The sequence below is a fragment of the Olleya namhaensis genome, from assembly GCF_900114005.1.
GTDB lineage: Bacteria > Bacteroidota > Bacteroidia > Flavobacteriales > Flavobacteriaceae > Olleya > Olleya namhaensis.
Window position 1 is genome coordinate 115,343 of sequence record NZ_FORM01000001.1, and the last position, 461,373, is coordinate 576,715.

At 32.9% G+C, this 461,373-nt stretch carries 417 protein-coding genes and 3 tRNA genes (2 of these 420 only partly in view); 204 read left to right on the forward strand and 216 right to left on the reverse strand.

All coding sequences use genetic code 11. The annotated features are described in order from the left end of the window. A protein-coding gene (locus BMZ09_RS00425) for a hypothetical protein (RefSeq protein WP_090836498.1) crosses the window boundary here: on the forward strand, window positions 1-1,094 show its 3' portion. The gene continues 124 nt to the left of window position 1, outside the view; only the last 1,094 of its 1,218 coding nucleotides appear in the window; the start codon falls outside the window, past its left edge; the stop codon is at window positions 1,092-1,094. After that, window positions 1,088-2,602 (forward strand): glycoside hydrolase family 2 TIM barrel-domain containing protein, encoded by a 1,515-nt coding sequence (locus tag BMZ09_RS00430; RefSeq protein ID WP_090836500.1) that lies wholly within the window; start codon window positions 1,088-1,090, stop codon window positions 2,600-2,602. Before BMZ09_RS00425 ends, BMZ09_RS00430 begins: the two co-directional genes overlap by 7 nt. Window positions 2,603-2,755: 153 nt before the next feature. Here the strand turns inward: BMZ09_RS00430 and BMZ09_RS00435 are convergent, their stop codons facing one another. The 4 genes from BMZ09_RS00435 to BMZ09_RS16105 all read right to left on the reverse strand — a co-directional run bounded on the left by BMZ09_RS00435 (window position 2,756) and on the right by BMZ09_RS16105 (window position 6,515). Then, window positions 2,756-4,003 (reverse strand): glycosyltransferase, encoded by a 1,248-nt coding sequence (locus BMZ09_RS00435; protein ID WP_090836502.1) that lies wholly within the window; start codon window positions 4,001-4,003, stop codon window positions 2,756-2,758. Window positions 4,004-4,624: 621 nt separating this feature from the next. Further along, window positions 4,625-5,869 carry an oligosaccharide flippase family protein gene (locus tag BMZ09_RS00440; RefSeq protein WP_090836504.1) on the reverse strand — a complete coding sequence of 415 codons (1,245 nt, stop codon included), beginning with the start codon at window positions 5,867-5,869 and terminating at the stop codon, window positions 4,625-4,627. Between the two features lie 32 nt (window positions 5,870-5,901). Then, entirely contained in the window at window positions 5,902-6,180 is a 279-nt protein-coding gene (locus BMZ09_RS00445; protein ID WP_090836505.1) for a hypothetical protein, read from the reverse strand. A 56-nt stretch (window positions 6,181-6,236) separates the two neighbouring features. Continuing rightward, window positions 6,237-6,515 (reverse strand): STAS domain-containing protein, encoded by a 279-nt coding sequence (locus BMZ09_RS16105; RefSeq protein WP_157823361.1) that lies wholly within the window; start codon window positions 6,513-6,515, stop codon window positions 6,237-6,239. Between the two features lie 151 nt (window positions 6,516-6,666). Here BMZ09_RS16105 and BMZ09_RS00455 point away from each other — a divergent pair, with 151 nt between their 5' ends. Continuing rightward, window positions 6,667-8,727 (forward strand): tetratricopeptide repeat protein, encoded by a 2,061-nt coding sequence (locus BMZ09_RS00455; RefSeq protein ID WP_090836509.1) that lies wholly within the window; start codon window positions 6,667-6,669, stop codon window positions 8,725-8,727. Window positions 8,728-8,809: 82 nt separating this feature from the next. Here BMZ09_RS00455 and BMZ09_RS00460 read toward each other — a convergent pair whose 3' ends face one another. The 4 genes from BMZ09_RS00460 to BMZ09_RS00475 all read right to left on the reverse strand — a co-directional run bounded on the left by BMZ09_RS00460 (window position 8,810) and on the right by BMZ09_RS00475 (window position 12,636). After that, window positions 8,810-9,577: a thioredoxin family protein gene (locus tag BMZ09_RS00460; protein WP_245741062.1), complete on the reverse strand. Its 768-nt coding sequence runs from the start codon at window positions 9,575-9,577 to the stop codon at window positions 8,810-8,812. A gap of 6 nt (window positions 9,578-9,583) precedes the next feature. After that, a complete protein-coding gene (locus tag BMZ09_RS00465; RefSeq protein ID WP_245741063.1) occupies window positions 9,584-10,120 on the reverse strand; it encodes a TlpA family protein disulfide reductase in 537 nt (178 codons plus the stop codon). Between the two features lie 161 nt (window positions 10,121-10,281). Beyond that, window positions 10,282-11,262: a TolB-like translocation protein gene (locus BMZ09_RS00470; protein ID WP_245741065.1), complete on the reverse strand. Its 981-nt coding sequence runs from the start codon at window positions 11,260-11,262 to the stop codon at window positions 10,282-10,284. 90 nt (window positions 11,263-11,352) lie between these two features. Beyond that, window positions 11,353-12,636, reverse strand: a complete 1,284-nt coding sequence (locus tag BMZ09_RS00475; protein ID WP_090836513.1) for an APC family permease — start codon at window positions 12,634-12,636, stop codon at window positions 11,353-11,355. Between the two features lie 326 nt (window positions 12,637-12,962). Between BMZ09_RS00475 and BMZ09_RS00480 the strand changes: the two genes are divergently transcribed. Then, on the forward strand, window positions 12,963-14,477 hold the full coding sequence (locus BMZ09_RS00480; RefSeq protein WP_090836515.1) for a sensor histidine kinase: 1,515 nt from the start codon (window positions 12,963-12,965) through the stop codon (window positions 14,475-14,477). Further along, window positions 14,464-14,865 carry a response regulator gene (locus tag BMZ09_RS00485; RefSeq protein ID WP_090836517.1) on the forward strand — a complete coding sequence of 134 codons (402 nt, stop codon included), beginning with the start codon at window positions 14,464-14,466 and terminating at the stop codon, window positions 14,863-14,865. The genes BMZ09_RS00480 and BMZ09_RS00485 overlap by 14 nt, the downstream gene beginning before the upstream one ends. Window positions 14,866-14,983: 118 nt before the next feature. Here BMZ09_RS00485 and BMZ09_RS00490 read toward each other — a convergent pair whose 3' ends face one another. The 16 genes from BMZ09_RS00490 to BMZ09_RS00565 all read right to left on the reverse strand — a co-directional run bounded on the left by BMZ09_RS00490 (window position 14,984) and on the right by BMZ09_RS00565 (window position 29,595). Beyond that, window positions 14,984-17,602 carry a DUF6923 family protein gene (locus BMZ09_RS00490; RefSeq protein ID WP_090836518.1) on the reverse strand — a complete coding sequence of 873 codons (2,619 nt, stop codon included), beginning with the start codon at window positions 17,600-17,602 and terminating at the stop codon, window positions 14,984-14,986. 124 nt (window positions 17,603-17,726) lie between these two features. Next, window positions 17,727-18,224: a CAP domain-containing protein gene (locus BMZ09_RS00495; RefSeq protein WP_090836520.1), complete on the reverse strand. Its 498-nt coding sequence runs from the start codon at window positions 18,222-18,224 to the stop codon at window positions 17,727-17,729. Window positions 18,225-18,456: 232 nt separating this feature from the next. Continuing rightward, window positions 18,457-19,170 (reverse strand): LytR/AlgR family response regulator transcription factor, encoded by a 714-nt coding sequence (locus BMZ09_RS00500; RefSeq protein WP_090836522.1) that lies wholly within the window; start codon window positions 19,168-19,170, stop codon window positions 18,457-18,459. Window positions 19,171-19,179: 9 nt separating this feature from the next. Continuing rightward, window positions 19,180-19,497 carry a histidine kinase gene (locus BMZ09_RS00505; protein ID WP_090836524.1) on the reverse strand — a complete coding sequence of 106 codons (318 nt, stop codon included), beginning with the start codon at window positions 19,495-19,497 and terminating at the stop codon, window positions 19,180-19,182. Then, window positions 19,484-20,548 carry a sensor histidine kinase gene (locus BMZ09_RS00510; protein WP_090836526.1) on the reverse strand — a complete coding sequence of 355 codons (1,065 nt, stop codon included), beginning with the start codon at window positions 20,546-20,548 and terminating at the stop codon, window positions 19,484-19,486. Before BMZ09_RS00510 ends, BMZ09_RS00505 begins: the two co-directional genes overlap by 14 nt. Then, entirely contained in the window at window positions 20,548-21,681 is a 1,134-nt protein-coding gene (locus tag BMZ09_RS00515) for an FIST signal transduction protein (RefSeq protein WP_090836528.1), read from the reverse strand. Before BMZ09_RS00515 ends, BMZ09_RS00510 begins: the two co-directional genes overlap by 1 nt. Further along, the gene (locus BMZ09_RS00520) at window positions 21,678-23,639 is read right to left on the reverse strand and encodes a PAS domain S-box protein (protein ID WP_090836530.1); all 1,962 of its coding nucleotides are present in this window, start codon (window positions 23,637-23,639) and stop codon (window positions 21,678-21,680) included. The genes BMZ09_RS00515 and BMZ09_RS00520 overlap by 4 nt, the downstream gene beginning before the upstream one ends. Continuing rightward, complete coding sequence (locus tag BMZ09_RS00525; RefSeq protein WP_090836532.1) at window positions 23,639-24,178, reverse strand: heme NO-binding domain-containing protein; 540 nt, start codon at window positions 24,176-24,178, stop codon at window positions 23,639-23,641. The genes BMZ09_RS00520 and BMZ09_RS00525 overlap by 1 nt, the downstream gene beginning before the upstream one ends. A 3-nt stretch (window positions 24,179-24,181) precedes the next feature. Continuing rightward, window positions 24,182-24,595 (reverse strand): response regulator, encoded by a 414-nt coding sequence (locus BMZ09_RS00530; RefSeq protein ID WP_090836534.1) that lies wholly within the window; start codon window positions 24,593-24,595, stop codon window positions 24,182-24,184. 130 nt (window positions 24,596-24,725) lie between these two features. After that, window positions 24,726-25,010 carry a hypothetical protein gene (locus tag BMZ09_RS00535; protein ID WP_090836536.1) on the reverse strand — a complete coding sequence of 95 codons (285 nt, stop codon included), beginning with the start codon at window positions 25,008-25,010 and terminating at the stop codon, window positions 24,726-24,728. Between the two features lie 120 nt (window positions 25,011-25,130). Continuing rightward, window positions 25,131-25,496 carry an MmcQ/YjbR family DNA-binding protein gene (locus tag BMZ09_RS00540; protein WP_090836538.1) on the reverse strand — a complete coding sequence of 122 codons (366 nt, stop codon included), beginning with the start codon at window positions 25,494-25,496 and terminating at the stop codon, window positions 25,131-25,133. 273 nt (window positions 25,497-25,769) lie between these two features. Beyond that, window positions 25,770-26,378, reverse strand: coding sequence for a DUF4230 domain-containing protein (locus tag BMZ09_RS00545; RefSeq protein WP_090836539.1), 609 nt, complete (start codon window positions 26,376-26,378; stop codon window positions 25,770-25,772). Next, entirely contained in the window at window positions 26,379-27,128 is a 750-nt protein-coding gene (locus tag BMZ09_RS00550; RefSeq protein ID WP_090836541.1) for a cyclase family protein, read from the reverse strand. An 82-nt stretch (window positions 27,129-27,210) separates the two neighbouring features. Continuing rightward, complete coding sequence (gene hemW / locus BMZ09_RS00555) at window positions 27,211-28,338, reverse strand: radical SAM family heme chaperone HemW (protein WP_090836543.1); 1,128 nt, start codon at window positions 28,336-28,338, stop codon at window positions 27,211-27,213. 72 nt (window positions 28,339-28,410) lie between these two features. Continuing rightward, a complete protein-coding gene (gene ruvC / locus BMZ09_RS00560) occupies window positions 28,411-28,965 on the reverse strand; it encodes a crossover junction endodeoxyribonuclease RuvC (protein ID WP_090836545.1) in 555 nt (184 codons plus the stop codon). Beyond that, a complete protein-coding gene (locus tag BMZ09_RS00565) occupies window positions 28,966-29,595 on the reverse strand; it encodes a cell envelope biogenesis protein OmpA (protein WP_090836547.1) in 630 nt (209 codons plus the stop codon). A 49-nt stretch (window positions 29,596-29,644) separates the two neighbouring features. Here BMZ09_RS00565 and BMZ09_RS00570 point away from each other — a divergent pair, with 49 nt between their 5' ends. Genes BMZ09_RS00570 through BMZ09_RS00580 form a run of 3 tightly spaced genes read left to right on the forward strand, consistent with a single transcriptional unit; the run spans window position 29,645 to window position 32,524 of the window. Continuing rightward, complete coding sequence (locus BMZ09_RS00570; RefSeq protein ID WP_090836549.1) at window positions 29,645-30,613, forward strand: lysylphosphatidylglycerol synthase transmembrane domain-containing protein; 969 nt, start codon at window positions 29,645-29,647, stop codon at window positions 30,611-30,613. Then, window positions 30,613-31,746 carry a glycosyltransferase family 2 protein gene (locus BMZ09_RS00575; protein ID WP_090836550.1) on the forward strand — a complete coding sequence of 378 codons (1,134 nt, stop codon included), beginning with the start codon at window positions 30,613-30,615 and terminating at the stop codon, window positions 31,744-31,746. Before BMZ09_RS00570 ends, BMZ09_RS00575 begins: the two co-directional genes overlap by 1 nt. Before the next feature lie 43 nt (window positions 31,747-31,789). Further along, window positions 31,790-32,524 carry a Bax inhibitor-1/YccA family protein gene (locus tag BMZ09_RS00580; protein WP_090836552.1) on the forward strand — a complete coding sequence of 245 codons (735 nt, stop codon included), beginning with the start codon at window positions 31,790-31,792 and terminating at the stop codon, window positions 32,522-32,524. A gap of 3 nt (window positions 32,525-32,527) precedes the next feature. Here the strand turns inward: BMZ09_RS00580 and BMZ09_RS00585 are convergent, their stop codons facing one another. The 15 genes from BMZ09_RS00585 to BMZ09_RS00655 all read right to left on the reverse strand — a co-directional run bounded on the left by BMZ09_RS00585 (window position 32,528) and on the right by BMZ09_RS00655 (window position 48,882). Further along, window positions 32,528-33,007 carry an energy transducer TonB gene (locus BMZ09_RS00585; RefSeq protein WP_090836554.1) on the reverse strand — a complete coding sequence of 160 codons (480 nt, stop codon included), beginning with the start codon at window positions 33,005-33,007 and terminating at the stop codon, window positions 32,528-32,530. A 55-nt stretch (window positions 33,008-33,062) separates the two neighbouring features. Beyond that, window positions 33,063-33,764: a PDZ domain-containing protein gene (locus tag BMZ09_RS00590; RefSeq protein WP_090836555.1), complete on the reverse strand. Its 702-nt coding sequence runs from the start codon at window positions 33,762-33,764 to the stop codon at window positions 33,063-33,065. A gap of 137 nt (window positions 33,765-33,901) precedes the next feature. Beyond that, on the reverse strand, window positions 33,902-35,044 hold the full coding sequence (locus BMZ09_RS00595; protein WP_090836557.1) for a tetratricopeptide repeat protein: 1,143 nt from the start codon (window positions 35,042-35,044) through the stop codon (window positions 33,902-33,904). Continuing rightward, complete coding sequence (locus BMZ09_RS00600; protein WP_090836559.1) at window positions 35,045-36,421, reverse strand: M56 family metallopeptidase; 1,377 nt, start codon at window positions 36,419-36,421, stop codon at window positions 35,045-35,047. Window positions 36,422-36,423: 2 nt separating this feature from the next. After that, window positions 36,424-36,783, reverse strand: a complete 360-nt coding sequence (locus BMZ09_RS00605) for a BlaI/MecI/CopY family transcriptional regulator (RefSeq protein WP_090836560.1) — start codon at window positions 36,781-36,783, stop codon at window positions 36,424-36,426. A 462-nt stretch (window positions 36,784-37,245) separates the two neighbouring features. Beyond that, window positions 37,246-37,923 (reverse strand): response regulator, encoded by a 678-nt coding sequence (locus tag BMZ09_RS00610; RefSeq protein ID WP_090836562.1) that lies wholly within the window; start codon window positions 37,921-37,923, stop codon window positions 37,246-37,248. Window positions 37,924-37,934: 11 nt separating this feature from the next. After that, window positions 37,935-39,956 (reverse strand): sensor histidine kinase, encoded by a 2,022-nt coding sequence (locus BMZ09_RS00615; RefSeq protein ID WP_090836563.1) that lies wholly within the window; start codon window positions 39,954-39,956, stop codon window positions 37,935-37,937. Window positions 39,957-40,064: 108 nt separating this feature from the next. Further along, on the reverse strand, window positions 40,065-40,244 hold the full coding sequence (locus tag BMZ09_RS00620) for a hypothetical protein (protein WP_090836565.1): 180 nt from the start codon (window positions 40,242-40,244) through the stop codon (window positions 40,065-40,067). A gap of 419 nt (window positions 40,245-40,663) precedes the next feature. Then, window positions 40,664-40,737, reverse strand: a tRNA-Asp gene (locus tag BMZ09_RS00625). Between the two features lie 76 nt (window positions 40,738-40,813). Continuing rightward, on the reverse strand, window positions 40,814-41,743 hold the full coding sequence (locus tag BMZ09_RS00630; protein WP_090836567.1) for a DUF58 domain-containing protein: 930 nt from the start codon (window positions 41,741-41,743) through the stop codon (window positions 40,814-40,816). Further along, window positions 41,743-42,288 carry a ClpP family protease gene (locus BMZ09_RS00635; protein WP_090836568.1) on the reverse strand — a complete coding sequence of 182 codons (546 nt, stop codon included), beginning with the start codon at window positions 42,286-42,288 and terminating at the stop codon, window positions 41,743-41,745. The genes BMZ09_RS00630 and BMZ09_RS00635 overlap by 1 nt, the downstream gene beginning before the upstream one ends. Before the next feature lie 205 nt (window positions 42,289-42,493). After that, complete coding sequence (gene trxA / locus BMZ09_RS00640; protein ID WP_262496850.1) at window positions 42,494-42,850, reverse strand: thioredoxin; 357 nt, start codon at window positions 42,848-42,850, stop codon at window positions 42,494-42,496. A gap of 157 nt (window positions 42,851-43,007) precedes the next feature. Further along, window positions 43,008-47,399 (reverse strand): DNA polymerase III subunit alpha, encoded by a 4,392-nt coding sequence (dnaE, locus tag BMZ09_RS00645; RefSeq protein ID WP_090836573.1) that lies wholly within the window; start codon window positions 47,397-47,399, stop codon window positions 43,008-43,010. Window positions 47,400-47,547: 148 nt separating this feature from the next. Beyond that, complete coding sequence (locus BMZ09_RS00650; RefSeq protein ID WP_090836575.1) at window positions 47,548-47,997, reverse strand: ferritin-like domain-containing protein; 450 nt, start codon at window positions 47,995-47,997, stop codon at window positions 47,548-47,550. 192 nt (window positions 47,998-48,189) lie between these two features. Beyond that, a complete protein-coding gene (locus BMZ09_RS00655) occupies window positions 48,190-48,882 on the reverse strand; it encodes a DUF6252 domain-containing protein (RefSeq protein WP_090836577.1) in 693 nt (230 codons plus the stop codon). 146 nt (window positions 48,883-49,028) lie between these two features. On the opposite strand from BMZ09_RS00655, the gene BMZ09_RS00660 reads away from it, so the two are divergent. The 5 genes from BMZ09_RS00660 (at window position 49,029) to BMZ09_RS00680 (ending at window position 54,395) form a co-directional block, all read left to right on the forward strand. Continuing rightward, window positions 49,029-49,532, forward strand: coding sequence for a 30S ribosomal protein S16 (locus tag BMZ09_RS00660; protein ID WP_090836579.1), 504 nt, complete (start codon window positions 49,029-49,031; stop codon window positions 49,530-49,532). A 68-nt stretch (window positions 49,533-49,600) separates the two neighbouring features. Then, window positions 49,601-50,131 (forward strand): ribosome maturation factor RimM, encoded by a 531-nt coding sequence (gene rimM / locus BMZ09_RS00665; RefSeq protein WP_090837364.1) that lies wholly within the window; start codon window positions 49,601-49,603, stop codon window positions 50,129-50,131. A 1,079-nt stretch (window positions 50,132-51,210) separates the two neighbouring features. Then, entirely contained in the window at window positions 51,211-51,924 is a 714-nt protein-coding gene (locus tag BMZ09_RS00670) for a tRNA1(Val) (adenine(37)-N6)-methyltransferase (protein WP_090836581.1), read from the forward strand. Window positions 51,925-52,248: 324 nt separating this feature from the next. Further along, a complete protein-coding gene (locus tag BMZ09_RS00675) occupies window positions 52,249-53,427 on the forward strand; it encodes an acyl-CoA dehydrogenase family protein (protein WP_090836583.1) in 1,179 nt (392 codons plus the stop codon). Between the two features lie 71 nt (window positions 53,428-53,498). Further along, window positions 53,499-54,395 (forward strand): metallophosphoesterase family protein, encoded by an 897-nt coding sequence (locus tag BMZ09_RS00680; RefSeq protein WP_090836585.1) that lies wholly within the window; start codon window positions 53,499-53,501, stop codon window positions 54,393-54,395. 149 nt (window positions 54,396-54,544) lie between these two features. Here BMZ09_RS00680 and BMZ09_RS00685 read toward each other — a convergent pair whose 3' ends face one another. From BMZ09_RS00685 to trmB, 7 genes are all read right to left on the reverse strand, one after another. Further along, on the reverse strand, window positions 54,545-54,877 hold the full coding sequence (locus BMZ09_RS00685; RefSeq protein WP_090836587.1) for a 2Fe-2S iron-sulfur cluster-binding family protein: 333 nt from the start codon (window positions 54,875-54,877) through the stop codon (window positions 54,545-54,547). 622 nt (window positions 54,878-55,499) lie between these two features. After that, the gene (locus BMZ09_RS00695; RefSeq protein WP_090836591.1) at window positions 55,500-56,552 is read right to left on the reverse strand and encodes an NAD(P)/FAD-dependent oxidoreductase; all 1,053 of its coding nucleotides are present in this window, start codon (window positions 56,550-56,552) and stop codon (window positions 55,500-55,502) included. A 240-nt stretch (window positions 56,553-56,792) separates the two neighbouring features. Next, the gene (locus BMZ09_RS00700; protein WP_090836593.1) at window positions 56,793-57,029 is read right to left on the reverse strand and encodes a NifU family protein; all 237 of its coding nucleotides are present in this window, start codon (window positions 57,027-57,029) and stop codon (window positions 56,793-56,795) included. Further along, window positions 57,030-58,169: an Mrp/NBP35 family ATP-binding protein gene (locus BMZ09_RS00705; RefSeq protein WP_090836594.1), complete on the reverse strand. Its 1,140-nt coding sequence runs from the start codon at window positions 58,167-58,169 to the stop codon at window positions 57,030-57,032. It abuts the gene before it with no gap. Between the two features lie 266 nt (window positions 58,170-58,435). Then, entirely contained in the window at window positions 58,436-58,771 is a 336-nt protein-coding gene (locus BMZ09_RS00710) for an MGMT family protein (RefSeq protein ID WP_090836596.1), read from the reverse strand. Between the two features lie 4 nt (window positions 58,772-58,775). Next, window positions 58,776-59,405, reverse strand: coding sequence for a LysE family translocator (locus BMZ09_RS00715; protein ID WP_090836598.1), 630 nt, complete (start codon window positions 59,403-59,405; stop codon window positions 58,776-58,778). A 3-nt stretch (window positions 59,406-59,408) separates the two neighbouring features. Further along, window positions 59,409-60,083: a tRNA (guanosine(46)-N7)-methyltransferase TrmB gene (gene trmB, locus BMZ09_RS00720; protein WP_090836600.1), complete on the reverse strand. Its 675-nt coding sequence runs from the start codon at window positions 60,081-60,083 to the stop codon at window positions 59,409-59,411. 126 nt (window positions 60,084-60,209) lie between these two features. Between trmB and BMZ09_RS00725 the strand changes: the two genes are divergently transcribed. Further along, a complete protein-coding gene (locus BMZ09_RS00725) occupies window positions 60,210-61,325 on the forward strand; it encodes a glycosyltransferase (protein WP_245741067.1) in 1,116 nt (371 codons plus the stop codon). Here the strand turns inward: BMZ09_RS00725 and BMZ09_RS00730 are convergent. Next, the gene (locus tag BMZ09_RS00730; protein ID WP_090836602.1) at window positions 61,294-62,268 is read right to left on the reverse strand and encodes a sensor histidine kinase; all 975 of its coding nucleotides are present in this window, start codon (window positions 62,266-62,268) and stop codon (window positions 61,294-61,296) included. The genes BMZ09_RS00725 and BMZ09_RS00730 overlap by 32 nt on opposite strands. Window positions 62,269-62,342: 74 nt before the next feature. Beyond that, a complete protein-coding gene (locus BMZ09_RS00735) occupies window positions 62,343-63,026 on the reverse strand; it encodes a response regulator transcription factor (RefSeq protein ID WP_090836603.1) in 684 nt (227 codons plus the stop codon). Window positions 63,027-63,305: 279 nt separating this feature from the next. On the opposite strand from BMZ09_RS00735, the gene BMZ09_RS00740 reads away from it, so the two are divergent. Further along, a complete protein-coding gene (locus BMZ09_RS00740; RefSeq protein ID WP_090836605.1) occupies window positions 63,306-64,070 on the forward strand; it encodes a T9SS type A sorting domain-containing protein in 765 nt (254 codons plus the stop codon). A gap of 80 nt (window positions 64,071-64,150) precedes the next feature. After that, entirely contained in the window at window positions 64,151-65,131 is a 981-nt protein-coding gene (locus BMZ09_RS00745) for a LuxE/PaaK family acyltransferase (RefSeq protein WP_090836606.1), read from the forward strand. Window positions 65,132-65,254: 123 nt separating this feature from the next. On the opposite strand, the gene tyrS is transcribed toward BMZ09_RS00745, so the two are convergent. Further along, window positions 65,255-66,565, reverse strand: coding sequence for a tyrosine--tRNA ligase (gene tyrS, locus BMZ09_RS00750; RefSeq protein WP_090836608.1), 1,311 nt, complete (start codon window positions 66,563-66,565; stop codon window positions 65,255-65,257). A gap of 87 nt (window positions 66,566-66,652) precedes the next feature. On the opposite strand from tyrS, the gene BMZ09_RS00755 reads away from it, so the two are divergent. After that, window positions 66,653-67,660, forward strand: a complete 1,008-nt coding sequence (locus tag BMZ09_RS00755) for an NAD-dependent epimerase/dehydratase family protein (protein WP_090836609.1) — start codon at window positions 66,653-66,655, stop codon at window positions 67,658-67,660. Window positions 67,661-67,668: 8 nt separating this feature from the next. Here the strand turns inward: BMZ09_RS00755 and BMZ09_RS00760 are convergent, their stop codons facing one another. The 3 genes from BMZ09_RS00760 to BMZ09_RS00770 are packed head-to-tail and all read right to left on the reverse strand — an operon-like array spanning window position 67,669 to window position 70,181. Beyond that, a complete protein-coding gene (locus tag BMZ09_RS00760; RefSeq protein ID WP_143067766.1) occupies window positions 67,669-68,100 on the reverse strand; it encodes a DUF4296 domain-containing protein in 432 nt (143 codons plus the stop codon). A gap of 5 nt (window positions 68,101-68,105) precedes the next feature. Continuing rightward, window positions 68,106-69,452 carry a dihydroorotase gene (locus tag BMZ09_RS00765; protein ID WP_090836613.1) on the reverse strand — a complete coding sequence of 449 codons (1,347 nt, stop codon included), beginning with the start codon at window positions 69,450-69,452 and terminating at the stop codon, window positions 68,106-68,108. Between the two features lie 3 nt (window positions 69,453-69,455). After that, window positions 69,456-70,181 carry a polyprenol monophosphomannose synthase gene (locus tag BMZ09_RS00770; protein ID WP_090836615.1) on the reverse strand — a complete coding sequence of 242 codons (726 nt, stop codon included), beginning with the start codon at window positions 70,179-70,181 and terminating at the stop codon, window positions 69,456-69,458. Window positions 70,182-70,289: 108 nt separating this feature from the next. Here BMZ09_RS00770 and BMZ09_RS00775 point away from each other — a divergent pair, with 108 nt between their 5' ends. Further along, entirely contained in the window at window positions 70,290-70,937 is a 648-nt protein-coding gene (locus BMZ09_RS00775) for a DUF4271 domain-containing protein (RefSeq protein ID WP_090836618.1), read from the forward strand. Window positions 70,938-70,954: 17 nt separating this feature from the next. Further along, on the forward strand, window positions 70,955-71,704 hold the full coding sequence (locus tag BMZ09_RS00780; RefSeq protein ID WP_090837367.1) for a uroporphyrinogen-III synthase: 750 nt from the start codon (window positions 70,955-70,957) through the stop codon (window positions 71,702-71,704). A gap of 281 nt (window positions 71,705-71,985) precedes the next feature. Here BMZ09_RS00780 and pckA read toward each other — a convergent pair whose 3' ends face one another. Continuing rightward, entirely contained in the window at window positions 71,986-73,602 is a 1,617-nt protein-coding gene (pckA, locus tag BMZ09_RS00785) for a phosphoenolpyruvate carboxykinase (ATP) (RefSeq protein ID WP_090836620.1), read from the reverse strand. 78 nt (window positions 73,603-73,680) lie between these two features. Continuing rightward, window positions 73,681-74,070: a DUF423 domain-containing protein gene (locus BMZ09_RS00790; RefSeq protein WP_090836622.1), complete on the reverse strand. Its 390-nt coding sequence runs from the start codon at window positions 74,068-74,070 to the stop codon at window positions 73,681-73,683. Between the two features lie 78 nt (window positions 74,071-74,148). Here BMZ09_RS00790 and BMZ09_RS00795 point away from each other — a divergent pair, with 78 nt between their 5' ends. Both BMZ09_RS00795 and BMZ09_RS00800 read left to right on the forward strand, forming a co-directional pair. Continuing rightward, a complete protein-coding gene (locus BMZ09_RS00795; RefSeq protein WP_090836624.1) occupies window positions 74,149-75,513 on the forward strand; it encodes a saccharopine dehydrogenase family protein in 1,365 nt (454 codons plus the stop codon). 219 nt (window positions 75,514-75,732) lie between these two features. Beyond that, window positions 75,733-76,203: an Lrp/AsnC ligand binding domain-containing protein gene (locus BMZ09_RS00800; RefSeq protein ID WP_090836626.1), complete on the forward strand. Its 471-nt coding sequence runs from the start codon at window positions 75,733-75,735 to the stop codon at window positions 76,201-76,203. A gap of 168 nt (window positions 76,204-76,371) precedes the next feature. Here the strand turns inward: BMZ09_RS00800 and BMZ09_RS00805 are convergent, their stop codons facing one another. The 4 genes from BMZ09_RS00805 to BMZ09_RS00820 all read right to left on the reverse strand — a co-directional run bounded on the left by BMZ09_RS00805 (window position 76,372) and on the right by BMZ09_RS00820 (window position 79,329). Beyond that, a complete protein-coding gene (locus BMZ09_RS00805; protein WP_090836628.1) occupies window positions 76,372-77,088 on the reverse strand; it encodes a Bax inhibitor-1/YccA family protein in 717 nt (238 codons plus the stop codon). Between the two features lie 80 nt (window positions 77,089-77,168). Beyond that, window positions 77,169-77,879, reverse strand: a complete 711-nt coding sequence (locus BMZ09_RS00810) for a zinc metallopeptidase (protein ID WP_232782547.1) — start codon at window positions 77,877-77,879, stop codon at window positions 77,169-77,171. A gap of 82 nt (window positions 77,880-77,961) precedes the next feature. Continuing rightward, window positions 77,962-78,321, reverse strand: coding sequence for a YraN family protein (locus tag BMZ09_RS00815; RefSeq protein WP_090836630.1), 360 nt, complete (start codon window positions 78,319-78,321; stop codon window positions 77,962-77,964). After that, on the reverse strand, window positions 78,322-79,329 hold the full coding sequence (locus BMZ09_RS00820; RefSeq protein WP_090836632.1) for a S66 peptidase family protein: 1,008 nt from the start codon (window positions 79,327-79,329) through the stop codon (window positions 78,322-78,324). Between BMZ09_RS00820 and metG the strand changes: the two genes are divergently transcribed. From metG to BMZ09_RS00850, 6 genes are all read left to right on the forward strand, one after another. Continuing rightward, on the forward strand, window positions 79,330-81,450 hold the full coding sequence (metG, locus tag BMZ09_RS00825; protein ID WP_090836634.1) for a methionine--tRNA ligase: 2,121 nt from the start codon (window positions 79,330-79,332) through the stop codon (window positions 81,448-81,450). It begins immediately after the preceding gene. Window positions 81,451-81,719: 269 nt separating this feature from the next. Next, window positions 81,720-83,147, forward strand: a complete 1,428-nt coding sequence (locus BMZ09_RS00830; RefSeq protein WP_090836636.1) for a hypothetical protein — start codon at window positions 81,720-81,722, stop codon at window positions 83,145-83,147. Window positions 83,148-83,276: 129 nt separating this feature from the next. Further along, window positions 83,277-83,747, forward strand: coding sequence for a lipocalin family protein (locus BMZ09_RS00835; protein ID WP_090836637.1), 471 nt, complete (start codon window positions 83,277-83,279; stop codon window positions 83,745-83,747). A gap of 5 nt (window positions 83,748-83,752) precedes the next feature. Then, a complete protein-coding gene (locus BMZ09_RS00840; protein WP_090836639.1) occupies window positions 83,753-84,460 on the forward strand; it encodes a YiaD family glycine zipper/OmpA-like lipoprotein in 708 nt (235 codons plus the stop codon). 145 nt (window positions 84,461-84,605) lie between these two features. Next, window positions 84,606-85,076, forward strand: coding sequence for a hypothetical protein (locus tag BMZ09_RS00845; RefSeq protein WP_143067767.1), 471 nt, complete (start codon window positions 84,606-84,608; stop codon window positions 85,074-85,076). Window positions 85,077-85,114: 38 nt separating this feature from the next. Then, on the forward strand, window positions 85,115-87,232 hold the full coding sequence (locus tag BMZ09_RS00850; RefSeq protein ID WP_090836642.1) for a Tex family protein: 2,118 nt from the start codon (window positions 85,115-85,117) through the stop codon (window positions 87,230-87,232). 56 nt (window positions 87,233-87,288) lie between these two features. Here the strand turns inward: BMZ09_RS00850 and BMZ09_RS00855 are convergent, their stop codons facing one another. Next, complete coding sequence (locus BMZ09_RS00855) at window positions 87,289-87,789, reverse strand: hypothetical protein (protein WP_143067768.1); 501 nt, start codon at window positions 87,787-87,789, stop codon at window positions 87,289-87,291. 93 nt (window positions 87,790-87,882) lie between these two features. Continuing rightward, window positions 87,883-88,227: a hypothetical protein gene (locus BMZ09_RS00860; RefSeq protein ID WP_090836645.1), complete on the reverse strand. Its 345-nt coding sequence runs from the start codon at window positions 88,225-88,227 to the stop codon at window positions 87,883-87,885. A 130-nt stretch (window positions 88,228-88,357) separates the two neighbouring features. Here BMZ09_RS00860 and BMZ09_RS00865 point away from each other — a divergent pair, with 130 nt between their 5' ends. From BMZ09_RS00865 to BMZ09_RS00880, 5 genes are all read left to right on the forward strand, one after another. Then, entirely contained in the window at window positions 88,358-89,263 is a 906-nt protein-coding gene (locus tag BMZ09_RS00865; protein ID WP_090836648.1) for a histone deacetylase family protein, read from the forward strand. Window positions 89,264-89,299: 36 nt separating this feature from the next. Beyond that, window positions 89,300-90,127 carry a helix-turn-helix domain-containing protein gene (locus tag BMZ09_RS00870; RefSeq protein WP_090836650.1) on the forward strand — a complete coding sequence of 276 codons (828 nt, stop codon included), beginning with the start codon at window positions 89,300-89,302 and terminating at the stop codon, window positions 90,125-90,127. A gap of 133 nt (window positions 90,128-90,260) precedes the next feature. After that, window positions 90,261-90,428, forward strand: a complete 168-nt coding sequence (locus BMZ09_RS16110) for a hypothetical protein (RefSeq protein ID WP_157814064.1) — start codon at window positions 90,261-90,263, stop codon at window positions 90,426-90,428. Between the two features lie 26 nt (window positions 90,429-90,454). Continuing rightward, window positions 90,455-91,003, forward strand: a complete 549-nt coding sequence (locus BMZ09_RS00875) for a carboxymuconolactone decarboxylase family protein (RefSeq protein ID WP_090836652.1) — start codon at window positions 90,455-90,457, stop codon at window positions 91,001-91,003. Between the two features lie 28 nt (window positions 91,004-91,031). Next, a complete protein-coding gene (locus tag BMZ09_RS00880; RefSeq protein ID WP_090836655.1) occupies window positions 91,032-91,421 on the forward strand; it encodes a plastocyanin/azurin family copper-binding protein in 390 nt (129 codons plus the stop codon). 4 nt (window positions 91,422-91,425) lie between these two features. On the opposite strand, the gene BMZ09_RS00885 is transcribed toward BMZ09_RS00880, so the two are convergent. The 12 genes from BMZ09_RS00885 to BMZ09_RS00940 all read right to left on the reverse strand — a co-directional run bounded on the left by BMZ09_RS00885 (window position 91,426) and on the right by BMZ09_RS00940 (window position 103,335). Then, entirely contained in the window at window positions 91,426-92,181 is a 756-nt protein-coding gene (locus tag BMZ09_RS00885; RefSeq protein ID WP_245741069.1) for a LytR/AlgR family response regulator transcription factor, read from the reverse strand. Continuing rightward, window positions 92,159-92,983 carry a sensor histidine kinase gene (locus tag BMZ09_RS00890; RefSeq protein WP_245741070.1) on the reverse strand — a complete coding sequence of 275 codons (825 nt, stop codon included), beginning with the start codon at window positions 92,981-92,983 and terminating at the stop codon, window positions 92,159-92,161. Before BMZ09_RS00890 ends, BMZ09_RS00885 begins: the two co-directional genes overlap by 23 nt. Further along, window positions 92,965-93,573: a hypothetical protein gene (locus tag BMZ09_RS00895; RefSeq protein ID WP_090836659.1), complete on the reverse strand. Its 609-nt coding sequence runs from the start codon at window positions 93,571-93,573 to the stop codon at window positions 92,965-92,967. The genes BMZ09_RS00890 and BMZ09_RS00895 overlap by 19 nt, the downstream gene beginning before the upstream one ends. A 2-nt stretch (window positions 93,574-93,575) precedes the next feature. After that, on the reverse strand, window positions 93,576-94,064 hold the full coding sequence (locus BMZ09_RS00900; RefSeq protein ID WP_090836661.1) for a hypothetical protein: 489 nt from the start codon (window positions 94,062-94,064) through the stop codon (window positions 93,576-93,578). A 71-nt stretch (window positions 94,065-94,135) separates the two neighbouring features. Next, on the reverse strand, window positions 94,136-94,723 hold the full coding sequence (locus tag BMZ09_RS00905) for a hypothetical protein (RefSeq protein ID WP_143067769.1): 588 nt from the start codon (window positions 94,721-94,723) through the stop codon (window positions 94,136-94,138). Window positions 94,724-94,736: 13 nt separating this feature from the next. Continuing rightward, a complete protein-coding gene (locus BMZ09_RS00910) occupies window positions 94,737-95,435 on the reverse strand; it encodes a YiaD family glycine zipper/OmpA-like lipoprotein (protein WP_090836664.1) in 699 nt (232 codons plus the stop codon). Window positions 95,436-95,439: 4 nt separating this feature from the next. Further along, window positions 95,440-95,913: a lipocalin family protein gene (locus BMZ09_RS00915; RefSeq protein WP_090836666.1), complete on the reverse strand. Its 474-nt coding sequence runs from the start codon at window positions 95,911-95,913 to the stop codon at window positions 95,440-95,442. Between the two features lie 57 nt (window positions 95,914-95,970). After that, a complete protein-coding gene (locus tag BMZ09_RS00920; protein WP_090836669.1) occupies window positions 95,971-96,765 on the reverse strand; it encodes a vWA domain-containing protein in 795 nt (264 codons plus the stop codon). A 101-nt stretch (window positions 96,766-96,866) separates the two neighbouring features. After that, the gene (locus BMZ09_RS16380; protein WP_090836672.1) at window positions 96,867-98,633 is read right to left on the reverse strand and encodes an OmpA family protein; all 1,767 of its coding nucleotides are present in this window, start codon (window positions 98,631-98,633) and stop codon (window positions 96,867-96,869) included. Between the two features lie 253 nt (window positions 98,634-98,886). Next, window positions 98,887-99,270 carry a hypothetical protein gene (locus BMZ09_RS00930; RefSeq protein ID WP_090836674.1) on the reverse strand — a complete coding sequence of 128 codons (384 nt, stop codon included), beginning with the start codon at window positions 99,268-99,270 and terminating at the stop codon, window positions 98,887-98,889. 289 nt (window positions 99,271-99,559) lie between these two features. Continuing rightward, the gene (locus BMZ09_RS00935) at window positions 99,560-100,441 is read right to left on the reverse strand and encodes a DUF5689 domain-containing protein (RefSeq protein WP_090836675.1); all 882 of its coding nucleotides are present in this window, start codon (window positions 100,439-100,441) and stop codon (window positions 99,560-99,562) included. 2 nt (window positions 100,442-100,443) lie between these two features. Next, a complete protein-coding gene (locus BMZ09_RS00940; RefSeq protein WP_090836676.1) occupies window positions 100,444-103,335 on the reverse strand; it encodes a peptidase associated domain and porin domain-containing protein in 2,892 nt (963 codons plus the stop codon). A gap of 142 nt (window positions 103,336-103,477) precedes the next feature. Here BMZ09_RS00940 and BMZ09_RS00945 point away from each other — a divergent pair, with 142 nt between their 5' ends. After that, window positions 103,478-104,554 (forward strand): endonuclease/exonuclease/phosphatase family protein, encoded by a 1,077-nt coding sequence (locus BMZ09_RS00945; RefSeq protein ID WP_449578175.1) that lies wholly within the window; start codon window positions 103,478-103,480, stop codon window positions 104,552-104,554. 46 nt (window positions 104,555-104,600) lie between these two features. On the opposite strand, the gene BMZ09_RS00950 is transcribed toward BMZ09_RS00945, so the two are convergent. The 11 genes from BMZ09_RS00950 to uvrC all read right to left on the reverse strand — a co-directional run bounded on the left by BMZ09_RS00950 (window position 104,601) and on the right by uvrC (window position 121,094). Further along, entirely contained in the window at window positions 104,601-105,026 is a 426-nt protein-coding gene (locus BMZ09_RS00950; protein WP_090836678.1) for a hypothetical protein, read from the reverse strand. Window positions 105,027-105,123: 97 nt separating this feature from the next. Beyond that, window positions 105,124-106,779 (reverse strand): choice-of-anchor J domain-containing protein, encoded by a 1,656-nt coding sequence (locus BMZ09_RS00955; RefSeq protein ID WP_090836680.1) that lies wholly within the window; start codon window positions 106,777-106,779, stop codon window positions 105,124-105,126. A gap of 12 nt (window positions 106,780-106,791) precedes the next feature. Continuing rightward, window positions 106,792-109,326, reverse strand: coding sequence for a TonB-dependent receptor (locus tag BMZ09_RS00960; RefSeq protein ID WP_090836681.1), 2,535 nt, complete (start codon window positions 109,324-109,326; stop codon window positions 106,792-106,794). A gap of 166 nt (window positions 109,327-109,492) precedes the next feature. After that, on the reverse strand, window positions 109,493-111,136 hold the full coding sequence (pgi, locus tag BMZ09_RS00965) for a glucose-6-phosphate isomerase (protein ID WP_090836683.1): 1,644 nt from the start codon (window positions 111,134-111,136) through the stop codon (window positions 109,493-109,495). Then, complete coding sequence (locus BMZ09_RS00970) at window positions 111,136-112,455, reverse strand: M23 family metallopeptidase (RefSeq protein WP_090836684.1); 1,320 nt, start codon at window positions 112,453-112,455, stop codon at window positions 111,136-111,138. The genes pgi and BMZ09_RS00970 overlap by 1 nt, the downstream gene beginning before the upstream one ends. Beyond that, window positions 112,413-113,336 (reverse strand): tryptophan 2,3-dioxygenase family protein, encoded by a 924-nt coding sequence (locus BMZ09_RS00975; protein ID WP_090836687.1) that lies wholly within the window; start codon window positions 113,334-113,336, stop codon window positions 112,413-112,415. The genes BMZ09_RS00970 and BMZ09_RS00975 overlap by 43 nt, the downstream gene beginning before the upstream one ends. Before the next feature lie 5 nt (window positions 113,337-113,341). Then, window positions 113,342-114,124 carry a DUF3108 domain-containing protein gene (locus BMZ09_RS00980; protein WP_090836689.1) on the reverse strand — a complete coding sequence of 261 codons (783 nt, stop codon included), beginning with the start codon at window positions 114,122-114,124 and terminating at the stop codon, window positions 113,342-113,344. Window positions 114,125-114,268: 144 nt separating this feature from the next. Beyond that, window positions 114,269-115,432: a 4-hydroxyphenylpyruvate dioxygenase gene (gene hppD, locus BMZ09_RS00985; RefSeq protein ID WP_090836691.1), complete on the reverse strand. Its 1,164-nt coding sequence runs from the start codon at window positions 115,430-115,432 to the stop codon at window positions 114,269-114,271. Window positions 115,433-115,571: 139 nt separating this feature from the next. Continuing rightward, complete coding sequence (locus BMZ09_RS00990; protein ID WP_090836693.1) at window positions 115,572-116,732, reverse strand: homogentisate 1,2-dioxygenase; 1,161 nt, start codon at window positions 116,730-116,732, stop codon at window positions 115,572-115,574. Window positions 116,733-117,069: 337 nt separating this feature from the next. After that, window positions 117,070-119,304, reverse strand: a complete 2,235-nt coding sequence (locus BMZ09_RS00995) for a patatin-like phospholipase family protein (protein ID WP_090836695.1) — start codon at window positions 119,302-119,304, stop codon at window positions 117,070-117,072. Beyond that, complete coding sequence (uvrC, locus tag BMZ09_RS01000) at window positions 119,301-121,094, reverse strand: excinuclease ABC subunit UvrC (protein WP_090836697.1); 1,794 nt, start codon at window positions 121,092-121,094, stop codon at window positions 119,301-119,303. The genes BMZ09_RS00995 and uvrC overlap by 4 nt, the downstream gene beginning before the upstream one ends. A 148-nt stretch (window positions 121,095-121,242) precedes the next feature. Between uvrC and BMZ09_RS01005 the strand changes: the two genes are divergently transcribed. From BMZ09_RS01005 to BMZ09_RS01020, 4 genes are read left to right on the forward strand one after another with little or no spacing between them, the layout of a single operon-like run. Continuing rightward, complete coding sequence (locus BMZ09_RS01005) at window positions 121,243-121,665, forward strand: ATP-dependent zinc protease family protein (protein WP_090836699.1); 423 nt, start codon at window positions 121,243-121,245, stop codon at window positions 121,663-121,665. Between the two features lies 1 nt (window position 121,666). Continuing rightward, entirely contained in the window at window positions 121,667-122,545 is an 879-nt protein-coding gene (gene rimK / locus BMZ09_RS01010; protein WP_090836701.1) for a 30S ribosomal protein S6--L-glutamate ligase, read from the forward strand. Between the two features lie 3 nt (window positions 122,546-122,548). Beyond that, window positions 122,549-123,517 carry a succinylglutamate desuccinylase/aspartoacylase family protein gene (locus tag BMZ09_RS01015; protein WP_090836703.1) on the forward strand — a complete coding sequence of 323 codons (969 nt, stop codon included), beginning with the start codon at window positions 122,549-122,551 and terminating at the stop codon, window positions 123,515-123,517. A gap of 6 nt (window positions 123,518-123,523) precedes the next feature. Then, window positions 123,524-124,087: a 5-formyltetrahydrofolate cyclo-ligase gene (locus BMZ09_RS01020; RefSeq protein ID WP_090836705.1), complete on the forward strand. Its 564-nt coding sequence runs from the start codon at window positions 123,524-123,526 to the stop codon at window positions 124,085-124,087. On the opposite strand, the gene BMZ09_RS01025 is transcribed toward BMZ09_RS01020, so the two are convergent. The 9 genes from BMZ09_RS01025 to panC form a co-directional block, all read right to left on the reverse strand. Then, complete coding sequence (locus tag BMZ09_RS01025) at window positions 124,084-124,710, reverse strand: lipoprotein signal peptidase (RefSeq protein ID WP_090836707.1); 627 nt, start codon at window positions 124,708-124,710, stop codon at window positions 124,084-124,086. The two genes, BMZ09_RS01020 and BMZ09_RS01025, sit on opposite strands and share 4 nt — an antisense overlap. 60 nt (window positions 124,711-124,770) lie before the next feature. Continuing rightward, entirely contained in the window at window positions 124,771-125,394 is a 624-nt protein-coding gene (locus BMZ09_RS01030; RefSeq protein ID WP_090836709.1) for a hypothetical protein, read from the reverse strand. Between the two features lie 111 nt (window positions 125,395-125,505). Then, window positions 125,506-125,889: a TraR/DksA family transcriptional regulator gene (locus BMZ09_RS01035; protein WP_090836711.1), complete on the reverse strand. Its 384-nt coding sequence runs from the start codon at window positions 125,887-125,889 to the stop codon at window positions 125,506-125,508. Window positions 125,890-125,893: 4 nt separating this feature from the next. Further along, entirely contained in the window at window positions 125,894-129,301 is a 3,408-nt protein-coding gene (gene ileS, locus BMZ09_RS01040) for an isoleucine--tRNA ligase (RefSeq protein WP_090836713.1), read from the reverse strand. A gap of 134 nt (window positions 129,302-129,435) precedes the next feature. Further along, window positions 129,436-130,797, reverse strand: a complete 1,362-nt coding sequence (gene radA, locus BMZ09_RS01045) for a DNA repair protein RadA (protein ID WP_090836715.1) — start codon at window positions 130,795-130,797, stop codon at window positions 129,436-129,438. Between the two features lie 3 nt (window positions 130,798-130,800). Then, complete coding sequence (locus tag BMZ09_RS01050) at window positions 130,801-131,946, reverse strand: alpha/beta hydrolase (RefSeq protein ID WP_090836717.1); 1,146 nt, start codon at window positions 131,944-131,946, stop codon at window positions 130,801-130,803. A 36-nt stretch (window positions 131,947-131,982) separates the two neighbouring features. Further along, window positions 131,983-132,939, reverse strand: coding sequence for a lysylphosphatidylglycerol synthase transmembrane domain-containing protein (locus BMZ09_RS01055; RefSeq protein ID WP_090836719.1), 957 nt, complete (start codon window positions 132,937-132,939; stop codon window positions 131,983-131,985). Continuing rightward, window positions 132,940-133,290, reverse strand: coding sequence for an aspartate 1-decarboxylase (gene panD / locus BMZ09_RS01060; protein ID WP_028291594.1), 351 nt, complete (start codon window positions 133,288-133,290; stop codon window positions 132,940-132,942). Window positions 133,291-133,304: 14 nt separating this feature from the next. Then, window positions 133,305-134,153: a pantoate--beta-alanine ligase gene (gene panC / locus BMZ09_RS01065; protein WP_090836720.1), complete on the reverse strand. Its 849-nt coding sequence runs from the start codon at window positions 134,151-134,153 to the stop codon at window positions 133,305-133,307. A 109-nt stretch (window positions 134,154-134,262) separates the two neighbouring features. Between panC and BMZ09_RS01070 the strand changes: the two genes are divergently transcribed. The 7 genes from BMZ09_RS01070 to BMZ09_RS01100 all read left to right on the forward strand — a co-directional run bounded on the left by BMZ09_RS01070 (window position 134,263) and on the right by BMZ09_RS01100 (window position 145,225). Further along, window positions 134,263-135,072, forward strand: coding sequence for a glycogen/starch synthase (locus tag BMZ09_RS01070; RefSeq protein WP_090837372.1), 810 nt, complete (start codon window positions 134,263-134,265; stop codon window positions 135,070-135,072). A gap of 26 nt (window positions 135,073-135,098) precedes the next feature. Then, window positions 135,099-136,733 (forward strand): BamH family beta-barrel-assembly machinery protein, encoded by a 1,635-nt coding sequence (locus BMZ09_RS01075; RefSeq protein ID WP_090836722.1) that lies wholly within the window; start codon window positions 135,099-135,101, stop codon window positions 136,731-136,733. Window positions 136,734-136,739: 6 nt separating this feature from the next. Further along, the gene (gene glmS / locus BMZ09_RS01080) at window positions 136,740-138,587 is read left to right on the forward strand and encodes a glutamine--fructose-6-phosphate transaminase (isomerizing) (protein ID WP_090836724.1); all 1,848 of its coding nucleotides are present in this window, start codon (window positions 136,740-136,742) and stop codon (window positions 138,585-138,587) included. 193 nt (window positions 138,588-138,780) lie between these two features. Further along, the gene (locus BMZ09_RS01085) at window positions 138,781-141,579 is read left to right on the forward strand and encodes a TonB-dependent receptor (RefSeq protein WP_090836725.1); all 2,799 of its coding nucleotides are present in this window, start codon (window positions 138,781-138,783) and stop codon (window positions 141,577-141,579) included. 2 nt (window positions 141,580-141,581) lie between these two features. After that, complete coding sequence (locus BMZ09_RS01090) at window positions 141,582-143,183, forward strand: SGNH/GDSL hydrolase family protein (protein WP_090836727.1); 1,602 nt, start codon at window positions 141,582-141,584, stop codon at window positions 143,181-143,183. Window positions 143,184-143,357: 174 nt separating this feature from the next. Continuing rightward, window positions 143,358-144,866, forward strand: a complete 1,509-nt coding sequence (gene atpD, locus BMZ09_RS01095; protein ID WP_090836729.1) for a F0F1 ATP synthase subunit beta — start codon at window positions 143,358-143,360, stop codon at window positions 144,864-144,866. An 80-nt stretch (window positions 144,867-144,946) separates the two neighbouring features. Continuing rightward, window positions 144,947-145,225 (forward strand): F0F1 ATP synthase subunit delta/epsilon, encoded by a 279-nt coding sequence (locus BMZ09_RS01100; RefSeq protein WP_090836730.1) that lies wholly within the window; start codon window positions 144,947-144,949, stop codon window positions 145,223-145,225. 69 nt (window positions 145,226-145,294) lie between these two features. Here BMZ09_RS01100 and BMZ09_RS01105 read toward each other — a convergent pair whose 3' ends face one another. Continuing rightward, the gene (locus BMZ09_RS01105; protein WP_090836731.1) at window positions 145,295-145,735 is read right to left on the reverse strand and encodes a LexA family protein; all 441 of its coding nucleotides are present in this window, start codon (window positions 145,733-145,735) and stop codon (window positions 145,295-145,297) included. 353 nt (window positions 145,736-146,088) lie between these two features. Between BMZ09_RS01105 and BMZ09_RS01110 the strand changes: the two genes are divergently transcribed. After that, entirely contained in the window at window positions 146,089-146,664 is a 576-nt protein-coding gene (locus BMZ09_RS01110; protein WP_090836733.1) for a hypothetical protein, read from the forward strand. An 8-nt stretch (window positions 146,665-146,672) separates the two neighbouring features. Further along, entirely contained in the window at window positions 146,673-148,091 is a 1,419-nt protein-coding gene (locus tag BMZ09_RS01115) for a flotillin family protein (protein WP_090836735.1), read from the forward strand. A 56-nt stretch (window positions 148,092-148,147) separates the two neighbouring features. On the opposite strand, the gene BMZ09_RS01120 is transcribed toward BMZ09_RS01115, so the two are convergent. The 3 genes from BMZ09_RS01120 to BMZ09_RS01130 are packed head-to-tail and all read right to left on the reverse strand — an operon-like array spanning window position 148,148 to window position 149,655. Continuing rightward, a complete protein-coding gene (locus BMZ09_RS01120) occupies window positions 148,148-148,354 on the reverse strand; it encodes a helix-turn-helix domain-containing protein (protein ID WP_090836737.1) in 207 nt (68 codons plus the stop codon). 3 nt (window positions 148,355-148,357) lie between these two features. After that, window positions 148,358-149,173 carry a DUF2975 domain-containing protein gene (locus tag BMZ09_RS01125; protein ID WP_090836739.1) on the reverse strand — a complete coding sequence of 272 codons (816 nt, stop codon included), beginning with the start codon at window positions 149,171-149,173 and terminating at the stop codon, window positions 148,358-148,360. A gap of 2 nt (window positions 149,174-149,175) precedes the next feature. Continuing rightward, a complete protein-coding gene (locus tag BMZ09_RS01130) occupies window positions 149,176-149,655 on the reverse strand; it encodes a hypothetical protein (protein ID WP_090836740.1) in 480 nt (159 codons plus the stop codon). A 156-nt stretch (window positions 149,656-149,811) separates the two neighbouring features. Between BMZ09_RS01130 and BMZ09_RS01135 the strand changes: the two genes are divergently transcribed. Together BMZ09_RS01135 and BMZ09_RS01140 are read left to right on the forward strand one after the other, a co-directional pair. After that, complete coding sequence (locus BMZ09_RS01135) at window positions 149,812-150,225, forward strand: putative signal transducing protein (protein ID WP_090836742.1); 414 nt, start codon at window positions 149,812-149,814, stop codon at window positions 150,223-150,225. Continuing rightward, window positions 150,226-150,756, forward strand: coding sequence for a hypothetical protein (locus BMZ09_RS01140; protein WP_090836743.1), 531 nt, complete (start codon window positions 150,226-150,228; stop codon window positions 150,754-150,756). It abuts the gene before it with no gap. Here BMZ09_RS01140 and BMZ09_RS01145 read toward each other — a convergent pair. Continuing rightward, window positions 150,753-152,252 carry an aminotransferase-like domain-containing protein gene (locus BMZ09_RS01145; RefSeq protein WP_090836745.1) on the reverse strand — a complete coding sequence of 500 codons (1,500 nt, stop codon included), beginning with the start codon at window positions 152,250-152,252 and terminating at the stop codon, window positions 150,753-150,755. The two genes, BMZ09_RS01140 and BMZ09_RS01145, sit on opposite strands and share 4 nt — an antisense overlap. 77 nt (window positions 152,253-152,329) lie before the next feature. Between BMZ09_RS01145 and BMZ09_RS01150 the strand changes: the two genes are divergently transcribed. From BMZ09_RS01150 to BMZ09_RS01160, 3 genes are all read left to right on the forward strand, one after another. Further along, a complete protein-coding gene (locus tag BMZ09_RS01150; protein ID WP_090836746.1) occupies window positions 152,330-154,150 on the forward strand; it encodes a TonB-dependent receptor plug domain-containing protein in 1,821 nt (606 codons plus the stop codon). 67 nt (window positions 154,151-154,217) lie between these two features. Further along, window positions 154,218-155,087 (forward strand): cupin-like domain-containing protein, encoded by an 870-nt coding sequence (locus tag BMZ09_RS01155; RefSeq protein WP_090836747.1) that lies wholly within the window; start codon window positions 154,218-154,220, stop codon window positions 155,085-155,087. Between the two features lie 5 nt (window positions 155,088-155,092). After that, a complete protein-coding gene (locus BMZ09_RS01160; RefSeq protein ID WP_090836749.1) occupies window positions 155,093-155,587 on the forward strand; it encodes a DUF6646 family protein in 495 nt (164 codons plus the stop codon). A 60-nt stretch (window positions 155,588-155,647) separates the two neighbouring features. Here the strand turns inward: BMZ09_RS01160 and BMZ09_RS01165 are convergent, their stop codons facing one another. Continuing rightward, entirely contained in the window at window positions 155,648-156,124 is a 477-nt protein-coding gene (locus tag BMZ09_RS01165; RefSeq protein ID WP_090836751.1) for a regulatory protein RecX, read from the reverse strand. A 48-nt stretch (window positions 156,125-156,172) separates the two neighbouring features. On the opposite strand from BMZ09_RS01165, the gene BMZ09_RS01170 reads away from it, so the two are divergent. Beyond that, window positions 156,173-159,400, forward strand: a complete 3,228-nt coding sequence (locus BMZ09_RS01170; protein ID WP_143067770.1) for a lamin tail domain-containing protein — start codon at window positions 156,173-156,175, stop codon at window positions 159,398-159,400. Window positions 159,401-159,617: 217 nt separating this feature from the next. Then, window positions 159,618-164,633 carry a choice-of-anchor D domain-containing protein gene (locus tag BMZ09_RS01175; RefSeq protein WP_090836754.1) on the forward strand — a complete coding sequence of 1,672 codons (5,016 nt, stop codon included), beginning with the start codon at window positions 159,618-159,620 and terminating at the stop codon, window positions 164,631-164,633. Between the two features lie 42 nt (window positions 164,634-164,675). On the opposite strand, the gene BMZ09_RS01180 is transcribed toward BMZ09_RS01175, so the two are convergent. The 4 genes from BMZ09_RS01180 to gdhA all read right to left on the reverse strand — a co-directional run bounded on the left by BMZ09_RS01180 (window position 164,676) and on the right by gdhA (window position 171,650). Then, complete coding sequence (locus BMZ09_RS01180) at window positions 164,676-167,084, reverse strand: TonB-dependent receptor (RefSeq protein WP_177183492.1); 2,409 nt, start codon at window positions 167,082-167,084, stop codon at window positions 164,676-164,678. A 4-nt stretch (window positions 167,085-167,088) separates the two neighbouring features. Continuing rightward, window positions 167,089-167,811: a DNA repair protein RecO gene (gene recO, locus BMZ09_RS01185; protein ID WP_090836757.1), complete on the reverse strand. Its 723-nt coding sequence runs from the start codon at window positions 167,809-167,811 to the stop codon at window positions 167,089-167,091. Further along, window positions 167,811-170,180, reverse strand: coding sequence for a type IX secretion system anionic LPS delivery protein PorZ (gene porZ / locus BMZ09_RS01190; protein WP_090836758.1), 2,370 nt, complete (start codon window positions 170,178-170,180; stop codon window positions 167,811-167,813). Before porZ ends, recO begins: the two co-directional genes overlap by 1 nt. A 126-nt stretch (window positions 170,181-170,306) precedes the next feature. Further along, window positions 170,307-171,650: an NADP-specific glutamate dehydrogenase gene (gdhA, locus tag BMZ09_RS01195; RefSeq protein ID WP_090836760.1), complete on the reverse strand. Its 1,344-nt coding sequence runs from the start codon at window positions 171,648-171,650 to the stop codon at window positions 170,307-170,309. Window positions 171,651-171,874: 224 nt separating this feature from the next. On the opposite strand from gdhA, the gene BMZ09_RS01200 reads away from it, so the two are divergent. Continuing rightward, window positions 171,875-172,675 carry a THC0290_0291 family protein gene (locus BMZ09_RS01200; RefSeq protein WP_090836761.1) on the forward strand — a complete coding sequence of 267 codons (801 nt, stop codon included), beginning with the start codon at window positions 171,875-171,877 and terminating at the stop codon, window positions 172,673-172,675. A 90-nt stretch (window positions 172,676-172,765) separates the two neighbouring features. On the opposite strand, the gene BMZ09_RS01205 is transcribed toward BMZ09_RS01200, so the two are convergent. Beyond that, window positions 172,766-173,905 carry a cystathionine gamma-synthase gene (locus tag BMZ09_RS01205; protein ID WP_090836763.1) on the reverse strand — a complete coding sequence of 380 codons (1,140 nt, stop codon included), beginning with the start codon at window positions 173,903-173,905 and terminating at the stop codon, window positions 172,766-172,768. Between the two features lie 73 nt (window positions 173,906-173,978). Here BMZ09_RS01205 and BMZ09_RS01210 point away from each other — a divergent pair, with 73 nt between their 5' ends. Next, a complete protein-coding gene (locus BMZ09_RS01210; RefSeq protein ID WP_090836764.1) occupies window positions 173,979-174,722 on the forward strand; it encodes a PdaC/SigV domain-containing protein in 744 nt (247 codons plus the stop codon). On the opposite strand, the gene BMZ09_RS01215 is transcribed toward BMZ09_RS01210, so the two are convergent. Beyond that, complete coding sequence (locus BMZ09_RS01215) at window positions 174,719-175,174, reverse strand: DinB family protein (RefSeq protein ID WP_090836765.1); 456 nt, start codon at window positions 175,172-175,174, stop codon at window positions 174,719-174,721. The two genes, BMZ09_RS01210 and BMZ09_RS01215, sit on opposite strands and share 4 nt — an antisense overlap. Window positions 175,175-175,262: 88 nt before the next feature. On the opposite strand from BMZ09_RS01215, the gene BMZ09_RS01220 reads away from it, so the two are divergent. The 3 genes from BMZ09_RS01220 (at window position 175,263) to BMZ09_RS01230 (ending at window position 177,052) form a co-directional block, all read left to right on the forward strand. Next, window positions 175,263-175,745, forward strand: a complete 483-nt coding sequence (locus tag BMZ09_RS01220; protein WP_090836767.1) for an OsmC family protein — start codon at window positions 175,263-175,265, stop codon at window positions 175,743-175,745. 64 nt (window positions 175,746-175,809) lie between these two features. After that, window positions 175,810-176,166, forward strand: coding sequence for an arsenate reductase family protein (locus BMZ09_RS01225; RefSeq protein ID WP_090836769.1), 357 nt, complete (start codon window positions 175,810-175,812; stop codon window positions 176,164-176,166). After that, entirely contained in the window at window positions 176,156-177,052 is an 897-nt protein-coding gene (locus tag BMZ09_RS01230; protein WP_090836770.1) for a DMT family transporter, read from the forward strand. The genes BMZ09_RS01225 and BMZ09_RS01230 overlap by 11 nt, the downstream gene beginning before the upstream one ends. Here the strand turns inward: BMZ09_RS01230 and BMZ09_RS01235 are convergent. After that, the gene (locus BMZ09_RS01235) at window positions 177,033-177,512 is read right to left on the reverse strand and encodes an acyl-CoA thioesterase (RefSeq protein ID WP_090836772.1); all 480 of its coding nucleotides are present in this window, start codon (window positions 177,510-177,512) and stop codon (window positions 177,033-177,035) included. The genes BMZ09_RS01230 and BMZ09_RS01235 overlap by 20 nt on opposite strands. A gap of 116 nt (window positions 177,513-177,628) precedes the next feature. Between BMZ09_RS01235 and BMZ09_RS01240 the strand changes: the two genes are divergently transcribed. The 17 genes from BMZ09_RS01240 (at window position 177,629) to BMZ09_RS01315 (ending at window position 189,006) form a co-directional block, all read left to right on the forward strand. Beyond that, window positions 177,629-178,489: a YicC/YloC family endoribonuclease gene (locus BMZ09_RS01240; RefSeq protein WP_232782552.1), complete on the forward strand. Its 861-nt coding sequence runs from the start codon at window positions 177,629-177,631 to the stop codon at window positions 178,487-178,489. Window positions 178,490-178,500: 11 nt separating this feature from the next. After that, window positions 178,501-179,088: a guanylate kinase gene (gmk, locus tag BMZ09_RS01245; RefSeq protein ID WP_090836775.1), complete on the forward strand. Its 588-nt coding sequence runs from the start codon at window positions 178,501-178,503 to the stop codon at window positions 179,086-179,088. A gap of 98 nt (window positions 179,089-179,186) precedes the next feature. Continuing rightward, the gene (gene nadD / locus BMZ09_RS01250; protein WP_090836776.1) at window positions 179,187-179,765 is read left to right on the forward strand and encodes a nicotinate (nicotinamide) nucleotide adenylyltransferase; all 579 of its coding nucleotides are present in this window, start codon (window positions 179,187-179,189) and stop codon (window positions 179,763-179,765) included. Between the two features lie 142 nt (window positions 179,766-179,907). Continuing rightward, entirely contained in the window at window positions 179,908-180,048 is a 141-nt protein-coding gene (locus tag BMZ09_RS16115) for a hypothetical protein (RefSeq protein ID WP_177183493.1), read from the forward strand. Between the two features lie 366 nt (window positions 180,049-180,414). Then, window positions 180,415-180,768: a DUF6567 family protein gene (locus tag BMZ09_RS01255; protein WP_090836778.1), complete on the forward strand. Its 354-nt coding sequence runs from the start codon at window positions 180,415-180,417 to the stop codon at window positions 180,766-180,768. 277 nt (window positions 180,769-181,045) lie between these two features. Beyond that, complete coding sequence (locus BMZ09_RS01260) at window positions 181,046-181,999, forward strand: Fic family protein (RefSeq protein WP_090836780.1); 954 nt, start codon at window positions 181,046-181,048, stop codon at window positions 181,997-181,999. Window positions 182,000-182,148: 149 nt separating this feature from the next. After that, window positions 182,149-182,538 (forward strand): hypothetical protein, encoded by a 390-nt coding sequence (locus BMZ09_RS01265; protein WP_090836781.1) that lies wholly within the window; start codon window positions 182,149-182,151, stop codon window positions 182,536-182,538. Window positions 182,539-182,787: 249 nt separating this feature from the next. Then, window positions 182,788-183,249, forward strand: coding sequence for a mobile mystery protein A (locus tag BMZ09_RS01270; RefSeq protein ID WP_090836782.1), 462 nt, complete (start codon window positions 182,788-182,790; stop codon window positions 183,247-183,249). Beyond that, window positions 183,240-183,836: a mobile mystery protein B gene (locus tag BMZ09_RS01275; RefSeq protein WP_090836784.1), complete on the forward strand. Its 597-nt coding sequence runs from the start codon at window positions 183,240-183,242 to the stop codon at window positions 183,834-183,836. Before BMZ09_RS01270 ends, BMZ09_RS01275 begins: the two co-directional genes overlap by 10 nt. A gap of 96 nt (window positions 183,837-183,932) precedes the next feature. Next, window positions 183,933-184,706: a hypothetical protein gene (locus tag BMZ09_RS01280; RefSeq protein ID WP_143067771.1), complete on the forward strand. Its 774-nt coding sequence runs from the start codon at window positions 183,933-183,935 to the stop codon at window positions 184,704-184,706. A gap of 245 nt (window positions 184,707-184,951) precedes the next feature. Beyond that, window positions 184,952-185,248, forward strand: a complete 297-nt coding sequence (locus BMZ09_RS16305) for a helix-turn-helix domain-containing protein (protein ID WP_090836787.1) — start codon at window positions 184,952-184,954, stop codon at window positions 185,246-185,248. A gap of 63 nt (window positions 185,249-185,311) precedes the next feature. Further along, window positions 185,312-185,503 carry a hypothetical protein gene (locus BMZ09_RS16310; RefSeq protein ID WP_245741080.1) on the forward strand — a complete coding sequence of 64 codons (192 nt, stop codon included), beginning with the start codon at window positions 185,312-185,314 and terminating at the stop codon, window positions 185,501-185,503. Between the two features lie 89 nt (window positions 185,504-185,592). After that, window positions 185,593-185,859, forward strand: coding sequence for a hypothetical protein (locus BMZ09_RS01295; protein ID WP_090836790.1), 267 nt, complete (start codon window positions 185,593-185,595; stop codon window positions 185,857-185,859). Window positions 185,860-185,943: 84 nt separating this feature from the next. Next, the gene (locus BMZ09_RS01300; protein ID WP_090836791.1) at window positions 185,944-186,477 is read left to right on the forward strand and encodes a hypothetical protein; all 534 of its coding nucleotides are present in this window, start codon (window positions 185,944-185,946) and stop codon (window positions 186,475-186,477) included. 330 nt (window positions 186,478-186,807) lie between these two features. Beyond that, on the forward strand, window positions 186,808-187,227 hold the full coding sequence (locus tag BMZ09_RS01305; RefSeq protein ID WP_143067772.1) for a hypothetical protein: 420 nt from the start codon (window positions 186,808-186,810) through the stop codon (window positions 187,225-187,227). A gap of 154 nt (window positions 187,228-187,381) precedes the next feature. Next, a complete protein-coding gene (locus tag BMZ09_RS01310; protein WP_090836794.1) occupies window positions 187,382-188,059 on the forward strand; it encodes a hypothetical protein in 678 nt (225 codons plus the stop codon). 149 nt (window positions 188,060-188,208) lie between these two features. Next, complete coding sequence (locus BMZ09_RS01315) at window positions 188,209-189,006, forward strand: hypothetical protein (protein ID WP_090836795.1); 798 nt, start codon at window positions 188,209-188,211, stop codon at window positions 189,004-189,006. Between the two features lie 94 nt (window positions 189,007-189,100). Here the strand turns inward: BMZ09_RS01315 and lysM are convergent, their stop codons facing one another. Then, window positions 189,101-189,595, reverse strand: a complete 495-nt coding sequence (lysM, locus tag BMZ09_RS01320; protein WP_090836797.1) for a peptidoglycan-binding protein LysM — start codon at window positions 189,593-189,595, stop codon at window positions 189,101-189,103. A gap of 194 nt (window positions 189,596-189,789) precedes the next feature. Continuing rightward, complete coding sequence (locus tag BMZ09_RS01325) at window positions 189,790-190,731, reverse strand: nicotinic acid mononucleotide adenyltransferase (protein WP_090836799.1); 942 nt, start codon at window positions 190,729-190,731, stop codon at window positions 189,790-189,792. A 130-nt stretch (window positions 190,732-190,861) separates the two neighbouring features. On the opposite strand from BMZ09_RS01325, the gene BMZ09_RS01330 reads away from it, so the two are divergent. Then, entirely contained in the window at window positions 190,862-191,863 is a 1,002-nt protein-coding gene (locus BMZ09_RS01330; RefSeq protein WP_090836800.1) for an NAD(P)H-dependent glycerol-3-phosphate dehydrogenase, read from the forward strand. A gap of 237 nt (window positions 191,864-192,100) precedes the next feature. Here the strand turns inward: BMZ09_RS01330 and BMZ09_RS01335 are convergent, their stop codons facing one another. Genes BMZ09_RS01335 through BMZ09_RS01360 form a run of 6 tightly spaced genes read right to left on the reverse strand, consistent with a single transcriptional unit; the run spans window position 192,101 to window position 198,017 of the window. Then, a complete protein-coding gene (locus BMZ09_RS01335; protein ID WP_090836802.1) occupies window positions 192,101-192,496 on the reverse strand; it encodes a hypothetical protein in 396 nt (131 codons plus the stop codon). A 60-nt stretch (window positions 192,497-192,556) separates the two neighbouring features. Continuing rightward, window positions 192,557-192,913 (reverse strand): DUF6686 family protein, encoded by a 357-nt coding sequence (locus tag BMZ09_RS01340; protein WP_090836804.1) that lies wholly within the window; start codon window positions 192,911-192,913, stop codon window positions 192,557-192,559. A gap of 16 nt (window positions 192,914-192,929) precedes the next feature. Then, window positions 192,930-195,128 (reverse strand): PepSY domain-containing protein, encoded by a 2,199-nt coding sequence (locus BMZ09_RS01345; protein ID WP_090836805.1) that lies wholly within the window; start codon window positions 195,126-195,128, stop codon window positions 192,930-192,932. Window positions 195,129-195,138: 10 nt separating this feature from the next. After that, window positions 195,139-195,624, reverse strand: coding sequence for a DUF2271 domain-containing protein (locus BMZ09_RS01350; protein WP_090836807.1), 486 nt, complete (start codon window positions 195,622-195,624; stop codon window positions 195,139-195,141). 9 nt (window positions 195,625-195,633) lie between these two features. After that, complete coding sequence (locus BMZ09_RS01355; protein WP_090836809.1) at window positions 195,634-197,097, reverse strand: ankyrin repeat domain-containing protein; 1,464 nt, start codon at window positions 197,095-197,097, stop codon at window positions 195,634-195,636. Between the two features lie 5 nt (window positions 197,098-197,102). Further along, complete coding sequence (locus tag BMZ09_RS01360; RefSeq protein ID WP_090836810.1) at window positions 197,103-198,017, reverse strand: DUF6607 family protein; 915 nt, start codon at window positions 198,015-198,017, stop codon at window positions 197,103-197,105. A 92-nt stretch (window positions 198,018-198,109) separates the two neighbouring features. On the opposite strand from BMZ09_RS01360, the gene BMZ09_RS01365 reads away from it, so the two are divergent. Together BMZ09_RS01365 and BMZ09_RS01370 are read left to right on the forward strand one after the other, a co-directional pair. Continuing rightward, complete coding sequence (locus tag BMZ09_RS01365; protein ID WP_090836812.1) at window positions 198,110-200,251, forward strand: TonB-dependent receptor plug domain-containing protein; 2,142 nt, start codon at window positions 198,110-198,112, stop codon at window positions 200,249-200,251. An 11-nt stretch (window positions 200,252-200,262) separates the two neighbouring features. Then, window positions 200,263-201,354, forward strand: a complete 1,092-nt coding sequence (locus BMZ09_RS01370) for an HmuY family protein (protein ID WP_090836814.1) — start codon at window positions 200,263-200,265, stop codon at window positions 201,352-201,354. A 64-nt stretch (window positions 201,355-201,418) separates the two neighbouring features. On the opposite strand, the gene BMZ09_RS01375 is transcribed toward BMZ09_RS01370, so the two are convergent. From BMZ09_RS01375 to BMZ09_RS01405, 7 genes are all read right to left on the reverse strand, one after another. Further along, window positions 201,419-202,012 carry a TetR/AcrR family transcriptional regulator gene (locus BMZ09_RS01375; RefSeq protein WP_090836816.1) on the reverse strand — a complete coding sequence of 198 codons (594 nt, stop codon included), beginning with the start codon at window positions 202,010-202,012 and terminating at the stop codon, window positions 201,419-201,421. Window positions 202,013-202,023: 11 nt separating this feature from the next. After that, a complete protein-coding gene (locus tag BMZ09_RS01380) occupies window positions 202,024-203,442 on the reverse strand; it encodes an efflux transporter outer membrane subunit (protein WP_090836818.1) in 1,419 nt (472 codons plus the stop codon). 5 nt (window positions 203,443-203,447) lie between these two features. Beyond that, window positions 203,448-206,585, reverse strand: a complete 3,138-nt coding sequence (locus BMZ09_RS01385; protein WP_090836820.1) for an efflux RND transporter permease subunit — start codon at window positions 206,583-206,585, stop codon at window positions 203,448-203,450. Window positions 206,586-206,606: 21 nt separating this feature from the next. After that, window positions 206,607-207,737 (reverse strand): efflux RND transporter periplasmic adaptor subunit, encoded by a 1,131-nt coding sequence (locus BMZ09_RS01390; protein WP_090836822.1) that lies wholly within the window; start codon window positions 207,735-207,737, stop codon window positions 206,607-206,609. 12 nt (window positions 207,738-207,749) lie between these two features. Then, window positions 207,750-208,253, reverse strand: coding sequence for a GbsR/MarR family transcriptional regulator (locus tag BMZ09_RS01395; protein ID WP_090836825.1), 504 nt, complete (start codon window positions 208,251-208,253; stop codon window positions 207,750-207,752). Window positions 208,254-208,426: 173 nt separating this feature from the next. Beyond that, window positions 208,427-209,446: a phenylalanine--tRNA ligase subunit alpha gene (pheS, locus tag BMZ09_RS01400; RefSeq protein ID WP_090836827.1), complete on the reverse strand. Its 1,020-nt coding sequence runs from the start codon at window positions 209,444-209,446 to the stop codon at window positions 208,427-208,429. A gap of 143 nt (window positions 209,447-209,589) precedes the next feature. Next, complete coding sequence (locus BMZ09_RS01405; protein ID WP_090836828.1) at window positions 209,590-209,946, reverse strand: hypothetical protein; 357 nt, start codon at window positions 209,944-209,946, stop codon at window positions 209,590-209,592. A 51-nt stretch (window positions 209,947-209,997) separates the two neighbouring features. Between BMZ09_RS01405 and BMZ09_RS01410 the strand changes: the two genes are divergently transcribed. Further along, complete coding sequence (locus BMZ09_RS01410; protein WP_090836830.1) at window positions 209,998-210,543, forward strand: CvpA family protein; 546 nt, start codon at window positions 209,998-210,000, stop codon at window positions 210,541-210,543. A gap of 3 nt (window positions 210,544-210,546) precedes the next feature. Here the strand turns inward: BMZ09_RS01410 and BMZ09_RS01415 are convergent, their stop codons facing one another. The 15 genes from BMZ09_RS01415 to BMZ09_RS01485 all read right to left on the reverse strand — a co-directional run bounded on the left by BMZ09_RS01415 (window position 210,547) and on the right by BMZ09_RS01485 (window position 226,635). Further along, window positions 210,547-211,173 carry a carbonic anhydrase gene (locus BMZ09_RS01415; RefSeq protein WP_090836832.1) on the reverse strand — a complete coding sequence of 209 codons (627 nt, stop codon included), beginning with the start codon at window positions 211,171-211,173 and terminating at the stop codon, window positions 210,547-210,549. A gap of 11 nt (window positions 211,174-211,184) precedes the next feature. Continuing rightward, window positions 211,185-213,047 carry a SulP family inorganic anion transporter gene (locus tag BMZ09_RS01420; protein WP_090836834.1) on the reverse strand — a complete coding sequence of 621 codons (1,863 nt, stop codon included), beginning with the start codon at window positions 213,045-213,047 and terminating at the stop codon, window positions 211,185-211,187. A 105-nt stretch (window positions 213,048-213,152) separates the two neighbouring features. After that, on the reverse strand, window positions 213,153-213,836 hold the full coding sequence (locus tag BMZ09_RS01425; RefSeq protein ID WP_090836836.1) for a DUF2490 domain-containing protein: 684 nt from the start codon (window positions 213,834-213,836) through the stop codon (window positions 213,153-213,155). Window positions 213,837-213,851: 15 nt separating this feature from the next. Continuing rightward, window positions 213,852-214,478 carry a carbonic anhydrase family protein gene (locus BMZ09_RS01430; protein ID WP_090836838.1) on the reverse strand — a complete coding sequence of 209 codons (627 nt, stop codon included), beginning with the start codon at window positions 214,476-214,478 and terminating at the stop codon, window positions 213,852-213,854. Window positions 214,479-214,510: 32 nt separating this feature from the next. Beyond that, window positions 214,511-215,314 (reverse strand): universal stress protein, encoded by an 804-nt coding sequence (locus BMZ09_RS01435; protein ID WP_090836840.1) that lies wholly within the window; start codon window positions 215,312-215,314, stop codon window positions 214,511-214,513. Between the two features lie 10 nt (window positions 215,315-215,324). Then, entirely contained in the window at window positions 215,325-216,902 is a 1,578-nt protein-coding gene (locus BMZ09_RS01440; protein WP_090836842.1) for a SulP family inorganic anion transporter, read from the reverse strand. A gap of 84 nt (window positions 216,903-216,986) precedes the next feature. After that, window positions 216,987-217,274, reverse strand: a complete 288-nt coding sequence (locus BMZ09_RS01445) for a hypothetical protein (protein WP_090836844.1) — start codon at window positions 217,272-217,274, stop codon at window positions 216,987-216,989. A gap of 60 nt (window positions 217,275-217,334) precedes the next feature. After that, complete coding sequence (locus BMZ09_RS01450; protein ID WP_090836846.1) at window positions 217,335-218,090, reverse strand: tetratricopeptide repeat protein; 756 nt, start codon at window positions 218,088-218,090, stop codon at window positions 217,335-217,337. Window positions 218,091-218,129: 39 nt separating this feature from the next. Next, window positions 218,130-219,914 carry a BatD family protein gene (locus BMZ09_RS01455; protein WP_090836848.1) on the reverse strand — a complete coding sequence of 595 codons (1,785 nt, stop codon included), beginning with the start codon at window positions 219,912-219,914 and terminating at the stop codon, window positions 218,130-218,132. A 25-nt stretch (window positions 219,915-219,939) separates the two neighbouring features. Continuing rightward, on the reverse strand, window positions 219,940-220,785 hold the full coding sequence (locus BMZ09_RS01460) for a hypothetical protein (protein ID WP_090836849.1): 846 nt from the start codon (window positions 220,783-220,785) through the stop codon (window positions 219,940-219,942). A 57-nt stretch (window positions 220,786-220,842) separates the two neighbouring features. Further along, complete coding sequence (locus BMZ09_RS01465) at window positions 220,843-221,880, reverse strand: vWA domain-containing protein (RefSeq protein ID WP_090836852.1); 1,038 nt, start codon at window positions 221,878-221,880, stop codon at window positions 220,843-220,845. Window positions 221,881-221,975: 95 nt separating this feature from the next. After that, window positions 221,976-222,980: a vWA domain-containing protein gene (locus tag BMZ09_RS01470; protein WP_090836854.1), complete on the reverse strand. Its 1,005-nt coding sequence runs from the start codon at window positions 222,978-222,980 to the stop codon at window positions 221,976-221,978. Then, window positions 222,980-224,653, reverse strand: coding sequence for a hypothetical protein (locus BMZ09_RS01475; RefSeq protein WP_245741073.1), 1,674 nt, complete (start codon window positions 224,651-224,653; stop codon window positions 222,980-222,982). Before BMZ09_RS01475 ends, BMZ09_RS01470 begins: the two co-directional genes overlap by 1 nt. Window positions 224,654-224,667: 14 nt before the next feature. After that, window positions 224,668-225,534, reverse strand: a complete 867-nt coding sequence (locus tag BMZ09_RS01480; protein ID WP_090836856.1) for a DUF58 domain-containing protein — start codon at window positions 225,532-225,534, stop codon at window positions 224,668-224,670. Window positions 225,535-225,633: 99 nt separating this feature from the next. Further along, a complete protein-coding gene (locus BMZ09_RS01485) occupies window positions 225,634-226,635 on the reverse strand; it encodes an AAA family ATPase (protein ID WP_090836858.1) in 1,002 nt (333 codons plus the stop codon). Between the two features lie 159 nt (window positions 226,636-226,794). On the opposite strand from BMZ09_RS01485, the gene BMZ09_RS01490 reads away from it, so the two are divergent. The 4 genes from BMZ09_RS01490 to BMZ09_RS01505 are packed head-to-tail and all read left to right on the forward strand — an operon-like array spanning window position 226,795 to window position 230,223. Beyond that, window positions 226,795-227,670, forward strand: coding sequence for an aldo/keto reductase (locus BMZ09_RS01490; protein ID WP_090836860.1), 876 nt, complete (start codon window positions 226,795-226,797; stop codon window positions 227,668-227,670). Window positions 227,671-227,683: 13 nt separating this feature from the next. After that, the gene (locus BMZ09_RS01495) at window positions 227,684-228,439 is read left to right on the forward strand and encodes an SDR family NAD(P)-dependent oxidoreductase (protein ID WP_090836862.1); all 756 of its coding nucleotides are present in this window, start codon (window positions 227,684-227,686) and stop codon (window positions 228,437-228,439) included. Window positions 228,440-228,442: 3 nt separating this feature from the next. Beyond that, window positions 228,443-229,069 (forward strand): HD domain-containing protein, encoded by a 627-nt coding sequence (locus BMZ09_RS01500; protein WP_245741075.1) that lies wholly within the window; start codon window positions 228,443-228,445, stop codon window positions 229,067-229,069. 23 nt (window positions 229,070-229,092) lie between these two features. Continuing rightward, window positions 229,093-230,223: an ATP-binding protein gene (locus tag BMZ09_RS01505; RefSeq protein WP_090836864.1), complete on the forward strand. Its 1,131-nt coding sequence runs from the start codon at window positions 229,093-229,095 to the stop codon at window positions 230,221-230,223. 208 nt (window positions 230,224-230,431) lie between these two features. Here BMZ09_RS01505 and BMZ09_RS01510 read toward each other — a convergent pair whose 3' ends face one another. The 3 genes from BMZ09_RS01510 to amaB form a co-directional block, all read right to left on the reverse strand. Then, the gene (locus BMZ09_RS01510) at window positions 230,432-231,076 is read right to left on the reverse strand and encodes a hypothetical protein (RefSeq protein ID WP_090836866.1); all 645 of its coding nucleotides are present in this window, start codon (window positions 231,074-231,076) and stop codon (window positions 230,432-230,434) included. A gap of 14 nt (window positions 231,077-231,090) precedes the next feature. Then, a complete protein-coding gene (locus BMZ09_RS01515; protein WP_090836868.1) occupies window positions 231,091-232,038 on the reverse strand; it encodes an OmpA family protein in 948 nt (315 codons plus the stop codon). Between the two features lie 184 nt (window positions 232,039-232,222). Continuing rightward, complete coding sequence (amaB, locus tag BMZ09_RS01520) at window positions 232,223-233,776, reverse strand: L-piperidine-6-carboxylate dehydrogenase (RefSeq protein WP_090836869.1); 1,554 nt, start codon at window positions 233,774-233,776, stop codon at window positions 232,223-232,225. Window positions 233,777-234,046: 270 nt separating this feature from the next. Between amaB and BMZ09_RS01525 the strand changes: the two genes are divergently transcribed. After that, complete coding sequence (locus BMZ09_RS01525) at window positions 234,047-239,620, forward strand: alpha-2-macroglobulin family protein (RefSeq protein ID WP_090836871.1); 5,574 nt, start codon at window positions 234,047-234,049, stop codon at window positions 239,618-239,620. A 27-nt stretch (window positions 239,621-239,647) separates the two neighbouring features. Here BMZ09_RS01525 and BMZ09_RS01530 read toward each other — a convergent pair whose 3' ends face one another. Continuing rightward, the gene (locus tag BMZ09_RS01530) at window positions 239,648-241,453 is read right to left on the reverse strand and encodes a T9SS type B sorting domain-containing protein (RefSeq protein WP_177183494.1); all 1,806 of its coding nucleotides are present in this window, start codon (window positions 241,451-241,453) and stop codon (window positions 239,648-239,650) included. A 166-nt stretch (window positions 241,454-241,619) separates the two neighbouring features. Between BMZ09_RS01530 and pbpC the strand changes: the two genes are divergently transcribed. After that, complete coding sequence (gene pbpC, locus BMZ09_RS01535; protein ID WP_090836874.1) at window positions 241,620-243,971, forward strand: penicillin-binding protein 1C; 2,352 nt, start codon at window positions 241,620-241,622, stop codon at window positions 243,969-243,971. 14 nt (window positions 243,972-243,985) lie between these two features. Here pbpC and BMZ09_RS01540 read toward each other — a convergent pair whose 3' ends face one another. After that, on the reverse strand, window positions 243,986-244,462 hold the full coding sequence (locus BMZ09_RS01540) for a CYTH domain-containing protein (RefSeq protein ID WP_090836875.1): 477 nt from the start codon (window positions 244,460-244,462) through the stop codon (window positions 243,986-243,988). A gap of 96 nt (window positions 244,463-244,558) precedes the next feature. Here BMZ09_RS01540 and dinB point away from each other — a divergent pair, with 96 nt between their 5' ends. After that, window positions 244,559-245,662 (forward strand): DNA polymerase IV, encoded by a 1,104-nt coding sequence (dinB, locus tag BMZ09_RS01545; protein ID WP_090836877.1) that lies wholly within the window; start codon window positions 244,559-244,561, stop codon window positions 245,660-245,662. Here dinB and BMZ09_RS01550 read toward each other — a convergent pair. The 6 genes from BMZ09_RS01550 to BMZ09_RS01575 all read right to left on the reverse strand — a co-directional run bounded on the left by BMZ09_RS01550 (window position 245,659) and on the right by BMZ09_RS01575 (window position 250,511). Next, on the reverse strand, window positions 245,659-245,943 hold the full coding sequence (locus BMZ09_RS01550) for a hypothetical protein (protein ID WP_090836878.1): 285 nt from the start codon (window positions 245,941-245,943) through the stop codon (window positions 245,659-245,661). The genes dinB and BMZ09_RS01550 overlap by 4 nt on opposite strands. A 251-nt stretch (window positions 245,944-246,194) precedes the next feature. Then, the gene (pyk, locus tag BMZ09_RS01555) at window positions 246,195-247,637 is read right to left on the reverse strand and encodes a pyruvate kinase (protein ID WP_090836880.1); all 1,443 of its coding nucleotides are present in this window, start codon (window positions 247,635-247,637) and stop codon (window positions 246,195-246,197) included. After that, the gene (locus tag BMZ09_RS01560; protein ID WP_090836881.1) at window positions 247,637-248,122 is read right to left on the reverse strand and encodes an IPExxxVDY family protein; all 486 of its coding nucleotides are present in this window, start codon (window positions 248,120-248,122) and stop codon (window positions 247,637-247,639) included. The genes pyk and BMZ09_RS01560 overlap by 1 nt, the downstream gene beginning before the upstream one ends. A 138-nt stretch (window positions 248,123-248,260) precedes the next feature. After that, on the reverse strand, window positions 248,261-249,007 hold the full coding sequence (rnc, locus tag BMZ09_RS01565; RefSeq protein WP_090836883.1) for a ribonuclease III: 747 nt from the start codon (window positions 249,005-249,007) through the stop codon (window positions 248,261-248,263). A gap of 8 nt (window positions 249,008-249,015) precedes the next feature. Beyond that, complete coding sequence (fabF, locus tag BMZ09_RS01570) at window positions 249,016-250,266, reverse strand: beta-ketoacyl-ACP synthase II (protein ID WP_090836884.1); 1,251 nt, start codon at window positions 250,264-250,266, stop codon at window positions 249,016-249,018. A gap of 11 nt (window positions 250,267-250,277) precedes the next feature. After that, window positions 250,278-250,511 (reverse strand): acyl carrier protein, encoded by a 234-nt coding sequence (locus BMZ09_RS01575; RefSeq protein WP_013869581.1) that lies wholly within the window; start codon window positions 250,509-250,511, stop codon window positions 250,278-250,280. A 182-nt stretch (window positions 250,512-250,693) separates the two neighbouring features. Here BMZ09_RS01575 and purN point away from each other — a divergent pair, with 182 nt between their 5' ends. Both purN and BMZ09_RS01585 read left to right on the forward strand, forming a co-directional pair. Continuing rightward, on the forward strand, window positions 250,694-251,257 hold the full coding sequence (purN, locus tag BMZ09_RS01580) for a phosphoribosylglycinamide formyltransferase (RefSeq protein ID WP_090836886.1): 564 nt from the start codon (window positions 250,694-250,696) through the stop codon (window positions 251,255-251,257). Between the two features lie 99 nt (window positions 251,258-251,356). Continuing rightward, window positions 251,357-251,998: a ribonuclease H1 domain-containing protein gene (locus BMZ09_RS01585; RefSeq protein WP_090836888.1), complete on the forward strand. Its 642-nt coding sequence runs from the start codon at window positions 251,357-251,359 to the stop codon at window positions 251,996-251,998. A 6-nt stretch (window positions 251,999-252,004) separates the two neighbouring features. Here the strand turns inward: BMZ09_RS01585 and BMZ09_RS01590 are convergent, their stop codons facing one another. Next, complete coding sequence (locus BMZ09_RS01590) at window positions 252,005-252,370, reverse strand: helix-turn-helix transcriptional regulator (RefSeq protein ID WP_090836889.1); 366 nt, start codon at window positions 252,368-252,370, stop codon at window positions 252,005-252,007. Window positions 252,371-252,902: 532 nt separating this feature from the next. Between BMZ09_RS01590 and BMZ09_RS01595 the strand changes: the two genes are divergently transcribed. The 4 genes from BMZ09_RS01595 (at window position 252,903) to BMZ09_RS01610 (ending at window position 259,424) form a co-directional block, all read left to right on the forward strand. Continuing rightward, window positions 252,903-253,730 carry a GLPGLI family protein gene (locus tag BMZ09_RS01595; protein ID WP_090837376.1) on the forward strand — a complete coding sequence of 276 codons (828 nt, stop codon included), beginning with the start codon at window positions 252,903-252,905 and terminating at the stop codon, window positions 253,728-253,730. Beyond that, entirely contained in the window at window positions 253,720-256,395 is a 2,676-nt protein-coding gene (locus BMZ09_RS01600; protein ID WP_090836891.1) for a TonB-dependent receptor, read from the forward strand. The genes BMZ09_RS01595 and BMZ09_RS01600 overlap by 11 nt, the downstream gene beginning before the upstream one ends. 129 nt (window positions 256,396-256,524) lie before the next feature. After that, entirely contained in the window at window positions 256,525-257,451 is a 927-nt protein-coding gene (locus tag BMZ09_RS01605; protein ID WP_090836894.1) for a PfkB family carbohydrate kinase, read from the forward strand. Between the two features lie 74 nt (window positions 257,452-257,525). Continuing rightward, window positions 257,526-259,424: an amidophosphoribosyltransferase gene (locus BMZ09_RS01610; protein ID WP_090836896.1), complete on the forward strand. Its 1,899-nt coding sequence runs from the start codon at window positions 257,526-257,528 to the stop codon at window positions 259,422-259,424. A gap of 265 nt (window positions 259,425-259,689) precedes the next feature. On the opposite strand, the gene BMZ09_RS01615 is transcribed toward BMZ09_RS01610, so the two are convergent. Beyond that, complete coding sequence (locus BMZ09_RS01615; RefSeq protein ID WP_090836898.1) at window positions 259,690-260,298, reverse strand: superoxide dismutase; 609 nt, start codon at window positions 260,296-260,298, stop codon at window positions 259,690-259,692. Window positions 260,299-260,491: 193 nt separating this feature from the next. Here BMZ09_RS01615 and BMZ09_RS01620 point away from each other — a divergent pair, with 193 nt between their 5' ends. The 5 genes from BMZ09_RS01620 to BMZ09_RS01640 all read left to right on the forward strand — a co-directional run bounded on the left by BMZ09_RS01620 (window position 260,492) and on the right by BMZ09_RS01640 (window position 270,124). Beyond that, complete coding sequence (locus tag BMZ09_RS01620) at window positions 260,492-263,635, forward strand: UvrD-helicase domain-containing protein (protein ID WP_090836900.1); 3,144 nt, start codon at window positions 260,492-260,494, stop codon at window positions 263,633-263,635. Between the two features lie 71 nt (window positions 263,636-263,706). After that, a complete protein-coding gene (gene kbl / locus BMZ09_RS01625) occupies window positions 263,707-264,900 on the forward strand; it encodes a glycine C-acetyltransferase (protein ID WP_090836902.1) in 1,194 nt (397 codons plus the stop codon). A gap of 125 nt (window positions 264,901-265,025) precedes the next feature. Then, entirely contained in the window at window positions 265,026-266,459 is a 1,434-nt protein-coding gene (locus tag BMZ09_RS01630) for an OmpA family protein (RefSeq protein ID WP_090836903.1), read from the forward strand. Between the two features lie 69 nt (window positions 266,460-266,528). Beyond that, on the forward strand, window positions 266,529-269,276 hold the full coding sequence (locus BMZ09_RS01635; protein ID WP_090836905.1) for a PD-(D/E)XK nuclease family protein: 2,748 nt from the start codon (window positions 266,529-266,531) through the stop codon (window positions 269,274-269,276). Next, window positions 269,276-270,124, forward strand: coding sequence for an alpha/beta hydrolase family protein (locus BMZ09_RS01640; protein WP_090836906.1), 849 nt, complete (start codon window positions 269,276-269,278; stop codon window positions 270,122-270,124). The genes BMZ09_RS01635 and BMZ09_RS01640 overlap by 1 nt, the downstream gene beginning before the upstream one ends. 35 nt (window positions 270,125-270,159) lie before the next feature. On the opposite strand, the gene BMZ09_RS01645 is transcribed toward BMZ09_RS01640, so the two are convergent. After that, window positions 270,160-270,957: a universal stress protein gene (locus BMZ09_RS01645; RefSeq protein ID WP_090836908.1), complete on the reverse strand. Its 798-nt coding sequence runs from the start codon at window positions 270,955-270,957 to the stop codon at window positions 270,160-270,162. A gap of 95 nt (window positions 270,958-271,052) precedes the next feature. Here BMZ09_RS01645 and BMZ09_RS01650 point away from each other — a divergent pair, with 95 nt between their 5' ends. After that, window positions 271,053-272,387: an MATE family efflux transporter gene (locus tag BMZ09_RS01650; protein WP_090836909.1), complete on the forward strand. Its 1,335-nt coding sequence runs from the start codon at window positions 271,053-271,055 to the stop codon at window positions 272,385-272,387. Between the two features lie 22 nt (window positions 272,388-272,409). Further along, window positions 272,410-272,580, forward strand: coding sequence for a hypothetical protein (locus tag BMZ09_RS16125; RefSeq protein WP_177183495.1), 171 nt, complete (start codon window positions 272,410-272,412; stop codon window positions 272,578-272,580). 85 nt (window positions 272,581-272,665) lie between these two features. Here the strand turns inward: BMZ09_RS16125 and BMZ09_RS01655 are convergent, their stop codons facing one another. Beyond that, window positions 272,666-273,307, reverse strand: coding sequence for a 2OG-Fe(II) oxygenase (locus tag BMZ09_RS01655; RefSeq protein WP_090836911.1), 642 nt, complete (start codon window positions 273,305-273,307; stop codon window positions 272,666-272,668). Between the two features lie 93 nt (window positions 273,308-273,400). Here BMZ09_RS01655 and BMZ09_RS01660 point away from each other — a divergent pair, with 93 nt between their 5' ends. Together BMZ09_RS01660 and BMZ09_RS01665 are read left to right on the forward strand one after the other, a co-directional pair. Next, window positions 273,401-273,853 carry a 6-pyruvoyl trahydropterin synthase family protein gene (locus BMZ09_RS01660; RefSeq protein WP_090836912.1) on the forward strand — a complete coding sequence of 151 codons (453 nt, stop codon included), beginning with the start codon at window positions 273,401-273,403 and terminating at the stop codon, window positions 273,851-273,853. A gap of 144 nt (window positions 273,854-273,997) precedes the next feature. Next, window positions 273,998-274,753, forward strand: coding sequence for a UDP-2,3-diacylglucosamine diphosphatase (locus tag BMZ09_RS01665; RefSeq protein WP_090836914.1), 756 nt, complete (start codon window positions 273,998-274,000; stop codon window positions 274,751-274,753). On the opposite strand, the gene BMZ09_RS01670 is transcribed toward BMZ09_RS01665, so the two are convergent. The 3 genes from BMZ09_RS01670 to BMZ09_RS01680 are packed head-to-tail and all read right to left on the reverse strand — an operon-like array spanning window position 274,750 to window position 278,181. After that, window positions 274,750-276,021 carry an MFS transporter gene (locus tag BMZ09_RS01670; protein WP_090836915.1) on the reverse strand — a complete coding sequence of 424 codons (1,272 nt, stop codon included), beginning with the start codon at window positions 276,019-276,021 and terminating at the stop codon, window positions 274,750-274,752. The genes BMZ09_RS01665 and BMZ09_RS01670 overlap by 4 nt on opposite strands. Before the next feature lies 1 nt (window position 276,022). After that, window positions 276,023-277,714 (reverse strand): single-stranded-DNA-specific exonuclease RecJ, encoded by a 1,692-nt coding sequence (gene recJ, locus BMZ09_RS01675; protein WP_090836917.1) that lies wholly within the window; start codon window positions 277,712-277,714, stop codon window positions 276,023-276,025. Window positions 277,715-277,761: 47 nt separating this feature from the next. Further along, on the reverse strand, window positions 277,762-278,181 hold the full coding sequence (locus BMZ09_RS01680; protein ID WP_090836918.1) for an OsmC family protein: 420 nt from the start codon (window positions 278,179-278,181) through the stop codon (window positions 277,762-277,764). Window positions 278,182-278,241: 60 nt separating this feature from the next. Here BMZ09_RS01680 and BMZ09_RS01685 point away from each other — a divergent pair, with 60 nt between their 5' ends. Then, window positions 278,242-278,832 carry a carboxymuconolactone decarboxylase family protein gene (locus tag BMZ09_RS01685; RefSeq protein ID WP_090836920.1) on the forward strand — a complete coding sequence of 197 codons (591 nt, stop codon included), beginning with the start codon at window positions 278,242-278,244 and terminating at the stop codon, window positions 278,830-278,832. Between the two features lie 63 nt (window positions 278,833-278,895). Here BMZ09_RS01685 and BMZ09_RS01690 read toward each other — a convergent pair whose 3' ends face one another. Further along, on the reverse strand, window positions 278,896-279,246 hold the full coding sequence (locus BMZ09_RS01690; RefSeq protein WP_090836921.1) for a HopJ type III effector protein: 351 nt from the start codon (window positions 279,244-279,246) through the stop codon (window positions 278,896-278,898). Between the two features lie 20 nt (window positions 279,247-279,266). Further along, window positions 279,267-279,941, reverse strand: a complete 675-nt coding sequence (gene rsmI / locus BMZ09_RS01695; RefSeq protein WP_090836923.1) for a 16S rRNA (cytidine(1402)-2'-O)-methyltransferase — start codon at window positions 279,939-279,941, stop codon at window positions 279,267-279,269. 95 nt (window positions 279,942-280,036) lie between these two features. Between rsmI and BMZ09_RS01700 the strand changes: the two genes are divergently transcribed. After that, window positions 280,037-283,435, forward strand: a complete 3,399-nt coding sequence (locus BMZ09_RS01700) for a DUF7933 domain-containing protein (RefSeq protein ID WP_090836925.1) — start codon at window positions 280,037-280,039, stop codon at window positions 283,433-283,435. Here the strand turns inward: BMZ09_RS01700 and BMZ09_RS01705 are convergent. Then, window positions 283,424-283,807, reverse strand: a complete 384-nt coding sequence (locus tag BMZ09_RS01705) for a DoxX family protein (protein ID WP_090836927.1) — start codon at window positions 283,805-283,807, stop codon at window positions 283,424-283,426. The two genes, BMZ09_RS01700 and BMZ09_RS01705, sit on opposite strands and share 12 nt — an antisense overlap. 50 nt (window positions 283,808-283,857) lie before the next feature. Beyond that, entirely contained in the window at window positions 283,858-284,589 is a 732-nt protein-coding gene (locus BMZ09_RS01710) for a hypothetical protein (protein WP_090836929.1), read from the reverse strand. A 120-nt stretch (window positions 284,590-284,709) separates the two neighbouring features. Here BMZ09_RS01710 and BMZ09_RS01715 point away from each other — a divergent pair, with 120 nt between their 5' ends. The 11 genes from BMZ09_RS01715 to BMZ09_RS01765 all read left to right on the forward strand — a co-directional run bounded on the left by BMZ09_RS01715 (window position 284,710) and on the right by BMZ09_RS01765 (window position 299,236). Next, a complete protein-coding gene (locus BMZ09_RS01715; protein WP_090836931.1) occupies window positions 284,710-285,357 on the forward strand; it encodes a thymidine kinase in 648 nt (215 codons plus the stop codon). Continuing rightward, window positions 285,350-286,456, forward strand: coding sequence for an alanine racemase (gene alr, locus BMZ09_RS01720; protein ID WP_090836932.1), 1,107 nt, complete (start codon window positions 285,350-285,352; stop codon window positions 286,454-286,456). Before BMZ09_RS01715 ends, alr begins: the two co-directional genes overlap by 8 nt. A gap of 96 nt (window positions 286,457-286,552) precedes the next feature. Continuing rightward, on the forward strand, window positions 286,553-286,954 hold the full coding sequence (gene mscL / locus BMZ09_RS01725) for a large conductance mechanosensitive channel protein MscL (RefSeq protein ID WP_090836934.1): 402 nt from the start codon (window positions 286,553-286,555) through the stop codon (window positions 286,952-286,954). Between the two features lie 149 nt (window positions 286,955-287,103). Next, complete coding sequence (locus tag BMZ09_RS01730) at window positions 287,104-288,093, forward strand: aspartate-semialdehyde dehydrogenase (RefSeq protein WP_090836935.1); 990 nt, start codon at window positions 287,104-287,106, stop codon at window positions 288,091-288,093. A gap of 127 nt (window positions 288,094-288,220) precedes the next feature. Then, window positions 288,221-290,392, forward strand: coding sequence for a prolyl oligopeptidase family serine peptidase (locus tag BMZ09_RS01735; protein ID WP_090836937.1), 2,172 nt, complete (start codon window positions 288,221-288,223; stop codon window positions 290,390-290,392). A 102-nt stretch (window positions 290,393-290,494) separates the two neighbouring features. Further along, window positions 290,495-291,751, forward strand: coding sequence for a hypothetical protein (locus BMZ09_RS01740; RefSeq protein ID WP_090836939.1), 1,257 nt, complete (start codon window positions 290,495-290,497; stop codon window positions 291,749-291,751). Between the two features lie 141 nt (window positions 291,752-291,892). Then, on the forward strand, window positions 291,893-292,303 hold the full coding sequence (locus BMZ09_RS01745; RefSeq protein ID WP_090836941.1) for a hypothetical protein: 411 nt from the start codon (window positions 291,893-291,895) through the stop codon (window positions 292,301-292,303). 149 nt (window positions 292,304-292,452) lie between these two features. Further along, on the forward strand, window positions 292,453-293,535 hold the full coding sequence (locus BMZ09_RS01750; protein ID WP_090836943.1) for an efflux RND transporter periplasmic adaptor subunit: 1,083 nt from the start codon (window positions 292,453-292,455) through the stop codon (window positions 293,533-293,535). 25 nt (window positions 293,536-293,560) lie between these two features. Beyond that, on the forward strand, window positions 293,561-296,812 hold the full coding sequence (locus BMZ09_RS01755; RefSeq protein WP_090836944.1) for an efflux RND transporter permease subunit: 3,252 nt from the start codon (window positions 293,561-293,563) through the stop codon (window positions 296,810-296,812). Beyond that, window positions 296,805-298,253: a TolC family protein gene (locus BMZ09_RS01760; protein WP_090836946.1), complete on the forward strand. Its 1,449-nt coding sequence runs from the start codon at window positions 296,805-296,807 to the stop codon at window positions 298,251-298,253. Before BMZ09_RS01755 ends, BMZ09_RS01760 begins: the two co-directional genes overlap by 8 nt. 71 nt (window positions 298,254-298,324) lie before the next feature. Beyond that, window positions 298,325-299,236, forward strand: a complete 912-nt coding sequence (locus tag BMZ09_RS01765) for an ABC transporter ATP-binding protein (protein ID WP_090836948.1) — start codon at window positions 298,325-298,327, stop codon at window positions 299,234-299,236. Here the strand turns inward: BMZ09_RS01765 and BMZ09_RS01770 are convergent. The 21 genes from BMZ09_RS01770 to pdxA all read right to left on the reverse strand — a co-directional run bounded on the left by BMZ09_RS01770 (window position 299,226) and on the right by pdxA (window position 317,664). Continuing rightward, window positions 299,226-299,783 carry a 4'-phosphopantetheinyl transferase family protein gene (locus tag BMZ09_RS01770; protein WP_090836949.1) on the reverse strand — a complete coding sequence of 186 codons (558 nt, stop codon included), beginning with the start codon at window positions 299,781-299,783 and terminating at the stop codon, window positions 299,226-299,228. The genes BMZ09_RS01765 and BMZ09_RS01770 overlap by 11 nt on opposite strands. After that, window positions 299,780-300,034 carry an acyl carrier protein gene (locus tag BMZ09_RS01775; RefSeq protein WP_090836951.1) on the reverse strand — a complete coding sequence of 85 codons (255 nt, stop codon included), beginning with the start codon at window positions 300,032-300,034 and terminating at the stop codon, window positions 299,780-299,782. Before BMZ09_RS01775 ends, BMZ09_RS01770 begins: the two co-directional genes overlap by 4 nt. A 3-nt stretch (window positions 300,035-300,037) precedes the next feature. Further along, window positions 300,038-301,309, reverse strand: coding sequence for a beta-ketoacyl-[acyl-carrier-protein] synthase family protein (locus BMZ09_RS01780; protein ID WP_090836953.1), 1,272 nt, complete (start codon window positions 301,307-301,309; stop codon window positions 300,038-300,040). Window positions 301,310-301,369: 60 nt separating this feature from the next. Beyond that, window positions 301,370-301,810, reverse strand: coding sequence for a 3-hydroxyacyl-ACP dehydratase FabZ family protein (locus tag BMZ09_RS01785; RefSeq protein WP_090836956.1), 441 nt, complete (start codon window positions 301,808-301,810; stop codon window positions 301,370-301,372). 67 nt (window positions 301,811-301,877) lie between these two features. After that, on the reverse strand, window positions 301,878-302,438 hold the full coding sequence (locus BMZ09_RS01790; RefSeq protein ID WP_090836958.1) for a transposase: 561 nt from the start codon (window positions 302,436-302,438) through the stop codon (window positions 301,878-301,880). Window positions 302,439-302,477: 39 nt separating this feature from the next. Continuing rightward, window positions 302,478-303,275, reverse strand: coding sequence for an SDR family oxidoreductase (locus BMZ09_RS01795; RefSeq protein WP_090836960.1), 798 nt, complete (start codon window positions 303,273-303,275; stop codon window positions 302,478-302,480). Between the two features lie 131 nt (window positions 303,276-303,406). Further along, on the reverse strand, window positions 303,407-304,459 hold the full coding sequence (locus BMZ09_RS01800) for a type III polyketide synthase (protein ID WP_090836961.1): 1,053 nt from the start codon (window positions 304,457-304,459) through the stop codon (window positions 303,407-303,409). A 1-nt stretch (window position 304,460) separates the two neighbouring features. After that, window positions 304,461-305,174 carry a methyltransferase domain-containing protein gene (locus BMZ09_RS01805; RefSeq protein ID WP_090836963.1) on the reverse strand — a complete coding sequence of 238 codons (714 nt, stop codon included), beginning with the start codon at window positions 305,172-305,174 and terminating at the stop codon, window positions 304,461-304,463. Beyond that, window positions 305,171-306,298, reverse strand: coding sequence for an NAD(P)/FAD-dependent oxidoreductase (locus BMZ09_RS01810; protein WP_090837378.1), 1,128 nt, complete (start codon window positions 306,296-306,298; stop codon window positions 305,171-305,173). The genes BMZ09_RS01805 and BMZ09_RS01810 overlap by 4 nt, the downstream gene beginning before the upstream one ends. A 63-nt stretch (window positions 306,299-306,361) precedes the next feature. Then, window positions 306,362-306,823, reverse strand: coding sequence for a GreA/GreB family elongation factor (locus BMZ09_RS01815; protein WP_090836965.1), 462 nt, complete (start codon window positions 306,821-306,823; stop codon window positions 306,362-306,364). Continuing rightward, window positions 306,816-307,499, reverse strand: a complete 684-nt coding sequence (gene mtgA, locus BMZ09_RS01820) for a monofunctional biosynthetic peptidoglycan transglycosylase (RefSeq protein ID WP_090836967.1) — start codon at window positions 307,497-307,499, stop codon at window positions 306,816-306,818. The genes BMZ09_RS01815 and mtgA overlap by 8 nt, the downstream gene beginning before the upstream one ends. Before the next feature lie 4 nt (window positions 307,500-307,503). Next, on the reverse strand, window positions 307,504-308,616 hold the full coding sequence (locus BMZ09_RS01825; protein WP_090836968.1) for an NAD(P)/FAD-dependent oxidoreductase: 1,113 nt from the start codon (window positions 308,614-308,616) through the stop codon (window positions 307,504-307,506). A gap of 22 nt (window positions 308,617-308,638) precedes the next feature. Beyond that, window positions 308,639-309,991: a hypothetical protein gene (locus BMZ09_RS01830; RefSeq protein ID WP_090836970.1), complete on the reverse strand. Its 1,353-nt coding sequence runs from the start codon at window positions 309,989-309,991 to the stop codon at window positions 308,639-308,641. A 6-nt stretch (window positions 309,992-309,997) separates the two neighbouring features. After that, window positions 309,998-311,884, reverse strand: coding sequence for a hypothetical protein (locus tag BMZ09_RS01835; RefSeq protein ID WP_143067773.1), 1,887 nt, complete (start codon window positions 311,882-311,884; stop codon window positions 309,998-310,000). Window positions 311,885-311,910: 26 nt separating this feature from the next. Next, window positions 311,911-312,582 (reverse strand): hypothetical protein, encoded by a 672-nt coding sequence (locus BMZ09_RS01840; protein ID WP_090836973.1) that lies wholly within the window; start codon window positions 312,580-312,582, stop codon window positions 311,911-311,913. A 95-nt stretch (window positions 312,583-312,677) separates the two neighbouring features. After that, window positions 312,678-314,030, reverse strand: a complete 1,353-nt coding sequence (gene accC / locus BMZ09_RS01845; RefSeq protein WP_090836975.1) for an acetyl-CoA carboxylase biotin carboxylase subunit — start codon at window positions 314,028-314,030, stop codon at window positions 312,678-312,680. An 85-nt stretch (window positions 314,031-314,115) separates the two neighbouring features. Next, window positions 314,116-314,592: an acetyl-CoA carboxylase biotin carboxyl carrier protein gene (accB, locus tag BMZ09_RS01850; RefSeq protein ID WP_090836977.1), complete on the reverse strand. Its 477-nt coding sequence runs from the start codon at window positions 314,590-314,592 to the stop codon at window positions 314,116-314,118. A gap of 32 nt (window positions 314,593-314,624) precedes the next feature. After that, window positions 314,625-315,620: a beta-ketoacyl-ACP synthase III gene (locus tag BMZ09_RS01855; protein WP_090836979.1), complete on the reverse strand. Its 996-nt coding sequence runs from the start codon at window positions 315,618-315,620 to the stop codon at window positions 314,625-314,627. Window positions 315,621-315,795: 175 nt separating this feature from the next. Next, entirely contained in the window at window positions 315,796-315,996 is a 201-nt protein-coding gene (gene rpmF, locus BMZ09_RS01860; protein ID WP_027879374.1) for a 50S ribosomal protein L32, read from the reverse strand. A 9-nt stretch (window positions 315,997-316,005) separates the two neighbouring features. Then, complete coding sequence (locus BMZ09_RS01865) at window positions 316,006-316,545, reverse strand: YceD family protein (protein WP_090836981.1); 540 nt, start codon at window positions 316,543-316,545, stop codon at window positions 316,006-316,008. 72 nt (window positions 316,546-316,617) lie between these two features. Further along, on the reverse strand, window positions 316,618-317,664 hold the full coding sequence (gene pdxA / locus BMZ09_RS01870; RefSeq protein WP_090836983.1) for a 4-hydroxythreonine-4-phosphate dehydrogenase PdxA: 1,047 nt from the start codon (window positions 317,662-317,664) through the stop codon (window positions 316,618-316,620). A gap of 66 nt (window positions 317,665-317,730) precedes the next feature. Between pdxA and BMZ09_RS01875 the strand changes: the two genes are divergently transcribed. Further along, on the forward strand, window positions 317,731-318,321 hold the full coding sequence (locus tag BMZ09_RS01875; RefSeq protein ID WP_090836985.1) for a riboflavin synthase: 591 nt from the start codon (window positions 317,731-317,733) through the stop codon (window positions 318,319-318,321). Here BMZ09_RS01875 and BMZ09_RS01880 read toward each other — a convergent pair. Both BMZ09_RS01880 and BMZ09_RS01885 read right to left on the reverse strand, forming a co-directional pair. Next, complete coding sequence (locus BMZ09_RS01880) at window positions 318,310-318,522, reverse strand: PID-CTERM protein-sorting domain-containing protein (RefSeq protein WP_090836988.1); 213 nt, start codon at window positions 318,520-318,522, stop codon at window positions 318,310-318,312. The two genes, BMZ09_RS01875 and BMZ09_RS01880, sit on opposite strands and share 12 nt — an antisense overlap. 244 nt (window positions 318,523-318,766) lie before the next feature. Next, window positions 318,767-320,311: a hypothetical protein gene (locus BMZ09_RS01885; protein ID WP_090836990.1), complete on the reverse strand. Its 1,545-nt coding sequence runs from the start codon at window positions 320,309-320,311 to the stop codon at window positions 318,767-318,769. A 149-nt stretch (window positions 320,312-320,460) separates the two neighbouring features. Here BMZ09_RS01885 and BMZ09_RS01890 point away from each other — a divergent pair, with 149 nt between their 5' ends. The 4 genes from BMZ09_RS01890 to leuB are packed head-to-tail and all read left to right on the forward strand — an operon-like array spanning window position 320,461 to window position 324,742. Then, window positions 320,461-321,636, forward strand: a complete 1,176-nt coding sequence (locus tag BMZ09_RS01890) for a 2-isopropylmalate synthase (protein ID WP_090836991.1) — start codon at window positions 320,461-320,463, stop codon at window positions 321,634-321,636. Window positions 321,637-321,638: 2 nt separating this feature from the next. Further along, complete coding sequence (leuC, locus tag BMZ09_RS01895; RefSeq protein WP_090836993.1) at window positions 321,639-323,021, forward strand: 3-isopropylmalate dehydratase large subunit; 1,383 nt, start codon at window positions 321,639-321,641, stop codon at window positions 323,019-323,021. Window position 323,022: 1 nt separating this feature from the next. Next, a complete protein-coding gene (gene leuD, locus BMZ09_RS01900) occupies window positions 323,023-323,613 on the forward strand; it encodes a 3-isopropylmalate dehydratase small subunit (RefSeq protein WP_090836994.1) in 591 nt (196 codons plus the stop codon). Between the two features lie 10 nt (window positions 323,614-323,623). Continuing rightward, window positions 323,624-324,742 carry a 3-isopropylmalate dehydrogenase gene (gene leuB, locus BMZ09_RS01905; protein WP_090836996.1) on the forward strand — a complete coding sequence of 373 codons (1,119 nt, stop codon included), beginning with the start codon at window positions 323,624-323,626 and terminating at the stop codon, window positions 324,740-324,742. A 138-nt stretch (window positions 324,743-324,880) separates the two neighbouring features. Here the strand turns inward: leuB and BMZ09_RS01910 are convergent, their stop codons facing one another. The 3 genes from BMZ09_RS01910 to BMZ09_RS01920 are packed head-to-tail and all read right to left on the reverse strand — an operon-like array spanning window position 324,881 to window position 327,457. Then, window positions 324,881-326,113, reverse strand: coding sequence for an ammonium transporter (locus BMZ09_RS01910; RefSeq protein WP_090836997.1), 1,233 nt, complete (start codon window positions 326,111-326,113; stop codon window positions 324,881-324,883). Between the two features lie 6 nt (window positions 326,114-326,119). After that, entirely contained in the window at window positions 326,120-326,458 is a 339-nt protein-coding gene (locus BMZ09_RS01915; RefSeq protein WP_090836999.1) for a P-II family nitrogen regulator, read from the reverse strand. 12 nt (window positions 326,459-326,470) lie between these two features. Further along, window positions 326,471-327,457 carry an outer membrane beta-barrel protein gene (locus tag BMZ09_RS01920; RefSeq protein ID WP_090837000.1) on the reverse strand — a complete coding sequence of 329 codons (987 nt, stop codon included), beginning with the start codon at window positions 327,455-327,457 and terminating at the stop codon, window positions 326,471-326,473. A 445-nt stretch (window positions 327,458-327,902) separates the two neighbouring features. On the opposite strand from BMZ09_RS01920, the gene gltB reads away from it, so the two are divergent. Both gltB and BMZ09_RS01930 read left to right on the forward strand, forming a co-directional pair. Further along, window positions 327,903-332,399: a glutamate synthase large subunit gene (gene gltB / locus BMZ09_RS01925; RefSeq protein WP_090837002.1), complete on the forward strand. Its 4,497-nt coding sequence runs from the start codon at window positions 327,903-327,905 to the stop codon at window positions 332,397-332,399. A gap of 3 nt (window positions 332,400-332,402) precedes the next feature. Next, a complete protein-coding gene (locus BMZ09_RS01930; RefSeq protein ID WP_090837003.1) occupies window positions 332,403-333,869 on the forward strand; it encodes a glutamate synthase subunit beta in 1,467 nt (488 codons plus the stop codon). Window positions 333,870-334,162: 293 nt separating this feature from the next. On the opposite strand, the gene argH is transcribed toward BMZ09_RS01930, so the two are convergent. From argH to mce, 17 genes are all read right to left on the reverse strand, one after another. Continuing rightward, a complete protein-coding gene (gene argH / locus BMZ09_RS01935; RefSeq protein ID WP_090837005.1) occupies window positions 334,163-335,437 on the reverse strand; it encodes an argininosuccinate lyase in 1,275 nt (424 codons plus the stop codon). A 9-nt stretch (window positions 335,438-335,446) separates the two neighbouring features. Next, the gene (locus BMZ09_RS01940) at window positions 335,447-336,508 is read right to left on the reverse strand and encodes a M20 family metallo-hydrolase (protein ID WP_090837007.1); all 1,062 of its coding nucleotides are present in this window, start codon (window positions 336,506-336,508) and stop codon (window positions 335,447-335,449) included. Beyond that, the gene (gene argB / locus BMZ09_RS01945) at window positions 336,505-337,281 is read right to left on the reverse strand and encodes an acetylglutamate kinase (protein ID WP_177183496.1); all 777 of its coding nucleotides are present in this window, start codon (window positions 337,279-337,281) and stop codon (window positions 336,505-336,507) included. Before argB ends, BMZ09_RS01940 begins: the two co-directional genes overlap by 4 nt. A 332-nt stretch (window positions 337,282-337,613) precedes the next feature. Continuing rightward, window positions 337,614-338,549, reverse strand: a complete 936-nt coding sequence (locus tag BMZ09_RS01950; protein WP_090837008.1) for an N-acetylornithine carbamoyltransferase — start codon at window positions 338,547-338,549, stop codon at window positions 337,614-337,616. Between the two features lie 531 nt (window positions 338,550-339,080). After that, the gene (locus BMZ09_RS01955; RefSeq protein ID WP_090837010.1) at window positions 339,081-340,211 is read right to left on the reverse strand and encodes an aspartate aminotransferase family protein; all 1,131 of its coding nucleotides are present in this window, start codon (window positions 340,209-340,211) and stop codon (window positions 339,081-339,083) included. Continuing rightward, window positions 340,208-341,008: a pyrroline-5-carboxylate reductase gene (proC, locus tag BMZ09_RS01960; RefSeq protein WP_090837011.1), complete on the reverse strand. Its 801-nt coding sequence runs from the start codon at window positions 341,006-341,008 to the stop codon at window positions 340,208-340,210. The genes BMZ09_RS01955 and proC overlap by 4 nt, the downstream gene beginning before the upstream one ends. A gap of 317 nt (window positions 341,009-341,325) precedes the next feature. After that, complete coding sequence (argC, locus tag BMZ09_RS01965) at window positions 341,326-342,309, reverse strand: N-acetyl-gamma-glutamyl-phosphate reductase (RefSeq protein ID WP_090837013.1); 984 nt, start codon at window positions 342,307-342,309, stop codon at window positions 341,326-341,328. Window positions 342,310-342,431: 122 nt separating this feature from the next. Then, window positions 342,432-343,628: an argininosuccinate synthase gene (locus tag BMZ09_RS01970; protein ID WP_090837381.1), complete on the reverse strand. Its 1,197-nt coding sequence runs from the start codon at window positions 343,626-343,628 to the stop codon at window positions 342,432-342,434. 28 nt (window positions 343,629-343,656) lie between these two features. Then, complete coding sequence (locus BMZ09_RS01975; protein WP_090837015.1) at window positions 343,657-344,292, reverse strand: GNAT family N-acetyltransferase; 636 nt, start codon at window positions 344,290-344,292, stop codon at window positions 343,657-343,659. Window positions 344,293-344,693: 401 nt separating this feature from the next. Then, a complete protein-coding gene (gene ilvA / locus BMZ09_RS01980) occupies window positions 344,694-345,962 on the reverse strand; it encodes a threonine ammonia-lyase IlvA (RefSeq protein WP_090837017.1) in 1,269 nt (422 codons plus the stop codon). An 84-nt stretch (window positions 345,963-346,046) separates the two neighbouring features. Further along, window positions 346,047-347,549: a ketol-acid reductoisomerase gene (gene ilvC / locus BMZ09_RS01985; RefSeq protein WP_090837019.1), complete on the reverse strand. Its 1,503-nt coding sequence runs from the start codon at window positions 347,547-347,549 to the stop codon at window positions 346,047-346,049. Between the two features lie 12 nt (window positions 347,550-347,561). Continuing rightward, entirely contained in the window at window positions 347,562-348,092 is a 531-nt protein-coding gene (gene ilvN, locus BMZ09_RS01990; protein WP_090837020.1) for an acetolactate synthase small subunit, read from the reverse strand. A gap of 1 nt (window position 348,093) precedes the next feature. Further along, the gene (ilvB, locus tag BMZ09_RS01995) at window positions 348,094-349,827 is read right to left on the reverse strand and encodes a biosynthetic-type acetolactate synthase large subunit (protein ID WP_090837021.1); all 1,734 of its coding nucleotides are present in this window, start codon (window positions 349,825-349,827) and stop codon (window positions 348,094-348,096) included. A gap of 111 nt (window positions 349,828-349,938) precedes the next feature. Continuing rightward, complete coding sequence (gene ilvD, locus BMZ09_RS02000; protein WP_090837023.1) at window positions 349,939-351,615, reverse strand: dihydroxy-acid dehydratase; 1,677 nt, start codon at window positions 351,613-351,615, stop codon at window positions 349,939-349,941. A gap of 223 nt (window positions 351,616-351,838) precedes the next feature. Next, window positions 351,839-353,059, reverse strand: a complete 1,221-nt coding sequence (locus tag BMZ09_RS02005) for an aspartyl protease family protein (protein ID WP_090837026.1) — start codon at window positions 353,057-353,059, stop codon at window positions 351,839-351,841. Between the two features lie 167 nt (window positions 353,060-353,226). After that, window positions 353,227-353,303, reverse strand: a tRNA-Ile gene (locus tag BMZ09_RS02010). Between the two features lie 56 nt (window positions 353,304-353,359). Further along, complete coding sequence (gene mce / locus BMZ09_RS02015; RefSeq protein ID WP_090837029.1) at window positions 353,360-353,761, reverse strand: methylmalonyl-CoA epimerase; 402 nt, start codon at window positions 353,759-353,761, stop codon at window positions 353,360-353,362. An 83-nt stretch (window positions 353,762-353,844) separates the two neighbouring features. Here mce and rbfA point away from each other — a divergent pair, with 83 nt between their 5' ends. Together rbfA and BMZ09_RS02025 are read left to right on the forward strand one after the other, a co-directional pair. Next, the gene (rbfA, locus tag BMZ09_RS02020) at window positions 353,845-354,240 is read left to right on the forward strand and encodes a 30S ribosome-binding factor RbfA (protein ID WP_090837032.1); all 396 of its coding nucleotides are present in this window, start codon (window positions 353,845-353,847) and stop codon (window positions 354,238-354,240) included. Then, window positions 354,241-355,446 carry an ABC transporter permease gene (locus BMZ09_RS02025; RefSeq protein WP_090837035.1) on the forward strand — a complete coding sequence of 402 codons (1,206 nt, stop codon included), beginning with the start codon at window positions 354,241-354,243 and terminating at the stop codon, window positions 355,444-355,446. It begins immediately after the preceding gene. A gap of 242 nt (window positions 355,447-355,688) precedes the next feature. Here BMZ09_RS02025 and dusB read toward each other — a convergent pair whose 3' ends face one another. Beyond that, on the reverse strand, window positions 355,689-356,684 hold the full coding sequence (gene dusB, locus BMZ09_RS02030; RefSeq protein ID WP_090837036.1) for a tRNA dihydrouridine synthase DusB: 996 nt from the start codon (window positions 356,682-356,684) through the stop codon (window positions 355,689-355,691). A gap of 274 nt (window positions 356,685-356,958) precedes the next feature. Here dusB and BMZ09_RS02035 point away from each other — a divergent pair, with 274 nt between their 5' ends. From BMZ09_RS02035 to BMZ09_RS02055, 5 genes are all read left to right on the forward strand, one after another. Beyond that, window positions 356,959-357,498 carry a hypothetical protein gene (locus BMZ09_RS02035; protein ID WP_090837038.1) on the forward strand — a complete coding sequence of 180 codons (540 nt, stop codon included), beginning with the start codon at window positions 356,959-356,961 and terminating at the stop codon, window positions 357,496-357,498. A gap of 3 nt (window positions 357,499-357,501) precedes the next feature. Continuing rightward, window positions 357,502-358,251, forward strand: coding sequence for a prolipoprotein diacylglyceryl transferase (locus BMZ09_RS02040; protein WP_090837039.1), 750 nt, complete (start codon window positions 357,502-357,504; stop codon window positions 358,249-358,251). 138 nt (window positions 358,252-358,389) lie between these two features. After that, on the forward strand, window positions 358,390-359,781 hold the full coding sequence (locus tag BMZ09_RS02045; RefSeq protein WP_090837041.1) for a radical SAM protein: 1,392 nt from the start codon (window positions 358,390-358,392) through the stop codon (window positions 359,779-359,781). Window positions 359,782-359,843: 62 nt separating this feature from the next. Further along, window positions 359,844-360,038 (forward strand): hypothetical protein, encoded by a 195-nt coding sequence (locus tag BMZ09_RS02050; protein ID WP_090837043.1) that lies wholly within the window; start codon window positions 359,844-359,846, stop codon window positions 360,036-360,038. Further along, window positions 360,035-360,253 (forward strand): hypothetical protein, encoded by a 219-nt coding sequence (locus BMZ09_RS02055; protein ID WP_090837046.1) that lies wholly within the window; start codon window positions 360,035-360,037, stop codon window positions 360,251-360,253. The genes BMZ09_RS02050 and BMZ09_RS02055 overlap by 4 nt, the downstream gene beginning before the upstream one ends. Here BMZ09_RS02055 and BMZ09_RS02060 read toward each other — a convergent pair. Both BMZ09_RS02060 and BMZ09_RS02065 read right to left on the reverse strand, forming a co-directional pair. Continuing rightward, window positions 360,224-360,622, reverse strand: a complete 399-nt coding sequence (locus BMZ09_RS02060; RefSeq protein WP_090837048.1) for a DUF4345 domain-containing protein — start codon at window positions 360,620-360,622, stop codon at window positions 360,224-360,226. The genes BMZ09_RS02055 and BMZ09_RS02060 overlap by 30 nt on opposite strands. 268 nt (window positions 360,623-360,890) lie before the next feature. Further along, entirely contained in the window at window positions 360,891-363,293 is a 2,403-nt protein-coding gene (locus tag BMZ09_RS02065; protein WP_090837050.1) for a TonB-dependent receptor domain-containing protein, read from the reverse strand. A 158-nt stretch (window positions 363,294-363,451) separates the two neighbouring features. Here BMZ09_RS02065 and lepA point away from each other — a divergent pair, with 158 nt between their 5' ends. Further along, the gene (lepA, locus tag BMZ09_RS02070) at window positions 363,452-365,248 is read left to right on the forward strand and encodes a translation elongation factor 4 (RefSeq protein WP_090837051.1); all 1,797 of its coding nucleotides are present in this window, start codon (window positions 363,452-363,454) and stop codon (window positions 365,246-365,248) included. A 77-nt stretch (window positions 365,249-365,325) separates the two neighbouring features. Here the strand turns inward: lepA and BMZ09_RS02075 are convergent, their stop codons facing one another. Next, window positions 365,326-367,170: a cation:proton antiporter gene (locus tag BMZ09_RS02075; protein WP_090837053.1), complete on the reverse strand. Its 1,845-nt coding sequence runs from the start codon at window positions 367,168-367,170 to the stop codon at window positions 365,326-365,328. 168 nt (window positions 367,171-367,338) lie between these two features. On the opposite strand from BMZ09_RS02075, the gene BMZ09_RS02080 reads away from it, so the two are divergent. The 9 genes from BMZ09_RS02080 (at window position 367,339) to BMZ09_RS02120 (ending at window position 378,572) form a co-directional block, all read left to right on the forward strand. Then, complete coding sequence (locus BMZ09_RS02080; RefSeq protein WP_090837055.1) at window positions 367,339-368,187, forward strand: universal stress protein; 849 nt, start codon at window positions 367,339-367,341, stop codon at window positions 368,185-368,187. Next, window positions 368,184-370,370: a SulP family inorganic anion transporter gene (locus BMZ09_RS02085; protein ID WP_090837057.1), complete on the forward strand. Its 2,187-nt coding sequence runs from the start codon at window positions 368,184-368,186 to the stop codon at window positions 370,368-370,370. Before BMZ09_RS02080 ends, BMZ09_RS02085 begins: the two co-directional genes overlap by 4 nt. A 72-nt stretch (window positions 370,371-370,442) precedes the next feature. Next, window positions 370,443-371,303, forward strand: coding sequence for an MBL fold metallo-hydrolase (locus tag BMZ09_RS02090; RefSeq protein ID WP_090837059.1), 861 nt, complete (start codon window positions 370,443-370,445; stop codon window positions 371,301-371,303). Window positions 371,304-371,322: 19 nt separating this feature from the next. After that, window positions 371,323-372,939, forward strand: a complete 1,617-nt coding sequence (locus tag BMZ09_RS02095) for a S8 family peptidase (protein WP_090837061.1) — start codon at window positions 371,323-371,325, stop codon at window positions 372,937-372,939. A gap of 67 nt (window positions 372,940-373,006) precedes the next feature. Continuing rightward, window positions 373,007-374,830 (forward strand): M1 family metallopeptidase, encoded by a 1,824-nt coding sequence (locus BMZ09_RS02100; RefSeq protein ID WP_090837063.1) that lies wholly within the window; start codon window positions 373,007-373,009, stop codon window positions 374,828-374,830. A 101-nt stretch (window positions 374,831-374,931) separates the two neighbouring features. Beyond that, window positions 374,932-375,432: a hypothetical protein gene (locus BMZ09_RS02105; RefSeq protein ID WP_090837065.1), complete on the forward strand. Its 501-nt coding sequence runs from the start codon at window positions 374,932-374,934 to the stop codon at window positions 375,430-375,432. A gap of 137 nt (window positions 375,433-375,569) precedes the next feature. Then, window positions 375,570-375,950, forward strand: coding sequence for a ribonuclease P protein component (gene rnpA / locus BMZ09_RS02110; protein ID WP_317042589.1), 381 nt, complete (start codon window positions 375,570-375,572; stop codon window positions 375,948-375,950). 36 nt (window positions 375,951-375,986) lie between these two features. Next, window positions 375,987-377,621, forward strand: a complete 1,635-nt coding sequence (locus BMZ09_RS02115; RefSeq protein ID WP_090837066.1) for a S41 family peptidase — start codon at window positions 375,987-375,989, stop codon at window positions 377,619-377,621. A gap of 60 nt (window positions 377,622-377,681) precedes the next feature. Further along, the gene (locus tag BMZ09_RS02120) at window positions 377,682-378,572 is read left to right on the forward strand and encodes an OmpA family protein (RefSeq protein WP_090837068.1); all 891 of its coding nucleotides are present in this window, start codon (window positions 377,682-377,684) and stop codon (window positions 378,570-378,572) included. 337 nt (window positions 378,573-378,909) lie between these two features. Here BMZ09_RS02120 and BMZ09_RS02125 read toward each other — a convergent pair whose 3' ends face one another. From BMZ09_RS02125 to rpiB, 3 genes are read right to left on the reverse strand one after another with little or no spacing between them, the layout of a single operon-like run. Next, window positions 378,910-379,356, reverse strand: coding sequence for a GNAT family N-acetyltransferase (locus BMZ09_RS02125; protein ID WP_090837070.1), 447 nt, complete (start codon window positions 379,354-379,356; stop codon window positions 378,910-378,912). Window positions 379,357-379,378: 22 nt separating this feature from the next. Continuing rightward, window positions 379,379-380,290 carry a cation diffusion facilitator family transporter gene (locus BMZ09_RS02130; RefSeq protein WP_090837072.1) on the reverse strand — a complete coding sequence of 304 codons (912 nt, stop codon included), beginning with the start codon at window positions 380,288-380,290 and terminating at the stop codon, window positions 379,379-379,381. Between the two features lie 2 nt (window positions 380,291-380,292). Beyond that, entirely contained in the window at window positions 380,293-380,727 is a 435-nt protein-coding gene (rpiB, locus tag BMZ09_RS02135) for a ribose 5-phosphate isomerase B (protein ID WP_090837075.1), read from the reverse strand. Between the two features lie 702 nt (window positions 380,728-381,429). Here rpiB and BMZ09_RS02140 point away from each other — a divergent pair. From BMZ09_RS02140 to BMZ09_RS02165, 6 genes are all read left to right on the forward strand, one after another. Beyond that, window positions 381,430-383,688 carry a ribonuclease R family protein gene (locus BMZ09_RS02140; protein WP_090837077.1) on the forward strand — a complete coding sequence of 753 codons (2,259 nt, stop codon included), beginning with the start codon at window positions 381,430-381,432 and terminating at the stop codon, window positions 383,686-383,688. A 194-nt stretch (window positions 383,689-383,882) separates the two neighbouring features. Continuing rightward, window positions 383,883-384,185, forward strand: a complete 303-nt coding sequence (locus BMZ09_RS02145) for a YbjQ family protein (RefSeq protein WP_090837079.1) — start codon at window positions 383,883-383,885, stop codon at window positions 384,183-384,185. 61 nt (window positions 384,186-384,246) lie between these two features. Further along, a complete protein-coding gene (locus tag BMZ09_RS02150; protein WP_090837083.1) occupies window positions 384,247-384,927 on the forward strand; it encodes a head GIN domain-containing protein in 681 nt (226 codons plus the stop codon). 124 nt (window positions 384,928-385,051) lie between these two features. Further along, window positions 385,052-385,729: a LysE family translocator gene (locus BMZ09_RS02155; RefSeq protein WP_090837085.1), complete on the forward strand. Its 678-nt coding sequence runs from the start codon at window positions 385,052-385,054 to the stop codon at window positions 385,727-385,729. 69 nt (window positions 385,730-385,798) lie between these two features. Continuing rightward, window positions 385,799-386,263: a GldL-related protein gene (locus tag BMZ09_RS16025; protein WP_394364787.1), complete on the forward strand. Its 465-nt coding sequence runs from the start codon at window positions 385,799-385,801 to the stop codon at window positions 386,261-386,263. 9 nt (window positions 386,264-386,272) lie between these two features. Further along, the gene (locus BMZ09_RS02165; protein ID WP_090837089.1) at window positions 386,273-386,623 is read left to right on the forward strand and encodes a ribose-5-phosphate isomerase; all 351 of its coding nucleotides are present in this window, start codon (window positions 386,273-386,275) and stop codon (window positions 386,621-386,623) included. Between the two features lie 189 nt (window positions 386,624-386,812). On the opposite strand, the gene BMZ09_RS02170 is transcribed toward BMZ09_RS02165, so the two are convergent. Both BMZ09_RS02170 and folB read right to left on the reverse strand, forming a co-directional pair. Beyond that, window positions 386,813-386,883, reverse strand: a tRNA-Cys gene (locus BMZ09_RS02170). A gap of 50 nt (window positions 386,884-386,933) precedes the next feature. Next, window positions 386,934-387,296 carry a dihydroneopterin aldolase gene (gene folB, locus BMZ09_RS02175; RefSeq protein WP_090837092.1) on the reverse strand — a complete coding sequence of 121 codons (363 nt, stop codon included), beginning with the start codon at window positions 387,294-387,296 and terminating at the stop codon, window positions 386,934-386,936. A 153-nt stretch (window positions 387,297-387,449) separates the two neighbouring features. On the opposite strand from folB, the gene BMZ09_RS02180 reads away from it, so the two are divergent. The 3 genes from BMZ09_RS02180 to BMZ09_RS02190 all read left to right on the forward strand — a co-directional run bounded on the left by BMZ09_RS02180 (window position 387,450) and on the right by BMZ09_RS02190 (window position 392,114). Next, entirely contained in the window at window positions 387,450-389,462 is a 2,013-nt protein-coding gene (locus BMZ09_RS02180) for a glutamine--tRNA ligase/YqeY domain fusion protein (RefSeq protein WP_090837094.1), read from the forward strand. Between the two features lie 77 nt (window positions 389,463-389,539). Beyond that, entirely contained in the window at window positions 389,540-390,856 is a 1,317-nt protein-coding gene (locus BMZ09_RS02185; protein WP_090837096.1) for a TPM domain-containing protein, read from the forward strand. A 97-nt stretch (window positions 390,857-390,953) separates the two neighbouring features. Then, window positions 390,954-392,114 carry a GNAT family N-acetyltransferase gene (locus BMZ09_RS02190; protein ID WP_090837098.1) on the forward strand — a complete coding sequence of 387 codons (1,161 nt, stop codon included), beginning with the start codon at window positions 390,954-390,956 and terminating at the stop codon, window positions 392,112-392,114. 35 nt (window positions 392,115-392,149) lie between these two features. On the opposite strand, the gene BMZ09_RS02195 is transcribed toward BMZ09_RS02190, so the two are convergent. Both BMZ09_RS02195 and BMZ09_RS02200 read right to left on the reverse strand, forming a co-directional pair. Continuing rightward, window positions 392,150-392,662, reverse strand: coding sequence for a hypothetical protein (locus tag BMZ09_RS02195; RefSeq protein ID WP_090837100.1), 513 nt, complete (start codon window positions 392,660-392,662; stop codon window positions 392,150-392,152). 70 nt (window positions 392,663-392,732) lie between these two features. Beyond that, entirely contained in the window at window positions 392,733-393,659 is a 927-nt protein-coding gene (locus tag BMZ09_RS02200; RefSeq protein WP_090837102.1) for an SPFH domain-containing protein, read from the reverse strand. A 77-nt stretch (window positions 393,660-393,736) separates the two neighbouring features. On the opposite strand from BMZ09_RS02200, the gene BMZ09_RS02205 reads away from it, so the two are divergent. Beyond that, window positions 393,737-394,420: a hypothetical protein gene (locus tag BMZ09_RS02205; RefSeq protein ID WP_090837104.1), complete on the forward strand. Its 684-nt coding sequence runs from the start codon at window positions 393,737-393,739 to the stop codon at window positions 394,418-394,420. Between the two features lie 72 nt (window positions 394,421-394,492). On the opposite strand, the gene gltX is transcribed toward BMZ09_RS02205, so the two are convergent. Then, entirely contained in the window at window positions 394,493-396,001 is a 1,509-nt protein-coding gene (gene gltX / locus BMZ09_RS02210; protein ID WP_090837105.1) for a glutamate--tRNA ligase, read from the reverse strand. 250 nt (window positions 396,002-396,251) lie between these two features. Between gltX and BMZ09_RS02215 the strand changes: the two genes are divergently transcribed. From BMZ09_RS02215 to BMZ09_RS02240, 6 genes are all read left to right on the forward strand, one after another. Further along, window positions 396,252-399,701 carry a DUF4175 family protein gene (locus tag BMZ09_RS02215; RefSeq protein ID WP_090837107.1) on the forward strand — a complete coding sequence of 1,150 codons (3,450 nt, stop codon included), beginning with the start codon at window positions 396,252-396,254 and terminating at the stop codon, window positions 399,699-399,701. Beyond that, the gene (ybeY, locus tag BMZ09_RS02220) at window positions 399,694-400,110 is read left to right on the forward strand and encodes an rRNA maturation RNase YbeY (RefSeq protein ID WP_090837109.1); all 417 of its coding nucleotides are present in this window, start codon (window positions 399,694-399,696) and stop codon (window positions 400,108-400,110) included. The genes BMZ09_RS02215 and ybeY overlap by 8 nt, the downstream gene beginning before the upstream one ends. 138 nt (window positions 400,111-400,248) lie before the next feature. Next, window positions 400,249-402,120 (forward strand): tRNA uridine-5-carboxymethylaminomethyl(34) synthesis enzyme MnmG, encoded by a 1,872-nt coding sequence (mnmG, locus tag BMZ09_RS02225; RefSeq protein WP_090837111.1) that lies wholly within the window; start codon window positions 400,249-400,251, stop codon window positions 402,118-402,120. Window positions 402,121-402,229: 109 nt separating this feature from the next. Continuing rightward, entirely contained in the window at window positions 402,230-403,090 is an 861-nt protein-coding gene (locus BMZ09_RS02230) for a class I SAM-dependent methyltransferase (RefSeq protein WP_090837113.1), read from the forward strand. Between the two features lie 230 nt (window positions 403,091-403,320). Beyond that, window positions 403,321-403,821, forward strand: coding sequence for an OmpH/Skp family outer membrane protein (locus BMZ09_RS02235; RefSeq protein ID WP_090837115.1), 501 nt, complete (start codon window positions 403,321-403,323; stop codon window positions 403,819-403,821). 137 nt (window positions 403,822-403,958) lie between these two features. Continuing rightward, entirely contained in the window at window positions 403,959-405,794 is a 1,836-nt protein-coding gene (locus BMZ09_RS02240) for a hypothetical protein (protein ID WP_090837116.1), read from the forward strand. A 1-nt stretch (window position 405,795) separates the two neighbouring features. Here the strand turns inward: BMZ09_RS02240 and BMZ09_RS02245 are convergent, their stop codons facing one another. The 3 genes from BMZ09_RS02245 to BMZ09_RS02255 are packed head-to-tail and all read right to left on the reverse strand — an operon-like array spanning window position 405,796 to window position 408,310. Further along, on the reverse strand, window positions 405,796-406,191 hold the full coding sequence (locus BMZ09_RS02245) for a DoxX family protein (RefSeq protein ID WP_090837118.1): 396 nt from the start codon (window positions 406,189-406,191) through the stop codon (window positions 405,796-405,798). 45 nt (window positions 406,192-406,236) lie between these two features. Beyond that, the gene (locus BMZ09_RS02250) at window positions 406,237-407,154 is read right to left on the reverse strand and encodes a diacylglycerol/lipid kinase family protein (protein ID WP_090837120.1); all 918 of its coding nucleotides are present in this window, start codon (window positions 407,152-407,154) and stop codon (window positions 406,237-406,239) included. A gap of 1 nt (window position 407,155) precedes the next feature. Then, window positions 407,156-408,310 carry a DNA polymerase III subunit gene (locus BMZ09_RS02255; protein WP_090837122.1) on the reverse strand — a complete coding sequence of 385 codons (1,155 nt, stop codon included), beginning with the start codon at window positions 408,308-408,310 and terminating at the stop codon, window positions 407,156-407,158. A 126-nt stretch (window positions 408,311-408,436) separates the two neighbouring features. Here BMZ09_RS02255 and BMZ09_RS02260 point away from each other — a divergent pair, with 126 nt between their 5' ends. Genes BMZ09_RS02260 through BMZ09_RS02275 form a run of 4 tightly spaced genes read left to right on the forward strand, consistent with a single transcriptional unit; the run spans window position 408,437 to window position 413,843 of the window. After that, window positions 408,437-410,011 (forward strand): SPOR domain-containing protein, encoded by a 1,575-nt coding sequence (locus BMZ09_RS02260; protein ID WP_143067776.1) that lies wholly within the window; start codon window positions 408,437-408,439, stop codon window positions 410,009-410,011. 15 nt (window positions 410,012-410,026) lie between these two features. Then, window positions 410,027-411,214, forward strand: coding sequence for a phosphoglycerate kinase (locus BMZ09_RS02265; RefSeq protein WP_090837124.1), 1,188 nt, complete (start codon window positions 410,027-410,029; stop codon window positions 411,212-411,214). Window positions 411,215-411,252: 38 nt separating this feature from the next. Continuing rightward, complete coding sequence (locus tag BMZ09_RS02270) at window positions 411,253-412,839, forward strand: LysM peptidoglycan-binding domain-containing protein (protein WP_090837126.1); 1,587 nt, start codon at window positions 411,253-411,255, stop codon at window positions 412,837-412,839. 23 nt (window positions 412,840-412,862) lie between these two features. Further along, window positions 412,863-413,843: a DUF4837 family protein gene (locus BMZ09_RS02275; protein WP_090837128.1), complete on the forward strand. Its 981-nt coding sequence runs from the start codon at window positions 412,863-412,865 to the stop codon at window positions 413,841-413,843. A gap of 67 nt (window positions 413,844-413,910) precedes the next feature. Here BMZ09_RS02275 and BMZ09_RS02280 read toward each other — a convergent pair whose 3' ends face one another. Continuing rightward, window positions 413,911-414,093 (reverse strand): Sec-independent protein translocase subunit TatA/TatB, encoded by a 183-nt coding sequence (locus tag BMZ09_RS02280; RefSeq protein ID WP_090837130.1) that lies wholly within the window; start codon window positions 414,091-414,093, stop codon window positions 413,911-413,913. A 116-nt stretch (window positions 414,094-414,209) separates the two neighbouring features. Here BMZ09_RS02280 and BMZ09_RS02285 point away from each other — a divergent pair, with 116 nt between their 5' ends. The 46 genes from BMZ09_RS02285 to BMZ09_RS02505 form a co-directional block, all read left to right on the forward strand. Continuing rightward, window positions 414,210-415,079: a M23 family metallopeptidase gene (locus BMZ09_RS02285; RefSeq protein ID WP_090837132.1), complete on the forward strand. Its 870-nt coding sequence runs from the start codon at window positions 414,210-414,212 to the stop codon at window positions 415,077-415,079. Next, window positions 415,079-416,581, forward strand: a complete 1,503-nt coding sequence (locus BMZ09_RS02290; RefSeq protein ID WP_090837133.1) for a GH3 auxin-responsive promoter family protein — start codon at window positions 415,079-415,081, stop codon at window positions 416,579-416,581. Before BMZ09_RS02285 ends, BMZ09_RS02290 begins: the two co-directional genes overlap by 1 nt. Window positions 416,582-416,618: 37 nt before the next feature. After that, window positions 416,619-418,304 carry a DUF6909 family protein gene (locus BMZ09_RS02295; protein WP_090837135.1) on the forward strand — a complete coding sequence of 562 codons (1,686 nt, stop codon included), beginning with the start codon at window positions 416,619-416,621 and terminating at the stop codon, window positions 418,302-418,304. Window positions 418,305-418,316: 12 nt separating this feature from the next. Beyond that, on the forward strand, window positions 418,317-419,390 hold the full coding sequence (locus BMZ09_RS02300; RefSeq protein ID WP_090837136.1) for a hypothetical protein: 1,074 nt from the start codon (window positions 418,317-418,319) through the stop codon (window positions 419,388-419,390). Between the two features lie 90 nt (window positions 419,391-419,480). Then, window positions 419,481-420,488, forward strand: a complete 1,008-nt coding sequence (locus tag BMZ09_RS02305; protein WP_090837138.1) for an SDR family oxidoreductase — start codon at window positions 419,481-419,483, stop codon at window positions 420,486-420,488. Beyond that, window positions 420,488-421,741 (forward strand): nucleotide sugar dehydrogenase, encoded by a 1,254-nt coding sequence (locus tag BMZ09_RS02310; protein WP_090837140.1) that lies wholly within the window; start codon window positions 420,488-420,490, stop codon window positions 421,739-421,741. The genes BMZ09_RS02305 and BMZ09_RS02310 overlap by 1 nt, the downstream gene beginning before the upstream one ends. Window positions 421,742-421,931: 190 nt before the next feature. Then, window positions 421,932-422,984, forward strand: coding sequence for a dTDP-glucose 4,6-dehydratase (gene rfbB / locus BMZ09_RS02315; protein ID WP_090837141.1), 1,053 nt, complete (start codon window positions 421,932-421,934; stop codon window positions 422,982-422,984). A 106-nt stretch (window positions 422,985-423,090) separates the two neighbouring features. After that, on the forward strand, window positions 423,091-423,954 hold the full coding sequence (gene rfbA, locus BMZ09_RS02320; protein WP_090837142.1) for a glucose-1-phosphate thymidylyltransferase RfbA: 864 nt from the start codon (window positions 423,091-423,093) through the stop codon (window positions 423,952-423,954). 1 nt (window position 423,955) lies between these two features. Next, window positions 423,956-424,501 carry a dTDP-4-dehydrorhamnose 3,5-epimerase gene (gene rfbC / locus BMZ09_RS02325; protein ID WP_090837144.1) on the forward strand — a complete coding sequence of 182 codons (546 nt, stop codon included), beginning with the start codon at window positions 423,956-423,958 and terminating at the stop codon, window positions 424,499-424,501. Then, window positions 424,498-425,355 (forward strand): dTDP-4-dehydrorhamnose reductase, encoded by an 858-nt coding sequence (gene rfbD / locus BMZ09_RS02330; RefSeq protein ID WP_090837145.1) that lies wholly within the window; start codon window positions 424,498-424,500, stop codon window positions 425,353-425,355. Before rfbC ends, rfbD begins: the two co-directional genes overlap by 4 nt. Next, window positions 425,348-426,145 (forward strand): 3'(2'),5'-bisphosphate nucleotidase CysQ, encoded by a 798-nt coding sequence (gene cysQ / locus BMZ09_RS02335; protein ID WP_090837147.1) that lies wholly within the window; start codon window positions 425,348-425,350, stop codon window positions 426,143-426,145. Before rfbD ends, cysQ begins: the two co-directional genes overlap by 8 nt. Before the next feature lie 2 nt (window positions 426,146-426,147). Beyond that, the gene (locus BMZ09_RS02340) at window positions 426,148-426,600 is read left to right on the forward strand and encodes a DUF2061 domain-containing protein (protein WP_090837148.1); all 453 of its coding nucleotides are present in this window, start codon (window positions 426,148-426,150) and stop codon (window positions 426,598-426,600) included. Between the two features lie 4 nt (window positions 426,601-426,604). Next, complete coding sequence (gene cysC, locus BMZ09_RS02345; RefSeq protein ID WP_090837150.1) at window positions 426,605-427,207, forward strand: adenylyl-sulfate kinase; 603 nt, start codon at window positions 426,605-426,607, stop codon at window positions 427,205-427,207. After that, window positions 427,200-428,105 (forward strand): sulfate adenylyltransferase subunit CysD, encoded by a 906-nt coding sequence (gene cysD, locus BMZ09_RS02350; protein ID WP_090837151.1) that lies wholly within the window; start codon window positions 427,200-427,202, stop codon window positions 428,103-428,105. The genes cysC and cysD overlap by 8 nt, the downstream gene beginning before the upstream one ends. A gap of 57 nt (window positions 428,106-428,162) precedes the next feature. Next, window positions 428,163-429,416 (forward strand): sulfate adenylyltransferase subunit 1, encoded by a 1,254-nt coding sequence (locus tag BMZ09_RS02355; RefSeq protein WP_090837153.1) that lies wholly within the window; start codon window positions 428,163-428,165, stop codon window positions 429,414-429,416. 6 nt (window positions 429,417-429,422) lie between these two features. Continuing rightward, a complete protein-coding gene (locus tag BMZ09_RS02360) occupies window positions 429,423-430,382 on the forward strand; it encodes a lysylphosphatidylglycerol synthase transmembrane domain-containing protein (protein WP_090837155.1) in 960 nt (319 codons plus the stop codon). Window positions 430,383-430,401: 19 nt separating this feature from the next. Then, window positions 430,402-430,941 (forward strand): hypothetical protein, encoded by a 540-nt coding sequence (locus tag BMZ09_RS02365; RefSeq protein WP_090837157.1) that lies wholly within the window; start codon window positions 430,402-430,404, stop codon window positions 430,939-430,941. Window positions 430,942-430,948: 7 nt separating this feature from the next. Next, a complete protein-coding gene (locus tag BMZ09_RS02370) occupies window positions 430,949-431,677 on the forward strand; it encodes a glycosyltransferase (RefSeq protein WP_090837159.1) in 729 nt (242 codons plus the stop codon). Window position 431,678: 1 nt separating this feature from the next. Then, window positions 431,679-432,560 carry a Gfo/Idh/MocA family protein gene (locus BMZ09_RS02375; RefSeq protein WP_090837161.1) on the forward strand — a complete coding sequence of 294 codons (882 nt, stop codon included), beginning with the start codon at window positions 431,679-431,681 and terminating at the stop codon, window positions 432,558-432,560. After that, complete coding sequence (locus tag BMZ09_RS02380) at window positions 432,553-433,674, forward strand: FAD-dependent oxidoreductase (protein ID WP_090837163.1); 1,122 nt, start codon at window positions 432,553-432,555, stop codon at window positions 433,672-433,674. Before BMZ09_RS02375 ends, BMZ09_RS02380 begins: the two co-directional genes overlap by 8 nt. Next, window positions 433,674-434,615: a glycosyltransferase family protein gene (locus tag BMZ09_RS02385; protein WP_090837165.1), complete on the forward strand. Its 942-nt coding sequence runs from the start codon at window positions 433,674-433,676 to the stop codon at window positions 434,613-434,615. Before BMZ09_RS02380 ends, BMZ09_RS02385 begins: the two co-directional genes overlap by 1 nt. 2 nt (window positions 434,616-434,617) lie before the next feature. Then, window positions 434,618-436,009: a DUF6056 family protein gene (locus BMZ09_RS02390; protein WP_090837167.1), complete on the forward strand. Its 1,392-nt coding sequence runs from the start codon at window positions 434,618-434,620 to the stop codon at window positions 436,007-436,009. Continuing rightward, on the forward strand, window positions 436,009-436,608 hold the full coding sequence (locus BMZ09_RS02395; RefSeq protein WP_090837169.1) for a hypothetical protein: 600 nt from the start codon (window positions 436,009-436,011) through the stop codon (window positions 436,606-436,608). Before BMZ09_RS02390 ends, BMZ09_RS02395 begins: the two co-directional genes overlap by 1 nt. Before the next feature lie 53 nt (window positions 436,609-436,661). Beyond that, window positions 436,662-438,905, forward strand: coding sequence for a DUF6056 family protein (locus tag BMZ09_RS02400; protein ID WP_090837171.1), 2,244 nt, complete (start codon window positions 436,662-436,664; stop codon window positions 438,903-438,905). After that, a complete protein-coding gene (locus tag BMZ09_RS02405; protein WP_090837172.1) occupies window positions 438,902-440,197 on the forward strand; it encodes a flippase in 1,296 nt (431 codons plus the stop codon). The genes BMZ09_RS02400 and BMZ09_RS02405 overlap by 4 nt, the downstream gene beginning before the upstream one ends. Before the next feature lie 48 nt (window positions 440,198-440,245). Then, the gene (locus BMZ09_RS16285; protein WP_218143721.1) at window positions 440,246-440,755 is read left to right on the forward strand and encodes an acyltransferase; all 510 of its coding nucleotides are present in this window, start codon (window positions 440,246-440,248) and stop codon (window positions 440,753-440,755) included. Continuing rightward, window positions 440,748-441,632 carry a sulfotransferase domain-containing protein gene (locus tag BMZ09_RS02415; protein ID WP_090837174.1) on the forward strand — a complete coding sequence of 295 codons (885 nt, stop codon included), beginning with the start codon at window positions 440,748-440,750 and terminating at the stop codon, window positions 441,630-441,632. The genes BMZ09_RS16285 and BMZ09_RS02415 overlap by 8 nt, the downstream gene beginning before the upstream one ends. Next, window positions 441,623-442,546 carry a sulfotransferase family protein gene (locus BMZ09_RS02420; RefSeq protein WP_090837175.1) on the forward strand — a complete coding sequence of 308 codons (924 nt, stop codon included), beginning with the start codon at window positions 441,623-441,625 and terminating at the stop codon, window positions 442,544-442,546. Before BMZ09_RS02415 ends, BMZ09_RS02420 begins: the two co-directional genes overlap by 10 nt. Beyond that, window positions 442,534-443,475: a sulfotransferase family protein gene (locus BMZ09_RS02425; RefSeq protein ID WP_090837177.1), complete on the forward strand. Its 942-nt coding sequence runs from the start codon at window positions 442,534-442,536 to the stop codon at window positions 443,473-443,475. The genes BMZ09_RS02420 and BMZ09_RS02425 overlap by 13 nt, the downstream gene beginning before the upstream one ends. Window positions 443,476-443,477: 2 nt before the next feature. Further along, window positions 443,478-444,296: a glycosyltransferase family 2 protein gene (locus BMZ09_RS02430; RefSeq protein ID WP_090837179.1), complete on the forward strand. Its 819-nt coding sequence runs from the start codon at window positions 443,478-443,480 to the stop codon at window positions 444,294-444,296. Next, complete coding sequence (locus BMZ09_RS02435) at window positions 444,265-444,939, forward strand: acyltransferase (protein WP_090837182.1); 675 nt, start codon at window positions 444,265-444,267, stop codon at window positions 444,937-444,939. The genes BMZ09_RS02430 and BMZ09_RS02435 overlap by 32 nt, the downstream gene beginning before the upstream one ends. Then, window positions 444,936-446,099 (forward strand): glycosyltransferase family 4 protein, encoded by a 1,164-nt coding sequence (locus tag BMZ09_RS02440; RefSeq protein ID WP_090837183.1) that lies wholly within the window; start codon window positions 444,936-444,938, stop codon window positions 446,097-446,099. Before BMZ09_RS02435 ends, BMZ09_RS02440 begins: the two co-directional genes overlap by 4 nt. A 7-nt stretch (window positions 446,100-446,106) precedes the next feature. Further along, on the forward strand, window positions 446,107-447,366 hold the full coding sequence (locus BMZ09_RS02445; protein WP_090837185.1) for a hypothetical protein: 1,260 nt from the start codon (window positions 446,107-446,109) through the stop codon (window positions 447,364-447,366). Between the two features lies 1 nt (window position 447,367). Beyond that, window positions 447,368-448,471 carry a DUF1972 domain-containing protein gene (locus BMZ09_RS02450; RefSeq protein WP_090837186.1) on the forward strand — a complete coding sequence of 368 codons (1,104 nt, stop codon included), beginning with the start codon at window positions 447,368-447,370 and terminating at the stop codon, window positions 448,469-448,471. Further along, on the forward strand, window positions 448,443-449,681 hold the full coding sequence (locus BMZ09_RS02455; RefSeq protein ID WP_090837188.1) for an O-antigen ligase family protein: 1,239 nt from the start codon (window positions 448,443-448,445) through the stop codon (window positions 449,679-449,681). Before BMZ09_RS02450 ends, BMZ09_RS02455 begins: the two co-directional genes overlap by 29 nt. 386 nt (window positions 449,682-450,067) lie before the next feature. Then, a complete protein-coding gene (locus tag BMZ09_RS02460; RefSeq protein WP_090837190.1) occupies window positions 450,068-451,420 on the forward strand; it encodes an exopolysaccharide biosynthesis polyprenyl glycosylphosphotransferase in 1,353 nt (450 codons plus the stop codon). A gap of 40 nt (window positions 451,421-451,460) precedes the next feature. Further along, window positions 451,461-452,030 (forward strand): sugar transferase, encoded by a 570-nt coding sequence (locus BMZ09_RS02465; protein ID WP_090837191.1) that lies wholly within the window; start codon window positions 451,461-451,463, stop codon window positions 452,028-452,030. After that, window positions 452,020-453,165, forward strand: coding sequence for a DegT/DnrJ/EryC1/StrS family aminotransferase (locus BMZ09_RS02470; RefSeq protein WP_090837193.1), 1,146 nt, complete (start codon window positions 452,020-452,022; stop codon window positions 453,163-453,165). The genes BMZ09_RS02465 and BMZ09_RS02470 overlap by 11 nt, the downstream gene beginning before the upstream one ends. Further along, the gene (locus tag BMZ09_RS02475; protein ID WP_090837194.1) at window positions 453,158-454,189 is read left to right on the forward strand and encodes a polysaccharide biosynthesis protein; all 1,032 of its coding nucleotides are present in this window, start codon (window positions 453,158-453,160) and stop codon (window positions 454,187-454,189) included. The genes BMZ09_RS02470 and BMZ09_RS02475 overlap by 8 nt, the downstream gene beginning before the upstream one ends. Window positions 454,190-454,329: 140 nt before the next feature. Next, window positions 454,330-455,628, forward strand: a complete 1,299-nt coding sequence (locus tag BMZ09_RS02480) for a UDP-glucose dehydrogenase family protein (RefSeq protein ID WP_090837196.1) — start codon at window positions 454,330-454,332, stop codon at window positions 455,626-455,628. Continuing rightward, entirely contained in the window at window positions 455,629-456,618 is a 990-nt protein-coding gene (locus tag BMZ09_RS02485) for a UDP-glucuronic acid decarboxylase family protein (RefSeq protein WP_090837197.1), read from the forward strand. It begins immediately after the preceding gene. Window positions 456,619-456,624: 6 nt separating this feature from the next. Continuing rightward, entirely contained in the window at window positions 456,625-458,034 is a 1,410-nt protein-coding gene (locus BMZ09_RS02490) for an exopolysaccharide biosynthesis polyprenyl glycosylphosphotransferase (RefSeq protein ID WP_090837199.1), read from the forward strand. Between the two features lie 3 nt (window positions 458,035-458,037). After that, on the forward strand, window positions 458,038-458,811 hold the full coding sequence (locus tag BMZ09_RS02495) for a glycosyltransferase family 2 protein (protein WP_090837201.1): 774 nt from the start codon (window positions 458,038-458,040) through the stop codon (window positions 458,809-458,811). Window positions 458,812-459,271: 460 nt separating this feature from the next. Further along, a complete protein-coding gene (locus tag BMZ09_RS16135; RefSeq protein ID WP_177183497.1) occupies window positions 459,272-459,433 on the forward strand; it encodes a hypothetical protein in 162 nt (53 codons plus the stop codon). Window positions 459,434-459,489: 56 nt separating this feature from the next. Then, window positions 459,490-460,206 carry a GLPGLI family protein gene (locus tag BMZ09_RS02500; protein WP_090837203.1) on the forward strand — a complete coding sequence of 239 codons (717 nt, stop codon included), beginning with the start codon at window positions 459,490-459,492 and terminating at the stop codon, window positions 460,204-460,206. 8 nt (window positions 460,207-460,214) lie between these two features. Continuing rightward, on the forward strand, window positions 460,215-461,373 hold the start of the coding sequence (locus tag BMZ09_RS02505; protein ID WP_090837205.1) for a carboxypeptidase-like regulatory domain-containing protein. Its footprint extends 1,529 nt past the window's final position; 1,159 of the gene's 2,688 nt are visible here — the first part of the coding sequence; it begins with the start codon at window positions 460,215-460,217; its stop codon lies off the right edge, out of view.

The following is a 461,373-nucleotide window of genomic DNA, read 5'->3' on the forward strand; positions in this document are numbered from 1 at the left end:
TTGGTAAGCCAATTGTTTTAAAATTTACTGATTCAGAAGTCGAAAAACCATTATTGTATTGTTCTAATAGTTATGGATCAACTTTAGTTTCGGCTATAGCCGAAGAAGGTACGCTTCAATATATAATTCCGGAAAACATAATCAAAAAAATTGGCGTTGTAAACTGGATAGTATTAGACAAAAATAAATCTGCTACCGGTCAATTTAATATTAATCCAAAAGCAGAAGTCGCAACCATGGAAACCTATATTGGACCTCCAAGTATTGAAGCCGGAGGAACAGACTACACCATGTTGGTAGTTATACCTACAGATTCTTTAGACAATCCTCTGCCAACAAACACAAAGGTTAATGCAAGGTTTCAGTTTTTAGCTTCCGAAGAAAATGACGACATCTTTACTAATAATTTAATTTCCTGGAGAAACATTAATTCTAAGCGAGAAAGCGGACGGATGCTTGTCTCTTCAGAAAGTTTAGGAATTAATTCTAAAGAATTTACCATTAATGTATGGGCTGCAATTCCTACAGATTTTAAAATTTCGGCAAAACGACCACATAACTACGCCGACGGAAATCAGGTAACCACTTTTAATACCTCTGTAATTAAAGATAAGCAAGACAATGTGGTTAGCGATGGTACATTTGTTACCTTTTTTATAACCAACGACCACGGAAATATTTTAAAAACCACAGGAACGACTATTAATGGAGTTGCACACTCTAAAATTATTCATCCTGATTTTAAAGACAACTGGAGCATTAAAGCCTATGTTGATGGTATGGCAGAAAGCGATACAATTGCACTAAGTTACCAAAGTGTTATTGAAGATTTTTATGTTGCTTTTGCTAATAAAAATCGTGAAATTTTAGTTGGTCCTTTACAAAGTTTTATGGAGCAAATGATTCCGGATGGTTTACACGTCAAACTTTTAATTTACAAAGACAATGTCCTTATTGACACCATTATAAAAACATCTTTTAATGGGTATGTTACTTTTAATTTAAAGCCTGCTGTTTATCAAAACGACACGTATCGTTTTAGTGTTGAAACTGCTGGAATAAATAAAACATTTAATAACAAAAAACTATGGTAGGTCTTAATAAAAACATACTCCGTACCATATTAATAATCTCATATATTATGATTGTAGCCTTGATTATTTCTGGTATTAGCGCGCTTTTTAGCTACCTAAATACTGGAGCAGACAGAAGCACAATGCTACATACCGAAATACAGAAAGTAGAACAATATGCTCCAAAATTAATTTGGGAACCTTTAAATAATGAAGGTCGCCCAATGGATAACGAAAATCTAAATGCCTTACAAAACGATTATTTAGATGCTTGGTATGTCAAACAAGTGGCTTACAAAAGCAATAAAACTGCTGGTATAAAAGATTATTATACCGATAGCGCTAGAAAAAACCTATATGCATTTATAGAATTAAACAAAGCTGAAAACACAACCATTGAAGCCACGACATTAAACCATAAACCTACTTTAGAGTTTTTTAGTGAAGACGGGCAACTTGCTGTTATTACAGATAGAAATGTTGTAGAATATAAACGGGTGTTTAAAGCTGAAAAATTAGTGCTAGAAACAACAGAAACCTCAACTTACAAAATGGTGTTTTTACTAGAAGATGGATTTTGGCGTATTAGACATTTAGTTAAAGAAAACACGAAACCTTACGCACCACAAATAGCAAAAATTGAAACCGATAGTTTAATTATTAAAGGGATTAATTACTATCCAAAAGCAACACCTTGGAATATGTTTGGTGACGCTTTCGCGAAAGACACAATTGTCAACGACTTTAAAGTTATTAAAGACGCTGGCTTAAATTCGGTTAGAATTTTTGTGCAATATGATGACTTTGGAAAAGCTGATGTAAATCCTAAAAAGCTAGAAAAATTAAAACAAACTTTAGATGCTGCGGAAGAACAAAACCTAAAAGTAGTAGTAACGTTATTTGATTTTTATGGTGATTATTCTGTAATGAATTGGACCTTAAATCAACGTCACGCAGAAACCATCGTGTCTACTTTTAAAGACCACAATGCTATTATTGCTTGGGATATTAAAAACGAACCAAACCTTGATTTTGAGTCTAGAGGAAAAGATATGGTTATTGCTTGGCTAGACAACATGATAGATTTAGTAAAATCTATAGATAAGGTACATCCTGTAACTATTGGTTGGTCTAATACCCAAAGTGCACCAATTTTAAAAGATAAGGTAGATATTGTTTCGTTTCATTATTATGAAGGCTTAAGCGAATTGGATGCTGCCATAAAAACGATGCAAAACCAAATACCAAACAAACCATTAGTATTGCAAGAATTTGGAATGTCATCTTATAGCGGATTTTGGAAACCATTTGGAAGCTCTGAAGAAGACCAAGCTAATTATCACAAAAAAATCCAAGAGATTATTGCTTCTAATAAGTTGCAATTTATGTCTTGGACTTTATATGATTTTGTTGATGTACCAAAAGCAGTTGTAGGTAGCAGACCTTGGCGTCGTAATACCCAAAAACGTTTTGGATTTATCGATAAAAATGGTGTAAAAAAGGCGTCGTTTAAATATATTACAAACTAGTAATTGCTTATTTTTCTACTGTTTTTGTAATTCTTATAAAAATTAAAACCCTCAAATTAAGTAGGTTAACTTGAGAGTCTTTGATAATAATGTCAATAAACTGACACTTGATATATTATTTGTTTGGGACAAAAAAGGTATCGTATATTACTGTTATTCTAATGTTGTTGGTTCTAAAACCACTGCTTTTTCTTTTGTTTTTCTTGCTGTTTTACTTGGCGACTTTTTAGCAATAATAGCATCAAACTTATTTAAATACATGTCTGTAATTTTCTCCATTGGATACGCTGTTGCTGCTTGATAATTAGATTTCCCTAAAGCAATTCTGTGAGTGTCGTTTGTTACAATAGCCTCAATTGCTGTTGCTAAACTATCTACAGATGTAGGCTCAAAAAATTCACCTTTATAACCTTCGTCTTTTACTAATAAAGCAAGATCTCCTAAATCCGGCATCACTACTGCTTTACCATAACTTCCTGCTTGATGTAAAACACCAGAGCTTCCTGTTGTTGATGTATAAGGAAATACAACTACCGCACTTTCTTTAAATAAGGTTGGCACTTCATATTCTTCAACATACCCCGTAAAACGTACTTGCGGCACATGCTTATAATCTTCTTGGACTTTTGCTAAATAACCTGGCACATTTGGGTTGTCCATTCCGGCAATTACAACTTCAAGATCTAATCCTGTAGACGCTCTTACTTTCTCAACCGCTTCAATCATACCTTCTACTTTTTTGTAGGTTCCAAATTTACCAAAAGTCATAACTTGTAAAGGACCTTGTGGTAAATTGTATTCTGGCTTTTCTTCAGAAATCTCAAAAGTTCCGTGCGGAATTAATGTCACATTTTTAGCTTTATATTTTTTCTCTAAAATGTCAACATATTTTTGCATTGTTACCGCTACAGTATCTGCCTGTAAGATTAACCTTGTCAAGCTTGTTCCAATAAAACCATATACTTTTTGCATGATTTTGCTACTTGTAAATCCTGCTGATCCTAAATCTACTTCTTCTAATATATTATGCAATAACACGATATTAGGAATCTTTTTTAGTTTACAAACCAATGGTAACATTAATCCTAAAGCTGCTGCTATTTTTTTATCTCCAAACTTCATGAATTGTAAGTTGAATAATACTGCATCTGGTTTAGTTTTACTTATAACTTTAGTTACATTTAAAATATTTGTGTAACTATTAAAAGCCCAGCACTCTTTAACTGTAATCTTACAACCATCTTCTGTAAAAGCAATATCTTTTGCTCCTTCTGTTTTATCTGTTAATAAAACAATTTCAGTAACATTTTCTTTTTGTCTAAAGTGCTTTACTAAATGGTAAGCATACTCATTTAAAGTTACCTTACTTGGTGGATATGCTGTTACGATTGCTAGTTTCATTATTATATGTTTTTAATATATTGTTTCTTAATTACACTACAAATTTGCGTTATTAAAAAGACATATTCAGGTGAGTTTAGACAGGTTGCAAGTTACTGTAGACGAATGGTAAGAAAGTGTAGATTTGCATTTTAAAAAACACTTAAACAGACTCACTTTTAGAAGATTACGTTGTTTTAGCTAGCATTGTGGTTTGGTTGTTAATCAAGCAGAAGATTAAACAACCAAACTATTATAAAACAGAAAAAGCTGCAGTATAAAACCACAACTCCTTCCCGTTTAATTTATATGAAAGACTAATTTAATATAAATTCATTTTTAGTTCTTCACTTTAAAATTAATTGTGAAGAAGCGCTCTGTAACCCACTGTAATAAAGTAGTATTACATTTTAAATATACATAATTTACGGATATTTACATGTAAATTGTCGTAAACAAGTATAACTCCTTACAAATCATTATAAAAAAAAATATATATTAAACTGAATTTAAACAAGTTGCAAAACATAACGGACTAATAGTAAAACCAAAACTATTATAACACAGAAAAAGCTGCAGTTAAAACCGCAACTCCTTCCCGTTTAATTTATATGTAAAGACTAATTTAATATAAATTCATTTTTATTTCTTCAGTTTAGAATCAAACATGAAGAAGATTACCTGGATAACTAACAGTAACACCATTGCTATAATTTGCATGTGTACTACTTGCTCTAAACTTTCATGAAAAAAGATTACTAAGCCCATTTGTAACATTCCGAAAACTCCAGAGATCACAACAGGAATATATCTATCTAAAGACAAGTAGTAATAAGCAAAGATGTTTGAGATAGCAAACAAACCAGTTGCTAAAGCGTACTTCCATAAAAGTGGAGCCATTGCTAAATAACTATCTCCAAACAATAAGGTAATTGCGGTTTCTGGAAACAAAGCGCAACCTATAACTATTGCTGTGGCAATAGCTGCGATGTAACCAACGTATTTAAATAAAATAGGCGCTGTTGCTTTTCCTTCTTTTTTAAGCTGAACCACGGTTGGCAATAATAACATGACAAACATCCAAGCTACAAAGTATACAATACGACCTATTAAGGCTAATGATGCATATAATCCCGCATCGTAAGCATCAAAGTAATGTTTTACTAATAAGATATCACTATTGTTAATTATAATCTGTGTCAGCTCATAAAACGCTGTAATTATAAAAAAGCTTTTAACCTGTTTAGATTGGCTAGCTTCAATAGCAATTGATTTTTTAAAGTTTAAGTTTTTAAATTTGAAAGGCACTAAACCAAATCCAAAAGAGATTAAAATTCCGATAGCAATCACAACCGATGACTGTACATCAAGTAAAAAAATCAAGGCTAACGTAATTACTAATCGGCTTAGCATTTCAGCTTGATAAGTAATTGATAATGATTTAAATTCCTTTTTCCCCTGAAATACCCCTCTGTTAACACTCATTAAAAAATAAAGTGGCACTCCTATTCCAAAAATGGTAAACATGCTAGACGATGACGTATTAAAAACCGCTTGTAATTGTCCTGCAAACACAATAATTAAAGCCCCTAATCCTAATCCAACAAACGTTGCATTTTTATAAATTTTAGAGACAAAATTAGTAAACGTCTCGTTTTCAAAAATTACAGAAAACTTAGCAGTCACTAACTGAAACGTCATGGCTACAAAAGACAATACTAATAAAAAGGTAATCAGTACAGCAGCATCTGCAAACTCAGCAGGTCCTAATACACGTCCTAAAATAAGATTGTACAAGTAGTTCCCTCCGTTTACTGCCAATACACTTAGCATAAACAATTGCTCTGGAGATATTTTTTTCGATTTTAAAAGAGATAAAACTTGCATCTGATTAGTGGTTTAAAGGATAATAATAATAATTAGGCTACTTGTGGGTATTGAAAAGCTTCATAAATTTCTTCGCTTCTATTACCTTCCACAAAAAACATCTGTTGGTTTACAACACCATTTACATACATTGCTTTTAATATTTGCATCGCACATGGTTCAATTGTTGTCACTTTATCAATGTTTAAAGTCACATTTTTAAAAGCATTTAAAATAAATCCAAAATGTATTTTAAAGTTATTTACTGTTTTAGTATTTAATGTTCCTTCTAAAGTAACTGTGTTGTCTTGTTGTGTAATTTTAAGTGCCATAATAGTAGATTTTATAATTGTTATAGGTTTGATTTGGGATCTGTTTTGTGCCTGGGTTATGCGATATTCATGGTTAATAATTCCTCATATATATCTTTACAACCGCTTCCAACAATAGAAAACGTTTTGTTTTCAGTTTTTGCTTTTTTATAAATAACCTTTAAAGCAGCAACACCTTTTGTATCAATTTCAGTAACTTTACTAATATCAATCGTTAAGTTTTTTATAGTCTTAAAAGTGGTATTAACATGCTTTTCAAAACGTCTTGCTGTCATTGCATTTATTTTACCATCTAATATAAATGTGTTATCGTTTCTAAATATTGTAAGTGCCATAAATGTAATTTTTAAATTGTTTTGCTTTATTTCTGATACAAAGATGCAACTCAAACCTCTCAGATTCAGTTGAATTTCGACGAGTGGACCATTGGTGTAGGTGAATGAATCAAAATGAATGCTTAACTTGCAACTGATTAAAACCCAGAACATGAAAATCAAATCAATACACCTACTTATTATACTTTTAACCTCTGTTTTTAGCTATGCACAAGACATGCAAGAAGGCTTTACTTATCTAGAAACTGGACAATACGCTAAAGCGGAAACGTTTTTTAGCACCATCTTAAAAGATCATGCCGACAATAAAACAGCAAGACTATGTTATGGTCGTGCTATTGGTTTAAACGGAAAACCAGAAGAAGCCAACACCCTTTTTACAAATCTATTAGCAGATTACCCAACAGATTTTGAGGTGAAATTAAATTATGGCGAATCATTATTATGGAATAGTAATTTTCCGAAAGCAAAAACCTATTTTAAAAGCCTAATAGACGAAGACCCGAAAAGTTTTCCGGCCTTATTAAGTTATGCTAACACACTTTCTAATTTAAAAGAATACGAAGACGCGTTAACCTATGTCGATAAAGCATTAACCGTTTTACCAGGAAACCCAAATGCATTAACCTCTAAAAAGTACATGTATTTAGGTTACGCATACCAGAAGCAACAAGCGCGACAATATGATGAAGCCGAAGCTTTATTAAAGAAAAACCTAATCTTGTTTAATAATGACAAAGACACGTTATTAAACTTAGCCAACCTCTATTTAATTGCCAACAGATTAGACGATGCCAAAGCAACCTATGATATTTTAGCCAAAAATCCTGAAAACAAAATAACAGCATTAAACGGTTCTGCTTTAGTCGCTCACTTAAACGGAAAAGAAAAAGACGCCTTACAATTAAGTCAACAAGCATATGATAGTTTAGAGGATACAACAGATGCAACCCTAACACAACAAACTACAGAGCGTTATGCACAAGCCTTAATTTGGAATAAAAAATTTAAAACTGCAGATACGCTTATCGCGAAAATATTTGAGACTAAACCTAATGAAAATTGGGTACTAGCATTGCGTGCTACCCTTAATATTTATAAAAGTGATTTTAAAAAGAGTGTTAAAGATTACGACCAAATTTTGGTTAACGATAGCACATCATTTGATGGTAACCTTGGAAATGCTAATGCATTAAAAGCTTTAGGTAAATATGAAGCAGCTTACACCTCTGCCGAAAACACATTAAAATTTTACGACAACCAAAAGGATGCTTCTAACTTTATTAAAAACCTAAACACAACATTTACTCCTTTTTACGAAGGAAAAGCATCTTACACCTTTGATAATGGAGATAACGAAGCTTTTGCTTTTAATAATAATTTAGAATTTCCGTTTTCAACAAAATTTAAACTTTTAGGAAGCTACAACTATAGAAGTACAAACAACCCAGTGACTAACAACGAAGCAACATCGCATGACGCAAGCTTTGGTCTTTCTTACCAATTACTACCAAACGTAACTTTCAAAGGTACAGCAGGAATCACTTCTGCGAAAGCAACAACTAACGACTATACACAGTTATTAACGGATGTCTCTTTTAATATTAAGCCTTTTAAATTACAGGATTTAACTATTGGTTATAAACGCGAATTACAGAGTTTTAATGCTGAATTATTAGATCGTGAAATTGTACAAAACAACTTTTATGCTAACTACAGTTTAAACACTAATTTTAACTTGGGTTGGTTTACGCAGTACTTTTACACAAGCCAAAGTGATAGTAATGCCAGAAACTTATTGTTTACCTCATTATACTACAATATCTTACCAAAACCATCGCTTAAGGCGGGTTTAAACTACCAATATATTACGTTTAAAAACCAAGTACCTACAATCTATTTCTCTCCAGAAACATTTAATGCGGTAGAGGTTTTTGCAAACCTGATTAAAGATGAAAACATCGCAAAACCTAAAGAATGGTTTTACGAGTTAACTGCAGCTACAGGATTACAATATATAGAAGATGACAGTAGTCAAAGTACATACAGAATACAAGGTAAATTAGGCTATAAATTCTCAGAGCGTTGTATGGCAAACTTATTTGGTACACGAAGTAACATTGCGTCTGCAACTGCTGCTGGATTTACTTTTAATGAAATTGGTTTAAGATTTAAATGGTTACTATTTGAAAAGCCTGTATTTAGGGACTAAAATAAATAACATTTAAAATAAGACATAAAAAAAAACACAAGCCTCACGCTTGTGTTTTTTAGTAAAGGATAGTGCTATTAATTTATCCTCTATTCGCTTTTACTGGACAACCTATTGCTTTTGTTAGAGTAACCGTTGGTTTTTTACCAGCTTCTAATGCTTTAATCGCATCTTCTACATATTTAACTTTTACATCCTCTGGCGATTTAGAATTATCATCAATTGCACCAATATATTGGACTTTACGATCTTTATCCAATACAAATACGTGCGGTGTTCTTACGGCTCCGTATTGTGGATAGATCTTCTGTCCTTCGTCTACTAAATAGACAAACGGAAATCCTTTTTCTTTAGCTCTTGCTTGCATTGCTGCATAACCTTCTTTTTCATTTTCAGGACTATTTGGGTTAATTGCTATTACAGCATAACCTTGTGGTGCATAGGTGTTATGTAATGCTATTAAACGGTCTTCGTATAATTTTGCAAAAGGACACTCGTTACAAGTAAAGGTCACAATATATCCTTTAGCATTTTTAATACTTGCTAAAGACACCATTGTTCCATCTACATTTTTAAGACTAAAATCAGTTGCAACGTCTCCAATATTATACCCTCCAATTTCTTCTAACGTTTTAATTTGCTCTGGGCTACCTCCTTTTGGCGGTCCTTTTCTGTCACCTCCATGTGGAGGACCTTTACGATCTCCATCAGGATGCTTACCATCCGGTCCATGTTTATGATCACCTTGCTCTAAAGCGGTGTCATTTTTATGATTCTCTTTGTCCTTACAAGACACTAGTACAATTGCACATATAGCAATCATAGATAATATTGCAGTTATTCTTCTCATCTTAAATTAGTTATTAATTGTATTATTTATTTCAGTTTCTAAATCAGATTCACTTTCAAATGAGCGCTCAAAAAACTCGCGCTTTGTATTATTAAAAATAATAGTATAAGGTATGGCTCCCGACCAATTTGGATCTATTTTATTTATCCAAGTATTAGCATCGGCATCGTCTAAAATCACCACTTTGTTAGTGATATTTTTTTGCTTTAAAAATGGCTTTAGTTTAGTTTCAATATCCTTAGGAAAATCCATACTGACTAATAACACCTCAACATCAGGATGTTTATCCGCATAGGCTTGGATATATGGTAACTCTTTAACGCAAGGTGCGCACCACATGGCCCAGAAATTAACAATGTAGGTTTTGCTACTATCTGTATATAATAAAGGTTCTAACTGGTCAAAGTTGTAAACAGGAATATTTGTATTGTTTGCAACCACAACATCACTTTTAGTATTGTTACAGCTTACTAATAAACAGAACATAACTAACAACACTAGTGGCTGTTGTAATTTTAGTTTTAAAACGTGTCTTTTTTCCAAAATCCAGAAAGGGTTAAAAACATAAGACTTTCTAAATCCAAGAAGGTTTAATTTGGGGTAGTTTTAATTCTGTTAAATTTTCAAAAAGAAAAAATATTAAGTCGTCATCTTTCAAAATGACAAGTTGTGTCAAAATTCAATTAAAAAAAAAGCTATTAAAATTACAACTCTAAATGCAATGCGTCTAATCCTATCGAATAGATATTACCTGTGCCATTTTGAGCTCTATTAGCAATCGCTTTAAATTCTTTTATAGAATTTATTTTAGATGAATCTACTACAACTCTTTCGCTTGTAAAATAGAAAGTGTTGCGGTTAACATCTACAAATGGGCAAAAATCTAACTTATCAGAATTAATGTCTTTTCCCATGTTTTTTGATGGACTCCAACGACCAGATTTATCTTTTAAACTATAATATAAATCGCCACCACCAAAGCCATCTGCCCGTCCATAAGAACTAAAAATCAACAAATTTTCTTCTGGATTAACATAAGCATTAAACTCGTAATGTTTTGTATTTATGGTACTGTCTAAGACCGACGGTTTTTGATAAACTCCATTTACTTTTTTCGACACAAAAAGATCTTCTTTACCTATCCCTTCCGGTTTTGTTGCCGTAAAATAAAGACTCCCGTTGTTGCTTAGTGAAGGGTAAAATTCGTCTTCTGTTGTATTTATAGTATTGTTCAATGGTTTTGGCTCGCCCCATTTACCTTCAATCTTATGACTATACCAAATATTATAATCTTTACGTGTATTATCGTTATTAATTGGTCTATTGGATGCAAAAAACAAGGTATTCCCTTGATCTGTATAAAAAGGTTCGATATCTTGATAAACTCCAGAAAAAGAAACTAATTCAGGTTTACTCCAAACCCCACCAACTTTATTGAGTTGAACTAAACTTCTTCTTTGTTGTTTATAATCTCCCAAAGTATACATTAATTGATTCCCGTCGGGAGAAACAGCTAAATCACGTTGATACAATCCTGTTGAGATAATACCGTCTCCAAATAACGTCGGTCTATTTTTAGTTACTTCTAAATTTAGAGTCGTTTCTTGATTAGCATCTACCTCTTTACATCCTAAACAAATTAAGCTAATAGTTAACGCTAACAATAGTATGTATTTTAATCTCACGTGGTTTTAAATATATAAAAGGTTACTTTTTGTTGCCTAAATATACAACTTCAGGATGTTTTACGTTACTATAAAAAGAAGAAGACTTACTTACTTTTTAAAGCCAACCGTTTTATAAACCCACTCCATCACAAAGCAAAACACAATAATACCTAAGGCGACTAGCACTCCAGTAACATTAGTTTCAAATTGTTGGACAATAAGCGTACTAAAAGCTAACAGACACAATACACTAGCTATTAAATGTATGCTTTTTTTAGACTCTAATTCTTGATACTTTTTAAATCCTATATAGTTAACTAGACAAAAAATCAATAAAAAACCCGCACTTCCAGCTGTAGAAATACTTTCTAGATTAAAGACATTAACCAATATAATGGATAAAATTGCAGTTACTAAATACCCAATAGGTTTGCCCCAAAAAATATGGCAAAAATAACGTGGTAACTCTTGATCTTCAGCAATGTCATAGTTTACGCGTCCACTTCCTAAAATGGTTGCATTAATAGCAGAAAAAGTAGAAATCAAAGCTGTAATGGTAATAATAGTAAATCCTATCTGCCCTAAAGTAGGCGCCGCTGCTTGTGCCAAAACATAATCTTTAGCACTTGCTATTTTTTCAAAAGGTAAAGACCCAACGGTAACTATTGCAATTAATATGTATAAAACCACTACAAAACCGACTGCTCCAAAATAGGCTTTTTCTGTGTTTTTCTCACGGTCTTTTAAATCTGAAATAGAATTGGCTATTAGCTCAAAACCTTCATAGGCTACAAAAATCACCATTCCTCCTGAGAGTAATAAAAAAGGACTTTCCCAATTACTTGGCTGTAATTGATGTAAATTTTCTGGGTGTAAGGAAAACCCATAAAATCCAATGCCTATAAAAGCAACTAATATTAACAACTTTACTATAACCGCGACAGACTCAATACGCCCAACCAAACTTACACTTAGGTAATTAATGGCTAAGGCTAATATAATTATAAAGGTTTGACAGATACGCACATCCATTGCCTTCTCTCCTGTAATAGAAAATAACTCGGCTGCATAAGACCCAAATGCCGATGCGTATAAAGCTAACATCACGATATAACTTATCCAAAGGAGATTATTTATTCCTCCTGCAAAAACTCCGTTTCCAAATTGTTGATGCACAAACCTAACCGTCCCCCCATTTTCAGGAAACTTCCTGGATAATTTAGCATAAGAATAGGCTGTTAATAACGCAATAATACCTGCAAATAAAAAGGCAACAGGTGTTCCTCCTTTTGCTAATGACACCGCTAATCCTAGAACAGCAAAGATACCACCACCAACCATGCCTCCAATCCCAATAGAAATAGCGTCTTTTAATGTTATTTGTTTCCCCATTAGTATTACGTTTTAAGCATTAAAGGTACAACTATTAAAAAAAAAAACTTATGACTTATCACCAACAAAACTAAAAAAAACCGAATGCTTTTCGCACTACAAAACAACTTAAAATACACTTTGTAAAATACTGATAACGGAACGTTTCATCTATACAATTACATATTTCATAAAAAAAACGTCACAAAAGTCATGTTTTTTAACGGATTAATCCACTTTTAAACTGCACTTAATATTATATTTGTAATCAACCAATTACGTTTTCGCTAAAAACAATCAATCCAACACTACAAAGCCCTAACTTTTTAGTAATAAACAACTTAACCATGAAAGAACTCTATAATCAGTTATTTCAAAAACACAAGACTGAAGATAACACTTCACTAACCTACATGGACTCCTTGCAAAGAGATATTGCAATTGGCTCTTGGGAAGTAAACCTACAAACGGATACCGTTATTTGGAGTGCAATGACCAAAACCATACATGAGGTAGAACAAGACTATCAACCTAATGTAAAAGAAGGGGTAAACTTTTTTTTAGAAGGGTATAATCGCGACTTAATTAGTCTATTATTTGCTAGGGCAGTTAATGACCAACAATCTTACGACAGAGAGTTTCAATTAAAAACAGCAAAAAACAACATAAAGTGGGTCCGTATTGTTGCTTATCCTGTAATAGAAGATAATAAAACAAAGAAAGTAATTGGTGTATTACAAGATATTACTGAAAAGAACAATACACTAAATGAGCTTAAACTAAAAGAAGAACTTATACGTACAACTTTTGAGCATGCTCCAAATGGCATGGCTTTGGTAAGTTTATCTGGAGAAATAATAACATTAAACAAAACCTTTTGCGACTACTTAGGATACACTACGGAAGAACTTATTGGATGTAAAATAAACAAGCTTTCTCATCCTGGAGACATAGATATTATCCCTGCCAATATTAAAAATTTAATAGATGGGGTTTCTGACAAGTTTGAATGTGAAAAGCGGTATATCAAAAAAGATGGTTCGTATATAAATTGCATTTTATCGATATCAATATTGAGAAACGAAAATAATCAACCCATTCACTTTATTTCGCATTTAATAGATATAACAGAACGTAAAGTCGCCCATAAAGAAGTAGAAACATTACTAACTACTACTAAAAGTCAAAATGAAAAACTTTTAAATTTTGCGCATATTGTCTCTCATAATTTAAGATCACATTCTGGTAATCTAGAAATGTTATTAGATATAATGAAAACTGATTTACCAGAATGTACAGAAAATGAGTTTTTCCCCTTAATAGAAGAGGCTGTAAATAATTTAAGCGAAACGATTAGTAATCTAAATGAGGTATCCATAATAAACTCCAAAGAAAGTAAAGATTTAAAAGCGGTAAACTTATTAAAAACAACACATACTGCTTTAGCTAATTTTAAAGCTAGTATAATAGCTACGGATGCTAAAATAAACATTAGTATAGACAGCAATATATATGTACTAGTTATACCAGCTTATTTAGATAGTATTTTATTTAATTTAATATCTAACAGTATTAAATACAAAAGACCTGATGCAACACCTGTAATTAATATTAGCGCCCAACAAACCACCGATTTTATAAAAATAACAGTATCGGATAATGGTCTTGGGATTGATTTGGATTTACACAAAAATAAAATTTTTGGACTTTATAAAACATTCCACAAACATCAAGAAGCAAGAGGCTTAGGACTTTATATTACAAAAAATCAAGTAGAAGCTATGAACGGAAAAATTAACGTAAGTAGCAAACCAAATGAAGGAACAACGTTTACAATACACTTAAAACATGAAGCACATTGACACCACCTGCTTAATTGATGACGATCGCATTTTTATATTTGCTGCTAAAAGAATATTAAAAGCAACAAATTTTTGCAACAATTTTACCATCTATAATAACGGTGCCGAAGCTTTAACAGGATTAAGAGATATTATAAAATCTGGGAATAATATTCCTGATTTAATTTTATTAGATCTAAATATGCCTATTATGGACGGATGGCAATTTTTAGATGAATTTGTTAAGATTGAAAACTCTAAAAAAACAACCTTATATATTGTTAGCTCATCTATAGATCCCGCTGATTCAGAAAAAGCAAAACAATACGAGCAAATTACGGACTTTATAGTAAAACCAATAACTAAAGATGCTCTTACAGAAATAGTTAACACTATAAATACTAAATAATTATCTTAACAAAAAAAGGCAAAAGATTTCTCTTTTGCCCCTAGCAGAAACCAATCGTAAAATGCTATTATTAGTTCTTAGGTTTCCACATCTATCAATCAAAACTATAATGAAAGCGCTATTTAACCAATAGCTTTAAGGGATTATAGTGTGCCTTTGTGCTTGATAATTTACAGATATACAATCCTGAACTAAATTGTTCTCCATTTATTGCAATCTGATTTTTACCTACCTGTGTTTTTACTGTTCTATTAAGTACTACTTTACCTAATTGGTCATATATAACCAACTGTACCGTCTCCGATTGATTAGACACAAACTGAATACTTGAAGTGTCCACCATTGGGTTTGGGTATGCTGCAAGCGTATTAATTGTTTGCGATTCAAAATCATTTACCGATAAACTATTACCTCTTGAAAAACGAACATCTTGTAAATTCATTTCTTTAGTCGTAGTTACCCCATCATTACTTACCATTGTAAACACAATAGTTACAATATCATTAGCCTCTAAATCAGTATTTAAAGTCGATGTAAACTCTGAAAACATGATTGCATAACTTTCTAAATCCTCCGTTAAAGCAATTGTTGTTTTATATTGCTCTTCCCAAATTGTAATACTTTCCTTTACTAAAGTAATTTCTAAATTACCAGTACCACTTGCTCTTAGCTTAAAACTATTATAATCTTCAGACACATCTACTGCTTTAAAACGCGGTGTTAATGCACGGTATGCAGCAACATAAGTGCTAGTTGTAGCATTTAGTGCTACGTTTCTTTCTATTGGAAAATCTTGATCATCAAAAGTCATTGTGTTTTCTGAGATTTGATAATTGTTTACTGTTGTACTAGCTTCAGAATCATCAACTCCCCAAGGTCCATCAGACATAAATAAATCATCCGGTGTATTAACACCATCACCTATTCTAAAACCAATATCAAACAAGTGTCCTGTTGGCACTGTTATGTTTGTAATATAGTTTTCGTTTAAATCAAGGTTAGACGTTGTGTAATTAAAATCGTTAGTTTCTGTTGTTCTAAAACCAGAATCAAAGTTTACCATTGTTGTTGCGTTGGTATTTATAATTTGAAGATCTAAAGCCCCATTATTATAATGTCCTTTTCTAACAAAAACTGTTGGAGGTGCTGACAATTGGTAATCTAAAATTGGCTTTTCAGTATCTAATAAATTTAGTACCTCTTGTGCTAAACTGTATAAATCGTCTATCGAATCTGACCAAATTTGAAAGTTATAAAATGTAACATCAGTTTCATATAAATCTAAATTCCAGTGTGACTCTACTGCAAAATTAGCATCACTATTTTCAACTTTAGCGGATAAGCTTAATACATACTCGAAACTACCATCTTCGTTTTTTATAATAGACTTGATAAAAGCGTGATCATTAATATCCATCGTTGACACAGTAATTAATTCAGCTCCCAATAATCTGTCACAAATATATTTAGTGTGTTCATAAACCCCATTTTCTGTTTTTAAGGCTAAAACCGAAGCGATAGAAGCCCCATTTTGCATGTAGTCTACTGAGTATACTTCTGTTGCATTAGTAATATTTAATAGATCTGTAGGTGTTGATTCTACTGCAAAGTCTTCATTAATTGTATTTAGTGGCACAAAATCCTGTAATTCAAAACTGTTGTTTGCTGTTCTGTAAGCACTACCTGTTTGACGACTAGTATCTTTAGTAACACGCTTTGCTGTTTTTTGATCAAACTTATAACTGGTTTTAGCACGGTTAAAATTTCTTTTGTTAATGGCTTCAGACAATCTTCCGTTACTTTCTAAACCACCATCGTTAGCTGTTGTTGGAGGTGCAATCACTTCGCAACTTCCAAATCCAGAACAAGAAGGGTCTTCGCAATCAATTAACCCATCACCATCATCATCAATTCCATTATCACAAATTTCTTGTAATACAGGAGCAGATGGGCAACGTGCACCATCATTACTAGCACTTGAAGGTCCAAAAGCAAATAAATTAGAATCCATTGTAGCGCTTGGTGTTACATCTTGAACACTCTGTATGACATATACAGTTCCCGTTTGATTTGCAGAAACATAAAAACGACCGTCTGCATCAAAATAAACTGCACCGTACGTATAGTCTAATCCTGATAATATTGGCACTTCACCTAAAGCCTCAACAACACTAGTTGTTGGATTAATACGATATAAAATATTTGAATTTTTTTCTACTGCATATAAGTTACCATCAACTGCATTAAATGCCCAATCATGTACACTTATGTTTTGTGATAACGTTTCTGTAGATAAATGTTGTGTATAAGTAGGAGAGTTTGGATTTAAATCCACTTTATAATAACTAGTTCCTCCGGCTTTAAAATAGTAAATGCCATCTGGGCTGATATCTCCAACATATTTATTACCCGTAGGTAATTCTGGAATTGTAAATGATGTTGTTAAAAAATCATTCCCAATTCTAACTATAGTTCTTGAAGGCGAACTTAAATACCCCCAAATAAAACCATCTGCAGGATTATAAGCTGTTGCATTAATATTACCCGGTGTAATATCTCTTGCAGCAAGATATGAATTACCTGATGCTAAATCAATTGCATAAACATCGTTATACTGAAACAAATACGCGCTATAATCGCAATTAAAAGGCGTGTCTTGCGCCTGACTTGTTACGCCTAAAAGTAGTACAGCAAGTACTAACATTTGTTTTTTAAAAGTGTGTAGTTTTGTTATCATGGGGTGTATGTTTCTTGTTTACAATACAAATTTACTTTTTAAACCTGCTTGAAATGTTGTTTTTCGATTGATGCGATCTAAGTATAGACGAATGGTAATTAACTGTAGATAAGCGCTTTTAATATTATAACTTAACAAAAATATTAGTGAAGTAATTATTACCGTCAGCGTCTTGTTTTGTTGAAATCCCAAAATCTGTAAAGTCTGGATTTTGTATATTTTCTCTATGTCCCTCACTATTTAACCAAGCATTTACTAAAGACGCAGCAGAACTAAAACCATAGCCTACATTTTCTGAAACTGTTTTTGCATTAACAGCGTCTTTTAAGTTTTGAGAACGTACATAAAAATAATCGTGACTTGGAGCACCTTGACCAACCATATATTGGTTATGAGAAATAGCTTCTTTTGAAGCTGCATTTAAAATATTTAAAGGTGTTAAACCTTCCGATATTCTGTAAGCATTAATTAACTCAGCAATTTGATAATCTAATGTTGAGTACTCTACATTCTCAACGGTTGCATTATATTCTTCTGGAATATCTAAATCATCTCCTTGAACTGAACATGACATTAAAAATGTACTTAATAATACTGCTGTGATAATTGCTAATTTTTTCATCGTGATTGGTTTATTTGATGACAAAACTAATTTGAAAGGCAGCCAGAATTATTGTTTTTCGATTAGCACAATTTTAAGTGTCGACGAATGGGTTAAACACTAAGTTAAACCGCTTTAGATGCATTTAATCGGATATTCACTATAGTTTAAACGCAAAAAGAAGCACTTCCTCGATTAAAAAACCTCAGGAAATACTATTTTAAAAATATTTAAAATGATAAAAATCAGCGTATTAAAGCAAGTTTAAACGCTTCATCAGTTCTGGTCTGTTAGAACGACTTACAGGAATAACGTCCTTTTTAATTAACACACTATTGTCCTCAATATCAATAATTTTTTTAATATTAATAATATAAGAACGGTGTACTTTTAAGAATAAACTATCAGGTAATTTTTCTTCAATTTTCTTTAAAGTAGAATGCACTGTATAATTTTTATCTTCAGTTTTAACTTGGATATAATCGCCTTTAGCTTCTACTAAATAAATACTTGGAATATCTATTTTAATTAAACGTCTGTCAATATTAACATACAAGTCATTACCAGAGGACGTTTCTACTTTTTCAGACTCTGATACCGTTTTAACAGGTGCATCTTGTATAGCTTCAGCCTTATCAATTGCTTTTTGAAAACGCTCTTGCGTGACTGGTTTTACCAAATAATCTACAATACAATCATATTCAAAAGCTTGTATAGCAAAATTAGGATCTGATGTTGTCAGTACAATTTTTGGTGGGTTTTTAAGTGTTTCGATAAAATCAAAACCTGTAAAATCAGGCATATGTATATCTAAGAAAATCAAATCTACCTCATTTTGATTTAAGTATTTTATGGCTTGCATTGCATTAGGAAAATCTTCTAAAACATTAAGACTTGGCACATTGGAGCACAATTGAGAAATAATCATTCTAGCTGTTGCTTCGTCATCAATAACAATACAATTCATAGTTTGGATTTAAAGGTCTACCAGATATTTTGTAATAGTTGTTAAAATAGCTTCGAATTGTTCTTTCTCATCAGATTTACCATCTTCAAGACTTAACTCGTATGCTACAGCAACTTCATATCCTTTTTCGAGCCCTAAAATACTAATTTTATGCTTAAGTTTATGCACATTGTCCGCTGCTAATTTATAATTTTTAGCATTATAGTTATCAAAATAAATTTGTTTCTCTTCTGGAAACTCTCTTTTTATAATATCTATTAATTTTTGTTTGAAGGCTTTATCGTCTCCAGATAAGCTGTCAATGTAGGATTGGTTAGGCTGTTCCATTTGGGGCTTTTTTTAAAGTGAAATAAAACGTGGTTCCAATACCGACCTGAGATTCAAGCCATATTTCACCACCATATAATTCGACAATTTTTTTAACAATAGATAATCCAATTCCAGAAGAATCCGGATTATTCTCTAACTTCTCAAAGGTTTTAAAGATTTTATTAAAGTAGGCCTCTTCAATACCTTTTCCGTTATCTGCTATGTGAAATTGCCAAGAATCTTCTTGATCTTCAACACCAATTTTAATAACTCCTTGGTCTTTATCGTTGTATTTTATAGCGTTACCTATAAGGTTTTGAAACAGTTGTTGCAATCTGTATTTATCCCCTTTAATTATAGGTAATTTAGTTTTTGTAATGCTAATATGCTCTGGTATCTGTGTGCTTTTTAGTATTTCTTGAACTAGATTATCAGCATCCACATCATATACTTCTATCTGGTTTTTTCCAATAGTAGAGTATTCTAAAATACCACTAATTAAGGTGTCCATTTTTTCGACATTAGTCCTAATAAGATGTAGTGACTTTTTTCCGTTATCGTCAAAAACCTCACTATAATCTTGTGCCAACCAGGTGGTCAAGGTATCTATACTACGTAACGGTGATTTTAAATCATGAGACACCATGTGCGCATAGTCACTTAGCTCTTGGTTTTGATGCGCAAGCTCGTTTAACATGGACTGTTTTTGTTTATTCATCTTAACAATCTCTTTGGTTTGGTTATCAATAAAATCCACCAAATTAGATCCTGTTAACTCCACATCATCCGCTTGTTCGTCTTCTTTTAAATTATAAAATTTTAAAGTATCAATTACACTTTTAAGTTTATCAATAACTTCTTTTTGCTCTTTTGCTTCGTTTTGTAATTTTCTATTTGCCGCATACAACTCGTCAGAACTAATAGCCATAGCTCTCTGAATCATGCTAGATTGCTCATCAAAATTACGGTACGAGCTATCAATAGCATCAAAAAGCTCAGTTAAATCACTGTTATTTTTTAATTCCGCATTTAAGTATTTTCGAATTTGTCTTTTTAGTAATGAATTCATTATTCGCTTATTAGCGTTATCGTCATTGTTTGATTATGTAATTGACAACTAGTCTCTCCATGAAAAGGGGCAATTTCTCCGTAAGAATAAAACCCTGTAGTTACGGCGTCATTACCTATAACCTCAATAACCTCTTCTATTTCTTCTTCAACACGTTGGTCTAATACTAACTTTCTACCAATACAACTTACTAATATTGCTAGTTCCGGTTTGTTTTTTCTGTACTGTAAAGCTTGTGTTGCAGCACGCTCTGATGCATTTGCAATATTATCTACATTAGTCATCATTAGCTGTACTTTAGAGTTTTCCTTAATATCTCCAGCTAAAATTACTGCATTTTCTTCTTCGTTTATATTTAAAATAGATCTAACTATAGATTGACTTTCGTCCGTAGAAGTCACATTTAAAGGGTACAATAGCGCTGCGCCAGGTAAATCTTTAGCCTTGTCTCCAAGATACTTTTTGTATAAATCTAGAGCGGGTTGCCCATCTAATTCAAATAAAATATTGTCTTTAGACTTGGTAACAATACGTTCTGGGCCAAAAGGCGTCCATCCGCCATGGATTGAAAAAGAAATCTCTAAGCTATCACCATAAAAACCTATGGCTACCAACTCTCCTTCTTTAGGGTTTTCATTATAGGCTGCTAAAGTTTTTTCAAAACGTGCATCATCCCCACATAAACCTCCTGTTATTACTAGATTGTCCTCAGTAGCAGAGCTCATTCCTTTGGTAAGCTGACTTCCATTAATAAAACTACCCTCAGAGACTACAAAGACATATTTTAAACCCTCTTGAGGTAATTGCTTGATTAGATCGCTTCCCGTTTTGTAACTGTCTAAATCCGTATTTAAAACATTGCTGGTTTTAATTATAAATTTACTTTTTTCAAATTCAACAGCAGTAATAGTAATACTATCTTGATTTACTGTATTTGAAGAAATCTCTGCGCAAGAAGATGCAAAAACAATATGTCCATCAGGAAACAATTGTCTAATATCTTCATAAACCTTTTTGTCTTCTAGCATGTATCTATTACCAAAGACTAAAACCAACGGTTCTATTAAGTCTTGTTTTTCGATAACATACTCCCAATCTTTATTTTTATGTTTTACTAACTGTACTGTTTTCATTGTTCTTTTTTTAATGTGAAATAAAAAGTGGTTCCGACGTTTGGCTCACTTTCTAGCCATATATCACCTTCGTGTAGGGCGATGATTTTTTTAACGATAGATAATCCAATTCCTGAAGAATCCTTACTTTTCTTTAACGAATGGAATATCTTAAATATTTTATCGTGATATTTCTTCTCAATACCAATTCCATTATCTTTAATTGAAAACTTGTAATGACTTTTTAAATCCTCTACATCAATAATAATGCTCCCACACTTTTTATCTATAAACTTAACAGAATTACTTATTAGGTTTTGAAACACCTGTTGCAGTTTGGTTTTATCTCCTTTTACAATTGGTAATTCACTTTTTGTTTCAATTTTTATATGATCTGGTATGTACAACATGCTAACCAAATCATTAACCATGCTATTTAAATCTACATCTGACTTTATACTGTTATCAGCTCCTACACTAGAATAGTTTAAAACATCTGTTATTAGCTGTTCCATCTTCTCTAATGTAGACTCAATAAGTCCAAAATTTTGGAGACTTGCGTCGTCTAAAATCCCTTTATTATCCTCTTTTAACCAACTAACCAAAGCATTAATACTGCGTAAAGGCGATTTTAAATCATGAGATACTATGTGTGCATACTCTTGAAGCTCGTCATTACTTTTTTCTAGCTTTTCTAGTAGTTTTTCTTTTTGAAGTTCTAAACTTTTAGTATCAGTAACATCTAAATGTATTCCAATAGACCCGATTACTTCTCCGTCTATATTGTAATTTGGCGCTCCACTAACTAACCAATGTCTTGTTTTTCCTTTTTTACAAATAGCTTTAAACTCGTAAGAATTTGAAATACCATCTTTCCGTTTTTCGCGTTCTTCTTTTAATACATCATCGTCTTCAGCTGAAAAAAGCATTCTTGCATTTTTACCTATAACTTCTGCTTCGGTATATCCAGACATTTTTTCAAAGCTTTGGTTAACCATTAGGATTTCATCGTTGTTATTCAACTCCACCATTCCTAAATTCATATTAGCAATAATATTATAATATTTTTGCTTTTGTGCTTCTAAACTTTTTCTGTAGGTACGCTTTAAAGTAACATCAGTAAAGGTCCATAAATATCCTTTTGATTTTTCTCCTATTACAATTGGCGTATAGTTACGTTCTAAAATTTTACCATCCAACATCTCCAACTCATCACCAAGCACTACTTTTTTATCCACATCAATAGCACGCATGCGCTCTATAAAAGCCTCTGGATTTTTAAATAATACTTTATTTTGCTCTGATGCAGCTTTACAGTCTATTCCAACCAAATCTTTTGGACTTACATTTATTCCGAAAAGCTCACAAAATTTATTATTGGTAAGTACAATGTTTCTGTTTTCATCTTCTAAAACAATTCCACTATCAAGATTAACAACAAGAGATGCTAATCTGTTTTCAGATTCTATTAATTGTTCTTCGGATTTTTTTTGATCTGTAATATCTCTAACAATTCCTTGCGCTGCTAATGGCTTTTTGTCTTTATCAAAAATGACACTAGCATTAATATGCACCCACTTTACCTCTTTAGATTTTGTATATACTCGGGCCTCATAACCTTTAAAAAAACCTTTGTTTTGTAATTCTAAAAAAGAACCTATGGCATATTGATAGTCTTCTTTATAAATAAGATTAACCACATTTACTTTATCTCTAGAGATATCATAACCAAATAATTTGGTAGCTGCTTCGTTAAATTTTAGAAAGTTACCCTCCAAATCCATAACAACATATGCATCTGCGATGTTCTCAAAAACACCTTGTAATTGTGAAGATTTTTCGTCTACTAGCTGCTCTAATCTTTGAGAAGTAAAATAGAGTTCTCTTGATTTTTCTTCAAGAATTTTCTCTGCAGCTTTTCTTGCTGCCTTTTCCCTTTTTAAAGCACGTTCTAATATTTCTGATTGATTTTGACTCATTAATTTTTATGAATAACAAATCTAACTTCCGTTCCGTCTTCTTTAATTTTTTGTAAATCTATTGTTGCTGTCGAATTAAAATGAGCAAACGTCTTATTCATTAACCCTAAACCAAAATGATGCATGGCTCTGCTTGAGGTATAAATCATTATTAAAGAGTTTTCTGTTTTCTCAACAACTTCAAACGTTGGTAATTCTGCATCTGGATAAATTTTCCTAACCTCGACATGTATATGATTTTCTATAGACGATATCATTTCGATAGGATCCTTATAAGTTGCCAAAAGTCCCGGGTAACTATTCTCAATCACACTAAAAAAGTGCTCTGCATAAACTAATAATAAGTTATCTATGGAAATCCCAGTGTTTTCGCTTAAATGGGTTAATAATTGAAGCATTTCAGAAAAACTATATGTCCCAACTGCGGTATATATACCTTCAGACTCTAATGTAGAACTAGTGATAATATTGTCTACCATTTCTAGACCAAACTTCTCTTCTACTAATTCTAAAAATTCTGTAAAAACTATTCCTTTCATTATCTAAACTACTATTAATTCATTAACACTCCAATACGCTAACACCCTTTCAATCTTACTTACGTAATCTTCATATTTTAAAGGTTTGATAACATATCCTGCAACACCTGTTTTATAACATTCTAATAAATCTTTTTGATTATTAGATGTTGTTAAAATAATGGTAGGAATATATCTTAAGACATCATCCTTTTTTAAAATTTTCAAAAATTCTATACCATTAATTTTAGGCATGTTTAAATCTAATAAAATTATATCAGGTAAGTTGTCTTTTTGCTCTAATAATTGCAATGCATCTTCTCCATTATTGGCTTCAATAATTGTATGATCTAGCTTTAAAGTTGAAATTGTTCTATTTAACTTCATTACTTCTATCATGTCATCTTCAATAAGAAGAATTTTAAGTTTTTTAATCATTACGAGGGTATTTGTTATGAATTACCCGCAAGGTACTTGAATGGGAAAGTCGTTTATTTATAATTCGCTTAGAACGATTGTAGTGTCGGTGGATAGCGTTTAAGTGTCGACGAATGGAAAATGAGTTGTTTTAAGCTACTTTACAATATTGAATAGATTGTATTGTATTAACCTCTGCACTGTACTTAATACGCGCTAATTCTTGAAGAAAACTTAACTTATAACTGTCTTCTTTTTTATTGTCTAAGTGCATTTCAAAACAAGAAATAAATTCTAATTGTTTTAAACTAGTGTGTAAATTTTGACAATATTTAGTTTTTAAATCTGAGGTCTGATTACTACCACTATTTTGATTAAGAGGGGTTGTATTTATAGAACATACTTTTGAGAGGATAGTATTTAAAAATTGAGTCATGGTAATGGATTTAAGTAATTAATTATGTCAAAATTACTTTTATAACCACCTCACTTTTTTAATTTTCTTTAGAACCAAATTATATGTCGTTAAACCGCATTTAAGTATCGATAAGCAAGCTTATTTCTTTAACTCTAACTGCATTTTTTTAGTCATACCTTTAACTACCATATCATAAGAATGGTCTATTAACTGTAAGATAAATTGAGGTTTTAATTCTGACTTATAGATATAAACAGTATTCCAATGTTTTTTATTAGAATGCCAACCAGGCACAATACTGTCATGGTCTGCACGCAGTTGTAACGCATATTCTGGATCACACTTTAAGTTTATAGATGCTAATCCGTTATCCCATTTTTCTAAAGGGAATAATGCAAACATTTTATCCAATACTTTAAAGACTAAGGTATGTGCATCAAAAGGAAACGTCTCTGTTACTTTTGGTTTACTTAAACAGTAATTTCTAAGTTGTTCTATATCCATAGCACAACAATATAAGATTTATTTTTGCTGTGTCGCTTTAGATTTTCGCGAAGTTTTTTTAAACACCTTATGATTTGACTTATCATCAAGGTTAATTAAAGCAGGAATATCTAGACTTATTAAAGTCTCATTGATGTATTGTAGGAATTTATTCATAACTTGAGGTGTAATTTTCTGATAACTAATGTATTAAAAACAAGCCTTAGCCCAAATAAATATAATCAAAATAATCGACACCTCAGATTAAAAGTAAATAATATCGATATAATAACGTTATTTTAACTTTAATTTTTCACCAGACTTAAGTTTAAGCGCTGTATAATCCAACTTCCAACCTATAGTTTCCACAATGTTCTCTACAAGTAATAAAGACTCTAACGCCTCTTTTCTTGCTACGTTATACAATCCACTTTCCGGCACCTTATCTCTAATATGTTGTTTTGCCTCCTCACTTAAATTAGTTAAATCTGTGGCTTCAAACTTATTAAAATAACCATCTTTTTTATCGTAATAATTAATATTAGTCTCGATAGACAAGATTTCTGGTTGCGGAAAATGACTAATAGTTACTGTCTTTTTTTTATGATTTGAAGTTAATTCAATCTTATTAAAATCATAGCCAACATAAGCTTTCGCATTAATAACTACTAACGCTTTTTTCTTACTAGATACTAGTTTTAAAAAACGCTCTTTAACATCTTCATAGTGGTAGATTTCGGCAAAATCGCCTTCTACAGTAATAAACTTACAGACCTTTTTAATTTTGTCTAATAAGATTACAGATTGCGCTGATACCTTTTTTTTAGATTGTAAGTGGTTGTATAAAGTATAAATACCTAATCCAACAATACCGCCTATAATTAATGTAAAAAATGTTTCCATCTATTGTTCTATTTTATATAAAATGGGTTTACTTGGAGTTGCATCGTTTTCAATTGGTGCTATTTGAAGATTTAAAATATACTTACCATCCTTAACTTTGTTTGGCACGTAAATAAACTCCGTTATTGTAGCGTCTTTTCTAATCTTACCATTAAAATCCCAAAAGGCTTTGTGTGCTAATAATTTACCATCATCCTTTTCCTTGTCTACACTTGGTAAATCTATAAGTAAATGTTTAACGCCAATTTTTCTAATAAACAATGCTGCTTCCTCTGTTAAATAAGGCCAGTTGGTATTGGAATACTGTCTAGATTTTTTCTCTTTAGTATTAGGCATTGTCCTAATAACTAAAGCCTGTGGTTTGCGTTGTTTTAATAAATATTGAAGCTGCGCCTTAGAAATAACCTGATCTTCACCTATTAATTCTGGTGCAACAGTAATGACTTCAGCTAAAAAGAAAAACTGTTTTAAACATTTGTTTACACTATAAAACTGCTCCGTAATATGACCAACACACTCTGTATGCGTCCCGTGTGCATGCGGATTAAATTGAATATTATTAAAGTTAATGGATGCACCTTTTTTAACACTTGCAGTCCAATCATTAACCACAACCGGCTCAATCTTTGGTTCGTCTAAATACCAAGCATTCGCATTGGTTTTTGACGCCCGAAGTGGCATTGATATATCTAAAGGTTGTGCTAAATTTACGGTGTACTTTTTGGTGTTTATGGTTATTGTAGAAATCATGTTAACTGTACTTGTTTCTGTGAGTTTTTAGGTTTTTTAAGTATGAAAATAGAAAATACAAATTAATACCAAAACGCGAAAATTAATTCAGCATAAATAAGTCCGAAGCAATCCCATCACTAAGAAACTTACCAGTTTTTGTTGTTTTTAAGTTGTTATCCTCAATATACAACATTTGTTTATTTACATACTGATTAGCTTGTTGCAACAAGTATTCCAAAAAGGGTTTTCCAAATTGTTTTTCGACCGCTGTTAATGAGACCCCCCAAATAGTGCGCAGTCCTGTCATCACAAATTCGTTATACTTATCATTTAAACTCAAAACCTCAACCTCTAATGGTAATTGCTCTTGGTTAATTTTAGTAATGTAAATCGTATTATTTTTTACATTCCAAGCGCGTTCATCTCCATTAAAACTATGTGCAGAAGGTCCGATGCCTAAATAAGGCTTACCTAACCAATAGGCGCTATTATTTTTACTGTAAAATCCTTTTTTTCCAAAATTAGACAACTCATAATGGTCAAAACCTGCCTGAGCTAGAGCTTCTATTAAAATATGAAACTGCTCATGCGCCAAGTCATCATCCACATTATCAATTACTCCTTTTGCTATAAAACTAGCCAATGCTGTTTTAGGCTCCACCGTTAAGGCGTAACTAGAAATATGTGGCACTCCAAAGCTTAGTGCTGTTTGTATATTTTCTAACCACTCTGCATTGGTGCTGTTTGGTATACCGTAAATTAAATCTAAACTTATGTTATCAAAATATTGGGTTGCTAGTTGTAAACAGCGTTTAGCCTCCTCTGCATTGTGTGCCCGATTCATTAAAATTAAATCTTTTTCAAAAAACGATTGAATACCAATACTTAAACGATTAATAGGGCTTTTTGCCAATGCTATTATAACGTCTTCATTTAAATCGTCAGGATTCGCTTCTAAAGTAATTTCCGGGTCATCGGTAACTTTATAATTTAAATATACAGCATCAATAAGATATTGCAACTCAGCAGTAGATAATACACTTGGAGTACCTCCTCCAAAATAGATGGTTTCTACTGTTGTATTTTTAAACTCGTCTTTACGCAGTTCTAATTCTTTGGCTAAAGCCGAAATTAACTGATCTTTCTTTTTCATTGACGTCGAAAAATGAAAATCACAGTAATGACAGGCCTGCTTGCAAAACGGTATGTGTATGTATATTCCTGACATTTAGTTTTTAATAAGTGTTGGTGACGGTCTTCTCGTTTTAAAGTAGATTTCTGCTTAAGCAGAAATAACAAACTACTTTTTTACACGCTTTTCATTCTGTTTAACAAAAGCACTCCAACCGGTATAACTTTTACCAATCTCTACACGTCCTTGATTATAAAAATGACACACAGCTGCTCCAAGTCCATCCATTGAATCTAGATTTTTTGGTAAGGTTTTAATCCCTAACATGCTTTGCAACATTTTTGCAACTTGCTCCTTACTTGCATTTCCGCTTCCAGTAATAGCCATTTTAATCTTTTTAGGCGCATACTCTGTTATAGGCACTTCACGACTCAAACCAGCCGCCATAGCAACACCCTGAGCACGTCCTAACTTAAGCATACTTTGTACGTTTTTACCAAAGAAAGGCGCTTCGATAGCAATTTCATCTGGATGATGTGTTTCAATCAGCTCTATGGTACGTTCAAAAATAAGTTTCAGTTTTAGGTAATGATCATCGTATTTTTTTAAATCTAATTCGTTTAACTGAATCAGACTCATTTTTTTATTTACCACTTTAATCAAACCAAAACCCATGATTGTTGTTCCTGGATCAATCCCTAATATAATTTGTTCTTTGCTCATTTAATTACAAGTATAACAACCACTTAATGACACAGCCACACCAACGGTTACGGTTAACATATTACCATTAAAAGACCCAAACCCTTCTGTGATTGGATCAAAAGCATCTGCGAATCCTATAATATAAGATCCATCAATAAATGCGGATACTGTTCTACTAATCCCATAATGAAATTCCATACCAGCCATTCCGTTTAAAAATGACGTTTTATTATCGCCATAATCTCCTAAAGGTTTTATCATAGAATATCCGGGCCCAATATGAAAGACAACTCCAGTCTCCATTGGTAAAAACACAAAGTCTGTGCTCGCGTCATACACAAACTGTAAATTAACACGCGTGTAATTGGTTTTAAATTCTGGCGTATTATCTGCATTTACAAAACGATGATATCCAAAATCTAATTTAGCCCCTAACTTAGGTGTAAACATATTCTGAACGCCTAAATTTATAGTCGGAAAATTAATACTATTTGCTTCAAAAGGAGCAACTAACCCTTCTTGAGATGGACTGTTAATACCAACCGCAATAAGCGCTTTCCATTTACTAGTTTCTATTTGAGCAGTTACTGTACTTACAGTAAAAACAGTTATTAGGATAATACAATAGTGTTTGATTGTAGATAACATTGTGTAATATTTAGTTTAATTTGCAAGCGTCAACATTGGCGCAACTATTATGCACAGCAGCTTGCCTTACAAAACTAAACAATTCTTTTTTGTACTTATTAAATTAAGCATAGTTGTTGGTGCTTTTTATTTTATATATCACAAACTAACTAGAACTGACAGCCTAGATGTTAATGGTTTTTTTCAATTTTTAAAAGACAACAAAGTGTTTTCGATTAAAAATAGTGTGCTTTTAGTCTTTTTAAGTAGTTTAAACTGGTTTATTGAAATCATAAAATGGCGTTTTTTAGTGTCTAAATTAAAAGCGCTCACTTTTTTTGAAGCTCTAGAACAAAGTTTAGGATCACTAACTGCATCCCTATTTACACCAAACCGTATTGGAGAATATGGCGCCAAAGCAATCTATTACTCAAAACCCTATCGTAAACGCATTTTGCTAACCAATCTGATTGGTAATATAATGCAAATGACAATTACCATTGTTTTAGGAGGTATAGGTTTTGCCTTTTACTATAAGACTTATCCCATTAGTATCGATTTTTTTAAAATATCAAGAGGGATTTTAATCATCCTTAGTGTTGCAATACTTTCCATTATCGGGATAAAAAAAACGAAGTACAAAATAAAAGGATTTTCTATTAAAAAAATAAAAGACTACCTAGCAACATTAGGCACTAATTACATTACACTAGGCTTATGTTTATCCTTTTTGCGCTATGCTGTATTCTCTTTTCAGTTTTATTATATTTTAATCCTTTTCGGAATAACACTAAGCTACCCAGAAAGCATAGTTATAATCACAAGTCTTTATTTGTTAGCTTCTATAATTCCGACCATTTCAATATTTGATGTTGTTATAAAAGGAAGCCTAGCCATTTATCTTTTTGGAGCTGCTAATGTTACCGAATTACCTGTTTTAAGTTGTATTCTTTTAATGTGGTTATTAAACTTTGCGCTGCCAAGTATATTTGGAAGCTATTATGTCTTAAATTTTAATCTCTCAAAACTCAATTCCTAATGGAAATTACGATTATTATCATTATTTTACTGTATCTATTTTTAATAGGTGTTTTTGTCATAGGCTTTGATAAAGTTAAAGAGTATAGACTTAGAGACCTCGCTCCAAAAACGACCTTTACGGTTGTTATTCCGTTTAGAAATGAAGCCGAAAATCTCCCTAAATTAATAGCTTCACTTTTAAACTTAAATTATCCAAAAGACTTATTTGAAGTCCTTTTAGTAAATGATGACTCCGAAGACCAATCGGTTGACATCATTCAAAAACACCTCTCTCAAAATAAAAGTAATCGTCTTTTTATTAAAACAATAGACAATCAAAGACTAACACAATCGCCTAAAAAAGATGCGATAACAACTGCAGTTACACAAGCTAAACACGAGTGGATACTAACGACAGATGCAGATTGTACCGTGCCTAATTATTGGTTAGACAGTTTTGATAATTATATTCAAGACCATAGTTTAAAAATGCTTGCTGGACCAGTCACTTACAACAGTAACAACAGATTATTTAACGCGTTTCAAACTTTAGATTTTTTAAGTCTAATTGGAGCAACAATAGGTGCTTTTGGAATTCGTAAACCCTTTTTATGTAATGGCGCTAATTTAGCTTACAAAAAAGACTTTTTTACCAGTCTAAATGGATTTGAAGGCAATAGTAATATTGCTAGTGGCGATGATATTTTTTTAATGGAAAAGGCGTTAAAAGAAGATAAAAATGCTGTTCATTTTCTAAAATCCGAACAAGCCATTGTCAACACTGCACCACAAAAAAACATTAAAGATCTACTCTCTCAACGCATCCGATGGGCCAGTAAAACAAGACACTACAACAACACCTTTGCCAAAATTGTTGGTTTACTAGTTTTAATAGCCAATGCAAGTATTGTTATTAGTATTGTGTTAACAGCCTTAGGCTTATTTAAAACAAAAACTTTTGCTTATCTGTTTTTTATTAAAATTGCTATTGACTATTTATTACTTTATAAAACCAGTCAGTTTTTTAATAAACAAGAGACGCTAAAACATTATGTTTGGAGTTGTTTTATATATCCTTTTTTTAGCGTGTATGTTGCTTTTATAGCCTTATTTACAAACTACAAATGGAAAGGAAGATCCTTTAAAAAATAAGGACACTCTCCTAAAAAATCATACTTTAGTATCAAACTAACCTATGCGCTATTTAAACAAAACGTCTAACCCTGCCTTTTCAAATTATTTTTGGAAAGCACAGCCACGTGCCACAAAAAAAATGACCGTAACCGGTATTCTTATTAAAACACTGTATTGTTTATTAATAATTAGCAGCATTGTTTTAGCAAGTTGGAAACTACACACTAACGGTACAAGTATTAAATGGTTTACGTCTGGCGGAATGCTAGCTGCTGTTGTTATTAGTATTGTACTATCTGTTAGACAGCAATGGGCGCATATATTAGTGCCATTATATGCTGTGGCTAAAGGTTTTTTTCTAGGCGGAATTACTGTATACGCACAAACACAATTTCCTGATTTACCTTATCAAGCTATTGGCGTGACACTAATTACCTTTTTTGTTGTGTTGTTTTTATATCAAACCAAACTAATTGCAGTAACCAATCGTGTAAAAAGTATTATTATAACAGTCTGTAGCAGCATTTTTGTAACCTATGTAATCTCATACATCTTAAGCTTTTTTGGAATACAATCTTTTATTTGGGGAACCTCATGGCTTGCTATTGGATTTAATGTCTTTGCTGCGTTATTTGCTGCCCTCTCCTTACTACTGGATTTTGATTATATAGAAAGACAAAAAAATAAAGCACCAAAATACAAAGAATGGCTAGCTACTTGGGGCCTATTAGTAACCATTGTATGGTTATATGTAGAAATATTAAGACTTATGAAAAAGTATGCGATCAGGTTTTAAACCCTACTCATCAACCTTTAAAATTATAGGCAACTTAAACTGTGTTTTAACTTGCTGACCACGTTTTACGGCTGGAAATATTTTAGGCAAGGTGTTTAAACTTTCTGTTATTGAAGCTTCTAAATTGGGGATTTCATGCGTTGTTAAACTGTCAATTTCGATAGAATTTATTTGTAACTCTCCTTTTTCAGAAATCAAAAAAGACAGCATAATTGTATCATTAACATCTTGGTTAACAATAATGGTTTCATTTTGAAGACTTTCAGAAATATGCTTGGCTAACGTGGTTTCAAAACAATGTTTAATTTCTTGTTTTATCTGCAAACTTTCGCAAGCCAAAAAACTAGGATAATTATCTACTTCGTTCCAATTAAAGGTCTTTAACTCTTCTTGATAAATAGCATCAGAGGTTGTTTTTTTTACGTCAAAATACTGGCAAGACACCACTACAAAAAAGAGTAAAAAAACAGCTATTTGTTTCATAATTAACTAATATAGCGGAAAAATACAACTTTTTTAGATGACTAAAACTTACTTACTAGTTTCTCTTAACTACAAATAGATTAGAATACGTTGTATCGTCTTTTGAGATTTTTAAAACGTAGATACCATCTTCAAGTTTGTCAACGTTTATTTCTTCGTTTAAATCTCCTTTTACAAAACGTTTTTTATACTCTTTTACAAGTACACCGTTTGTCATGTAAACAGCAAAACTATATTCACCTTGAATTACTTCTTTAAAAGACACGTTTAATTTACTTACTGCTGGATTTGGAAATAAGCTTATGTTTTCTTTAGATAATGATGATACTGCCTCATCACAACATACTATTTCCTGAACCACTTTGCTAGTTTTAGCACCTAAGGTAATGGTTTTAATTAACGTCCTACCATTTCTTAAAATTGTAAATCTTACAGCATCAAAAGGTTGGTATGCTTTAACAGCATTCATGGCATCACCACGTCTGTTAACTGCTTCACCATCCATAGCTAAAACCAAATCATATGGTTGTAATTTATTGTCAGCTGCTGCTGTACCTTCAATTACTTTTAAAATAATAACACCTTTATCGGTCTTACTTTCTTTATCACAAGGACTTCCAAATTGCACTCCTAAAAAAGCTGTTTCGTAAACAATTTTATCAATTGTACACGTGTTTTTGCAATCTTGATTTATTTGCGCATTTGCTACAGTTGTAAAACATAATAACACAAAAACTAAAGGTAAAAATCTTTTCATACTAAACTATTTTTTTAAGAAATATGAAGATATAGTATTTTTCATACAATTATATAAATCAAATAAAAAAACTTTACTTTATAGATAAAATTCGTTGTTTTTCAGACCAAAAGCATGATTTACAAAACAAAGTTTGATTATTCGGATTTATTTTGAAAGTCTTGACTTTTTAATTCAGCAAGCTTTACGTTTAAAATTGGTATGTATTTACTACCAGGAAATCGTTTATTAAACGACTCTACCTCCTCTATTTTCGTGTTCATATTTTTATAAAACACCAACTTAGTATAAACCCTATAAAAATAAGCTGCTTCAGACCCAGGATTTTCTTTTAACGCTTTAGTAAATGCCTGAATAGCATCGGCATGTTTTTCTTGTAAATTATAAACAACACCCAGTTTTATATAAACCTCATCTAAAGGGTCTTCTTGCAATTTAATAGATTGTGATATATGCTTTTCAGCTAACAAATACTGAGTATTGCGCTGATAGTTTAATCCCAATTGATAGTGATTATAAGCGTCTTTAGGATCCTTTTCTAATGCCTTTTCTAAATAGGTAATAGCCTTGCTATAATTATAAACTTTACCATAAGCATACCCTAGTTTTTCGTTAACAAACTTTGTAGTTTCTCCTAATTCTAATAGTTTTAAAAACTGTGCTATCGCTTTGTGATAGTCCTCTTGCAGATAGTAACTTTGCCCAACAAGTGCGATTAGTTTTTTATTATTAGGATATGCTTTTAATCCTGTTTTAACATAATATTCAACTTTATCAAAGGACCTGTTTTTTAAATTATATTTAGCTAACTCATATATCGCTTTTTGGTTTGAGTCATCTAACTCAAAAACATTAAAAAAATAATCTTGAGCACTTATGTACTGCCCTAAAGCGTTAGACACTACACCTAAATAATATTGATAATTAGGATTATCAGCATCTGTAATAGCCAACTCTAATAGCAGCACTTCAGCCTCTTGCAACTTACCGGTTTGTATTAGTAATTTACACAGTTCAAATTTTAATAGCGCATTGCTCCGATTGCTGTTTAATGCTTTATTATAGTATGTTATTGCTTGATCATAATTTCCTAAAAACACATATGATTTTGCGATTTGTTGTGAATATGGTAACGCGTCTTCAAGCTGGTTATAATAACTAATAGCCTTAGCATAACTACCATAATTATACAAGCTATCTGCCACAGCCAAAACATTGGTTTGAGCCTTAGCATTAAAAAACAATAACAGTAAACCTATAATAATAAGCAGTCGCTTCATTTAATTAATTTTAAAAATAATTGGCAAAGCATAAGTAACGTTTACCGTTTTACCTTCGTGCATAGCTGGAGTAATTTTTGGTAAACTATTAATTACACGTATAGCTTCTGTTTCTAAATCAGGATGAGGGGCACGCGCTTCAACATCATAAACCAAACCATCCTTATCAATTCTAAACATGACATTAATACGTTTTACGCCTTTTACTAAGCTTAAATCTTTCCCTAATTTTGTATTAAAATTAGTTGCAATATGTCGTGTCACTTGGTCTGAAAAGCATTTTTTCTGTTCAGATTTACCTACTATTGACTGGCAAGCCTCAAACAAAGGAGACTGATCTAACTTTGAAAAAGGCACCTCTATTTCCAAATTTCTAGCATCATCTGCATCCACATCTTCTACGATGGTCATTACTCCAACATCTTCACCAGTAGTCGTTACTGCAACATCTTCTACAACGGTTATTACTTTTGGTGTTATTTGATTACTATCTGAATCTTTTGATACGGGCTCCTCATTGGAACAAGAAGAATACACTAACATCCCTAAAACCATAGGGATTATTAATAAATACTTAATTAACTGCGTCTGATTTGATTTTGATTTTTGTAACATAATGATTCGTTTTTTGATTAATGATTGTTTGAAAAATGGATTGATAAAAGCACAGTTTTTAACACTAAAAACCTGCTGTAATAACTGTTGGTAATATTCTGTTTTACCAACTTTTACCGCATTGTGATCGGCAATATATTCATGTAGATTACTTATTCTATTTTGATATAGATATACTAATGGATTACACCAAAAACCTATTTTTAAGGCTTCAAACCAAAGTAAATCCAAGGTGTGTTTATCGTTGGCATGACTACGCTCATGTGCTAAAACATGATGTATTTGGTCTGCTGAAAGCATATCTCCTAAACACACGTAATTAAAAAAAGTAAAAGCAGAATCGGAGCCTTTTAAAGTTACAATGGTAAGACCATCTTCTTTAGCCTTGGGATTAACTGCTATTATCCTTATTATTTTAATTAACTTGATTAGAAAGAAGACTAGCATTACAACCGAAACCAAAACATATAGATTAGCTATAGCACCTACTGAAACTGACCAATCCCCATTAAAACGACTTGCTTCTGAAGCTACTTGTCCAGTATTACCAATTAAAACTTCTGGTAAAGCAACCATATAACTGGTTGGAATAATCTTATTAAACCCCTCAATTTTCACAAAAGGAATAACTAAAGACAATACAGACGTGACTAATAAATAAACTCTGTTATAATTAAAAAACGTATCCTTTTTTAAAAACAGATCATAAGCCACTAAAAACAGTAGTTGAAACAGTATCGTTTGAAAAACGTAGTACATCATAACTATTCTTTTTTATTGATTTCATTCAAAACAGACTCCAACTCATTTAAACTAATGTCATTTTTTTTAACAAAAAAGGACACCATACTTTTAAACGAACCCTGAAAATAATTATCCACAAGCTTATTAATAGACTGGTTACTGTAATCTTGCTTTTTTAATAATGGAAAATACATATGACCTTTCCCTTGCTTTTCATAATCTACAAAGCCCTTAGACTCTAAAATTCTAACAATAGTAGAGACTGTATTATAAGCAGGTTTTGGCTCAGGAAACTCTTCTATTATTTGCTTGACGTTAGCTTTTTCTAACTGCCATAAAACTTGCATTATATCTTCTTCTGCTTTGGTAAGTGCTTTCATTTTTTGTAACTAAATTATTAGTTGAATAAAACAAATATAACTAAATATTTAGTTTAAACTAATAAATTAGTTATAAATATTAGATGTAAAATGTTTTTAACAGCTTTAATAACATAAACTTACATTGAAATTTAAACTTGTATTGTTTATTATTAAAATAAAAAAATCACACAAATACTATTGAAAGTTGAAAGACAAAAAGGTCTAAAATACACAAAGCAACATCGAGAGATGTTGCTTTGCATTGTGTAAATGTAAATAGTGCTATTATATTCAAACGGAAGTTTGAAAATGGGAATAATATTAACTTATATTAAGTTACATCAAATATACTTAATCTTATATTTAGCTATTGTGGTAAAAACCACAGCCTTACTGTGGTAAAAACCGCACGTCTTATGTTTTATAAGTCTTTTCAGACTTTTATAAAATCAAAAAAATACTAAATTTTAACATTTAACGCTATATATACCCCTTTTCTTTAGCTATTTTTATTAGAGAATCGTCTTTACCATCGTCTATTACAAATAAATCTTTTAGGTTTTTTTTACGCTTTTCAATAGCACTTAGCGTGATACCCAAATGCGCTACCAAATCTTTTGTTCTTACCCCTAACGATAAAAAATGAAGCATTTTATGGTTTATCTCATCCACTTCTATAGGATTAAATATACTACGCTTAATAATATTATTTATAGTTCCTGTATAAAACGGAGGGTTAGTCTGAATAACTTCAAATGCACTTGCTAGCTCACTTGACGTTAAATCACTTTTAATTAAAAATCCGTCTGGGTTTATGGTCTTTATTATACTATGTATGCGATACACCTCATTAAACATAGTTAAAATTACAACTTTAGCCTCTGGCTGTGTTAATCTAACATGCTTTGCTAAATCTTCTCCTGACTTATATATACCATCACTTGACTCTGGAATACTAATATCAAAAAAATACATATCATAGGGTTGCCCCATATTTTTTGACTTTAGTATTGCGGACATCGCAGAATCACAATCCGTTGCCACATCAATATCTAATATTTGATCTTCTTTTTTTGTTGCTAATAAAATATGTTGGTAACCTTCAATAATCATTGGATGATCATCTACCATTAATATTTTTAAAGTACTACTCTTCATAAATTGGTTGATTAACTAGTAAATATCGGGACAATAATTGTAATATCAGTGCCTTTTTGCTTTTGACTTGTAATTAAAAGCTTCCCCTTTATTTCTTGCACTCTATCCTCTATATTTTTAAGACCTATCCCTTTTTTGGACTTATACATATCAAACCCTTCACCATCATCAGTTATATTAAACACTAAATCAGTGTCTTCTTTTTTATATGAAATAACAACTTTAGTTGCTTGGGCATGTTTATACGCATTCTGCATAGTTTCTTGTAAAATACGATACAGATGAATTTTTACCGTATTATCTAAAGCATCCCAATTAATACTATCATCTCCAATAAATGAATACGCAATTTTATAAGCTCCCATTTGTGTCTCAACCAAGGTTTTTACAATATCTAAAAATCCCGCTTTTTTGATAAAATCAGTATTTAAATCATGTGATACTTTTCTAATATCGTCTTCTATATTTTTAAGTTCGTTTATGTAATGACTCCTTTTATGAATAGCCTCAGTATTGACACTTAAATTAAGACTGTCTAAGCTTAATCGCACACCAAATAGCTTTCCTAAAATTCCGTCATGTATATCTTTGGATATTCTGTTTTTTTCTAATTTTCTAGCCTCGTCAATATTGTCTTGCTGTGATAACATCAAACCATAAATTTCTTGATTTGCTTCTTGTTGTTGACGCTCTAATTGCAATTCTTTATTTTTTTCTCTTTGTGTTATTAATATATACAGAAACAATAAGACCATCAAAAGACCAATAGAGGTAATGATTAAATACAACCGCTGTCTTGACATTTCCTGATTTTCTTCTACGATTTCTGCAGTTTCTAATTCTATCCTAGCAAACTTATTACGGATGGAACGCTCAGCTAAGACCAAACTATCGCTAAGCTTTATGTGCTCCATTAAATAAGGTCTAGCGGAATCTTTATTTATACTTGCTTTTGTAATAAGTGTTTGGAGAATATACTCATTAGCATTAATCTTTTTTGCCATTTTATATGACAAATCATTGTAGTATTTAGCTGAATCCTGTTTACCCACTGCATGTAAATACTCTGCATAATAAGCACCTATAGACATCGTAGTTAAATCATCATTCGCTTTTTTTACATTACTAAGGGCTTCTGTAAATAATGGATTTATGGTAGTATCCATCGGATCGATTAAATATGTTGTATACGCTAAATTAGTCTTAATAGCAGCATATAGTGCTAAGTCGTACGCTTTCAATCCGTCATCCTCAAGAATTTCAAGATACTTTTCTTTAGCTTCTGGATATAATCCTTTTCGTCTATAAACAGACGCTATATTAGTATTTGAATACAATAAATCATAATACCGATTTTCGTTATTAATTAGATTAGCATAACTAATAGCTAGCTTATTATATTCTAAAGCTTTATCATAAAGTTCTAATTGAGCAGAGATCGTTGCAATTAAATCATGAATAGCCCAAAGCGTATCCAAGTTATCATCATTTTTTGGTAGCTTTTCAACTATCAACTTGGCTTTAATAGCATTGATTTCTGCACCAATAAAATCCCTTTCGGAATGTTGAATAGTAGCCATATTGTATAACAATTCTGATTCATTTTCATAATTTTTTAAATCACGATAAATCTTATGACTATTATAAAAATATTCGTACGCGCTATCTAATTTAGCTTCAAGATTATCAATGTAACCTAAAATATAATACGCGTCGGCAATAGCCAATGAATCATTAATTTTTTTGGCCAACTCTAGATTTTCAATATTTATAGATTTAAGAGGCTTAAAATCTTGTTGAAGAATATAGAGTTTAGATAAGCTTTTATTACTATAAAGTATTGTTGAATCCGCTGCTTTGCTCTTGGACAATACTACCGCTTGCTTTGCATACTCCATCCTAGAGCTCATATCTAAACTTTGATCTTTAGATAAGCTTCTAAGCTTAAAAATAGAATCTAAATTTGAATCTGCTGGAGCCTTTTGAGCAAAACAGTAAGTTGAGAGTAGTAAAATGAATATAAATCTAAACAAAGTAGTCCTTATTGTTAACTTCTCAAAGTTAAAACAATTAATTTATTAGGCTACGCGTAACAACAAAAAGCTTTCATTTAAAATTTGAAACTAACTAGACTTGTCCTATTAACCATTTGAAGGTATTTTAACTTTCCTTTTATCTACTAATACTAATAGTTTAAGATCTGGCGTTTTTACTTCTTTATTAGTGTTTTCCTTAATTGGCTCTGTAGTGTCTAATGCGCTTACACCTGTTAATAATCCGATTGAAAAAAGTGCTACTAATGTAATTTTTAGGGTTTTCATAATATTGATTATTTATAGTTAACTATTGATTTATTAAAAACGTAAATACAACAAAATTTAAGCTAAACAGATTAGCTTACTATAAATCACACACTTACAAAAAGGCATGTTCAATAAATTAATTAATTAGCTTTAGAATGAATATAAAAGTAGAGGGAAATTTTAAAGCTGAACGAAAATAGACTTAAGAAAAAGAAATATACTAAATAACTCGATGTAAAGCAAATAACACCGACAAAACGTTATAAAATAAAAAAGCATCCCAATTTTCTAGAAGAAAAAAGGAAAGCTTTCCATCGGTTCAAGCTATTAACTAGCTTTCTACCAGTTTGATGGACTACTACATCCATCAAAACAACACAACTAAATTTTATTGCCAAAAAAAGCTCCGATAAATCGGAGCTTTTAGCAATTTTTCGCGGTCTGGACGGGATTCGAACCCGCGACCTTCGCCGTGACAGGGCGACATTCTAACCAGCTGAACTACCAGACCGTTGCGTTATTGCGAGTGCAAAGATAGGCTTCTTTATGGATGTACCAAACTTTTTTACACTTTTTTTTATTTTTTTTTAAATAAATTTTTCACGTTCCACCATATAGCTGGTTAAAACAGCATCAAACGCTTGGTTTATATCCGCAGCAACATACTTAATCTTGTACTGTAAACACTTCATTTTCAATTCTTCAAAATAATCAAGCACCGATTTTTCATAATTTTCCTTGACCTGATTCGCATATAAGTTAACAAAATCACCAGTTTCAATATCAATAAATCTTTTTGGCTTATTATTAAAATTAAAGTTCATTTCTTTAGCTTTATCATAAACATGAAACAAAACAACCTCATGTTTATTATGTTTTAAATGTCGTAATGCTTCAAATAATTTAATCTCATCTGCGGTTGTTTGAAACATATCGGTAAAAACAAAGATTAAAGAGCGTCTGTGAATTTTTTCTGCAATCTCATGCAAATAGGCATAAGTTTCTGTTTGCTTGTTTACAGGCTTTGATTTGACCGCCTGCTCCAATTGATGGATCAACATCTGGTGGTGACGTTCACTCCCCTTTTCAGGAGCGTAAAAATCATACTTATCACTATATATACTTAATCCTACTGCATCGCGCTGCTTTTTTAATATATGCATTAAGGATGCAGACGCTAAAGCTGAAAAAGCAATCTTATTTAAATTATCAATGGAAAAACTATCCTGTTCTGGATAATGCATGGAACTACTGTTATCTAAAATAATATGACAACGCAGATTAGTCTCGTCATCATAACGCTTAGTATACAGTTTATCTGTTTTAGCAAACAGCTTCCAATCTATATGACGTGTACTTTCGCCTTGATTATAGATTTTATGCTCTGCAAACTCTGCAGAGAAGCCATGAAACGGACTTTTGTGCATTCCGGATATAAAACCCTCAACCACTTGCTTAGCTAAGTGTTCGAGGTTTTTAAATCCGCCTGCTTTATTAAGTTCGTCTTGTAATTTCATTATTCTGCTATACCGTCAACAATACCGTAAGCAACACTCTCATCTGCGCCCATCCAATGGTCGCGATTAAAATCTTTCAATACTTTCTCGTATGTCTGACCACAATTATCTGCTAAAATATGCGCGCTTAACTCTTTAGTTTTTACAATTTCTTGAGCTGTAATCTCAATATCACTAGCTTGTCCACGTGCACCTCCACTTGGTTGGTGTATCATTACTCTTGCATGCGGTTGGATAAAACGTTTCCCTTTAGCACCAACAGATAACAAAATAGACCCCATAGACGCAGCTAAACCAGTACAAACTGTAGACACATCACTTTTTAGGCCTTTAATACAGTCATACATTGCAAATCCAGAAGTTACATAACCACCTGGGCTGTTAATATACAATGTAATATCCTTAGTCTCTAAACTGTCTAAATACATTAAGCGATCTATAACATGCTTTGCCGATTTATCATCTACCATTCCCCAAAGAAAAACTTTACGTTCTTCTAACAATTTTGCATCAATAGCATCTTGGACTTTTATTGTTTTACTCATTTTCTATTTTTTTGTTCGTTTAAACATTATCTATTTTCAAAATCACTTCTAAAATAAAGAACCACCTCAATATTAAAGGTACTCTTATTATTATAAAAGCCATTTTGTAAATGTACTTTTAAAATAATTATTTCTAGTTTCATCTAAAAATAAAAAAGGTTTGCCATTACAGCAAACCTTTTATCAATACTTTAATAAAATTGACCTATAATAAAGCGTCTAATGCTTCAGAATAAGCTGTTTTTGGTGCTACACCTACTTGACGCCCTACTACTTCACCATTTTGAAATACTAATACCGTTGGGATGTTACGTACACCATATTTTGCTGCAAATTCTTGATTTGCGTCTACATCTACTTTACCTACAACAGCTTTACCTTCATATTCAGTACTTAACTCATCAATGATTGGTCCAACCATACGACAAGGTCCACACCAAGCTGCCCAAAAGTCAACTACTACTGGCTTATCGCTTTTTAATACTGTTTCTTCGAAGTTTGCATCTGTGATTTCTAATGCCATAATATTATGTTTTAATTGTGTTTTACTACGTGTTAATATGCAATATTAGTCAAAAATAATGCGAAAGCTTACAACCTAACAATTTGTTTTACCTATTGTAGCATTGGTTTGCTTTATCCCTTTTACAGGGAATGAACGCCAGAGCCCTACTATTTTCAACATCTTACAGAATAAAGGAAGATGCTAACAACCTCTTTTATTGATTAATCAAATAATGAATCTGTTGCTCTTGCAACTCATTCAGCAACTCATTAGTCACTTGTATTTTTTGCTTTCGACTAATCATTGTTAATTTAATTTTATCTCTATTATCATATACTAAAAAGTTAAGCGCATGATTACCTGGATGCATCGAAATTAATTCTTTTAAATATTTGATTTTTTCAGCTTCAAGCTCCTTAATATTTAACTGTATAGATATTTTTCTAACATTTTTCTCCATGACATCATGTAATAACTGAAAGCTATTAAACTGTAATCTTGGATCACTCTTTTTACCAGTATCACGATTAACCCAACCTTCTCTAACAAAAGCCTTAACGTGTACAAATGTGTTTTGCAATAAAAACGGACGGTGTTTTAGATACTCTTCTCCAAAGACTCTAAACTCAAACGTATCGGTATAATCTTCAATGGTAAACATTGCCCAACCTTTACCTTGTTTACTAACACGATGTTGTACATCTGTAACAACACCTCCAAAAGTAATTTCTTTATTAACGTGTGCACTTAAGTCATTAAAATCTGAAATTGTTCCATTACAAAACGATTTCATTTCTGTTCTAAAGTCATCTAAAGGGTGTCCTGAAATATAAACCCCAACCACCTCACGTTCTCGAGATAGTTTTTCCATGGTTCCCCACGTTTCACATTCAGGAATCACTGGCTCTTCAATCTGTACATCACTATCTGCACCAAACATGCTTACTTGCGCAGAGTTTTCATTTTCTTGATGCTTAGCCCCGTATTTTATCGCCTTTTCTAAAAAAGTTAATTCGCTACCATCTTTAAAAAAGTATTGCGCACGATGTGTATCTCCTAGCTCATCAAACCCTCCAGCTAGTGCCAAGTTTTCAAATGCTTTTTTATTAGCCGCACGCAAATCAATACGTTTTGCTAAATCAAATATGGACACAAAAGGCCCATCTTTTTTCCTATTATTAACAATGGTCATTACAGCACCATGTCCCACCCCTTTTATGGCACCCATACCAAAACGTACCGCATTGTCCTTGTTTACAGAAAACTTGTAGTAAGATTCATTAACATCAGGACCAAGTACTGGTAGCTTCATACGCTTACACTCGTCCATAAAAAACGTCACCTGTTTGATGTCATTCATATTATTGGACAGTACCGCAGCCATATATTCGGCTGGATAATGCGCTTTTAGATACGCCGTTTGATAGGCAATCCATGCATAACATGTCGAGTGCGATTTGTTAAAGGCATAACTAGCAAAGGCTTCCCAATCCTTCCAAATTTTCTCAAGCTTTTTAGCATCATGCCCCTTAGCACTGGCTTGCTCAATAAATTTTGGTTTCATTTTATCCAAAACTGCAATTTGCTTCTTACCCATGGCCTTACGCAGTACATCGGCTTCACCCTTTGTAAAATCTGCTAAAGACTGCGATAGTAGCATTACCTGCTCTTGGTATACTGTAATTCCGTAAGTTTCTTTTAAGTACTCTTCCATTGCTGGTAAATCATACTCAATATCCTCATCACCATGCTTTCTACGTACAAAACTTGGTATGTATTCCATTGGACCGGGTCTGTACAGTGCATTCATGGCAATTAAATCGTCAAAAACGGTAGGTTTAAGATCTTTTAAATGCTTCTGCATTCCAGGAGATTCATATTGGAATACACCAACCGTTTCTCCGCGTTGAAACAGCTCGTAAGTCTTTTCATCATCCAGAGGAAAACTATCTGGATCTAATAATATATCATGTTTAGCTTTAACTAATTTTACGGTGTCTTTAATAAGCGTTAACGTTTTAAGACCCAAGAAATCCATCTTTAACAGCCCAGCATCCTCTACTACAGAGTTATCAAACTGTGTGACATATAAGTCTGAATCTTTTGCCAAAGCCACTGGCACGAACTTAGTAATATCGTCCGGCGTAATAATTACACCACAGGCATGTATCCCTGTGTTACGGACAGACCCTTCTAAAGATCGCGCAATATTTACGGTTTCGGCAGGTAAATCATTTCCTTCCGAAATATTTAAAAGCTCGTTAATTTTCTCTAAATCTTCAGCTCTAAACTTTTGTCCTAACTCTTTTTCGGATAAACCGAAAATTTTGCCCAGTTTAGACATTGTAGGAATCAGTTTTGCAATCCTATCTGCATCAAATAAAGGTAAATCTAATACACGTGCTGTATCTCTAATCGAAGACTTTGCAGCCATCGTACCGTAGGTAATAATCTGGGCTACCTGACTACTTCCATACTTTTCGATAACGTAATCCATAACACGAGATCGTCCTTCGTCATCAAAATCAATATCAATATCGGGCATACTTACACGATCCGGATTCAGGAAACGCTCAAAAAGTAAGTTATACAATAACGGATCAATATTGGTAATCCACAAACAGTAAGCAACTACAGATCCTGCTGCAGACCCACGTCCTGGACCTACAGAAACGTCCATTTTTCTGGCTTCGCGTATAAAATCCTCTACAATCAAGAAATACCCAGGATATCCTGTTTTCTCAATAACGCTTAGCTCAAAATCAAGTCTTTCAATAACCACATCGGACAACTCTTCTCCATATCGCTTTCTAGCACCAACATAGGTTAAGTGTCTTAAAAGCGCATTCTCCCCGCGTTTTCCGCCATCAATTTTATCCTCCTCACTAGCAAATTGTTCCGGAATATCAAACGCTGGCAATAATACATCCCTAGCTAATTGATACCCTTCAATTTTATCCACCACTTCTTGAATATTAGAAATGGCTTCCGGCACATCCTTAAACAAACTCTTCATCTGATCTCCAGACTTAAAGTAGTATTCTTGGTTAGGCAATCCATAGCGGTATCCTCTACCACGACCAATTGGTGTGGCTTGTTTTTCACCATCTTTTACACACAATAAAATATCATGTGCATTAGCATCATTCTGCTTGGCGTAATAGGTATTGTTAGAAGCTATTAACTTAACATTATGTTGTCTTGCTAATTTTATTAAAACAGGATTAACACGGTTTTCATCTTCTTGACCGTGACGCATCAGCTCCACATACAAATCATCACCAAAGGTTTCTTTCCACCAAATTAAGGCTTCTTCCGCTTGATTTTCTCCAACATTTAAAATCTTACTCGGTACCTCTCCATATAAGTTACCCGTTAAACAGATCAAGTCTTCTTTATACTCTTCAATTAACTTTTTATCAATCCTTGGTATGTAATAAAAGCCATTAACATACGCATGAGATGATAACTTTGCAAGGTTGTGGTATCCGTTTTTATTTTTTGCCATTAAGACAATTTGATACCCGTTGTCTTTTCTACTTTTGTCTGTATGATCTTCACAAACAAAAAACTCACAACCAATAATTGGTTTTATTTCTTTAACTGTTGTTGTGGTTCCGCTAGCTGCTGCTGCTTCTATTTTAGCTTTTGCGGCTTTATTATGTTTATTAGCAGCATTTACAAAGTGAAATGCCCCCATCATGTTGGCATGATCCGTTAATGCTACTGCCGGCATACCATGCTCTGCAGCAACTGAAATAAGATCAGCGACACTCATTGTTGACTGTAATACAGAAAACTGAGAGTGGTTATGTAAATGCACAAAGTCTACAGCTTGTAGATCCTTGATATTTTCTTTAATCTCCGCCGTACTAATCTCTTTAGTATCCTGCTTTTGTAATTTTTCTTGGATTTTAGCACTTTCCCTTTTCAGGTTAATATGCTTTAACCCTATTAACTGTATGGTTTGCGGGTTTGCTTTATTAAATTGTTCGAAATATTCTGGAGCAACATCTAACTGTTCTTTAGTATATTTTTTTAGACGTATTAATTCTAAAAAACAACGTGTTGTTGCCTCTACATCGGCAGTAGCATTGTGCGCTTCTCCAAAAGGTTTATCAAATAAAAACTGGTGTAACTCAGTCAACGTTGGTAATTTAAAACGCCCATAACGTCCACCAGGTAATTGGCACAAGGCAGCTGTTTGCTCTGTACACGTATCTAAAACCGGTAATTCTTGTAGTGGATTCTCTACGTTTCCACGCACAAACTCGGCACCCATAATATTCAAGTCAAACTTTACATTCTGACCGACCACAAATTTGGCTTTACCCAATGCGATATTAAACTTTTCTAATACGTCTGATAAAGGGATTCCTTGTTGTTGTGCTAATTCTGTAGAAATACCATGAATCTTTTCCGCATCATACGGAATATTAAATCCATCGGGTTGCACTAGATAGTCCTCATGCTCCACACAATTACCCATCTCGTCATGTAATTGCCAAGCAATTTGGATACATCTAGGCCAATTATCTGTATCAGTAATTGGTGCATCCCAACGTTTAGGTAATCCGGTGGTTTCGGTATCAAATATTAAATACATGTGCGAGTTCTTAGAAGTTTTTGCTCAAAAATACGAGCCTATAAAAGTACGTAGAATTAATTTTTATTTAAAGTGAAATCACAAACAGTTGTAAACAAAAAAAACCAGCGCGTTAACACTGGCTTTTTATAGTCTCTAAAACACGGTTTTAGGATACTAACTCTTCATGTACTTTTTCTGTATTGATGGCGGCTTGAATAGCATGTCTGTGTTTTGCAATTAAGTTATCAATAGTTGGTGGTAGATTATTTTCTTTCAATAACGTATCATATTCTTCTAAGCTAGCCTCTTCCCCTTTGATGGCTTCTTCTATAATAGCCTCTTCGTTATTTGAAGAAAATACAGCTTTTAAACTCATCCAATTTCTGTGCATAGCACCTTTAAAACTCCCTGAGTCTTCCGGGATTTGCCCGTACTGCAAGATTTCTGTTCTTAATTCTTTAGCAAACTGGCTACGTTCTGACGCACGTCTTTTAAAAAATAATTTTAACTCGCTGCTTTCTACATTTTCAATTGCATTAAGATACCCTTTTTCAGCATCATAATTTTTAACTAATAATTCGTTTAATTTTTTTGAAATTTTTTCTCTGTAATTCATTTTATCTCTATCATTTTAAATTCCAATAACCTTCTTTATAGATGTGTATTGTTTCTCATCTTCTCATTCAAGATACAACAAACAACAGCTGCTGCCAAGGGTTTTAACAGGGTTTATGATAGCCTTAAGAGTATTTAACAAAAAAAAACCAACACAAATGTGTTGGCTTTTTTTTATCTATTTTAGTGGTACTTAATTACTACAATCTCCTAATCCGTTAATTAATGCTTGTATTGCACCATCGTCATCTCCACAAGCTGTTTTTTTAACTTGAAGTGCTGTTTTGTATGCGTTACAGAATTCTGTATACTGTACCCCAGCTGGATCTACATTATTTAAATTAGTCTCAGTTGTTAACGCTACTGCTGTTGCATTAGCACAAGCTACATCCGCACCAGTATTATCAACTACTGCAATATTTAAAATTGGTACATTATAAAAATACCCTCTATTAAAATTTTCTGACGCAAATCCTGTACTATCAAACCCATTAAAAGTGAATGTTCCAGAAACTGTTCTTTCAATTAAATTAAACTCTGTTAATACAATAGTACCCTCTGATGGATAAATCTGCACCTCTGGATTTGGAATATTATTAGTTGTATACACCACACCAAAATCATCTTGATATACTGCAGAAGACACCGTATTACCAAGTTGATACGTCCCTTCAACGGTATTATCAATTTTCAGATTAATAATACTTTCGTTTCTAATTCCGGTAATTACTAAATCTCCAAATGTGTCCACATTAGCCCTAAAGGTATTGGCTTCCCATAATTCGCCATTATTATAGCCTAAAAAAGCAGGCGAGTTAAACACCAAATCATCAGTACAAGACGTCAAACCTAATACAAGAACCAGTAGGTATATTATTTTTTTCATTCGTTAGTTAGTTATTTACAACATCAAAAATATAATAATTTATTTTATAACGTAGATTTCCTTTAAAAACTTGAAAATTAAAAAATTATACTATCTTTGCAGACTTATTAATAATAGAGGTCGCGAACCTCACAAATTAATTACATATGCCAGTAAAAATTAGATTACAAAGACACGGTAAAAAAGGAAAACCTTATTACTGGATCGTAGCAGCTGATGCTAGAGCGAAAAGAGATGGTAAATACCTAGAAAAATTAGGTGCTTACAATCCAAACACAAACCCTGCAACTATCGAATTAGATGTTGATGGAGCAGTACAATGGTTACAGAATGGTGCACAACCAACTGATACAGCAAAAGCTATTTTGTCTTACAAAGGAGCAATGCTTAAAAACCATTTAGCAGGAGGAGTAAGAAAAGGCGCTTTAACAGAAGAGCAAGCTGAAGCAAAGTTTACTGCTTGGCTTGAAGAAAAAGCAACTAAAGTAGATGCTAAAAAAGATGGTTTATCTAAAGCGGAAGCTGAAGCTAAAACTAAAGCTTTTGAAGCAGAAAAAGCAGCTAATGAAGCTAGAATTGCAGCTAACGCTCCAGTTGTAGAAGAGGCTCCTGCTGAAGAAGCAAAAGCTTCTAACGAAGAAGAAGAATAAAAATTATTTTTTATACTTTTAAACTCCGATAATTTTTATCGGAGTTTTTTATGCAAAAAACTTTTCTTATGGATATTAAAGACTGTTTCTTTTTAGGTAAAATTGTTAAAAAATATAGCTTTAAAGGCGAGCTACTTATTAAGCTAGATACCGACGAGCCCGACTTATACGAAAACTTAGATTCTATTCTTGTAGATCTAAGAGGTACACTAGTCCCATTTTTTATTGAGAGTTCTCAATTACACAAATCAGAATTACTACGTGTTAAGTTTGAGGACGTCGATACAGAAGGTGATGCTGATGCGTTAATAAAAAGCGCGACGTATTTACCACTAACAGTATTACCAAAACTTGCAGATGATAAGTTTTACTTCCATGAAATTATTGGATTTAAAATCGAAGACAAAACCTTTGGTCATGTTGGTATCATTACTGGAGTTAATGATATGACTTCTCAATCTTTATTTGAAATTGATCGTGATGGTATTCAGATTTTAATCCCAATGAACGATCAGTTTATTTCTAAAGTAGATAAGCCAAACAAAACTATTTTTGTTGATACGCCTGAAGGATTAATTGACTTATATTTAGAAGAGTAACTTCTTTTATGCTGAATTCATTTCAGTATCACACGCAGAAATAATGAGACCCTGAAACTAGTTCAGGGTGACGTACTGGTAGTTAACTATATTTATTGATGCTTTTGAAGCAATAATGGACCTACAACTAAAACAACAACTCACGTCATGCTGAATTTAGTTCAGTATCACACCCAAAAATAATGAGATCCTGAAACTAGTTCAGGATGACGTAGTGGTAGTAAACTATATTTATTGATGCTTTTGAAGCAATAATTGACCTACGACTAAAACAATAACCCACGTCATGCTGAATTCATTTCAGTATCACATTCAAAAATAATGAGATCCTGAAACTAGTTCAGGGTGACGTAGTGGTAGTAAACTATATTTATTAATGCTTTTGAAGCAATAATTGACCTACAACTAAAACAACAACTCACGTCATGCTGAATTTAGTTCAGTATCACACCCAATAATAATGAGATCCTGAAACTAGTTCAGGATAACGTAGTGGTAGTTAACTATATTTATTGATGCTTTTGAAGCAATAATTGACCTACAACTAAAACAAAAACCCACGTCATGCTGAATTTATTTCAGTATCGCATCCAAAAATAATGAGATCCTGAAACTAGTTCAGGGTGACGTAGTGGTAGTAAACTATATTTATTAATGCTTTTGAAGCAATAATTAACCTACAACTAAAACAATAACTCACGTCATGCTGAATTTAGTTCAGTATCACATCCAAAAATAATGAGATCCTGAAACTAGTTCAGGGTGACGTAGTGGTAGTAAACTATATTTATTGATGCTTTTGAAGCAATAATGGACCTACAACTAAAACAATAACCCACGTCATGCTGAATTTATTTCAGTATCGCATCCAAAAATAATGAGATCCTGAAACTAGTTCAGGATGACGTAGCTATAAGCAAGTCTTTTAGAAAGAAATAAACTAGCAAATTCATAGTTTTAAGTTACCCTAAGTATTTAATAGATTTGCAGCTTACAAAATAACTCTGGTCATGCTGAATTTATTTCAGTATCGCAACCAAAAATAATGAGATACTACAACACATTCAGGATAACACAATATGAGTAAGCCTTTTCAATTTAAACAATTTAACGTCCAACAAGACCAATGTGCCATGAAAATTGGTACCGATAGCGTATTGCTTGGCGCGTGGACACCATTAGATACCAATCCCTTTTCTGTATTAGATATTGGAGCCGGAACTGGTGTATTATCTTTAATGTTAGCACAACGTAGTCACGCACAAGTGATAGATGCTTTAGAAATTGACGAACAAGCTTATGAGCAATGTGTAGATAATTTTGAAACCTCACCGTGGGCAGATCGTTTGTTTTGTTACCATGCAGATTTAGCTGAGTTTGCTGAAGAAATTGAAGACAAATACGATCTTATTATCTCTAATCCACCATTTTATTCTGAGGATTATAAAACAGACAACACCCAACGTGATTTAGCTCGTTTTACAGACGCCCTTCCCTTTGATCATTTACTAGAAAGCGTATCACAATTATTATCAGAAGATGGGGTTTTTACTGTAATCATTCCGTTTAAGGAAGAAGCTAACTTTATAACATTAGCTTCTGGCGTTAACTTATTCCCTAATAACATCTTGCGCGTTAAAGGGTCCGATACTTCGGAAATCAAAAGGAGTTTGCTAGCGTTTTCTTTCCGCGAAAGCGACATAAAAACAGAGACTTTAGTTATCGAAATTGAAAGACATCAATACACTCAAGATTATATAAATTTGACTCAGGATTTTTATCTTAAAATGTAATTGGGTTTGGTGGTTTCTTAAAGACCCTTCGACTGCGCTCAGGGTGACATTGGGTTTGCTATGGGTTTGGTGGTTTGTTTTTTACTTTTTTTTAGACTAGGATGGGATCCTGAAACTAGTTCAGGATGACGTATGCGGGTGGTTTTTTTGTTGCTATTGGATTTTGTTCTAAAATGCTAAATATGTTATTATTTACAGGTAAATAAAAGGATTCGTAAAAAAATGCCTTAATTTTTAATATAATATTGCGTTCTGCAAACGATTTCGTTATTTTTGTTAGGAACAATAAGCTACATTAACAGTTTATTTCTAACACAGACTAAAATGAAACCAGATTTATTTGAAGCTCCAGATTACTATAATCTTGACGAACTTTTAACTGAAGAACATAAATTAGTACGTGATGCTGCTCGTGAATGGGTTAAGCGTGACGTCTCTCCAATTATAGAAGAATATGCTCAAAAAGCAGAATTCCCGAAACAAATTGTAAAAGGATTAGCAGATATTGGTGCTTTTGGACCTTATATTCCTGTAGAATATGGTGGTGCTGGTTTAGACCAAATTGGTTACGGTTTAATCATGCAAGAAATAGAGCGTGGCGATTCTGGTGTCCGCAGTACAGCTTCTGTGCAATCGTCTTTAGTAATGTATCCTATCTGGAAATATGGTAACGAGGCACAACGTCAAAAATATTTACCAAAATTAGCTAGTGGAGAATGGATTGGTAGTTTTGGTTTGACTGAGCCTGACCATGGAAGTAATCCAAGCGGAATGACCACAAACTTTAAAGATATGGGTGATCATTATCTTTTAAATGGTGCAAAAATGTGGATCTCGAATTCGCCATTTTGTAATATTGCTGTCGTTTGGGCAAAAAATGAAGAAGGTCGTATTCACGGTTTAATTGTAGAGCGTGGTATGGAAGGGTTTACAACACCAGAAACACATAACAAATGGTCGCTTCGTGCATCTGCTACAGGCGAGCTTATTTTTGATAATGTTAAAGTACCTAAAGAAAACTTATTACCTAACAAATCAGGATTAGGCGCACCATTAGGCTGCTTAGATTCGGCACGTTTTGGTATTGCTTGGGGTGCAATAGGCGCTGCAATGGATTGCTACGATACGGCGTTAAGATACAGTAAAGAACGTATGCAATTTGGTAAGCCAATTGGACAGTTTCAATTACAACAAAAGAAACTAGCTGAAATGATTACCGAAATTACTAAAGCGCAGTTATTAGCTTGGAGACTTGGTGTTATGCGTGAAAACGGTACAGCAACCTCAGCGCAAATTTCTATGGCGAAACGTAATAATGTAGATATGGCATTAACTATTGCCAGAGATGCTAGGCAAATGCTAGGTGGAATGGGAATTAGTGGTGAATACAGTATTATGAGACACATGATGAATCTTGAAAGTGTTGTTACTTACGAAGGGACACATGACATCCACTTACTAATTACAGGATTAGATGTTACAGGACTAAATGCTTTTAAATAGTTTTTATAATTAGATATTATTAAAATGCACATCTATTTGATGTGCATTTTTTTTATATTATTTTTACTTATATGTTTTCAGGAAAAAAGAAATTAGATCGCGCTTACAAACACGCTAAAGTGATTGCGTTTGACGATACGTCTAAGTTTATATTATTTAGCGATTGCCATCGTGGTGATAATAGTTTTGCGGACGATTTTTCTAATAATAGAAACATCTATTACCACGCCTTAAAACATTACTATGTTAAGGATTTTGATTATGCCGAACTAGGTGATGGTGATGAGCTTTGGGAAAACATCTCATTTAATGCCATATTAAATGCCCATAAAAACGTGTATATGCTTATGAAACAGTTTCATAAAAAAAAGCGTCTGCATATGATTTGGGGTAATCATGATATGGTGTACCGAAACCCAGAGTATGTCAAGAAAAATCTATCTACCTTTTTTGACCCTAAAGTAGGCAAGGATGTCGAGCTGTTTAAAGATTTGACTTATAACGAAGCGATTGTTTTAAAACATAAAGACACCAATCAAGAGGTGTTTTTAACGCATGGACATCAAGCCGATTGGTGGAATTACACCTTTTGGAAATGGAGCCGATTTATGGTGCGTGTCCTTTGGAAGCCCTTAAATGTTATGGGTATTGCCGATCCGACAAGTCCTGCTAAAAATTACACCGAACTTATTAAAGTGGAACGTCGTACCAAAAACTGGATTACTGCCAATAATAACCTAATTACTATTGTTGGTCATACCCACAGACCACGTTTTCCTGAACCTGGTGATGTTGCCTTTTTTAATGATGGTAGCTGTGTCCACCCAAGAAGTATTACTGGTATTGAAATTGAAAATGGCGCTATCTCTTTAATCAAATGGCAAATCGCAACCAAAGAAGACGGAACATTGCAAATTGTACGTGTGCTTTTGGAAGGTCCGAGACGTTTGGTGGATTATAAAGGTTAGTAAAAAACAACTAGCATTACTAGAACTAAGGGCTTGGTAATCTTCTAGATTATAGCTAACAATAAACAGATTACTTCACTGCGTTCGCAATGACGGGTTACTTTGAATAAGAAACAGATTACTTCACTGCGTTCGCAATGACATTTCAATTATGATTCTGGCGCCAATTCTACTTCCAAACCTTCCATTTCTGGTGTCATTTGGATTTGACATCCTAATCTTGAATTGTCTTTTACATCAAACGCTTCGCTAAGCATAGCTTCTTCATCGTCTTGCATTTCTGGTAATGGCGTATCACTTAATACATAACATTGGCAAGAGGCACACATAGCCATACCACCACAGATGCCGATAGTCCCTTCTGGAGCAAGCTCGTAACTACGTACGACCTCCATTAAATTCATAGCCATATCTGTTGGCGCTACTATTTGGTGTGTTACACCGTCTCTGTCTGTTATTTTGATATTTATATCTTGTTCCATTTTTTTGCTATTTACGCAGACTGGGTTTGCTTTACTTTTATTTAGTTTGTTGTTTGGTTGTGCTACCTTTTTGGGGTAATGTTATTCAACTTGTTTTTTACTGTTAATGACCCTTCGACTGCGCTCAGGGTGACATTTGATGTTGCTATTGTGTTTTATTGTTCACTTTGTGGGTGACTTTGCTTTTTTTTGCTTTGCTTGTGTGATCCTGAAACTAGTTCAGGATGACGTAGTGGGTGTTATTGTGTTTGATGTTACTTTGTTGTTATGTTTTACTATTAACGACCCTTCGACTGCGCTCAGGGTGACACTTAATGTTGCTATTGTGTTTTATTGTTCACTTTGTGGGTGACTTTGCTTTTTTTTGCTTTGCTTGTGTGATCCTGAAACTAGTTTAGGATGACGTAGTGGGTGTTATTGTGTTTGATGTTACTTTGTTGTTATCTTTTACTGCTAATGACCCTTCGACTGCGCTCAGGGTGACATTTGATGTTGCTACACTATATTACCTACTGCATATCAAATTTAATGCCTTTTTTGATATAAAAAAAGACCTCACTGATTTTAAAATCTATGAGGTCCAAGTCTTTATATTTTAGATTTTAAAAATCTTAGCATTACTTTAATCAATTGCTTTTACAACTGCTTTTGGTGCTTCTTTACGTGTTCCGTCAAATCCATCCACACCACTTACTGTTGTATACTTTAATACGTAACGTTTTCCTGGATTAATGATTTGATAGGCTGATTGACACATTAATGTCGCCTCATGGAAGCCACAAAGGATCAATTTTAATTTTCCTGGATAAGTGTTTACATCTCCAATAGCGTAAATCCCTGGTATATTAGTTTGATAGTCTAAAGCATTATTAACTTTAATGGCATTTTTTTCTATCTCTAATCCCCAGTTTGCAATTGGCCCTAATTTTGGCGATAAACCAAATAGAGGCACAAAATGATCACATGGTTTTGTAAACGTCTCGTCACCTTGCTTTACAACAATAGCTTCTACTTTTCCGTTACCTTCTACTCCAACAACCTCAGCGGGTGTGATTAGATTAATTTTACCAGCGTTTTTAAGTTCTTGTACTTTTTCTACAGAATCTAAATGCCCTCTAAACTCGCTACGTCTGTGTATTAACGTTACTTCTGATGCGATATCGCTTAGATAGATACTCCAATCTAAAGCAGAATCTCCTCCACCTGCAATAACCACTTTTTTATCTCTGTAAAACTCAGGTTCTTTTATAATATACTCGACACCATTATCTTCAAAACTTGCTAGATTTTCAATGATTGGTTTACGAGGTTCAAAACTACCTAAACCTCCTGCAATTGCTACTACTGGTGCTTGGTGCTGTGTGCCTTTATTAGTGGTTACTATAAATGAGCCGTCCTCTTGTTTTTCTATGGTTTCTGCACGCTCTCCCAGTGTAAATCCTGGTTCAAATTGCTTGCATTGCTCCATTAACTTATGGGTTAAATCACCAGCAAGAATTTCTGGATAGGCAGGAATATCATAAATAGGTTTTTTTGGATAAATCTCTGAACATTGCCCACCTGGTTGTGGTAATGCATCTATTAAATGACATTTAAGTTTTAATAATCCTGCTTCAAACACTGCGAAAAGACCCGTTGGTCCTGCGCCTATTATTAGTATGTCTGTTTTAATCATTCTGTAACTTTTTCTTAATGGTCTTTAGCTTTTGGCTATTGACTTTTTAAACATGGCTTACTGCTTTGCGCTAACAAAGGTAAACTAAGCGTTTGTCTAATTTTATGACTTTTGTTAGCTTTTACTCCTGCGTTAGAGGTGGAATACTTCGACTACGTTGCGTACAAATTTACTGCTTGAACACCTCGCAGATTGCGATTAGTAAGCAGCCGATCCTTGTGGTACCGCCCAAACTATTTTTTACCCTACGTTAATGACACGCTCTATTTGTGGTGCGTACTTTTTGATGGTCATTTCTACGCCTGACTTTAAGGTCATTTGGTTGACACTACATGAGGTACACGCGCCTTCTAACTGCACTTTTACTTCGTTATTTTCTATTGACAATAGGGTGATATCACCGCCATCGTTTTGCAAAAAAGGACGAATTTCTTCTAGTGCTTTTTCTACGTTTAGTCTTAGCTCTTCTGTTGTCATTTATTTTTTATTAACTGCAGAACATCCTGCCATAGTGGTTATTTTGATAGCTTCGGTAGCTGGTAAATTATCGTTTCTGTCCACAACTTGCTGCACTACGTTTTGCGTAATTTTTTCGAACGCTTTTTCTAATGGTGTTCCGGTTTGCATTGCTGCTGGACGACCAACATCTCCTGCCTCACGAATACTTTGTACTAATGGTAACTCTCCTAACAATGGTACTTGTAAGTCTTCTGCTAAGTGTTTTGCACCTTCTTTACCAAAGATATAATATTTGTTATCTGGCAATTCTGCTGGTGTAAAGTAAGCCATGTTTTCTATAATTCCTAAAACGGGTACGTTAATACTGTCTTGTTGGAACATTGCAACTCCTTTTTTAGCATCTGCCAAAGCTACTGTTTGTGGTGTACTTACAATTACTGCTCCGGTGATTGGTAGAGATTGCATGATACTTAAATGGATGTCTCCGGTTCCAGGAGGTAAGTCCAATAATAGAAAATCTAACTCACCCCAAGCAGCATCAAAAATCATTTGATTTAATGCTTTGGCTGCCATTGGCCCTCTCCAAACGACTGCTTGATCTGGTTTTGTAAAAAACCCGATAGATAATATTTTAACCCCGTAGTTTTCTACAGGTTTCATTTTTGATTTACCGTCTACTGTTGTTGATAATGGACGCTCTGACGCCACATCAAACATAATTGGCATTGATGGTCCGTAAATATCAGCATCTAAAACACCAACTTTAAAGCCCATTTGGGCTAATGTTACTGCAAGGTTTGCTGTTACTGTAGATTTACCTACACCTCCTTTTCCTGAGGCTACAGCTACAATATTTTTGATACCCGGAATGTGTTTTCCTTTGATTACATTAGGTGCTGACTTTTCTGGTGCATCTACCGTAACGTTAATTTTAATCTTAGCTTTTTCGTACACGTTTTTATGGATGGCTTGTAGAATTTCTACTTCCGTCTTTTTACGTGCTTGAAGTGCTGGGTTTTTTATTGTAATGTCTACAATAACCTCGTCTGCAAAAGTGACAACGTTTGTTATTGCTCCGCTTTCTACCATGTTTTGTCCTTCTCCAGGAACGGTTATGGTTTCTAAGGCTTTAAGTATGTCTTGCTTGTTTAATTTCATTTTTTTGCTAGAAAAAAAGAGATTAGAAAGGAGAACTTGGACTGTTGTCGCATTCTCAAAACCAACTCTTGATAATAAATAACTAATTCAGAATGATTCTAAAGTGCAAAGATACTACATAAAGCTTGAAGAATGAAGCACTAGGTTTGTTGTTTTTTATGGTGTGATAGTTACAATTTATGATGGTGGTTTGGGATTACTAGCTTGCTAAGTTTAGCATTTTTGAGTTTTACCCAACCCTTTTAAGAACAGTAGATACGGGCAGATTATTCCGAAAGCAACTCTGAAGGATTCCAAAAGTGAGTCTCTAAGTTTTGTATTTGGTTATCGATAACCTCAATACCTTCGCTCTCTAATAATTGTTGCATTAGATTGGTCCCATCAAAATGATGTTTTCCGGTTAGCAATCCTTTACGATTTACTACGCGATGTGCGGGAACATCTTTACTGTGTGAACCATTCATGGCATACCCTACCATTCTAGCACCACGATTAGCGCCTAAATAATTAGCAATAGCACCATAACTTGTGACACGTCCATGGGGAATTTGACGTGCTACCTCATACACTCTTTCGAAAAAATTAAGTGTTTCTGGTTTCATATTACTAGTAGTCTTTTATGATATTTACTAGCGTCACAACGGCTATAATACCTGTTATGGAACCAATAATATAATTCATGTTTTTTTGCGACTTTAGTTTTTCGTTCTTGATTTTTTTCAAGAAAAACACATAGCAATATAACATTACAAATGTCCCTATTGCTGCTCCTGCCACATAAGAGGTAATATTATAGTTGTCTAGTGTGATTAGTCCTAAACTGGCCAATGTAACACTCATATATGCTTGATACGGAATAGGAAACACGTTTAGAGCAGACAAAAACATACCGTAAAAAAACTGACTACGTTTACTTTTACGCTCGTCTTCTTTTTGTGGTTTGGCTTCTTTTTTTGCTAATAGGAAAAAATAAACGGTGATAATTACAAATAATACAAATGCTACTTTTTGTAACATTTGCACTGTTTCTGGGTGTCTACTTAAATAACGCGCAAAAATAACAGCAATTAAGGTTTGTACGATTACAATAACGCAAACGCCTAACGAAAATACTAATCCACGACTATACCCTTCTTTTATACTAATTTTTGCAGCGGTCATGTTTAGCAGACCAGGCGGAATAACGCCGACTAATGCAATACATAAGCTAATAAAAAAGGTAATTGTTAAATTCAATAGTTAGTTAATTTTAAACCGAATATACGTAATTGGTTTGTTTTGCTCTAAATAGATACTCTCATAATGTGTTTGAATGTCCGTTACTTCTTCCGGACTTCCTTCTTGTCTGTACACATCGTTATTAGCATGTAGCACCTCATGGCCTTCTCCATGTAATAATCCAAGGGTATACCCATGCATAAACTCTGAGTCCGTTTTTAGATTCATGATACCATCTGGTTTTAAAATGTTTTTGTAACGTTTTAAAAATGCAGAATTGGTCATTCTATGCTTTGTACGCTTATATTTAATTTGTGGGTCTGGAAACGTAATCCAGATTTCGTCAACTTCGTTTTCTGCAAAAACAGATTCTACCAACTCTATTTGAGTACGGATAAAGGCAACGTTTGGCATCTTATCTTCTGTTGCTGTTTTGGCTCCTCTCCAAAAACGCGCCCCTTTAATGTCAATACCAATAAAGTTTTTGTTTGGGTATTTTTTACCTAAAGCAACACTGTACTCTCCCTTACCACATCCCAATTCTAGGACTAAAGGATTGTTGTTTTTAAACACGTTTTTATTCCAGTTTCCTTTATGCTGGTAAACCTCGTCTACTAATTGGCTTCTAGATGGTTGAAACACATTATCAAAGGTTTCGTTCTCTCTAAATCTTTTTTGCTTGTTCTTGCTACCCACTTCTTAACTATTTGTTATTTCTGGCGTAAAATTAAGGAAATATAGTTAAGTAGGTTTATGATTACCTTTGATTTTGATATTTTATGCGTTAAGGATGGAAGTGGCATCCTTTTTTTGCTGCCATAAATGGCAAAAAAAGATATAACGGACAGCCTGACCTTTTTAGGTAACGCCCAAATTACTATAATGAAAAAACGAATTCTTGTTGCACCTTTAAATTGGGGAATTGGTCATGCGACGCGTTGCATACCGATAATACATGCTTTGATTGCAAATGGTTTTGAGCCCGTTATTGCTAGTGATGGTCAAGCGTTGCAATTATTGTCTAAAGAATTTGAGCAACTTACCTTTATAACGCTGCCTGCATATAACGTTAAATATTCTAAGTCTAAACAGTGGTTTAAATGGCACATGCTGTTACAATTACCAAAAATTAGAAAAGCGATTAGGAAAGAACATGCGTTAGTGGATCAAATTATTTTGGATTATGATATCCAAGGGATTATTTCTGACAATAGGATGGGTGTGAATTCTAAACGTGTGCCTTCCGTTTTTATCACGCACCAATTGAATGTAATGAGTGGCAGTACGACCGCATTAAGCACTTTTTTTCATGACCGTTATTTAAATAAATTTGACGCTTGCTGGATTCCTGACTTTGAAAACACACCGAATTTAAGCGGAAAACTTGGTCATGATTTTAAACCTAAGGGATTACAACTACATTATATTGGACCGCTAAGCAGATTAGAAAAAGAGGCTTTAAAGCCGAAATATGACTTGATGGTTTTGTTGTCTGGTCCTGAGCCACAACGTACCCTTTTAGAAGAACAACTGTTGTCTGATTTGATTAATTATAAAGGAAAAGTTGTTTTTGTACGCGGTAAAATTGAAGCAGAACAGACCGTGATGCACGAAACGCCTTTTACTATTTATAATTTTATGCAGACTGAAGAATTGCAAAATGCAATTAACAGAAGTCAGCTTATTATTTCTAGATCTGGGTATACAACAATTATGGATTTGGCTAAACTTGGTAAACAAGCCTTTTTTATACCAACTCCGGGACAGTTTGAACAGGAATATCTAGCTAATTATTTAGACAAAAACGGGACTATTGCTAGTTGTAGTCAATCGGCTTTTACGTTAGACCAACTAGATCGTGTGACTAATTATAGTGGCTTTAAGAGTTTTGAAAATACGATTGATTTTACACACTTGTTTTCGCTTTTTCAAGCGTAAAAGAGAACTCACTACCGATATTAATTTCGCTTTCTACGTATATTTTTTCTTCGTGTGCCTCTACAATATGTTTGACTATTGCAAGTCCTAATCCTGAACCACCTTCTTTACGTGATCCACTTTTATCGACTCTGTAAAAACGCTCGAACAATCTTGGTATATTTTTTTTCTCTATCCCTTCTCCATTATCCGTAACTCTTACAATAACCTTGTTTTTAATAAGCTTTTCTATGCTTACTTCCGTAGTTCCTTTTTCGCGCCCGTACTTAATTGAGTTAACAATTAGATTAGTAAGCACTTGCTGTATACGCTCCGCATCACCAACTACCATTATTGGATGCTTGTAATGCATGTCAAACGTTAGTGTGATTTTCTTTTTAGCAGCTTTCATTTCTAATAGCTCAAAAACACTTTGCACTAATTGTATAATATCAAAAGGGGCAACATCTAAACTTAAGTCTCCAACTTCTAATTTAGTTATCATGTCTAAATCTTTGACTATATAAATTAGACGCTCTACTCCTTTATTGGCACGCTCTAAATATTTTCCAGAAACATTAGGATCATTGATTGCACCATCCAACAAGGTTTCTAGATAGCCTTGCACGGTAAATAGCGGCGTTTTAAGCTCGTGCGAGACATTACCCATAAATTCTTTACGGTACTCTTCACGGACTGTTAGGGTTTCGATTTCTATTTTTTTGTTTTTAGCAAATTGATCTATTTGCTGCGTCAACGTTGCCATGTCTGTCGTGATACTATTTTTTCTGAAACTGACAGACTCTAACAATGTTAGGTCTTTATATATTTTATTAATCCGTTTGTAGATAAACTTCTCAACTCTAAATTGGGTAATTACAAACGAGACGCTAAATGTGGCAAATGCAAACAATAAGATCTGCCCAACGTTTAGTGCATAAAACACATACAAAAAGACACTCATGAGTAGTGTTAAAAAAACAGTGATTAAAAACGATGTTTTTAATGCGAATTTATACGTCTTTTTTAATTTCAAAATTACTCTACAAATTTATAGCCAACACCTTTGACTGTCTTAAAACTTTGGTCTCCAATTTTTTCGCGTAGCTTACGGATATGCACATCAATGGTACGTCCACCAACAACAACCTCGTTACCCCAAACACGATCTAAAATATCTTCTCTTTTAAAGACTTTACCTGGTTTTGATGCTAATAAAGATAATAGTTCAAACTCTTTTCTTGGTAACACAATTTCGGTTCCGTCTAAAACAATTTTGTACTCTTCTCTATTAATAACTAAGTTACCTATAGTCATTAAAGACCCCGCAGGCTCTTCAGATTTTAAACGTCTTAATAGTGCCTTTACTTTACTAACTAATACTTTTGGCTTGATTGGTTTTGTAATATAATCATCCGCGCCAGCATCAAATCCTGCTACTTGAGAGTAATCCTCTCCTCTAGCAGTTAAAAAAGTAATTAGTGTACTACTAAGCTCTGGCAGTTTACGGATAGCCTCACAAGCTTCAATACCGTCCATTTCAGGCATCATAACATCTAAAATAATAAGTTGTGGCTTTTCTTTTTTGGCTTTTTTTACAGCCTCTAAACCGTTTTTAGCAGTTGATACTTGATAGCCTTCATTGGTTAAATTATAACCAATAATTTCTAAAATATCTGGCTCATCATCGACTAAAAGAATTTTAATGTCTTTTTTGTTCATAGACTGGAAACTTGAATTTAATTTATAGTTATGTTACGGTAAAGATAAAGTTATTACTAAAACTTTTAGTTTTAAAATGATTAATAACATTAACATAACATAGCTATTATTTTTAAGTAATTATAATTTACTCAAAATCAAGCACCAACTACCCTTCTGACTTTCAAAGCTTTAATAACTGTGTTATTAAAATGTAAAACTACAGTCTAAAAAACAAAAGAACGATAATTACTACAAAATTCTCCTTATCTTTAGTACCTAACTTTTTAAATTACAACTATGAAAAAACTTTACACTTTACTTTTTACTTTAACAATTATGATGTCCGCTAACAGTGTTTTGGCACAGGGAATGGAGACTTTTACAAATCTTGGTCTCTCAGGAACGTCATATGTAGACGGATCTTTTGTGGGTGACGACGCCGTAACTTGGAACTACATCCAATGTAGAGATGAGAACGGAGATAACAACAATTCTGGAATTGACGGTAAAGGGATTATGTTAAGACGTATTTCTGACAACAGTGCAATTTCTGCTCAATCAGGAGCTAATGGTGTTGGCGCTGTTACCTTTAAACTTTACAAAGGTTTTACTGGTGGTGGTGACAGACAAGTGGAATTATTTGTAAACGGAACGTCTTACGGAACCTCAACACCTTTTGACGACTTTACTGAGCATGTTTTTACTGCAACTGGTATTGACGTTACAGGAGATGTTGTTATTGAAATTAAAAACATTACTAGCAAGCAAGTTATTGTGGATGATGTGACTTGGTCTGCATCTGGACAAGCACTATCTACAGATAGATTTGAAGCTACAGAATTTGCGATATTTCCGAATCCTACAACGCAAGGTTTTGTAACTATCAAAACTGCATCAAGCCAACCTACAACGGTTGTTGCTTTTGATGTTTTAGGAAAACAAGTTTTAAATACGGTTTTAAAAACTAACCGATTAGATGTGTCTGACTTAAATGCAGGTGTCTATATTTTACAACTAACACAAAACGGATCTACGACAACTAAAAAATTAGTGGTGCAATAATTATTAAACCTTAACATTTTTAAAGCGTTGCTAATAGCAACGCTTTTTTTATTTTCAATACTTTTGTGTTTTATAATAACATGACCCTTACAAACGACATATTTAATATTACTTCAGACGCCCAATTTAAAGCTGCAGCTTTAGAGGTGTTCCGTTTTCAGTTTGAAAACAATAACATTTATCGCTCGTTTTGCGATTTACTATATGTTAATCCGAGTGATGTTTCAGAATTACATCAGATTCCTTATTTACCCATTCAGTTTTTTAAATCACACGCCGTTTTAAGTTCTAAAGCCTCTATTAAAACAACGTTTACTAGTAGTGGTACCACAGGACAAGTTACAAGTAAGCATCACATCACTGATTTAAGTGTGTATGAGGCCAGTTTTAAAAAAGGGTTTGATCACTTTTATGGCAACATAGAAGATTACACCGTTTTAGCACTATTGCCTAATTATTTAGAACGCGAAGGCTCATCCTTAGTCTATATGGTAGATCATCTAATTAAAGATTCTAACAAACCAAAAAGCGGATTTTATCTTAACAATTTAGAGGAATTAAAAGACACTTTAATAGCACTAGATACAGCTGGAGAAAAAGTGTTACTAATAGGCGTATCTTTTGCACTTTTGGATTTAATTGAAGCCCATACTTTTAGTCTTAACAACACCATTATAATGGAAACTGGTGGGATGAAAGGACGACGCAAAGAATTAATACGAAAAGAATTACATACTATTTTAAAACAAGGTTTTGGTGTGGATGCTATCCATAGCGAATATGGTATGACCGAGTTATTAAGTCAAGCTTACTCCAAAGGACATGGTATTTTTAACTGTCCGCCTTGGATGAAACTATTAACTAGAGATACAGAAGATGCTTTAACCGTTTTTGATAGCCCAAAAACAGGCGGTATTAATGTTATTGATTTAGCAAACATTAATTCTTGTAGTTTTATTGCTACTCAAGATTTAGGAAAAACATACGCCAATACAGACTTTGAGATTATTGGTCGTTTTGACAATAGCGATATTAGAGGTTGTAATTTAATGGTTTTGTAAGGCCATTAAAAAACCACGACTAAAGACTTATGAAAAAGAAAAATTAGTTTTAGTTGATTAACTGATTTTATAAAAAAAAAGCCTGCTTAAATTTAAGCAGGCTTTTTTTGTGACCAATTATAATTAAATCGCTTTAATTATAAAGGTGCTTTTCTTACCTCTATTAATCACAATATATTTATCGTTAATTAAATCCTGAGTCGTAATTGTATACGCATCTGTTACTTTATCTTTATTTACAGATACTGAGTTTTCTTTTAATGCACGACGCGCTTCTCCGTTACTTCCCAAAAAGTCAGTCTCAGCAGATAATGCCGCAATCATATCTAAACCAGCTTCAATTTTATCCATTGACACCTCAGCTTGTGGCACACCTTCAAAAACGTCTAAAAACAAGCTCTCATCCAGTTGTCTAATTTCATTTTTAAAATCTTTACTAAATAATATACCTGATGCTTTTATAGCGTTATCTAATGCGTCTTTAGAATGTACAAACGTCGTTACCTCTTCAGCTAATCGTTTTTGTAACGCTCTAAATCCTGGGTTTTCTTTATGTTCTGCTATTAACGCTTCAACAGTTTCTTTATCTAAAAAGGTAAAGATTTTGATATACTTTTCTGCATCTTCATCAGAACTGTTTAACCAAAATTGGTAAAATTTATAAACACTAGTTTTATCTACATCTAACCAAACATTACCACCTTCACTCTTACCAAATTTACTACCGTCAGCTTTTGTAATTAACGGACAAGTCATAGCGTAAGCCTTAGCTTTGTCATCACCTACATTCATGCGTCTTACTAACTCTGTACCTGTAGTAATGTTCCCCCATTGGTCACTTCCTCCCATTTGCAGTTTGCAATTCATGGTTTTGTGTAAATGGTAAAAATCGTATCCTTGGATTAATTGGTAAGTAAACTCTGTAAAACTCATTCCTACATTACCTTCTTCTCCTGACAAACGTTTTTTAACGCTATCCTTAGCCATCATATAGTTTACTGTAATACGCTTACCAACGTCACGTGCAAAGTCTATAAATGAAAAGGTTTTCATCCAGTCATAATTATTAACTAAAACTGGAGCATTTTTAGCAGTAGAGTTAAAATCTAAAAATCGTGATAACACGCTTTTAATTCCTGCTACGTTATGGTTTAAAGTTGCTTCGTCTAATAAGTTACGCTCGTCACTTTTTCCTGACGGATCACCAATCATTCCTGTTGCACCACCAATTAAAGCCACAGGTTTATGTCCTGCTTTTTCTAAATGTACTAATATTATAATTGGCACTAAACTACCAATGTGTAACGAGTCTGAAGTTGGATCAAAACCAATATAGGCAGAGGTCATCTCTTTATCAAGTTGCTCTTCGGTTCCCGGCATGATATCGTGTACCATCCCTCTCCATCTTAATTCTTCTACAAATGCGTTAGCCATTTTAGTGTGGTTTTAGTTTTGAATTGGCAAAGATAAAAATCGTGTTATAAACTACATACAATATCTAATATTTATTACCTTCGGGATATGATTTTAGTTACAGGAGGAACTGGTTTGGTAGGCGCACATTTATTATTTAAATTATTAAATGATAATCAATCTGTACGTGCTATTTATAGAACTGAGAAAAAATTTAAAACGGTTAAACGTATTTTTAGTTATTATACTAAAAACCCAGAGGTCCTTTTTAATAAAATTGATTGGGTTGAAGCTGATTTAAATGACATCCCTTCCTTAACAGAGGCATTTGTAGGTATAGACTATGTTTACCATTGTGCTGCATTTGTTTCTTTTGAACCTAACAAATTTGATTTATTACAGAAAACCAATATTGAAGGAACTGCTAATATTGTCAATTTTTGCATTGCTGAAAATGTAAAAAAACTCTGCTACGTGAGCTCAATTGCGGCTATTGGAACGCCTCCTATTGCAACTAACCAAATTACTGAAGACACAGAGTGGAATCCAGAATTTGATAATAGTGTTTATGCTATCACTAAATATGGCGCGGAGCTAGAAGTATGGCGTGGGACGCAAGAAGGGTTAGATGCTGTAATTGTAAATCCGGGAATTATAATTGGACCTGGCATTTGGAATTACGGAAGTGGCTCTTTAATTACTATGGTTAATAAAGGCATGTCTTACTACACAACAGGAAGCACTGGATATATTGATGTGAATGATGTGGTTAATTGTATGGTACAATTATTAAATAGTCCTATAAAAAACGAACGCTATATATTAACCTCAGAAATACTTACGTTTAAAGATTTTATATACAAAACTGCAGCACACTTAGATGTTACACCTCCAGAAAAGGAAGCTTCTACAGTATTATTAGCTATTGGATGGCGTTTGGATTGGTTAAAACACAAACTAACAGGAAAGCGTCGTATATTATCTAAACAAACAGCACAATCTGCTTTGTCCACTAGTCAATTTAGTAATACTAAAATAACAGCTGCTTTAGACTACACATTTAAAACCATTGATCAAAGTCTAAAAGACACCATAGCCTGTTTTAAAAAACAATAAATACGAGGTTATTCTTTCTTTAAAGGCCCACTTGGTGCTTGTGGCTTTTTTTCAAACTTTTTCTTTTCTTTCTTTAGCTTGTCTTCTTTTATTTTTTGTTCAGCCTTATAACTAGTTCTTAAAACCTCAAGTCTTTTTTTAACAGTAACGTACATCTCGTTATATTTTTCAATATCGTACGCATAATAATTATTACTATTAGCGAATTGAGCGCTATCTATTTTATGTTTATTGTAAATAAAAGTATCAGGAACAATCCCTCTATTTTCTAATTCTCTTTTGTTAATACCTTTAGCCGAAGACATAATTGTTAAATCCAATAAGACATCCACCATTTTATCCTCGCTTAATAAATTTGCAGGTTTTTCTGGCTTTTGCACACCATAACACGACACAAAAAATAAAACGATAAGACTATATAGTAAGATGTTTGGTTTCAAAATAATTATCTATTAAAAGTTAAACGCTTAGCATAATTTGTTTCGTAAAACTTAAAGTTTTTATAAGCCAAACCACCATTTACAAATGTATGTGTAATTCTAGATTTAAACGTCGTACCCTCAAACGGAGACCAACCACATTTATATAAGATATTATCTTTATTAACCGTCCATGGATTATTAAGATCTACCACTACTAAATCTGCATAATACCCTTCTCTAATATACCCGCGTTTTTCAACTTCGAATAAAATAGCTGGATTATGACAAAACTTCTCTACAATCTTCTCAATAGATATATCTCCGTCATGGTACATTTCTAATAATGCTGGTAATGCATGCTGTACTAACGGTCCTCCAGAAGGCGCTGATGTATACACGTTAGACTTTTCCTCAAACGTATGCGGTGCATGATCTGTTGCAATTACATCAATTTTGTCATCTAATAAAGCCTTTAATAATTGTGCTCTATCATTTTCTGTTTTGACTGCAGGATTCCATTTTATTAAGGTTCCTTTTTCGTCGTAATCTTTATCACTAAACCAAAGGTGGTGTATACAAACCTCCGCCGTAATTTTTTTATCTTTTAACGGTATTTTGTTATCAAACAACTCCGTTTCCTTTGCTGTAGATAAATGGAACACATGTAAACGCGCTCCTGTTTTCTTAGCTAACTCTATTGCTTTAGAAGATGAGATATAACATGCTTCTTCACTTCTAATTATTGGATGAAAGTTAACCGGGATATCATCACCGTAACGTTCCTTATAGATATCAAGATTTTTTTTAATAGTTGCTTCATCTTCACAATGCACAGAAATTAATAAATCTGTACTTGTAAATATTTTTTCTAAAATCTCTGGATTATCTACTAACATATTCCCAGTAGAAGATCCTAAAAACAACTTTAATCCAGCAACGTCTTTTTTATTAACCTTTAAAATTTCTTCTAAATTATCATTAGTTCCACCAAACATAAACGAATAATTTGCCCATGCTTTTTTAGACGCAATTTCAAACTTATCGTTTAACTTCTCAATAGTTGTTGTTTGCGGATTAGTATTTGGCATCTCAATAAAAGATGTAATACCTCCAGCAATAGCCGCTCTTGATTCGGTTTCAATATTTGCTTTGTGTGTTAAGCCAGGCTCTCTAAAATGAACTTGATCATCTATAGCTCCAGGAATAACATATTTTCCTTCAGCATCAAAAACGTTGACATCTGCTGATTTTGCGCTGATAGACGCGCCTATTTTAGTAATAAACTCACCTTCAATTAAAATGTCCCCATTAAAAATTGTGCCTTCATTAACAATCTTTGCATTTTTAATAAGTGTTTTCTTGTTGTGCATCTTCTAATTGGATTTGAATAAACTTTTAAACTTCATACTAATAACTCCAAAAATAGCTTCAGAAATTATACTAGAACTTAATTTGGATTCTCCTTTTGTTCTATCTGTAAAAATAACTGGTACTTCCACTATTTTAAACTTTTTAAGGTAGGCATTAAATTTCATTTCTATTTGAAATGCATACCCAACAAATTTTATTTGCTCTAAATTAAGTTGCTCTAACACTTGTCTTTTATAACATATAAAACCAGCGGTTGCATCCTTAACTTTCATCCCGGTAATTAACCTCACGTACATTGATGCACCATAAGATAAAATGACACGACCTAAAGGCCAATTGACAACATTAACACCTTTAACGTAACGCGAACCAATTGCTATATCAGCCTGACCAGTATGACAAGCCTCGTACAAACGTGTTAAATCTTTTGGATTATGAGAAAAATCTGCATCCATCTCAAAAATATATTGGTAAGCTTTATTCAAACACCATTTAAAACCATGTATGTAAGCGGTACCAAGACCCGATTTTTCTTGTCTAACTTCTAAAAACAATCTATCAGGAAACTCCTTTTGTAATGCTTCTACTTTTTTAGCCGTTTGATCAGGAGAATTATCGTCTACCACCAGAACGTCATATGCTTTTGGAAGTGCAAAAACAGCTCTTATAATAGCTTCTATATTCTCAATTTCGTTGTATGTTGGTATAATAACTACAGCGTCCTGCATCAATACTATTTAAAATTTAGGCAAATGTACATTTTTATAAAATTACATAATTATAAAAATTACTTAATTATTTATCGTTTTGATATTAAAAAACAATAATTTTATCCCATGCTTAGAAATAGTAACAGTGTAGATGTTTTAACCCTAACCTTACTAGGTTGCCTAATTATAGTTGCCTTATCTAAGATGTTGTTCCCTAAGCGATTTAACCAATTTGCCACTTTACTTTTTAATAATAGGTATATTAATCAATACAATAAAGACCAACAAATTGTTGACACATTTGAAGGGCTTCTATTTGCAAACCTGATAGTAAACTTAGGTATTATAGTCTATTTGTTTTTACAGAACAACCAAATAAGTACTGCACCGCTAAACCTATTTATATATACGGCTGCTATTGGACTATTTATTATTGTCAAAGTTGTTTTAGAAAAACTAATTTCTAACATATTAGCAATAGGTCCAATTATAGATAAATACAACTTCCAACGGATCAGTTTCCGAAACTTTGCAGGACTACTATTACTACCTATAAATGCCCTATTAATTTATACTGTTAAACCAAACAACACTATGCTAATAACAGCCTTAGCTATACTGTTTTTGATTATTATTTATGGGGTGTTTCTATTTATTAAAAACAATCTTAATACCTTTAAAAAGAGCTTGTTTTATTTTATTTTGTATCTTTGCACTCTCGAAATTGCACCTTATATTGTTTTATATAAAATTATTACAAATAATAAGGTCTAAATTAAATGATACACCATATGAAAGTGAAAACCATTTTAGTCTCACAACCAGAACCTAAAATAGAAAATTCGCCATATTTTGATCTTTCTGAGAAGCAGAAAGTTAAAATTGACTTCAGACCATTTATTCATGTTGAAGGTGTGCCATCCAAAGACATCAGACAACAAAAAGTAGACTTAAATAACTACACCGCTATTATCTTAACCAGTAGAAATGCAGTCGATCACTTTTTTAGAGTTGCTGAAGAAATGCGTTTTAAAGTGCCCGATTCTATGAAGTATTTTTGTCAGTCTGAGGCTGTTGCCTATTACCTGCAAAAATATGTAGTCTATAGAAAGCGTAAAATTTATGTTGGAAAACGAAATTTTGCTGATCTATCCCCTTTAATTAAGAAGTATAAGGACGAAAAATTTTTACTACCTACAACGGATAAATTAAAGCCAGAAGTACCGGAAATATTAAACGGTTTAAATATAAATTGGAAAGAAGCAGTATTTTATAAGACTGTAATTAGCGATTTATCTGACTTAGAAAATGTTACTTATGACATTTTAGTATTTTTTAGCCCAAGTGGTATAGAATCTTTATTTCACAATTTTCCTGAGTTTAAACAAAACGACACTAAAATTGCCGTATTTGGAAACACAACTATTAAAGCTGTAGAAGAAAAAGGGTTACGTGTAGATATTGCTGCACCTACACCAGAAACACCATCAATGACTATGGCGCTTCAAAAATATATTGACAAAGCAAATAAAGGTAAATAAACCTTTAATTTTTATACAAAGTAAAAGCGCTAATTGAAAATTTCAATTAGCGCTTTTTTTATTTAGATAAGTGCGTCTAACTTTAAAAAAAACTCAAAGCACCTTTAAAACTAAGTTAATACCGAGTTACAAACCTTAAACATAGGTCATCAAAACTTTAAAGCTTTATTACAGTATCTAAAACTGCCCTTTAAGTGTATCACTATCAAAAATGTTTTGCAAAGTAAAAGCGCCAATTGAAAATTTCAATTGGCGCTTTTGTATTAACACTTTATCTATTACTATTCAGCGTAACGTTGTGGTCCACCACGTCTAATTTCTTCGCTTGCATAAGCTTCAAACTTCTCAAAATTCTCTCTAAATGCATTAGCTAGTTTAAATGCTGTTTTGTAATATGCTTTATGATCACTCCATGTCGCTCTTGGGCTTAACACCTCATCTGGTACACCTGGACAACTTCTAGGTTGCGCTACACCAAATACAGAGTGGATATGGTAATCTTTATAATTATACAGACCTAAATCTCCATTAAGCACTGCGCTAATCATAGCTCTAGTATACTTTAATTTAATTCTGCTTCCTACACCGTAAGACCCTCCTGTCCAACCTGTGTTAATCAACCAAACGTTTACGTTTGCATCCTTCATTTTCTTGCTTAACATCTCAGCATATTTAGTTGGATGTAATGGCATAAAAGGCGCTCCAAAACAAGCAGAAAAACTTGGTACAGGCTCAGTAATTCCAGCTTCAGTACCAGCTACCTTTGCAGTGTAACCCGATATAAAGTGAAACGCTGCTTGTGCAGGTGTTAATTTAGATATTGGAGGTAATACTCCAAAAGCATCTGCAGTTAAAAAGAAAATATTTTTAGGGTTTTCTCCTGTAGATGGTACTCTGATATTTTCAATATGGTTTATTGGGTAACTAACACGTGTATTTTGTGTAATAGAAGTATCTTCAAAATCTACTTCTCCTTTGTCATTCATGATAACATTTTCAAGAATAGCACCTTTCTTGATTGCTCCAAAAATTTCTGGCTCTTGTTCTCCTGATAAGTTTATTACTTTAGCGTAACACCCTCCTTCAAAATTAAAAACAGTGTTTTCTGCAGTCCAACCATGCTCATCATCTCCTATTAAACTTCTGTCAGGATCTGTAGATAAGGTTGTTTTTCCTGTTCCAGATAATCCAAAGAAAATAGCTGTATCACCATCTTTACCAACATTGGCACTACAGTGCATTGGTAATGTGTTTTTGTATACCGGTAAGATAAAGTTAAGTGCAGAAAAGATTCCTTTTTTAATTTCACCAGTATAACCAGTTCCACCAATTAAAGCAATTTTTCTAGTAAAGTCTAAAATCGCAAAATTATGTTGACGTGTTCCATCAACTGCAGGATCTGCCATAAAACCAGGTGCGTTAACCACGGTCCATTCTGGATCAAAACCTTTAAGTTCTTCTTCTGTTGGTCTTAAAAACATGTTATAAGCAAACATGTTACTCCATGGATACTCATTAATAACACGAATGTTTAATTTGTAGTCTTCATCAGCACAAGCAAAACTGTCTCTAACAAAAACCTCTTTGTTAGATAAGTAATCTGTTACCTTATCATAAAGTTTTTGAAACTTATCAGCATCAAAAGGGATATTAATATCTCCCCACCAAACTTTATCTTCAGTAACACTGTCTTTTACAATAAAACGATCCATTGGCGATCGCCCTGTAAATTCACCTGTATTTACCGCAATAGCTCCTGAAGAGGCTACTTTACCCTGTCCTTTTTCTAGGATAGCAGCTTGTAATTCCTCTGGTGATAATTGGTATTTTACTTGAGCATTTTTGATTCCGTATTGTTCCAACGCAATCGTTTTCGTAAATTGGGTATGGTCTACCATAATTTATGTTTGTTGTGTATGTGTTGTTTGAGTTGCAAAGTTAAAATTATTAAGATAATAACGCCAAACAAAACTCAATTATTCTGTTTTAAGTCTTAAAAAGTTTGTCAACAGTACTATCCAAGCTATAATTAAAAACAAACCTCCTATTGGCGTCACAAATGCTATGGACTTAAAATCAAAACCGGTCAAAACATTTGTTGCTAAACCATAAATTGAACCTGAAAAAAGGATAACACCTACTAATATTAAATAAAAAATAGTGCTTTTAGCTTTCTCTGTCAGCACTTTTTGGCTAGCCACAATCAAAAGTAACAGGGCATGATACATTTGATATTTGACCCCTGTTTCATAACTTACAATAGACTCCGGAGACACCAAACCTTTCAAGCCATGTGCACCAAACGCACCTAAAATTACACTTAACAATCCAAGGATGGTTCCTAATATTAACATTTTCTTATTCATAATAAATTATATAATTCGCAATTAACCCCGTATAAATTTTCTACATTCGTAATTCAAAAATACTCAACAAATCTCATTATGCGAAAGATTTTAGTCATAGGTTCAGGAAAATCCACTTCATATTTAATTAAATATTTATTAGATAAATCAACCACAGAAAATTTACAAATTACCGTTGGTGATTTAAACATAGAAAGTGCTAAAAAAATGATTGGTACCCATACCAACGCTTCAGCAATTACTTTAGATGTCTTTGATGCCAACTCTAGAGAAACAGCGGTTAAAAATGCCGATATTGTTATCTCTATGTTGCCGGCACGTTTCCATATAGAAGTTGCAAAAGACTGTGTTACTTTTGGAAAAAGCATGGTTACTGCGTCTTACGTCAGTGAAGAGATGCAAGCACTTGACCAAGCTGCAAAAGACAAAGGCTTAGTCTTTATGAACGAGATTGGTGTAGATCCAGGATTAGACCACATGAGTGCTATGCAAGTTATTGATGGCATACGCGAAAAAGGTGGTAAAATAATCCTTTTCGAATCCTTTACAGGAGGTCTTGTAGCGCCAGAAAGCGACAACAATTTGTGGAATTATAAATTTACTTGGAACCCAAGAAACGTAGTTACTGCAGGTCAGGGTGGTGCTGCAAAATTTCTTCAAGAAAACACGTACAAATACATCCCTTACAACCGTTTATTTAGACGTACCGAGTTTTTAGACGTCGATGGGTTTGGACGTTTTGAAGCCTACGCCAACCGTGACTCTTTAAAATACCAAAGTGTATACGATCTAAATAATGTCAAAACATTATACAGAGGGACCATGCGTCGCGTTGGTTTTTCTAGAGCATGGCAAGTTTTTGTTGCCTTAGGGATGACAGATGACAGTTACACAATAGATGATAGTAAAAACATGAGCTACCGTGATTTTGTAAATGCCTTTTTACCATACAGCCCAACAGACTCTGTAGAGCTTAAATTTAGACATGCTTTAAAAATAGATCAAGATGATATTATTTGGGACAAATTTTTAGAACTAGACATTTTTAGTAAGACAAAAATGGTGGAATTAGACAAAGCAACACCAGCCCAAATTTTACAAAAAATACTATTGGACAGTTGGACCTTAGACCCTAAAGACAAAGACATGATTGTAATGTACCATAAGTTTGGATATGAGCTAAATGGTAAACAACATCAAATTGACGCCACTATGGTTACCCTTGGAGAAGACCAAACGTATACCGCAATGGCAAAAACCGTTGGACTACCCGTAGCTATTGCAACTTTAGCCATATTAAACGGTAAAATAACCACCCCTGGTGTACAAATACCTATTACAAAAGAAGTATACACACCAATCTTAAAAGAACTAGAAGACTACGGAATTACATTTAAAGAAACCGAAGTCCCATATTTAGGCTACAATCCTTTAAACGTATAATAATTGGGCGTTACCACACAAAACTTACAAGGTTTTTGGACCTTGTAAGTTTTATTTAGGTCAGGCTATCCGTTATATCTTTTTTGCTTCTAATGGCAAAAAAGGATGCCACTTCTATCCTTAACGCATCAACGCAAAGGGCGTGCAAAAATCAAAGTTTTAGTTTCAGTTTAAAATAGTTTACTTAAATTTATCTTTTAAACTATAACTTAAACAACTTTGAAAACCACAAACAACAACATTATTATAGACGGTATTGATAAAAAGATACTTCGTGCCTTAATGCAAGATGCCCGTACACCTGTTTTAGAAATTGCACGACAAGTTGGTATCTCTGGCGCTGCCATACACCAAAGGTTACGCAAGTTAGAAAAGTCAAAACTTATTGCTGGATCTAAATTTGTTATAAACCCAAAAGTATTAGGCTATACCACTATGGCATTTGTTGGTATTTACTTGGACAAAGCTATGAGTAACCCAGAAGCTGTTAAACACTTAAAAAAAATACCAGAAGTTTTAGAGTGTCATTACACTACAGGTAACTGGAGTATTCTTATCAAGATATTATGTAAGGATAACGAGCATTTAATGCACCTACTTAACAACGACATACAAAGTATAGCAGGCGTATCAAGAACAGAAACCTTTATATCCTTAGATCAGCAGATTGAAAGACAGATAAAAATCTAGTTTTAAAGAACCTATAAGCAAAAAAACACCTCAAAATTTATTTAAAATTTTGAGGTGTTTTGCGTTAAGGATTGAACGGTCTGTCTGAGCTCCTCGCAGAGAGCGAGTAGTGAAAGCCTGACCTATTTTAGCTATTAAAAGCTAAAACAGGTAACGCCCAAATAGTGTTTAGTCTCTTGACATAAATATTCTAAGTACATACCAGAATAATAACATTAAAGAGGCAAATAAACCCAATGCTGCCGGAATATAATCTTCTGTTGTGTACTTGTCTTTTATTTGTGACGTTTGATATAGTATTGATCCTGCTGCTAATAAACACATGGCTCCAGAGAACCATAATCCTAAGTCAAAACCAAATATAGCGCCTGCTATTATTAACCCTAGTGCTATAAAAAACCCGATAGTTAATCCTGCTTTTAAAAACGAAAAATCTTTATTAGTCAACATAACTACTGCTGTCAATCCTGTAAATAAAGCAAGCGTTACTAATCCTGCTTGTTGCAGTATCTCTGCTCCAGACTCCATATAAGAAGTCGCAATATATATCATAGGGATAAAAATAAAAGCTTGTGCTAAAATGTAAATAGCATAGGCCAAATATTGCTTGTTTTTATCTCCAGTTTTCATCGCTGTACTTTCCGCATAGGTTGTTACAAACATAAAACCTCCCAGTAGTAATAACCATTTGATACCACTAGCCATAGACATCATAAATTGCACAATAGTATCACTTTGTAATAATAAATATTCAAATAATACAAATGCTAAAACACCACCCGCTACATGGGCATACGTTTTTTTGTAAAATGCAGTTCTGTCTGCGTCAGAAACAAGACTTAAATGTGTGCTTGCGCCTTGATAATTGTCATGATTATTTTCCATAAAATTTTAATAGTATTAATTGGTTACTCAAATGTAAAAAAAGAAACCGAATTTTAATTATGTTGTTGTCTAATTATCTTTTAATCGCGTCTTCCTAAAATTTGCATGGCCCAATATAACAACGATGCTAACGCACCAATAGCTGCTACCAAATAGGTTCTGGCTGCCCATTTAAGTGCATCTTCAGAGCCTTTATACTCTTCTGGCGTCACCATATTTTTAGCCTTTAACCAAGCTAATGCACGGTTACTTGCATCATACTCTACCGGCAGTGTTACAAAACTAAATAAGGTTGCAAAACCCATCATTACTAAACCAGCAATGGCTACATATTGTCCTGCTGCGCCCATAGCTTGACTTGCCATTAAGACCAATCCTCCCATAATAACCCATTGTGACATTTTTGATGTGACTTGTACCACTGGCACTAATTTAGAACGCATGGTTAAATAACTGTAAGCTGTGGCGTGTTGTACAGCGTGACCAACCTCATGAGCTGCTACTGCTGCTGCTGCTGCATTGGCATGACCATAAACAACCTCGCTTAAATTAACGGTTTTATTTGTTGGATTATAGTGGTCTGTTAATTGTCCTTTTACAGAAATAACCTCTACATCTCTTATTCCATTATCGGCAAGCATTTTTCTTGCAATCTCCGCTCCTGTCATTCCGTTGCGTAAATGTACTTTAGAGTAAAACGCAAACTTACTTTTAAGTTTACCGCTTACTAAAGAGCTAATTAAACCTATAGCTCCGATTAGTATAAAATACCCCATTTGTCCTGAAAACATATTCTTTTAATTTTAAAGTTGATATTATAAAGATAGCAAAAAGTGAGCCAATGTATTAGCGCGATACTTTGTCAGTTATTGTTTAAAAATGATAAAAGGCATTTTCTAAATGCTCGATATTAAATTGCTTATTCTGTTTTACAATTGCAATAATATCAAAACGGACCTCAACATCTAATTTATTGGATGATACATAGTGATCTACAGCTGTGACTAAACGTTGTATTTGTTTGGGTTTTACAAAGTCTTGAGGATTACCAAAAGTAGATGTTGATCTTGTTTTGACTTCTATTATTGCCAAAACATCTTCTTTTTGAGCGATAATATCAACTTCAGCTTTATTAAAACGGTAATTACGTTCTAAAATAGCATACTTATTGTCTATTAAAAAATCTACTGCTAATTGTTCGCCTTTTTCTCCAAGCTCATTATGACTAGCCATCTATTGGTCAAATACTACTGTCGATTTAGTTTTCTCAACTTTTAATGAGACGTCTCGACCTAGGATTAATGCTCTGTTATCTTTTTCGTGTCCTGCTGGCATGTTAAATGCAATCGGAAAATCATAATCGGACAACGCATCCAAAATTAATTGCTCAATAGACGTCCCCCAGAGTGTTGTGTTTTTTCGCATTCTGCTCATATCTCCAACAATTACACCTTTACAATTATCAAAGTACCCTGCACGCTTTAAACTTTGTAACATACGATCTATATGGTACTTATACTCGCCAATTTCTTCAATAAACAAAATCTTTCCTGAGGTGTCCATACTTTCTTTAGACCCTAACATGGTATGTAAAATAGTTAAATTACCACCTACTAAAGGTCCTTTTGCTTCTCCCGTTTTATTATAGGTAGACCCTTTTAAAGTGTAACTTAAAGGCTGACCAAAAATGGTGTTTTTAAAGGTGGCAATACTTTGCTCAATATCGGATAAATTAGAAGGTAAACTAACAGCCATTATAGCGTGCAAAGTTTGCACTCCTAAATTATGTATTTGATTATGTAGCGCAGTAATATCACTATACCCAATAACCCACTTTGGTTGTTTTAAAAACTGAGTATAATCTAATTTATCTAAAATCCTTACGGTACCATAACCGCCACGAGCAGACCAAATAGCTTTTATTTTAGGGTCATCCAAAGCCCTCTGAAAATCTTCGCAACGTTCTTGATCTGTCCCCGCAAAATGATCTGCCTGACTAAATACGTTTTTACCAATTACAACATGAAGCTTCCAGCTTTCTAAAAGTTTTTTAGCGCGATTAACTTCGTCATTTCTATTTTTTAAAACACCAGAAGGTGCAACAATAGCAACAGTATCTCCTGCTTTTAAATAAGGTGGTTGTATCAATTTAGTTTCAGTTTTATTTTGTGCTGACGCTGCATTATTTCCGAAGAAAAAAATAGCACAACACATAATCAGTAGTAATCTCTTTTTTGCCATATTGTAAAATTACATTTTTTTTCTAAATGGCTATCAAATTGCGTATTTTTACGGCTTCAAAAGAAAATAAAGATGTCAAAAAGATATACAATTACTGCTGCATTACCTTACACTAACGGACCAATACATATCGGCCATTTAGCAGGTGTGTACGTGCCAGCAGATATTTATGCTAGATACAAACGATTAACGGGTAACGATGTTGCTTTTATTTGCGGTAGTGATGAGCATGGTGTGCCAATTACTATAAAAGCAAAAAAAGAAGGCGTTACTCCGCAACAAATTGTGGACAGATATCATAAAATTATAAAAGATTCTTTTGAAGAATTCGGTATTACTTTTGACAATTACTCGCGTACATCTGCCAAAATACATCATGATACTGCTTCTGAGTTTTTTACAACCTTATATGATAAAAATGAATTTGTTGAAGAAGTATCAGAACAATTATATGATGCAGAAGCTAATCAGTTTTTAGCGGATAGATTTGTAGTAGGAACATGTCCAAAATGTGGAAATGAAGAGAGTTATGGTGACCAATGTGAAAACTGTGGAACTAGTCATAACGCTACAGATTTAATTAATCCTAAATCTGCTATCACAGGAAACGTACCAACATTAAAGGAAACAAAACACTGGTTTTTACCTTTAAACAAACATGAAGCGTTTTTAAAGGAATGGATTTTAGAAGGCCATAAAAAAGATTGGAAATCTAACGTTTACGGACAATGTAAGTCATGGATCGATGATGGACTAAGACCAAGAGCCGTAACTAGAGATTTAGACTGGGGTATTCCTGTACCTGTGCCTGGAGGCGAAGGAAAAGTACTTTATGTTTGGTTTGATGCGCCAATTGGTTACATCTCATCTACTAAAGAATGGGCTGCTAGAGAAGGAAAAGATTGGGAACCATACTGGAAAGATAAAGACACTAAATTAGTACACTTTATTGGTAAGGATAATATTGTTTTCCATTGTATTATTTTCCCTGCTATGCTTAAAGCAGAAGGAAGCTATATTTTACCTGATAATGTACCTGCCAATGAGTTTTTAAACTTAGAAGGTAAAAAACTATCGACTTCTAAAAACTGGGCGGTTTGGCTACCAGACTACTTACAAGATTTCCCGAATCAACAAGACGTCTTGCGTTACGCTTTAACAGCAAATGCACCAGAAACTAAAGACAACGATTTTACTTGGAAAGATTTTCAAGCAAGAAACAATAACGAGCTAGTAGCAATCTTCGGAAATTTTATTAACCGTGTGGTTGTTTTAACTAACAAATATTACGGAGGCGTAGTCCCTACACCTTCTGCTTTTTCAGTAATTGACCAAGAAACTTTAGCAACGGTAAAAGCATACCCTGCAGTTATTGAAAGCTCTTTAGAGCGTTACCGTTTTAGAGAGGCAGGACAAGAGTTAATGAATCTTGCTAGACTTGGAAACAAGTACTTAGCAGATGAAGAACCTTGGAAACTAATAAAAACTGACGAAGCTAGAACACAAACCATCATGTATGTTGCGCTTCAAATAGCTAGCGCTTTAGCAACCTTATCAGAACCATTTTTGCCATTTACATCTACTAAACTAAAAACAATCCTTAATACTACAGAAAATGCTTGGAGTGATATTTCTACTAAAGACGTATTACTACCTGCAGCACACCAAATAGAAAAAGGTGAGCTATTATTTAGTAAAATTGAAGACGAGCAAATACAAGTACAGTTAGACAAATTGGAAGCTAGCAAAAAAGCAAACGAAGCTGCTAATAAAATAGTCGAGCCACAAAAAGAAGAAATTAATTTTGATGACTTTACTAAATTAGATCTGCGTGTTGGAACTATTTTAGAAGCTGAAAAAATGCCGAAAGCAAAAAAGCTTTTAGTATTAAAAGTAGATACTGGTATTGATGTCAGAACCATCGTATCTGGAATAGCAGAACACTTTAAACCTGAAGATGTCATTGGTAAAAAAGTAACCGTTTTGGTTAATTTAGCGCCAAGAGCACTACGTGGTGTTGAAAGTCAAGGTATGATTTTAATGACTGAGAACGCTGAAGGTAAATTAGTATTTGTAAATCCCGATGATGCTACAGTAAATAATGGGTTGCACATTAGTTAATGGTCTTAAAACCTGTTTTAGATTTTTTAATTGGTGTTTTTATCTGTGCAATCATTGCACTATTAGGAGTATTATTTACTAAAATAATAGCGCATGGTTTTGGGTTTTTATTATGCTTACCACTAGCACCAATTAGTGCAAATTATTTTTAAAAAAAACAAATTGCCTATGGTATAATTTCCGGATTAATACCCATAGGCATTTTAGCTTTTACAATTATATCATTTAGCAAACTTCACTAATACCACATTATTACTAATACCTAAATTATGAGATATTTATTTTTAATCCTTTTTTGTTTGTCAAGCATAAACACCTATGCTCAAGAAGAGTGGCTAATTAGTAATATAAAAACAGAATCTGATTTTTTAAATCCACGTGATATAATCCCTTTAGTAAATGAAGACACAAAAGATATTGTTTTATTTTTCACTAACAGAAAAGTAGTCTTTGGGAAACTATACAACCAAAACAAAGCATTAATTGGATCTATAAATAACATCAAAATCCCCAAAAAAGGAAAAGTTATTATTGGTGCAATTTATAACAATGATACTTACACACTCTTTTTTAGCAACACCAACAAAACGCATTTTAGTTCGGTTTCTATAAATTTTATTACAAATAAATTCAATATTACAGAAGACTTAAATATTAAGCTAGACAAAGAAAAAATAGTTGAATTCCTGGTGCGTAAAAACAAAATACACCTCCTTACAGTTAGTAAAAAAAATGACGTATTAAAAACCTTAACTATAACAGAAAAAGGAGTAATACAATCTTTTGAATATGATTTATCTAAAGAAAACATTGTTAATAATATTGATCAAGACTACCCACTTTACCCATTGCTATTTGGCAATCCGTCTTATTCTACAATAGAGATCATTAATAATAACGTACCTAATAGTTTAGAACAAACAAATGCTATTACTAAACTATATCTAAATAACAATACCCTTACTATAACAAGTAATCTTTTTGATAAATCTACTTATATTATAAGCTTAGATTTAGAAACTAATACTTATAATTTTCAAAATATAATAAACACTGGTTTTAATGAGAGTCATAGAGGTGCCAACTCCAACTCGTTTATATACAACGACAAACTTTTAACTATCTATTCAACTTTAGACCACTTAAGTTTTAGCGCTTACAATCTAAAAAACTTAACGCTTTTAAAAACGTTTCAAATTAACAAAGAAGATAAAATAGACTTTAAAAACACGCCGATAATTCAAGAAGGAGGCGAGTTTGACAATTACAGAGAACTTGAAAAAAATTCTAAATTTCTAAGAAAAATTACACAATCAAAAATTGGAATTACAGCGTATACAAAAAACGACCAATTAATTATAACTCTTGGTGCTAGTAAAGAAATTGCCGGCAATAATTTTGCAATGGTTAATTTTGGGTTAGTTGGCGGTATAGCATTTGGGCTATTAACTAATAACCTTTATAATTACTCACAAACAAAGTCAACACGAATTAGTTGTTTATTTGACGACAATCTAAATCATATAAAAGGACATATTCCTTTAAACGATTTTGATAAAATTCAAAACTTTAAGCAAGACAACAATGCTTTTAATAATCCTAATTTACAAACTTTATTTAAATACAATTCTAGTTACCTTCTAGGTAATTATGATAAAAAAAACGGTTTGTATTCTCTTTTCAAATTTGATTTTTAGTTAAATAAAACTCACAAAAACAAGTCATTACTTTAGGTAAAATGGAAATTATATAAAGCATGAAAATAATCATGTAATACCAAACCTTAAAGAGGGTTGCATCTTTGTATCATAATCAAATCTAATATTATGAAACAAATTGTAACCGTCTTATTTTTAAGTTTACTGTTAAGCTGCGGCGCTTCAAAAACAGTCAAAGAATCAAGACAGACTATAAAAGGAGAATGGGTGTTAAACACCATTAACTACAGTCAAGCAGGCACTTATAAAGTATCCCTTTTTAATGATGTATCCAAAGCATGCTTTGAACAAAGCACGTGGCAATTCATTCCAAATAATTATTCTGGGACTTACACTATAGATAAAACAGCTTGTAATGCTGGCACACGCAACTTCAACTTTACTATTCAAGAAATAGATGAAGCAACTGGTTTATACAACTTTCTTTTAAAGCCAACGGATGCAAAAGGTAAAAGCGAAAGCAATCAAGGCTTTAGACTAAAACTAGCACAACTTTCTGACACTAACATGATGTGGCAACAAACAATTACCGTAGACGGAGCTCCTTTTACAATTAACATGAACTTTTCAAAACTATAAAACCTATGAAATCAATATTTAATAAAATAACAATCAGCGCACTTACACTAGTATTAACAATTAGTTTTACAAGCTGTAGCAGTGTAAAAAATGCAAATAACAAACAAAAAGGAGGCGTGATAGGCGCAACTGGAGGCGCTATATTAGGTGCTATAATTGGTAACAACGTTGGAAAAGGTGGTAACGGAGAACTTGGAGCTGTTATTGGAGGTGTTGTTGGTGGAGGTGCAGGAGTCTTAATAGGAAACAAAATGGACAAGCAAGCACAACAGATCGAAGAAGAAATCCCTGGAGCTGTCGTAGAGCGTGTTGACGAAGGTATCGTAATTACTTTTGACGAAAATAGTGGTGTTTATTTTGACACTGCAAAATATGGTGTCAATGCAAAATCTCAAGAATCACTAAATAAACTTGTTGGCGTTTTTAAAGAGTATCCAGACACTAATATTTTAGTTGTGGGACACACAGATAGTGTTGGTAGCGAAGAAAACAACTTGATATTATCAAAAAACAGAGCTAATGCAGTGACCAATTACCTAACAAGTCAAGGATTGAGTAGTGCCCGTTTTACAACCAATTGGTTTGGAGAACTACAACCAACTAATGATAATAGTACTGCCGAAGGGCGTGCAAAAAATAGACGTGTAAATGTCGCTATTTTACCAAATGAGAAGATGATTAACGATGCAAAAATGCAATCTGGCGAAAACTAGAATTAATTTCGATTTTATTCGGAAATTTACACAGAGTTAAATATATTACCAGACCTTATTAAATTTTATAATAAGGTCTTTTTTTGTGCTTAAAAAGTATAAAAAAAAGCCCCCAGTATCAAAAACAAAGCTTAACCTATCTAAGATGAAATTTAAAACAATAATATTACTTGCTCTATTTGCTGTAATGTCTTGTAAAACTAAACAAGAAGTCAAATCAACACCGCCATTCTCGCTATCTGATAATTGGTTATTAAAAACAGTAGCCTATCAAGACCCAAATCTTTTTGACACGATTGTACTTTTTAATGACGCTACTAATCAATGTTTTAAAGATAGTATTTGGGAATTTAAACCAACCAGCAATAGTGGTTCTTATTCTATAAACGATCTTAATTGCTCTTTCGGTTACCGTAACTTATGGTTTAAATTTTTAAAAACAGACCAGCAAACAGGCATAACACATATTACGTTAAGAGCCGAAAACAAGTCAGGAATGATTAAAAACCATAACATAAAAATAACTAAACAGTCTACTACTGCCATGCAATGGAGCTATTCCATTAGTGTAAAAGGTAAACGACGCACCGTTAATATGTTATTTGAAAAAGTATAATTGTCATAATTAACAAGACCAAAACAGCGCCATAATACATGCTAAAATATATAATATCTAAAACCAGACTACCTGAAACATCTGTAAAAAATACGGTAGACTTGCTTAATCAAGATGCAACAATACCGTTTATTTCGAGATATAGAAAAGAAGCAACTGGAAATTTAGATGAAGTTCAAATTGGAGATATTGTAAAATATAAAGAAGAATTTGAAGCCTTAGAAAAAAGAAAAAAAGCAATATTAAAAGCACTTGAAGAGCAAGGTGTTTTAACTGATGCTTTACAAGTCAAGGTCAAAGCTTGTACTGACTTAACAACGCTTGAAGATTTATATTTACCGTTTAAAAAAAGCAGAAAAACTAAGGCAGAAACTGCAAGAAAAAATGGGTTAGAACCTTTAGCGAAAATTATCATGTCTCAAAATGCAAACGATGTGGAATCTATCGCATTTAAATACGTAAAAGGCGACGTTAAAACAGTGGACGACGCTTTGGAAGGTGCAAGACATATTATTGCAGAGTGGATTAACGAGCGAACAGATATTCGTAATAATTTACGTAACCAATTGGAACGTTATGCTATGATTTCCACGAAAGTGGTAAAAACGAAAAAAGAGGACGAAAATGCTCAAAAATTTAGAGACTACTTTGAGTGGGAAGAAGCATTAAGTCGCATCCCTTCGCACAGATTATTAGCCATTTTAAGAGCTGAAAAAGAAGGGTTTATTCGAGTAAAAATTGAAATAGATAAAATAAAGGCGTTAGAAAATATTGATAGACGTATTATTAAAAGCGAAAATGCCTGCGCAGATCAGATTGAGCTAGCCATTAGCGACGCTTACAAACGACTATTATTCCCATCTTTAAGCAACGAAGCGTTACAAAAAGCGAAAGAGAAGGCGGATGAATCTGCTATTTCGGTATTTGCAAAAAACTTAAAACAACTATTATTGGGTTCGCCTTTAGGCGAAAAACGAGTATTAGCGATTGATCCTGGTTTTAGATCAGGCTGTAAAATAGTCTGCTTAGATGCACAAGGGGTTTTATTACATAACGAAAACATATATCCGCATCCTCCAAAAAGTGATAGCATTGGTGCCATTAAAAAGCTTTCCACTTTAACTGAAGCTTACAACATTGAAGCTATTGCTATTGGTAATGGAACAGCATCCAGAGAAACGGAAGCGTTAGTTAAAAAAATAAAATTTAAAAATGACATACAAGTCTTTGTGGTTAGCGAAGCTGGAGCAAGTATTTATTCCGCATCCAAAATTGCAAGAGACGAGTTTCCTAATTATGATGTCACTGTTAGAGGAAGTGTCTCCATTGGACGACGCCTGCAAGACCCTTTAGCAGAACTGGTAAAAATTGATGCTAAATCTATTGGTGTTGGACAATACCAACATGATGTGGATCAAAGCAAACTACAGAAAGAACTAGATGTTGTGGTAGAAAACTGCGTAAATAGTGTTGGTGTAAACATCAATACTGCAAGTACATCTTTACTAAGCTATGTCTCTGGTATTGGTCCAAAACTAGCAGAAAACATATTTAACTACAGAAATGAGCACGGTGTTTTTACTAGCCGAAATGCGATAAAAAAAGTACCCCGTTTAGGCGGAAAAGCGTTTGAACAAGGCGCTGCTTTTTTAAGAATTAGAGAGGCCAAAAATCCGTTAGACGACTCGGCAGTGCATCCTGAAAGTTATAATATAGTCGAAAAAATGGCCAAAGATTTAAAGGTCACTTTAAATGATTTGATTAGCAATCAAGAGTTACTTAAAAAAATAGATTTAAAAAATTATTGTACTGATACTGTTGGTTTACTAACCTTAGAAGATATTATTAAAGAACTTGAAAAGCCAGGATTAGACATTAGAGAAGAGGCTAAAGTATTTACTTTTAATCAAAACATTAAAACAATAACCGATTTAGTTGCTGGACAATTATTACCAGGAATAGTGAATAATATTACTAATTTTGGGTGTTTTGTAGATGTCGGAATTAAAGAAAGTGGTTTAATACATGTCTCTAACCTATCCGAAAGTTTTGTAAAAGATGTTAATGAGCATGTCCATTTACACCAACAAGTAATTGTTAAAGTTTTAGAAGTAGATGTGCCGCGTAAACGCATACAGTTAAAACTACATAAATAAAAAAAGCATCAATCTAGCTTATAGATTGATGCTTTTAATAAGACTAATTTAATACGTTAAGATGCCATTTTAGCATTGACTGTAACCTTTAAGTTATTATCAATAATGTCTTTCCAGTTTTCTATTCTTCGTGCTTCATAATCTTCTGTAAAGGCTTCATCTGTATCAAAAAAGCTAATAACTACAGCTTCTTTGTTAGGTGTATAAAACCAGATTTTTAAATCTAAATGCTTTAATCTTGTTATTTTATCTATGTCTTTTTTATAATCAGAAATGACTTCGCATGACTTGATTTCGGACAGCTCTAAATTAAGCACTTGGTTTTCGTCTGGCTTAAAAGCGACATAGGATAGTACTTTTTTATCTTCGGTTAAACCGATAAATTTATTGTTCCAAACCTCTTTTTGATTGTACTTAAACCCATTAGATTTTAGTAGATTTTCTGCTTTATGCTTTGTTTTTGTAGTGTTATTTAAACCTTTAAAGATGAATATAAAAAAAGGTACGAATACGCTTAATGTTACTAATATAGCTAGTAATGAGAATGAAATTTTCATTGTTTTACTGTTTTGATTTAATGTATAAGAAATCAACACGTTATCTTTACGTAAAAGACAAGCGTTGCAATAGTTAATAAAAACGTATTGCGCTTATGTAAACCAATGAAAAGGGTAAATAATCTGTGTTTTAGACAATCCAACATCAATAGACGTGCTAGTTTTTTGATACACCAAGAAATTTTCTTGCTGCTCCTTACTAACTGCATTTACAAAAGCAAGTTGCTTAAAAAAAGTAATGCTGTCTTCTGCCTGTACGTTAACTGTAAGATCAATTTGAGTATTTACAATTATACCTTGAGAATTTAAGGCTGCACTAGCTTGTACTGTATGTTGTGGAAAAGTATTTTGCACGACAGCAGCGACCTCAACTTCAGAAGTGAAGAAGGTAGACAACCCTATTAAAAGAGAAATAACTAAAACGCTAAATCTTGCCATGTTATACTTTAATTTAAAGTACAAAGGTATACGATAAGTTGTTAAGAAGATGCTAAATTTTTAAAACGCACTTAATTTTTTTTTGAACCTACTAAACCCTAAATTTAAAACTTAAACTGTCAATTTACTTATGCTTAAAATAGCCTATCATCCTATTTATTGTCATCCATTGCCTGAAGGACATCGGTTTCCGATGCTAAAATACGAGTTGCTTCCTGCACAGTTAAAACACGAAGGCACTTGTACTGAGTCTAATTTTTTTGAACCTAATAGAATGCTAAACGAAGCACCAATACTGGCAGTCCATGATCCCGAGTATTTTTACGACTTGCTTAATATTACATTGGATCAGCGTGCTGCGCGTAAAATTGGGTTTCCGTTGAGTGAGGTTTTAATTGAACGTGAAATAGTAATTGCAGACGGCACCATAAAAGCTAGTGAATTTGCTCTAAAATATGGTGTTGCTATGAATATTGCTGGCGGAACACATCATGCCTATACTAATCGTGGAGAAGCCTTTTGCATGTTAAATGATCAAGCCATTGGCGCCCGATTTCTTCAAAAAAAAGGACTCGCAAAACGTGTTTTAATTGTCGATCTGGACGTACATCAAGGTAACGGGACTGCCCAAATATTTAAGGATGATCCTTCTGTGTTTACTTTTTCAATGCACGGAAAACATAATTATCCGTTTAAAAAAGAACAAAGTGATTTGGATATTGCTTTAGAAAATAATGTTGGAGACACGGAATATCTTTCGATTTTACATGACACATTGCCCAAACTAATTAATAAATTTAAACCCGACTTTATCTATTATTTATGCGGTGTAGACGTTATTGCTACAGACAAACTAGGCAAATTAGGACTAACCGTGACAGGCTGTAAAGCACGTGATCAATTTGTTTTAGAAACCTGTAAAGCTAACAACATACCAGTCATGTGTAGTATGGGCGGCGGTTATAGTCCAGACATTAAAACCATTGTAGAGGCACATGCCAATACGTTTAGATTGGCTCAAGAAATTTATTTTTAAATGTAATGTAGCCTTACTTTATCAGACTATATACTTATGCTAAAAACATTTACAGAGTTTTCCACTAACGGAACATTAAAAATCTCTGACCAAAGTCTTTTAAAACAGTTTACAACCTCAAAGCAAATTGGGCTTTATACCTTTATTCTTACTGGTAGTAATACCATTACTGCAGAAGTGGATGGCGTCCCTTTGGTTTTAAAACCGCATCAAATATTATCCTTAACGCCTATCCAAAATTTTAAATACATTGATGGGGACGATAGCGTAGTCTATCAATTTAACCAAGAGTTTTATTGCATAAAAGACCATGACAAAGAGGTGGGTTGTGCTGGTGTTTTATTTTTTGGGAATGATACTATTCCGGTGATTTCTTTAAACGAAAATGAGCAACACAAATTTAATGTGCTCCATGATATGTTTTTAGATGAAATTGAAACAGAAGATACTATTCAGGCCGAAATGCTTAGAATGTTATTAGCACGATTTATAATAAAGACCACACGTTTACTTAAAAACGAAACACCATCTGCGCCACTTAATAAAGCTACTGACGAAACATTAAGACAGTATAACTTATTAGTAGAAACCCATTTTAAAGAAGCCCATCAAGTTAGTTTTTACGCAGAAAAATTATTTAAGTCTCCAAAAACGCTATCCAATAGCTTTGCTAAATCGGGACAAAGTCCTTTAAAGATTATTCATGAGCGTTTAGTATTAGAAACCAAACGTCAATTAATGTATACTGACAAAACTGCTAAGCAAATTGCTTACGATATTGGTTTTGAGGATGCTTCACACTTAAGCAGATTGTTTAAAAAACAAACTAGCATTACCCTTTCTGACTTTAAAAAGGGTTTATAAACTTTATTTAAGGCCTTTATTTCTTCACAAAAATACAATTTGGGAAAAATCGACAACTACTAAGGTAATATCGTCGTTTTAAAACCCGCTTTCGCGTCGCATCTTTGCACTGTAATATAAAAACAAGAGCATTATGAAAACGACCATATCTATATTCAATCTAATTGAAATCTTTACAAAAGCAAAAAGAAAGCTAACCAAATCTATCAATCCGCAAGAACATTGTGAGCATAAACAATTACACGATTACTATTGTGATGCAGAAATCAACAAAGGAATTATTGACAATTCAATTATATAAAAACACAACATTAAAAACATAAGATTATGACACCTATTAAAGCACTTAAAAGAGACGAAGTAAACGCAACCAATCAAGCTATTTTTGACCAATTAGAAAAAGCTGTAGGATTTGTACCAAATTTATATGCAACGTATGCTAATAGCGAAACCGCTTTAGAAAACTACTTGAATTTTGCAAATGCAAAGACTTCTTTAAAAGCTAAAGAAAAAGAAGTAGTAAATCTTGCTGTAAGTGAAGTAAACAGTTGCATTTACTGTTTATCTGCACACACTGCAATTGGTAAAATGAATGGTTTTACAGACGACCAAATTTTAGAATTAAGAGCAGGAAAAGCCTCTTTTGATACTAAATTTAATGCTTTAGCTGCTTTAGCCAAAAACATTACAGAAACCAGAGGAAAAACAGACGCTACAATTTTAAACAACTTTTTAGACACTGGTTATAACCACGGAAACTTAATTGATGTTATTGCTTTAGTTGGTGATAAAACAATCTCTAACTACATCCATAATACAACACAAGTCCCTGTAGATTTTCCAGTAGCACAACCATTAGAAACAGTAATATCTTAATTAATTATAACCTTAAAAATAAATAACAATGAAAAAATTAATCGCAACTTTAGTAATGACATTAACACTTTTAGTATCTGTTAATGCACAAGACAAAATGATGAAACATGATGCTGTAAAAACAGTAGCATTAGAGCAAACTACGGGTGAGTTTACTCAAAAAGGATTAACTATAAGTGAAGGTACTTATATTTTTGAAATAGCAAATAACGCGGTTGGAACAGATGTTGGATTTGTACTAATTAAAAAAGGTGCTGATGCTTCTAACCCAGAAAACCACATTAAAACTGCTTACGTAACTAGTGTTGTTAAGGATGGAGAAACGCAAACGTCTAGCGCAACAACATTAGTAAAAGGAGAATACACATACTTTTGCCCATTAAATAAAACACCACAGTACACGTTAACTGTACAGTAATATATTAGCTTTTAAGCTGATCTAAAAATTCCTGTCTGCGATTACGCGAGACAGGAATTTTTGCATTTCCAGTCAAGATTACATAACCTTCATTCAGGTATTTTTCTATATAACTTAAGTTTATTAAATGTGATTTATGTACTAAATAAAAGTCGCTATGCTCTAATAATTTATTAAAATGCCCAATACTATTGGAGCTTAATAATGGCCTACCCTCTTTTAAATGAATTTTAGTATAACCCGCTTCGCCTTCGCAATGCACAATGTTTTCAATTTTAATAAACTCTAAGCCTTCCACAGACGGAATTATAATTTTCTTTTTTTGAAACGTTTGCACCCCTAAGTTTTCAATTAACTGCTTGTTTTTTTGAAGCGCAGATTTATCACCAATATTGTTTTCGGCATTAGCCACAGCTTCTACCAGGTCTTTATTATCTATAGGTTTAACCAAGTAACCAATAGCGCAATGCTTTATAGCTTCAATAGCATAATTATCAAAAGCTGTTGCAAAAATGATTTCAAAATCAGGATTTTCAAATTGCTTTAATACATCAAACCCACTTAATTCTGGCATTGCAATATCTAAAAACACCAAGTCTGGTTTTAGGCTTTTAATTAACTCAATCCCTTCTTTTGGGCTTTGGCTTTCTGCTATTATTTGAACATTAGGACATAAACGTTCAAGCTTATTTTTTAAAATAGCTAACGCTTTACGCTCATCGTCTATTAATATGGTTTTAATGGTCATAATCGTCTTCATTTAAGCCTTCCTTAAAAATCAAGGTGACTTTGGTTCCTGTTTTATCGGATGTATCTGCACGATCCTGAATTGTAAACGCGACATCCCAATGCTTACTATCCTTTAGTAAAGTCAAACGCTCTTCTAACACAAAACTAGAATGTTCTGTATGCGTTTGTTTCTTTTTGGCATTCATAAGTTTAGACTTATTAATACCTATTCCATCATCTGTAATTTCAACTTTAAAACTATAATCATTGATACTCACAAAGTCAATACTAACTTCTCCTTTTCCTTTTTTATGAAAGATACCATGGTTAATGGCGTTTTCTACAATAGGTTGTAAAATCATTGGAGGCAAAAATAAATCTTGTGTATCCAATGCTTTATCTATATTTAATTGAAAGTCAAAATCGTCTTCAAAACGAAGCTTTTCTATATCTAAATAATTTTTTAAAAGCGAAATCTCATGCGCTACCGAAATGCGTTCTTTTCGAGAATACTCAAAAAATTGTCGCATTAATTTTGAAAATTTAGATAGGTAATCTTCACTTTTTTCAACTTCGTTTAGCTGAATATAATATTGAATTGCATTAAGCGAATTGTGTACAAAATGTGGATTCATTTGTGCTCTAAGCGCATTAAGTTCCAGCTCGTGTTGTCGTTTTTGATTATTTAATTTAGTTTCTAATTGCTCTTGGATAAGTTTGTTTTTACGGTTATTGAAAGTGGTAAACAAAAATACCGCACACAAAACAATCAATAAAGCAATGACGCTTAGTATTACAACAACATTATTAATATTTAGTCCTGTTTCAAGCATAAAAAACTTTTAATATAACACCCGTAAAGTATCAGGTTTAATAGCATTATTATAATTCTAAAAGATACCGATCTTAAATCTATTAACCCCCATGTAAGTGCTAATGGCAAAAAACCGATATAAAAAATAAGAATACCTGTCACCATCCAAAACTGCTGAGAGTCAATATAATTTATGGCTTTTTTATTATTTAGGAAGTTATTAAAAAATAAAGTAGAACAAACGATAATGATTATACTGGATGGAATAAAAGGAAAAACCCATAATGACCCCCAAAAATCTTGAGTGACTGCCGAATAAATTATTGTACACAAAAACACTAACCCAAAACATTTAATAAGGGTTTTATTTTTTAAAATTTGATGAAACCAGAACAAGTAAAAAGACACAGAAACAATAGTAAAAATATTATAAATATAAAGATTTTCTCCACCGATAAAAAAGCCCGCGATTTCATTAAACACAATATATACCAAGAAAAATAAAAAGTATTTTTCTTTTGTATTTCTATATTTTTTCCAATTCAAAATCGCTGCTATTAAAGCTGCAATTTGAATTACCATTATAATTATACTTGTGGTTGTAATCATTCTTAATTCCCTCCTTCAAATTCTTTTGGAGGCATACCAGCATTACCATAGTTTAAAGACTTAATTTTATAAGAGTTATTATTCTCATCATCCCCTTGTCTTGTTGTTTCGCGATTAGTTGGCGTAAAAAACACTGTGTTTTTTAATTTTCCATCTGTTTTTTTTGCTCCAAAATACACTCTAATTCCTGGGTTTTCATATTCTAAATTATCAGATTCTTCTTTTACAAAGTTTAAATAATTTTGAAGTGTTTCTAAATCAAACCAGATATCCCTAACATCTTGAGGCATAACACCATTATTTGATGCAATTATCTCTGGTAAATTTTGATACTTATTTTTATAATTTTCCTCCAAAGCATCTGCTTCTGCATTTGTTATTAGATCTGTGGGATCTCCAAATGCACACTCTTTATTATTACACTCCTGAAAGAGCAAAAAAGAAAGGACTAAAACAATAATTAGTAGTGATTTTGTTGTTAAATTCTTCATTTTATAGTTGGTTTTAATTAATAGCTAGATTACTAAGGTAGTATTTTAGTTAGTAACATATATTTTTTAACTTAATTTCCTTTTAGATGACAACTCATCCATCCACTTTTATTTTGTTTATGGAAAGAGACTGTTTTAGAAAACAATTCCGGTTTATCTTTTAAATTAGAGACTCTAACAAAATCTCTATCGTAAAATGGTGTTTCTACTTTTTTAAAATTAGCGACAACATCTGCTCTTGCCTCGTTTTTGAATGTGATAGATTCAACATCTTGCACTTCACTATAAACTAGATTTACATAAACCGTATTATCTTTTTGTCTAATAATATATTTTTTATTTGCATCTGAAATATCAATATTATAGACTGTATTAATCCTTGTGCTACTTGACATTTCTTGTTTTGTGGATGATATGGAATCTAACTTTATGACTCCTTTTTTTGCTAATTTTTTCAAATAATTTAATTCGGTTAAACTAGTACCTCCATTATGAAAAGTCATATTACCAACATACATTAGTTTTTCTACTTGGACAGGCCTGTCAGCCTCACAAGCTTTTATCATTTCTAGCGCTAAGCTTTTTGTTAATCCGTTAGTTGCATCTTTACAAGACGACAGAATTAGGACCATGAGTATTACTGCTGTTATATATTTCATTGTATCAAGTTATTTAATTATTTTGAGAATCAAGAATCATTTTTTGATTTGGCTTAATAGTGATATTAACACGTCTGTTTTTTGCACGCCCATAAGCGGTTGTATTATCAAAAACGGGTTGCGTTTCTCCAAACCAATTTGTTGAAATACGATTAACATCAATACCTTTATCGTAATGTAAATAACTAGTTACGGACTGCGCTCTAAACTTGGATAACGTAAAATTAGAAGCAGCAGATCCCACATCATCAGTATGCCCTTCGACAAAAACATCTGTATCTGGATATTCTCTTAATACATTTACCAATTTGTCTAAATTTTGTTTTGAAGCAGTGTTTAAATATTTTTCTCCAGTTTCAAAATACACTCCACTATTTTCGTCAAATGTAATTAGTATTGCATCATCAATACGCTCTACTGTTGCACCTGGAATTTCTTGTTCAATCTTCTGTGCTTGTTTATCCATTTTATTACCCAGCAACACGCCTGCAACGCCACCTAAAACACCTCCAATAATTGCACCTTCTGTCCCTTTGCCACCACTTCCTATATTATTACCAAGTATCCCTCCAACTACAGCGCCTCCAGCTGCACCAATTACAGCGCCTTTTTGTTTGTTATTAGCATTTTTTGTTGCGTTGCAACTTGTAAAATTTATAGTTAACACAACTGCTATTATAAACATTATGCTTTTGTTTAGTATTGTTTTCATGATTTTATTGTTTTAAAAAATTCATATTTAATGTAAATGGTTTTCCGTCAACATTAATTGTTTGTTGCCACTGCATGTTAGTGTCTGACAATTGCGTTAATGACATCCTAAAACCGTGATTGGTCTGGCTTTTACCTTTATAGTTTGTAGGTTTTAGCAGAAAATTATAAAGTCCTGTCGTTTTATCAATCTCCTTTATAGTAAAAACAAAATATCTAGCTTGATCACCACAACTGGTATTACTTAAACTATAATTACCCGAATTATTATTGGGTACAAATTTCCAAACACTACCTTCAAAACAGTCTTGTGTCGCATCATCCAACAACGCTATTTTATAGTTTCCTTTTTGATTATGTGTGACTTGACTAAGCACCCAATTTCCTTTTATAACTTTTTTTGATTGCCTTACCGTTTTACTACCACCACAAGACATGGCGAATAGCGTAAAAAGGCATAATGTTAAAATATTTTTCATTTTATTAGGATTTAAAACTCAAGACTAAAACCTATAATAGCCTTGAGTTTAGTTAAATTAATTAGTACATCCATTACAAGCGTTACATACAATATCTCCAAAGACATTGTTGTCTACATAGTAATTTGCTGGCAAAGGGAAACTATTAGTTGCAAAAAGCAACCCTCCTGTTTGTGTTGTTAAATCTGAATAGTTTTGTAAAATTGAAGCCCCTAATCCTTGATACGTTAAATAATTTGAGAATACAGTTACACTATTACTTTGAGCACCTAAAATGGCATTAGCAGTAGATAAATCTTCATTAGCGGTATCTCCTCTTGGACTTGAACCATCCAACTCCTCGTCACTTATGTAAAAAATAGAACGACAAGCACCGTCTCTCCAATCAAAATAATTAGATAAATCCTCTACCGCATTGGCGCCTTGCTCTCCTAAAAATCCTGAAGGTGGTAAATCTGCAGCTAAAGGAAATGGAGCTCCTGGTAACGCATTTAAATAATCTCTATGCGAAGTCGTGAAATTTGTACTATTAAATGTACCATCAACGCCAAGATACATGACTCTTAAATCCGAGTCGCAATCTGCTAAAGCGGCATCAATACCTGCTTGAGCCTCATTACTAACTTGAGTTGCAAACGCACCCATAGAGCCACTTGTATCTATTAAAATTATTAAATCAACCATTGGTCTAGTGGCTGAGCCTCCACACGGATCATAAGTATTATACTCACAATCACTATCACCGCAAGCCATTGCTAATAGTAATATCATAGTTACTCCGACTGATTTTAATACTGCGAAAAACGCTGATTTCAAACCGTTGTTTTTCTTTTTTAAATATGTGTTTTTCATAATTTCTAATTTTTAAAATAAGTCAAGACCGTTTACTTTTTGTAAGCGTCACAGCCTTGACTTGGGATTGACTAATAGCCTCTTTTGTATTGTTAAGTGGTTTATAAACACACTACTTTAAATTCGGTTCTACGGTTAATGGTATGTTCATTTTCTTCGCACGTTACGCCATCTGCACAACGGTTAAGCAACTCTGATTCTCCAGCTCCACGAGCAATTAAACGCGCTCTAGAAATACCTTTAGACATTAGGTAGTCTACTGAAGATTGCGCTCGTTTTTGAGACAATTCTTGATTGTATTGATCGCTACCTCTAGAATCTGTATGAGATGACATTTCTACTTTTATTGTAGGATTATCTTGCATTAATTTTACAACATAATCTAAGTCTGGACGTGCAGCAGGAAGAATATCCCATTTACCTAAGTTGAAAATAATATTATCTAATTTTATAGCTTGACCACAAGGGTTAACACACATTTCAAAATCTATAAACAATGATTTATTTCTGTCCTCCCCATTTGTAGTCAGCTCGACTTCATTAGAAAAATAACCGTCTTTATTTCCGTTTAAAGCATACGTTGATGCTTGTTTTAAATGAAAGATAAACTCACCTTTAACATCAGACAATGTGTTTTTTTGACCAGCATTTAATTTATCTCTTAGTTTTATATCCACACCTTGAATACCAACGGTAGTATTACACTCTACCACATTCCCTTTTAAGATGAAATTTAAATCGCCGTATTTAATAACCTTTTGTATACTATTACCATCTTTCTTACAGGCCTTAAATTCGTCCTTAGAAATACTAGTTTCCTCTAAACTAATATTGTATAATTTTCCTTTTACAATTAAATCGTCCTCTGCAACATCATTAAAAACAACCACTCCATAAGTATTAGTAGTTCCTGATTGTACAATATTTCCGTTTAAATCTGCTAGTACAACATCTGTAAAAGGCAAGGTTTCGTTTGTAAATTTATCTCTAGCGGTTACTGTAACACCACACCCACAAGTTGCACAACATCTTGGCATATGATCTTCTCCACATACCTCGCAAACATCTACTTTTTCTTTTTTATTGAATTTAAAAGTCACACCTGCAAACAGTCCAACCGAAGATATATCACAATCACATGGCTCTGTTCTAGTTTGTGCGTTACTAAAATCGACCGTATTACTTGGTTGCCCATTTGCTAACGTTCCAGCAACAACAGGATTATATCCTGCAGACACTGCTAAAGGTGTGTCAAAAAGTTCTGTTGCTCCAAAATGACGCATGTAATACGCACCAGCATTAATACCAAAATTATCATTTAAATAATATGTAAAACGAACTTGTCCTTTAAACGTAAACACGCTAGACGCATCATAACCAGCATGGAAATTTAAAGGATAGGCAGGAGAAGGTGCAACACTTTGTAAATAGGTACGACCTCCTTTAATAGATGCTAATCCAAAACGTGTGTTAATCTCTGTCGTAAATCTTTTAGATTGACTTCTAAACTGAATGTTTGGTCCTATACCGTAAAAAATTCTTGCTATCGTATTTTCGGTTAAGCTAAAATCTGAAATTGGTAAAGTCCCATCTGTTAAATTATCTGTTGGGTATGTGCTTTCTGATTGATTCTTGATATAATCAAAATCAAACCCTAAACCAAACCAGTTCCAATAATAGTCTAAAGACAAGCCTAAATCTAGACCTCCTTTATAATCTATATAAGGGGTATTATTGTCATAACTTGGAAAGTCATAACCAATTCTTGGAGATAACTGAAAGTAATTAGTATCCTCCTGTTGTGCTTTTGTTATAAATGCAGAAGCAAATACAAAAGCGATTAATAGAAATTTGAATAGATTTTTCATGATTTACATTTTTAAGTTTTAGTTATATACACTTACATAAAGAAGCGGTCTATTTTGTTACCCTTCCTTTTAAAATATGCAGTAATCAATTACTTAGGAGAATTAATATATACCCAAAGATGTACAAGAAAAGTCACACCAAATAGCAACAATAAACCAATAGACGTTTTGAGTCCATGAAGTGTCAACTACAATTGATAACAAAAAAAAGCCCGCTATAGTTAGCGGGCTTTTTTATGATAATAAAAAAATATTATAAACTTTGAAGTAGTATTACAGCTAGTACTAAACACACAAAAGGCAAACTTAACAATAGTGTTAAATTATGATCTTTCGCTTTACTTTTATTAAACTTAGCATTTAAAACCTTTCTAGTCTTACCATTATATTTTAGCCAATTTTTAAAATGAATTGCAATAGCAGACAACACAAATAATGTCCAAGCTTTTTCACTTGATATTGTGGATGCATTCATTTTAGTTAAAAAAGTAGCAATAAAAACACCTAGTAAAAAACACAATGTTATTTGTAAAGCCGAAAGATAAAACAAGGCTATAGTATTCGCTTTTTGCTTATAGCGTGTTTTAAAAGCTGTAAAAACCGTAAAAAAAAGCTGATCGAATGTATTAAGAGTCATAAATTATTAAAGTTGTTTCCTGAATGCACAAAAGTAACATATCCTACTATAGTATAAACCAGTATTTTTTTATCAGAAAAAAAACTAAACCAATTATACAAATAAGTAGTTAAAATTGAGAAGTATCGGTCTTCCAAAATATGCCGAAATATAACCTTTTATTGTGTGATGAACAGCATTTAAACAGTCCTGTTCTGTAAAAAAAATTAACAAATTACTATCTAAAGTTGAAGTGGTACCCATAGTAAAAATCACATTATACAACTATAATTCAATCAGATAAAACCATTTAAAGACAAGGATCTGGATTATCAAATTGTATTGTTTCGGGCGAATTAATATAAATGGTATAAAAATCGTCATAATAATCGCGAGTTAAAACACCATCAATTGTCCCGCCATCTGCAGGCAATAGCAAGCTTTTAAAGTCTGAAAATGTACTTGTGCTTAAAATAACTGAATGACCTAAACAATCTAACATGCTACGTTCTCCATTAAAACTGTCGCTATTTTCTGAAGCAAAGGTCTGACCAACTACAGCGTCATCAAACCTAATATTGCTTAATCTAATATATTGACTTTCTAATGCATTAGAAAAATCTTCAATAGTAACATCTTTGGCCACAATTGGAACGACTTGATTAGACCTAATTATATGTTCGGATACTTGCGTACTAGGTATTCTTGCTATTTGACCATCTTCTAATCGCCCTAATTGGATTACACCATTACTTTTACCTACGGATAAACCATTTAGCTTAATAAATACTTTTCGACCAAACTCGTATTGCGTAAACATTGGGTTTTTATCCACTTGAATACTTATGGCGGCTGTAGGGTTTTCTGGTGTATCTTGTATAATAAGTTGCTTATAAAAATTCCCGCCTTCATCACTAGACACGACATAACCCATGGTATATTTTTCAGAAACAGCATCTCCCGTCAATTCATAAGTAATAGGATCACCGAAACCTGTTCCAAAATTACCTAACACAGCATCTATAGTATTAAACTGTGCCTGATCATTTGGATACGTTTCAATACCGGAAAGACCTGTTGGGACTTCAAAATCATCATCTTCAACACAACCCAAAAACAGAAATAAACTTAGTATTACAAAGGTTATTTGATAAGTATTAATTAGTTTGATAAGTGTTTTGTTTCTATTCATAATTAAAATCTTACGTAAATATTTAAATAATAAGTGGTTCCGTTTCCAAAAAAATAACGATTACCAAACACTGGTCCACCTGTATTTGTTTGCTCTGTTAACTGACTTCTATAATCCACACGTCTTGATTGTTCAAAACCACCACTTTTATATTCTTGATTAAACACGTTATTTATAGTCGCAAAAAAACCAGCAAAATAATCCCCTATTCGCCATGACTTACCTCCAATTATATTAACTAGCATATAAGCATCAAACTGCTCTTGTTGCAATAATTGCTTTGCAACATCGGGATCTACATTATTAATCTGACCACCATTTAAAACATACAAATCACCACCAGCTGTACCATCTTGAAACTGCGTATCTGTATATAATTCTGGATCGGTAACAAAAGCAGCACTTCTTTTTAACGCACTAGTATTGACATAAGCATTAGAAAACTGATTGGCTGTAACACCTATATTCCAATAATCAGGGTCACGATACTCAAACCCTAATTGAAAAGCCCGTTCTGGTCCGCCCGAAATATGCACGTTTTTAAGATTAGTTGTTCCGTCTCCAAACACTGCACGTCCCACACCAAACTCTTGACTATAAAAAGTGATATTTGGGTTGTTATTGTAAGTATACTGCCCAACTGATGCGGCGCCTTTTAATTTTATTGTTGGTGTAACCTGAGCTTCTATACCTAGTTCTGCTCCAAAACGTTGCGTATCTATACCGGTAATTGCTTCTTGCACTAAATTATTACCCACACCTTCACTGTAATAAAAACCTGTTTCTGTCCCTTCTTGAATTGTAGAATAAAATCCCGTTAGTCGTGCTTTAACAATGGGTGATCTAAAAATATAACTTGCGTCTAGACTGGAAATAATTTCGCTATCAACATCATCAATAAGCATATTTGATTGCCTAGAATTAGCAAACGTATTTCTAATATTTGGTGCTTTAGTCATATATACACCATTAAAATCTAATACGTGAAGCCCAGAAATTTTATAAGTAGTGCCCGCTTTTACACCTATATTTATAAACTGAACTTTTTCACTCTTTCCAAAAGAGTTCCCCACAAAATATCCATTTTCAAACAAGCCTTCCCTTTGATATCCTGTTTGCGAAACATTACCGGCTAAATAAAAATCAATCTTATTATATTTAAAGACAGACTGGACAAAAGCACTGACAACATTAGCATTAATAATATAATTGTACTTATAGCGCTCGCCTTGATTGACAATTCTATTTGGATTTCTTACATCAGATTGTGCTGTGGTTAATGTACCGTCAATAGACTCTGTAGTTTCATCAGAAAAGAAATCGACATCTAAATAACCCGTACCACCCAACATATCTGATAAGACAGCAAAGTTTTCGCTTTTTAATTTTCTATAATTGATTGCTGCATTTACTCTGATATTATTATTAAGCTCTGTATCAAAAAGAATATTAGCCATTAATTGTTTATCATCTATTCTATCTTCCTGAATAGCATAAATAGCATTATAACCTTGATTAGCAGCATCTACATTGGCCGTATAAAGTGCGTCCCAATTAAACTGTCCATCGGCTTCAAATGCTTCTTCTGCAATATAAGCTTGTTCAAAATTATAGGCAGTTGGTCCGCCCTCTACATTTAAGTAATAGCTTGGCAGATTTTGATAATATGTTGGATCTGTATTACGCGCTCCTCCAAGATAACTATCTTGACCTTGAAATGTCACAAGACGTGTCCCGCCATTATCAACTCTAGTATTTCCTGAAGACCCAAATTGATATCCAATATTTGTATTAATAAGTGCTTTTTCTGTGACCTTCCAAAAATGGTTTAACATGACTATAGGCTCTTCACTTTTACGAATTCTAGAGTTCCGAACCTTACCATTCTGATTGCCCCAAAACGGATTATACTGTTGTCCTTTTAAATTAAAAACTTCGTCCGTTAGAGCCGTACCTTTTCCTCTTCTGTTTTGAGCATAAATAGCCATTAAGTTAAGACTATGCTTCTCATTTATTTGTTTTTCGGCAGAAGCCGTAAAAGAATTAGCGTCATACAATGTCCCGTCCACATAGCCTTCATTTCCAAATCTTCTAGACACTAAAACGCTATATGCCCAATTATTTTCCATTAATCCCGAACTATAACTAAGCATCATACGACCTTGATAACTCCGATTTGCCGATGCTAGAGACAAGCGTCCTCCTTTACGGTATTTGGAAGCCCTCATAACGATATTGTTTGTTCCCGCTAAGTCTCCAAAACTATAGTCGTTAGCACTAATACCCATTGAAAATTCTTGATTACGTTGTAGATCATTAATCCCGCCCCAGTTACTCCATTGTGGTCTACCTGTATTTTGTTTATTTAACTCTAACCCATTTATTAAAACTTTACCATTAGCACTACCTAGACCTCTTGGTCTAAAAAAAGTAGCACTAAAATCATAAGCAGCTGCACTTAAAAAAGCATCTTTAGAAGACTGTAACAATCCAGATATATTACTTGTTAATCCATCGGCTTCGCTATTTAATTCATCATCAGAAATAGAAATAACAAACACATCTGTTTTATTAATAGTTTTAAATGTTAAAGTCATATCCTGTATGTCTATTGTTTTTCCTTGACTTACAATTATTGGATAATACTTAGTAGCATAATTTAGTTTTTCAATTTTTAACATCTGCTCTCCTAATGGTACATTTTTATCGAATAGAAACTGTCCAAAAGCATCTGTTTTTGAAGATAAACCAGAGTCTTGAATAGAGACAATTACTTCTAGAATGGGTTGATTGGTTATGGCATCATTTACACTTCCTTTTACAATGGTTTCTTGTCCAACAAGGCTAAACACAGTATTTAATTGGACTAAGAGAATCAATAAAAATCTTTTCATAAATTACATTAAAATTGAATCCTTGATATTATGCTAAATATTGATTTTTAAGGACTTAGTATTTTGTGTTATATTTAATAAATATATAGAATTGAAATTCATTCTACAAATAACAACCTAAAATACAACCCTTTAAAGCATGATGCATTTAAAATACAGACTGATAACCCTATTATTGATGGTGTCTGTAAACGGAATTAGTCAAGAGCAAAAAAACTACCGTATACATACCATCGCATTTTATAATCTTGAAAATTTATTTGACACCATCAACGATCCAACAAAGTATGACGAAGCAAGCCCAATGATGGAAATAAAAGCAAATCGTTCTAAGATTTATAAGAAAAAAATACGCAATATGGCACGTGTTTTATCTGACATTGGAAGTAGTGTAACACATAACAGCCCTGCACTAATTGGAATTTGTGAAATTGAAAATGTTACGGTAATCGAAGATTTAGTAAATGACCCCATACTTATGGAGAAAGATTATGGTATTGTTCATTTTGATGGCCCTGATAACAGAAGTATTGATGTTGGCTTATTATATAAAAAATCGTTATTTCAAGTCGTCTCTAAAAGTACGCACACCTTAAAAATATATGATAGTGATACACATGAACGTCAAAATACAAGAGACCAATTATTGGTTACAGGAACATTGGAAGGCGAGACCATACATATAATAGTCAACCATTGGCCTTCTAGGCGTGGTGGTGAAGCCAAAAGCAGACCTAAACGTGTATCTGCTGCCAAGCTTAACAAACGCTTAATAGACAGCTTACAATCGATAAATCCCTATGCTAAAATAGTGACGATGGGAGATTTAAATGATAACCCAACAAATAAAAGTGTCAAAACCATTTTAAAAGCGAAAAGCAAAAAAGAGAACGTGCCCTTTAAAGGTATTTACAATCCTTTTATAGACCTTTTTAAAAAATCAGGATTAGGTACAACTGCCTATAGAGATTCATGGAGTCTATTTGACCAAATCATGGTTACTAAACCCTTTTTGGAAAAAGACTACTCCAGTTGGATGTATTACAAGTCTGGCATTTTTAACGAAAACTACTTGGTGACTAATAAAGGACGTTACGAGGGATATCCTTTTAGAAGTTTTGCCGATGGTGGATTTACAAATGGCTTTAGCGACCACTTTCCCGTCTATATGTATTTGATAAAAGAAGCTGAGGAAAACAGTTCTAAAACAAAACAATAAATGACACACATAAAAAAAGCGACCAATTGGTCGCTTTTTTTAATTTCTATAAGTTAAACCATGCATTCCATGGTAATTTTGCTAGTACTAAAACTAATGCTAAGGTATAAAATATAGCGATAGGCTTTATTTTTCCTGCTGAAGTTAATTTCTTTTTATGTTTAGAGTAACCAATAGTAATAAAGGCTACAGCTAATAGCATAGCAATAGGATGCTCTACAGCGTTAGATCTCAATGCTGAGTTACCCATAACTTCTTTTATAGTACTTTCTCCAAAATAATCTTGTGTAAACCACAAAACGATACCAATTAGTAACTGTATGTGTGATACTATTAACGTAAATAAAGCAATACGAAAATCTATAGGCTCATATTCCTTTTTACCAAAATGCTTAATTAAAGCATTTACAGTTGCTATTACCATCATTAAAAATACTAGATAAGCCCAATACGAGTGCAACATTTTAATCATAAGTCTTGTTTTATTAGTTATACCACAAATGTAGTAATTATTAAGCATAAAAAAACCGCTTCTTTTCAGAAGCGGTTTTAATATTATTTAATAATGCTTAGTTATTATCAACCCAAACACCACCTTCTTTAATTAATTTAAACTCTTCAATACCACTACTTCCGTCATATATAGCGAAAGATAACACGTACTTCTGACCTTCCTCTGCACCAGGTGCAAGACTATTATCTAAAAGACTAGCAAATGCAGTTGCTAACATTTCATCACTCCAGTATGCATCATTTGATGGTCTTCTATCAAAATTAGAATACTGAGCTACACTTGCAGTTGGTGCTTCAAAACCAGATACTGCAGCAAAAGTAGAAGTAATATAATCGTAATCTGAACCATCTAAATCATGACGAATAGTGTTGTCTGGTACCCAAACTCCGTTATCATATCCAAACTGTAAAGACGACTCTATTGTAGACTCATGCGCATTCCACATACCATCTGTAAATGTGTATAAGTTACCTCTTCTTTGTGCTCCTGTAGAACTAGAGAAGTAATCGTAGATTACAAATAATTCTTGATCTTCTTGACCAAAAGGGAAATTTAACTCTAAAAACGTTGGTAAGTAATTATCTGGAGATGTTGAGCTACTAAAGTTGTTGTATTGTCCTGGTTGTCCAGAAGCAGTACCCATAGAGTCATAATCAGCAGAAGTTAAATAATAAATATCTTCTACTGCTTCCCAGCTTCCACCAGTATACATAAAGTACTCTCCTTTAGAATCTGTTGCTCCTGTAGCACCTAAAGTCTTAATAGACATGTCAGCAATTCTCCAACGAGATGCATCACTATCTGTAGACTCATATTTAAACGCTACGTTAATTTCTTGACCATCATAAGCAGAAAAGTCATAATCTTCAGAAGAAGCCATATCTCCTGTTGCAGGACTAGCTAAAGTAATTTCATCCCATGTTGCAGTTAATACATCACCAGCATAATCTGTAGATACTAAAATTTTAACTAATGACGCGTCAGTAGCAAAATCAAGTTCTTGAGTAATTTGAAACTTAAGGTTATCCTCACCGTCTAAATCAATAGCTGGAGATACTAACCATTCGATATTTGCAATTTGAGTTCCGAAGTATCCGTTACCTCTAATATTTCCAGTTTCAGTAGTCCAAACTACATCATTTCCAAATTCTTCTTGACTAACCCAACCTTCAAAACTTCCAGCAAAGTTATACTCTACTAAACTAGCTAAACCTACAACAGGTACTTCTGTATACTGCTTGTATTTAGCTAAAACAATTTGTCCTTCTGTTGGCGTTGCAATTTGCGCATCCAATACATCAGGAATTTGAGAAGTAGCATCTACATTTGGATAAAATCCAAAAGCGTCACTTCCTGTCGTTGCGTAATCTGAATTTGTAAAAGAATACACATCAGAACTAGTAAAATCACTTACTCCTTCTGCGTTACCAATGTAAAGGTTATAGTTTACTAAAACTGAAGACCCTTGCCCATATAATGGATAGACATCAGATAATAAAGCTGGCACTAATTCTTTAACTTGTAATTCTGAATCAAAACTTCCGAATCCTAATTCTAATGCAGAATAGTCTTCATCTGTAACTGTGTACTCAAAAGATCCAACATTAGGATCCTGAGGTAATGCATCAATTTCATTATTGATGTCTTCTAGTGGATTACAACCAGTAAAGACTGTAGCCACAACAACTAATAAATAAATTACTTTTTTCATTTTTCTTTTTTTTTAAAAATTAAGTTTCATTCCAACACTAAACGTTCTTCCGAAACCGTAATATACACTTGAAGAGGCAGCATCTCCACCATCTTGTGCATCTGCAATATATTCTGTATCAAATACGTTGTTCATTCTTGCAGTTAAAGTAGCATCTAAGCTACCAAACTTAAATCCATGTCTAATAGCTGTATCAAAGATACCGTAAGAAGGCACTTTCCATGCTTCTGGTCCAACTGTACCTCTATCACTAGGGTCAAATTCTGCATATAGATCAGCAAAATAATTGTAGTCAATAGTAAATGTAGTTTCTGGAGAAAACTTGTATACTGTACCTATAGCAAACGTTGTTTGAGCAGCATCACCTACATGTAAATCTTCAATTATAAGATCTACTGTATCCACTAACTCATTAGCTTCGTTAAAAATTTGAACATTTTCAACATTGTTTTGCCATCTCCAGTCTCCTATAGAAGCCATACCTGTAACTGTTAAGTTATCAGTAGCCTTATATTTTAAATCTAATTCAACACCTTGATGCACTGCGTTTACTCCTAAAATATTTGCAAAAGCAATAGATTCGTCTTGTAATTGGAATCTAGCAACTTCCGTTCTATCTTTCCAAGTTGTGTGGTATACGTTTATGTTAGCAGATAACTTTTCGCTTCTGTAACCATATCCTAATTCAAAACTAGTAATTTTTTGGTTTTCTGCATCATCATTTACATCCACGTTGTTTCTGTTAGCAAAAACTGCGCTAAAAAATGGAGCTCTTTCGATGTAACCTAAGTTAGCAAACACGTTATGGTTTGTATCGATATTGTAGTTAGCTCCTCCTTTTACACCATATGCAAAAAAGTTGTAAGCATCAGTTTCTTGTAAATCATCACTATCTAAATATAAGAAACGATCTACTCTTCTGTAACCTGTAGTTGATCCAGAAACAGATAAAAATGTTGATAATTTATCTTTAGAATACTCTGCTTGTGCAAAAGTACCTAACCAGCTTACTTTACCGTCATTGTCATAAAAAATTCTATCTCCAACTTGCGCTTGATTATTTGGGTTATTAACATTTGCATTATCTGCAGCATATTGTCCTCCTAATAAATCTGTTACTTCTGTAAAGTGAATCCCTTTATAACTTCTAAAATCAACACCTCCTAATAAAACGATGTCTTCAGTTAAATCTGTCTTTAATGTCGTTAAAACACCAAACCATTTGTGGTCGTTTCTAGATGCTCTTAAAAAAGACTCAGAACCGTTAACTCCTGCAGCTTCATTTTCTGCTACAATCTTATCAAAATCGATAGTACCTAAAGTTCCAATTCTATAATCATCATTGTTGATAGAAAACTTACTTCCATCACCACCGGTTCCACCTCCACCACCAGATCCGAAAGATGCATAAGCAGCAGTAGACAAAGAAGTGTTATCAGAAATATTCCAATAGTGGTTTAAAGAAATTTGAGGTTTGTGGTAAAAGTTATCTTCTTGAGATGTTACTTGACCATCTTTATAACCCCAATCAGAGTTAAATTTTCTTCCTCTTTCACTTGCTCTGTAAGTCGCAATTGAGTGACGGTTTTGTCTTTGACCGTGACGTTGTTTTGCACCAAATGCAGTAAAAGAGATTTTATGATCGTCATTAATTTCTTTAGATAAGTTTAAGAAATAAGAGATTGCATTAAAATCTGTACCATCTACGTATCCATCACCATCTGTTTTAGACGCAGATACTGTTGCAGCAAATCCTTTATCAGAAACTCCTGTAGAATATGTTACACCAAATTTTTGAAATCCGTCATTACCTAAAGTTGTATATACATTACCTCCTGCTTCAACATCTGTTGTTTTAGAAATAATATTAATTGTTCCTCCAATAGAAGGTACCGCTACTTTAGAAGCTCCAAGACCTCTTTGCACTTGCATAGAACTTGTTACATCTCCTAATCCAGCCCAGTTTGACCAGTATACCTGACCATTTTCCATATCATTTACTGGTACTCCGTTAATCATAACAGCAACGTTCTCTGAACTAAAACCACGTAAGTTAATACGTCCGTCTCCGTATCCACCACCACTTTTAGTAGCGTAAACTCCAGGAGTTGATTTTAACACCTCAGGAAATTCTTGAGTTCCTAATTTTAATTCGATGTCCTTCGCTCTAATTGTAGATACAGCTACTGGTGTTTTTCTATCAACTGCTACAGAAGCAATAATAGAAACTTCCTGTAAGTTAAACTCACTTGGTTGTAAAACAACCTCACCTAAGTTTTTGTTTCCACTAATTTCAAACTCTTGGTCTAAGAAACCAACATAAGATAAAACTACAGTAGTTTTGCTTGATTTAGTTGTTAATGAGAATTTTCCGTCAAAATCGGAAGATGTTCCATTAGATGTTCCTGATTCAATAATGTTAACTCCTAATAAAGGCGTTTTTGTCTCAGAGTCTACTACTGTTCCAGTAACAGTACTTTGAGCCATTGTAAATGCAGAAAACATTAATGCCACTGCAAAAAACATAACTTTAATTGTGTTTTTCATTGTAATTAATTAAGATTTGTTAGTTTCAAATTTGTGCAAAAATACGACTAATTCTAATTGTTATATTAACTTAACGTTAACAAATGCACAAAAACGAAATTACATAAAATATTCCAAATCTCAATTAACTGTTAATCAAAACAATAAAAAAATTTATTAACATAAATTATCTTAATTTCTTGTATAATTCCAATAAATTTAAGGTGGAAGCATCATGATTAGCAAAACTAGAATTATCAAATTCTTTTAAAATCTTATTGGCTAATTGCTTCCCTAACTCGACTCCAAATTGATCATAACTGTAGATATTCCAAACAATCCCCTGTACAAATATCTTATGCTCGTACATCGCGATTAATTTTCCTAAGCTCTCTGGAGTCAGTTTTTTTATGAAGATTGTATTTGTAGGTTTATTCCCCTCAAATACTTTAAAAGGTGTTAATTCTTTAATTTTTTCTGCTGAAGCATTTTGACTTTTTAATTCAGCCTCAACGTCTTCTTTAGTTTTACCGTTTAACAACGCTTCGGTTTGTGCAAAGTAATTAGACATCAATTTATCTTGATGATCATGATTACCATATAGTGATTGCGCAAAACCAATAAAATCTGCAGGTATTAATTTTGTTCCTTGATGAATTAATTGAAAAAAGGCATGCTGAGAATTGGTCCCAGGCTCTCCCCAAATTAATGTTCCTGTTTGGTAATTTACTGGCACACCATTACGGTCTACACTTTTACCATTACTTTCCATTATACCTTGCTGCAAATAGGTAGCAAACTGAGTCAAATATTGTGTATACGGAATAACAGCTTCACTTTCTGCTTTAAAAAAGTTGTTATACCAAACACTTAATAGTGCTAAAACAACTGGGATATTTTGATCCAAATCCGCCGTTTTAAAATGGGTATCCATTTTATTGGCACCTTCTAAAAGCGAATCAAAATGCTTGTAACCTACAGATAAACTAATAGTTAGTCCAACTGCACTCCATAACGAAAAACGACCACCAACCCAATTCCACATCGGGAAGATGTTATTTTCGTCTATCCCAAAGTCTTTTACTTTTTCAATATTAGTAGATACAGCTACAAAATGCTTAGCCACATCTTCTTGCTTAGCCTGTTTTAAAAACCAAGTTCTAATAGTATTGGCATTAGACAAGGTTTCCTGTGTTGTAAATGTTTTTGAAACGATTACAAACAATGTTGTTTCAGGATTTAATGTTTTTAAAACCTCATTAACATGGTCACCATCTACATTGCTTACAAAATGAGTGGTTAAATGATTTTTATAATATTGAAGGGACTCAACCACCATAGCTGGTCCTAAATCACTACCACCAATTCCGATGTTTACTACATCAGTAAATGGCTTATTTGTGTATCCTTTTAATTGTCCCGTTATAACTTGATTAGAAAACGTTTCAATTTTTTGTTTAACCGCTATAACTTCTGGCATTACATTTTTACCATCTACTATAATAGTATCTGTTGCTTTTGCACGTAAAGCCGTATGTAAAACTTCTCTTCCTTCCGTTTTATTGATGATTTCTCCAGAGAACTGTGCCTGAATAGCCTCTTTTAACTTAACCTCTTCCGCTAATTCTAAAAGCAAAGACATGGTCTCAGAAGTAATTCTGTTTTTTGAATAATCTACATAAAAATCGTCCCAATTAATAGTCATTTGATTTGCTCTTTCTGTATCCTGAGTAAACAAATGTTTCATCTCTAAGCTTTTTACAGTTTTAAAATGAGCTTCTAATTTTTTCCAAGCTTTTGTACTTGTTGGGTTGATTGAAGGTAGTGCCATTAGTTAGTGTATGTAATTGTGTTTTCTGAAATAGTTTGAATATCTAAAATCTGATCTTCTTCGATAGGAGAAATAAACTCTATCCCATCCAATTGTGTTTTCAACGGTTTAATAAACTTTAAATATTCAGTTTTTAAGCTATCCGAAATAGGTTCTGCTTCCGGTAATTTTTGTTTAAAAGGATCTACTTGTTTTCCGTTTTTCCAAAAACGATAACAAACATGAGGTCCTGAGGTATTACCTGTCATACCCACATACCCAATAACATCTCCTTGTTTTACAAAGTCACCCACTTTAGATTTACGCTTACTCATGTGTAAGTATTGCGTTGTATAAGTTGAGTTATGTTTAACTTTTACATAATTACCGTTTCCACCACGCTTAGCAGACTCGATAACCGTACCATTTGCTGTTGCACGGATTGGTGTTCCAACGCTTGCTGCAAAATCAGTTCCTTTATGGGGACGCACTCGGTTTCCATAAAGTGCAATTCTTCGATTTAAATTAAATCTTGATGAAATACGCTTATATTCCACGGGTGCTTTTAAAAATGCACGACGTAAGTTTTTCGCATCTTCAGAAAAATAATCTTTTAATCCTTTTATAGTATCTGTTTCAAACTCGAAAGCATAAAAAGGCTCGTTGTTATGCAAAAAGTAGGCTGCTTTAATATTATCGATTCCTGCATAGATAGTGTCATCAATATATTTTTCGGTGTAAACTACTTTAAACTTATCATTTTTCTGAAGTCGAGAAAAATCGATAGTCCAAGCGTAGATATCCGACATTTTATAAGCTAACAACACACTTTTACCTTGCTTTGCAAAAGACTCAGAAATATTAGACTCTATAACACCAGACACTTCTTTTTCTACATATTTTATGGGTTTTGTACTTGAATATGCGTGAATAGAATCTTGGAAGTTTATAACAACATAATCAGTTTTTGTAGGTTGGTAAATAAAACATTTTGGCTGCTGTAGCGAATCGTTAGAACACAACAAAGTATAAGGCTTACCAACTTGCAAGCGTCTGATATCAAAACTATCCTTTGTTTTTTCTGCGATTTGAAAAATCTTAGAGTAATCTATTTGATTACGTTGTAGAATTTCGCCAAAACTATCTCCTTTTTTGATAGTGTCACGTTTTACAATATAATCATCTAGTTTAAAACCAAATTCATAAAGCTCTTCTGGCTCAATAACCTCAACGCTTTCTATTGGTGTTTTATCTTCTTCTTTACAACTAACAATTGCTAATGTAAATGCTAAAAGCACTAGACATTTTTGCCCCAATCTTGCAACTCTTGTTTGCTCCATAGGTCTGGAAAAAATATTCGTCTTTGATACTTTGGATGCATGTATTTTACCCATTCACTTCCTCCTGTTGCTTCAGCTGTTTTACCACCAATATTTAAATAGTGATTAGCTGTGTTATAATGTGCCATTACCCACGTAATATTTACTGTGTAATCGTAATGACGCATTGCTTTGATTAAATCCTTGTCTTCTCTAACCTCTATTGGTAAACTTTTAAAGATAGTCCACAAATTATGTCTGTTATAGAATTCTGCAAATCTAATAAATTCGTCTTTGTATTTAGCTTCAAAAACTGTTAATGTATAGCTTTTTTTGCCCGTTTTGTAGTCCTTTCCTGCTGCTTGCCAATATAAATGCTCAAAAGCGTGCTCAAAAGAAGTGTCTCTATCAATAGTTTCTCTAAACCTATTGTCAATTAAATTGATCAACTCAGTTGAAGCAAACTCTATTTTACGGTATTGCGCTGACTGAAAACCACTTGCAGGCGTTAAAGTATTTCTAAACTTATTGTATTGCTCCACATCCATACCATCTTTCATTACTGTAAATGATGACGTTAAAACATCAAAATAACGACTGATACGCATGATTTTTGTTTCAAAAAAAGAAGCGGTTATAGCATCTGATTTAGCGACTTGCTCTATTTCCCACAAGATCATTTTAAACAACAACTCATTTACTTGATGGTACATTAAAAACACCATCTCGTCTGGTAACGTTGTACGTTGCACTTGTAAATTTAAAAGCGCATCGGTTTGTATGTAGTCCCAATAATCAATTGGCTTACTATGCAATAAACCTTCTAAATGGGTATTTAGATTTTGGCCTAATCCATCGTACTTTTCTTCTAATTGCTTGATTAAATTCTGGTCTACGCTCATTATAATTAGTCTGCAATAATTTTAAAACTATGTTTCAACCCTTTAAAAGCTTCTAAATCTGCCCTTAAAGACCCCACTGCTAAATCTGCCTTGATACGTAAAGGTATTTTATTTTTATCATTAGACACCCAAAGCGTTAAACTTTCTTCTTCCTTAAAAACACGACCAGCCATTACATATGGTCTAAACATTAACGTCTCTACAGTCCCAAAGCTTGTATCTAAATTTTCTTTACCAAGGTATTTTAATTTAAAACCATAGTTTTCTTCGTCAAAAAACATGTCTAACTTTATCTCATCCCCTTCCTTAAGATTCTTAGTATCTAATTTATTTCTAAGAAAATAAAAAGTAGACACCATATCTTGCACATTAGGCTTGGTGTTTATTGTCTTTTTTGTATCGTGCTTTTTGTTATAAACTAATGCTTTTTTATTTGGTTGATCAAACTCTATTTCGATGTTTTTTTTATGTCCACCTTCATCTATATTTCTAATAAATTTGTACGGTAAAATTGTTGATTTATCAAAGTAGCTTTCATAACGATCTTCTACTTTAAAAAACCATTTAATCATACCTGTTGTCCATCCTTTTCCAACAACGTGAAATACCGGCTTACCGTTTAATGTTGTTTCTTTTACTTGAAGTGTGGCGTTACCTGCTTTCATCCAACCACTATAACTCATTTTAAATTTAAACCACTCGCCATCCTTAAAAGCAGGCTCTTGTTGCACTGCATAGGATAAACCGGCAGTAAATATGGCTATTAGTAGAAGTATATGTTTTTTCATAACTGGTATTATTACAAGACTTAATTGTTTAAGCTATAGGTTATTTATAACTTAGTTTACAATTACTATTCCAAAAATATAAAACAAAAAAATGCCATCAGTGTATTTGATGGCATTTTTTTGTTATTAAATTATAAAGTTTAATTAAAGTGTTCCTCTTTTAGCTTGTTCTCTCTCAATAGATTCAAACAATGCTTTAAAGTTACCTGCACCAAAACCTTGCGCTCCCATACGTTGTATGATTTCGAAAAACAAGGTTGGTCTATCTTCTACTGGCTTTGTAAAGATTTGAAGTAAATACCCTTCCTCATCTGCATCAATCATAATTGATAACTTTTGAAGCTCGGTAATATCTTCCTTCATCATTTCCATGTGCACACCTAAGCGGTTTGGAATATCATCATAATATGCTTGTGGTGGTGGTGGTAAAAACTCGATACCTCTAGCTTTAAGCTGAGATACTGTTTTTATAATATCATCCGTTGCTACTGCAATATGTTGTACTCCTGAACCTTCATAGAAATCCAAATACTCTTCAATTTGTGATCTTTTAGCTGCTTTTGCTGGCTCGTTAATCGGGAATTTGATACGCCCATTTCCATTACTCATTACTTTAGACATTAAAGCCGAGTATTCTGTATGGATTTGTTTGTCATCAAATGACAAGAAATTAACAAACCCCATAACATCTTCATACCATTTTACCCAAGTATTCATCTCTCCCCAACCTACATTACCAACCATATGGTCGATATATTTTAACCCTACTGGCTCTGGGTTATAGTCACTTTTCCACGCTACAAATCCTGGTAAAAATTGTCCGTTATAGTTTTTACGCTCTACAAACATATGTACAGTTTCTCCGTACGTATAAATTCCGGCTCTTACTACTTCACCAAATTCGTCTTTTTCAACGACTGGCTCCATGTATGATTTTGCACCACGTTTTGTAGTTTCTTCGTAAGCTTTTTTAGCATCTTCAACCCATAACGCCACAATTTTTACACCATCACCATGTTTTACAATGTGATCGTTAATTGGCGACTTACTATTTAATGGTGTTGTTAATACTAAACGAATCTTGTCTTGCTTTAACACATAACTTACCGAATCTCTTGATCCTGTTTCTAATCCTTTGTATGCATGAGATTGAAATCCGAATGCTGTTTTATAAAAATGCGCTGCTTGTTTTGCGTTACCCACGTAAAACTCTACATAATCTGTTCCTAAAAGTGGCAAAAAATCTTGTGCACCTTCAAATATTTTTTCTAAACCGTAGTCTACTGATTTTACTTCTTTTTTACTCATAATACTTTATATAGAAGAAAGAATAAAGCGACAAGAACAAAGACTTTAGAGCCTGTTAAGTAACTCCGTGTCAATTTTTTAAATTCTTGAATCTCTAATTTCAATCTTAATTAATTATTGTTTTGAAATCTATTTAATACTAATGTTCTAGCCACGATTTATAGTAGTCTTCGTCAGCTATTTTAAGCGCCTCCTCAGTTACCATTAATGGTTTAAATGTATCTACCATTACTGCTAGCTCATCTGTTCTCACTTTCCCGATGCTACGCTCTGTTGCTCCTGGGTGCGGACCATGTGGTATTCCTGCGGGATGCAAGGATATGTGCCCTGCATCTATATCGTTTCTAGACATAAAATCTCCGTCTACGTAATACAAGACCTCATCACTATCTATATTACTATGATTGTAAGGTGCTGGAATACTATCTGGATGATAATCGTATAATCTTGGCACAAAACTACAAACTACAAAAGCATCTGTTTCAAAAGTTTGATGTACTGGTGGCGGTTGGTGGATACGTCCAGTTATAGGCTCGAAATCATGGATTGAGAACGCATATGGATAGTTGTAACCGTCATAACCTACAACATCAAAAGGATGTGTTGCATAAACCATTTCAAAAATATCGTCTTGCTTCTTAACTTTCATTAAAAAGTCTCCTTTTTCATTATGTGTTTCTAACTCTTGTGGCTGTCTTAAATCACGCTCGCAAAATGGAGAATGCTCTAATAATTGTCCAAAATAGTTACGGTAACGTTTTGGTGTATAAATTGGTCTTTTAGACTCGACAATAAACAAACGATTGTCTTCTGTATCAAAATCCATTTTATAAATAACACCTCTAGGTACTAATAAATAGTCTCCATATTTAAAGTCTAAATTACCTAAGTGTGTGCGCAGTTTCCCTGTTCCTTTATGGATAAAGATAAGCTCATCTGCGTCTGTGTTTTTATAAAAATAATCTGTTGTTGATTGTTTTGGCGCTGCTAAAATGATACTACAATCGCTATTTATAAGGACCGTTTTACGAGACTCTAAATAATCGTTTTCTGGTTTGACTTGAAACCCTCTTAAACGGTAAGATTGTATGTGATTTTTTTTAGCAATTTTAGGTGCAACACTGTATTGTTTTCTGATTTCTTTTACCTGTGTTGGTCTATGCTCGTGATAGGAATTTGTTGACATACCGTCAAAACCTATGGTACCAAATAACTGTTCTGCGTACAATGTACCGTCCGCTTTTCTGAACTGGGTGTGTCTTTTTGGTGGTATTTTTCCTAGTTTATGATAAAATGGCATTTTTTTAGTTTTTAAATTGAAAAAAAATAACGTCTAAGAACTGTGTGACGTCTTATTAAATGCTTAACAAGGAAGGAAGATCACTCTGGATTACGCTTAATCAAGAATTTTAAATGTGATAATAAATCGCTCCAAGCTGTCTTCATAGTCTAACAAATATCGTAAATATTTTTGAGTATAGAAAGTGTTTTTTATCTCTAGGCAGAAGCTGATACGTTTTACCCTGCGTTAAGGGTAGTAATGGCATCCTTTTTTTGCTGCCACATATGGCAAAAAAAGATATAATGGATAACCTGGTTGTATTTAAGCCCTAATGGATTAAATACAAAACGCCCCATTAAAACCAATATCCCAAATTGAAAAACCAGTAGCTATCTCTAGTTTCTGGAGAGTAACTATATCTTGCTTCTATAGGGCCCAAAAACGAATCAAAAGAGTAGCCTAAGGCGTAACCTGAATATTCTGGCAACGATAACCAGTCCGTGGTGTCAAACAGCCTATCTGATACATTGGCATAGTTTGCGGTAACCATTAGGTGGTTTTTTGGAACAAATTGATAGTCTAGATTTATGCTTGCTTTGATATAAGAATCTGCTGCTATGGATAAAAAATCATACCCGTAAAACGGCTTAAAATTATTGATAAAATTATTACCGTAACCTCCAAGTACAAAATCAAGAAACTGATTGGCTTTTGGATTTATTTTAAACCCTCCGTCTGTTACTAAATTAAAAGACAAGTTATCTGTTGCTTTGAAGGCATAACCTAGCTCTGCTTTAAATATAGAAAATGGAGAAAAATCTGTTGAAAAATCTGATGAATACATATAGTAGTTGGCTTCTCCTAAAAAGAAAAGACCTTCTGTTGGGTAATACTTACTGTCATAGGTGTCAAATTTTAACTGCCCAAAGAGACTAACGTAATTACTGTTTTCAAAAACTGTTTCGTCTTGGTTATCTGTGGACAAAATAGTTTCAGTTGTTACTTTTAGTTTTTTATGCTCCACACCAAGTGACAAGGCTAAATCGTTTCTGAATAATGTTTGCAAGTAAAACTGATTGGTAAAATCTGTTAGCTCTGTATCCAATTTATTGATTCCTATATCTAAGACTTCTGACTGCGACAGGAAAGCATTGGCCACTACGCCTTGATCAAACTCGTTATACCTAGATTTTAAACCAATACTCCAATACATCCCTTTATCTATAAAATAATCAAAGTTATATCTAACATGGTCCCCGATAATTAAATCTAGAGACACCACATCGTTTTTTAATAGAAATTGGTTTTTAGTAATATTAGCTAAAATGGCACTTTTATACAGGTCATCATAGTGTAACCCTAGTTTTAAAAACGTTGTTTTTTTAGTTTCGCTTACTGTAGTTATTAATCTGTAAAAGTCATCTTCGTCTTTTTTAAGCTCGTAAAAAAAGCTATCAAAGTTATTAGTTGCTACGACATTATTAGCACCTTCTGCCAGCTCCGAGTATGCTATTTTGGTATAGGGTCTCATTTTTAATTTACCCAAAATGTAAGATCTTGTGTACTTATTTATACCGTTAGTTTCGATATAATTAATTTTTAAACTATCTGAATAGACCGTATTTACTCTTTCTATTGGCTTTTTAGTCTGTTTTTCCTTTAAGTTTTTTAAAACATCTATTTGCGCTCGAGCAGCTATTTCTCCGTTTTTTATAATTTGGTTACCGTCGTCAAAAGAAACAACGTTGAATTTTGAAATATCTGGTTTTAAATAAATATCAGTCTGTGTAGACTTGATTTTCATGTCATTTATAGTCCTGAAATTATTTATTTGAAATAATATTTGTGGCGCTGATGACAGATCTGTACGATTAGCTAAACCATCCTGAACGTCCACACCAATAATTATATCCATCCCTTTTGCCTTAAGCTCGCTAATTGGATAGTTATTTACTACGCCTCCATCAATCAAAAGCTGACCATCTATCTCAACAGGTTGAAACAGCGATGGAAAAGCACCACTAGCTCTAACCGATTGTGGCAAATTACCTTTGTCTAAAACAACTTGCTGACCGGTTTCTACATTTGTTGCTATACAAAAAAATGGGATTGGTAGTTTTGAAAAATCGTCCTGATAACTAACGTGTAACATTAATTTAGTTAATAAATTAAATGTGTTTTGTCCTCTAGATAATGCTGACGGTAGTTTTACTTTTAAGTGATCAAAAGGCAATGTTACTGCATAGCGCTCTGAAATCTCCCTTTCGTAAGTTGATTGCGCTGACCTTGGAATATTATCGGCTATTAAATTATCAAAATCTACACCTTTAAAAATAGAATCTAACTGTTTACCTGAGTAACCAGAAGCATATAAGGACCCAATAATTGCCCCCATACTGGTCCCTGCTACATAATCTACTCTAATACCTAAACTATCTATAACTTTTAAAACACCAATATGTGCAAACCCTTTTGCACCACCACCACTTAACACCAAACCAACTTTAGGCTCCTGATCTAGGGTTTCTTGCGCTTTAAGACTGCTGCTTAATGCAAATATTAATAGTATAACAATGCTTATTTGCTTCATTCCTTATGGTAATAATTATATATTTTTGCTGCTCTTGAAACTCCTACAACATCTTCTAACTCATCCAATTTAGCGTTAGAAATACGTTTTGCAGATTTAAACTTTTTTAGTAATTCTACAATCGTTTTTTCTCCAATGCCTGGAATAGTTTCCATTTCTGTATTTAACGCTTGTTTACTTCTTTTATTTCGATGATGCTCAATTCCAAAACGGTGCGCCTCATTACGTAATTGCTGAATTATTTTTAGGGTTTCCGATTTTTTATCTAAATATAAAGGAATTGGATCATCAGGATAAAATAATTCTTCCAAACGTTTTGCAATACCTATAATTGCTATTTTATTACGTAACCCTAAAAGATCTAAACTTTTTAATGCAGAAGACAATTGCCCTTTACCTCCATCAATAATTATTAATTGTGGCAATGGTTGCTCTTCTTCAAGCAAGCGTTTATAACGTCTAAACACCACTTCTTCCATGGATGCAAAATCATCAGGGCCAACAACCGTTTTGATATTAAAATGACGATAATCCTTTTTGCTTGGTTTTCCGTTTTTAAACACAACACAGGCTGCAACAGGATTAGTACCTTGGATGTTTGAGTTATCAAAACACTCGATATGTCTTGGCTCTTGCCCCAAACGTAAATCTTGTTTCATCTGCGCCATAATACGATTGGCGTGACGATCAGGATCTGTGATTTTAACTTGTTTAAAACGCTCCATCCTATAATACTTTGCGTTTCTAATGGATAAATCTAAAATATGCTTTTTATCTCCTAGTTGTGGTACCGTTACTTTTAATTGCTCTCCAATATTTACCTTAAAAGGTACATATATTTCTTTTGAATTGGAGTTAAAACGTGCTCTAATTTCAATTATAGCTAATTCTAGAAGCTCTTTATCGCTTTCGTCTAACTTCTTTTTAATTTCTAAAGTATGTGACCTAATTATAGATCCATAGGATAATTGTAAAAAATTAATATAACTATGTCCAGCATCACTAACAATAGAAAACACATCCACATTACTAATCTTTGGATTAACAATTGTTGACTTAGCTTGGTAGTTTTCTAAAACTTCAATTTTTTCTTTAATACGTTGCGCAGCTTCAAACTCCATATCTTCTGCAAACTGATTCATTTGCAATTTAAAATTGCCTAAAGAGTCTTTAAAATTCCCTTTTAAAATCTCTCTGATTGCTGCTATGTTTTCGTGATAATTAGCTTCCGTCTCTCGACCTTCGCAAGCGCCTTTGCAGTTTCCTAAATGATACTCTAAACACACTTTATACTTACCTTCACTAACCTTATCCTGTGCCAAGTTATAATTACAAGTACGTAATTTATACAATCCATTAATTAGACCTAGTAACGTTTTTACGGTTTTCATACTGGTGTAAGGCCCAAAATAATCGCTACCATCTTTTATAACACGACGGGTAGGAAACACTCTTGGAAAACGCTCCTTCTTAATACAAATCCATGGATACGTTTTATCGTCTTTTAGTAAAACATTATAGCGTGGCTTATGTTTTTTTATTAGATTGTTTTCTAATAACAATGCGTCTGTTTCTGTCTCTACAACAATATGTTTGATATTAGCAATACGCTTTACTAAAACTCTAGTTTTACCATTTTCATGAGTTTTTGTAAAATACGAACTGACTCTTTTTTTTAGATTCTTGGCTTTACCAACGTATATTATGGTGCCTTCAGCATCAAAATACTGATAGACTCCGGGAGAATCCGGTAAGGTTTTAAGCTGAATATCTAAAGCTGTATTACTCATTCTGACGTTAAAAATGGAAGATATTTGATTGTTAACCAAAGGTAATTATTTAAAAACAACTTAACGTTTATAGGTCAAATTTTAACCTAAAAATAAAAATTATATGTTTACTTATTTATTACCTTGCACCTCTTTTTAAACACTAAAAATGACAAAAAAAACCATTGGTAGAACCGATAAAATCAACTTCCCAAAGTTAGATTTATTTGAAGTGGACTGTAAAATAGATACAGGAGCCTACACCTCTGCAATACATTGCTCCAAAGTAGTTGTTAAAGACGACGGGTTACACTGTACTTTTTACAGCAAAGGACACCCCAACTTTAATAGCAAGACTAAAGTCTTTGAAGAGTACACCTTTACAGACGTAAAAAGCAGCAATGGTTTTGTAGAAAACCGCTACAAGATAAAAACAGAAGTCGTTTTTTTTGGTAAAACATATAAGATTAACTTAACTTTAAGCACAAGAGACGATATGAGATTTCCCGTTTTAATTGGTAGACAATTTTTAAAACGTAAATTTTTAGTAGACGTCGATATCCTAGACCAATCCTTTAATTATAACAAGTAACATGAACATTGTAATCTTATCTAGAAACGCTAATTTATACTCAACAGATCGTTTGGTTGAAGAAGGTGAAAAAAGAGGTCATAAAATAGAGATCATAGATCCTCTAAAATGTGACATCATTATTGAAACTGAAAAACCAACCATCTTTTATAAAGATCGTTATTTAGATTATGTAGACGCTATTATACCGCGTATTGGTGCTTCTGTAACATTTTACGGTTGTGCAGTGGTAAGACAATTTGAAATGATGAATGTTTTTACAACAGCTTCTTCTGAAGCCATTTTAAGGTCTAGAGATAAGCTAAAAAGTTTACAACGTTTAAGCAAAGCTGGTATTGGAATGCCAAAAACAGTATTTACTAACTACTCTAGAGATGTTGAGGAAGTTATTGAGCATGTTGGTGGTGTACCGGTAATTATTAAATTACTAGAAGGAACTCAAGGGTTAGGTGTCGTTTTAGCCGAAAGTAAAAATGCTGCAGAATCGGTTTTAGAAGCCTTTAATGGTTTAGAAGCTAGAGTTATTGTACAAGAATTTATAAAAGAAGCTAAAGGTGCGGATTTACGTGCTTTAGTTGTAGATGGTCAAGTAGTTGGCGCTATGAAACGTCAAGGAAAAGAAGGCGAATTTAGATCTAACTTACACCGTGGAGGAAGTGCTAACATTATAACTTTAAGTGATGCAGAAACGCAAGTTGCAATGAAAGCATCTCAAGCCTTAAAACTACCAGTTTGTGGTGTAGATATGTTACAATCTGAAAGAGGTCCATTACTTTTAGAAGTAAACTCTAGCCCAGGATTAGAAGGTATTGAAAATGCAACAGGTAAAAATATCGCAAAAAATATCATCAATTATATTGAGAAAAACACAAATAAATAAACGATGTACACAAACGACGTTTTAGAAATTTTAGGAGAAACTATCAAACCTGGTCAAAGTGCAGAAGTTAGTTTTAATGTTGCAAAATTGCACACTAGAACTCCTGTAGATGTTCCTATTATAATAGAACGTTCTAAAAAACCAGGTCCGACAATTTTGTTTACTGCAGGAATCCACGGTGACGAAATTAATGGTGTAGAGATTGTACGGCAACTAATATCCAAAGGTATTAATAAACCTAAAATAGGAACGACTATTTGTATTCCTGTCCTTAATATTTTTGGGTTTATAAACATGGAACGCGCCTTTCCTGATGGTCGCGATTTAAACCGTGTATTTCCAGGTATGAAAAACGGCTCTTTAGCTAGTCGTGTAGCCTATGAGCTAATACAAGAAGTGGTGCCACATGCCGATTTTATTGTAGATTTTCACACCGGAGGAGCCTTTAGATTTAATGCCCCACAGATACGTATAGAACGAGGAAGCGAAGATGATGATGTCATGGCCGAAATCTTTGGCGCGCCATTTATCTTATATTCTCAAAACTTAAACAAATCGTTTAGAAACGCTTGTAATAAACTAGGGAAACCTATCTTATTATATGAAGGAGGAAAATCTTTTGACCTAGACAATACAGTTACAAACACTGGTGTTAATGGTGCAAAACGCATCATGAATCATTTTGGAATGTTACGTAGACAGTTTAAAGTATCAGAACCTAAAAAAGAATGCGTTAAAATAACAGAAAGCTCTTGGCTTAGAGCTAAACATTCTGGTATGTTTAAAGCAACTGTTAAACTTGGTGTTGAAGTCAAAGTTGGTGATGATATAGGAAACATAACCGATCCTTACGGAAAATTCAACCATTTTGTCAAATCTAAACATGCTGGTTATATAATAAACATTAACCAATCCCCGATTGTATATCAAGGAGATGCGCTGTTTCATATTTCGACGGAAGTCTTAAAATAGTTTAAGATGAAAAAAGCTGACTTAAGACTAAAATATAAAGCTTTACGCGCTTTGCTTTCCCATACTGAAATTGATGATCACAGTCTTGCAATTGCTAATCAGTTATTAAAGTTAACTATTTGGGACTATAACTTTTATCATTTATTTTTAACTATTGAAACACAGCAGGAAATTAACACAGATTACATTTTAAACATTCTGTCTGGTAAGGATAAAAACATTGTTATTTCTAAAAGTAATTTTAGCAACAACACCTTAAGTAATTTTTTATTAACCGATGCTACCACACTTAAATTAAGCACTTACAATATTCCAGAACCTATTGATGGTATTCCAATTGCTAACACTAGCATTGACGTGGTATTTGTACCGCTTTTAGCGTTTGACTTAAAAGGAAACCGTGTGGGTTATGGTAAAGGATTCTACGATAACTTTCTAGCAGACTGCAAACCAGAAACTATAAAAATAGGGTTGTCTTTTTTTGAAGCTGAAGCTGAAATTGAAGATGTTTATAAAGATGACATCAGCCTAGACTATTGCGTAACACCAAAGACTATTTACGAGTTTTAATTCTCTTCATTTTTAGGAAACGCTTTTCCATTAAAAAATATTAAAATACAGAAGCCAATACTAATAGCAACATCTGCTACATTAAAAACAGGCTCGAAAAACGTAAAATAGCCTCCTCCAATTCCAGGAATCCATTCTGGCAAATACCCTTTCCATAATGGCAAATACAACATATCTACAACTTTACCATGCAAAACACTATCATACCCTTGTTGTGGCAAAAAACTAGCCACTTGAGAGACACTATCGTCAAACAACACACCATAAAATACAGAGTCCAAAATATTACCTAAAGCACCTGCAAAAATAAAGACAAGTGCTAAAATTAGCGTTTTAGACTGTTGTTTTTTAATAGTGTTTATCAACCAATAGCCAATACCAATAATTGCAAAAATCCTAAAAACTGTTAAGCATACTTTTGCTGTCCTATCTGAAATAGCCGGAATAATATCGCTTAGTTTAGTACCCCAAGCCATACCGCTATTTTCAATAAAATAAATTTTAAACCAACTAAAAAGAGCAACATCCTCTCCTAAAACAAAATGTGTTTTCACGTATATTTTACTTATTTGATCAATAAGTAAAATAACAATTATTAGTAATGATGCTTTTTTAATATTCATATAAATTGGAATGCTTTTACTATGCTAAGCGCAAGTAGAATTTACAAAACAAAAATAGACTTATTTTTCTATTCTAGTCACGATAATATTTCCGTTAATGGAGTGGCAACTTATTGCATACTTTCCATATTTAAATTGGAGTATCTCTACCGTACCTGTTTTACTAAACGCCTCGACTTTTGCTAGATTAGTTTGCACAGCAATATTCCCATCGATAGTATTAATAACCGCATCACCTAGAAACTCCTTTAATTGACAACTACCCTGATTAGACTCGATAAAAACCGCGGTATAAATCCCTACAATAGTTACGGAAGCAATATCACTTTTAACATCCAAAGACATGTGTTCCGGGACCAAGAGCTCATACTCCACAGATAATACTTTATGCGCGCTTAATTTATCGTTATCACTTACAAATAGAGGCTGAAAGGCTGATGATATAAATAATGTTTCAGCTGAAACACTATCCAAAACAACTAAATTCTGAGCGTATTCGCCATCTATTTTAACCTTCAAGGTAATTGTATCTGACGGACCATTTTTTACATTAATTTTAAAAACACCACTACCTGCTATAGTCACCGTTTTTATAGCGTCAGCACGCCACATTTTTTCTTTGCTTATTTGCGCGTAAAAAGAACTGGTAATCAATAAAAATAAAAAGGTTATTCTAATTTTCAATGGTGCTATTTAGTGTAAATGTAAAACGCTTCAATAGTAATTGAAGCGTTTTAACTTATTATATTTTAGATCTAATAAACATTAGACACTATTTTTTAATTGCTCAAAAAATTATGACTGCATATTCTTTGCTTCGATACTTAACGTTGCGTGAGGCACTAACTCTAATCTTTTAGGATTAATTAGTTTACCCGTTACGCGACACACACCATAGGTTTTGTTTTCGATTCTAATCAAAGCATTTTTAAGATCACGGATAAATTTTTCCTGTCTTATTGCTAAAGCAGAATTAGACTCTTTACTCATAGTCTCACTCCCTTCGTCAAACGCTTTAAATGTAGGCGACGTATCATCAGTACCATTATTATGATCATTCATGTAGGCACTTTTGATCAATTCTAAGTCATGCTTAGCACTTTTTATTTTTTCGTGTATTAGCACTTTAAAATTTGCTAAATCTTTGTCTGAGTATCTTACGTTTATATCTGATGCCATAATTTTAGTTTTTTTGAATAAATAGTTTGGTATTTACATCATCAAAAGCAATTTCTATACCACTATTTAATTGATTAATAATTTTTAGATCGTCTGTTAAGGTTTCAGCCTTAATATACTCTAAATTAGCTTGTACTGCTTTCACAATATTTTCATCTTCTTGAAGCTGAACAGAAATTCTATCTGTAACTTCAAAACCTGAATCTTTACGCAAATTTTGAATACGGTTTACCAACTCTCTAGCAATTCCTTCTTCTTTTAATTCTGGCGATATGGTTACATCTAAAGCAACGGTTATACTACCTTCGTTTGCAACTAGCCAACCCTCAATGTCTTGAGACGTAATTTCTACATCACCACGTTGTAATGTAATACTTTTTCCATTACACTCGACATCGATCTCTCCTTTTTGTTCAACAACTTTAATGTCCTCTGCAGTCATCTTAACAATCACACCTGCAATTGCTTTCATGTCTTTTCCAAAACGTGGTCCTAACGCTTTAAAATTGGGTTTAATTTGTTTTACTAATATATCTGACGCATCTTCTAAAAGCTCGATATCCTTAATGTTTACCTCATGCTTTATTAAATCTGCAACTGCTAGAATTTCTTCTTTTTGTTGTTCAGAATCTATCGGAATCATTATTTTTTGCAACGGTTGACGCACTTTTATTTTTTCTTTAGCTCTTAATGATAATACTAAAGACGAAATAGTTTGCGCATTTTCCATTTTGCGCTCCAACGACTTATCAACAAATCTAGCGTCAAATTTTGGAAACTCAGACAAATGTACACTCTCAAACGTTTCTGATTGTGTTGTTTTTGTTAAGTCTATGTAAAGCTTGTCCATAAAAAACGGAGCAATTGGCGCACCTAATTTTGCTATGGTTAACAGGCATGTATATAATGTTTGGTATGCCGAAATTTTATCTGTTTGATAATCTCCTTTCCAGAAACGTCTTCTACTTAAACGTACAAACCAGTTACTTACATAATCTTGTGTAAAGTCAGAAATAGCTCTTGCTGCTTTTGTCGGCTCATACTCGGCATAATACTGATCTACTTTCTGAATTAAGGTATGTAGTTCTGATAATATCCAACGGTCTAACTCAGGTCTATCTTCTAATGAGATTTCCGCTTCAGCGTAACTAAATTTATCTAAATTAGTATATAAACTAAAGAAAGAATACGTGTTATAAAGTGTTCCGAAAAATTTACGTTTTACTTCTTCGATACCATCTAAATCAAATTTTAAGTTGTCCCATGGATTTGCATTAGCAATCATGTACCAACGTGTTGCATCTGCTCCGTAAGTATCTAAAGTTTCAAATGGATCTGTTGCATTACCTAAACGCTTAGACATTTTCTGTCCGTTTTTATCTAACACTAATCCGTTTGACACTACGTTTTTATAGGCAACCGAGTCAAATACCATTGTTGCAATAGCATGCAACGTATAAAACCAACCCCTAGTTTGATCTACTCCTTCCGCTATAAAATCTGCAGGAAAGGCTTCGTTATTATCAATTTTTTCTTTGTTTTCAAATGGGTAGTGCCATTGCGCATAAGGCATTGATCCAGAATCAAACCACACATCTATTAAGTCACTCTCGCGTTGCATTGGCTGCCCACTTGGAGACACTAATACGATACCATCTACAATGTTTTTATGTAAATCTAGCTTAGCATAGTTTTCTTCGGAATTGTTTCCAACTTCAAAATCTTCGAATATATCCTTAGCTAAAACACCAGCTGAAACTGCTTTTTGCATTTCGGCTTTAAGCTCTTCAACAGATCCAATACAGATTTCTTCCTTACCATCTTCTGTTCTCCAAATTGGCAATGGAATACCCCAATAACGCGATCTAGATAAATTCCAATCGTTTGCGTTAGCTAACCAATTACCAAAACGCCCAGTACCTGTTGATTTAGGTTTCCAGTTAATGGTATTATTATTAGCTACCATTTTTTCTTTAACATCAGTAACTTTAATAAACCAAGAATCTAATGGGTAGTATAAGATTGGCTTATCTGTACGCCAGCAATGTGGGTAACTGTGCTTATATTTTTCTACCTTAAAGGCTTTATTTTCTTCTTTTAATTTAATTGCTAACTCAACGTCTATTGATCGTTCTGGAGCTTCGCCATCATTATAATATTCATTCTTAACATACTTACCACCAAACTCACCCATTTCTGGTCTAAAACGTCCTTGTAGATCTACAAGAGGCACTAAGTTTCCATTATCGTCTTTTACCAATAATGGCGGTATTTCTGGCGTAGCTTGTTTTGCTACCAAGGCATCATCTGCTCCAAATGTTGGTGCTGTATGCACGATACCTGTACCATCTTCAGTTGTTACAAAGTCTCCAGCAATAACTCTAAAAGCATCCTCTGGATTATCATTTGGTAACGCATATTGAAGCAGTTGTTCGTATTTAATACCAACAAGGTCTTTTCCTTTAAATTCTTTTACAATAAAATATGGGATTACTTTATCACCACCATTATATTCTGAAAGATCTGCTTTAGCTTCTACTTGATTAAATAACTTTCCGGCAAATTGCTTACCAACTAAAGCCTTAGCCATAATTACATTAATTGGCTGAAAAGTATATTGATTATATGTTTGAACTAAAACATAATCTATTTTTGGCCCAACAGTTAACGCAGTATTACTTGGTAATGTCCAAGGTGTTGTAGTCCATGCTGTAAAATGGATATCGCCTTCGTTTTGCAAAAAGTCAGGCAATGTACTTTCAATAGCTTTAAATTGTGCAACGATAGTTGTATCTGTTACATCTTGATATGCACCAGGTTGGTTAACCTCGTGCGAGCTTAGTCCTGTTCCTGCTTTTGGAGAATACGGTTGAATTGTATACCCCTTGTACATTAGCTTTTTAGAGTAAATCTCTTTTAAAAGCCACCAAACAGTTTCCATGTATTTAGGCTCGTAAGTAATATATGGATCTTCCATATCTACCCAATACCCCATTTTTTGAGTCAGGTCATTCCAAACATCCGTGTAACGCATAACTGCTTTACGACAGGCTGTGTTATAATCTTCCACCGATATAGTTTTACCGATATCTTCTTTGGTAATACCAAGTTCTTTCTCTACACCTAATTCTATTGGTAAACCATGCGTATCCCAACCAGCTTTACGCTTAACTTGGTAACCTTTCATGGTTTTATATCTTGGAAAAATATCTTTTATAGCACGTGCTAAAACGTGGTGTACACCAGGTAAACCATTAGCTGAAGGTGGTCCTTCAAAAAACACGTACGGCTCTGCATTATCTCTAGTTGATACACTTTTTTCAAAGATATTATTGTCTTGCCAATACTTAAGAATTTCTTCTGCTACGTTTGGTAAGTTAAGTCCTTTATATTCAGGGAATCCTGCGCTCATTTTTTCTGATTTCTATGTCGAGTTGCGAAATTAAGGAATTCTGTTTAAAACTCTGATTTTTGAGCATAAAAAAAGCTTAAATCAAAAACATGAAAACTTAAAAAACTAAGAAATTAAGAATAAAGCGGAATAGACTATGTAATTACTAAATCTACTAAGTCTTCAATTTTTGAAATTAACTGTACTTTAATTACGGTATCTTTTAAAGAAATTTTATTGTATTTAGATACAAATATGGTAGAGAAACCAAGTTTTTCTGCTTCAAGGATACGCTGTTCCACACGTTGGACTGGACGGATCTCTCCTGACAAACCAACCTCTGCAGCAAAGCAATAATTAGATGGCAAGGCATCATCTTCATTTGAAGACAATATAGCAGCAACTACAGCTAAATCTATTGCCGGATCATCTACATTTATACCTCCCGTAATATTTAAAAATACATCTTTAGCTCCTAATCTAAAACCCGCGCGCTTTTCTAAAACAGCTAACAACATGTTTAAACGCTTAGCATTAAATCCTGTTGCACTACGTTGTGGCGTTCCATAAACCGCTGTACTTACCAATGCTTGCACTTCTATCATTAATGGGCGCATGCCTTCTAATGTTGCAGCAATAGCATTACCTGATAACTCTTCGTCTTTTTTAGAAATTAATATTTCGCTTGGATTAGAAACTTCTCTCAATCCTGAACCTTGCATTTCATAAATACCAAGCTCGTGCGTAGAACCAAAACGGTTTTTTTGAGCACGTAAAATTCTAAACACATGGTTACGATCGCCTTCAAACTGGAGTACCGTATCCACCATATGCTCTAATATCTTTGGACCAGCAATATTACCATCTTTAGTAATATGTCCAATTAAAATTACAGGCGTATTTGTCTCTTTTGCAAATTTAATTAGCTCTGTAGTACATTCTTTTACTTGGCTAATACTTCCGCTTGACGACTCTATATAATCTGAATGAAGTGTTTGAATAGAATCTATGATAACAATATCAGGCTCTAAAGCTTCAATTTGCTTAAAAATATTTTGTGTTTTAGTTTCAGTAAGAATGTAGCAACTTTCGTTATTAGGATTAATACGTTCTGCACGCATTTTTATTTGCTTCTGACTCTCTTCCCCTGAAACGTATAGCGTTTTATAAGGTAGTTTTAATGAAATTTGCAGTAGCAACGTACTTTTACCAATACCTGGCTCTCCTCCCAATAAAGTCAATGACCCTGGCACAATACCACCACCTAAAACACGATTAAATTCGGCATCTAGAGTATCTAATCTTGCCTCTTTGGAAGAGTCAATTTCTTTTATCCTTAACGGTTTTGATGTTCTTTTAGATGTATTACTTGGTGTTTTCCAATCGCTTTTTTCTGGTTTTTGAACCAACTCTTCCACAATTGTATTCCACTCTTTACAAGCGTTACATTGACCTTGCCATTTTGCATATTGCGTACCACAATTCTGGCAAAAAAAACTTGTTTTTACTTTTGCCATAGTTTAGTATCCAAAATCTGCCTTAATTTGTTCTGCTAATTCTAAAACGTGATCTTTAGTAATACCTGCAATTTCAGATAAAACATAAGCTGACTGATAGGTTTTCATTGCTTTTTTAGGCTCTCCTGTTTCTTCAAAAAAGCGTCCTAAATAATAATTACCAAGTAATGTTTCTGGGTATTCTTTACGCGCTAATTTTCCTAAATCCTCAAAATATTCCCATTTTTCATTCTTTTTTATAGCTGCTTCAATAGCTTTAAAATCATTGATTAAAATAGGCTTTTCAATGCCAAATAAATCATCGATCATTTGATATTTATCTGTCAGGTATTCCACTGGATTACCTTCTAATTTAAGAATAGTCTCTTTATATTCTTTCTTGCTAATAGGTTGAAACACAAAAAAGATACTCTCCAAAGCTTTTGGTATCGCATGCGCTGGCAACGTGTAATGAGATGGTCCTTCAAACGTATCAAACGTTTTTAAAACGTTACTGTTTTCTATACTTTCTAAACTTTTAGACAATGCTTCTGTTGTTTCTTGAATTCCCTTAGTATCATTAGTTGTAGTCGCTAAATAATAAAAAGTTTTTTGTTCTAATTTAGGAAACACTTCCGTTAAATAACTAGCCATATCCGGGGCTAATTCTGGACTTAAAACAATATAAGATTGAAATAAAGGCACTCCTTTTAATAAGTAATAATTTATAAAATTGGCTGATTTTCCATGTCCAATAGCTACTTTAAAATTTTCTGTACGGAAGGTTTTATCTATAAAAGGAACCAGTTCCATACTAATAAACTCAAAAAACTCGGCACCTGACTCAACAGGTAATGAATTCTGCTCACTATAATAACAATCGTTTTCACGTAATCCGTATTGATTAATTCCAATTACAATAGCTTCCGGAATATCTTCCCAATAAGCGTAATAATCAACATTACCTGCAACAGGTTCAAACAAATAATCTGCATCAAAGACATAAATTACAGGATACTTTTTACTTGACGTATCGTAATTTCTAGGTAACTGGATTTTTATTTGCCTTGTTTCGCCTAGCTTTTCAGAATTAAGCTCTTTATAAATTGTTTGAGCAGTCACGTTTGACATTATAAATAGGCCAACAAATAGAAAAAGAATACGTTTCATGATAAGTATAATTTAAGTTTGGGTGTAAGTTACAAATTATTTGTTTCGGTTAAAAAATGGAAGATATAATAACGAAATTCCTCCGCAAATAAAAATTAGTATTGTGCTAGAGCTCCACATAATCCATCCAAATGCACGACTTGGATCTTCAGGCAAGCTAAATAAAGAAAAAGCAATAACAATAGCTTCTGGGTAAGACCCAATACCACCATTAGTTGCAGCAACACTAAAGGTTGCCAAAATAAAACCAATTAATATCGCGCCAAACGGAATACTATTTAAATCTGAAAAAGCTAATGTTGTGACATAAAACATTAATAAATACATCACCCAAATAAATAATGTATGAAAAATAAAGGCCCACTTTTTTTTCATTTTAAAAATACTAAGCCCTCCTTCTATCAATCCGCTAACAAACCCTTTTATCTTTAAGGCTATTCTAGACGTGCTACACCTTAAAACCACTATAAATATAACACCTAGAATAGCTAAAACAGAACCAGCAAAAATCACCTTAGTAAGGTCAAACTTGGCTACTAAAAAGTTATATATAAAATCAAATTGGATAAACAAAGTAACAGCTATAATCCCTAGCATGACAATCATGTCCGCAATACGTTCTGCTACTATAGTACCAAAACCTTTTTCAAACGGAACGCCTTCATAATTTGTTAAAATCGAAGCTCTGGCTACTTCTCCTGCTCTTGGGATAGTATAATTAATCAAATAGGTTGCAAATACAGCCATAATACTATTACCTAGCTTGATCTTATAACCAAGAGGCTCTAGCATAAAAACCCATCGATAGGCACGAGACAAATGACTTAAAAGACCAAAAAATACACCTAAAAGAATGTACCCGTAATTTGCATTCTTAGCAAAATCTAAAATATCTTGAAAAGATAATTTTGACAGAGAATACCATATTAAAAATGCTCCCAATAAAATTGGGAGCACGATTTTTAAAAGTTTTAAAACTGGCCTTTTGGACATTTATTTTAATAAGTTATTTGCTTCATTGGGAAATACCAATGATGGCTTAAAAACTTTAGCTTCTTCAATATCCATAAAAGCGTACGTTATTAATATCAAGATATCGTCTTTAGCAACTAATCTTGAAGCCGCACCGTTTAAGGTGATTTCTCCACTGTTTCTTGGTCCAGGAATTGCATAAGTTTCTAAACGTGCGCCATTATTGTTATTTACAATTTGCACTTTTTCTCCTTGAACAATATTTGCTGCATCCATTAAATCTTCATCAATAGTAATACTACCAATATAATTTAGGTCTGCACCCGTTACTTTAACTCTGTGAATTTTAGATTTTACTACTTGTATTTGCATAGGAACAAAGGTAATTAATTTAGAGCGATATTATCTATTAATCTTATGTCTCCTGCATAAACTGCAATAAACGCTCTGTAAGTGTTAGTTTTATGTTTTCGTTTTACTGTTTTTAATGTGTCAACATCGGCAATTATAAAATACTCCAATTCTAATATATCATGATTTACAAACTGCTGCTCAACCCATTGTGTAACTATAGTAGCACTTTTTGTGCCAAATTTTATTTGTGCCTCTTGCAACGTTTTATAGATAAACGGTGCAGCTATTTTGTAATCGGGTTTTAGCCTTACATTTCTAGAACTCATAGCTAAACCATTGGCTTCTCTATGTATTTTACATCCCACAATGTTTACTCCCAAATGATACTTACTAACCAATTTTTTAATAATAGTTAATTGCTGAAAATCCTTTTCTCCAAAATAAGCATTATCAGGCGCTACAATTTCAAACAAACGCTTTACAATTGTTCCAACACCATCAAAATGCCCTTTTCTAAAGCGACCTTCCATTTCAAACTCCAAACCATCAAAACTAAAATGTTGCGCTACAGTATTACCCTCGTATATATCGTCAACACTAGGTGCGTATACAATTATATTTGGTGACACTGTTTTTAAAAGTGCTACATCCTCTTCTAAAGTACGTGGATATTTTTTAAGATCATCAGCATTATCAAACTGGGTTGGATTAACAAAAATGCTAACCACCATAACACCATTATTTAGGAGCCCTTCCTTTATCAAAGACATATGTCCTTGATGCAAAGCGCCCATGGTTGGTACAAAACCTATTTTAGTTCCCTCCTCTTTCAAAGCGGTAACGTGTGTACCTATTTTGTTTTTATTAGTAAATACAAGCATTTTTAATATTTAATTAACGAATGCAAACTTAATATTTTAGTCGCACTTTGCATAAATTTTCGTACTTTTGCGTGTTTTTATTGATAATTCTGAAAAGCTAAACAATATTATGAAAGATAAGAGGATATTATATGTATCATCTGAAGTGGTACCTTATTTACCAGAAACAGAGATTTCTTCAATGTCATTTGAAACACCTAGAATGGTGAATCAACAAGGCGGACAGATTAGAATTTTTATGCCTAAATATGGTAACATCAACGAGAGAAGACATCAATTACATGAAGTTATTCGCTTATCTGGAATTAATTTAATTGTAAACGATTTAGACATGCCTTTAATAATAAAGGTTGCCTCTATCCCAAAAGAGCGTATTCAAGTTTACTTTATTGATAATGACGAATACTTTAAGAGAAAAGCAACTTTAACAGATGAAGATGGAAATCTTTTTCAGGATAATGACGAACGTGCGATTTTCTTTGCAAAAGGTGTTATTGAAACAGTTAAAAAATTAAACTGGTCTCCAGATATTATTCATGTACATGGATGGTTAGCTTCTTTATTACCATTGTATTTAAAACAATTTTATAAAGACGAACCACTTTTCAGCGAAAGCAAAATAGTAACATCTATATATAAAAGTGGTTTTGAAAAAACACTTAATCCTGATTTAATCAAAAAAATACAGTTTGATAAAATCGATGATGATAAAATCAAAACTTTAGTTGAGCCAACATATAATAACCTAATGAAAGTTGCAATTGATAGCTCTGACGCATTAATTGTTGGATCAGAAGATTTACCTGAAGAGTTAACAACTTACCTTAAAGAGTCTGACAAACCTGTTTTAGAATATCACGCAAAAGACGAATTTAGCGAAGCATACACTAATTTTTATACAAACAGCGTTTTAGACTAACGTAATACCATATTTAAGACATATTTATGAAAACATACCTATTGAACGTTATCAAATCTGTATTTTTATTGATAATTGTAGCTTTTACTACTGTTGCCTGTGAAAAAGATTTTGTAAATGTAGAAAGCGACATTAGTGGTGCTCAAAATTTTACCACAAACAGCAGATTATTTCCGTTTGTATCTTACAGCAAAAAGCTAGACCCAGTGCAAACTAATGCAATAACAAGTAATGTTTTAGGTTTCTATAACGACCCTGTTTATGGCGTAACATCTGCTAATTTAGTTACCCAAATAGCTCCAGATGATGTAAGTCCTGACTTTGGTGACAATCTTGAAATTATATCGGTCAAACTATACATACCGTATTATGCAACTGCAGATGACACGGATGACGATGGTAACACAACTTACATATTGGACTCTATTTTTGGTAATGCAACTAGCCCATATAAATTATCGATATTAAAAAACGAATATTACTTACGTAATTTAGATCCAGAATCTGATTTTGGCGAATCTCAGGCATATTACTCAAATGCTTATTCAAGTCTTAACCTAAGTGCTTTTGAAGGAGATTTAATTTACAAAAGTCCGGATAGTGGTTTCGTACCAAGCTCACAATACATTGCGATTGAAGAAATCCCAATTGGAGAAGACGAACTAGAAGAACTAGAAACAAGTCGTGCTCCAGGAATCTATTTAGATTTAAACAATGAAATGTTTGACAATTCAAAATGGAAAGATTTACTAGTGCAATCTGATGGCACAGCAAATCCTAACTTAAATAATATTGCAGATTTTAAAAATGCTTTCAGAGGATTAATTTTTAAAGCAGAACAAATAGGTCTTAACGAAGGTAACATGGCTTATTTAAATCTAAGCGAAGGTGCTACTATTGACATTAGATATGAAACTGACGTAGAAGACACAACTACAAGTGAAAGAGAAAGAGACACATATACATTTAATTTTAATAGTATAAAGTTTAATACTTTTGAAAACGTAACTAACACGATACCTCTTACTGACGGAGATGCTGAAAATGGTGATGATCAACTTTTCATTTCTGGATTTAAAGGCTCAATGGTTGTTTTAGATCTATTTAACGGTGATATCGTAGATGAAACTAATACCACTCAAGATGCTTTTCTTTATTTTAAAGATCGCGAAGACAAATGGTTAATAAATGAAGCTGCTTTAACTTTTTATGTTGACATACCTGTTGGTCAAGGAGGACAAACAGAACCAGATAGAATAATACTTTATGACTTAGAAACTAAAACACCAATAGCAGATTACTTTTTAGATGGAACAGCCACTAGTACTGACCCTGTAAACTCCTTAATACTATACTCTCCAAAATTAGAAAGAGATAGTGATTTGAATGGAATAAAATATAAAATACGACTTACAGAACATTTAAATAATATACTTTTAAACGACTCTGATAACTCTAAATTAGGATTATACATTACAACTAATATTAATTATTCAGCGACATCAAAAATACTAGATACCCTAGAAGATGATACTGTTACATTTGTACCTAAAAGTTCTATAATAGCTCCAGAAGGAACTATATTACACGGTAGCAAATCTAGTGTCCCAGAAAATGTTAGAGCTACTTTTGAAATCTTTTATACAGAAATTGAAAATTAAAAACTTATGTGCGGAATAGTAGGATATATAGGAAAAAGAGAAGCCTACACAATTATAATGGATGGCCTAAAACGTCTAGAATACAGAGGTTATGATAGTGCTGGTATCGCATTGTATGATGGTTCTGAAATAAAACTTTGCAAAACAAAAGGTAAAGTTGCAAACTTAGAAGCGCGCGTTAAAGAAGAAATTACAACTAACGGAAATGTTGGTATAGGTCACACACGTTGGGCAACACATGGTGTGCCAAATGATGTAAACTCTCACCCGCATTATTCTAATTCAGGAGATTTAGTTATTATTCACAATGGTATTATAGAAAATTATGATTCTATAAAAACTGAACTTCTGAAAAGAGGATACGTATTCAAATCAGATACAGATACAGAAGTATTAATAAATCTTATTGAAGAAGTAAAGAAAAAAAACAACGTAAAATTAGGAAAAGCTGTACAACTAGCTCTAAAAGAAGTTGTAGGCGCTTATGCTATTGCTGTTTTCGACAAAAACAAACCAGATGAAATTGTAGTAGCTAAACTAGGAAGTCCTTTGGCGATTGGTATTGGTGAAGATGAGTTTTTTATTGCTAGTGACGCCTCTCCTTTTATAGAATACACTAAAAATGCCATTTATCTTGAAGATGAAGAAATGGCAATTGTCCGAAGAGATAAAAAAATAAAAATCAGAAAAATAAATGACGATTCTGAAGTAACTCCTGCAATGCAAGAGCTTAAATTTAACCTTGAGCAAATAGAAAAAGGAGGATACGAACATTTCATGCTTAAGGAAATTCACGAACAACCTAATGCAATAAGAGACACATACAGAGGTCGTTTACTTGCAAATGAAGGGATTATCAGAATGGCAGGGATTGATGATAACCTTGAAAAATTTTTAAATGCAAACAGGATTATAATCGTAGCCTGTGGTACATCATGGCACGCAGGTCTAGTTGCAGAATATATTTTTGAAGACCTAGCTAGAATTCCTGTAGAAGTAGAATATGCGTCTGAATTTAGATATCGTAATCCAGTAATTACCGATAAAGATGTCGTTATCGCCATATCTCAATCAGGAGAAACTGCAGATACACTAGCAGCAATAAAACTAGCAAAATCTAAAGGCGCTTTTGTTTTTGGAGTTTGTAATGTTGTTGGATCTACTATCGCTAGAGAAACTAATGCAGGTGCTTACACGCATGCTGGTCCAGAGATTGGAGTCGCTTCAACAAAAGCATTTACTACTCAAATCACTGTATTAACGTTAATTGCTTTAAAACTAGCAAAAGCTAACGGAAGCATGTCAAAAACAGTTTTCCATAGTCACTTACAAGAGTTAGAGTTAATTCCTGACAAAGTAAAAGAAGCTTTAAAAGCAGATAAACACATTAAAGAAGTAGCACACATCTATAAAGACGCTAAAAACTGTTTATATTTAGGAAGAGGTTACAACTTCCCGGTTGCTTTAGAAGGCGCCTTAAAACTAAAAGAGATTTCATACATACACGCTGAAGGTTATCCTGCTGCCGAAATGAAACATGGCCCTATAGCTCTAATTGACGATCAAATGCCCGTTTTTGTTATAGCGACTAAAAAAGGACATTACGAAAAAGTCGTTAGTAACATTCAAGAGATTAAATCAAGATCTGGTAAAATCATTGGAATTGTAACCAAAGGAGATATTGATGTAAAAAAAGTAGCAGATCACGTTATTGAAGTACCAGAAACAATAGAATCCTTAACACCTTTATTGACAACTATACCACTTCAATTATTATCCTACCATATAGCAGTAATGCTTGACAAAAATGTTGATCAACCAAGAAACTTGGCTAAATCAGTAACTGTAGAGTAACATTACTCACTTTTATATAGACGCTTCAAAGTTTATAATTATTCATAAAAACACATAAGATTTTATGAATAATTAGCTTTGAAGCGTCTTTTTTTCACAAATACTTATTATGCACGCATAATTTATTGTCTCTTTTTATTAAAATTTCGTTAAAAAACGTATATTGGCTACATAAATTAACTAAATCTAAAAAATGAGAACAATCCTTTCAATTGTATTGTTGTGTTTTTGCGGAATCGCTTTTTCGCAATCAACGATAACAGGAACAGTGTTAGACGACGTAAGTCAACAACCTATTCCAAGCGCAAATGTTGTAATAGTTGGTACATCTGTAGGAACTGCTACAGACTTTGACGGTAACTTTACCCTTAGTACTGATAAAAACCCACCATTTACTATACAAGTTAGTAGCGTTGGTTTTACTGCAAAAGACATAGAAGTTACTTCAAAAAAGCAAGTAATAAACGTAATTCTTAACGAAGGAACATCCTTAGATGAAGTTGTTATATCTGCTTCAAGGACTCCTGAGCGTATTTTCGAATCTTCTGTTACGGTAGAACGTTTTGGTTTAAAAGAAATTAAAAACACTGCGTCTGCCGATTTCTACGATGGACTAGAAAACTTAAAAGGTGTAGATGTTAACACAAATAGTTTAACGTTCAAATCTGTTAACACTCGTGGTTTTGCCACTTTTGCAAACACACGTTTTATGCAGTTAGTTGATGGTATGGACAACTCAACACCAGCTCTAAACTTTCCAATTGGAAACTTAGTAGGTATGACTGAAACTGATGTTTTAAGTGTAGAGTTACTTCCTGGTGCTTCTTCTGCGTTATACGGAGCAAATGCATTTAATGGTATTTTATTTATGAGAAGTAAAAACCCATTTGATCATCAAGGAATAAGTGCATCTATCAAAAGAGGAATTACTTCTCAAGAAGCTGCAGGAGACAACCCTTATACTGACTTAAGTTTAAGAATGGCTCACAAATTCAGTGATAAAATTGCTGTTAAAGTTAACTTCGGATACTTGAAAGGTACAGATTGGCAAGCAACTAGCGAAGTTGATAAAATAGACCCAACTAGAACAAGATCAAACACAAACTATGACGGTATAAATGTATATGGAGATGAAGTGTCTACTAATATTAGAGCTGCGTCAGGATTAGGTATTATTCCAGATGTAGTTGTAAGTAGAACAGGTTATAACGAACGTGACTTAACTAATTACAATGCAGAAAGCATTAAATCTGATTGGGGATTATATTACCGTCCAATTGAAGATAGTAATTTAGAAATTTCTTACGTAGGAAAGGTCGGAACAGGAACAACTATTTACCAAGGAACAAACAGATATAATATCAATGGTTTTTTCCAACAACAACATAAACTAGAAGTTAAAAATGACAACTTCTTTGTTCGTGCTTATGAGGTTTCTGATAAAGCAGGAAAATCTTACGACATGGTATTTACTGGGATTAACATAAATAGAGCTTGGAAGAGTGATACTGATTGGTTTCAAGATTATATCGGAGCCTATGCTGGACTTGAATTAACAGGGAATCCAGGAGGTTTAACGGATCAGCAAAAACATGACTTTGCAAGATCTGTCGCTGATGAAGTAATTGACCCAGATGGTGTTGATGACGGAATAGAGCGATTTGTTCCTGGTTCTCCAGAATATGTTGCTGCTTTCAATAAAAGTATAAATGATCCAGATTTAAGAACTGGTTCTAAATTTCAAGATGCTTCTAAGTATTTTCATAGTGATGCTAACTACAACCTCGGACACTTAATTGATTTTGCTGAAATACAAGTAGGTGGATCTTACAGAAAGTATAAATTAAATTCTGGTGGAACAATCTACACAGATAGACTTAGTCCTATAGAGTACTCTGAATTTGGAATCTATTCTCAAATACAAAAGGAAATTGAACTAGATGAAGAAATGGAATTAAAACTTACTGTTTCTGGTAGATACGATAAATCAGAATTATTTGATGGTTTTTTCTCTCCTAGATTATCTGCAGCACTAACATTAAATAGAAATCATAATGTTAGAGCCTCAGTACAAACTGGTTTTAGAAACCCAACGACTCAAGATTTATTTATTGGATTAGATGCTGGTAGAGCAATTTTAGTAGGATCTGCTGCTAGTAACTTAAACAGGTATTCTGGAGACTACGATGTTAGTTTAGTAGGACAGACAACTTATGGTCAATCAAACACAATTACACAAACAGGAGCTGCAGCATATAACAATTCTTATTCTGCAAGCTCAGTAGTTGCATTTGCAGCAGCAGGAAACCCTGCATTATTAGATATTGCTAACCCAGAGATTATCAAACCAGAAAAAGTAACTTCAATGGAAGTTGGGTATAGAGGTAAATACGAAAGTATCATTGTAGATTTAAGTGCATACTATAACAAATATGAAGATTTTATTTCTCAAGAAGTTGTTGTTGCACCACTTTACGGAACTGTTGGAGACAATAGTTTATCTGTAGCTGCATTAGCAAACGGAGATTTTAAAACATATAGTGCTTATACCAACTCTGATGTTGATGTAAACTCTTATGGTGCTTCAATTGGTTTATCTACTAAAATATTTAATGGTTTTGATTTAGGAGGAAGTTATACGTTTACAAAACAAGATTTTGATCAAGCAGCAAATCCAGATTTTCAAACCAATTTTAACACACCGGAACATAAGTTTAAAGCTTCTTTTGGGAATACTAATTTATTCGAAAACTTTGGATTTAATGTCGCTTATAGATTTAGTGATGACTACTTCTGGGAAGCAACATTTGGGAATGGAATCGTTCCAGAATTTCACACTATAGATGCACAAATAAACTATAGAGTTCCTAGTTTAAAATCAATAATTAAAGTAGGTGCTACAAACTTAACTGGTAATGAATATTTTACTGCTTTTGGAACAGGATTTATTGGATCAATGTATTATGCATCACTAACAATTAACAACTTATAATAATGAAGACATTAAAAAATATAAAATATATAGGGCTTCTTGCCATAGCTATAGGTTTTACAGCATGTAGTGATGAATCAGATTTTGAGGAGTTTTTAGACCAACCGCCAACGGATGCGGCAGTATTACCTAGCTTAACTGCTGGTTCTGCGGATTTCTCAAACTTTGTATCTTTAGGGGCTTCTTTTACATCTGGATTTACAGATGGTGCTTTATTTATTGCAGCACAAGAAAACTCTTTTCCAAACACATTGTCAAAACAATTTGCTAACGCTAATGGAGGTGTTTTTACACAACCATTAATGAATGACAATATTGGAGGATTATTATTTGGAACTACTGTTGTAGCAAATCCTAGATTATTCTTCAACGGTGCTGGACCTTCTGTATTACCTGCAACTCCAACTACTGATATTACAGTAAGTTTAGCTGCAGACGGAAGCATCTTTAAAAACGTAGGTGTACCAGGAGCAAAAAGTACACATATAGATTTTAATGGTTACGCTAGTTTAAATCCATATTTTGGAAGAATGGCTAACCCAGCATCAGTATCAATGCTAGAATATACAATTGCACAAAACCCAACATTTTTCACTTTATCAGAAATAGGTGGAAATGATGTATTAGGATATGCAACTAAAGGTGGTGACGGAACAGACCCTATTACACCAACAGCTACTTTTGATTTTGTTTTTAACGACATGGTGAATCAATTAACAGCTGTTTGTCCAAACGGAGTAGTAACTAACGTACCATATATTACAGATTTACCACACTTTACAACGGTACCTCATAACCCACTAGATCCTACAAACCCAGCTTTTGGACCACAAATACCATTACTTAATTCAATATTTGGTGCATTAAACCCAATATTTGAAGCAGTAGATCCAGCTAGAGCAATTATATTTTCTGAGACTGCAGCAAGTGCAGTTGTTATTAGAGACGAAAGCTTAGCTGACATATCAAGTATAATCATTGCACAATTAAATGCTAGTCCAACATTCCCAGCATTTATTGCTCAATTTGGATTACCGGCAGCAGCAGCGCCTTTAGTAGCTAACTTATTAGGTACAACTTATGGTCAAACTAGACAAGCAACAGCGTCGGATTTATTAGTCCTTCCTAGTTCTAGTATTATTGGAACAGTAAATACAGCTAATGTAGCAATCTTAATGGGACAAGGCTTACCTCAAGCTTTAGCAGGACAGTTTTCTGTAGAAGGTGTTAGTTTACCTCTTGAAGACAAATGGGTACTAATCCCTACAGAACAAGATGAAATTAAAACAGCAACTGATGCATACAATGCAACTATTGCAAGTGTAGCTAGTGCAAAAGGATTAGCATTAGTCGATTTAAACGACATATTAGGTCAAGCTTCAACAGTTGGAGTTGATTTTGATAGCTATAACCTAACTACAGATTTAGTAACTGGAGGACTAGTAAGTTTAGATGGAATACATTTAACAGCTAGAGGTTATGGGTTAATGGCAAACAAGTTTTTAGAAGCTATTGATGCTACTTACGGATCTAACTTCGTAGCTTCAGGAAATGTAGCTATCGCAGAAGACTTTGGTGTAACATATTCACCTACATTACAATAGACAATAAACAGTATATTTAAAGCACCTGTATATTACATAATAATACGCAGGTGTTTTTTTATATATAAAAAAGTTTCTGTCCACTTTCATTTTAAATTAAAACACCTATCTTTGCACGCGAAAACAGAAGGTGTTTTCTTTCAATTAAATACCATAATATTAAACACATAAGTAATGTCAAAAGTTACAGGTAAAGTTGCTCAAATAGTAGGTCCAGTTATCGATGTAGAATTCGCTGCTGGTTCTGAACTACCAAAAATTTACGATTCATTAGAAATTAATAAAGCTGATGGTTCAAAACTAGTATTAGAAGTACAATCTCACATTGGTGAAGACACAGTGCGTACAATTGCTATGGACTCTTCAGATGGATTAAGTAGAGGAACAGAAGTTATTGCTACTGGTGCTCCAATACAAATGCCAATTGGTGGCGATATCTACGGACGTTTATTTAACGTTATTGGAGATGCAATTGACGGTTTAGGTGATTTACCTAAAGCTGGAGATGCTGGTTTACCAATACACAGACAAGCGCCTAAATTTGAAGACTTATCAACATCTACTGAGGTGCTATTTACAGGTATTAAGGTAATTGATTTAATTGAGCCTTATGCAAAAGGAGGTAAAATTGGATTATTTGGTGGTGCCGGAGTAGGTAAAACTGTATTAATTCAAGAATTAATTAACAACATTGCAAAAGGACACGGTGGACTTTCAGTATTCGCAGGAGTAGGAGAAAGAACACGTGAAGGTAACGATTTACTTCGTGAGATGTTAGAGTCAGGAATTATCAAGTATGGTGATGACTTTATGCACTCTATGGAAGAAGGCGGTTGGGATCTTCAAAAGGTTGACAAAAACGTAATGAAGGATTCAAAAGCAACTTTTGTTTTTGGACAAATGAATGAGCCACCTGGAGCTCGTGCTCGTGTAGCACTTTCAGGATTAACAATAGCAGAATACTTCCGTGATGGCGCTGGAGAAGGACAAGGAAAAGATGTACTTTTCTTCGTAGATAACATCTTCCGTTTTACACAAGCTGGTTCTGAGGTATCTGCATTATTAGGTCGTATGCCTTCTGCAGTAGGTTACCAACCAACATTAGCAACAGAGATGGGTGCAATGCAAGAGCGTATTACATCAACTAAAAGAGGTTCTATTACATCTGTACAAGCTGTATATGTACCTGCAGATGATTTAACAGATCCTGCACCAGCAACAACGTTTGCTCACTTAGATGCAACAACTGTATTATCACGTAAAATTGCTGAGCTAGGTATTTACCCAGCAGTAGATCCATTAGATTCTACATCAAGAATTTTAACAGCTGATATTTTAGGAGATGAGCACTATGACTGTGCACAACGTGTTAAGGAATTATTACAACGTTATAAAGAATTACAAGATATTATTGCCATTTTAGGAATGGAGGAATTATCTGAAGAAGATAAAATGGCTGTAGGTAGAGCAAGACGTGTACAACGTTTCTTATCTCAACCTTTCCACGTAGCAGAGCAGTTTACTGGTCTTAAAGGTGTTTTAGTAGACATTAAGGAAACAATTAAAGGATTTAACATGATTATGGATGGTGGTTTAGATCACTTACCAGAAGCTGCCTTTAACCTTAAAGGATCTATTGAAGAAGCTATCGAAGCTGGAGAGAAAATGCTTGCTGAAGCTTAATATGAGTTAGTAGTTTACAGTGTAATCTTTTTAAGAGAAACACTGTAAACTGCAAACTGCAAACTGCAAACTATAAGACTATGTATTTAGAAATTGTATCACCAGAAGCAACCTTATTTAGTGGAGAAGTAACTAGCGTTACAGTTCCTGGACTAGATGGTGACTTTGAAATGTTAAACAATCACGCACCGGTAGTGTCTCTTTTAAAAGAAGGAACTGTAAAAATTACAGGAAACATTACTTTAGATAAAGAAGTTGAATCTAACTTTACAAAGGGAGATAAAAACACTACTTTATTGAAAATTAATTCTGGTACGCTAGAAATGAATGGCAACAAAGTAATTGTATTAGCTGACTAATACTATTATTAAATTTATATAAAAAAAGCGAAACATTAGTTTCGCTTTTTTTTGTGTTATACTTTAAGGTTATACCTTTTTAATCACGTTGGTTACAATACCCCAAATTAAAAAATTATTGTCTTCTGTTATTTTGATAATTGGATAGTTTGGATTTTCTGGCTGTAGCCAAACTTCGTCTTGAGAAACACGAAGACGCTTAACCGTAAATTCGCCATCCAAAAAGCACACTGCTATTTTATTGTTTGCTGGTTCTAGACTTCTGTCAATTACTAGTAAATCGTTATCGTCTAATCCAGCGCCAATCATAGACTGCCCGCTGACTTTTGCATAAAAAGTCGTTTCTTTATTTTTAACCAACTCCTCATCTAAAGATAATCGTTGCTGATTAAAATCTTCGGCAGGTGCAGGAAAACCAGCAGATATACCAGTATCAAAAAACTGTCCAGCTGCGTCATCTACTGCGTCCGGCGTAAAGAAGGTTAAGCTTCCTGATTTATGTGCTATCATAACTATTATTCTATTAGATTACTGCGTATGCGTTAAGGATTGAGCGGTCTGTCTGAGCTCCTCGCAGAGAGCGAGTAGCGAAAGCCTGACCCTTGGGTAACGCCCTTAATTCCTTTTTTTAAAGATAGGCATTACAGTATATAACTTACAACATTATTTTACTACAATTACCTTTTATTAACGTCTAACTATCAATACAGTTGGCGCATAGGATAATAAAAAGCGTTGGATTAAATAATTTTGTAACAAATACTAAGTTTTAACTACCTATAGTTAAGAAACTGAAATAGGCGACTTTAAATTTTGCCTAACAAATTCAAACACACTATATTCAATCTTTAAAACTAAACATTATGTTAGAGTGGTTTAATGCCTTAGCGTGGTTCCCAAAAGTATTTTGGATGATCGCAACAATAGCGTCCTTTATTTTTATTATTACTATTATCATGTCTTTTGCTGGCGGAGATACCGACGATTTTGGAGATGTTGATGCGGATATTGATGGTGACACAGGCATTGGTTTTCAGTTTATTACATTTAAAAACCTTGTTGGTTTCTTTACTATTTTTGGATGGTCCGGAATTGCATGTATAGATGCGGGATTATCTCAAACATTAACCATTATAATTGCAATTGCCTGTGGTATGGTAATGATGGCAATAATGGCTGCGATGTTTTATTCTATGAGAAAACTAAGTGATAGCGGTACTTTAGATTACAACAATGCCATAAACCAAATTGGAGAAGTCTATTTAACGGTTGGTGCCAACCGCTCTAAAATAGGAAAAGCACATGTTAGAATACAAGGCGCTTTACGCGAATTAGAAGCTTTAACGGATCACCCAACAGATTTAAAAACAGGGACCGTTATACAAGTCAAGGAAGTGACTTCTAATGGCATATTAATTATTGATAAACTAAACAACTAAATAAACCTATGACTCTACAAATCACACAAGACTCCTTAAATTTAGGATTCCCGGTAGCTATTATTGCTGCTGTATTATTTATTTTCTTATTTTTTATTGTATTAATAAGACGTTACAAACGTTGTCCTTCTGACCGTATACTTGTGGTTTACGGAAAAGTTGGAGGCGGGCAATCTGCTAAATGTATACATGGTGGTGCTGCCTTTATTTTACCGGTAATACAAGATTATCAGTTTTTAGATTTAACACCAATATCTATTGAGGTTAATCTAGTTAACGCCCTATCAAAACAAAACATACGTGTAAATGTGCCTTCAAGATTTACTATTGGTGTGTCTACAGAACCAGGCATTATGCAAAATGCTGCCGAACGTTTATTAGGATTACCTCAGGATAGCATACAAGAATTAGCTCAAGAAATAATTTTTGGTCAACTGCGTTTGGTTGTTGCCTCTATGGATATTGAAGAAATTAACAGTGATAGAGATAAGTTTTTAACTAATATATCACAAAGTGTTGAGTCTGAATTAAAGAAAGTAGGTCTTAAACTTATTAACGTAAACATAACGGATATTGTTGATGAGTCTGGTTATATCGAGGCTTTAGGAAAAGAAGCTGCAGCACACGCTATTAACGCCGCCCGTAAATCTGTAGCCGAGAAAAACAGAGATGGATCTATTGGTGAGGCTAATGCTGTACAAGATGAAAGATCACAGGTTGCTGCTGCTAACGCACAAGCTGTAGAAGGAGAAAACACAGCTAAAATTGCTGTAGCTAATTCTGACTCTTTACGTCGTCAACGTGAAGCAGAGGCAGGTCGTGTGGCTATAGCATCAGAGAAAGTACAAACTGCCAAAGCATTAGAAGAATCTTATGCAGCAGAGCAAATTGCTGAATCTGCAAGAGCGGAGCGTGAACGATCTTCTCAAATGGCAGATATTATTGTCCCTGCTGAAATTGATAAACGTAAAGTTGAAATTGATGCAGAAGCTAGAGCTGAAAATATTAGAAGAATTGCAAAAGGGGAAGCGGATGCGATTTTATTTAAGGCACAAGCCGAAGCACAAGGTCAATTTGAAATTTTAACCAAGCAAGCTGCGGGTATGGAACAAATTGTTAAAGCTGCCGGTAACAACTCTAAGGATGCGGTACTATTATTAATTGCAGATAAGCTACCAGAATTAGTAAAAACGCAAGCAGAAGCTATTAAAAACATAAAAATAGACAAGGTAACGGTTTGGGAGAATGGTGGAAGTGGCGCTGATGGAAAATCATCAACTGCTAACTTTTTATCAGGAATGTATAAATCGGTACCACCACTTCAAGACATGTTTAATATGGCCGGAATGGACTTACCAGAATATTTAAAAGGTAAAGACAAAACGCCTATTGAAGAGGCTAAAATAGATGATAGTACAACTGAATAATCTTAATAGTAAATCATAAATAAAAAACTCACAGATTTAAAATCTGTGAGTTTTTTTTAATCTTCTGTGTATTCTAAAATATCTGCTGGCTGACAATTTAATGCTTTACAAATGGCTTCTAAAGTAGAAAATCGCACCGCTTTAGCTTTCCCTGATTTGAGAATAGATAGATTAGCGGTTGTAATACCTATAAGCTCAGCCAATTCTTTACTTTTCATCTTGCGCTTGGCAAGCATGACGTCTAAGTTTACTGTTATTGACATAGGCTATATTGTTAGGTCGTTTTCTTGTTGCAGTTGATTACCTGATTTTAATAAACTAGCCAAAACTAATAATGAAAGTCCAACTACAAAAAAGGCAAAATCAAATTCTAATCGAGGATTAATAGACAACTCTAAACCATCAGACAATCTTTTACCCTCTATCAAAGTTTTTACACCTATACGTCCATAATAAGTACTTAAGACATAACTAAATAACAAACTTAGAGATTCCGAAATAATAAAAACTGCCCCTAACCATCTAACCTCCTTATAAAGATTATTAGTAAAAGATAAAGATTTCTTAAGACGAAAAAATATTCTTTCTAGAAAGAAAAGGATGATTATTAGACTAAACAGCCCTATATAAGCCTTAAATATTTGCAAGAAACTAATTAATTTATTTTCAGACTTAGCAATAATATAACCATCAGATCTAAAAGAAGAGGCTTTGGTGTGAAAATATTCCTTGTCACTGTCAAAATGAAAACTTAGTATATTTTTTGTGCCATCGTTAATGTCGTCCGGAAGTATATCTACATATTTTGGATTACTACTCCACCCTTTTCGACCACCCTTACTTACATGTTTTTTTACATTTAAACTAATCTCATTATTAAAAATAGGCTTATTAACTCTTGTGTTTATTGTTACCGGAATAGGATACCCATTAGAATGATGAGTTCCACTAAAATTTCCAACCTTTCCATTGTCAGTAAAAATATCGAAACCTATATTAATTAGTAAGAAAAGAGACATTATTACTAGTAAACCAGCAAATAATCGATGTAATATATTTATCAAAGTTTTATTTTTTTTCATAATTATATAGTTAAATTATTTTCTTGTTGTAATTGATTCCCATTGTTGATAAAATCCGTTAGAATTATCAAACCAAAACCTACTAATATTAAAAGCGCACTTGAACTTAATCCAGAAAACAGAGTCATACCATTAGAGTAAATCAACAATGTTATGCTCCAAATTAAACTTAGACTACCTGAAACCATGAAAAGCTGACCTGTTCTTTTGAATTTTATAACATTGTTATTATTAAAAAAACCGTTTTTAATAGTGTCTTTTAATCCTTTTTCTAAGAAAAATAAAGCACTAAATGTAATCACAGAAATTGCTAAACCAACAAACTGCGTATAGTATCCAAATATTAATTTTTGATAATGTTCCTCTGGAAAATTCATGAAGTCAGGAGTGTATGCGGCTAGATAAATATTAGCTAAAAAACTAACAAAATATATTACTATCAATGCTACTACAAACCAATGTAAGATTCTTATTTTTTTCATATTTCAACACATTTATTATCGTTTAACAATAACAAATATATAAAAATTATTGATAAACAATAATTATAATTAAAAAATATCATGCAAAATCAGTCTTTTCATTTTTAAAAACAAACCAAGCATCGTATATTTAACAAAACACAAAAGCCACACTCTATGAGCCAAACCTTTAAAACTATTGCTAAATTTCAGTACTCGGCAGAAGCGCAGATAATAAAAGGCAGATTAGAATCTGAAGGTATCCAAGTATTTTTAAGTGATAATATAACTATAGATACAGACCCTTTGGTAAGTAATGCAATTGGTGGCGTTAAACTTAAAGTACTAACTACGGATGCTATGGAAGCACAACACATACTTGAAAGTATAAGTAAATACGCTATTAATGATGAAGGTAACGCCATCCATTGCCCAAATTGTGCTAGCACAGAGGTGCAGCTATTTTCTACAATAACCAGTTTAAAATCTTTTATAGCGTTTGTCTTTGGTTTTATTTCGGGCACACTTCCATTCTACTCTAAAGATAAATACAGATGCGCAAATTGCAACACTGAATTTGATGTAAAATAAATGGACGACCAAACAATAAACTACATCAAAAAAGTGCCAGTTTGGAAAACAGTAGCTGGGCTTATAATTGCGTGTTTCACTATCTTTGAATTCGTGACTGGAAATTATTATGCATTAGTAATTATTTCATTTAGTGTGCTTCTACTGCAAACAGAAGGCTGTCAAATCAATTTAAAAACAAAAACTTACCGGAATACCTATTCTATTCTAGGTCTTAATTTTGGAGCATGGGAACCTCTTCCTAATCCCGAATATGTTACTGTATTTGCTACTGATCAAATTACTGAAGTATGGGTTAGCACTGCATCAACCACAGTAACAGAAGATGTCTATGAAATTAATATTTTTTGCGAGAATAATAAAAAAATAAAAGCCAGTGTAAGTTATGACAAAAAAGAAGCCTTTAATATTGCTTTACTTTTTGCCGATAGTTTAAAGATCAATATGCTTGATGCAACTGTTTCTCACGATTTTAAATGGATAGATGTAAATCATTACAAAACTACAGGTACAATTATCTACAAGGATTAGAGCATGCGTTTAACATCCTCAAAAGCAGTCTTTAAAATTTTAATTACGTTTTCTATTTCATCTTCGTTTAAATGTCCAAACCCTAATCGTAGGGCACAAATAGCTTTATTTTGATACATAATAGTTTTAGGTAAAAACAGGTCATACGTTTTTGCTTTTTCGGCTAACTTTATAAGCGAAATTCTAGAATCAAAATTTAACCAAACCGCTAATCCTCCTGCTGGTACTTGCCACGTAGCATCGTTTTTAAAATAGGTGGTTAAACAAATAATTAAACAATCACGTCTTTGCTTATAAATGGTAATATTTTTTTTAATTAAACGGTGAATTTCACCTTCAGAAATAAGTTCGGTCAACATTTGTTTCTGAATCAGATCCCCTTGTTTATCTAATATTTGCAAATAGTTTTTGGCTTCATTAATAATATTCTGAGGCGCAACGACAAACCCAATCTGAAAACTAGGAAAAAAAGATTGCCCTAATCGTCCTAAATAAATTACAACACCTTGCCCATCTGCACTAGCCATAGGCAACATGGCAGAACCATCAAACTGAAAATCGTAATCAAAATCGTCCTCAATTATCGCAAAATTGTAAGCTTTTGCTAGTTGCAATAATTTTAATCGGCGTTCTGCGGTCAGTGTTACCGCTGTAGGATATTGCCTATGCGCACAAACATACACACATCTAATACTATTTTTAGTGAAGTTTTTTTCAATAAAATCAACATCCATACCATTAGCGTCAACCGGAATAGTAATTATATTAGCACCTGCTTGTTGGAAAATCATATTAGATTTATAATGACTTAACGCTCCAACAATTACAACATCCTTATCTTGTATTAACAATTGCGATACAATATACAAGCTCATTTCCGTACTTCTTGTACTTATAATGTTGTCTGGTTTAATATGAAATCCTCTTGTGGCATTTAAATAATTACACAACTGTTTGCTAAAAGTGGTATAAGATTGTTCTTGGGTTTGGTTCCATTTTGAAATTAAAGCACCACGTTTCATTGATGCGCTGTACCATTTTGAAAATTGGTGTGTTGGATGCAATCTTAAATCCGGCTGTCCATCGTTAATAACATACTTACTTACAGAAAACTCTTCTGTAGAAGCTAAATTAAAAGAAGACTGAAACGGAAACCCTGCAACGTCCGGATATGCTTTTAGTTTATCCAAACCTTGTAAAACACCTTTTATGGCGGCTGTTTTCTTTTCTGGCATTAACACAAATGTGCCTTTATTTGCCACAATGTCCACCCAACCCTGAGATGCTAACTCATCATAAACAGCAACTGCAGTATTTCTATTTATATCAAATAATACACTAAATTTTCGGGTTCCTGGTAAAGCAGTTCCTTCCGCTAAATAACCACGTTGAATAGCATTAATGATCTGTTGTGAGATCTGAATATAAATTGACGTGGTAGTCGATTTCTCAAAACTAATTAAAGATTCTAATATATTATCAACCGGACTACTCATTGTTTTAAAACTGGACTATTTTAATGATCCGGAAAGTTACGAATTTTGCACCGCAAAAAATGCGAATAACTATTATTATGAAATTGACTTACTTATTTACTTTACTTGCTTTGTTTACAATAACAATACAAGCACAAGATCTAGAACAAGAACAAAAATTAGACTCTGTAATTATTACATCGTCTAGAATTGACTTACCGTTTAAAGAAAACTCTAGAACTATTACTGTTATTTCGTCTTCAGACATAAAAAACAGTGCAGCAACTAACGTCGCTGATGTATTGCAACAAGTTGCCGGTGTAGATATTAGACGTCGTGGAACAGCAGGTAGTCAAGCAGATTTATATATTCGAGGTGGTGGTTTTGACCAAACGTTATTATTAATTGACGGAATTAAAATGGACGATGCACAAACAGGGCATCACACCATGAACGCAGCTTTACCTCTTGAGGTTATTGAGCGTATCGAGATTATCAAAGGGCCCGCTGCCAGAGTATTTGGTCAAAATGCTTTTACTGGAGCTATTAATATTGTTACCAAGAAAAACTTGAACAACACGGTTTCTGTTAATTTAGAAACAGGTTCTTTTGGGCAATTAAATGGAGGTGTTACAGTTGGAACTGAATTAGAAAACTCGTCACACATCGTTCACGTTGGAAAAATGACATCAGAAGGGTATAGAAATAACTCGGACTACGACAATACTAATTACTTTATTAAAAGTGTGTTTAATAAAAAAGCACAAGCAATAGAGATGATTACGACGTTTTCTGATCGTAAATTTGGAGCAGAAAACTTCTACACAACTAATCCTACTTTTAATGAGTATGAAGAAACAAAAAATAGCTTAGTAGGTTTTACTACTACTTTTAATACGGAGAAATTTAAAATCAAACCTCGTGTTTATTGGAAACGTAACGAAGACGAATTTTTACTAAGACGTGATGATCCTGCTTTTTATAGAAATTTACATATTACAGATAAAATTGGAGCCGAAGTTAATGCGTCTTACACGTCTGAAGCTGGTGTTACCGGTTTTGGTGTAGACATCTCTAAAATATACCTAAGAAGTAATAATTTAGGTAATCGTAATCGTTTTATGACAAACTTATTTTTAGAGCATCGTTTTAAACTTTTAGATAACAAATTAGATATCACACCTGGTATTGCTGTAACTTATTTTTCTGATTTTAAATTTCATGCATTCCCGGGACTAGATGTTGGTTACCAAATTAACAACGACTTAAAAGTGTACGGAAACATTGGTTATACTTACAGAATACCAACATATACGGATTTATATTACAGTGATTTTAGAACGTCTGGTAATGAAAACTTAGATCCAGAAGAAGCTTTTGCACAAGAAATTGGTGTTAAATACAATACCAATGGATTTAATATGTCATTAGCCTTATTTAATAGAGATTCTAAAAACCTAATTGATTATATCAGACCTAGTGAAATTGTAGAAATATATACAGCAACAAACATTGCAGAAGTAAACACTAAAGGATTTGAGTTTAATACGTCTTACAACTTTAAAATCAGTAATTTTAATCAAACATTAGCTGTAGGTTATACGTTTTTAGAAGATGATATATTAGATCAAAACGAAGCATTATCACGTTACTCTCTAAATACATTAAAGCATCATTTTACAACACGTTTAAGTACACAATTAATTAAAAACCTTAGACAAAACATTGTTTATAAGCATGCGGAGCGCACAACAGGACAAAGCTACAATGTATGGGATGCTTCTTTAGTGTATACTTTAAAACAACTAGAGTTTACGGCTACTGCCAACAATATTTTTAACACAGATTACATCGAAACAGGATTTACACCAATGCCTCCAAGTAATGTGTTATTTGGATTACGTTACAACTTTAACTAAAGTGTAACAACAAAAACTACAATCCATTTGGTATCGTTTTAGTAACTTTGGCTCTTAAATTTGAAATTTGAAACTAAACCTTCAAGACATACCAAGAGTTAAAGCTATAACTAAGCAAGAGTTTATAAAACATTATTTTAAACCTCAAAAGCCAGTCGTTATAGAACAGTTTATTACAGACTGGCCTGCGTATACCAAATGGAATTTAGAGTATATTAAAGACGTGGCGGGAGATAAAATAGTCCCTTTGTATGACGACAGACCTGTTGATCACAAAGATGGATTTAATGAGCCTCACGCTAAAATGAAAATGAGTGACTATGTAGATTTATTGAAACGTGAACCTACAAAATTCAGAATATTTCTATGGAATATTCTAAAAGAAGTCCCTCAACTACAACAAGATTACACCTTTCCTGATTTTGGACTACGTTTAATGAAAGGGCTTCCTATGCTATTTTTTGGCGGTCGCGATAGCTATACTTTCATGCATTACGATATAGATTTGGCTAATATTTTTCATTTTCATTTTGAAGGCGAAAAACAGATCATTTTGTTTGATCAAAACCAAAATCAACACTTATACAAAGTACCACATGCTTTAATTACTAGAGAAGATATAGACTTTTCTAATCCAGACTTTAAAAAATGGCCAGCACTTAAAAACGCTAAAGGTTGGCAATGCCAATTAAAACATGGCGAAATATTATATATGCCAGAAGGCTATTGGCATTACATGAAATATATTACACCAGGTTTTTCAATGAGCTTACGTGCAGTAGCTAGACGTCCAAAAAATTTAGGAAAAGCGATATACAATGTCTTTATAATGCGTAATTTTGACAACTTAATGCGACGCATAAAAGGTCAAAAGTGGATTGATTGGAAAAATAAAAAAGCCATATCAAACACAAATAACAAATTAAAAAAGGACTAAATACAATGAAAAAACGACTACTATTAATTGCTTTATTACTAACTGCTGGATTAGTAAACGCACAAGTTTTTGAAGGTAAAGGAGATCAAAAATTTCAAATTGGTGCAAATTTCCAAGACAATGTTAACGGTATAGTATTGGCTTATGACTACGGTTTAGGAGAAAACATATCTGTTGGTATTGTTACCGGTTATGCTTTAAACCTAAGTAATGGTTTATCTGCAAATTTTGAAGATAGATTTGAATTAGAAGGACGTTTTAATGCTAACCTAGGAAGTGTATTAAACATTAGTGATAATTTTGATGTTTACCCAGGTATTAGCTTAAGTTTAAAAAACTTTGGAGGTCACTTAGGGATGCGTTACTTTTTCTCTACTGGTTTTGGTGTTTTTACTGAATTTGGTACAACGTTCGCTAAATACAATTCAGAAGCTTTAACACCTGCTGAAAAAATAAACAATCAATTTACTGTAAATTTAGGAGCTGTTTTTAATTTATAGTCAACCTATTACATTATAAAAAAACCTTTCATTTTTAGTAATGAAAGGTTTTTTTATGTCTTATTTTATCAGCTCATTAGCTTTATCATAAACCAAAAAAGTTTCCCAACCACGATACAGCAAATAGTCTATTAACTTTTTTCTTCTTTTATATTTATCCGTTTCTTTTAGTGAATTATTTCTTTTTTCGGCTAAATCATTAAAAACATCGATGTACTCCTCTTCATCTATTTCTTTTAACGCCTCATTTAGATTAAATTTGGATATCTCTTTTCGCTTTAGTTCAAGCGTGATTCGATATTTGCCCCATTTTTTAATTCTGAACTTACCTCGAGCATAAGCTTTGGCAAAACGCTCTTCATTTAGAAAATTTTGCTCCAAAAGATGAACCACTATCATATCTGATGCTTCAGGTATCATATTCATATCTTTTAGTTTCTGCTTAACCTCTTTGTGACAACGTTCTTGATAAGCACAATAGTGTTCCAACTTTTTAGTTGCTTCTTCTACTGTGTACGACTCTTGACTTCTAACCATAAGTCAAAAATACACCATAAAAACCAAAAAAAAATAAACTCGCTATTTATGAAACATCCAAAATTACTTTTTGCTTTACTGATTTTTAATTATTTCGGCTTTGCTCAAAGTATAATTTATAACGAAACCTTTACCAACAGTCCCAATAAAGGTGCTATATACAATAACACAACAGGATTAACTGATATTGATTTATCCGGAGTAAACTGGACCATAGACGTTTCCGGAGCTGCATTTGACAATAATGGCGATAGATTTATAGTCGCAGGTAATCCTAGATTTTTTGAAGGGCGAGACATTGATGGTTTTGCAATATGGTATTCTCCCGTACTAAATATTACAGATTTTACAGACATCACTTTTGAATTAGAGGCCTATGACAATCGTCCTACATTTGATGACTTTGAAGCATCAGATTCTTTTACTACAGAATACAGTTTGGATGGTGGTGCTTGGCAAATAGCCGATACTAATGGTGTATTAGTGGATGATATTGACACTGTTACATTAGTGCGCCAAGTTGCTCCTTTATCAGGAAACACAATAGCCATAAGAGTTACTATGAGAAATAATGCTAATGCAGAACGTTACCGATTGGATAATATAAAAGTTAGAGGTGTAGCTTCTGCAAGCCCAAGAATAACAATTAATCCAGATACTAATTTAGTGTCAGGTTTAACCAATGTGGAAGGCAATGTAGATATTGTACCAGAAACCTTTACTGTTCTAGGAACGTCATTAACAAATGATGTTGTAATAACTGCTCCTTCAAGTTTTGAAATTTCATTATCCCCTAATGGCGCATACTCCAACAGTTTGACATTAGCACTTACCGGAACCACTGTAGATTTAACCACCATATACACAAAACTAACATATGGATTAGCTGTTGGAACGTATAACGAAAACATAATTATAACTAGTACTGGAGCACCGTCCCAAAACGTAATCGCACAAGGTGAAGTGTTTGGTTATACTGCACCTTCAGATTGTAGCTCATTATTAATATCAGAATATCACGAAGCAAACAACGCCACTCCAGACGAAAGATATATCGAATTATATAACGCATCAAGTTCGCCTATTAGCCTTGCTAATTTTCAACTAGCAAGATTTACTAGTGGCCGAATTAATTTTAACCCAACAATTAGAACTTTACCCAATGCAGCTGTTATAGCACCATACTCCACATACATAATTGCTAGAAACGGCTCAGAATTATGCGCAAACGGAACTGCCGATTATTGTAACAGCTCTGGCTTTTTTAATTTTGATGGTAATGATGTGATTGCTTTACAAACTGCAGAAGGAGTAAACATAGATGTTATTGGAGTATTAAATTCAAATACTAATTTTGCTCAAAATGTAAATCTTGTTAGAAACAACAACGTACAAGCGCCAAGTACAACATACACAGCAACAGATTGGACTAGCTCTCCTTCAAATAACATCAATTTTCTAGGATATCATATTAGCGATTGCGCCTGTTCTGGACCTATCGTAACTTGGGACGGCTCAACATGGTCTAATGGCGTTGGTCCTAACATAAATACCCCTGTTGTAATTAACGGTCCTTTTACAACTGGCGTTGGTAGCGCTACTAGTTTTTCTGCTTGTCGCTTAACAATAAATGCTACAACAATTATTACCTCAAATTTTTATATTGAAGTAGAACACAATATTAATAATACAAACAAACTTGTAGTTCAGACAGAAGGAACCTTAGTTCAGAATAATGAAACTACTAAATTTATAAATAACTCTTCTGAAACATTCCCAATAGAAGTTGTAAAACGCACCGCTCCTTTTGTTGCTTGGTACGAATATACATATTGGGGTAGCCCGTTAGCAGACGCTATACTTGAAGACCTAGTTCCAAATACAGCAAGTGGTAGAAAATTCACCTTTAATGGCGCTAATTTTAATGATGCGCTTGCCGAAGATTTAGGAAACAACAATACGTATACTGCGGGACAAGACGACGTAGATGACGAAGGAGATGATTGGCAATTTTACGCTACAGGACTAATGACTCCAGGTGTAGGATACGCAACCACCATGTCAGAAATAGACCTTGCAGCTCCAGGAGCGATGACAAACGGTATAAACCTAACCTTCTTTGGATCCGAAGCAAATTCTGGGGTAGTCAAAGTACCTGTAGCCAGAAACGATGCCTCTAACTTAGACAACAACTGGCAATTTATTGGTAACCCTTATCCAAGTGCAATAGATGCTACTGCTTTTTTTAACGAAAACACAACAACGCTAAGTACTGTTGATCCCGGAGTTATAGATGGTGCCATTTATTACTGGTCTCAAGCAACTCCACCATCCGCAACCACAATTGGTAACGAGCAGATTAACTTTAGCATCAACGATTATGCAATAATCAACTTTAGTGCTAACGTTGCCGGAGAGCGCTATGCTCCAAATAATTTTATTCCTTCAGGACAAGGTTTTTTTGTCAACTTTTCTGATAGCTATAGCAGTGCTGCGGGAGAAGTTGTTTTTAACAATAGCATGCGCGTTATTGGAAATAATGACCAATTTTTTCGTACTGAAAACACAAACTTAGATAATAAGCTTTGGCTTAACTTAACTTCAGATAATGGTGTATTTAGCCAAGTTGCAATTGCCTATCTTGATGGTTCCACTAATAATGACGATGGCCCATCATATGATGCAAGACGTTATTATAGCGGTGGTTCTGCCATGATAACCACGTTTGCAGAAAACAACGACATTCCGTTAGCAATACAAGGAAAGCACCCAGAGGGTTTAGATCTTGATGAAACAATTCGTCTAGGCTTAACAACAGGAATTACGTCACCAACAATCTACACGATTTCAATAGATCATTTTCAAGGTGACTTTTTCTCAAGCAATGCCATTTATTTAAAAGATAACTTTAACGACACCTACCAAGACTTAACAGTTTCGGACTATTCTTTTACTTCAGAAATGGGTGGTTTTGATAATAGATTTGAAATAGTCTTTACACAGCCTGTTTTATCAATAAATCAACAACTTTTAGCATCCAATAGTTTATCCATAATTGAAGATAATAATAGCAACGTTACTTTTAAATTATCGAATAAGAAATTAACAATTAACACTATTCAAATCTATGATGCTTTGGGCCGATTAGTTTACAATCTTAAAGGTCAAAGCACTTCAGAAACTTATAATTTATCAAACCTGAGCCAGGAAGCTTACATAGCGCAAATTGAATTAAATACTGGTCAAAAAATAAGAAAGAAGGCTATTAAAAAATAGATTAAAACACTCCCTTTAAAGGTCAAGCCAATCATGGTTTGACCTTTTTTTTTGCCCTTAAACCGTTTTGATATAGCTTAACGTAACGATAACATGTTTTAATCGATTAAATAGTGTCTGTAATCGATATTTTTATATATTTGTAGTAAACCGCTTATAATCAACTGATACTATATTATCAAATCTTATTGTTGCCCTCAATTGCAATACGTTTATTATGAAAAAAACCCTCCTTACCCTACTTCTACTATTTTCTATTACTTTTACTTTTGGTCAAACTACAATTGGACAACAAGATTTTGATAGCGGCACACCAATTTTAACCTATACCAATACTGGAGGAACAACAGTAAATGGTTCAGGATCTTTCCCTAACACACCAAATTATGTTTCTGCCTCAACCGGTTTTAGTATCAATGATGAAACTGGAACTATAGAGTTTTCTCCAGTTGATGCTTCAACCTATTCTAATATTGATTTTAGTGTCAGGTTAGCTTCTTTTGCTGGAACTTCAGGTAATGGCGCAGAAAATACAGACCATGTAATAATTTCTATTAGTACTGATGGTGGAACAACCTATTCTGAAGAATTAGAAATTAATGGAAATAGTAATGCTAAATGGGGCTTTAGCGGAACCCATGCTGGTACAGGTGTTGCATCCATACCTTACGATGGAAACAATACAACCACAACATTTGCTCCTATAGGTGCAGGATACAGAACAACAGACGGATATAGCTATTTATCAATTACTAATCTACCAAGCTCGTCAAACCTTAGAATAAAAATCGAAATGCAGAATAATTCTAACAATGAATTTTGGGTTATTGACGATGTTTTATTAGAAGGAGATGCGCCTACAGGACCAACAATAGTATTAAACCCTACAACCTTAACAGGACTAGATTATACACTAGGAACAGGCCCATCTGCAGAGCAAACGTTTACTGCAGAAGGTTTTTTATTAACCTCAAACCTAGTACTAACTGCACCAACTAATTTTGAAATATCAACAACCTCTGGCTCAGGTTTTGGAGCCTCAATAAGCTTAACACCAACCACAGGCATAGTAGCATCAACTACAATTTACACTCGCTTAATTTCTGGCTTGGCAGTTAACACTTATACTGGTACTATAACAGCGACAAGCACGTTGGCGGCGGACAAAACAGTTGCATTGGCAGGAGAAGTTTTAGCACCTTTAGCAGATGTCGTTATTACAGAAGTATCATACAATTCTACTGGAGCTGATGACGAGTGGATTGAGATTTGCAATATCTCTGGTAGCCTACAAGACATTAGTAATTATACGATTAACGACGGTGGTACTTTATTTACTTTTCCCGCAGCCACAACAATAGCAAATAACACATGTATAACGGTCTCTTTAGGTAGTAATGGAGATGGCACTTTTAATAATGATTGTCCATTTACACCAGATTACGGTATTAGCGCCTCTACAAATAACACTAATAATTTAGTAAACTCTAGTGACACCATATTACTTTACGCTACAGATGGCTCATCTATTATAGATAGTGTGACTTATGACGATGCGGATGGAGCAGACAATAACGGAGCAACCCTTCATGTTATAGACGCAACTATAGACAATAGTGACACTGGCACGAATTGGCAAGAAGTAGCCAATGGTGGATCTCCAGGCGCAAATGCTTTAGTTTCGCCATGTTCTGTGCCAGAATTACAACTTGTTGATAACTCTAACACAGACCAAGCTTGCGGATACACCATTGCTTTTGGATCCCAAGCCACAGGCTTTAATACAGACATTACTTTTGATATTGATAATGAAGGCGCGCTAGATTTAAACATTACTTCTTTGATGTTAAGCGGTGCAGACGCTACTAGTTTTAGCATCATATCTCCCGCAACTCCTTTTACAATAGTAGCAGGCAACACACAAACCGTAACCGTTAGGTTTACACCTACATCTGTTGGCATAAATAATGCCATACTTACAATAAATAACAACGATGCAGATGAAGGTACATGTGCAATAACACTGCAAGGTACAGGGACAACGCCAGAACAAGAAATTAATGTAGAAGGAAACATAGCTGCCTTTCCCGACATTCCAAATGGAGACACTACACCAATCAGTTTAGATAATACATTATTTGCCGCTCAAAACATTGGAGCCTCTCAAACCAAATCTTTTAGAATTCAAAATATAGGAACTGCCGACTTAGATATTACAAGCATAACTGTTGGCGGACTAAACCCAGGAGATTTTACAGTAAGTTTAAACCCTGCACCTTTCACTGTAACAGCAATGCAAGACCCTCCAGGTATTTTTGAAATCACATTTTCTCCGATAGCTTCAGGAACCAGAACAGCCATAATATCTATTGCTAACAATGATTTGGATGAAACCCCTTATACGTTTACCGTTCAAGGTAACGGACTTTGTAATCCTAGTACCATAACTATACTACCAGCATCCGGTCCAGAAAACACTATAGTTACAGTTACGGGCACCAATTTAACCGCAGCTACAGCAACTGTAAGTGGCATTACAGCAACAGTAAATAACATATCTGACACCATTATAGAAGTTACTATTCCTGCTGGAGCAACCTCAGGAACAATAGACATTACAGATGATTTAGGCTGCCCTGCCTCTAGCCCTTTTACAGTAATTGACCATTCAGGAAGCTGTGGTAGCGCAACAGGGTTAATGATTACAGAAGTGTACGATCAATCATCAGGGTCTTTAGGTTATATCGAAATATTTAATGGTACTGCAACAACTATCGACTTAACACAATATGAAATTAACCGTTTTGGAGATTTAGCCTCTACAAGTTTAACTCACGCTTATACATTCCCAAATACAGGCACAGGAAGCACTATTACAAGCAATCAAATTTTAGTTGGAAGAGTTAATTCCGGAGGAACAGGACTAGAAGATTTTGACTTTGGCGGTTCTGCTTCAGGATTTAATGATAATGACCGACTAGAGTTAACACTAATAGCAACAGGCGTTATTATAGACGATTTTCATGATGTAGTAATTGGAACAGCAGGTTATGTTTACCGAAGAAACACAGATGTATCAAATCCTAATCCTACTTTTGATAATGCAGAATGGACAACCGCTACTTCTGGAGACACTAGCCATTTAGGAACGTTTGCAACACTTAATAATGCACCAACAATAACAGCGCACCCACAACCTATAAACAATTGCAGCGATGCAATTGTATTTACAGCTGCAGCCACACCAGGCAATTCTGGAACATTAACATACCAATGGTATTATAATGATACTATCTCGAGCGGATGGACAAATGTATTAAACACATCTTTTGCTCCAGGAACAGTATCAGGAGAAACCTCAACAATGTTATCAATAACAGGAGCTAATATACAAGGCTACCAATTTTATTGCGAAGTTACGGAAGATGGTACATGTAGCACAGCATCTGACGCAGCCAGAGTTAACATAGGGACAACAACATGGACCCTAGGAGCATGGGACAATGGCATACCAAGCCTTACAACACAAGCTATTTTAAATGACGACTACAATACCAGTGCCTACGGAAATATCGAAGCTTGCAGCTTAACAATAAACCCCACCTATTTCCTGACAGTATCAAGTAATACTTATGTTAAAATTCAGAATAATATCACTAACAACGGAACATTATTAATAAACGATTCGGGTTCTGTTGTTCAAATTAATGACTCAGGGACTTACGATGATTCTGGAAGCAGCGCTACCAATCCAACCACAGTAGAACGCCTAACAGCATCAATAAGCGATTGGTATGAATATACCTATTGGAGTAGCCCTGTCACCAACGAAACCATAGGAAACGCTTTATTTCAAGCAGATGCCAATAGACGCTTTAGTTTTATAGCTGCAAATTTTGTGGATAGCACTTACGAAACAAATAATGACAACACAACTACCGTAGGAGCTGGAATTGATGATATTGACGATAATGGAGATGATTGGGTACTTCAGCCACCAGGAGCAATAATGACGCCTGGAGTTGGATATGCAGCAACACATTCTACAGCTGCTTTTGCAGGCACTAACAATTACAATTACTCTTTTAGAGGTCCACTAAACAATGGTGTAATTACTGTCCCTGTGGAAAGAAACGACACCGAACTTGGAGACTCTAATTGGAACTTAATAGGAAACCCTTATCCATCTGCAATAGATGCTAAATTGTTTTTTGACGAGAACACGTTCTCAACAAACCCAGCGACAGGAACCTTAGATGGTGCCATACACCTATGGTCACACTCCACACCTCCATCCTCGACAGCTAACGGAAACGAAATATTAAACTTTGATTTAAATGATTATATAGTAATAAATTACACAGGATCTTCTGTCTCTGGAGTGACTAGTCATGTTGCCTCCGGACAAAGCTTTTTTACAACTTTTTCTGATGCCCTACCAACCACAACAGGAACTGTAACATTCAACAATAGTATGCGTGTGGATGGTAATAATAATCAATTTTTCCGAGCAAGTAATCAATCTGCAGAAAACAAGTTATGGCTAAAACTAACAAGTGATTCTGGGTTAAAAGATAATATTCTAATTGGATATGTTAATGGTGCTACTAGTGATAATGATGGAGATGCGTATGACGCTAAAGCGAATGGTTCTTACACAAAAAGCATGACCTTCTACTCACTTATACCTACTGTAAACAGAAAATTTAGTATCCAAGGTAAAGCCATTAATGATTTAGATATTGATGAAACCATTGCTATTGGATTCTTAAACAACTTAGATACACCAACAATTTACACCTTTAGTATAGCAGAACTTCAAGGTGATTTTTTAACAAACAATACAGTCTATTTAAAAGATAACTTAACCTCAACTACATTTAATTTATCTGATAACGATTACAGCTTTACTTCGCCTGTAGGCGAATTTAATAGTAGGTTTGAGATTGTTTTCAAAGACAACAGCCTATCTATTGATCAATACAATTTAACTGCTGATAATTTATTAATAATTGAGGACAGCAATAACAACGTTACTTTTAAATTACCTAACAAAGACGCAACACTTAAAACAATCAAAATCTATGATGCCTTAGGCAGACTAATCTATAATCTAAAAGCCCAAAACACGTCAGACACCTTTAACCTATCTAATCTTAGTCAGGCTGCTTATATTGCACAAGTAGAATTGAGTAATGGTAAAATAATTAGAAAAAAAGCGGTAAAAAAATAGCTAGAAATTCGTGTTAACAAATTCGATTAATGTCTGTCAATTTTACAAACTATACTTTAAAGAAACAATAAGGTTTCTACCTGGAGCAGCTATACCAGAAGAATATGTTCTATAACGTTGGTCAGAGATATTCTCTAAAGCAGCTGTTACGGTAACATCATTCCCTATTTGATATTGTGTTCTAAAATTTAAAGTGTGCCAAGAAGGCGAGTAAGGGTTTCCGTTTTGATCTAAAGCGTAGATATAATCTTTCTCAGCTTCAGAAGGTGCTAATTTATTATTTGCTAATGCATTGTTATAATTAACAAATGCATCTAGTTTGAATCTGTTTTTTTGCCAAACTAAATGTGTATTTCCAAAACTTGGAGCCACATGTCTTACCGGTACTTCAACACCATCTGTTTCTTCAATACCACCAATAAGATTATATTGTGACGTTAATTTAAATGCTTTTGAAAAATTTACCTGTGCGCCTATTTCAAAACCATAAATCCACGATTTTGAAGCATTTTGTATGGATTGTACCGTACTTAACTCACCATCATAAATAATTTGTGATTCGCCATTTAAAGTCCCATCACGTCTTACTAACGCATTATCCAAGTAAGTATAATAAGTCGCCATATCTAGGACTACTACTTTATTAAAATTAAGCTTTAACCCAAGTTCTCCACTATAGGCATATTCTGGATCCAAATTATCATTTGGCACAACAACAGAGCCTGGTTCTGAATCAAAGACCTTACCAATATCATCAATATTTGGTGCCCTAAAAGCAGAAGACAAATTAAATTTCCATTGTAAAATTGGATTAGGTAACCACGTAACACCAGCAGTACCTGTTAAAGCATTTGCTGTATTATTAGATTCTGTAAAAGGCAGATTTAAAAACTGATTATTTTCTGTGAAATCGGCTTTTTGAGTAACCATATTATAACGTAATCCTGATTGAAACACAAACTTAGTGTTGGGTTTATACTTATAGCTTGCATACACTGCTGCACTCTGCCATGTTGCACCATCGGGATATCTGGATACCGTTTTTTGAGTTGTATTAGTCTCCACATTTTCAACATAACCTATAGACCCGACTGTATTGTAAACATATTCAAAACCATAAAATAACTTTGAAGTCTGGTGTAATTGTTTTTCAAAATCTATATTAAAAGATAATGCATCCACAGACTCTTCTCTGACGTTTCTTTCCACTTCCTGAAAATCACGATCCATTCTACTTTCTTGAAAATTCTGATATGCTAAAGTGGCTTTTATATTATCATAAAACAAAGCATTACTACTTCGTTTTGTAACACTCACATTAGACATAAACCATTTTTGAGGACCATAATTCCATTCTGCAGACCTTAAATCATCGTCTCTATAACGTATTAACCTGTCGTATCGTGGATAATCTGATGTTGCTGTATAAAACACACCTAAATCAACATCTAAATCTTCAGCAGCCTTATAGCTTACTTTTTGCATCAAGTTAATTTGATTGTATCCTGTAAACTTCTGAACTCTTGAATCATTATTTTGCACGATAACATCCTGATTATTTTGAGTAACCACAAATTCTGGCCTTAAATAATCATCTGGACCATGACTACCCATGGTTAAATCATTAAAATCAGTATAACTTACATTTGACAGAAATGCCCATTTTTTATAGCCAACATTAACATCAATATGCGCTGTTTTTTCCTGGCTAACTGTTGCATACCTCAATAAGACATTACTCTTAATATTTAAAGTATCAGAAAATGAAAACTCTGGTTTTTTTGTGTAAAAACTCATAACACCTCCAATGGCATCACTACCGTAAATAATAGATCCTGCACCTAACGTCACTTCTGTGTTTTGAATAGACAAAGGATCGATAGAGATAACATTTTGAAGATTTCCGCCTCTAAAAATAGCATTATTCATACGTACTCCATCCACTGTAATTAATAGCCTATTAGTAGAAAACCCTCTTATCATAGGACTCCCACCTCCCAACTGACTTTTTTGAATATAAACCTGACCTGTACCTTCTAATAAGTCTGCACTTGTTTGCGGATTATTAAAAGAAACGTCTTTTGCCGTAATAGTTGCAATTGTTTTAGGAATGTCTTTTTTTCTTTGCCCAAAATTTGAGGCAGAAATAACAATCTCATCCAAGCCTTGCTGACCAGCCATTAAATACACACGTCCGTTTTGGATATTACTTTTTTTTATTGTTTTTAATTTATGAGAAATATGCTGAAAATAAAGCAGCTCGGCAGCCATAAAGGCATCCAAATTAGCCTGACCATTAAGATCCGTAATTTCGCTTTTAGATTTATCTTTATTATAAATAGCGACTCCAAATACAGGCTCGTTAGTAGTTTTATTTAACACCTTAATAGTCTGTGCTGAAACAGAAAACGAGACCAAAAAGAGTAAACAAATACTAATAAGAAACTTCATATATTTAATTAAAAACGTCATTAAGAATTTGTAAAGATTTAGGCTTTTTAAAACTCCCCAAATGTAATTCAAAATATACTAAAATAAGAGCCAAAAAAGACTGTCTTTGCTTAGCATTAATTTTAATACCATCTAAATCATCAAACGTTGTGCCTAAAAGCTGTTTTAGTAGTGTTAAATTTTCACCCGTAACATTGTACTTAGAAACACTTTCATCTTGAAATTCGCCATCATATAAATTAAAACACAAAGCGGTTTCCATTTCTGTTTGATCTGGATAAAACCCCAAGTATTTTGTTAGCTGCAACAGAAACAATAAATGAAAATTAGAATAACTATCATTGGTATCCAACCATTGCAAAGTTGTCTGAATATAGCTATATAAAGTATCATTCTGCTCCTCCTCTTGTAAAGCATGTGCTAGTACTTCTGCCAGAAACATAACAATAGCGCTCTTTAAAATATTAGTATGAAGCGAAGCATATAAAAAATCTGTTTTAATATCTTTTATATATTGTAAAGACCGATTTGGTTTGTAGTCCGTGTTTAACTGTAATTGTGATAATGGCTGAAAATAGGCCACTTTTTTATTACTCTTTTTAGAAGTCAAAACGCCTTTTAGCAAATAACTAACAACACCTTGTTTTTGAGTATAACACTTTACAATAAGGTCATTATCTTTAAACCGTAGTTTAGACAGTACAATTGCATTTGTAGTTGTTAACATTATCTAACAACCATTAATTTTAGTACTTTAGTCTCAAAAGTATCTAAATCGTTAAGCATGATTAAATACACTCCAGATGCTACAATATTTCCACCCAAATTTTTACCATTCCATAAAGCCGTACCTCCATCTATTTCTAGATTATAGCCTTGAAATCTACCATTAGTTCTAGACTGTGCTTCTGCCACCAAATTACCTTCAATATCAGTAATTTTTATATTTACATTCTCTGATATGTCTCTAATCTTAACTTTATCCGTTAAAATATTAAAGTTTGGTCTTACAGGATTAGGATAAACATAGGCGTTTTCTAAAGTCGACTGCGGTTTAGACGCATCAGATTTAAAAGACACCAAGCCTTTATCTGTTGCAATATAAATCATTCCGTTTACATCATCTATAGACACATCCAACACGTCATTAGTTGGTAAAGGAGAATTATCTTTTGTAAAATGAAAGATGGTACTTTGTCCGTCTGAAGAGAAATAATACAGTCCTGTATCTAAAGTTCCAATCCATTTATTATTTGAGCCATCTACCTCAATATCTGTTATGTATTGTTGGAATAATAACTCTCTAGGAACACCATCGTCTAAAACAATAATATCATCTACTTCTGGTGTACCCGTTATAAAGTCCGTAGTATTATAAATAACCCTCAACCCTTTATCTGTTCCTACCCATAATTGCCCACTTCTATCAATGGTTAAAGCTGTAATAGCGTTTGATGGCATAGCATCTTCTTCTGAAACAGTATTAAAAGCTCCGCTACTTTCATCATAACCAACTATTCCATAATTATAAGAGCCCGTAAAAATAGTATTATTAGCATCTGTAGTTATAGCTGCAAATCCTTTGTTACTATCCGCAGGCTCAATAACCTCCAAAAAGCTAAAAGACGACCACTGCCCATCCCTAAACTTATTTAAAGGAGAATCATACCTACTGTTCATAACCCATAGTGATCCAGCAGCATCAAAAACTGAGGCATGCACAAAATGATTGTTAGTGAAGAATGGATTTATAGTACTATTATCTCCATTATAAAAAGTTACAGGAATATTGTTTTCTAATTTCAAAAGCCCACCTATTGAAGAACTTATATAAGCAATTTCCGGATTAAGAGGATCCACAGAAATATGAGACAAAGACCTAGGATTATTAGCAGTAGCTAAAATAGTATCATAACTTACGTTTTGCCAAGACTCATCAAAAAAGTGACTAATACCAGCCCTAGACGTTGCTACCGCGTATGGATTAAAACTAACATCATAACCACCATGTGTTCCATAAATATGACCTGGAGCTACTTCAATTTTAAAAAAATTATTTAGTAAAGGACCATCAGGATGTATTTCTTCTAATATAGACGTATCAGCTATTGACGTCTTCAATACTCCAAATCCTGTTTTACCTATCACTAAAGTCCCTTCCGTTCCAATATATATTTGATCAGTATCATCCATTAAAGCACAGGTATAATTGGTACTAAATTCTGCACTATTACCAACCTGAGCTATACCCGAAAAGCCCACAGGATTATAAATATAAACCTCTTTTTGCGTCGTTACTATCAACTTGCTATCAAAGACTCTAAAATCTGTAATAAAGTTAGGATATGTTGCCTTAATTTGCAATGCTCCACTAACCAATTCATAAACCTTTCTGCTAGCATTCGCCGCAAACAATTGTGTACCTACTGCTTCAATTCCGACCCAATTACCGCCATTAACTTGCTCCCACTCTTGGTAGTCAATTAAATTTGGATTAATTACTGCTCCTTTTTTAATTCCAGTTGCAGTTGCTGCATAAATATCACCATCAAAAATTGTGGTTTGAGAAATTACTATTTGCGAACCTCCCGCACCAATATAATACGTATCACCAAACTCTAAACCCTCTAAATCATACACTGAAATACCATAATCTGTTGCTATGTACAACGTATCATCAACTAAGTTAAAATGATTAATTTTTTTATCACTTTGAGGAATTGTTGGTTTTTCTAAAATATCTACAACTGATAAAACCGTGTTATCACTCTCGTCATATATTTGAATTAACCCGTTTTCGAAACCCAGAAATAATAAGCCACGGTCTTCAGCATATTTTATAACTGATATTTCCTCTCCTGACAAGCCATGTATTGTAGAAATAGTCTCGATATCGTTACTATTTTTATTATACACAAAAACAGCATTTTCTGATGCACCAAAAACCCGGTCAGCGCCTTGAGATACATCTTTAATATTTAAATATGAGAAATAGCCCGTCCATTGATCAGAAAAATCTTGGGCATTAGTTAGTTGTAAAGTTAAAAAACTTAAACACAGAAAAAACAATTTAAGATTAGTCTTATTTGTCAGCATTATTTTAAAATCAACTATTAAAACTCAAAAATACCACAATTTATTGTATCCCTAAGCGTATATAAAACACTAAAAAACCCCTAACCTTAATAAGGTTAGGGGTTTTAATATATAAACTGTTATTATCTACACAACTCCTTGTGCTAACATAGCATCAGCGACCTTTACAAAACCAGCAACATTTGCTCCTTTTACGTAATCTACTGTACCATCTTTTTGTGTACCATACTGTACACAAGAAGCGTGAATGTCTTCCATAATTTGGTATAACTTAGCATCAACCTCTTCTCTAGTCCAATTGTAACGTAAAGAGTTTTGACTCATTTCTAAACCTGAAGTTGCAACACCTCCTGCATTAGATGCTTTTCCTGGAGAGAACAATACTTTAGCTTTTTGAAGTACTTCAATAGCTTCTGGTGTTGTTGGCATGTTTGCTCCTTCTGCAACCACTAATACGTTGTTTTTAACCAACATTTCAGCTTCAGCTTTATCCAACTCGTTTTGAGTTGCACATGGCATTGCTATATCACAATTAACACTCCAAGGTCTTTCTCCTTTGTGGAACGTCGCAGATGTATACTTATTTGTATACTCGCTAATTCTACCTCTGTTAATGTTTTTAATTTCCATGATATATGCTAATTTCTCAGCATCTATACCGTCTTTATCGTGAATGTATCCAGAAGAATCTGACATTGTCACAACGGTACCACCTAACTCAGTTGCTTTTTCACAAGCATATTGAGCTACGTTTCCTGATCCAGAAATAACAACTGTTTTTCCATCAAAAGAATCGTTTTTAGTAGCTAACATATTTTTTGCAAAATACACCGTACCATAACCAGTAGCTTCTGGTCTGATTAAAGATCCTCCATAAGATAATCCTTTACCTGTCAGTACTCCTGTAAATTCGTTTGTCAAACGCTTATATTGACCAAACATATAACCAATCTCACGTCCTCCAACACCAATATCTCCGGCTGGCACATCCGTGTTTGCTCCAATATGTCTAAACAATTCTGACATAAAAGATTGGCAAAAACGCATAACTTCGTTATCACTTTTTCCTTTTGGATCAAAATCACTTCCTCCTTTTCCTCCACCCATTGGTAAAGTTGTTAGAGAGTTTTTAAATACTTGTTCAAAACCTAAAAACTTTAAAATACTAAGGTTTACAGATGGGTGAAAACGCAACCCTCCTTTGTAAGGTCCAATAGCCGAGTTAAACTCTACTCTAAAAGCTCTGTTTACTTGCGTGTTTCCTTTATCGTCAATCCAAGGCACTCTAAAAATTATTGTACGCTCAGGTTCTACCATACGCTCCAATAACATTTTACCTTGATATTTTGGATTTTCTTCTATAAACGGAATTACCGTTTCTGCAACTTCGTGTACTGCTTGTAAAAACTCTGGCTCATTACCATTTTTTTGTTTTACTAAGTCTAAAAATGCTTCAATTTTATCTTTCATTATGTAAATAATTACGATACTGTTATACAATCCATAAAAATGTAGAACAAAGATACATTATCTTTAATACAGCACCTACTTTTTTTTTATTTTCGCAATCGTTATAGTTGATATTAACGTTTCTTTAATAATTCATATTTATGATGCGTTTTATCTGTAAAATTTGTATGTTCGTCGAGATTTTATATATTTGCCGAACAAATTGTTAATAACAAAGCCGTATTATGCTTAACCCTAAACACTTGATACTAGTTGTACTTATCTTATTAAGTACCAGCAGTGCATATGCGCAACTAGGCTTTTCTCACGAAATAGGTATCATTACAGGACCTGTCGCTTTTAAAGCTGACTTTGGAGAACGTTTAGATTCTGACACCAATGCTGGTAATACCGGTTTTGGAATTGGACTAGTACATTATATCAACTTTGCTTATCAAGCGGATTGTAATTGTTACACAACAGACAATTATTTTAATGATCATTTTAAATTACGTACAGAAATTTCTTTTAATAAAACCAAACTAAATCATTTAGGTAAATGGGTAGAAGACTCAAGAACTAGTGACGAGGCAGATAAATTAAGAGCACATACCGGAGAGGCTAACAATTTTGATATTGGAATGCAATTAGAATTTTTTCCGTTAAGTATTAGATCTTTTCAAGCTTTTGGATATAGACTCGCACCTTTTGTTAGTTTAGGCGCGCACTACGTATCTTATAACCCAAAAGTATATACAGATTATGATAATGGCACCAATGATGTTGGTAACGTTTTAGATAATAATAATTTTTACTCAGGTTGGGATCCCGGTTCTATTAATCCAGATTCAGGTTCTACGTGGTCTGTAGTTTCCAGTATTGGTGTTAGATATAAGCTAAATATGCTGTCTGATTTAATGATAGATCTTAGAGGACAATATTACTTTAGCGATTGGGTAGATGGTTTAGACCACCAATTAAATTCTAACAAATACAATGACTGGTTAGTTTGGCTAAATGTAGGTTACATTTACTACTTAGATTAGACTCAAATTAAAACATAAGTTTATAAAAAAAGCTCAAGTTAACACTTGAGCTTTTTTTATGCAGCACTATTTAGGCTATCAATTAACTTATTAACCTAAGGCTTGTTTTAGATCGTTAATTAAATCTTCTTCATCTTCAATACCAACACTTAATCTAATCATACTATCAACAACACCTATCTTTTCTCTCTCTTCCTTAGGGATACTAGCATGTGTCATACTTGCTGGATGACCACACAACGACTCCACACCTCCTAAAGATTCTGCCAATGTAAAGACCTTAAGGTTTTCTACCACCTTAATTGCGTCTTCGTAATTGTTTCCTTTAGTTACAAAACTAACCATACCACCAAAATCATTCATTTGTGATAATGCAATATCATGATTAGGATGATTCTTAAATCCTGGCCAATACACTGTTTCAATTTTAGGATGTGTATTTAAAAATTCGGCTACAGCCTTACCATTTTCGCAATGACGCTGCATTCTAACATGCAAGGTTTTAATTCCGCGTAAAGCTAAAAAGGCATCTTGAGGTCCACAAATAGCACCACTTGCATTCTGGATAAAATATAATCTTTTTGCTAAATCTTTATCTTTTACAACTAATGCGCCCATAACTAAATCGCTATGTCCACCAAGGTATTTTGTTGCGGAGTGCATTACAATATCCACGCCCAGATCCAAAGGTTGTTGTAAATAAGGCGTTGCAAAGGTATTATCCACTGCAAGTAACACCTTATGCTTTTTAGCAATTTTTGCAGCAGCTGCAATATCTATAATATTTAGCATTGGGTTAGTTGGTGTTTCTACCCAAATTAACTTTGTGTTTTTATTTACGTAATCTTCAATATTGGCAGCATTTTGCATGCCTACAAAATGAAACTTAATACCAAAACCTTCAAAAATTTTAGTAAACAAACGGTACGTCCCACCATACAAATCGTTGGTAGAAACAACCTCATCTCCTGGCTGCAATAACTTTAACACAGCATCAATAGCAGCTAATCCAGAACCAAAAGCCAATCCAAACGCTCCGTTTTCCAAACTAGCAAACGCATTTTCTAAAGCCTGACGTGTTGGGTTATGACTTCTAGAATACTCAAAACCTTTGTGTCCTCCCGGTGTTGTTTGTGCATAAGTAGAAGTTTGATATATTGGTGGCATCACTGCGCCGTATGCTGGATCAGGTTTTTGACCGCCATGTATTGTTTTTGTATTAAATTTCATGAGGAAATTTTTTGTTAGCAACAAAAATAGTTTTTAATTCGTTGTATTAAAACTAGAACAATACCTTTAGTCAATGTTTAACACTTTATCGATTTCAAAATCAGCCCTTTTTACTGTAATTACTTGTTTTTTCCTGGCGGTCTCTTGCCAAAAGGACAAACCAATAACGTTTTCTGAAACCGAAGTTTCTTCAGAAAAGGAAACACTTGTAGAAATTATTATACCAAAAGCGGATGGTAATTCTAAAACAGCAAAATCTATAAATGCAACACTAACTGGTTTTGCATGTACTATTTTAAACATTGATAGCGCTAAAAATAAAAAAGAAACTATTGCAGAAAGCATCACAGCTTTTAACGACGCCTATATCAATTTTAATAAAACGCTACTTACAGAGTTTGAAGACAAATTTCCGAGATGGGAAGCCCTAATTGACGGTGAAGTCTCTTACCAAAACGAAGCTATAGTAAGTATTGCCATGAATGGTAATATTAATACAGGAGCAGCAAGTAGCACCCTAAGATTCAAATTTTTTAATTTTGATCTATCAAACGGTAAAGCGTTAACTACAGCAGACCTTATTAATAATATGGAAGCTTTTAAAACCATAGTTAAAAAGTACTACGACAAAGAGCTACTAACCACTTACACCAGTCTAGACGATAGTGCTAGTAGTTTTAAACTACCAGAAACTATCGGCTTTAATGAGGATGGTGTTATAATAATTTACGACAATTTTGAGTTAGGCGATTTTAGCAAACAACTAATTGAGTTTACAATACCTTTTACTGTCATTGACCAATACTTAAACTACTAAATATTCTTTTTTAAGGCTAAAATATATCCCAAGTGGATGCCTTCATGAAAGTTGTTAAACGCAATAGCATCTTCTGCAGACGCTAACGTACTTTTTGTAGACACCGTATACTCGTTGTACGTTTTAAACACCTTGTTGTTATAATCTTCTATAGTTTTTTCTATTGTAGTAAACAACAATCCTTTAATCTCGTCAACTTGAGCCTGGGTTACATCACCTTCCGTTTTAGTTCCTTTTCTATACCTTTCCACTAAATCATCACTAACCATCATATCCAAACCAGACAATTTATACACCAATAATTGTTGGGTAACCACGGTGTGCGCTACATTCCAAAAAATATTATTACTGTAACCTTCTGGCACTGTATTTAATTGCTCTAAAGTAAATTGCTCTAAAAACTGTTTAAATATAGCTCTGTTTTTTAATGCAATGTCAAATGTAAACTCCATCTCTTTATTTTTTTTTACAAGAAACTAAATAAAAAAAACTTAAACTAATTACAATTGGATTTTTAACTTTAACCATTAATATTCCATAATGAAAACGCACCACTACCAAGCCACAATACAATGGACCGGAAACCTAGGTCAAGGCACAACGCATTACAAAGACTATAATCGCAACCATACCATAACCGCCACACATAAAACACAACCTATTTTGGCAAGTTCTGATCCCGCTTTTTTAGGAGACCAAATCCGTTATAATCCAGAGGAATTATTACTGTCTTCCATTGCCTCTTGCCATATGCTTTGGTACTTGCATCTTTGCGCCACCAACAATATAATAGTGGTAAACTACACCGACCAACCAGAAGGCACAATGGAAGAAAACGCTAATGGTAGCGGGCAATTTGCCAACGTGACGTTACACCCAAAAGTAATAGTTAAAAATGCGGATATGATACAAAAAGCCAACCAATTACATCACGACGCTAACAGCATGTGTTTTATAGCAAGATCCTGTAATTTTCCAATAACACATAACGCTTCCGCGGAAGCTTCGCCTGGCACAGACTAGTTTTAATCAAAAAAAGGAGTTCTTTTTAGTAAAAAAAACGACCTTTGACAAAATTTTTAGCAAAATGAAAAAAGTATACTACCTAAAAACCTGCAGTACTTGTGTCCGTATTTTAAAAGAACTTGATCTACCTTCAGATTTTGAGCTTCAAGATATCAAGACCAATCCAATTACGGAAACGCAATTAGAAGCCTTAAAAGCATTATCTGGTAGTTACGAAGCATTGTTTAGCAAACGCGCAAAATTATATAAAGAAAAAGGGTTAAAAGACCAAAACCTAACCGAAAAAGACTATAAACATTACCTTTTAGAGCACTATACGTTTTTAAGTAGACCCGTTATAGTTATTAATGACGCCATCTTTATCGGAAATGCTAAAAAAACAACAGCATCCACAAAACTAGCATTAAATGAAAGCTAGATATTGGGCACTATTAGCAGCATTGTTTGTACAAATATTATACGGCTTAAACTACACATTTGCTAAAGACGTTATGGTTGGAGGTTTTATAAAACCCTCAGGATTTATTGTACTTCGTGTTGGTGGTGCGTCTATTTTATTTTGGGTATTCAGTTTTTTGGGACCCACAGAAAAAATAGAAAAAAAAGACATTCTAACGTTAGTCTACGCAGCCTTTTTTGGAGTAGCCACAAATATGCTTCTGTTTTTCAAAGGATTGGAGTTAACTACACCTATACACGCCTCGGTAATAATGATTATTAGTCCCATAATCGTATTATTACTATCATCATTCTATTTAGAAGAAAAGATTACAAAAATCAAAATACTAGGTGTTATTTTTGGTTTTGCTGGCGCAGCTATATTAACCGTTTACGGTAAATCCGCAAGTCCTGGAGACAATGTGTTTTTGGGTAACATTATGATATTACTTAATGCTATTTCGTATAGTATTTACATTATAATAATCAAGAAATTAACCTATCGTTACCACCCGTTTACATTTATTAGATGGTTGTTTTTAATAGGGTTCTTTATGGTACTCCCATTTGGATTTAATGACATACTAGCCATAAACACAGTCACGTTTACACCTTACATTTGGTTTTCTGTAGTGTTTGTAATTGTCGGTGCCACTTTTGGAACCTACTTATTAAACCCACTTGCCTTAAGACATCTTAAAGCCTCTACAGTAACCGTGTTTATATACTTGCAACCATTAATTGCAGGTATTTATGCAGTAATTGCGGGTAGTGATGCTGTAACAGCAGTAAAGCTAACAGCATCATCCCTAATATTTTTTGGTGTGTATTTGGTAACTAAAAAGCCTAAAGCTCTAAATGCTTAGGTAAACGTCCATGCAAGCGCATGTCCTCCTTAGTTAATATTTTATAGTCTTCCGTTTTTGGAAACTTACTGGTCATGTCTAATAAATCTTGTGGTAACCCAATAAGTTTTCTTGTACCAAGGTCAATCCAAGCGCCTACAATTTCGCAAAACGCTAAATTTTGGCCTTTACTGTTATAAAAGTTATGATCAAATTTAAAAAACATACCATCTTCACTTAAACCAGACACCTCAAGACTAACCGTTATTGGTTGTCCTAAAAAAGCCTCTTTAAAGTAGTGTACATGTTCATGAAAAACAACAGGACCAACACCAGCTTTACTTAAAGCCATTAAAGAAAACCCATGGTCTTGTAAAAAAGCGGTTCTGGTATGAGACATGTAGTTAATATAAGCCGAGTTTGCTAAATGTCTGTTAGCATCAATATCACTCCATCTAATTTCAAATTCTTTTGTGTACATAGTGTTAGCGTTTGTTACTTCAAAACTACAATAATTACTTCTGCACGCATAATAAAATTTCGATTTCTTAGGCGTTAACATTTTACTTACCTTTGTAGCAATTAATTAGTGTTTATATGATTTATTCAATGACAGGTTATGGCAAATCTGTATTACAATTGCCAACAAAGAAGATAACTATAGAGTTAAAATCGCTTAACAGTAAAAACCTAGATTTGAATGCGCGTATGCCTTCAATTTACAGAGAAAAAGAACTGGACCTACGTAAACTAATGGCTAAGCAGTTAGAACGTGGTAAAGTAGACTTTTCTATCTACGTAGAAACTACTGCAGATGATACCTCAACACAAATAAACGCACCTGTTGTTAAGCAATATATGCAACAACTAAAAGCGGTTTATAATGATGGTAATGACATTGAATTACTAAAAATGGCGGTTCGTTTTCCTGACGCTTTAAATACTGTCAGAGAAGAAATTGACAATACAGAATGGGCACAGATTGAAACCGAAATCCATACTGCTTTAAATAGCCTAAAAGACTACAGACTAAATGAAGGAAAAGTTTTAGAACAAGACTTTAACGACCGTGTAAAAAATATTGCTGACTTATTAGAGCAAGTTATTACTATGGATCCGGAGCGTGTAGAAGGTGTTAAAGAGCGTTTAAGAAAAGGCGTTGATGACCTTAAAGAAAAGTATGACGAAAACCGTTTTGAACAAGAACTGGTGTATTACATAGAAAAATTTGATATTACTGAAGAAAAAGTACGTTTAAACAATCACTTAAACTACTTTATTGAAAGCATAAACAGTACAGATTCTAACGGAAAAAAATTAGGCTTTATCGCTCAAGAAATTGGTAGAGAAGTTAATACTATTGGATCAAAAAGTAACTACGCACCAATGCAACAATTGGTTGTACAAATGAAGGACGAATTAGAAAAAATTAAGGAACAATTATTAAACGTCCTTTAAACATTAGCACATTGACTGAACACACCAAAACACAAGGTAAACTAATAGTTTTTTCAGCACCTTCTGGATCTGGAAAAACAACGATAGTTAGACATTTATTAAAGCAAGAGCACTTAAACTTAGCCTTTTCTATTTCTGCAACTTCTAGAGAAAAACGTGGTACAGAACAGGACGCTAAGGATTATTATTTTTTATCTGCCTCAGACTTTAAACAACACATCAAAGACGACGACTTTTTAGAGTGGGAAGAAGTGTACAGAGATAACTTTTACGGAACTTTAAAAACCGAAGTCGAACGCATTTGGGCATTAGGTAAAAACGTAATTTTTGATATTGACGTCTCTGGCGGATTACGTATAAAACGTAAATTTCCAGAACAGACTATCGCCATTTTTGTTAAGCCACCTAGTATTGACGAGCTTAAAATACGTTTAAAAAAGCGCAAGACAGAAAGTGATGACAAAATAAACATGCGTATTAGTAAAGCTAGTGCAGAGTTGGCAACAGCGCCTTTATTTGATGTTATTATAGAAAATGACAATCTTGACAAAGCATTACTAGAAGCCGAAACCACCGTTAGCGACTTTATAAAAAAATAATAACATACTGTAAATTTTGGTCGTTTCTGAGGTGTAAAAAATGCAGCTTTCAAACACCAAAAGCACCTCGACTGTGCACAGTATGATACTTTTAAAAAATGAAAATAGGCTTATACTTTGGATCCTTTAACCCAATACACATTGGGCATCTTGTAATTGCTAACCAAATGGTAGAAAACAGCGATTTAGATCAAATTTGGTTTGTAGTAACACCACACAACCCATTTAAAAAGAAAAGCACTCTGCTAGATAACCACCAACGCTTAGAAATGGTATATCTAGCCACAAAAGACTACGACACGCTTAAAGAAAGCGATATCGAGTTTAACTTACCCCAACCCAATTACACCGTTAATACCTTAGCGTATCTAACCGAGAAGTATCCTGACAAGGATTTTTCTTTAATTATGGGAGAAGACAACTTGAAAAGCTTCCATAAGTGGAAAAACTATCAAGTTATTTTAGACAACCACCATATTTACGTCTATCCAAGAATAAGTACTGGCACAATAGAAACCCAGTTTGACAACCACGCTAAAATACATCATGTTGAAGCACCAATCATGGAAATATCTTCAACCTTAATACGTAATAGTATTAAAGCCGGAAAAAATATTAAACCACTATTACCAGAGCATGTTTGGGCGTATTTAGATGATATGAATTTTTATAGATAGTAAAGCTGTACTTTTTTAACTTTGACAAAGTTTTCTATTAACTTTGAATAACACTAATTAACCAGAGTCTTATTAGTGATATGTTTCAATATATTACGAAACGTACTCAAAATGTAAATTAACTTAACTTAAAAATAAACTTATGATTTTAGGAATGCTCGGACCAATACAATTGATTTTAATGCTAATAGTTCCTGTTGGAATTTTTCTTTTAGGATTTTTCTTGGGAAAAAAATCAGGATATATAAAAAGAGTAAGAGAAACTGAAAATAAAAGCAACTAAATTAAACCGGAGCCTTTAGCCGGTTTAAAGAATTATGCACTAAATCTGATTTGTAAATATTTACAGTATCAAACGTCAACAAACACAATGCATTGTAAAGTTTAAATTGCTTATTAAAAACAGCTTTACTCTTAATTATCACACGCTTCTAATGTTTTTCCAAAAAACAAACACAAAAGCTGCTGTAATTAACTTTCTAACAGCTTTAAACCAATTATAATTTATAATAAGAGGCATTAAAACCATCTAATCAAGTGGTTTTTTTTATTTTTTGCTAGAAAATATTAAAATAAAATTAACAAAAAAGTGTACTTTCGTTTACCTAAATAAAACGCCTTCAAAAAGGCAAAACCAAATCAATTTAAAATGAAAAAAATTATCCTACCACTTGCTATTCTAGCATTATTATCATCATGTAGATCAAGCATACACTCTGGTGGCTACAACCAATTAAACCAAACACAAACCGTTTTATCAAACTCAAATTTTAATGTACTTGGAAGTTTTACAGGAAGTGCAACAACAAAAATAAAAACAGGAAATATTACTAACAAAGAAGGTATTATCTCTCAAGCAAAAGCAAAACTACTTGAAAATGCAAAAGCTGCTGGTGTAGAGTTATTAGGAAGCAGAACGCTTACTAACGTAACAATTGATATTATTGAAACTAAAAAAAGAATTAACGCAACAATGTCTGCTGAAATTATTGAGTTTAAATAAAATAATGACCTCAAAACAAAACTATCATTCTTAGTAATGCGAAGAATCTTAAAACTAAAACCATCTAATCAGGTGGTTTTTTTATGCTTTTTTTACAGCCTTACGGAAACCCTTAAAATTTAATTAGTAGACCATTGTAACTTAGTCCAAGCAAATAAATTTACGCAGTTATACGTATTTTAAACATATAATAATAATTGTAAGTTTGTGGAAGAGTACTTAAGTAAATCAGATTAAATGATTGTATCTTTGATAGTATCAAATGATAGTATCACAAATGAAACCACCTTACGAAATAACATCTTCTATTTTAAAATTAATAACTTCTATTTCAGAGAAAATAGGAGAAGTAAATGCTAATTTATTAAACAAACCTTCTCCGAAATTAAGAAAACAGAATAGAATTAAAACTATTCATTCTTCGCTAAAAATAGAAGGGAACACACTTACAGAAGAACAAATAACAGCACTTCTTGAAAACAAAAGAATTATCGGTCCTAAAAAAGATGTTCTTGAAGTTTTAAATGCAATTAAAATATATGAAAATTTAGAAGATTACAATCCTTCAAATGAAAAATCCTTTTTAAAAGCACATCAAAACTTAATGGAAGGTTTAATTGAAAATTCTGGAAAATATAGAAATCAAAGTGTCGGAATTGTAAAAGGCTCAAAAGTTGAGCATTTGGCACCACCTTTTGAAAATGTTCCGTACTTAATGAAAGACCTTTTTGAATATTTGAAAAAGTCTGATGAAATTGAATTAATTAAAAGTTGTGTTTTCCATTACGAAATGGAATTTATACATCCATTTTTAGATGGAAATGGCAGAATGGGAAGATTATGGCAAACTTTAATTTTGATGGAAAAATATCCAATATTTGAATTTCTACCCTTTGAAACGTTAATTAGCAACGACCAAAAAAAATATTATAAAGCCTTAGCTGAAAGTGATAAATCAGGAAAATCTACTAAGTTTATTGAATATATGCTAAACGTGATAGACATTTCAATTAGTGAACTATTAGATTTTAATAATCGAACTTTAAATGAAAAAGACAGATTAGAATATTTTGTTTCATTAAATAAAACTGAATTTACAAGGAAAGATTATATGAATATTTTTAAAGATATTTCTTCAGCAACAGCAAGTAGAGATTTAAAGAAAGGTGCTGAATTAGGTTTATTTGAAAAAATAGGAGAAAAAAATAAAACAATCTACCGTTTAAAATAACTGGGCACAACACCACATATAATTAATTGCTAGATTTAAACCTACTTACAACCATTTCTGCGGAATATCTTATCTGTAATTTATTTGCTAAATAGTTACTTAAAACACGCAACAAACCATATATAACACGATAGCAATAATTTGACAAAATGAACCGAATAATAATATTGATATTCTTTTTTAGTGTCGTTTCTTGTCAAAATGGACAACGGAAAGAAAATATAAATAACGGAATTGTATCTGACACTATTCAATTTCCTCTGAGAATATTACCTGACAATGGTTGGTTTCTGAAATTATATCCCAACTCAAAATATGATTACGCTTACTTTTCAGGATTTAGCTCTGGTTTTGATACTATTGAAAACGGAACATATAAACTAGTTGAAAAGCAGATTATTTTTAATAGTGGAATAAATAAAAGCGAGTTTGACTCAAAGAATTATTATCTTTTTGAAAACAATGAAAACGGAACTGATAGCACAAAATGTTTAAAAGATAAAACTAAAAAATATTGTCTAATAATAGAAACGGAATAAAAACTACTTACAATACCGTATAAAAATAATTGCGGTTTAGTGCTTAATCAAAGGGCACTATCTGCTTACTAACTCTAAACTTTTTTTGGAAAAACCCTCTCAAGCAAACCCGTAATTTTCCATACACAAACACGCTGTCAATAATTTTACAGAATAACAAAAAGTAAACTCAACTGTTTACTTTTTCTGATTTTTGTAAACACATACAATTACTTTTTTATATATTTGTAAACTTAAAGCGTTACAAAAATGAGAAATAAGCAAAAACTGTTAATTGAGCAATTGGACCAAAAACTTCAGCCATTCTCTGAAACCAGAAAGGTCCTGGTCCCAGAACGCGGATGGGTAAATACAATTAGGACATCACTTAATATGACAATGGCACAACTTGGTGCCAAATTAAATATAACAAGACAAGGCGTAAAAAGAATAGAGGAAAGTGAAGCTAATGGTACAATAACACTCAATTCTTTAAAAGATCTAGCCAATGCAATTGACTTAAAATTAGTCTATGCGCTAGTCCCAAAAAATGGCACCATTGATGAGTTAATACAAACTAGAGCCGAAACTCTGGCCCGAAAAATAGTTTTAAGAACCAATCAAAATATGAAACTAGAGGACCAAGGTATTGGAGATGAAAAGCTAGCCAAAACAATAAAAGAGCTTGCTAGCGAAATAAAACGAGAGATGAAAAAATCATTATGGGATTAGATTTAGATTATAAAGATGGACAAACACCTTTGGATGAAGAAGAAAAGGAAGGTCTTAAAATAAAGTCTATCACAACTCAAGGAGAACTAGATGAATTTGAGCAATTAAACATTGAAAAAGCAGTAGAATGGACAATTCATTCAAAATTTAAACTTGAAAAAATTTTAACTGAAAAATTTGTGAAAGGCTTACACAAAAAAATGTATGGTGATGTATGGAAATGGGCAGGCGATTTTAGAAAGACTGAAAAGAACATTGGAATTCCGTGGACTAAAATTGGAATTGAATTAAAAAATTTATTGGACGACACTAAATATTGGATAGATAACAACACTTTTCCACCCGATGAAATAGCTATAAGATTTAAACATCGCATAGTATCCATTCATTGCTTTCCAAATGGAAATGGAAGACACTCAAGGATGATGGCTGATATAATTATGGAATCTATATTTGGAACTGAAATTTTTTCTTGGCATCAATCAAATATGGTTAAAGTTAACGAAACAAGGAATAAATATATAAAAGCTTTAAAAGAAGCAGATAAAGGAAATTTTACACCGTTAATTGCATTTGCAAAACACTAATGCCAACAACCTCTATAATGCATTGCTAATTCTAGCCTGCTTACGTCAATCTTCGACTCGACTTTATATCTGTAATTTATTTACTAAATTAGTTGCTTGAAACACGCCACTAATCATAGCCAAACCGTTGGCATTAATTTGAGCAAAATGAACATCTTTAGTAAAATTAAAGACATCATAGATAGAAGAAAATCTTTAAATGAAATTTATGATGACATTGAGAATATGGATGTTGTTCTTCTTGAAAAGAAATTAGAGATTTTCAGTGAAATGGTGACGCCAAAATTTGCTGAAATCGGATTAAAAAACTGGAATGGAAAATATATTTGGTACAGCGATTTTAACGACGAAGGAATAAAACACGTTGTTGAATTTAATGTGTTTAAATATTATGGAGGTTCGTTTTCATTTGGGAATTGTTTTCAATCAGTCCCAACACTATCTGGAAAAAAACTAATAAATCATAGAACAGATAAATCAACCAAAATAATCTACTATAAAAGATTAGAAGGCTGGCAAAAAAGTTTTGAACACAACAAACCCTTTAATCCTGACAAAATAAGCACAGTTAACGAACAAAAATTAAGAAAAAGTTTGGACAAAGTATTATCCAACAATATTCCAAAGCTGCAAAAGTGGTTTAATGAAAAAACTACAATTGAGGAAAATATTTCAGGACTTTTAAAGGATGTTGAAAATCCATCATTTGAAATCGGTCAAAGAATAATTTCAACCGAATATATTTTAGCGTTTTTATACAAACAAAAAGACGATTTGGATTCAGCTGAATATTGGATTCAAGAACATTTCAAGAAATCATTAAACGACAAAACTGAAATGGAATTAATTATAAAAAGAATAAAAAAATAAACACAACACCACATATAATTAATTGCTAGATTTAAACCTACTTACAACCATTCCTGTGGAATATTCTATCTGTGATTTATTTGCTAAATTCACGCAACAAACCAAATATAAACACGTTTCCAACAATTAAAAACTCAACTATATCAATAGATTGACAAAAATGTCGTAAAAATGTCGCAAATAAACCGTTATCAAAACAATGAATTCATAAGTAATTTTGTCAGAAATACAAACCAAAATTAATTATGAACGAAATCGGAAAAAAAATTAAAGAAGCAAGAAAGAAAAAAGGACTTTCACAAGAGGGTTTGGCTGAATCTGCAAAAGTAAATTTAAGAACAATTCAACGGATTGAAAAAAACGAAAATGAGCCTCGTGGCAAAACCTTAAATTTAATTTGTTCTGTTTTAGATATAAATGCTGAAGATATTTTAGATTATGGAAAACAAACTGATAAAAGTTATTTAGTAATATTCCATCTGTCCGTTTTAGCATTTTTAGTAATACCTCTCGGAAATATTATTATGCCTTTAATTTTATGAGTAAATAAAAAAGAGAAAGTAATTGAATTAAATACGTTAGGTAAAAATGTTTTAAATTTTCAAATTGTTTGGTCAATCTTGAGTTTTGTAATAATGTTTATCTTGGTAACGAATCCAAAATATTTTAGTGTAATGTTATATCTAATCGCATTCTTGACACTAACAAACTTATTATTACCAATTATATTCGCTATTCGAACTAACAGCGGAAAAATTGAAAAAATGTATCCGAATATAATAAAACTGATAAAATAACTATTGGCAACAATGTATAAAAGTAATAGCGGTTTGGGTGTATACTCAAGCTGCTTTTTGCATTTAATTAAGTATATTGTTCTTTGAAGATGGCTGTATTTATAACCACTAATACTAACCGTAGCGCAACGCGCCCAAAACGAAATAAAATATTTATGAAAATATTTATTGGAATACTCTCTTTCCTAATTGGCGGAATTATTGCTACAGTATTATTTAGACCAATTATTAGTTCTATTATAACATCAGAAACTATTCTCGATGTTTTACAGGTTGCAGTTAATATTATTATTGCAGTTCAAATCTATAGATTGGTAGTTAAACATTTTATAAACAAAGAAAATGATTCTAATTAATATGGTATTGATACTTGTAAAAGAATCAAAAACTCAACTACTAAATACAGCTCAAGCATTAATAATTAAGAGGTTAGCACAACTATGAAAGTCAAAATTTTCACAATATTATTTACATTATTTCTTACCCTATCTTATTCACAAGATTTTGGTGAAATAAAAATTGATTCAAAACTACAGATTAAACATTCTGACACGTTAAAAACCATTGGAGAAAGACTAACTGGAAAGTGGAAGTATCTTGGAAAAAGAAAAGGCGAAATTTTGATAGATACATTAAATGTGAGTTTTACTAATAACAAAAAGACTACAGTTATCGTTGAAAACGGAACCGTGTTTGAATTATCTGACGGAAAAAGAAAAAAAGCAGAATATTATATAGAAACGACTTATAAATTTGATAATGACAAAGGATATTATGCTCTTGAGGAAAAGTCTTTAAATGATGATTGGAAATCAATAAATACTTGTCAACCAGTCCCTGAATTAATTTATTATAAAGAAAAATTTGGAATTCTATTTACTGAAATGCTTGGTCAAAACTTTGAAGCAATTCGTGACATAAATACTAATAATCTGATTTTGGAAAACGGAAAAGAATATAAAAAAACAGAATAAATACTACTGCCAACACGCTACATAATCCATTACTAGTCCTAAACCACTCACAAAACCCCAAGCAGATTACATACCCCCTTTTTTTTATGCTTTTTTTTCAGTTTTACGGAAACCCGTAAAATTTAATTAGTAGACCATTGTAACTTAGTCCAAGCAAATAAATTTACGTAGTTATACGTATTTTAAACACGTAATAATAATTGTAAGTTTGTGCAAGAGGACTTAAGTAAATCAGGAATAATAATGCCACATATATCGTAATTCTAATGGGATATATGCTATTTTAGTATTTATATAACTAGTTGTAAATAATTAATAAAAATCAAAATTTTGAAAAAACACACATTACTTATATTCTTTTTATCCATCTCTATTTCTTTGTTTTCTCAAACTAAATGGAGTGAAACTTTTTCGACTTCATCTTATCAAAATAAAATTATTGAAGATAACAAAAGAGATGTTGAATATAATGTTTTTGGAGATTTCGAGATAAATTATTACGTGTATGAATCAGAAAAAACTCACGGGTACGTAAATATAAATTCAGAATCTGATTCAAAAAGATACAAACTTGTTGAGGGTTCTTTTAATAAAGTTCTTGATAAAAATGGAAAGACATTATATTTAGATTTTATGGCTAAAGCTGATCATTTAAAGAGTAGCGTTAGTGTCAATATTTGGGGAGACTCGGTGAATTTATCTTATATATTGCCATCTGGTCAAATGATAATCGAAGTGTATAAAAAATAATTGTTTACAACAACGTTTATATTTAATTGCTTTGGTTATCGCCTACTTGGAAATTCCTTCGGAATTTCCTCTGGTTCGTTCTATTTTGCTAACTTAGTTCTTATCAACACAACTAACCATACACGAACAAGTTGACAATAATTAAAATCAAAAAATGATAATAGAAATCTTAAAATATTTATCCCCAGTTGCATTACTAGTTCTAATTTGGAGTATTATCCAATATTTCGATAAAAAAAAGTCAGATAAATCGGAAATACGTAGAAAAGAGAAAATCGAATCTTGCAAAAACTTACAACAACGAATTGGTGTAATTAGATACTCACTCTTTGAGCCACATACTGAAATCTCTAAATCTGCTAAAATTCTAGCAAACAAACTCACATTTTATGAAAATGAAACTGAAAAAGACATCTTAAAAATAGATGAGTTAAATCTGAAAATAAATGAAAATTCTTTAAGTGCTTTAGATAAAAAAACAGCTAAAAAAGAACAAGATATTCTTATCGAATCTTGCAAAAACAGGGTGGAAGAATCTAGAAGATTTTTATTAAATGAATCTAGTTCTCTAAAAGAAAATTTATCAAAACTTCCTGAAACGATAAATACTAATCTAGAAGAACTGAACAGAATTCCAATAATTGGAATGAATAAAATACAATCTCAAATCTTAACTCTAACATTAAATTTAAAAAAAATAAATAATGACATTTTAACAGAAGATGCTTATGCTAGTAATGGTGGATTAGAGGAGGAATTTACTAATGATATTTTAGGTTCAATTGACTTAATAAATGAAATCGAATTGAATATTTATACTGAACTAAAATAACTATTTACAACACTGTCTAAGTTTAATTATAAATTTGTCTAAACTTTTGGGTGCACTTCACTTTCTATCTGTGATTTATTTGCCAACTTTAGTGCTTAAACCACTCAATTAATCTGATACAACAACGTAACCAATTACAAATCATAACAGTGAAAATCAAGATTCCCCCATACCCGAACTACAAAATAACAAAGAAAGCTATTTCAGATATTGAAAAGCAATCAGTTAAAAAGGCAGATTCAAGTGGTCTTTCTAATCGGTTGGTTATGGTTGTTAAATTTAAAAATGGTGAAGAAAGAGTAATTCGTTCAAGACCAGTAAGGCATTTGAACAACCTCTATGTTTCAGCTTTCCCTAACCCAGTACATTTATTTCTTAGTGTCGCTATTGAACACTTCAATCAATCTGAAGAAATAAAAAACACAAACTTCCCTAAGTGCGGAAAACAAATTGGGGAAGACATTTACATTTTAGACATAGAAGAAAATGGAACTCATGAATGCTACAATCATTATATAAAATATCGTTCAAGTAGTATCGTAATGCTTGTTGCATCTATTGAAGCATTTTTAAACCATATTGTTCCAAACGACTATAAATACAAGACACAAAGAACAAGAAACGGGATAACAAAAGATGTCGTGTTTTCGAAGAAGAAAATTGAAAGTGGAAACGTCCCTTTCAATGAAAAAATAGACAGTTTAATTCCACAAATGCTGAACAAAGAATCTTTTTGGAACAATTTAGAATCTGAAAAAATCACTATAAAAAAACTTTACACGAGCAGAAAAAATATAATTCATCTAAAAACGAATGCAGAAGATGATTTAACAGCGTATTTTGATGCAATTGACAAAATGCTTGACTTAAATATTCATGACTGTATAATGGCAACAACTAATTTTATGAATAATGTAGAAAAGGATTTTATCGAATTTGAAAAATAAACTGGCTACAACACCCTATATAATTTAATACTAATTTTAACAAAAAAAAAACGCCAACTTCACAGTTGGCGTTTTTTATATATAAAAGTATACTTTAGTCTAAAGCAGGGATACGTAATACTTGTCCAACATAAATTTTGTCTGGATCTGTAAGCATTGGTTTATTAGCCTCAAAAATTTCAGTATATTTCATGGCATTACCATAATATTTTTTGGCAATTTTACCTAAAGTGTCTCCGCTTACTACTGCATGAAACTGTGCTTCTGGCACAACTACTGCTGCTACTGCAACCGTCATTTTATCGTCTACTGTTGCAATACCGTCGCTGTTACCAACTAAAAGCACCATTTTTTCTTTTGTTGCTTGATCTGCTGCTTCACCAGAAATGGTTGCTGCATCATCATCTATAAAAATAGATAAGCCTTCTACGTGTAAGTCTAAGTCTCTTGCAGTCTCTTCTAGCTTACTGGCAGCTAATGCTTCCATTTTAACTTCAGCTGCAGCTGCTTCTGCTACTTCTTCTTTATCTGTTTTTCCTATTCCAAAAACTTTAGCTCCTGCGTTTTTAATAAATGAAAATAATCCCATAATTGTTTGTGTTAGTTTAATTGTTATTTAATAATTCTAAAGTTAAAACATTAGTTGCCCAACTCCAACTTATGTTAACAAATCTTATGCCAAGCCTTTGTTAAATTAGGATTTATTACCCTAAAGTATACAAACAGAAAAACCGTTAAAAGCTCTCGCTTAAAACGGTTTTTACTAACTAACTAATTCACTCTTTATGCTCTTGTATTCTCTCTTTCGTTATCTTGTTTTTTGGTGTGTTGCACACGCTTTTTAAGTCCTGAAGTTTTAGATGTATTAACGTCTTTACCTTCTTTTAAAAACTCGATATAACCACGCCCAGTAAACTCGTAAGTCGTTCCAGAATTTGGGTGGAATAATTCAATACGTTGGTCGTTAAGGATACTTAACTCAAATTGTTCGTTATCAAAATAATCGTAATCTAAAACCAATGTTTTTAAGTACATGTTACCACTAACGTTTCCTACGCCATATATTCCTGTATAATCCCAATATAAATTGTTAGGGTTTATTCCGTTTGGATCTTGACTGCTCTGGAAAGTGTTATCGTTTCCGCCTGATAAAAACTGTAAATAGTTTTCGTTATCAAATTCATTTAAAGCACCATAATTACTGGTATATGTTTTTTCCCAAGCATTATATTCTTGTAAAAAATATTGGATATTGTCATAAAACACAAAGTCATAATCAAAATTACTACGTTGGTAACCATGTAAAAAATACGATGTATCTGTAAATGGGTTGTACAACTCTATAGTGTTATTATTAACTTGGTACACATCAAAACTATCATAACCATCAATATCATGATCTATATCTAAGATGTTGTCATAAGCGTTATAATACCCTATCGGGATACCAAAACCGTTACCTTGACTACCAATACCAACTAAATTATTATTAGCGTAAAGCGTCCCGTTTCTAAAAGACACGGTAAAGGCTATTTGTAAAAAAGGCGACTCGCCATAACCAATAGTCTCATCCACCGCAACGTACCACAACTCGTTAGCGTTAAGCATTTGATTAATACTGATAGGTAGTGGATCGTTATAATTATCTACCGCTACTTCTGTATAACAAGATGTAAATAATGTTGCTATTAAAGCAAAACCTGTAAGTAGTTTTATCGTTTTCATAATCTGTCGTTTTAAGGATTGATACTAAGAGTGTTTCAAAAGCTGTGCCAAAAACAAAATAACATTGCTAAACCATTAACATAAAACATTAAAATTTTGCGTATTTTTGATATAGAATAGAAAGTTATTTATGAGTCAACAATTAAAATACGCTGTTTTTGGATCCGGAAGTTGGGCTACTGCAATTGTAAAAATGCTGTGCGAAAACTTGGATGAAGTAGGATGGTACATGCGTAGCGTTTACACCAAAGAGCATTTATTAAAAGAACAACATAACCCAAGTTACTTAAGCTCTGTCGAGTTTCATTTAGAGCAATTAAAACTAAGTAATGATATTAACGAAATGGCTGAATATGCCGATGTACTAATTTTTGTAGTACCATCTGCCTTTATACATTCTGAGTTACAAAAACTAACCGTAGATATTACCAATAAAACCGTAGTGTCTGCTGTAAAAGGAATACTTCCAGAAACAGGTATGCTTCTTGGCGAGTATTTTCATGACAGTTACAAAATACCGTTTGAGAACATTGCAGTTATTGCAGGGCCATGCCACGCAGAAGAGGTTGCTTTAGAGCGTTTATCCTATTTAACCATATCTTGTGCCGATCAGAAAAAAGCGCAAGCCATAGCGGATGTATTGTCAAGCGATTATATAAAAACCAAAACTAGTGACGATGTAATTGGTACAGAATACGCTGTAATGCTTAAAAACATTTACGCTATTGCTGCCGGAATTGCACACGGTTTGGGTTACGGAGATAACTTCCAGAGTGTATTAATGAGTAACGCCATCCGAGAAATGAAGCGTTTTATTAAAAAAATGCACAAAATGAAACGTAACATCAATAACTCAGCCTACTTAGGCGATTTATTAGTTACCGGATACTCTACCTTTTCTAGAAACCGTTTATTTGGAAACATGATTGGTAAAGGCTACACCGTAAAATCTGCACAAATGGAAATGAGTATGGTAGCAGAAGGGTATTACGCCACAAAAAGTGCCCATATATTAAACGAAAAAAACAAAAAGAAAACACGCTTGCCAATTATAGAAGCGGTTTACGATGTGTTATACGAAGGTAAGGACGCCAAAAAGGTGTTTCAGAAACTAACCGATAAATTAGATTAAAAAAAGTCCCTTTGTATATAGTATATAAAGGGACTTTTTGCTTTTTGCCTGTTATCTTTTTGCCTATTACTTTTTAAATCTATTTGGGCGTTACCCAAGGGTCGCGCTTTACGTTGCAATCTTTTTAATCGTGCCTCATAAAAAGGATTTACACTACAATCGCTAACGCAGGCATCAGTAAAGGATTAGGCACAAACAGTATGTGTTTTACACGCTGCAATCTGCCCTAAAAACAAACTACTTAACCAAAACACCGCGCGCTTCCATTAACGGAACTGCCTGTAAAGCGTTTAAGTTAATCGTGTTTTTTCTAAAGGTATAGGTTTTATCAAACATGGCATTACCTTCAAAAAAAGTGACTTTAAATTGATTGTTTAAAGTAAATAAATCCTCTTGCATCAACTCTATTTTAGCATAACTCTTTTTAGGTAGTTTGTCTAGTTTTTTTCTAAAAATAGAAGTCATTTTATCATCAGAATATCCGCTAGTTACAATTAAAACCATGTCTAAATCTACGTCTTTATCGTTAATGATATAAGCATTCCAATCTTGGGTCTTGTAAATGTCGTTATACTCATTTACTACTGCTATATAAACGTTTTCTACTAAAGGTATTTGGATGTCTTTTTTCATTACTTAATTACGCTCTTAAATATTTTAAAACACAAATTTAATATTAAATTCTAAGCTATTCTAGTTTACAATACAAGTATAATCTATATCGTCAACATTTAAAAAGGTATTAAAAACGCTGTTGTTTTGAGTGCTAACCAATGCTTTAAGCTCTTTTATTTCTTGTCTATTAAACATCAACACTAAATTATCTTGTTTTGTTGGTAAGGGTATTTTACGCTTAACGTTAGCATTAGCATACTTTTGCTCCCAATATTCCGCTTCAATAAACAGCACGTAGTTTCTAAAAATAGTATACTCGGCTGGAGTAAACTCAAAATAGATGTTATTAAATTCTAAGTGAAACTGTACGCAGTTTTTACAAAAATTTAATTCGCCTTGAGATGTCTTATTAATTGATTGTATACGCTTACACATCGTTTAAATTTTAAGATTAATAACAGTCTGTTACAATCTGATTATTGTGTTCAAAAACACTTAAAGGTTGCTGTAGTCTGGATGTTGTTATTTGATTTAAAGTATCTAATACTTGATTTTGCATTGCTATTGATCCGCAAATCATAATCACTCCGTTGTTTTTTAAAACTTCGGCAATAATAGACTGTTGTTTGGCAATGACATCTTGAACATATAGTCTAGTATTGTTTTCTTGCGATAATGCCATATTAAAACTAGTTAAAGACCCGCTATTTAAACTCGCATCAATACTGGTTTTATACAACTGTAAAGACTGTGTGGTACGTCCACCCCAAAACAAATGCTTAACTACAGGATTTGTGTCTTGCATCATTCCTAAAAATGGACCAATCCCTGTGCCATTAGCAATCAAAACCACACTTTTAACACGTTTACTTTTAGGTAAATTAAACGTTGGATTTGGCTTAATTACACCTTTGATTTGGTCGCCGATAGTCAGATTATAAAAATAATTTGAGCACACACCAAATTCGTGCTTTTTAATACTTATTACTATAGCACCTCCTATTTTTCCGATAGAATACAGACGCGCTACGCCATCCTGTTCAGGAATAACGGATAGTAAATCTCCCGATTTAAACGACAACCTTTTATTAGGTTTTAAGGTCAAAACAAAGGTATTGTCTATATTAATTTCGGTTTTACTCACCACAGTAAATGCTAGTTGCTTCCGTTGTGTACTGGATACTTTTATACGTGCTACATCTAAATCCAAACCAACAGATTTAGACCATTGTAATGCCCACTTTTTAAAATCCATTTCTGACTGGTTGTGTATTTTACACAACTCTAGATTAGGCTGAAACTGGGGATGTAATTGCAAATTAGCATCTACTAATTGTGCGTATTTACAATACGCTGCATAATTTAAAGATCCAAATCCAACAACTGCGTACTGTATTTGTTGTTTTTGCGGGACCGTATTTAATACCGATAAAAACTGCTTTGCATTTATAGGTGCTTCTCCTTCTCCATAAGTAGAGGTTAAAACAATCAATTGCTTTGCGTTTTTATAGGTTGTGTAACTGTTTAAATCTGTAATAAAAACAGACTGTCCATTAGCTAACAGTGCTTTATAAAAGGCGGTTGCTAATCCATACGTACTCCCTGTTTCTGAGCCCACAAGAATGATATATTCGGCTGTATCCTTTGCTATTTTATTTTTAGGCAGTACAGCATTTTGTCTTCTTTTAATAGTCATTTTAAACCCTGAATAGATAAAAAACAGAATGTTTAAACAAGCAATCAATAAGACTATAGACCACCAAATACTGCCTTTTCCGGTATGTAATACTAAACTCCAATCTGATAAGAAAGTCGTCATTGGATAATTTACTTGACTTAAAATCTGACCTGAATATTGATGCACCAGAAGCTCCTTACTATCCTGTTTTAAAGTGTAATAATCTTCTTCATCTTCGGAAAAAGGAAACTCTAAACTAACAACCTGAGCCAATGTCGTCGCATTAAAAACGGTTCCGTCTGGCTGTTTTTCCGCGAAAGCGTTATTACTAAAATCAATGTTATGCGCAGGCTTATCTTCTGTAATAACATCAAATTTTAGCAGCGACAAATAGACGCCTGTAAGGGTTATAATTACAATAGGAATAAGGGATAACCGACCCAAAACAACATGCCAATATTGCGAAAAATCTTCTTTTACAATTTTAGCAAAAAACCGTTTAATACCGCTTTGGCGTTTAATAATTAAAATGGATCCCGAAAAAGCAATTAGAAACAATAAAAACGAACCCAAGCCAACTAAAAAGCGCCCCGTACTTTTTAAAAATAACGAACGGTGTAAATTGGTTGTAAACTTAAAGAGGTTGGATACCTCAGGTTTTTCGCCTAAAAAGGCAGCTGTTTTTGGATTAAAATACCCATTTAAAGCAGTCCCATTTTTAGTAATCACAGAAGCAGACACAAATTGATTTGCATCTACTTCTATAGTAATAACTTCTGGATATTGACGTTTAAACGTCGCGACCGTTTGATCTAAATCAAGCTGATCTAAAGCTTCTATTTTATAGGATTGCAGTTGTTCTGATATAGGCTGAAACGCTAAGACAATACCCGTTGTAGTTGCTAAAAAAACAAATACAAACGATGCTAGTGCCAATGTTAAGTGACTATACCTCCAAATAGAAAGGGTCATAAATACGTGATTAGTTAGGCATTAAACGTACGTAACGTATAAATCCAGTGCCTTCTGTTTTACTTTTTACGCTTTCTGATGTTAGTACAAACTGGACATCTTTAGTGTAATATTCTTGATCCTCTACTGCCGACTCAAAACGGATGCTGTACCCTGCATTGATTTTAGAATCTTCAATCTCAATAACACTTATTGCGCGCTCTCCGCCAGAAATAGTTGCACCTGTAAAGGCATCAATTTCTGCTCTAACTTTGCCTTGAAACTTCCACCATTCTGTAATGTCATGATACCACTCTTCATCATCTCCTTGGACGTATAATGTTTTTTCATATGCTCCCTCTGGATTAATTAAAGAGATGGCTATATACGCCCCTTCTCCGCTATAATTGGTCATTTGTACCATACACTTATATTTGGAAGTTGTTGGTAATGCGGTAAAAGAGAACAGTACTAAACACAGGACTGCAAGGCTAACTATTAGTTTACTTTTTTTCATTTTATAAATTTATTTTAAAAAACTTAATGCCACTTTATTATGAATTAAAATTTCGTTTTCAGATGCTAAATCATAAGCTGTTTCTTCAAAACTTGTTGTCGCTTTTTTATCCGCACCAATAGATAATAAGTATCTTATAATAGTCGTGTTTGTTGCCTTCATAGCAGCCAAATGCAAAGGTGTATAACCTTCAGCATTAGCTGTATTTACATCCACTTCAAACTGGTTAATTTGCTTTAAAAAATCAACATTATTTTTATCTAAGGCTAAATGTAATAATGTGTTTCCGTTTTTCTGAGGTTTAGTAAACTCAAAATTGGCTTGTTCTAACACTTGTAATTTAGCGGTAAAGTCTTTTTCCGTTCTTGGACTAAAAGCGTTGATTAAATAATATGCTAAATTATTTCCGTTAGCATCCACCAACGTTGTACTAGCCTTTTTAGATAATAGTAGTTTAACCACGTCTGTTGTGTTATTTTGTACTGCTAACATTAAAGCAGATTGCCCTTTTTTATTAGTATAATCAATAGTATCCACATGTTTTAAAAGCGCTGCAACAACCTCAATACTATTATTACTTACTGCGTTTAAAAATGGTGTATTTCCGTTTTTGTCTGCTGCATTTACAGCAATACCTTTTTTAATAAAATAATTAATAACTTCTAAATCTTGACTTCTGGAAGCGACATTATGTAACGGTGTAATATTATCTGCTGTTTTAGTATTTGGCTTTAAACCAATACTTTCTAAATAATTGTAAACCTCTAATCCGTTAGTTTTACCTCTAGTACCTTGGCTGGCAAATATAAATGCCTGATCGGTACCTTTTTTACCTTCTTTGATTAGTCCTTTAAGCAACTCTAAATTACCTGTTTTAGCGACGTAGTTAAAAATTCCGTTTCCGTTATTATCAACACTTTTATCGCTTAAACCTTTGTAAATAAAGTAACCTGTTAATCTAATATCATTAGGTGCTGCTAGCAATAACGCGTTAGCACCATCATGATTAACATCATTTTTTAAATCTGCTCCATTTGCAATACAAACGTCATACACCTTAGTGTTAGTCTGTCCTGCGTTTGCTGCAAAATTTAAAGCAGTTAAACCGTGATCATCTAAAATATCTGTCTTGGCACCTTTGCTAATAAAATACTCCATTATTTTATCGTTACCAGCGTACGCTGCCCAAAAAATATAAGTACGTCCATCGTGCGTTAATTTGTTAACATCATTCCCTTTTAAAGACACCAGATACTCTAACACCTCATTTGGTGCCTGCTGTAAAATAGCGTAGACAACAGGATCAAAATTGTTATCATTTAACTCCGTTGGATTATTACCTGCATCTACTTGTGCCTTAACAGCATCAATAGTTACGGTAGGATTCCAAAACCCTCTATTTAAAAACACATTGTCTTGCGCACTTACTGTTATGCTTACAAGTAGTAAACTTATTGCTATTATTTTTTTCATATTAATTATATCTGTTTTTTAATAAAACGTTCAATTATTGGATCTATTTGCTCTGAAGTCGAGTAATTTTCGTCATCAAATAAATATTTGAATAATACTTTATTATCCACTTTTGCTTCTAACGCTAAATCTTGGTGTCTTGCAAAAACAGACGCCCACTTAGTACGGACTTTAGCCCACTTTTCTTGCCCTTCTTTCCACCAGTCTTGTGCTGCTTGACACTTACTATCGTCTACCTTTACATAAGTATTATAGCCTTTTTCTTTGGCTAAAACCACATCTTCTTTTCCTGCTTCTCTAATAATTTTCTCATTGTCTTGATCATGTACCCAACCATAATCCATAGTTTGATGCCTGTTACCTCTTAAGGTAATATTATAATCGCTTCTTTTAGTGTATTCGCGTCTTGGTAATGGTGCTGTTGTAGTGTTTTCCCAAAAGCTTTTTCCATCTACATGTACCCATGTTGCAGACCCTTCGTAACGTGGACTATCATCCACCTGATATACTTTTTGTGTCCATTGGTTTTTTACGTCGTCTTTAGATTTTGAAACATACGTCCATTGGTTATCGCCATTAAACATATAAAAATCTGTGTTTTCAAACAACCAGTCTTGTCTCCAATGCTTTACAATATATGGCGACTCAGGAGTACCTACTTGTAATAAATGCTGAATTACAATTTTATCGTCACTATCCTCAACCAATTGTGCCCACTCCAAACCTTTATCCACTTTAGTTTCTGATGGCTTGTATAAAGAGTCCTGGCTATAGTTAAAAGTCTCTGTAAAGTTAAAAGTTACCTCATAACACCCACACATGTTTTTAATGGCGTTTTGATCTAGTTTTTTCTTGTCTTGCGCATGTAGTGCTATAGAAAATGCTAAAAGTAATACTGGTAAAACTGCTAATTGTTTCATTTTTAATGGTTTGTTTTTTTTATTAAAAAAATGTTGTTCTTATTTAGACTGAATTAAAATAAGATATATATTTGCAGCAAATTTAATCAAGAATGATTCTAAATAAAAACTATTTAACGATTTATTTTTCTTTTTTTTTAGTCGGAATAACTTTCGCTCAAAAAAACAAAACGGTTGTTAAAGATTCCACAATAGTCGAAACACTAGACGAAGTTGTTATTACTGGTCAGTATAATCCACAATCGATAAAAAAATCTGTGCATAACGTGATCGTTATAGACCGAAAAAAGATTGATCAACAAGCTGCTAATAATTTAGCAGACTTACTAAATTTTAACCTTAATTTAAACATTATTCCTAGTGCCCAAACGGGACGTTCTACTATTTCATTTTTTGGCTTAGACTCGCAATACTTTAATATTTTAGTGGATAACATCCCTTTAGTCAGTGATAATGGCGTGGGGAACAACATAGATTTAACGCAAATAAATTTAGACGATATAGAGCGTATCGAAATCGTCGAAGGTGCAGTAGGTGTAGACTATGGTGCCAATGCAGTCTCTGGTGTTATTAATATCATTACCAAAAAATCTATTGCCCATGACTGGGAAATCCAAGCCTTTGTACAAGAAGAAACAGTAAGTGATGAATATACCTGGTTTGACCAAGGACGCCACATACAAGCATTTAATATTGGTCATAAAATAAACGGAAAATGGTCCGCTAAATTAGGTTTTAACCGTAATCAATTTGCAGGGTTTTACAACCAACGCGAAGGGCAAAACCATTATACAAATGATGGATTACGGGGTTATGATTGGTTACCAAAAACCCAATTAACCTCTAAAGCCAATCTTAATTACTCTGGCACTAACTTTAAATTGTTTTATAAGTTCGAATATTTTAATGAAGACTTAAACTATTACGATGCTGCCGTAAGAGCAAATATAGATACACAGTCACAAACCAGTAATCCCTCTGCAACAGATAGAATATACACTACTAATAGGTTTGTAAATAACTTAAGTTTAAGCGGTAGTTTAACTTCTGGAGCTAATTATAATGCGTCGTTTTCCTACCAAACACAAAAACGAGATTTAAACGAATTTAACTACTATATCTTAACCAAAGAAAAGTCTAATCAGACCGATGAAACCTACCAATCAAGTGATGTGTTTTTCTCTAAAGGAACCATTAATAATTTATCAAAAAGCGATACGTTTAACTATCAATTGGGTTACGAAACTAGATTTATAAAAGGATTTGACACACAGGCATCCGGAGAAGTCACACAACAAGATAAAACACAACAACAGAATAATTATGCTGTGTTTATGTCTTCAGAATATAAACTATCTAATAAACTATCACTGCGTCCTGGAGTACGATATGAGTACAACTCAAAATTTAAATCGCAAGTATTAGGATCATTTAGCGCTAGATATTTACTAAACAAAGGGTACGAGCTAAGAGCAAGTATCGGATCGTCTTACCGTACTCCAAATTTTGAAGAGTTGTACTACTATTTTGTAGACTCTAACCACGATGTAAGAGGAAACCAAGACTTAACTCCAGAACAAGGGTTTTCTACTTTTTTAAATCTAAAAAAACGAAGTTGGTTTGGCGAGACTTCTATGACCAACAATCTAAAATTAAGTTATATCAACTTAACAGATAAAATTGAATTAGCTGTAGCCAATACAACCCCCTTACAATACCAATATATAAATATTGATGCGTATCGTTTAATTGGATTTACATCCGAAAACACCATAAAACAAGATAATTGGACTTTTAATTTAGGTGCAACACTACAAGGTGTCTCTAGAATTATGAACACTGAGGTTAATGCAGAAAACGACTTTTTATACGCCTTACAGCTTAATACAAGCGCTACATATTTAGTTAAAGATTGGGACACTGCGTTTACTGTACTTTTAAAACATAACGGAAAACAACAAAACTACATTGCCGAAGGTAGCGATACTGAAGGTCGCACACTATTTAAAAAATATACCACTGATGCATACAGTTGGATGGATGCCTCAATAAAAAAGTCCTTTTTAAACAACAAACTACAAGCTACAATTGGAGGAAGAAACTTGCTAGACATTACGACTGTTGCTACTAATGGCAACACGACAACTGGCACCCACAGCACAAACAACAGTAGCCTTTTACTAGGTTACGGAAGATCATATTACCTAAAACTATTATATAATTTAAATTTTTAAACAACAATACCATGAAAAACAAACTATTTACTTTAGCCCTTTGCATGACTGCATTAGTTTTTACTAACTGTAGTAGCGATGACGATAATACACCATCACAACCAATAAGCGTTGTCATTGAAGGTGCTTCGGTAGCGCCAACAGTTGGTGGACCAAACCAACAAAATCAAGTGTATGTAGACTTAAGTACAAACACAACTACAAGTGTACAACGTGATACTTGGGATTTAGGATTTTATTCTGGATCTGATTTTAAAGTCGTTATTAATGGATCGCTTTATATGGCAGCCGCACAATTAACAGAAACTAATATTGATGCTATAAGCAGTACTAGTCAAGAAGTACAAGATTTACAACCACAAGTAGCGGTTGGTACTTTTGATGCTTCAAACATGGCTTATGTTGATGCTCCAAATGGCGATATAGCAACTACAGCTATTGCTGAAATTTCGGCTACAGCCTCTAATAACAAAGTCTACCTAGTTAATTTAGGAGATACTATTGGAACTGATACACCTGCAACTGGAAGTGTAGATATTTCTGACGATAGTAGAGGTTGGAAAAAAATAAGAGTCCTACAAAATGCAGGGAGTTATGTATTACAATATGCAGATTTAGACGCTACAACACACCAAGAAGTAACCATCTCTAAAAATGATAATTACAACTTTACTTTTTTTAGTTTTGATGCTAATAGCACTGTGAGTGTAGAGCCAACAAAAACCGAATGGGACTTGAATTTTACTGTATTTACTAACGAGATTTCTGGTTATGGATCATATGGTTATTCTGATTATGTAGTAAATAACGTCAAGCAAAATGCATTAGCGTATATGATTGATACGGATGTGGATACTGCATTAAGCTATGAAAACTTTATGCTATCGGATGTTGTCAATTCTAACTTTGCAACAGACCAACGTAATATTGGAAGCAGTTGGAGAAACGGTGGTGGACCAGGAAGTTTACCATCTTTAAAAGACAATGTTTTTTATGTTGTTAATGATACAGACGGAAACTTATATAAATTAAAGTTTTTAGCATTAACCAATAATGATGGAGTACGTGGTTACCCAGAATTTGTATATAGTTTACTACAATAAACCCACTATAAAACACATAAAAAAGCCTTAACATTAGATGTTAAGGCTTTTTTTTATAATTGTACTATTCCATATACTGGTTAGTGTAATTACTGCTAATTATTCCTTTTAAATTATAAATAACTAAGTGTATAAACAAGTCTTCTTCAGTATATAATTCGAATAAATTAGTGGACTTAAACAATAAATTGTCCACTCTAAAAAAGTAAATTTTTACTACCAATTCTATATTGACATCTGCTTTAATATTGCCTTCAGCTTTAGCTCGGGTTAGAAGTTCAAACACTGTTTTATTAGACAGGTCTTCTATAAAACCATCAAACAACTGGCTAGCTTTTGGGTAATATTTCTCTAATCCAAATAAAAAAGAGGGCTTAAAGTATTTTAAATACTCAAACCCTCTACGGTAAATTAATATAACACACAAAATAGGATCTTTACCATTGCTATTAACAATCCCATTTATATCCTCTCTAAACTCATTTAATAAACCTTCAAGACTAGCAGTTACTAGATCTTCTTTGTTTTTAAAAAAAGAATAGATTGTTTTTTTTGATATCCCAAGCGAACCTGCTAACTCATCTAACGTCACATGTTTACTACCACATTGCGTAAACATAGTAATAGCATGTTTTAGCAACTCCGCTTTGGTTATCATTGTTTTCTATTTTATCTCCATCCACCACCAAGTGCTTCGTATAAATCGACGATAGACACTAGTTGTTGTAATTTACTATCAATAATATTCAGCTCTGCACTTAAGACACTTTGTCTTGCAGTTAACAGGTCTAAATACGTTGCGTAACCATTTTTAAGTAGCTCTTCAGAGTTTGCTTCTGCAGTACGTAATGCTTCCACTTCATTTTCTCTAAATTGAAATTTCTTAGTTTCAGATTCATATGAAAATAACGCATTTGACACTTCACTTCCTGCAATTAATAACGTCTTTTTAAACTGAAGCAATGCCTGTTCTTGTTGTGCAATTGCAACTTCCTTTTGTGTTTTTAAAGCACGTTTATTAAATAATGGTTGCGTTAATCCGCCCACTATATTTGCAAAAATTGAGTTTGCATTAAATAATTTATCTATTTCTAAACTTTGTAATCCACCTGAAGCTGTTAATTTTAAAGAAGGATATAAATTACTTTTAGCAACATTTGTTAACTCAAAAGATTGAATCAAATTATACTCTGCAGACATCACATCTGGTCGGTTACTTAATAGTGTTGCAGGAACACCTAGTTTAAGGTTTTCTTCAATTTTCTGAATATCTAAATTACTTCTCTCAAAATCTTGTGCCGATTTACCAAGTAAGATACTTAGCATGTTTTCTGTTTTAAAAATCGCAGTTTCAATATCCACTTGCAACGCTTGTGCACTATTGTATTGCGCCACATTTTGATCTACAGCAACTTGTGTTACTTGTCCCGCTTCTTTTAAAGCTTTAATAGTTTCTACACTTGTTTTTCTAGTCGCAATAGTTTGTTTAGTTACTTCTAATTGTGCATCTAAAGCTAATAAGTTGTAATACGTATTTGCAATGCTTGAAATCAATTGCGTTTTAACCGCTTGATGCCCTGCTACACTTTGTAAATAAGCCGCTTGGGTTGCTCTTTTATTACTACGTATTTTACCCCAAATATCTGCTTCCCAAGATAAATTTGCAGTAACGTCAAATTGATCTGTAGACGTGTCCGTTAAAAACGCACCAAATTGTGTGTTTTTAGACAACTCTTGATGTGTCCAATTAGTCCCAACACTTACAGATGGTAAGTATCCTGCTTTACCTTGCTTTGCATAAGCTTGGGCAGCTACCATTTGTTGTATTGCAATACGCACATCCATGTTGTTTTGTAAACCTTCCTCTATGTACTGTTGTAAATATTGGTCTGTAAATAAAGTTTTCCAAGACACATCTGCAATAGACACGCTATCAGTTGGTAAATTATCTGTTCTGTAAAGCGCATCGCTTACTGGCAGCTCTGGTCTTACATAATCTTGTGCAACAAAACAACTTTGTAATGTTAGCGCAACGACTAATATTAGTGCTCCCCTACTAAAATTTCTATGTTTTATATTAACTTTCATTGTTCTTATTCTTGAATAGTTTGTACTGCTGGTTTACTAGAAACTTTTTCTTGTAACCACTGAAATAATATAAATAGGACAGGGATTACAAAGACCCCTAAAATGGTTCCGATTAACATACCTCCTACAGCTCCTGTACCAATAGAGTTGTTTCCTTCAGACCCTACACCTTTTGCAAGTACTAATGGCATCAATCCTAAAATAAAGGCGAAAGACGTCATTAAAATTGGACGTAAACGTGATTTTGCACCATCAATTGCTGCATCTACAATACTTTCTCCTTGTTTACGTCTGGCTAATGCAAACTCTACAATAAGAATCGCATTCTTGGCGAGCAGACCAATAAGCATTATCAGGGCAATTTGGAAGTAAATGTTGTTTTCTAAGCCAAAAAGATAAGTACTGATATATGCTCCAAAGACACCAAATGGCAATGATAATATTACTGCAAATGGTAGTAAGTAACTTTCATATTGTGCACTTAATAAGAAATACACAAACAAGATACTTAAAGCAAAAATAAAGGTGGTTTGGTTACCTGCACTAACTTCCTCTCTAGTTAAACCAGAATAAGCTACGGTGTAATTACTTGGTAGTTTAGCAACTTCCTCTTCAATAACTCTAATCGCATCCCCTGTACTGTATCCATCATTGGTTGCACCTGATATACTTGTCGAGTTAAATAAGTTGAAACGCGTAACCGATTGTGGTCCATACACACGTTTTAAGTTTACAAACTGTGTAATTGGTGACATTTCTCCAGAATCTGTTCTAACAAACATGCTATTTAAAGCATCTACATCTGCTCTGTCATCTGGCAATGCTTGAATGTATACTCTAAATTGTTTACCAAATTTAGAGAAATCCGAAGCATAAACCCCTCCAATATACCCTTGTAATGTTGAAAATATACTATTAATTGGCACCCCTTTTTCTTTAGCTAAAGGCACATTAATTTCCATTTCGTATTGTGGGTAGTTAGTACTAAAAGAAGATTGCGCATATTTAATTTCTGGATGACTCATTAACGCCATAGAGAAATCTTTATTTGCTTGATCTAAATCTGTAAACTCGCCACCAAACTTATCTAATAGATTAACTTCAAAACCTGCCGAGTTACCAAAACCACGGATACTTGGAGGTGAGAAGAAAATAATTTTAGCTTCTGGCATTGTTGCTACCACACCAAATAATTTTCCTGTAATAGCTTGTACAGACGTTGAAGGATCTTCACGATCACCCCAATCTGCTAATTTTATTATCCCAAAACCATAATTACTACCTGCACCACTAATTAAACTACGTCCTTTAATAAAGTTTACTGCGACAATACCATCAATACCATTGATTTTCTCGTATAAATCTCTTGACACAGCATCAGTTCTATCTAAAGACGCACCAGCTGGCAACTCGATGTTTGCGAAAATGATTCCTCTATCTTCATTAGGTACAAACCCTGTAGGTGTGTTTTGTGATGCCCAGAAAATTCCAACAATAGCTAATCCTAATAACACCACTGACACCCATTTTCTTTTGTATAAAAAGTGAAGTGATTGACCATAACGTTGTATTGTTGCATTAAATCCACGGTTAAATAATCTATAAAATCGTTTTAATGGACTTTTACCTTTTAACTCTTCGTCGTCCTTATGCGATTTTAATAATAAAGCACATAATGCAGGACTCAAGGTTAAGGCATTTACTGCCGAAATAAGAATGGCAATAATTAATGTTACCCCAAACTGTTCGTAAAAGACACCCGTTGGCCCGGTTATAAACGTTACCGGAATAAATACCGCTGCCATTACTAAAGTAATAGAAATGATGGCTCCTGATATTTCATTCATAGCGGTTATTGTCGCTGTTTTAGGATCTTTCTCTCCTTCATCCATTTTAGCATGGACTGCTTCCACAACTACAATCGCATCATCCACTACAATACCAATAGCGAGGACTAATGCAAATAGCGTTAATAAGTTAATAGAATATCCAAATACGTTCAAGAAAAAGAACGTACCAATAATAGATACTGGCACTGCAATAGCCGGAATTAATGTTGAACGGAAATCTTGTAAAAAGATAAACACTACTAAAAACACTAATAAAAAGGCTTCCATTAACGTACTAATTACCTTCTCGATAGATGCATTTAAAAACAAACTTGTATCATAAGGTACAAATACATCCAATCCTTCTGGCAGGTCTTTTTTAACACCTTCTAAAGTTGTTTTAATGTTTTCAATAATTTCTCTTGCATTAGATCCTTTAGTCTGGAAAATACCCATAAATACGGCAGGATGACCTTTACTCATCGCGTTAGACGCATAAGATTGCGCATCCAACTCGATAGTAGCTACATCACTTAAACGTAAAAACTGTCCGTTACCTAAAGCTTTTATAACAATATCTTCATACTGTTTTTGTTCTTTAAAACGCCCACTATACGTTAATGTATAAGAAAATGATTCTCCGTTATTTTGTCCTAAAGATCCCGCTGCTGCTTCTAAGTTTTGTTCTGCTAACGCTGCAGAAATATCTGAAGGTATTAATTTATAGGCTGCTAATTTCTCAGGCTTTAACCAAATACGCATAGCATAATCTTGTTGTGAGAATACACTAACATCACCAACACCACTAATACGTTGCATTGCAGGAATTACGTTAATTTTTAAGTAATTCTGAATATATGTAGCATCATAATTCTCGTTCTCCGAGTACATTGAAATAAACATCAAGGCACTTGTTTCTTGCTTTTGAGTGGTTACACCCGTTTGAAGTACTTCTTGTGGAAGTAATGAACTTGCTCTAGACACACGGTTTTGCACGTTTACGGCTGCAATATCCGCATCCATCTCTTGATTAAAGTATACTGTGATTTCTGCTGTTCCTGTATTTGACGCAGTAGAAGTAATGTATGTCATCCCTTCTACACCGTTAATTTGCTCCTCAATAGGGACAATTACACTTTCTAATACCGTTTCTGCATTGGCACCAGGGTACGATGCAGTTACCTTAATAGTTGGCGGTGCAATATCTGGATATTCCTCTATAGGTAAGCTTGTTATACTAATAACCCCTAGTATGACTATGATAATAGAGATTACTGTTGAAAGCACTGGTCTTTCAATAAATGTTTTTAACATGACTAATATATTTGTTAGTTACTAGTTTTTAAATAATACGGCTACTGGCTTAATCGCTTCCTCAAAAGATGTTTCTTGTGGCGCAATTGCCATTCCAGCTTTTAATTTACCAACACCAGATACGATAATCTTATCCTTTAAGTCTACTCCAGACTCAACCACATATAAATTATCAATTGTTGCTTTTATTTTTACTATTGAAGTCACAACCTTATTATCCTCTCCAACTTTAAATACCATCACATTTCCTTGTTGCTCATATGTTGATTGCTGAGGGATAACGATTGCATTCTCATATACTGATGGAATTTGGATTGTACCACTATTTCCATTAGTTAACAATTGGTTTGGGTTATCAAATACAGCTCTTAAACTTACTGTACCCGTATTTTTATTAACCTGACCTGTACTTGTTTCGATTTTACCTTTTTCGGAATAAGTGCTTCCGTTTGCTAAAACCAAATTGATATCAGCATAATTAGCTAATTTCTCTTTTAAGTTTTTACCTTCTGCGTTTTGTAAGAAGTCTAAGTACTGAGATTCTGTTAAACTAAAAAACGCATACACCTTACTAATATCACTTACAGTAGTTAAAGGTGTTGGATCTGCAGGGCTAACTAAAGCACCTTCTCTATAATTAATAGCACCAACGTAACCATCTACTTGACTTCTAATTGTACCATAACCAATACTTGCAGAGACACTACTATAATTAGCTTTTGCTTGTGCTAAATTAGCTTTAGCAGTTTCTAACTGTACCCCACTAATAATATTTTTTTGCACTAATGGAATTAATTTATCAACCTCTACTTGTGCTACATTAACACGTGCCTTTGCTGCTCCAGCATCTTGATTTAAAGACTGTGTTTCTAATTTAAATAACACTTGACCTTTACGTACTTTTTGACCTTCGTCAACCATTACTTTTTGAATGTAACCAGATACTTTAGCTCTAACATCACTGTTAACTATACCTTCTAAATTTGTTGGATACGCCTTAAAACCTGTTACGGTTTTAGTTTGTACTTCTGTTACAGGAAAAGGTGAAGCTGGCGCTTGAGCTGCTGCTGGAGCCTCTTGCTTTTTACCACAACTTAAAATGACTAAAAAAGCACTTAATGCTAGTAACGTTACTATTTTATTATGTTTCATTTTTTACTTAGTTTAAATATCGAATTGATTGTCTGTAATTTTTTCTCTTAAATCTTTAATAGAAGCACTAGCTCCGTCTATAAATTTGATGTAATCATCATGAAAATTTAAATCAAATTTTTCATCTTCATTTTCTATTTTAGTGTTGTTTATAGTCTCCTTATAATCCTTGATTTCTAGATGTATTATGCGTTCTTCGTTCCAATGATTTACCATTTTATCAATATGTTGAATTATGGTGTCTTTTTTAATTACAAAATACTTTTTACGGTCTCCTGTTTTTGTGAAGTATTGAATCTTGTTTAAATCCTGTAAATGATTTAAATGTGTAGAGATTGTACTTTTGCTAGCGCATAGTACGGTAACCATATCTTCAAATGTGGTTCCTTTTTTACCCGTAAGAATTATATAAGCCAATATACGCGCAGCAACAGGCGCTAATTGCTCTCTGTTTTCTAAATGGACGCCTAGCTTTTCTACTAACGCCATTTTTTCTTTGCAGATCTCTTCTTTCATTTTTAAACAATTTAATTTCTAAAATCTTAAACACAGCTTTTTTTAAAACTATATCCTGTGCAAATTTATAGCTTAGTTCGGAACTAACCGAACTAACCGAAGTTAAAATGTTGTTAAATAAAAAAGCCAACTGTTAACAGTTGGCTTTTAATTGTAATTAATTGACGTTTAGACTATAACGCAGATTTAAACTGATTTAAGAATCTAACATCGTTTTCGCTTAATAAACGAATATCACTAATTTGATGTAGTAACATTGCTATACGATCGATACCTACTCCAAAAGCAAATCCAGAATACGTTTCTGCATCAATACCGCAATTGGTTAAGACATTTGGATCTACCATACCACAACCTCCAATTTCTAACCAACCGGTTCCTTTGGTGATTTTGTGATCTGTTTCTGTTTCTAATCCCCAATACACATCTATCTCTGCACTTGGCTCTGTAAACGGGAAGTATGATGGGCGTAATCTAATTTTAGATTTCCCGAAAAGCTCTGTTGTAAAGTATTGTAAAGTTTGTTTTAAATCTGCAAAGCTTACGTCCTTATCTATATATAACCCTTCCACTTGGTGGAAAAAACAGTGCGAACGCGCAGATATTGCTTCGTTACGGTACACACGTCCTGGTGATATTGTACGGATTGGTGGTGGATTATTTTCCATATAACGTACTTGTACAGAACTGGTATGCGTACGTAATAAGATATCTGGATTAGTTTGCACAAAAAAGGTATCCTGCATGTCTCTTGCTGGATGATATTCTGGCAAATTAAGTGCTGTAAAGTTGTGCCAATCGTCTTCTATCTCTGGACCTTCACTGACATTAAATCCAATGTTAGAAAAGATATCGATGATTTGATTTTTTACGATAGATATTGGGTGACGTGATCCAATAGTTATTGGCTCTCCTGGTCTTGATAAATCCCCACTTATACCTGCGTCTTGTGTATTATTATCTAGCTCTTCTTTTAAAGCATTCACTTTATTTTGAGCGGTGTTTTTTAAGGTATTGATCACTTGACCAAATTCTTTTTTCTGGTCTTTTGCTACGTTTTTGAATTCGGCAAAATAGTCGTTAAGCAATCCTTTTTTACCTAAATATTTTATACGAAACGCTTCAACCTCTTCTTTGGTTTGTGCTTTAAAGGCGTCTGCTTCTGCTATAAGTTCTTTTATCTTATCTATCATAATCTTCTAAATGATTGGCAAATTTATGAATTTTATCGTGATTTGCGTTAGCGATGGAGGCATTTGTTGAAGCTCTTTTATTTGCCAAAAAGCAAATTAAAAGCGACTGCCGATAGCGCGACCCTTGTGGTAACGCCCAAAATTTACTTAATATATTCGGTTTCCAGAAAATAATTAACGATCGCTTCTTTCATTAAAACACTTTGTTCTCCTGCTTTTAAGTTTGGTAACTCGCCGATCGTTTTATAGTGTGGCCAGCCATCTTCATCGGCAAACTCAAACTCGTAATACCCATAAGGCACTAACAATTTACAAATTGCAATGTGCATTAAATCTAGTTTGTGATCCTTTTTAAATGTACGTTCCAACTGTCCTAATTCTTGTACACCAATTAAATAAATTATTGCATCTAAGTCTAGTGTGTCTCCGTCTGCAAATTGGTTAGATAGCTTAGTCACTATCTCCTGCCATCTCTCTTTTAACTGTTCGTCTCTTGCCATAATAATTTTAAAGTCGCAAAGTTAATTTATATTTGCCTAAAATCTAACTTTATGGCTGTAATTGATATTGTTTTAGGTGCTTTACTATTATTTGGTTTAGTTCGCGGATTGTTTAAAGGACTTTTTGTAGAGCTTGCCTCTATAGTTGCCTTAATTGCTGGTGTGTATGGCGCCATCCATTTTAGCTATTTTGTTGCTGAGTTTTTGATGGATAAAACCTCTTGGAACGAGAAAACAATTAACACCGTTGCGTTTGCTATTACTTTTGTAATTATCATTTTAGTAATTAGCTTAGCCGGTAAAGCCTTAACAAAGTTAGCGGATTTTGCCTCTTTAGGAATTTTAAATAAGCTTTTAGGTGCCGCTTTTGGAGCACTAAAAATTGGGCTTATCTTAAGTGTTTTATTAATTGTTTTTGATAAAATGAATAATGCCATCCCGTTTGTACAGGATGAGGATATTGAAGATTCTATATTATATGCGCCAATAAAGTCTTTAGCGCCTATGGTTTTTCCTAGCATTATTAAATCTGATGCTGATGAGGAAGACAACCAAATTATTGATCCTGCAGAGCCTACAGATGAGTCTGAAGCTTAGGAATTAATCTAGGTGGTAGATTTCCATAATGTCTTCTAAATAGTGCTCAAAATCTATTTTTAAGTCTATTAACTTACCGGTGTGCACATCAAATACCCAACCGTGTACTTTTAGGCCTCTATCTCTGTATGCTTTTTGTACTGCTGCTGTTTTTAGCAAGTTTACACATTGCTCCTTGACGTTAAGCTCTACCAAACGATCGTACTTTTTCTCTTCGTCTGTAATTGCATTTAATTCGTCTTTATGTATACGATACACATCACGAATATTACGTAACCATGAGTTTAAGATACCTAAATCTGCAGATTGCATAGCTGCTTTTACACCACCACAGGCGTAATGCCCGCAAACTACAACATGGTTAACTTTAAGATGCACTACTGCATACTCTACAACAGACATGGCGCTTAAGTCATTACCCGACACCATGTTTGCAATGTTACGATGTACAAAGACTTCTCCTGGGCCTAAACCCATTAAATCTTCGGCTGTTACACGACTATCACTACACCCTATATAAAGTAATTCTGGGCTTTGTCCTTTTCCTAAATTTTCAAAATAGTCTTTGTCTATGGATAGTTTTGCTTTTACAAATCTTTCGTTATTTTCAAACACTTTTTTTATATCCATCAGATCGCTTTTTAGAATTGGTCTTTTACATTAGTTTTAACCCATTGTAGACATGAATTAAAGTCTTTAAAAATATGTTCCTTTTCTACTAAATCTGGAATAATACCGATACGTTCCATCATATATCTTGGCTGCTTTAATAGATTTACAAATAACACGTCTATGTTTTGTTTTCTTAAATCCACTAATACATCTTCCATTGCATAAAGTCCAGACTGATCCATATACTGCATACGTCCTAACCTAATTACAACTGTTTTAGCAGTACTTGGTATTTGCTTTGCCAATTGCTGAAACTCTGACGTTGATCCGAAAAACAAAGGTCCTTTGATATGCTTGATAAATACTTCTTCTGCTAAGTTTGAAGGAAAACCAATCTCATCCGACCAAGCTTCTTCCTTTAATGGCTTAACGTCTGAACGTTGTGCTGTTAAATCTCCGATTTTTTTCATGAATAATAACGATGCGATAACCAACCCAATACCAACTGCATAAATTAAATCCCACATACTAGATAACACTAATACAACCAACATGATTAATACTTCAGAGCTAACTTTTACTGGTCCAATCTTCATGTCTTTTGGTAATGCTGGAATAGCTTTTAAGCCTTTGTAATCCATTACTCCAATACCTACCGTAAGTAAAATACCTGCTAATACTGCTGCCGGAATTTTTGATGCTACAGGTCCAAGTGCTAACAAAATAAATAATAACATAACCCCAGCAATCATACCTGATAACTTTGTACGCCCTCCTGCATTAATGTTTACTACTGTTCTAATTGTTGCTCCTGCTCCTGGAATACCTCCAAAAATAGAGGCGATACTGTTACCAATACCTTGCCCTATTAATTCTTTATTTGGGTTGTGCTTTGTTTTAGTCATATTATCCGCAACCACACTTGTTAATAACGAATCTATTGCTCCTAAAAGCGCTAAAGTAATGGCTGTAAATATATAGGGTGTAATGCTTTTTAAGCTAAACCCTGTAATAATTTCAAAATTGGGCATTGGCAGTCCTGAAGGGATTTCTTCTATTGGACGATAGCCTAAATTAAAACCATATGCCACACCAGAAACCACAACCAAGGCTACTAATGCACTTGGTATTTTTGTTGTTATACGTTTAAAACCATACACTATAAAAATGGTTGCTAATGCTAATGCTAGCTCTAACCAATTAATATTCTGAATGGCTCTTGGTAATATTTTTAGTGTCCCTAAAACCCCTGAAGCTTCGGTTTTTGCTAATGTTTTAGATTCTTTTGCAATATCTTCTGGTTTAAGCTCTCCTGCTCTTTTAATGGTTTCTTTAAAATCTTCTAAAACCAAAATCCCTTCGCCTGCTTCTTCTTTAAGTATGTTTTGTAAAATCAACTCTTCCGCTTGCGGCTTAAATTGACTAACATACTCTGTATCTTCTTTTGGATAATATCCAATAGATGGTAATATTTGTGTGACTAAAATTATAACACCAATAGCAGTCATAAAACCAGAGACTACAGGATAAGGTATGTATTTAATATACTTTCCAAAACCTAACACACCTAATCCAACTTGGACTAATCCTGCCAATAAAAAGACGGTTAAAATGTATGGCAAGGCTTTAGTTACATCGCCATCGTGTGTTGCAATAATACCTGCAATCACAACCATACTTACGGCTGTCATTGGTGCAGTAGGCCCCGAAATTTGTGTTGGTGTTCCTCCAAAAAAGGCTGCGAAAAAACTGATAAAAATAGCACCATATAAACCTGCGCTTGGTCCTAAACCAGACGACACACCAAATGCTAATGCTAGTGGCAAGGCAACAATACCTGCTGTTATCCCTCCAAAAGCATCTCCCTTTAAATTTGCGAAAAATTTCTTCATAGCGTAATAGTTGGTTTTATACTAAAATAACATTTTTTCTTTACAAAAAAAGCGCGGTGCTTTGTAACACTACTAATTAACAGTAAATTATGATTTTAACAGTCTCTAAAAATTAACGAATGCAATAACGTTTATTTGATCTCTGCTTGAGGTTTCAAAAAACTGATTCATATACCCGATTTCTAACCTTAATTGCTTTGAAAATTGATATCCTAATCCACCATACAATCTGTTTCTGTCAAAGATTGCACTTTTAGTGTTTAGAAAAATCTCATTATAAGCGGAAAGGTACAATGGATTATTACCATCTTCGTTGTTTTGCAACGAAACTTTTAAGCCTAGAAAATACCTGAATCGCATTTTAAAATCAGACTCTACAAAACGTTGTTCAAATCTATAACGGTGACTTAAACTAAGTATCCCTACCTTCTGTTTTGTTGTAAACTGCTGAAAGATTCTATGTTCGTTTACTGCTACTTTTTGATCCGTGTCTCCAACATAGTTTTCAGACAAAATATAGCCATACCCTAGTAATAGATTATTATTGTTTTCGGTTAAATTATAACCTAACCCTGTTCTTAATAGCAATTGCTCTAAATCTCCAATTGCATCGTAATTACGGTATTGGACTTCGTTATGAATATTCCAACCGTTTTTAAGTTCTTTACTTCCAATATAGATCAACCAGTTTCCTAGATTACTGTCTTGGCTTAGCCCATAAAAAGGCAACACCAGCGATAGAGCTAGTGTTGCGATTATATTTTTCTTCTTCAATTTACTTATTCTCATCAAATAGGTTTGTTATTAGTAAAACGCTACAGCACCTGTATTAATATCATACATAGCACCAACAATTTTAATTTCACCGTTTTTCTCCATCTCTGTTAAGATTGGACTTTCCGCGTGAATACGATCCATTGTTAACTCAACATTTTTCTTTGATACCTCATCTACAAACGCTAAGTTTTTAGACGTACGTAAGCTTTCATCTTTAGGCTCAGTCACTGCGTTTACTGCTGGTGTGATTTTTTGGATTAACTTGGTAAGGTTACCCATTTCAGCATGATCACAAGCACCTTTTACAGCACCACAACTTGTATGGCCTAATACCACGATAACTTTTGTACCTGCTAATTTACAAGCAAATTCCATACTCCCTAAAATGTCTTCGTTTACAAAGTTACCTGCAATACGTACACTAAATACGTCTCCAAGACCTTGATCAAAAACTAACTCTGCAGAAACACGAGAGTCAATACAACTTAAGATTGTAGCAAAAGGGAATTGCCCTTCACTTGTATCATTTACTTGTTCTAAAAGGTTACGATTTGCTTTTAAGTTATTTTGAAACCTTTCATTTCCTTCTACTAAAAACTGTATTGCCTTGTCAGGTGTTAATGTTGCCTGCGTTTCTTTTGTATGTGCTTTCATATGTTTTTAATTTTTTATTAGTTAATTAAATACTACCTGTGTAGCATCGTTGTGTTTTTTCCTGTTAGTAATAACGAAACATCAAGTTTGTTAATTACATTTTTTATACTTGTATTAGATTTATCATGATTTGAATTATCAAAACACATTAAATTAATATTGCTTTTTGAAGCGTACTTAGAAACATTATCTATTGCCGAATCGCCTTTTTCAAAAACAAATTCTACTGTCTTATAAGCCTCTGCATTTTCTAATCTAGACAACTGAGATACTATTTTAAATGATTTTATAGGTTGACTGGTTTTAGTAATCAATCCTGCTATAAAATTAGCATCCAAAGGGTGATCGTTGGTGTTTAAAACACCTAAAGTTGCTTCTTGGTTAGGTTGTAACGCCTTATTTTGATTTGCAATCATAATAGACCCTTTATGCGTTTTTAAGACATAATCTGTAATATTATCTCCCATAAAGTTAAGAGTTTTAGATTTTCTTTTCCCTAAAACAATAATATCAGGTTGATAAGCATTGATATATGTTTCTATTTCGTGCTTTACATTACCAATAGACACATTATAACCAATATTTAATTTAAAGTCCTGACTAATAGGATTAATTAAATTTTCAATAGCTTTATTAGTTACAATATGCTCTTCGTTAATAGATCGCATGGCAGATAGCTGACTTTCTCTCTCTACAATGTCTGTTGGTTTTTTAACATGAAACAATGTAATGTCTCCATCAATCATTTTTGCTAAACTTACCGCACTTTTTAATTCTGAAGTTGCAGACTTATTTAAATCCGAAAGCAACAATATTTTGTATTTATTGTTTTTCATGATTTTAAGTTTAGGCTGATTTTGGTCTTAGTTTAAAAAACTCGATAAAACTATCTGGATTTTCAACAATACCGCGTTCAGAAGTTAATTGAATATCGATATTACGTTCTTTTGCTTTAAAAGCGAAATCATCTAAAATTTCGATAATATCATTATCTAAATAACGTGTTTTTCTAACATCTAACTCTAAGTAAGTATCTCTTGGTAAACTATCTAATTCTTTTAAAATAGCACCTTTGTTAAAGAAAGTAACCTCTTCTGCAAAAGTCATTTTTATTTTATGCTTTCCATTACTCTTATCTTCAATATGTAAAAAGTGAGAATTCTGGTAACTCTTAATTAATATTACAACAATACCAACTAACAATCCTAAACCAATTCCCCATAATAAATCAATAAAAACAATACCTAAAACAGTAACCACAAATGGTACAAACTGCTTCCACCCCATGTCGTACATTTTTTTGAATAATCCTGGTTTTGCTAATTTATATCCTACAATTAAAAGTATAGCTGCTAACACCGATAAAGGAATCATGTTTAACAACTTAGGAATTAATACTACTGAGATTAATAGTAAAAACCCGTGAATAATAGCAGACATTTTACTACGCCCACCTGACTGGATATTTGCAGAACTACGCACAATTACCTGTGTAATTGGTAAACCTCCAATTAAACCAGAAATAATGTTTCCGGTACCTTGCGCTAATAACTCTCTATTTGTTGGTGTAACATTTTTATCTGGGTCTATCTTATCTGTTGCTTCAACACATAATAACGTTTCTAAACTTGCTACTAATGCAATTGTAAATGCTACAATCCAAACATCTGGGTTTGTGATGGCACCAAAATTAGGAAAACTAAATTGACCTAAAAAAGAATCTAAACTATCAGGAATTGGCACACTTACTAAATGTGATTGATTAATACCTAAGCTTGTCCCTTGTGTTACTGCAAAATAAACAATACCCAATACTACTGCTACTAAAGGACCTTGTACAATTTGGAAGATCTTACCTTTTTTAGATAATACCTTATCCCATAATAATAAAATGGCTAATCCAATTAAACCTATAACCATAGATCCCAAAGTTATATTATCTGTGATATTTAAAATTGCAGAGAATGTATTTTCTCCAGACATTTCTACAAAACTATCTGCACCTTCTGGCTCTGAATCGTAACCAAAAAAGTGAGGGATTTGTTTTAAAATAATAATAATTCCAATACCAGTTAACATCCCTTTTATTACAGAAGACGGGAAATAATACCCAATAACTCCGGCTTTTAAAATTCCAAATACTATTTGAATAATTCCACCTAACACTACTGCTACTAAAAAGTTTTCATACCCTCCTAAAGATCCAATTGCAGTTAATACAATAGCTGCTAATCCTGCTGCAGGACCACTTACTCCAATTTTAGAACCACTTAAAGCTCCAACAACAACTCCACCAATAATTCCGGCAATAACTCCTGAAAAAAGTGGCGCACCACTAGCTAAAGCAATACCTAAACATAAAGGTAATGCTACAAAAAATACAACGATACTTGCTGGCAAGTCGTTTTTTAACGTTTTAAACATATATAAATTCATTTTGACCATTGAGCACTCTCAATGGTTATATTTTAATAATTTTTGAATGGACTAAGTCGTCCGCCTAATAAATTACAAAATGAATTCGGGAGGTGGGGAAATTAAATTAAGATGTGGTTTAGGATACGTTTTAAAATGGTACCTTAAATAATCAGTAGTTTTTGAAGTCTCAAAAAAGGCATCTTCTAAGTTTTGTATAACAAAAGTTAGATTTACATTTTTGTTTTCTTCCTCTTCCTCTGACAAGCTGTAAAACACAGAAACATCCACAGAATCATCTATAGCAACAATTATTGATGGAGCTGTAATAAGCGCCAAAAACAATACTGTAAAGAAGATGGATACTAACTTTCTGTGCATTTTTTTACTTTGAGAAAAGCAAATATATAACTATAGACACAGTAATGTGTTAAGGAATGGCTAAAAATTGTTTAACAATCTTATATCTTTTGCCGAGATCCAACCGGTTTTACCATCTGCTAATTTGATTTTTTTCCAATTATTAATGGTGTCTAGAACTAATACTTTAGTTCCTTCATGTAGTGTAAAAGCTTCGTTACCGCTCAAATTCGGTTCGGTTTTAACTTCACTTTTTTGCGCAAATACAATTGCTGGATTATCTCTATTATCTAATGCTTGTTTCTGAAAAGCTAATCCTACACTAGATAAACTTAAAAACAAAAACACAAATCCTAAGATAAAAGAAACACGCTTACTTTGCGTGCTATAGGTAAAGTAATAAACCAGTAATAACACCACAAAAATAACCATCAGTGCAATTGCTAATTTTGCCCAATCATCAAAAGAAAAAAGGTTAGTTACTTTATTGAAAAATCTAGAAAACCCCAATTCAGGAACTTCCTGAACAGCATCTACCGTCATCTGTTTAGCATACTCCATATTATTTAAAATATCAGTATCCTCTGGTTTAAGCTGTAACGCTTTTTCGTAATAATAAATACTTGGTCCTACATTATTAAGCTTGTAATGCGCGTTTGCTAGATTAAAATAGACTTCTGCCGAGTGTTGATTACCGTCAACAATAGACTGGTACTTAGCAATAGCGTCCTCAAATTTTCCGTCATTATACAATGCATTAGCTTGATCAAAAACAGATTGGTCTTGAGCTGTAATGCTTCCGCAGAAAAATAAAAATATGTAAAGTATGTATTTCATTTATACTAATTTCCGCTTTAGCGAAACTAAAAATAAGCGTTATTTAATTTGTTTATCTATCTGATTTATGGTCGTTGCTGCCTTGTCGTAATCTTGTTGCATTGTTACGTCTGTAATTGGCGTATAACGGGCTAAATCACAATTTTCAAGTATAGCCTCAAAGTCTAACACAACAGCTGTATCTACACCTCTTTGTGTTAATAAGCCTGTTATCTTGTCTTTACTTAAATCTGACGTTGTGATACTTAAACGCCCTTTTAAGTAATTATGCAATGCTTTTTCTAAAGCGATATAAAAAGATTCTTTTTGTCCAAGTGCCTTTTTAGCTTCTGACAAATACTTTTTAGCTAATCGGTCTGCTTTACGTTTTCTATTACCAGAAACATCGGCTTGCCTTTCGTCACGTTTTCTTCTATAAAATAATGCTAAAGGAATTGCTAATAATGGTCCTAATAGGCTTGTCCAAAATATAGGAGAATTTAAAAATGTTTCGTTTTCCTTAGACACAAAACTAGTTTGCGTTTTGATAGAAGCAAATTGCTTTTGGTTTAAAACATTAGAATCTTTACCATTAGTTGCTAGTGGCAAATTGTTATCTGCTTCTGCATAAATTGGCCCTTCTAATACATTAACAACAATGTCTTGAGACGTTACTTCTACATATTTTTGGGTTTTTAAATCAAAATAAGAAAAGCGTATTGGCGGAATAGGAAACTTACCTTTATACTGCGGAATTATAGTATAACTATCAGAAATCTGACCTTGCATACCCGCTAAATTAGTACGTACATTTTCCGCATGTTCTGGATCGTAAACCTCTAATGTGCTTGGTGTTGTTAATTTTGGTAATTGAAACAACTTCAAGTTTCCTTTTCCTGAAACTTCAATTTTTGCTTGTAACGACTCCGTGGCATTTAGACTGCTTTTTGTTGTTGTTACATTAAACTTAAAATCTCCAACAGCTCCAGTAAAATTAGCTGGTTTACCCTCTTCTGGAAGTGCTTTTACAGTGACACTTCTTGTACTTGCGGTAATGGTTCTATGTGCTTGATTTTTGATTTGCCTACCGTAAATATCACGTCTATTAGTTGGCACTTCTAGTGTAATATCTAAACTTAAAGGCTCAATAATTAGCTCACCCGTTTTTTGCGGATACAAGACTGCCTTTCTTAACGTCACATAACGATATTCTTCACCTTTATATGTTCCGTTTTGTATTTTAAGACCTCTGTCTTCTATGTTTTGACTCCAAAACCCATTAAACTTAGGGCTTTCAATCTCTCTGTAGTTACTAATACCAGCCTTAGGTGCCACGTATAATTTATAAACAACGGTAATGGGCTCGTTTAAATAAGGATTAGTCTTAGAAACCTCAGTAACTAAATGGATGTTTTCCTGTACAATATAATCCGGATCGTTTGGATCGTCTGGTTTTTCTTGTGCTTTGGTAACCTTAACGGTTATTGGATTGGTCTTAAAAACAACACCATCAATCTCAATTGTTGCTTCAGCAATAGTAAACACACCCATTTTTTTAGGTGCTAAAAAGTAGCTATAAATTTTAGTAAAGCGACGTTGTTTTCCATCCCAAGAGTTACTAACCGATTGATTAGGTCCTCCAACAACCACAAAATCCGAAAAGCTTGGCGTTACAAAGTTATCGCCATCCTTATTCATTTGAAAGTCGACACGTAACCGTTCATTCAATGCTAGTTTTTTCTTACTAACTTTAGCTTGAAACGATACTGCGTCTGTACCTTGCGCCATTACTAAAGTAGTAGAACAGGTTATAAAAATTAGGAGTATGTATTTTAGTAATTTCATTTAATTTTCAAATATAAAGATTTAACTACCAATCTTTATCTGTCTGTTGTTTTGCTCCTTTAACTTTTTGTGCATTTATTTTTTCCTGAACCTTTTGTTCTTGATTATTCATGGCCTCTAGTAAGTTTTTAATTTGCTGAGGCGACATTTGGCCTGGTTGTGGTTGATTTTGCTGATTCTCTTTATCACCTTCCTTTGGATCACTTTCTTTATCGTCCTTAGGCGCTCCTTCTTCATCCTTATCTTGATCACCGTCCTTTTTATCCTTATCGCCTTGATCTTCTTTATCCTGCTGATCCTTGTCTTTATTATCCTCTTGTTCTTTGTCCTTATCTTTATCCTTACTATCGTCCTTATCTTTATTATTCTCTCCGTCCTTATCGTCATCCTGAGGGTTATCATCTTCTTGCTGTTTTGCACACGCCTTAGCTAGCGCAAAATTATATCTAGTCTCATCATCCGACGGATCACTTCTAAGCGCGCTTTTGTAAGCCTCTACAGCTTCTTTACACTTTTTTTCTTCCATTAAAATATTACCCATATTATGGAAGGCATTATGTTTTTCTTCTTTTGTAGTCGCATTTTTTGCAGCTTGTTGGTTGCGATATAGTGCTTCTTCAAAATTACCTTTTTTAATGTACTGGTGTCCCAAATTATACGCGCCAGCCACTTGCGTTGGCTTTATGGATAACGCTTTACGGTATTCCATTTCTGCCTCCACAAAAGCATCGCTATCAGCCAAATCATTAGCCTCTGCTACAAAACTTTGTGCCTTTAGCTTTAGTTTTAATGCTGCCTTCTCCTCTGTTTTGTCTTGTGCAACAACAGTTATGGATAGTAATAGTAATATGTAAGTTAAGACGTTTTTCATTTAATTATTGTGACTTGTAAATATACTAAAGACCTAGAATTGTTGATGTTAAGGGATTTATAAATTCTCGTTAAATAAGTTTAACTTTTTAAGCCAAGCTGTTTTTCGTTCTAAAAAGAAAATATCGACAAATAATAACAAGATTGCTAAGCCTAAAAACCATTGGAATCTGCTTTCAAAGTTAGCAACCTGCTTCGCTTCAAATTCTTTCTTATCCATTTTATTTAAAAGATCCTTAACCTGACTAACAACTTTATCCGTATTAGCGCCATTAATGTAAACACCGCCCGCTTGATTAGCAATCCCTTTTAAGGTCTCTTCATTTAATTTTGTAACTACAGTTTCTCCTTGTTTATCTTTTTTATAACCTAGCAAAGTCCCATTTCTTTTTAATGGTATTGGACCTCCCGTTAACTCTCCAACACCAATGGTAAAGATTTTTATACCTTCTTCGTTAGCTTCCTCTGCAACTCTTAATGCACCTTCACCATGATCTTCTCCATCAGATATTATTACTAAAACACGGTTGGTTTGCTCATCATCGTCGTAGTAGGTTTTAGCTAAAATAATCGCTTCGTTTATAGCTGTACCTTGAGAGGATAACATGTCTGTATTAAGATTTTGCAAAAACATTTTTGCTGCCGAATAATCCGTAGTAATTGGCAACTGCGGAAATGCTTTTCCTGCGTAAGCAATAATACCTACACGGTCACTTCCAAGGTTATCAATAACTTTAGACACCAATTGCTGCGCTTTTTCTAATCTGCTAGGTTTAATATCTTCTGCAAGCATACTTTTAGACACATCCACTGCAAATACAATATCAACACCTTCGCGTTTAACAGTCTCTAAACTTGTCCCTACTTTAGGATTTACCAATGCTAAAGACAAACTTGCAAAAGCCAAACACAATACTATTAATTTTAAAACCGATTTAAATACGGACTGATTAGGACTTAAACGTTTTAATAACGCCTTATTAGCAAACTTTTTTTGTGTGCGTTTTTTCCAAAACTGAAGCAACAAAAAGAAGACTACCAATACCGGAATAACCAGCAGCGTCCAAAACCATATTTTTTCTTCTATTTGAAACATTGTCTATACTATTCTATTATTAACCCTTGCTAATTATTTTTGCTTGGATGTTTTAATTAATCTTTTTTATTTCGCTTTCGCGGAATATTTGCCTGTTATACAAAACTCTTAAACAGCGTAATCCTTCCTATAAACTCTAACAATAACAACGCAGCTGCAACCCAAACAAACGGTCTAAAATGCTCGTCATAAGTTGTATATTTTATTTCGTCAATTTCTGTCTTTTCTAGCTTATTAATTTCAGCATAAATCTGTTCTAACTTTTGATTGTTAGTCGCTCTAAAATATTTTCCACCAGTCACCTTTGCAATATCTTTTAAAAGATCCTCATCAATTTCTACCTGAACTCTCTCATACTGAAACCTACCATTTGCCAAGATTTGAATAGGAGACAGGGCCATACCATTTGTTCCAATACCAATAGTGTATACTTTTATACCAAACTCTACTGCCAATTCACTAGCAATTTTTGGATTTAATACACCAGAATTATTAACACCATCGGTTAATAAAATAATGACTTTACTTTTAGCTTTACTATCCTTTAATCTATTAACAGAAGTTGCTAACCCACTACCAATAGCAGTCCCTCCTTCTATAATTGTATTATACTTAATGTCCTCTAGAGAATTTAATACAATAGATTTATCACTTGTTATTGGTGTTTTTGTATAGCTTTCTCCAGCATATTCCACCAATCCAATTCTGTCATTTGGACGCCCTATAATAAACTTGGCAGCCACTTTTTTTAAAGCTTCAAGACGGTTTGGACTTAAATCCTTTGCCAACATACTTGCAGAGACATCAATAGCCATTACAATGTCTATACCTCGTGTTGTTTTGGTTTTTGTATTAGTCTCTGATGTACGTGGTCTAGCTAAAGCAACAATTAATATTCCTAATGCTAAAAGACGCAAGGCAAACAACACGTGTTTTAGTTTAGGTAATAGAGAATTAGTGACCTGAAACCCTTTAAGACTAGATATTTTTAACTCGGCAGTCTGCTTATTGTTTTTAAAAACATACCAAGCAATAGCCAATGGTAATGCTAAAAGCAACCAAAAGAATTCTTTATTCAAAAATGTAATTCCGTCTAACATTAGTTTTCTTTTTGATTAAGTTCTACAGATGACAAAATACGCTCCACCACTTGATCCAAGTAAATGTCATCTTTTAAATAGGTTATCAAAATTTGCTGCATGACCTGTTTGTTAGCAAAACTTAATATTACAAACTGACCGTTTACATAATCCGATTTAGCATCGTCAACAGGAAAATCTAAAGTTCCAGAAGTCTTAACACCTTCTGCACCATTTGGTGTTTTAAACTTATCTTTATTAGATATTATGTTTCGACCACCTTCAGCTTCAATAGCTCTTAAATTACCTTCAATAGCCTGTAACAAATTATCCTCTGCAGATGGTCCTTTTTCGCCTGTAGGCGAATCCATAAAGGTTGTTGTTACCGTTGCAATTGTAACTTTACCTTCTAACTCATAACCAAAAGCAGACACTTTAATTTTATCTTTTAACGCTTCCGGAATTGGTGTGTTTTGTCTTTTTAAAACTTCTGGAGTAGCAATTGTTATCGGAGGAAAACCATAATCGCTATCTACCCAACCACCTTCTAACAACTGCTTTGTTTCTTTTTGAAATACCGTGTCTACCACATAATCAAAACCATATCTATAGCTAAACGCTGCAAACGTCAATCCTAGCATAAATACTAGTGCAGCAATAGTGACCCATATTTTTTGAAGATAATCTTTACGCTCTTGTTGCTTTTTGTATTCTAAATCTAAAAGTTTCTCTTCTTCAGTTGGTTCTGGCAAGGCTTCTTTTACATGATCAATCTCTTGATCAATAACTGTTCTGTCAATTTTTGCCAACTCTACGTCTGGAGCAGATTTTGCAAATTTTACTAAATCGGCACGTTTTAAAACGGTTTCTAGTTTTTTAATATCCGCTTTAGACAGCTCTATTTGACTACCATCACTTAACACTTCTAATCTTGTAATTAACTCATCTGTTGTGCTTTCTAAAGCCCTATCATAAACCTTCTCGTCTAAATATGTACGGATAGCTAATGTTAACTCTGAGTAGTAATCTTTATAGTTGTCCTGAGATAAGTAATTGCTTTCGTCTAATTTCTGTAATGCTAATTTTGCTCTATCATATGGCGGTAATAGTGCAATTTGCTCTTCTTCTGTTAATGGTTTTTTACGCCAAACAAACCAATAAATAACAAACCCTAATAGTGCTAAAATAGCTAAAATAAGTAGTACATATTTCCACCAATCACTAGCTGGTTTTTCAACTTCAAGCATTGGTTTTATATCAAACAATTTTTGTTTTGTAGTATCTACAACTATATTGTTAACCTCAACCAATAAACTGTCTGACACGTATTGCTTTCCTGCAATAATTACTTTTTGCTGCGGAATAACGTAACGTCCAGAATCGAACTGTGTTAAACCGTATTTTTTAATTAGTTTATACTTAGCGTCTAATTTAGTTGTGTCCGTTTTATAAGACTCAATCATTTCTAGAGGTAAAAACGTTTGCCCAACCGGAAAAATAACCGAGTTTAAGGTATCCGTCTCTACTTCAATTTTGTAAGTGATTTGCGCTCCAATTTTGATGGAAGTAGAATCTATTGTTGTTTTTACTTGACCAAAAGACGTTGTAGGTAAAAGCAGCAAGGCAATCGCCACAAGACAAAAACCTATAGCTTTGATTGTATTTACTGTATTAAAATGTATTATTTTTTTCACTTTTAACTAATTAATTATCCTCTTGTTTTAAAGTAACCTAATAACTTTCTTACATAACTTTCGTCTGTTCTACAAGCTATACTACCTGCTCCAGACTTTGCAAAACTATCTTTAAAATAGGCTACCTTTTCGTTGTAAAACTTAGCGTAATTTTTTCTTACAGATTTAGAACTGGTATTAACTAACATTAACGCTCCTGTTTCTCCATCTTGCATTTGTACCATTCCTAAATTAGGGATGTTTTCTTCGTGTCTATCAAAAACTCTAATACCAGTAATATCATGTTTTCCAGCTGCTATTTTAAGTGTTTGTTGATAATCATCAGCAATAAAATCACTCATTACAAATACAATAGCTTTCTTTTTCATGACACTGCGTAAAAACTTTAAAGCTTCGACAATATTGGTCTCTTTGCTTTTAGGTGTAAACTCAATTAATTCTCTGATTATTCTTAAGACGTGAGAACGTCCTTTTTTAGGCGGAATAAATAATTCGACTTGATCGGAAAATAAAATTAATCCAATCTTATCGTTATTCTGAGTGGCAGAAAATGCTAATGTTGCAGCTATTTCTGTTACAATTTCGTTTTTAAACTGATTTTCAGTACCAAAAAACTCTGATCCTGAAACGTCCACCATAAGCATCATGGTCAGTTCACGTTCTTCTTCAAAAACTTTAATGTGTGGCTGACTGGTACGTGCGGTAACATTCCAATCAATATTTCTAACATCGTCTCCAAATTGGTATTGCCTTACTTCAGAAAAAGTCATACCACGACCTTTGAAGGTAGAATGGTATTCTCCTCCAAAAATATGATCAGACAAACGACGTGTCTTAATCTCAATTTTACGTACTTTTTTTAGTAGCTCTTTAGTATCCATTTTTTTTAGTATGCTATGTGCAGTCTTCAGTAAGCAGTCAAAATATAATCAGTATTAATTTAGCTCAAAGCCTATAAATACTAATTACTGCCAACGCATCTATGGTACTTCAATTTCGTTTACAATCTTGTTTATAATATCTTCAGAAGTTACGTTTTCTGCTTCTGCTTCATACGTAATTCCAATTCTGTGACGCAATACATCGTGTACTACAGCACGTACATCTTCAGGTATTACATAACCACGACGCTTAATAAACGCATAACATTTAGCTGCTGTTGCTAGGTTAATACTACCACGCGGAGAGGCTCCAAAAGATATTAATGGTTTTAAATCTGCTAATTTGTATTGCTCTGGATAACGTGTAGCAAAAATAATATCTAAGATATATTTTTCGATCTTCTCATCCATGTATACTTCTCTAACAGCTTCTTGTGCTTTTAAAATTTGTGCAACGGTTACAACAGGATTAACCTTCTCCCAGTTTCCTTTTAAGTTAGCACGCATAATCAACTGCTCTTCTGCTTGCTTAGGATAATCGATAACGGTTTTAAGCATAAATCTATCAACTTGTGCTTCCGGCAACGTATAAGTCCCTTCTTGTTCTACTGGGTTTTGAGTTGCCATTACTAAAAATGGCTTATCTAATTTAAATGTTTCGTCTCCAATAGTCACTTGCTTTTCTTGCATCGCTTCTAATAACGCAGATTGCACTTTTGCAGGTGCTCTGTTAATCTCATCTGCTAAAACAAAATTGGCAAATATTGGTCCTTTTTTAATAGAGAAGTCATTTTCTTTCATATTAAAAATCAACGTTCCAACAACATCAGATGGTAATAAATCCGGTGTAAATTGGATACGACTAAAACTAGCATCAATTGCTTGAGACAACGTGTTAATAGCTAAAGTTTTTGCTAATCCAGGTACACCTTCTAATAAAATGTGACCTTGACCTAAAAGACCAATTAATAATCGCTCAACCATATGTTTTTGGCCAACAATCACTTTATTCATCTCAAGCATAAGTAAATCTACAAATGCGCTTTCTTTCTCAATTTTCTCGTTAATTGACTTGATATCAATTGTACTTGTTTGTTCCATTATATGTTGTTTTTTAAGAAAATGAACCGTTATTTAAATTCAAGTGGTGCAAATTGTTAAATTTTTCACTGTAATCGTGTTAATAATTGGTTAAAAATAGGGTGTTTATTGCACTTTTAAGAGTAATTTATGTTTTACTTTTAATGCTCAATTAACACTATGACAAAAAATAAGTATTCAAAAGTTATTGCAGGAACAATGACTTGGGGACAATGGGGCAAGCAGTTAGACAAAAAAGCCTTTATACAACTAATGCATCATTGTATTGAAAATCAAATAACTACATTTGATCACGCTGATATTTATGGTGACTACACAACGGAAGCCCAATTTGGTAACGCTTTCGCGGAATCTAGTATAAACCGTGACAATATTCAGTTAATTTCTAAGTGCGGTATTCAATATATTGGACAAACACGCCCAGAAAACCAGGTCAAGCATTATAATTATAGTAAAGATTATATTATTTGGTCAACCGAGCAATCACTTAAAAACTTAAAAACAGACTACCTAGACCTACTGTTATTGCACAGACCTAGCCCATTACTAAACCCAGAAGAAGTTGCAGAAGCCATTACTATTTTAAAACAACAAGGAAAAATTAAAGACTTTGGTGTTTCTAATTTTACAGCATCACAAACAGATTTATTATCCAAACATACCGCTGTTTCTGTAAATCAAATAGAATTTTCGTTAACACAACATACCGCTATGCATGACGGTATTTTAGACCATATGCAATTAAACAATACACAACCTATGTGTTGGTCTCCTTTAGGTAGCGTATTTAGAGAAGATACAGAGCAAACTAGACGCATCCACAAACAATTAGGCCTTTTATTGCAAAAATACAATGCAACAGAAGATCAATTATTATTAGCATGGATTTTAAAACATCCTGCTAACATAAAGCCCGTTGTGGGCACCACAAATACCAAAAGATTAACAGATGCTATAGCGGCAACACATATTACATTGGAATTAGAAGATTGGTTTTCAATATTAGTTGCTAGCCAAGGACATAAAGTACCATAAAAAAAATACAACAATGAGTAATACAAAAACTGCATTAATTACTGGTGCAACTAGCGGAATAGGTCGCGCAACAGCACATGAGTTTGCTAAACATGGCATTAACCTTATCCTTTGTGGTCGTCGCCAAGAACGTTTAGACACCATACAAAAAGCACTATCAAAACAAACCAATGTACATACTTTAAATTTTGATGTTCGCGATAAAAAAGCAGTCTTTGCTGCTATTGAATCGCTTCCTGAAAATTTTAAACAGATAGATATTTTAATAAACAACGCTGGTAATGCACATGGTTTAGACCCAATTCAAGATGGTAATTTAGACGATTGGGATGCCATGTTAGACATAAACGTAAAAGGTTTATTATATGTCAGCAAAGCCATTATACCTCAAATGACTGCACGTCAATCGGGACATATCATCAATATTGGATCTTCTGCCGGAAAAGAAGTGTATCCAAAAGGTAATGTGTATTGCGCAAGTAAACACGCAGTTGTTGCAGTAACTGAAGGTATGCGCATTGACCTAAATCCTTTTGGAATTAAAGTAACTGCCATAAATCCTGGATTAGTGGAGACTGAATTCTCTCAAGTTCGTTTTAAAGGAGATGCCAAAGCAGACACTGTTTACAAAGGTTACAAAGCATTACAACCTGAAGATTTAGCAGACGTTATTTACTTTGCAGTATCACGTCCAGCACATGTTAACATTGCAGATGTACTTATGTTTTGTACCGCTCAAGCTAGCTCTACAATTGTAAAAAAGGAGTAAGAAATGATTAATTGGCTTAAATCCGAATGGCATTTATTAACTAAAAACTATTGCAATAGTACTTTAGCAGAATCGCTTTGGGCAGAAATTGAGTCTCAATACATTATAAAAAACAGGCATTACCATAATCTTTCTCATATTTTTAATATGTTGAAACAACTTGATGAGACCAAAACAGAAATCAAAGATTTAGATTCTTTAAAGTTCGCCATTTGGTATCACGACATTATTTACAAGTCAACAAATAAAGATAATGAGGAGAAAAGTGCTCTTTTTGCTTTAAATCGACTCAAAAAGATTGATTTTAATCTAAAAAGAACACAAAACGTTCAAGACTTAATACTATCTACTAAAAAGCACACTATATTTAAAACACAGAATAATGATAACGCTGTCCTTTTGGACTTAGATTTATCTATTCTAGGAACCGATTGGAATACATATAAAAAATACATTTCAAACATTAGAAAAGAGTATAAAATATACCCTAATTTTATGTACAATCCTGGTCGTAAAAAAGTGCTAAATCACTTTTTAGAAAGAGAAACATTATATTTTACAGAGCACTACAAAAAACAATACGAAGCACAGGCAAGAGACAATCTAAACCGCGAGATAAAATTACTTTAAAATATTAACCCTGAAAATAAGTCATGATTAATAAACGCTTACTTATCAAAAACTTACTCGCACATAACGACGAGAATAGTTTTTACGATAAAAAGCGAAAAATTGACATTGGCCAAAAAGAAGGTAAAGCTAAGTTTTTAAAACACGTTTGCGCACTATCAAACTCCAACCCTAAAAACAATTCGTTTATAGTAATTGGCGTAGAAGATGAAGACAACCAAATTATAGGTGTTGACTTTTTTGACGATTCTAAAATTCAAAACCTAATCAATGCCTATTTTAATAATCCTCCTATAGTACAATACGAGAATATTCCGTTCCCACATTTACCCGACCACAAAGTTGTTGGACTAGTCACTATAAGGCCAAAAGAAGGGCTAACTTCTCTTAAAAAAAACATCTGGAAGTATTATGGCGGCTCTGTATTTTTTAGAGATGGCAGCATTAGTATGCCCAAGGTTTTTAAAAGCGAAATTACAGACGTAAATTCTAAAATTGTCGAAGCTATAGAAAGTCACGCGCAAAACAATATTGAATACACATTAGATGGTGTTTTTGATTTTATGAAAAAGCGCCAAGACTACAACCCTAAATACATTGTTTTCAAGGAGTACTTTGTTTTATGTTGGTCTGGCGAAAAAAAACAGGTTAAAAACGAAACCTTTTACTCTAGAGTAGATATCGAGTTAATAAATGAACAAGTCCGATTGTTTTTTTCTACTTTAGACGAAGTTTCTATTAGTTACACAGAACATTCTTTTACCATAATAGAATATTTACAACTCGGACTTCAAGACGCTTATAAATACTATCCTTTAGAAAAAACAACCATAAGTTTTTCTGACAATGCCAGCTACAACATAGATTCTACCTTACTTTTTAATGCGCCTCAATTTGATAAAAAAATTCTACATCACATATATAATAACAATAATGCGATTTTAGAAAAGTTAAAAAAAGGACAAATTTTAAATAATAACGAAACAAAAGATCTAAACAACCTACCTGATACGTATTTAATATGTTATCTAAATTTATTTCACGAAGCATTAGATAAATTAAATGAGGCTAAACCCTTTTTAAAAGCGCTTCCTGAAATTTATAGAAAATACAAAGACGTCTTACGTATTTTACGAAAAGTAAAATACAACTAAGACTAAAATGGTTAGCAATAGTATACATAGCGCACCATTACAAAGAGTTAATTAAGAACACATTTACAATGAAAGACTAAATTAATTAACTTTAAAAACCTTGATTCTCCCGACAAAGCTCGGCATTGAATATGGTTTTATATTATGTAAAAAGCCAATAATTACAATTGTAATTATTGGCTTTTTTTTATTTTAATTAAGGTATTTATTACTTACCTCCATCCAATTGGTCCTGCCAATCATTTAATTCTTTCCATAAGCCTTTAGCTGCTAAATTCGCCTGTCTTGGCCAAGTCCCTGGTTTGTGCATTTCAAAACGCTTACCACCACTTTTTAAAACCTCTTGACATTTTTCTACACTACAACTTGCTAATGCTGCCCAAGTTGTTACCTCGTGATTATGAAACAGCTCTTTTATTTTTGGTCCAATACCTTCTACAACAGTTAAATCGTCTTCCTTTATCTTTTTACCAAAAACTGCTTTTGCTGCTACTGCATCAAAAGTGCTTTTTGGAGGAACAACCTCAACAGGTTTACTTTGCTTTACAGGTGCTGCACTAGCTGCAACCTCTGTTTTAACCGCAGCGCTTGTTGCTGCTCCTGCTGCAAAAGAAGACACCGTATTGCCCGCTCCAGAAGATCGTGACACAGATGCTTTACTTGACTGGCAAGCAGCCAAATCTGTTTCTAGTTTACTAATTCTATTTTTATAAACATCTAAGTCAACAGTATTAGTATTACCGCTACCCGATAGTTTTCCTAAAAGATAACCTAAAATAGCACATATTGCACCCACTAATAAAGGGATTAACCAGCAAGGAATGCTACTAAATATATTTAATGATAAATTCATGATTTTTATTTTTGTTAGTTAATGGTTACGACAACGCGTCTATTTTTTGCTTTACCTTCTTCCGTTGCATTACTGGCAATTGGCGAGTCCGGTCCTTTTGATGCAGTATTAATTTTATTGGCAGCAATGCCATTTTCTACTAAATAACTTTTAGCAAAATCAGCTCTTTCTTGTCCAAGTCTAACATTAGTTGTTCTACTTCCACTGCTATCCGTATAACCTGTCACGCTTAGTAAAGCGCCATCTACTTTATCCGTATACCTCACCATATCTGCTACTTTTTGACGTTGCGCTGTGGTTAAATTAATAGATGCTTCTGCAGTGTTAAAATATAAAACTAAAGGATCTGCTTTAATAGCCTCTCCTAATGCTTTTAACGCATCTGTTTCGCTACTATCACCTTCTGTCATGGTATTAATACTATAGCCCAATGGTCCATGCAGTATTGCATTACTATCTGCTATAAAATTATCATCTAGTCTACCAAACGTATTTATGTTTTTAGACGACAGTCCTTTTGAGATTAAATAATTTTTAACAGTATTAGCACGTGCTAATCCAAGGTTAGGAAAAGCAGAAGTATTTGTTTCATCACTTCTAAAATGTCCAGTAATATCAATAGACTTATCTGGGTTTGCCCCTAAATAATCTACAAGTTTTGTCAATCCATTGTCCACCTCAACTGATAGTGGTTCTATGTAATGATAGTCTGATGTTTTGAAATTAATATTATCATTAATATCAAAACTTAAATTCCCATTTGCATCGCTTATAGCAAATGCATTCATGGTAGTATCTAATTTTGCAGGAACTTCACTCTTAGTTTCTATTGTATTGGCTTTAGAATTGGCATCTGCATCCGCAGTTCCAGTATCACAATTACAACAGAAAAACCAGTACAGAATTGTACCTAGAATAATAGTCAGCAAAATACCTAGAAGATAACCGGTTTTTTTACTCATTATGGTTTGGTTTTTAAGTTAATGACTATCAAGTTATTAAAAATTTAAAAACCTTTTAACATTTATTATGATTAAAACTAATTTTAGCCGAAAAAAATCGATAAACGACACAATATGAGACCTTAAAACATAAAAAAGCCACATCTTTCGATGTGGCTTCAGTTCCGCGAAAGCGAAAAAAATATTATAAATCAAACTTAATGCCTTGAGCTAAAGGTAATTCGTCTGAATAATTAACTGTATTTGTTTGTCTTCTCATGTATACTTTCCAAGCATCAGATCCAGACTCACGTCCACCACCTGTTTCTTTTTCTCCTCCAAAAGCTCCACCGATTTCAGCACCTGAAGTTCCGATGTTTACATTTGCAATTCCACAGTCCGATCCTGCAAAGGATAAGAATTTTTCTGCTTCTTTCAACTCGTTAGTCATAATTGCAGAAGACAATCCTTGCGCAACACCATTTTGAGTATCAATTGCATTTTCTACATCACCAGAATATTTAATTAAATATAATATTGGCGCAAATGTTTCTGATTGTACGATTTCAAAATCGTTTTTAGCTTCAATAATAGCTGGCTTAACATAACATCCAGACTCATAACCTTCACCTTCTAAAACACCACCTTCAACTAATACTTTACCACCTTCAGCTTTTGCTTTTTCAATTGCAGCTAAATATGTGTTTACGGAGTCTTTATCTATTAACGGTCCAATATGATTTTTTTGATCCAAAGGATTACCAATTGTTAATTGCCCGTAAGCACCAACAATAGCATCTCTTACTTTATCGTAAACTGATTCGTGTATGATTAGTCTTCTTGTAGATGTACAACGTTGACCACAAGTACCAACTGCACCAAATACAGCACCAGGAACAACTACTTTTAAATCTGCTGTTGGTGTGATAATAATGGCATTGTTTCCTCCTAATTCTAATAACGATTTTCCAAAACGCTCTGCTACTGTTGCACCAACAATACGTCCCATTCTAGTAGATCCCGTTGCAGATATTAACGGAATTCTATGATCTGTTGTCATAAATTCTCCTACTTTATAGTCTCCATTTATAATTGCCGAAATACCTTCTGGTAAATTGTTTTCTTTTAAAACTGATGCAATAATGTTTTGACAAGCTACTGAGCAAAGTGGTGCTTTTTCTGAACCTTTCCAGATACACACATCACCACAAACCCACGCTAAAGCTGTATTCCAAGCCCAAACTGCTACAGGAAAGTTAAATGCTGAGATTATTCCAACAACACCCAAAGAGTGCCACTGCTCGCGCATAACGTGTCCTGGACGCTCAGACGGAATTGTTTGCCCGTTAAGTTGTCTTGATAACCCTACTGCAAAATCGCAGATATCTATCATCTCTTGTACTTCTCCGTATCCTTCTTGTAAAGATTTACCCATCTCATAAGAGACTAACTTTCCTAAAGGTTCTTTTAATTCTCTTAATTTATTTCCAAATTGTCTTACAATCTCACCTCTTTGTGGTGCTGGCATTGCTCTAAAACCTTTAAAAGCTTCTGTTGCTGTATTGATTACCTTTTCGTAATCGGCTTTAGTTGTCGTAGATACTTTTCCTATTAATTTACCATCTGTTGGCGAGTAAGATTCAATTAACTCTCCACTTCCAAAGTTATTTAAACCTGTCGATGTTCCTTCATTTATATCTTTTAAACCTAGTTGTTTTAAGGCTTCTTTTATTCCGAAATCAGCTGAAACTGCTTGCATATTATAATGATTTTTACGAATTATTTAATTTTTAGCCAATATACTAATATTTCATCGATTTTTTACGACTTTTATTAGGTTAAAATTGATTTAAAATTCGATTAAATTTAAGCCTTAATTTTTGAATTTTAGTCTTAAATTTACTCCTCGAAGTTATATTTTACCATAACTTTAACACACTCTAAAGCACTAATAATCAAAAACCAAACGTAATTAAATTAACAAGTATCTTCTCGTTAATTTTTTTAACCCTATAAATTGTCAACTTCTATGCAACCAAAATCGCTATTTACCATTCTTATTATTATTTTACTAGCTCTTTCTTGTAAACAAAAAGACACTGAAACCGACAACCTTTTTAAGTTTAGAGATTATATTAGTTATACCTCCTCTGGACGTGTCTCTATTGCAGATAATATCAAAATAAATCTTGCAAAGGATGTTGAGGGTTGGGAACCAGAACAAGCGTTAGACAATAGCATTTTTAGTATTTCTCCGCATGTAGAAGGTAAAGCACTTGTGGCTAATAGTCAATCCATAAGTTTTATTCCGGATGAAAATTTAGACGCTGACACGGAGTATACAGTTACTATTAATTTGGGCGAGTTATACAACTCTATTCCTTCAGAGTTTGGTAAATACACTTTCCAATTTAAAACTATTACGCCTAATTTTAATATTCAAACTAACGACTTACAATCCTATTCTAAAGAATGGCAATACCTTTTAGGAGTAGCAAAATCTTCTGATGTTATTACGTTACAGCAAGCCAAGCAATTGATATCTGCAACACAACAAGGCAAGGATTTAAAAATAGAATGGAATGAAAAAAGCATGCCTTCTAAATATTTCGAATTCAAAATAGATAGTATTAATCGCTTAGTTGAAGACACGGAAATACTTGTAAAATGGAATGGAAAATCAATCAAAGCAGATAACTCTGGAGAAAACACATTCCCAATTCCTGGAAAAAACAATTTTAGTATTTTGTCTGTAAACGTAGTTCAAACGCCAGAGCAATACTTGTCAATAAACTTTTCTGACCCTATAAAAAAACAACAAAATTTTGATGGCTTAGTGACTATTCAGAATAGTAAAAACCCAAAATTTATCGTTAATGGAAACGTTTTAAAAGCGTACCCAGAATCTAAAATCACAGGTAATGTACAAGTTGATGTTTTTCAAGGGATAAAAAATACAGACGATTATAAATTAAAAACACCTTTTAGCGAAACCATTGCTTTTGAAGATGTTAAACCACAAGTCAAACTAGTAAACAGTGGTGTAATACTACCTAATTCGCAAGATTTAAAATTCAATTTTGAAGCGGTTAACTTAAGTGCAGTAGATATCAGAATTATTAAAATCTATGAAGATAATGTTCTTCAGTTTTTACAAGACAATAACTTAGAGAGCAGTAATTCTAATCAAATAAGACGCGTTGGTAGACGTATCGCAAAACACACAATAACACTTATTGAAGACCCTGTAGAAAATGATGGTAAATGGAAAACCTATAGCGTTGACCTTTCTAAATACATCAAATCAGATCCTGGATCTATTTACCGTGTAGAATTAGATTATAAAAAAGCATACTCCTTATACGATTGCGATGCTAATGCCAATATTAGTAGTAATGATGACGAGGACGATTATTATGAAGACGACTATTACTACGACGATTATTACGGTGATGGCGACTACACCTATTCAGATACGGAAGACGAAGATTTAAAAGAAGAAGAATATTGGGACAACATCACTTACAGCTACCGCAATAACAACTACAATTGGAGAGAGCGTAACAACCCTTGTAATGATGCCTTTTATAACAATAAGGTTATTTCGCAAAATTTAATAGGTTCTAATTTAGGAGCTATTGTAAAAAAAGGAGCTGGCAACACCTATCATTTTGCTATTACAAACATCCTGAATACTAATCCGGAACCTGCGTCAAAAATTACACTTTACAGTTTCCAACAACAAGAATTAGCTTCAACATCTACAGATAGTGACGGGTTAGCAAAACTTAAAACAGATAAGCTTGCTGCTTTTGCAATTGTATCTAAAGGTAATAATACCACTTACGTGAAATTACGTGACGGAAACTCACTGTCACTAAGTAAATATGATGTTTCAGGAACTACATTACAGCGTGGGCTTAAAGGTTATATATATACAGAAAGAGGTGTGTGGCGACCAGGAGATTCTATTCATTTAACTTTTATGTTAAATGACATCGCAAATAAACTTCCAAAAGAGCATCCTGTAAAGTTAGAAGTCACCGATGCTAATGGAAAACTTGCATTTAAAAATATCACTAATCAAGGCGTAGATAATTTTTACCAATTTAATATTCCGACTGCAACCGAAGATAAAACCGGAAATTGGAATGCTAAAGTCAGTGTAGGTGGTGCTACATTTTACAAAGGACTTAAAGTCGAAACTGTAAAACCAAACCGACTTAAAATTAAAATAGATTTTGAAGATAAAGTACTTAGATCTAACGCACCATTAAACGGAAAACTAGCAGTAAACTGGCTACATGGTGCACCTGCTAAAAATGTAAAAACAGAAATAAAAGCTAAATTTACAACCTCTTATTCTAGTTTTAAAAATTACGAAGACTACCAATTTAGAGACCCTTCCAAAAAATTTAACACAGAAGAAATTACCATATTTGATGGTAAAGTAGATGCAGAAGGCTTGGCAGATGTAACCAAAAACTTAAGCATTGGAGAAGATGCACCAGGAATGCTAAACGCACAGTTTTTAGTTCGCGCATTTGAAAACGGAGGTGACTTTTCTATGGATGCTTTTACAATGCCATATGCACCCTATAACTCTTTTGTTGGTTTAAAATCGCCTAAAGGAAAAGCTTACGGTTCCTTTTTTACAGATGAAAACCACACCTTTGATTTAGTAACAGTAGACGACCAAGGAAACCCAATTAAGCGTAATAATTTAGAAATAAAAGTCTATAAAATTGAATGGCGTTGGTGGTGGAACTCGTCTTACGACAACCTATCACAATACACCTCTAGCAGCTATCACAAGCCTTTTTTAAATAGTAAAGTAAATACTAGTACTAGCGGTAAAGCATCGTTTAACATCAAAGTACCAGAAAACGAAGGCGGACGTTATTACATTACCATAAAAGATCCTATTTCGGGCCATATGACAGGGCGTACAGCATACTTTTATAAAGACTGGTGGAAACGTCAACCTTCTGGAGACAAAGAGGCAGCTAAAATGCTAGTATTTGCTGCAGATAAAGAAAACTATAATGTTGGCGAAACTGCAAAAATCACATTCCCATCAGGTACAGAAGGTCGTGCTTTAGTTAGTATAGAAAACGGATCTGAAGTCTTACAAACTACATGGGTAAAAACAAAAAAAGGAGAAACTACTGTAGATATCCCTATTACAAAGGATATGGCTCCAAATGTATTTATCAACATCTCATTACTACAACCACACGCTTCCGTTGCCAACGATTTACCGTTACGTTTATTTGGTGTTATTCCGTTATTAGTAGAAGATCCAAATACGATATTAGAACCAGAAATTAGAATGCCGAGCGTGTTGCAACCTGAACAAGAATTTGAAGTATTTGTCTCAGAAAAAAACAACAAAGCCATGACCTATACTATTGCTATGGTGGAAGAAGGCTTATTAGACTTAACACGATTTAAAACACCAAATGCATGGCAATCCTTTTATGCAAGAGAAGCTTTAGGTGTTAAAACCTGGGATGTTTTTGATGATGTTATAGGTGCTTATAGCGGAAGCATAGAACAAGTTTTTGCTATTGGAGGTGATGGAAATGCTGCTGATGGAAAAAATAAAAAAGCAAACAGGTTTAAACCTGTCGTTAAATTCTTTGGACCATTTAAATTAGAATCTGGTGGAAGAAAAACACATAAAATAAAAATGCCAAATTACGTTGGTGCAGTAAGAACAATGGTTGTTGCAGGTAATAATACGACTGAAGCATATGGAAGTACTGACAAATCTGTACAAGTCAAAAAACCATTGATGGTATTAGCAACGCTTCCAAGAAAATTAAGTCCAGGAGAAAAAGTAACACTACCAGTTACCGTTTTTGCAATGGAACCTAATGTAAAAAACGTATCCGTTAAATTAAAATTGAGCAACGGAATTACAGTTGTTGGAGACCAATCCAAAGCATTGACTTTTGCCCGTCCAGATGAGCAAATGACTTATTTTGAATTAGACGTTAGTAAAGCAAAAGGCGTAAATACAGTAGAAGTTATTGCGACTGGAAATGGTGAGTCGTCAACTTATAAAGTAGAGATAGATGTCGAAAATGTAAATCCGATATCTTCTAAAAGTTTAGACGCGACATTAGATCCAAATGGGGCAAAAACAATAGATTTTACCACCTTTGGTGTCGTCGGCACAAATAGTGCTAGTGTTGAGTTTTCAACATTGCCTCCAATGGATTTTACTAGAAGATTACAGTACCTAATACAGTACCCTCATGGCTGTGTGGAGCAAACGACGTCTAGTGTATTTCCACAGTTATTCTTACAAGACATTTTTGATTTACCGTTTAATAAAAAGCAAGAAATACAAACTAACATAGAAAACGGAATCAAACGTTTAGGTCATTTTCAAAGACCAAATGGTGGTATGAGTTATTGGATTGGAGAAGGTAGCGCTAACGATTGGGGAACCAGTTATGCCGGGCACTTCTTATTAGAAGCTGAGAAAAAAGGATTTGTACTACCATTAACTTTTAAAAGCAATTGGATTAAATACCAAAAACAAGCTGCACAAAGTTGGAGACCAAGCTACAAAACATATAACTCGGACTTAGCGCAAGCCTATCGTTTATACACTTTAGCATTAGCCGGAAGCGCTGATTTAGGAGCTATGAATCGCTTACGCGAATTTTCAGAAATTTCTAACGAAGCTAAATGGCGTCTAGCAGCAGCTTATGCATTAGCCGGTCAAGTCGAAGCTAGTAATAAAGTATCTAGTACTGCAAACATTAATTTTAAGGCACAAAAATACAATTACTACACTTACGGTTCTGTTGACAGAAACAGAGCTATGGCATTAGAAACTATGATTTTAACTAAAGACAAACGCGCTAAGGATTTATCCGAAACTATAGCAAGAGACCTGTCTAGTCAACGTTGGATGAGCACACAAACTACAGCTTATAGCTTATTGGCAATGGCTAAAATGGTTAATGCTAATGGCGGTAAAGCAATGAAGTTAAGCTATACAATAAATGGTAAAACAGAAACGATAGACACTAAAAACGCCATTGCCCAACGTCCTTTAATAGTTAATGATGGCAGCAACAATGTAACCATTAAAAACGAAAGAGAAAATGTTGTTTACGTCCGTGTTTTAAGCTCAGGAAAGCTACCATTAGGTCAAGAACTAGTTGAGCAAAGAGGGTTTACTACAAACGTTATTTATAAGGATTTAAAAGGTAATAGAATTGACATCTCAAAACTACAACAAGGTCAAGACTTTGTTGCAACGGTCCAAGTAACCAATACTAAAAATTATAGCGTTAATGATGTTGCGTTGACACAAATTTTTCCGTCAGGTTGGGAGATAGTGAACACCCGTTTTACAGCTTTTGGAGCGTCTACAACAAGCCAAGCAAGATTTACAGACATTAGAGACGATCGTGTTAATTTCTATTTTGACTTAGGTCCGAAAAAAACGAATACCTTTAATGTCATGCTTAACGCATCGTATTTAGGTCAATATTATTTACCAGGATTACAAGCAGAAGCCATGTATGACAATACGTTTTTAGTTAGAAATAAAGGACAATGGATTGTAGTGGAGAAATAATATATTCCCACGAAAGTGGTAAAAAAATTAACGTTTTAAAGTAAAATGACCAACACGACGTTGCCCATTAATTATTAAAACATACCAGTAATCTGATGTTGGTAAAGGACTTCCATTAAACGTACCGTTCCAAGCGAATGGTGCGTTTTTTGTGCTTTTTAGAAGCTTACCAAACCGATCAAAAAGATACACTTCTGATGTCTCAAAATGCGCTATACCTTTTAAATCGAAGGTATCATGATAACCATCGTTATTTGGTGTAAAAAACTGAGGGACGTAAAAGTGTAAAAAACGAGTGGTTACAACATCTGTACAATTACTACCTTTAACATAAATAGTATATAGACCGCCTTCCATATCACTAAACACGTTTGAGTTTTGGTAGTTAACACCATCTACAGAATACTGAAAATCACCAATATTACTAGTGTTAACTATAATGGCACTTTCAATGGACTCCACAGATTCTATAATAGGAATTTCAATTTGTGTTACTGTAAACGTTATAATAGTACTCAAACACCCATTTCCCACTTGAACAGCATAAACACCTGCTGTACCAACCTCTAAAAAAGAAGTTATCTCTCCTGTACCCCAAAGGTAAGTTGGACTAGTTATGGCTGTAAGCGCTTGAAGACTTATGTTTTCTCCTTGACATAAAGTTAAAAATTCTTCTTGGTTATCAATAGGTTGATCACCAAAAACATCCCAATTACAAGATGTTGTATTAAAAATTGCACTTTCCCAACATGCCAAAACAGGCTGATTAGGTTGTACACCTGCAATATCCCAACTACAAGTTACCGTATTAAACGTAGCACTTTCCCAACACGCTAAACCTGTCGGAGCTATAGGTTGTGTCCCTGTAATATCCCAACTACAGGTTGTTGTATTTATAGTAGCCGTTTCCCAACATGCCAAAGTTGGAGCTATTCCCAAATCAGTAACAACCACTTCAAAAACTTCTGAAACCACATTACAAGAACTATTATTGACATTGGCTGCAGACTGCGCCACTTTTGCTCTGTAATACGTCGTTGTATTAATACCAGAAATAGTAATGTTTTGATTAATTTCTCCAATAATATCAGACCATATTGTCCCATCACTACTTTCTTCCCATTGATAAAAATGAGTACTAAAAACAGTATTATCGGGCGTTACAGTTAAGCTAGTACTATACGGTGTTTGATTGCTACACAAATTAACGGTGGCATTATTAGACGCATCACTAATAGTAATATTATCGCCACAGCTTTTAAAAACAATATCATCAATAGCCAAGTCATTACCACAACCACCGACACCATTATTTTTCATTTTTAAAATAACAGAGGTTTGACCAGGCAATGTCTGAAACACCAAACCAAATTGCATCCAATTAGGCGTTGTAGTACTGCCAATATCTCCTGTACTTCCTGAAGCTAAAAGATTAGTATCCGTGTTATCCCAAATTTCAAAACTGACATTTATCGGAATTGCATTTGCACCACAAAAGCCGGTAGAAGGCGTTATATTTACTAACCACGACGAAAACTCGTAAGTCGTATTAACACATAACCCGCTAATTGGAGTATTATAAAATTCGCCAGACGTAAAATCAGAATTAATTACCAGCATTTTCCCGTTAGTATCGTCAGGCGTATGATCAGGAATTGTAAACCAATCAAAATAATTAGTCGTGTTACTTACAGTGTAAAACCCATCATTTGGTTCTGCTCCGTTAGCGTAGGCATAAGTTGTTGTTCCTGCTGGTAAAGCACTTTGACCTGTACCGACTCCAAAATTTTCCGTAAAAATAGGGTCACCAGAATTTCCATTACAAAATCCCAATTGTGCCACCACGATTTTTGTAGAAAAAAAAGCAACGCAAATTATGATTGTTTTAAGAGTCTTAAAGTACTTTTTCACGTTTATTATTTAAATAATCTTATCAAGTATAAATGTATTTATTTAAATTCACAATTATAAAAGCAACTAAACCACTTCTGTAGTGTTTATGTATAGGTTAATTAACTTTATTAAAAAAAACAAGATCAAATCCGTAGTGCTTTTAGCGCTATTACTAGCGTATTTACTCTGCTTACCTAAGCAACTTTTTAAAAATCCAACAGCAACCGTAATAACCAGTAATACAAACGTTTTACTTGGTGCACAAATAGCAAAAGATGGCCAATGGCGTTTTCCGGAAAGCGATAGTATTCCAGAAAAATTTAAAACTTGCATCATTGCTTTTGAAGACGAGTACTTTTACAAACATCCGGGATTTAATCCTATTTCAATTGTAAAAGCGCTCAAACAAAATGTTAGTTCTGGTCATGTAAAACGCGGTGGAAGCACTATTACACAACAAGTTATTAGACTATCTAGACAAGGTCAATCTAGAACTTATTTAGAAAAATTAAAAGAACTTATTTTAGCCACACGTTTAGAACTACGCTATAGCAAAGAAAAAATATTAGCATTATATGCTAGTCATGCGCCTTTTGGCGGAAATGTAGTTGGAATTGATGCTGCTTCTTGGCGTTATTTTAATAGAAATGCTAACGATTTATCTTGGGCTGAAAGCGCTACACTTGCAGTTTTACCTAACGCACCAAGCTTAATTTATCCAGGGAAAAATCAAAAGCGATTATTAGAAAAACGAAACCGATTACTTAAAAAATTAGTAGACAATAAAACTATAGATGAGTTAACATACAATTTATCTATTGCTGAAGGTTTACCGCAAAAACCTTATGCGCTACCACAAATAGCACCTCATTTATTGCAAACCATTTCAAAAACAAATAAAGGAGAACGCATAAAAACGACAATAAAGAAACAACTCCAAGTGCAAGTAAATACCATTGTTTTAAATCATTATAACACATTAAAACAAAACGAAATTTACAATATCTCCGTTTTAGTTTTAGATGTTAAAACACGACAAGTACTGTCTTATGTTGGTAATTCTCCAACGGATAACAAACACCAAAACAGTGTTGATATTATCAACAAACCAAGAAGTACGGGTAGTATTTTAAAACCATTTTTATATGCTGCCATGTTAGATGCAGGTGATATTTTACCTAACACATTAGTGGTTGATATCCCCACTCAATTTGGAAACTACTCTCCAGAAAATTTTAATAAAACATTTGATGGTGCTGTACCTGCAAAACGCGCATTATCTAGATCTTTAAATGTGCCCGCTGTTAGAATGTTACAAGAGTTTGGTTTGGACCGGTTCCATCATTACTTAAAAGATTTAAACCTAAAAGATATTAGATACAATGCCAATCACTATGGTTTATCATTAATTTTAGGTGGTGCAGAAAGTAACCTTTGGGATTTATGTAAAAGTTATGCTGCCTTCTCTTCCACAATCAATCATTTTAACGACACATCAAGCGAATACTTTTCTAATGAATTTTGTGAACCCACGTATTTTGCTTCAAAAACGATAGATTTTGGTAAGAAATCTAACGAAAAAACAGTATTTGATGCAGCATCCATATACTTAACATATCAAAGTTTAAAAGAAGTCAACAGACCTGAAGGTGACGATAATTGGCAGTTTTTTGACAACTCAAAACAAATTGCTTGGAAAACAGGAACAAGTTATGGTTTTAGGGATGCTTGGGCAATTGGAACTACCAAAGATTATGTTGTTGGTGTTTGGGTTGGTAATGCAGATGGAGAAGGACGACCTGGTTTAGTAGGTGTCCAAGCTGCTGCCCCTATATTATTTGATGTTTTTAGTTTACTACCCAATAGTCAATGGTTTAAAAAACCGTTTGATGAAATGCAAGAGGTCGATATTTGCAGTGTTAGTGGTTACAGAGCTTCTGTTAATTGTCAAGAAACCGAATTACAACACATCCAATTAAGTGGTTTAAAAACAAAACCATGTCCATATCACACCTTAATACATGTGGATAATACAGGATCATTTCAGGTTAATACGTCTTGCGAAGATTTAAGTGGCATCCATACTAAATCATGGTTTATACTGCCACCTTTAGTAGAGTATTATTACAAAAAAAAGAATCCATTTTACAAACCTTTACCACCTTTTAGAGCAGATTGCTTAGGACAAGACGATGTCAACATGCAATTTATTTACCCTAAAAATGCAAGTACCATCTTTTTACCAAAAGACTTTAATGAAACGATCAATGAGTTGGTTTTAAAAGTAGCCCATTCTGAAAAAAGCAGTACCCTATTCTGGTATATAGACCAAACGTATATTGGTCAGACTACAGATATACATGATATTGCCATTATACCTGAAGTAGGCCCACACACCATTATTGTTGTTGATAATTATGGAAATGAACTAAAACGAAAGATTACCATTTCTAAATAAATGACACACCAACACTACGCCTTATCCCAAGTAATAAATGGGTTATTACTTAATTGCGAATTATAATACCTAACATCTCCTGTTACCTCTTGACCCAACCAGCTTGGCTTAGTAAACTGTTCGGTTTCAGAATTTAGCTCTACTTCTGCTACGATTAAGCCCTTATTATCTCCAAAAAACTCATCAACTTCAAAAATATGTCCGTCCACTTTTACCTCGTAACGTATTTTATCAATAACACCTTCTTCGCATAATTGTAGTAATTGCTCAGCTTCCTCTTTTGGAATACTTTTTTCCCATTCAAACCGTGATAAACCGCTACTGGAAGATTCTCCTTTTATTGTTAAAAAACCGTCGTCTCCTTTTAAACGGACTCTAACTGTGCGCTTTTTATGCGTATTTAAAAATCCTTGGACAATTCGTGTACTTTTAAATGCTTGGTCTTTAAAAACATCGGATTGTACTAAAAATTTACGTTCTATTTCTATCATTTTCACTTTCCGTGATCACGGAACTATTTTTATAGATTATTAATATTCTTTTTTTATTGAGATTACTGCCTGCGTAGGAATTAGTAAATTTACAAGATGCAAAACGATTTACCAATAAGAAAAATTATTCATGTGGATATGGATGCCTTTTACGCGTCTGTTGCACAAATGGATAATCCAGAATTAATTGGTAAAGCTATTGCTGTTGGGGGCGGTGGACCACGCGGTGTTATTAGCGCAGCAAGTTATGAAGCCAGGAAATTTGGTGTAAAAAGCGCCATGTCAGGACGCTTAGCTATAAAATTGTGCCCCCATCTTATTTTTGTAAAAACAGATTTTGAACGTTATAAAGAAATCTCTAATCGTATTAGAAAAATTTTTTATGACTACACAGATTTAGTAGAGCCTTTATCTTTAGATGAAGCGTATTTAGATGTTACGGAAAATAAAAAAGGACATCCAAGTGCTTCCATGCTTGCAGAAGAAATTAGAACACGAATTTTTAACGAAGTTGGACTAACCGCATCGGCGGGTATTAGTATTAATAAATTTGTAGCAAAAATTGCCAGTGATTATAATAAGCCTAATGGTCAAAAAGTAGTTAATCCAGAAGAAGTTTTAGACTTTTTAGAAGCTTTAGATATTAGAAAATTTTACGGTATTGGAAAAGTTACCGCCGAAAAAATGTACCAAAAAGGAATCTATACCGGATTAGATTTAAAGTCTAAATCGCTTGCATTTTTAGAATCAAATTTTGGTAAATCAGGCACCTCATATTATTATATTGTAAGAGGCATCCATAATAGTCCGGTTAAACCGAACCAAATACGGAAAAGCCTAGCTGCAGAACGTACGTTTAATGAAAACTTATCTTCTGAAGTGTTTATGCTAGAAAAACTACAACTTATTGCTGACGAAGTTGCCAAGCGTTTAAGTAAAAGTAAAGTGGCAGGAAAAACGGTTACTTTAAAAATAAAATATAGCGACTTTACACTTCAAACACGCAGTAAAACACTGCCTTATTTTGTGGCTGATGCTGCTGTAATTTTAGAAACTGCAAAGGATTTGTTGTATCAAGAAAAGATGAGCAACTCTGTACGATTACTAGGTATTTCTTTATCTAATTTAAATACTGTGAAAAAACCAAAAAAGACAGAAGAGGACAAAGCCATTAGTGTCCAATTAAGTTTTAGATTTTAGGCTACGGACAAAATACGTTCTAACGGAATAATAGTGGACGTTTTTAAAATTACATATTTTTCTGTCACACCCCAAATAGTAGTGTTTACCCTTTTTAAACCTTCGTTATCTGCAAATAAGATGCGTACTTTTTCGTGTTCTATGTTTCCTAAGACCATGGCTCTAGTTAACGTTAGGCAACGCTCTGCTTTTTCTGTTTTAGATGCTAGTAACTCTTCTTTAGGAAACTTTAAATATTTAATCTCTTCTTTTTCTATTGTTTGTATCGCTAGGTTTCTCATGTTGTTTAATCTTTAGGGTTTAGTAGATTAAATTACAAAATCATTACGTATTAAACTAAAAAAAGTATGGATTTGATACTTTTTTAACACTTCTTGTAAGTGTTTTAAAACAAAAAACCAGCTATATCTCTATAACTGGTTTTAATTTATTTTACTAGCCTTTATTTTGCGTTAGGGATGGAACGGTCTGTCTGAGCTCCTCGCAGAGAGCGAGTAGTGACAGCGCGACCCTTGTGGTAACGCCCTAAAGATTAAAAGTTACAACTTTCAATTTCTGTTACTCTTAATGTATTTACCATTCCTTTATCTTGAATTGGCATGGCTGCTAAACTAATTAACATGTCGCCTACTTCTAAGAATCCTTTTTTACAAGCTATTGCATTTACGTCCTCTATCGTTTCGTCAGTACTTACGTATTTATCATAGAAAAATGCAGTAACACCCCACAGTAAATTTAACTGCGTTAAAATACGCTTATTAGAAGTAAATACTAAGATATGTGTGTTTGGTCTCCAAGCCGAAATTTGGAATGCTGTATACCCGCTATTTGTTAATGTAGATATTGCTTTTGCATTAATATCGTTTGCCATATGCGCTGCGTGATAGCATATAGATTTTGTGATATAACGCTTAGTACGGATATGTGGTGGCGATTGCGGAACTTTAATTAAGTCTGAATCTTCTACACTTTTAATAATATTTGACATCTGGCGAATGACTTCTACCGGATATTTTCCAACACTTGTTTCTCCGGATAACATTACTGCATCTGCACCATCCATTACACTGTTTGCAACATCGTTAACTTCTGCTCGTGTTGGTGTTAAACTTGTAATCATTGTCTCCATCATTTGAGTGGCAATAATTACTGGTATTCTAGCACGCTTAGCACGAAGTACTAATTGTTTTTGTACTAATGGCACTTCTTCTGCAGGGATTTCTACTCCTAAATCTCCACGCGCAACCATTAAACCATCACAATAAGCTACAATTTTATCGATATTTTCTACAGCTTCTGGTTTTTCAATCTTAGCTATAATCGGAATTTTATGATCACTATGTTTTTTAATTAACTCTTCTAATTGCATTAAGTCTTCTGCATGACGCACAAATGATAATGCCATCCAGTCTACTCCAATCTTACATGCGAAAATAGCATCTTCGATATCTTTTTCTGTTAATGCAGGTTGTGATATGTTTGTATTAGGTAGGTTAACTCCTTTTTTAGATTTAAGTGGTCCACCTTGTATTACTTTGGCTTTTACTTCAGACACACCATCTGTAGATATGACTTCAAAATGTAATTTTCCGTCATCTAAAAGAATACGTTCTCCTGGTTTTGCATCCTGAGGAAACTTATCGTAAGTCATGTAAACACGCTCCTTAGTCCCTTCAAAACGTTCTCCAGTAGCAAAAATAATTTCGTCTCCTGGATTAACAACAACCTCACCCTTCATGACACCAACACGTAATTTAGGACCTTGTAAATCTCCTAAAATTGATGCATTATAACCAAACTCTTCGTTTAGTTCTCTAATCATTTGTACACGTTCTTCAACGTCTTTATAATCTGCGTGAGAAAAGTTGATTCTGAATACATTAGCTCCTTCGTCTAACATACCTTTTAATACCTCTTTACTACTGGTTGCAGGTCCTAGAGTTGCAACGATTTTGGTCTTTTTTCTGTTTGGCATTAGTTGAATATTAAGTTGTCTTTAGATTTTAAGGTGTCTACATCTATTGTGTAAGCTGTAGCAACTTGTGGAATCTTTAGAATGTTATTTAAAATGATTTTTTCTTTATTCTGAAATTCGGTTTCGATTTTAAGCAAGAAATTGACTTTCTTATACTCTGGTAGCAAATAAAAATTAGTTGCTCCCGAAGTGTCTTCTCCAAATAACGAATTTGATTGCTGTTCTAAGTTAGTATATTGCACCTTGCATGTATTAGCTACCAAATGGTATGTAGTTAATTGTTTGCAGTCAAACCACTCAAAAAGCGCGTAATTTGTATTTAAACTTGGATTGGTAATATCATCCTTTCTCCTTTTAAGGGTAATATCCAATGCCCTGTTTATTAAAAATGCTAATCTATAATCTTCTATTACGCAATGAATTCCAATTAATGCGTAATGCTCTTCTTCTAAAAAGTCGTCTAAAGAGAGTTTTCGAATAGCCATTTTAATTACAAAATTAAATGTAAATATAGCATTTAAACACTAAGTATTGGTGTGTTTTACGTAATCTTAACATGAAATTATTACGAAAACGTTATAGTAAAGTACTGAATAATAAGAATTAAAGCGTTGTAGATTTATTTAAATAAATCCTGCTTTATTGATTTGAGATTGTAATGCAAAATAAGCACGTTTTGATGCTTTTTCTTCTGCTTTTTTCTTAGACGTTGCTCTAGCTTTAGCTATAACTTTTTTGTCTATAGATAATTTTACAGAAAAATGTTTAACATCGTCATTACCGGTATCTTCATACACATTGTAATCAAATACTTTTTTCTCTTTTTGACACCACTCAATCAACAGACTTTTGTAACTAATTACTTTGCCTTCTAATTTCTCGATATCAACGTAAGGATTAATGACGCGCTTTTGTATAAATTTATCGCAGTTTTTATAACCTCTATCTAAATAAATGGCTCCAATTAAAGCTTCAAAAAGATTACCATGGATATTATCGCCAAATTGGCCTTTAGGTATTTTACTTTCTACTAATTTAATTAATCCTAAATCCTTACCAAGTTCATTTAAATGCTCTCGACTTACAATTTTAGATCTCATTTTAGTTAAGTAACCTTCATCACCACCTGGTACTTCCATGTATAAATGATGTGCAATAACAGCGCTAAGCATAGCGTCTCCTAAAAACTCTAAGCGTTCGTAATTAATAATATGCCCTTTGTCATCTTTAATGTTCATGGAACGATGCGTAAAGGCAGTCTGATAAAACTTTAAAGTCTTAGGTTTAAATTTTAAAATCTTAGAAATAGCAATAAAAAAATTCCCATCTTGATTAGATTGGGAATTAAATATGTTACGAATTCTTTTCATTTAAAAACTTAATCTAATTTTTTAAACAACACACAAGCATTGTGACCTCCAAATCCAAAAGTATTGCTCATAGCAACTTTAATCTCTCTTTTTTGTGGGGTGTTAAGTGTCAAGTTTAATTCAGAATCTATGTTTTCGTCTGGTGTAACGTGATTAATTGTTGGCGGAACAATACCATGTTCCATTGCTAAAATAGCAGCAATAGACTCAATAGCACCAGCTGCACCTAACAAGTGACCAGTCATAGACTTTGTAGAATTTATATTGATGTTTTTAGCATGATCGCCAAAAACCTCTTTAATCGCTTTTAACTCGGCAACATCACCTAAAGGTGTAGATGTTCCGTGTGTGTTGATGTGATCCACATCTTCTGGTTTTAAACCAGCATTTTCTAAACAGTTTTTCATAACTGCTATTACACCAATTCCTTCCGGATGTGGTGCTGTCATATGATAAGCATCAGAAGACATTCCGCCTCCTAAAACCTCTGCATATATTTTTGCGCCTCTTGCTTTTGCGTGCTCATATTCTTCTAGAATAATTGCTCCGGCACCTTCACCTAAAACAAAACCATCACGTGTACCATCAAAAGGTCTTGATGCTGTTTGTGGGCTTTCGTTTCTAGTTGATAAAGCATGCATAGCATTAAATCCTCCCATTCCAGCAATTGTCACTGCTGCTTCACTACCACCTGTTACAATAACATCACAATGTCCTAAACGTATGTAGTTTAAGGCATCAATCATTGCGTTAGCAGAAGAAGCACATGCAGATACAGTTGTGTAATTAGGACCCATAAAACCATTCTTAATAGAAATGTTTCCGGGTGCAATGTCTGCAATCATCTTAGGGATAAAGAATGGATTAAATCTAGGTGTACCATCACCAGCAGCAAAATTTAACACTTCATTTTGAAATGTTTCTAAACCACCAATTCCAGCGCCCCAAATAACACCAACTCTTAATTTGTTAACGGTCTCTAAGTCTAGTTTAGAGTCCGCAATAGCCTCATCAGATGCGACCATTGCGTACTGCGTAAACCTGTCCATTTTGCGGGCTTCTTTTCTATCTAGAAAATCAGTTGCCACGAAATTTTTTAACTCGCAAGCAAAGTTTGTCTTGAACTTTTCAGTATCAAAATATGTAATAGGTGCGGCACCACTTTTACCACTAATAAGACCAGACCAATACTCGTCCTTAGTGTTTCCAATTGGCGTTAACGCTCCTAACCCTGTAACTACTACTCGCTTAAGTTCCATAAATATTGTGCTTATTTAGCAGCTTCAATATAAGATACAGCCTGACCTACTGTAGCAATGTTCTCTGCTTGGTCATCTGGAATCTGGATATCGAATTCTTTTTCAAATTCCATGATTAATTCTACAGTATCTAATGAATCTGCTCCTAAGTCGTTCGTGAAGCTAGCTTCAGTTACAACTTCGTTTTCATCAACACCTAATTTGTCTACGATAATCGCTTTTACTCTTGATGCAATGTCTGACATAATTTTAATTTTTTTAGTTTTAATTAAGGGGCAAAAATAAAAAACTTTATTTTAAAACACACGTTTACTTTAAAAATGTGCTACGAATTTAATTATTTAAATCGAAGAATTTCGATTTTAGCCCGTAATTGTTAATAATTATTGCTTTTTTTGTTTGAAGAATTTAACATTGAAAATAGAAAATGAAACGTGTAGTAATTTTTGCGTCCGGTAGCGGAAGTAATGCTGAAAATTTAATAAGGTTTTTTCAAAATAGAGACAATGCGTCTGTTATTCAGGTATTAACTAACAATCCTCATGCCAAAGTCTTAGATCGTTGTAAAAAACTAAAAGTTAGCGGGTTATCGTTTAACAAAACAGCCTTTACAGCAACAGATGATGTCTTAAACCTATTAAAAGTTAACCAACCAGACTTAATTGTATTGGCTGGTTTTTTATGGAAATTTCCAGAAAACATCCTAAAACACTTCCCAAACAAGGTTATAAACGTACACCCTGCATTATTGCCAAAATTTGGAGGAAAAGGCATGTACGGAATGTATGTGCACGAGTCTGTTGTAGCTAATAAAGAAACAGAAACAGGGATCACAATACATTATGTAAACGAACATTATGATGAAGGCGCTGTAATTTTTCAGGCTAAATGTGAGGTTTTAGCTTCAGATACAGCTTTGGACGTCGCAGAAAAGATTCATGAATTAGAAATGAAACATTTTCCGGAAGTCGTAAATAAATTATTAAGTTAGTAGATCAACTCTAATCAAAGTACTTTATACAACGTATAATATAACTTTAACTGATTTAAGATAAAACAATACCGTTTACGCTTAAGCGGAAATTAAAAAATGGGTAAAAAGAAGAAAAAATATTACACCGTTTGGCAAGGACATCATAAAGGCGTTTTTGAATCTTGGAATGATTGCAAAGCGCAAATCAAAGATTATCCTGGAGCGCAATACAAATCCTTTGCTACGTTTGACGCTGCCAAAGCCGCCTTAAAAGGAAACTACTTTGACTACATTGGAAAAAAGGAAGGCTTTAAAAGCGAGTTAAGCCATGAACAGCTTAAAAAAATTGGGCGTCCAAATTATAATTCTATTTCTGTAGATGCAGCCTCTTCTGGTAATCCCGGGATAATGGAATATCGTGGCGTAGAAACAAAATCTAAAAAACAACTATTTAAACAAGGTCCTTTTGCTGAAGGCACCAATAATATTGGCGAATTTTTAGCGTTAGTGCATGGTTTAAGTTTTTTAAAAAAACATAATAGCGACTTACTTATATATACAGACTCTAAAACCGCTATGAGTTGGGTGCGCAAAAAAACGTGTAATAGCAAACTAGAACGTAACGCAAAAAACAAACCGGTGTACGATTTAGTAGATCGCGCAGTTAATTGGCTAAAAGAAAACGATTATAAAACCACGATAGTTAAATGGGAAACCAAAGCTTGGGGTGAAATCCCTGCAGATTTTGGTCGAAAATAAAAGATGTTAACTTTCTAATTGTCCAATTTTTGCTTTAAGCTCATTTATTAAAATACTTTGCTCTTGTAACCTGATCTCAAACTGTTCAATTAACTTTTCAGATAGCTGGTTAATTGTACCGCTATTGTATAATGCACCATTATTAGTATTGATGGTATCAACTTTTATGTGATCTTGTTTTGTAATATCTTCTGGTTTAATCTCGAAAAACTGGCTAATAGCCAATAAATGTGTTGCCCAAGAGTTGCTATTACCACTTTCAATTCTTGCATATGCAGATTGAGATATTTTTAAAACCTCTGCTAAATCCTCCTGCGTCTTACCTTTGCCCAATCTTAGACTTCTTATTCTTTCACCAATAACTGTATTCATTAAATATTAGTTTTTACACAAATGTATTAAAATAATAGTTCTACCCTAAAAAAGGGTTAAATTATTCTATTTTCGGTTTTGAAAGATTAAAATCATTTAATAGATTTGTCAGAGATGTATTACAAATAACTTTGCGCAAGGTTTAAATTACTAATTTTAAAAACTAAATATTATAAAAAAAACGTTAATTATTTTAGCATTAACTTTATGCGGTACAAATTTTGCCAAGAACTCAGTTGAAATAGCAAAAGAATTAGATATAACTTCTAAATTTAACATAGAAGCTACTTACAATTCTAAAGATGACTCATGTACTAGAACTTGTTGGGCAACTGCAACAAACAGCGAAACAGGAGAGACTTATTCATTTTCAGGAATGTCTACTGCGGGAGACTGCTTTACAGCAGCAGGTAACTGCATAGCCAAACTAAGAAATAGAGTACAATCTGTTATATCTGCTAATTAACCTCAATACAAAACTTTAGGTTTGCTTAAAAACAAACCTAAAGTTAAATTAATTAATTACTTAATTATGTTAAAAAATATACTGTTTTCATTTTTACTAATCCAATCTTTATTTAGCTATGCTCAAAAAGATTCTACACGAATCTTTGAAATAGATTTTATTAGAGTTCTGACGCCTCAAAATTCAACAAAAACAATTACTTCAAATTATAAACTAAAAATTTTCACTGAACATAACATTTCTGTTTTCGCAAACAACAATGCAACTAATTTTTCAAACGATTTAATAAACGATGATGATGATGACGCTATTTTTTACTTCGACCCAAAAGGAAAAAACATAAGTTTAGTTTATAAAAATTATTATAAAAATAAGCTTTTTTCAAAGGGAACTATCGCATTTAAAGATTTTACAATAAAAGACTCTCTAACAATTTTTAACTGGAGCATAACCAAAGAAACTAAAAAAATTCTGGGCTTCAATTGTCAATTAGCAGAAACAACCTTTAGAGGAAGAAATTATAGAGCTTGGTTTAGCTCCGAATTACCAATTGGAGGACCATGGAAATATGACGGCTTACCAGGAATGATTTTACAGATAGAAACACAAGAGCCTTTTATTAGCTTTAAAGCATCACAAATCAAAAGTCACAAAATAAAATTACACAACACAAAAAACCCTTTTGAAAACGATAAATTTGTGACCTGGCAACAATTTAAAGATTTATATAAAAAAAAGGCAATAGCGCTTAGTAAATATACTACTGAATCTGACTTCAAAACTAGCATCATTTCACCGCGTATGGGTATAGAACGTTACATTGAAGAAAACGACAAAGACTACACAGCTGATAAAGATTTTGAAAAACTGCGCGAGTCTCAAAATGAAAATTAACTTATATAATAGGTTAATAATAATTTTATTCTTTTTTATTGTTAATAATACTTATTCCCAGATCTTAAAAGGAACTATTAAAGATAAGAACAACAACCCTTTAAGCGCAAAACTATTAGTAAAAAAAGCTTCAAAACCCAATATAATCTCTGAATTCCACCTTGTAAAAAAAGGTGATTTTTCTTACGCCTTGAAAAAGACATACTCTGAGGACCTTATTTTTGAAATACTCGTAATTGGCTACGTCACATACTCTGAAAAGATTACTATCAAAGATTCTAACGATGTTTTTGAACGAAGTATTTATATGATCAAAGAGGAAACTAACAATTTAGACGAAGTATTTATAGTAGGAAAAAAAGCCCCATTTAAAATAAAACATGACACCGTACAATATAACATCAACTCTTATAAGGATGGCACAGAAAGAAAACTTCAAGACATTTTAAAAAAGCTACCAGGTATTGAGGTAAATGAAACTTCTGGTTTAATTAAATATAATGGAAAACTAATTGAAACAGTAACCCTAGAAGGAGATAATCTTTTTGGTTACAATTACACTTTAGGCACAAAAAATATTAATGTTGATATGGTCGAAGAGGTAGAAGCTATAGAAAATTATTCTAATAACTCATTGTTAAAAGGCTTAGACCAAGACGGAAAGGTAGCATTAAACTTAAAGCTAAAGAAAAACAAAACAGACGTCTCTGGTAATTTAGAATTAGGACTTGGCGATTTTAAAGACTCAAGTAAAATCGCAAACAACTCTTCTTTAAATTTATTAGGAATAAATAAATATTATAAATCGTTTGGTACCATTTCATTTAATAACGTCGGTTTAAACAATTCTCCTTTTAATTTTTCTTCCCAAGCTAGCAATATGGAAATCTTACAAGAATTAGACTATTTCTCAGAAAAAATCATACCCGAAGTTTCTATTTTAAATGTATTAGGAGAAAGAAGAGCAAATATTAACAATCAACTATTTAGTAGCTACAATAATATTTTCAATTTTGACAAAAAATTAAAAGCAAAAGTCAATTTATATTATATTCAAGACAAAATACAAACTATTCAACTTTCCAAAAGCAGCTTTACTTTTAACAATGATGTATTTAATACTTTTGACAATATAAATACATCAAAAAAACCAATACAATACAGAGGTGATTTAGAATTAAAATATTTTAATTCTAAATCATCACTTTTTCGTTATACAATAAGTGCTAGAGATGAAAACATTGAAACAGCATCATCAATTACGTCTAACCAAAACACAAGTTTCAACACTAATCTTAACTCAAAAAATACTTTTGTAAAACAACATATAGAATACACTAAAAGATTATCAAAACAAAAAGCCTTACAGGTAGATTTGCATTTTTCTACAAATAACTTAAATCAGGAATACAACATAAATCCGTCTTTTTTAAACACAAACAGTAACACTTATGACAATCAAAACAGCAATCAGAAAAAAACTGTATTTGAGTTAAAATCAACTTTTTTAGGTATTATAAAAAATAACAAATACAGTTTTTCTTCGGGAGTACTATTTGCTAACCAACCATTTAACTCCAACCTTATTAATCTATCGGAAGACAACTCTGTACTATACAACAACAGAAACAATGATTTAAATTACTCAAAAAAAACAGCTTACGCAACAGGCTCTTATAACTGGAATGTAGGTAAATTGAAATTAACCCCTAATGTTTCATTACGACTAATTAATCAAAAATTAAATAATCATATTTTAAACAACCAACAAACCTCTAATATTTTAGTTTTTGAACCCTCTCTGACTCTTTTTTACAAGATTAACTCTGTTTCTTTTTTATCCAGTAATTTAGGCCTTAATAAAAACACTAATCCAATTCAATATTTATACACGGGAAACATTTTAATAAATAACAGGACACTACTTAGTAACATACCTGACATTACACTGCAAAAAAACCAATCTTATAGCCTTGCGTATAACCTGAATGATCTTTTTAATCAATCTCAAATTATGTTTGGTGTAAATTACACAAAACAAGAAGGCAATTTTTTCTCAAATACAATTATAACTTCCAATTCAAATACAGTTAACTTTTTCTTCTTACCAGAAGCGACAGAAAGCACCAATTTTAATCTTAGTTATTCAAAATTTATTCCCGCTTTAAATACAAATATTAAACTAAACACATTTCACTCTCTTTTTAACTATAAAAACATAGTTAACAACTCTCAATTACGAAGTAATAAAACTAATCACACTAAGAGTCAATTATTTTTAAAAACAGCTTTTTCTACACAACTAAATTTTGAAAATGAAACCACTCACGACTACAGTAAAACATTAAGCGAACTTACATTCACGAATAGTACATTTCAAAATAATTTTAAGATAATTTACAAACCATCAAAGGAAATATATGGCACTTTAACTGCAAACTTTTTTATACCCAATTTAAAGAAAAGGTCAGATAACTTCACTTTTATAGATACAGAAATCTGGTATAAACCAAAAAACAAAGATTGGCAATTAAGCATTTCTGCTTCCAATCTAACTAACGAGAACAGTTTTTTACAAATTCAAAACAATGATGTTTCTATCAACACATTTAGTAGTGACTTATTAAGTCGTTCTCTCTTATTAAAATTTAATCACAATTTTTAAAACCACACCAAAGCTTGGGGTGAAATCCCTGCAGACTTTGGTCGAAAATAATTAGCGTTTCTTTCAATAGATTCCACTTTTTTACAGAATATATTTTACGTAAGTTTGCACTAAATTTTAAAGCCATTTATGAGCAAGTTAGTAATAGTAGGTACAGTAGCATTTGACGCTATAGAAACTCCTTTTGGTAAAACCGATAAAATTCTAGGTGGAGCAGCAACATATATAGGGTTGTCTGCAGCAAACTTTAATGTAGATCAAGCAGCAGTATCTGTTGTTGGAGGAGATTTTCCTCAGGAATATTTAGATCTTTTAACAGATAGAAATGTAAATATCGAAGGTATCGAAATTGTAAAAGACGGTAAAACCTTTTTCTGGAGTGGAAAATATCATAATGATATGAATTCTCGTGATACGTTAGCTACAGAATTAAATGTATTAGAGCATTTTAATCCTGTAGTTCCTGAAAATTATCGTGATGCAGAGATCGTGATGTTAGGTAATTTACACCCTTTAGTACAACAAGGTGTTTTAGACCAAATGACTAAAAAGCCAAAATTAGCTATTTTAGACACTATGAATTTCTGGATGGACATCGCTTTAGATGATTTAATTTCAGTAATTAAAAATGTGGATGTTATTACTATTAATGATGAAGAGGCAAGACAATTAACTGGAGAATACAGTTTAGTAGTTGCTGCTAGAAAGATTCATGAAATGGGACCAAAATATGTAGTTATTAAAAAAGGAGAGCACGGTGCTTTACTTTTCCATGATGACCATATGTTTTACGCACCTGCTTTACCATTAGAAGAAGTCTTTGATCCAACAGGAGCTGGAGATACTTTTGCTGGTGGATTTGCTGGATATTTAGCAAGCACTGGAGATATTAGTTTTGAAAACATGAAAAACGCAGTAATCTACGGATCTACTTTAGCTTCTTTTTGTGTGGAGAAATTTGGAACAGAGCGCATGGTAACCTTGAAAAAAGAGGAAGTCAATACACGTTTGCTGGAGTTTAAAAAACTGACACAGTTCGATATAGAATTAACATAAACTAACGCGCTCATAATTATGAGCGCGTTTTTTATTTTTATTATTTTAATAAAACAACTCACAACACAACAACAATGAGTGATGCTTTAAAACACGAGTGCGGAATTGCACTTATTAGATTACGTAAACCGTTAGAATTTTACAAAGAGAAATATGGTAGTGCATTTTATGGTGTAAATAAAATGTATTTAATGATGGAAAAGCAACACAATCGTGGTCAAGATGGTGCTGGTTTTGCAAGTATTAAAATGGACACATTACCAGGAGAACGTTACATTAGTCGTGTACGCTCTATCGCACAACAACCTATTCAGGATATTTTTGCTCAAATTAATGACCGTATTAATAAAGAATTAGCAGATCATCCAGAATACCAAGACAGTGTTGAGCTTCAAAAAAAGCACATCCCATATATTGGAGAGCTTTTATTAGGTCACGTACGTTATGGTACTTTTGGCAAAAACAGTGTAGAAAGTGTTCATCCTTTTTTAAGACAAAATAACTGGATGCACCGTAACCTTATTTTAGCTGGTAACTTTAACATGACTAATGTTAAAGAGCTTTTTCAAAGTTTAGTTGATCTTGGTCAACATCCAAAAGAATATACAGACACCATTACTATAATGGAAAAAATAGGTCACTTTTTAGATGATGCGGTAAGCAAAATTTATAAAGAACTTAAAAACGAAGGTTATGGTAAGCATGAGTGCTCTCCATTAATAGCAGAACGTTTAAAAATTGCTAAAATATTAAGACGTGCTGCAAAAAACTGGGATGGTGGTTATGCTATGGCTGGTTTAATTGGACATGGAGATGCTTTTGTGCTTCGTGATCCTGCAGGAATACGTCCAGTATATTACTATACCGATGACGAGATTGTTGTTGTCGCTTCAGAGCGTCCAGTAATACAAACGGTATTTAATGTAGAGTTTGATGATGTTAAGGAGTTAACCCCTGGTCATGCTTTAATCTCTAAAAAATCGGGTGCTGTTTCAATTAAAAAAATATTAGAACCTTTAGAACGCAAATCATGTAGTTTTGAGCGTATTTACTTTTCAAGAGGAAGTGATGCCGAAATATATCAAGAACGTAAAATGTTAGGGCGTTTATTAATGCCTAAAGTTTTAAAGGCAATTGATAATGACACAGAAAACTCGGTGTTTTCATACATACCAAATACAGCAGAAACATCATTTTACGGAATGATTGAAACTGTAGAAGAGCATTTAAATGAAAAGAAAACAAAGGCTATTTTAAACGGTAATGGAAAATTATCTGCAGATGAAGTGACTTCTATTTTAAAAGAAAGACCTCGTATCGAGAAAATAGCTATAAAGGATGTAAAACTAAGAACCTTTATTACGGAAGACAGTAGTCGTGATGACTTGGTTGCACACGTTTACGATGTCACTTACGGTGTTATCAAACCAACAGATAACTTGGTTATTATTGATGATAGTATTGTGCGTGGTACAACCTTAAAAAAGAGTATTATTAAAATGATGGACAGATTACATCCTAAAAAGATTGTAATTGTATCCTCAGCACCACAAATACGTTTTCCTGATTGCTATGGTATTGACATGGCTAATCTAGAAACTTTAGTTGCTTTTAACGCTGCTTTAGCCTTACTTAAAGAAAACGGTAAGTATGACTTAGTAGAAGAAGTGTACCACAGGTGTAAAGCACAAGAAACATTAGCAGATAAAGATGTTAAGAATTTTGTAAACGAAATATACGATCAGTTTACTACTGAGGAGATTTCGGCTAAAATATCTGAGCTATTAACAGACGAATCAGTAAAGGCGGAAGTAGAAATTATCTTTCAACCAGTATCTAATTTACATAAAGCCATCCCTGATCATTTAGGAGATTGGTACTTTACAGGAAATTATCCAACTGCTGGAGGTAACAGAGTGGTTAACAGAGCATTTATTAATTTTTACGAAGGAAATAAAGAACGTGCTTATTAAACCAAGCTATTTTCTTACATCAAATCAGTTAACCGATTATATTTACGTTTTAACCATAATATACAACAAGTCAATTTAATTGTCGTTATATTTGAGCTTACCATAACATAAGTAGGTTAAGTTCATGGTAGATTTGGGGCAAAAAAGGAGAACTCTCGTTCTCCTTTTTTATTTGCCAAAAATTAAGCAAAACATACAATTTATAGCATAAAAAAAAGCAGATTCAAATGAATCTGCTTTTTCTATTTTATAAACGTTTTAAAGCTTATTTAGCTTCTGCGTAACGTCTTTCCACTTCGTTCCAGTTAATTACATTAAAGAAAGCATCAATATAATCAGGTCTTCTGTTTTGGTAGTTTAAGTAGTAAGCATGCTCCCAAACATCTAATCCTAAGATTGGAGTTCCTTCGCAAGTTACACCTGGCATTAATGGGTTGTCTTGGTTTGGAGTAGAACATACTTCAACCTTACCTCCTTTATGCACACATAACCAAGCCCAACCTGAACCAAATTGTGTTGCTGCTGCTTTACTAAAAGCATCTTTAAAAGCTTCAAAAGATCCGTAAGCTGCTTCAATAGCATCTTTTAAATCTCCTGACAAACGTCCTTTTCCCTCTGGATTCATAACTTCCCAAAATAATGAGTGGTTATAAAAACCTCCACCATTATTTCTAACAGCCATATTTTTCATATCTAAGTTAGCAAGAATATCTTCGATAGATTTTCCTTCTAAATCAGTTCCTTCTATAGCAGCATTTAATTTAGTTGTGTAACCGTTATGGTGCTTAGTGTGGTGTATCTCCATTGTACGTGCATCGATATTTGGTTCTAATGCATCATACGCATATTTTAATTTTGGTAATTCAAATGCCATGATTGTATGTTTTAAATATTAATATTCAATTTTATCAAAAATAAACATTAAAGCTTTCAATCAAAAATATTTAAGGACTCTATTAATTCTATTTAATAATATTTTAACACCAGAAATTAATTATTACAGATTGTTTTGAAATAAATTTAACAACCATAATATTGTTATTATCTTGTCTAAAATTAAAAATTAAATGTCTAAAACAACTCCTTTTAAAGTTTACGATGCCTCCGCAGGAAGCGGAAAAACCTTTGCATTAGTTAAGGAGTATTTAAAATTATTATTTACCGCAACTTACAACGATGGCTTCAAACAAATATTAGCTATAACCTTTACCAATAAAGCGGTTGGCGAGATGAAAACTAGAATTTTAGACACCTTAAAACAGTTTTCTGACCCAGAGATTAGCGCAGACACAAATGGGATGTTTAAAGCTATTACAGAAGAGTTAGCATTGCAACCAAAAGATGTCCATCAAAAAGCCATTGTTTTGCTAAATACAATCATGCATAATTATGCCGCTTTTGATATTTCTACTATTGATGGTTTTAATCACAAATTAATTAGGACGTTTGCACATGATTTAAAGATTCCGATAAATTTTGAAGTCGAGCTAGACACACCTTCTTTACTAAGTCAAGCTGTAGACAGTTTAATTGCTAAAGCTGGAACAGATAAAAAGCTAACCAAAGTGTTAATAGATTTTGCTCTAGAAAAAGCAGATGACGACAAGAGCTGGGATGTCTCTAGAGATTTTAACACCATTGCAAAACTTTTAATTAACGATAACGATTTACCACATTTAGAAAGCATAAAGCATAAAACGCTAGAAGATTTTAGTGGCCTGAAGTCGCAACTTATTAAACAGATTGCTAATCAAGAGGTGCTAATTGCAGAATTAGCCAACAATTTATTATCTGTATTTGAAGCCAATGGATTAGATCAAAAAAGTTTTTCTAGAGGAACGCTATTTAATCATTTTGTAAAGATTTCTAATTTAGAATTTTATAAAATTTACGACAATCAATTAGCAAATAACATAGCAGAAGGCAAACTCTACACAAAAACATTAGATTCCGCGAAAGCGCAAGCAATAGATCAGCTTTTACCGCAAATAGAAACCGTTTATCACAAAATAAAAACAACTGTTTTAGATGTCAAATTCTTAAGAGCGGTTTACAAAAATGTAACACCATTATCCGTCTTAAACGCTATTAATAAAGAGTTAACACTAATAAAAGAAGACGAAAACAAATTACTAATATCAGAATTCAACACTTTAATTAGTAAAGAAATAAAAAACCAACCGACGCCTTTTATATATGAGCGTTTAGGCGAAAAGTTTAGACATTATTTTATTGACGAGTTTCAGGACACGTCACAAATGCAATGGGAAAACTTGATTCCGCTAATAGAAAACACGCTTACCGGACAGAATCTAAAAGGAGAACAAGGAACCGCTATGTTAGTCGGTGATGCTAAACAGGCCATTTATAGATGGCGAGGTGGAAAAGCAGAACAGTTTATTGGCCTAACAAAAGAAGACAACCCTTTTCCTGTCGAAAAAGAAGTAGTAAGACTAGAATATAATTATAGGAGTTATAAAAATGTTATTGAATTTAATAATCAGTTTTTTGATTATTTATCGCAAACCAGCTTTAGCAGTCCTGACTATTCTGACTTATACAATAAGGCCAAACAAAAACCAGTAATAAAACATGAAGGCTATGTAAACCTAAATTTTCTGGACATACAAAGCGAAGATGATATAAACCAATTATATCCGGAAACTGTATTTGAAACCATAAACAAGTGTTTAGAAAACAATTACAACCTTAAGGATATTTGCATATTAGTTAGAAAGAAAAAAGAAGGTGTTGCAATAGCCGAATATTTAAGCGACAAAGGCGTGCGTATTACATCCTCTGAAACCATGCTTATCAACAACTCTGAGGATGTTAGACTTGTTGTAAATATTTTTAGATTACTAGTTAACCCTAATAATCTTGAGGTCAAGATTAAAGTCTTAGACTATATTGCTAGTCTAAATGCTATTGAAGATAAACATCAGTTTTTTAAAACACATTTAAATTTACCGCTCCAAGCGTTTTTTGAGAGCTTTAAGTTATTTGATATTGATTGTGACCCAACACAATTAGTTCAGTTGTCTTTATACGATTTAGCGGAAAGTATAGTGAGGGGATTTAACCTGACCAAAAAATCGAATGCCTATATCCAGTATTTTTTAGATATTATTTTAGAGTTTTCACAAAAGAAGATTTCGGACATCCCAGGATTTTTGGATTATTATGACACTAAAAAAGACAGTTTAAATATTGTATCGCCAAGTAACCAAAATGCCATTCAGATTATGACGATTCATAAATCCAAAGGACTAGAGTTTCCGGTAGTAATTTTCCCATATGCGCAATTGGAAATTTATAGAGAGATGGAACCAAAAGAATGGTTTCCGTTAGACCAAAGCCAATTTAATGGCTTTTCAAAAACACTAATTAACTTTAATAAAGATTTTGAAGACTTTGGTGACATAGGAGAATCTATCTATTTAAAACATAGATCGGAACAGGAATTAGACAACATGAATCTGTTATATGTAGCCTTAACACGACCAATCGAACAATTATATATAATTTCTAAAAAAGAAAACCAAACTAAAACCGGTGTTAAATTTGACAGTTACTCTGGACTATTAATGAATTACCTAATGCAACAAGGCTTATGGAATGATAGTCAATTAGAGTATAGCTTTGGACAGCAAAACCGTGAGGTAGTACCAGAAGAAAAGCCTGAAACAACTCAAGAAACAGAACAGTTTATTAGTGTTGCCAAGCAGGATCATGATATTAAAATTATCACCAAATCTGGATACTTATGGGATACAGAACAACAAAATGCAATTGAAAAAGGTAATTTAATTCATGATATTATGGCAGAAATTAATACTGAAAAAGAGGTGCCTGCCGTAATTAAAGATTATATCAACTCTGGAATTATTAATAAAGAACAAGCTTTACTATTAAAAGACACCATAAATACTATTATTAACCACCCAGAGCTCAAAGATTATTATAGCACAGAATACACTATATATAATGAACGTGATATTATCTCTAAATCTGGAACAATAATAAGACCTGACCGTTTAGCTATAAAAGATAACACAGCCACTATTATAGATTATAAAACAGGATTACCAGATCCCAAATACCAACAACAATTAGAAACGTATTCTGATATTTTAAAAGAAATGAATTTTACAGTAGACAAAAAAATACTGATTTATGTTAATGACGCTATAAAAATAGTAACGTATTAACATAAAAGAAAAATCACAACCATTATCTTAAAGAAAAACATTACTAAATTTGCAAAACTAAAATACGACATATGTACAGCAATATAAAAGAACATCTCCAAAAAGAAATACAAGACATAAAAGACAATGGGCTTTTTAAAGAAGAACGCATTATAACTTCTGCTCAAGGTGCAGAAATTACTTTAAACACAGGAGAACGTGTTTTAAACTTTTGTGCTAACAACTATTTAGGACTATCCTCACATCCAGACGTTATAAAAGCTGCACAAGACACAATGGATACTCATGGATTCGGGATGTCTTCTGTACGTTTTATTTGCGGTACTCAAGATATACACAAAACTTTAGAGCAAAAAATATCTGATTTTTATGGAACTGAAGACACAATACTATACGCTGCAGCATTTGATGCTAACGGTGGTGTGTTTGAACCTTTATTAGGAAAAGAAGATGCTATTATATCAGATTCTTTAAACCACGCCTCTATTATTGATGGTGTTAGATTATGTAAAGCAGCGCGCTATCGTTACAAAAATAATGACATGGCAGATTTAGAGCAACAACTAATTGATGCAAATAAAAATGGAGCTCGTTTTAAAATCGTCGTAACTGACGGAGTGTTTTCAATGGACGGACTTGTAGCACCTTTAGATCAAATAACAATCTTAGCAGAAAAATATGATGCTATGATTATGATTGACGAGTGCCACTCTGCTGGATTCATAGGAGAAACTGGTCGAGGTACTTTAGAAGAAAAAGGAGTAATGGGTAAAATTGACATTATTACCGGAACGTTAGGAAAAGCACTTGGAGGTGCGATGGGCGGTTATACAACTGGTAAAAAAGAAATAATAGAAGTACTACGTCAACGATCTAGACCGTATCTATTTTCAAATTCTTTAGCCCCAGCAATTGTTGGTGCTTCGATTAAAGTCTTTGATATGTTATCTAATGACAATACTTTACGTGACCAATTAGAAGAAAACACTGCTTTTTTCAAAAAAGGAATGAAAGCAGCAGGATTTGATATCATAGATGGTGACTCTGCAATTGTACCTGTAATGTTATATGACGCTAAATTATCTCAGACTATGGCAAACATGTTATTAAAAGAAGGAATTTATGTCATTGGATTCTTTTTCCCAGTAGTACCAAAAGATAAAGCAAGAATACGCGTGCAACTATCCGCTGCGCATACAAAAGAACAATTAGAAAAAGCCATTGCAGCCTTCATAAAAGTAGGTAAAGCACTGGAAATTATCTAGAAAGATTCTATAATAGATAAACAAAAGCACCAAATAATCAATATTTTTATATATTTGTCTTTGTTAATAATATATAACAACTTATTTTTGCTTTTAATTAACACTTAAAAATTAAACTTTTGAATATGAAAAATCTTAGCAGATTATTGTTCACAATGTTACTACTTACAAGTATGGGTAACGTTATGGCTCAAAATGAAAACAATCCGTGGGCAATCAACTTCGGTATTAACGCAGTAGATGTTTATCCAGTAGGAGAAAACATGCCTCAAGGAGATTACTTTGATGAGTTCTTCAATGCTGAAGATCACTGGAGTATTTTACCTTCTTTATCTACTATCTCTGTATCTAAGTATGTAGGAGACAACTTTTCAGTACAAGCTGGAGGTTCTTTAAACAGACTTACAAAATGGGGAGAAAATACTTCAAACCCTAGTTTAGGAGTTAGTGATTTAGCTTACTATGCACTTGATGCTAATGTAAGATACCACTTAGGAGAAGTTATTGGTTCAAAAAAATTAGATCCAGCTATCGGAATTGGTGGTGGTTACACATGGATTGAAGAAGGAACTTACAATACGTTTTCTACAGTAGCAGGTTCTAACAATGCTGTTGGAGCAGGAACTTTAAATGCTTCTTTAGGTTTAACTTACTGGTTTTCTGATAACATTGGTTTATTTGTTGAGTCTAAATATAAGCACTCTTTTGAAGACTACTTAACTAAGCATTTCCAACATTCTGCAGGTCTTACTGTAAGATTTGGAGGAACTGATACAGATGGTGACGGAATATATGACAAAAACGATGCTTGTCCTGATGTACCTGGATTAGAAGCTTTCAACGGTTGTCCTGATGCTGATGGTGATGGAATCGAAGATTCTAAAGATACTTGTCCTGAAGTAGCTGGTTTAGCTGAATTTAACGGATGTCCTGATACTGATGGTGATGGTGTTTCTGATAACAACGATGACTGTCCACAAGTAAAAGGATTAAAATCTTTAAAAGGTTGTCCTGATGCTGATGGTGATGGTGTAACTGACGCTAAAGATAAGTGTCCAAGTGAAGCTGGTCCTGCTGCAAACAGTGGATGTCCTTGGCCTGATACTGACGGAGACGGTGTATTAGACAAAGATGATAACTGTCCTAAAGTTGTAGGTACTGTTGCAAACAAAGGTTGTCCTGAAGTTGCTGCTGCTCCAACTCAAGTTGTATTAGACAAGTTAAATAGCTATGCTAAAACTATCTTATTTGATACTGGTAAATCTAGCTTTAGATCAGAAACTTTTTCTGTACTACAGTCTATTACTGCTATCTTAAAAGAATACCCAGAGTCTAACTTTACAATCGAAGGTCACACTGATAGTGTTGGAAGCAAAACTTCTAACCAAACTTTATCTGACTCTAGAGCTAACGCTGTAATGGCTTACTTAATCGAAAACGGAATTAGTTCTCAAAGATTAAACGCTTACGGATTTGGTGAAGATTACCCAATCGATAGTAACACTACTAAGGCTGGAAGATTTAACAACAGACGTGTAGAAGTTAAACTTAGAAAATAAGTTTAAACAAAACATTAAATTTTATAGAAAAACGCTTCGGGAAACCGAAGCGTTTTTTATTTTTATATAATGACAAACTTTATTCAAGACGTACTAATAGACCTGAAAAATAAACAAGCTAATTTTAGCGACCTTATTTTTATTTTACCCAGCAGAAGAGCTGGAGTATTTTTAAGACGTGAACTAAGTTTAATTTTAGACCAAACACTATTTGCTCCTAAAATAGTAAGCATAGAGTCTTTTGTAGAAGAGCTGTCTGAGCTAAAATCAGTATCAAATACAGAACTACTATTTCAATTTTACAACACTTATATTCAATTAACACCAAAACCTGAAAGAGAGGATTTTGACACGTTTTCAAAATGGGCTCAGATAATTTTACAGGATTTTAATGAAATTGATCGTTATCTGATTCCACAATCAAAAATATTTGACTATTTAAAAGCAATACAAGATTTAGAACATTGGTCATTAGAACCAAACCAAACAGAAGTAGTTACCAACTATCTAAAATTTTGGAACAAGCTTCCTATCTATTATAAAAACTTCACACAAAATCTAATAGAAAACAAGCAAGGCTACCAAGGCTTACTTTACAGAGAAGCCTTTAATAACATCAAAAACTACATTGATAATACAAATCAACAACATATATTTTTAGGGTTTAATGCCTTAAATGCTGCCGAAGAAAATATAATTCAAGATTTACTACGTGAAGATTTAGCATCGATTTATTGGGATACAGACCAATCCTTTTTAGATAACAAAATACATGATGCTGGATTATTTATTAGACAACATCAAAACAATTGGGAGCATTTTAAAACAGCACCTTTTAATTGGAAAAATAACCATTACAAAAGTCAGAAAAATATATCTGTCTTTGGAGTACCCAAAAATATTGGTCAAGCAAAAGCTATTGGATCTATATTACAAGATTTATCAACAAACGATCCTTCCTTAAAAAAAACAGCTGTAGTATTAGGAGATGAAAACTTACTTATTCCTGTATTAAATTCTATTCCAGAATCAGTAAAGACATTAAACATCACCATGGGGTTCCCTTTAAAATCAATCCCGCTAGCATCTTTGTTTGAACACCTTTTTAACTTACAAAAAAAGAACAGTTTAACCTATTACTATAAAGATGTAATAAGTATACTAACGCATCAATTTATACAACCACTGTTTAAAAATGGAAGTGCTATTGATTTGGTGGAGTTAATAAACAAAAACAATCTAGTTTATTTAACGGAAGCTGATTTAAAAGCTATTTGCAAAACAGAAGCGACGCTTTTATCCTTACTGTTTAGTAATTGGAATAACGATGCAAATACTGGCTTAAATAGCTGCTTTAAGCTTATAGCGACTATAAAAGAACACTTGTCTGAAGACAAAAAACAAAACCAACTAGGATTAGAGTATCTATATAGATTCAATACGTTGTTTAATGAGATATTGCGTCTAAACGATACCTATAAACACATCAAGGATATCAAAGGTCTTTATAGCATCTTTAAAGAACTACTAAGCTCAGAAACCTTAGATTTTCAAGGAGAACCACTACAAGGTTTACAAATCATGGGAATGTTAGAATCTAGAGTATTAGATTTTGAGACCATAATAATCTCTAATGTTAATGAGGGGATATTACCGTCAGGAAAATCCAACAACTCTTTTATACCGTTTGATGTTAAAATAGAAAACAAGCTACCTACTTATAAAGAAAAAGATGCGGTGTACACCTATCACTTTTATCACTTATTACAACGGGCTAAAAACGTATATGTACTTTACAATACAGAAATAGACACCTTAGTTGGAGGAGAGAAAAGTAGATTTATAAATCAATTGGAGTTAGAAAACATCCATAACATAAATCATAAAATACTCACACCAAAAGTTCCTAGCTATAAAAAAGAACTCGCTATAATTACAAAAACAGAAAGTGCCATTTCTCAGTTAAAAGAAATAGCACGTAAAGGATTTTCGCCATCATCCTTAACCAGCTACGTTAGAAATCCAATAGATTTTTATTACCAAAAACTACTAGGCATATCAGATCTAGAAGAAGTAGAAGAAACCATTGCGGCAAACACTTTAGGTACAGTAGTACATAACACCTTAGAACAATTATACCTACCATACAAGCAACAACTACTAACTGTAGATATTGTAAAAAGCTTAATCCCCCAAATAGATAAAAATATCACTGCCTTTTTCAAAGAAGAATACAAAGAAGGCGATATGACCAAAGGTAAAAACCTTATTGTTTTTGAGATTGCAAAACGCTACGTCCTTAACTTTTTAAACCTTGAAATTGAAGATTTAAAAAAAGGGAATACCATCAAAATAATTGACTTAGAAGCCGAAACAAATAATGTTGCTATCAAAATTGAAGGCTTAGATTTTCCGATACAATTAAGAGGAACAGTTGATAGAATTGACGAGTTTAATGGCGTTACTAGAATTATAGATTATAAAACGGGTAAAGTCGACCAAAGCAAAGTGTCTATAGTAGATTGGGAAGACTTAACATCAGATTACGACAAGTACAGTAAATCATTTCAAGTTTTAATGTATGCATACATGCTTCATAAAAAGAAGATCGCAGACCTGCCATTAGAGGCTGGTATAATTTCGTTTAAAAACTTAAGTGAAGGGTTGCTAAAATTTACTAAAAAAGATCAAATTAGAGGCGGAAACAAAGACACTTTAATAACAGAAGATACCCTAGTCGAATTTGAAATTCAGCTTAAAAAATTAATCTTAGAAATATTTGACCCAACTATAGATTTTATTGAAAAAGAACTATAATGACTAAAAAAAACCTAGTTTTAGATAGAAAAAACCAAAAACCAATTGTTTTTGATGTGTTTTACAACAAAACAAGTACACCAAAACCATTAGTTGTTTTTTGTCATGGCTATAAAGGCTTTAAAGATTGGGGCGCTTGGGATCAAGTAGCAGAGCAATTTAAAGACACTGGTTTGTTTTTTGTTAAATTTAACTTCTCTCATAATGGGGGTACAGTAAATCAACCCATAGATTTTCCCGATTTAGAGGCTTTCGCCGAAAATAATTACACAAAAGAATTACAGGATTTAGATGATATAATTACGTTTCTAATTTCGGATAAAAACCCACTATCTAACCAAATTAACACACAACATATTACAATAATTGGCCACTCTAGAGGTGGTGGTATAGCGACTATAAAAGCTAGCGAAGACAACCGTATTACTAAGTTAATTACTTGGGCAAGTGCTTGCGCCTTTGGAAAACGCACCTCCACAACCGGAGACTTAGAACAATGGAAAAAAGCAGGTGTAAAATATGTGCTAAATGGCAGAACAAAACAAAAAATGCCACATAACTATCAGTTTTATTTAGACTACAAAGCACATGAAGCAAGATTAAATATAGAAAACGCATGTAAACACATCGCTATTCCACACGCAATCATACATGCAATTGATGACCCATCAGTTAGTTTTGAAGAAGCAAAACAGTTACATAATTGGAACCCTAAAAGCACGCTATTAAGTCTTAAAAACAGTAATCACGTATTTAACGCAAGCCATCCTTGGAACAGTAATACATTACCAGAAGCACTTCAGACTGTTGTAACCGAAACCATTACTTTTATAAATACAAAAGCTTAAAAAGAACGGCATCTAAAATCTAATTGGAATTATTTCTATTTTAAACCACTAAGGACTAAAACGGGTAACGTTGACACATAAAAGTCTCTTTTAAGGATATTGTTTTTCTCCCATATCTTAGTAAAGAATCCTCTTTTACGTCTAACAACACACAATAAATCAGGATTAAAATCTTTATAGTGCTCTAAAACACCTTGAAAAGTTGTTGCGTTCTCACTTTCTTTTATAGTAGAAGCAATGGCTTTTAAATCGTCATTTACAAGTAAATCTTCATCGCTATGCATTGGTGTTTTTACTAACAGTAAGTTTACTGTAGCATTAAACTGTTTTTTAAAGCTCACTAACGGTGCTAAAGCATCTGTTTTATTAATAACAGCAGATTTTATAGCCATTAATATAGAATTAATAGACTTGTACTGATAGCCTTCAGGTACAATCAATGCTGGTATATTAGTTTGCTTAATAATCTTCCCAGATGTTTTACCTAAGTACACCTCATCTTTAATAGAGTTTGTTCTTGGTTCTAACATAATTAAATCAATATCTAATGTTTTACAAACCAACTCTAAAGTATCTACTAATTTACCTTTAAAAGTCTTTACAACAACCTGAACATTTTTAGTATTTACTTTAGCCACGTGATTGTTTAAAAAATCTAAACTTTCGCGTTCTAAAATATCATCTACTTTAATCATAGTTCCGGACTTAGTGTATACATTGTAAATTTGTACTACATACACTTTTGCGCCAAAAGCTTCGGCAAAATCAACTGCGTATTGTAAATGACTTTGTGCGTTTTTGGAAGACCCAACAGGAACTAAAATAGATTTCATATAAAGTAAATTTAGAAATCAAAAATACAGATTTTTATTCACAAAAACTTCGATAATCTTTTACGACCTTTGTAAAACCAATCTTAACGTCCATTTTGAGCACTTCTATTAGTTTAAAACACATAAATAAACTCGCAATTCCAGCCTTAATTGCAGGTGTATCAGAGCCTATTTTATCGTTAACAGATGCTGCAGTGGTTGGTAATGTCCAAAATAACCCAACAGAGGCTTTAGCTGCAATTGGTATTGTAACTACCTTTTTATCCATGTTAATCTGGATATTAGGTCAAACCAGAAGCGCTATTTCGTCCATCATATCGCAACATGTTGGGGCTAATAAACTAGATCAAGTAAAAGATTTACCAGCACAAGCTATTTTTTTAATCACATCGTTAAGCTTAGTAATTATAGCCACTACCTACCCTTTTGCTTCGCAAATATTTACGTTATACAATGCCTCAGATTTAATCTTAGACTATAGTATTGATTATTATAAAATCCGCGTATTTGGCTTTCCGTTTACCCTATTTGTAATTGCTGTATTCGGGACATTTAGAGGGCTTCAAAACACGTTTTACCCAATGATAATAGCTATAATTGGAGCAGGACTAAATGTAATATTAGACTTTGCTTTTGTTTATGGTATCACAGGATTAATAACCCCTATGCATATCAAAGGTGCTGCGTATGCAAGTGTTATTGCTCAGATTGTAATGGCTTTAATTTCGGGATATTTATTATTGACCAAAACAGCAATACCCTTGCGCATTACATTTCCGTTTAATAAACAAATTGGCAATTTTGCCATCATGATTTTAAACCTATTTATACGGACATTAGCACTAAATATCACGCTTTATTTTGCTACAAAATTCGCAACTGGATATGGTAAAAATTATATTGCAGCCTATACAATAGCCATAAACTTATGGTTTTTAGGGGCGTTTATAATTGATGGATATGCTAGTGCAGGAAATATATTATCTGGTAAATTACTAGGAGAAAAAAATTACGGAACACTGCTACAACTTAGCAATAAACTAATAAAAATAGGCATTTTACAAGGCTGTATGATTGCTGTTTTGGGTGCTGTTTTTTACTATCCTATTGGACACATATTTACTAAAGAGCCCGAAGTATTAAAGCAGTTTTACAACGTCTTCTGGATTGTTTTAGCCATGCAGCCCCTGTGTGCGTTAGCTTTTATATTTGACGGTATGTTTAAAGGACTAGGTAAGATGAAGGATTTACGCAACCTTTTATTACTATCTACTATCCTAGTGTTTTTACCAATACTTTTTATCGCAGATCATTATGATTTTAAACTAAAGGGTATATTTATAGCCTTCACCTTTTGGATTATAGCACGTGGTTTTCCGTTAATTATAAAATTTAGAAAACAATTTTCACCTCTTGCCCAAAACAACTAACTTTACCGCTTAATAAAAATATATGTTTTTAAGCTTATTACAACAAGTCAATATTGAAGAAAAAATCAAGAATGCTCCTGACGATGAATATCAGATAGGGATTCTTATAGGATCTTACCTTCCATTATTTGCATTAATTGTTTTGGCTTATATCCTATACAGGTACAACAAAAACAGAAACAAAGATCAATAACATTATGAGCGATTTAATTTTTCCCCTATTAGCATTATTTGTAATACTAGCGTACTTCTACAACAAGTTTCGTAACCGCAGATAATTAGCGCGTTTTTAGCCAACCAGTAATGCTTAATCTTTTAGTATTTACTGGTTTGACTTCGTGTTCTAAAATTTGACTTTCAAAAATCACCACACGACCAGGAAAAGGGTACACCACTTTTTCTACCTCCTGCCCATTATCATCTAAATACAATACCAATTCACCACCATTTTCAGGTTGCCAGTCTTCGTGGTTTAAATAACACACAAAAGACAGCTTACGTCTATCATCATTTTTAAAAGTATCTAAATGGCGTTTATAAAACGTTGCTTTAGGATAAATAGCATAATGAAACTCCTTATGTAAAATTCCTAAAAAACACGTTTTATTTAAATACCCAACCAGATCATTTATCTTATTAAAAAACAAGCCTTCCGCATAATTAGATTTAGCCTCTTCAATCCACAAAATCACATCACCTCTAATGGATTTAACAATTAGCTCATCAAATTTATTACCAATAGCAGCCTTCTTAAAAGCATCCTCCTCATGCTTCTCTAGTATAGACGCCCTTAAGGCATCAACTTCTTCAGTAGAGAAAAAATGGTCAACAATCGCGTATTTCTGTTTCCCAATATCGTCTATGATTTGCTCATAAAGCGGATTTTCAACAAAATCTAAAGCTTCAAAAAGCTGATTCATAGTACATTTATATTTAAAAAAGTGCGCAAATGTAACCTATTAACCATTCGCTTTTACAAATTCAATATCTTTGCACCCTAAATACTTTGGTTAATGAGCAATATTCGCATTACAAAACAATTCACTTTTGAGACAGGACACGCACTTTATGGTTATGACGGAAAGTGTAAAAACGTACACGGACACAGTTACAAATTAGATGTTACCGTAATCGGGACACCAATATCTGACTCCGATAATGCTAAATTCGGGATGGTTATAGATTTTACTGATCTTAAAAAAATAGTAAAAGAAGAAATTGTAGACGTCTTTGATCACGCCACAGTATTTAACAAAAACACACCACACGTCGAGCTTGCCAAAGAGCTAAAAGACAGAGATCACAATGTGTTATTGGTAGATTATCAACCAACCAGCGAAATGATGGTTATTGATTTTGCACAAAAAATAAAAAACCGCTTACCAAACGCAATCAAATTACACTCCCTAAAACTATCCGAAACCGCAACCAGTTATGCCCAATGGTATGCTAGCGATAATGGATAAATAATTAGGGCGTTACCACAAGGGTCGCGCTTTCCACTATATCTTTTTTGCGCATAAGCGCGCACAAAAAAGGATGCCGTATCAATCGCTAACGCAACCCTCAGCCAACACAAGGCATTATCAAGAATTAAGTATCTTTACAGCATGCAAATTCCAAAAGGAAAAAAAATATATTTCGCCTCAGACAATCATTTAGGCGCACCAACAAAAGCACTGTCTTTACCACGCGAAAAAAAGTTTGTCGCATGGTTAGACATGGTAAAAGAAGATGCAGCAGCTATTTTCTTACTAGGGGATATGTTTGATTTTTGGATGGAATACAAACGTGTAATACCAAAAGGATTTACAAGAACATTAGGTAAACTAGCTGAAATTAGTGACTCCGGAATCCCAATCTATTACTTTGTAGGTAACCATGATTTATGGATGGATGGTTATTTTGAAGAAGAATTAAACATCCCAGTTTACCACAAACCAAAAGAATTTACCTTTAACAATAAAACCTTTTTTATAGGACATGGAGATGGTTTAGGTCCAGAAGACAAAGGGTATAAACGCATGAAAAAAGTGTTTACCAATCCTGTTGCTAAATGGTTATTCCAACGTTTATTGCACCCAGACTTTGCTTTGCGTTTAGGACAATATATGTCCGTTAAAAATAAAATGATTTCTGGAGACGATGATGCTAAATTTTTAGGAGACGACAAAGAGTGGTTAGTACAATACTGCAAACGCAAATTAGAAACTAAACACCGCGATTACTTTGTCTTTGGACACAGACACTTACCATTAAACATAAACTTAGGTAACAACTCTAAATACGTTAATCTAGGCGATTGGATACAGTACTTTACTTATGGGGTTTTTGATGGCGAAAACATGGAGTTAAAGGACTATTAATCCTCCTTTTCATGGTCCTCAATATCCTTAGTTAAATCTAAGTTTCTTAACGTTTTATTTTTTGCTCCAATAGCAACTACTGTCAATAGCGTCATGACACCCCCAAAAATTACAGCTCTAGCAGCACCACCTAAATATTTGGCAGCAATACCGCTTTCAAAAGCACCAAGCTCATTAGACGACCCAACAAACATACTGTTTACTGATGCTACACGACCACGCATGTGATCAGGCGTTTTTAATTGTAATATGGTTTGACGTATTACCATAGACACGCCATCTGTTACTCCAGAAAAAAACAAGGCTGCAACACTAACCCAAAACAGTTCTGACATTCCAAAAATAATAATACAAATTCCAAAACCAAAAATAGAAATTAATAACTTTTTACCTGCATTTTTACTAACCGGTAAGTAGGTTGTAATAAACATAGTTAATATACTACCAATAGATATTGACGCATTTAAAACACCAAACCCTTTTGGTCCAACATGTAAAATATCTTGAGCAAAAACAGATAACAAAGCAACTGCACCACCAAATAATACAGCAATCATATCTAAAGACAAAGCCCCTAAAATAGCTTTATTATTAAACACAAACTTAAGTCCAACCTTTAAACTCTCCTTTACAGACTCACCAATATTAGGGTTTAAAATAGGCTTCTTTTCTATCTGAAACGTGATAACAAAAGCTAAAGCCACTAACACAAACACAATACACAATGTGCTAGCCACACCAATCCATCCTATAAAAAAACCTCCAAATAATGCTCCTAAAACGGTTGCTGCTTTCCAAGTACTACTACTCCAGGTCGCCGCATTAGGATAGATTTTTTTAGGAACCAATAACGCTATTAAAGAGAAAATAGTAGGACCAAAAAACGATCGTAAAAAACCTCCAAAAAAGACCAAAGCATAAATACAGTATAAAATAGTATTGGTTTCCCAATGGCCAACAACCGTATCCCAAGTCAATAAAAACAAGCCCAAACTAATTAAAGAAAATGCTGCGATACATAGCGCTAACAAATTTCGTTTTTCTCTTTGGTCTACAATATGACCTGCAAATAAAGCCATAGTAAAAGCAGGAATAATTTCCATTAATCCAATTAACCCTAAATACAAGGGATCTTTAGTTAAAGTATACACCTCCCACTCAATAACAATAAACTGCATGGACCAACCAAAAACTAAGGCAAATCTTAATAATAAAAAGATATTAAACTCTCTTATTCTTAATGCTGCGTATGGATCATTTTTAGCCATATTACTCTTTTAAATCTCTTAATTTTAATTGCAAAGACACATTGCCTTGCCAATGATTTTCGTCTACAGAATAGACCGCTTTAAAACGTTTTCTATCTTTTATAAGGTTTAATTTATCGCCTAAATTAAAACCAATACACACAAATTTTTCTCTACCAGATTGCGTCACTGTGCATCTAATATGCTTATCGTCTTCTCCTACACATTTTCCATAACCAGTGTCTTTTAAATCTTCCGACATAAAAATAGGTGTCATGTTTCCAGGTCCAAAAGGTGCAAACTGTTTAACAATACGCCAAAATTTATCGTCAATAGCACTTAGTTCTAAAGTGGTATCAATTTTAATTTCTGGTGTTAATAAATTTTTATCTATTGTTTTGGAAACCTCATCTTCAAACGCTTGTTTAAAGGCTTCATAGTTTTCTTCTTTAAGCGTTAAACCTGCAGCATACATGTGCCCTCCAAACTGTTCGATATGCTCACTACAAGCCTCTAAGGCATTATAGACATCAAACCCAGAAACGGATCTTGCAGAAGCTGCTAATTTATCTCCACTTTTAGTAAACACTAATGTTGGTCTGTAATACGTCTCTATTAATCTTGAGGCCACAATACCAATAACCCCTTTGTGCCAATCTTCTTGATACACTACAGAGGTTAGTCTTTGTTCCTCTTTGTTTTCTATTATTTGTGCTAACGCTTCAACCGTAATGGTTTTATCAGTTTCGCGTCGGTCTGTATTAAATTCTTCTATCTCTTCAGCATAAGTAACCGCTGTATCAAAATCAACTTCAGTTAATAAGTCAACCGCATATTGTCCATGTTTCATTCGCCCTGCAGCATTAATACGTGGCGCAATAGTAAACACAACATCCGTAATAGTTAACGTGTCTTTTTTAAGCTGATTGATAATAGCTCTAAATCCAGCTCTCGACTTTTGATTAACCACTTTTAATCCGTGGTATGCCAAAATCCTATTTTCCCCAGTAATGGGAACAATATCGGCACCAATTGCTGTGGCTACTAAATCTAAATATGGCAGTAAATCGGCAATAGTTTCACCATCTTTTCCTGCTAAGGCTTGGATTAATTTAAATCCAACACCACAACCACATAACTCTTTATAAGGGTAATTACAATCGGCTTGTTTAGGGTCTAAAACAGCGACAGCGTCTGGCACAACTGCTCCTGGTCTGTGGTGATCACAAATTATAAAATCTATGTTTTTTGCTTTCGCATAAGCGACTTTGTCTACCGCCTTTACTCCACAATCTAATGCTATAATAAGACCAAAATCATTGTCTTCCGCAAAGTCAATTCCTTTATAAGAAACCCCATAACCTTCGCCATACCTATCAGGAATATAAGTCGCAACTAAAGGTGTTTTTGTTTTTAAATACGATGACATCAATGCAACAGAAGTCGTGCCATCGACATCATAATCGCCATATACCAATATATTTTCATTATTAGCAATAGCGTGCTCTATTCTAATCACAGCTTTATCCATATCCTTCATTAAATACGGATCATGCAAATGGTCTAAGCTAGGTCTAAAAAAAGATTTAGCATCCTCAAAATTTTCAATGCCACGCTGTACTAAAAGAGACGCAATGGGTGCATCAATTTGTAAACTATCTGCTAAAGAATTAACAGTTTCAGGATTGGGTTTTGGTTTTAAGGTCCAGCGCATGTAGTGGATTTAGAATAAAAATTAGACTCTTTTCTAAGTAAATAATATTATTTATTATGAAAATGCACATTAGTTTTAACTTCCGCAAATCGTCTAAACATCTCCATAACACCACAGTATTTTTCAACTGATAATTGTACTGCTCTATTTATTTTTTCTTCATTTAAATCCTCACCAGTAAAATGATAATCTAAAATTACGGTATGGTAATATTTAGGATGCTCGTCAGTTAACAAACCTTCAACCTCCATTTTTAAATCATAGGTATTAATTTTCATTTTATCTAAAATAGACACAACGTCTAATCCAGAACAACCCGCTAAGGATGATAGCATTAAGGCTTTAGGAGACAATCCTTCTCTCTCTTTACCTTCTACATCTGTATCCATTAAAACATGGTGACCACTTGGGTTATCAGAATCGAATAACATGTTTCCTTTCCAATTGGTTGTAATTTTATGCGACATAATTGAATATTTTTTCGTTTATTGATATCAATCAAAAATACTACTTAAAAACAAAAAACAATGCCTTTAATAACACCTTTAACAGCAGATCACGATTTAGAAACTAAAGAACTGGCAACATTCTTTAACGAGACCCTTGGATTTTGTCCAAATTCGGTTTTAACCATGCAACGTAGACCTGCTATTAGTAAAGCCTTTATCAATTTAAACAAAGCGGTTATGGCTAATGAAGGTCGTGTAACCTCAGCTTTAAAACGAATGATTGCATGGGTAAGCAGTAATGCTACAGGTTGTCGTTATTGTCAAGCACACGCCATTAGAGCTGCCGAGCGTTATGGAGCAGAACAAGAGCAATTAGATAACATCTGGGAATACAGAACACACCCTGCTTTTAATGATGCAGAGCGTGCTGCTTTAGATTTTAGCTTAGCTGCTAGTCAAGTACCAAATGCTGTTGATGGCGACATTAAAACACGTTTACACGACCATTGGGATGAAGGAGAAATTGTAGAAATGCTTGGTGTAATCTCTTTGTTTGGATACTTAAACAGATGGAATGATAGTATGGGAACAACCTTAGAAGAAGATGCTATTGATAGCGGAAACCAATACTTAGGCAAACACGGTTTTGAAGTTGGAAAACACGTATAATTTAAAGCTTATTTATAATTATTATATATCAAAAACCTTACTAGAAATAGTGAGGTTTTTTTATTAAATAGTCTTTTTAGTTAACGGATTTTTATTAAAATGTAACCCTTCAAAACCTGTTTTAATAAAGTTTCTGATATTTTGGTGACCTGTTCCATTGGGATCGTTTAAAACCTCATCAAAATAATACTGCCCAAAACAAGCCAAGGTTTCGGTTTTAGATAAAGTTTCTGCTTTTGCAAAAGCAAACACTTTACATGATCCCGAATTTTCTCCTTCAGCATTTTGCAACAAACCATTTGTAAAAGCTGTTGGTTTAAAATCAAAATACGTATCTACTACTTGCAAAGTTTCCGCGAAAGCGATTGTATTTGGGGTGTTTTTTAATTTAAATTTAAACGCTGTTATAGTCATCGTTATGTTATGCTCTGATTTTATTTACTTTTTCCGCCTACCACAATTACAATTTCACCTTTAGGTGGCTTATTAGTGTAATGTTCTAAAACTTCTTTGGCGGTACCGCGAATCGTTTCTTCGTATAATTTAGTTAATTCTCTAGAAACAGAGACGGGTCTGTCTTCTCCAAAATACTCACAGAAATGACCTAAGGTTTTGATTAACTTATGCGGACTTTCGTAAAAAATGATGGTTCTGGTCTCTTCGGCTAATAGTTTTAATCTTGTTTGGCGTCCTTTTTTTACGGGTAAAAAACCTTCAAAAATAAATTTATCATTTGGAAAACCACTATTTACTAATGCGGGTACAAAAGCAGTTGCCCCTGGAAGGCAATCTACCTCAATACCATGTTCTACACACGCTCTAGTTAGTAAAAATCCCGGATCAGAAATGGCTGGCGTACCTGCATCACTTATTAGAGCAATGGTTGTTCCTGCCTTTAATTTTTGCACCAAATTATCCACCGTTTTATGCTCGTTATGCATATGGTGGCTTTGCATTTGTGTACCGATTTGGTAGTGTTTTAATAACTTCCCAGAGGTCCGTGTGTCTTCTGCTAAAATTAAATCGACGTCCTTTAAAACCTCTACAGCTCTAAATGTCATATCCTTAAGGTTTCCAATTGGCGTTGGAACTATGTATAATTTACTCATATTTTAACTCAATTCTTATTCAAATTTACAATCTTTTTGAGAGAGTTGAAGCAACCTTTTTGTAAATTAGACATCTATTAATAAACCAACCAACCATGAAAAAATCATTTTGCTTACTTATTTTTTGTTTTTCGTTATTAATGAGTAACGCACAAACAACAGATTTATCCATAGTAGTTGCTGCACAAGACCTAAATGGAGTGTCTGTTTCTCAAGTTAATATTTATGAAGATTTTCAATATATTATTACCGTTTTTAATTCAGGAGCAGCTGTAAATAACGCTACGTTTTCTCAGTCATTAAACTCTAATCTAACGGTTTTAAGCACTATTAGTCAAAACCAAACTGGAGGTGCTAGTGCAATTACATCCATAGCTTTAGCGGGGAATGTATTATCAGGCACAATCAGCAGCTTACCTTCTAATAGTAGTGTGCAACTTAAAGTGACTGCAAAAGCACCTCTAACACCAGGAGGTATTGCAACAAACACAACTGTTGTTGCACCTGACGGCACTGCAGATAGCGACCTATCCAATAACACATCTGTTATATCTATAGATATTGTTGAGTTACCAATAAACTTTACTGTTGATTATAATCAGATCTCACCAGTTAGTGGTACTTCAATAACGGATTGGAATCAGACAATAACCTATCAATTTACTATTACAAACAATAGCGCAGTCCCGTTTCCGTTACAGCAATTTAAAAACAAATTTAACAATCCTTTTGCCCCATTAATTGGTGTACCCAGAATACAACTTAATAGTCTAAACTGTATTAATACTACTTCTGGAATGACATGTCCAGACACCTCCACTTCAGGAGGTGCGGTGACTGACGTAACATCATCAGATTATTTATTTAGTTTTAATACACCCATAGAATTCCCTGCTGGAGGTGCACTAACTTTTGAAATGGAAGTTCTTTTTTTAGAGCCTACTTGCGCTACCGAGCTTGAAAACTTGCAATTATCTAGTTTTATTGAACTTTCACTTTCTCCTTCTAACATTAATCAGTCTTCAGATACTTCTAATAGTATTACTAATCTTTTACCTCAAGGTATCCTTTGTGATATGGCAGACTTATGTATATCTACTGAGCAAACTAATCCTGGCCTTTCAACAGACCTTGATTGGAACGAAGAAGTCACTTTTGTTACTACAATTTGCAATATGGGTCCCGAAGATGCATACATGCGCTTTTTTCTTCAAAATATACAAAATATAAACTTCAATACCGCTTGGGATATTATATCTATAAATTGTGACACCACAACAGGTCCTATTGCGTGTAATGATTTTACACTAACGGATCAAGGTCAATTTTGGGGAAGCAATGAGTTTATCTTACCCGCTAATACTACAATTACTGTAACTACAGTGGTAATATTTTTAGAACCTGACGATTGCACAACACAACTAGAAGACAATTCAATAATACACGTAACGAGTGGCGTAAACTTACTAGAAAGCACTATTATTGATCCAAATATGGATAATAATATCGATAGTGACCATTTGCTATTACCACCGCTTGAGGTTTGTAACCCTGAAGAAATTGTTAAACTTAGCGTTACAAAAGCACAAGTAAGCCCAGAATTACCAGCCGGCTCATCTCCTGCTAATACCATTGAATGGGAACCAATAACTTATCAAATTGTCGCTACCAATTATAGTAACGTTGATTCTGTAATAGCTCTCAATGATTATATTTCAGAACCTTCTTCTGGAACATTAATTTCTGTAAATTGTATTGAAACTACAGGAACAGCTACTTGTTATGATATTGTCAATGCAAACATTGGTGTATTTCAAGACGGTATTCCAGATTCGGGAATAAATGATGTTTTTTGGGAAATTACGCCAGAAGAAAATGTTACGCTTCCTGCACAAAGCTCAATAACATACGAAGTCGTAATAGAATGGCAACCTGCATGTAGTACAAACGCGATTGCGGTAACTAATAACGTTGAAATAAGCAGTGTAAACGAACCCAACGAGCTTTTCCTAGATGACAACACAGACTCCGTGTCAACCTATCTTGCATCATGTATTGATATTCTAGTTCAAACGTATCCTCAATCAACTTCTGTTGGTGTTAATACTGCTTTTAATTGGATAATAGACATTACTAATAGTAATACAAGCTCTAACGCAACAAACATTGCTTTTGAAGATATATTAGGTCCTCAATTTATAATTAACGGGACGCCATCTTGCTTGGTTAGCACAGGCGTTGCTACTTGCGTACCTTCCTTTACTATTTCTGGTAATACCATTTCTGGTACTATTGCAAATATGGAAGCTGGTTCTACATTACAAATAATAATACCCGTTATAGCACCTAGTTATGGAGGTGCTTTTACAAATTCAGCCGAAGCAATAGCAAATATTGACGAAAACAATGAGCTTACACCCGAGACTAACTTATCAATAAGCAACATGCAAGTTATTGCTCCAAGGGTACAAAAAACCTTTACTCCAAACCAAATTATTTCTGGTCAACAAAGCATATTGGAATTTACAGTGTTTAATATTGCTGAAAACACTGCACAATCAAACATAACGTTTACAGATAATTTACCCGCAGGACTAACTGTAGCTGGACCGATAACGTGGACTAATAGTAATGGATGCACAGCAACATTTACTAGTACAATAGGCGGTACTGTTGTTGAAGTATCTGATTTAACCATCCCTGAAGGTATAGAAAGCTGTAGTTTTTCTGTTGTAGTAACCTCCAACATAGATGGCGTTTACAATAATAACACCACTAATTTTAGTGATCAAAATAATATTGATAGTACTCAAGCTAATGCCACATTAACTGTTTTAGAAGACACCAGTAATGTTGATATTCAAATATTAAAATCAGTAACACCAACCCAATCGTCTATTGGAGAAGAAGTAGTTTTTACTATTAATGCAACTAATGTTGGAACGACAGAAGCTACAACCATTTTAATTTTTGAACAGCTACCTTTAGGTTACCTTTTGATAAGCGCCAATACTAGCTTGGGTAATTATGACACCGCTTCGTTTTTATGGAGTTTAAGTAACTTACAGCCTAATCAATCGGAGAGTTTAACTATTACTGCACAAGTAATTTCATCTAACAACTTATTAAATACCGCCTCTTTAAGTGAAGTTTTAGAAATTGACAGAGATGAAACAAACAATGAGGATTCAGCAGAAGTAACAGTCAGTAATTGTCTACAAATCCCTAACGGATTTTCTCCTGGTAATGATGCGATAAACGACACCTTTGTTGTTCCATGCATTGAAGACTATCCAAATAACAGTTTAAATATTTACAATAGGTATGGCACCTTACTTTATCAAAGTAACAATTATATAAATAATTGGAACGGAATGCCAAATAAAGGCCCTTTTAATCAAAACAAAGTGCTACCAGTAGGATCTTATTACTATGTTTTAACTATTCCAACAATAAACACCCCTTTTACAGGTTACATTTATTTAAACTATTAATTTGTTTTTTTGACGCACATCTTTACCCAAAAAATAAGACACTAACACTATAAAAATAGTATAAAAAGACATCCCAAAAAGACCATGTCCTGCATTGTAATGCGCAACAGTAGCTAATATGACATCAAAGAAAAAGCCTGCATAAGCCCATTCTGTGAGCCAAGCACTTTTACGCCATAAAATCATGACAACACCTAAAACTTTAATAATAGCTAAAGGAATTACAATATAAGTCGGATAGTTTAAACTTTTAAAATAGCCTTCTATCATTGCTGTATTGAAAAAGTACATTTGAGCCGAGTACAAAAACATGGCGCAAACCAAAATTGTACTAACCCAATATAATATGTTTTTTATAGATGTTTGTTTCATGTAATTATTGTGTGATTTTTAATTATTTTAAGCAGATACTTGCAACCAGACTACTCAAATCTAGCACCAATAATTGCCATAAAGCGGATTTCGTAATCTTCTTTACCTTCCCAATTATTATAATCTGGCTTAACCACATTATTAATTAAATTACTTGCTTCTTCTAAAGAAGACGATGTGTTTAATTGTGATAACACTCTGTTATAATCGTCAACTTCTCCATCAAACAAATGTTTGATAAAAGCTAACTTATCATTTAAACCTATATTTAATCCAGATTTCAATCTATCGTTTAAACTCTTTTTCTCATTAGCATCAGACTTTGCTACCGGTTCAAAAACAGGAATATCATCAAATCCAGCAGTGATATCTTCAAAATCGTTTTTACTATAGTCTTCCTTTGGTAAAACTGAAGCAAGCAAATCGTCCACCTGATGGGTTTCGTCCGGCATTTGAGCAACCATATCCTTAATTTTCTCCATTAATGGCTCCATTATAGCATCATCTTCATCATCATCTAAGTTAATGTAGGTTTTATTATCAACTTCAATATTATCGCTTACCTTATTATTAAAAGCAGAGTCTAACATATCAAAAAACGAGGAGTCATTTCCTATAGTTGGCAAAGCGTCGTCTAAATTTTCGCTTGCAAACTTCAAAACAGTTAATTTTTCATACAAAGCAGCAACCTCAGCATGCATTTGGTTAACATCCTCTTTACCACCTAGCTTTAGAATCCTATGTGCTATACTCATTAATTCTGATTCTAATTTCTTCTTCATGGTTTTATTTTTTTTTATAATTTTTGAATTTATTGCAAGTTAGCCTTTTGATTTTTAATAAATTTGACCCACCTTTATACAAAACGTAAACACATTACGTTTTAGTGCTAAATTTACAAAATGTTTCTCGAAAATACAGTAAATCAAAAAGAACAATTTGGATGGATTGAAGTCATCTGTGGATCAATGTTTTCTGGTAAAACAGAAGAGTTAATCCGTAGGCTTAAACGTGCTCAATTTGCTAAACAAAAAGTTGAAATTTTTAAACCAGCAATCGATACACGTTATGACGAAGAGATGGTTGTCTCTCACGATTCTAACGAGATCAGATCGACTCCCGTACCCGCTGCTGCCAATATTCCAATATTAGCAGACGGTTGCGATGTGGTTGGTATTGACGAAGCTCAGTTTTTTGATGACGAAATTGTTAGAGTATGTAATGATCTAGCAAACAAAGGAATTCGTGTGATTGTTGCCGGACTAGATATGGATTTTAAAGGAAACCCCTTTGGACCAATGCCTAATTTAATGGCGACTGCAGAATATGTTACAAAAGTACATGCGGTATGCACTAGAACAGGAAACCTTGCACAATATAGTTTTAGAAAATCTGCTAATGACAACTTAGTTTTATTAGGTGAAACTGAAGAGTATGAGCCACTGTCTAGAGCTGCTTATTACAAAGCAACCATGCGAGAAAAAATAAAAGACATAACTGTTCAGGATGCACAACAAGTAGATCAAAAACCTAAAACAACAAATGGTTAACGCTCAAGAAACCGTTTTAGAAATAGATTTAAATGCCCTAAAACATAACTTTGAGTATTTAAAATCTAAACTATCAGGAAACACAAAATTTCTGGCAGTAGTAAAAGCATTTGCTTACGGTAGTGATGCTGAAGAGGTCGCTAAATATCTAGAAACATTAGATGTTGATTACTTTGCAGTTGCTTATACTTATGAAGGCGTTGCACTTCGCGATGCTGGTGTAACAACCCCAATTTTAGTGCTACACCCTCTTCCTGTTAGTTTTGACACCATTATTGAGCGCTGCTTGGAACCAAGTTTATACTCCAAACGTTTATTGGATCTTTTTATCGCTTGCGCTGAAACACATAAACAAAGTAACTACCCTGTTCATTTAAAATTTAATACAGGCCTAAACAGGCTTGGTTTTGCAGATCAAGATATCCCTGAAATTTCAGAAGCACTATCTAAAACTGAAACTATAAAAGTAAAAAGTCTATTTTCTCATTTAGCAGAAAGCGAAGAAGTGGAACACCCAGATTTTACTTTAAAGCAAATAGAACGTTTTACAGCTATCTATAAAAAAGTATATCGTTATTTAGATTACAAACCTTTCCTACACCTATGTAATACATCAGGACTATTAAATTATCCTGAAGCACATTTTGATATGGTTAGAAGCGGTATTGGTCTTTATGGTTTTGGAAACGATCCCCGATTTAATAAACACCTAAAACCTATTGCATCTTTAAAAACAATTATATCTCAAATACATCATATAAAACAAGGCGAGAGTCTAGGGTATAATAGAGCCTATATAGCAGCAAAAGATACAAAAACAGCAACATTACCTATTGGCCATGCAGATGGTATTAATAGACAATATGGTAATGGACATGGTTTTGTGACTATTAATAATCAAAAAGCATACATATTAGGTAACGTTTGTATGGACATGATTATGGTAGATGTCACAAATATAGACTGTAAAGAAGGTGATCAAGTCGTCATTTTTGATACAAATCACACTGTAGACACTTTAGCAGAAAACGCCAATTCTATCTCATACGAATTGCTTACTGCGGTATCTCAGCGAGTAAAACGCGTAATTTGTCGATAAGTTAGTACCCAACCGACCTGTTTTTTCCTGTTTATGTTAAAAAATTAACTAAATTCGAAGTAGTAAATATAAACTAACATTTAAAATTAGAACATTATGCTTAAAGAATTTAAGAATTTTATCATGACAGGAAACGTAATTGAATTTGCGGTTGCTGTAATTATGGCTGGAGCTATAGGACTTGTAATTAACGGTTTTGTTGGAGACATCATTATGCCAGTTGTAGGTCATTTTGCAGGAGGAATGGACTTCGCTAGCTTAGCTTACCAATTAGATCCAGCAGTATTAGCTGCTGACGGAACAGTAGAAAAAGCTGCTAACAGTATCCGTTACGGTGCATGGATCAATACAATAATTAACTTATTTATTGTTGGTTTTGTAATGTTCTTAATGGTTAAAGCTTACAATAAAACTAAGAAGCCAGTTGAGGCTGCTGCACCAGCAGGACCAACTGATAATGAATTATTAATGGAAATCAGAGACGCTTTAAAAAAGTAATCTAAATTCTATTATTAGTATCAAAAACCGATTTTATATTTAAAATCGGTTTTTTTTACGCCTAATTTTTACGAAAAAATTAATACTTTTTATATTCTTTCTTTACTTAAATACCCTAATTTTAAACCTTAATTAAATTAATAGTAAAAATGAGAGTAGCAGTAGTTGGAGCAACCGGAATGGTTGGAGAAGTAATGCGTAAAGTACTAGAAGAAAGACAGTTTCCTATTTCAGAATTTATTCCTGTAGCATCAGAACGTTCTGTAGGTAAATCTATCTCATTTAATGGTAAAGATTATACCATTGTAAGCTTACAAGATGCCGTAAATGCTAAGCCTGATATTGCTTTATTTTCGGCAGGAGGAAACACGTCTTTAGAGTGGGCTCCAAAATTTGCGGAAGTTGGTACTACCGTTATTGATAATTCTTCTGCGTGGAGAATGGATCAAAGCAAAAAATTAATTGTTCCAGAAATTAATGCGGATCAATTAACTACATCAGATAAAATTATAGCAAACCCAAATTGCTCTACCATACAAATGGTAATGTGTTTGGCTCCGCTTCATAAAAAATACAAAATCAAACGTGTTGTTGTTTCAACTTACCAATCTATTTCTGGTACAGGTGTAAAAGCAGTACAACAATTAGAAAACGAATTAGCCGGAATTGATGGAGAAATGGCATACCACTATCCTATCTTTAAAAATGCAATCCCGCATTGCGATGTCTTTGAAGACAATGGTTATACTAAAGAAGAATTAAAACTAGTAAACGAAACTCAAAAAATATTAAACGATAATACTATAGCGGTAACAGCAACTGCGGTAAGAATACCTACTGCTGGTGGACATAGTGAGTCTGTAAATATTGCTTTTGAAAACGACTTTGACTTAACAGAAGTTAGGGAATTACTTAGCCAAACAGACGGTGTAGTTGTACAAGACAATACAGACGTAAACACATACCCAATGCCTTTATATGCTAATGGTAAAGACGATGTTTTTGTTGGTCGTATTAGACGTGATTTATCTCAAGCAAACACAATTAACATGTGGATTGTAAGTGATAACCTTCGTAAAGGTGCTGCAACAAACACAGTCCAAATTGCAGAATATTTAGTAAAAAATAAATTGGTTTAATATAAAACCAAAAAGCGTACTGCTATCTATTATAGCGTAACGCTTGAAATCTTAAAAAGTGCTTGTTTATTTTAAACAAGCACTTTTTTGTTTAAATTTATAGTCACAACCAAAACGTATTTATAACATGAAAAAAATAGCACTTTGTCTATTAACCCTTTCCATAATTATGTCGTGTAAAGAAGAAGACCAACAACAAGCAGTAAAAAGAGATATAGTCGTTGACTATCCTGATACTAAAAAAGCAGATACAGTAACCAATTATTTTGGAACGGTTGTAAAAGACCCATACCGATGGTTAGAAGATGATAAAAGTGCTGAAACGGAAGCTTGGGTAAAAGCAGAAAACAAAGCGACACACTCATACTTAGACAATATACCGTACAGAAAAGCACTTAAACAGCGTCTTGAAAAACTATGGAATTACGAGAAAATTGGCGCTCCTTTTAAAGAAGGAGAATACACTTATTTTTATAAAAACGATGGATTACAAAACCAATATGTTATCTATAGATACAAAACCGGTGAAGACCCAAGTACAGCAACAGTATTTTTAGACCCAAATACTTTTAAAGAAGACGGAACCATCTCTTTAGGTGGGACAAGTTTTTCTAAAAACGGTAGCGTTTTAGCCTACGCCATCTCTGAAGGAGGTAGCGATTGGCGTAAAATATTAGTTATGGATATCGAATCTAAAAAAATTGTCGAAGACACTTTAGTCGATATTAAATTTAGTGGGATGTCTTGGTATAAAAACGAAGGCTTTTACTACTCTAGTTATGACAAGCCTAAAGGTAGTGAGCTGTCTGCAAAAACAGACCAACACAAAGTTTACTATCACAAATTAGGAACACCTCAAAAAGAAGATCAATTAATTTTTGGTGGTAAAGCTTCAGAAAAACACAGATACATTTACGGTTCAGTAACAGAAGACGACCGTTACTTAATAATTTCTCCTCGTGTTTCTACCTCAGGAAACAAATTATATATCAAAGATTTAACGCAACCTAATTCTAAACTAGTGGAGATTATTGGTAATACCGATAACGACACCTATGTATTAGTTAATGAAGGGTCAAAATTATTTTTAGTAACAAACCTTAACGCGCCAAATAAAAAAATAGTTACAGTTGACGCGTCTAATCCTACTCCAGAAAACTGGGTAGATTTTATACCAGAAACTAAAAATGTGTTAAGTCCATCAACAGCTGGCGGATACTTTTTTACTGAATATATGGTTGACGCCGTATCTAAAGTAATGCAATATGATTACGATGGTAAATTGGTTAGAGAAGTTAAATTACCAGGTGTAGGAAGCGCAGCTGGTTTTGGTGCTAAAAAAGATGAAAAAGAATTATACTATTCGTTTACAAATTATGTAACTCCAGGCAGCATTTACAAATACGATATAGAAAACGGAACTTCAGAATTATTCCGTAAACCAGATATCGATTTTAATCCTGAAAATTACGAGAGCAAGCAAGTTTTTTATGCTTCAAAAGACGGTACAAAAGTACCAATGATAATCACGCACAAAAAAGGATTAGAACTTAATGGTAAAAACCCAACTATTCTTTATGGTTATGGTGGTTTCAACGTTAGTTTAACGCCTAGTTTTAGCATCGCTAATGCGGTTTGGATGGAACAAGGTGGTATTTATGCTGTACCAAATTTACGTGGTGGTGGAGAATACGGAAAAGCTTGGCATGATGCAGGAACGCAATTAAAAAAACAAAATGTTTTTGACGATTTTATCGCTGCTGCGGAATACCTTATTGATCAAAAATATACCTCATCAGACTTTTTAGCAATCCGTGGTGGATCAAACGGTGGATTATTAGTTGGTGCAACGATGACGCAACGTCCAGATTTAATGAAGGTTGCTTTACCTGCAGTTGGTGTTTTAGACATGTTACGTTATCATACTTTTACTGCAGGAGCAGGTTGGGCTTATGACTACGGAACAGCAGAAGACAGCAAAGAAATGTTTGATTATTTAATGGGGTACTCTCCTGTACATAATGTAAAAGAAGGTGTAGAATATCCTGCAACTATGGTAACCACAGGTGATCACGATGACAGAGTTGTACCTGCACATAGTTTTAAATTTGCTGCCCAATTACAAGACAAGCAAACAGGAAGCAATCCAACATTAATACGTATCGAAACTGATGCTGGTCACGGTGCCGGAACACCTGTAAGTAAAACAATAGAGCAATATGCGGACATCTATGGTTTTACACTTTTTAATATGGGATTTGATGTTTTACCAACAGAAATCGAAGATTTTAAAGACTAATAATATTACTTAAAAAAATAGCAGCAAGTGGTTAGTAAAATATATTAACCGTTTGCTGCTATTTTTTATTTCAACAATAACCATTCCCCAACATTTAAACTTATGAAAAAAATACTTTTACTAGCATGTGTTGCTTTTGCCTCACTAACTGCAACAGCGCAAAAAGCGGATGTTAAAACGCAAGACGTTAAAGCTACTTTTGATCAACCAGAGATTCTAAAAAACACTAAAACGTATAGCTACACCATTCAAGATGATGGAAAATACTGGAATTATACTGCTACTGAAGCAAATCCAACAATAGCATCCAATACAGAAGGCATAAACCTAAGTGGGTTAGAGCGTGTTACTGAAAATGCAGACTTACAGGTAATTGTTGGTTTTTCTGGTAACCAATTAAAATCTAGTCCAGGATTAATTGTTTTACAAGGCACATACAATATCATGGTGTTAAATAAAGAAAACAAACTACTCTTGAACATTAAAGAAACTGTAGAAAAGAATGTATCCGCAGCAAAAAGCGAATACAGTATAGTAAACAGGGATACAAGAAACATAACAAAAGCACTTATTGTTACAGAACACGTACAGGATTTACTTAAAGAATATGAGCATTTATTCTCAGGTAGTGCAGACCTAAAAGTGCCATTTGGATTGTTTAAAAAAACAAAGGACGGTGCTGCAGAAAGTTTTAACACGTCTTCTAAACCTTTAATAGATGCCATTGTTGCTAACAGTAACGATACGGAAGCACTAGATAAAGCTATTGCTTTTTGGACCGCTCAATTAAATGTTGATTTTGGAAAAAAAGTTAAAGACAAGATAAAAAATCGCGTTATTTACGCCAATTTAACTTCTGCAAGTTTATTAAAAAAAGACATAAACGCTGCTAAAACCTATTTTGAATTAGTTAAAGAAAACACTGGATTCTTTGATACTTGGACTTCAAATTACAAAACAATATTTAGTCGTTTTGAAAGCGCTAATTCATTAGAAAATTCAGACAACTTAGTAACTGTTGCTGTAACACCAAATAGTGCATATTTAATTACACTACCTGCAGGAAAATACACTTACAAATCTAAAGACCCAATAAACTATTCTAAAATAGAGATTCAAAATTTTGTTCCAAATGTTAAGTCTGGTATTGCATCTTTAGACTCTAAAATAAAGCCAGAAATTTACATTTACGAAAATGATGTAAAAACACTTCGTCATTTTGGAGACGGAAATAACACTATTATTACTAATGATGGTGAAGAAATAATCTTTAAAGTTTACAAAGGAGAATATAAGCCTTGCGTCAAACAAGCGGATGGTTCTTATAAAATGTATAACAGTAATATTGTTATAGAATAGTCATAAAACTAATTTTAAATTAAAGAGTCGCTCTAAATCAGAGCGACTTTTTTAATACATTATTTTTCTTCTTAAAGAAGACTTAAAAAGCAATCTTTAGTTTGGTAGTAATAATCAATTACTCTAGTTTTGCACTCGTAAATGAACAAAATAGTCACTAAATATTTATCCTTATTAGCACTCTTGCTATTGACAGGACTAACTAACGCACATGCAGATACTGCAATTGATGCGGACTATGCTTTAGCTGGTAATCATGAAAATAAAGCTTCAGTAGATGCCAACTTAGGTACTATATCTAATTTTACAATTCAACAAAACGAAACAGCAGAATGGTTTTTCGATTATACCGAAGCCGAAGAAGCAGAAAACGAAGAAACCGTTAGTAGCACGACTATTAACTCTTTTAGTAGTTATATTTTAAAACTGTTTCATACTCAATTATTAAGTGATTTATCTTCTAAACTTCAAAAAGAAGCTAACAGTTTCACCTATATCGTTTGTCAACCTTCGACAAAACTTCATGTTAGATTAGAAGTCTTTATAATCTGATTTTTTCTTTCTATTATAGACTAATTTTTATTGGTTTATTACATATTTCAAAAAAAATAATATAACACAAACAGCCTGTCTTGTGCCGTATTGGCAATGACTTGCTGCAATCACATTTTATTTTACCAATTTATTTTAAATAAAAAATTATGAAAAAAATCTTCATTTTCATGGGTTTATTCGCATGTCTAATTCATACAAGTTGCGAAACTAAAAAAGAAGAAAAGAAAGAACACGTTGCTTTTCTTGTTACCAATCCTATTAAAAAAGACACCACTATAACTAAAGATTATGTTAGTCAAATACATTCTATTAGACATATCGAATTAAGAGCCTTAGAAAGAGGTTATCTAAAAAGCATCTCTGTAGACGAAGGGCAACATGTTAAAAAGGGACAAGCCATGTTCCAAATAATGCCAAATATTTATCAAGCTGAATTACAGAAGGCTAAAGCCGAATCTGACGCTGCCAAAATTGAGTTTCAAAACACGAAATTATTGGCGGATGGTAATGTCGTTTCTCAAAACGAATTAGCCATGGCAAATGCTAATTTAGATAAAGCTAATGCTGAAGTAACTTTAGCACAAACACATTTAGGTTTTACTAGAATTACAGCGCCTTTTGATGGTATCATGGACCATTTAGAAGCAAGAGAAGGGAGCCTTTTAGATGAAGGCGAATTACTTACAACATTGTCTGATAATAGTCAAATGTGGGTCTATTTTAATGTCCCTGAAGCAGAATACCTAGACTATATTACTAGCGCCGATAAAGACACTAAAAAAGAAGTTGGCTTACTAATGGCTAACAACAAACAATTCAACCAAAAAGGAATTGTTGAAACTATTGAAGGAGAGTTTAACAGCGAAACAGGAAATATTGCTTTTAGAGCCACGTTTCCAAATCCGGATGGAATCCTAAGACATGGCGAAACAGGTAGCGTATTAATGGCAGTACCTTTTAAAGACGTTATTATTATTCCTCAAAAAGCAACGTTTCAAGTCTTAGATAAAACCTATGTTTTTATTGTAGATCAAGACCATATCGTAAAACAAAAAGAAATTACTATTGGTGCAGAGTTACCACATCTATTTATTGTTAGTAAAGGACTATCTGAAAACGATACTATCTTACTAGAAGGTATCAGAATGGTTAAAAACAATGAAGAAATAGAAACCAAATTTTTAGAGCCAAACAAAGTAATGTCTGAGTTAGACTTATACGCTGAATAATTTTAGAATTTAATCTACAAAAGACATGTTTAAACAATTTATAAAAAGACCCGTTTTGGCTATTGTCATTTCGGTTATCATTCTATTTATAGGGGGACTTGCCATCAAGCAACTTCCTATATCTCAGTTCCCACAAATAGCACCAACAACGGTAAATATCTTTATCGCTTATCCTGGTTCTAGTTCTGAAGTATTAGTTAATTCGACATTAATCCCATTAGAAACAGCCATTAATGGTGTACAAGATATGCGCTATATCGCGTCTGATGCAACCAGTGCCGGAGAAGCAACCATTCGTGTTATTTTTGAACCAGGCACAGATCCAAACGAGGCTGTAGTCCGGGTAAAAACACGTGTGGATCAAGTAATGCCACTATTACCAGAATTGGTACAACGTGAAGGCGTTATTATATCCCCAGTCCAACCTAGTATGTTAATGTACGTTAACCTATCTAGCACAGATAAAAATAATGATGAAAAGTTTTTATATAACTATGCTTACACTAAGGTTATACCAGAAATACAACGTATTAAAGGGATTGCAAGCGCTCAAATTTTAGGAAGCAGAAAATACGCGATGAGAGTTTGGCTAAAACCAGACCGTATGCGTGCGTATAATATTTCTGCCGAAGAAGTATTAGAAGCCATGGAGGAGCAAAGTATTTTAGCTAGACCTGGACGACTAGGACGTAGTTCTGGTATGACTGCACAATCCTTAGAATATGTACTAACCTATGAAGACCGCTATAATGAACCTGAACAATACGAAGAGATTATAATCCGTGCCAATAAAGAAGGAGAAATCATTCAATTAAAAGATATTGCAGAGGTTAATCTAGGAAGTGAATTTTTTGATATTTACTCCAACTTAGACGGAAAACCTTCCGCGTCAATAGTATTAAAACAAACGTTTGGAAGTAACGGTAGCGATGTAATAGATGCTGTAAAAGTAAAATTAGCAGAATTAGAAGTAGAACTACCACCGGATGTAGACTTTCAAATTAGTTATGATGTGTCTAACTTTTTAGATGCGTCTATAGAACAAGTATTACACACCCTTAGGGATGCTTTTATCTTAGTTGCTATTGTAGTATTTCTATTTTTAGGGGATTGGCGTTCTACATTAATCCCGATTATAGCCGTACCCGTATCTTTAATTGGAGCCTTTTTTGTAATGCAATTATTTGGATTGTCCATCAACTTAATAACATTGTTTGCATTAGTACTAGCTATTGGTATTGTCGTCGATAATGCTATTGTCGTCGTGGAAGCCGTCCATGTTAAAATGGAAGAAGAACATCTCACCCCCTACAAAGCATCGTATGAAGTGTTAGGTGAAATTGGAGGCGCTATTGTCGCTATTACTTTGGTGATGGTTTCTGTTTTTATTCCTATTTCATTTATGACGGGGCCTGTAGGTGTTTTCTATCGTCAATTCTCTATTACTATGGCTGGTGCTATTGTTATTTCAGCAATTGTTGCATTAACACTAACACCTGTATTATGTGCCATGTTACTTAAAAACAACCATGGAAAAACTAAAAAATCACCAATAGATAAATTTATCAACTGGTTTAATAATGGTTTTGAAAAACTAACAGGTAGGTATGTCAAAATACTTAATAAAATTGTAGCAAGACGCGTAATAACCTTTGGAATATTAGCTGCTTTTTGTGCCGGTATTTATTTCACCAACAAAGTATTACCAGCAGGATTTATACCTAATGAGGATCAAGGTATGATTTACGCTATTATTCAGACACCGCCAGGTGCAACGTTAGAACGCACAAACGAAGTCGCTAAAAAACTTCAGAAAATATGTGAAGAAACAGAAGGTGTAGAATCAGTATCCTCTTTAGCCGGTTACGAGATCATGACGGAAGGTCGTGGATCTAATGCCGGAACCTGTTTAATTAATCTTAAATCTTGGTCAGATCGTGAGCATACCGTGCACGAAATCATGGAAGAATTAGAAGAAGAGACTAAAGATCTAGGTGCGGTTATCGAATATTTTGAACCACCTGCTGTTCCTGGATTTGGATCTTCTGGAGGGTTTGCCATGCGTCTATTAGACAAAACGAATTCAACGGATTATCATCATTTTGAAGAGATTAACAACAACTTTATAGAAGCTCTATCTAAACGTAAAGAGCTTACAGGTTTGTTTACCTTTTTCTCTGCAAATTACCCACAATATCAATTAAAAATAAACAACAAGATTGCTATGCAAAAAGGAGTAACCATTAGCAAAGCAATGGAAAATTTGAATATTTTAATTGGTAGTACTTACGAGCAAGGTTTTATTCGTTTTGGTAGATTCTTTAAGGTTTACACACAAGCAGGACCAGAATATAGACGCTTACCATCCGATCTTGAAAAGCTTTTTGTTAAAAATGAAGAAGGAGAAATGGTACCATATTCTGCATTTATGACTATCACTAAAAAACTAGGACCTAATGAGATTACAAGATATAATCTTTACAACTCAGCATCCATTAGAGGCTTACCAGCTTCAGGATTTACAAGTGGAGATGCCATTAATGCCATTAAGGAAGTTGCTGCTAAAGAACTTCCTAGAGGTTATGATATTGCTTGGGAAGGACTGTCTTATGACGAAGCAAGTAGAGGTAACGAATCCACTTATATTTTTATAGTAGTACTAATATTTGTGTACTTTGTTTTAGCCGCACAATACGAGAGTTTTTTATTACCATTTGCAGTAATATTATCACTACCTGTGGGTGTTTTCGGGTCATTCTTCCTGTTAAAATCAATGGGGTTAGCTAACGATGTTTATGCACAAATTGGAGTTATCATGCTGGTCGGATTACTTGGTAAAAACGCAGTACTAATTGTCGAATTTGCAGTACAAAAACAACGTGAAGGTGCTACAATTCTGGAAGCAGCTATTGAAGGTTCTAGAGCCAGATTTAGACCTATTTTAATGACGTCCTTTGCCTTTATCGCTGGATTAATTCCGCTAATAGTAGCATCCGGAGCAGGTGCTATTGCCAATAAAACCATTGGTAGTTCTGCTTTAGGAGGAATGCTTATTGGAACCCTTGGTGGTGTTTTAATTATCCCTGGCTTATACTACATTTTTGCTAAAATGGCTGAAGGAAAAAGTCTTATTAAAGATGAGTCTCATGAGCCATTATCTGAAGAATTTATTAGAAATAGTGAATCTGCTGGTAAACAAACAAAAGAAAATACCGAACAAATAAGCAAATTGAAAAGTCTATTTAAAAAACTAAGCAAAAGAAACAAAGATGAATAATTTTAAAAAACATATAAAGATCAGAAAACGTTTCGTAATAGGTGTTTTAACAATACTATTCTTGTATTCTTGCGCACCTACCAGAATTGTTAGAGCAGAAAACAAGACCGTTCCTGAGCAGTATAAAAGTCAATCAGAAGACACGACAAATACTGCCAATATGCAATGGAAAGATTTTTTCAAAGATCCTAATTTAGTCGCGTTAATAGATAGCGCTTTAGTTAATAATCAGGAGCTAAACATTATGTTACAGCAAGTGGATATAGCTAAAAACGAAATAAAAGCTAAAAAAGGAGAATACCTCCCTTTTGTTGGTGTTTACGCTGGAGCTGAAGTTGAAAAAGTTGGTGAATACACTAGGAGTGGTGCTGTAGAAAAACACTTAAATATCCGTGAAGGTGAAGAATTCCCGGAGCCTTTAACTAATTTTTCAATCGGGCTTTCTGCCTCTTGGGAACTTGATGTTTGGAAAAAACTTCGCAATGGTAAAAAAGCAGCAGTTTTAGAATATCTAGCGACTATTGAAGGTCAACATTTTATGGTAACACAATTGGTTACAGAAATTGCAAGCTCGTATTATGAGCTTATGGCTTTAGATAATCAATTAGAAATTATTGAAGAAAACTTAGAGATCCAGCAACAAGCATTAAAAATGGTGAAACTTCAAAAAGAGGCAGCTAGAGCTACTTTATTAGCTGTAAGACGTTTTGAAGCGGATGTTTATAAAAACCAAAGCAGCAAGTTTAAAATTCAGCAAAAAATAGTTGAGACAGAAAATTTAATTAACTTTTTAGTTGGACGTTACCCACAAACAATAACTAGAAGTTCTAGCAATTTTATTACAAAAACGGTTGATAGTATATCTGCAGGGATTCCAGCTCAACTTTTAGCTAATCGTACAGATATTAGACAAGCAGAGTACGAGTTGTCTGCCTCTAAACTAAACGTGAGTGTTGCAAAAGCTAATTTTTATCCTTCTATCGGTCTTAAAGCTGGTGTAGGATTAGAAGCTTTTAAACCTAAATTTTTGACAAGCACACCTGAATCTTTACTTTACAATTTAGTGGGCGATATTGTAGCGCCATTAATTAACAGAAATGCGATAAAGGCAGAATATAAAAATGCAACTGACCAACAATTGCAAGCTCTTTTTGAATATGAAAAAACCATATTAAATGCGTTTATTGAAGTTACAAATCAGTTGTCTAATGTAGATAATCTTAAAAAAAGCTACCAGCTTAAAGAAGATCAAGTGCAAGCACTTGCAGAATCTATAGACTTATCGCTTAGGTTATTTAGATCTGCTAGAGCAGAATACACAGAAGTGTTGCTAACCCAAAGAGAAGCTTTAGATTCTAAAATTGAAATTATAGAAACTAAAAGGGACCAGTTATTAGCTAACGTAAAACTATATCAGGCTTTAGGTGGCGGTTGGAATTAAATTGTCATGTTTTTTTTAAATTTAAAAACCGCTCAAGTAATTGAGCGGTTTTTTTATATTATTTTTGTGTTATGCTGACAGTTAAAAATCTTACCTTTTCTTATAATAAAACACCTGTTTTAAAAGACCTTTCTTTTACTGCTAAACAAGGTGAAAACGTAGCCATTATCGGAGAAAGTGGCTCAGGAAAAAGCACACTATTAAATCTTATTTTTGGCGAATCCGACTTAAATCAAGGTCAGATTTTTTGGAAGGATGAACAAGTTTTGGGACCAAAATATAATTTAGTTGTAGGTTACGACTTTATGAAATACGTAAGTCAAGAATTTGACTTAATGCCTTTTATAACCGTTGAAGAAAACATTGGTAAACACCTTTCTAATTTTTTTCCAGAAGAAAAAAAAGAACGTACTGCAGAGTTACTAGAAGTTGTAGAACTTACTGAACTTGCTAAAACAAAAGTAAAAACCTTAAGTGGTGGTCAAAAACAGCGTGTAGCATTAGCACGTGCATTGGCAAAACAGCCAGAAATTATTTTATTAGACGAGCCTTTTAGTCATATTGATAACTTCCAAAAACAATCACTTAGACGTAATGTCTTTAGATATTTAAAAGATAAAAACATTACATGTGTTGTTGCAACACATGACAGAGAAGATGTTTTAGGTTTTGCAGACAGAATGATTGTTTTGTACGACAACAAAATTGTTGTTAATGATAGTCCAGAAAATTTATTTAAAAATCCAGAAGCACCATTAATAGCTTCGTTTTTTGGCGAGTTTAATATTATTGGTGATGCTATAATATACGCACATCAATTAAAAATGGTAACCAATTCTGAGCTTAAAGCTACAGTAATACACGCTTATTTTAAAGGACACTATTACTTAATTGAAGCCTTATTAGATGATGATGTTGTGTTTTTTGAGAGTAAAACAAACTTAGAAAAAAATACTACTCAGTATTTAGAAATCATAAGATAGCATAACCACTAAAAGCACCATGATGTGTCAACGAAAAAGAGACATCTAACAAGTCACTGTTATGCTGTAGTTTAGGCACACCAATATTGTTTTTAATAATAGTTACTTCATCTAAATTTAAAGTTTTTAAAAAGCTCCTTTTTAGGCATTTACTCTGTGCGTCATAGTCTTGACTATGATCTAAAAACCATTCACTTTTATAACTTTTACCAGACGCTATTAACGCAATAGAATAAATAAAATCTTCAGTAATTATAGACTCTATAAAATAACGATTGTCTTCAATAATTACCTCTCCTTTTAAATTAGAAAGTAAAGTACATTCCAAACGTTTTGGATTAAAAAACCGTGTTCCAAACTGTTGTACATTTACTTTATACGCAGCTTCTTTCATGCTCCAAAGTAGCCAAACCATTTGGTCTTGATCTTTAGCAGACCAAATTAATTGCTGCTCTCTTGGCGTAAAAATTTTATCTAAAAAACGTGGACGTTTCCAATTACTATCTTTAGCAGCTTGTTTTAAATCGACAATATCATTGCCTATCATTTTGCTGCTAATTTTTCGTTTACAATATCCATTGCTGCTTTTACAGACGTCATTTTTTCCATGTCGTCGTTTTCTATTCTAATATCAAATTCGTCTTCTACATCCAGAATAACATCTACTAAATTTGCTGAATTTATTTTAAGATCATTAATAAAATCAGTCGCTTCAGATAAATTATTAAAAGCGTCTTCGTTTTGAATATAAGGTTGTACAATAGTTTTTAGTTTCGAGATAAGTTCTTCTTTAGTCATAGTCTAATTATATTTTTTAAAAATCACACAACCATTAACATCACCAAAACCAAAACTGGCTTTTGCTGCAATATTAAGGCTTGTATTAATAGTATGTTTTACAATTTTTTCTTCAGAAATTAGTGCAGATATTTTAGGGTGCAGGTCCTCGCAATTAATATTAGGAAACACAAATTGGTGTTTTAACTGCAATACAGTAGCTACACTTTCTATACTACCCGAAGCTGCCAAACAATGACCAACCATGGATTTTAAAGAATTTATATACGGAAAACCCGTTCCGCTTCTACCTAATGCTGTTGTCCAATTTTCGATTTCCAAACTGTCTTTTGAAGTCGCTGTTAAATGCCCATTTATAGTGTCAATATCTTCGGCTAAAATGCCCGAATCTTTAACCGCATCTTGTATGCAACGTTGCACAGCTTTAGCATTTGGAGCGGTCATTGTCCCTCCATCACGTTGTCCTCCAGAGTTTATATTTCCGCCTAAAATTTCAGCATAAATAGTCGCCTTTCTTTTTAAAGCACTTTCTAAAGACTCTAAAACTAAAGCGCCTGCTCCTGCGCCTGGCACAAAACCACTTGCTGTTTCACTCATTGGTCTAGAGCCTTCTTTTGGAGTTTCATTATGCTTATATGTCATCACTCGCATAGCGTCAAATCCTCCCCAAATATAAGGTCCGTCGTCACTACAACTACCAACCAACATTCGTTTTGCTTGTCCGTTTTTAATACGATCATAACCCATTAAAATAGCTTCTGTACCTGTGGTACATGCAGATGAGTTTGTCGTTACTTGGTTACCTAAACCCAAAATTCCACCTAAAAAAGCACTAATTCCACTAGCCATAGTCTGTACCACAACTGTACTTCCTAATCGCTTTACCTGCTTGTCATCCAACTTATAAATAGCCTCTCTAAACTTGTCTACTCCTGAGGTTCCTGTTCCAAAAACAGTACCGGAATCAAAGTCTAAATCACTATCAGGATCAACTTCAAACCCAGCATCTTTCCAAGCGTCCATTCCTGCAATACAACCATATAAAATACCAGAACTATTAAAGCCTCTTAATTGTAAAGGTGTTAAGTATTCTAACTTTTTTTCTTCGGAAATATTAGGAATTCCACCAATACAACACGAAAAATTTAAATCTGCTAATTGTTGATGAAAAGTAATTCCGGATACACCATTTTTTATAGCCTTAGTAAATGCGTCGACACCTACTCCATTTGGTGCAACGACTCCTAAACCTGTTATTACGACTCTGTTTTTCATACTTTATTAATTAAAATACACCTCGACAAACTCAGTTTGATCTATCGTTTACAATTGGTATTATTCTGCTTTCAGCATTCCTGAGATCTGTCCTCTACAAACCAATTCATTTTTCTGATTAAACATTTTTACTTTACATTTCAATTTATTGAAACGAAAGACTTCTTTTTCTGAAACTACAGTCACTGTTTCGCCTGGAAAAACAGGTAAAAAGAAATCTACTTGACTTGACGTTAAAGCTATTTGAGGTTTATTATCTTTTGAAATTTCCTCCTTCAACATATAAATACCCAAACATACTACACCTATTTGCGCCATACATTCCGTTAAGATCACGCCTGGCGTAATTGGATTGTCTTTAAAATGTCCTTTGTAAAAATACTCGTCTTTTTTAAAAGTATAACTTCCCGTTACGCCTTCATTGGAAATCGTAGTTAAAATATCAACAAACAAAAAAGGTTGCTGATAAGGTAATAATTTAATAATCTCGTTGTTATTCAATTGTTAATTAGGTTTTATTAGACCTCACAGGTTTTAAAAACCTGTGAGGTATTTACGCTCTTTAATTTTATTCCAAGTAATACTCTTCTAAATTATTTGTTTTATGAGAACTATGTGTTTTAATAAAATTTAATCTGCTTTCAAATAAACTTAAGACATAGATTCTATTCAATTTTGTTGATTTATTAGAAAGAACTACTTGATAGGATGAATACTTATATTGACTAAAATCTGCTACAAACCCGTGATGAACAGGATTTAAATGCACATACAAAATCAAGTTTTTCAAATACGTTTCATCTTCAATTTTTTTTCTAGAAAATCGATCTTGAAATAGACTTCCTGTTCTATTGTACTTTTTATTTATACTCTTTGAATATGCATTAAACAAATTTGAAAAGGCTTGTGAAATTTCTTTTGACTTAATATTTTCTTTCGTTTTTACAACAAAGTGAAAATGGTTTTTCAATAAGCAATAAGATAGCACGCTACAGACGGAAGTAATATGTTTTTTCATTAACTGAAGAAAATAATTATAATTCCTCTCTTCAATAAAAAGGTCTTCTTTATTATTACCCCGATTGTAAATGTGGTAATATGTGTCTTCTAAAAGCGGTTCATATTTCATATTATATTTTCTTTTCTTATAATGGTAAGCCCTTTTATTCTAGCTCAAACTCTCTCCTCCATCTACTTTTATAATTGTTCCATTGATCCAGCTAGCTTCATCTTTAGATAACAAATACACTGCATTTGCAACATCTTCCGGTAATGTTAATCTGTTAAATGGATTACGAAATAAACTGTGTTCTTTAATTTTATCACTTCCAGGAATCATACGTAAAGACGCTGTATCTGTTACTCCTGCTTGGATGCAATTGGCTCTGATACCATAAGGCGCAAACTCTAAAGCAATATTTCTAGTAATGGCTTCTAATGTTACTTTTGCTGCAGAAACTGCTGCGTAATTTTTCCATGCTTTTGTATTGCCTTCACTTGTAAAACTTATGATTCTTGAATCCTCTGCGAACAATTCGTCTTCAAAAACAGCTTTAGCCCAATCAAACAAGCTAATAGCCATAGCGTTTATTGTTAAATTGAAATCGTCAGTTTTAAGTGTTGGTTTTTGGTCATCCAACATTGGTTTTAAATTGCCTTTAGCAACACTGTGTACTAATGTTCTTATTTTTCCTTCTGAGCCTAAAATTACTTTTAATTCAGAAATAATTTGCGTTCTTTTTTCTTGCTTAAAAGCATCAACATTAAACGATTTAAACTGTACTCCTTCTGCTTTTATTGTATCAAAATTGCTGTTAATTTCGGCTTCCTGAGTTCTTGAATTTCTGTGAATAATACAAATATTCATACCATGTTTAGCTAGCTTTTTTGCAGTAGCTAAACCTAATCCGCTTGAACCTCCTAAAATGAGTGCCCAATAGTTTTTATGCTGAAAATCTTTTGTCATAAATAGTAAATCTTGTTTTATCAGACACTTCGACTGCGCTCAGTGTGACGTTAAATTTTAAAATATTTTGATAACATTAAAAAGCTTAGACAAATTGAGCATGACATAGCAATTACCATTTGCCTTTATAATTACCATTCTAATAATATACGTTGTGCTGAAAAACCAGGTCCAAAACTCAACATTAATCCTCTATCGCCTTTTGGCAATGGTCTATCCATAAAGCGTTCTAAAACATACAAAACAGTTGCGCTACTCATGTTTCCGTAAAGTCGCAAGACTTCTTTTGTGTCGTCTATATTCTTACCTAAAGATCCAAATAAATCTTCTACAGTTTGCACTATTTTTTTCCCTCCTGGATGAAAAATAAGATGATCAATATCATCAATTGTAATGTTATTGCGTTCTAAAAACGGATGGACAATCATAGGAAAATGTTCTGAAATGGTTTCAGGAACAGTCTTATCTAAAATCATTTGTAACCCTGTGTTTACCAATTTAAAACCCATCATGGTTGTGGCATCATAAAAATGATACATGGCTTCATCTACTATTTTTGGTCCTACTTCATCTTCATAAGACGATAAAATAACACTTGCCGCACCATCACCAAAAATGGCGGCACTTACTATATTAACCATTGAAAAATCATCTAGCTGAAAAGTTGCTGTTGGCGACTCAACCGCAATGACAACTGCACGTTTATTAGGGTTTGCTTTTAGGAAATTCTTGGCGTAAATAATACCTGAAACACCTGCTGCACATCCCATTTCCGTAACAGGTAACCTAACAATATCCTGCTTCATCTTTAGATTATTTATCAAATAAGCATCTACAGAAGGAATCATAATACCTGTGCAACTTACTGTAATTATATAATCAATATCAGTTGGTTTTAGCGCTGCTTTATCTAATGCTTTTACCAAAGATTGCTCTGCTAATTTTACTACTTCACGAGCGTAAATATCATTTTTTTCTTGAAAAGATGTATTTGTAAAAACTTCTTCTGCATCCATTATAGAGTAGCGCTTGTCAACACCTGCGCCTTCAAAAAGTTTGATAACTTTACGCTGAAAACGGTCGTCTTGACCAGTCATCCAAAGTTTTAAAAAAGGAATAATATCCTTAGTTTCTCTAGTGTACTTTGGAAGTTGTTTGGCTACTGCTGTTATTTTTACGCTCATATTATTGTTGCTTCAAAATCCATTGAAAACGAAACGCCCACTTCCATTGGATTTGATAATTTGCATTTATTTGTTCTGAAATAGTTGTCAACTCTTCTCTTTTGAATCCTCTTAAAACAGAGGTTAGTCCATCTTCCACTATTGTTTTATTCTTGATAGTTGTACATAAAAGTTTAAACAGATAATAGGCTAATTTATGTCTGTGTAAATCATTAACCACTATACCTAATTTTGCTTTTTGCAACACAGGTTTTAAAAACGAAACCAATTGATCTTCTTTAAAATGATGCAAAAATAAAGTGGTTAATACTAAGTCGTACTCTAAGTTATTGAACTGATCTGAAAATATATCTATTGCTTCAAAACTTACGTTATCGTATTTTTGCGATAATGAATTAGCGTAATTAACTGTATGAGGGTTTGCATCAATCCCTATTAGTTTAAAATTATAGTCGTTTTTCTTTCCAAAAAGTGATATTTCTCTTAATATATCTCCCCCTCCACACCCCAAATCAATGATTGTTATAGCTTCTGATTTATTATGGTTTTTAAGTGCTTTTTTTAAGCCATTAATAGTCACAATGTTTCCGCCTAACCATTGATTAATTTTGGCCAATTTATCTAATGCATCATGAAGTATTGGACCATTATAATCCAAATCGTCCATTATTTCTTCTGCTTCACTTCTATATTTTGTATTTACTAAAACACTCATTTAATTGTCATTGTTTTACCATGTGTACGCTTAATAATTTGTGGCAAAATACTTGGTATTATTTTTACGATACGTATTAAAACCTCAGCCAATTTGTTGTAACTAAATAGCTTTGCTACAATATGACCTGTTGTTAATCGCGATTTAAACTCGGTATTCCATTCTCTAAGATACTGTTTTTCTAATCCTTCTCTGTCCTTTATTGCACCATTAAAAAATTGAATAATTAATAGTGATGCCATTTGTGCACTGCGTATTGCCATGCTCATTCCGTTACCACATAAAGGGTGAATCATTCCTGCAGTATCGCCACACATTAACATATGGTTTTCTATAGGGTTTTTGGTTTCGAAAGAAATCTGACTAATAGTTAAAGGCGTTTCAAAAACTGAAGTTGTGTTTTCAAATACTGATTTTAAAGCGGTATTTTTATAAAGCACTTTTCGCTGAAACTCGTTAATATCTTTATACTTTTTAAAAGCCTCAAAATTGGTAATGTAGCATACATTTATACTATCGTCTTCTACTTTTGAGATACCACAATAACCACCTTCAAAATTATGAAGCGCCACTAAGTTTTCAGGAAAAACGCCTTTTAAATGTGTTTTAACTGCTAAAAAAGGGGATTTGTTTTTAATGAAATTACGATTGAGCTTAACATCCAAATTAGCACGTTTGCCATAAGCACCAATCACAATTTTTGAAGTATACTTATTTGATTTAGTTTCAACCGAAAACACATCATTAGCAAACGTTACATTTTCTACTGTATCTTGAGTAATGGTAGCCTGATTTGCTAATGCAACTTTTGCCAATTGGTTATCTAAACAATAGCGACTAATACCAAAACCACCAAGAGGCAAATTGGCCTTTACAAGCTTGTTTTTAGGTGTAGATAGTTCAAATTTATCAATCCTTTTTGCGCCTAGTTTAAAAACGTCTACTCCCAGAAAGTTTAAATAAGGTAAGACTTCGTTAGAAATATACTCGCCACAAACCTTATGTTTTGGATACTCGTTTTTTTCGATAACCAAAACACTATGCTTATTTTTTGATAAATGGATGGCACTACTAAGACCTGCTAATCCTCCACCAATAATAATAACATCAAAATTTGAGGGAATTATATTCAACTTTTTTCTAATTCAATTTTACTAAAGATACCTCGAAAATTGTTGATTTAGACGTTAGTTAACATTTGTTATTGAAAAATTTTGTGCCCTAAAAACAATATTATCGCCAATTGTTTTACCCAAAAGCAATTGTGCAATAGGCGTATTGGCTGCAATTGCATAAAATTTTTGAGTGTCAACCTCTAGCTCTCCAGCACTTATAGCAATGTAATAATTGGATTTTGTGGTATAAACAACACTACCTAAGCCAATAGTTTTAGAGGTCTTTTCTGTACTTATTTTGACTAATAACTGGTTTACTTTTTGGATTTGAGCTAATTGATGTCCTGCTTTTTCGCGTTCTAATTGCACCATAGCTCGCCCAGTCTCATGCTTATCACCAGCACTACTTTTAGTCTCAGAGGTTAAGGATTCTTGTAATTCTGAAATTGTTTTATTTATGGTATTCAGCCTATTTTTTGTAAACAAAGCGCAACTATCATGCAATGCTTGTTTAATCTTTACTGTGCTATTCATCCTCCGTTTTATAATTTAAAGTACCATAAAAATTCATCTGTGTCATTATCCAACTTTTTCTAGATGCTATATAATTAGTCACCGGATTTGCTTTATATTTTCTCGGGTTGGGTAATATTGCTGCTATAGCAGAGGCTTCTAATTTTGATAATTTTGAAGCTGGTTTTTTAAACCAATATTGAGCTGCCGACTCTGCTCCATATATACCGTTGCCCATTTCTATACTATTTAAGTAGACTTCCATAATACGTTCTTTATCCCAAATGGTCTCTATTAAAAACGTAAAATAAACTTCTAAACCTTTACGGAACCAACTACGCTGTGGCCATAAAAATACATTTTTTGCTGTTTGCTGACTTATGGTACTTCCGCCTTTAACACGTTTTCCTTTTTTATTGTTTTCGTACGCTTTTTCAATTGCATTTAAGTCAAACCCTGTATGTTTTAAAAAACTTTGATCTTCGCTACAAATAACTGCTAACTGCAAATTTTTGGATATGTTTTCTATTGGCTCCCAATCGTGATTCAATAATTTTGGACTGTCTTTTTCAAAATATCTAATAACCATTAAAGGTGTTATTGGTACCGGTACCCATTTGTAAAACACAACTATCCCAACTGTTATAATAACAAACCAAACTAGTATTTTAGCAATAAACCTGAAAATATTATGCATGCTTTTATTCTATAAGATTGGCTAATTCTTCTCCAATCAAACTACCTATCGCTACTCCCATACCACCAAGACGTACGCCACAAAACACATTATTACTAAGTTGCTTTACTATTGGTTTTTTTTGACTACCCACGCCCATAATTCCGCTCCAGCGATGTTCTACTTCAAAAGGCGTGTTTGGTAAGATAGTTGTTTTTAAAAGTGATTCTAATGTGTTTTGAATTAAGTCCGTTTGGGTTAACACTGTAGTTTCTTCGCCTTTAAAATCTAGATTACGGCCACCTCCAAATAGTATTCTACTATCGATGTTTCGGAAATAATAATACCCTTCATCCAAATGAAACGTACCTTTAATATGAAGGTTTTTTATAGGCTTTGTAATTAACACTTGCGCTCTTGCTGGTTTAACTTCCGGAATATTTAAAACTGAAGCGAAGCCATTTGTAGCTATTAATAATTTTGAAGTCGAAAAACTAAATTGATTCGTTTCAACTTTAACAGCATTTGCATCTTCTGAAAAATTAGACACCGAAACATTATTAAGTATTTTAACACCTTTTAAGAGCGCTTTTTGCAATAAAGCCTCCATCATACGACCTGTGTCTATTTGTCCTTCATATTGATTAAAACAGTATTGATTCTTGATGTTATTAAAACCAAAGGTGTTGTCTTTTAAACTAAACACGTTGTCTCCAAAAACAGGTTTCAATAAATTATTAACCAACGTTTTTTGTTCTAAGCAGGTTTCAAATAAATCACCGCTAGTATTAAACAATTCGTAGCCTCCTAACTGTTGGTAATCTATGGTTTTGTCTCCTAGGTTTTCTCTTAATTTTTGTAATCCGTTTACGCGTTTTTGCACCAAATCTAAAACCTCTTGTTCTGTATGTGTTTTAAGATCGTCTACAATTTCTGACAAGCTTCCAAAACAAGCAAAACCTGCGTTTTTTGTGCTTGCTCCTTGAGGTAAAGTTCCTTTCTCTAAAATTAAAATGTTAGCTTTTGGAAAGCGTGTTTTTAATTGCAGTGCGCAATTTAAACCCACAATTCCACTACCAACAATAGTATAATCTACGTTGGTTAGCCATGATTTTATTTCCCAATAACTTAATGTCATTTTAGTAAGGTACTAAATTTGTTTATTCTTTCTGATTAATAAAAAACTGAGCAAGCGCATTAATGTCTTTATTTTTTAAATTGACTTCACCACTTACATCAATTGTTTCCTCGTGATTACTAATTCCATTAAGCTTTAAAGTTAACAGTTTATCCATATAATTAGACCCTATTGGAAAGTGATTTTGTTCCTGTAGTTTTTTAAAATCAACAGTTAGTGCCAAAACCTTTAATGGTTCTATTTTTTTGGTTTCAAAAACACGAGTATCACCTGTGCTTAAAAGCAAACCATTAGTTGTACTGTCTACATTAAATTGATATAAAGGAAATAAGTCTTTACTAATCCTATTAGTGTTTATAATACCTACCTGTTTTAAATACTTATATAGTTTTGTCCCTTGAGTAGACATTTGAATATTAATTTCTGGCACTTCTTTTTCTACAGCAGTTTGTGTTGCTACTTTTTCAAAATCATCATTAAATTGATATGTAATTACCGAATCTATTTGTGTCGTTTTTCTTGCTAATTCTACACCTAAATGCCCTTTAAAATAAGCACTTAAACTATCTGTTTGCACCGTAAAATCTTTATGTTTAAAAGACAAAAAATTAACCGTTGACACTGCATTTAAATCAAGTGTAATACTAGCATCACTAGAAAATTTGCTTGCAATAATTACTTTGGGCACATCTAAATATTCTGGTAAAATAAAGTTGCCATTTATTAACAATTGTCCTGATTTAAAATCTAAATTTAAGTTATTATTTTTAGTGATATAATTAACATGCGCAGTCGCTGCTTTAAGCTTTGACCATTTCTGATCTGATTGATCCAATGTAATACCATTATTAAGAAGGTCTTCAAACACAAGGTTAACATCCTCTTGATTTTGACTAAACACAACAACACATTGCTTAGCATTAAAACCAATTTGCATTTTTTTATCTTTTGTAAATGCAGTCGTAATAGTTTGGGATGATTTAAAATTTTTAAACTGAAATTTAGAAGTAATAAAGTTTTTAAATGCTGAAGAATCTGAAATTTTAAACGACGTAAAAACAGTTGTTTTTGAGTAATTATTTAGAGTATACAAAAATAGGTTTGCAGGAACAGAAACGCCTTTATCATCAGATTTTTTATCATCCTCAGACTCTTTTTTTGAATCTTTTTTTAAATAATACGACGGGTTTTTAATCGCATTAAAAGCAATAGATTGAAAGATTCCATCTACTCTAACTTTTACAATTTGATTGGCATTTTTATGTATCACATCTTTATAGGACGTATAATCACGATACATTAAAACACTTTTAAAAATTAAGAGCAGCACACTAATACTAATGGCTGCTCTTTTTAATATTTTTTTAAACTTCATTGCCTATTACTTTGCAAATTTATCGATAATAGTAAAAATGTACTTTAATGCATTTTTTTCTGATCCAGGAACACCAACTACCATCTTAGTCTCAACGGTATTACCTTTTATTTTTGAAGCCGTCATATAAGCATCCTCAGACGTATTTAAAAACCACTCTAACTTTCCGCTTCCGTCAAGCCCCATTTCTTCAATTGGTAATTGAGAAGCCAACTGCTCTGCGCTTACAAATAATGAAGTGCTATTATCTAACATCCTTTTTTTATGTTTAGAAGATAACTTAGCATCAAAAGTACCTGTTGTTATTTTTCTCATTTCAGCTTTTGATGTTCCTAAAAATGCAATACCATCTTTAATTACAAAGTGCAATGATAATGGGCTTTTTGGAATTACAAAAGTGTAATAACCATTATCAAAAGTCACCATCTCTTTATTTACAGCATACTTTATTAACTTAGTAAACATGCTAGAATCTTCAGTAGATGCCATTAATAAAAAGTCCGGAATTGTTTCTGTTTTAGTTTTTTCAACTTCGATATATTCGTAATCATCGTTATACTCATACGTCGTATACGTTACTTCTTGTTTAGAGATACCAGATAATAAAAATAATAAATCACCATTTAACACCTCCCCAACTGCTGCTTCATCCAATAATAAAGAAAACATATCAAGTCCTAAAACAGCTTCTTCTCCGTAATATGGTATGTTTTTATAAATAGACTTTAAAATTATAGGATACTCTTCTAATGTTGCTTTTGTATCCATAGCATAACTCATGTAACCAATCATTCTATCTTCGTTAACATAGTCTAAAAACTTTTTATTAAGCTTTCTAGAGGTCATTTTCTTATAGCTCTCCGCCATTTGATCAGACATTCTGTAACTAGTACTAAGCTCCATTCTGTCGTTTTCAAGTAATAACTTTGCACTTAAACCATTGTTAGCATACATCTGACCTAAATCAAATCCGGCTAACTCGCTAAAATACAAACCCCCTAAAACATTAGAATACAACTGGCCAAAATCGTGTACCCACAATGTTGCTTCTGCATTGTCATCTAAACTTTTTAAGTAAGATTTATTTTTTAAGATCGAGCGATTAGGTGATTGCTTTAAAATTTGTATTGCCTTTAATGTGGCCCAATTTTCAGATAATTCTCGCTTTATTTTGTTATTTGCATCATACACATCGTAATAACTATAGTTGTCATCGTTATCGTTGTAATCTTCTGTAGACTCAATAACCGTTTCTTCTATTTCTTCTTCTTCATATACTTCTTCAGACACTTCTGTAGACTCTATCACTGTTTCCTCTACTTCCTCTTCATATACTTCTGTTGATTCCACAATCGTTTCTTCTTCATCGTATGCTTCCGTAGATTCCGATTTAAGACCATAACGCGCCATTACGGCTTTATCTTGAAAAAAATAATTATTCATTGATGCGTCCACGACAACTAAAGCTGAAGCATCCCAAAAGATTGCGCTTTCGTTTTGTCCCTGAATTGTTCTAACACCGTTTTGACTAACTATCTCTTTTTTACCTTGCGACGATACTAAGGCTTCAAATTTATTTACGTCCTTCATAGGGACAATAAAAGCGTTATAATTTATACTATCATTTGCTTGAAAAAAGTAATGTGAAGACGCTCCTAAATTAAAACCAAAGTCCTCTAAAGATTTAAAGTCGCTGTTTTTTCTAGACATTTCTTTTAACATTTCAATACCTACAAAAGAGTTATTAATCTCTTCCATAGACATTAATTGCAGTAGATTTTTTCCTTTAATAGTCGCTACAATAGAAGCATCACTAGGTATTTTAGATATTGTGTTTTGTGCTACTGCAACTACCGAAAGGCAAAGCATGATTAGGCATGATAATTTTTTCATTACTATATTGGTTGTTAGTTTAAGGATTATTTTTTTAATAAAATTTGAGTACTAAAATCACCTGTACCATTTATTACATCCATAGCACTTACACGTTGCATGACTGCTTTTTTTGATTTAGAAATTTTAGCTTTTTGGTTGTTTTGAGAAGTAACTTCGTTCTCAAATCTATAAATTACAGTGTAAGAGGCATCATCAAACACTTTTTTGTTTTCTGTTTTAAGCTTATTATATGCTTTTGTAACGTCTTCGGAATGTGTATACTTTCTTTTAAACACACCACTATTATCATCAAATGCATACGATGATTTTATAGCTTTATTTTTTTGATTACTAGAAATCTGATTAGAAATCTTATTAATGTTTTGCACCGAATTAAAGTCACATTGTATTGAAAACACAAAATTATCATAATCGGCAGTTTTCTTGATATTAGAGACGCCCTCAGCTTTATTTAGTTCTGAAACAATATCTTCTAACCCTTTTTGAATATCTGCTCTAGAAGGCACTTTATATCCATTTATAGAGTCTAACAACATTATAGATGCTAACTTGGATTTGCTTTTACTTAAGTTAAGCGTATAGGTCATTGTACCTGTACCATCTGATTTAAGATCTATTTCTTCAATAATCTCAAAACAAGACGTTATAGATAAAAAGCTAATTATTAAAATACAGAATTTAAAATAGTTACGCATTTTCAAGGCTATTGTTTAAGTAATCAAATATACTATTGTTTTTGTTTGTAGTAAAAAAAAACTCCGAAAGAGATTTCGGAGTTTTTAGTTTTGTTTTATTCTTCTATTTGTTTTTCTATGACAAAATCTTCCATGAATTTAGTGGTATAATTACCAGCTCTATAATCAGGATGATCCATTAATTGTCTATGAAAAGGAATTGTTGTTTTAATACCTTCAATTACAAATTCATCTAAAGCACGTTTCATTTTATTGATCGCTTCTTCACGTGTTTGCGCAGTTGTAATTAACTTAGCAATCATTGAATCGTAATTTGGAGGTATACTATAACCTGCATAAACATGCGTGTCTAATCTAACACCATGACCACCTGGCGCATGTAATGTTGTTATTTTACCTGGAGAAGGACGGAAATCGTTAAACGGGTCTTCTGCATTTATACGACACTCTATTGAGTGTAGTTGTGGTAAATAGTTTTTACCAGAAATTGGCACACCTGCGGCAACTAATATTTGCTCACGGATTAAGTCAAAATCAATAACTTGCTCTGTAATTGGGTGCTCTACTTGGATACGCGTATTCATTTCCATAAAATAGAAATTTCTATGCTTATCTACTAAAAACTCAACTGTTCCTGCACCTTCATATTTAATGTATTCTGCTGCTTTTACAGCTGCTTCACCCATTTTTTTACGTAATGCTGTTGTCATAAAAGGAGAAGGCACTTCTTCTGTTAACTTTTGGTGACGACGTTGTATAGAACAATCTCTTTCTGATAAATGACAGGCTTTTCCTGTACTATCTCCAACAATTTGGATTTCGATGTGACGTGGCTCTTCAATAAGTTTTTCCATGTACATGTCATCATTTCCAAAAGCAGCTTTAGATTCTGCACGAGCAGACTCCCAAGCGTTTTGTAAATCTTCTTCTTTCCAAACCGCACGCATACCTTTACCACCACCACCTGCAGACGCCTTAAGCATTACTGGGTAACCGGTTTCTTTGGCAACTTTAATACAATCTTCAAAAGTTTCTATTACACCTTCACTTCCTGGAACAACAGGTACACCTGCAGCAATCATTGTTGCTTTGGCGTTAGCCTTGTCTCCCATTCTGTTAATCATATCTTCTGAAGCACCAATAAATTTAATTTGGTGTTCTTCACAGATTTTTGAAAACTTAGCATTTTCAGATAAAAATCCGTAACCTGGGTGTATCGCGTCAGCGTTTGTAATTTCTGCTGCAGCAATAATATTAGACATTTTTAAATAGGACTCACTACTAGCTGCTGGTCCAATACAAACTGCTTCGTCAGCAAATTTGACGTGTAAACTTTCAGCATCCGCAGTAGAGTATACTGCAACTGTCTTTATGCCCATTTCTTTACAGGTTCTGATAACACGTAATGCTATCTCTCCTCTATTGGCAATTAATACTTTTTTAAACATCTTTTTTAAATTAGATAATTAGACGATGGGATTATTCGATTTTAAAGCACTCATTATACATACTTTAATCTCTAACAATCTAAAATTAAGATGGGTCTACTAAAAATAATGGCTGATCAAACTCTACAGGAGAAGAATCGTCCACTAATATTTTAACGACTTTACCTGATACTTCAGATTCTATTTCGTTAAACAATTTCATAGCTTCGATAATACAAAGTACATCTCCTTCTGCTATAGTCTGTCCTACCTCTACAAATAATGGTTTATCTGGAGATGGTTTTCTGTAAAATGTTCCAATAATAGGAGACTTTACAGTAATATATTTTGAATTTTCGTCTTCAGCTGGAGCTGCTTCTGTTGGAGCTGCTGCTACCGGTGCTGGCTGCATTGCTTGTTGCATTGGCATTTGGGCCTGCATTGGCACTTGCTGAACGTAAGTTGTTTCTGTGTCAGAACCAGTTCTAATCGTAATTTTTACGTCGTCAGTTTCCAATTTAACTTCACTTGCACCAGATTTGGCAACAAATTTAATTAAGTTTTGAATGTCTTTTAAATCCATAATTATAAGTTATTAATTTAGTTTTAGTTAGTTTAAGAGTTGTAGGCCCATTTTAAATAAATAGATCCCCACGTAAATCCACCTCCAAAAGCAGCAAATATTAGATTGTCTCCTTTTTTAAGTTTAGATTCAAAATCATAAAGTAGTAATGGTAATGTTGCAGAAGTTGTATTACCATATCTATGAATATTTTTTAAGACTTTATCGTCTTCTAAATTCATTCGTTTAGCTGTAGCGTCTATAATACGCATGTTAGCCTGGTGCGGCACTAACCATGATACATCATCATTAGTTAAGTTGTTACGTTGCATTATTTTTTCGCAAACGTCCGCCATGTTTGAAACCGCAAATTTAAACACTGTACGTCCATCTTGATGCACAAAGTGTTGTTTATTGTCTATGGTTTCTTGTGAAGACGGTGTAATTGATCCACCCGCTTCAATTTTTAAAAATTCTCTTCCAGAACCATCACTTCTTAAGTACTCGTCTTGCAACCCTAATCCTTCCGTATTAGGTTCTAACAATACGGCACCAGCCCCATCACCAAAAATGATGCATGTAGAACGGTCTGTATAATCAATAATAGAAGACATTTTATCCGCACCTATTAATAACACTTTTTTATAACGTCCTGATTCTATATAGCTTGTTGCTGTAGATAGTCCATAAAGAAAACTTGAACACGCTGCTTGCAGATCGTATGCAAACGCATTTGTTGCGCCTATTTCTGTAGCTGTATAAACAGCTGTAGAAGCAACAAGCATGTCAGGTGTTGCTGTTGCAACAATGACTAAGTCAATTTCCTTAGGATCTATATTTTGTTTTTTAAGCAGATCTTTAGCTGCATTAATGGCTAGGTATGATGTTCCTTCGCCCTCTAATTTAAGAATCCTACGCTCTTTAATTCCTGTTCTTGATGTAATCCATTCATCGTTTGTATCCACAAGTGTTTCTAGAACCTTGTTAGACAAAACATAGTCTGGTACGTAACCACCAACAGCAGTTATTGCAGCAGAGATTTTGCTCATATTTTAGTTATTTTAGTCAAAAAAAGGTCAAAAACGACCTAAATTGACTTAATTATAATAAAATTAGTCTTTTTTAGACTATTTCTATGCAAAGTAAATGCTTTTTAACGTAAAGAAAAACAAATCATAAAAAAAACGCCCACAAGTGAGCGTTTTTCTATATGCATGCATAATATTATGCTACGTTTTCTTCTACTGAATTGTCAATTAAAACTTGACCTCTGTAGTAAAGTTTTCCTTCACTCCAGTGCGCTCTGTGGTATAAATGAGCTTCACCAGTTGTTGGGCAAGTTGCAATTTGTGGCGCAGTTGCTTTATAATGTGTTCTTCTCTTATCTCTTCTTGTTTTCGAGATTTTTCTTTTAGGATGTGCCATTTTATATTATTATTTATCCGTTAATAGTTTTTTTAATGTATTCCAACGAGGATCGGTCTCCTCTTTGTCTTCTTTTTTATCTTTTAGCCTTGGGCTAAGTTCATCTAATTTGTCAAGTATATCAGAATCTAATGTTCCGTCTTCAACTCCTGGATGTATGCGCTTACTTGGCAATGCTAATACAATAGACTCATAAATATACTGTTGTATATTAACTTCATACTCTCCATGAGTAATGATTAATATATCAATATAATCGTCATTATATTCATCTCCAAATTTAACTACCAAATCAAAACTAGTTTCTATTGGTAAGTCAAAAGGCTCATTTGTAACATCGCAATTGACGTTTACAGTTCCCGAAATTTCAAAATTTAACTCTAGTAAAGTTGATTTTTTTACAAAAGTTAAATTTACTTTAATATCACATGAGTTAAAATCTTCATACTCAAAGTGATTAAAGAACGTTTGATCTATACTATAATCAAAAAGATGTTTTCCTTCTTTTAAACCTACAAATGGTATTGTAAATTCTTTTAATTGCTTCATTACCACATCTATTTTGAGCCTGCAAATATATAAAAATTTCTTTATTATAAAGACTTATAAACATTTTTTTGTTTATATCTTTCTTTTTGAAAATCTTAATGGGTTTTTAGTAAGCTCTTGATACTCGATTCTATTTTTAAAAATCTGTATTCCTGTAAAGATAGCTTCTTTAAAAGAACCAACATCAGCTACACCTTTTCCAGCTATCTCATAAGCTGTACCGTGGTCTGGAGATGTTCTGACTCTGTTTAAACCTGCAGTGTAATTTACACCTTGCCCAAAAGATAATGTTTTAAAAGGTATTAATCCTTGGTCATGATATGATGCAATTATAGCATCAAAATTTTTATAATTGTTTGATCCAAAAAAGCTATCTGCCGCATATGGACCAAAAACCAGCTTACCAGAGTCCTTTATTTTTTGAAGTGTTGGTCTTAAAACAGTATCATCCTCGGTTCCAATAACACCATTATCTCCTGTATGTGGATTAATGCCTAAAACTGCAATTTTAGGTTTATCGATTTGAAAATCTTGCTTAAGCGAATTGTAAACTGTATTAATTTTTTCTTCTATCAGTTTTGGTGTGATATGCATTGCAATATCCTTTACAGGAACATGATCCGTTAATAAACCAACGCGTAACCCATCAGAAACCATAAACATAAGACTATTGCCTTCTAATTCTTGATTAAGATAATCTGTATGACCAGGAAATTTAAAGGTCTCAGACTGTATGTTATGTTTATTAATCGGAGCAGTAACTAAAAGATCTATTTCTTCTTCCTTTAAAGATTTAGTAGCCTGTTCAAGAGACTTAATTGCGTACTCTCCAATTTTTAGATCTTCTTGTCCAAAATTAATAGCAACATTTTCTTTCCAGCAATTTAAAACATTAACACGTCCATGCAGGGCTTGACTAACATTTTGAATCCCGTTTAAGTTAATATCTAAATTAAAATGGTTTTTAACAAAACTCATTGTTTTGATAGAGGCAAAAATAATAGGCGTACAAAAATCTAACATTCTATTGTCTTCAAAAATCCTTAAAACAATCTCTGCTCCTATACCGTTTAAATCTCCTATAGAAATTCCTAGTTTAATATTTTCTTCTTTCTTCATTAATTCTACTAACTATTGTTTGTAAATTTACCAAAGCAAATTTAACTAAATAATACCATTAAGTTTATGTTTACAGGAATAATTGAAACACTGGGTACGGTCAAACAATTATCAACTATAAAAGATAATTTAGATATTACTATTGAAAGCACTATTACTAGCCAATTAAAAATAGATCAAAGTATTGCACATAATGGTGTTTGTTTGACTGTTGTCGAAATCAATGATAACCAATATAGAGTTACTGCCATTAAAGAAACTTTAGACAAAACTAATATTGGTGATTTACAAATAAATGATTTTGTTAATATAGAGCGCGCCATGAAGCTTGGTGACCGACTAGATGGTCACATTGTACAAGGTCATGTAGACCAAACAGCTGTTTGTATAGAAACAAAAGACACTAATGGAAGTTGGTTATATACTTTTGAATACGATCCAAAACTAAATAATATAACCATAGAAAAAGGGTCTATTACTGTAAACGGAGTTAGTCTAACGGTTGTTAATTCTCAAAAAAACAGCTTTAGTGTTGCTATCATACCTTATACATTTGAGCATACTAATTTTAAACAATTTAAAATTGGGACAAAAATAAATTTAGAATTTGATGTCATTGGAAAATACGTAAAGCGCCTTAACGAATTAAGCCTTTAATATTTTTTTAGAAGACACTACTTTATACACACCGTATACAAGACCTAATACAACTAAGATTACGAGACCTCCATCAATAGGAAGACCTGGTGCAGGTGGCGCTCCGTTTTCTAAAGGTGGTGGTGGTCCAGAATCGGCCATACCAACTACGCTTATTAATAAAAATAAGATGTTTGCTATTAATGTTTTTATTGTCTTCATGCTTGATTTGAGAGTGTAAATGTATGAAAAAAACTAGGCTATCAAAACTTTTAAAACGCTTTTTTCTTAAAAAACCTCTTTAAAACGCTTTTTTTATCGATGAAATGCCGATTTCGATGTGTTTTCGCCCATTCAACGAAGGCTTTATCAATCTCTATTTGTTGTAATACAAAAACAGTTCCAAAGTATCAAAAACGCTAAAATCAAGTGCAAATCACAAGTTAGCAGCTTAAATAAACTGTTTTTAACCGTGTAAAGCTAGATATTTCTCTTTTACAATCTGACCTACCGGTCTATTACTAATTTTACTCTCAAGCCAAGAGATTACGTCTAAATACAAAAATGCACGACGCTCAAATGGATGATCTTCAAAAGGTTTTAAGACTTCTAAAAGTTTCTTAAACTCCTTTTTAATATCCTGAGGGTAAATATCCTGAAGCCCTCTAATAAACTTTATCATTTCTTTTTGCACCTCGTGCAAATCATTCATCTTTATTAAAAACTTATAAGTACTACGCAATAAGGTTTCTAAATGATAATCTAAACCAGCCTCATAATGCGCAACTAAATTTAAAACTCGAGAAAAGCATAATAAGTCCTCTCGCATAGATAAAGACTTGTTTGATATAATTTTATCCAAATATCTAATACACTCCTTATTATTACCCGCTCCAAAATGCAAACTGGCAAACTTATAATAAAAGACCATTTTATGGTGTGCATCAATCTTATTAGAATATACCATCAAATCAGCTTCTACCTCTGGAATTAAACCAAGACCATTTTCAAAGCTTCCATCTATAAAATGCTGATTTATTTTATGAAAATTACCATATAAAAACACCAAAGAAGCCACATTCTCATCCTTAGGAAAATCAGAACGCTCTACAATAGCATAAAAATCAGATAGCTTACCAACAAATTTAGGCTTGTTTTTAATAAAATATAAAGCCTCTAACAAATAGTTATTTCCCTTTAAGAAGAATACTGGATTTAAACTAATCATGCTTGGGTTTTCATAGAACAAGTCCACCCATTTTAAAGCATACTTATAACAGTTTAAAAAATCCTGCATTAAAAAACTATACCATAAATGCGTTTTATAAAACCAAAGCTTTTCTCTAAATCCTAACTTAGCTACATCAACCTCAGGAAGCCTGTCTTCAAAATATTTGGTTACTGCTTTACTTTCTGCTTCGTTTTTAACATAACCTGTCTTTAATATTATGCTATATAACTGTAAAGACAAATTAGACAACTTACTAGTTATTACATTTAATTCACTTAACTCCTTAGCCTGCACAGTTAACTGATCTGCACGACTACCTATACTTCTAGTAATATATTGTGATTCAATTATTTTCTCAAGTTCAACAATTTCAAATGCTAAGTTTTTTTCTTCATTTAAAATAGCCAATTCTTTTGCCTTATCTAAGATCTTTAAACTTTGCTTATACAACCCTTTATGATACAGTATTGAAGCAAAATCTAATTGCTCTCTAATTTGAGAGCGTATATTTTGATGGGATGGGTTTAATTTTAAACTAATCAAAACCTGCTTATACAAATGCGCCTTAACGTTTGCTAATTGCTGTTTTTTAACTACACCACTTTTAACAATAGCAGCTTCATCATACACTTTAGACTTATCAAGAAGATTAAATAGGTTTAAAAATTTAGAATCAGAATTAACCCCAAGCCTTCCAACATACAGCTTAAACTGTCGCTTTTCGGACTTAGTTAAAGACTTAACTAATAAAAACAAATTATCTTTTTGGGCTTTAGTCATCAACTAATTATTAATTTAAAACACTGATTATCAATTAATTAAGATTGTTTTCAAAGACTGAACATCGTAACATCACAAATAACAGACATCTATAACAGTTAACCAAAGTATACATTAGTAATTCAAAAGAAAAATAATTCTCTCTTAAAATGTCAAAAAACTCAATTCAAATATTTGATACTACTCTACGTGATGGCGAACAAGTGCCAGGATGTAAGCTAAACACAGAGCAAAAGGTAATTATTGCTAAGCAATTGGACCAACTAGGTGTTAATGTAATCGAAGCAGGTTTTCCCGTCTCTAGTCCAGGTGACTTCAAATCGGTAGAAGAAATATCAAAAATCGTAAAAAATGCTACCGTTTGCGGCTTAACTAGAGCTGTAGAAAACGATATAAAAGTAGCTGCCGAAGCATTAAAACATGCTAAACACCCAAGAATCCACACAGGAATTGGCACATCAGACTCCCACATACTTCATAAATTTAAATCTAACAAAGCGGATATTATACAACGTGCTTACGATGCTGTAAAATATGCTAAATCCTTTGTTGAAGATGTCGAGTTTTACGCTGAAGATGCCGGACGTACAGACAACGAGTATTTAGCAAGAGTATGCGAAGCTGCAATAAAAGCCGGAGCAACAGTACTAAATATACCAGATACTACAGGATACTGTTTACCTAGTGAGTATGGCGCAAAAATTAAATATTTAAAAGAGAACGTTAAAGGAATTGAAAAAGCCATTTTATCGTGTCATTGCCATAACGATTTAGGTCTAGCAACTGCCAACTCTATTGAAGGCGTTATTAACGGAGCAAGACAAATAGAATGTACCATAAACGGAATTGGAGAGCGTGCTGGTAACACTGCGCTTGAAGAAGTAGTCATGGTTTTAAAACAGCATCCTTACCTAAACCTAGACACTAGTATAAAAACCGAAATGCTTTACGGACTTAGTCAATTAGTATCAGAAAGCATGGGGATTTACACGCAACCTAATAAAGCCATTGTTGGCGCTAATGCTTTTGCACATAGCTCAGGTATACATCAAGATGGTGTGATTAAAAACCGTGAAACATACGAGATAATCAATCCTAAAGATGTTGGTGTTACAGAATCTGCAATTGTTTTAACCGCCAGAAGTGGTCGTGCCGCTTTAGCATACAGAGCAAAAAATGTGGGTTACGAACTAACTAAGCTTCAATTAGATGATGTTTATGCCAACTTTTTAAATTTTGCCGATAGAAAAAAAGAAATAAATGATGGTGATATCCACCAGATTATTGAAACTAGCAAAATGTACCAACAAATAATTTCGGCATAATTATGGGACAAACATTATTTGACAAAGTTTGGGATGCTCACGTTGTAGAGACCATTAAAGACGGACCACAAGTATTATATATTGACAAACACCTAATACATGAGGTGACTAGTCCACAAGCTTTTAATGAGCTAGAAGAACGCAACATTCCTGTTTTTAGACCAAAACAAATTGTTGCCACTGCAGATCATAATACGCCAACACAAAACCAACACTTACCAGTTAAAGATTTATTGTCTAGAAATCAATTAGAACAACTATCTGAAAACTGCAAAAAAAACAATATCACACTTTACCAACTAGGACACCAATACAATGGGATTGTCCATGTTATGGCTCCAGAATTAGGAATTACCCAACCAGGAATGACAATGGTTTGCGGAGATAGTCACACCTCAACACATGGTGCTTTTGGAACCATCGCTTTTGGTATTGGAACCAGTCAAGTGGCACAGGTTTTTGCTAGTCAATGCTTACTTTTAACTAAGCCAAAAAGCTTAAGAGTGACTGTTAACGGTAAACTTAAAAATGGCGTATTACCAAAAGATGTTATTTTATACATCATTGCCAAATTAGGCACAAACTCAGGCACAGGTTACTTCTGCGAATATGCGGGAGATGTTTTTGAAAACATGTCCATGGAAGGCAGAATGACCGTTTGTAATATGAGTATTGAAATGGGCGCTCGAGGCGGAATGATTGCCCCAGACCAAACCACTTTTGACTATGTAAAGGATAAAGAATTTGCACCAAAAGGAGATGCTTTTGACAAAAAAGTAGCCTATTGGAAAACTCTACCAACGGATGCAGATGCTGTTTTTGATAAAGAATATGCTTTTGACGCGGAAGATATAGAACCTATGGTAACTTATGGTACCAACCCAGGAATGGGAATTAAAGTGACTGAAAACATACCAACTATAGACGATGCTTCTTTTGAAAAATCTTTACAATACATGGATTTCAAAAAAGGAGAATCTTTAATCAATAAACCTATTAACTATGTCTTTATTGGAAGCTGTACCAACTCTAGAATTGAAGATTTTAGAGTAGCTGCAAACTACATAAAAGGAAAACAAAAAGCTGATAATGTTACCGCTTGGTTAGTTCCTGGTAGTAAACAAGTAGAAGCTCAAATTATAAAAGAAGGTCTTAAAGATGTATTTGACGCAGCTGGCTTTGAGCTAAGACAACCGGGTTGTTCCGCTTGCTTAGCTATGAACGACGATAAGATTCCGCAAGGCGAATATTGTGTTTCAACATCAAACCGAAACTTTGAAGGAAGACAAGGACAAGGCTCCAGAACTATTTTAGCCAGTCCTTTAGTTGCAGCTGCAACAGCTATTGAAGGCAAAATTGTGGACATAACAAAACAACTAAATTAAGATGGAAAAGTTTACAACATTACAATCTCAAGCTATTCCGTTAGCAATAGAAAACATAGATACAGATCAGATAATTCCTGCTAGATTTTTAAAAGCAACAGACCGAAAAGGCTTTGGAGACAACCTTTTTAAAGATTGGAGATTTAATAAAGATGATTCAGTAAATGAGTCTTTCTCTTTAAACAACCCTAAATACTCAGGAAGCATTTTAGTTGCGGGAGATAATTTTGGTTGCGGCTCTAGTCGCGAACACGCAGCTTGGGCTTTAAGTGATTACGGCTTTAAAGTTATTGTTTCAAGTTTTTTTGCGGATATTTTTAAAGGAAACGCCTTAAATAATGGGCTATTACCTGTTCAAGTTTCAGCAGAATTTTTAAAAGTACTACTAGACGTTACCACAGAAAATCCAGAGACTATTTTACAAGTTAATCTTGAAGAGCAAATTATCTCCGTAAAAGGCACTTCTTTCAAGGAAGCTTTTGACATTGATGCTTACAAAAAAACTTGTATGATTAATGGTTATGATGATATTGACTATCTATTAAGTAAAAAAGAAACTATTTCGGCTTTTGAAGCCAAAAAAACATACTAATAATTATACTATGAAATTAAACATAGCAGTTTTACCTGGTGACGGTATAGGTCCAGAAGTGACTAATCAAGCAATCAAAGTTTTAAAAGCTATTGCTTTAGAATTTGATCACACCTTTTTATTTAAAGAAGCTCCTGTTGGCGCAGTGGCAATTGACAAACACAACAACCCATTACCTGACAATACCTTAGATTTGTGCAAATCTAGTGATGCTATTTTGTTTGGAGCTATTGGAGACCCTAAATACGATAATGATCCAACAGCAAAAGTTAGACCAGAACAAGGCTTACTAAAACTTAGAAAAGAACTTGGTTTGTACGCAAACATAAGACCTGTAAAAGCGTATGATATGCTTTTAGATAAATCACCTCTAAAACAACACATTATAGAGGGAACAGATATTAGTATTTACAGAGAATTGACAGGCGGAATTTACTTTGGTAAAAAATATTTAAGTGAAGACGGAAATACAGCGTCTGATTTATGCGAATATTCTAAATACGAAATAGAACGTATCGCACATTTAGCATTTAAAAACGCGCAAAGCAGAAAGAAAAAGGTAACACTAGTAGATAAAGCTAATGTTTTAGAAACATCTAGATTATGGCGCAAAGTCGTTACCGATTTAGCAAAGGACTACCCAGATGTAACCTTAGATTTTTTATTTGTTGATAATGCTGCCATGCAAATGATTTTAAACCCAAAACAGTTTGATGTTATTTTAACCGAAAACTTATTTGGAGACGTTATAAGTGACGAAGCTAGTGTAATTGGCGGTTCTATTGGATTACTGGCATCAGCCTCCATTGGTGACAAATATGCAATGTTTGAACCTATACATGGATCATACCCGCAAGCAACAGGAAAAGGGATTGCAAACCCAATTGCATCTATATTAAGCGCAGCAATGCTTTTAGAGCATTTTGACCTTCACGAAGAAGCCAATCTAATTAAAGAAGGTGTTGAAAAATCTTTAAAACTAGAAATTACAACACCAGATTTAAACGCATCCTACACTAATGTCTCTACCTCTAAGGTTGGAGATTTTATTGCCGATTTTATAAGTAACCCAAATGACACGAATATTAATTTCAATAATATTCACTTAGGACAATCTACGATTATTTAACACTGTTTTTGTTAGTCTAAAACATGCTCAGCAATTAAATTGCTGAGCTTTTTTTTGCTTTATACTATTTAAAATTAGACATAAAAAAAAACCTGAAAACAAAATGTTTTCAGGTTTTTCCAACAAATTAACTAAAGCTTAATGTTCATTTAATCTAAAGTCTGGATACGCATCCATACCATGCTCATGAGCATCAAGTCCTTCCAATTCCTCTTTTTCAGAAACTCTAATTCCAACTGTTTTCTTTAATGTATAAATAATTAAAAACGACGATACTATACACAAAACAGCATAAGAAACCACACCTATAAGCTGACTTACAAACTGTGCACCACTAGCTAATTCCCCAAAAAGACCAACAGCTAAAGTCCCCCAGATACCGCATACTAAATGTACCGCGATAGCTCCAACAGGATCATCTAACTTTAACCTATCAATTAAAGACACTGCAAACACAATAATTGCACCTGCCACTGCTCCAATAATTATAGCATCAGTAGGACTCATCTGATCTGCTCCCGCAGTAATCCCAACTAATCCTCCAAGAATTCCGTTTAAAAACATCGTTAAATCCAAGTTTTTAAACTTAAGTAAAGACACAAAAGCTGCAACAACACCTCCACTGGCAGCTGCCAAACAAGTTGTTACTAAGGTTAATGATGTTAAAGACGGGTCTGCAGATAATACAGATCCTCCATTAAAACCAAACCAACCTAACCAAAGTATTAACACACCAGCTGTAGCTAAAGGAATATTATGTCCTGGAATAGCTTGTATTTTTCCATTCTTAAATTTACCAATTCTAGACCCTAACAAACACACCGCAACTAATGCAGCCCATCCACCAACAGAATGCACTAATGTAGATCCTGCAAAGTCATAAAAAGGAGTTTCTAGTGTTTGTAAAAATCCGCCACCCCATTTCCATGAACCAGCAATTGGGTATATTAATCCAACATATATTATTGTAAAAATCATAAAAGGTCCAATCTTCATACGTTCTGCTACTGCTCCAGACACAATAGTTGCTGCTGTTGCTGCAAACATCCCTTGAAATAAGAAATCTGTCCAATACGTATAACCTTCATTATATGCCAAATCTAAAGCACCTTCTGCTGTTACTGGCGCATCTAATCCAAAACCAGCAAATCCTATAAACCCATTAAATTCACCAGGATACATTAAATTAAATCCTACTAAACAGTAAAGCAATAGACCTACCGTAATAATAAATATGTTTTTAAATAAAATGTTTAATGTGTTTTTTTGTCGTGTTAACCCAATCTCTAAAAATGCAAATCCTAAATGCATAAAGAAAACTAAGGCTGTACAGATCATCATCCATACATTGTTTATTGTAAGTAATTCCATTGTTTTTTATTTTAAAGTGTTTCCGCCTTTTGCTCCTGTTCTTATTCTATAGACCTCATCAATTTGTGAGACAAATATTTTACCATCACCAACCTCTCCAGTAGAACCTGATTCTAAAATGGCTTTTATGGTTACTTCTTCAAAATCATCATTAACAACTATTGATAAATAGCGTCTTTGTATATCACTTGTACTATAAGAAACCCCTCTATAAACATGCCCCTCTTTTTCGTTACCTAAACCTGTAACATCCCAATAAGAGAAAAAATTTACGCCAACTTCATGCAATGCATTTTTAACTGCAGAAAATTTAGATTTTCTGATTATTGCTTCTACTTTTTTCATAATTAGTTTTTATTAGAATTTATATATCGCTGCCAAAACAAAAGAACCTAAGCTTTTTGTTGCCATTAAATCTGTATCAATAAAATCGTCTTCAGAACTACTATCAAGTCTAAATTCTGGTTTAATAATTAAATCTTCGTCAATAACCAAACTTCCAGTAAGCGTTAATCCAATAACACTTGGATCATCATCTACAGATTCGCTTTGTGTTTGAAAATATTCCCCTCTTAATCCTATAGTAAAGGTGTCACTAATACCATATTGAGGATACAAATCCACGCCATAAAATCCTTCACCATCATTATCCGCATACGCTGCATTGATCCCAACAAAAAAGTCTTCTGAGGCATCAAAACCTCCAGTATAATCTACTTCAAAACCTAAACCGGCAGCATCATATAATAAGTTTAAATACTGACCATCATATCCTAGTTGCGCACCTACTGCATAACTTCCGTCTGGATTAAACTCCGTAACATCCGTTTGATTAAACACTCCTAACATTAAGCTAAAATCTTCTGACAAAGTAAAGTCTGCTTTCAAACCCGTATGAGAGAATGGTCCATTAGAAAACAAATAAGAAGTACTATAATTAAAGTTTCCTGCTGGCGCAATAACTTCGTAACCTAAAAACGTATTAAACTTACCTAAGGTTAATTTTGTGTTTTCGCTAATGTTATAAAAAGCAAACAACTGATTTAATACTGTTGCACTTGCAGCTTCACCTCTTGGACCAAAGACTAAATCCGCAACAGCTCCAACACGTCCTTTTTCGTAGGATGCAATAATATTTCCCATTCCTAAAGAAAATCCACCCGTATCAGCAAAAGATGTTGCAGGTGCAATTTGATTTTCATCATTTGGCGCTGTTAAATTGGTTCTGTAGTATGCATCCACACTACCTTCAAAAGCAAACTTTTTTTCTGGTGTATTAGCATCCTCTTGAGCAAACAAAGTTGTTGCAACCAAAAGAAGCGATAGGGTCAGTAATTGTTTCATAAAAATTGGTGTTAAAATGGTTGGTTAATATCCCAAATCTATGTTAAAATATATTTAACCCCTAAAAAAGATAGGGTTCTAGACTCATTTTTATTATAATTTTATTTTATACCCTATTTTTTATAGGGTATCATAAAATACCTATGCTTTTTTTACTAATCTCATATCTTTAATAATGAACAATTCTTATAAAAATCATGTTTTATTTAAATATTATTCAGTTTTTTATATTTTACGCAATCGTTTTCGCAACAAACAATCCTATTTACTGTGTTTTTTGCTTTGATGATTTGTTAGTTTAATCAGTATAAAATTGTTTATAGTGTATTATATAATAGTCTAAATCAGAATTTCGGAAAAGTGTTTATACTTTTTTTAAATTCAATTACTAGCGTGTATCTTACAGTTGTAATAAGGCCCAAAAAGCCTTTAAAATTGACTTATTATGCTAAAAAAACAAGGACTTTATTTACCAGAATTTGAACACGATAATTGTGGTGCAGGATTTATATGTAGCTTAACGGGAAAACGATCTAACGACATCATCCATAAAGCACTTGAAATTTTAGTAAAATTAGAACACCGTGGTGCTGTAAGTTCAGACGGAGTAACAGGAGACGGCGCAGGTATATTAATTGATATTCCGCATAAATTCTTTAAGATTTTTTGTGAGTTTGATTTACCTGAAGCTGGAGAATACGCAGTTAGTAATGTATTTCTTCCTAAAAAAGAAAACCAACGTCAATATTGTATTGATGTTTTTGAAAAAGAAATCCAAAATCAAGGCCTTAAATTAATTGGCTGGAGAGACGTACCAGTTAATAGTACTGTTTTAGGTGAAATTGCAAAAGTAACAGAACCTTTTGTAAAGCAAATTTTTATCGGAAAGGCTAGCGATACCCAAACCGAAAGAGAATTCAACATAAAATTATATGCTGCACGAAAAATTGCAGAACACACTATATATGACTCTAAATTATCAGAATCACAATTCTTCTACCTACCAAGTCTATCTACTAAAATCATAATATTTAAAGGCTTATTAATGCCGGAACATATTAACGAATATTACTTAGACTTATTTAACTCGGCTTTAGACACAAGATTAGCATTAGTACACCAACGTTTTTCTACCAACACATTTCCAACTTGGGATTTAGCACAACCTTTTAGATATATCTGTCATAACGGTGAAATAAACACCGTTAGAGGTAATGTATCTCGTATGTTTTCTCGTGAAGAAATTATGGAAAGCCCATTATTTGGAGATGATATTAAAAAAATAATTCCTACTATTTTAAGAGGGAAATCAGATTCTGCAACCCTAGACATGGTTGTTGAATTACTATTAATGACGGGACGTTCGCTTCCAGAAGCAATGATGATGTTAGTACCCGAAGCTTGGGAAAAAAACCCACACATGTCGGATTCTAAAAAAGCGTTTTACGAATACAACTCCTGCTTAATGGAACCTTGGGACGGACCAGCTTCTATCCCATTTACTGACGGTAATTTTATAGGTGCTGTTTTAGATAGAAATGGATTACGCCCTTCAAGATATACCGTAACAAAACAAGGAAACGTTATTATGTCTTCCGAAACTGGTGTTGTAGACATTGCTCCAGAAAACATAGAATTCCATGGTCGTTTAGAACCAGGAAAAATGTTTTTAGTAAACATGAGCGAAGGTCGTATTGTTAATGATGAAGAAATCAAAGAAGAAATAGCAGCCAAACATCCTTACAGACAATGGTTAAACGAAAATTTGATACATCTTCGCGATATTGAAGCTAAAGAAGGCCATATTAAATATGATGAAATTGATCTTAAAAAACGTGAAGTTGTTTTTGGCTATACAGAAGAAGATTTAAATACTATTATTCGTCCGATGGCACAATTAGGAAAAGAACCTATTGGATCCATGGGAAGTGATACGCCAATTGCTATTTTATCAGAAAGACCACAATTAATTTATAACTACTTCAAACAGTTATTTGCTCAAGTTACCAATCCGCCTTTAGATGGAATTAGAGAAGAGTTAATTACAGATATAAGCTTAACGCTTGGTAGTGACGTCAATATATTTGATATCAATGCCGAACATTGTAAAAAATTAAAAATTCAGAATCCGGTTATTTCTAAACACGATTTAGATAAGATTAGAGATTATGATACTAATCCTGATTTTAAAGTCGAATCCATTTCCATGTTATACGAAGTAAATCGTGGATTAAATGAACTGGAAGTCGCACTTGAAAACTTAGTCACTAAAGCTTCTAAAGCTATTGACGAAGGTGCAAACATCATTATTTTATCCGATCGATTTGTAGACGAAAACCACGCACCAATTCCTGCACTTTTAGCATGTTCATACCTAAATCATGCTTTACACAAATTAGAAAAACGCTCAAAAATTAGCCTTATAATTGAATCTGCAGAACCACGTGAAGTCCACCACTTTGCCTTATTATTTGGTTATGGCGCAAGTGCTGTAAACCCTTACATTGTAAATGAAATTGTTCAACAACAAATCAACAATGCAGATCTTACAGATTTAGAATATTTAGCTGCCATTAAAAACTACAATAAAGCAGTTGGAAAAGGGATTTTAAAGGTGATGAACAAAATTGGGATTTCAACATTAAACTCGTACCGTGGCTCTCAATTATTTGAATGTATCGGAATTAAAACCTCGACAGTCGAAAAATACTTCCCAAATACACCAACACGTATTCAAGGTATTGGCCTAAGAGAAATTGAACAAGAAATTGTTAAACGTCACAAAAGGGCTTTTCATAAAAATACAGAACCACAAATTGAAGTTGGTGGAGATTACAGATGGAGACGTGGACAAGAAAAACACATGTTTAATCCACTAACAGTTGCCAAACTTCAAGAATCGGTAAGAACCAATAAAGCATCTACCTTTAAGGAGTTTTCAGATTTAGTAAACGATCAATCTAAAAGTCTAATGACTATTAGAGGTTTGTTTGAGTTTGATCAATTTGACCCCATTCCTTTAGAGGAAGTAGAACCTTGGACAGAAATAGTAAAACGTTTTAAAACCGGAGCCATGTCTTATGGTTCTATTAGTAAAGAAGCACATGAAAACCTGGCGGTTGCTATGAACAGAATTGGAGGGAAATCTAATTCTGGTGAAGGTGGAGAAGATCAAGAACGTTTCTACAAAAGCTCACAAGGAGACTGGAGAAACTCAGCAATCAAACAAGTCGCTTCAGGACGTTTTGGAGTCACTTCCAACTACTTAACAAGCGCAAGCGAAATTCAAATAAAAATAGCACAAGGTGCAAAACCTGGAGAAGGTGGACAATTACCTGGACCAAAAGTGAATCCAGAAATTGCAAAAACAAGAAATTCAACACCCTATGTTGGTTTGATCTCACCACCACCACATCACGATATTTATTCTATTGAAGATTTATCGCAATTAATTTACGATGTAAAATCAGCAAATAGAGAAGCTAGAATTAATGTAAAACTAGTATCAGAAATTGGTGTTGGTACAGTAGCAGCAGGAGTTGCTAAAGCAAAAGCAGATGTTATTTTAATTGCTGGTTTTGATGGAGGAACAGGAGCCACGCCTTTAACTTCACAAAAACATACAGGTTTACCTTGGGAACTTGGTGTTGCAGAAGCACAGCAAACCTTAGTGATGAATGACCTTAGAAATCGTGTAGTTTTAGAATGTGACGGACAATTAAAAACAGGTCGCGATGTTGCTATTGCTTGTTTACTTGGTGCAGAAGAATTCGGTTTTGCAACAGCACCTTTAGTAGCTTCAGGATGTATTATGATGCGTGTGTGTCATTTAAACACATGCCCAGTCGGAATTGCAACTCAAAACCCAGACTTACGTAAAAAGTTTAAAGGAAAACCAGAACACGTTGTTAACTACATGTATTTTGTAGCACAAGAATTACGTGAGATTATGGCTAAATTAGGATTTAGAACTATTAATGAAATGGTTGGACAATCTCAAAAACTAAATAGAAACAAAGCCATAGACCATTATAAATCTTCAGGAATTGACTTAACACCAATCTTACACAAAGTAGAAGTCGCAGAAGATGTACAACTATACAACACATATTGTCAAGACCATAACTTGAATGTACACTTAGATTTTAAAATCATAAAACAGGCACATCAAGCTTTATTTAGAAGACAAAAAACAAACTTAGCTATGCCTATCACAAATATAGATAGAGCAGTTGGAGCAGTTATAAGTAACGAAATTTCGAAAATTTATGGAGCAGATGGCCTACCTGAAGACACTATAGATATTGATTTCACAGGTTCTGCAGGACAAAGTTTTGGAGCCTTCGCAACCAAAGGTTTAAAATTTACCGTGCACGGAAACACAAATGATTACCTAGGTAAAGGGTTATCCGGAGCTAAATTAATTATTAAAGTGCCAGAAAAATGCGCCATTATTCCGGAAGACAATATCATTACAGGAAACGTAACACTGTATGGCGCGACCTCTGGAGAAGTTTATATAAATGGTAAAGCTGGAGAGCGTTTTTGTGTTAGAAATTCAGGAGCACAAGCAGTAGTCGAAGGTATTGGAGATCATGGTTGTGAGTATATGACTGGTGGAGTTGCTGTTATTCTTGGTACTGTAGGTCGAAACTTTGGAGCAGGAATGAGCGGAGGAGTTGCTTATGTTTTAGACGACAAAGGAACGTTTAAACAGAATTGCAATTCGGAAGATTTAAACATCGATCCAATTGAAAACGAAGCGGATAGTCTTCAGCTAAAACAATTAATCGAAAATCATTTTGAAGCAACAGGTAGTCCATTAGCAGCACGTATTCTAAAAGACTGGAACAACTACCTTCCAAAGTTTAAAAAAGTGTTACCAGAAGAGTACAGACAAGCCTTAGTGAGATTAGAACAAGAACAACTAGAATTAGCGTAAATTATGGGAAAGATAACAGGATTTTTAGAGTTTAAGCGTGAGAACGAAAGTTATATAGCGCCAGAAAAACGCATAGAGAATTACAAAGAATTTACGGTTCCGTTACCAGAAGATCACCTGAAAGATCAAGGCGCTCGTTGTATGGATTGCGGAATTCCGTTTTGCCATAGTGGTTGTCCGCTTGGGAATTTAATTCCAGATTTTAATGATAAAGTTTATAAAGGAAAATGGAAAGAAGCTGCTGAAATTTTACACAAAACCAACAACTTCCCAGAGTTTACAGGACGCTTATGTCCAGCACCTTGCGAAGAGGCTTGTGTACTTGGTATTAACGAAGACCCAGTAACCATAGAAAATATTGAAAAAAACATAGTAGAAACCGCCTTTAATGAAGGTTGGATTGTAGCACAACCACCAAAAGTAAGAACCGAAAAAACAGTTGCTGTTATTGGTTCTGGACCTGCTGGATTAGCTGCCGCACAACAATTAAATCGCGCAGGACATACCGTTACTGTTTTTGAACGTGACGAAAAAGTGGGTGGCTTATTACGCTATGGCATTCCAGATTTTAAAATGGAAAAAACCGTGATTGACAGACGTGTTGCTGTTTTAGAAGAAGAAGGTATTATTTTTAAAACCAACGCTCATGTTGGTAAAAACATAGACGCCAACCAGCTTAAAGACGACTTTGATGCTGTTGTTTTATGTGGTGGCGCAACCGTAAGAAGAAGCATTCCTATACCTGGAGCGGATTTAAAAGGGGTAACGCAAGCGATGGATTTCTTAAAACTAAACAACCAATACGTGGATGGTTTAGTGGATTTTAAAGACGTTATTTCTGCTAAAGGAAAAGACATTATCGTAATTGGTGGTGGAGATACAGGAAGTGATTGTATTGGAACGTCCAATCGTCATGGCGCAACCTCTGTGACTAATTTTGAAATTTTAAGCAAACCTTCTGAAGGTCGCCCTGCAAATCAACCTTGGCCTTATTGGCCTATGAAATTAAAAACAACCTCATCGCACCAAGAAGGTGTCGAGCGTTTTTTTAGTATTTCTACTAAAGCGTTTATTGGCGATAAAAAAGGAAACCTAAAAGGCTTAAAAACGGTTGAAGTAGAATGGATTTTTACACCAGGTGAAAGACCTCAACTTAAAGAGGTTCCAAATACTGAAAAAGAATGGAAATGCGACATCGCATTATTAGCACTTGGTTTTACAGGCGCTGAAAAAACACTAGCAGATCAATTTGGTTTAAAAATGGATTTTAGAAGTAATATTGAAGCAACAATAAAAGATTACAAAACAAACATCCCTGGTGTTTTTGCAGCTGGAGATATGCGTCGTGGACAATCGTTGATTGTTTGGGCTATTTCAGAAGGTAGACAAGCAGCACATCATATTGACACCTATTTAATGGGAGAATCCTGTTTACCTTTAAAGGATGACAGCGATTTACCTCGGGTTTAAACAAACACAACTCTTTGTCATATTGAGCACAGTCGAAATGCTATCTAAAATTAAACCTTAAGGTTTTCGACTGCGCTCAAACTGACAGTGATATAGCTAAAACACTTTCTTGTTTTGAACGACTATTCACAAAGGGGAATAAACTTAAATCAAATCCTACAGAAGTAGGATTTTTTCAATTTCAAGAATCAGTACAAAAACGAATGCCACATTGAGCGCAGTCGAAATGCTATTAAAGCCTAAATCATAAGATTTTCGACTACGCTCAAATTGACAGTTATAAGCCTAAAACGTTACTCAGGATACTTCCCTCTAATCCCATCCAAACACAAATTACCAATACTACCAACATGCGTGTGTTTTTTAGAGGTATCTGGTACATAAGTTCCACTTTCCACTTCGCCTCCAATTTTTTGATACGCTTCTCTAAAAGGCATACCTCCCACAACCAATGTATTAATATTATCTACCGTAAATAAGTATTGATATTTAGCATCATTCAAATCAATATCTTTTACAATGACTTGCTGAATGGCATAATTAAAAATATCTAATAAATCTTTTACATCTTCAATTGCTGCAATTATGTTTTCCTTTAACAACTGAAAATCTCTATGGTAACCACTTGGTAAATTATTAGTAATTAACACCATTTCAGTATGCAAAGCTTGAATCTTATTGGCCTTTCCACGGATTAATTCAAACACATCTGGATTCTTTTTATGTGGCATAATACTACTCCCCGTCGTTAACTCATCCGGAAAGGCAATAAAGCCAAAATTCTGACTATTATACACACAAATATCCATTGCAAAACGCGCTAAAGTATTACACACACTTCCTAAAGCTAAAGCGATTGTTCGTTCGCTTTTTCCTCTACTCATTTGCGCAGCAACAACGTTGTATTTTAAGGTTGAAAAATTTAATTCTTTAGTCGTTAATTCTCGATCAATAGGAAACGAACTTCCGTAACCCGCTGCAGAACCTAACGGATTTTGATCTACGGTTTTCAAGGCTGCATTTAGCAAGTATACATCATCAATTAAAACCTCAGCATAAGCAGAAAACCACAATCCAAAGGAAGATGGCATAGCTACTTGTAAATGCGTATAACCAGGAAGTAAAGCGTCTTTATGCGTTTCCGCCAAACCTAAAAGGGTCTCAAAAAACGTTTTTGTCTTCGTATTAATTTCTTTTAAATTCTCCTTGTAATAAAGCTGAAGCGCAACTAAAACTTGATCGTTTCTAGAACGTGCGGTATGGATTTTCTTTCCGACATCTCCTAAGGTTTTAGTCAGCTCATATTCAATTTTAGAATGCACATCTTCAAAGGATTCTTCAATAACAAAGGTTCCGTTTTCTATAGTTTCCGCAATAACGTGCAAACCATTTTTTAATTGTTGCAATTCTTCCGAAGAAATAATGCCAATAGACTCCAACATTATTGCATGCGCTAAAGACGCTTGCACATCGTACTTTGCAATATGCATATCAATTTCTCTATCGTTTCCAACGGTAAATTGTTCTATTTTTTTATCGATACTTATTCCTTTGTCCCAGAGTTTCATAATTTTATTTTAAAGTACTTTTTCTAATAATTCAATATATATTTTAATCCCTTCTTCAATCTCATTCACGTAAATAAACTCGTCAGCGGAATGCGATCGTGTGCTATCTCCTGGTCCTAGTTTTAAAGACGGACAACTCAACACCGCTTGATCAGATAATGTTGGCGAACCATAAGTGCTTCTACCAATTTCTATTCCTGCAATTACCAATGGATGATCGATAGGAATGGACGACGAATTTAATTTTATGCTACGCGGAATAATACTATCACAAGGCGCTTCTTTCTGTAAAATATCGACAATGTCTTGGTTAGAATATTTATCGTTTACACGTACATCAACCACTAATTTCACATCTGCAGGAACCGCATTATGCTGCTTTCCTGCATTTATTTGCGTAACAGTCAACTTTACCTCTCCTAAAGCTTCAGATGTTTTATTAAATGTGTAATTTTTAAACCATTCTAAAACTGGAATGGTATTATAAATCGCATTATCATGATTTGGATGCGCAGCATGACTAGGCGTTCCTTTTACGATTGCATCAAACACAACTAAGCCTTTTTCAGCAACAGCTAAATTCATTAAAGTTGGTTCTCCAACAATAGCGACATCCACTTTTGGAATGACCGACAACATACTATTTAACCCATTTTCTCCACTGCTCTCTTCTTCAGCGGAAGCGACAATAACCAGATTATAATTAAGTTCATTTTTGTCGTAGAAATAGGCAAACGTTGCTAACAAACTCACCAAACATCCTCCAGCATCATTACTTCCTAAACCATATAATCTACCATCTTCAACAATGGCTTTAAAAGGATCTTTTGTATAACCATTATTTGGCTTTACAGTATCATGATGCGAGTTTAACAACAGCGTTGGTTTGCTCTCGTCAAAATATTTATTGGTTGCCCAAACATTATGATTGGTTCTTTTAAAAGGAATATCCTGCTGCACAAACCATTGCTCAATATGCGCTGCTGTTGGTCCTTCTTCTGAAGAAAACGACTGCGTTTCTATTAATTGTTTTAATAAAGCAATTGCTCTTGCTGTTAGTTTTTCTATCATTTTGAAATGGTTGTGTGTTTATTATTTTTATCGAAAAGCATTTCTGATTTACCAATACAAACTTTTTGTACTTGATTATTTACAGCATGAAAACAGTTATTTAATTTTGGCAGCATGCCTTCATAAATAATACCATTTTCAATTAACGGTTGGTAGCTTTTGGTGTTTATGTTTTCGATAACAGAATTGTCATTATTTACATTTTCTAAAACTCCGTTTTTTTCGAAGCAATAATATAATTCCGTTTTATATATTGAAGCAAAACCTATTGCTAATTCGGAAGCAATCGTATCTGCGTTTGTATTTAATAATTGTCCTTTTTTGTCATGTGTAATTGCGCAAAAAACAGGAGTAATTTCGTTATTTAAAAGAATTTCTAACGTTTCAGTATTTACCTTTTTGACGTCTCCAGCAAATCCATAATCGATAGGTTTTGATGGTCTTAAATCTGAAACTATCGTGTTGCCATCCGCTCCAGAAAAACCAATAGCATTACAATTGTGAGCTTGTAATTGTGCGACTATAGTTTTATTGATTTTTCCAGCATACACCATTGTAATAATATCTAAAGTCACTTGATCGGTTACTCGTCTTCCGTCAATCATTTTAACCTCCACTTGCATTTGTTGTGCTAATTTGGTTGCTAATTTTCCACCACCATGCACTAGGATTTTAGGAGCATCTATAGTCGCAAATGCTTTTAGGAATTGCTTTAAGGCGTCATCATCATCGATGATATTTCCTCCAATTTTTATGATTTTTAGTGTTTTCATGCTTATTCTTCTTTTGATGTGATACTGAAATAAATTCAGTATGACGTGACGGGTTAACATCAACTTGTTACTTACTTTAAATCTTCAGTCGTCAAGCTGAACTTGTTTCAGGGTCTCATTATTTACTAGTTGTGTGATGCTGAAATACAATCAGTATGACGTGACGGGTTAACATCAACTTATTACTTACTTTAAAACCTCAGTCGACAAGCTAAACTTGTTTCAGTGTCTCATTATTTAGTAGTTGTGTGACGCTGAAATGAATTCAGTATGACGATGTAATCTGTTTCAATTAAAAGATTGCTTCAATCGTTCCTCATTCGCAATGACGTTTATAATTCTTCCAAAATCTGCTTCAACACAATTTGCGCAGCAAAAGTCCTATTGTTTGCTTGCTGAATCACAACAGAATGCTCGCCATCCAAAACCGCATCTTCCACAACCACATTACGTCTTACAGGTAAGCAATGCATAAATTTTGCATTACCCAACTTCGCTTTAGTCATCATCCAATTCTCGTCCTGACTCAGTACTTTTCCATAGTCTTTATAATTACTCCAGTTTTTCACATACACAAAATCGGCATCTTTCAAAGCGTCTTCTTGATTGTGATTTATTGGTGTGTTTTTCGTAATTGCTTCGCTTAATTCATAACCTTCAGGATGAGTAATTGTTAAATCGACATCCATATTTTGCATCATTTCTACAAACGAATTTGCAACCGCTTGTGGCAATGCTTTTGGATGTGGCGCCCAAGACAAGACTACTTTTGGTTTCGCTTTTTTAGATAATTCAGTTATAGTAATAGCATCTGCCAATGCTTGTAAAGGATGCGCTGTTGCACTCTCCATATTTACAATTGGCACTGTTGCGTATTTTATAAAGCTGTTCATCACAAACTCACTTTCATCTTTTTTCTTATCTGTTAAACTTGGGAATGCTCTAACCGCAATCACATCTCCATACTGCGAAATCACTTGTGCAGCCTCTTTAATGTGTTCTGACGTGTTTGCACTCATGATTGTTCCATCTTCAAATTCTAGGTTCCATGCGTCATTCACATTTAGGATCATCACATCCATTCCTAGGTTCTTTGCTGCTTTTTCGGTACTTAATCGCGTTCGTAAACTGGAATTAAAAAACAGCATGACTAATGTTTTATGTTTTCCTAAATCTTCGAATTCAAAAGGATTATTTTTTAGTGAAATCGCGTCCTTTATAGTTTCTTGAAGATTTGATATGTCTTTTATTTCTGTATACTTTTTCATCTATTTATTACTTTAATCTTACTGAATTCATTTCAACTTCTCACTGTTATGTGATTCTGAAACTAGTTCAGAATGACGTTGCTATTTAATTCTTATTTCTAAGCCTTTAATGCTCAATATAAATGCTATTACAAACACTTATTTTAATGTATCCACCATTCTCCTCAAGCTGAATTTACTTCAGCTTCTCACTGTTATGTGATTCTGAAACTAGTTCAGAATGACGTTGCTATTTAATTCTTGTTTCTAAGCCTTTAATGCTCAATATAACTGCTATTACAAACACTTATTTTCATGTATCCACAACTCTCGTCAAGCTGAATTTACTTCAGTTTCTCACTGTTAAGCGATTCTGAAACTAGTTCAGAATGACGTTGCTACTTAGTTCTTATTTCTAAGCATTTAATACTCAATATAAATGCTATTACAAACACTTATTTTTATGTATCCACAACCCTCGTCAAGCTGAATTTATTTCAGCTTCTCACTGTTATGCGATTCTGAAACTAGTTCAGAATGACGTTGCTCAGGCTACCCCTGCAACTCACTTTTTAAAGCCTCAAAAAGCAAATCAACATGTTCTTTTTTGATGGTTAAAGGCGGAAGAATTCGTAATAAATTAGGATTCTTCGCACTTCCTGTAAATATTTTATGTTCAAAAATTAGCTTTTTACGTAGTTCAGAAATCGGAAAATCAAATTCCAATCCTAACATTAAACCACGTCCTTTTATGTTTTTAACTGCCGAAATTCCTTTTGCTTTTTCAATAAAATAAGCTGAGATGTCTTTAGCATTTTGCATTAAATGCTCTTCTTCAATTACTTCCAAAACAGTAGAAGATGCAACACATGCCAAGTGGTTTCCACCAAAAGTGGTTCCTAACAAACCAAAGGAAGCTTTAATATTTGGATGAATTAAAATCCCACCAATCGGAAACCCATTTCCCATACCTTTGGCAATCGAAATAATATCTGGAGTCACATTATATTTCTGAAACGCGAAGAAATCGCCAGTTCTTCCAAAACCAGATTGCACCTCATCTGCAATAAAACAGGTATTGTATTTTTTACATAATACATCGACACCTTCGTAAAACGCTGCAGTACTTTCGTCTAAACCTCCAACACCCTGAATACACTCAATAATTACTGCACAAACATCGTTTTTAGCTAGTGCTTTTTCTACAGCTTCTAAGTCTCCTAATTCTAGAATCTCAACCTCTTGTTGTGCGTTAATTGGCGCAATAATCTTCGTATTATCTGTTGCCGCAACTGCTGCTGATGTACGACCATGAAAGCCATTTTTAAAAGCAACTACTTTTTTCTTTCCGTTATGGAATGACGCCAGTTTTAAAGCATTTTCATTGGCTTCTGCTCCAGAATTACACAAAAACAATTCATAGTCTGTACAACCTGACAATTGCTCTAACTTGTCGGCTAATTGTACTTGTAACGGGTTCTGAATCGAGTTGCTATAAAACCCTAATTTGGCTACTTGATCAGAAATGGCAGCCACATATTTTGGATGCGAATGCCCAATAGAAATCACAGCATGTCCACCATATAAATCTAAATATTTGGTGTTATTTTCATCGTAAACAAAGACATCTACAGCTTTTACTGGTGTGATATCGAATAATGGATAGACGTTAAATAAACTCATATCTGCTCTTCTTTAATGTTACTAATCTTGTTAAACGAGGCAATCATACCTTGTATTAAAGAGGAACTCAATCCTTTGTGCTCCATCTCATTCAAACCTTCAATCGTACACCCTTTTGGAGTCGTTACACGATCTATTTCCTCTTCCGGATGATTCCCGTTGGTAATCAATAAGCTCGCAGCACCTTCACTGGTATACATCGCTAATTCTTGCGCTTCTTTAGCATCAAACCCTAACTGAATAGCAGCTTGTGTTGTCGCTCTAATTAAACGCATCCAAAACGCAACACCACTTGCGCAAACCACAGTGGCTGCTTGCATTTGACTCTCCGGAATACTCAACGAATGTCCTAAACGGTTAAAAATAGCCTCAGCGATTTTAATACGTTTCGCTCCTTGCACATTACTACACAAACACGTCATGGATTTACCAACTGCAATTGCTGTGTTTGGCATCGCACGAATGATAAATTTATCGGCACCAACTTGCGCTTCAATCTTAGGAATTAAAAAACCAGTAATGGTCGAAATCAAGACGTGCTTCTCTGTTAACTCCGGCTTAATGTAATTCAATATTTGCTCAAAATGCGCTGGTTGCACTGCAAAAATGATGATATCAGATTGCCTTACAGCTTCGGTATTATCCGTTGTTAAATGCACATTTTTATAACCATCAAATTCTTGAATGTCTTCCAAATTCCGTTTGGTTAAATACAAACTAGTAATGGCATTGTTGGTTATCAATCCTTTTGCGATGGACTTTCCTAAGTTTCCTGTTCCTATAATTGCTATTTTCATTTGTTCGTTTTTTTGTCATTACGAAGAAAGAATGACTGAAGTAATCTCTTTAAACAGATTGCTTCAGGTTTACTTCGTTCACTCGTAAAGCTCGCACTAACTATTATCTTTTTAATTAAACTTTCTTTTTACTAAGACCTTTCGACTGCGCTCAAGGTGACATCTTTTTATTATTTGGGCGTTACCACAAGGGTCGCGTTTTCCGTTATATCTTTTTTGCCTTGTTCTCGATACAAATTTGCTCATGCTTCACAAATTCACTCGAACTGACGTCAAAAAAGGATGCCACTTCAACCGCTAACGCAGCAGCAGTACTTTTAAAAATAAGTTGCTTTTAGTTTTAAACCTTCTGTTTCATCAAAACCAAACATTAAGTTCATGTTTTGAACAGCTTGTCCCGAAGCGCCTTTTAGTAAATTATCAATAATGCTTGTCACCAATAATTTGTCTTCATGTTTATGCAAATGAAGAATACACTTATTGGTATTTACTACTTGTTTTAAATGAATCTCATCATCCGAAACCACAGTAAATGCAGCATCTTTATAAAATTCGCTATACAATGCTTTTGCGTCTTCCAAGCTTCCTTTAAAATTAGTGTACATGGTTGCGAAAATTCCTCTAGAAAAATCACCGCGATTTGGCATAAAGTTGATGTCTGACTTAAAGTTAGATTGCAATAGTTTCACCGATTGATTAATCTCTCCTAAATGCTGATGCGTAAAAGCTTTATAATGCGAAAAGTTATTATCTCGCCACGTAAAATGAGTAGTTGCAGATAATGATGTTCCTGCTCCTGTTGCTCCTGTAACTGCATTAACGTGTACATCATTTTGCAAAACTTCAGCTTTAGCTAAAGGCAACAATGCTAACTGAATAGCAGATGCAAAACACCCTGGATTTGCAATGTAATTCGCTTTTTTTATCGCTTCTTTATTTAATTCAGGCAAACCATAAACAAACGTTTTTCCTTCAAAAATGGCGTCTTTAGTTAATCTAAAATCATTACTTAAATCAATAATTTTAGTTTCAGCAGAAAATGAATTGTTCTCTAAAAATGCTTTAGAATTTCCGTGACCTAAACACAAAAACAACACGTCTACTTTTGGGTTAATTTTACTTGAAAATTCCAAATCTGTACTACCAATTAAATCTTGGTGTACTTTATATATCTTATTTCCAGCATTAGAGGTACTGTAAATAAAATTGATGTTAGCTTTTGGATGATTTAACAACAATCTAATAAGTTCTCCAGCTGTATAACCTGCTCCTCCAATGATTCCTATTTCTAATTTTTTCATTTTGATTCTTTTACTTTACCATTCTTCGTTTAACACTTCGACTGCGCTCAGTGTGACACAGAATAATAATTTGCTTTAATTATCATTTTTGAGATACTGAAACACGTTCAGCATGACTAAAATCAAGAATTTACTTGTTGATAAATCTTATTTTGGTTTCCTACAATTTTGATAAACCCTTTTGCTTCTTCAGCAGTCCAACCTTTATTTTCTTCGCCATAACTTCCAAACTTTGCATTCATTAAATCATGTTTAGAGCTGATTCCGTCTACAGTAAAATAGTATGGTTTTAAGGTCACAAAAACATCTCCCGACACTTTGTCTTGGCTGCTTTGCAAAAAGGCTTCCATGTCACGCATTACAGGATCTAAATACTGACCTTCATGCAAATGCATTCCGTAGAAATTTGACATATAATCTTTGTGCTGTAATTGCCATTTTGTTAGTGTATGCTTTTCTAATAAATGGTGTGCTTTTATTATCACCAAAGCAGCAGCAGCTTCAAAACCAACACGTCCTTTAATACCAACTATTGTATCTCCAACGTGAATATCTCTACCAATTGCATACGCAGACGCCAGATTGTTTAACACTTCAATATTTACGTCTGATGCATTTTCAACTCCATTAACAGCAACCAATTCTCCTTTTAAAAAGGTTAATGTCACTTTTTCATCCTCAGTACGTTTTAATTGCGAAGGATAAGCACTTTCTGGTAATGGTTTTTCTGATGTTAATGTTTCTTCTCCACCAACACTGGTTCCCCAAAGTCCTTTATTAACAGAATATTTTGCCTTTTCCCAAGATGCTTCGATACCGTTTTCTTTTAAGTAATCAATTTCTTGTTGTCTGCTTAAACTTCCATCTCTAATGGGCGTGATAATTTTAATATGTGGCGCTAACGTTTGAAAAATCATATCAAAACGCACTTGATCGTTTCCTGCTCCTGTGCTTCCGTGTGCGATATATTCGGCATCAATACTTTTTGCATATTCGATAATTTCGATTGCCTGAATAATACGCTCTGCACTTACAGATAAAGGATAGGTGTTATTCTTCAAAACATTTCCGAAGATTAAATACTTAATCACTTTATCATAATACGAGGCAATTGCGTCAATGTTTTTATAAGTTGACACACCCATTTTATACGCATTAGCTTCAATGGTTTGAATTTCTTCATCAGAAAAGCCACCCGTATTTACACTTACTGCATGCACATCGTAACCTGCTTTACTTAAACTTACTGCGCAATAGGATGTATCTAATCCACCACTATATGCTATTACTAATTTTCCCTTTCTGTCACTTTGTGACATCTTTCCCGAAGGGAAAACATCATCGGATTTATTCGTTTTTTTCATTCTTTTCTTTTTTAAGGAACATGGATTGCTTAATGTTTTTCAATCTGGTCCATACTTTTTTATCATGATTATTTGCTGCTGGTTTTGCTGCTTCCTTTTTAGAAGGATCATACAACATACCTGTACATAAGCACATTTTTTGCTCTGTTCTTGTTAAAACATCAAAGTTTTTGCAGGTCTGACAGCCATTCCAAAAGGATTGATCGTCTGTTAATTCTGAAAACGTCACAGGTTTATAACCTAAATCACTATTCATTTTCATAACTGCTAAACCTGTAGTAATACTAAATACTTTAGCCTCCGGAAACTTGGTTCTAGAATGCTCGAATATTTTCTGTTTGATCTGTTTAGCTAAGCCAATGTTTCTAAAATCTGGATGTACAATTAATCCAGAATTGGCTACAAATTTGCCATGACCCCATTGTTCGATATAACAAAAGCCTGCAAATTTATCGCCCTCTAAAGCAATAACAGCATTACCATTTTCCATTTTGGTAATGATGTATTCAGGCTTGCGTTTTGCAATACCAGTTCCTCTAACTTGAGCAGCATCAGCAATAGTGTTACAAATAATATCTGCGTAAATACTATGCGATTTATCAGCAATAACAATTTCCATTGTAATTGAATTTTAAATTAAAAAATGTGATAATTTTTGTTTTTGAAAGCAGAACCGGACTCACCTTAGTTCTATAAATAGAAGTACACCCTAAGGGCGACGACGGAAAATTGGACGTAGGGTTATCCTGTTATTATTTCTAATAACTGTATTTAAAAAAGGAAATATTTGTGTTGAATTGTTCACTGTCTGAAAAAAAATAAAAACTATTAACTAAAAGCTTGAAGTATGCGTATTAGCGACGTCGTCTGCGTAATAGCAAACTTGTGGGTCTTTCGTTTTTATTTAGTGTTGTAAACATGGTACAAACGTATAATTTAATTTGATACAAAAGTTGATTTTGTGTCATTTTTGATGAATTTTTACGAATTTGAAAGTATTTAAGGTCATAATTATCAAAATCACACTAAAAACTGAAATAAATCAGGCTTATCATTTAGATAATCTCCATAAAAATTATGACGCTTCATTTTAGTAATTAATGGCTCTAAATCGTTTGGAGATTTCAACTCAATTCCAACCACAGCAACATCATTTTCGCGGTTTGCTTTTTTAGTATATTCAAAATGAGTAATATCATCTGTATCACCTAAAATATCAACAACAAAATCTCTTAATGCTCCTGAACGCTGTGGAAACTTAACAATAAAATAGTGCTTTAAATCGGCATGTAATAGCGCACGTTCTTTAATTTCTGCCGTACGCGTGATATCATTATTACTTCCGCTTATAACACAAACTACATTTTTACCTTTAATTTCTTCTTTAAAATACTCTAAAGCAGATAAACTTAAAACCCCTGCAGGCTCTGCCACAATCGCTTCTTTATTGTATAAATCTAAAATGGTTTGACAAATCTTACCTTCATCTACAGTAACCACACGATGTAATGTCTCTTTACAAATAGCGAAATTTAAATCACCAACACGCTTAACCGCAGCACCATCTACAAAACTATCAATCTCTTCTAACTCGGTGTTTTTGTTATTTCTTATTGACGTTAACATCGAAGGTGCGCCTTTTGGCTCTACACCTATAATTTTTGTCTGTGGTGATAACAACTTAAAAACAGAGGATAATCCTGAAGACAAACCTCCACCTCCAATAGGTACAAAAACGTAATCTATTGGGTGAAACTCCGTTTGATCTATAATCTCTAAACCAACTGTTGCTTGACCTTCAATAACTTTTTTATCATTAAATGGATGGATAAACGCTTTGATTAAACGCTCGCAATCTTCCATTGCTGCATGATAAGCATCATCAAACGTATCGCCTACTAAAACCACCTCTATATAATCTTCTCCAAACATTTTAACCTGTTCCACCTTTTGATTTGGTGTTGGAGAAGGCATAAAAATGGTGCCTTTTATTTTTAACAATTTACAAGATAAGGCCACTCCTTGTGCATGGTTTCCAGCACTTGCACATACAATTCCTTTTTCAGCTTCAGCTTCAGTTAAAGATGACATTTTATTGTAAGCACCTCTAATTTTATAGGAACGTACTTGCTGTAAGTCTTCCCGTTTAAACATGATGTTTGCTTCAAATTGCTTTGAATATCGCATGTTTGAAATTAAAGGAGTTACAGTTGCAACTCCTCTTAATTTTTCGGCAGCAGCCTCAACAGCTTCTATAGTAGGCCTGTATGTTGTTTTGGTTTCTTCCATGTTTATTTCCCACGACAGTGGAAATATTTTTGTGTTATAAATGAGACGCTTCGACTCCGCTCAGTGTGACAAGCTAATTAGCTATTATACTAAAACTGAAGCTGCTGTCTTAACGTCTGATTTTATAATCTTCATTGCTGTCATCGCAGCTCTTAATCGTTTTCCAACTGCTTCGATTGGATGATTTCTAATCGCATCGTTTACTGCTATTAATTCGATGTTATCAACTCCCGTTGTTGCAGAAAATGATTTACCAATTATATCTGTTTTAACCGTTTTCATAAAATCAGTTAATAGCGGTTTACAAGCATGGTCAAATAAATAACATCCGTATTCTGCAGTATCCGAAATGACTCTGTTCATTTCAAATAATTTTTTTCTAGCAATTGTATTCGCTATTAATGGCAACTCATGAAGCGACTCGTAATACGCAGAATCTTCAATAATCCCAGCACTTACCATAGTTTCGTAAGCTAATTCTACACCAGACTTTACAAATGCTACTAATAACGTACCGTGATCAAAATACTCTTGCTCAGAAATGTGATCTGGTGTTAATGCTGTTTTCTCAAAAGCAGTTTCGCCTGTTGCAGCTCTCCATTTTAAAAGATTTACATCATCATTTGCCCAATCTTCCATCATTGTTTCTGAGAAATGACCAGAGATAATATCATCCATATGCTTTTCAAACAAAGGACGCATGATATCTTTTAATTCTTCAGATAATTGGTATGCTTTTACTTTTGCTGGATTAGACAAACGGTCCATCATGTTTGTAATTCCACCATGTTTTAACGCTTCAGTAATTGTTTCCCAACCAAACTGGATTAATTTTCCAGCATAACCAGGTTCAATACCTTCTGCAACCATTTTATCGAATGATAAAATAGCACCTGTTTGAAGTAAACCACATAAGATAGTTTGCTCTCCCATTAAATCACTTTTTACCTCAGCAACAAAAGACGATTCTAACACACCTGCACGATGCCCTCCAGTAGCAGCAGCATAAGCTTTTGCCTGAGCCCAACCTTTATTTTCTGGATCGTTTTCTGGATGCACAGCAATTAATGTTGGCACACCAAAACCACGTTTATATTCTTCTCTAACCTCTGTTCCTGGACACTTTGGAGCGACCATAATAACAGTAATATCCTCTCTTACCTGAGTCCCTTCTTCAACAATATTAAATCCGTGAGAATAACTTAATGTCGCGCCTTTTTTCATTAAAGGCATTATCGCTTTTACTACGTTTGTATGTTGCTTATCTGGTGTTAAATTCAATACTAAATCTGCAGTAGGAATTAACTCGTCATAAGTCCCAACAGTAAATCCGTTAGAATTTGCGTTTTTAAAAGACTCGCGTTGCTCATCAATTGCAACCTGTCTTAATGTGTACGAAATATCTAAACCAGAATCTCTCATGTTTAAACCTTGGTTTAAACCTTGTGCGCCGCAACCAACAATTACAATTTTTTTCCCTTTTAATGCATTTACACCATCTTCAAACTCTGAAGCATCCATGAATCTACATTTACCTAATTGATCTAATTGATTTCTTAATGATAATGTGTTAAAGTAATTTGACATTGTCTTGTTTTTTTAATGTTGGAATGCTTCTAGCATTGTTGATATTTTCATTTCTTCTTTAGATACTGCAATACGTCCTGAACGTGTAAATTGCATGATTCCAAAAGCACTTAACTCTCTATGTAGTAATTCGATTTCTTCTTTACGTCCTGATTTTTCAATCACAAAAAAATCGCGATTTACCGTTACAATTCTTGCGTTGCTTTCTTTGATTATATTCTGAATTGAACGCTCGTCAAATAACAAAGCTGATCTCATTTTAAAGATGCAAGACTCTTGGTAAATAATCTCATCTTCTGTATGATAATAGGCTTTAATAACCTCGACTTGCTTTTCTATCTGACCAATAATTTTCTTGATATTATCTTCGGACATATTTACTACTATAGTAAATCTAGACACGCCCTCAATTTCTGAAGGAGACGTGTTTAAGCTCTCTATATTAATATGTCTTCTTTGGAATATTGCTGAAATCCTATTCAACAACCCTATATTGTTTTCAGTATAAACAGATACTGTATATAATTGTTTTTCTGTGCTCATATTACTCTAATCTTACGTCTGAAACTGATGCTCCTGTTGGTATCATTGGGAATACATTTCCTTCTTTTTCTACACAAACTTCTAAAAAATAAGGCCCATCGGTGCTTATCATTTTAGCAACTGCGTCCCTTAAATCTTCTCGTTTTGTTACTTTCTCTGCTGGTATAGAATAACCTTTAGCAATAGCAACAAAGTCTGGATTTGTCATTTCGGTTGAGGCATAACGTTTATCAAAAAACAGTTGTTGCCACTGTCTAACCATACCTAAAAACTCATTATTTAAAACCACTATTTTAACACCTGCTTTTTGCTGAAAAATAGTACCTAATTCTTGAATGGTCATTTGATAACCACCATCTCCTGAGATTGAAATTACCTCACGATCCGGAGCTGCCATTTTTGCTCCAATTGCAGCAGGTAAGCCAAAGCCCATTGTCCCTAAGCCTCCGGATGTAATGTTACTTCTGGTTTTGTTGAAATTAGCATATCTACAAGCAATCATTTGATGCTGACCAACGTCTGTCACAATGGCTGCATCACCTTTAGTTTGACTATTAATTTCTTTTAACACCTCTGCCATCGTTAATCCTTCCTTTGTAGGATATAAGTCATGTTTTATTACTTTTTCATATTCAATAGCATATAAATCCTTGAATTTTTGATGCCATTCTGGATATGTTTTTTCTTCTAAAAGCGGTAATAAGGCAGCTAAACTTTCTTTAGAATCACCTAAAACAGCTACTTCTGTTTTTACATTTTTATCTATTTCGGCAGGATCAATTTCAAAATGAATCACTTTTGCCTGTTTAGCATACGTAGATAAACTTCCGGTTACACGATCGTCAAATCGCATTCCGATTGCAATTAACACATCACAGTCGTTAGTTAACACATTTGGCGCATAATTACCGTGCATACCAACCATACCAATGTTTAAAGGATGAGCGGTGGGAATTGCTCCTGCGCCTAAAATAGTCCAAGCCGAAGGGATTCCTGCTTTTTCTACTACAGCTTTAAATTCGGCTTCAGCCTGACCTAAAGACACGCCTTGCCCCCAAACAATCATTGGTTTTTTTGCTGCATTAATTAATTTAGCAGCAGCTTCAACTGAAGCTATATTTAATTCTGGAACAGGAATATAACTTCTGACCCCTTTACATTTTTCGTATTTAAAATCGAACTCTTCAAACTGAGCATCCTTTGTAATATCTATCAAAACAGGTCCTGGACGTCCACTTCTTGCAATATAAAAGGCTTTAGCCATTGCTTCTGGAATCTGAGAGGCTTTGGTAACCTGACAATTCCATTTTGTAACTGGAGTAGATATACCCACGATATCCGTCTCCTGAAACGCATCACTACCTAATAAATGCGAAGCTACTTGACCGGTAATACAGACCATTGGTGTGCTATCTATTTGTGCATCTGCGATACCTGTAATTAAGTTTGTAGCTCCTGGTCCCGACGTTGCAATTGCAACACCAACTTTACCAGAAATACGCGCATAACCTTGTGCTGAATGTGTTGCACCTTGCTCATGTCGTGTTAATACATGATGAATTTTGTCCTGGTATTTATAAAGCTCATCATAAACAGGCATGATTGCCCCTCCAGGATAACCGTAAAGGATATCAACCCCTTCAGCTAACAAACATCTGATAACTGCTTCACTACCAGAAATACGCTCTGTAGTTTGCGTTGTGTTTGTTTCTTTTTTTATTGTTTTTGTATCCATATTAATCTTGTTAGGATCATTATATTTTTCTATACAGAGACTCTTCGATACTTAATCTGCGCTAAACACAGGCTTACTCAGAGTGACATCTTGTTTTCAATTGTGTTCTATCTAAAACTCGTCAGTCACACATCCTTTTGATGCAGACGAAACGGTTTTAGCATATTTATACAACACCCCTCTTTTAAATTTTAAATCTGGTGCTTTCCATGATTGTCTTCTTTTTTGTAATTCTTCTTCTGAAACTTCCAAAACAATACTGTTTGTTTCTGCATCGATAGTAATCATATCGCCATCTTTTACAAAAGCGATAGTTCCACCTTCTTGTGCTTCAGGCGTAATATGTCCAACAACAAAACCATGTGTCCCTCCAGAAAAACGTCCATCTGTAATTAATGCCACATCTTTACCCAAACCTGCTCCCATAATTGCAGCAGTTGGTTTTAACATTTCTGGCATTCCTGGACCTCCTTTTGGACCTTCGTATCTTATGACGACAACGTCTCCTTTTTCTACTAACCCATCTCTTATTCCATCATTTGCAGCATATTCGCCTTCAAATACTTTGGCTTTACCAATAAAACTTAGGCCTTCTTTTCCTGTGATTTTAGCAACACTTCCTTCCGTTGCTAGATTACCATAAAGCATACGTAAATGTCCAGAGATTTTAATAGGTTTTTCGATTGGTTTTATAACGTCTTGACCTTCTTTTAAGTCAGCAACATCTAATAAGTTTTCTGCAATTGTTTTTCCTGTAACGGTTAAACAATCTCCATGAATTAAACCTTTCTTTAAAAGGTATTTTAATACTGCAGGAATTCCGCCAACAGCGTGTACATCTTCCATTAAGTATTTTCCGCTAGGTTTTAAATCTGCTAAAAATGGTGTAGTATCACTTATTTTTTGAAAATCTTTTAAAGTGAAATCAATATCTGCAGCTCTTGCAATTGCTAAAAAGTGAAGCACTGCATTTGTAGAACCTCCTAAAATAGTAACTAATCTAACCGCGTTTTCAAGAGATTTACGAGTAATAATATCTGATGGCTTGATGTCTTTTTCTAACAACACACGCATCGCTTCTCCTGCTTTTACAGATTCGGCTTTTTTAGCATCGCTTAATGCTGGGTTAGACGAGTTAAAAGGCAAGGTCATCCCTAAAGCTTCAATAGCCGAAGCCATTGTGTTTGCGGTGTACATCCCACCACAAGCTCCTGCTCCAGGACACGCTTTTTCAACAATGCTTTGGTATTCCGTCTCTTCCATAGTTCCGGCAACCTTACTTCCCCAAGCTTCAAAAGCAGAGACGACATCTAGTTTTTGTCCGTTATGACAACCAGAATCTATTGTACCACCGTATACTAAAATACTTGGGCGATTTAATCTAATCATTGCAATTAATGCACCTGGCATATTCTTATCGCAACCGACAACTGTAATTAAACCATCATAACTCATTGCTTGTACTACAGTTTCCATAGAATCTGCAATAATATCTCGAGATGGTAATGAGTAGCGCATACCTGGTGTCCCCATAGAAATACCGTCACTAACACCGATAGTATTAAAAATAAGACCAATAATGTCTTCGTTTTTAGTCCCTTCTTTTGTCAATTTTGCTAAATCATTTAAATGCATATTACAAGGATTACCTTCGTAACCTGTGCTTGCAATACCAATGATTGGCTTAAAAAAATCTTCTTTAGTTAATCCAATAGCGTGCAACATAGCTTGAGCAGCTGGCTGCGTTGGATCTTGAGTGACTGTTTTACTGTATTTGTTTAATTCCATTTATGGTCTACTTCTATTTAAATAATAATCTAAAGTAGAGGTTTGACCTTTTATAGCTAGTCTGTTTTTAAAATACAGACTAAATTCAGGTTACGAAATAACAGATTAATTAATTGATAATCAACACTTTAAACAGTGTTTATTATGACACCCAAGATGTTTAATTTTATTCAATTTCTATAAAAAAGTATTTATAGATCTTGAGGATAATAAAAAAAATGAATTAATTGCTTAATAAAACCTTTTTTTCGAGTGTTACAGTTAATTGCTTTGTATCCCTTTGGATGACAAGTTTAACCTTGTCAGGACGATTAGTACTTAGAATCTCACACCATTTTTGATCCGTCACTTTTGCAAAATCTACATCGTTTACACTTAAAATTTTATCATTAATTTTAAGACCTTTTTCTTCCGCTTCTGAATTTTCAGAAATTGAACTGATAAAAACGGATTCATTTTCAAGTCTAATTCCGTAACCATGACCACTAAATATAATTTGGTCATCTGCTATCTTATTTTCAATAAACCATGCTTTACGATCTTTCCAACTTAAAACCACTCTGTAATTTTTTAAAAATCCGGCACCGATAGTCCTTGATCCAAATTGCCCAAAAGACATCAGGGTACTTGGTACCTTAAAATCACCTGTTTTAAAACTATCAACAATTGCTTTATAAGTAGTTGACGTTTTTATATCTCCGTATACTCCAGCTACAGTACTTCCACCATTAGATTTGACATATTTAATATCAGCATTTTCTTCTCTTAGTTTTTTAAAATCGTACGAAAAAAGAGAAATACCACCACCATAACCATAGTCTATCATAGTACTATATAATTTTTCGTTACCTAAATAAGCTGTTATTGCAGGGGTCCCATCGTAACCAATAAAGATTTTAGCGTGAGGCGTATCCTCAGGAATACTAATAGCGTCAATAGTATTTGTAAATGTAATCTCGTGCTTTACCATATCTACTTCCCAAACAGCATTCCGCATAAAGTTAGCACCTAAAAAGCCATCTATTCCTGTGCACTTAAAATCTTTTACTGCTTCAATATCAAGTACAGCTGCTCCGGTATCAAAAAAATTAATTCCATTTAAATTTATAGTATCCATTTTAACAAAATTTAAATTTTTAGAGGTGTTTCCTAAATCATAAACCTCCTCTTTACCTACAATCTCTAAATTTAATTCCTCTACCATTCTAGGTGAAACTGCAGTAACTGCTCCAGTATCAAATAATAAACGGTACGTTTTACCTTTAATTAACACCTTAACAAAAATAGCATTACCGTAAGGCTCATATTTAAATGTTGATTTAAACACTTTATCTTCAATACTACCTTTTTTTAGTAGCTTTTTAATATTCTGAGAAGTACATAAAAAAGAAGATAGAAACACTACAAATAAAACAAAAACGAACTTGATACTTTTAAGATACATATGCTAACTAGTGTTTAAATCTAATTGAATATTAATAAAATCACCTGACTTGTAATCAATTAGAGTAATTGTTTGGTATGTAAAAAAAAACATTAAAAATGGATAGAAGAAACCCTTTAACATATATAAAACAAAAAAACCGATTCAAATTAATGAATCGGTTTTGATGGTGGTCCCACCTGGGCTCGAACCAGGGACTTTCTGATTATGAGTCAGATACTCTAACCAGCTGAGTTATAGGACCCGAAATCGGATTGCAATATTACTACTTATTTTAAAGTCTTGCAAACCTTTTTTTAATTAGTTGTCTTCTTGGCACAACTCTATCAGTACACCGTTTGATGATTTTGGATGTAAAAAAGCGACTAACTTATTGTCTGCGCCCTTTTTAGGTGTTTCATTTAGCACAACAAAACCTTCTGATTTTAATCGTAAAATTTCTTTTTTAATATCTGTAACAGCAAAAGCAATGTGATGGATCCCCTCTCCTTTTTTCTCTAAAAACTTCGCAATTGGACTTTCAGGGGTTGTTGCTTCTAGCAATTCGACCTTATTTGGACCTACTTTAAAAAAAGAAGTGTTTACACCTTCACTCTCTACAGATTCAATTTTATAATGAGGTTTGCCAAAAAGCTTCGCAAAAAGGGCATTAGATTCCTCTAAATTTTTGACTGCGATACCTATATGTTCTATTTTTTTCATTTTTTATATAATTTAAGGTACAAAAATTGCTTAATTATGCCTTAAAAGTAATATATTCTTGTAATAACAACTATTTTTGCACCATGGAAGAAAGTCAAAGACAAAAAAAAATAGCTTCGGTTTTACAACGTGACTTAGTAGATATCCTTCAGGGAGCTGCTACACAAGGTGGAATGCGCGGTATAATTATATCTGTATCTAAAGTTAGAGTAACTGCAGATTTAACAGATGCTAAGGTTTATTTAAGCATATTCCCTAATAACAAAGCAAAGGTGCTTTTAGAAGGGATTAGAGCTAACAAACCAATGATCAGACATGAGCTAGCACAACGTACAAAAAACCAACTACGCAGAATGCCTGTATTAGAGTTTTATGTGGACGACAGTTTAGAGCATATTGATAAAATTGAAAAATCACTTAAAGGGGAAGATAACCCAATCCAAAATCCTGATTTATTAGATAATCGTAAAAAAGGATAATTGAATTTTCCGTTATACATAGCAAAACGCTACATACGCAGTAAAAGCAGTAATAATGCCATTAACTTTATAACAATAATTGCTATTGTTGGTATTGTTTTAGGTGCTGCATCATTGTTTATTGTATTGTCGGGTTTTGCTGGTTTACGTGATTTTACATTAGAATTTACCAGCATTATCGATCCCGATTTAAAAGTCGAAACCACCATAGGTAAATCTTTTACTTTAAACGATAATCAAGACAAACAACTACACGCTATTGATGGCGTAGTTAACTTTTCTAGAACAATAGAAGAACGCGTTATTGCCTCTTCAGAGGGAAACAATCATCCCGCTTACATCAAAGGTGTAGATGAAAACTACAACAAAATAACAGCCATAGACTCCATAATTCCTTATGGTACGTGGCTGTATCAAGACACCCCACAAATTGTACTTGGTTGGGCAATATCCAATCGGTTATCAGCTTTTGTAAACGATTACGGAAAAACCATTACCCTATCCGTACCAAAACCAGGAAAAGGTCAAATAAGCTCGCAAAGTCAAGCCTTAAATCAGGTTAATACCATTAACGTTGGTATTTATGATATTAACGAAGAGCTAAACAATAAATACATTTTTGCATCTATCGCCACTGCACGTCAGTTATTAAATTACGAGCCTAATCAAATTACCAGCTTAGAATTTAAATTAACAGAAGATGCAGACCAGGATGCTATAAAAGATAAAATTAAAACTATAATTGGTCAAAACGTTATTGTCAAAAACAAAGACCAACTTAACGACGCGATATACAAAATGCTAAACACAGAGAATTTAGCGGTCTATCTAATCTTTACCTTAGTATTAATTATTGCTTTATTTAACGTTATAGGCTCCATTGTCATGATGATTTTGGATAAAAAGAAAACCCTAAGCACCCTTTACAACATCGGTGCTACAGTAAAAGACATTAGAAACATCTTTTTTTACCAAGGGATTTTAATGACTATTGTTGGTGGATTTTTAGGACTAGTAATTGGTTATATAATCGTGCAATTACAGTCTAGCTTTAACCTGATTATGATCACACCAAGCCTACCTTATCCTGTAGCTATTCACTTTAAAAACTTTGTGATAGTCATGCTTACAATCTCTGTTTTAGGGATAATTGCTTCAAAAATTGCAGCCTCTAGAATTACACAAAACTTAGTTAAGACTAGTTAATTTTGGCCAAGTTGCCTTAGCAGGCAAACAGGCTCGCGCAACTCGCTCTCTTCGAGGAGCTCAGACACATTGCTTCATCCTTCTTGCGCTTACTGTTGTGCTTAGTTAGCGCTTTGCTTAACTAAATAGATGCATTGTAATTTACAAACCAAACACTTTAGACTACAAATAAAAGCACCTCTCTTTTACTAAAGAGAGGTGCTTTTATAATATATATAAATAAGATTTAAAATTCGATTTTACTACTCAGTAAACTCAAAGTCTCCAAACTTTTCTAAAACCTCATCAAAAGCAGCAAATACATCTATAGATGCATCACTAGTCACCATTTTCATGCGGTGTTCTTTAAAATGCGGAATACCTTTAAAGTAATTTGTATAATGACGTCTGGTTTCAAAAACACCAAGAATTTCTCCTTTCCAGTCAATAGACATTTGTAAGTGTCTTCTAGCTGCTTCTACACGCTCCTGCATAGTAATTGGTCTGTAATGCGCTCCGGTTTCAAAAAAGTGTTTTACTTGCTTAAAAAACCAAGGATTACCAATGGTTGCACGACCAATCATACAGCCATCTAAGCCATATTGGTCACGCATTTCCATCGCGCGTTCTGGTGTAGTAACATCTCCATTTCCAAACACAGGAATGTTCATACGTGGGTTATTTTTTACCTGTGCAATTGGTTTCCAATCCGCATCACCTTTATACATTTGCGCTCTGGTACGACCATGTATTGCTATAGCTTTACAACCTACATCTTGAAGTCGTTCTGCTACCTCAACAATTCTAATAGAATCGTGATCCCAACCTAAACGTGTTTTTACAGTTATAGGGATATTGGTACGTTTAACCATCTCTGCAGTTAGTTGCTCCATTAAACAGATGTCTTTTAAGATTCCTGCTCCTGCACCTTTACTAACAACTTTTTTAACAGGACATCCAAAATTAATATCAATAATATCTGGTTTTGACTCTGCTACAATATCAATGGTTTGTAACATACTATCCAAATTAGCTCCAAAGATTTGGATACCAACAGGACGTTCTTTTTCGTAAATATCTAATTTCATAACGCTTTTTGCTGCGTTACGTATTAAACCTTCGCTACTTACAAACTCTGTATACACCACATCTGCACCTTGCTCTTTACACAACGCTCTAAATGGTGGATCTGACACATCTTCCATTGGTGCTAACAACAACGGGAAGTCTGGAAGTTCTATATTACCTATTTTTACCACGATACAATTTTGGTGCAAAATTAGTGTTTTTTAGGTAATTGTGTATATTTAACTAATAATCTATCATTATTTGGACCTACCCTTCAACCCTGAGCTTTTGTGTTGCAAATAAATAGTCTTCGTAAATGAAAATCTTAAATTTTGAATTTTTTCCCTAAAAACTACAAAAAAATGGGTAACATAATCTTTTTTTTCAGAACTTATCATAATAAACCAATCTGTAATAAGACTATTTTTTACTGATAAAATAATTCAAACCTTAAAAAACTATTTAATGAAAAAATTTATACATTTAGCTATACTAGTTGCTTTAATTTCAAGCTGTGGAACTCAAAAAACTAGTCCACAATTAAAAAAATATAAAACAAAAGATTTTATCGTTAGTTACCCTAATACTTGGATGAAACATGTGAAATTTAATCATGTTGACTTTTTCCCAAAAGAATTTAAAATAAATCCTGAAAATGAATTAAACCGACTTGCATTAAACAATAGTAAACTTAATTTAGAAAACCTTGATGAAGTTGAAAAGACAATAATTGAATTTAGTGAGTTTTCATATAAATGGCAAAAAAATAAAACTAGCGAAATAACTAAAATCAATAATGATTCAAAATTCCTTTACAAAATAGAATCTCTTTTTGAAACTAATTTTGACAAGAACGTTTATAAAAAAGTTGAGTATTTTTATGCAACAAAAAACAATAAATCTATTAAATATATAATATTTCAGATGCAAAAAGATCTATTTGATAAGTATATAAATGACGCCATGATTATCATTAATTCTTTTCATAATAAAGAAAACAATTAGCTTTTGCAAATCCCCTTCAATCCTGAGCTTTTTGGCATTAACATAAACACACATCTTGTGTTAGAATATCTCGCCTTTTTTATAGCGTATAGATATTATGTGTTTTTAAGAAAACGCAATACAGATGTTATTACAAGTAACAATAGATTGTCTATAATTCTAGGTGCAACTTTAGGTGCTTTAGCTGGCTCAAGATTGGTTGGGTTTCTAGAAAATCCTTTAATTGAATTTACATTAAATAATGCCATTACATTACTAAACACAAAAACCATAATGGGTGGTTTATTTGGCGGTTTACTTGGTGTGGAATTGGCAAAGAAAATAATTAACGAAAAGCACTCGTCTGGAGATTTATTTGTCTTCCCTATAATTTTAGGAATTTTTATTGGTCGTATTGGATGTTTCTTATCTGGTACTAACGAGTTTACTTATGGCAAAGTCACTACTTCTACTTTTGGAATGGATTTAGGTGATGGCTTACTTCGACATCCCACCTCTTTATATGAGTTGTTTTTTTTAATCTTTTTATTTATAGCTTTAAAAACTGTAAACAATAGATTACAGTTAAAAAACGGAGATTTGTTTAAGATTTTTATGCTCAGTTATTTTGGCTTTAGGTTTTGTATCGAGTTTTTAAAACCTAATGTGTTTTATACTTTTGGTTTAAGTAGTATTCAAATATTATGTGTAATTTGTTGGTTGTATTACAGCAAATTTATTGCTAGTCTTTTACTTACCAAACACCCGCGTTAGCGATAGAAACGGTATCCTTTTTTACGTCAGTTCGAGTATTTTGTGAAGCATGAGCAAAATGTATCGAGAACAAGTAAAAAAGATTTAGTGGATAGCGCGACCCTTGTGGTAACGCCAAAATAACATAAATTACAGAAAATGCCAGTTAGAAATTATACCTATTACGACTTTACATTAAGCTTGTGTCCTGAGTGTTTAAAACGTGTGGATGCTAAAATTGTCTTTGAAGATGATAATGTTTACATGTTAAAACGTTGCAAGGAACATGGCAATAGCAAGGTGTTAATTGCTGATGATATTGAGTATTATAAAAACATACGCAACTACAATAAGCCTAGCGAAACACCTTATACTTTTAACACTAAAACAGATTACGGTTGTCCTTACGATTGTGGTTTGTGTCCAGACCACGAGCAGCACAGTTGTTTGACGGTTGTTGAGGTGACGGACCGCTGTAATTTGACTTGTCCGACGTGCTATGCGGGCTCATCACCAACCTATGGCAGACATCGTACTTTGGACGAAGTTAAGGCCATGTTGGACACTATTGTTAAAAATGAAAAGGAACCTGATGTGGTACAAATATCTGGTGGAGAGCCAACCATACATCCCCAGTTTTGGGAAATTATGGACTATGCCAAAACGTTACCGATTAGGCATTTAATGTTGAATACTAATGGGATTAAAATTGCTAAAGATTTCGCTTTCGCGGAAAGACTAAAAACCTACGCTCCTGACTTTGAAATTTATTTACAATTTGATTCGTTTGAAAACAGTGTGTTGCGCGAGCTTCGCGGTGCCGATTTAAATGATATCCGTAAACAGGCTATTGAAAACCTAAACAAATTAAACCTATCAACAACTTTAGTGGTCACACTACAAAAGGGATTAAATGATGGCGAGATTGGTAAAATTATTGACTACGCTTTAAAACAAAAATGTGTTAGAGGTGTGACCTTACAACCAACTCAAATTGCTGGTCGATTAGATAATTTTAATCCAGAAACGGATCGGATGACCATTACTGAGGTACGTCGAAAAATAATGGAACAAACCACTATTTTTAATGCTGACGATTTACTTCCTGTACCTTGTAATCCTGATGCTCTGGTTATGGGTTACGCACTTAAACTAGGCGATGAAGTGTTTCCGTTAACGCGTTATATTAATCCAAACGATTTATTAGATAATAGCAAAAACACTATTATTTACGAGCAAGATGAAGCACTGCAAGGTAAAATGGTAGAGTTATTTAGCACAGGAAACTCGGTTGAGGTTGCAGAAGAAAATCTAAAATCTATAATGTGTTGCTTACCAAATATTGATGCTCCAGAATTAGGGTATGACAACTTATTTAGAGTGATTATTATGCAGTTTATAGATGCTTACAACTTTGATGTTAGAGCTATTAAAAAATCGTGTGTGCATATTGTAGATAAAGACAATAAAATTATCCCTTTTGAAACCATGAATTTATTTTATCGTGATGACAAAAAAGCACGCTTAGAACAACTTAGAAACGAGCTATAATTACTAAGTACAAATAAAAATAGAGTTATGCCACTACAATTTTTGATCATAAAAAATAAAATATGCTTCAAGTAATGATTTTGAATATTAGCGGAAGTACTATATTACTGCTGCTTTTTATCTTTTATGGTGTTCCAATAATTGCAACAATTATTGCGTTATCTTTAAGACACAAAAAGCGAAAAACAGCTAAAGTTATTGGTATTTTAACTGCTGTTTATGTATTAATTAGCTTAGGCTATTGCGGAATTTTATGAATACATTTTTTTTAATAGAAGCTACTGGAGGAGGTGGAAATTACGACGGAATAGTCTTATTTTTTGCTGCTATTATGTTTGGACCAGCTATTTTATTAGCTATTATTGGTTTGGCGTTACTTAAAAAAAACAAAAAAGCAGCTAAAGTATTATTTATACTAGCTGCTGTTTATGTAATTGTTAGTTTAGGTATTTGTGGTAGTATGATGGCTTAGCAATACCCACAATCCATAAAACCCTAAAAATAGCTCTGCAAAAGTCCCGAATTGATAACCAAAGGTTGGGACACCATCTAATGTTAAACTTAGTACTCTTCCAAAACCTAAACCCAGCATAAATATCATATTGGTTACTAATGCTATTTTAAGATAATTAACTTTAAATACACCTAAAATCCATAGTGTAGAAAACCCTAAATACAGCCCCATAATGGCCTTAAAAAAATTATGCTCGTCTATGGTGTCTAAATGAATATCAAACTCTGAACTTGGATTAAAACCATAAAAAAAAGAAACCGGAACAACAATACATACAGATATGATTAAGTGTATTTTTGTTATTATGTTTTGGTTAGTGATTTTCATCTAAAATTAAAGTATCTAACACTACAGGCTCTTTTTATTTACTGACCTTTTTGCTTTACCATTTCTAATAAATTTTTCTAAAAACTTCAAGTAACTATTCATGTCTAAAAAGCATAGGGTATTTATTACACCTAACCTAATTTTAAAACGTGGAACTTATTAGTTTTCGTTTCTTAATGCAAAATGCTTTGGCGTAATAAACTTCTACAATAAAAGATTTGTAATCACCTGTTTTTGATACAATAAAATTAATACGTTAGAATCTATTTTACATGCCTAGACGCTCGCGCTCTTTTAGTGATTTAGTACGCTCATTGGTCTGCAAAGTCGTGTTTCCAAACTTATAACTAAAGCCTAGTTTAAAGTAACGGTTATCTATATTATGATAACTGTAATTGTTTTGGTTTGCAAATTTGGATCTTGCGCCAAAGTCTTGTTGGTTAAATAAATCTGCAAACATTAAGCTAACAACTCCTTTATTATTTAGGACTTTTTTACTTAAACTTAGGTTAGAATTTAAAATAGATTCGCCTAAAATAGTCCCTTGTAAAAACTTACTTGTATATGCAACCGTTAGGTTTACAGCTAAACTATTATCTTTTAACATATTAAAACTACTGCTTATTTGAGAGAAGTTAGACCATTGGTTAAAATTATAGCTCTGATTATTAAAATTAATATCAAAATCGTGGTTAAAAAAGCTTGTCAGAAAAAAAACTGAATACTTGTTTGAGATATATAAGTCTGTTAAAAAATCTAGTCCATATTCTCTAACATTTTTAATATTGCTTTGAGAGTATATTAAAAAATTATTAGCGTTGTCTTGTATTGGTAACTCATTAATTTGATTAGAAACAGTCTTGTAATAAGCTTCAATAGTAAAACTATCATTTATTGACGTCCCAATTGTAGAATAGGTAGTTATTGATGGTTTTAAATTAGGATTACCAGTAACAATAATATTGTCGTTTAAAAAGAAATTAAATGGGTTTAAATCTGTATAATCCGGACGTTCTATATATTTATTAAATCCTACATATAAGTTTGCCTTTTCAAAAGCTTGCCAAGTAACATTAAACGTTGGAAACCAATCCAAATAATCCTGACCAGTATTTAAATTACTAACCGGAGAAAAACCATCAATATTGGTTTGCTCTAGTCGTAAACCAACTACAACACTCCATTTATCCCAACTTTTATCATAATTAATATAACCTGCAAAGACAGACTCGTCATAATTAAAAACATCTGTATTAGCATTGTTAATAGTTTGACTGCCTGTAGATTGATCAACATCAAATTGTACAACATCACTATCTGTATTTATATTTGATGTTTTTATACCTAATGCTAAGTTAGACGTGTCATTAATTGGTAATTGATAATCCAATTTAACCGAAAAAATATCTGTTGATTGATTATTAACCGTATTAAAACCTGTGCTGAAATTTGAAGCACTATTCTGGAAAAAATAATCTGAATTAACCGCTTGTCCCCTATTATAATCATAAGTCGTATAATGGGTATTTACTAAAAACTGGGCTCCGTTTTTAAAACTATGTTTATAGTCTAAATCAGTACCTATGTTATGTTTTTTATCTTCAGAAAAGTTAAACGAGTTAAAGTTATAGTCGTCTACGCCTTGTAAATCTTTTACAAACGTATTTCCTTTAGTTTTATAATTGTAAAAAGGTAAATACAATACATTAGACGACAAACTTAAGGTGTTATTATCATTGATATAATAATCAAAATTTAAATTGGCATTATGCGTCTTTGTAGTTGTGTTTCTATCTAAATCTGTTCTCCAAAATTCTGTTGCAATATTATTTTCTTGATAATTAATTTCATCAAGATTATTTCTATTTACTTTACTATGTTTATAACTATAATTAAGATTAAGGTTTATTTTATTTGTTTTATAAAACTGACTTAAACCACCATCATACCTTGGGTAAACACCTTGTGTATATTTAGCCAAAACAGACCCTCTATAACCCATAATTAGATTTTTAGTCATCACAATTTTTAAAACTATTCCACTGGAGGCATCGTAGATAGCAGATGGACTTGTAATAACTTCTATTTTTTGAATGGAATTAGCCGAAGAAGCATCTAGTAACATTGCTAATTCTGAGGCTGATAAATTAACTTTTCTATCATTAATATAAACGGTTGGGCTACTATTTTTAACCATAATATTATCATCCAAAACCAAGACGCCTGGTGTGCTTTTTAAAACATCAAGCATTGACCCCTCTACTAAAGCTGTGTTGGCCACATTAAAGATCATACGATCCGCTTGTTTAGTAAACTTTGGTTTTTTGGAGTTAACGGTTACTTCACCAAGGGTTTCAGAAGCTATTTTTAAAATTATTACTCCAACATCGGTTGTTTTGGTCAGAGAGATTGGTGTACTAACAGATTCAAAACCTATAAAAGATAGCTTTACAACATACTCTCCTAAGGCTAAATTACCAATACTAAATTGACCTTCGTCATTAGTGCTTGATCCATTTATAACTTTGGATTCGTCAGAAGTATACAATACAGCGTTGGCATATGGGATGGGTTGATTTGCATCATCTACAACTGTCCCAGAAATGGTTAAATCCTGAGCGTAACTAGTTACAGATAAACAAAAGACAATTAAAAAATTAAAGCGATTCATTTATAATAGGTTAAGCGCGCAATATAATAATAACTAAACACTTTCAGTTGTGGTAAAAACCACAAATTTGGTCAAATTTGGTTTCCAAAGAAAAAAGAAAAAAAGCCCGATAATTACTTTATATTTGCAACAACCTTGATTTATAAGGTGATTTGACTATGAAAAACATTAGAAACTTTTGCATAATTGCACATATTGACCACGGAAAAAGTACACTTGCTGACCGTTTATTAGATACTACAGGTTCTGTAACTGCTAGAGAACAACAAGCTCAGTTATTAGACAGTATGGATTTAGAGCGCGAACGTGGTATTACCATTAAGTCGCATGCCATCCAAATGGACTATACCTTTGAAGGTGAGGACTATATTTTAAACTTAATTGATACTCCTGGTCACGTAGATTTCTCTTATGAAGTGTCAAGATCTATTGCTGCTTGCGAAGGTGCCTTACTAATTGTAGATGCTGCTCAAAGTATACAAGCACAAACAATATCTAACTTATATCTAGCATTAGAGAATGATTTAGAAATTATTCCTGTACTTAACAAAGTAGATTTACCAAGTGCAAACCCAGAAGAAGTTACTGATGATATTGTCGAATTATTAGGATGTGATCCTTCTGAAGTGATTCATGCTAGTGGAAAAACTGGATTTGGTGCAGAAGACATATTAAAGGCAATTATAGAACGTATTCCAGCTCCAAAAGGAGATCCAGACGCGCCATTACAAGCATTAATATTTGACTCGGTTTACAATACCTTTAGAGGAATTGAAACTTATTTTAGAGTCTTTAATGGTGAAATAAAAAAAGGACAGAAAATTAAATTTGTCGCTACAGGTAAAGAATATAATGCAGACGAAGTTGGAACACTAAAGTTAACACAAGTTGCAAAACAAAGCGTTAAAACTGGAGATGTAGGATACTTAATTACAGGTATTAAAACGGCTAAAGAAGTAAAAGTAGGAGATACAATTACTGATTTTGTAAATCCAACAACTAATATTGTAGAAGGTTTTGAAGATGTTAAACCTATGGTATTTGCTGGTATTTATCCAGTAGACACAGAGGATTACGAAGAGCTTAGAAACAGTATGGAAAAGCTACAACTTAACGATGCTTCTCTTGTTTTTGCACCAGAAAGTTCTGCTGCGTTAGGTTTTGGATTCCGTTGTGGGTTTTTAGGAATGTTACACATGGAAATTATCCAAGAGCGTTTAGAGCGTGAGTTTGATATGACTGTAATTACTACAGTACCTAACGTATCATACAATGCCTACACAAATAAGCATCCAGACAAAGCATTTATTGTAAATAACCCGTCAGATTTACCAGATCCGTCAACAGTAAATCGTGTGGAAGAGCCTTTTATTAAAGCAACCATAATTACTAAATCAGACTTTGTTGGTAACGTTATGAGTTTGTGTATTGAAAAGCGTGGTATGATTGTTAATCAAAACTATTTAACACCAGAACGTGTTGAGCTAACTTTTGAAATGCCATTAGCCGAAATTGTATTTGATTTTTACGACCGATTAAAAACCGTGTCTAAAGGTTATGCTTCTTTTGATTACCATCCTTTAGGAATGAAAACATCAAAATTAGTACGTTTAGACGTCTTATTAAATGCGCAGCCAGTAGATGCACTTTCTGCCTTAATACATGCAGATAACGCACATAACATTGGTAAAAAGATGTGTGAGAAATTAAAAGAACTTATTCCACGTCAACAATTTGATATTCCAATCCAAGCAGCTATTGGAGCAAAAATTATAGCTAGAGAAACTGTAAAAGCATTACGTAAAGATGTAACTGCAAAATGTTATGGTGGAGATATTTCGCGTAAGCGTAAATTATTAGAAAAGCAGAAAAAAGGTAAAAAACGTATGCGTCAAGTAGGTAACGTAGAGATACCTCAGCAAGCATTTATGGCTGTTTTAAAGTTGAATGATTAATTAGATAATTATAATTTTTAATATAAAAAAACCTTCATTTTATAAATGAAGGTTTTTTTTATGCGTTATACTTTTAGTTATACCGTATCCACTTTTTCCACATCTAAAGGTTTACCTAAATACACTAAATAACTCCCCTCTTCTATGTCTTCAAAATTAGTATTGTAAGACGATATGATATGTAGTTCTCCTTCTTCATCTTTAATAAAAAGCGGAATAATATCCTTATCCTTTATGGTTGTGTTTATTAAGTCTAACAAGTGGTCTTTATCAATAATTTCAATTTCTTGAATACTTGGAAACTTTCTAGTTACTTCAGATAAGGTTGTAAAATCATCAGTATGAGAAAATAAACCTTCATGTGGATTATTGTTTTCATCCAACATTTCTTCAGTAGATACTAATCTAAACGCCCCATTTTCTCCAAATTGTTTAGAAAACTTAGTGATAGCATACTTATTAATATCATTATTACCAGTAAGTGCCATTAAATATCCCACATCGTTAAGCTCTATATTATCCGTTAATGTTTCAGAATAGATATTAGCATTTAAGGCATCTAAGCCTAGATCTTTTGCTTTGTTTATATTGTTTTGGTTACTATCAATCAACACAACATGTCTACCATGAGACTCTAAATAATGTCCAATTAATCTTGATGTTTTAGAAGCACCAACAATTAAAATACCGTTAGATTGTGTTAAAAACACACCCACTAATTTTGCAAAAAGTCTCGCAGTTGTTGCATTTAAAAGTACTGTTCCCAAAACTATTACAAACACTAAAGGTGTAATATATTCTGCGCCGGTAATACCTTTACTTGCTAATTTTAAACCAAAAAGAGAAGCAATACCCGCAGCAACAATACCACGTGGTCCAACCCAACTAATAAACAGTTTTTCGTTAAATTTAAGTTTAGAACCATGTGTACTTAAAAAGACACCTACAGGTCTAACAATTAAGATAATTACAGCAAAAAGGGCTACAGTTTCCCAATTATAAATTAATAGTAATTCACTATAGTTAATATTTGCTGCAAGCAATATAAATAATATCGAAATTAACAAGACACTCAACGATTCTTTAAAGTATAATAAGTCTTTTAAATATGGCGAGTTAGAGTTACCTAAAACCATACCCATAACCACTACTGCAAGTAATCCCGACTCATGCGCAAACGCGTCAGACAGCACAAACACACCTAATACCGCTGCTAATGCAAACACATTTAATAAGTAATGTGGCACCCATTTTTTATTGATAATAAAATTCATAGCATGTGCAAACGTAAAACCAAAAGTGGCTCCAAATAATACAATTTTACCAAACTCTATTAGTGCTGTTTTAGTAAACTCGCCTCCTGCATCTACACTAATAAATTCAAACACTAATACTGCTACTAAAGCACCAATAGGATCAATTAAAATCCCTTCCCATTTTAAAACGGTAGAGATATCTTTTTTTAAAGGTATATTTCTTAAAATAGGCGTAATTACAGTTGGTCCCGTTACAATTATTAGTCCTGAAAATAAATATGAAATCTCCCAAGTCAATCCAAAAATATAATGTGCAGCTACACCAGCTCCAAAAAAGGTAACCAAAGAGCCTAAAGATATAAGCTTAGTTATAACTGGTCCTACATTTTTTATCTCGCTCATTTTTAAGGTTAGTCCACCTTCAAAAAGAATGATACTTATGGCCAAGGATACAAAATAGAACAAGCTTTCGCCAGGAAACAACCCTTCTTCTCCATTCCAAATTGGTTCTATCCATTTGGTGCCATCTTCACTTAAAAATTCGGCAGCAATTGGTCCAACTAATAACCCAATTAATATTAAAGGTAAAATTGCGGGTATTTTTAATTTCCATGCTACCCATTGTGCTAGTATCCCTAAAATAATGATTCCTCCTAATTCTAACATTTAGTTTACGTTTTTTGTGAAAATACTAATTCTTTAATTTTTGAACTATGTTTTAGGTCAAATTTAGCGTAAAAAGCTTAGTTTATTTACATAAAGTCTTTAGTTTCAGCATTTTTTTAAACTTAAAAAAAGAGTATCTTTCAACTTTTCAGAAAAACAACTAACTAAGTGCCTTTAAAACCCTTTAAAACAATCGGAATTGGTGTGGCGTTCTCGCCCAACCTAAAAGCTAACCTTTATGAGGCTGCTAGACTATCCCTTTATTTTGAGGCTAAATTGGTGATGATTCATATTGGTGAGCAATCTGAAGAAAAATTAAATAAATTAAAACTTATTTTAAGCGCTTTCAATAAAGATAATCTTGAGTACGAAGTGGTTTTTAAATCAGGAAACCCTGTAGATGCAATATTAAGTACCGCTAAAGAAAAAAGCTTTGACTTGCTAATTATTGGTGCAGCCAAACGTGAAAACTTTGTAAAATACTATGTAGGTTCTATTGCTAGAAAAATTACGAGACAAGCTAAATGTAGTTTGTTATTGTTGATAAACCCTTCTATTGAAAGATTACCATGTCGCCATATTGTAGTTAACGGGTTGGAAGATCCTAGAACAGAACAGACCATTGCTTCTGCTTTTTATGTGGCTTCCAAATTAAATGCCGAACAGCTTACTATTGTTGAAGAAATTAAGCAAAATCAAATTGATATTAAAGTCGATGATGACAAATCATTAAGACATGCAAACATTATAAAAGCAAGAATTAGTAATCGTGAAACTTCAAGAATTAACCATATTATTGAAGAGCTACCAAAAGAACATACTAACAATATTGTAATAAAATCGCAACCCATTTTTGGAACTCAAGGATATTCCATTGGTCACTATGCACAAATTAAACGCGCGGATTTATTAGTGATGAATGCACCAACAAAAATGACCTTTTGGGACCGTTTATTCCCACACGATATAGAACATATTTTAACCGAACTTCCAACAGACGTCTTAATTATTCAATGAGTCCAAAACAGAATAACATAAAGACCTTTTTTAAAGCATTACCTAAAAATATTTTTTCTGGTTTTGTGGTCAGTCTTATCGCTTTACCTTTAGGTTTAGGATTAGCTATGGCTAGTGATGCGCCTCCAATTTCTGGTGTAATTGCGGCTGTAATTGGTGGTGTTGTAGTTTCTATTTTAGGAGGTAGTAATGTTACTATTGCTGGTCCCGGAAATGGATTAGTAGGTGTGCTTTTAGGGACTATAGCTACTTTAGGGTTAGAAAGTGCTTATGCGGCAATAATCTGTTCTGGAGCCTTACTCTTAGTTTTAGGATTTTTAAGATTAGGTAAATTAGCAGATTTCTTTCCATCCTCTGCAATACAAGGGATGTTGGCTGCTATTGGTCTTATTATTTTAGGAAAACAGTTTCATATTATGCTAGCGCATAGGATAAAACGCGAAGATACTATTGACTACCTTTTTGAGATTCCGTTTACTATAAACGATGCCATTCATTACCAAAATACAGGCTTAATTTATGCGGCTTTAGCTGGTGTAATCAGTTTTTTAATAATGATATTTTATTCTAAAATCAGAAATAAATATCTACAACTTATTCCGGCACCAATGTGGATTGTTATTCTATCTATTGGTTTTAGTTATTATTTTGAATTAGTAGCGCACGAAGCTAACCCAATTGCCCTTAAATACATGATCTCTGGTATACCAGAATTTTCAGAAATCGTATCTCAAATTCCAACTGTTAACTTTGGTAAAATAGGGACTTTACCCTTTTGGACAAGTGTATTAGCGCTAACACTTATTGCTAGTATAGAGTCTTTATTAAGTATCAAAGCAGTAGATAAATTAGATCCAGAAAAACGTAGAAGTAATGTTAATCGCGATTTAAAAGCATTAGGATTAGCAACTGTAGGAAGTGGTTTTTTAGGCGGTCTTAATGTGGTAACTGTTATTGCAAGAAGCTCTGTTAATGTCAATAATGGCGGTAGTAACAGGTCTTCTAACTTTTTTCATGCGTTATTTTTAGTAATCTTTATTGTACTATTTAGCACGCAATTAACACGTATACCGTTACCCGCTTTGATGGCTATATTGGTTTACACAGGTTATAAATTAGCCTCTCCAGAAAATATTAGAAAGATTTTTAAAATTGGTAAAGAGCAATTAATTATCTTTTTTGTAACACTAATTGTTACGCTTAAAATTGGATTAATTTCAGGTATTTTATCAGGGGTGTTTATTACGTTTATTATACATATTGTTATTAACAAAAATGTCACTTTATTTGCTAAAAACTGGCTAAAACCAAATGTTTTAATGTTCCAGGAAGACACACATTATTACGTTAGTGTTAAACATTTTTGTAGCTTTTTAAACTTCTATAAGTTAAAAGAAAAACTAGATGCTATTCCAGAAAACGAAGATGTGATTTTAGACTTCTCGTTATGTCAATTTGTAGATCATACGGTAATGGAAAATCTAAATAATTACCAAGAATTATTTACCAAACGTGGTGGTCATTTTGAAGTGTTAGGATTAGATTTACATGATACTGAGTCTGAACATCCTTTTGCACTGCGTCGCTTACTGCCAGTACCAAAACTTATTAAAAATAGCTTAACACGTCGACAAACAACTATTGAAGAGTTGACTACCGATTTTGATTTGAATTACGATTCTAAAAAAGAACGTGACACCTTATTTTTAAATAATTTTTTGTTTTTTAGAACTAAGCAAATCAACTACATATACAACCAAATACATAATAAAGACAACTCTTTAAATCTATTTGATATCGAGTTTTCTGAAGGCGAATTTATTGCCAAAGAAGTGGTCCGTAGTACCATGCTACATATTAAATTAGATAAAGATATTCCCGAATTTACTTTAGACCAAGAAGGGTTTTTAGAAAAAGTCTATGCTTTTGCTGGATTTAAAGATATTCCTATTAAAAATCATACAGATTTCTCTAATCGTTTTTATTTATTAGGCGAAGATACTGAAGCTATACAACGCTTTTTTACAGATCAAATCACTCACTTTTTTGAAAGTAATCCGTATTTTCATATCGAGTCTAACGGTAAAGATTTACTAATTTTTGGACGTGAGCGTCTGGCTAGTATAAAAGAAATTAAAGCGCTTTATGACTTCGGTAAACGACTTAAAGAAGTGATTTCTTAATAAAACCTTAATATTACAAACCATCTCTTGGTTATTTAGTAATTTGCAGAGTCTTTTAAAATTCAATTTATAATGAAGTTACACCCAATACAAGCAGGTCATTTTAAATTAGATGGCGGTGCCATGTTTGGTGTTGTCCCTAAATCTTTGTGGACCAGAACCAACCCAGCGGATGCCAATAACATGATAGATATTGCAGCACGCTGTTTATTAATAGAGGACGGTAACCGTCTGACACTAATAGATACAGGTATGGGAACCAAGCAAAGTGATAAATTTTACGGGTATTATAATTTATATGGAGATGACACATTAGAAAAATCTTTAAATACTGCAGGGTTTTCTTCAAATGATGTCACAGATGTCTTTTTAACACATCTTCATTTTGACCATTCAGGTGGTGCTTTTAATTATAATAAAGACCGTACAAAATTAGAATCAGCCTTTAAAAACGCACATTTCTGGAGTAATAAAGACCACTGGAAATGGGCAACAGAGCCTAACCGTCGTGAAGTCGCATCGTTTTTAGAAGAAAACATACTTCCAATGGAACAAAGTGGGCGTTTAAAATTTACAGATATTCCGCAGGGTGATATTTTAAAAAATTCAGCACTCGGTTTCGATATCTTTTATGCTAATGGACATACAGACAAACAAATGATTCCAATGATCAATTACGATGGAAAAACCATTTGTTTTATGGCAGATTTATTACCAACTGCTGGGCATTTACCATTACCCTTTGTTATGGGTTATGACACCAGACCGCTTTTAACGCTAAACGAGAAAGAAAAATTTCTCAATTTAGCAGCAGATAACAATTATTACTTATTTTTGGAACACGACGCACACAATCAAATTATTACTGTGCAACATACCGATAAAGGTGTCCGATTAAAGGACACTTATACTTGCAACGAAATTTTTAATTAACAACTCAAAAAAATTTATAATGAAAATTAACTTTAAGCCTATTTTATATTCAGCTTTTGCTGCAATAGCGTTATCAAGTTGTGGTGGTGGTGCACCAATATTATCTACTCCAATAGAAAATATAGACAATACACCTATTAAAGAATCTGACTTAACAGAAACTGAAGCTCATAATTGGGGACATTTAGATTTATCTAAAGATACTATTCCTGGAATGAGTGTTGATAAGGCTTACGCCGAAATAATAAAAGGTAAAAAAGGACAGCAAATTATTGTTGCAGTAATCGATTCTGGAATAGATATTACACACGAAGATTTAGATGGTGTAATTTGGACAAATCCAAAAGAAATTGCAGGAAACGGAATAGATGATGATAAAAACGGATACATCGATGATATCCATGGTTGGAACTTTTTAGGTGATGCTTATGATGAGCAATTAGAAATGACACGTATTGCTGCTACCTTGGATACAAGTATTCCAAGATATGCTGAAGCTAATGCACAATTAGAAGAAGCGTATCAAAAAGCGTTAAGCGGTAAACAACGTTACGATCAAATTTATGCTCAGATATCTAGTGCAAACAAAGTATTAACTGCACATTTTAAAAAGTCTGATTATACACCTGCAGAAGTAAATGCTTTAACGCCGGCAGAAGGATCAGAATTAGCAACAGCAGTGGCTACTGCTAAATATATGTATGCTAACGGGATGACTTCTATTCCTGAAGCTGAAGAGCAAATTAAAGGTGGTGTAGAGTATTTTACAGACCAACTGAATGCAAACCTTAACAAAGAGTTTAAAGGTCGTAAAACAGGAGATGATCCAAACGATTTTAATGACAAGCCAGGTTATGGTAATGCTAATGTGATGCCAACAAAAAAATCTGAAAGTCATGGAACGCACGTTGCAGGTATTATTGCTGCAGAGCGTAACAACGGTTTAGGAGCAAATGGTGTTGCTAATAATGTAAAAATTATGGCTATTCGTGCAGTACCTAATGGTGACGAGTATGACAAAGATGTTGCAAAAGCTATTAGATATGCAGTAGATAATGGTGCAAAAGTAATTAATGGTAGTTTTGGTAAAAGTTTCTCTATGCACCCAGAATGGGTAAGAGATGCTATCAAATACGCAAGTGATAAAGGGGTGATTTTTGTACATGCTGCTGGAAACGATAGCAAAAATGTTGATACAGAACCTAACTTCCCGGATGATAATGTAGACTATGTAGAAGTTTCAAATACTTATATTAGAGTAGGATCTTTAGCGCCAAGTTATGGTACTAAATTAGTCTCTGGTTTTTCTAACTACGGAAAACAAAACGTAGATGTATTTGCTCCAGGATCTGAAGTGTACTCAACAACTCCAGAAAACGAATACAAAGCAATGGGAGGAACAAGTATGGCATCTCCTGCTGTAGCTGGTGTTGCTGCTTTAGTTTGGTCTCAGTATCCAAAACTAAAAGCATCTCAGGTTAAACAAATCATTATGGATTCTGGTTTAGCTATTCCTGCTAAAGTAGTTGTTGGTGGTGATGCTTCTAACGTTCAGCCATTTGCTAATTTAAGTAAATCAGCTAAAATTGTAAATGCTTACAATGCTTTAATTGTGGCTTCACAAATTTCTAAATAACAATTCAATAATAAAAAAAGCCTCAACCTATTTTAGTTGAGGCTTTTTTATTTCAATTTAAATACCAATGAAAAAACTACTACTTTTAATTACTGCTTTTGGTGTGCTTACAGGTTGTAAGTCTACCAAACAAATGGCAGCTTCAGCAACCAATCAAAGCAAAACACAATCTACATATTGGCAGCAACATGTGGATTATAAAATGGATATTGATATGGATGTAAAATCGTATCAATACAAAGGAAAACAAACCTTAGTGTACACTAATAACTCGCCAGACGTTTTAGGTCGTGTGTATTACCATTTATATTTTAATGCCTTCCAACCAGGTAGCGAAATGGATGTACGTTCTCGTACTATTGCAGATCCAGACAGACGTGTTGGAGACCGTATTAGTAAACTTAAACCTAATGAGATTGGTTACATAAAAGTAAACAGCCTAAAACAAAACGGTAAAGCATTAAACCATGAAACGGTTGGGACTGTTTTAGAAGTAGATTTAGCAAAACCAATCCAACCAGGAGAAAGTGTAACATTTACTATGGATTTTGATGCACAAGTACCACAACAAATTAGACGTTCTGGTCGTGATAATGCAGAAGGTGTAGCATTATCTATGACACAATGGTATCCAAAATTAGCTGAATATGATTTTGAAGGATGGCATGCTGATCCATACATTGGACGCGAGTTTCATGGTGTTTGGGGAGACTTTGAAGTTAACTTAACCATTGACAAAAACTACATTGTTGGAGGTACAGGTTACCAACAAGGAGACGCTGAAATAAAAGGAAACAAAAAAACATTACGTTTTAAAGCACCAAGAGTACATGACTTTACGTGGGCTGCAGATCCTGATTATATTCACGATACTATGCAAGTACCAAATGGTCCAATGCTAAACTTTTACTACAAAAAAGATTTACCTGCAGAAAACTTACAATATTGGAAAGACTTACAACCTAAAACAGTACAGTTAATGCAATATTTTTCTGAAAATGTTGGTAAATATCCTTACGATCAATACTCTGTTATTCAAGGAGGAGATGGTGGTATGGAGTACGCAATGTGTACTTTAATTACAGGAAAACGTAGTTTTGGAAGTTTAGTTGGTGTTACCGCACATGAGATGGCACATACTTGGTTTCAGTTTTTATTAGCCTCTAACGAAGCTAAACATGAGTGGATGGACGAAGGATTTACAAGTTACATTAGCGATTATGCAATGGACGCTGTTAATAATTCTAAGCTTAAAAACCCTGCTGCTGGTGCTTACAACGGATATTATTATTTAGTAAAATCAGGAAAAGAAAAACCACAAACAACGCATGCCGATCGTTATGATACTAACATGGCGTATGGTATTACTGCTTATAATAAAGGATCAGTATTTTTATCTCAATTAGGTTATATTATTGGCGCTGATAATTTAAAACTAACGCTTAAAAAATATTTTAACGACTTTGCTTTTAAACATCCAACACCAATTGATATTATTCGTACTGCCGAAAAAGTTTCAGGTTTAGAGCTTAACTGGTACCTAACAGACTGGACACAGACAACTAATACCGTTGATTATGCTGTTACTTCAACAGAAGAAAATAATAGCATTACAACCGTTAATTTAGAGCGTATAGGATTAATGCCAATGCCTTTAGATATTGAAGTAGAATATACAGACGGAACAACAGCGCAATTTTACGTACCATTACAAATGATGCGTGGCGAAAAGCCAGTAGCTACAACTACTAAAGTATTAAACGACTGGGCTTGGGCAATGCCAACGTACAGTTTTAGTATTAACAAATCTAAAAGTATGATTAAGTCTATAACAATAGATCCAAATCAATTAATGGCTGATATAGATAAAAAGAATAATGTTTTAAACTAACATTCCTTTTTTAATAAATTCTAAAAGCTGCAACTTAGGTTGCGGCTTTTTTGTTTTAGAAACGATTATATTTGAAAAGACTCACATTAAAATCATACCACATGAAACGTATCACCATGGCATTAATTTGTATCCTAATTTTAGGTTGCAAAGAAGACCCTAAAGCAAAAAAATTAGATAATAATTCAAAAACTGAAACAACTAATAACACAGTAAATACGGCTAAAAAAAGTACTAATACTACTTCTATTGCATTTTTAGAAAATATTAAAAATCTAGAAAAAGACACCTCTAATAATCCAATAGACAGTTTTAAAAAAGAAGCAACTCCTATCGCAAAAAAGGTTATTAACATCAGTAAAACTAATATTAAAGATGCTTTAACAACAGCTAAAAACTATAAACATGCTGTAATTACTGTGGAAGATCATACCATAGTAACATTAGATTTAGAAGATTGTAAACCTTCAGGAGCATGGGGCGCTTGTATGCCAAAAGCAGAAGGTTATATTAAAAAAGGAACGTTACAATATCAAAACGATTATGCTAATAATATCATTGGATTACCAGATGGTCAAGAGCGTTTGTTGTTTTTGTTTTAAACCGTACAATTTATAATTTTTTATATTGTGTATATTCGCACTTTAATTGGGTTTGAAGATATTTACATCTCAAATTACACTAAATATTAGTGCTAAAAACTAATAAAAGCTGTGACAAAAAAGCCTTAATACATTAAATGACAATGCGTCTTACCTATAACAAGCATGAAAAGCTTAAAAGCCAAAAGGCAATCGAAAAATTATTCGTGGCCGGAAAATCAGTTTCGGCATATCCTTTGCGACTGGTTTATTTAAAAAACGATGACGCTTTAAAAGTTGGCGTTTCTGTAAGTAAGCGTAATTTTAAATTAGCAGTACATAGAATTCGTATAAAACGATTACTAAGAGAAGGTTACAGACTTAATAAAACTATGTTAATAGACTATAATATTGAGTCTTACACGCTAATGATTTTATATATTGGTAAAGAAATGCCTGATTTTGTAACCATTGACAAAAAAATGAAAGCGTTATTTACTAAGTTTAATGACCAAATTTCTAAACAAGACCATAAATAATTTGGTTTATTTTTAGATAGAATAAATACACACACCATGAAAAACATATTTAAACGACGCATTTTAATTCCGGTTTTTGCTGTTGTTATACTAATTACAGGATCCTCTTTTAAAAACGATTTTTTTGAAATTGCTAAGCAAATAGAAATATTTACAACGCTTTTTAAAGAGTTAAATATGAACTATGTTGACGAGACTAATCCAGCTGAGTTAATGGATAATGCCATTAAAAATATGCTTAACGATTTGGATCCGTACACCAAATTTTATAATGAGCAGGATGTAGAAGCAGAACGTATACGTCGTACTGGAGATTACACTGGTGTTGGTGCACGTATTAGAACATTAAAAGATAAATTAGTAGTTGTAGAGCCTTATAAAGATTACCCAGCAGATAAAGCAGGATTAAAAGCCGGAGATCAAATTACAGCTATAGATGGTGTGTCTGTTGCTGGTTATGATGGTGACGCTTCAAACCTTTTAAAAGGAGCACCAAACTCAGCATTAATAGTAACCTACACACGTCAAGGTAAATCAAATACTACTTCTGTAACACGATCAGAAATAGAGATAGATGCAGTACCTCATTTTTCTATGATAGATGAGCAAACAGGTTATATTGTATTACAAAAATTTAATGCCAAAGCATCCTCTCAAACAGGTTATGCTTTAAAAGATTTAAAAGCGCAAGGTGCTAAAAAAATTATTTTAGACCTAAGAGGTAATCCAGGTGGGTTACTAAACGAAGCCGTAAACGTAGTTAACCTATTTGTACCAAAAGGACAGCTAGTAGTTACCACAAAATCTAAAGTCAAAAAATACAACAAAACGTATTACACAAAAAAAGAACCAATAGATATTAACATACCTGTTGTAGTGTTAATAAATGGACGTAGTGCATCAGCCTCAGAAATTGTTTCTGGTACACTTCAAGATTTAGACAGAGCAGTAGTTGTTGGGTCTAGAAGTTTTGGAAAAGGACTAGTGCAACGCCCAAAAAAATTGACTTACGGTACCCAATTAAAAGTAACTATCTCTAGATATTATACGCCATCAGGACGTTGTATACAAGCTTTAGATTATTGGAATAGGGACGATAGTGGAAATGCTGTCCGTGTAAAACAAGAAAATTACAACGTCTTTAAAACCAAAAATGGTAGAAAAGTATTTGATGGTGGCGGTGTTTTTCCTGACGAAGCAATTGAAGTCACAAAAAATACAGCAATTACAGATGCTATTCTAAGCAGTCAGAGTGTCTTTGACTTTGCTACAACATACTACTACGATCATAAGATTGAAGATATTAACAACTTTAAGTTAACAGACGCAGATTTTAATGCCTTTAAAAGCTATTTAAACACTAGTGGTTTTGAGTTTGAAACAGAAACAGAAAAGGCACTAAAAAAAGCATTAGAAGTCTCTAAAACAGAGAATTTAGATGATGACATTAGTAAAGATTATAAAACATTAATTACTAATTTAGACAACTCTAAAGCAAAAGCTGTACAGGATAATAAAAAGCTACTTATTAACTTATTAACAGACGAGATTGTTAAACGTTACGTCTACAGAGAAGGTTTGTATGAATATTACAAAACTAACAATGAAGAGATAAAAAAAGCAACCGAAATTTTAGCAAATACGTCTCAGTATAACCGCTATTTAAACTAAAAACAACCAATAAATTTTAACATATTTAATTTTTGGTATATTTAATGCTAGTTTAAAGATATGAAACACCTATTACTTTTTATATGGTTTAGTACCACTATGGTTTTTTCGCAAAGCGAATTAAAGCATGATGTGTACTTTAATACAGACGAATATGACGTGCCATTAACAGAAGAAAATCGCATACTATTATTTATATCTAACTTAGACAGTATTCCTATTCAAAAAATATCCATTTACGGATTTACAGATGATAGGGGTAGTAATGACTATAATTTAGAGTTATCACAAAACCGAGCAAATACTATAAAAGAACTATTTTCTGGTTACGGAATTGACGAAAATCTAATAACCAACGTTAACGGTAAAGGAGAAATTTTACTTAAGGTTTTAAACGAAGACGAAGTCCATAAAATAAGAGGATTAAATCGTAAAGTAGAAATTATTGTTACGCCAAAACAACCTGAAATTATAGTAGAAGAGCAGCCTGAAGAAACGCCTGAAGTTGTAGAAATAGTAGAAGAAGCACAACCTATAATAGATGGTCCAAAAACTACGGACGATATTGCTAATGGGACAATAAAAAAAGGGGATAAGATAACCCTAGATAAAATATATTTTAAGACTAGTTACAGCTACGTTACTTCAGACTCCAAGAAAACTTTAGAGGATTTAGCCAAGCTAATGTTAGATAAAAAGAATCTTTATTTTACCATTCAGGGTCACGTTTGTTGTACACAAATGAGTCGTGATGCAGTAGATAAAAAGACTAAAAAGCGTAATTTATCCGTAGCCAGAGCAAAATATATCTACGATTATTTAGCCCGAAAAGGCGTAGATAAAAAACGAATGAAATACGTTGGTATGCGTCGTAAATTTCCATTAGGTGGTGCACCAGAATTGGATAGACGTGTAGAAATTTTAATTACTTATGTTGGTAAAGCAGAGTAAAACATAAATCTTAGATTATCATAAAAGAGCTTTATTTAGGGCTCTTTTTTTATGTATATATATAAAATACACCTTAAAAAAGTTATTAAATATACAGTACAATACAACCGTTAATCCTAAGATATTACTGCTTATCCTAAGCTTTGCTTTTAAACCTAAAATAAGTGAAATTAAACAGAGAACTTTTAATAAACACAAACTGTATTGTATGTTTGCCTTCCAATAAAAAATAGCTTAACTAAAATTTAGTTAAGCTATTAATAAGACTTATTTCTAAGTAAGGTTAGAGTAGTTAGTTAACCTTCTTATAAAACCGCTTCGTGCCGAAGCGGTTTTTTTATTTTTTATATATCATCCCGATATGCGGAATACCATCTTCAAGATACTCGTCACCAACTTCTTTAAATCCTAGATTACCGTAAAAACGTTTTAAATAACACTGTGCAGAAATTTTAATTTCGGTTTTGTTATAGTGTGTTTTAACTGCTTCAATAGACGCATTCATTATATCATAACCATACTTATATTGTCGTTGCGCTTGACTAACAATAACACGTCCAATACTTGCTAATTCAAAATAATCACCAGGTTTAAAAAGGCGTGTGTAAGCCACTATTTTCTGATCTTTAAAACCAATTACATGTAATGCTTTTTGATCTTTACCATCAATATCTTGATATACACAATCTTGCTCAACCACAAATACCTCGCTTCGTAATTGCAGTATATCATACAACTGTTGTGTTGTTAATTCTTGAAAGGTTTTTACTTTAATTTCTATCATGTTTACTAATTAGTCTATACTTTTAATCCTGTACAATAACATCTTTTACATCATCTTTTCCGTATTCTGGTTGGATGTTAACATGGTTAATTTCAAATTTATTAAGCAATAAATCTTCCACTTTATGTAATATTTTATCAAACTGTGTTAATGTAATATCATGTTCAAAATCTATATGCGCTTCAAAATGAGTTTCATTTTCATTTAATTGCCATACATGTATATGGTGCACGTTTTTAATTTCCGCGAAAGCGTTAATCTCTTTTACAATCTGATCTATAGGTATTGTATCTGGTGTAAATAACATTAATACTTTAGTAGATTCTTTTAATAAATCAAAGCCCATCCAAATTAGATAAATAGCTATGGCTAAGGTTAATGCACTATCTACCCAATATAACTGATAAAATTTCATTAATAAACCACCAATCAAAACAGCAACACTTGCTAACATATCTGTTAATAAGTGTAAATAAGCACTACGCATGTTCATATTTGCCTGGCTATCTTTTTTTAATAGCAAGACACTAAAACCATTAGCTAAAATACCTAAAATAGATAACCATATAACTAAGTTACTTTGTACTATTTGTGGATCTTGAATACGCTTAGCCGCCTCTATTATTAACAAAATAGCAACTATTATTAAGGTAGAAGCATTAATAAAAGCTGCTAAAATCTCAGCGCGTTTAAAACCAAACGTCCTTTGTAAAGACGCTTCTTTTTTTGATAACCTATTAGCTATATAGCTTACAATTAAAGAGAGTACATCACTAAAATTATGTAACGCATCACTTAACAATGCCAGACTTCCGGATACTAATCCTCCAATAACCTGAGCTACAGTAATTAATATATTTAAAAGTATGGATATAACTAGATTACGACCTTTTAGATCGTTATGATTATGGTTATGTACGTGATCATGCCCCATTATTAACAGCCAACAGGGATCTTATCAACACGGTTTTGATGACGTCCACCTTCAAATTTAGTTCCTAAAAAGGTATCTACCATGGCTACTGCTTGTTGTACTGACGTATAACGTGCAGGGATACATATAATGTTAGCATTATTATGTTGTCTTGTTAACGCTGTTATTTCTTTTGTCCAACAAACACCAGCTCTAACTTTTTGATGTTTATTAGCAGTCATAGCAACACCATTGGCGCTACCACAAATTAAAATCCCAAAATCAACTTTATTATTAGCCACATCTTCTGCAACTGGGTGTACAAAATCTGGATAATCTACGCTGTCATTTTTATCCGTTCCATAGTTATTAACAATATAACCCTTTGATTCTAAATGTTTAAGGATTGTAAACTTGTAGTCTGTACCTGCATGATCGTTTCCGATTGATATTTTCATAGTAGTAGTGTGTTGTTTATTAAAGTTTCAAAGTTAATAATTGATTACAAGTAATAATAAGTAATAGGTATTAACTTATTGATAAAATTTAATTTCGTCTTTATTTTAAAAATGAAGACGTTACAATCAATTGTTAACTACTCGTGTTTAATTATTAATTACTTGTTAATAACATCTGATTGTTTTTTAAAACTTTTGTTAGGATTATCCAGATAATTTTCCAAACCAAAATTGGTTATTAACAACCAAAAAAGTTAGCACTTTTTTTTTGGAGACTTATCATTAAAAAAAAGACACATACCAACATGAAAAAATTAAATACTTATTAAAAATACATTGTCAACATACGTTGTTAACAGTTGTTAATAACCTAAGTATTTTGTTTATTATCAATTACTTTAACCTTTTAATAACTTGTTAATAGAGTGCTTTAGTAAACAAATCAAATCAAAACCTTAAAAAGTTATACCGCTATTAACAAGCAATAATAATCACTATTTTTTTTTTAAATTTTAAAAGAAAATAAATGATATATAGTATATATGTGGATAACTCTAAAAAAGAGATTTAATATTAGTTTAATATTAGTTTAATATTAAAAACGTAGCTTTGTATAAACTTAATAACCAATCTTCTCCTTGTATTAAGTTTGAACATAACAGAATTTCGAGTAACTTAGAGATTCAATAGATTACAAATTACATGACAAAAAAAAAACATAGGAAACCTTCAAACAATAAGATTTCCAACCTTACAAATACAATTCTTAGTATTTTAAAAAAAGAGAGAAACCAAAGCTTTAACTATAAGCAAATTGCTGCCAAAATAGGAGTTAATGATGCTAGTAGTAGAAATCAAATTATAAAAAAGCTTGCTAAACTTAAGGCTAATGCCGAAATAGAAGAGGTAGAACGCGGTAAGTTTAAAGCGATACTTAATAACGAATATCATATTGGTATTTTTGATGCTGCACAGCGTGGTAACGGTTACGTTATTTGTGATGCTTTTGAAAATGATATATACATAGCCTCTAATAATGTTAACAAAGCATTAAACGGTGACGAAGTAGAATTATACGTTTATAAACGCAGAAAACAAGGTAAACTAGAAGGTGAGATTACCAATATTATTAAACGTGCTAAAACAGAGTATGTTGGTATTATTCAAATCCACGAAAAGAAAAACTTTGCTTTTGTAGTAGTAGATGGTAATAAAATGAAAACTGACATTTTTGTGCCTATTAACAAAACACTTAAAGCCGAAGATGGTGATAAAGTGGTTGTTACTATGGAGGAATGGCCAGATAAGGCAGACTCTCCAAATGGGCGTGTGATTAAAGTTTTAGGAAAAGCAGGTGAGCATAATACAGAAATACATTCCATTTTAGCAGAATATGGTTTACCATATGAGTTTCCGGAAGAAGTAGAAGCGTATGCTAATAACATTGATTTAAAAATTCAGCCAGAAGAAATAGCAAAACGTCGTGACATGCGTAAAGATTTAACCTTTACAATTGATCCAAGAGATGCTAAAGATTTTGATGATGCCTTATCATTTACCGTTTTAGATGACGGTTTATTTGAAATCGGGATTCATATTGCAGATGTATCGCATTATTTAAAAGAAGGTACCGTTTTAGATGACGAGGCTTATGAGCGTGCAACATCCGTGTATTTAGTAGATCGTGTCGTACCTATGTTACCAGAGATTTTATCTAACGGAGCATGTTCTTTACGTCCACATGAAGAAAAATATACGTTTTCTGCAGTGTTTAAAATAAATGAAAAAGCCGAAATTAAAGACCAATGGTTTGGTCGTACAGTAACGTACAGTGATGCACGTTTTGCTTATGAAGAAGCTCAGGCAATTATAGAAAATAATATTGCGTTTAATAAAGCTGAAACTATTTCTAATCCAGAAAAGATTGATACTAGCATTCCTGCAGAAGTATCTATAACAGATAAAGCTTATAATACAACACCAGAAATAGCACAAGCCGTTTTAAAATTAGACGAATTGGCTAAAAAAATGCGTGGTAAACGTATGCAATCGGGAGCAATTAGTTTTGATAAAGTAGAGGTTAAATTTACTTTAGATCAAGACGCTAACCCAGTAGGTGTACATTTTAAAACAAGTAAAGATGCTAACAAGTTAATAGAAGAATTTATGCTTCTAGCTAACAAAAAAGTATCGGAATTTGTATCAAAAATGACACCACCAAGGACGTTTGTATATCGTGTGCATGATGAGCCGGACGAAAGTAAACTAGCGTCTTTACAAGGTGTAGCTGCTAGATTTGGTCATAAATTAGATTTTAAAAGTAAAGCAGGTGTTGCAGCCTCTTTAAATCAATTATTATCTGATGTACAAGGTAAAAAAGAACAAAATTTAGTAGATACTTTAGCTATTAGAACTATGTCTAAAGCGGAGTATACTACCAAAAATATAGGACATTACGGATTGGCATTTGGAGATTACTCTCACTTTACATCTCCAATTAGACGTTATCCTGATGTGATGGCACACAGATTGTTACAACGTTATTTAGATGGCGGAAAAAGTGCTAATCAAGAAGAATATGAAGAGAAGTGTAAACATTCTAGTAACATGGAATATTTAGCAACTAAAGCAGAACGCGACTCGACTAAATACATGCAGATCAGATTTATGCAAGACCACCAAGATGAAGAATTTGTTGGTGTTATTTCTGGAGCTACAGATTGGGGAATTTATATAGAAATTATCTCAAACAAGTGCGAAGGTATGGTCCGAATTAGAGATGTAAAAGGTGATTATTACGAGTTTGATCAAGAACAATACGCTATTATTGGTCGTGATACTAAGACCATGTATCAATTAGGAGACGAAGTAATTGTCAAAGTAAAAAATGCAGATTTAGTAAAACGTCATTTAGATTTTGATTTAATAGGAAAATACGAACCTAAAGAAGTTTCAGAATAATCTATAATCAACACTACTAACATTCATACTACCATGAATGTGAGAATAAATAAAGAAAAATTGTATCAAGGACTTTTAAAGTTATGGTACAATTTTTCTATTTTGGTACCAATTAAGAAAGAACGGTTGTAGATAAAACTTGTAACATTTCAATAAAATTTTCAACTAATAAATAAATAAATAAATAAATAGCCATGATATTAACAACAACAAACTCCATTGAAGGATTTAGAATAGTAGAATATAAAGGGATTATTACTGGAACGTCTTTTGAAATGAAAACAAAATTTTCTTTTAAGACTGAGAAAAATAAAATTATAACTACAGACGTTATTGATGAAGCTAAAGAACACGCTTTTCAAGAATTACAGACTAATGCTAGTAATTTAAATGCAAATGCAGTTGTTGGTATTAGTGTAGATATGGAAATTGTTAATGGCTCTCACTTTTATGTTTCAGTTACTGGAACAGCCGTTTCTGTGGCTACAGATAAATAATTGTTAATAACTGTAACATTCCATAAAAAGAATGCTCTTTATTAAAACAAAACCTTTTAAAATGAAAAATTTATTACTTGCAGTATTCTTTTTAAGCACTACTTTTTTAGTAGCACAGAATCCTATAAATAAAAATGTTGGCGATTTTAATGAAGTTAAAGTCTTTGATTTAATTAAAGTTAGCCTGGTAAAATCTGACGAAAATAAAGTTATGATTACTGGCGAAAACGCTGATGATGTAGAAATTATTATCAAAAACAACTTACTTAAAGTCCGCATGAAACTGGATCGTAGTTTTGATGGTACCAAGACATTTGTAGCTGTACATTACTCAGATATAAAGCTTATTGATGCTAACGAAGGTGCAAAGGTTGTGGGTAATGAGTTGATTACGCAAGACAGTATTGAGCTTCGTGCGCAAGAAGGTGCTTCTATTATTGTTAGCTTAGATGTCGATAGAGTAACTGTAAGGGCTGTTTCTGGCGGAATTATAGAAACTAGAGGTAAAGCCAACACTCAGGATATTACGCTTAATACAGGCGGTATTTACGAGGGACGTGATTTTGAAACAAAAAATACTACCGTAAAAGTAAGAGCTGCGGGAGAAGCAGAAGTAAAAGCAAGCAACTCTGTAGATGCACGCATCACTGCTGGTGGAACTATTGATATATACGGAAACCCAAAAAATGTAACTAAAAAACAAACTTTTGGCGGTAAAATTAGAGTAAAGGATACCGAGTAAAATAGTATATTATATTACATCAAAAAAGCCTCAAATTATATTTGAGGCTTTTTTTATTTGTAGCTATTGTACTATGTGTTAACTAAATATTTTCTTTACTTTGTAATAAACTCAACAAAAATCAATGTTCGACGACATACTTGCAGCTATTCCTTTTGGTATTATACTTTCTTTTACCGTAGGACCTGTTTTTTTCGTTTTATTAGAAACTAGTGCTACCAAAGGTGCTAGAAGTGCATTAATCTTTGATGCAGGTGTAATTTTAGCCGATGTTTTATTTATAGTTGTTGCATTTTTTAGTACAGAAAAACTGGTTGGTAAAATTGAAAACGATCCAAATTTTATAATCTTTGGTGGTGTTTTATTAGTGGTTTATGGGTTAATTTCTTTTATAAAAACATCAAGATCGTTTAGATCAATTGTAAAAGAATACCATAAAGTTGAAATTCAGAAAGACTATGGTAAGCTTTTTATAAAAGGTTTTTTACTTAACTTTATTAACATTGGTGTGTTATTAGGTTGGTTAGGTTTTATAGTTTTGGCTAATAAAATTACAACTTCAGAAAATGGTGTGATTGTGTTTGTAAGCACAATGTTAATCGCTTATTTTGTTACTGATTTGTTTAAAATTGTTGCTGCCAAGCGTCTTAAAAATAAATTAACGCCAAGGTTAATTTTTAAAACCAAAAAAGTTATTGCCATTGTTATTCTAGGATTTGGTATCTTACTGCTTGCGCAGGGCTTTTTTCCAGAAGAAAAAGAAAAACTTAAGGAAAAACTGGAGCAAATTAATCCTTTATAAAATAGCTTCTTGGATACTATTGAACCTAAAAAATTTAGTCTACTGCTTCGTATTTGTGTCTCAATTTTATTGATAGGTGCGTTGTTTAAAATAATGCATTGGCCTTATTCTAATACATTAATGCTAATTTCTATCTTAGGAATTCTGATTTTATACCCATTAAGATTTATTCCTATTGTAGAAAAATCGACAATGGATTATGTCAAACTCGCATTAGTAGTATTGTGGTGTTTTAACTATCTGATTACCATATTTCATCTCTATCAACTTCCTGTATTTTTTAATGTTATGTTATTACTATTATTTGGTTGGTGGTTTATTAATGAAGGGACTAGTGTTCTTAATTTTGGTAACATAAAAATTAAAGGGGTTTTAAAAGTAGTGTATATTGCTTTTGCAATTTTTGCTGTTGCTTGTATTTTTTTAGGCGCCCTATTTAAAATTCAACATTGGCCTTACAGTAATTTATTATTTGTAATTGGCGTGACAAGTATTTCAATTTTAGTCACTGTTGATTACTTTGTAAGAGATTAAAATAATTGTATGGCTAAAACACAATATCATATCTATGTTGTCGAGTTATCTAAAAAAGTGTTTACTCAAAATACTAAGTTTAGAGCTGCTAATCCTCAATTTAACGGTGTACTAGAGTGTTTGTATGTTGGTATGACTAGCAAAACACCTAAAGAACGGTTTTTACAACATAAGACTGGTTACATTAACAAAAAAGGCCATAAACTATCCTCAAACATTGTTGAGAAATATGGTTCTTATCTAAGACCCAGCTTATATAATCACATTGGACCAATTGCTACTAGAGCAGAAGCTTTAAAAATGGAAGAGGCATTAGCATTACAATTAAGAAGACAACGGTATGCGGTTTGGTTTAATTAAATACAGTTGGTCATTGCGAGGTACGAAGCAATCTCTAAATAATTTTCAATCATAAATTAGAAAAAATAAATGTTTTATCTAAGTTTTATTCTTAAATGATTGTTATTGTGTACATGCTTTTAATCATTTAAAATTCATCTAAAAACAAAGCATAAAAAAAAGCGCTACTTATAAAGTAACGCTTTCTTGAGGTGTCGAGCGGATTCGAACCGCTGTAGATGGTGTTGCAGACCACTGCCTAGCCGCTCGGCCACGACACCCTTAATAGGACAGCAAATATAAAAATAATTACTGTTTTTCCCTATTTCTGTTAGTTTTTTCTTTTTTCTGTTAATTCGACGCTAACCATCTGTACATCACCACCAATTGGAGGATTTATTTTACTTACAGCTACAGTTGCAACAGTTATTAATGTATCTTCTTTGAAAATACGGTCTAAAATACGCTTAGCAACATGCTCTAAAAGTGCACTTGGAGTTGCCATTTCTTCAACAACAACTTTATTTAAAAACACGTAATCTACAGTATCTTCTAATTTATCTGAAGTTGTACTTTTTTGTAAGTCCGCTTTTACTTTTAAATCTACTTTGTAGTCACTTCCAATTGCAGTTTCTTCTTTTAAACAACCATGGTAAGCAGTTACACGTATATTTTCTAATTTAATTATACCCATTTTCTATAAATTTTGAGCAAAAGTACCTAAAATAGTACTTTACTAAATTTTAAAGTGTGGTTAAATTCATTTCAACTAAAAAATAACTAATTTTACAGCTTATAGTTAAATTGGTATTTGACCAATAATCTGTTAAAGTAAAGCACAAAATATATGTCTGAAGATAAAAAATCGCTTAATTTTTTAGAGCAAATAATAGAAGAAGATTTAACCAATGGTTTAGATCAAAGTAAGCTTCGTTTTAGATTTCCACCAGAACCTAATGGTTATTTACATATTGGTCATACTAAGGCTATCGGTATTAGTTTTGGTTTAGGAGAGCGTTATAATGCACCTGTAAACTTGCGTTTTGACGACACCAATCCAGCTAAGGAAGAACAAGAGTATGTAGATGCTATTAAGGAAGATATTTCTTGGTTAGGTTACAAATGGGCTAACGAGGTATACTCTTCAGATTATTTTCAAATCTTATTTGATTGGGCAGTACAGTTAATTAAAGATGGCAAAGCATATGTAGATTCTCAATCTTCAGAAGCTATGGCAGAGCAAAAAGGGACGCCAACTCAACCAGGTGTTGATGGTCCTAATAGAGATAGATCTGTGGAAGAAAACTTAGACCTTTTCATGCGTATGAAAAATGGCGAGTTTAACGAAGGAGAACATATTTTACGTGCTAAAATAGACATGCAACATCCAAATATGTTAATGCGTGACCCTTTAATGTATCGTATTTTAAAGAAAGCACATCACAGAACAGGAGACGATTGGTGTATCTATCCAATGTATGACTGGACACATGGCGAGAGTGATTATATAGAGCAAATTTCGCACAGTTTATGTTCATTAGAGTTTAATCCACACAGAGAGCTTTACGATTGGTTTAAAGAGCAAGTGTATACTTATGGTAAAGACACGTATCCAATGCAACCTAAACAACGTGAGTTTGCACGTTTAAACCTTAGTTATACGATAATGAGTAAGCGTAAGCTACTTAAATTGGTAGAAAAAGGTATTGTAAACGGTTGGGACGATCCACGTATGCCTACAATTTCTGGGTTACGTCGTCGTGGTTTTACACCAGACTCAATCAAAAAATTTATTGATACAGTTGGTGTAGCAAAACGTGATAATATTATTGATGTTGCACTTTTAGAATTTTGTATCCGTGAAGATTTAAATAAAAAAGCACCACGTGTAATGGCGGTTTTAGAGCCTTTAAAAGTGGTAATTACAAACTATCCGGAAGATAAAGAAGAATGGTTTGAAGCAGAAAATAATCAAGAAGACGATGCTGCAGGTTTTAGAAAAGTACCTTTTTCTAGAGAAATTTTTATAGAAAAAGAGGACTTTAAAGAAGAAGCAAGTAGTCAATTTTTTAGATTAAAACTAGGCGGAGAGGTACGTCTTAAAAATGCTTACATTATTAAAGCAGATAGTGTTGTTAAAGATGCAAATGGAAACATTACTGAAGTACATTGTACCTATTCTGACGATACAGAACGCCGTATTAAAGGAACATTACATTGGGTAAGTATTAAACATGCAGTTAAAGCTGAGGTTAGAGAATACGATAGATTATTTTTAGACGAAGCACCAGATAGTCATGAGGATAAAGATTTTATGGAATTTATAAATCCTAAATCTTTAAAAATTATTGAAGCATTTGTAGAGCCAAGTTTAACAGAATCTAAAGTAGGAGAGCAGTTTCAGTTTCAACGTTTAGGGTATTTTAATGTGGATACAGATTCTAAATCGGAAGCTTTAGTATTTAATAAAACAGTGGGGTTACGTGATAGTTGGGCAAAACAAAAACCACAAACTAACACTGATAATAGCCAACAAAAACAACCACAAAAAAGTACTAGATCTGCTATTGATCAAATCAAATCTTACGGTAAAAAGTATGACAGGATGAAGCCAGAACAGCAAGATCAGGCTAAAGCCGAAATACAAGCACTTGCTAAAGAGGTGACTTATCAAGATTTAGAACCACTTTTTGGTACGTCTGTTAAAAAGACAGGAACACGTGTAATTACCATGATATCTTTAGGTGTTTTATTAGATAATGGCTTAGATAAAAACGAAGCGATAGAGGACTTTATTAACAAAGCGTTGGAAGATAAAAGCGACCTGTTAGTAAACGAAGCTAAAGCAATAAATAACTAATTTAAAACCTACCCGATGTAACAATTTGGTAGGTTATTTTTTTTCTATTGAAACACTTTAAAATAGTACTGTTATTCTTGTTAGTTTGTATACACTATACAAACGCACAAGATTACCCTATCATTTCTGATATGGTAACAGATAATGCGGCTATTTTTAGTGATAAAGAAGCAGCGTCTTTAAGACAAAAATTAGTGTCTTATGAGGTAAAATCGTCTCACGAAATTGTAGTATTAACTATTCATGGATTAGATGGAGATACTATTGAATATTATGCTTATTCTGTATTTAACCAAGACGGTAATAACTTTGGAAAAGAAGGTATTGATAATGGTATTTTAATATTAATTGCTCCAAATGACAGAAAGGTTAGGATAGAAGTAGGAGATGGTTTAGAGTTTATTATTACAGATGCTTTTGCGTCTAGAATTATTAGAGAACGTATTACACCACTGTTTAAGCAGGGTCGCTTTTTTGACGGAATTGATGCAGCGACAACAGAGCTTATTAAACTTATAGAAGATCCTATTTATGCTAATGAGTTTGCTAATAGTATAAAAGAAGAGGCTGTGTCTACCAGAGATAAGTCTACAGATGGCGTTCATTATATGACTAAGATAATTGTCTCATGTATTTTGTTAGTCTTCTTTTTTTGGATTGGTGTTTATGCTTATTATAGGCTAATAATTAAAAAGAGTTTTAAAACATTTAAGCTTAAAACATTATATAAAAATCATAAAACTAAATTTCTAATCTATGCGGCTATTGCTTTATTGATTGTTCATAGCTTTTATGTGTTTTTTTTGAAACTATTTTTTGGTTTACTGCTAACAGGCTTTTTATCAATTTTTGTATTTATTGGCTATTTTGTGTTATTAAAGATGGCGTTTACTAGGGCAATTCTTATTTTTAAAAGTTTATTTACGGGGCAATTAGGTGTTTTTATTTATCCGTTTTATATCCCAACAACGCTATTTTTGTTTGTGGCAGGATTTTTATTTGGTTCTCTACCAATTGTAATGGGTTTCTTTTTTATGCTTAGCCTTGTTTTTGGTGAAGATATCAACAGGTTTATGGCCAATGTTGAGTTTATTTACGTGTTATTCTTTTTCTTATCCGTTATTATTCTTTTTCATTTTATAGCAATATATTTTGCTATTTATCAAATAAAAGGCGAGTATAATAAGACTTTTGGATTTTCATTTTTTAAACGTGATGCTAAGTTACATTCCGAATTAAATCCAGGATCTGCAAGAGGCTACTCATCATCTGGATCTTCTAGTTATTCGTCATCGTCGTATTCATCTTCACGATCATCGTCATCGTCTTCTAGTAGTAGTTATTCTGGAGGTGGAGGTCGCTCTTCAGGAGGTGGGGCAAGTGGTAGTTGGTAATTATATAAGTCCTTATTTTTAATGTTACATTTAACTTTTGTAACTTTTATATTAATAGAGACTGATACAGTAATAATCAGTCTTTTTATTCACACATTTGATACACTTTAAAATTTATAAATCAGTTTCAGATCTTCCTATGTCTTGGGATGGTTTACCTACGCGTGACGTGTTTTTAAAAACACCGTTTTTAAGGGCGTTAGAAGTGTCCTGTCCAGATAATATTGAGACTAACTATGTAGCTATTTTTAAAGACAATAATATAGCCGGAATTGCTATTATACAACGTGTGGAGTTATATCTTGACAATGTGTTTAGAAACACGTCGGATAATGCCTTAAAACGCGTTACAAAGTCAGTTATAGCAAAAGTAGTGAGAGGTAATACTTTAATTGTTGGTAATTTAATGCATACTGGTCAACATGGTTTGTATTTTAATCCTTCAGTTATTACGCAAACAACGTATTTAGAGACCGTTTTTAAAGCGATTGATAGCTTATCCATACAGATTAAGCAGGATCTTGATAAAACCGTTAGAATGGTGTGTTTTAAAGATTATTTTGAAACGGATGTCCTCCATACAGAAGCTGCTTTATTTACAGCCAATGCATTATACAAAGTACAGGTCCAACCTAACATGATTTTTGATATTCCACAACAGTGGACTACGATCAACGATTATACAACTGCATTAACTAAAAAGTATAGAAGTAGATATAAAACAGCACTTAAAAAAGCTTCTGTTATAACAAAAAGAGAATTGAACTTGGAGGCTATTGAAGCTGCTTCAGATCAAATTTATGGTTTGTACAAGACTGTGTCTGATAATGCTAAAGTAAATTCGTTTTTATTACACGACAGGCATTTTTTCAACTTAAAAAAAGAATTAAATGACCAGTTTAAACTGTTTGGATATTATCTAAATGATCAATTGGTGGGCTTTTACACTTTAATTTTAAACGATACTCACTTAGAAACCTACTTTTTGGGTTACAATTCTGAATATCAATACAAACATCAATTATACTTAAACATGTTATATGATATGCTAAGTTTTGGGATTGTTAATAAGTACACTCAAATTGTATATGCTAGGACAGCAATGGAGATTAAAAGCTCTGTAGGTGCTAAGCCTAAAACCATGCATATTTACATGAAACATACTAATACAACGTTTTTAAACCCACTATTAAAACGGATTGTAAATACTTTAAATCCTAGTATTAATTGGGAAGAAAGACATCCTTTTAAGACATAAAAAAGCCTCAATGTTAAGTTGAGGCTTTTTACTAATTATTCAGTTATTGGTTCTGTTGTCATATCATCTTCTGGTATGGTTAAGCTAGTTTCAAAGTTTGGAAGAATCATGTCTAACAACGCTTTGTTTTTAATTTGTTTTGCTTCAATAAAATACCAATGTTTAGCGTCTTCATTGTAAATTCCTAAAAGGTAACTTTTAGATTTTATACGCATATTATTCATTACCATTTGATTAAAACCTTCCACAACACATCTGTGTTGGTCTTGTTCAAATACAATGTCTGACACCGCAATTACTTCTGCTTTTTCAAAAACAAAACCTTGTGTTTTCATTTGGCTAAAGGTATCTTCTAATATTTTAAGACCTGCTTCTTCACCACCCATTAATTTTATAACACTTGGTAATGTGTATTTAAACACAGTTTTATAATCTTCTTTTAAAGTAGCTTCGCTAGTAATTTTAGCATCACTCAACGCATCTTCTTTTGTTTGAGCAAACCCAAAATTGATACATAGTAATACTATTATTAAGGCTAATTTTTTCATTTTTATTATTTTAAAGGTCATAAAAAAAGGCTTATTCCTAGAAATAAACCTTTTTATAATAGTTATAATTTTAGTTCTTTTTATTTAGTTTGGCTTGTTTCATAGCTTCACCAATTTCATTACTTGCTGCAAAACTAGCAACCATATCATTTAGCATATTGCTTCCTGCTTGTGGCGAGTTTGGTAATAAAATTAAGTTACTGTTAGTTTCACTACCAATAGCTTGTAACGTATCATAATGTTGCGTAACAACTATTAAAGCAGAGGCTTCTTGACTGTTAATACCAACTTTATTTAATACTTCTACAGACTCTTCAAGACCTCTAGCAATCTCACGTCTTTGATCAGCAATACCTTGACCTTGTAAACGCTTACTTTCTGCCTCAGCTTTTGCTTTTTCAACGATTAAAATACGTTGTGCATCTCCTTCGTATTGTGCAGCAGTTTTTTCTCTATCTGCAGCGTTAATACGGTTCATTGCTTCTTTTACTTGTGCATCTGGATCAATATCTGTAACTAAGGTTTTGATAATGTCATACCCGTAATCTAGCATAGCTTCGTTAAGTTCTGATTTTACTGCTATGGCAACATCATCTTTACGTAAAAACACATCATCAAGAATCATTTTAGGTACTTCTGCACGCACCACATCAAATACATAAGATGTAATTTGATCATGCGGGTAGTCTAATTTATAAAACGCATCTTCTACTTTAGCTTTAATAACTTTGTATTGTACAGATACTTTTAGACGTACAAATACATCATCTTTAGTTTTTGTTTCTATAATAACGTCTAATTGTTGGATTTTTAAACTTAATCTTCCTGCAATTTTATCTACTATTGGAATTTTAAATTGTAATCCTGATTGTCTAATACTTTGAAATCTACCAAAGCGCTCTACAATAGCAGCAGTTTGCTGTTTTACGGTAAATACTGACGAAATTAAAATGATCAGTCCTAAGACAATTACTACTATTAAAAATGGATTTAACATGTGTACATGGTTTTAATGGTTACTTTATTTGGTTTACTAAATTAAGTTATATTTGCCGACAAAGCCCTTAATTTACAATGAAAAAACTTCAACTTATCTTATTAGTAGCACTAACCATAGGTTTTGTTACAAAAAACTTTGCACAACACACCAGTTACAAAATAAAAAACGGATTCTCTCTTGGTGGAGGACTCACTCAATTTGACATTATTACAGACAATTTTGACACCAAAAAAGGTGATGGTTGGATTGCTAATATGACGGCAACTGTAGATATACCTCAAAAATGGTTTAATGTTAGTTATGGTATGCAATTATCAGAAAACACCATTAGTACAACAGGTTTTGACTTAGCCTCTACGTTAGCAGCACAGGATGTTGAGTATAAAATTTTTACTGCTCAGGTACAATTTTTATGGCATGCAAAACCGTTTAGAACGTCTCATTTTACAATTGATTTTGGTCCAATGTTACAATACAATAGTGATCTAGAATTAAGTGATGATCAGCAAGAAGATTTTATATTAGCCGATTTTGATACGGTTAGAGCTAGTGCTGTAAAAGACTTAAATAACTTTAACGTAAATGGTACTATTGGTGCAACTTTAGGAATGGGATTTTTTAAAGTCAGAGCACAATACATTTATGGGTTTACTAATATTTTAGGCGCCTTAAATGATTCTGATTTTAATCAAACTTTAGGTAGAGATTTTAAAGGACATCAAAGTATGTTTGCCTTTACAGGTATGATTACTTTTTAAAATAAAAGTCTTTGTAATAAAACTATAAATGATATAAAAAAAGCCATCTAATTTAGATGGCTTTTTTTAGTATTATAATGTTTCAATAAGTTTTTCGATACGTTTTATACTTTCGTTTTTGCCAATCATAAACATAATGTCAAAAACATCTGGTCCTTGTAAAGCACCAACAAGTGCTAAACGTAGAGGCATCATTACCTTTCCAAAACCAATTTCTTTAGCGGTTATCCACCCTTTTACTTCTTTTTGAAGTGGCTCTACTTCAAAATCTGTAATATTAGAAACTACAGCTAATACCTCAGTCATTATAGACTTTGTATCTTCCTTAAATGCTTTTTTAGAGGCTTTTTCGTCATAACTTTTTGGAGCTACAAAAAAGTAACTACTTAAGTCCCAAAAGTCATTAACAAACGTAGCACGTTCTTTAACTAAACCTACAACTAATGCAATATAGTTTACATCAATAGTGGCTAGTTCTTTATGGTTTTTCTGAAACGTTTCAGCTAATGTTTCATTAGATTGCTCTTGCATATAATGGTGGTTAAACCATTTAATTTTGTCTGGATCAAAACGTGCTCCTGCTTTATTAACACGGTCTAAATCAAAAGCAGCAATCAATTGGTCTAAAGTAAACATTTCTTGTTCTGTCCCAGGATTCCAACCTAAAAAGGCTAAAAAGTTAACAACAGCTTCTGCAAAGTAACCTTCTTCTTTATATCCTTTAGCAGTATCTCCAAACTCAGGATTCCACTCTAATGGAAATACAGGAAAACCTAATTTATCACCATCACGCTTGCTTAATTTACCTTTACCAGTAGGTTTTAAAATTAATGGTAAATGTGCAAATTGAGGTTTATCCCAACCAAAAGCAGTGTATAATTGGTAGTGTAACGCTAAACTTGGCAACCACTCTTCTCCACGTATAACATGTGTAATTTCCATTAAATGGTCATCCACAATATTAGCTAAGTGATAAGTTGGCATACCATCTGATTTAAACAATACTTTATCATCTAAAACATTAGTGTCTATCTTAATATCACCACGGATAATATCTTTTAAATGTAATGTTTGGTCTTGTGGGCTTTTAAATCTAATTACAAAATCGTCTCCAGCATCTAATTTAGCTTTTACTTGGTCTTCCGTAAGTGCTAAAGAGTTGCTTAATTTTAAACGATTATGCCAATTATAGATAAATGTTTTACCATTAGACTCATGATCTGTTCTGTGATAATCTAACTCTTCTGACGTATCAAAAGCGTAATAAGCATTTCCGCTAGCTATTAATTGCTCTGCATATTGCTTGTATAATTCTTTACGTTCACTTTGTCTGTATGGTCCAAATTTTTCGTTTTTTCCTGGGCCTTCATCAAAAGGAATATTACACCAATTAAGTGCGTCTATTATATATTGTTCTGCACCTTCAACATAGCGATTTTGATCTGTATCTTCAATACGCAATACAAATGTTCCGTTATGCTTTTTAGCAAATAAATAGTTAAAAAGTGCGGTACGTACGCCTCCAATATGTAAAGGTCCTGTTGGACTTGGTGCAAAACGCACTCTGACTTGTTCTGACATGTTGTTTTGTAAAAAAATAGCACTTAAACATGTTGTATTTAAGTTAGCTATAAATTGTCATCCTAAACGTGTTTCAGGATATTAGGTGCAAAGATAGAATAGAGTAGTAGAAAGAGCAAAGAAATAATAAAGAACAATTTTTAACAGGGCATAATTTCCGCGAAAGCGGTAATCTTTAACATTAACTTATATTGGTAACTATATAAGTGTAAAAATAAAACAGTAATTTAGTCAGTTAAATACCAATTACTTGAATAATTTTAATAACATACAGTCTAAATTAGAGCAATTTATTAGAAAATATTATACTAATGAGTTGATAAAAGGTGCTATTTTATTTTTTAGCATTGGTTTACTATATTTTATATTTACGCTTTTACTAGAACATTTTCTATGGCTAAATTCGGCTGCTAGAACCGTATTGTTTTGGTTGTTTATAGTTGTAGAACTAGCCTTGTTTGTTAAGTTTATAGCCTTACCGTTAGCAAAGTTATTTAAGCTTCAAAAAGGAATTAATTATAAAGAAGCATCAACTATTATCGGTAGTCATTTTCCAGAAGTTAATGATAAGCTTCTTAATGTATTGCAGTTAAAAGAATCTGAAAATGCATCCGAATTACTATTGGCAAGTATTGATCAAAAGGCGGAAGAGCTTAATCCAATTCCGTTTAAACTAGCAGTTAACTTTAAACAAAACGTAAAATATTTAAAATATGCAGCAATTCCTGTTGCTATAGTTGTAATTGCTGCTATTTCTGGTAAGATGAATTGGTTTAGCGATAGCTACAAACGTGTGGTTAATTATCAGACAGCGTATGAGCCACCTGCACCGTTTCAGTTTTTTGTTTTAAACGAAACTTTAGAAACTACCGAAAATAAAGAATTTAGATTATTAGCGACTACAGAAGGTCAGGTTAGTCCTGAAGATGTAAAAATTACGTTTGACACAGAAACTTATGTTTTACAACAACGTCAAGCGGGTAATTTTGAGTATGTTTTTGAGCAGCCTAAACAAGATATTACATTTAGATTGTCTGCCAATGGGATTACGTCTAAACCGTATACTTTAAAAGTGGTAGAAGTGCCTACACTAGTTAGTTTTGATATGGTTTTAAACTATCCAAATTATACCAATAAGCGTAGTCAGATATTAAAAGGTATTGGTAATGCTGTGGTGCCGCAAGGGACAAAGGTGACATGGCAGTTAAAGACTAAAGCAACGGAACAGGTAGATTTGATTGGTGGTGATACTATTGCTTTTTCTAGCAATAAATCAGGCGGTTTTGAAACCTCTAAAAGCATTTACTCTAACTTTGATTATAATATAAGTACAAGTAATAAAAGCCTCCGTAATTACGAGAATCTAGCGTATAGCATTCAGGTTATTAAAGATCAATATCCAGAGTTAAAGCTAGAAGCAAAAACAGATAGTTTAGATCAGCAAACGTTATATTTTAAAGGTCAGGTTAGTGATGATTATGGATTAAGAAAACTGCAATTAGTGTATTACCCTAATGGGAATGAAGGCGCTAAAAAAATGGTAAATATTCCTATTAGTAACTCTAATTTTGATCAGTTTATTAAAGCGTTTCCTAATACTTTAGATCTTGAAGAAGGTACGCCTTACGATTTGTATTTTGAGGTTTTTGATAATGATGCCGTAAATAAAAGTAAGAGTACAAAAAGTCCAGTGTTTAATTATAGAAAACGAACACAAGACGAAGAAGAACAAAAACAACTTCAAGAACAAAATCAAACGATTCAGAATTTAAATAAGTCGTTAGAGAAATTTGATAAACAGCAAAAGGAATTACAAGAGTTGTCTAAAAATCAAAAAGAAAAGTCTGAGCTTAATTTTAACGATAAAAAGAAATTTGATAATTTTTTGAAACGTCAAAAGGAGCAGGAGCAGATGATGAAAAAATTCAATAAAAAATTGAAAGATAATTTAGACGAATTCCAGAAAGACCAAGACAAAGAAGATCAATTTAAAAAAGATTTAAAAGAACGATTAAAAGATAATGAGGAGCAACTTAAGGAAGACGAACGTTTGCTTGAGGAATTAGAAAAGCTAAGAGAAAAATTTAGTAAAGAAGAATTTTCTGCGAAGTTGGATAATTTGGCTAAAAAAGCGAAAAGTCAAAAACGTAGTTTAGAGCAGATCGTAGAGTTGACTAAACGTTACTATGTGTCTAAAAAAATGGAGAAAATTGGTTTGGAACTGGATAAGTTGGCCAAGGAGCAAGACAAATTAGCTAATAGTAAACCTGAAGAAAATACTAAAGAAAAGCAAGACGAGTTAAATAGTAAGTTTGAAGTGTTACAAGACCAATTAGATACTTTAGATAAGGATAATAAGGACTTGAAAAAGCCGATGGATTTACCGCGTAACAAAAATACTGAGGAAAACATTAACGATGATCAGCAAGGCGCTAGTGAGGATTTAAAGAATAAACAAGAAGCAGGAAGTCAGGAAGAAAAAGAGGCTAAGCAACAATCTGCGAAACAAAAACAAAAAAAGGCAGCTCAGGAAATGAAAAAGATGAGCATGAGCATGCAAAGCGAAATGGCTAGTGCTGCTAAGGAGCAGTTAGAGGAAGATATTGAAATGCTGCGTCAAATCTTAGATAATCTGGTTATTTTCTCTATGGATGAAGAAGCGTTGATGGAACAATTTAAAAGCATTGAAATTAATCATAATGAATATGCAACCTATCTTAAAAAACAAAAAGAATTAAGAACACATTTTGAACATGTGGATGATAGTTTATTTGCTATATCGTTACGTCAACCTAAGTTTTCTGAAGACATTAATACAGAAATTAATGAAGTGTATTTTAATATAGACAAAGCGTTAGCAGAGCTTTCTGAGAATATGTTGCATCGTGGTGTGTCATCGCAGCAATATGCTTTTACGTCTGCTAATAATTTGGCGGATTTTTTAAGTGGCGCCCTAGATAATTTACAAAATCAAATGGGAATGCCTTCTCCCGGACAAGGCGAAGGTGGTATGCCAATGCCGGACATAATTATTAGTCAAGAAGAGTTGACCAAAAAGATGGAGAAAGGCATGGAGAAGGGTGATAAGGGTAAAGAAGGTCAGGAAGGCGAAAAAGGAGAAGAGGGTGACAAAGGTAAATCTGGTGATAAAGGAGAAGGTGGTGAAGGTGGAGAGAATGGAGCAGAAGGCGAAAATGGTAAAGGAGGTAATAAAGGTAAAGGTGGAGAGAATGGAGAAGGGCTTAATGGAGAGAAGCAAGGAGGCGATGGTTTTAATGAAGATAGTAATGGCGAATTATTTAAAATTTATCAAGAACAACAAATGTTACGTCAAGCTTTAGAACAACGTTTGGATAAAGAAGGTTTAGGAGACAGCAGAGAGGCGAGACAATTATTAAAGGATATGGAGCAGGTTGAGGTAGATTTAATCAATAATGGGTTTACTAATCAAACGTTGAGTAAGATGAAAAATATTCAGCATCAACTTTTAAAATTAGAAAATGCAGCGTTGCAACAAGGTCAAGAACAAAAACGTCAATCGGAATCAAATACTAAAGAATTTAAGAATACAACAACTAGTCAAGAAGATAAGGCAAAACAATATTTTAACACGACAGAAATTTTGAATAAGCAAACATTACCTTTGCAACAAATTTATAAGCAAAAAGCACAACAGTATTTTAAACAACAAAATGATTAATTTTAACTACGAAACCGATTTTAAGCTTCTTGACGACGCTAAAATATCTAAATGGATATCTACTATAATTAATAACGAAAACTGCAAGGAGGACGAGATAAACTATGTGTTTTGTGACGATGTGTATTTACATAAATTAAATGTAGAGTTCTTAGATCACGATACTTTAACGGATGTTATTAGTTTTGATTACAGTGTAGGAAAAACTTTACAAGGCGATATTTTTATTTCTGTAGAGCGTGTTGCAGATAATGCAAAAGATTTTAAAGTTGAATTTGAATCTGAGTTGCATCGTGTTATTGTGCACGGAATTTTACATTACTGTGGATATAAGGATAAGTCAGAAGCAGATGCAGCTGAAATGCGTAACAAAGAAAACGAAGCTTTAGCATTGCTAAATGCAATGTAATAGTTTGTTGTATATTTGCACGCTTAAATTATTTTAAAAAGTCAAACGTTCCACGTGGAACAATTATTAAAAATCATACTTAAATTATTTTGTAGTTAGAGTGTTCTAGTTTCAAAATCGTTTAGTCAAATAAATATTATGTTTAACGAAGTTTACGATGTAATTGTAGTTGGAGGTGGTCATGCAGGAAGTGAAGCAGCAGCATCCGCAGCTAATATGGGAAGCAAGACTTTGCTTATCACCATGAATTTGCAAAACATTGCTCAGATGTCTTGTAACCCGGCAATGGGCGGAATTGCAAAAGGACAAATTGTAAGAGAGATTGATGCGCTTGGAGGTTACTCCGGAATTGTGAGTGATACCTCTGCAATACAATTTAAAATGCTAAACAAATCTAAAGGGCCTGCAATGTGGAGTCCAAGAGTCCAAAGTGACAGAATGCGTTTTGCAGAAGATTGGCGTTTACTTTTAGAGCAAACCAAAAACCTTGATTTTTATCAAGAGATGGTGTCGGGCTTAATTGTAGAAAACGGAAAAGTTTGTGGTGTTACAACATCGCTTGGTGTGAAGATAAAATCAAAAACTGTTGTCCTTACAAATGGTACTTTTTTAAATGGGTTAATCCATATTGGAGATAAAAATTTTGGAGGAGGTAGAGCAGGCGAAAGAGCTGCAACTGGAATTACAGAACAGTTGGTTAATTTAGGTTTTGAATCTGGTAGAATGAAAACTGGAACACCGCCAAGAGTTGATGGACGGTCTTTAGATTTCTCGAAAATGGTCGAGCAACCTGGAGATGTAAACCCGGAAAAGTTTTCTTATTTAGATACTACAAAACCATTAACGCATCAACGCTCTTGTCACATGTCTTATACAAGTTTAAAGGTTCATGATTTACTTCGTGAAGGCTTTGATCGTTCGCCAATGTTTAATGGTAGAATTAAAAGTTTAGGGCCAAGATATTGTCCGTCTATTGAAGATAAAATTAACAGGTTTGCAGATAAGGATAGACATCAATTATTTGTAGAGCCTGAAGGTTGGAATACGGTTGAATATTATATTAATGGATTCTCTACATCACTTCCAGAAGATGTTCAATTTAAAGCATTACGTAGTGTTGTTGGTTTTGAAAACGTCAAGTTTTTTAGACCTGGTTATGCTATAGAATATGATTATTTTCCACCAACACAATTAAAGCACACGTTAGAAACTAAGTTGGTTGATGGCTTGTTTTTTGCTGGTCAGATTAACGGAACAACGGGTTATGAAGAAGCAGCGTCTCAAGGATTAATGGCTGGTATAAATGCAGCATTGCAGGTTCAGGAACGTGAGGCTTTTATCCTTAAAAGGGATGAGGCATACATTGGTGTTTTGGTGGATGATTTGATTACTAAGGGTACAGAAGAACCATATCGTATGTTTACTTCTAGAGCAGAGTATAGGACGTTATTGCGTCAGGATAATGCTGATATTAGATTAACGCCTAAAGGATTTGATCTTGGTTTAGCTTCAGAAAAGCGACTGCGTAGGATGGAGGAAAAGCATGGTGCAGCAGAGAAATTTGTTCAGTTTTTTAGAGAGACTAGTGTTACTCCGGACGAGATAAATCCTGTGTTAGAAGCTAAGAATTCTGCTGCAATTAGACAGCAAGATAAGATGTTTAAAATGTTTGCTAGACCTAATATTAGTATTGACGATATGAAGCAAGTGGCATCCGTGTCAGAGTATATCGAGACTAATAATTTGGATGGTGAGGTTATAGAACAAGCCGAGATTCAGGTGAAATATTCTGGATATATTGCAAAAGAAAAGAACAATGCAGACAAGTTAACACGTCTTGAAAACATAAAAATTCCAGCTAATTTTGACTACTCTAAACTGCAATCTATGAGTTTGGAAGCACGAGAAAAATTAACTAAAATTCAACCGGTAACCATATCTCAGGCATCAAGAATTAGTGGCGTTTCGCCATCAGATATTTCGGTGTTGTTGGTTTTTATGGGTCGATAAATCAATAAAAAAAGCGAACGTTCCACGTGGAACGTTCGCTTTTTTTTGTCTTTAAAAGTATAAATCAGCTGTAGGATTACATCTAAATTCAGCTTAAATTTAATTAATAGTGTCAAGTCAAAACATCCAAAACGCATTTATTAAAGTTAAAGATTACTCTGTTTCTGGGGAAGAATTTCAATTAATTGAGAACAAAACGTATGGGTATTTAGAAACAATTCCTAAGCCTTCTTTAGATAAATTACCTGAATATTATCAGACAGAAGACTACATTTCTCATACAGATTCTAAACGGAATTTGTTTGAAAAGGTATATCATAGTATCAGAGAAATATCTTTAAAGCGTAAATTAAAGTTGATTAATTCGTTTAAAACGGAACAAAAAACACTATTAGATTTTGGTTGTGGTACAGGTGATTTTTTGAATACTGCACAAAATAACAATTGGATTGTGTCAGGAATCGAACCAAATAAAGAGGCTAGATTGATTGCAAATAGCAAAACAAATCAATCCGTTTTTGATTCTAATTATATAAATAACTTAGAAAAAGAGAGTTTTGATGTCATTACTTTATGGCATGTTTTAGAACATATTCCAAATTTAGAAGCACAAATTGCGCAACTAAAAGCCTTATTAAAACCTTCGGGAGTTTTAATTATTGCAGTTCCAAACTATAAAAGTTACGATTCAAACTACTATAAACAGTTTTGGGCAGCATTAGATGTGCCTCGACATTTGTGGCATTTTAATCAAAAATCAGTTTCTAAGTTGTTTGCAAAAATTAATATGTCGGTTGTAAAAACGTTGCCAATGATTTTTGACTCGTATTATGTTAGTCTGCTTTCTGAAAAATATAAATCTGGATGGATGAATATCTTTAAAGCATTTTGGATTGGATTTAGATCAAATTACAAAGCAAAGTCTTCTGGAGAGTATTCTTCATTGATTTATGTGCTTAAAAACAGCTAAAATTTAATATAAGATTCGCTGTTAATTTATTAACCACTATAATGTGCTATCACATTAGCTTTTTTTAAAACGTGCTTAAATGGCTTTATTTGACCCCATTTTTGATAGGGATTTCCTATAAATGTCCAAATTTTTGATAAGTATTTCTTATTTGGGTTAAAATGTGCGATTAAAATTTATTTCTAGTTTATTTTATTATTTACATTTGCTCAAATTCTTAAAAAATAAAAATGAAAAAAATATTAGGTTTAGTATTACTTGGGTTAGTTTTTACGTCTTGTCAAAAACAAAAAATTGTATTTGTTGATAATGGTGTTATTATAAATGAAATAAAAGAGAAGCTAGATTTAGAATCTAGATACAATACTAAAGACTCTTTATTCCAGAAAAAAGTGGATAGCTTTAGACAAGTATTTCAGTTAAATTTTCAAAAAATTGCAACATTACCAAAAAGTAAGCAGAGTGCAGAAGAGAGTGTATTGAGACAAAAAGCACAAGGGTTACAACAAGCATGGCAAATGGAACAACAAGCTTTTCAAAAAGAGTATCAAGTGGAAATAGACACTTTGATTGTTAAAGTAAAGAATTTTGTTAAGGATTATGGTAAATCTAATAGTTATGATTACATCTTAGGGACAGTAGAAAACGCACCTAGTGTTATGTTCTCAAAGGATGAAAATGATATTTCTAAAAAGATAATAGAAGGTTTAAATGCTGCTTATAAGAAGTAAATAAGGCATTAATAGTAAAGTCAAAAGGCGATTAACAACAGTTAATCGCCTTTTTTGTTATATAAGGGTTTAAATATCAGACTATTTCTTTTAAATAGTTATATTTATTGCGCTATTAATCATTTTCAATTCAAATTATGAAAAGCTTGCTTTGGCCTTGTGCTATTGTCTTTGCTATGTTTTCTGTTAGTTATGCTCAGGAGGCTGTTCCATTTAAGACCCAAAAGGCGTTTTATATCTATGGAGAAGCTGTTGCTATCGGGAATAATATACTTAGTAAAGACGCTATAAAACCCTACAATGATCACCGTTTAACTAACGACGATATTGATATGGTTTACGTGGATATTGATAAAGACGATACTACTTTTTCGTCCAGTTCTGCGAGTCTGCAATTATCAGATAATCATAAAAATATTGCTTATGCTGTGCTGTATTGGTCGGCAACTTATAGTTATAAAAAGGGAACTAGAAGGGAGGAGAATTCTCAGTTTTTCTTTCAAGGAGAACGACAGCGAAACAGAAGCGTTATAAGTAAAATAAAGCTAAAATTACCAGGTGATAATTATAAAAATATCACAGGAGAAGTCTTGTTTGATGGTGCTAAAGAGACTTCTTTTGCTTTAAATTCTCCTTATGTTTGTTTTGCTGATGTGACTAAACATTTGCAAAACGCGAAACAGGTTAATGGCGAATATACTATTGGTAATATTAATGCAACAGAAGGGTTTGTAGCTGGAGGTAGTGCTGCTGGTTGGATGCTGTATGTGGTATATGAAACACCAACAAAAAAACCTAAATATATTACTACTTTTAATGGATTTACACATGTTGGGAGTGATCCTGTAATCATTAATTTAAAGGATTTTAAAACGCCCGAAAAAGGTAAAACTAGTACAGATATTACGTTGGCTGCGTTAGAAGGGGATTCTGCTTTAACTGATGATGAGTGCGTAATTGCCAACTCGCAACTTCAAAAAGTTTGGAAGTTAAAATCGGAAAATCGAGTACATAATAATTTTTTTAGTAGTCAGATTACGTCTTCAAATAAAGATAATCAGCAACGATTGCCCAATAGTGACAATACTTTAGGGTTTGATATTGCTTCAGTAACTTTGCCTAATAATAAAGACGCGATTATTACTAATAATACGGAGAAGGTTGAGCTTATTTTTAACACAAAACAAGATCGTTTTTACTTGTTTTTTACCGCTTTTCAAACCGAGATTAGTGAAGATTATTTTAATCAAATAGAATCAAAAGCACCTTCTAATTCCGTAGTTTTCTCTTCTCATAAATCGCGTCCTATGGTGGAGGTGCAAATGGATTTAGATGCGAAGGATACTATAGCTTTAAAGAAACCTACTATAACGATACCAGAGGTTGTAACACCGCCAAAGCCAGTAGTAATACCCAATCCTAAGGTGCAATCCGTTACAGTGGTTACGGTTAATCCTGTTACACCGTTACCAGAACAAGCTATTGTATCGGAACCATTAGTTTTGAGACAACCTGTAAAAATCATAGAAAATACGGATAATCAAGATGTTAACAGTGTTTCGTTAGGGGTTTCTGCATCAAAAATTCAACAAGAAATGTTAGTTAGTGGGGATGTAATTATTGCTAGTAATACGTATGTAAAAGCCTTAGAATTAGAAGATAAACCTCTAGAAACTCAGGCTTTTAAATTACTTTTAGAAAAAAACACCGCGCAAATTGAAGGTGTTAAAAAAGGGTATTATGTTATTAATAAACTGTTTTCTATACCTAAAAATGCAATTGCTTGGCAAAATCAATTAAGAGACTCTGGGTATGCCAGCGAGATTTTAATAGACGATCAACAAGAGTTATATTATGTATATGTGTTTCATACAGAAAACTTCTATGATGCCTATATGCAACATAAAACACTACTTAATAAAAGTCTTTTTAAAGATAATTGGGTGTTTAAAGTAAATATGACAGAGTATTAATCTATTTTAGTAGGTATAATGCCATTATAGTTGGAATAAAGTATATTACTATTGTTCTTGCTCCATCGTAGTCTTTAGCAACACGTTGTCCAAATAATAGTAAAAGAAGCACTATCGCGCTTAAAATAGCCGAATAGAAGCCAAACACAGTATTACCATCTATAATAATGGTTGCCATACCTATAAGCGCAAATAGGCCAGCTATAGTTTCTAAAGCAAATATAATCCCCACATTTAGCGGTACCATATTAGCCATAAACGTTTTTTCAAAGTGCCCTTTTAACCAAGCAATATTACCTTTCCAATCTAAGGCTTTGTCTAATCCTGATTGTAGAAATGTAATTGCCAAAAAAGCAAGTAAAAGTAACTCTGTAATGTTGTTTAAGATGTTGTCCATTGTTGTGTTTTTTTTGCTCAAAGGTATTAAATAATACCATGTTTTTTAGAGATAAAAGGTAATAGCTTGTGGTAGTATAGACGCTTTTATATTACTGGTTGCCATAGGCTCTCCGTCCGCCTGAATAAGCGGTTTTTTTGCATTAAATTCTAATGTGATATGCTTAGTTTTTAGCGTTGTAATGTTTTCGTGCTTTAAAATACTACCAGTAAATAATCCTATTATATTTTTTGCAATTTGCCATTTAGTAAAATTAGTGGCAATAGAGACGTCCAACAAACCATCATTTGGATCAGGTTGTTTTGTCAGCTGCATTCCTGATCCTGTATATCTACAAATTCCTAACTGTATCATCATACAGTTTTTATGCGTTTTTGTTTCTGAGTCTAACGTGACTTTAGTATTAAAATACGTGAAATTAAATAGTATTTTTAATGCGCCAAAAATATAGGTTAATTTACCAAAAGACCTGTCGTTTTTAACAAGGTCAACCACCAAACCATCAAACCCAATACCGCATAGATTTAAAAAGTAGGTTTTAGAATTATTTAGATCTAAAAAGGTTAAACAACCAACATCTTGAGTCTTTGTATTTCCTTTAATTATAGCCTGAAGTGCACGGTGTCTATTTTTAGGAATTTTGTACGTTTTAATCCAATCATTTCCTGTACCTATAGCCAATACACCAAAGCTAATCTGATTTGGATTTATTGTCTTTTGACTAAAAACGCCATTAATAAATTTGTTTAATGTGCCATCTCCACCAATAATTATAAAATTACGAAACCCTTTATTTAAAGCATCTTGTGTAATTTGGATGTCATGATTATTGTGATTGGTAAACTGAGATGTAATATTAAAATGTTGTGAGAGTTTGTCTTTAACGTTGTTCCAGACTTTTTTGCCTTTCCCATTTCCAGAAACAGGATTTATTATGACAAAAAAAGTTTTTTTTTCAGACATTTTAATCTTGTTTAGCGTGAAGCAAACGTGTTAGTTTTATACTTAAATCTGTAAGGATGATTTTAGAATTTCCGTTACGTTCAATATGATAAATAGCATCATTTAGCTCGTTAGAGATATCCATAATATTATTGTTGTGGATAAATGGAGCAAATTTAGAAATGTCAAAACCTTTGCTTTTGGTTTCAAAATAAACCAACTCTTCAGCACCATAATTTAATAACATGGCTTGTCTAAAAAAGTCTAAACAAAAGTTTAAAAACTGCTTTTGTGTTTCACGACCAGTTTTAGCAATGTCTTCACTCCATCCAATTAAATCATGTATAGCCGCTTTATTTCCTTTAGCTTTAAAGGCCGCACGTATCCAAAAAATAAACCATTGTTCAAATTGGTCATCTTCTGTGTCGTGATAGACTAAATCACAAGCTTTGTTGTAATTTCCGTCAGATTGATGTGCAATTTTAGTAGCAGTAGCATCATCAAGACTAAATTGTTTTTGGATCCCAGCTTTGATATCATTTTCTGCTAACGGCGGAAAATGTATAATCTGACAACGGGATCTTATGGTATTAATAATTTGTTCTTCTTCTTCAGCAATTAAAATAAATACTGTGTTATTTGGCGGCTCTTCTATAAGCTTTAATAGTTTGTTGGCTGCTTGGGTGTTCATCTTTTCAGCCATCCAAATCAGCATAATTTTATAGCCACCTTCGTAAGATTTTAAGCTTAATGCTTTAACAATATCTAAAGCTTCGTCAACACCAATTTGTCCTTGTTTGTTATCAACACCAAGAAGTCTGTACCAATCAAATAAGTTTCCGTAAGGTTGTTCTTTTAACAACTGCCTCCATTCCGTAAGGAAATAAGAAGACACAGGATGTTTTTTTACTTTATCAGTTGTTGTTACCGGAAAGGCAAAATGCAAGTCTGGATGAGAAAAGTTTTTAAACTTAATATTGCAAGCTTCGTTTTCTCCGCTGTTTTCTCCCGCCGCATTTTTGCACAACACATATTGCGCATAGGCAATAGCCATAGGCAGTGTTCCTGAACCTTCAGGGCCAATAAATAGTTGCGCATGAGGTATGCGACCATTGTCAGCACTTGTAGTTAAGTGTTTTTTAATATGATTTAATCCTAAAATATCACTGAAAAGCATAGGGCAAATATAGTTTTCTTGGTAATTAAAAACTATTTTTATTAAAGATTGATTTTATCAGTACATATTTATAGTATGGTTGTATTTGTATATATTTGAAGAATATTCACACTTTTAATTTTTAAAATGAAAAGGCTATCAGGTTTATTATTTTGTGTAATGGGTTTAGGGCTTGTTAATGCACAAGAAACCACAGCAATAGATTCTGCGTCTATTGATGGTGTTACTTTCAAATCTCAAAACGAATTTTACATTTTTGGAGATGTTACTGTTATTGGTAATAATATTTTAAGCGAAGATGATAAAGACGCGTTTAATGATATGCAGGTCAATAACGATGACACAAAAATGCGTTATGTAGATATTGATAACGACCCAGAAACATTTAGTTCTAGTCAAGCCACTTTATCTTTACCTGAAGATTTTAAAAAAATAGCCTACGCTGGTCTATATTGGACAGGAACGTATGCTTACGAAAAAGGAACGCGTAAAGAACAAAAAGGGAATTACATTTTTAGAGGAAATGGAGCGCGTTCGCCAATTATTAATCAAATTAAATTTAAGTTACCAAACCAAGAGTATCAAGATATTTCTGGAGAAATAATTTATGACGGGGCAACCAATCCGACACATGCTATTAACTCGCCATACGCTTGTTATGCAAATGTGACAAGACTTTTAAAGTCTGCCGAAAATAAATCAGGAGACTATGCTGTGGCTAACATTAAAGCAACAGAAGGTTATTTATCTGGTGGTAGTGCAGGGGGTTGGATGTTGTATGTGATATACCAATCACCTACGGACAATCCTAAATATATTTCTACATACCATGGTTTTGCTTTAGTTAATAAAGAAGAGCCTTTTGATATTACATTTAAAAACTTTAAATCTGTAGAGCAAGGAGACGTTAAAACTAAAGTGGTATTATCTGCTTTAGAAGGGGATGCTGCTTTGGAGGGTGATGAGTTTGCAATTGTAAAACAACGTGATGGTAGTTTTCAATCGTTGAGTAATGGGGCGCGTTTTCAGCAAAACTTCTTCAATAGTTCTATTACTAATAATAGTATGAAAAACAGAGATAGGCTGCCAAACAGCGAAAACACACTTGGTTTTGATATTGCTAAATTGGACATTCCTAACTACAATAATGCCATAATAAACAACAATACAAGTGAGACAACACTGCGTTTTAAAACCCAATCGGACCGTTTTTATCTATATTTTACAGCCTTTCAAACGGAAATAGCACAAAACTATTTTGATGATATTGTTCAAGAAAACAACCCTGATGCTAGTCAAACAGCATCTGTATCGCCAGAAATTGTTAGAGCACAACCAGAGTCAGACCCAAGTTTTAATACCAAAGAAAAACGTAAGCCATATCAATATCGTAAAAGAGGTTTAGGATCTAAAGCATTTAGATATTTAAAAAACAAAAAATCGACAACAATTGCAGGTATAGAAGGCGGTTATTATGTAATAACAGGTGTATTTGCAGAGTCTATTAGAGCAGGGAAATGGACCAATAAATTAATAAAAAATGGTTTAAAAGCGACTGCTTTTATTAACCCAAAAAATAGCTGGAATTACGTTTATATTTTAAGAAGTGATACCGCAGAAGAAGCTTTTGAATTAGCAGAAGAGCTAAAAACAAATTATAGATATAGAGATACGTGGGTTTTAAAATCAAACCTAGACTAAAAACATACAAAACAGATGAAAACACTAAACGACTTTAATTTTAAGAATAAGAAAGCATTAATTCGTGTAGATTTTAACGTCCCTTTAGATGCGGATTTTAAGGTTACTGATGCGACTAGAATACAAGCTGCAAAACCAACAATTATTAAAATATTAGAAGACGGCGGAAGCTGTATTTTAATGTCTCATCTAGGAAGACCAAAAGGAGTAGAAGACCAATTTTCTTTAAAACATATTGCTAATAAAGTAGAAGATATTATTGGTGTAGAAACTCAGTTTGTATCAAATTGTATTGGTGAAGAAGCAGAGCGTGCTGCAGCCAATCTAGAACCAGGAAAAATCTTAATTTTAGAAAATCTGCGTTTTCATGAAGAAGAAACTAAGGGTGATGTCGCTTTCGCGGAAAAATTAGCAAAACTAGGAGATATTTATGTAAATGATGCGTTTGGTACTGCTCACAGAGCACACGCTTCAACAACGGTAATTGCTCAGTTTTTTCCAGAAAAGAAATGTTTTGGTTACCTATTAGAAAAAGAAATTAAGAGTATTGATAAAGTAATGAAAACTGGCGAAAAACCTGTTTTAGCGGTACTTGGAGGAGCAAAAGTATCTTCTAAAATTACAATTATAGAAAACATTTTAGACAAAGTAGATCACCTAATTATTGGTGGTGGTATGACCTTTACATTTATAAAAGCACAAGGCGGAAGCGTTGGAGACTCTATCTGTGAAGATGATAAAATGGAATTAGCATTAGAGATTTTAAAGCAAGCAAAAGCTAAAAACGTACAAATACACCTTCCAGTGGATGTACTAGCAGCAAATGCCTTTAGTAACGATGCAGAAACACAAGTTGTTGATGTAACTAAAATACCAGATGGATGGCAAGGTTTAGATGCTGGTCCAAAATCTATAGCAATGTTTCACGATGTTGTATTACAGTGCAAAACAATACTTTGGAATGGACCTTTAGGTGTCTTTGAAATGGAAAGTTTTGCAAAGGGTACAATAGCGTTAGGAGACGCCATAGCAGAAGCAACTAAAAATGGAGCTTTTTCTCTTGTTGGTGGTGGTGACTCTGTCGCAGCAGTAAAACAATTTGGATTTGAAGACAAAGTAAGCTACGTTAGTACCGGAGGTGGTGCAATGTTAGAAAGCTTAGAAGGGAAGACACTTCCTGGTATTGCTGCTATTTTAAAATAATAGAGCACTTTTAATCGTTATGCAATAAATAAAAGTACATGCATCAAGTAAAAATATATAGTGCTTTCTTTTTACTGTTTTTGGGAATTAATTTTGGTTTTGCCCAAGATACAATCCAACAAAGCAGATTAAGACAGGACCAATTACAAGAAGGAGAAGACTACGTTATTGATACAATAATTGACGGTCAAGCCTATTTTAAAAAATCTATAAAATCTATTGAGGTTTTAGAGTTACCTAAAGTGCTTCAGGACCATGAGTTTGCTGCAGATATAGATAAAAAATGGTTAGAAGAATTGTATAGTAATACATTGTTTGATACTATTTATAGAGACGTTTCTGGATTAAAATATGACGCAGTTTACTATCCTGAGTTAACAACAGATACTTTAAAAGCAAGATTACAGCGCTTAAATGCTAGAACACCTTTTAATGTAGAATATAACCCAGGTTTAGAAAGTGTTATTAAGTCGTTTTTAAAAAATCGTCATCATTCTTTTGAACGTTTAATGGGATTAAGTAATTACTACTTTCCAATGTTTGAACGTGAGTTGGATAACTACGATATTCCGTTAGAGATGAAGTATCTAGCGATAGTAGAATCTGCTTTAAAACCTCGTGCCCGCTCTAGAGTTGGTGCAACAGGATTATGGCAATTTATGTTTGCAACCGGAAAAGAGTATGGTTTAGATGTAAGTAGTTATGTGGATGAGCGTAGTGATCCAATTAAAGCAACAATTGCGGCGTCTAAATACTTATCTAAATTGTATAAATTATTTGGTGATTGGGATTTAGCTTTGGCAGCTTATAACTCAGGACCAGGTAATGTTAGTAAAGCAATACGACGTTCTGGAGGCTATCAAAATTATTGGAATATTAGGCCAAATCTTCCACGTGAAACAGCAGGTTATGTACCCGCGTTTTTGGCAACAATGTATATTTTTGAATATGCTAAGGAGCATGGATTTGTGCAACATAGACCGGAGTTTCATTTGATAGAAACAGATACCATCCATGTCAAGCAAATGATAACCTTAGATCAGGTGTCGGAATATACAGGTGTGGAGATTGAAACGCTTCAGTTTTTAAATCCGGCTTATAAGTTGGATGTTATTCCTTTTATAGAAGGTAAGAACTACACATTACGCTTACCAAGGACTATTATTGGAGCGTTTGTAAATAACGAAGAGCAGTTGTATGCACATGCTAAAGCAGAATTTGATAAGCGTGAAAAACCGCTACCTCAATTTCAAGATTCTGATTCTAAAACTAGATACAGAGTACAACAAGGGGATTACTTAGGAAAAATTGCCCGAAAATTTGGAGTTAGAGTTAGTCAAATTAAACAATGGAACGGTTTAAGAAATAATAATCTAAAAATTGGACAACGATTAACTATCTATCCTAGAAATGGGGTGCCTGTAAATCGTGCTAAAGCTTCAGCTACAGCTAAAAAAAGAGTAATACCAGCTAACGCAAAAACGTATACAGTGCAACAAGGAGATAGTCTATGGAGTATTTCACAAAAGTTTTCTGGAGTTTCGGTTCAAAATATTAAAGATTGGAATGATATTAGTGGTAATAAATTAAAACCAGGAATGAAACTATTAGTTTCAAAAGGATAATTGATCTCTAAAACAGTATAGAAATGAAAAAAGTCGCTATTTTAATTTTATTAGTATGCACAATACTATCGTGTAAAGAAGGTTCTTCTAAAAATCAACGTTTAGTACCACAATCTTCAGGAAACCTATACAATGTAAACGTTGTTATAGATAATGATCTTTGGAAAGGTAGAGTTGGTGATCAAGTTAGAGAGGTGTTAACAACGGTTGTTCCCGGATTGCCTCAAGCAGAACCTATGTTTGATATAAATCAAATGCCACCACAAGTGTTTTCTGGATTCGCTACTCAAAACAGAATTGTTTTAAAAATTGAAAAAGGGGAAGACGAAGGGTTTAAAGTCCTATCTGATGCTTTTGCAAGACCTCAAAAATTGGTGGTAGTTAGTGGAAAAGACAATAACCAAATTATAAAATTGTTAAGCGCTAACAAAGACAAAATCTTAGAAACGTTTAAAAATCAAGAAATAGAGGCACGTCAAAAGCTAACTAGTAATTCGCCTCACGTTAATAATAATATTGAAAAGGTTTTAGGTTTAAAACTTCAGTTTCCTTCTGCTTATAGAGTAGCAAGAGAAGATGGTAATTTTTTCTGGATTAGAAAAAATTTAACGACTGGTACTAATAACTTTATGATATATCAAATCCCTTTAACTGCTATAGATAAAGAAGGTGATATTATAGAGCAGGTTATTAGAATTAGAGACAGTGTGGGTCAAAAATATGTTCCAGGACCAACAGATGGATCTTATATGATGACAGAGGAGGCGTATACACCGTTTTTATACAATACAATTATAGACAATAAGCCCGCTTATGAAGTTAGAAGTACTTGGGAAATTAAAGACAGCTATAATGCAGGACCATTTTTAAACTATATGGTTGAAGATAAAATTAACAACCGTTATGTGGTTATTGAAGGGTTTACTTTTGCTCCATCAGTAAGTAAACGTGATTTTGTTTTAGAGCTTGAATCTATTATAAAATCTTTAGAAATAAACAAGTAAACAAAATTTAAGAGCATAAAAAAAACCAATGCAATGCATTGGTTTTTTTTATATGATAAAGTAAAATTTACTTTTTCTCTTCGTTTTCTTCTTCTTCTTTGCTTGCGTCTTTAAACTCTTTAATTCCGCTACCTAGTCCACGCATTAATTCTGGAATTTTCTTTCCGCCAAATAAAAGTAATATTGCTACTACTATTATAATCATTGAAGTTGGTCCTGGCATACCTAAAAATATACTTGCTGAAATCATAACTTAAAATTTAGACCACAAAGTTAATAATTAAACTTTAATAATAACGTTAAAAGACTAACTTTAGCTTAACCTAAAGATGTTAGCACAAATTTTTATTTACTTTTGTTTTTAATATGGTAAAACCCGAAAAAAAATCTAAAAAAATTAAGAAGAAGTTACTACACAGGTATCGTTTGGTAATATTAAACGACGATACTTTTGAAGAAAGACTATCACTTAATTTAACGCGTCTAAATGTGTTTGTTTTAGGCACGCTGTCTGCAATATTTTTAATTGTTTTTACAACAATTTTAATAGCATTTACGCCATTAAAAGAATATATCCCTGGTTACTCCTCAACCTCACTTAAAAAGAAAGCTGTTAAGTTAAGTTTTAAAACAGACTCTTTGCAACGTGTTATAGACTTAAACGAAAAGTATTTTACGTCTATTAAGCAGGTGTTGCAAGGTGAGGTTAGTACAGTTCAATTTAATAAAGACTCGATAATTCAAGCAGCAAAACTTGAAGCAAGTCAAGTGGATTTAAACCCTATTAAAGAAGATTCTTTATTACGACAAAAAGTAGATAAGGAAGATAAATATAACTTGTTTGAAACCGCAAAATCCAGAGCTAGTTTTGTTTTGTTTCCGCCAGCAAATGGTACGATTAGCGAAAATTACAATAGTAAAACAAAACACTATGCAGTAGATGTTGTTTTAGCAAAAGACACACCTATAAAGGCAACAGCGGATGGTACTGTTATTTTTGCAGAGTGGACAACGCAAACAGGTTATGTAATTATATTAGAACATAGCTACGGACTAATATCTGTATATAAGCATAATGCTTCATTAAACAAAAGTCAAGGTGATTTAGTAAAAGCAGGAGAAGTAATTGCTGCGTCTGGTAATTCGGGAGAGCTATCTACTGGACCACATTTGCATTTTGAATTATGGAGCGATGGCTATTCAGTAAACCCAACTAATTTTATAGATTTTAAATAATGCTTTCACTAAAATCAGCTTTAGCTAAACCGTTTGCAAAACGCGTTTATAAGAAAATACAAAAATGGGCAAATAACCCCGTAGAAACACAAGATAAAGTTTTTAAAGATTTAATAAGCCAAGCAGCAGGTACTGCTTTTGGTATAGATCACGATTTTGTAAGTATCAATAATTATCAAGATTTTATAAAACGAGTGCCTATTAGAGATTACGAAGCTTTAAAACCTTACGTAGACCGTGTTGTGGCAGGAGAAAAAGATATCCTTTGGACAGGGAAACCGCTGTATTTTGCAAAAACCTCAGGGACGACGTCTGGCGCTAAGTATATCCCCATTACAAAGCAAAGTATGCCAAACCATGTAAATGCTGCAAAAAATGCAATATTGCTTTACATTCATGAAACAGGAAATGCAAAGTTTGTAGATGGTAAAATGATATTTTTACAAGGTAGTCCTGTTTTAAAAGAGCAAAACGGAGTACAACTAGGTCGTTTGTCTGGTATTGTAGCACATTTTGTTCCAAAATACCTTCAAAAAAATAGAATGCCTTCTTGGGAAACCAATTGTATTGAAGATTGGGAAACTAAGGTGGATGCTATTGTAGAAGAAACCGTAAACGAGGATATGTCTATAATTTCTGGAATACCATCGTGGGTGCAAATGTATTTTGAAAAACTGCAACTTAAGACAGGAAAAAAGGTCGGTGATATTTTTAAAAATTTCAACCTTTTTATATTTGGCGGTGTTAATTACGAGCCTTACCGTGCTAAATTTGAGAACTTAATAGGTCGGAAAGTCGATAGTATAGAATTGTATCCTGCAAGTGAAGGTTTTTTTGCATTTCAGGACAAGCAAGACAAAAAAGGAATGCTACTGCAATTAAATTCTGGTATGTTTTACGAGTTTGTAAAAGCTGATGAGTTTTTTGATGAAAACCCTAAACGTATCACTATAAAAGATGTTGAGGTTGGTATTAATTATGTTATGATAATATCTACCAATGCAGGACTTTGGTCTTATAACATAGGGGACACCGTTATGTTTACAGAAACAAAACCATACAGAGTTATCGTGTCTGGAAGAATCAAACATTTTATTTCGGCATTTGGAGAACATGTTATAGGTAAAGAGGTAGAACAGGCTATGAAGGACGCAACTGAAGGGTCTGAAGTTAGAATTAACGAGTTTACGGTTGCACCACAAATAAGTCCAGAATCAGGATTACCGTATCATGAATGGTTTGTAGAGTTTGAGAATGATCCTAAAGATATTTCCGCTTTAGCGAAAAAAATAGACAAGTCTTTGCAAGAGCAGAACAGTTATTATTTAGATTTGTTAGCAGGAAAAGTTTTACAACCCTTGAAAATTACAAAGGTTGAAAAAAATGGATTTCAAAATTACATGAAATCAATAGGTAAGTTAGGAGGTCAAAATAAAATACCGCGATTAGCAAATGATCGTAAAATTGCTGACGCATTAAAATCATTCATTGTTACTAAATAATAGTATCTTTGAACGTTAAATACATTATATAAGTAGTATGATTAAACAACATGAAAGAACGAGAGCGCAAGAAAGCTCAAATGCAATAGAGCGCATGTATATAACTATGCGTCACTTATTTAATAGAGGTTTTTATAAGCCTATGGGTGTGTCAGGAGAGACACTGCGTGAAGCATTATTAGTATTAAGACCAGAAATTTATGGATCTGTAGCAGATGAGAAAGCAGAATTAGAAGGCTTACTTTATGTTATAGATAGACTGCCTCACGGTATTGAAGAGTGTCGTTTTATTAACCTTACAAGTGATGAAGGTTATAAAGATTCTCATTTTGAAGCTATAATTCCGCCTAAGCGTAGAAGAAATTGTTATCGTATTGATGACGAGCAAATGAATATTGAAATCACTAGAGGACGTTCTGAAATTTATGATATTTTAACACACCTTACATTTTTGTTTGTTGAATCTCATAAGATTAGTAAACGTGTTATTATTGATGAAAACGGTGCTACAACTAGAGATTGGCAAAAATTAGAAGCAGCAGTTTTAAATAAGAAAAAGCTAACACAAAAAGAACGTGAAATAGCTATTACGCATACAGCAAATATTTTAGGTCGTACGTTTAAAGAACTCTCTACAGTATATGACGTATTTGCATTACCAAGCAAGCCAGAACGTTTATTACATATAGTGTATTGGTTAGGTAAATTAGCAATTGAAGAAGTTGTTGAAAACAGTAAGCGTACCGTAACTTTTAGCCCGGTTTTAAGAGAACGATTAGGGCACCATATTCATGGTGAAATGTGGGCGAATACAATAAAAGAGACTTTAAAAAAAGAAGGCCTTTTAGAAAGACCAATACATATAATTAGTGCCAATTTACATAGTGTAATGAATACGCTTTATGCACCAATAGCATTAAAAGCAGAAACATCTAAAACCGAAATTTTTAAGGTTTATGAAGCATTAAGTCAAAGTGATAATAAAGCATTAAGAAAAAAAGTAACTCAAAAAGCAGAACAGCAAGGGATGATCTTTATAAAAGATACTTCTGGGACTAATATTGATGTTCAGATTTTTGATACAGCTAAAATAGATTTATCTAAAACAGATTTAAATTTACCAAAACAAGAAAAAGATAAAGAAGCACCAGTGCTTTTTGTTATGGATTACGCTTTTGGAGAGCAAGCATATGAGACTATAGACGAGTTTTTAAAGCCTTTTAGTGAAGATGGCAGCAAGACACATCTAAATATAGAATCTGTCTCTATTATGGGTAAAGCAGGTATCTTAGAAGGAGGTAAAGGTGATATTATGATACCTTCAGCACATATTTTTGAAGGTACTGCAGATAATTACCCTTTTAAAAACGAATTAAGTAAGGTTGATTTAGAAGGTCAAGGTGTTTCTGTTTTTGAAGGCGCCATGATTACGGTGCTAGGAACCTCTTTACAAAATAAAGATATTTTAAAATTCTTTTATAATTCTACATGGAATGTGATAGGGTTAGAAATGGAAGGAGCACATTATCAAAAAGCAATACAGGCAGCGTCTAAAGTTAGAGGCAGTATAAATCCTGACGTAAAAGTTAGATATGCTTATTACGCAAGTGATAACCCATTAGAAACAGGAGGAACGCTAGCTTCTGGAGGTTTAGGTACTTCTGGTGTAAAACCAACATACCTTATTACAAGAAAAATTTTACAACAAATATTTAACCAATAATTAATTTAAATCATGAGTCAAGAATTACCTAAAAATAATGACAATAAATCCGAAGAAGTAGATTTATTAGTCTTTTTTAACCTAATAGGGAATGCTTTTGGTAAAGTGTATTCTTTTTTTGAGAGAATATTTAAAACTATTTATAAACTTATAATTGCACTTTTATTGCATTTGTTTAAGTCTGCTAAATGGTATGCTATAGGAATTATTGTGAGTTTTGCTATTGGTTATGGTTTGGATAGTTTAAAGGAGAAAAATTATGGGGCTAATATGTTTATAAACACTAATTTTAATTCTACACGTCAGGTTTATGAAAACATGCGAAACCTAAATCAGTTAGCCGCAATTGATCATGATAGCAAAGAGATAGCAAGGCAATTAAAAATAAGTGAAGAGGAAGCTAGTAAAATCAAAAATTTCTATATTGAACCAGATATTGATCAAAATACACAAATGGAAATGTATGTTGCATATAGATCGGGTTTAGATTCTGTTTCTCGAGTAGAATCGACTTTTAAAGATTACCTTGAAGGACTTAATAGTTATAGTTTTAAATCACATAAAATAGGTGTTCTAGCAACTGATAAAAATGTTTATAAGAGTTTAAAAAATAATTTTGTTTCTTTTTTAAGAAAGAATCCTTATTTGGATTCTTTAAAGCAAATAAATTCTGTAAATATTAACGCCAAAATAAAAGACATTACTGGTCAAATACAGAAGTTAGATTCTTTAAAAAATAGTTATTTAGCCATTAGAATTAAGGAGTCTGATAAATCCGTGTCCGATAATGGTGGCAGTGGTACTAATTTTTATATGGGTAATTCACAACCTAATGAATTGTTAGTTGATGAATCAAACTTAACGACTTTATTATTTAATTTAACTCAACAAAAGACAAACTTAGAAAATAATTTAGATTTAAATCGAAATATTATTGATGTAGTTTCTGATTTTCCACCATCTGGTTATGATGTATCGCAATGGACAGATTATTTTAAATTTACATTTCCAATTATTGCGTTTATTTTGATTTTTCTAGTTATTATGTTTATTAATTTGAGTAGATTTTTGAAGTCTCAATCGTAATTTAAAAACGCTAAAGATGTTTTTAAATAAAAAAATTAATAGTATAATTTTTAGTTGATATTAACTGTTAAACTGTAAGAGAAATAATTTATGTACACAGAAAAATATCATGATCATAATTTATCTAATTTTTCTTTTTTAGTCACTGGTGGAGCTGGATTTATAGGTTCAAATTTGGTAGAGTATTTACTTAATTATAATGCTAAAGAAGTAGTTGTTTTAGACAATTTGGAAACAGGTAAATTAGAAAATCTAAAAAAGTTTAAAGGGTATGATAATTATAGGTTTATTAAAGGAGATATTAGAGATTTAGAGACCTGTAAGCAATCAATGAATGGTATTGATTATGTTTTTCATCAAGCAGCTTTAGGTTCTGTTCCTAGGTCTATTGACAATCCTATTGCAAGTAATAGTACAAATATTGGCGGTTTTTTAAATGTTTTAGTGGCCTCAAAAGATTCAAATAGTGTTAAAAGAGTTGTGTATGCAGCATCTTCAAGTACTTATGGAGATAGCCTTATTTTACCAAAAAAAGAAGATAATATCGGAAAATTGTTATCACCATATGCTGTTACAAAATATGTAAACGAACTTTATGCAGATGTATTTTATAAAGTATATGGCTTGGAAACTATAGGTCTAAGATATTTTAACGTTTTTGGACCTAGGCAAGACCCTAACGGTGCCTATGCGGCGGTAATACCTAAATTTATTACTCAATTACTATACGATCAATCAGTTATTATCAATGGAGATGGGGAGCATTCTCGGGATTTTACTTTTATCGAAAATGTAATACAAGCTAATTTAAAAGCAATGCTATCTACTAAAAAAGAAGTTGTAAATCAAGTTTATAATATTGGTTGTGGTGCCCAAGTTAGCCTAAATCAGCTTACTGCGGGAATAATTAGTGCGCTTAAGGATTTGAAACATGCTACTAATAGTAAAATAATTTATGGAGAAACAAGGCTTGGGGATGTAAAGCATTCACTTGCCGATATTTCAAAAGCAGCAAATGAATTAAATTATTTTCCAAAATATAATTTTGAAGAGGGTCTTACTAAAACTACATCATGGTTTTATAATCAAGAAAAATAATGAATGATAAAATAGTAATAGTTGGCCTAGGTTATGTTGGTTTGCCTTTAGCTGTAGAGTTTTCTAAAAAATTTAATGTTATTGGATTTGATATAAATACTTCACGAATATCAGAGCTTAGAAATAACATAGATCGTACATTAGAAGTTTCTTCAGGTGTTTTAAGCACTTCTAAATCATTGTTTTTTACCTCTGATATAAACGATCTTAAAGATGCCAATATATACATTGTTACTGTTCCTACCCCAATTACTAAACATAAGACTCCTAATTTACACCCTATAATAGAAGCAAGTAAAACGATTGGAAAAGTATTAAAAAAGGAGGATATAGTAATCTATGAATCTACTGTCTTTCCTGGTTGTACCGAGGAAGTGTGCGTGCCTATTTTAGCTAAATATAGTGGGCTTAAATTTAATGAAGATTTTTATTGTGGTTATTCACCAGAGCGGATTAATCCGGGAGATAAAGTGCATACAATAAGTAAAATAATTAAAGTTACTTCCGGAAGTACACCTGCAGTAGCTACAAAAGTAGATAATCTATATAGGACAATAATAACTGCAGGAACTCATAAAACAAGCTCTATTAAAGTTGCTGAAGCGGCTAAAGTAATTGAAAATACACAACGTGATTTGAATATTGCATTTATTAATGAGTTAGCGCTTATTTTTGATAGGCTTGATATTGATACTGCGCAGGTTTTAGCAGCAGCAGGAACAAAGTGGAATTTTTTACCATTTACACCAGGTTTAGTTGGTGGTCACTGTATTGGTGTAGACCCTTATTATTTAACTCATAAAGCTGAGTCAGTTGGGTATTATCCCCAGGTGATACTATCAGGACGTAGGATAAACTCTAATATGGGGATTTTTGTGGCTAATAAATTAATTAAACTATTAGCATTAAAGGGAAATGAAATAAAAGGAGCTAAAGTTCTAATAATGGGAATTACATTTAAGGAAAATTGCCCAGACATTAGAAACACTGGTGTAATAAATGTCTTTAATGAACTAAGTGAATTTGGATTAAAGGTTGATGTTTATGATTCTTTTGCAAATAAAGATGAAGTAAAGAAAGAATATAACATAGATTTAATTTCGGAAATATCACAAAATTATAAAGCTATTGTGTTAGCAGTTAAACATGATAAATTTAAAGACTTAGATTGGAACAAAATACTAAATGATGATACCATAGTATTTGATTTGAAGAATTTTTTACCAGATAATATTGTTTCAGCAAGACTTTAGTTATTGAGATTTTATTGTTCAAATCAACATTACCCTTACAATATATCGATGAATAATCATTTTAATCGGTAAAACTATTATATTTAGAATGTTAAAATTTAATTGGCTTTGTAAAAAGATTACTTTTGATACTTTATTTAAAGTTCTCACATATAACATATAAACTAAAACTTAAAAGAATACAAAAAATATGACTAATCGTAACGTTTTAATAACAGGTGGAGCAGGATTTATAGGATCCCATGTAGTTAGATTATTTGTCGAAAAATACTCTAATTATAAAATAATCAACTTAGATGCTTTAACGTACGCTGGTAACTTGGAAAACCTTACAGATATTGAAAATGCGCCAAATTACACATTTGTTAAAGGTGACATAACTGACGAACCTTTTATTAACGCACTTTTTGACAAGTATAAATTTGACAGTGTAATACATTTAGCAGCAGAATCTCATGTAGACAGGTCTATAAAAGACCCTTTGGCATTTGTTAAGACAAATGTTATTGGTACAATGATTTTGTTAAATGCCTTTAAAGCACTTTGGAAAGACAACTTTACAGATAAATTGTTTTATCACGTAAGCACAGATGAGGTGTATGGTTCTTTAGGGGAAACTGGTTTGTTTGAAGAAACGACATCATATGATCCTAATTCGCCATATTCTGCATCAAAAGCAAGTTCAGATCACTTTGTAAGAGCTTATGGTGAAACTTATGGAATGCCTTATGTTATAACAAATTGTTCTAACAATTATGGTCAAAACCAGTTCCCAGAAAAACTAATTCCTTTATTCATTAATAATATTATAAACCACAAACCATTACCAGTATATGGAGATGGTAACTATACAAGAGATTGGTTGTACGTTGTAGATCACGCAATTGCTATTGATTTAGTTTTTCATAAAGGAAAACAGGGAGATACATATAACATTGGTGGTTTTAACGAGTGGAAAAATATAGATTTAGTTAAATTACTATGTCAACAAATGGATGTTGCATTAGGTAGAGAAAAAGGGTCTTCAGAAAAACTAATAACATATGTTAAAGATCGCCCAGGACATGATTTAAGATACGCTATTGATGCCTCTAAAATAAACAAAGAACTAGGATGGAAACCATCTGTAACCTTCGAAGAAGGTTTAAAAATCACTATAGATTGGTATCTAAACAATGAAGACTGGTTAAACAGTGTTACAAGTGGTTCTTACCAAACGTATTACCAAAAACAATACAGCTAATACTAAAAACAGAAACATGAAACGTCCATAACAAGAGTTCAATACATAAGAGAATGACTATTATGGAAGCTACAAGTGACAAATAAAAAATAAATAAGTTCGACACATGAAAGGAATAATACTAGCAGGAGGTTCTGGTACAAGACTTCACCCTTTAACACTTGCAGTAAGTAAGCAATTAATGCCTATTTACGACAAGCCAATGATATACTATCCATTATCTACATTAATGTGGTCCGGAATTAAAGATATTCTTATTATATCTACACCACATGATTTACCTTTATTTGAACAACTTTTAGGAGATGGAAAAAAGTTTGGATGTAATTTTGAATACGCAGTTCAAGAAGCACCTAATGGTTTAGCAGAAGCTTTTGTTATTGGTGCAGATTTTATTGGTGACGATAAAGTAGCTCTTATTTTAGGAGATAATATATTTTACGGATCTGGGTTAGCAGAATTATTACAAGCTAATAACAATCCTGATGGAGGTATTATTTATGCATATCATGTGCATGATCCAGAGCGTTATGGTGTTGCAGAATTTGATAAAGAAGGGAATGTGATTTCTATTGAAGAAAAACCCGAAAAGCCAAAGTCAAACTACGCGGTTCCAGGGATTTATTTTTATGATAATTCTGTAGTAGAAATCGCAAAAAACATTACACCTAGTCACAGAGGAGAATTAGAAATTACAGATGTAAATAAAGAGTACTTAAAGCAGGGAAAACTAAAAGTTAGCGTATTAGATAAAGGAACGGCTTGGTTAGACACGGGGACCTTTAATTCGCTTATGCAAGCATCCCAGTTTGTTCAAGTAATTGAAGAAAGACAAGGTCTTAAAATTGGAGCTATTGAAGAGGTCGCTTATAGTATGGGTTATATAAATAAGTCCGAATTTAATATATTAATTCAACCCTTAATCAAAAGTGGTTATGGTAAACATTTGTTAAGCATTTTAGAAAAATAATATGAAGGCAACAGAAACTAAATTAGAAGGCTGTTTTGTTTTAGAACCAACTATTTTTGAAGATAAAAGAGGTTATTTTTTCGAAAGTTTTAACCAAGAAAAATTTAATTCTTTAATTAATAAACAGGTAGATTTTGTTCAGGACAATGAGTCTTTTTCTTCCAAAGGAGTTTTAAGAGGATTACATTACCAAGTTGGAGAACATGCACAAGCAAAATTAGTTCGTGTAATAAAAGGAAAAGTTTTAGATGTAGCTGTAGATGTTAGAGAAAACTCTAAAACATTTGGACAACATGTAGCTGTTGAATTATCTGAAGATAACAAGAAACAACTATTTGTACCAAGAGGATTTGCACATGGTTTTATTGTTTTAAGTGACACAGCTATTTTTTCATATAAATGTGATAACCTTTACAACAAAGCTTCAGAAGGTGGAATAATATATAATGACCCAAAATTAAACATAGATTGGCAATTGCCTGAAAATAAATTACTTGTGTCAGAAAAAGATGTAATCTTACCAACGTTAGATAAAGCTAGACTATGATTAATATCTTGGTAACAGGAGGAAACGGACAATTAGCAACGTGTATAAAAGATATAGAGTCCAATCATTCTAATTTAAACTTTATATACGCCAACTCAGAACAATTAAATATTGCAGATTTTAATGCTGTACAGCAGTTTTTTAACGATCAATTTTTTCATTATTGCATAAATTGTGCAGCATATACAGCAGTGGATAAAGCTGAAAGTGATCAAGAAAACGCAAAAAATGTAAATGTACTCGGCTCAAAAAACCTTGCAATAGTTTGCGCAGAAAAAAAAGCAACTCTAATTCAAGTATCTACAGACTTTGTTTTTAATGGTGAAAAATCTTTTGCATATACAGAAACAGATGAAACAGATCCAACAGGGGTGTATGGTGTAACAAAATTGGAAGGAGAACGCGAAGTTGCTAAAAATATAGAGCAACATTTTATTATAAGAACCTCTTGGTTATATTCTGAAAATGGTAATAACTTCATGAAAACCATGATAAATTTATCTCAAAACAGGGACCTATTAAATATAGTTGCAGACCAAATAGGTACACCGACCTATGCAACAGATTTAGCGCAAGCTATTTTAAAAATAATAACAACAAATAACACACAATACGGCATCTACCATTATAGTAATGAGGGGGTTGCAAGTTGGTATGATTTTGCAAAAGCTATTTTTGAGGAAAGTAATATTTATATTAAAGTATTACCAATTAAATCGGAAGCATATCCAACTCCAGCTAGAAGACCACATTTTAGCGTATTAGATAAAACCAAAATCAAAACGAATCTTCAAATAGAAATACCACATTGGAGAGATAGTTTAAGAAAAGCAATAGTAAAAAACAATGAATAAAAATCTACAAATAGCCATAAAAGCAAGTTTAGAAGCAGGAAAAGTAATCATGCAAGTTTACGATACACCTTTTGATGTAGAAATTAAAGACGATAAATCGCCTTTAACAGAAGCAGATAAAAAAGCGAATGATGTAATAAACTCATATTTAATAAATACAGAGTTTCCAATTATTAGTGAAGAGAATAAACAAACAGACTATCCTACCAGAAAAAACTGGACTACTTGTTGGGTTGTAGATCCTGTAGATGGAACAAAAGAGTTTATAAAACGTAATGGAGAATTTACTGTAAATATTGCATTAGTAACTAATGGTAAACCAGAATTAGGTGTTATTTATGTGCCAGCAACAAAAACAATATATGTTGCAAATGTAACAACTAAAGAAGCTTTTAAAACTCAATTAGATTCGCATGATGCTTCTGTTGAAGAAGTCATTAGCGCAGCAATAGTATTACAACCAAAAGCACCAGAATCTAACCCTGTTCAAGTAGTAGGCAGTCGCTCTCATATGAGTCAAGAAACATTAGATTTTGTAGAGTCTATTAAAAAAGAAGGAAAAGAAGTTGAGGTCGTTTCAAAAGGAAGCTCATTAAAATTTTGTTTAGTAGCAGAAGGTAATGCAGATGTGTACCCAAGATTTGCACCAACAATGGAATGGGATACGGCTGCAGGACAGGCAATCTGCAATGCTGTAGGAATAGACGTAATTTCGCAAGAAACAAATCAATCCCTTTTATATAACAAAGAAAACCTGCTAAACCCATGGTTTTTAGTGTCTAAAAACTAAACATGGCATCTTTAAAAAAATCATCACATATACGTAGTATTCTAAAAGGAATATCTTGGCGTTTTATTGCGCTAGCAGATACTATTTTAGTCGTTCTTTTTGTAACCTGCTTATTAGGAGAATGTAGTATAGAAGATGCTCTTAAAATAGGAGCATCAGAGTTTTTATTAAAATTAGCAATATTTTATTTTCACGAAAGAATATGGTTACGCCGTCTTGGTAAACAAGCAACAACAAATAAAGAAATTTTATATAAATCCATTTCATGGCGGATTGTAGCTACTACAACGACTTTTATCATTTCTGGAATTGTATTAAAAGGGTTTAATGAAATAGCTCTTTATATTGCATTAACAGAATTGTTTACTAAATTTGTACTATATTATGTACATGAAAAAATATGGTTAAAATTACCTTTAGGAAAAATTAGAAACTATTTTTTAGGTAGAAAATAAACTAATGAAAGAAAATATAATTTCACATAACTATCAAGTTTCAAAAACAGATAGACAAGAAAAAAACAACCATACCTCTTTTTTGATATGGTTTACAGGACTTTCTGGTTCAGGAAAATCAACAATTGCTAATGTTGTAGAGCAAGAACTTTATAAACTAGGTGTAAAAACCTATACCCTTGATGGAGATAACATTAGAAAAGGTATAAATAGCGATTTAACCTTCGCTCCAGAAGATAGAACAGAAAACATCAGAAGAATAGCCGAAATTGGAAATTTAATGGTTGATGCAGGATTGGTAACATTAGCAGCATTTGTTTCTCCCTATAAAAAAGACCGAGAGAATATTAAAAATATCGTTAAAGATGTTAACTTTGTCGAAGTTTATATAAACACCAGTGTGGAAGAGTGCGAACGTAGAGATGTAAAAGGTCTTTATAAAAAAGCCAGAGCTGGTGAAATAAAAAACATGACAGGTATTTCTGCACCTTATGAGGCGCCAGAAAACCCAGATATAGAAATTAAAACCGAAGAAAAAACGGTTGAAGAAGCTGTTCATGATATCATGAACTTTATAAAACCTAAATTAAAATATAGCGATGAGTAAGTATTACTTAAATTATTTAGATGAATTAGAAAGTGAAGCAATCTTTATTTTACGTGAAGTTTGGGCACAATTTGAAAACCCAGTAATCATGTTTTCTGGAGGGAAAGATTCTATTTTAGTAACTCATTTAGCTAAGAAAGCTTTCTATCCTGCTAAAATACCTTTTCCGTTAATGCATGTAGATACAGGACATAATTTTCCTGAAACTATTGAGTTTAGAGATTCTGTAATTGCAGATTTAGGAGTTAAACTAATTGTTGGTTCTGTACAAGATTCTATTGATGATGGTCGTGTAGCCGAAGAAAAAGGTAAAAACGCAACACGTAATGCACTTCAAATAACTACGCTTTTAGACGCTATTGAGTCTAATAAAATAGATTGTGCGATTGGTGGAGGAAGACGTGACGAAGAAAAAGCAAGAGCTAAAGAACGTTTCTTTTCGCATAGAGATGATTTTGGACAATGGGATCCTAAAAACCAAAGACCAGAATTATGGAATATATTTAATGGAAGACACTTTGAAGGAGAACACTTTAGAGCATTTCCTATTAGTAATTGGACAGAAATGGATGTTTGGAACTACATAAAAAGAGAAAACATTGCAATTCCATCCTTATATTTTGCGCACGAACGTGAAGTCGTTTGGAGACAAGATACATGGATTCCAAATTCTGAGTTTTTGGTATTAGAAGATCACGAAGAAGTAGTAACTAAAAGAATACGTTTTAGAACTTTAGGTGATATTACAATTACAGGAGGAGACGAATCTGAAGCAGATACATTAGAGAAAATTGCTACAGAAGTTGCAGGAATGCGCAACACAGAAAGAGGAAACAGAAGTGACGACAAACGTTCTGAATCTGCAATGGAAGATAGAAAACGCCAAGGATATTTCTAGAAATTAAAAATTTGTAATTTTTGTGAAAACAAGAATCTATTATATAAAAAGCAAAAAATGTTAGATAACAATCAATTATTACGTTTTACAACAGCAGGAAGTGTAGATGATGGAAAGAGTACTTTAATAGGTCGACTATTATATGATTCTAAATCTATATTCGAAGATCAACTTGAAGCTATCACAAATACAAGTAAAAAGAAAGGCCACAAAGGGGTAGATTTAGCCTTATTCACAGATGGTTTAAAAGACGAACGTGAGCAAGGTATTACTATAGATGTTGCTTACAGATACTTTACAACACCTAAACGTAAATTTATTATTGCAGATACTCCAGGACATATACAGTATACACGTAATATGGTTACAGGAGCTTCTACAGCAAACGTGGCAACTATTTTAATAGATGCAAGACATGGTGTAATAGAGCAAACAAAAAGACACGCATTTATAGCATCTTTATTGCAAATACCTCACATTATTGTTTGTGTAAACAAAATGGACCTGGTAGATTATTCTGAAAAAGTGTACAATGACATTGTTACGCAATTCGAAGACATTTCTTCAAAAATGCTAGTAACAGATGTACGTTTCATTCCAATGAGTGCTTTAGATGGTGATAATGTTGTAAATAAGTCTACAAACATGCCTTGGTATCAAGGAGCGCCAATGTTACACACATTAGAGACTATGCATATTAGTAGCGATATTAATAAAGTAGACGCTCGTTTCCCTGTACAAACCGTTTTAAGACCGCAAAGCGAAGGTTTTATAGATTATAGAGGTTATGCAGGACGTGTTGCAAGTGGTATATTTAGAAAAGGAGATGAGATTACAGTAATGCCATCTGGATTTACATCTAAAATTAAAACGATAGATACTTTAGACAAAGAATTAGAAGAAGCCTATGCGCCAATGTCTGTTTCTATAACGCTAGAAGATGATATTGATATTAGTCGTGGAGACATGATTGTACGTTCTAACAACAAACCAGAAGCATCACAAGACATTGAGGTAATGTTATGTTGGTTAAACAATGCTTCGGCTAAAGCAAGAGCTAAATACACCATAAAACACACTTCTAATGATCAAAAAGCGATGATTAAAGAAGTAGTTTATAAATACAATATTAATACTCTAGAGCGTATTAACGACGATAAAGAGATTAATATGAATGATATTTGTAAAGTTAAAATTCGTACAACAAAACCATTAATGGTAGATGCGTATAGAGAAAACAGAACAACTGGAAGTATAATTCTTGTTGATGACGCTACAAATGAAACCGTTGCAGCAGGAATGATAGTTTAAGGATACATGAATAAAAAACTAATAAAAGGATTTAAAATAGGCTTACCTTTACTGCTTGCTAGTTTTTTTGGGTGGCTAACTTTTTCAAAATTACCCTTTTCGGAAATTATACCATATTTTAAAAAAGCAAATTATCTATGGGTTCTGACAGGGATGTTTATTGGTCTTTTAAGTCATATATCTAGAGCATATCGATGGCAATTTATGCTAAAACCTTTGGGGTACTCTATAAAACTCCCTAATAGTTTTATGGCATTATTTGCCGCATATTTAGCTAATTATGGCATTCCTAGATCTGGAGAAGTATTACGAGCGGCAGTAATTACTAACTATGAAAAAGTACCTTTCGAGCAAAGTTTTGGTACTATTGTCGCAGAGCGAATTATAGATTTAGCAGTAATACTCATAATCGTTGCAATTACACTTTTTTTTCAATTTGATTTTATTTATTCTATTTTATTAGAAACTTTCAACCTAACTAAAATATTATTTGGACTCGGGATTTTATTGGTTTTAGGAATAGCTTTTTTAATCTTTATTCAAAAATCAAAATTAAAAATTGCAATTAAAATTAAGAATTTTCTTTCTGGACTTATAAAAGGAGTAACCAGTATTTTTAAACTTAAGCAAAAATGGACATTTTTATTTCATACTATATTTATTTGGTGTATGTATGTACTTATGTTTTACATCACATCTTTTGCTCTAGAAGATTTAAATCAAACTCCTTTTGCGGCAATTATAGTTGCTTTTATTGCAGCTAGTTTTACAATTGCAGCTACAAATGGAGGATTGTTTTTTTATCCTGCGGCTGTACTTGCTGCTTTTTTATTGTTTGATCTACCTAAAGAGCCTAGTTATGCTTTTGGATGGATTGTTTGGGCCTCACAAACAGTAATGATTACAATCATAGGTATTTTATCTTTTATTTGCCTTCCTATATATAATAAAAGCAAACTAAATTAATAATTTTAAACGATACAAAATGAAAAAAAATTTTATAGCACTGTTTTTATGTGTTTCTATTATTGCTTGTAAAAGTGATAAAAAAGAAACAATAGAACAAAATAAAGTTACTATTAAAGAAACCACCGAAGAAAGCACAGATTATTTAGAGATTAAAATAAACGCAGTTATTCCGAAGGATGATGAATTTTCTGTTCAATATAAAGATGAAGATAATAAATGGTATCCTAAAGGAGGAATAAATGTTGCAGTTGTAGGATCTGATGTAGCACAAGATCTTGTATTTAATTTACCAAAAGAAAAATATCCATTTGGTTTGTTATTTGTTGTTGGTAAAAATAACAAGCAAAACGTGATTATAAATTCTTTATCTTTTAAACAAAATGATGATGAGTTTGTAGTTCCTAAAGAAAAAGTATTTCAATTTTTAAACCCAAATGAGTATATTAAGTTTAACAAAGGAGACAATAGTTATGAAATCGAAGGGGATGACAATAAGCGAGCTTTTTTTAATTCTAGAGGTATCTTAATTAAACGTTTAGAAGCAAACATTTATTAATAATTACATGTTCGAAATCACCATACCAGTTTTAAATGAAGAGGAAACATTAGAAGAAAATGTTTTAAAATCTTTACATTTTGTAAAATCTGAAATCACCGAGAACTTTAGAATTATTATAGCCGATAATGGTTCTACAGATAATACACAGCAAATTGGAGAGCAATTAGCACGAAATAACTCAGAGATACGCTTTGTAAAAGTACCAAGAAGAGGTGTAGGTTTAGCATTAAGAACTTCATGGATGGCTTCAGAAGCAACCGTAGTTGGTTATATGGATTTAGATTTGGCAACAGATTTAAGCCATTTAAAAGAAGTGTACCAATTGTTATTTGTAGAAAAAAGCTGTGATATAGTAAATGGATCTAGACTTTTAAGTAAATCTAAAGTAAAAAACAGAAGCCTATTACGAGAAATAACCTCTAGAGGATTTAATTTAATTGTCAAAAATTATTTGGGTGTTGGCATAACAGACGGAATGTGTGGTTTTAAATATTTTAATAGGGAAGTAGCTCAAAATTTAATAGAAACAGGAATTGATCTAGATGGTTGGTTTTTTTCAACAGAAATTTTAGTAAAAGGAGATTGGTCAGGAAAAAAAATAACCGAAATTCCAGTAAAATGGACAGATGATCCAAATTCAAAAGTAAATGTTAAAAACTTAAGTAAGCAATATTTTAAAGAAATACTACGATTAAAAAAAGAAAAAAAAGGGTTTTTTAATAAAAATATATAAAATGAAAGTTGCGCTTATAGGTTATGGGGATTGGGCAAAACTACTTGAAAAATATTTAGAAGCTTCTAATGATTTTGATTTACTGCACATTTACTCAAGGAGTATAAAAAACCACCCAAAAGGCACCACAAATATAGATGTCATTTTAAATAAGCAAATTGAAGCTGTTTTTATAGCAGTTCCTATTGTACATTTAGAAAATTATACGAGGCAGTTTTTAAACGCTAATAAACATGTCTTTTGCGAAAAACCATTAACAACAAATCCAGAAGTTGTTACAGAATTATTTACGTTAGCAAAGAAACAAAATGTAGCACTTTATGTAAATTATATTTACACACAATCACCATCTATTAATTACTTAAAATGTAATTTAGGCAAAGTAGGAAAAATTAAAGCGTTAAATTTCAATTTAAAACAGTTTGGTAAATTTTATGATAGCCACAATGCTTTTGAGATTTTAGGATGCCATTTGTTTGCAGTATATTTTTTCTTTTTTGAAAAAACCACACTTACAAAATCTGAAATAATTTTTAATAACCAATTTGAAAATAAAACGATGCACGTAAGTGTAAAAAACAAGGATCATATAGCCAATTTCACCGCAGATTTATTAAGTGTAGAAAAACAAAGATCTATTCAAATTATAGGTGACAAAGGCATGTTGTATTTTTCTCCCTTATCGGAACAAACAATATATTTTTACAAAAAGGAAGCGGACAATACCTATTCATTAGAGTTTGTAAAATCGTTTGAGGAAAGTAATAATATTACAAATGCTTTAAATTACTTTTCAAATTCTATTAAAAATAATGAAGTTGTGGGTAATAGAAACATTGCTTTCCAAGTTTCTCAATTATTAAATAAAACGATGAATGACTAAATTTTCAGATAAAATAATTATAGGAGCAGGGGTATATGGTTTATATGCAGCATTATTTTGTGCGAAAAAAGGACAAAAAGTGATTGTTTTAGAATATGACAAAGAAGCATTTTCAAGAGCCACTTACGTAAATCAAGCAAGAGTGCATAATGGTTACCATTATCCTCGTAGTTATTCAACTGCCATAAAATCTGCTCAATATTTTGATCGTTTTAATAAAGATTATGGTTTTTGCGTCCATAAAGATTTTAAAAAAATATATGCAACATCTTCAATATTTTCTTGGGCAAGTGCAGAAAACTTTAAGCAGTTTTGCAATGCTGCAAATATAAAATGTGATGAGGTAAGTTTAGACAAGTACTTCAAAGATGGTATTTGCGATGGTGCTTTTGAAACACAGGAATATACGTTAGATGCAGAGATTTTAAAAAACTATTTTCTAGAAGAATTAGAAAAATATACTAATTGTACAATTATTTATAACTCTAGAATTGATACAATACAAAAAGAAGATGGCACATACACTATTGGTTTAAAAACAGGAGAAAAGCTAGTAACACCTTTTGTGCTTAACGCAACTTATGGAAGCATAAATCAAATATTAAATAAATTTAACTTTGAACCATTTAAAATTAAGTATGAACTTTGCGAAATGATATTATGCAAAGTATCTAGTAATATTAAAAACGTAGGTTTAACATTAATGGATGGACCATTTTTTTCACTTATGCCATTTGGTAAAACAGGATATCATTCCCTCTCGGCAGTAATGTACACGCCACATAAGGTTTCTACTGATTTTTTGCCTACTTTTAATTGTCAAACAGAAGGTACTGGTTGCAGCCCAAAACAATTAAACAATTGTAACCATTGTATAAATAAGCCTAAATCATCTTGGTTGTTTATGAAAAACTTGGCTAAAAAATATTTGAAAGATGATATTGAAATAGAGTTTGTAAAAGAACTATTCTCAATAAAAACAGTCTTACTTTCATCAGAAATAGATGACTCTAGGCCAACAATAGTAAAAAAATTTTCAGAGAAACCAGATTTCTACTCTGTACTCTCAGGTAAAATAAACACAATTTATGATTTAGACGAAATATTAGAATAATGAATTATAAAATAAAAGAAAAAAACTTTATCTCTGTAATTATACATGTAAAAGATAATGCAGAACAGACAGAAGCGTTTTTAACTAAAATTAATAGAGTTTTTAAAGAAAATTTTGAAGCCTATGAGTATATAATTGTAAATAACACCAATAATCTAGAGCCAAATCAAATTTTATCTTCTAGTTTTTTGTCAAAACAAGAAGAAGTTATTAAAATAATAAACTTATCGTGGGCGCACAATATAGAAGACGCTATGCGATCTGGAATAGAGCTTGCTATTGGCGATTTTATTTTTGAGTTTGATTCTATTTATATAGATTTTAATGTAGACTTTATTTTAAAAGTTTATTATAAATCTTTAGAAGGTTATGACGTAGTAGCAGCAGAACCTGATAACAAGCTAAGCAGAAAATCTAAACCGTTTTATAGTATCTTAAACAGGCTTTCTAATAAAGATATATATTTAACCACAGAAACCTTTAGAATTGTATCTAGAAGAATGTTAAACAGATCTAGTTTAAAAGAATCGTTTAGATATAGAAAAATAAATTATCATTATTCTGGATTAAAAACCAATATATTAAAATATCCAGTAACAAATAATGCAGACAGAAAAAGTGATTTCTCATTAGGTGATAAAATATCTTTAGGCTCTAATATTCTAATATACTATTCTAATATAGGTACAAAAATAAGCTTAGGTTTATCTTTGTTTTTTTTAGCAATATCTATTTCTGTAATAGGCTTTACTTTATTTAGCTATTTCTCTAAACCAGACTTAATACAAAACGGTTGGACTACAACCATGATTTTTCTATCCATAAGTTTTTGTGGTATTTTTGCTATATTGGGTGTTTTATCTAAATATATGGAGGTATTACTACGTGAAGCGCAAATACAAAAGCCTTATTCCTTTAAATCTATTGAAAGATTATCTTAATTATGAGTTGTAAGAATGTACTTTCTTTACTTTATACACTATTAGTTATATTCTCTTTACTACTAATAACAATAATAGCAAATCATTTATATGCTTCTACAATAGATGGTCATTTTAACGGTTTTTTTAAAACAGCTATCCAAAGCTTAAAGCTTAATTATTATGTAATAACAGGGCGTTGGGCTCAAGGTTTAACCTTTGATTATAGATTGCAAACCAATACAGTTATTTCTACTACTTTAAATAGTATGTTTTTAGTGTTTTCAATGTATTATTTGTTAAAACAATTATTTAAGAAACAGGCAATTATTGTAACAGCAGTTTGCTATTTTTCTTTTTTCTATTCTGCTCACAATTTATATCAAGTTACTCATTTATTAAACACTGCATTATCTTACACGTTTGGCTTATCTCTTATATTTTTATTTTTTGGTATATACATAAAGCATCCAAAACCAAAATTTAAAACTATGATAATAAGCGTATTATTGCTTTTCGTTAGTACAGGACTGGTGGAGCATTTATTTGTAATAGTATTATTAATACTAGGCTATTTGGTTTTTGAAGACGTTATCTATTCTATTAAAATTAAGAAATTTAAATTTAATATTTACACCATTATATATCTTGTTGTAACATTAGCTGGAAGTTTACTTGTAGTGTTTTCTCCAGGAAGTATAAGACGTAGAGAGAGGACAAGTAAAAGATTAGAAACTTCAGAATATTCGGGTAATTTTGATTTTACCAAATATTTTGAAGCTTTAAATAGAGAACTAATCGATCAATTAAATATTAGCTCACTCTTGTTTTTTGTAGTAATATTAGTTGTTGTATTTATGCTTATAAAAAAACAGGGTGTTTTCTCAAGTAAATTAAACTTAAAAATTAGATTCTCACTTTTATTATTGTTTTCAATAGCATTAGTCGTAACACCCATTACAGTTGGTTTTATAGCATCTAACGGAAAAGTAGGTATGCCAAAAGCCTATAATTTAACAGTAATATTGTTTTTGTTTTTTCTAGTTGTTTTAGCTTATACCTTGAATGTGATTTTTAAAATTAAATTTAATAAAACTATTGTTAATGTTATTCAAATATATTATTCTGAATTTTTACATACTTTGGTTTTTCAGACAAACAATCTTTTTTTAAAGAAAAAATTTAAAACATTAACTATTACAGTAGATCAAGAGGTTTTAAAAATAAAGTTAGATGCTGTTCTTAATTCTAAACAAATGTTTTATACTCAAAATTCCAATTATGTCGCAATAGTTATACCAAGAGGTAGTAAAAAAATGGAAGTAAAAGAATTGCCAAACAGCAGACTTAACCTTCTTAATGAAAATATAAAAGATAAAATTACCTACAAATTTAATTATGGAAATTTAATGTGATGAGAAATAAACATTACACATATATTGTCTTTGTTGCCTTCTTGTTAGTAGCATGCAATAAGAACATAGAATTATCTTTAAAAGACATCAATTTCTCTGCAAATGATGGTAAAACGCAATTGCTTAAATATAACGGGAAAATAACAAATGAAATTGAAAGCACATTCAGACTATTTCTAATTATCAACATAAAAGCAGATACAGATATTGAATTGAGTTTTACACAAAATCAAAATCAAAATAAAACAACTAAAATAAGACGACGTGCCAGACATAATGAACCAGTGTTCTTTATAAAAAACACTAATAAAGATATTCCACAAGATATTACTATCAGACCATTTATAAATAAAAAAGAGAAAATTGAAGAAATTGAAATAATTAAAATTTTATTAAAATATAATGGTGAAACAAAAGAGATCCAAGCTGATGAATTTTTAAATTATTTTGAAACAAATAAGTATTTAAAATATAACAACAATACCTTAAAAGCATTAAATAAAAATATTAAAAAATTTAGACCAGAATTAAAAGGCACACAACAATTAAAAAAAATGTTGCAAACATTTAAACCAATGAATAAAACTGTTGCTAAATAAGGAGCAGCTTTTTAAAAAGCTCATAGTATAAATTTCAAAAAAAAATATTTTTTATGACTAATAAACGTGCAATAGAAACTTTTAATGTGATATTTTCAATTATACTGATACTTTTAATATTAGTATTTATAGTTTTAAGTAGTAATTATTCTTTAACATTAACTAGTGATGATTTTGTTAACGCTTTTAGGGATTGGACAGGTTGGGATTATTTTAAACATAACTACTTAAAATGGAATGGAAGATGGGGACAGGGTTTATCTAATGATTATAGACTTTACGAAAATAGAACTCCTGTTACTTTTATACTTAACATATTTCTTATCGGATCGTTGTTTTTACTATCGAAAAAAGTTTTTAAGTACCCACAAAGTATAATTTTCACCTTTATTATTTACGCCACTTACTTATATTCAGTTAACGATTTTTTTCAAGCTACATTATATTTTCCTTCTGCTCTTTCCTACACTTTTGGCTGCGCACTATTTTTAATTATTTTGTGCTTACTTCTAGAGATAGAAGACAACTATAAGTTTATTGTTCTTGTTTTACTATTAATATTACAAGGAGGAATGGTAGAAATATTTTCTTTAGTAAATGCGTTTTTGTTTTCAGTTCTTTTAACTATCAATATTTTAGAAAAAAGAAAAAATAATTTAAAACTTTTAGTCTTATTAATAATTTCTATCTGTAGTTTTATTGTTATTTATACTTCACCAGGGAATAATATTAGGAGAGAAAAGTATGATAATACTAGTTTATCCTTAAATTTTGATTTAATAGTTGATACGTTTCAAGACTTCTTTTCTAATCATATTAATTTTATTGTTTTATTGATGGTCATAAGTATTTTAGTATTAAGTTCTTCTATTAATCAATCAATTAAGGAACGATTAAAACTATCTTTAATCTCTAAAAGTATATTAATAATTACAAGCATTTCAGCTTTTTTTATTCCTCTTGTTTTGACGGGCATGACAATAGCTAAAAAAAGTGCTGATAGGTTGGCAAACACATCTACCATTTTTTTTTTAGTAGGGGTTTTAATAATCACTTTATTAATAGGTAATGCTTTTTTTCAAAAAAAGAGTTTTAAAAAACGTTCGCACTACATATTAATTTTTTTAATATTAATTGGTTTTGCCTTTATAGGTGTTAATAAAAAGAATAATATTAAAACACTTTTTAATCAAGTTTTAAGTGAAGATTTAAAAAACTGGAATGAAGAAGAGATGGCGAGAAGACATTTTTTGATTAATAACTATAACAATGAAGTTCAAAAAATCCCTCCTTACACGAAAAATTACTTTAAAACTATTCATACTTTTTTAAATCATGACATTGCAAAGGATAAGGTGTATGTTACTTTTTTTAATAGAAAAAATCCAATTATTTTAAATACTGATTTAGCGGATATAAGAGTTTTAAACTTAATCACAAATATAAAGTTAAAAGAGGAATTGTCAAGCCCAATTATTAAAACAAAAAATATAGATTATTATTTTAACGAAAGAACATTATGTATTAAAAGATCTGAGTTTAAAGTTGGGTCTGTAGATTTAAAATTGTTTGATGCGTCCGGTAATATAAGGTATGAACAATTAAAGTTTGACTCATCTGATAGGTTTGGAGATAACAACTACTCTGGTTTGCAAATAGAACCTGATATTAATAGTATTGAGATAGAAGGTAAAAAATATCTTTTAAGTGAATTTAAAGAAACTATATTTAAATTACACAACAAAGAGTTAAATCCATATAAAATATTAAAACAAAAACATCGCGAAATAGAAAAGCAAATTAAATTAGACAATCTTGCGAAAAATAAAACGGAGGAAAAAGAATTAGTTCTTACTAAAAATAAAATGCTTGTCTCGTTTAAAATATATTTAAAGAAAAACGATGGGTTAACCTTGTATTATTTACAAGAAAATAAAGCATATAATGCTGAAAAATCGCAATCTATAAAAGTTTATGGAAAAGGTAGTTTACAAACTATTCGTTTTTTAATAGATACTAAAAAAGCGAATCCTACAAATTTTAGATTCGATTATGCTTCTGTACTTGATCAAGAAATCACTATTAAAGAAATTAAAATAGAAAGTATAGAAACATCTTTTACTGTAAACCAAAACCAAGTAAAAGATTATTTTAATTCGCCTAATTTATGGAATACAGAGATTGATATAAATCAAGCAAAATATGGAGTTAAAAAGCATAAAAATAGAATAGATTCCAAATTAATTGGAAATAATAAGTTACGTGATAAACTAAAAACCCTTCAACAAATTAAGTGATACAAAAACTAAAATCCATAGCAAAGTCTGGCACGTTTAAAAATAGTGTCATTGTATTAATACTTAGAGTGCTAGGTATGGCTTTAGCATATGCCTCCATAATACTTATTTCAAGACTTTTTGGTGCAGAAACCTATGGTCGTTTTGCATTATTACTTACTACAGCACAATTTTTACTATTAATTTTTTCGTTAGGCTTACCATTTGCAATAGTAAAACTAACATCCGATGTTAATTTCTTTAGCAATAATACACCACAGAATAGTTATTTAATAAATGCACTTAAAGCAGTCTTTATTTCAGGACTTATAGGTGGTTTAATTATTTTCATATTGTCTAAGGTTATTGCTGTTTATGTTTTTAAAGACGCATTACTAATACCATACTTAAAAACACTCTCCTACTTTTTTGTGTTTTTAGTACTTCATAAATTTTTGGTGGAGTTTATAAAAGGAAAAAAACTGTTTACTAGCTACGGCTTATTACTTTATGTACTACCCTATGCTTTGTTTTTTATTGTTTTTGGTGTTATGTACTACAAAAACGAAAACACAACGGAAGAGAGTATCTATTTAGCATATCTCCTCCCTTTTTTAGTTTTAGCAGTTATAGCAGTTTTCTTCTTGCCAATTAAAAGGTTAAAAACAAAAAAAACGCATAATTACAATGCCCTTTTTGCATTGTCTTTTCCTATGCTTTTTAGTGCAGCATTTATTTTTATATCTAACTGGACAGATGTTTTCATGCTTGGTGCTATGGTTAGTAAAGCAGAAGTAGGCATTTATAATGCAGCATACAAGGTTGCAACAATAGCTTTAGTTATTATTAATGCTATTAATGCTGTGTTAGCACCAAAAATAGCAACTCTATATAGTCAGGATAATTTAAAAGGTATACAAAGAGAGGTCCAAAAAGCAACAAAAATAATAACTTACTTATCTGTGCCAATTATTGTTTTAATAATCATTTTTAGAAAACAGTTTTTATCTCTATTTGGAGCAGAATTTGTACAAGGGGAATACGCTTTAATTATTATTGCAATTGGTTTATTGTTTAATGCAATGTCTGGTAGTGTTGGTCAAATTTTAAATATGACTAAACATCAGCATGAGTTAAAAAGATTTACTATTATTAGTGTTTTGGTTAATATTGTCTTAAATTATATTTTAATTAAAAATTTCGGAATTATTGGTGCTGCAATTGCAAGTTTGGTATCTAATGTAATATTGAATATATTGTGTATTATATTTATTAAGAAAGAATTTAATTTTTACGCATTTTTTAGATTTTAATTCATGTTAAAATACAGAACCAAGTTAAACCGAAAGTGGCACACCTTAATGAATAGAATTAAGTACGCTTCTGTATTTAAAATTGAAGGTAAAACCAGTATAGAAAAACGTGTAAATATTAGACCTTTTTTTAATGCTAAAACACCATTAAAAGTAATTCTTAAAAATAATACCAATTTAAAACACGACATTTTAATACAAGGCTCAGGAACTTTAGTATTAGGAGAAAACTCTTATATTGGTTCCTATTCGGTAATTGGTGTTAATAGCAGAATAGAAATAGGTAAAGATGTTATGATTGCAAATGCTGTTTCTATTAGAGATACAGATCATAATTTTAAAGACTTGAATGTAAGCATGCTTAAACAAGGCATTCAAACAGAACCTGTTTACATAAAAGACAATGTTTGGCTAGGTCACGGAGTTGTTATAACAAAAGGAGTTACCATACATTCGGGAGCTATTGTAGCTGCTAATGCTGTAGTTACTAAAGATGTTCCAGAAAATGCAATTGTTGGAGGGGTTCCTGCTAAAATAATTAAATACAGAAATGAGTAAACCTATAGATTTTATATGTGTTGGTGCGCAAAAAGCAGGAACAACATCCTTACATGATATTTTAAAAAAGCATCCTAATATTTATTTGCCAGAACGCAAAGAGGCTCATTTTTTCGATATAGACGAACGTTTTAATAAAGGTTTAGATTGGTGGATGGAAACCTTTTTTCAAGGCGACAAAATCAATAAAAAAACAGGTGTTTTTACTCCAGAATATTTGTATTTAAAAAACGTTCCAGAACGTATTGAAAATGTTTTAGGCAACGATTTAAAAATAATAATAGTTTTACGTCAACCTGTTAAAAGAGCGTACTCTCACTATTTAATGAGTAAAAGAAGAGGTTTTGAAACCGAAGATTTTAAAACAGCTTTAGAAAAAGAACCTGCAAGATTAAAAGAAGGTACATATTATAATAACAATCATTTTAGTTATATAGATAGAGGTTTATACTATAATCAGATAAAAAGATATGTAGATACCTTTGGAAAAGAAAACGTAAAAGTCTTTCTTTTTGAAAAAGACATTATAAAAAATAACGATGCAACCTTAAAAACAATACAAGAATTTATTGATGTTCCTTACAAGGAATTAGAGTCTGCAACTAAAAGTAATCAGGCATCAGAACCTAAATTAAAATGGCTTCGTAATATCATTTTTAATAAAAATAATCCAGTGAAAAAGTTGTTAGGTTATTTGCCATTATCAGACGATTTTAAGTTTAAAATAGCTTCAAAAATAAATACCATAAACCAAAAACCAGCAGAAGCAGAAAAGTTAACTCCTCAAGAAATAAGTCAATTAACAAACACCTGTTTTTTGGACGATATTGAAAAAGTAGAACAATTATTGAATATAGATTTATCTTTATGGAAGTAAAAAAACCAAACATTAATCTATTTATAGTAGGAGCTGCAAAATCAGGAACCACTTCATTATATAACTATTTAGCACAACATCCAGATGTTTTTTTTCCAGATGTAAAAGAGCCTAATTTTTATTCAGATGCAGAGTCGCACAATCCTTCCGCTTACATAAAACCTAAAAAAGGAAAGTTCTATCACAATAAAATTATTACAGATCCAGCGGTTTATTTTTCGTTATTTGATGAAGTTAAAAACCAAGCTATAGTAGCAGATTCTTCTCCTTCCTATTTATGGGATCAGCAAACAGCAAAACGCATTCATAAAGATTTTCCCGAAGCAAAGATTGTAATGCTTTTACGTAATCCTGTACAACGCGCATTTTCGCAGTTTTTAATGGATTTAAAAGATGGAAATCAAATCGAAGAAAACTTTAAACAAGCACTTTTAAAAGATGCTAAGTTTCAACCTAAAACTTGGGGAAGAGCACATTTGTATACAGAAATAGGTTTATATCACGACCAAGTAAAACAGTATTTAGACACTTTTGGCAACCAGCTAATTAAAGTTGTTATTTATGAAGATTTTATAAAAGACACAGCAAAATATTTAAAAGACATTTGTGCATTTTTAAACATTGATACAAATTACATAGATACAATCGATTATAATAAAGTATACAACCCTTATGTAGTGCCAAAAGGTAAAATATCTAAGTTTATACTTACCTATAAAAACAAGTTTGGTTTATTAAAGTTGCTAGTGCCAAAATTTGTAAAAGAATATTTAAATAATAAAATGCTCTTTAAGCAAGAAAAAAAACCTATAATAGAACCTGCAGATAAAGCGTATTTAAATACTGTTTTTGAAGCAGATATAATAAAACTGGAGCAATTGTTGCAACAAGATTTAAATCAATGGAAACAGTAAAACAAATCAATAAAAAGCCAAATTTTTTAGTAGTAGGAGTTCCAAAATCTGGAACCTCTTCTTTATATGGCTATTTAAAAGAACACCCAGAAATTTACCTTCCAGAACAAAAAGAACTTCATTTTTACACGTATAATAAGCTAAAAGAAAACACGGAAGGACCAGGAGATAAGCTAGCTTTAAAAACTGTAATTAAAAGTAAAGAAGAATACGAATTATTATATAAAAATAGGAAAAGTGAAATTGCTTCTGGAGACATTTCACCTTCATATTTATATTTTGCAGATTCGGCAATACCTTTAATAAAATCGTATTTAGGCGAAGATGTAAAAATCATAATTACGTTAAGAGACCCAATAGGAAGAGCTTTTTCTAATTTTTTACATCAAAAACGTTTACTACTAGAAACACTCCCTTTTACGGAAGCTTTGCAAAGTGAAACCAAACGAAAAGAACAAGGGTTTGGTGATTTTTATCGCTATAAAGAACACTCTTTATATTTTGAAAATTGCATGAAATACATAAACGCATTTGGAAACGATAATGTTAAAATCGTACTTTTTGAAGACATTATTAAAAACGCAGAAAGCGAAGTAAAATCTATCTGTAATTTTTTAAATGTAGACGCTAATTTTATACCAAAAAATCTAAACACCGTTTTTAATAAAGGAGGTGTTTATAAGGAGAATAAATTAACCGCATTCTTACTAAAACCGTCCGGATTAAAACAAATGGTTTTAAAACTAATTGGAAGCAAACTCGCTAATAAGTATAAAGCGTATAAAGAAAGTGTGTTACAAAAAAACACAGAAGCTAAACCAGAAATTGAAGCTCAAACTTTAGTAGACTTAAAAGCATATTTTAAACAAGATATCGAGCAGATTAAAAGCTTGAATGTAGATATAACAAAGTGGAAATACTTTAACTAAAAATGAAAAAACAACTCTCAATAATAATAGTTAACTATAATGGCGAACGCTTTTTAAAAGACTGTATAACGTCTATAAAAAACACATGTCACGATATATCTTATGAGATTATTATTGTAGATAATGCTTCGCAAGACAACAGTATACAGTTATTAGAAACGCAATTTTCTAAAGATATAACACTAATAAAAAGTAAAGACAATTTAGGTTTTGCAAAAGGTAATAATCTAGGAGTAAGTAAAAGTGATGGCGACCTTATTTTACTATTAAATAATGATACTATTTTAAAACATAGTTTACAACCAGCAATAGATGCTTTTAAAAGTAATGATGTTGGTATTGTGGGAATTAAAATGTTAGGAAAAGATGAAGAATATAGGCATTCAGTTGGTTATTTCCCTTCTGCTAGTAGATTAATTAAATTATCGCGTTTATATAATTTTGCTAATGGTTTTAAAACAGGCGATTTTCAAGATGATACGCCAAAATTAATAGATTGGATTGAAGGTTCTTTTTTAATGACAACAACTGCTATTTGGCATACAGTAAAAGGGCTAGATGAAGATTACTTCATGTATGTAGAAGATATAGATTTTTGTAAAAAAGTAACAACACACAATTTCAAAGTATTATATTTACCAAATATAGAATACCTTCACTTTGGTGGTTATGGAGCAAGTAGAGAGCACATGCTAAAAGAAGGTTTTAAAAAGTACATAAACAAGCACTTAAAAACACCTAAAAAACAATTGGCCTTATTAAGTGTAGGTTTTAATTTTATGATTAAAGATGTTAAAAAAACTTTTAAAAAAACTTCTTAAAGCCTTTGGTAAAAATTACACACCTGACCAAAGCATACCAGATAAACTGATAGTCTCTATTTTTAGTAGAAGACTATTTATGTTTTTAAGAGGAATTGTAAAAACTAGGAGGAAAATATTTCTAGGAGAAGGAGTAACTATCTACAATAAAAGCAACTTTAAATTTGGTAATGGTTGTACAATAGAAAAACATACCACTTTAGATTGCTATGCAAAAAGTCCAGTAAATTTTGGTAATTCTGTTAAAATAGGCGCTTTTTCTGCAGTTAGCACAACAAGTCATTTGTCAAAATACGGTATAGGGTTAACCATTGGAAATAACTCAGCTATTGGAGAGTATGCTTATTTTGGGTGCTCTGGAGGAGTGACCATTGGTAACGATGTTATTATGGGGCAGTACATAAGTTTTCATTCAGAAAATCATAATTTTTTAGATAAAACAAAGCTTATAAGAGAACAAGGGGTTACCTCGATAGGTGTAGTTTTAGGAAACAACATTTGGGTTGGCTCAAAAGTAACCTTTCTAGATGGTTCTAAGGTGGGAGATAATTGTGTGGTAGCAGCAGGAGCTGTCGTTAAAGACATATTTCCTAATAATGTAATTATTGGTGGAGTACCAGCAAAAGTATTAAAACAAATATGAGTAAAACAATACTTTACATACATCAGTCTGCCGAATTATATGGCTCAGATAAAACGTTATTGTATTTAGCCAATGGCATTAATATTAATCCAGATTTTAATGTTGTTGTTGTACTTCCTAATGATGGTCCCTTAAAAAATAAGCTAGAAGAACATAATATTAGAGTTATAATTTCTCCTATTATAAAAGTTTCTAGAAGCATGTTTACTTCAAAGCGTTTAGTGGTGCTTCCTTTTAAGATAGTAACTGCGGTAAATAAACTAAAAAAATCATTAAAAGACACGAAAATAGATATTGTACATTCAAATACTTTGGCTGTTTTAGTCGGTGCTTTTTTTGCAAAAAGATATGGAATTAAGCATATATGGCATGTTCATGAAATAATTGAAAAACCAAAACTTGTTAGTAATGTTTTTCCCGTACTTGTAGATTATTTTTCCACTAAAGTGGTTTATAACTCTAAGGCAACAAAAACCTTTTTATGTAATAAAAGAACGAGATTAGAGGCTAAATCTTATATTGTTTTAAATGGATTGGATAGAGAAACAGCAGTAACTAGCAATAAAGAAATAGAAGCTATTAGAAGGGACCTTTTTAAAGCAGATAAAAATGATATTGTGCTTGGGTTAGTGGGGCGTATAAATAAATGGAAAGGCCAGCAGCTTTTACTGGAAGCCTTCAATAATATAAAATCAGAATTTAATAATTTAAAGCTTGTTTTTATTGGTTCAGCACCACCTAACCAAGAACATTTTGTAGAAGATTTACAACATAAAATAACAGAATTTAGTTTAGAAAATGATTGTAGAATTGTCCCATTTCAAAATAATATATGGAGTATTTGGGATAGTATAGATGTTGCAGTTGTAGCGTCTACTGAGCCTGAACCATTTGGTTTAGTAGCATTAGAAGCGATGTTAGCTAAAAAACCAGTAATTACAGCAAACCATGGTGGTTTAGTAGAAATTGTACTACCAGAAACAGGGTATCTGTTTGAGCCAGGAAACGTTTCATCTTTACAAGATGCAATAAGACAAGTGCTTACTAATAATAAACAAGCAGAAGTTTTTAAACAAAACGGGTATGAAAGAGCTATAAATAAATTTTCTTTACAAACCTACGTTGATCGTTTTGTTTTGCTTTATAAGGAAACTTTATAATAAAGTTATGATTTATAAAATACTATTACTCGCGCTATTGGTTCTTCTTTCTATTGTAAGAAATGATTTGGTACTAACTGCAGTACTTGCTTTTACTATTTTGTTTTCATTTGTTGTAAATGTTAAATTAAATATTAAGCTATTAGCTGTTGTCTTGTTGTTGTTTTTAATATTTATAACAGCATTTATATCTAGTTTTTTTGAAAGTCCAAACTTAAATGATGTTTTAAGAGATGTTTGGTATTTATTAAAACCTATATTAATTATTTATGCTGCTTACTTCATAACAAGTAAAATAAAAGATAAAGAATATTTGTTTAGAGCGATCATATATATCGGTATTATCGCAGCGGTATTACATTTATTAAAAGTGGTTCCTGATCTTTTGGGACAATCTAGAAGGATTGCGGAAATTAGAGCATCATCTGGAAAAGGTAATATAGTTGAAATTTTTTCCTTCACATTTTTGTTCCTTAACAAAGAAGTGAAGTATTTTAAGACAAAAAACATAAAATATGCTTTGTATGCTTTACTGTTATGTTCTATCATATTCTATTTTTCAAGAACAATGTTATTGCTTTTATTTATGGTAATATTTTCGATGAAAGGCTATTTAAGACTTACATTCAAAAGTTTAAAATACTTAGGTATCTTAATAATTGCTTTTTTTGTGTTTTTTGGTGTTTTAAATAGAATGAATTTGAGTGCAGAAGATGTAGGGATTAATGGTTTTTTATATAAAATTAAAATAGCACCTTCTGAAATTATAAAAACTGATATAGATATTAATAATCACAGAGATTTATGGGATCATTTTAGGGCTTATGAGGCAATTAGAGCTATAGAGACGACTAATAAAAATGGTTTTAGAGCGGTAGTATTTGGTAATGGCTTAGGAGGCTTAGTAGACCTTGATTTTGAAGTTAAATTGTCAGGAAAAATGTTACAGTTTATACCCATAATACATAATGGCTATGTTTTTGTTTTTTTTAAATCAGGAATTATTGGCTTATTGTTGTATTTATTACTTTTATTTATGTTGTATTTAAAAGTTTACAATGTAAATGGAAATAACAACTATTTGATAACAAGAAGACTTATTTCAACCATAGGGATTTATTACTTTTTTACTTCGTTAGTAATAACAGGCATGTATAATCCTGCTGAAACAATAGCGGTATTTTTGGGAGCGGCATTGTTTTTGGAAACATATTTTAAAAAACAGCAATCAAATAAAAATGAGTTAATGGAAATTAATACTATTTAATATGAAAATAGGAATATTAGGAACGCGAGGAATTCCAAATTATCATGGAGGATTTGAACAGTTTGCAGAGTTTTTTGCTGTATATTTAGCTAAAAACAACCATGAAGTTTACGTCTATAATTCTTCTACACACCCTTTTAAAGAGAAAAAATTTAAAGGTGTTAATATTATACACTGTAAAGACCCCGAAGAGAAAATTGGAACTGTAGGTCAATTTATATATGATTTGAACTGCATATTGGATGCTCGAAAAAGAAACTTTGACGTATTATTACAATTAGGCTATACTAGTAATTCTATTTGGAGGAGACTTTTACCACAGAAGGCTACTATTGTTACAAATATGGACGGCTTGGAATGGAAACGGTCTAAATATTCTTCGAAAGTACGTAGCTTTTTGAAATATGCAGAAGGTTTAGCTGTAAAATCAAGTGATTTTTTAATTTCAGATTCCATTGGTATTCAAAATTACTTAAAAGAAAATTATAAGGTTGATTCAAAGTATATCGCTTATGGTGCCGAAGTATTTAATCAACCAGATATTAGCATTTTAAAAGAATATAAATTAGAGGCTAATAACTATAATATGTTAATAGCGCGATTAGAGCCAGAAAATAATATAGAAACTATTTTAGATGGTGTTGCAAAATCAAAGAAAAAAACACCTTTTATAGTTGTAGGGAAGCATGATGTAAATAAGTTTGGAGCATATTTAAAAGAAAAATTTAAAAATCATACTAATATCAAATTTCAAGGCGGGATTTATAATTTAGAACATCTTAATAATCTTAGACATTTTTCTAATTTGTATTTCCATGGTCATTCTGTAGGTGGTACAAACCCTTCTTTATTGGAAGCAATGGCTTCTAATTCTTTAATAATTGCTAACAATAATCAATTTAATAAATCTATACTTCAAGACAATGCATTTTATTTTGATAATGCTTTAGATGTAGAAAACTATATAAATACTGTAGATAAAATAAACCATTCAGATAAACTAAAAGCTTGCAAAAAAGCTATTATAGAAAATTTTAGTTGGAATAATATTAACAAACAATATTTAGATTATTTAAATGAATGTAATAAGGAGTATAATCAATAACGACAATTTATTTGTTTATTTAATTGCAATAATATTATCGACATTGTTTATTGGTTATGCGCCAAGCAGCATTGCTCTTGGAGTATTTGTGGTTGTATCCATTACTTATGGTTTAGTTAATAAAGTAAAAATAAAATATAACACAACACTGTTGTTGCTAATGTCGCTGTACCTTTTTTTAGCCAGTAGTATACTTTGGACGGTGGATGTTAAATTAACTTTAAAAGGAATTGGCAGGCTTTTAGCTTTATTTTTAATTCCTTTATCATTTCTTTGTTTACCAGAATTTAGCAAAAAAAAAAGAAATCTAGTTTTAAAATATTTTACGATAAGTAATTTTTGCTATGGTGTATTATTTATATTATCAGCATGTGTAAACTATTTAAAAACCAAAAATCTAGATGTTTTTTCGTATCATAAATTAGTTACTGTTTTCGATTTAAATGCAATTTATGTTTCTGTTTTTTTTTCAGTGAGTTTGTATTATCTACTTTCAAAAAAACAAAAAAATGTAACAGATAAAATAGGGATACTTTTCTTTATATTTTTATTAATTCTTCTTTCTTCAAAGATGATATTAGCTATTTTAGCCATATCTCTATTTATCTATTTTATCTATTTTAATAAATTTACAAACACTTATAAAGTAATTGCTTCGGGAGCTTTAATTTGTATGGTTATAGCCTTGTCGTCAAAGCAGTTAGTCACTAGGCTCCAAGAGGAGGCCAAATTTACAAAATTTAATGAAGTTTTAAAAAAAGAACGATTTGACAGGGTTTATTTATGGACGGGTACTTCTTTTCGATTATTCCAATTAAGGTTGCTAAGTGAACAAATACAGGAAGATAAAATTATATTATCCGGTTACGGCTTGTTTGCATCTCGTTTAAGTCTGAAAGATAAGCATGAATATTATAATACTTATAAAGGATTTCATTATTACAATTATCATAATCAATACGCTCAAATCCTCTCTGAAGGAGGTGTTTTTGCATTAATATTACTTTTATTGATATTGCTAAACAGTATTAAATCAGCTTTAAGATCAAAAGATTTTTTGTTCATTACATTTAGTATTCTCCTAATTATGTTATTTATTACAGAATCTTTTCTTTGGGTTCAGAGAGGTTTAATTTTTTCTTCTGTATTATTGTGTTTGTTTAATCGATCCTGTAAATCTACAGATGTAAATAAATTACCAACAGATTAAAATAAAAAAATCTTAGTTATTCGGTTTTAGAATTCCTTTTTTAAAATCAAAAGATTAGCCATAAAGTTTCAAGCTTTATAAGATGCAATAATTGCATTCTGTATTTCATTTGTTAGGATAGTCGTAAAATCTGACAATAGTTTATTATATTTGTCGTGCTATATTAATAATAGGTACCAAATCTTTATGAAAATAATCATGCAAATGCGACTTAACCAGCTCCTTAGACATTTATATATTAATCTTTCTTAAAAAGTCGATTTTAAAAATTTAAACCAGGCGATACTTAAGCATGGTTTTTTTAAAGTTAGTGTTTTAAAGTGTTTTTTTAATAGAGTTTAATAACTTGTTCTTAACTTGGACTTGTTTAATATTTATGTAACAAAGTGAATCATAAACAACATCGTTTTTCTGGATTTATCAAACCAATTGTCTTTGGTGTAGATATCTGTATTATAATATTTTCAATATTTTTATTCCCGTTAAAAATCACGAATCTTTATATATTTATAGCATACAGTTTCTGTTTTTGGTTGTTAATTGCTTTTAGAACAGGTTTTTATAACATACAACGTAGTACTAAAATGATTGGTGTTGTACGTCTTGTGTTTTCACAGATGTCAATTTATGCATTAGTGTTATATGCTTTTATAGGTTTTTTTAAACAACCTAATATAAGTCGTTCCTATTTAGCGTTTTATTTTGGAGTAACCTTTGCTTTAATTTTTGTTTTTAAACTTTTAACGTATTTGTTGTTATTAAAATATAGATCAGTATTTAAAGGTAATATTAGAAAAGTTGTTGTTATTGGAAAAAACAGTAAGTCTAATCAGCTTATAAAAATTTTCAAGAATCGATTAGATTTTGGGTATGAGTTGAGTAAGCAATTTAACACAAGGTCTGAGACTTTTTCTTTAGACAAATGTTTTAAGTATATCTTAGATAATCAAATTGATAAAATATATTTTTCTGTTTCTGAGTTGTCTAATAGTCAGATAAATAAATTAGTTAATTTTGCGGATAATAATCTGAGAGAGCTTAAATTTATTCCGGATAATAAAGAGGTTTTTACTAAAAAATTAAAATACGAGTATTACGATTATATTCCAATTTTGTCATTACGTGAAATTCCGTTAGACGATCCTGTAAATAAGGTTGTCAAACGTATTTTTGATGTTGTTTTTTCTTCGTTAATAATTGTGTTTGTTTTGTCTTGGCTAACTCCAATTATCGCTATTTTAATTAAGTTAGAGTCAAAGGGGCCAGTGTTTTTTAAACAAGCCAGAAGTGGTTTTAGTCATTCTGAATTTGAATGTTTTAAATTTAGATCTATGGCGGTTAATGAAAGTGCAAACTTACAACAGGCTACCAAAAATGATATGCGTATTACCAAGATTGGTAAATTTATTAGAAAAACTAGTATTGATGAGTTACCACAGTTTTTTAACGTGTTTTTGGGGCATATGTCTGTAGCAGGTCCTAGGCCACACATGATAAGTCATACTACGCTGTACTCTAAAAAAGTAGATAAATTTATGGTACGTCATTTGGTAAAACCGGGTATTACTGGTTTAGCTCAGGTAAGTGGTTTTAGAGGCGAAATAGAAACAGATCATGATATTGTTAATCGCGTTCGTTTTGATATTTTTTATGTTGAAAACTGGTCATTGCTAATGGATATTAAAATTGTAATCCAAACTTTTATGAATGCTGTAAAAGGCGAAGAAAAAGCGTATTAGCTTATTTTTGAATACAGTTGATTTTTATTGAAATTAAATTATGAAATTTTATAAATGCATTAAAAGATTTTGTGATTTTGTAGTTTCATTGATTCTTTTGATTCTTTTTTCTTGGTTTCTCTTAATTTTGATTTTAGTGGCAAGTTTAGATACTAAGTCATTAGGTGTTTTTGTTCAAAGTAGAATAGGTTATCGTAATAAGTCATTCATTATTTATAAATTAAAAACGTATCGAAGCAATCAATCTATTTCTAAGATTGGAGCCTTTTTACGTCGTTATAAATTAGATGAGCTCCCGCAATTGTTTAATGTGCTTATTGGAGATATGAGTTTTGTTGGTCCTAGACCAGATGTTTCTGGATTTGCGGACACGCTTCAAGGGGGTGATGCTATCATTCTTTCTGTAAAACCGGGTATTACAGGACCAGCAACTATATATTTCAGAAATGAAGAAGTGTTACTAGCTAAACAAAGTAATCCAGAGTTTTATAATAAGAATATTATCTGGCCCAAAAAGATTGCGCTAAATACTAAGTATGTAAAAGAAATGAGTTTTAAACAAGATATTTATTATCTTGTTAAAACTTTTTATATAAAATATGAATTCTAAAATTTGGTTGTCATCTCCACATGTCGAGGATAAAGAGCTAGATTATGTTAATCAGGCTTTTTTGGATAATTGGATTGCGCCTGTTGGACCTCATATTTTTGATTTTGAATATGCTATTGAAGATTATTTAGAAGGGTCTAATTTTGTGACAGCTTTAAATTCCGGGACAGCTTCTATACACGTTGCTTTAAAATTATTAGGTGTTAAACAAAACGATATTGTTTTGTGTCAAAGTTTTACCTTTGTAGCAACTGCAAATCCAATCACTTATTTAGGAGCAACACCTGTTTTTGTTGATAGCGAATCAGAAACTTGGAATATGTGTCCTAAATACTTAGAGGAAGCTATAAAGGAATGTATAAGGGTTAATAAGAAACCGAAGGCTATTATTTTTGTTGACCTTTATGGTATGCCGGCTAAAATAGATGAGATTTTACAAATAGGTTCATTTTATAATATTCCAGTAATTGAAGATGCAGCTGAGGCTTTAGGTTCCGAGTACAAAAAGCAAAAGTGCGGGACATTTGGAGATTTTTCAATATTCTCTTTCAATGGAAATAAAATTATAACGACTTCTGGGGGTGGTGCAATAGTTAGTCGTAACAAAAAAGATAAAGAGAAGGTGCTTTTTTACGCTACGCAAGCAAAAGAAGTAGCAGTGCATTACCAACATGAAGAAGTAGGCTATAATTATAGGTTAAGTAATGTTTGCGCAGCTATTGGTAAAGGCCAGATGGAGGTTCTTGATAAGCGCATTACTCAGCGTCGTTTTAATCATTCGTTTTATCAAAAATTATTTAAGGATAATAATGATATTTATGTTTTTAAATCGGTCAATACCGATTTTAATTCTAATTATTGGTTAACATGTATTTTGGTTAGTACTGAAGCAAGTTACACAAACCTTGATCTCATAGCCTATTTAACGATACATAATATAGAAGCCAGACCTTTATGGAAGCCTTTGCATTTGCAACCTGTTTTTCAAAATAATCTCTATTTTGGAAGTCAAGTTAGTGCTGGTTTGTATAATCAAGGTGTTTGCTTACCTTCGGGGTCTAATTTGTCTCCAGAAAACAGGCTTTTTATAGCCGAAGTTTTTGCTAAATTTTTCAAACAATATAGTAATGTTTAATAATAAATGTGTTTTAATAACAGGTGCTGCAGGATCAATAGGCTCTGCTTTGGCAGACTTTATAATTCAAAAAAAAACATCTAAACTTATTTTATTAGACAATGCGGAAACACCTCTTTTTAAATTAGAACAGGTATTGCGATTAAAACTCCCAATTGTTACACAAATAGAATTTGTTCTGGGAAGTATTACAAATAAATCACTTATTGAAAAGTTATTTGCTAATAGCAAGATTGATTTTGTTTTTCATACTGCAGCATACAAACATGTGCCCGTTTTAGAAAAAAGTCCAATTCCAGGGGTAGAAGTAAATTGTATTGGAACCAAAATACTAGCCGATGGAGCCATTAAATACAATGTTAAAAATTTTTTATTTGTATCTACAGATAAAGCAGTGGAGCCAGCAAATGTAATGGGAGCTACTAAATTGTTGGCAGAAAAATATATTGGTGCCTTAAGTAAGCAGTACATGCAGTCAACAAGATTTGTAACTTTAAGATTTGGTAATGTTATAGGGTCTAATGGATCTGTAATACCTTTGTTTAAAGAACAGTTATTATTTAATAAAAAACTGACATTAACAGATGTAGCCGCGACCAGGTACTTTATTAATGTCTCAAAAGTTGTATCTCTTGCTATAGAAAGCTTGAAATTTGCTATTAGTGGTAGTGTGTTTTTGATAGAGATGGGCGCTCCAAAATCTATTCTTAGTATTGCTAAACAAACAATTAGCGAGTTAAACTTAAACGAAGAGCAAGTAGATATTGAAATTATAGGACTCAGACCAGGCGAAAAATTACATGAAACCTTAGTAGGTCGTCAGGCAAGTCTTGAAAAAACAGAACATCCTGAAATTTATTTAATTAAAGGTACAGAAACGTTATCGTTTGAAGAGATAACAGAAGCGTTTAAAACGCTTCAAAATATAGTTGCCCAGCAAAATGATATAGAGGTTGTTCAGTATCTTAAATCAATTTTAAAAACGTTTAAAAGTCGTAACTCTGAATTTGAAAGCTTAGATTAAACATAATCTTAGAAAATATTACTAGTATAAGAGGTTTATTTTATATTTGCTGTTGTTGCAATGTTACCTTTTATCATGAATTTTTCATAACTCTAGGTTTTGCAAGTATTATAGAATTTCATAAAATAAGAAATTAGTCAATGAAAATAGCAGTAATTGGTACAGGTTACGTAGGTTTAGTGACAGGAACATGTCTGGCCGAAACAGGTAACGAAGTACTTTGTATAGACATAGATCAAGATAAAGTAAAACAAATGCAAGCTGGAGAGGTGCCAATTTACGAGCCTCATTTGGATGTATTGTTTGAAAGAAACATTAAAGCCAATAGACTTAAATTTTCAACTAATTTAGAAGAAGGTTTAGAGCACGGTGATATTATATTTTTAGCATTACCCACGCCTGAAGACGAAGATGGATCTGCTGATTTAAAATATATTCTAGGTGTAGCAGATGACATCGGAAAGTTAATTAAAGATTACAAAGTCATTGTAGATAAAAGTACTGTTCCAGTAGGTACTTCAGATAAAGTAAAAGCAGCGATAGCCAAACACGCAAAAGTAGATTTTGATGTCGTATCTAACCCAGAATTTTTAAGAGAAGGATTTGCTGTAGACGACTTTCTAAAGCCAGAACGCATCGTTGTGGGGTCAAGTAGTGATCGTGCCACAGCGCTTATGCAAAAGCTTTACAAGCCCTATGTGAGGTCAGGTAATCCAATAATTATTATGGATGAAAAGTCGGCAGAGCTAACCAAGTATGCGTCTAACTCGTTTTTAGCAGCTAAAATCACGTTTATGAACGAGATTGCTAACTTTTGCGAAAAAGTAGGTGCAGATGTAGACAAGGTTAGAATTGGTATGGGTACAGACTCTAGAATTGGTAAACGTTTCTTGTTTCCAGGAATTGGTTACGGAGGATCCTGTTTTCCAAAAGATGTAAAAGCACTTCATAAATCTGGATTAGATAACAATTATAACTTTAAAATATTAGATGCAGTAATTAACGTTAATGCACGACAAAAATTGGTGTTAATTCCTAAAATAGAATCTCATTTTAATAATGATTTAAAAGGAAAAAACATAGCTGTTTGGGGATTAGCCTTTAAACCAGAAACAGATGACATTCGAGAAGCGCCATCATTATACATGATTGATGCCCTTTTAGAAGCGGGTTGTAATATTACCGCATTTGATCCTGAGGCTATGCCAAATGTTAAACGTAAATTAGGAGATAAAATTAACTTTGCAGATAGTATGTACGATGCGCTAAAAAACGCTGATGCTTTAATTATTTCAACAGAGTGGAGTATCTTTAGAACACCAGATTTTAGTAAAATGAAAACGGTAATGTCAAGCCCAACCATTTTTGATGGTCGTAATTTGTACGATGTTAAAGACGTCAAAAACGAAGGGTTTAAATATGTGTCAATAGGAAGATAAATGAGTCAAAAAAGAGTTTTAATTACAGGAGCAGCAGGTTTTTTAGGGTCACATTTATGCGATCGGTTTCTTGCCGAAGGGTATTTTGTTATCGGAATGGATAATTTTATAACAGGGGACTCAAAAAATTTAGCGCATTTGTCTTCAAATTCAAGCTTTCTTTTTATTCAGCATGATGTTACAAATTTTATAAATATAGAAGGGGATTTAGATTATATCCTTCATTTTGCATCTCCTGCAAGTCCAATAGATTATTTAAAAATTCCTATCCAAACACTTAAAGTGGGTAGTTTAGGGACGCATAATTTATTAGGTTTAGCTAAAGCAAAAGAAGCAAGGTTACTAATAGCATCAACTTCTGAAGTTTACGGAGATCCATTAGTACATCCTCAAACAGAAGATTATTATGGAAATGTAAACACTATCGGACCAAGAGGTGTTTATGATGAGGCTAAACGTTTTCAAGAGTCTATAACCATGGCTTACCATAGGTTTCATGGATTAGAGACTCGTATTGTCAGAATCTTTAATACATACGGACCAAGAATGCGACTTAATGATGGTCGTGTAATACCAGCATTTATGGGGCAAGCACTTCGTGGAGAAGATTTGACTGTTTTTGGAGATGGTATTCAAACACGTTCATTTTGTTATGTTACAGATCAGGTAGAAGGTATTTATAGATTGTTATTAAGTGATTATGCAAACCCTGTTAATATTGGTAACCCGCACGAAATTACAATTAAAGATTTTGCAGAAGAGATTATTAGCCTAACAGGAACAACTCAAAAGGTGATATATAAAGATTTACCTGTAGACGATCCAATGCAACGTCAACCAGACATTACTTTGGCTAAAAACCTATTAGGTTGGGAGCCGAAAGTAGGTAGAGCAGAAGGGATGAAAAAAACGTATGATTACTTTAAAAATTTAACTGAAGCAGAACTACATAAAAGCGAGCATAAAGATTTTTCAAACTATAACAAGTAATAGCTTATGGAGTATAAACGCGGAAGGTACTCTTGGTTGCTAAGACCTTTTCTTATTATTTTTGATCTTGTAGTCATTAATGGTTTAGCGTTTTACTTTTTCAATTTTAATCAATCAAAACTTGATTATTTTACGATAGATTTATTTAATAATAAACATGTATTATACTTTATATATGTCACTATTCTTTGGTTGGCATCTTCGTCCTTTCTAAAATTTTACGAAGTTTATAGGTACACATCACCCATTAATATTTTTTCAGTTATAATTAAACAGTGCTTAGCATTTACAATAATAGTATATGCTTTTATGGGTGTGTTTAGAAGTATTGATGTACAATCGTACACAACATTAGAGTATTTGTTGTCCTGTTTTGTGGGGATTAGTACCGTTAAATTAGTAAGTTTTTATGGCTTAAAGTCGTTCCGTACATTTTTAAGTGGTAATGTAAGACGTGTTGTTATTATTGGAAAAGGTGAAGGTGCGCAAGAATTGACGCAGTTGTTTACAAAACGTAAAGCTTTAGGGTATAGTATTAAGGGGATATTTGCTAATTCTGATAATCACGAGTTTACTGGTAATATAGAAGAGAGTTTTAAGTTTTTAAATGAAGACGAAGGAATTGACGAAATCTATTGTGCAATTGACGAGTTAACAGAAAAACAAGTTAATGATTACGTTAAGTATGCAGAGATTAATCACTGTAATATTAAATTTATACCTACAACCAATAAGCTACTTACCAAAAGATTAAAAACTGACTATTACAATTACTTGCCTATTTTGTCAATGCCTGAAGTGGCTTTAAATAATGACTTTAATAAATTTATAAAGCGCCTTTTTGATGTTATTTTTGCTTTACTAATTCTTGTGTTAATCTTGTCTTGGTTAACACCTATTTTGTTTGTTTTAATTAAGTTAGAATCTAAAGGACCATTATTTTATAAGCACAAACGTAATGGTATAAACTATAAAGAGTTTTATTGTTATAAGTTTAGATCTTTAAAAATTAATAAAGAAGTAGAAGGGACTTATATTACTAAAAATGATAGTAGAGTTACCAAAATCGGGAAGTTTTTACGTCATACTAGTTTAGACGAATTTCCTCAATTTTATAACGTTTTAAAAGGAGATATGAGTGTGGTTGGTCCTAGACCTCATATGTTATCTTACACGGACGACTACTCTAAAAAAATTGATAAGTATAATTTTATCTTTAGACATAACGTAAAACCAGGTGTTACTGGATTAGCTCAAATAAGAGGGTTTAGAGGCGAAATTAAAAATGACGAAGACATTATTAATCGTATTAAATTTGATAATTATTATATCGAAAACTGGTCGCTAGTATTAGACATTAAAATCATTTTTAAAACTATGATTAATGTTTTTAGAGGTCAGAAAGAAGCTTATTAATAAATGACACCATTAGTTTCCATAATAACACCAATATATAACTCAGAAGACTTTCTAGAGGAAACAGTAGCTAGTATATTAAATCAATCCTATTCTAATTGGGAGTTGTTATTAATAGACGATTGCTCTACAGATAATACTCTAGCATTAGCTAATAAGTACAGTAATAAGTATTCTAATATTATAGTCTTAAAAAACCAAACCAATGCTGGTGCGGCAGTCTCCAGAAACAAAGGGATTACTGCTGCTAGTGGAGATTTTATTGCTTTTTTGGATGCTGACGATTTGTGGAAGCCTAATAAATTGGAAGTTCAAATTAAGTTTATGTTAGCTAATAATTGCGCAGTGTCTTACACTAGTTATGAGCAAATTGATCAGTATAGCAAACCGCTTCATAAATTAGTCAAAGTATTACCAAAGCTTAGCTATAACAAATATTTAAAAACCAATTACATTGGTAACCTAACAGGTGTTTATAATGCTAAAATATTAGGCAAAATAATGGCGCCTAACCTACGTAAACGTCAAGATTGGTTATTATGGTTGTCTGCCATTAAAAAGTCCGGTAAACCTGCTCTGGGTATTCAGGAGTCTTTGGCTTACTATCGTGTTAGACCCGACTCTATGTCTTCAAATAAAATAGAGTTGTTGCAGCATAATTATTGGGTATATAAAAAAGGATTAGGTTTTTCTACTTTTAAATCTTTATACCGAATGCTTATTTTTATAAGGGAGCAGTTTTTTGTTAAATCAAAATTGATTGTATCTACAAAGTAAATTAAAAAGCACTCCATAAATCACAAAAACACATCACGTTTTACAACCGTAATAGCATCAAAAACAGCAAGGTGCGGTTTTTACCACAGTACAAAATGAGTATTTTGGGTTGTTTTCGATAAAATGTAAGAAAAAAGCGGTTAAGAAAAAGCTTTTTTGTAATATAATTCCTAGTTTCGATTTGTGTTATAAAAAGAGGGTTTGTTTTTAGTCGAGCAAATTATCTTTTTTTACACAGCATTAATGTTTTAACTATCGCTATTTTTTTTATTTTTATTTCGACTTAACATTACTATTTTAATTGATAGAAGACTAACTATTAATTAATCCTCTCGACTAAATTTTATCGGCTAATTATTAAATTATTAACCAATCAGTTAAAATAAAATACTGATTTAAAATTTTAGAAATTATGTAAAAATTATTAGGAATAACTTTTGTTGCGGTTTTTATGATGAGTATGGCATCAAATCAAGAACAAGGGGCGTTTGAAGTTAAAAAAGACTGTTTTACATTAGCTAACAATGCAGCAACTGCGATAGGTCAAATTTATAATATGGATCATGAAACTGAGTATTATGTGTTTGAGCAACTTTTTGATGATTGTATAGCTAATAATTAAAAATAAAATATTGACTGATCTTTATAGGTCAGTCAATATTTTTTACTCATTTATATATGAAAATCAATATAATTATATTTTTATTTTTTTACTCATTTGTTTGCTTTGGACAAAGCGAAAATGGTATAGCTATTTATTTAAAAAAGTCAATTACTGAAGAAACTAATGTTTCTGTAGAGGTAAAAGGGCATATAAAATTAATGGAAGAGAATTTGTCTAAATTAGAATATCAACTATCTTTTAATAAGCATTTTACTCTATTTAAAGAGAATGTTTTTTTGGAATCATCGGAGGTTGATGGAATGGGATTGAAAATGGCAAGAATTGTAGCAGGGATCCAGGGTGATATTTATTTTAATTTAAATACCAAAGAGACTGTTATAAGAAAAGATTTTTTAGGAGAAATTTTTTTGGTAAAATCACAAGACACAATAAACAGTTGGACGTTAACTAAAGAGTCAAAAAACGTAGGTAGTTACAAATGTTTTAAAGCTACAAAAAAAGAAATAGTAGAAACTAGAAGGGGAGATGTCGAGGTTGAGGTTGTTGCTTGGTATACTCCAGAAATAAATATTAATTCTGGACCTGAAGGTTATGCTGGTTTACCTGGATTAATTATGGAATTAACAAAGGGACGTATTGTGACTTATTTAAAATCTATTTCATTTAGTAATGATCAAATAAAAATAGAATTACCCAAAAAAGGAAAAAACATCTCTCAAATTGAGTTTAATAAAGTAGTTAAAAAAGCTACAAATATGTCTAGAAATTAATTAGAGATATGGTTTGTAACCTTAAGTTCAATGTTGTAATATTCCTGCTTCTAACAGCAGGATTTTCTCTACAAGCCCAAACCATTACCATACAAGGTAAAGTCTTGGACAGTTTACAGCAACCCTTGCAATATGCTAATCTATTAGCAGTGCCAAGTGCAGACGGTGTAGATGTTACTTTTGCAATCACAAATCAGGATGGGGTTTATAACTTAAAGTTACAAAAAAATCAAAATTATACCGTCACAACAAGTTATTTAGGGTTTTTACCCAATATTGAAGATCTTAATTTAGAAAAAGACACCTTCAAAGATATCGTTTTAAAAGAAAATCTAAACCAATTAGATGAGGTGACTATAAAGTATACACCGCCAATGGTGGTAAAAAAGGATACTATTATTTATTTAACGGATAAATTTGTAACAGGCGAAGAGCGTAAACTTAAGGATGTCCTTAAAAAATTACCAGGTGTAGACGTGGATCGTAGCGGTAATGTCACGGTTAATGGTACTAAAGTCACTAAAGTTTTAGTGGAGAATAAAACCTTTTTTACGGGTAATAGTAAATTAGCAATTAATAATATTCCTGCGGATGCAGTAGATAAAGTTGAGGTTTTAGACAACTATAGTGATGTGGCTATGTTAAAAGGTTTGCAAGATAGCGATGACATGGCTTTAAATATCAAATTAAAAGAGGACAAAAAAAACTTTATGTTTGGAGACATAGAGGCTGGTGCAGGTATTAAAGACCGCTATGTGTTGCACCCAAGTGTTTTTTATTACAGCCCCAAAACCAATGTTAACGTTATTGGTGATCTTAATAACACAGGGGTTAAAAGTTTTACCATAAAAGACTATTTAGAGTTTGAAGGTGGTATTGGTAAGTTGTTAACGGATGCAGGAAGCTATTTTAAACTATATCGCAGCGATTTTGCGCAGTTTTTAGATAATCAAGACTATAAGTCTAGCACCAACCAATTTGGGGCATTTAACATCAGGCAATCCATTAACGCTGCTACAGATTTAAGTGCTTACGCGATTGTTAATAACGAAAAAAACACGACAGCAAGTAATACCCTAAATACCTATCAAAACATTGATCAACCATTTACGGAGCAACGTTTTGCTAACAATGCGTTGGATAATTTTTTTACAATAGGAAAAGTAA

Excerpts from the sequence above, each read along its gene's own strand:
- BMZ09_RS01485 (WP_090836858.1), bottom strand. The coding sequence starts at position 226,635 with ATGGAACAAACAAGTACAATTGATATCAAGTCAATTAACGAGAAAATT.
- BMZ09_RS01865 (WP_090836981.1), bottom strand. The coding sequence starts at position 316,545 with ATGAAGCAATTAAAAGAATTTACAATACCATTTGTAGGTTTAAAAGAA.
- BMZ09_RS02125 (WP_090837070.1), bottom strand. The coding sequence starts at position 379,356 with ATGATAGAAATTAAAGTAAAAACCTTTCAAGAATTAACAACACAACAG.
- BMZ09_RS01465 (WP_090836852.1), bottom strand. The coding sequence starts at position 221,880 with ATGTTTCAAATAGAAGAAAAAATATGGTTTTGGACGCTGCTGGTTATT.
- BMZ09_RS01380 (WP_090836818.1), bottom strand. The coding sequence starts at position 203,442 with ATGAAAGTTAATATAAAACATAGAAATTTTAGTAGGGGAGCACTAATA.
- ileS (WP_090836713.1), bottom strand. The coding sequence starts at position 129,301 with ATGAGCGCAGGATTCCCTGAATATAAAGGACTTAACTTACCAAACGTA.
- BMZ09_RS01460 (WP_090836849.1), bottom strand. The coding sequence starts at position 220,785 with ATGAAAAACGTCTTAACTTACATATTACTATTACTATCCATAACTGTT.
- rfbC (WP_090837144.1), top strand. The coding sequence starts at position 423,956 with ATGAAGGCAACAGAAACTAAATTAGAAGGCTGTTTTGTTTTAGAACCA.
- BMZ09_RS00515 (WP_090836528.1), bottom strand. The coding sequence starts at position 21,681 with ATGAAAACAGTACAGTTAGTAAAACATAAAAATAAAGATTGGGAGTAT.
- BMZ09_RS02265 (WP_090837124.1), top strand. The coding sequence starts at position 410,027 with ATGAAAACACTAAACGACTTTAATTTTAAGAATAAGAAAGCATTAATT.
- BMZ09_RS01595 (WP_090837376.1), top strand. The coding sequence starts at position 252,903 with ATGTTAAAAAATATACTGTTTTCATTTTTACTAATCCAATCTTTATTT.
- BMZ09_RS01100 (WP_090836730.1), top strand. The coding sequence starts at position 144,947 with ATGTATTTAGAAATTGTATCACCAGAAGCAACCTTATTTAGTGGAGAA.
- BMZ09_RS02500 (WP_090837203.1), top strand. The coding sequence starts at position 459,490 with ATGAAAATCAATATAATTATATTTTTATTTTTTTACTCATTTGTTTGC.
- BMZ09_RS00635 (WP_090836568.1), bottom strand. The coding sequence starts at position 42,288 with ATGAGTAAAACAATAAAAGTCCAAGATGCTATTGATGCAAAATTGTTA.
- purN (WP_090836886.1), top strand. The coding sequence starts at position 250,694 with ATGAAACGTGTAGTAATTTTTGCGTCCGGTAGCGGAAGTAATGCTGAA.
- BMZ09_RS00490 (WP_090836518.1), bottom strand. The coding sequence starts at position 17,602 with ATGATAACAAAACTACACACTTTTAAAAAACAAATGTTAGTACTTGCT.
- BMZ09_RS01445 (WP_090836844.1), bottom strand. The coding sequence starts at position 217,274 with ATGCACAGAAAGTTAGTATCCATCTTCTTTACAGTATTGTTTTTGGCG.
- tyrS (WP_090836608.1), bottom strand. The coding sequence starts at position 66,565 with ATGGCTAACGCATTTGTAGAAGAATTAAGATGGAGAGGGATGGTACAC.
- BMZ09_RS02200 (WP_090837102.1), bottom strand. The coding sequence starts at position 393,659 with ATGTTAAATCCATTTTTAATAGTAGTAATTGTCTTAGGACTGATCATT.
- BMZ09_RS01635 (WP_090836905.1), top strand. The coding sequence starts at position 266,529 with ATGACAAACTTTATTCAAGACGTACTAATAGACCTGAAAAATAAACAA.
- BMZ09_RS01455 (WP_090836848.1), bottom strand. The coding sequence starts at position 219,914 with ATGAAATTACTAAAATACATACTCCTAATTTTTATAACCTGTTCTACT.
- BMZ09_RS00920 (WP_090836669.1), bottom strand. The coding sequence starts at position 96,765 with ATGAAAAACACATATTTAAAAAAGAAAAACAACGGTTTGAAATCAGCG.
- rnpA (WP_317042589.1), top strand. The coding sequence starts at position 375,570 with ATGACAATGCGTCTTACCTATAACAAGCATGAAAAGCTTAAAAGCCAA.
- BMZ09_RS00475 (WP_090836513.1), bottom strand. The coding sequence starts at position 12,636 with ATGGGGAAACAAATAACATTAAAAGACGCTATTTCTATTGGGATTGGA.
- BMZ09_RS01500 (WP_245741075.1), top strand. The coding sequence starts at position 228,443 with ATGATTAATTGGCTTAAATCCGAATGGCATTTATTAACTAAAAACTAT.
- BMZ09_RS01020 (WP_090836705.1), top strand. The coding sequence starts at position 123,524 with ATGAAAAAAGCTGACTTAAGACTAAAATATAAAGCTTTACGCGCTTTG.
- alr (WP_090836932.1), top strand. The coding sequence starts at position 285,350 with ATGGTTAACGCTCAAGAAACCGTTTTAGAAATAGATTTAAATGCCCTA.
- BMZ09_RS01735 (WP_090836937.1), top strand. The coding sequence starts at position 288,221 with ATGAAAAAAATAGCACTTTGTCTATTAACCCTTTCCATAATTATGTCG.
- BMZ09_RS02480 (WP_090837196.1), top strand. The coding sequence starts at position 454,330 with ATGAAAATAGCAGTAATTGGTACAGGTTACGTAGGTTTAGTGACAGGA.
- hemW (WP_090836543.1), bottom strand. The coding sequence starts at position 28,338 with ATGTCAGGAATATACATACACATACCGTTTTGCAAGCAGGCCTGTCAT.
- BMZ09_RS02385 (WP_090837165.1), top strand. The coding sequence starts at position 433,674 with ATGAATTATAAAATAAAAGAAAAAAACTTTATCTCTGTAATTATACAT.
- BMZ09_RS01950 (WP_090837008.1), bottom strand. The coding sequence starts at position 338,549 with ATGAAAAAGTATACAGAAATAAAAGACATATCAAATCTTCAAGAAACT.
- mtgA (WP_090836967.1), bottom strand. The coding sequence starts at position 307,499 with ATGCATAATATTTTCAGGTTTATTGCTAAAATACTAGTTTGGTTTGTT.
- BMZ09_RS00910 (WP_090836664.1), bottom strand. The coding sequence starts at position 95,435 with ATGAAAACAATACTAAACAAAAGCATAATGTTTATAATAGCAGTTGTG.
- BMZ09_RS01325 (WP_090836799.1), bottom strand. The coding sequence starts at position 190,731 with ATGAAAACGATAAAACTACTTACAGGTTTTGCTTTAATAGCAACATTA.
- ilvD (WP_090837023.1), bottom strand. The coding sequence starts at position 351,615 with ATGGAATTAAACAAATACAGTAAAACAGTCACTCAAGATCCAACGCAG.
- BMZ09_RS01385 (WP_090836820.1), bottom strand. The coding sequence starts at position 206,585 with ATGTTAAAAACATTTATTGAAAGACCAGTGCTTTCAACAGTAATCTCT.
- BMZ09_RS01090 (WP_090836727.1), top strand. The coding sequence starts at position 141,582 with ATGAAGACATTAAAAAATATAAAATATATAGGGCTTCTTGCCATAGCT.
- BMZ09_RS02430 (WP_090837179.1), top strand. The coding sequence starts at position 443,478 with ATGAAAAAACAACTCTCAATAATAATAGTTAACTATAATGGCGAACGC.
- BMZ09_RS01125 (WP_090836739.1), bottom strand. The coding sequence starts at position 149,173 with ATGAAAAAAAATAAAACTTTGATAAATATATTACATCGATTATTTGCT.
- BMZ09_RS01940 (WP_090837007.1), bottom strand. The coding sequence starts at position 336,508 with ATGATAGAAAAACTAACAGCAAGAGCAATTGCTTTATTAAAACAATTA.
- BMZ09_RS01885 (WP_090836990.1), bottom strand. The coding sequence starts at position 320,311 with ATGACTAAAGCCCAAAAAGATAATTTGTTTTTATTAGTTAAGTCTTTA.
- BMZ09_RS02370 (WP_090837159.1), top strand. The coding sequence starts at position 430,949 with ATGTTCGAAATCACCATACCAGTTTTAAATGAAGAGGAAACATTAGAA.
- BMZ09_RS01835 (WP_143067773.1), bottom strand. The coding sequence starts at position 311,884 with ATGAAAAAATTATCATGCCTAATCATGCTTTGCCTTTCGGTAGTTGCA.
- BMZ09_RS00835 (WP_090836637.1), top strand. The coding sequence starts at position 83,277 with ATGAAACAAATTGTAACCGTCTTATTTTTAAGTTTACTGTTAAGCTGC.
- BMZ09_RS01420 (WP_090836834.1), bottom strand. The coding sequence starts at position 213,047 with ATGAAGAAATTTTTCGCAAATTTAAAGGGAGATGCTTTTGGAGGGATA.
- BMZ09_RS02300 (WP_090837136.1), top strand. The coding sequence starts at position 418,317 with ATGAGTCAAGAATTACCTAAAAATAATGACAATAAATCCGAAGAAGTA.
- argH (WP_090837005.1), bottom strand. The coding sequence starts at position 335,437 with ATGAAACTCTGGGACAAAGGAATAAGTATCGATAAAAAAATAGAACAA.
- kbl (WP_090836902.1), top strand. The coding sequence starts at position 263,707 with ATGTACAGCAATATAAAAGAACATCTCCAAAAAGAAATACAAGACATA.
- cysC (WP_090837150.1), top strand. The coding sequence starts at position 426,605 with ATGAAAGAAAATATAATTTCACATAACTATCAAGTTTCAAAAACAGAT.
- glmS (WP_090836724.1), top strand. The coding sequence starts at position 136,740 with ATGTGCGGAATAGTAGGATATATAGGAAAAAGAGAAGCCTACACAATT.
- pheS (WP_090836827.1), bottom strand. The coding sequence starts at position 209,446 with ATGATAGATAAGATAAAAGAACTTATAGCAGAAGCAGACGCCTTTAAA.
- atpD (WP_090836729.1), top strand. The coding sequence starts at position 143,358 with ATGTCAAAAGTTACAGGTAAAGTTGCTCAAATAGTAGGTCCAGTTATC.
- BMZ09_RS00850 (WP_090836642.1), top strand. The coding sequence starts at position 85,115 with ATGCTAAAATATATAATATCTAAAACCAGACTACCTGAAACATCTGTA.
- BMZ09_RS00575 (WP_090836550.1), top strand. The coding sequence starts at position 30,613 with ATGGAAATTACGATTATTATCATTATTTTACTGTATCTATTTTTAATA.
- panD (WP_028291594.1), bottom strand. The coding sequence starts at position 133,290 with ATGCAAATACAAGTAGTAAAATCTAAAATTCACAGAGTTAAAGTAACG.
- BMZ09_RS00495 (WP_090836520.1), bottom strand. The coding sequence starts at position 18,224 with ATGAAAAAATTAGCAATTATCACAGCAGTATTATTAAGTACATTTTTA.
- dnaE (WP_090836573.1), bottom strand. The coding sequence starts at position 47,399 with ATGTATTTAATATTTGATACCGAAACCACCGGATTACCTAAACGTTGG.
- BMZ09_RS01550 (WP_090836878.1), bottom strand. The coding sequence starts at position 245,943 with ATGAGAAACCTAGCGATACAAACAATAGAAAAAGAAGAGATTAAATAT.
- BMZ09_RS01365 (WP_090836812.1), top strand. The coding sequence starts at position 198,110 with ATGATTCTAAATAAAAACTATTTAACGATTTATTTTTCTTTTTTTTTA.
- porZ (WP_090836758.1), bottom strand. The coding sequence starts at position 170,180 with ATGCTGACAAATAAGACTAATCTTAAATTGTTTTTTCTGTGTTTAAGT.
- rnc (WP_090836883.1), bottom strand. The coding sequence starts at position 249,007 with ATGAAAAGAATTCGTAACATATTTAATTCCCAATCTAATCAAGATGGG.
- BMZ09_RS02005 (WP_090837026.1), bottom strand. The coding sequence starts at position 353,059 with ATGTATCTTAAAAGTATCAAGTTCGTTTTTGTTTTATTTGTAGTGTTT.
- ybeY (WP_090837109.1), top strand. The coding sequence starts at position 399,694 with ATGATTAATTTTAACTACGAAACCGATTTTAAGCTTCTTGACGACGCT.
- BMZ09_RS16305 (WP_090836787.1), top strand. The coding sequence starts at position 184,952 with ATGAACGAAATCGGAAAAAAAATTAAAGAAGCAAGAAAGAAAAAAGGA.
- BMZ09_RS16135 (WP_177183497.1), top strand. The coding sequence starts at position 459,272 with ATGGCATCAAATCAAGAACAAGGGGCGTTTGAAGTTAAAAAAGACTGT.
- BMZ09_RS01970 (WP_090837381.1), bottom strand. The coding sequence starts at position 343,628 with ATGTCACAAAGTGACAGAAAGGGAAAATTAGTAATAGCATATAGTGGT.
- BMZ09_RS00545 (WP_090836539.1), bottom strand. The coding sequence starts at position 26,378 with ATGGAAACATTTTTTACATTAATTATAGGCGGTATTGTTGGATTAGGT.
- BMZ09_RS16110 (WP_157814064.1), top strand. The coding sequence starts at position 90,261 with ATGAAAACGACCATATCTATATTCAATCTAATTGAAATCTTTACAAAA.
- BMZ09_RS00570 (WP_090836549.1), top strand. The coding sequence starts at position 29,645 with ATGCACAGCAGCTTGCCTTACAAAACTAAACAATTCTTTTTTGTACTT.
- BMZ09_RS02065 (WP_090837050.1), bottom strand. The coding sequence starts at position 363,293 with ATGAATCGCTTTAATTTTTTAATTGTCTTTTGTTTATCTGTAACTAGT.
- BMZ09_RS00810 (WP_232782547.1), bottom strand. The coding sequence starts at position 77,879 with ATGTTTTCAGGACAAATGGGGTATTTTATACTAATCGGAGCTATAGGT.
- BMZ09_RS01035 (WP_090836711.1), bottom strand. The coding sequence starts at position 125,889 with ATGGCATCAGATATAAACGTAAGATACTCAGACAAAGATTTAGCAAAT.
- BMZ09_RS00670 (WP_090836581.1), top strand. The coding sequence starts at position 51,211 with ATGAGTAAGCCTTTTCAATTTAAACAATTTAACGTCCAACAAGACCAA.
- BMZ09_RS02425 (WP_090837177.1), top strand. The coding sequence starts at position 442,534 with ATGGAAACAGTAAAACAAATCAATAAAAAGCCAAATTTTTTAGTAGTA.
- BMZ09_RS01200 (WP_090836761.1), top strand. The coding sequence starts at position 171,875 with ATGCTTAACCCTAAACACTTGATACTAGTTGTACTTATCTTATTAAGT.
- rimK (WP_090836701.1), top strand. The coding sequence starts at position 121,667 with ATGAACATTGTAATCTTATCTAGAAACGCTAATTTATACTCAACAGAT.
- BMZ09_RS01645 (WP_090836908.1), bottom strand. The coding sequence starts at position 270,957 with ATGAAATCTATTTTAGTTCCTGTTGGGTCTTCCAAAAACGCACAAAGT.
- BMZ09_RS02180 (WP_090837094.1), top strand. The coding sequence starts at position 387,450 with ATGTCTGAAGATAAAAAATCGCTTAATTTTTTAGAGCAAATAATAGAA.
- BMZ09_RS01430 (WP_090836838.1), bottom strand. The coding sequence starts at position 214,478 with ATGAAAGCACATACAAAAGAAACGCAGGCAACATTAACACCTGACAAG.
- lepA (WP_090837051.1), top strand. The coding sequence starts at position 363,452 with ATGAAAAACATTAGAAACTTTTGCATAATTGCACATATTGACCACGGA.
- BMZ09_RS01025 (WP_090836707.1), bottom strand. The coding sequence starts at position 124,710 with ATGAATATTAAAAAAGCATCATTACTAATAATTGTTATTTTACTTATT.
- BMZ09_RS00905 (WP_143067769.1), bottom strand. The coding sequence starts at position 94,723 with ATGAAATATATAACAGCAGTAATACTCATGGTCCTAATTCTGTCGTCT.
- BMZ09_RS01120 (WP_090836737.1), bottom strand. The coding sequence starts at position 148,354 with ATGTCAATAACAGTAAACTTAGACGTCATGCTTGCCAAGCGCAAGATG.
- BMZ09_RS02305 (WP_090837138.1), top strand. The coding sequence starts at position 419,481 with ATGTACACAGAAAAATATCATGATCATAATTTATCTAATTTTTCTTTT.
- BMZ09_RS00595 (WP_090836557.1), bottom strand. The coding sequence starts at position 35,044 with ATGAAGCGACTGCTTATTATTATAGGTTTACTGTTATTGTTTTTTAAT.
- BMZ09_RS02490 (WP_090837199.1), top strand. The coding sequence starts at position 456,625 with ATGGAGTATAAACGCGGAAGGTACTCTTGGTTGCTAAGACCTTTTCTT.
- BMZ09_RS01610 (WP_090836896.1), top strand. The coding sequence starts at position 257,526 with ATGAGTGATGCTTTAAAACACGAGTGCGGAATTGCACTTATTAGATTA.
- BMZ09_RS01340 (WP_090836804.1), bottom strand. The coding sequence starts at position 192,913 with ATGTGTAAGCGTATACAATCAATTAATAAGACATCTCAAGGCGAATTA.
- BMZ09_RS01585 (WP_090836888.1), top strand. The coding sequence starts at position 251,357 with ATGGGTAAAAAGAAGAAAAAATATTACACCGTTTGGCAAGGACATCAT.
- BMZ09_RS02495 (WP_090837201.1), top strand. The coding sequence starts at position 458,038 with ATGACACCATTAGTTTCCATAATAACACCAATATATAACTCAGAAGAC.
- rbfA (WP_090837032.1), top strand. The coding sequence starts at position 353,845 with ATGGAAGAAAGTCAAAGACAAAAAAAAATAGCTTCGGTTTTACAACGT.
- BMZ09_RS01170 (WP_143067770.1), top strand. The coding sequence starts at position 156,173 with ATGAAACATCCAAAATTACTTTTTGCTTTACTGATTTTTAATTATTTC.
- mnmG (WP_090837111.1), top strand. The coding sequence starts at position 400,249 with ATGTTTAACGAAGTTTACGATGTAATTGTAGTTGGAGGTGGTCATGCA.
- BMZ09_RS01050 (WP_090836717.1), bottom strand. The coding sequence starts at position 131,946 with ATGAAACGTATTCTTTTTCTATTTGTTGGCCTATTTATAATGTCAAAC.
- hppD (WP_090836691.1), bottom strand. The coding sequence starts at position 115,432 with ATGAGTAAAAAAGAAGTAAAATCAGTAGACTACGGTTTAGAAAAAATA.
- uvrC (WP_090836697.1), bottom strand. The coding sequence starts at position 121,094 with ATGAGTAATACAGCTTTAGATATTCAGCTTAAAACCTTACCGGATTCT.
- BMZ09_RS01495 (WP_090836862.1), top strand. The coding sequence starts at position 227,684 with ATGAGTAATACAAAAACTGCATTAATTACTGGTGCAACTAGCGGAATA.
- BMZ09_RS00995 (WP_090836695.1), bottom strand. The coding sequence starts at position 119,304 with ATGAAGCAAATAAGCATTGTTATACTATTAATATTTGCATTAAGCAGC.
- BMZ09_RS00945 (WP_449578175.1), top strand. The coding sequence starts at position 103,478 with ATGCATTTAAAATACAGACTGATAACCCTATTATTGATGGTGTCTGTA.
- BMZ09_RS00650 (WP_090836575.1), bottom strand. The coding sequence starts at position 47,997 with ATGAATTACAGAGAAAAAATTTCAAAAAAATTAAACGAATTATTAGTT.
- recO (WP_090836757.1), bottom strand. The coding sequence starts at position 167,811 with ATGTTAACAACTACAAATGCAATTGTACTGTCTAAACTACGGTTTAAA.
- cysD (WP_090837151.1), top strand. The coding sequence starts at position 427,200 with ATGAGTAAGTATTACTTAAATTATTTAGATGAATTAGAAAGTGAAGCA.
- BMZ09_RS02285 (WP_090837132.1), top strand. The coding sequence starts at position 414,210 with ATGGTAAAACCCGAAAAAAAATCTAAAAAAATTAAGAAGAAGTTACTA.
- BMZ09_RS00975 (WP_090836687.1), bottom strand. The coding sequence starts at position 113,336 with ATGAGCGTAGACCAGAATTTAATCAAGCAATTAGAAGAAAAGTACGAT.
- BMZ09_RS00600 (WP_090836559.1), bottom strand. The coding sequence starts at position 36,421 with ATGATGTACTACGTTTTTCAAACGATACTGTTTCAACTACTGTTTTTA.
- BMZ09_RS00815 (WP_090836630.1), bottom strand. The coding sequence starts at position 78,321 with ATGGCTAGTCATAATGAGCTTGGAGAAAAAGGCGAACAATTAGCAGTA.
- mscL (WP_090836934.1), top strand. The coding sequence starts at position 286,553 with ATGCTTAAAGAATTTAAGAATTTTATCATGACAGGAAACGTAATTGAA.
- ilvN (WP_090837020.1), bottom strand. The coding sequence starts at position 348,092 with ATGAGCACAGAAAAACAATTATATACAGTATCTGTTTATACTGAAAAC.
- BMZ09_RS01815 (WP_090836965.1), bottom strand. The coding sequence starts at position 306,823 with ATGAATAGCACAGTAAAGATTAAACAAGCATTGCATGATAGTTGCGCT.
- nadD (WP_090836776.1), top strand. The coding sequence starts at position 179,187 with ATGAAAATAGGCTTATACTTTGGATCCTTTAACCCAATACACATTGGG.
- BMZ09_RS00880 (WP_090836655.1), top strand. The coding sequence starts at position 91,032 with ATGAAAAAATTAATCGCAACTTTAGTAATGACATTAACACTTTTAGTA.
- BMZ09_RS00675 (WP_090836583.1), top strand. The coding sequence starts at position 52,249 with ATGAAACCAGATTTATTTGAAGCTCCAGATTACTATAATCTTGACGAA.
- BMZ09_RS01660 (WP_090836912.1), top strand. The coding sequence starts at position 273,401 with ATGAGCAATATTCGCATTACAAAACAATTCACTTTTGAGACAGGACAC.
- BMZ09_RS00990 (WP_090836693.1), bottom strand. The coding sequence starts at position 116,732 with ATGCCATTTTATCATAAACTAGGAAAAATACCACCAAAAAGACACACC.
- BMZ09_RS01235 (WP_090836772.1), bottom strand. The coding sequence starts at position 177,512 with ATGTACACAAAAGAATTTGAAATTAGATGGAGTGATATTGATGCTAAC.
- BMZ09_RS01270 (WP_090836782.1), top strand. The coding sequence starts at position 182,788 with ATGAGAAATAAGCAAAAACTGTTAATTGAGCAATTGGACCAAAAACTT.
- BMZ09_RS16105 (WP_157823361.1), bottom strand. The coding sequence starts at position 6,515 with ATGGCACTTACAATATTTAGAAACGATAACACATTTATATTAGATGGT.
- BMZ09_RS00955 (WP_090836680.1), bottom strand. The coding sequence starts at position 106,779 with ATGAAAAAAGTAATTTATTTATTAGTTGTTGTGGCTACAGTCTTTACT.
- BMZ09_RS00935 (WP_090836675.1), bottom strand. The coding sequence starts at position 100,441 with ATGAATAGAAACAAAACACTTATCAAACTAATTAATACTTATCAAATA.
- BMZ09_RS00845 (WP_143067767.1), top strand. The coding sequence starts at position 84,606 with ATGAAATTTAAAACAATAATATTACTTGCTCTATTTGCTGTAATGTCT.
- BMZ09_RS01790 (WP_090836958.1), bottom strand. The coding sequence starts at position 302,438 with ATGAAATATGAACCGCTTTTAGAAGACACATATTACCACATTTACAAT.
- BMZ09_RS00505 (WP_090836524.1), bottom strand. The coding sequence starts at position 19,497 with ATGGAACAGCCTAACCAATCCTACATTGACAGCTTATCTGGAGACGAT.
- BMZ09_RS00830 (WP_090836636.1), top strand. The coding sequence starts at position 81,720 with ATGAGATATTTATTTTTAATCCTTTTTTGTTTGTCAAGCATAAACACC.
- BMZ09_RS02470 (WP_090837193.1), top strand. The coding sequence starts at position 452,020 with ATGAATTCTAAAATTTGGTTGTCATCTCCACATGTCGAGGATAAAGAG.
- BMZ09_RS00980 (WP_090836689.1), bottom strand. The coding sequence starts at position 114,124 with ATGAAAAAACATATACTTCTACTAATAGCCATATTTACTGCCGGTTTA.
- BMZ09_RS02130 (WP_090837072.1), bottom strand. The coding sequence starts at position 380,290 with ATGGGGCATGATCACGTACATAACCATAATCATAACGATCTAAAAGGT.
- BMZ09_RS00770 (WP_090836615.1), bottom strand. The coding sequence starts at position 70,181 with ATGCAGGACGCTGTAGTTATTATACCAACATACAACGAAATTGAGAAT.
- BMZ09_RS00745 (WP_090836606.1), top strand. The coding sequence starts at position 64,151 with ATGACCCTTACAAACGACATATTTAATATTACTTCAGACGCCCAATTT.
- BMZ09_RS00480 (WP_090836515.1), top strand. The coding sequence starts at position 12,963 with ATGAAAGAACTCTATAATCAGTTATTTCAAAAACACAAGACTGAAGAT.
- pyk (WP_090836880.1), bottom strand. The coding sequence starts at position 247,637 with ATGCCAAACAGAAAAAAGACCAAAATCGTTGCAACTCTAGGACCTGCA.
- BMZ09_RS02095 (WP_090837061.1), top strand. The coding sequence starts at position 371,323 with ATGAAAATTAACTTTAAGCCTATTTTATATTCAGCTTTTGCTGCAATA.
- BMZ09_RS02150 (WP_090837083.1), top strand. The coding sequence starts at position 384,247 with ATGAAAAATTTATTACTTGCAGTATTCTTTTTAAGCACTACTTTTTTA.
- BMZ09_RS02060 (WP_090837048.1), bottom strand. The coding sequence starts at position 360,622 with ATGAAAATCACTAACCAAAACATAATAACAAAAATACACTTAATCATA.
- BMZ09_RS02035 (WP_090837038.1), top strand. The coding sequence starts at position 356,959 with ATGAAAAAATTTATACATTTAGCTATACTAGTTGCTTTAATTTCAAGC.
- BMZ09_RS01825 (WP_090836968.1), bottom strand. The coding sequence starts at position 308,616 with ATGACATTAAGTTATTGGGAAATAAAATCATGGCTAACCAACGTAGAT.
- BMZ09_RS01055 (WP_090836719.1), bottom strand. The coding sequence starts at position 132,939 with ATGTCCAAAAGGCCAGTTTTAAAACTTTTAAAAATCGTGCTCCCAATT.
- BMZ09_RS16125 (WP_177183495.1), top strand. The coding sequence starts at position 272,410 with ATGTTTTTAAGCTTATTACAACAAGTCAATATTGAAGAAAAAATCAAG.
- BMZ09_RS00540 (WP_090836538.1), bottom strand. The coding sequence starts at position 25,496 with ATGGATATAGAACAACTTAGAAATTACTGTTTAAGTAAACCAAAAGTA.
- BMZ09_RS00550 (WP_090836541.1), bottom strand. The coding sequence starts at position 27,128 with ATGATTTCTACAATAACCATAAACACCAAAAAGTACACCGTAAATTTA.
- BMZ09_RS01130 (WP_090836740.1), bottom strand. The coding sequence starts at position 149,655 with ATGAAAAAAATAAGAATCTTACATTGGTTTGTAGTAGCATTGATAGTA.
- recJ (WP_090836917.1), bottom strand. The coding sequence starts at position 277,714 with ATGCGCTGGACCTTAAAACCAAAACCCAATCCTGAAACTGTTAATTCT.
- BMZ09_RS02475 (WP_090837194.1), top strand. The coding sequence starts at position 453,158 with ATGTTTAATAATAAATGTGTTTTAATAACAGGTGCTGCAGGATCAATA.
- BMZ09_RS00430 (WP_090836500.1), top strand. The coding sequence starts at position 1,088 with ATGGTAGGTCTTAATAAAAACATACTCCGTACCATATTAATAATCTCA.
- BMZ09_RS00590 (WP_090836555.1), bottom strand. The coding sequence starts at position 33,764 with ATGAAAAGATTTTTACCTTTAGTTTTTGTGTTATTATGTTTTACAACT.
- BMZ09_RS02045 (WP_090837041.1), top strand. The coding sequence starts at position 358,390 with ATGCCAGTTAGAAATTATACCTATTACGACTTTACATTAAGCTTGTGT.
- BMZ09_RS01840 (WP_090836973.1), bottom strand. The coding sequence starts at position 312,582 with ATGCGTAACTATTTTAAATTCTGTATTTTAATAATTAGCTTTTTATCT.
- BMZ09_RS01800 (WP_090836961.1), bottom strand. The coding sequence starts at position 304,459 with ATGAGCGTAAAAATAACAGCAGTAGCCAAACAACTTCCAAAGTACACT.
- BMZ09_RS01175 (WP_090836754.1), top strand. The coding sequence starts at position 159,618 with ATGAAAAAAACCCTCCTTACCCTACTTCTACTATTTTCTATTACTTTT.
- BMZ09_RS00735 (WP_090836603.1), bottom strand. The coding sequence starts at position 63,026 with ATGAACAAAAAAGACATTAAAATTCTTTTAGTCGATGATGAGCCAGAT.
- BMZ09_RS02340 (WP_090837148.1), top strand. The coding sequence starts at position 426,148 with ATGGCATCTTTAAAAAAATCATCACATATACGTAGTATTCTAAAAGGA.
- BMZ09_RS02255 (WP_090837122.1), bottom strand. The coding sequence starts at position 408,310 with ATGCTTTTCAGTGATATTTTAGGATTAAATCATATTAAAAAACACTTA.
- BMZ09_RS02165 (WP_090837089.1), top strand. The coding sequence starts at position 386,273 with ATGGCTAAAACACAATATCATATCTATGTTGTCGAGTTATCTAAAAAA.
- BMZ09_RS16115 (WP_177183493.1), top strand. The coding sequence starts at position 179,908 with ATGATTTTAGGAATGCTCGGACCAATACAATTGATTTTAATGCTAATA.
- BMZ09_RS02445 (WP_090837185.1), top strand. The coding sequence starts at position 446,107 with ATGATTTATAAAATACTATTACTCGCGCTATTGGTTCTTCTTTCTATT.
- BMZ09_RS00860 (WP_090836645.1), bottom strand. The coding sequence starts at position 88,227 with ATGGCAAGATTTAGCGTTTTAGTTATTTCTCTTTTAATAGGGTTGTCT.
- BMZ09_RS01360 (WP_090836810.1), bottom strand. The coding sequence starts at position 198,017 with ATGAAACAATTAGCAGTTTTACCAGTATTACTTTTAGCATTTTCTATA.
- BMZ09_RS01265 (WP_090836781.1), top strand. The coding sequence starts at position 182,149 with ATGAACCGAATAATAATATTGATATTCTTTTTTAGTGTCGTTTCTTGT.
- BMZ09_RS01480 (WP_090836856.1), bottom strand. The coding sequence starts at position 225,534 with ATGGATACTAAAGAGCTACTAAAAAAAGTACGTAAAATTGAGATTAAG.
- BMZ09_RS01775 (WP_090836951.1), bottom strand. The coding sequence starts at position 300,034 with ATGACTAAAGAAGAACTTATCTCGAAACTAAAAACTATTGTACAACCT.
- rfbD (WP_090837145.1), top strand. The coding sequence starts at position 424,498 with ATGATTAATATCTTGGTAACAGGAGGAAACGGACAATTAGCAACGTGT.
- BMZ09_RS01600 (WP_090836891.1), top strand. The coding sequence starts at position 253,720 with ATGAAAATTAACTTATATAATAGGTTAATAATAATTTTATTCTTTTTT.
- BMZ09_RS01715 (WP_090836931.1), top strand. The coding sequence starts at position 284,710 with ATGTTTCTCGAAAATACAGTAAATCAAAAAGAACAATTTGGATGGATT.
- BMZ09_RS01615 (WP_090836898.1), bottom strand. The coding sequence starts at position 260,298 with ATGGCATTTGAATTACCAAAATTAAAATATGCGTATGATGCATTAGAA.
- BMZ09_RS02455 (WP_090837188.1), top strand. The coding sequence starts at position 448,443 with ATGAATGTAATAAGGAGTATAATCAATAACGACAATTTATTTGTTTAT.
- BMZ09_RS02090 (WP_090837059.1), top strand. The coding sequence starts at position 370,443 with ATGAAGTTACACCCAATACAAGCAGGTCATTTTAAATTAGATGGCGGT.
- rsmI (WP_090836923.1), bottom strand. The coding sequence starts at position 279,941 with ATGAGTAAATTATACATAGTTCCAACGCCAATTGGAAACCTTAAGGAT.
- ilvC (WP_090837019.1), bottom strand. The coding sequence starts at position 347,549 with ATGTCAAATTACTTTAACACATTATCATTAAGAAATCAATTAGATCAA.
- BMZ09_RS00790 (WP_090836622.1), bottom strand. The coding sequence starts at position 74,070 with ATGAATAAGAAAATGTTAATATTAGGAACCATCCTTGGATTGTTAAGT.
- BMZ09_RS01075 (WP_090836722.1), top strand. The coding sequence starts at position 135,099 with ATGAAAACATACCTATTGAACGTTATCAAATCTGTATTTTTATTGATA.
- BMZ09_RS00915 (WP_090836666.1), bottom strand. The coding sequence starts at position 95,913 with ATGAAAAATATTTTAACATTATGCCTTTTTACGCTATTCGCCATGTCT.
- gltX (WP_090837105.1), bottom strand. The coding sequence starts at position 396,001 with ATGTCAGAACAAGTCAGAGTGCGTTTTGCACCAAGTCCAACAGGACCT.
- BMZ09_RS02415 (WP_090837174.1), top strand. The coding sequence starts at position 440,748 with ATGAGTAAACCTATAGATTTTATATGTGTTGGTGCGCAAAAAGCAGGA.
- BMZ09_RS00510 (WP_090836526.1), bottom strand. The coding sequence starts at position 20,548 with ATGAATTCATTACTAAAAAGACAAATTCGAAAATACTTAAATGCGGAA.
- BMZ09_RS00630 (WP_090836567.1), bottom strand. The coding sequence starts at position 41,743 with ATGAAATTACAAGACGAACTTAATAAAGCAGGCGGATTTAAAAACCTC.
- BMZ09_RS01150 (WP_090836746.1), top strand. The coding sequence starts at position 152,330 with ATGAAATTGACTTACTTATTTACTTTACTTGCTTTGTTTACAATAACA.
- BMZ09_RS01220 (WP_090836767.1), top strand. The coding sequence starts at position 175,263 with ATGAAAACGCACCACTACCAAGCCACAATACAATGGACCGGAAACCTA.
- BMZ09_RS01830 (WP_090836970.1), bottom strand. The coding sequence starts at position 309,991 with ATGAAGTTTAAAAAAATATTAAAAAGAGCAGCCATTAGTATTAGTGTG.
- BMZ09_RS01180 (WP_177183492.1), bottom strand. The coding sequence starts at position 167,084 with ATGAAGTTTCTTATTAGTATTTGTTTACTCTTTTTGGTCTCGTTTTCT.
- BMZ09_RS16285 (WP_218143721.1), top strand. The coding sequence starts at position 440,246 with ATGAATAGAATTAAGTACGCTTCTGTATTTAAAATTGAAGGTAAAACC.
- panC (WP_090836720.1), bottom strand. The coding sequence starts at position 134,153 with ATGCTTGTATTTACTAATAAAAACAAAATAGGTACACACGTTACCGCT.
- BMZ09_RS02120 (WP_090837068.1), top strand. The coding sequence starts at position 377,682 with ATGAAACACCTATTACTTTTTATATGGTTTAGTACCACTATGGTTTTT.
- proC (WP_090837011.1), bottom strand. The coding sequence starts at position 341,008 with ATGAAAATAGCAATTATAGGAACAGGAAACTTAGGAAAGTCCATCGCA.
- BMZ09_RS02250 (WP_090837120.1), bottom strand. The coding sequence starts at position 407,154 with ATGTCTGAAAAAAAAACTTTTTTTGTCATAATAAATCCTGTTTCTGGA.
- BMZ09_RS01665 (WP_090836914.1), top strand. The coding sequence starts at position 273,998 with ATGCAAATTCCAAAAGGAAAAAAAATATATTTCGCCTCAGACAATCAT.
- BMZ09_RS01745 (WP_090836941.1), top strand. The coding sequence starts at position 291,893 with ATGAACAAAATAGTCACTAAATATTTATCCTTATTAGCACTCTTGCTA.
- pgi (WP_090836683.1), bottom strand. The coding sequence starts at position 111,136 with ATGGCACTACCTTCAATCAACCCAACAAGTACAAAAGCTTGGAAAAAA.
- BMZ09_RS01705 (WP_090836927.1), bottom strand. The coding sequence starts at position 283,807 with ATGAAACAAACATCTATAAAAAACATATTATATTGGGTTAGTACAATT.
- BMZ09_RS00565 (WP_090836547.1), bottom strand. The coding sequence starts at position 29,595 with ATGTTATCTACAATCAAACACTATTGTATTATCCTAATAACTGTTTTT.
- BMZ09_RS01230 (WP_090836770.1), top strand. The coding sequence starts at position 176,156 with ATGAAAGCTAGATATTGGGCACTATTAGCAGCATTGTTTGTACAAATA.
- BMZ09_RS16380 (WP_090836672.1), bottom strand. The coding sequence starts at position 98,633 with ATGAAAAATCTATTCAAATTTCTATTAATCGCTTTTGTATTTGCTTCT.
- BMZ09_RS00875 (WP_090836652.1), top strand. The coding sequence starts at position 90,455 with ATGACACCTATTAAAGCACTTAAAAGAGACGAAGTAAACGCAACCAAT.
- BMZ09_RS00435 (WP_090836502.1), bottom strand. The coding sequence starts at position 4,003 with ATGAAACTAGCAATCGTAACAGCATATCCACCAAGTAAGGTAACTTTA.
- BMZ09_RS00730 (WP_090836602.1), bottom strand. The coding sequence starts at position 62,268 with ATGAGTGTCTTTTTGTATGTGTTTTATGCACTAAACGTTGGGCAGATC.
- gltB (WP_090837002.1), top strand. The coding sequence starts at position 327,903 with ATGCTAAAAAAACAAGGACTTTATTTACCAGAATTTGAACACGATAAT.
- radA (WP_090836715.1), bottom strand. The coding sequence starts at position 130,797 with ATGGCAAAAGTAAAAACAAGTTTTTTTTGCCAGAATTGTGGTACGCAA.
- BMZ09_RS01560 (WP_090836881.1), bottom strand. The coding sequence starts at position 248,122 with ATGGCTATTCGAAAACTCTCTTTAGACGACTTTTTAGAAGAAGAGCAT.
- BMZ09_RS00620 (WP_090836565.1), bottom strand. The coding sequence starts at position 40,244 with ATGAAAACCCTAAAAATTACATTAGTAGCACTTTTTTCAATCGGATTA.
- folB (WP_090837092.1), bottom strand. The coding sequence starts at position 387,296 with ATGGGTATAATTAAATTAGAAAATATACGTGTAACTGCTTACCATGGT.
- BMZ09_RS00960 (WP_090836681.1), bottom strand. The coding sequence starts at position 109,326 with ATGAAAAACACAATTAAAGTTATGTTTTTTGCAGTGGCATTAATGTTT.
- BMZ09_RS02485 (WP_090837197.1), top strand. The coding sequence starts at position 455,629 with ATGAGTCAAAAAAGAGTTTTAATTACAGGAGCAGCAGGTTTTTTAGGG.
- BMZ09_RS01920 (WP_090837000.1), bottom strand. The coding sequence starts at position 327,457 with ATGAAACAATTACTGACCCTATCGCTTCTTTTGGTTGCAACAACTTTG.
- BMZ09_RS01350 (WP_090836807.1), bottom strand. The coding sequence starts at position 195,624 with ATGAAAAAAAGTAAACTAATAGTTAGCCTTGCAGTCCTGTGTTTAGTA.
- BMZ09_RS02295 (WP_090837135.1), top strand. The coding sequence starts at position 416,619 with ATGATTAAACAACATGAAAGAACGAGAGCGCAAGAAAGCTCAAATGCA.
- argC (WP_090837013.1), bottom strand. The coding sequence starts at position 342,309 with ATGAAAAAATTAGAAATAGGAATCATTGGAGGAGCAGGTTATACAGCT.
- BMZ09_RS00525 (WP_090836532.1), bottom strand. The coding sequence starts at position 24,178 with ATGAAAGGAATAGTTTTTACAGAATTTTTAGAATTAGTAGAAGAGAAG.
- BMZ09_RS01135 (WP_090836742.1), top strand. The coding sequence starts at position 149,812 with ATGAGCCAAACCTTTAAAACTATTGCTAAATTTCAGTACTCGGCAGAA.
- BMZ09_RS00775 (WP_090836618.1), top strand. The coding sequence starts at position 70,290 with ATGCTTAGAAATAGTAACAGTGTAGATGTTTTAACCCTAACCTTACTA.
- ilvB (WP_090837021.1), bottom strand. The coding sequence starts at position 349,827 with ATGGATACAAAAACAATAAAAAAAGAAACAAACACAACGCAAACTACA.
- accB (WP_090836977.1), bottom strand. The coding sequence starts at position 314,592 with ATGGATTTAAAAGACATTCAAAACTTAATTAAATTTGTTGCCAAATCT.
- BMZ09_RS00710 (WP_090836596.1), bottom strand. The coding sequence starts at position 58,771 with ATGAAACCAGAAACACTTAATTTTTTCGAAAGAGTGTATGAGGTAGCA.
- BMZ09_RS01875 (WP_090836985.1), top strand. The coding sequence starts at position 317,731 with ATGTTTACAGGAATAATTGAAACACTGGGTACGGTCAAACAATTATCA.
- BMZ09_RS01975 (WP_090837015.1), bottom strand. The coding sequence starts at position 344,292 with ATGGAAATTGTTATTGCTGATAAATCGCATAGTATTTACGCAGATATT.
- BMZ09_RS01740 (WP_090836939.1), top strand. The coding sequence starts at position 290,495 with ATGAAAAAAATACTTTTACTAGCATGTGTTGCTTTTGCCTCACTAACT.
- BMZ09_RS00655 (WP_090836577.1), bottom strand. The coding sequence starts at position 48,882 with ATGAAAAAAATAATATACCTACTGGTTCTTGTATTAGGTTTGACGTCT.
- BMZ09_RS01355 (WP_090836809.1), bottom strand. The coding sequence starts at position 197,097 with ATGAAAAAAATAATAGCAATAAGTTTACTACTTGTAAGCATAACAGTA.
- BMZ09_RS01915 (WP_090836999.1), bottom strand. The coding sequence starts at position 326,458 with ATGAAAAAAGTAGAAGCAATAATCAGAAAATCTAAATTTTCTGCAGTT.
- BMZ09_RS01405 (WP_090836828.1), bottom strand. The coding sequence starts at position 209,946 with ATGGCAAGAGACGAACAGTTAAAAGAGAGATGGCAGGAGATAGTGACT.
- BMZ09_RS01680 (WP_090836918.1), bottom strand. The coding sequence starts at position 278,181 with ATGTCGCATAAAATTACAACCAATTGGAAAGGAAACATGTTATTCGAT.
- BMZ09_RS01755 (WP_090836944.1), top strand. The coding sequence starts at position 293,561 with ATGTTTAAACAATTTATAAAAAGACCCGTTTTGGCTATTGTCATTTCG.
- BMZ09_RS01310 (WP_090836794.1), top strand. The coding sequence starts at position 187,382 with ATGATAATAGAAATCTTAAAATATTTATCCCCAGTTGCATTACTAGTT.
- BMZ09_RS01760 (WP_090836946.1), top strand. The coding sequence starts at position 296,805 with ATGAATAATTTTAAAAAACATATAAAGATCAGAAAACGTTTCGTAATA.
- BMZ09_RS01295 (WP_090836790.1), top strand. The coding sequence starts at position 185,593 with ATGGCTGTATTTATAACCACTAATACTAACCGTAGCGCAACGCGCCCA.
- dinB (WP_090836877.1), top strand. The coding sequence starts at position 244,559 with ATGCAAAACGATTTACCAATAAGAAAAATTATTCATGTGGATATGGAT.
- BMZ09_RS01215 (WP_090836765.1), bottom strand. The coding sequence starts at position 175,174 with ATGGAGTTTACATTTGACATTGCATTAAAAAACAGAGCTATATTTAAA.
- BMZ09_RS01730 (WP_090836935.1), top strand. The coding sequence starts at position 287,104 with ATGAGAGTAGCAGTAGTTGGAGCAACCGGAATGGTTGGAGAAGTAATG.
- BMZ09_RS01435 (WP_090836840.1), bottom strand. The coding sequence starts at position 215,314 with ATGAAAAACAATAAATACAAAATATTGTTGCTTTCGGATTTAAATAAG.
- BMZ09_RS00605 (WP_090836560.1), bottom strand. The coding sequence starts at position 36,783 with ATGAAAGCACTTACCAAAGCAGAAGAAGATATAATGCAAGTTTTATGG.
- BMZ09_RS01540 (WP_090836875.1), bottom strand. The coding sequence starts at position 244,462 with ATGATAGAAATAGAACGTAAATTTTTAGTACAATCCGATGTTTTTAAA.
- BMZ09_RS00725 (WP_245741067.1), top strand. The coding sequence starts at position 60,210 with ATGGCAAAAAAAGATATAACGGACAGCCTGACCTTTTTAGGTAACGCC.
- BMZ09_RS00460 (WP_245741062.1), bottom strand. The coding sequence starts at position 9,577 with ATGAGAAGAATAACTGCAATATTATCTATGATTGCTATATGTGCAATT.
- rfbA (WP_090837142.1), top strand. The coding sequence starts at position 423,091 with ATGAAAGGAATAATACTAGCAGGAGGTTCTGGTACAAGACTTCACCCT.
- BMZ09_RS01510 (WP_090836866.1), bottom strand. The coding sequence starts at position 231,076 with ATGAATTTATCATTAAATATATTTAGTAGCATTCCTTGCTGGTTAATC.
- BMZ09_RS01575 (WP_013869581.1), bottom strand. The coding sequence starts at position 250,511 with ATGTCAGACATTGCATCAAGAGTAAAAGCGATTATCGTAGACAAATTA.
- BMZ09_RS01765 (WP_090836948.1), top strand. The coding sequence starts at position 298,325 with ATGCTGACAGTTAAAAATCTTACCTTTTCTTATAATAAAACACCTGTT.
- pckA (WP_090836620.1), bottom strand. The coding sequence starts at position 73,602 with ATGGTAGACCATACCCAATTTACGAAAACGATTGCGTTGGAACAATAC.
- BMZ09_RS01505 (WP_090836864.1), top strand. The coding sequence starts at position 229,093 with ATGATTAATAAACGCTTACTTATCAAAAACTTACTCGCACATAACGAC.
- BMZ09_RS01110 (WP_090836733.1), top strand. The coding sequence starts at position 146,089 with ATGTTAGAGTGGTTTAATGCCTTAGCGTGGTTCCCAAAAGTATTTTGG.
- BMZ09_RS02440 (WP_090837183.1), top strand. The coding sequence starts at position 444,936 with ATGAGTAAAACAATACTTTACATACATCAGTCTGCCGAATTATATGGC.
- BMZ09_RS01605 (WP_090836894.1), top strand. The coding sequence starts at position 256,525 with ATGAGCAAGTTAGTAATAGTAGGTACAGTAGCATTTGACGCTATAGAA.
- BMZ09_RS00930 (WP_090836674.1), bottom strand. The coding sequence starts at position 99,270 with ATGACTCTTAATACATTCGATCAGCTTTTTTTTACGGTTTTTACAGCT.
- BMZ09_RS01005 (WP_090836699.1), top strand. The coding sequence starts at position 121,243 with ATGACAAAAAAAACCATTGGTAGAACCGATAAAATCAACTTCCCAAAG.
- BMZ09_RS02275 (WP_090837128.1), top strand. The coding sequence starts at position 412,863 with ATGAAAAAAGTCGCTATTTTAATTTTATTAGTATGCACAATACTATCG.
- BMZ09_RS01515 (WP_090836868.1), bottom strand. The coding sequence starts at position 232,038 with ATGAGTAAAAAAACCGGTTATCTTCTAGGTATTTTGCTGACTATTATT.
- BMZ09_RS01395 (WP_090836825.1), bottom strand. The coding sequence starts at position 208,253 with ATGAAAGAAGAGATCTGCAAAGAAAAAATGGCGTTAGTAGAAAAGCTA.
- BMZ09_RS01165 (WP_090836751.1), bottom strand. The coding sequence starts at position 156,124 with ATGGTTAGAAGTCAAGAGTCGTACACAGTAGAAGAAGCAACTAAAAAG.
- rimM (WP_090837364.1), top strand. The coding sequence starts at position 49,601 with ATGGATATTAAAGACTGTTTCTTTTTAGGTAAAATTGTTAAAAAATAT.
- BMZ09_RS02055 (WP_090837046.1), top strand. The coding sequence starts at position 360,035 with ATGAATACATTTTTTTTAATAGAAGCTACTGGAGGAGGTGGAAATTAC.
- amaB (WP_090836869.1), bottom strand. The coding sequence starts at position 233,776 with ATGCAAGCAGTTTCAGCTGATTTCGGAATAAAAGAAGCCTTAAAACAA.
- BMZ09_RS02360 (WP_090837155.1), top strand. The coding sequence starts at position 429,423 with ATGAATAAAAAACTAATAAAAGGATTTAAAATAGGCTTACCTTTACTG.
- BMZ09_RS01390 (WP_090836822.1), bottom strand. The coding sequence starts at position 207,737 with ATGAAACATAATAAAATAGTAACGTTACTAGCATTAAGTGCTTTTTTA.
- BMZ09_RS02100 (WP_090837063.1), top strand. The coding sequence starts at position 373,007 with ATGAAAAAACTACTACTTTTAATTACTGCTTTTGGTGTGCTTACAGGT.
- BMZ09_RS01140 (WP_090836743.1), top strand. The coding sequence starts at position 150,226 with ATGGACGACCAAACAATAAACTACATCAAAAAAGTGCCAGTTTGGAAA.
- BMZ09_RS00865 (WP_090836648.1), top strand. The coding sequence starts at position 88,358 with ATGCTTAAAATAGCCTATCATCCTATTTATTGTCATCCATTGCCTGAA.
- BMZ09_RS00520 (WP_090836530.1), bottom strand. The coding sequence starts at position 23,639 with ATGAGTCAAAATCAATCAGAAATATTAGAACGTGCTTTAAAAAGGGAA.
- BMZ09_RS01700 (WP_090836925.1), top strand. The coding sequence starts at position 280,037 with ATGAAAAAATCATTTTGCTTACTTATTTTTTGTTTTTCGTTATTAATG.
- BMZ09_RS00585 (WP_090836554.1), bottom strand. The coding sequence starts at position 33,007 with ATGAAACAAATAGCTGTTTTTTTACTCTTTTTTGTAGTGGTGTCTTGC.
- BMZ09_RS01450 (WP_090836846.1), bottom strand. The coding sequence starts at position 218,090 with ATGAAATACATACTTTACATATTTTTATTTTTCTGCGGAAGCATTACA.
- BMZ09_RS02270 (WP_090837126.1), top strand. The coding sequence starts at position 411,253 with ATGCATCAAGTAAAAATATATAGTGCTTTCTTTTTACTGTTTTTGGGA.
- ruvC (WP_090836545.1), bottom strand. The coding sequence starts at position 28,965 with ATGAGCAAAGAACAAATTATATTAGGGATTGATCCAGGAACAACAATC.
- BMZ09_RS01015 (WP_090836703.1), top strand. The coding sequence starts at position 122,549 with ATGTACACAAACGACGTTTTAGAAATTTTAGGAGAAACTATCAAACCT.
- BMZ09_RS02235 (WP_090837115.1), top strand. The coding sequence starts at position 403,321 with ATGAAAAAAATATTAGGTTTAGTATTACTTGGGTTAGTTTTTACGTCT.
- BMZ09_RS01655 (WP_090836911.1), bottom strand. The coding sequence starts at position 273,307 with ATGAATCAGCTTTTTGAAGCTTTAGATTTTGTTGAAAATCCGCTTTAT.
- BMZ09_RS01880 (WP_090836988.1), bottom strand. The coding sequence starts at position 318,522 with ATGAAGACAATAAAAACATTAATAGCAAACATCTTATTTTTATTAATA.
- BMZ09_RS01470 (WP_090836854.1), bottom strand. The coding sequence starts at position 222,980 with ATGTTAGACGGAATTACATTTTTGAATAAAGAATTCTTTTGGTTGCTT.
- BMZ09_RS01770 (WP_090836949.1), bottom strand. The coding sequence starts at position 299,783 with ATGATAGGCAATGATATTGTCGATTTAAAACAAGCTGCTAAAGATAGT.
- BMZ09_RS02450 (WP_090837186.1), top strand. The coding sequence starts at position 447,368 with ATGAAAATAGGAATATTAGGAACGCGAGGAATTCCAAATTATCATGGA.
- BMZ09_RS00700 (WP_090836593.1), bottom strand. The coding sequence starts at position 57,029 with ATGACAACAGAAGAGCTAAGACTAAACGTAGAAAAAGCACTAGAAGAA.
- pdxA (WP_090836983.1), bottom strand. The coding sequence starts at position 317,664 with ATGAAGAAAGAAGAAAATATTAAACTAGGAATTTCTATAGGAGATTTA.
- BMZ09_RS02050 (WP_090837043.1), top strand. The coding sequence starts at position 359,844 with ATGCTTCAAGTAATGATTTTGAATATTAGCGGAAGTACTATATTACTG.
- BMZ09_RS00685 (WP_090836587.1), bottom strand. The coding sequence starts at position 54,877 with ATGGAACAAGATATAAATATCAAAATAACAGACAGAGACGGTGTAACA.
- BMZ09_RS00840 (WP_090836639.1), top strand. The coding sequence starts at position 83,753 with ATGAAATCAATATTTAATAAAATAACAATCAGCGCACTTACACTAGTA.
- BMZ09_RS00895 (WP_090836659.1), bottom strand. The coding sequence starts at position 93,573 with ATGATTACAACCACAAGTATAATTATAATGGTAATTCAAATTGCAGCT.
- BMZ09_RS01415 (WP_090836832.1), bottom strand. The coding sequence starts at position 211,173 with ATGGATATAAAAAAAGTGTTTGAAAATAACGAAAGATTTGTAAAAGCA.
- leuD (WP_090836994.1), top strand. The coding sequence starts at position 323,023 with ATGGAAAAGTTTACAACATTACAATCTCAAGCTATTCCGTTAGCAATA.
- BMZ09_RS01160 (WP_090836749.1), top strand. The coding sequence starts at position 155,093 with ATGAAAAAACGACTACTATTAATTGCTTTATTACTAACTGCTGGATTA.
- BMZ09_RS00780 (WP_090837367.1), top strand. The coding sequence starts at position 70,955 with ATGAAAGTGAAAACCATTTTAGTCTCACAACCAGAACCTAAAATAGAA.
- BMZ09_RS02105 (WP_090837065.1), top strand. The coding sequence starts at position 374,932 with ATGAAACGTATCACCATGGCATTAATTTGTATCCTAATTTTAGGTTGC.
- BMZ09_RS02240 (WP_090837116.1), top strand. The coding sequence starts at position 403,959 with ATGAAAAGCTTGCTTTGGCCTTGTGCTATTGTCTTTGCTATGTTTTCT.
- BMZ09_RS01115 (WP_090836735.1), top strand. The coding sequence starts at position 146,673 with ATGACTCTACAAATCACACAAGACTCCTTAAATTTAGGATTCCCGGTA.
- leuC (WP_090836993.1), top strand. The coding sequence starts at position 321,639 with ATGGGACAAACATTATTTGACAAAGTTTGGGATGCTCACGTTGTAGAG.
- gdhA (WP_090836760.1), bottom strand. The coding sequence starts at position 171,650 with ATGAAAGATAAAATTGAAGCATTTTTAGACTTAGTAAAACAAAAAAAT.
- lysM (WP_090836797.1), bottom strand. The coding sequence starts at position 189,595 with ATGGGATTATTTTCATTTATTAAAAACGCAGGAGCTAAAGTTTTTGGA.
- BMZ09_RS02365 (WP_090837157.1), top strand. The coding sequence starts at position 430,402 with ATGAAAAAAAATTTTATAGCACTGTTTTTATGTGTTTCTATTATTGCT.
- BMZ09_RS01620 (WP_090836900.1), top strand. The coding sequence starts at position 260,492 with ATGTCTAAAACAACTCCTTTTAAAGTTTACGATGCCTCCGCAGGAAGC.
- BMZ09_RS01345 (WP_090836805.1), bottom strand. The coding sequence starts at position 195,128 with ATGACCCTTTCTATTTGGAGGTATAGTCACTTAACATTGGCACTAGCA.
- BMZ09_RS00970 (WP_090836684.1), bottom strand. The coding sequence starts at position 112,455 with ATGGAGCAAACAAGAGTTGCAAGATTGGGGCAAAAATGTCTAGTGCTT.
- BMZ09_RS02280 (WP_090837130.1), bottom strand. The coding sequence starts at position 414,093 with ATGATTTCAGCAAGTATATTTTTAGGTATGCCAGGACCAACTTCAATG.
- BMZ09_RS01210 (WP_090836764.1), top strand. The coding sequence starts at position 173,979 with ATGTTTAACACTTTATCGATTTCAAAATCAGCCCTTTTTACTGTAATT.
- BMZ09_RS02395 (WP_090837169.1), top strand. The coding sequence starts at position 436,009 with ATGAGAAATAAACATTACACATATATTGTCTTTGTTGCCTTCTTGTTA.
- BMZ09_RS01370 (WP_090836814.1), top strand. The coding sequence starts at position 200,263 with ATGAAAAACAAACTATTTACTTTAGCCCTTTGCATGACTGCATTAGTT.
- rfbB (WP_090837141.1), top strand. The coding sequence starts at position 421,932 with ATGACTAATCGTAACGTTTTAATAACAGGTGGAGCAGGATTTATAGGA.
- BMZ09_RS00890 (WP_245741070.1), bottom strand. The coding sequence starts at position 92,983 with ATGCTTGAAACAGGACTAAATATTAATAATGTTGTTGTAATACTAAGC.
- BMZ09_RS01630 (WP_090836903.1), top strand. The coding sequence starts at position 265,026 with ATGAAAAATCTTAGCAGATTATTGTTCACAATGTTACTACTTACAAGT.
- BMZ09_RS00900 (WP_090836661.1), bottom strand. The coding sequence starts at position 94,064 with ATGAAGAATTTAACAACAAAATCACTACTAATTATTGTTTTAGTCCTT.
- BMZ09_RS01490 (WP_090836860.1), top strand. The coding sequence starts at position 226,795 with ATGACAAAAAATAAGTATTCAAAAGTTATTGCAGGAACAATGACTTGG.
- BMZ09_RS01525 (WP_090836871.1), top strand. The coding sequence starts at position 234,047 with ATGCAACCAAAATCGCTATTTACCATTCTTATTATTATTTTACTAGCT.
- BMZ09_RS01085 (WP_090836725.1), top strand. The coding sequence starts at position 138,781 with ATGAGAACAATCCTTTCAATTGTATTGTTGTGTTTTTGCGGAATCGCT.
- ilvA (WP_090837017.1), bottom strand. The coding sequence starts at position 345,962 with ATGGAAGAAACCAAAACAACATACAGGCCTACTATAGAAGCTGTTGAG.
- BMZ09_RS00795 (WP_090836624.1), top strand. The coding sequence starts at position 74,149 with ATGCGAAAGATTTTAGTCATAGGTTCAGGAAAATCCACTTCATATTTA.
- BMZ09_RS01805 (WP_090836963.1), bottom strand. The coding sequence starts at position 305,174 with ATGAGTGTTTTAGTAAATACAAAATATAGAAGTGAAGCAGAAGAAATA.
- BMZ09_RS00500 (WP_090836522.1), bottom strand. The coding sequence starts at position 19,170 with ATGAATTGTATTGTTATTGATGACGAAGCAACAGCTAGAATGATTATT.
- BMZ09_RS00885 (WP_245741069.1), bottom strand. The coding sequence starts at position 92,181 with ATGAAGACGATTATGACCATTAAAACCATATTAATAGACGATGAGCGT.
- BMZ09_RS02290 (WP_090837133.1), top strand. The coding sequence starts at position 415,079 with ATGCTTTCACTAAAATCAGCTTTAGCTAAACCGTTTGCAAAACGCGTT.
- BMZ09_RS01930 (WP_090837003.1), top strand. The coding sequence starts at position 332,403 with ATGGGAAAGATAACAGGATTTTTAGAGTTTAAGCGTGAGAACGAAAGT.
- BMZ09_RS00440 (WP_090836504.1), bottom strand. The coding sequence starts at position 5,869 with ATGCAAGTTTTATCTCTTTTAAAATCGAAAAAAATATCTCCAGAGCAA.
- cysQ (WP_090837147.1), top strand. The coding sequence starts at position 425,348 with ATGAATAAAAATCTACAAATAGCCATAAAAGCAAGTTTAGAAGCAGGA.
- BMZ09_RS00610 (WP_090836562.1), bottom strand. The coding sequence starts at position 37,923 with ATGAAGAGTAGTACTTTAAAAATATTAATGGTAGATGATCATCCAATG.
- BMZ09_RS01855 (WP_090836979.1), bottom strand. The coding sequence starts at position 315,620 with ATGAGCAAAATCTCTGCTGCAATAACTGCTGTTGGTGGTTACGTACCA.
- BMZ09_RS00820 (WP_090836632.1), bottom strand. The coding sequence starts at position 79,329 with ATGGCAAAAAAGAGATTACTACTGATTATGTGTTGTGCTATTTTTTTC.
- BMZ09_RS02380 (WP_090837163.1), top strand. The coding sequence starts at position 432,553 with ATGACTAAATTTTCAGATAAAATAATTATAGGAGCAGGGGTATATGGT.
- BMZ09_RS02085 (WP_090837057.1), top strand. The coding sequence starts at position 368,184 with ATGAGTCCAAAACAGAATAACATAAAGACCTTTTTTAAAGCATTACCT.
- BMZ09_RS00705 (WP_090836594.1), bottom strand. The coding sequence starts at position 58,169 with ATGAAATTAAACAAGCAAGACATACTTAAAGCCTTAGAAACCATAACC.
- BMZ09_RS02115 (WP_090837066.1), top strand. The coding sequence starts at position 375,987 with ATGAAAAACATATTTAAACGACGCATTTTAATTCCGGTTTTTGCTGTT.
- BMZ09_RS00765 (WP_090836613.1), bottom strand. The coding sequence starts at position 69,452 with ATGCACAACAAGAAAACACTTATTAAAAATGCAAAGATTGTTAATGAA.
- BMZ09_RS02400 (WP_090837171.1), top strand. The coding sequence starts at position 436,662 with ATGACTAATAAACGTGCAATAGAAACTTTTAATGTGATATTTTCAATT.
- BMZ09_RS01240 (WP_232782552.1), top strand. The coding sequence starts at position 177,629 with ATGATTTATTCAATGACAGGTTATGGCAAATCTGTATTACAATTGCCA.
- BMZ09_RS01225 (WP_090836769.1), top strand. The coding sequence starts at position 175,810 with ATGAAAAAAGTATACTACCTAAAAACCTGCAGTACTTGTGTCCGTATT.
- BMZ09_RS00870 (WP_090836650.1), top strand. The coding sequence starts at position 89,300 with ATGCTAAAAACATTTACAGAGTTTTCCACTAACGGAACATTAAAAATC.
- BMZ09_RS02420 (WP_090837175.1), top strand. The coding sequence starts at position 441,623 with ATGGAAGTAAAAAAACCAAACATTAATCTATTTATAGTAGGAGCTGCA.
- BMZ09_RS02245 (WP_090837118.1), bottom strand. The coding sequence starts at position 406,191 with ATGGACAACATCTTAAACAACATTACAGAGTTACTTTTACTTGCTTTT.
- BMZ09_RS02205 (WP_090837104.1), top strand. The coding sequence starts at position 393,737 with ATGAAAAAACTTCAACTTATCTTATTAGTAGCACTAACCATAGGTTTT.
- BMZ09_RS01145 (WP_090836745.1), bottom strand. The coding sequence starts at position 152,252 with ATGAGTAGTCCGGTTGATAATATATTAGAATCTTTAATTAGTTTTGAG.
- leuB (WP_090836996.1), top strand. The coding sequence starts at position 323,624 with ATGAAATTAAACATAGCAGTTTTACCTGGTGACGGTATAGGTCCAGAA.
- BMZ09_RS01375 (WP_090836816.1), bottom strand. The coding sequence starts at position 202,012 with ATGATAACCAAAGCGGAGTTGCTAAAACATGCTATTACTATGTTTACG.
- mce (WP_090837029.1), bottom strand. The coding sequence starts at position 353,761 with ATGAAAAAAATAGAACATATAGGTATCGCAGTCAAAAATTTAGAGGAA.
- BMZ09_RS00680 (WP_090836585.1), top strand. The coding sequence starts at position 53,499 with ATGTTTTCAGGAAAAAAGAAATTAGATCGCGCTTACAAACACGCTAAA.
- BMZ09_RS01425 (WP_090836836.1), bottom strand. The coding sequence starts at position 213,836 with ATGAGAATAAGTAAATTGAAGAAGAAAAATATAATCGCAACACTAGCT.
- BMZ09_RS02260 (WP_143067776.1), top strand. The coding sequence starts at position 408,437 with ATGAAAAGGCTATCAGGTTTATTATTTTGTGTAATGGGTTTAGGGCTT.
- BMZ09_RS00485 (WP_090836517.1), top strand. The coding sequence starts at position 14,464 with ATGAAGCACATTGACACCACCTGCTTAATTGATGACGATCGCATTTTT.
- BMZ09_RS01780 (WP_090836953.1), bottom strand. The coding sequence starts at position 301,309 with ATGAAAAACAGAGTCGTAATAACAGGTTTAGGAGTCGTTGCACCAAAT.
- BMZ09_RS01440 (WP_090836842.1), bottom strand. The coding sequence starts at position 216,902 with ATGTTTAAAACGTTAAAAAACGACTTGCCAGCAAGTATCGTTGTATTT.
- BMZ09_RS02075 (WP_090837053.1), bottom strand. The coding sequence starts at position 367,170 with ATGTTAGAATTAGGAGGAATCATTATTTTAGGGATACTAGCACAATGG.
- BMZ09_RS00855 (WP_143067768.1), bottom strand. The coding sequence starts at position 87,789 with ATGAAAATTTCATTCTCATTACTAGCTATATTAGTAACATTAAGCGTA.
- BMZ09_RS01275 (WP_090836784.1), top strand. The coding sequence starts at position 183,240 with ATGGGATTAGATTTAGATTATAAAGATGGACAAACACCTTTGGATGAA.
- BMZ09_RS00940 (WP_090836676.1), bottom strand. The coding sequence starts at position 103,335 with ATGAAAAGATTTTTATTGATTCTCTTAGTCCAATTAAATACTGTGTTT.
- BMZ09_RS01670 (WP_090836915.1), bottom strand. The coding sequence starts at position 276,021 with ATGGCTAAAAATGATCCATACGCAGCATTAAGAATAAGAGAGTTTAAT.
- BMZ09_RS01070 (WP_090837372.1), top strand. The coding sequence starts at position 134,263 with ATGAAAGATAAGAGGATATTATATGTATCATCTGAAGTGGTACCTTAT.
- BMZ09_RS01690 (WP_090836921.1), bottom strand. The coding sequence starts at position 279,246 with ATGACTATAACAGCGTTTAAATTTAAATTAAAAAACACCCCAAATACA.
- rpmF (WP_027879374.1), bottom strand. The coding sequence starts at position 315,996 with ATGGCACATCCTAAAAGAAAAATCTCGAAAACAAGAAGAGATAAGAGA.
- BMZ09_RS01685 (WP_090836920.1), top strand. The coding sequence starts at position 278,242 with ATGCCTTTAATAACACCTTTAACAGCAGATCACGATTTAGAAACTAAA.
- BMZ09_RS01410 (WP_090836830.1), top strand. The coding sequence starts at position 209,998 with ATGGCTGTAATTGATATTGTTTTAGGTGCTTTACTATTATTTGGTTTA.
- BMZ09_RS00805 (WP_090836628.1), bottom strand. The coding sequence starts at position 77,088 with ATGGAAAATAATCATGACAATTATCAAGGCGCAAGCACACATTTAAGT.
- BMZ09_RS00660 (WP_090836579.1), top strand. The coding sequence starts at position 49,029 with ATGCCAGTAAAAATTAGATTACAAAGACACGGTAAAAAAGGAAAACCT.
- BMZ09_RS01750 (WP_090836943.1), top strand. The coding sequence starts at position 292,453 with ATGAAAAAAATCTTCATTTTCATGGGTTTATTCGCATGTCTAATTCAT.
- BMZ09_RS02195 (WP_090837100.1), bottom strand. The coding sequence starts at position 392,662 with ATGAAAAAATTAGCCTTAATAATAGTATTACTATGTATCAATTTTGGG.
- BMZ09_RS00455 (WP_090836509.1), top strand. The coding sequence starts at position 6,667 with ATGAAAATCAAATCAATACACCTACTTATTATACTTTTAACCTCTGTT.
- BMZ09_RS00755 (WP_090836609.1), top strand. The coding sequence starts at position 66,653 with ATGATTTTAGTTACAGGAGGAACTGGTTTGGTAGGCGCACATTTATTA.
- BMZ09_RS01795 (WP_090836960.1), bottom strand. The coding sequence starts at position 303,275 with ATGACAAAAGATTTTCAGCATAAAAACTATTGGGCACTCATTTTAGGA.
- rpiB (WP_090837075.1), bottom strand. The coding sequence starts at position 380,727 with ATGAAAATATCAATCGGAAACGATCATGCAGGTACAGACTACAAGTTT.
- BMZ09_RS01910 (WP_090836997.1), bottom strand. The coding sequence starts at position 326,113 with ATGGAATTACTTACAATAAACAATGTATGGATGATGATCTGTACAGCC.
- BMZ09_RS02390 (WP_090837167.1), top strand. The coding sequence starts at position 434,618 with ATGAGTTGTAAGAATGTACTTTCTTTACTTTATACACTATTAGTTATA.
- BMZ09_RS01260 (WP_090836780.1), top strand. The coding sequence starts at position 181,046 with ATGAAACCACCTTACGAAATAACATCTTCTATTTTAAAATTAATAACT.
- BMZ09_RS01330 (WP_090836800.1), top strand. The coding sequence starts at position 190,862 with ATGAGTCAACAATTAAAATACGCTGTTTTTGGATCCGGAAGTTGGGCT.
- BMZ09_RS01205 (WP_090836763.1), bottom strand. The coding sequence starts at position 173,905 with ATGAAATTTAATACAAAAACAATACATGGCGGTCAAAAACCTGATCCA.
- BMZ09_RS00695 (WP_090836591.1), bottom strand. The coding sequence starts at position 56,552 with ATGATTAAAACAGACATACTAATAATAGGCGCAGGACCAACGGGTCTT.
- BMZ09_RS02155 (WP_090837085.1), top strand. The coding sequence starts at position 385,052 with ATGTTCGACGACATACTTGCAGCTATTCCTTTTGGTATTATACTTTCT.
- BMZ09_RS02375 (WP_090837161.1), top strand. The coding sequence starts at position 431,679 with ATGAAAGTTGCGCTTATAGGTTATGGGGATTGGGCAAAACTACTTGAA.
- BMZ09_RS02355 (WP_090837153.1), top strand. The coding sequence starts at position 428,163 with ATGTTAGATAACAATCAATTATTACGTTTTACAACAGCAGGAAGTGTA.
- BMZ09_RS01710 (WP_090836929.1), bottom strand. The coding sequence starts at position 284,589 with ATGAAGAAGAAATTAGAATCAGAATTAATGAGTATAGCACATAGGATT.
- BMZ09_RS01105 (WP_090836731.1), bottom strand. The coding sequence starts at position 145,735 with ATGATAGCACATAAATCAGGAAGCTTAACCTTCTTTACGCCGGACGCA.
- BMZ09_RS00530 (WP_090836534.1), bottom strand. The coding sequence starts at position 24,595 with ATGATTAAAAAACTTAAAATTCTTCTTATTGAAGATGACATGATAGAA.
- BMZ09_RS00445 (WP_090836505.1), bottom strand. The coding sequence starts at position 6,180 with ATGGCACTTAAAATTACACAACAAGACAACACAGTTACTTTAGAAGGA.
- BMZ09_RS02310 (WP_090837140.1), top strand. The coding sequence starts at position 420,488 with ATGAATGATAAAATAGTAATAGTTGGCCTAGGTTATGTTGGTTTGCCT.
- BMZ09_RS02465 (WP_090837191.1), top strand. The coding sequence starts at position 451,461 with ATGAAATTTTATAAATGCATTAAAAGATTTTGTGATTTTGTAGTTTCA.
- BMZ09_RS01890 (WP_090836991.1), top strand. The coding sequence starts at position 320,461 with ATGTCAAAAAACTCAATTCAAATATTTGATACTACTCTACGTGATGGC.
- BMZ09_RS01255 (WP_090836778.1), top strand. The coding sequence starts at position 180,415 with ATGAAAAAAATTATCCTACCACTTGCTATTCTAGCATTATTATCATCA.
- BMZ09_RS00580 (WP_090836552.1), top strand. The coding sequence starts at position 31,790 with ATGCGCTATTTAAACAAAACGTCTAACCCTGCCTTTTCAAATTATTTT.
- BMZ09_RS02140 (WP_090837077.1), top strand. The coding sequence starts at position 381,430 with ATGACAAAAAAAAAACATAGGAAACCTTCAAACAATAAGATTTCCAAC.
- fabF (WP_090836884.1), bottom strand. The coding sequence starts at position 250,266 with ATGGAACTTAAGCGAGTAGTAGTTACAGGGTTAGGAGCGTTAACGCCA.
- BMZ09_RS00535 (WP_090836536.1), bottom strand. The coding sequence starts at position 25,010 with ATGACTCAATTTTTAAATACTATCCTCTCAAAAGTATGTTCTATAAAT.
- argB (WP_177183496.1), bottom strand. The coding sequence starts at position 337,281 with ATGAAAACACTAAAAATCATAAAAATTGGAGGAAATATCATCGATGAT.
- BMZ09_RS02145 (WP_090837079.1), top strand. The coding sequence starts at position 383,883 with ATGATATTAACAACAACAAACTCCATTGAAGGATTTAGAATAGTAGAA.
- pbpC (WP_090836874.1), top strand. The coding sequence starts at position 241,620 with ATGTATAGGTTAATTAACTTTATTAAAAAAAACAAGATCAAATCCGTA.
- BMZ09_RS00950 (WP_090836678.1), bottom strand. The coding sequence starts at position 105,026 with ATGATTAAAATGTTGCACTCGTATTGGGCTTATCTAGTATTTTTAATG.
- BMZ09_RS01590 (WP_090836889.1), bottom strand. The coding sequence starts at position 252,370 with ATGAATACAGTTATTGGTGAAAGAATAAGAAGTCTAAGATTGGGCAAA.
- BMZ09_RS01955 (WP_090837010.1), bottom strand. The coding sequence starts at position 340,211 with ATGAGTTTATTTAACGTCTATCCATTATTCGATATCACACCAGTAAAA.
- BMZ09_RS01335 (WP_090836802.1), bottom strand. The coding sequence starts at position 192,496 with ATGAAAAAAGACATCCAAATACCTTTAGTAGAAAACGTTTATATAGCA.
- BMZ09_RS01640 (WP_090836906.1), top strand. The coding sequence starts at position 269,276 with ATGACTAAAAAAAACCTAGTTTTAGATAGAAAAAACCAAAAACCAATT.
- BMZ09_RS01300 (WP_090836791.1), top strand. The coding sequence starts at position 185,944 with ATGAAAGTCAAAATTTTCACAATATTATTTACATTATTTCTTACCCTA.
- accC (WP_090836975.1), bottom strand. The coding sequence starts at position 314,030 with ATGTTTAAAAAAGTATTAATTGCCAATAGAGGAGAGATAGCATTACGT.
- BMZ09_RS02435 (WP_090837182.1), top strand. The coding sequence starts at position 444,265 with ATGTTAAAAAAACTTTTAAAAAAACTTCTTAAAGCCTTTGGTAAAAAT.
- BMZ09_RS00740 (WP_090836605.1), top strand. The coding sequence starts at position 63,306 with ATGAAAAAACTTTACACTTTACTTTTTACTTTAACAATTATGATGTCC.